431 protein-coding genes, 5 tRNA genes, 3 pseudogenes and 3 riboswitches (2 of these 442 cut by a window edge) are annotated in these 450,904 nt (G+C 63.6%); of the genes and pseudogenes, 177 read left to right on the forward strand and 262 right to left on the reverse strand.

The features are described 5' to 3' along the window. Together F3H41_RS02495 and uvrA are read right to left on the reverse strand one after the other, a co-directional pair. Positions 1-796, reverse strand: partial view of a DUF72 domain-containing protein gene (locus F3H41_RS02495; protein WP_149736984.1) — the 5' portion only. 20 nt of this gene lie to the left of the window's left edge; 796 of the gene's 816 nt are visible here — the first part of the coding sequence; it begins with the start codon at positions 794-796; its stop codon lies off the left edge, out of view. Positions 797-806: 10 nt separating this feature from the next. Then, positions 807-3,728, reverse strand: a complete 2,922-nt coding sequence (gene uvrA / locus F3H41_RS02500) for an excinuclease ABC subunit UvrA (RefSeq protein ID WP_149736985.1) — start codon at positions 3,726-3,728, stop codon at positions 807-809. Between the two features lie 307 nt (positions 3,729-4,035). Here uvrA and F3H41_RS02505 point away from each other — a divergent pair, with 307 nt between their 5' ends. The 3 genes from F3H41_RS02505 to F3H41_RS02515 all read left to right on the forward strand — a co-directional run bounded on the left by F3H41_RS02505 (position 4,036) and on the right by F3H41_RS02515 (position 7,664). After that, positions 4,036-4,578 (forward strand): single-stranded DNA-binding protein, encoded by a 543-nt coding sequence (locus F3H41_RS02505; protein WP_149736986.1) that lies wholly within the window; start codon positions 4,036-4,038, stop codon positions 4,576-4,578. A gap of 486 nt (positions 4,579-5,064) precedes the next feature. Continuing rightward, positions 5,065-6,357 carry a DegQ family serine endoprotease gene (locus F3H41_RS02510; protein WP_244616115.1) on the forward strand — a complete coding sequence of 431 codons (1,293 nt, stop codon included), beginning with the start codon at positions 5,065-5,067 and terminating at the stop codon, positions 6,355-6,357. Then, positions 6,354-7,664: a replication-associated recombination protein A gene (locus F3H41_RS02515; protein WP_149736988.1), complete on the forward strand. Its 1,311-nt coding sequence runs from the start codon at positions 6,354-6,356 to the stop codon at positions 7,662-7,664. Before F3H41_RS02510 ends, F3H41_RS02515 begins: the two co-directional genes overlap by 4 nt. Positions 7,665-7,697: 33 nt before the next feature. Here F3H41_RS02515 and F3H41_RS02520 read toward each other — a convergent pair whose 3' ends face one another. The 4 genes from F3H41_RS02520 to crcB all read right to left on the reverse strand — a co-directional run bounded on the left by F3H41_RS02520 (position 7,698) and on the right by crcB (position 10,581). Continuing rightward, positions 7,698-8,483: an ATP12 family chaperone protein gene (locus F3H41_RS02520; protein ID WP_149736989.1), complete on the reverse strand. Its 786-nt coding sequence runs from the start codon at positions 8,481-8,483 to the stop codon at positions 7,698-7,700. Continuing rightward, positions 8,476-9,141 carry an HAD-IA family hydrolase gene (locus F3H41_RS02525; protein ID WP_149736990.1) on the reverse strand — a complete coding sequence of 222 codons (666 nt, stop codon included), beginning with the start codon at positions 9,139-9,141 and terminating at the stop codon, positions 8,476-8,478. The genes F3H41_RS02520 and F3H41_RS02525 overlap by 8 nt, the downstream gene beginning before the upstream one ends. Continuing rightward, entirely contained in the window at positions 9,138-10,133 is a 996-nt protein-coding gene (locus tag F3H41_RS02530) for an RluA family pseudouridine synthase (protein ID WP_149736991.1), read from the reverse strand. The genes F3H41_RS02525 and F3H41_RS02530 overlap by 4 nt, the downstream gene beginning before the upstream one ends. A gap of 70 nt (positions 10,134-10,203) precedes the next feature. Next, positions 10,204-10,581, reverse strand: a complete 378-nt coding sequence (gene crcB / locus F3H41_RS02535) for a fluoride efflux transporter CrcB (RefSeq protein ID WP_149736992.1) — start codon at positions 10,579-10,581, stop codon at positions 10,204-10,206. A gap of 187 nt (positions 10,582-10,768) precedes the next feature. Between crcB and F3H41_RS02540 the strand changes: the two genes are divergently transcribed. Then, positions 10,769-11,080, forward strand: a complete 312-nt coding sequence (locus F3H41_RS02540) for a DUF1883 domain-containing protein (RefSeq protein ID WP_149736993.1) — start codon at positions 10,769-10,771, stop codon at positions 11,078-11,080. Positions 11,081-11,156: 76 nt separating this feature from the next. Here the strand turns inward: F3H41_RS02540 and fghA are convergent, their stop codons facing one another. The 9 genes from fghA to lipB form a co-directional block, all read right to left on the reverse strand. Continuing rightward, positions 11,157-11,990: an S-formylglutathione hydrolase gene (gene fghA / locus F3H41_RS02545; protein ID WP_149736994.1), complete on the reverse strand. Its 834-nt coding sequence runs from the start codon at positions 11,988-11,990 to the stop codon at positions 11,157-11,159. A 30-nt stretch (positions 11,991-12,020) separates the two neighbouring features. Then, positions 12,021-12,686: a DUF1345 domain-containing protein gene (locus F3H41_RS02550; protein ID WP_149736995.1), complete on the reverse strand. Its 666-nt coding sequence runs from the start codon at positions 12,684-12,686 to the stop codon at positions 12,021-12,023. After that, positions 12,683-13,129, reverse strand: a complete 447-nt coding sequence (locus F3H41_RS02555) for a YaiI/YqxD family protein (RefSeq protein ID WP_149736996.1) — start codon at positions 13,127-13,129, stop codon at positions 12,683-12,685. Before F3H41_RS02555 ends, F3H41_RS02550 begins: the two co-directional genes overlap by 4 nt. A 3-nt stretch (positions 13,130-13,132) precedes the next feature. Further along, on the reverse strand, positions 13,133-13,390 hold the full coding sequence (locus F3H41_RS02560; protein WP_149736997.1) for a BrnA antitoxin family protein: 258 nt from the start codon (positions 13,388-13,390) through the stop codon (positions 13,133-13,135). Continuing rightward, positions 13,353-13,655 (reverse strand): BrnT family toxin, encoded by a 303-nt coding sequence (locus F3H41_RS02565; protein ID WP_244616049.1) that lies wholly within the window; start codon positions 13,653-13,655, stop codon positions 13,353-13,355. Before F3H41_RS02565 ends, F3H41_RS02560 begins: the two co-directional genes overlap by 38 nt. Positions 13,656-13,663: 8 nt before the next feature. Further along, positions 13,664-14,107 carry a GNAT family N-acetyltransferase gene (locus tag F3H41_RS02570; protein ID WP_348532476.1) on the reverse strand — a complete coding sequence of 148 codons (444 nt, stop codon included), beginning with the start codon at positions 14,105-14,107 and terminating at the stop codon, positions 13,664-13,666. Positions 14,108-14,133: 26 nt separating this feature from the next. Next, on the reverse strand, positions 14,134-15,261 hold the full coding sequence (locus F3H41_RS02575) for an S-(hydroxymethyl)glutathione dehydrogenase/class III alcohol dehydrogenase (RefSeq protein ID WP_149736999.1): 1,128 nt from the start codon (positions 15,259-15,261) through the stop codon (positions 14,134-14,136). 187 nt (positions 15,262-15,448) lie between these two features. Next, the gene (locus F3H41_RS02580) at positions 15,449-15,886 is read right to left on the reverse strand and encodes a helix-turn-helix domain-containing protein (RefSeq protein WP_244616050.1); all 438 of its coding nucleotides are present in this window, start codon (positions 15,884-15,886) and stop codon (positions 15,449-15,451) included. A 164-nt stretch (positions 15,887-16,050) separates the two neighbouring features. Next, the gene (gene lipB / locus F3H41_RS02585) at positions 16,051-16,773 is read right to left on the reverse strand and encodes a lipoyl(octanoyl) transferase LipB (protein ID WP_149737001.1); all 723 of its coding nucleotides are present in this window, start codon (positions 16,771-16,773) and stop codon (positions 16,051-16,053) included. Positions 16,774-16,967: 194 nt separating this feature from the next. Here lipB and F3H41_RS02590 point away from each other — a divergent pair. Next, a tRNA-Leu gene (locus F3H41_RS02590) sits at positions 16,968-17,052 on the forward strand. A gap of 68 nt (positions 17,053-17,120) precedes the next feature. On the opposite strand, the gene F3H41_RS02595 is transcribed toward F3H41_RS02590, so the two are convergent. Next, a complete protein-coding gene (locus F3H41_RS02595) occupies positions 17,121-17,711 on the reverse strand; it encodes a hypothetical protein (protein ID WP_149737002.1) in 591 nt (196 codons plus the stop codon). Positions 17,712-17,829: 118 nt separating this feature from the next. Then, positions 17,830-18,327, reverse strand: a complete 498-nt coding sequence (gene gpt, locus F3H41_RS02600; RefSeq protein WP_149737003.1) for a xanthine phosphoribosyltransferase — start codon at positions 18,325-18,327, stop codon at positions 17,830-17,832. Positions 18,328-18,578: 251 nt separating this feature from the next. Here gpt and F3H41_RS02605 point away from each other — a divergent pair, with 251 nt between their 5' ends. After that, complete coding sequence (locus F3H41_RS02605; RefSeq protein WP_244616051.1) at positions 18,579-19,004, forward strand: GFA family protein; 426 nt, start codon at positions 18,579-18,581, stop codon at positions 19,002-19,004. A 647-nt stretch (positions 19,005-19,651) separates the two neighbouring features. After that, positions 19,652-20,215 (forward strand): nucleotidyltransferase domain-containing protein, encoded by a 564-nt coding sequence (locus F3H41_RS02610; protein ID WP_149737004.1) that lies wholly within the window; start codon positions 19,652-19,654, stop codon positions 20,213-20,215. 70 nt (positions 20,216-20,285) lie between these two features. On the opposite strand, the gene F3H41_RS02615 is transcribed toward F3H41_RS02610, so the two are convergent. The 6 genes from F3H41_RS02615 to F3H41_RS02635 all read right to left on the reverse strand — a co-directional run bounded on the left by F3H41_RS02615 (position 20,286) and on the right by F3H41_RS02635 (position 26,885). Further along, complete coding sequence (locus tag F3H41_RS02615) at positions 20,286-22,115, reverse strand: TniQ family protein (protein WP_149737005.1); 1,830 nt, start codon at positions 22,113-22,115, stop codon at positions 20,286-20,288. A gap of 10 nt (positions 22,116-22,125) precedes the next feature. After that, the gene (locus F3H41_RS02620; RefSeq protein ID WP_188129316.1) at positions 22,126-23,175 is read right to left on the reverse strand and encodes a TniB family NTP-binding protein; all 1,050 of its coding nucleotides are present in this window, start codon (positions 23,173-23,175) and stop codon (positions 22,126-22,128) included. A 5-nt stretch (positions 23,176-23,180) separates the two neighbouring features. Further along, positions 23,181-25,514 (reverse strand): Mu transposase C-terminal domain-containing protein, encoded by a 2,334-nt coding sequence (locus F3H41_RS02625; RefSeq protein WP_149737007.1) that lies wholly within the window; start codon positions 25,512-25,514, stop codon positions 23,181-23,183. Next, a complete protein-coding gene (locus F3H41_RS02630) occupies positions 25,504-26,256 on the reverse strand; it encodes a hypothetical protein (RefSeq protein WP_149737008.1) in 753 nt (250 codons plus the stop codon). The genes F3H41_RS02625 and F3H41_RS02630 overlap by 11 nt, the downstream gene beginning before the upstream one ends. Continuing rightward, entirely contained in the window at positions 26,240-26,398 is a 159-nt protein-coding gene (locus tag F3H41_RS21170) for a hypothetical protein (protein ID WP_188129317.1), read from the reverse strand. Before F3H41_RS21170 ends, F3H41_RS02630 begins: the two co-directional genes overlap by 17 nt. A gap of 91 nt (positions 26,399-26,489) precedes the next feature. After that, a complete protein-coding gene (locus F3H41_RS02635; protein WP_149737009.1) occupies positions 26,490-26,885 on the reverse strand; it encodes a hypothetical protein in 396 nt (131 codons plus the stop codon). Between the two features lie 791 nt (positions 26,886-27,676). Here F3H41_RS02635 and F3H41_RS02640 point away from each other — a divergent pair. After that, a complete protein-coding gene (locus F3H41_RS02640) occupies positions 27,677-28,357 on the forward strand; it encodes a hypothetical protein (RefSeq protein ID WP_149737010.1) in 681 nt (226 codons plus the stop codon). 7 nt (positions 28,358-28,364) lie between these two features. Here the strand turns inward: F3H41_RS02640 and F3H41_RS02645 are convergent, their stop codons facing one another. After that, complete coding sequence (locus F3H41_RS02645; protein ID WP_244616052.1) at positions 28,365-28,784, reverse strand: type II toxin-antitoxin system VapC family toxin; 420 nt, start codon at positions 28,782-28,784, stop codon at positions 28,365-28,367. A gap of 247 nt (positions 28,785-29,031) precedes the next feature. Here F3H41_RS02645 and F3H41_RS02650 point away from each other — a divergent pair, with 247 nt between their 5' ends. Then, positions 29,032-29,226, forward strand: a complete 195-nt coding sequence (locus F3H41_RS02650) for a hypothetical protein (protein ID WP_149737012.1) — start codon at positions 29,032-29,034, stop codon at positions 29,224-29,226. 139 nt (positions 29,227-29,365) lie between these two features. Here F3H41_RS02650 and F3H41_RS02655 read toward each other — a convergent pair whose 3' ends face one another. Both F3H41_RS02655 and F3H41_RS02660 read right to left on the reverse strand, forming a co-directional pair. Next, positions 29,366-30,541: a hypothetical protein gene (locus F3H41_RS02655; protein WP_149737013.1), complete on the reverse strand. Its 1,176-nt coding sequence runs from the start codon at positions 30,539-30,541 to the stop codon at positions 29,366-29,368. A gap of 17 nt (positions 30,542-30,558) precedes the next feature. Next, a complete protein-coding gene (locus F3H41_RS02660; RefSeq protein ID WP_244616053.1) occupies positions 30,559-31,098 on the reverse strand; it encodes a 2'-5' RNA ligase family protein in 540 nt (179 codons plus the stop codon). A gap of 206 nt (positions 31,099-31,304) precedes the next feature. On the opposite strand from F3H41_RS02660, the gene F3H41_RS02665 reads away from it, so the two are divergent. The 3 genes from F3H41_RS02665 to F3H41_RS02675 are packed head-to-tail and all read left to right on the forward strand — an operon-like array spanning position 31,305 to position 34,122. Continuing rightward, positions 31,305-31,934, forward strand: coding sequence for a hypothetical protein (locus F3H41_RS02665; RefSeq protein ID WP_149737014.1), 630 nt, complete (start codon positions 31,305-31,307; stop codon positions 31,932-31,934). A 9-nt stretch (positions 31,935-31,943) separates the two neighbouring features. Continuing rightward, positions 31,944-33,824, forward strand: coding sequence for an AAA family ATPase (locus F3H41_RS02670; RefSeq protein WP_149737015.1), 1,881 nt, complete (start codon positions 31,944-31,946; stop codon positions 33,822-33,824). A 43-nt stretch (positions 33,825-33,867) separates the two neighbouring features. Then, on the forward strand, positions 33,868-34,122 hold the full coding sequence (locus tag F3H41_RS02675) for a hypothetical protein (protein WP_149737016.1): 255 nt from the start codon (positions 33,868-33,870) through the stop codon (positions 34,120-34,122). Positions 34,123-34,211: 89 nt separating this feature from the next. On the opposite strand, the gene dcm is transcribed toward F3H41_RS02675, so the two are convergent. From dcm to F3H41_RS02695, 3 genes are all read right to left on the reverse strand, one after another. After that, positions 34,212-36,161: a DNA (cytosine-5-)-methyltransferase gene (gene dcm / locus F3H41_RS02680; RefSeq protein ID WP_149737017.1), complete on the reverse strand. Its 1,950-nt coding sequence runs from the start codon at positions 36,159-36,161 to the stop codon at positions 34,212-34,214. Between the two features lie 155 nt (positions 36,162-36,316). Continuing rightward, positions 36,317-36,730 (reverse strand): hypothetical protein, encoded by a 414-nt coding sequence (locus tag F3H41_RS02685; RefSeq protein WP_149737018.1) that lies wholly within the window; start codon positions 36,728-36,730, stop codon positions 36,317-36,319. Positions 36,731-37,120: 390 nt separating this feature from the next. Then, positions 37,121-37,537 (reverse strand): helix-turn-helix domain-containing protein, encoded by a 417-nt coding sequence (locus tag F3H41_RS02695; protein ID WP_149737019.1) that lies wholly within the window; start codon positions 37,535-37,537, stop codon positions 37,121-37,123. A 379-nt stretch (positions 37,538-37,916) separates the two neighbouring features. Between F3H41_RS02695 and F3H41_RS02700 the strand changes: the two genes are divergently transcribed. Next, a complete protein-coding gene (locus F3H41_RS02700; protein ID WP_149737020.1) occupies positions 37,917-38,270 on the forward strand; it encodes a hypothetical protein in 354 nt (117 codons plus the stop codon). Positions 38,271-38,547: 277 nt separating this feature from the next. Here the strand turns inward: F3H41_RS02700 and F3H41_RS02705 are convergent, their stop codons facing one another. Both F3H41_RS02705 and F3H41_RS02710 read right to left on the reverse strand, forming a co-directional pair. Beyond that, positions 38,548-39,579, reverse strand: coding sequence for a serine/threonine-protein kinase (locus F3H41_RS02705; RefSeq protein ID WP_149737021.1), 1,032 nt, complete (start codon positions 39,577-39,579; stop codon positions 38,548-38,550). Position 39,580: 1 nt separating this feature from the next. Continuing rightward, entirely contained in the window at positions 39,581-40,042 is a 462-nt protein-coding gene (locus F3H41_RS02710; RefSeq protein ID WP_149737022.1) for a hypothetical protein, read from the reverse strand. 412 nt (positions 40,043-40,454) lie between these two features. On the opposite strand from F3H41_RS02710, the gene F3H41_RS02715 reads away from it, so the two are divergent. Further along, positions 40,455-42,212, forward strand: coding sequence for a penicillin-binding protein 2 (locus F3H41_RS02715; RefSeq protein WP_149737023.1), 1,758 nt, complete (start codon positions 40,455-40,457; stop codon positions 42,210-42,212). Positions 42,213-42,263: 51 nt separating this feature from the next. Here the strand turns inward: F3H41_RS02715 and F3H41_RS02720 are convergent, their stop codons facing one another. From F3H41_RS02720 to F3H41_RS02735, 4 genes are all read right to left on the reverse strand, one after another. Further along, positions 42,264-42,449, reverse strand: a complete 186-nt coding sequence (locus F3H41_RS02720) for a DUF2933 domain-containing protein (RefSeq protein WP_149737024.1) — start codon at positions 42,447-42,449, stop codon at positions 42,264-42,266. Next, positions 42,446-44,662, reverse strand: coding sequence for a copper-translocating P-type ATPase (locus F3H41_RS02725; RefSeq protein ID WP_149737025.1), 2,217 nt, complete (start codon positions 44,660-44,662; stop codon positions 42,446-42,448). Before F3H41_RS02725 ends, F3H41_RS02720 begins: the two co-directional genes overlap by 4 nt. 13 nt (positions 44,663-44,675) lie before the next feature. Then, the gene (locus F3H41_RS02730; RefSeq protein ID WP_149737026.1) at positions 44,676-46,142 is read right to left on the reverse strand and encodes a multicopper oxidase domain-containing protein; all 1,467 of its coding nucleotides are present in this window, start codon (positions 46,140-46,142) and stop codon (positions 44,676-44,678) included. Between the two features lie 551 nt (positions 46,143-46,693). Beyond that, positions 46,694-47,473 (reverse strand): glutaredoxin family protein, encoded by a 780-nt coding sequence (locus F3H41_RS02735; RefSeq protein WP_149737027.1) that lies wholly within the window; start codon positions 47,471-47,473, stop codon positions 46,694-46,696. A 53-nt stretch (positions 47,474-47,526) separates the two neighbouring features. On the opposite strand from F3H41_RS02735, the gene F3H41_RS02740 reads away from it, so the two are divergent. Next, the gene (locus F3H41_RS02740) at positions 47,527-47,931 is read left to right on the forward strand and encodes a MerR family transcriptional regulator (RefSeq protein ID WP_188129318.1); all 405 of its coding nucleotides are present in this window, start codon (positions 47,527-47,529) and stop codon (positions 47,929-47,931) included. A 10-nt stretch (positions 47,932-47,941) separates the two neighbouring features. On the opposite strand, the gene F3H41_RS02745 is transcribed toward F3H41_RS02740, so the two are convergent. Beyond that, a complete protein-coding gene (locus F3H41_RS02745) occupies positions 47,942-48,391 on the reverse strand; it encodes a DUF411 domain-containing protein (protein WP_149737029.1) in 450 nt (149 codons plus the stop codon). On the opposite strand from F3H41_RS02745, the gene F3H41_RS02750 reads away from it, so the two are divergent. After that, positions 48,321-48,869, forward strand: a complete 549-nt coding sequence (locus F3H41_RS02750; RefSeq protein WP_188129395.1) for a hypothetical protein — start codon at positions 48,321-48,323, stop codon at positions 48,867-48,869. The two genes, F3H41_RS02745 and F3H41_RS02750, sit on opposite strands and share 71 nt — an antisense overlap. Positions 48,870-48,913: 44 nt before the next feature. Here F3H41_RS02750 and F3H41_RS02755 read toward each other — a convergent pair whose 3' ends face one another. The 7 genes from F3H41_RS02755 to F3H41_RS02785 all read right to left on the reverse strand — a co-directional run bounded on the left by F3H41_RS02755 (position 48,914) and on the right by F3H41_RS02785 (position 53,866). Next, on the reverse strand, positions 48,914-49,198 hold the full coding sequence (locus tag F3H41_RS02755; RefSeq protein ID WP_149737031.1) for a copper-binding protein: 285 nt from the start codon (positions 49,196-49,198) through the stop codon (positions 48,914-48,916). A gap of 18 nt (positions 49,199-49,216) precedes the next feature. Continuing rightward, positions 49,217-49,696 (reverse strand): plastocyanin/azurin family copper-binding protein, encoded by a 480-nt coding sequence (locus F3H41_RS02760; RefSeq protein ID WP_149737032.1) that lies wholly within the window; start codon positions 49,694-49,696, stop codon positions 49,217-49,219. A gap of 36 nt (positions 49,697-49,732) precedes the next feature. Further along, positions 49,733-51,091, reverse strand: coding sequence for a copper oxidase (locus F3H41_RS02765; RefSeq protein ID WP_149737033.1), 1,359 nt, complete (start codon positions 51,089-51,091; stop codon positions 49,733-49,735). A 14-nt stretch (positions 51,092-51,105) separates the two neighbouring features. Next, a complete protein-coding gene (locus F3H41_RS02770; RefSeq protein WP_149737034.1) occupies positions 51,106-52,566 on the reverse strand; it encodes a TolC family protein in 1,461 nt (486 codons plus the stop codon). A gap of 5 nt (positions 52,567-52,571) precedes the next feature. Further along, positions 52,572-52,793: a hypothetical protein gene (locus F3H41_RS02775; protein WP_149737035.1), complete on the reverse strand. Its 222-nt coding sequence runs from the start codon at positions 52,791-52,793 to the stop codon at positions 52,572-52,574. A gap of 86 nt (positions 52,794-52,879) precedes the next feature. Further along, the gene (locus tag F3H41_RS02780) at positions 52,880-53,299 is read right to left on the reverse strand and encodes a hypothetical protein (protein ID WP_244616054.1); all 420 of its coding nucleotides are present in this window, start codon (positions 53,297-53,299) and stop codon (positions 52,880-52,882) included. Between the two features lie 294 nt (positions 53,300-53,593). After that, on the reverse strand, positions 53,594-53,866 hold the full coding sequence (locus F3H41_RS02785; RefSeq protein ID WP_149737036.1) for a hypothetical protein: 273 nt from the start codon (positions 53,864-53,866) through the stop codon (positions 53,594-53,596). Positions 53,867-54,192: 326 nt separating this feature from the next. Between F3H41_RS02785 and F3H41_RS02790 the strand changes: the two genes are divergently transcribed. Beyond that, positions 54,193-54,870: a winged helix-turn-helix domain-containing protein gene (locus F3H41_RS02790; RefSeq protein WP_149737037.1), complete on the forward strand. Its 678-nt coding sequence runs from the start codon at positions 54,193-54,195 to the stop codon at positions 54,868-54,870. Next, positions 54,857-56,212, forward strand: coding sequence for an ATP-binding protein (locus F3H41_RS02795; protein WP_149737038.1), 1,356 nt, complete (start codon positions 54,857-54,859; stop codon positions 56,210-56,212). Before F3H41_RS02790 ends, F3H41_RS02795 begins: the two co-directional genes overlap by 14 nt. Before the next feature lie 11 nt (positions 56,213-56,223). Here F3H41_RS02795 and F3H41_RS02800 read toward each other — a convergent pair whose 3' ends face one another. Continuing rightward, positions 56,224-57,576: a DUF882 domain-containing protein gene (locus F3H41_RS02800; RefSeq protein WP_244616116.1), complete on the reverse strand. Its 1,353-nt coding sequence runs from the start codon at positions 57,574-57,576 to the stop codon at positions 56,224-56,226. A gap of 282 nt (positions 57,577-57,858) precedes the next feature. Between F3H41_RS02800 and F3H41_RS02805 the strand changes: the two genes are divergently transcribed. From F3H41_RS02805 to F3H41_RS02840, 8 genes are all read left to right on the forward strand, one after another. Beyond that, positions 57,859-58,185: a hypothetical protein gene (locus F3H41_RS02805; RefSeq protein WP_149737039.1), complete on the forward strand. Its 327-nt coding sequence runs from the start codon at positions 57,859-57,861 to the stop codon at positions 58,183-58,185. Positions 58,186-58,219: 34 nt separating this feature from the next. Further along, entirely contained in the window at positions 58,220-58,657 is a 438-nt protein-coding gene (locus F3H41_RS02810; protein WP_188129319.1) for a DUF305 domain-containing protein, read from the forward strand. After that, positions 58,657-58,989 (forward strand): four-helix bundle copper-binding protein, encoded by a 333-nt coding sequence (locus tag F3H41_RS02815; protein ID WP_149737040.1) that lies wholly within the window; start codon positions 58,657-58,659, stop codon positions 58,987-58,989. Before F3H41_RS02810 ends, F3H41_RS02815 begins: the two co-directional genes overlap by 1 nt. A gap of 126 nt (positions 58,990-59,115) precedes the next feature. Then, positions 59,116-59,499: a hypothetical protein gene (locus F3H41_RS02820; RefSeq protein WP_149737041.1), complete on the forward strand. Its 384-nt coding sequence runs from the start codon at positions 59,116-59,118 to the stop codon at positions 59,497-59,499. A 99-nt stretch (positions 59,500-59,598) separates the two neighbouring features. Then, positions 59,599-60,000 (forward strand): FixH family protein, encoded by a 402-nt coding sequence (locus tag F3H41_RS02825; RefSeq protein WP_149737042.1) that lies wholly within the window; start codon positions 59,599-59,601, stop codon positions 59,998-60,000. Next, the gene (locus F3H41_RS02830; protein ID WP_149737043.1) at positions 59,997-61,451 is read left to right on the forward strand and encodes an efflux RND transporter periplasmic adaptor subunit; all 1,455 of its coding nucleotides are present in this window, start codon (positions 59,997-59,999) and stop codon (positions 61,449-61,451) included. The genes F3H41_RS02825 and F3H41_RS02830 overlap by 4 nt, the downstream gene beginning before the upstream one ends. Then, positions 61,448-64,588 (forward strand): CusA/CzcA family heavy metal efflux RND transporter, encoded by a 3,141-nt coding sequence (locus F3H41_RS02835; protein ID WP_149737044.1) that lies wholly within the window; start codon positions 61,448-61,450, stop codon positions 64,586-64,588. Before F3H41_RS02830 ends, F3H41_RS02835 begins: the two co-directional genes overlap by 4 nt. Then, complete coding sequence (locus tag F3H41_RS02840; protein ID WP_280177028.1) at positions 64,585-65,112, forward strand: cytochrome c; 528 nt, start codon at positions 64,585-64,587, stop codon at positions 65,110-65,112. The genes F3H41_RS02835 and F3H41_RS02840 overlap by 4 nt, the downstream gene beginning before the upstream one ends. A 341-nt stretch (positions 65,113-65,453) precedes the next feature. Here the strand turns inward: F3H41_RS02840 and F3H41_RS02845 are convergent, their stop codons facing one another. Continuing rightward, positions 65,454-66,776, reverse strand: a complete 1,323-nt coding sequence (locus F3H41_RS02845; protein WP_188129320.1) for a Fic family protein — start codon at positions 66,774-66,776, stop codon at positions 65,454-65,456. A 732-nt stretch (positions 66,777-67,508) separates the two neighbouring features. Between F3H41_RS02845 and F3H41_RS02850 the strand changes: the two genes are divergently transcribed. Together F3H41_RS02850 and F3H41_RS02855 are read left to right on the forward strand one after the other, a co-directional pair. Further along, positions 67,509-68,285, forward strand: coding sequence for an IS1595 family transposase (locus F3H41_RS02850; protein WP_188129321.1), 777 nt, complete (start codon positions 67,509-67,511; stop codon positions 68,283-68,285). Between the two features lie 26 nt (positions 68,286-68,311). Further along, a complete protein-coding gene (locus tag F3H41_RS02855; RefSeq protein WP_149737048.1) occupies positions 68,312-68,527 on the forward strand; it encodes a hypothetical protein in 216 nt (71 codons plus the stop codon). Positions 68,528-68,541: 14 nt separating this feature from the next. Here F3H41_RS02855 and F3H41_RS02860 read toward each other — a convergent pair whose 3' ends face one another. From F3H41_RS02860 to F3H41_RS02875, 4 genes are all read right to left on the reverse strand, one after another. Next, positions 68,542-68,994 carry a hypothetical protein gene (locus tag F3H41_RS02860; RefSeq protein ID WP_149737049.1) on the reverse strand — a complete coding sequence of 151 codons (453 nt, stop codon included), beginning with the start codon at positions 68,992-68,994 and terminating at the stop codon, positions 68,542-68,544. 365 nt (positions 68,995-69,359) lie between these two features. Then, positions 69,360-69,563 (reverse strand): heavy-metal-associated domain-containing protein, encoded by a 204-nt coding sequence (locus F3H41_RS02865; protein WP_149737050.1) that lies wholly within the window; start codon positions 69,561-69,563, stop codon positions 69,360-69,362. Between the two features lie 306 nt (positions 69,564-69,869). Next, positions 69,870-70,109 carry a hypothetical protein gene (locus tag F3H41_RS02870; RefSeq protein WP_149737051.1) on the reverse strand — a complete coding sequence of 80 codons (240 nt, stop codon included), beginning with the start codon at positions 70,107-70,109 and terminating at the stop codon, positions 69,870-69,872. 117 nt (positions 70,110-70,226) lie between these two features. Next, the gene (locus F3H41_RS02875; protein ID WP_149737052.1) at positions 70,227-70,967 is read right to left on the reverse strand and encodes a sulfite exporter TauE/SafE family protein; all 741 of its coding nucleotides are present in this window, start codon (positions 70,965-70,967) and stop codon (positions 70,227-70,229) included. Between the two features lie 143 nt (positions 70,968-71,110). Here F3H41_RS02875 and F3H41_RS02880 point away from each other — a divergent pair, with 143 nt between their 5' ends. After that, positions 71,111-71,356, forward strand: coding sequence for a hypothetical protein (locus tag F3H41_RS02880; RefSeq protein ID WP_244616055.1), 246 nt, complete (start codon positions 71,111-71,113; stop codon positions 71,354-71,356). Positions 71,357-71,848: 492 nt separating this feature from the next. After that, complete coding sequence (locus F3H41_RS02885) at positions 71,849-72,184, forward strand: hypothetical protein (RefSeq protein ID WP_149737053.1); 336 nt, start codon at positions 71,849-71,851, stop codon at positions 72,182-72,184. On the opposite strand, the gene F3H41_RS02890 is transcribed toward F3H41_RS02885, so the two are convergent. The 3 genes from F3H41_RS02890 to F3H41_RS02900 are packed head-to-tail and all read right to left on the reverse strand — an operon-like array spanning position 72,173 to position 74,130. Further along, positions 72,173-72,715 (reverse strand): hypothetical protein, encoded by a 543-nt coding sequence (locus F3H41_RS02890; protein ID WP_149737054.1) that lies wholly within the window; start codon positions 72,713-72,715, stop codon positions 72,173-72,175. The two genes, F3H41_RS02885 and F3H41_RS02890, sit on opposite strands and share 12 nt — an antisense overlap. 35 nt (positions 72,716-72,750) lie before the next feature. Next, positions 72,751-73,317 (reverse strand): papain-like cysteine protease family protein, encoded by a 567-nt coding sequence (locus tag F3H41_RS02895; protein ID WP_149737055.1) that lies wholly within the window; start codon positions 73,315-73,317, stop codon positions 72,751-72,753. A gap of 3 nt (positions 73,318-73,320) precedes the next feature. After that, positions 73,321-74,130: a metallophosphoesterase gene (locus F3H41_RS02900; RefSeq protein ID WP_188129322.1), complete on the reverse strand. Its 810-nt coding sequence runs from the start codon at positions 74,128-74,130 to the stop codon at positions 73,321-73,323. A gap of 182 nt (positions 74,131-74,312) precedes the next feature. Between F3H41_RS02900 and F3H41_RS02905 the strand changes: the two genes are divergently transcribed. From F3H41_RS02905 to F3H41_RS21685, 5 genes are all read left to right on the forward strand, one after another. Continuing rightward, on the forward strand, positions 74,313-75,134 hold the full coding sequence (locus tag F3H41_RS02905) for a hypothetical protein (protein ID WP_149737057.1): 822 nt from the start codon (positions 74,313-74,315) through the stop codon (positions 75,132-75,134). 495 nt (positions 75,135-75,629) lie between these two features. Further along, positions 75,630-76,796, forward strand: a complete 1,167-nt coding sequence (locus tag F3H41_RS02910; protein WP_149737058.1) for a GSU2403 family nucleotidyltransferase fold protein — start codon at positions 75,630-75,632, stop codon at positions 76,794-76,796. A gap of 322 nt (positions 76,797-77,118) precedes the next feature. Then, positions 77,119-77,373 carry a hypothetical protein gene (locus F3H41_RS02915; protein WP_149737059.1) on the forward strand — a complete coding sequence of 85 codons (255 nt, stop codon included), beginning with the start codon at positions 77,119-77,121 and terminating at the stop codon, positions 77,371-77,373. A gap of 274 nt (positions 77,374-77,647) precedes the next feature. Then, complete coding sequence (locus F3H41_RS02920; protein WP_149737060.1) at positions 77,648-77,995, forward strand: hypothetical protein; 348 nt, start codon at positions 77,648-77,650, stop codon at positions 77,993-77,995. Next, the gene (locus F3H41_RS21685; RefSeq protein ID WP_280177029.1) at positions 77,995-78,126 is read left to right on the forward strand and encodes a hypothetical protein; all 132 of its coding nucleotides are present in this window, start codon (positions 77,995-77,997) and stop codon (positions 78,124-78,126) included. Before F3H41_RS02920 ends, F3H41_RS21685 begins: the two co-directional genes overlap by 1 nt. 77 nt (positions 78,127-78,203) lie before the next feature. Here the strand turns inward: F3H41_RS21685 and F3H41_RS02925 are convergent, their stop codons facing one another. Further along, a complete protein-coding gene (locus F3H41_RS02925) occupies positions 78,204-78,923 on the reverse strand; it encodes a hypothetical protein (RefSeq protein ID WP_149737061.1) in 720 nt (239 codons plus the stop codon). A gap of 32 nt (positions 78,924-78,955) precedes the next feature. Here F3H41_RS02925 and F3H41_RS02930 point away from each other — a divergent pair, with 32 nt between their 5' ends. Beyond that, complete coding sequence (locus F3H41_RS02930) at positions 78,956-80,179, forward strand: restriction endonuclease (RefSeq protein ID WP_210246638.1); 1,224 nt, start codon at positions 78,956-78,958, stop codon at positions 80,177-80,179. 107 nt (positions 80,180-80,286) lie between these two features. Here the strand turns inward: F3H41_RS02930 and F3H41_RS02935 are convergent, their stop codons facing one another. The 6 genes from F3H41_RS02935 to F3H41_RS02960 form a co-directional block, all read right to left on the reverse strand. After that, positions 80,287-80,799, reverse strand: a complete 513-nt coding sequence (locus F3H41_RS02935) for a Mov34/MPN/PAD-1 family protein (RefSeq protein WP_149737062.1) — start codon at positions 80,797-80,799, stop codon at positions 80,287-80,289. Further along, complete coding sequence (locus F3H41_RS02940) at positions 80,792-82,585, reverse strand: ThiF family adenylyltransferase (RefSeq protein ID WP_244616056.1); 1,794 nt, start codon at positions 82,583-82,585, stop codon at positions 80,792-80,794. The genes F3H41_RS02935 and F3H41_RS02940 overlap by 8 nt, the downstream gene beginning before the upstream one ends. Then, positions 82,582-83,721, reverse strand: a complete 1,140-nt coding sequence (locus F3H41_RS02945; protein WP_149737063.1) for a hypothetical protein — start codon at positions 83,719-83,721, stop codon at positions 82,582-82,584. Before F3H41_RS02945 ends, F3H41_RS02940 begins: the two co-directional genes overlap by 4 nt. A gap of 2 nt (positions 83,722-83,723) precedes the next feature. Then, positions 83,724-85,226 carry an SAVED domain-containing protein gene (locus F3H41_RS02950; protein ID WP_149737064.1) on the reverse strand — a complete coding sequence of 501 codons (1,503 nt, stop codon included), beginning with the start codon at positions 85,224-85,226 and terminating at the stop codon, positions 83,724-83,726. Positions 85,227-85,400: 174 nt separating this feature from the next. Beyond that, the gene (locus F3H41_RS02955) at positions 85,401-89,228 is read right to left on the reverse strand and encodes a vitamin B12-dependent ribonucleotide reductase (protein WP_149737065.1); all 3,828 of its coding nucleotides are present in this window, start codon (positions 89,226-89,228) and stop codon (positions 85,401-85,403) included. A gap of 688 nt (positions 89,229-89,916) precedes the next feature. Continuing rightward, complete coding sequence (locus tag F3H41_RS02960) at positions 89,917-91,131, reverse strand: NADP-dependent isocitrate dehydrogenase (RefSeq protein ID WP_149737066.1); 1,215 nt, start codon at positions 91,129-91,131, stop codon at positions 89,917-89,919. A 320-nt stretch (positions 91,132-91,451) separates the two neighbouring features. On the opposite strand from F3H41_RS02960, the gene F3H41_RS02965 reads away from it, so the two are divergent. The 4 genes from F3H41_RS02965 (at position 91,452) to F3H41_RS02980 (ending at position 95,460) form a co-directional block, all read left to right on the forward strand. Further along, entirely contained in the window at positions 91,452-92,018 is a 567-nt protein-coding gene (locus F3H41_RS02965; RefSeq protein WP_188129323.1) for a hypothetical protein, read from the forward strand. 158 nt (positions 92,019-92,176) lie between these two features. Continuing rightward, entirely contained in the window at positions 92,177-93,025 is an 849-nt protein-coding gene (locus F3H41_RS02970) for an RNA methyltransferase (protein ID WP_149737067.1), read from the forward strand. Continuing rightward, positions 93,018-93,833 carry a glutamate racemase gene (gene murI, locus F3H41_RS02975; protein ID WP_149737068.1) on the forward strand — a complete coding sequence of 272 codons (816 nt, stop codon included), beginning with the start codon at positions 93,018-93,020 and terminating at the stop codon, positions 93,831-93,833. Before F3H41_RS02970 ends, murI begins: the two co-directional genes overlap by 8 nt. A 124-nt stretch (positions 93,834-93,957) precedes the next feature. Further along, entirely contained in the window at positions 93,958-95,460 is a 1,503-nt protein-coding gene (locus tag F3H41_RS02980) for an ATP-binding protein (protein ID WP_149737069.1), read from the forward strand. A gap of 2 nt (positions 95,461-95,462) precedes the next feature. On the opposite strand, the gene F3H41_RS02985 is transcribed toward F3H41_RS02980, so the two are convergent. Further along, on the reverse strand, positions 95,463-96,029 hold the full coding sequence (locus F3H41_RS02985; protein WP_149737070.1) for a DUF6680 family protein: 567 nt from the start codon (positions 96,027-96,029) through the stop codon (positions 95,463-95,465). Positions 96,030-96,720: 691 nt separating this feature from the next. Between F3H41_RS02985 and rpsD the strand changes: the two genes are divergently transcribed. From rpsD to F3H41_RS03005, 4 genes are all read left to right on the forward strand, one after another. Next, complete coding sequence (gene rpsD, locus F3H41_RS02990) at positions 96,721-97,338, forward strand: 30S ribosomal protein S4 (protein WP_149737071.1); 618 nt, start codon at positions 96,721-96,723, stop codon at positions 97,336-97,338. Between the two features lie 120 nt (positions 97,339-97,458). Continuing rightward, a complete protein-coding gene (locus tag F3H41_RS02995) occupies positions 97,459-98,409 on the forward strand; it encodes a glutaminase (RefSeq protein ID WP_149737072.1) in 951 nt (316 codons plus the stop codon). Positions 98,410-98,571: 162 nt separating this feature from the next. Next, a complete protein-coding gene (gene ttcA / locus F3H41_RS03000; protein WP_348532485.1) occupies positions 98,572-99,414 on the forward strand; it encodes a tRNA 2-thiocytidine(32) synthetase TtcA in 843 nt (280 codons plus the stop codon). Further along, the gene (locus F3H41_RS03005) at positions 99,411-100,235 is read left to right on the forward strand and encodes an inositol monophosphatase family protein (protein ID WP_149737073.1); all 825 of its coding nucleotides are present in this window, start codon (positions 99,411-99,413) and stop codon (positions 100,233-100,235) included. The genes ttcA and F3H41_RS03005 overlap by 4 nt, the downstream gene beginning before the upstream one ends. Before the next feature lie 79 nt (positions 100,236-100,314). On the opposite strand, the gene F3H41_RS03010 is transcribed toward F3H41_RS03005, so the two are convergent. The 8 genes from F3H41_RS03010 to F3H41_RS03045 all read right to left on the reverse strand — a co-directional run bounded on the left by F3H41_RS03010 (position 100,315) and on the right by F3H41_RS03045 (position 108,376). Then, the gene (locus F3H41_RS03010) at positions 100,315-101,520 is read right to left on the reverse strand and encodes a multidrug effflux MFS transporter (protein ID WP_149738188.1); all 1,206 of its coding nucleotides are present in this window, start codon (positions 101,518-101,520) and stop codon (positions 100,315-100,317) included. A 191-nt stretch (positions 101,521-101,711) separates the two neighbouring features. Continuing rightward, on the reverse strand, positions 101,712-102,047 hold the full coding sequence (grxD, locus tag F3H41_RS03015) for a Grx4 family monothiol glutaredoxin (protein WP_149737074.1): 336 nt from the start codon (positions 102,045-102,047) through the stop codon (positions 101,712-101,714). A 179-nt stretch (positions 102,048-102,226) separates the two neighbouring features. After that, positions 102,227-102,802 carry a hypothetical protein gene (locus tag F3H41_RS03020; RefSeq protein WP_149737075.1) on the reverse strand — a complete coding sequence of 192 codons (576 nt, stop codon included), beginning with the start codon at positions 102,800-102,802 and terminating at the stop codon, positions 102,227-102,229. A 24-nt stretch (positions 102,803-102,826) separates the two neighbouring features. Next, a complete protein-coding gene (locus tag F3H41_RS03025; protein WP_149737076.1) occupies positions 102,827-103,084 on the reverse strand; it encodes a hypothetical protein in 258 nt (85 codons plus the stop codon). A gap of 4 nt (positions 103,085-103,088) precedes the next feature. Continuing rightward, on the reverse strand, positions 103,089-103,331 hold the full coding sequence (locus tag F3H41_RS03030; RefSeq protein WP_149737077.1) for a BolA family transcriptional regulator: 243 nt from the start codon (positions 103,329-103,331) through the stop codon (positions 103,089-103,091). A 170-nt stretch (positions 103,332-103,501) separates the two neighbouring features. After that, the gene (gene purL, locus F3H41_RS03035; protein WP_149737078.1) at positions 103,502-105,736 is read right to left on the reverse strand and encodes a phosphoribosylformylglycinamidine synthase subunit PurL; all 2,235 of its coding nucleotides are present in this window, start codon (positions 105,734-105,736) and stop codon (positions 103,502-103,504) included. Between the two features lie 131 nt (positions 105,737-105,867). Further along, positions 105,868-106,869 (reverse strand): tetratricopeptide repeat protein, encoded by a 1,002-nt coding sequence (locus tag F3H41_RS03040; protein WP_149737079.1) that lies wholly within the window; start codon positions 106,867-106,869, stop codon positions 105,868-105,870. 88 nt (positions 106,870-106,957) lie between these two features. Then, positions 106,958-108,376 (reverse strand): PLP-dependent aminotransferase family protein, encoded by a 1,419-nt coding sequence (locus tag F3H41_RS03045; protein WP_149737080.1) that lies wholly within the window; start codon positions 108,374-108,376, stop codon positions 106,958-106,960. 172 nt (positions 108,377-108,548) lie between these two features. Here F3H41_RS03045 and F3H41_RS03050 point away from each other — a divergent pair, with 172 nt between their 5' ends. Further along, positions 108,549-108,806, forward strand: a complete 258-nt coding sequence (locus F3H41_RS03050) for a DUF1127 domain-containing protein (protein WP_244616058.1) — start codon at positions 108,549-108,551, stop codon at positions 108,804-108,806. On the opposite strand, the gene F3H41_RS03055 is transcribed toward F3H41_RS03050, so the two are convergent. From F3H41_RS03055 to purC, 5 genes are all read right to left on the reverse strand, one after another. Further along, the gene (locus F3H41_RS03055) at positions 108,760-109,185 is read right to left on the reverse strand and encodes a hypothetical protein (RefSeq protein ID WP_149737082.1); all 426 of its coding nucleotides are present in this window, start codon (positions 109,183-109,185) and stop codon (positions 108,760-108,762) included. The two genes, F3H41_RS03050 and F3H41_RS03055, sit on opposite strands and share 47 nt — an antisense overlap. Before the next feature lie 119 nt (positions 109,186-109,304). Then, positions 109,305-109,976, reverse strand: coding sequence for a phosphoribosylformylglycinamidine synthase subunit PurQ (purQ, locus tag F3H41_RS03060; protein ID WP_149737083.1), 672 nt, complete (start codon positions 109,974-109,976; stop codon positions 109,305-109,307). Further along, positions 109,973-110,230, reverse strand: coding sequence for a hypothetical protein (locus F3H41_RS03065; RefSeq protein ID WP_149737084.1), 258 nt, complete (start codon positions 110,228-110,230; stop codon positions 109,973-109,975). The genes purQ and F3H41_RS03065 overlap by 4 nt, the downstream gene beginning before the upstream one ends. 70 nt (positions 110,231-110,300) lie before the next feature. Next, positions 110,301-110,543, reverse strand: a complete 243-nt coding sequence (gene purS, locus F3H41_RS03070; RefSeq protein WP_149737085.1) for a phosphoribosylformylglycinamidine synthase subunit PurS — start codon at positions 110,541-110,543, stop codon at positions 110,301-110,303. Between the two features lie 17 nt (positions 110,544-110,560). Beyond that, complete coding sequence (gene purC, locus F3H41_RS03075; protein WP_149737086.1) at positions 110,561-111,325, reverse strand: phosphoribosylaminoimidazolesuccinocarboxamide synthase; 765 nt, start codon at positions 111,323-111,325, stop codon at positions 110,561-110,563. Positions 111,326-111,596: 271 nt separating this feature from the next. Here purC and F3H41_RS03080 point away from each other — a divergent pair, with 271 nt between their 5' ends. Further along, positions 111,597-111,911, forward strand: a complete 315-nt coding sequence (locus tag F3H41_RS03080; RefSeq protein WP_149737087.1) for a DUF1476 domain-containing protein — start codon at positions 111,597-111,599, stop codon at positions 111,909-111,911. Between the two features lie 13 nt (positions 111,912-111,924). Here the strand turns inward: F3H41_RS03080 and F3H41_RS03085 are convergent, their stop codons facing one another. The 7 genes from F3H41_RS03085 to F3H41_RS03115 form a co-directional block, all read right to left on the reverse strand. Beyond that, complete coding sequence (locus tag F3H41_RS03085) at positions 111,925-112,479, reverse strand: alpha/beta hydrolase (RefSeq protein ID WP_149737088.1); 555 nt, start codon at positions 112,477-112,479, stop codon at positions 111,925-111,927. Between the two features lie 51 nt (positions 112,480-112,530). Further along, positions 112,531-112,845, reverse strand: a complete 315-nt coding sequence (locus F3H41_RS03090) for a PilZ domain-containing protein (RefSeq protein WP_149737089.1) — start codon at positions 112,843-112,845, stop codon at positions 112,531-112,533. Between the two features lie 128 nt (positions 112,846-112,973). Continuing rightward, positions 112,974-114,275, reverse strand: coding sequence for an adenylosuccinate lyase (gene purB, locus F3H41_RS03095; RefSeq protein WP_149737090.1), 1,302 nt, complete (start codon positions 114,273-114,275; stop codon positions 112,974-112,976). 134 nt (positions 114,276-114,409) lie between these two features. Further along, positions 114,410-114,823, reverse strand: a complete 414-nt coding sequence (locus F3H41_RS03100) for a hypothetical protein (protein ID WP_244616059.1) — start codon at positions 114,821-114,823, stop codon at positions 114,410-114,412. A 110-nt stretch (positions 114,824-114,933) separates the two neighbouring features. Continuing rightward, positions 114,934-115,608 (reverse strand): DUF2259 domain-containing protein, encoded by a 675-nt coding sequence (locus F3H41_RS03105; protein WP_244616060.1) that lies wholly within the window; start codon positions 115,606-115,608, stop codon positions 114,934-114,936. Positions 115,609-115,685: 77 nt separating this feature from the next. Beyond that, positions 115,686-116,357, reverse strand: a complete 672-nt coding sequence (gene rpe, locus F3H41_RS03110; protein WP_149737092.1) for a ribulose-phosphate 3-epimerase — start codon at positions 116,355-116,357, stop codon at positions 115,686-115,688. A 73-nt stretch (positions 116,358-116,430) separates the two neighbouring features. After that, entirely contained in the window at positions 116,431-117,444 is a 1,014-nt protein-coding gene (locus tag F3H41_RS03115) for an ABC transporter substrate-binding protein (protein ID WP_149737093.1), read from the reverse strand. Positions 117,445-117,720: 276 nt separating this feature from the next. Here F3H41_RS03115 and F3H41_RS03120 point away from each other — a divergent pair, with 276 nt between their 5' ends. Beyond that, positions 117,721-118,215 carry a flavin reductase gene (locus tag F3H41_RS03120; protein WP_244616117.1) on the forward strand — a complete coding sequence of 165 codons (495 nt, stop codon included), beginning with the start codon at positions 117,721-117,723 and terminating at the stop codon, positions 118,213-118,215. A 143-nt stretch (positions 118,216-118,358) separates the two neighbouring features. Next, positions 118,359-118,733: a TfoX/Sxy family protein gene (locus F3H41_RS03125; RefSeq protein WP_149737094.1), complete on the forward strand. Its 375-nt coding sequence runs from the start codon at positions 118,359-118,361 to the stop codon at positions 118,731-118,733. Here F3H41_RS03125 and F3H41_RS03130 read toward each other — a convergent pair. The 5 genes from F3H41_RS03130 to bcp all read right to left on the reverse strand — a co-directional run bounded on the left by F3H41_RS03130 (position 118,695) and on the right by bcp (position 123,763). Next, positions 118,695-119,102, reverse strand: coding sequence for an NUDIX domain-containing protein (locus F3H41_RS03130; protein ID WP_149738191.1), 408 nt, complete (start codon positions 119,100-119,102; stop codon positions 118,695-118,697). The two genes, F3H41_RS03125 and F3H41_RS03130, sit on opposite strands and share 39 nt — an antisense overlap. A 30-nt stretch (positions 119,103-119,132) precedes the next feature. Further along, positions 119,133-120,665, reverse strand: coding sequence for a DEAD/DEAH box helicase (locus F3H41_RS03135; protein WP_149737095.1), 1,533 nt, complete (start codon positions 120,663-120,665; stop codon positions 119,133-119,135). A 282-nt stretch (positions 120,666-120,947) separates the two neighbouring features. Continuing rightward, positions 120,948-122,336 carry a M23 family metallopeptidase gene (locus F3H41_RS03140; RefSeq protein WP_244616061.1) on the reverse strand — a complete coding sequence of 463 codons (1,389 nt, stop codon included), beginning with the start codon at positions 122,334-122,336 and terminating at the stop codon, positions 120,948-120,950. Positions 122,337-122,450: 114 nt separating this feature from the next. After that, positions 122,451-123,272: a ferritin-like domain-containing protein gene (locus tag F3H41_RS03145; RefSeq protein ID WP_149738193.1), complete on the reverse strand. Its 822-nt coding sequence runs from the start codon at positions 123,270-123,272 to the stop codon at positions 122,451-122,453. A 20-nt stretch (positions 123,273-123,292) separates the two neighbouring features. Continuing rightward, complete coding sequence (bcp, locus tag F3H41_RS03150) at positions 123,293-123,763, reverse strand: thioredoxin-dependent thiol peroxidase (RefSeq protein WP_149737096.1); 471 nt, start codon at positions 123,761-123,763, stop codon at positions 123,293-123,295. 248 nt (positions 123,764-124,011) lie between these two features. On the opposite strand from bcp, the gene F3H41_RS03155 reads away from it, so the two are divergent. Continuing rightward, positions 124,012-127,425 (forward strand): DUF3971 domain-containing protein, encoded by a 3,414-nt coding sequence (locus tag F3H41_RS03155; RefSeq protein ID WP_149737097.1) that lies wholly within the window; start codon positions 124,012-124,014, stop codon positions 127,423-127,425. A 69-nt stretch (positions 127,426-127,494) separates the two neighbouring features. On the opposite strand, the gene tyrS is transcribed toward F3H41_RS03155, so the two are convergent. Further along, on the reverse strand, positions 127,495-128,751 hold the full coding sequence (gene tyrS, locus F3H41_RS03160) for a tyrosine--tRNA ligase (protein ID WP_149737098.1): 1,257 nt from the start codon (positions 128,749-128,751) through the stop codon (positions 127,495-127,497). Positions 128,752-128,858: 107 nt separating this feature from the next. Between tyrS and F3H41_RS03165 the strand changes: the two genes are divergently transcribed. Then, positions 128,859-129,989 carry an anhydro-N-acetylmuramic acid kinase gene (locus tag F3H41_RS03165; RefSeq protein WP_149737099.1) on the forward strand — a complete coding sequence of 377 codons (1,131 nt, stop codon included), beginning with the start codon at positions 128,859-128,861 and terminating at the stop codon, positions 129,987-129,989. Here F3H41_RS03165 and F3H41_RS03170 read toward each other — a convergent pair whose 3' ends face one another. Together F3H41_RS03170 and F3H41_RS03175 are read right to left on the reverse strand one after the other, a co-directional pair. After that, on the reverse strand, positions 129,990-130,847 hold the full coding sequence (locus tag F3H41_RS03170; protein WP_149737100.1) for a DUF1989 domain-containing protein: 858 nt from the start codon (positions 130,845-130,847) through the stop codon (positions 129,990-129,992). It lies immediately after the preceding gene. A gap of 34 nt (positions 130,848-130,881) precedes the next feature. After that, positions 130,882-131,559, reverse strand: coding sequence for an alpha/beta hydrolase (locus F3H41_RS03175; RefSeq protein WP_149737101.1), 678 nt, complete (start codon positions 131,557-131,559; stop codon positions 130,882-130,884). A 234-nt stretch (positions 131,560-131,793) separates the two neighbouring features. Between F3H41_RS03175 and F3H41_RS03180 the strand changes: the two genes are divergently transcribed. From F3H41_RS03180 to F3H41_RS03215, 8 genes are all read left to right on the forward strand, one after another. Beyond that, positions 131,794-132,957, forward strand: a complete 1,164-nt coding sequence (locus tag F3H41_RS03180; RefSeq protein WP_149737102.1) for a cysteine desulfurase family protein — start codon at positions 131,794-131,796, stop codon at positions 132,955-132,957. Positions 132,958-133,102: 145 nt separating this feature from the next. After that, positions 133,103-134,572 (forward strand): Fe-S cluster assembly protein SufB, encoded by a 1,470-nt coding sequence (sufB, locus tag F3H41_RS03185; protein WP_149737103.1) that lies wholly within the window; start codon positions 133,103-133,105, stop codon positions 134,570-134,572. Positions 134,573-134,892: 320 nt separating this feature from the next. Then, positions 134,893-135,648 (forward strand): Fe-S cluster assembly ATPase SufC, encoded by a 756-nt coding sequence (gene sufC / locus F3H41_RS03190; RefSeq protein WP_149737104.1) that lies wholly within the window; start codon positions 134,893-134,895, stop codon positions 135,646-135,648. Between the two features lie 23 nt (positions 135,649-135,671). After that, positions 135,672-136,949 carry a Fe-S cluster assembly protein SufD gene (sufD, locus tag F3H41_RS03195; RefSeq protein ID WP_149737105.1) on the forward strand — a complete coding sequence of 426 codons (1,278 nt, stop codon included), beginning with the start codon at positions 135,672-135,674 and terminating at the stop codon, positions 136,947-136,949. Between the two features lie 115 nt (positions 136,950-137,064). After that, entirely contained in the window at positions 137,065-138,312 is a 1,248-nt protein-coding gene (locus F3H41_RS03200) for a cysteine desulfurase (RefSeq protein WP_149737106.1), read from the forward strand. Between the two features lie 10 nt (positions 138,313-138,322). After that, positions 138,323-138,703 (forward strand): SUF system Fe-S cluster assembly protein, encoded by a 381-nt coding sequence (locus tag F3H41_RS03205; protein ID WP_149737107.1) that lies wholly within the window; start codon positions 138,323-138,325, stop codon positions 138,701-138,703. Positions 138,704-138,847: 144 nt separating this feature from the next. After that, complete coding sequence (gene sufA / locus F3H41_RS03210; protein WP_149737108.1) at positions 138,848-139,249, forward strand: Fe-S cluster assembly scaffold SufA; 402 nt, start codon at positions 138,848-138,850, stop codon at positions 139,247-139,249. Positions 139,250-139,410: 161 nt separating this feature from the next. Continuing rightward, on the forward strand, positions 139,411-141,276 hold the full coding sequence (locus F3H41_RS03215; RefSeq protein ID WP_149737109.1) for a PAS domain S-box protein: 1,866 nt from the start codon (positions 139,411-139,413) through the stop codon (positions 141,274-141,276). A 108-nt stretch (positions 141,277-141,384) separates the two neighbouring features. Here F3H41_RS03215 and gcvP read toward each other — a convergent pair whose 3' ends face one another. The 6 genes from gcvP to F3H41_RS03245 form a co-directional block, all read right to left on the reverse strand. Continuing rightward, the gene (gene gcvP, locus F3H41_RS03220; protein WP_149737110.1) at positions 141,385-144,255 is read right to left on the reverse strand and encodes an aminomethyl-transferring glycine dehydrogenase; all 2,871 of its coding nucleotides are present in this window, start codon (positions 144,253-144,255) and stop codon (positions 141,385-141,387) included. Next, positions 144,255-144,617 (reverse strand): glycine cleavage system protein GcvH, encoded by a 363-nt coding sequence (gcvH, locus tag F3H41_RS03225; protein WP_149737111.1) that lies wholly within the window; start codon positions 144,615-144,617, stop codon positions 144,255-144,257. Before gcvH ends, gcvP begins: the two co-directional genes overlap by 1 nt. 76 nt (positions 144,618-144,693) lie before the next feature. Continuing rightward, complete coding sequence (gcvT, locus tag F3H41_RS03230) at positions 144,694-145,833, reverse strand: glycine cleavage system aminomethyltransferase GcvT (protein WP_149737112.1); 1,140 nt, start codon at positions 145,831-145,833, stop codon at positions 144,694-144,696. Between the two features lie 68 nt (positions 145,834-145,901). Then, positions 145,902-145,975, reverse strand: a riboswitch (glycine riboswitch). A 3-nt stretch (positions 145,976-145,978) separates the two neighbouring features. Then, positions 145,979-146,076: riboswitch (glycine riboswitch) on the reverse strand. 128 nt (positions 146,077-146,204) lie between these two features. After that, a complete protein-coding gene (locus tag F3H41_RS03235) occupies positions 146,205-147,005 on the reverse strand; it encodes a hypothetical protein (RefSeq protein ID WP_149737113.1) in 801 nt (266 codons plus the stop codon). A 14-nt stretch (positions 147,006-147,019) separates the two neighbouring features. Then, entirely contained in the window at positions 147,020-148,363 is a 1,344-nt protein-coding gene (locus F3H41_RS03240) for a hypothetical protein (protein ID WP_149737114.1), read from the reverse strand. Between the two features lie 101 nt (positions 148,364-148,464). Then, positions 148,465-148,749, reverse strand: coding sequence for a BON domain-containing protein (locus F3H41_RS03245; protein ID WP_149737115.1), 285 nt, complete (start codon positions 148,747-148,749; stop codon positions 148,465-148,467). Positions 148,750-148,968: 219 nt separating this feature from the next. Between F3H41_RS03245 and F3H41_RS03250 the strand changes: the two genes are divergently transcribed. Further along, positions 148,969-149,310: a hypothetical protein gene (locus tag F3H41_RS03250; RefSeq protein ID WP_149737116.1), complete on the forward strand. Its 342-nt coding sequence runs from the start codon at positions 148,969-148,971 to the stop codon at positions 149,308-149,310. A gap of 91 nt (positions 149,311-149,401) precedes the next feature. On the opposite strand, the gene F3H41_RS03255 is transcribed toward F3H41_RS03250, so the two are convergent. From F3H41_RS03255 to F3H41_RS03265, 3 genes are all read right to left on the reverse strand, one after another. Continuing rightward, positions 149,402-150,799 (reverse strand): AcvB/VirJ family lysyl-phosphatidylglycerol hydrolase, encoded by a 1,398-nt coding sequence (locus F3H41_RS03255; RefSeq protein WP_149737117.1) that lies wholly within the window; start codon positions 150,797-150,799, stop codon positions 149,402-149,404. Next, positions 150,796-153,393 (reverse strand): bifunctional lysylphosphatidylglycerol flippase/synthetase MprF, encoded by a 2,598-nt coding sequence (gene mprF, locus F3H41_RS03260; protein ID WP_149737118.1) that lies wholly within the window; start codon positions 153,391-153,393, stop codon positions 150,796-150,798. The genes F3H41_RS03255 and mprF overlap by 4 nt, the downstream gene beginning before the upstream one ends. 438 nt (positions 153,394-153,831) lie before the next feature. Further along, positions 153,832-154,194, reverse strand: coding sequence for a hypothetical protein (locus tag F3H41_RS03265; protein ID WP_149738194.1), 363 nt, complete (start codon positions 154,192-154,194; stop codon positions 153,832-153,834). Positions 154,195-154,510: 316 nt separating this feature from the next. On the opposite strand from F3H41_RS03265, the gene F3H41_RS03270 reads away from it, so the two are divergent. Continuing rightward, on the forward strand, positions 154,511-155,869 hold the full coding sequence (locus F3H41_RS03270) for a site-specific integrase (RefSeq protein WP_188129324.1): 1,359 nt from the start codon (positions 154,511-154,513) through the stop codon (positions 155,867-155,869). Between the two features lie 72 nt (positions 155,870-155,941). Here the strand turns inward: F3H41_RS03270 and F3H41_RS03275 are convergent, their stop codons facing one another. The 11 genes from F3H41_RS03275 to F3H41_RS03325 all read right to left on the reverse strand — a co-directional run bounded on the left by F3H41_RS03275 (position 155,942) and on the right by F3H41_RS03325 (position 162,977). Then, positions 155,942-156,568: a recombinase family protein gene (locus tag F3H41_RS03275; protein WP_149737120.1), complete on the reverse strand. Its 627-nt coding sequence runs from the start codon at positions 156,566-156,568 to the stop codon at positions 155,942-155,944. 194 nt (positions 156,569-156,762) lie between these two features. Next, the gene (locus tag F3H41_RS03280) at positions 156,763-157,083 is read right to left on the reverse strand and encodes a hypothetical protein (protein WP_149737121.1); all 321 of its coding nucleotides are present in this window, start codon (positions 157,081-157,083) and stop codon (positions 156,763-156,765) included. A 1-nt stretch (position 157,084) separates the two neighbouring features. Beyond that, complete coding sequence (locus F3H41_RS03285; protein WP_149737122.1) at positions 157,085-157,573, reverse strand: hypothetical protein; 489 nt, start codon at positions 157,571-157,573, stop codon at positions 157,085-157,087. After that, positions 157,570-157,947, reverse strand: coding sequence for a hypothetical protein (locus F3H41_RS03290; protein ID WP_149737123.1), 378 nt, complete (start codon positions 157,945-157,947; stop codon positions 157,570-157,572). Before F3H41_RS03290 ends, F3H41_RS03285 begins: the two co-directional genes overlap by 4 nt. Beyond that, entirely contained in the window at positions 157,944-158,192 is a 249-nt protein-coding gene (locus tag F3H41_RS03295) for a hypothetical protein (RefSeq protein ID WP_149737124.1), read from the reverse strand. Before F3H41_RS03295 ends, F3H41_RS03290 begins: the two co-directional genes overlap by 4 nt. 3 nt (positions 158,193-158,195) lie before the next feature. After that, positions 158,196-158,429 carry a hypothetical protein gene (locus F3H41_RS03300; protein WP_149737125.1) on the reverse strand — a complete coding sequence of 78 codons (234 nt, stop codon included), beginning with the start codon at positions 158,427-158,429 and terminating at the stop codon, positions 158,196-158,198. A 4-nt stretch (positions 158,430-158,433) separates the two neighbouring features. Further along, the gene (locus F3H41_RS03305; RefSeq protein ID WP_149737126.1) at positions 158,434-158,814 is read right to left on the reverse strand and encodes a capsid cement protein; all 381 of its coding nucleotides are present in this window, start codon (positions 158,812-158,814) and stop codon (positions 158,434-158,436) included. 6 nt (positions 158,815-158,820) lie between these two features. Further along, complete coding sequence (locus F3H41_RS03310) at positions 158,821-159,426, reverse strand: helix-turn-helix domain-containing protein (protein WP_149737127.1); 606 nt, start codon at positions 159,424-159,426, stop codon at positions 158,821-158,823. A gap of 27 nt (positions 159,427-159,453) precedes the next feature. Beyond that, positions 159,454-159,780 carry a hypothetical protein gene (locus tag F3H41_RS03315; RefSeq protein ID WP_149737128.1) on the reverse strand — a complete coding sequence of 109 codons (327 nt, stop codon included), beginning with the start codon at positions 159,778-159,780 and terminating at the stop codon, positions 159,454-159,456. 536 nt (positions 159,781-160,316) lie between these two features. Further along, positions 160,317-162,644 carry a hypothetical protein gene (locus F3H41_RS03320; protein WP_149737129.1) on the reverse strand — a complete coding sequence of 776 codons (2,328 nt, stop codon included), beginning with the start codon at positions 162,642-162,644 and terminating at the stop codon, positions 160,317-160,319. Positions 162,645-162,749: 105 nt separating this feature from the next. Then, positions 162,750-162,977 carry a helix-turn-helix domain-containing protein gene (locus tag F3H41_RS03325; protein WP_210246639.1) on the reverse strand — a complete coding sequence of 76 codons (228 nt, stop codon included), beginning with the start codon at positions 162,975-162,977 and terminating at the stop codon, positions 162,750-162,752. Between the two features lie 266 nt (positions 162,978-163,243). Here F3H41_RS03325 and F3H41_RS03330 point away from each other — a divergent pair, with 266 nt between their 5' ends. Beyond that, positions 163,244-163,870, forward strand: a complete 627-nt coding sequence (locus F3H41_RS03330) for a hypothetical protein (RefSeq protein WP_149737130.1) — start codon at positions 163,244-163,246, stop codon at positions 163,868-163,870. An 87-nt stretch (positions 163,871-163,957) separates the two neighbouring features. Here the strand turns inward: F3H41_RS03330 and F3H41_RS03335 are convergent. Next, positions 163,958-164,047, reverse strand: a tRNA-Ser gene (locus tag F3H41_RS03335). A 330-nt stretch (positions 164,048-164,377) separates the two neighbouring features. Between F3H41_RS03335 and F3H41_RS03340 the strand changes: the two genes are divergently transcribed. Further along, the gene (locus F3H41_RS03340) at positions 164,378-165,388 is read left to right on the forward strand and encodes a septal ring lytic transglycosylase RlpA family protein (RefSeq protein ID WP_244616118.1); all 1,011 of its coding nucleotides are present in this window, start codon (positions 164,378-164,380) and stop codon (positions 165,386-165,388) included. A gap of 156 nt (positions 165,389-165,544) precedes the next feature. Next, positions 165,545-166,756, forward strand: a complete 1,212-nt coding sequence (locus F3H41_RS03345) for a D-alanyl-D-alanine carboxypeptidase family protein (RefSeq protein WP_149737132.1) — start codon at positions 165,545-165,547, stop codon at positions 166,754-166,756. Positions 166,757-166,765: 9 nt separating this feature from the next. Here F3H41_RS03345 and F3H41_RS03350 read toward each other — a convergent pair whose 3' ends face one another. From F3H41_RS03350 to coaD, 13 genes are all read right to left on the reverse strand, one after another. Then, positions 166,766-167,266, reverse strand: a complete 501-nt coding sequence (locus F3H41_RS03350) for a DUF4864 domain-containing protein (RefSeq protein ID WP_149737133.1) — start codon at positions 167,264-167,266, stop codon at positions 166,766-166,768. A gap of 187 nt (positions 167,267-167,453) precedes the next feature. Beyond that, entirely contained in the window at positions 167,454-169,241 is a 1,788-nt protein-coding gene (locus tag F3H41_RS03355; RefSeq protein ID WP_149737134.1) for a chloride channel protein, read from the reverse strand. A 29-nt stretch (positions 169,242-169,270) separates the two neighbouring features. Next, positions 169,271-170,098 (reverse strand): MBL fold metallo-hydrolase, encoded by an 828-nt coding sequence (locus F3H41_RS03360; protein WP_149737135.1) that lies wholly within the window; start codon positions 170,096-170,098, stop codon positions 169,271-169,273. A 4-nt stretch (positions 170,099-170,102) separates the two neighbouring features. After that, positions 170,103-170,885 (reverse strand): TatD family hydrolase, encoded by a 783-nt coding sequence (locus F3H41_RS03365; RefSeq protein WP_149737136.1) that lies wholly within the window; start codon positions 170,883-170,885, stop codon positions 170,103-170,105. Between the two features lie 17 nt (positions 170,886-170,902). Next, complete coding sequence (gene metG, locus F3H41_RS03370) at positions 170,903-172,459, reverse strand: methionine--tRNA ligase (protein ID WP_149737137.1); 1,557 nt, start codon at positions 172,457-172,459, stop codon at positions 170,903-170,905. A 118-nt stretch (positions 172,460-172,577) separates the two neighbouring features. Further along, positions 172,578-173,612, reverse strand: a complete 1,035-nt coding sequence (locus F3H41_RS03375; RefSeq protein ID WP_149737138.1) for a DNA polymerase III subunit delta' — start codon at positions 173,610-173,612, stop codon at positions 172,578-172,580. Beyond that, positions 173,609-174,310, reverse strand: a complete 702-nt coding sequence (gene tmk / locus F3H41_RS03380) for a dTMP kinase (RefSeq protein ID WP_149737139.1) — start codon at positions 174,308-174,310, stop codon at positions 173,609-173,611. The genes F3H41_RS03375 and tmk overlap by 4 nt, the downstream gene beginning before the upstream one ends. 154 nt (positions 174,311-174,464) lie before the next feature. Beyond that, a complete protein-coding gene (gene tgt / locus F3H41_RS03385; protein ID WP_149737140.1) occupies positions 174,465-175,595 on the reverse strand; it encodes a tRNA guanosine(34) transglycosylase Tgt in 1,131 nt (376 codons plus the stop codon). Continuing rightward, positions 175,596-176,681 carry a tRNA preQ1(34) S-adenosylmethionine ribosyltransferase-isomerase QueA gene (queA, locus tag F3H41_RS03390; RefSeq protein WP_149737141.1) on the reverse strand — a complete coding sequence of 362 codons (1,086 nt, stop codon included), beginning with the start codon at positions 176,679-176,681 and terminating at the stop codon, positions 175,596-175,598. Further along, positions 176,681-177,130 carry a DMT family transporter gene (locus F3H41_RS03395; protein ID WP_149737142.1) on the reverse strand — a complete coding sequence of 150 codons (450 nt, stop codon included), beginning with the start codon at positions 177,128-177,130 and terminating at the stop codon, positions 176,681-176,683. The genes queA and F3H41_RS03395 overlap by 1 nt, the downstream gene beginning before the upstream one ends. A gap of 122 nt (positions 177,131-177,252) precedes the next feature. Then, positions 177,253-177,768, reverse strand: a complete 516-nt coding sequence (locus tag F3H41_RS03400) for a peptidylprolyl isomerase (protein WP_149737143.1) — start codon at positions 177,766-177,768, stop codon at positions 177,253-177,255. A gap of 131 nt (positions 177,769-177,899) precedes the next feature. Further along, positions 177,900-178,463, reverse strand: coding sequence for a peptidylprolyl isomerase (locus tag F3H41_RS03405; RefSeq protein ID WP_149737144.1), 564 nt, complete (start codon positions 178,461-178,463; stop codon positions 177,900-177,902). Between the two features lie 26 nt (positions 178,464-178,489). Beyond that, positions 178,490-178,978 (reverse strand): pantetheine-phosphate adenylyltransferase, encoded by a 489-nt coding sequence (gene coaD, locus F3H41_RS03410; RefSeq protein WP_149737145.1) that lies wholly within the window; start codon positions 178,976-178,978, stop codon positions 178,490-178,492. A gap of 265 nt (positions 178,979-179,243) precedes the next feature. On the opposite strand from coaD, the gene F3H41_RS21690 reads away from it, so the two are divergent. Together F3H41_RS21690 and F3H41_RS21180 are read left to right on the forward strand one after the other, a co-directional pair. Then, complete coding sequence (locus F3H41_RS21690; RefSeq protein ID WP_280177030.1) at positions 179,244-179,366, forward strand: hypothetical protein; 123 nt, start codon at positions 179,244-179,246, stop codon at positions 179,364-179,366. Between the two features lie 16 nt (positions 179,367-179,382). After that, positions 179,383-179,523 (forward strand): hypothetical protein, encoded by a 141-nt coding sequence (locus F3H41_RS21180; RefSeq protein WP_188129325.1) that lies wholly within the window; start codon positions 179,383-179,385, stop codon positions 179,521-179,523. A gap of 413 nt (positions 179,524-179,936) precedes the next feature. Here F3H41_RS21180 and gyrA read toward each other — a convergent pair whose 3' ends face one another. After that, entirely contained in the window at positions 179,937-182,768 is a 2,832-nt protein-coding gene (gene gyrA, locus F3H41_RS03415; RefSeq protein WP_188129326.1) for a DNA gyrase subunit A, read from the reverse strand. Positions 182,769-183,041: 273 nt separating this feature from the next. Here gyrA and F3H41_RS03420 point away from each other — a divergent pair, with 273 nt between their 5' ends. After that, the gene (locus F3H41_RS03420) at positions 183,042-183,683 is read left to right on the forward strand and encodes a MarC family protein (RefSeq protein WP_149737146.1); all 642 of its coding nucleotides are present in this window, start codon (positions 183,042-183,044) and stop codon (positions 183,681-183,683) included. 9 nt (positions 183,684-183,692) lie between these two features. Here F3H41_RS03420 and F3H41_RS03425 read toward each other — a convergent pair whose 3' ends face one another. From F3H41_RS03425 to cysG, 8 genes are all read right to left on the reverse strand, one after another. Then, positions 183,693-185,198 carry a succinate CoA transferase gene (locus F3H41_RS03425; RefSeq protein ID WP_149737147.1) on the reverse strand — a complete coding sequence of 502 codons (1,506 nt, stop codon included), beginning with the start codon at positions 185,196-185,198 and terminating at the stop codon, positions 183,693-183,695. A 66-nt stretch (positions 185,199-185,264) separates the two neighbouring features. Continuing rightward, positions 185,265-186,221 carry an arginase family protein gene (locus tag F3H41_RS03430; protein ID WP_149737148.1) on the reverse strand — a complete coding sequence of 319 codons (957 nt, stop codon included), beginning with the start codon at positions 186,219-186,221 and terminating at the stop codon, positions 185,265-185,267. Next, positions 186,218-186,991 (reverse strand): phosphatase PAP2 family protein, encoded by a 774-nt coding sequence (locus F3H41_RS03435; RefSeq protein ID WP_149737149.1) that lies wholly within the window; start codon positions 186,989-186,991, stop codon positions 186,218-186,220. The genes F3H41_RS03430 and F3H41_RS03435 overlap by 4 nt, the downstream gene beginning before the upstream one ends. A 668-nt stretch (positions 186,992-187,659) precedes the next feature. Continuing rightward, entirely contained in the window at positions 187,660-188,472 is an 813-nt protein-coding gene (locus F3H41_RS03440) for a ferredoxin--NADP reductase (protein WP_149737150.1), read from the reverse strand. Positions 188,473-188,639: 167 nt separating this feature from the next. Beyond that, positions 188,640-189,140, reverse strand: a complete 501-nt coding sequence (locus F3H41_RS03445; protein ID WP_149737151.1) for a DUF934 domain-containing protein — start codon at positions 189,138-189,140, stop codon at positions 188,640-188,642. Positions 189,141-189,151: 11 nt separating this feature from the next. Beyond that, the gene (locus F3H41_RS03450) at positions 189,152-190,822 is read right to left on the reverse strand and encodes a nitrite/sulfite reductase (RefSeq protein ID WP_149737152.1); all 1,671 of its coding nucleotides are present in this window, start codon (positions 190,820-190,822) and stop codon (positions 189,152-189,154) included. A gap of 14 nt (positions 190,823-190,836) precedes the next feature. Beyond that, complete coding sequence (locus F3H41_RS03455; protein WP_149737153.1) at positions 190,837-191,148, reverse strand: DUF2849 domain-containing protein; 312 nt, start codon at positions 191,146-191,148, stop codon at positions 190,837-190,839. Continuing rightward, entirely contained in the window at positions 191,148-192,656 is a 1,509-nt protein-coding gene (gene cysG, locus F3H41_RS03460) for a siroheme synthase CysG (RefSeq protein ID WP_149737154.1), read from the reverse strand. The genes F3H41_RS03455 and cysG overlap by 1 nt, the downstream gene beginning before the upstream one ends. Positions 192,657-192,934: 278 nt before the next feature. Here cysG and F3H41_RS03465 point away from each other — a divergent pair, with 278 nt between their 5' ends. The 3 genes from F3H41_RS03465 (at position 192,935) to F3H41_RS03475 (ending at position 195,357) form a co-directional block, all read left to right on the forward strand. Continuing rightward, on the forward strand, positions 192,935-193,534 hold the full coding sequence (locus F3H41_RS03465; protein ID WP_149737155.1) for a nucleoside deaminase: 600 nt from the start codon (positions 192,935-192,937) through the stop codon (positions 193,532-193,534). An 85-nt stretch (positions 193,535-193,619) separates the two neighbouring features. Beyond that, positions 193,620-194,489, forward strand: coding sequence for a nucleoside triphosphate pyrophosphohydrolase (gene mazG, locus F3H41_RS03470; RefSeq protein WP_149737156.1), 870 nt, complete (start codon positions 193,620-193,622; stop codon positions 194,487-194,489). Next, positions 194,461-195,357 carry a hypothetical protein gene (locus tag F3H41_RS03475; RefSeq protein ID WP_244616062.1) on the forward strand — a complete coding sequence of 299 codons (897 nt, stop codon included), beginning with the start codon at positions 194,461-194,463 and terminating at the stop codon, positions 195,355-195,357. Before mazG ends, F3H41_RS03475 begins: the two co-directional genes overlap by 29 nt. A gap of 876 nt (positions 195,358-196,233) precedes the next feature. On the opposite strand, the gene F3H41_RS03480 is transcribed toward F3H41_RS03475, so the two are convergent. The 4 genes from F3H41_RS03480 to F3H41_RS03495 form a co-directional block, all read right to left on the reverse strand. Continuing rightward, positions 196,234-197,112, reverse strand: coding sequence for a cytochrome c1 (locus F3H41_RS03480; RefSeq protein WP_149737157.1), 879 nt, complete (start codon positions 197,110-197,112; stop codon positions 196,234-196,236). A gap of 21 nt (positions 197,113-197,133) precedes the next feature. Continuing rightward, on the reverse strand, positions 197,134-198,405 hold the full coding sequence (locus F3H41_RS03485; RefSeq protein ID WP_149737158.1) for a cytochrome b N-terminal domain-containing protein: 1,272 nt from the start codon (positions 198,403-198,405) through the stop codon (positions 197,134-197,136). Between the two features lie 14 nt (positions 198,406-198,419). Next, positions 198,420-198,998, reverse strand: a complete 579-nt coding sequence (gene petA / locus F3H41_RS03490; protein ID WP_149737159.1) for a ubiquinol-cytochrome c reductase iron-sulfur subunit — start codon at positions 198,996-198,998, stop codon at positions 198,420-198,422. Positions 198,999-199,341: 343 nt separating this feature from the next. Beyond that, complete coding sequence (locus F3H41_RS03495) at positions 199,342-201,210, reverse strand: ABC transporter ATP-binding protein (protein WP_149737160.1); 1,869 nt, start codon at positions 201,208-201,210, stop codon at positions 199,342-199,344. A 315-nt stretch (positions 201,211-201,525) separates the two neighbouring features. On the opposite strand from F3H41_RS03495, the gene F3H41_RS03500 reads away from it, so the two are divergent. Next, entirely contained in the window at positions 201,526-202,803 is a 1,278-nt protein-coding gene (locus F3H41_RS03500) for a sugar MFS transporter (RefSeq protein ID WP_244616119.1), read from the forward strand. Between the two features lie 195 nt (positions 202,804-202,998). Here the strand turns inward: F3H41_RS03500 and F3H41_RS03505 are convergent, their stop codons facing one another. Further along, positions 202,999-204,864 (reverse strand): ABC transporter ATP-binding protein, encoded by a 1,866-nt coding sequence (locus tag F3H41_RS03505; RefSeq protein ID WP_149737161.1) that lies wholly within the window; start codon positions 204,862-204,864, stop codon positions 202,999-203,001. Between the two features lie 416 nt (positions 204,865-205,280). Here F3H41_RS03505 and F3H41_RS03510 point away from each other — a divergent pair, with 416 nt between their 5' ends. Continuing rightward, entirely contained in the window at positions 205,281-205,751 is a 471-nt protein-coding gene (locus tag F3H41_RS03510) for a tRNA (cytidine(34)-2'-O)-methyltransferase (RefSeq protein WP_149737162.1), read from the forward strand. A 44-nt stretch (positions 205,752-205,795) separates the two neighbouring features. Next, complete coding sequence (locus F3H41_RS03515) at positions 205,796-206,188, forward strand: VOC family protein (protein WP_149737163.1); 393 nt, start codon at positions 205,796-205,798, stop codon at positions 206,186-206,188. A 15-nt stretch (positions 206,189-206,203) separates the two neighbouring features. On the opposite strand, the gene F3H41_RS03520 is transcribed toward F3H41_RS03515, so the two are convergent. Together F3H41_RS03520 and F3H41_RS03525 are read right to left on the reverse strand one after the other, a co-directional pair. Next, entirely contained in the window at positions 206,204-207,163 is a 960-nt protein-coding gene (locus F3H41_RS03520) for a hypothetical protein (protein WP_188129328.1), read from the reverse strand. Between the two features lie 205 nt (positions 207,164-207,368). Further along, positions 207,369-207,644 (reverse strand): hypothetical protein, encoded by a 276-nt coding sequence (locus F3H41_RS03525; RefSeq protein ID WP_149737165.1) that lies wholly within the window; start codon positions 207,642-207,644, stop codon positions 207,369-207,371. Between the two features lie 159 nt (positions 207,645-207,803). Here F3H41_RS03525 and hemF point away from each other — a divergent pair, with 159 nt between their 5' ends. Continuing rightward, a complete protein-coding gene (hemF, locus tag F3H41_RS03530; protein WP_149737166.1) occupies positions 207,804-208,721 on the forward strand; it encodes an oxygen-dependent coproporphyrinogen oxidase in 918 nt (305 codons plus the stop codon). A 340-nt stretch (positions 208,722-209,061) separates the two neighbouring features. Here hemF and F3H41_RS03535 read toward each other — a convergent pair whose 3' ends face one another. From F3H41_RS03535 to F3H41_RS03560, 6 genes and pseudogenes are all read right to left on the reverse strand, one after another. Beyond that, on the reverse strand, positions 209,062-209,676 hold the full coding sequence (locus F3H41_RS03535) for an ABC-type transport auxiliary lipoprotein family protein (protein ID WP_149737167.1): 615 nt from the start codon (positions 209,674-209,676) through the stop codon (positions 209,062-209,064). Between the two features lie 157 nt (positions 209,677-209,833). Further along, positions 209,834-211,204 (reverse strand): MlaD family protein, encoded by a 1,371-nt coding sequence (locus tag F3H41_RS03540; protein ID WP_149737168.1) that lies wholly within the window; start codon positions 211,202-211,204, stop codon positions 209,834-209,836. Between the two features lie 93 nt (positions 211,205-211,297). Beyond that, positions 211,298-212,158, reverse strand: coding sequence for an ABC transporter ATP-binding protein (locus F3H41_RS03545; RefSeq protein WP_149737169.1), 861 nt, complete (start codon positions 212,156-212,158; stop codon positions 211,298-211,300). Between the two features lie 12 nt (positions 212,159-212,170). After that, entirely contained in the window at positions 212,171-213,316 is a 1,146-nt protein-coding gene (locus F3H41_RS03550; protein ID WP_149738198.1) for an MlaE family lipid ABC transporter permease subunit, read from the reverse strand. Between the two features lie 96 nt (positions 213,317-213,412). Continuing rightward, positions 213,413-214,621 carry an MFS transporter gene (locus F3H41_RS03555; RefSeq protein WP_149737170.1) on the reverse strand — a complete coding sequence of 403 codons (1,209 nt, stop codon included), beginning with the start codon at positions 214,619-214,621 and terminating at the stop codon, positions 213,413-213,415. Positions 214,622-214,890: 269 nt separating this feature from the next. Continuing rightward, a pseudogene (locus tag F3H41_RS03560) lies at positions 214,891-215,643 on the reverse strand (UDP-2,3-diacylglucosamine diphosphatase); the annotation flags it as partial. Positions 215,644-215,849: 206 nt separating this feature from the next. On the opposite strand from F3H41_RS03560, the gene F3H41_RS03565 reads away from it, so the two are divergent. The 4 genes from F3H41_RS03565 (at position 215,850) to F3H41_RS03580 (ending at position 220,720) form a co-directional block, all read left to right on the forward strand. After that, complete coding sequence (locus F3H41_RS03565) at positions 215,850-218,159, forward strand: NADP-dependent malic enzyme (RefSeq protein ID WP_149737172.1); 2,310 nt, start codon at positions 215,850-215,852, stop codon at positions 218,157-218,159. Between the two features lie 160 nt (positions 218,160-218,319). After that, positions 218,320-219,036, forward strand: coding sequence for a hypothetical protein (locus F3H41_RS03570; RefSeq protein WP_149737173.1), 717 nt, complete (start codon positions 218,320-218,322; stop codon positions 219,034-219,036). Between the two features lie 171 nt (positions 219,037-219,207). Next, complete coding sequence (locus F3H41_RS03575; protein WP_244616063.1) at positions 219,208-220,311, forward strand: DUF2865 domain-containing protein; 1,104 nt, start codon at positions 219,208-219,210, stop codon at positions 220,309-220,311. Positions 220,312-220,393: 82 nt separating this feature from the next. Further along, on the forward strand, positions 220,394-220,720 hold the full coding sequence (locus tag F3H41_RS03580) for a hypothetical protein (protein WP_149737175.1): 327 nt from the start codon (positions 220,394-220,396) through the stop codon (positions 220,718-220,720). A gap of 54 nt (positions 220,721-220,774) precedes the next feature. On the opposite strand, the gene bluB is transcribed toward F3H41_RS03580, so the two are convergent. Further along, positions 220,775-221,644, reverse strand: coding sequence for a 5,6-dimethylbenzimidazole synthase (gene bluB / locus F3H41_RS03585; protein WP_149737176.1), 870 nt, complete (start codon positions 221,642-221,644; stop codon positions 220,775-220,777). Positions 221,645-221,810: 166 nt separating this feature from the next. Beyond that, a riboswitch (cobalamin riboswitch) is annotated at positions 221,811-222,024 on the reverse strand. A 55-nt stretch (positions 222,025-222,079) separates the two neighbouring features. Continuing rightward, a complete protein-coding gene (locus F3H41_RS03590; RefSeq protein WP_149737177.1) occupies positions 222,080-223,801 on the reverse strand; it encodes an NAD+ synthase in 1,722 nt (573 codons plus the stop codon). A gap of 433 nt (positions 223,802-224,234) precedes the next feature. Between F3H41_RS03590 and F3H41_RS03595 the strand changes: the two genes are divergently transcribed. The 3 genes from F3H41_RS03595 to F3H41_RS03605 all read left to right on the forward strand — a co-directional run bounded on the left by F3H41_RS03595 (position 224,235) and on the right by F3H41_RS03605 (position 228,554). Then, positions 224,235-226,121, forward strand: a complete 1,887-nt coding sequence (locus F3H41_RS03595; protein ID WP_244616120.1) for an LTA synthase family protein — start codon at positions 224,235-224,237, stop codon at positions 226,119-226,121. Positions 226,122-226,368: 247 nt separating this feature from the next. Then, positions 226,369-227,424, forward strand: coding sequence for a hypothetical protein (locus F3H41_RS03600; RefSeq protein WP_149737179.1), 1,056 nt, complete (start codon positions 226,369-226,371; stop codon positions 227,422-227,424). 215 nt (positions 227,425-227,639) lie between these two features. Beyond that, a complete protein-coding gene (locus F3H41_RS03605) occupies positions 227,640-228,554 on the forward strand; it encodes a hypothetical protein (RefSeq protein ID WP_149737180.1) in 915 nt (304 codons plus the stop codon). A gap of 25 nt (positions 228,555-228,579) precedes the next feature. Here F3H41_RS03605 and F3H41_RS03610 read toward each other — a convergent pair whose 3' ends face one another. Then, complete coding sequence (locus tag F3H41_RS03610; protein WP_244616064.1) at positions 228,580-229,023, reverse strand: GFA family protein; 444 nt, start codon at positions 229,021-229,023, stop codon at positions 228,580-228,582. Positions 229,024-229,225: 202 nt separating this feature from the next. On the opposite strand from F3H41_RS03610, the gene F3H41_RS03615 reads away from it, so the two are divergent. Then, positions 229,226-229,759 carry a DUF1003 domain-containing protein gene (locus F3H41_RS03615; protein WP_149738200.1) on the forward strand — a complete coding sequence of 178 codons (534 nt, stop codon included), beginning with the start codon at positions 229,226-229,228 and terminating at the stop codon, positions 229,757-229,759. A gap of 329 nt (positions 229,760-230,088) precedes the next feature. Here F3H41_RS03615 and F3H41_RS03620 read toward each other — a convergent pair whose 3' ends face one another. Further along, entirely contained in the window at positions 230,089-231,462 is a 1,374-nt protein-coding gene (locus F3H41_RS03620) for a 3-deoxy-7-phosphoheptulonate synthase class II (protein ID WP_149737181.1), read from the reverse strand. A gap of 353 nt (positions 231,463-231,815) precedes the next feature. Here F3H41_RS03620 and F3H41_RS03625 point away from each other — a divergent pair, with 353 nt between their 5' ends. Continuing rightward, on the forward strand, positions 231,816-233,126 hold the full coding sequence (locus tag F3H41_RS03625; protein WP_149737182.1) for a TadE/TadG family type IV pilus assembly protein: 1,311 nt from the start codon (positions 231,816-231,818) through the stop codon (positions 233,124-233,126). A 242-nt stretch (positions 233,127-233,368) separates the two neighbouring features. Here F3H41_RS03625 and F3H41_RS03630 read toward each other — a convergent pair whose 3' ends face one another. From F3H41_RS03630 to rpiA, 4 genes are all read right to left on the reverse strand, one after another. Beyond that, entirely contained in the window at positions 233,369-233,611 is a 243-nt protein-coding gene (locus F3H41_RS03630; protein ID WP_149737183.1) for a hypothetical protein, read from the reverse strand. Between the two features lie 142 nt (positions 233,612-233,753). Beyond that, on the reverse strand, positions 233,754-235,142 hold the full coding sequence (gene gor / locus F3H41_RS03635; protein ID WP_149737184.1) for a glutathione-disulfide reductase: 1,389 nt from the start codon (positions 235,140-235,142) through the stop codon (positions 233,754-233,756). A gap of 221 nt (positions 235,143-235,363) precedes the next feature. Continuing rightward, the gene (locus F3H41_RS03640; protein ID WP_149737185.1) at positions 235,364-235,930 is read right to left on the reverse strand and encodes a DUF2059 domain-containing protein; all 567 of its coding nucleotides are present in this window, start codon (positions 235,928-235,930) and stop codon (positions 235,364-235,366) included. Positions 235,931-236,033: 103 nt separating this feature from the next. Further along, positions 236,034-236,726, reverse strand: a complete 693-nt coding sequence (gene rpiA, locus F3H41_RS03645) for a ribose-5-phosphate isomerase RpiA (RefSeq protein ID WP_149737186.1) — start codon at positions 236,724-236,726, stop codon at positions 236,034-236,036. A gap of 202 nt (positions 236,727-236,928) precedes the next feature. Between rpiA and F3H41_RS03650 the strand changes: the two genes are divergently transcribed. Further along, positions 236,929-237,627, forward strand: coding sequence for an HAD family hydrolase (locus F3H41_RS03650; RefSeq protein WP_149737187.1), 699 nt, complete (start codon positions 236,929-236,931; stop codon positions 237,625-237,627). Positions 237,628-237,888: 261 nt separating this feature from the next. Next, the gene (locus tag F3H41_RS03655; protein WP_149737188.1) at positions 237,889-238,266 is read left to right on the forward strand and encodes a DUF971 domain-containing protein; all 378 of its coding nucleotides are present in this window, start codon (positions 237,889-237,891) and stop codon (positions 238,264-238,266) included. Between the two features lie 73 nt (positions 238,267-238,339). On the opposite strand, the gene F3H41_RS03660 is transcribed toward F3H41_RS03655, so the two are convergent. After that, entirely contained in the window at positions 238,340-238,759 is a 420-nt protein-coding gene (locus tag F3H41_RS03660) for a MarR family transcriptional regulator (protein WP_244616121.1), read from the reverse strand. A 154-nt stretch (positions 238,760-238,913) separates the two neighbouring features. Here F3H41_RS03660 and F3H41_RS03665 point away from each other — a divergent pair, with 154 nt between their 5' ends. After that, positions 238,914-239,819 (forward strand): alpha/beta hydrolase, encoded by a 906-nt coding sequence (locus F3H41_RS03665; protein ID WP_149737189.1) that lies wholly within the window; start codon positions 238,914-238,916, stop codon positions 239,817-239,819. 9 nt (positions 239,820-239,828) lie between these two features. Next, positions 239,829-239,987: a hypothetical protein gene (locus tag F3H41_RS21185; protein ID WP_188129329.1), complete on the forward strand. Its 159-nt coding sequence runs from the start codon at positions 239,829-239,831 to the stop codon at positions 239,985-239,987. 193 nt (positions 239,988-240,180) lie between these two features. On the opposite strand, the gene hflX is transcribed toward F3H41_RS21185, so the two are convergent. The 8 genes from hflX to dusB form a co-directional block, all read right to left on the reverse strand. Beyond that, on the reverse strand, positions 240,181-241,506 hold the full coding sequence (hflX, locus tag F3H41_RS03670; protein WP_244616065.1) for a GTPase HflX: 1,326 nt from the start codon (positions 241,504-241,506) through the stop codon (positions 240,181-240,183). 75 nt (positions 241,507-241,581) lie between these two features. After that, positions 241,582-241,824, reverse strand: a complete 243-nt coding sequence (gene hfq, locus F3H41_RS03675; protein ID WP_149737191.1) for an RNA chaperone Hfq — start codon at positions 241,822-241,824, stop codon at positions 241,582-241,584. A gap of 194 nt (positions 241,825-242,018) precedes the next feature. Further along, positions 242,019-243,395: a Trk system potassium transporter TrkA gene (gene trkA / locus F3H41_RS03680; RefSeq protein ID WP_149737192.1), complete on the reverse strand. Its 1,377-nt coding sequence runs from the start codon at positions 243,393-243,395 to the stop codon at positions 242,019-242,021. Positions 243,396-243,443: 48 nt separating this feature from the next. Further along, positions 243,444-244,808, reverse strand: a complete 1,365-nt coding sequence (locus F3H41_RS03685; protein ID WP_149737193.1) for a sigma-54 dependent transcriptional regulator — start codon at positions 244,806-244,808, stop codon at positions 243,444-243,446. Further along, complete coding sequence (locus F3H41_RS03690) at positions 244,798-247,104, reverse strand: PAS domain-containing sensor histidine kinase (protein ID WP_149737194.1); 2,307 nt, start codon at positions 247,102-247,104, stop codon at positions 244,798-244,800. Before F3H41_RS03690 ends, F3H41_RS03685 begins: the two co-directional genes overlap by 11 nt. A 716-nt stretch (positions 247,105-247,820) precedes the next feature. After that, positions 247,821-249,275, reverse strand: coding sequence for a nitrogen regulation protein NR(I) (gene ntrC / locus F3H41_RS03695; protein WP_149737195.1), 1,455 nt, complete (start codon positions 249,273-249,275; stop codon positions 247,821-247,823). After that, on the reverse strand, positions 249,275-250,429 hold the full coding sequence (locus F3H41_RS03700) for a nitrogen regulation protein NR(II) (protein WP_149737196.1): 1,155 nt from the start codon (positions 250,427-250,429) through the stop codon (positions 249,275-249,277). Before F3H41_RS03700 ends, ntrC begins: the two co-directional genes overlap by 1 nt. Continuing rightward, entirely contained in the window at positions 250,426-251,463 is a 1,038-nt protein-coding gene (dusB, locus tag F3H41_RS03705) for a tRNA dihydrouridine synthase DusB (protein WP_244616066.1), read from the reverse strand. The genes F3H41_RS03700 and dusB overlap by 4 nt, the downstream gene beginning before the upstream one ends. A 149-nt stretch (positions 251,464-251,612) precedes the next feature. Here dusB and F3H41_RS03710 point away from each other — a divergent pair, with 149 nt between their 5' ends. After that, entirely contained in the window at positions 251,613-252,851 is a 1,239-nt protein-coding gene (locus tag F3H41_RS03710; protein ID WP_149737198.1) for a bifunctional 2-C-methyl-D-erythritol 4-phosphate cytidylyltransferase/2-C-methyl-D-erythritol 2,4-cyclodiphosphate synthase, read from the forward strand. Positions 252,852-252,859: 8 nt separating this feature from the next. After that, positions 252,860-253,366: a CinA family protein gene (locus tag F3H41_RS03715; protein WP_149738202.1), complete on the forward strand. Its 507-nt coding sequence runs from the start codon at positions 252,860-252,862 to the stop codon at positions 253,364-253,366. Between the two features lie 6 nt (positions 253,367-253,372). Here the strand turns inward: F3H41_RS03715 and F3H41_RS03720 are convergent, their stop codons facing one another. The 20 genes and pseudogenes from F3H41_RS03720 to F3H41_RS03820 all read right to left on the reverse strand — a co-directional run bounded on the left by F3H41_RS03720 (position 253,373) and on the right by F3H41_RS03820 (position 269,705). Continuing rightward, positions 253,373-253,825, reverse strand: a complete 453-nt coding sequence (locus F3H41_RS03720) for a type II toxin-antitoxin system RatA family toxin (RefSeq protein WP_149737199.1) — start codon at positions 253,823-253,825, stop codon at positions 253,373-253,375. A gap of 129 nt (positions 253,826-253,954) precedes the next feature. Next, positions 253,955-254,248, reverse strand: a complete 294-nt coding sequence (locus tag F3H41_RS03725) for a HigA family addiction module antitoxin (protein WP_149737200.1) — start codon at positions 254,246-254,248, stop codon at positions 253,955-253,957. 11 nt (positions 254,249-254,259) lie between these two features. Beyond that, positions 254,260-254,544, reverse strand: a pseudogene (locus F3H41_RS03730) (type II toxin-antitoxin system RelE/ParE family toxin). Positions 254,545-254,559: 15 nt separating this feature from the next. Further along, on the reverse strand, positions 254,560-255,531 hold the full coding sequence (gene lipA, locus F3H41_RS03735) for a lipoyl synthase (protein ID WP_149737201.1): 972 nt from the start codon (positions 255,529-255,531) through the stop codon (positions 254,560-254,562). A gap of 126 nt (positions 255,532-255,657) precedes the next feature. After that, a complete protein-coding gene (locus F3H41_RS03740; protein ID WP_149737202.1) occupies positions 255,658-255,912 on the reverse strand; it encodes a GlsB/YeaQ/YmgE family stress response membrane protein in 255 nt (84 codons plus the stop codon). A gap of 88 nt (positions 255,913-256,000) precedes the next feature. After that, the gene (gene lpdA / locus F3H41_RS03745; RefSeq protein WP_149737203.1) at positions 256,001-257,446 is read right to left on the reverse strand and encodes a dihydrolipoyl dehydrogenase; all 1,446 of its coding nucleotides are present in this window, start codon (positions 257,444-257,446) and stop codon (positions 256,001-256,003) included. 94 nt (positions 257,447-257,540) lie between these two features. Beyond that, positions 257,541-257,804 (reverse strand): YdcH family protein, encoded by a 264-nt coding sequence (locus F3H41_RS03750; protein ID WP_149737204.1) that lies wholly within the window; start codon positions 257,802-257,804, stop codon positions 257,541-257,543. Between the two features lie 67 nt (positions 257,805-257,871). Beyond that, positions 257,872-258,513 carry an SGNH/GDSL hydrolase family protein gene (locus F3H41_RS03755; RefSeq protein ID WP_149737205.1) on the reverse strand — a complete coding sequence of 214 codons (642 nt, stop codon included), beginning with the start codon at positions 258,511-258,513 and terminating at the stop codon, positions 257,872-257,874. 54 nt (positions 258,514-258,567) lie between these two features. Continuing rightward, positions 258,568-258,822, reverse strand: a complete 255-nt coding sequence (locus F3H41_RS03760) for a hypothetical protein (RefSeq protein ID WP_149737206.1) — start codon at positions 258,820-258,822, stop codon at positions 258,568-258,570. Positions 258,823-259,124: 302 nt separating this feature from the next. Further along, positions 259,125-260,492, reverse strand: a complete 1,368-nt coding sequence (locus tag F3H41_RS03770; protein WP_149737208.1) for a pyruvate dehydrogenase complex dihydrolipoamide acetyltransferase — start codon at positions 260,490-260,492, stop codon at positions 259,125-259,127. Positions 260,493-260,508: 16 nt separating this feature from the next. Further along, a complete protein-coding gene (locus tag F3H41_RS03775) occupies positions 260,509-261,906 on the reverse strand; it encodes a pyruvate dehydrogenase complex E1 component subunit beta (protein ID WP_149737209.1) in 1,398 nt (465 codons plus the stop codon). A gap of 18 nt (positions 261,907-261,924) precedes the next feature. Further along, positions 261,925-262,971: a pyruvate dehydrogenase (acetyl-transferring) E1 component subunit alpha gene (pdhA, locus tag F3H41_RS03780; protein WP_149737210.1), complete on the reverse strand. Its 1,047-nt coding sequence runs from the start codon at positions 262,969-262,971 to the stop codon at positions 261,925-261,927. Positions 262,972-263,116: 145 nt separating this feature from the next. Then, positions 263,117-263,425: a septum formation initiator family protein gene (locus tag F3H41_RS03785; RefSeq protein WP_149737211.1), complete on the reverse strand. Its 309-nt coding sequence runs from the start codon at positions 263,423-263,425 to the stop codon at positions 263,117-263,119. Between the two features lie 151 nt (positions 263,426-263,576). After that, positions 263,577-264,851, reverse strand: coding sequence for a phosphopyruvate hydratase (gene eno, locus F3H41_RS03790; RefSeq protein ID WP_149737212.1), 1,275 nt, complete (start codon positions 264,849-264,851; stop codon positions 263,577-263,579). A gap of 199 nt (positions 264,852-265,050) precedes the next feature. Further along, positions 265,051-265,899, reverse strand: coding sequence for a 3-deoxy-8-phosphooctulonate synthase (gene kdsA / locus F3H41_RS03795; protein ID WP_149737213.1), 849 nt, complete (start codon positions 265,897-265,899; stop codon positions 265,051-265,053). Positions 265,900-265,901: 2 nt separating this feature from the next. Next, positions 265,902-266,789, reverse strand: a complete 888-nt coding sequence (locus tag F3H41_RS03800) for a VOC family protein (RefSeq protein WP_149737214.1) — start codon at positions 266,787-266,789, stop codon at positions 265,902-265,904. Positions 266,790-267,016: 227 nt separating this feature from the next. Further along, the gene (locus F3H41_RS03805) at positions 267,017-267,496 is read right to left on the reverse strand and encodes a DoxX family protein (protein WP_149737215.1); all 480 of its coding nucleotides are present in this window, start codon (positions 267,494-267,496) and stop codon (positions 267,017-267,019) included. A gap of 79 nt (positions 267,497-267,575) precedes the next feature. Next, positions 267,576-268,376: a DNA-binding domain-containing protein gene (locus tag F3H41_RS03810; RefSeq protein WP_188129330.1), complete on the reverse strand. Its 801-nt coding sequence runs from the start codon at positions 268,374-268,376 to the stop codon at positions 267,576-267,578. Positions 268,377-268,380: 4 nt separating this feature from the next. Next, positions 268,381-269,238: a DUF692 domain-containing protein gene (locus F3H41_RS03815; RefSeq protein WP_149738203.1), complete on the reverse strand. Its 858-nt coding sequence runs from the start codon at positions 269,236-269,238 to the stop codon at positions 268,381-268,383. A gap of 179 nt (positions 269,239-269,417) precedes the next feature. Then, a complete protein-coding gene (locus F3H41_RS03820) occupies positions 269,418-269,705 on the reverse strand; it encodes a DUF2282 domain-containing protein (RefSeq protein WP_149737217.1) in 288 nt (95 codons plus the stop codon). 194 nt (positions 269,706-269,899) lie between these two features. Here F3H41_RS03820 and F3H41_RS03825 point away from each other — a divergent pair, with 194 nt between their 5' ends. The 3 genes from F3H41_RS03825 (at position 269,900) to F3H41_RS03835 (ending at position 271,822) form a co-directional block, all read left to right on the forward strand. Next, complete coding sequence (locus F3H41_RS03825; RefSeq protein WP_149737218.1) at positions 269,900-270,457, forward strand: sigma-70 family RNA polymerase sigma factor; 558 nt, start codon at positions 269,900-269,902, stop codon at positions 270,455-270,457. Then, on the forward strand, positions 270,454-271,089 hold the full coding sequence (locus F3H41_RS03830; RefSeq protein WP_149737219.1) for an NrsF family protein: 636 nt from the start codon (positions 270,454-270,456) through the stop codon (positions 271,087-271,089). The genes F3H41_RS03825 and F3H41_RS03830 overlap by 4 nt, the downstream gene beginning before the upstream one ends. Positions 271,090-271,153: 64 nt before the next feature. After that, complete coding sequence (locus tag F3H41_RS03835; protein WP_149737220.1) at positions 271,154-271,822, forward strand: DUF2161 family putative PD-(D/E)XK-type phosphodiesterase; 669 nt, start codon at positions 271,154-271,156, stop codon at positions 271,820-271,822. Between the two features lie 36 nt (positions 271,823-271,858). Here the strand turns inward: F3H41_RS03835 and F3H41_RS03840 are convergent, their stop codons facing one another. The 4 genes from F3H41_RS03840 to tpiA form a co-directional block, all read right to left on the reverse strand. Next, the gene (locus F3H41_RS03840) at positions 271,859-272,314 is read right to left on the reverse strand and encodes a GNAT family N-acetyltransferase (protein WP_149737221.1); all 456 of its coding nucleotides are present in this window, start codon (positions 272,312-272,314) and stop codon (positions 271,859-271,861) included. 182 nt (positions 272,315-272,496) lie between these two features. Continuing rightward, on the reverse strand, positions 272,497-274,134 hold the full coding sequence (locus tag F3H41_RS03845) for a CTP synthase (protein WP_280177039.1): 1,638 nt from the start codon (positions 274,132-274,134) through the stop codon (positions 272,497-272,499). 153 nt (positions 274,135-274,287) lie between these two features. Further along, complete coding sequence (secG, locus tag F3H41_RS03850; protein ID WP_149737222.1) at positions 274,288-274,878, reverse strand: preprotein translocase subunit SecG; 591 nt, start codon at positions 274,876-274,878, stop codon at positions 274,288-274,290. A gap of 137 nt (positions 274,879-275,015) precedes the next feature. Further along, on the reverse strand, positions 275,016-275,792 hold the full coding sequence (tpiA, locus tag F3H41_RS03855; RefSeq protein WP_149737223.1) for a triose-phosphate isomerase: 777 nt from the start codon (positions 275,790-275,792) through the stop codon (positions 275,016-275,018). Between the two features lie 214 nt (positions 275,793-276,006). Between tpiA and F3H41_RS03860 the strand changes: the two genes are divergently transcribed. The 3 genes from F3H41_RS03860 (at position 276,007) to F3H41_RS03870 (ending at position 279,361) form a co-directional block, all read left to right on the forward strand. Continuing rightward, positions 276,007-276,786, forward strand: coding sequence for an OmpA family protein (locus F3H41_RS03860; protein WP_149737224.1), 780 nt, complete (start codon positions 276,007-276,009; stop codon positions 276,784-276,786). Between the two features lie 191 nt (positions 276,787-276,977). Further along, complete coding sequence (locus F3H41_RS03865) at positions 276,978-278,582, forward strand: caspase family protein (RefSeq protein WP_280177031.1); 1,605 nt, start codon at positions 276,978-276,980, stop codon at positions 278,580-278,582. A gap of 71 nt (positions 278,583-278,653) precedes the next feature. Continuing rightward, positions 278,654-279,361: a hypothetical protein gene (locus tag F3H41_RS03870; protein WP_149737226.1), complete on the forward strand. Its 708-nt coding sequence runs from the start codon at positions 278,654-278,656 to the stop codon at positions 279,359-279,361. Positions 279,362-279,433: 72 nt separating this feature from the next. Here F3H41_RS03870 and F3H41_RS03875 read toward each other — a convergent pair whose 3' ends face one another. From F3H41_RS03875 to F3H41_RS03900, 6 genes are all read right to left on the reverse strand, one after another. Further along, positions 279,434-280,885 carry an aspartate aminotransferase family protein gene (locus tag F3H41_RS03875; protein WP_188129332.1) on the reverse strand — a complete coding sequence of 484 codons (1,452 nt, stop codon included), beginning with the start codon at positions 280,883-280,885 and terminating at the stop codon, positions 279,434-279,436. Positions 280,886-280,899: 14 nt separating this feature from the next. Next, on the reverse strand, positions 280,900-281,910 hold the full coding sequence (locus F3H41_RS03880) for an NAD(P)-dependent oxidoreductase (RefSeq protein WP_149737228.1): 1,011 nt from the start codon (positions 281,908-281,910) through the stop codon (positions 280,900-280,902). After that, a complete protein-coding gene (locus tag F3H41_RS03885) occupies positions 281,907-282,344 on the reverse strand; it encodes a transporter (protein WP_244616067.1) in 438 nt (145 codons plus the stop codon). Before F3H41_RS03885 ends, F3H41_RS03880 begins: the two co-directional genes overlap by 4 nt. A gap of 90 nt (positions 282,345-282,434) precedes the next feature. Continuing rightward, complete coding sequence (locus tag F3H41_RS03890) at positions 282,435-283,763, reverse strand: FAD-binding oxidoreductase (RefSeq protein ID WP_188129382.1); 1,329 nt, start codon at positions 283,761-283,763, stop codon at positions 282,435-282,437. Further along, the gene (locus F3H41_RS03895; RefSeq protein ID WP_149737230.1) at positions 283,760-285,199 is read right to left on the reverse strand and encodes a UbiA family prenyltransferase; all 1,440 of its coding nucleotides are present in this window, start codon (positions 285,197-285,199) and stop codon (positions 283,760-283,762) included. The genes F3H41_RS03890 and F3H41_RS03895 overlap by 4 nt, the downstream gene beginning before the upstream one ends. A 246-nt stretch (positions 285,200-285,445) precedes the next feature. After that, positions 285,446-286,360: a hypothetical protein gene (locus F3H41_RS03900; RefSeq protein WP_244616068.1), complete on the reverse strand. Its 915-nt coding sequence runs from the start codon at positions 286,358-286,360 to the stop codon at positions 285,446-285,448. A gap of 283 nt (positions 286,361-286,643) precedes the next feature. Here F3H41_RS03900 and parE point away from each other — a divergent pair, with 283 nt between their 5' ends. After that, entirely contained in the window at positions 286,644-288,725 is a 2,082-nt protein-coding gene (parE, locus tag F3H41_RS03905) for a DNA topoisomerase IV subunit B (RefSeq protein ID WP_149737231.1), read from the forward strand. 38 nt (positions 288,726-288,763) lie between these two features. Here parE and F3H41_RS03910 read toward each other — a convergent pair whose 3' ends face one another. Next, the gene (locus F3H41_RS03910) at positions 288,764-289,225 is read right to left on the reverse strand and encodes a GNAT family N-acetyltransferase (RefSeq protein ID WP_149737232.1); all 462 of its coding nucleotides are present in this window, start codon (positions 289,223-289,225) and stop codon (positions 288,764-288,766) included. Positions 289,226-289,443: 218 nt separating this feature from the next. Between F3H41_RS03910 and F3H41_RS03915 the strand changes: the two genes are divergently transcribed. Further along, complete coding sequence (locus F3H41_RS03915; RefSeq protein WP_149737233.1) at positions 289,444-289,968, forward strand: hypothetical protein; 525 nt, start codon at positions 289,444-289,446, stop codon at positions 289,966-289,968. Positions 289,969-290,008: 40 nt separating this feature from the next. Here the strand turns inward: F3H41_RS03915 and F3H41_RS03920 are convergent, their stop codons facing one another. From F3H41_RS03920 to F3H41_RS03935, 4 genes are all read right to left on the reverse strand, one after another. After that, positions 290,009-291,016 (reverse strand): aldehyde reductase, encoded by a 1,008-nt coding sequence (locus tag F3H41_RS03920; protein WP_149737234.1) that lies wholly within the window; start codon positions 291,014-291,016, stop codon positions 290,009-290,011. A gap of 145 nt (positions 291,017-291,161) precedes the next feature. Beyond that, positions 291,162-292,301 carry a DUF2336 domain-containing protein gene (locus tag F3H41_RS03925; RefSeq protein WP_149737235.1) on the reverse strand — a complete coding sequence of 380 codons (1,140 nt, stop codon included), beginning with the start codon at positions 292,299-292,301 and terminating at the stop codon, positions 291,162-291,164. Between the two features lie 127 nt (positions 292,302-292,428). After that, a complete protein-coding gene (locus tag F3H41_RS03930) occupies positions 292,429-293,034 on the reverse strand; it encodes a flavin reductase family protein (protein ID WP_149737236.1) in 606 nt (201 codons plus the stop codon). Further along, positions 293,034-293,618, reverse strand: a complete 585-nt coding sequence (locus F3H41_RS03935) for a nitroreductase (protein WP_149737237.1) — start codon at positions 293,616-293,618, stop codon at positions 293,034-293,036. Before F3H41_RS03935 ends, F3H41_RS03930 begins: the two co-directional genes overlap by 1 nt. A 274-nt stretch (positions 293,619-293,892) precedes the next feature. Here F3H41_RS03935 and F3H41_RS03940 point away from each other — a divergent pair, with 274 nt between their 5' ends. Continuing rightward, a complete protein-coding gene (locus F3H41_RS03940) occupies positions 293,893-294,858 on the forward strand; it encodes a hypothetical protein (RefSeq protein WP_149738206.1) in 966 nt (321 codons plus the stop codon). 59 nt (positions 294,859-294,917) lie between these two features. On the opposite strand, the gene F3H41_RS21190 is transcribed toward F3H41_RS03940, so the two are convergent. Continuing rightward, entirely contained in the window at positions 294,918-295,469 is a 552-nt protein-coding gene (locus tag F3H41_RS21190; protein ID WP_188129396.1) for a hypothetical protein, read from the reverse strand. Positions 295,470-295,642: 173 nt separating this feature from the next. Between F3H41_RS21190 and F3H41_RS03950 the strand changes: the two genes are divergently transcribed. After that, positions 295,643-296,395 (forward strand): class I SAM-dependent methyltransferase, encoded by a 753-nt coding sequence (locus F3H41_RS03950; protein WP_149737238.1) that lies wholly within the window; start codon positions 295,643-295,645, stop codon positions 296,393-296,395. A gap of 30 nt (positions 296,396-296,425) precedes the next feature. Here the strand turns inward: F3H41_RS03950 and F3H41_RS03955 are convergent, their stop codons facing one another. From F3H41_RS03955 to ilvA, 7 genes are all read right to left on the reverse strand, one after another. Further along, a complete protein-coding gene (locus F3H41_RS03955; protein ID WP_149737239.1) occupies positions 296,426-297,265 on the reverse strand; it encodes a lysophospholipid acyltransferase family protein in 840 nt (279 codons plus the stop codon). A 196-nt stretch (positions 297,266-297,461) separates the two neighbouring features. Beyond that, positions 297,462-299,480: a threonine--tRNA ligase gene (gene thrS / locus F3H41_RS03960; RefSeq protein ID WP_149737240.1), complete on the reverse strand. Its 2,019-nt coding sequence runs from the start codon at positions 299,478-299,480 to the stop codon at positions 297,462-297,464. 153 nt (positions 299,481-299,633) lie between these two features. Further along, a complete protein-coding gene (locus tag F3H41_RS03965; protein ID WP_149737241.1) occupies positions 299,634-299,921 on the reverse strand; it encodes an addiction module antidote protein in 288 nt (95 codons plus the stop codon). Further along, on the reverse strand, positions 299,918-300,223 hold the full coding sequence (locus tag F3H41_RS03970; RefSeq protein ID WP_149737242.1) for a type II toxin-antitoxin system RelE/ParE family toxin: 306 nt from the start codon (positions 300,221-300,223) through the stop codon (positions 299,918-299,920). The genes F3H41_RS03965 and F3H41_RS03970 overlap by 4 nt, the downstream gene beginning before the upstream one ends. Before the next feature lie 53 nt (positions 300,224-300,276). Beyond that, entirely contained in the window at positions 300,277-301,539 is a 1,263-nt protein-coding gene (locus F3H41_RS03975; protein ID WP_244616069.1) for a GGDEF domain-containing protein, read from the reverse strand. Between the two features lie 99 nt (positions 301,540-301,638). Beyond that, the gene (locus F3H41_RS03980; RefSeq protein ID WP_149737244.1) at positions 301,639-301,950 is read right to left on the reverse strand and encodes an HlyU family transcriptional regulator; all 312 of its coding nucleotides are present in this window, start codon (positions 301,948-301,950) and stop codon (positions 301,639-301,641) included. A gap of 96 nt (positions 301,951-302,046) precedes the next feature. Further along, positions 302,047-303,312 carry a threonine ammonia-lyase gene (ilvA, locus tag F3H41_RS03985; protein WP_149737245.1) on the reverse strand — a complete coding sequence of 422 codons (1,266 nt, stop codon included), beginning with the start codon at positions 303,310-303,312 and terminating at the stop codon, positions 302,047-302,049. A gap of 128 nt (positions 303,313-303,440) precedes the next feature. Between ilvA and F3H41_RS03990 the strand changes: the two genes are divergently transcribed. Next, positions 303,441-304,898 carry a TrkH family potassium uptake protein gene (locus F3H41_RS03990; RefSeq protein WP_149737246.1) on the forward strand — a complete coding sequence of 486 codons (1,458 nt, stop codon included), beginning with the start codon at positions 303,441-303,443 and terminating at the stop codon, positions 304,896-304,898. Between the two features lie 107 nt (positions 304,899-305,005). Further along, positions 305,006-305,584 (forward strand): hypothetical protein, encoded by a 579-nt coding sequence (locus F3H41_RS03995; RefSeq protein ID WP_244616122.1) that lies wholly within the window; start codon positions 305,006-305,008, stop codon positions 305,582-305,584. Between the two features lie 15 nt (positions 305,585-305,599). Here F3H41_RS03995 and F3H41_RS04000 read toward each other — a convergent pair whose 3' ends face one another. Further along, positions 305,600-306,358 (reverse strand): competence/damage-inducible protein A, encoded by a 759-nt coding sequence (locus F3H41_RS04000; RefSeq protein WP_149737247.1) that lies wholly within the window; start codon positions 306,356-306,358, stop codon positions 305,600-305,602. Between the two features lie 264 nt (positions 306,359-306,622). Between F3H41_RS04000 and wrbA the strand changes: the two genes are divergently transcribed. The 7 genes from wrbA (at position 306,623) to F3H41_RS04035 (ending at position 311,361) form a co-directional block, all read left to right on the forward strand. Continuing rightward, positions 306,623-307,222 (forward strand): NAD(P)H:quinone oxidoreductase type IV, encoded by a 600-nt coding sequence (gene wrbA, locus F3H41_RS04005; RefSeq protein ID WP_149737248.1) that lies wholly within the window; start codon positions 306,623-306,625, stop codon positions 307,220-307,222. Between the two features lie 310 nt (positions 307,223-307,532). Continuing rightward, entirely contained in the window at positions 307,533-307,775 is a 243-nt protein-coding gene (locus F3H41_RS04010; protein ID WP_149737249.1) for a DUF2188 domain-containing protein, read from the forward strand. A gap of 138 nt (positions 307,776-307,913) precedes the next feature. Next, positions 307,914-307,999 (forward strand) — tRNA-Leu (locus F3H41_RS04015). A gap of 108 nt (positions 308,000-308,107) precedes the next feature. After that, positions 308,108-308,836, forward strand: coding sequence for a transcriptional repressor LexA (gene lexA / locus F3H41_RS04020; protein ID WP_149737250.1), 729 nt, complete (start codon positions 308,108-308,110; stop codon positions 308,834-308,836). Positions 308,837-309,002: 166 nt separating this feature from the next. Then, positions 309,003-309,076, forward strand: a tRNA-Cys gene (locus F3H41_RS04025). An 872-nt stretch (positions 309,077-309,948) separates the two neighbouring features. After that, positions 309,949-311,124, forward strand: coding sequence for a hypothetical protein (locus F3H41_RS04030; protein WP_149737251.1), 1,176 nt, complete (start codon positions 309,949-309,951; stop codon positions 311,122-311,124). A 24-nt stretch (positions 311,125-311,148) separates the two neighbouring features. Then, entirely contained in the window at positions 311,149-311,361 is a 213-nt protein-coding gene (locus F3H41_RS04035) for a hypothetical protein (RefSeq protein WP_149737252.1), read from the forward strand. Positions 311,362-311,562: 201 nt separating this feature from the next. On the opposite strand, the gene F3H41_RS04040 is transcribed toward F3H41_RS04035, so the two are convergent. Continuing rightward, on the reverse strand, positions 311,563-311,904 hold the full coding sequence (locus tag F3H41_RS04040; RefSeq protein ID WP_149737253.1) for a hypothetical protein: 342 nt from the start codon (positions 311,902-311,904) through the stop codon (positions 311,563-311,565). Positions 311,905-312,085: 181 nt separating this feature from the next. Beyond that, entirely contained in the window at positions 312,086-312,391 is a 306-nt protein-coding gene (locus F3H41_RS04045; protein ID WP_149737254.1) for a hypothetical protein, read from the reverse strand. A gap of 161 nt (positions 312,392-312,552) precedes the next feature. Between F3H41_RS04045 and F3H41_RS04050 the strand changes: the two genes are divergently transcribed. The 6 genes from F3H41_RS04050 to F3H41_RS04075 all read left to right on the forward strand — a co-directional run bounded on the left by F3H41_RS04050 (position 312,553) and on the right by F3H41_RS04075 (position 319,191). After that, positions 312,553-312,627, forward strand: a tRNA-Asn gene (locus F3H41_RS04050). A 169-nt stretch (positions 312,628-312,796) separates the two neighbouring features. Next, positions 312,797-314,266, forward strand: a complete 1,470-nt coding sequence (locus tag F3H41_RS04055) for a deoxyribodipyrimidine photo-lyase (RefSeq protein WP_149737255.1) — start codon at positions 312,797-312,799, stop codon at positions 314,264-314,266. Beyond that, entirely contained in the window at positions 314,263-315,612 is a 1,350-nt protein-coding gene (locus tag F3H41_RS04060; RefSeq protein ID WP_149737256.1) for an FAD-dependent oxidoreductase, read from the forward strand. Before F3H41_RS04055 ends, F3H41_RS04060 begins: the two co-directional genes overlap by 4 nt. Then, positions 315,609-316,538 (forward strand): DUF1365 domain-containing protein, encoded by a 930-nt coding sequence (locus F3H41_RS04065; protein ID WP_149737257.1) that lies wholly within the window; start codon positions 315,609-315,611, stop codon positions 316,536-316,538. The genes F3H41_RS04060 and F3H41_RS04065 overlap by 4 nt, the downstream gene beginning before the upstream one ends. Before the next feature lie 51 nt (positions 316,539-316,589). Further along, the gene (locus tag F3H41_RS04070) at positions 316,590-317,843 is read left to right on the forward strand and encodes a cyclopropane-fatty-acyl-phospholipid synthase family protein (RefSeq protein WP_149737258.1); all 1,254 of its coding nucleotides are present in this window, start codon (positions 316,590-316,592) and stop codon (positions 317,841-317,843) included. Next, positions 317,836-319,191 carry an MFS transporter gene (locus tag F3H41_RS04075; protein ID WP_149737259.1) on the forward strand — a complete coding sequence of 452 codons (1,356 nt, stop codon included), beginning with the start codon at positions 317,836-317,838 and terminating at the stop codon, positions 319,189-319,191. Before F3H41_RS04070 ends, F3H41_RS04075 begins: the two co-directional genes overlap by 8 nt. A 9-nt stretch (positions 319,192-319,200) precedes the next feature. Here F3H41_RS04075 and F3H41_RS04080 read toward each other — a convergent pair whose 3' ends face one another. Both F3H41_RS04080 and F3H41_RS04085 read right to left on the reverse strand, forming a co-directional pair. Further along, complete coding sequence (locus F3H41_RS04080) at positions 319,201-320,028, reverse strand: SDR family NAD(P)-dependent oxidoreductase (protein WP_149737260.1); 828 nt, start codon at positions 320,026-320,028, stop codon at positions 319,201-319,203. A gap of 55 nt (positions 320,029-320,083) precedes the next feature. Further along, positions 320,084-320,890 carry a ChrR family anti-sigma-E factor gene (locus tag F3H41_RS04085; RefSeq protein ID WP_244616070.1) on the reverse strand — a complete coding sequence of 269 codons (807 nt, stop codon included), beginning with the start codon at positions 320,888-320,890 and terminating at the stop codon, positions 320,084-320,086. A gap of 199 nt (positions 320,891-321,089) precedes the next feature. Between F3H41_RS04085 and F3H41_RS04090 the strand changes: the two genes are divergently transcribed. The 4 genes from F3H41_RS04090 (at position 321,090) to F3H41_RS04105 (ending at position 324,491) form a co-directional block, all read left to right on the forward strand. Continuing rightward, a complete protein-coding gene (locus F3H41_RS04090; RefSeq protein WP_149737261.1) occupies positions 321,090-322,127 on the forward strand; it encodes a cysteine synthase A in 1,038 nt (345 codons plus the stop codon). A gap of 6 nt (positions 322,128-322,133) precedes the next feature. Next, positions 322,134-322,868: an alanyl-tRNA editing protein gene (locus tag F3H41_RS04095; RefSeq protein WP_149737262.1), complete on the forward strand. Its 735-nt coding sequence runs from the start codon at positions 322,134-322,136 to the stop codon at positions 322,866-322,868. 116 nt (positions 322,869-322,984) lie between these two features. Continuing rightward, complete coding sequence (sseA, locus tag F3H41_RS04100) at positions 322,985-323,854, forward strand: 3-mercaptopyruvate sulfurtransferase (RefSeq protein ID WP_149737263.1); 870 nt, start codon at positions 322,985-322,987, stop codon at positions 323,852-323,854. Positions 323,855-323,972: 118 nt separating this feature from the next. Further along, positions 323,973-324,491 (forward strand): GNAT family N-acetyltransferase, encoded by a 519-nt coding sequence (locus F3H41_RS04105; protein WP_149738210.1) that lies wholly within the window; start codon positions 323,973-323,975, stop codon positions 324,489-324,491. Positions 324,492-324,858: 367 nt separating this feature from the next. Here F3H41_RS04105 and F3H41_RS04110 read toward each other — a convergent pair whose 3' ends face one another. Together F3H41_RS04110 and ald are read right to left on the reverse strand one after the other, a co-directional pair. Then, positions 324,859-325,149: a GIY-YIG nuclease family protein gene (locus tag F3H41_RS04110; protein WP_149737264.1), complete on the reverse strand. Its 291-nt coding sequence runs from the start codon at positions 325,147-325,149 to the stop codon at positions 324,859-324,861. Positions 325,150-325,403: 254 nt separating this feature from the next. Then, positions 325,404-326,522, reverse strand: coding sequence for an alanine dehydrogenase (ald, locus tag F3H41_RS04115; protein ID WP_149737265.1), 1,119 nt, complete (start codon positions 326,520-326,522; stop codon positions 325,404-325,406). 143 nt (positions 326,523-326,665) lie between these two features. Here ald and F3H41_RS04120 point away from each other — a divergent pair, with 143 nt between their 5' ends. Next, a complete protein-coding gene (locus tag F3H41_RS04120) occupies positions 326,666-327,127 on the forward strand; it encodes an Lrp/AsnC family transcriptional regulator (RefSeq protein ID WP_149737266.1) in 462 nt (153 codons plus the stop codon). Between the two features lie 9 nt (positions 327,128-327,136). Here F3H41_RS04120 and yidD read toward each other — a convergent pair whose 3' ends face one another. Further along, positions 327,137-327,499 (reverse strand): membrane protein insertion efficiency factor YidD, encoded by a 363-nt coding sequence (gene yidD / locus F3H41_RS04125; protein WP_149737267.1) that lies wholly within the window; start codon positions 327,497-327,499, stop codon positions 327,137-327,139. A 5-nt stretch (positions 327,500-327,504) separates the two neighbouring features. Continuing rightward, positions 327,505-327,972 carry an iron-sulfur cluster assembly scaffold protein gene (locus tag F3H41_RS04130; RefSeq protein ID WP_149737268.1) on the reverse strand — a complete coding sequence of 156 codons (468 nt, stop codon included), beginning with the start codon at positions 327,970-327,972 and terminating at the stop codon, positions 327,505-327,507. Between the two features lie 392 nt (positions 327,973-328,364). Here F3H41_RS04130 and folE point away from each other — a divergent pair, with 392 nt between their 5' ends. The 3 genes from folE to F3H41_RS04145 all read left to right on the forward strand — a co-directional run bounded on the left by folE (position 328,365) and on the right by F3H41_RS04145 (position 330,645). Beyond that, positions 328,365-328,982, forward strand: a complete 618-nt coding sequence (folE, locus tag F3H41_RS04135; protein WP_149737269.1) for a GTP cyclohydrolase I FolE — start codon at positions 328,365-328,367, stop codon at positions 328,980-328,982. A gap of 39 nt (positions 328,983-329,021) precedes the next feature. Then, positions 329,022-329,474 carry a phosphoribosyl-AMP cyclohydrolase gene (gene hisI / locus F3H41_RS04140; protein WP_149737270.1) on the forward strand — a complete coding sequence of 151 codons (453 nt, stop codon included), beginning with the start codon at positions 329,022-329,024 and terminating at the stop codon, positions 329,472-329,474. A gap of 211 nt (positions 329,475-329,685) precedes the next feature. Continuing rightward, the gene (locus F3H41_RS04145; protein WP_149737271.1) at positions 329,686-330,645 is read left to right on the forward strand and encodes a patatin-like phospholipase family protein; all 960 of its coding nucleotides are present in this window, start codon (positions 329,686-329,688) and stop codon (positions 330,643-330,645) included. A 91-nt stretch (positions 330,646-330,736) separates the two neighbouring features. Here the strand turns inward: F3H41_RS04145 and F3H41_RS04150 are convergent, their stop codons facing one another. Together F3H41_RS04150 and F3H41_RS04155 are read right to left on the reverse strand one after the other, a co-directional pair. Further along, positions 330,737-331,171, reverse strand: a complete 435-nt coding sequence (locus F3H41_RS04150) for a CBS domain-containing protein (RefSeq protein ID WP_149737272.1) — start codon at positions 331,169-331,171, stop codon at positions 330,737-330,739. A 134-nt stretch (positions 331,172-331,305) separates the two neighbouring features. Continuing rightward, entirely contained in the window at positions 331,306-332,034 is a 729-nt protein-coding gene (locus tag F3H41_RS04155) for a rhomboid family intramembrane serine protease (RefSeq protein WP_149737273.1), read from the reverse strand. 287 nt (positions 332,035-332,321) lie between these two features. Here F3H41_RS04155 and F3H41_RS04160 point away from each other — a divergent pair, with 287 nt between their 5' ends. The 6 genes from F3H41_RS04160 to F3H41_RS04185 all read left to right on the forward strand — a co-directional run bounded on the left by F3H41_RS04160 (position 332,322) and on the right by F3H41_RS04185 (position 337,882). Beyond that, on the forward strand, positions 332,322-332,930 hold the full coding sequence (locus tag F3H41_RS04160) for a PAS domain-containing protein (protein WP_188129333.1): 609 nt from the start codon (positions 332,322-332,324) through the stop codon (positions 332,928-332,930). Between the two features lie 77 nt (positions 332,931-333,007). Continuing rightward, positions 333,008-333,616, forward strand: a complete 609-nt coding sequence (locus F3H41_RS04165; RefSeq protein WP_149737275.1) for a PilZ domain-containing protein — start codon at positions 333,008-333,010, stop codon at positions 333,614-333,616. A 551-nt stretch (positions 333,617-334,167) separates the two neighbouring features. Beyond that, positions 334,168-334,770, forward strand: a complete 603-nt coding sequence (locus F3H41_RS04170) for a transglutaminase-like cysteine peptidase (protein WP_149737276.1) — start codon at positions 334,168-334,170, stop codon at positions 334,768-334,770. A gap of 288 nt (positions 334,771-335,058) precedes the next feature. Then, positions 335,059-335,784 (forward strand): hypothetical protein, encoded by a 726-nt coding sequence (locus F3H41_RS04175; protein ID WP_149737277.1) that lies wholly within the window; start codon positions 335,059-335,061, stop codon positions 335,782-335,784. 149 nt (positions 335,785-335,933) lie between these two features. Beyond that, entirely contained in the window at positions 335,934-337,457 is a 1,524-nt protein-coding gene (locus F3H41_RS04180) for an SPOR domain-containing protein (protein WP_149737278.1), read from the forward strand. A gap of 152 nt (positions 337,458-337,609) precedes the next feature. Beyond that, a complete protein-coding gene (locus F3H41_RS04185; RefSeq protein ID WP_149737279.1) occupies positions 337,610-337,882 on the forward strand; it encodes a hypothetical protein in 273 nt (90 codons plus the stop codon). A 284-nt stretch (positions 337,883-338,166) separates the two neighbouring features. Here the strand turns inward: F3H41_RS04185 and F3H41_RS04190 are convergent, their stop codons facing one another. Continuing rightward, complete coding sequence (locus tag F3H41_RS04190; RefSeq protein WP_149737280.1) at positions 338,167-338,604, reverse strand: DUF1489 family protein; 438 nt, start codon at positions 338,602-338,604, stop codon at positions 338,167-338,169. Between the two features lie 67 nt (positions 338,605-338,671). Then, positions 338,672-340,075, reverse strand: coding sequence for an L-serine ammonia-lyase (locus tag F3H41_RS04195; RefSeq protein WP_149737281.1), 1,404 nt, complete (start codon positions 340,073-340,075; stop codon positions 338,672-338,674). A gap of 754 nt (positions 340,076-340,829) precedes the next feature. Here F3H41_RS04195 and F3H41_RS04200 point away from each other — a divergent pair. The 3 genes from F3H41_RS04200 to F3H41_RS04210 all read left to right on the forward strand — a co-directional run bounded on the left by F3H41_RS04200 (position 340,830) and on the right by F3H41_RS04210 (position 343,191). Further along, complete coding sequence (locus F3H41_RS04200) at positions 340,830-341,531, forward strand: DUF599 family protein (RefSeq protein WP_149737282.1); 702 nt, start codon at positions 340,830-340,832, stop codon at positions 341,529-341,531. Between the two features lie 120 nt (positions 341,532-341,651). Continuing rightward, positions 341,652-342,680, forward strand: coding sequence for a DUF1624 domain-containing protein (locus F3H41_RS04205; protein ID WP_149737283.1), 1,029 nt, complete (start codon positions 341,652-341,654; stop codon positions 342,678-342,680). 37 nt (positions 342,681-342,717) lie between these two features. Next, complete coding sequence (locus tag F3H41_RS04210; RefSeq protein WP_149737284.1) at positions 342,718-343,191, forward strand: isoprenylcysteine carboxylmethyltransferase family protein; 474 nt, start codon at positions 342,718-342,720, stop codon at positions 343,189-343,191. 82 nt (positions 343,192-343,273) lie between these two features. Here the strand turns inward: F3H41_RS04210 and F3H41_RS04215 are convergent, their stop codons facing one another. After that, entirely contained in the window at positions 343,274-343,660 is a 387-nt protein-coding gene (locus tag F3H41_RS04215) for a MerR family DNA-binding transcriptional regulator (RefSeq protein WP_149737285.1), read from the reverse strand. A gap of 50 nt (positions 343,661-343,710) precedes the next feature. After that, the gene (mgtE, locus tag F3H41_RS04220) at positions 343,711-345,132 is read right to left on the reverse strand and encodes a magnesium transporter (protein ID WP_149737286.1); all 1,422 of its coding nucleotides are present in this window, start codon (positions 345,130-345,132) and stop codon (positions 343,711-343,713) included. Positions 345,133-345,439: 307 nt separating this feature from the next. Between mgtE and F3H41_RS04225 the strand changes: the two genes are divergently transcribed. Next, positions 345,440-345,943, forward strand: a complete 504-nt coding sequence (locus tag F3H41_RS04225) for a peptide deformylase (protein ID WP_149737287.1) — start codon at positions 345,440-345,442, stop codon at positions 345,941-345,943. Positions 345,944-346,267: 324 nt separating this feature from the next. On the opposite strand, the gene alaS is transcribed toward F3H41_RS04225, so the two are convergent. Next, the gene (alaS, locus tag F3H41_RS04230) at positions 346,268-348,928 is read right to left on the reverse strand and encodes an alanine--tRNA ligase (protein WP_149737288.1); all 2,661 of its coding nucleotides are present in this window, start codon (positions 348,926-348,928) and stop codon (positions 346,268-346,270) included. A 280-nt stretch (positions 348,929-349,208) separates the two neighbouring features. After that, a complete protein-coding gene (gene recA, locus F3H41_RS04235; RefSeq protein WP_149737289.1) occupies positions 349,209-350,297 on the reverse strand; it encodes a recombinase RecA in 1,089 nt (362 codons plus the stop codon). Positions 350,298-350,556: 259 nt separating this feature from the next. Here recA and F3H41_RS04240 point away from each other — a divergent pair, with 259 nt between their 5' ends. From F3H41_RS04240 to F3H41_RS04255, 4 genes are all read left to right on the forward strand, one after another. Continuing rightward, the gene (locus F3H41_RS04240; protein WP_149737290.1) at positions 350,557-351,492 is read left to right on the forward strand and encodes a carbohydrate kinase family protein; all 936 of its coding nucleotides are present in this window, start codon (positions 350,557-350,559) and stop codon (positions 351,490-351,492) included. Between the two features lie 139 nt (positions 351,493-351,631). Next, positions 351,632-352,561, forward strand: coding sequence for a pseudouridine-5'-phosphate glycosidase (locus tag F3H41_RS04245; RefSeq protein ID WP_149737291.1), 930 nt, complete (start codon positions 351,632-351,634; stop codon positions 352,559-352,561). Between the two features lie 281 nt (positions 352,562-352,842). Continuing rightward, positions 352,843-354,105: an efflux RND transporter periplasmic adaptor subunit gene (locus F3H41_RS04250; RefSeq protein WP_244616071.1), complete on the forward strand. Its 1,263-nt coding sequence runs from the start codon at positions 352,843-352,845 to the stop codon at positions 354,103-354,105. Beyond that, positions 354,102-357,188: an efflux RND transporter permease subunit gene (locus F3H41_RS04255; protein WP_149737292.1), complete on the forward strand. Its 3,087-nt coding sequence runs from the start codon at positions 354,102-354,104 to the stop codon at positions 357,186-357,188. Before F3H41_RS04250 ends, F3H41_RS04255 begins: the two co-directional genes overlap by 4 nt. Before the next feature lie 298 nt (positions 357,189-357,486). Here the strand turns inward: F3H41_RS04255 and F3H41_RS04260 are convergent, their stop codons facing one another. Then, a complete protein-coding gene (locus F3H41_RS04260; RefSeq protein ID WP_149737293.1) occupies positions 357,487-360,129 on the reverse strand; it encodes a PAS domain-containing sensor histidine kinase in 2,643 nt (880 codons plus the stop codon). A gap of 443 nt (positions 360,130-360,572) precedes the next feature. Between F3H41_RS04260 and F3H41_RS04265 the strand changes: the two genes are divergently transcribed. Beyond that, on the forward strand, positions 360,573-361,553 hold the full coding sequence (locus tag F3H41_RS04265; RefSeq protein WP_149737294.1) for a flagellar biosynthetic protein FliO: 981 nt from the start codon (positions 360,573-360,575) through the stop codon (positions 361,551-361,553). A gap of 95 nt (positions 361,554-361,648) precedes the next feature. On the opposite strand, the gene dksA is transcribed toward F3H41_RS04265, so the two are convergent. After that, positions 361,649-362,068, reverse strand: coding sequence for an RNA polymerase-binding protein DksA (dksA, locus tag F3H41_RS04270; RefSeq protein WP_149737295.1), 420 nt, complete (start codon positions 362,066-362,068; stop codon positions 361,649-361,651). 446 nt (positions 362,069-362,514) lie between these two features. Here dksA and F3H41_RS04275 point away from each other — a divergent pair, with 446 nt between their 5' ends. From F3H41_RS04275 to F3H41_RS04290, 4 genes are all read left to right on the forward strand, one after another. Then, positions 362,515-363,039 (forward strand): histidine phosphatase family protein, encoded by a 525-nt coding sequence (locus tag F3H41_RS04275; protein ID WP_149737296.1) that lies wholly within the window; start codon positions 362,515-362,517, stop codon positions 363,037-363,039. 152 nt (positions 363,040-363,191) lie between these two features. After that, complete coding sequence (locus tag F3H41_RS04280; protein ID WP_149737297.1) at positions 363,192-364,667, forward strand: YcjX family protein; 1,476 nt, start codon at positions 363,192-363,194, stop codon at positions 364,665-364,667. Then, positions 364,664-365,716 (forward strand): TIGR01620 family protein, encoded by a 1,053-nt coding sequence (locus tag F3H41_RS04285; protein WP_149737298.1) that lies wholly within the window; start codon positions 364,664-364,666, stop codon positions 365,714-365,716. The genes F3H41_RS04280 and F3H41_RS04285 overlap by 4 nt, the downstream gene beginning before the upstream one ends. 172 nt (positions 365,717-365,888) lie before the next feature. Next, entirely contained in the window at positions 365,889-366,443 is a 555-nt protein-coding gene (locus tag F3H41_RS04290) for a hypothetical protein (protein WP_149737299.1), read from the forward strand. A gap of 339 nt (positions 366,444-366,782) precedes the next feature. On the opposite strand, the gene folK is transcribed toward F3H41_RS04290, so the two are convergent. The 3 genes from folK to folP all read right to left on the reverse strand — a co-directional run bounded on the left by folK (position 366,783) and on the right by folP (position 368,594). After that, a complete protein-coding gene (gene folK / locus F3H41_RS04295) occupies positions 366,783-367,301 on the reverse strand; it encodes a 2-amino-4-hydroxy-6-hydroxymethyldihydropteridine diphosphokinase (protein WP_149738212.1) in 519 nt (172 codons plus the stop codon). A gap of 2 nt (positions 367,302-367,303) precedes the next feature. Next, positions 367,304-367,675, reverse strand: coding sequence for a dihydroneopterin aldolase (gene folB / locus F3H41_RS04300; RefSeq protein ID WP_149737300.1), 372 nt, complete (start codon positions 367,673-367,675; stop codon positions 367,304-367,306). A gap of 64 nt (positions 367,676-367,739) precedes the next feature. Further along, positions 367,740-368,594: a dihydropteroate synthase gene (gene folP, locus F3H41_RS04305; protein WP_149737301.1), complete on the reverse strand. Its 855-nt coding sequence runs from the start codon at positions 368,592-368,594 to the stop codon at positions 367,740-367,742. A gap of 101 nt (positions 368,595-368,695) precedes the next feature. Here folP and F3H41_RS04310 point away from each other — a divergent pair, with 101 nt between their 5' ends. Further along, on the forward strand, positions 368,696-369,328 hold the full coding sequence (locus F3H41_RS04310) for a DUF922 domain-containing protein (protein ID WP_149737302.1): 633 nt from the start codon (positions 368,696-368,698) through the stop codon (positions 369,326-369,328). A 663-nt stretch (positions 369,329-369,991) separates the two neighbouring features. Here the strand turns inward: F3H41_RS04310 and F3H41_RS04315 are convergent. After that, positions 369,992-370,312 carry a 2Fe-2S iron-sulfur cluster-binding protein gene (locus tag F3H41_RS04315; RefSeq protein WP_149737303.1) on the reverse strand — a complete coding sequence of 107 codons (321 nt, stop codon included), beginning with the start codon at positions 370,310-370,312 and terminating at the stop codon, positions 369,992-369,994. A gap of 166 nt (positions 370,313-370,478) precedes the next feature. Next, the gene (locus F3H41_RS04320; RefSeq protein WP_149737304.1) at positions 370,479-370,847 is read right to left on the reverse strand and encodes an Hpt domain-containing protein; all 369 of its coding nucleotides are present in this window, start codon (positions 370,845-370,847) and stop codon (positions 370,479-370,481) included. A 608-nt stretch (positions 370,848-371,455) separates the two neighbouring features. Between F3H41_RS04320 and F3H41_RS04325 the strand changes: the two genes are divergently transcribed. The 3 genes from F3H41_RS04325 to F3H41_RS04335 all read left to right on the forward strand — a co-directional run bounded on the left by F3H41_RS04325 (position 371,456) and on the right by F3H41_RS04335 (position 380,461). After that, complete coding sequence (locus F3H41_RS04325; RefSeq protein WP_149737305.1) at positions 371,456-378,733, forward strand: kinesin; 7,278 nt, start codon at positions 371,456-371,458, stop codon at positions 378,731-378,733. Between the two features lie 242 nt (positions 378,734-378,975). Beyond that, positions 378,976-379,815, forward strand: a complete 840-nt coding sequence (locus tag F3H41_RS04330) for an AraC family transcriptional regulator (RefSeq protein WP_244616072.1) — start codon at positions 378,976-378,978, stop codon at positions 379,813-379,815. 97 nt (positions 379,816-379,912) lie between these two features. Beyond that, positions 379,913-380,461, forward strand: a complete 549-nt coding sequence (locus F3H41_RS04335) for a YbhB/YbcL family Raf kinase inhibitor-like protein (protein WP_149737306.1) — start codon at positions 379,913-379,915, stop codon at positions 380,459-380,461. An 80-nt stretch (positions 380,462-380,541) separates the two neighbouring features. On the opposite strand, the gene F3H41_RS04340 is transcribed toward F3H41_RS04335, so the two are convergent. Continuing rightward, positions 380,542-382,452 (reverse strand): PhoX family phosphatase, encoded by a 1,911-nt coding sequence (locus tag F3H41_RS04340; RefSeq protein WP_149737307.1) that lies wholly within the window; start codon positions 382,450-382,452, stop codon positions 380,542-380,544. Positions 382,453-382,686: 234 nt separating this feature from the next. On the opposite strand from F3H41_RS04340, the gene F3H41_RS04345 reads away from it, so the two are divergent. Continuing rightward, complete coding sequence (locus F3H41_RS04345) at positions 382,687-383,256, forward strand: nucleoside 2-deoxyribosyltransferase (protein ID WP_149737308.1); 570 nt, start codon at positions 382,687-382,689, stop codon at positions 383,254-383,256. Positions 383,257-383,330: 74 nt separating this feature from the next. Here F3H41_RS04345 and F3H41_RS04350 read toward each other — a convergent pair whose 3' ends face one another. Continuing rightward, entirely contained in the window at positions 383,331-384,401 is a 1,071-nt protein-coding gene (locus tag F3H41_RS04350) for a GGDEF domain-containing protein (RefSeq protein ID WP_149737309.1), read from the reverse strand. A gap of 200 nt (positions 384,402-384,601) precedes the next feature. Beyond that, positions 384,602-385,993 (reverse strand): class II fumarate hydratase, encoded by a 1,392-nt coding sequence (fumC, locus tag F3H41_RS04355; protein WP_149737310.1) that lies wholly within the window; start codon positions 385,991-385,993, stop codon positions 384,602-384,604. A gap of 416 nt (positions 385,994-386,409) precedes the next feature. On the opposite strand from fumC, the gene F3H41_RS04360 reads away from it, so the two are divergent. The 3 genes from F3H41_RS04360 to F3H41_RS04370 all read left to right on the forward strand — a co-directional run bounded on the left by F3H41_RS04360 (position 386,410) and on the right by F3H41_RS04370 (position 390,477). Then, entirely contained in the window at positions 386,410-388,335 is a 1,926-nt protein-coding gene (locus F3H41_RS04360) for a L,D-transpeptidase family protein (RefSeq protein ID WP_149737311.1), read from the forward strand. 458 nt (positions 388,336-388,793) lie between these two features. After that, on the forward strand, positions 388,794-389,780 hold the full coding sequence (gene moaA / locus F3H41_RS04365; RefSeq protein WP_149738214.1) for a GTP 3',8-cyclase MoaA: 987 nt from the start codon (positions 388,794-388,796) through the stop codon (positions 389,778-389,780). 34 nt (positions 389,781-389,814) lie between these two features. After that, entirely contained in the window at positions 389,815-390,477 is a 663-nt protein-coding gene (locus F3H41_RS04370) for a DUF1176 domain-containing protein (RefSeq protein WP_149737312.1), read from the forward strand. A gap of 12 nt (positions 390,478-390,489) precedes the next feature. Here F3H41_RS04370 and F3H41_RS04375 read toward each other — a convergent pair whose 3' ends face one another. Then, positions 390,490-390,933 (reverse strand): PACE efflux transporter, encoded by a 444-nt coding sequence (locus tag F3H41_RS04375; RefSeq protein ID WP_149737313.1) that lies wholly within the window; start codon positions 390,931-390,933, stop codon positions 390,490-390,492. Positions 390,934-391,123: 190 nt separating this feature from the next. On the opposite strand from F3H41_RS04375, the gene F3H41_RS04380 reads away from it, so the two are divergent. After that, positions 391,124-391,402 (forward strand): AbrB/MazE/SpoVT family DNA-binding domain-containing protein, encoded by a 279-nt coding sequence (locus F3H41_RS04380; RefSeq protein ID WP_149737314.1) that lies wholly within the window; start codon positions 391,124-391,126, stop codon positions 391,400-391,402. Between the two features lie 50 nt (positions 391,403-391,452). Here F3H41_RS04380 and F3H41_RS21465 read toward each other — a convergent pair whose 3' ends face one another. Together F3H41_RS21465 and F3H41_RS04390 are read right to left on the reverse strand one after the other, a co-directional pair. Beyond that, on the reverse strand, positions 391,453-391,956 hold the full coding sequence (locus tag F3H41_RS21465; RefSeq protein ID WP_244616073.1) for a pentapeptide repeat-containing protein: 504 nt from the start codon (positions 391,954-391,956) through the stop codon (positions 391,453-391,455). A gap of 261 nt (positions 391,957-392,217) precedes the next feature. Continuing rightward, a complete protein-coding gene (locus F3H41_RS04390; protein ID WP_149737315.1) occupies positions 392,218-394,752 on the reverse strand; it encodes a HAMP domain-containing methyl-accepting chemotaxis protein in 2,535 nt (844 codons plus the stop codon). A 358-nt stretch (positions 394,753-395,110) separates the two neighbouring features. On the opposite strand from F3H41_RS04390, the gene F3H41_RS04395 reads away from it, so the two are divergent. The 3 genes from F3H41_RS04395 to mobB are packed head-to-tail and all read left to right on the forward strand — an operon-like array spanning position 395,111 to position 397,253. Further along, positions 395,111-396,031: a DMT family transporter gene (locus F3H41_RS04395; RefSeq protein ID WP_149737316.1), complete on the forward strand. Its 921-nt coding sequence runs from the start codon at positions 395,111-395,113 to the stop codon at positions 396,029-396,031. Beyond that, positions 396,028-396,678 carry a molybdenum cofactor guanylyltransferase MobA gene (gene mobA / locus F3H41_RS04400; protein ID WP_280177032.1) on the forward strand — a complete coding sequence of 217 codons (651 nt, stop codon included), beginning with the start codon at positions 396,028-396,030 and terminating at the stop codon, positions 396,676-396,678. Before F3H41_RS04395 ends, mobA begins: the two co-directional genes overlap by 4 nt. Positions 396,679-396,686: 8 nt before the next feature. Further along, complete coding sequence (gene mobB, locus F3H41_RS04405; RefSeq protein WP_149737317.1) at positions 396,687-397,253, forward strand: molybdopterin-guanine dinucleotide biosynthesis protein B; 567 nt, start codon at positions 396,687-396,689, stop codon at positions 397,251-397,253. A gap of 60 nt (positions 397,254-397,313) precedes the next feature. Here mobB and F3H41_RS04410 read toward each other — a convergent pair whose 3' ends face one another. After that, the gene (locus F3H41_RS04410; RefSeq protein WP_149737318.1) at positions 397,314-398,087 is read right to left on the reverse strand and encodes a polysaccharide deacetylase family protein; all 774 of its coding nucleotides are present in this window, start codon (positions 398,085-398,087) and stop codon (positions 397,314-397,316) included. A gap of 101 nt (positions 398,088-398,188) precedes the next feature. Next, on the reverse strand, positions 398,189-400,441 hold the full coding sequence (locus F3H41_RS04415) for an OmpA family protein (protein ID WP_149737319.1): 2,253 nt from the start codon (positions 400,439-400,441) through the stop codon (positions 398,189-398,191). A 391-nt stretch (positions 400,442-400,832) separates the two neighbouring features. On the opposite strand from F3H41_RS04415, the gene F3H41_RS04420 reads away from it, so the two are divergent. From F3H41_RS04420 to F3H41_RS04450, 7 genes are all read left to right on the forward strand, one after another. Then, positions 400,833-401,615: an ABC transporter substrate-binding protein gene (locus tag F3H41_RS04420; protein ID WP_149737320.1), complete on the forward strand. Its 783-nt coding sequence runs from the start codon at positions 400,833-400,835 to the stop codon at positions 401,613-401,615. 178 nt (positions 401,616-401,793) lie between these two features. After that, entirely contained in the window at positions 401,794-402,597 is an 804-nt protein-coding gene (locus F3H41_RS04425; RefSeq protein WP_149737321.1) for an ABC transporter permease, read from the forward strand. Then, positions 402,594-403,424, forward strand: a complete 831-nt coding sequence (locus F3H41_RS04430) for an ABC transporter permease (protein WP_149737322.1) — start codon at positions 402,594-402,596, stop codon at positions 403,422-403,424. The genes F3H41_RS04425 and F3H41_RS04430 overlap by 4 nt, the downstream gene beginning before the upstream one ends. Before the next feature lie 253 nt (positions 403,425-403,677). After that, positions 403,678-403,944, forward strand: coding sequence for an usg protein (locus F3H41_RS04435; protein ID WP_149737323.1), 267 nt, complete (start codon positions 403,678-403,680; stop codon positions 403,942-403,944). A gap of 104 nt (positions 403,945-404,048) precedes the next feature. Beyond that, the gene (locus F3H41_RS04440; RefSeq protein ID WP_149737324.1) at positions 404,049-404,873 is read left to right on the forward strand and encodes a class I SAM-dependent methyltransferase; all 825 of its coding nucleotides are present in this window, start codon (positions 404,049-404,051) and stop codon (positions 404,871-404,873) included. A gap of 35 nt (positions 404,874-404,908) precedes the next feature. After that, positions 404,909-405,778, forward strand: a complete 870-nt coding sequence (locus F3H41_RS04445) for an NAD(P)-dependent oxidoreductase (RefSeq protein WP_149737325.1) — start codon at positions 404,909-404,911, stop codon at positions 405,776-405,778. A 294-nt stretch (positions 405,779-406,072) separates the two neighbouring features. After that, positions 406,073-406,354: a helix-turn-helix domain-containing protein gene (locus tag F3H41_RS04450; protein WP_149737326.1), complete on the forward strand. Its 282-nt coding sequence runs from the start codon at positions 406,073-406,075 to the stop codon at positions 406,352-406,354. Between the two features lie 19 nt (positions 406,355-406,373). Here F3H41_RS04450 and F3H41_RS04455 read toward each other — a convergent pair whose 3' ends face one another. From F3H41_RS04455 to F3H41_RS04465, 3 genes are all read right to left on the reverse strand, one after another. After that, positions 406,374-406,862, reverse strand: a complete 489-nt coding sequence (locus tag F3H41_RS04455; RefSeq protein WP_149737327.1) for an Lrp/AsnC family transcriptional regulator — start codon at positions 406,860-406,862, stop codon at positions 406,374-406,376. 66 nt (positions 406,863-406,928) lie between these two features. Further along, a complete protein-coding gene (locus F3H41_RS04460) occupies positions 406,929-407,582 on the reverse strand; it encodes a uracil-DNA glycosylase family protein (protein WP_149737328.1) in 654 nt (217 codons plus the stop codon). A gap of 18 nt (positions 407,583-407,600) precedes the next feature. Beyond that, on the reverse strand, positions 407,601-408,191 hold the full coding sequence (locus F3H41_RS04465; RefSeq protein WP_188129336.1) for a thermonuclease family protein: 591 nt from the start codon (positions 408,189-408,191) through the stop codon (positions 407,601-407,603). A gap of 112 nt (positions 408,192-408,303) precedes the next feature. On the opposite strand from F3H41_RS04465, the gene F3H41_RS04470 reads away from it, so the two are divergent. Further along, on the forward strand, positions 408,304-409,830 hold the full coding sequence (locus F3H41_RS04470) for a HAMP domain-containing sensor histidine kinase (RefSeq protein WP_149737330.1): 1,527 nt from the start codon (positions 408,304-408,306) through the stop codon (positions 409,828-409,830). Between the two features lie 40 nt (positions 409,831-409,870). Here the strand turns inward: F3H41_RS04470 and F3H41_RS04475 are convergent, their stop codons facing one another. Together F3H41_RS04475 and cobT are read right to left on the reverse strand one after the other, a co-directional pair. Then, the gene (locus F3H41_RS04475) at positions 409,871-410,260 is read right to left on the reverse strand and encodes a diacylglycerol kinase (protein WP_348532478.1); all 390 of its coding nucleotides are present in this window, start codon (positions 410,258-410,260) and stop codon (positions 409,871-409,873) included. 156 nt (positions 410,261-410,416) lie between these two features. Next, entirely contained in the window at positions 410,417-411,436 is a 1,020-nt protein-coding gene (gene cobT / locus F3H41_RS04480) for a nicotinate-nucleotide--dimethylbenzimidazole phosphoribosyltransferase (protein ID WP_149737332.1), read from the reverse strand. A gap of 223 nt (positions 411,437-411,659) precedes the next feature. Here cobT and F3H41_RS04485 point away from each other — a divergent pair, with 223 nt between their 5' ends. From F3H41_RS04485 to F3H41_RS04495, 3 genes are read left to right on the forward strand one after another with little or no spacing between them, the layout of a single operon-like run. After that, a complete protein-coding gene (locus F3H41_RS04485; RefSeq protein WP_149737333.1) occupies positions 411,660-412,445 on the forward strand; it encodes an adenosylcobinamide-GDP ribazoletransferase in 786 nt (261 codons plus the stop codon). A 52-nt stretch (positions 412,446-412,497) separates the two neighbouring features. Continuing rightward, positions 412,498-412,740, forward strand: coding sequence for a DUF1289 domain-containing protein (locus F3H41_RS04490; protein ID WP_149737334.1), 243 nt, complete (start codon positions 412,498-412,500; stop codon positions 412,738-412,740). Next, positions 412,737-413,438: a TIGR02281 family clan AA aspartic protease gene (locus tag F3H41_RS04495; protein WP_149737335.1), complete on the forward strand. Its 702-nt coding sequence runs from the start codon at positions 412,737-412,739 to the stop codon at positions 413,436-413,438. Before F3H41_RS04490 ends, F3H41_RS04495 begins: the two co-directional genes overlap by 4 nt. A gap of 404 nt (positions 413,439-413,842) precedes the next feature. Here the strand turns inward: F3H41_RS04495 and F3H41_RS04505 are convergent, their stop codons facing one another. The 3 genes from F3H41_RS04505 to F3H41_RS04515 form a co-directional block, all read right to left on the reverse strand. Next, the gene (locus F3H41_RS04505; RefSeq protein ID WP_149737336.1) at positions 413,843-414,604 is read right to left on the reverse strand and encodes an ABC transporter permease; all 762 of its coding nucleotides are present in this window, start codon (positions 414,602-414,604) and stop codon (positions 413,843-413,845) included. Next, the gene (locus F3H41_RS04510) at positions 414,601-415,527 is read right to left on the reverse strand and encodes an ABC transporter ATP-binding protein (RefSeq protein WP_149737337.1); all 927 of its coding nucleotides are present in this window, start codon (positions 415,525-415,527) and stop codon (positions 414,601-414,603) included. The genes F3H41_RS04505 and F3H41_RS04510 overlap by 4 nt, the downstream gene beginning before the upstream one ends. 253 nt (positions 415,528-415,780) lie before the next feature. Beyond that, complete coding sequence (locus F3H41_RS04515) at positions 415,781-417,043, reverse strand: extensin family protein (RefSeq protein ID WP_149737338.1); 1,263 nt, start codon at positions 417,041-417,043, stop codon at positions 415,781-415,783. Between the two features lie 355 nt (positions 417,044-417,398). Here F3H41_RS04515 and F3H41_RS04520 point away from each other — a divergent pair, with 355 nt between their 5' ends. Then, positions 417,399-417,806 (forward strand): acyl-CoA thioesterase, encoded by a 408-nt coding sequence (locus F3H41_RS04520; protein ID WP_149737339.1) that lies wholly within the window; start codon positions 417,399-417,401, stop codon positions 417,804-417,806. 37 nt (positions 417,807-417,843) lie between these two features. Here F3H41_RS04520 and F3H41_RS04525 read toward each other — a convergent pair whose 3' ends face one another. Further along, positions 417,844-418,197 carry a DMT family protein gene (locus tag F3H41_RS04525; protein WP_149737340.1) on the reverse strand — a complete coding sequence of 118 codons (354 nt, stop codon included), beginning with the start codon at positions 418,195-418,197 and terminating at the stop codon, positions 417,844-417,846. Between the two features lie 237 nt (positions 418,198-418,434). On the opposite strand from F3H41_RS04525, the gene F3H41_RS04530 reads away from it, so the two are divergent. The 3 genes from F3H41_RS04530 to uvrB all read left to right on the forward strand — a co-directional run bounded on the left by F3H41_RS04530 (position 418,435) and on the right by uvrB (position 425,011). Then, a complete protein-coding gene (locus tag F3H41_RS04530) occupies positions 418,435-420,408 on the forward strand; it encodes an EAL domain-containing protein (RefSeq protein ID WP_149737341.1) in 1,974 nt (657 codons plus the stop codon). Positions 420,409-420,609: 201 nt separating this feature from the next. Continuing rightward, complete coding sequence (locus F3H41_RS04535; protein ID WP_149737342.1) at positions 420,610-421,830, forward strand: MFS transporter; 1,221 nt, start codon at positions 420,610-420,612, stop codon at positions 421,828-421,830. A 91-nt stretch (positions 421,831-421,921) separates the two neighbouring features. Continuing rightward, positions 421,922-425,011 (forward strand): excinuclease ABC subunit UvrB, encoded by a 3,090-nt coding sequence (gene uvrB / locus F3H41_RS04540; protein ID WP_149737343.1) that lies wholly within the window; start codon positions 421,922-421,924, stop codon positions 425,009-425,011. A 118-nt stretch (positions 425,012-425,129) separates the two neighbouring features. Here uvrB and F3H41_RS04545 read toward each other — a convergent pair whose 3' ends face one another. The 3 genes from F3H41_RS04545 to F3H41_RS04555 form a co-directional block, all read right to left on the reverse strand. Further along, positions 425,130-426,206, reverse strand: a complete 1,077-nt coding sequence (locus F3H41_RS04545; RefSeq protein ID WP_149737344.1) for a DUF262 domain-containing protein — start codon at positions 426,204-426,206, stop codon at positions 425,130-425,132. Then, on the reverse strand, positions 426,203-426,775 hold the full coding sequence (locus tag F3H41_RS04550; RefSeq protein WP_149737345.1) for a hypothetical protein: 573 nt from the start codon (positions 426,773-426,775) through the stop codon (positions 426,203-426,205). The genes F3H41_RS04545 and F3H41_RS04550 overlap by 4 nt, the downstream gene beginning before the upstream one ends. Positions 426,776-427,277: 502 nt before the next feature. Next, complete coding sequence (locus tag F3H41_RS04555; RefSeq protein ID WP_149737346.1) at positions 427,278-427,943, reverse strand: J domain-containing protein; 666 nt, start codon at positions 427,941-427,943, stop codon at positions 427,278-427,280. 532 nt (positions 427,944-428,475) lie between these two features. On the opposite strand from F3H41_RS04555, the gene F3H41_RS04560 reads away from it, so the two are divergent. After that, entirely contained in the window at positions 428,476-428,688 is a 213-nt protein-coding gene (locus F3H41_RS04560) for a cold-shock protein (RefSeq protein ID WP_149737347.1), read from the forward strand. A 156-nt stretch (positions 428,689-428,844) separates the two neighbouring features. Here F3H41_RS04560 and dusA read toward each other — a convergent pair whose 3' ends face one another. Continuing rightward, complete coding sequence (gene dusA / locus F3H41_RS04565; protein ID WP_149738217.1) at positions 428,845-429,936, reverse strand: tRNA dihydrouridine(20/20a) synthase DusA; 1,092 nt, start codon at positions 429,934-429,936, stop codon at positions 428,845-428,847. Positions 429,937-430,148: 212 nt separating this feature from the next. Between dusA and F3H41_RS04570 the strand changes: the two genes are divergently transcribed. The 3 genes from F3H41_RS04570 to F3H41_RS04580 all read left to right on the forward strand — a co-directional run bounded on the left by F3H41_RS04570 (position 430,149) and on the right by F3H41_RS04580 (position 431,662). Further along, entirely contained in the window at positions 430,149-430,352 is a 204-nt protein-coding gene (locus F3H41_RS04570; RefSeq protein ID WP_149737348.1) for a hypothetical protein, read from the forward strand. Positions 430,353-430,424: 72 nt separating this feature from the next. Next, positions 430,425-431,111 (forward strand): fumarylacetoacetate hydrolase family protein, encoded by a 687-nt coding sequence (locus tag F3H41_RS04575; RefSeq protein ID WP_149737349.1) that lies wholly within the window; start codon positions 430,425-430,427, stop codon positions 431,109-431,111. 17 nt (positions 431,112-431,128) lie between these two features. Further along, positions 431,129-431,662, forward strand: a complete 534-nt coding sequence (locus F3H41_RS04580) for a gamma carbonic anhydrase family protein (RefSeq protein WP_149737350.1) — start codon at positions 431,129-431,131, stop codon at positions 431,660-431,662. A gap of 25 nt (positions 431,663-431,687) precedes the next feature. Here the strand turns inward: F3H41_RS04580 and F3H41_RS04585 are convergent, their stop codons facing one another. The 3 genes and pseudogenes from F3H41_RS04585 to F3H41_RS04595 all read right to left on the reverse strand — a co-directional run. Continuing rightward, positions 431,688-432,089 carry a Fur family transcriptional regulator gene (locus F3H41_RS04585; protein ID WP_149737351.1) on the reverse strand — a complete coding sequence of 134 codons (402 nt, stop codon included), beginning with the start codon at positions 432,087-432,089 and terminating at the stop codon, positions 431,688-431,690. 1 nt (position 432,090) lies between these two features. Then, a complete protein-coding gene (znuB, locus tag F3H41_RS04590; RefSeq protein ID WP_149737352.1) occupies positions 432,091-432,945 on the reverse strand; it encodes a zinc ABC transporter permease subunit ZnuB in 855 nt (284 codons plus the stop codon). Positions 432,946-433,045: 100 nt separating this feature from the next. Then, positions 433,046-433,876, reverse strand: a pseudogene (locus tag F3H41_RS04595) (ATP-binding cassette domain-containing protein); the annotation flags it as partial. Positions 433,877-434,041: 165 nt separating this feature from the next. On the opposite strand from F3H41_RS04595, the gene znuA reads away from it, so the two are divergent. The 4 genes from znuA (at position 434,042) to F3H41_RS04615 (ending at position 439,761) form a co-directional block, all read left to right on the forward strand. Further along, on the forward strand, positions 434,042-435,121 hold the full coding sequence (znuA, locus tag F3H41_RS04600) for a zinc ABC transporter substrate-binding protein ZnuA (RefSeq protein WP_149737354.1): 1,080 nt from the start codon (positions 434,042-434,044) through the stop codon (positions 435,119-435,121). A 134-nt stretch (positions 435,122-435,255) separates the two neighbouring features. Next, entirely contained in the window at positions 435,256-437,169 is a 1,914-nt protein-coding gene (locus F3H41_RS04605) for a glycosyl transferase (RefSeq protein ID WP_188129337.1), read from the forward strand. Positions 437,170-437,392: 223 nt separating this feature from the next. Then, positions 437,393-437,968 carry a TRAP transporter small permease subunit gene (locus tag F3H41_RS04610; protein ID WP_149737356.1) on the forward strand — a complete coding sequence of 192 codons (576 nt, stop codon included), beginning with the start codon at positions 437,393-437,395 and terminating at the stop codon, positions 437,966-437,968. Then, on the forward strand, positions 437,968-439,761 hold the full coding sequence (locus tag F3H41_RS04615) for a TRAP transporter large permease subunit (protein WP_149737357.1): 1,794 nt from the start codon (positions 437,968-437,970) through the stop codon (positions 439,759-439,761). The genes F3H41_RS04610 and F3H41_RS04615 overlap by 1 nt, the downstream gene beginning before the upstream one ends. Positions 439,762-439,935: 174 nt before the next feature. Here the strand turns inward: F3H41_RS04615 and F3H41_RS04620 are convergent, their stop codons facing one another. After that, positions 439,936-441,042 (reverse strand): TRAP transporter substrate-binding protein, encoded by a 1,107-nt coding sequence (locus F3H41_RS04620; protein WP_149737358.1) that lies wholly within the window; start codon positions 441,040-441,042, stop codon positions 439,936-439,938. A 292-nt stretch (positions 441,043-441,334) separates the two neighbouring features. Between F3H41_RS04620 and F3H41_RS04625 the strand changes: the two genes are divergently transcribed. Further along, positions 441,335-442,309, forward strand: a complete 975-nt coding sequence (locus F3H41_RS04625; RefSeq protein ID WP_149738218.1) for a LacI family transcriptional regulator — start codon at positions 441,335-441,337, stop codon at positions 442,307-442,309. 57 nt (positions 442,310-442,366) lie between these two features. Here F3H41_RS04625 and gndA read toward each other — a convergent pair whose 3' ends face one another. From gndA to ccoG, 5 genes are all read right to left on the reverse strand, one after another. Next, positions 442,367-443,797 carry an NADP-dependent phosphogluconate dehydrogenase gene (gndA, locus tag F3H41_RS04630; RefSeq protein ID WP_149737359.1) on the reverse strand — a complete coding sequence of 477 codons (1,431 nt, stop codon included), beginning with the start codon at positions 443,795-443,797 and terminating at the stop codon, positions 442,367-442,369. A gap of 79 nt (positions 443,798-443,876) precedes the next feature. Continuing rightward, complete coding sequence (ccoS, locus tag F3H41_RS04635; RefSeq protein WP_149737360.1) at positions 443,877-444,032, reverse strand: cbb3-type cytochrome oxidase assembly protein CcoS; 156 nt, start codon at positions 444,030-444,032, stop codon at positions 443,877-443,879. Continuing rightward, positions 444,029-446,335, reverse strand: coding sequence for a cation-translocating P-type ATPase (locus tag F3H41_RS04640; protein ID WP_149737361.1), 2,307 nt, complete (start codon positions 446,333-446,335; stop codon positions 444,029-444,031). Before F3H41_RS04640 ends, ccoS begins: the two co-directional genes overlap by 4 nt. Further along, positions 446,332-446,850, reverse strand: a complete 519-nt coding sequence (locus F3H41_RS04645; protein ID WP_149737362.1) for a FixH family protein — start codon at positions 446,848-446,850, stop codon at positions 446,332-446,334. Before F3H41_RS04645 ends, F3H41_RS04640 begins: the two co-directional genes overlap by 4 nt. Positions 446,851-446,852: 2 nt before the next feature. Beyond that, positions 446,853-448,424 (reverse strand): cytochrome c oxidase accessory protein CcoG, encoded by a 1,572-nt coding sequence (ccoG, locus tag F3H41_RS04650; RefSeq protein ID WP_149737363.1) that lies wholly within the window; start codon positions 448,422-448,424, stop codon positions 446,853-446,855. Positions 448,425-448,564: 140 nt separating this feature from the next. Here ccoG and F3H41_RS04655 point away from each other — a divergent pair, with 140 nt between their 5' ends. After that, positions 448,565-448,939, forward strand: coding sequence for a VOC family protein (locus F3H41_RS04655; protein ID WP_149737364.1), 375 nt, complete (start codon positions 448,565-448,567; stop codon positions 448,937-448,939). A gap of 66 nt (positions 448,940-449,005) precedes the next feature. Here the strand turns inward: F3H41_RS04655 and ccoP are convergent, their stop codons facing one another. The 4 genes in view from ccoP to ccoN are tightly spaced (at most 13 nt apart) and all read right to left on the reverse strand, a layout consistent with a single transcriptional unit that may run on beyond the window. Then, positions 449,006-449,869, reverse strand: coding sequence for a cytochrome-c oxidase, cbb3-type subunit III (gene ccoP / locus F3H41_RS04660; RefSeq protein ID WP_149737365.1), 864 nt, complete (start codon positions 449,867-449,869; stop codon positions 449,006-449,008). Positions 449,870-449,871: 2 nt separating this feature from the next. Continuing rightward, positions 449,872-450,024 (reverse strand): cbb3-type cytochrome c oxidase subunit 3, encoded by a 153-nt coding sequence (locus F3H41_RS04665; RefSeq protein ID WP_149737366.1) that lies wholly within the window; start codon positions 450,022-450,024, stop codon positions 449,872-449,874. A gap of 12 nt (positions 450,025-450,036) precedes the next feature. Next, the gene (gene ccoO, locus F3H41_RS04670; RefSeq protein WP_149737367.1) at positions 450,037-450,768 is read right to left on the reverse strand and encodes a cytochrome-c oxidase, cbb3-type subunit II; all 732 of its coding nucleotides are present in this window, start codon (positions 450,766-450,768) and stop codon (positions 450,037-450,039) included. A 13-nt stretch (positions 450,769-450,781) separates the two neighbouring features. Further along, positions 450,782-450,904 carry the end of a cytochrome-c oxidase, cbb3-type subunit I gene (gene ccoN, locus F3H41_RS04675; RefSeq protein ID WP_149737368.1) on the reverse strand. Its footprint extends 1,509 nt past the window's final position, so 123 of the gene's 1,632 nt are visible here — the last part of the coding sequence; its start codon lies beyond the right edge, outside the window — the gene reads right to left on this strand; its stop codon occupies positions 450,782-450,784.

Genomic DNA, 450,904 nt, shown 5'->3' on the forward strand with positions numbered 1-450,904 from the left:
GTAGTACCTGCGCGCCCTCCGGCGCATTCACCTTGCCGCCCGTGATGAAGAAGGCGAAGACCTCGCGCGGCTTGGTCTCCACCGTGCGATCCGGCGCGATGCGCGGCAGGTCATCGGGTACCCCGCCCGCCGCATAGGTCTTGAAGCGTCCGGCCCAACGGTCGATCTCGGCAGGGGGATAGCAGGTCGGCGTCTCGTCCGTCCCTTTCTGCAGGCGCGCATACACGAAGTCGGCCGTGGCATCGGCAAACATCGGATAGTCGTGGTGGTCGGCGCAGACGGCAGCGATCTCGTATTTTGCGAGGAGATCGATGAAGGCGGGCGTGCAAAAACTCTCGTGGCGCGGCTCAACGACATGGCGCAGCGGCCGTCCGTCCAGCGTTTTCGGCAGGCGTTGCAGGAAAGCCTCGAAATCCTCCGGCTCGAATTTTTTGGTCGCCATAAACTGCCACAGGATCGGACCGAGATGGGACCCGAGCTCCGCAATGCCCTGACCCAGAAACTTCTCGATCGAGGGCCCAGCCTCGGTCAGGACCTTGCGGTTGGTGCAGTACCGGCTCGCCTTCAGCGAAAAGACGAAATCCTCCGGCACTTCCGAAGCCCATTTGGCGAAGGTCTCGGGCTTCTGGCTGGAATAATAGGTGCCGTTGACCTCGATCGCCGTCAACTGGCGGCTGGCATGTTCCAGCTGCCGCTTCTTCGGCAGTTTCGGCGGATAGAAGCTCTCATCCCATGGCTCGAACGTCCAGCCGCCGATGCCGGTCCGGATCGTTCCGCCTGCCGCCTTGGTCCCCATCACCCAACTCCTATTCCGCCGCGGCGATCGCCTTCATCGGCCGCCGTTCCAGAAGCTCCTTCAGGAACTGGCCCGTATAGGAGCGATCCACGTTCACGACCTCTTCCGGCGTGCCCTCGGCAATCACCTGACCGCCGCCATCGCCGCCTTCCGGACCGAAATCGATGATCCAGTCCGCCGTCTTGATGACCTCGAGATTGTGCTCGATAACCACGACCGAATTGCCCTGATTGACCAGTTCGTGCAGCACTTCCAGGAGCTTGGCGACGTCGTGGAAGTGAAGACCGGTGGTCGGCTCGTCGAGAATGTAGAGCGTGCGGCCAGTGGAGCGCTTCGACAGCTCCTTGGCGAGCTTGACACGCTGCGCCTCGCCGCCCGAGAGCGTATTGGCCTGCTGGCCGATCTTGATATAGCCGAGGCCCACCTGGTTCAGCGTCACCAGCTTGTCGCGCACCGCCGGCACGGCGGCGAAGAAATCGACGCCTTCCTCCACGGTCATGTCGAGCACGTCGGCGATCGACTTGCCCTTGAAGGTCACGTCCAGCGTCTCGCGATTGTAGCGCTTGCCATGGCAGACGTCGCAGGTGACATAGACGTCCGGCAGGAAGTGCATTTCGATCTTGATGACGCCATCGCCCTGGCAGGCCTCGCAGCGCCCGCCCTTGACGTTGAAGGAGAAGCGGCCCGGCTGGTAGCCGCGCGCTTTTGCCTCCGGCAGACCGGCGAACCAGTCGCGGATCGGCGTGAAGGCGCCGGTATAGGTGGCCGGATTGGACCGCGGCGTGCGGCCGATGGGCGACTGGTCGATGTCGATGACCTTGTCGATATGCTCGAAACCGTCGATGCGTTCATGCTCGGCCGGCAGCTCGCGTGCGCCCATGACGCGCCGTGCCGCCGCCTTGTAGAGGGTCTCGATCAGGAAGGTGGACTTGCCGCCCCCGGAAACGCCGGTGACCGCCGTGAAGACACCGAGCGGAATGGCGGCGGTGACGGATTTCAGGTTGTTGGCGCGCGCGCCGACGACCTTCAGTTCCTTCTTCTTCTTCGGCTTGCGCCGTTCGGACGGAACCGCGACATTCAGCTCGCCGGAAAGATATTTGCCGGTCAGCGAAGCCGGATTGGCCATGATTTCGGCCGGCGTTCCCGCGGCCACCACGCGGCCGCCGTGAATGCCGGCGGCCGGGCCGATATCGACGACGTAATCGGCCGTCAGGATGGCATCCTCGTCATGCTCGACGACGATCACGGTGTTGCCGATGTCGCGCAGGTGGCGCAGCGTATCGAGAAGCCGCGCATTGTCGCGCTGGTGCAGGCCGATCGACGGCTCGTCCAGCACATAGAGCACGCCTGTCAGGCCCGAGCCGATCTGCGAGGCCAACCGAATGCGCTGGCTTTCGCCGCCCGACAGCGTGCCGGAATTGCGCGAGAGCGAGAGATAATCGAGGCCGACATCGTTGAGGAAGCGCAGGCGGTCACGGATTTCCTTGAGAATACGGACCGCAATCTCGTTCTGCTTCGTGTTCATGCGCTCCGGCAGCGTCTCGAACCAGTCACGCGCCACGCGGATCGACATGGCGCAGACCTCGCCGATATGCAGCCTGTCGATCTTCACCGCCAGAGCTTCTGGCTTCAGGCGATAGCCGTTGCAGGCCGGGCAGGGGGCGGCGGACATGAACCGCTCGATTTCCTCGCGCGCCCAGGCGCTATCGGTCTCTTTCCAGCGCCGCTCCAGATTGGGCACGATGCCTTCGAAGGTCTTCACCGTCTTGTAGGCGCGCGCGCCGTCCTTGTAGTCGAACTCGATCTTCTCGTCCGTTCCGTGCAGGATCGCGCGCTGCGCGGCGTCGGAGAGGTCGCTCCAGCGGCTGGAAAGCTTGAAGCCGTAAGCTTTCCCCAGCGCTTCCAGCGTCTGATTGTAATAGGGCGAGGACGACTTTGCCCAAGGGGCGATCGCCCCGTCCTTCAGCGTGCGATGCGCCTCGGGCACGATCAGGTTTTCGTCGATCTTCTGCTGGCTGCCGAGCCCGTCGCAGGTCGGGCAGGCACCGAAGGGATTGTTGAAGGAAAAGAGCCGCGGCTCGATTTCCGGAATGGTGAAGCCCGAAACCGGGCAGGCGAATTTTTCCGAAAACAGAACCCGCTCATGGGTCTCGTTCAGTGACTTGTTGGCGGAGCCGCCGGCAGACGTCTCCTCCGGCGGCAGCGGCTTGTCGGCGAATTCGGCCACCGCGAGCCCGTCGGCGAGCTTCAGGCAGGTCTCCAGGCTGTCTGCAAGGCGTGCGGCAAGATCCGGGCGCACCACGACACGGTCCACGACCACGTCGATATCGTGCTTGTACTTCTTGTCGAGGGTGGGCGCCTCGGCGATCTCGTAGAACTGCCCGTCGATTTTGACGCGCTGGAAGCCCTTCTTCATGAGCTCGGCGAGTTCCTTCTTGTACTCGCCCTTGCGCCCCCGAACCATTGGCGCAAGAATGTAAAGCCTTGTGCCCTCTTCGAAATCGAGAATGCGATCGACCATCTGGCTGACCGTCTGGCTCTCGATCGGAAGGCCCGTCGCCGGCGAATAGGGCACGCCGACGCGCGCAAAGAGCAGGCGCATGTAGTCGTAGATTTCGGTGACCGTGCCGACCGTGGACCGCGGGTTCTTCGATGTCGTCTTTTGCTCGATGGAAATCGCCGGCGACAGGCCGTCGATCTGGTCGACATCCGGCTTCTGCATCATTTCCAGGAACTGGCGTGCATAGGCCGACAAACTCTCGACATAGCGCCGCTGCCCTTCCGCGTAGATCGTGTCGAAGGCAAGCGACGACTTGCCGGAGCCGGAAAGCCCCGTCATCACGATCAGCTTGTTGCGCGGCAGGTCGAGGTCGACACCCTTGAGATTGTGCTCGCGGGCGCCACGAATGGAAATGGTCTTCAGTTCGCTCATGATATCCAGCGTCGGTTTCGGCAGACCCTCATGTAGGGTGTCTGCCGCGCCTGTCCATCGGTCTTCGTCCATCGGGGGGAGGATGTTCACCTATCCGTGCCCGTTTCCGATTCGGTTGACAAGAGAATAGGGGATGTTTAGAACAAAAAAAGAACAAAATCGGAGTGGCCGGGGATTATTGCTGTGGATTGACCCGTGAGGGGAAGCGACGCGGGTGACCGTGTGGCGAGCGGGTGTCTATGATGGCGCAAATTTCGGCGGGCGGCCGGCTTGCGGGCCGGCGCGCCCCTCAACAGGGACGACAACGATGGCTGGTAGCGTCAACAAGGTAATTTTGGTCGGTAACGTCGGGGCGGACCCGGAAATCCGTCGCACGCAGGACGGCCGTCCGATCGCCAACCTGCGCATCGCGACCTCGGAAAGCTGGCGCGATCGCAACTCCGGCGAACGCCGCGAAAAGACCGAGTGGCACAATGTCGTCGTCTTCAATGAGGGTCTGTGCAAGGTCGTCGAGCAGTACATCAAGAAGGGTGCCAAGCTCTATATCGAAGGCGCGCTGCAGACCCGCAAGTGGCAGGACCAGAACGGCAATGACCGCTACACCACGGAAGTCGTGCTGCAGGGCTTCAATTCCACGCTGACCATGCTCGACGGTCGCGGCGAGGGCGGTGGCGACCGCCGCATGTCCGGTGGCGGCAATGATTATGGCGGCTCCTCCTTCGGCTCCGCGCCGTCCTACGACGATTACGACCGTCCGCAGGCCTCCGGCTCGTCGAGCGGTGGCGGCCGTCAGTCTTCCGGAGGCGCCAGCAACTTCTCGCGCGACATGGATGACGATATCCCGTTCTGATCGGCGGGTTTCCCCGCCGCGAGGGCGGCAGTGAAGGCGAGACGCCCTTTTGGGCGTGCGCGTCTTCCCGTGGAAAGGGGCACACGCGATGAGACGCGGAAACGGGTCCATCGCGGACGCTCCGGCCGACGATAAGGGTGCGGGACCGGTGTAGAGTGGGGCCGGTTCGTAACGCGACGCCTTGCCTGGGGGATGCCGCGGCGGCGGGCTGGCAAAAAGGCGGCAATTCTTTCCGTCTTTTAACTTTGCCGCACGCCCGCGCCATCCTATCTCTGACGGCCGAACCGCATCATTTTCAGGATCGTATCCATGACGTTCTTCCGCCGCTTCGCGCCCCGCCGGGTCGTCCTTCTTCTTGCCTCCATCGGCCTCTTGTCGGCGGGCGTCGCCGGCACGGCGCTGGTCGCCGAGCGGCTCGACCTCCTGCCCGGCGCGGCCCTTGCGCAGGGCACGGATGCCAAGCGTCTTCCGGCCGACCGCACCGAAATGCAGATGTCCTTCGCGCCCCTCGTCAAGCAGACCGCCAATGCCGTGGTCAACGTCTATGCCGAGCGGGTGGTCCAGCGTCGGTCTCCCTTCGACGGCGATCCCTTCTTCGAGCAGTTCTTCGGCCAACGCATGCCGAACCGGTCGGAAAAGCAGTCCTCGCTCGGCTCCGGCGTCATCGTCGGCGCCAACGGCATCGTTGTCACCAACAACCATGTCATCGAGGGCGCCGACGACATCAAGGTGGCGCTCGCCGATGGGCGCGAGTTCGCCAGCACCGTCGTCCTGAAGGACGACCGGCTGGATCTCGCCGTGCTCAAGATCAAGTCCGATACAACGTTCGACACGATCCCGATCGGCGACAGCGATGCCGTTGAGGTCGGCGATCTCGTGCTCGCCATCGGCAATCCCTTCGGCGTCGGCCAGACCGTGACCAGCGGCATCGTCTCGGCGCTTGCCCGCAACCAGGTTGTCTCGGGCGATTTCGGGTTTTTCATCCAGACCGATGCGGCCATCAATCCCGGCAATTCGGGCGGCGCGCTGATCGACATGAAGGGTCAGCTGATCGGCATCAACACCGCGATCTTCTCGCGCGGCGGCGGTTCGAACGGTGTCGGGTTCGCCATTCCCGCCAATCTGGTGAAGAGCTTCGTGACCTCGGCCGAGGGCGGCAGCCCGAGCTTCGTGCGGCCCTATATCGGCGCCAGTTTCGAACCCGTCACCTCCGAGGTTGCCGAGGCGCTGGGGCTTGATCGCGCCCGCGGCGCCCTCGTGACCGCCGTCGTCGCCGGTGGGCCGGCCGAAAAGGCGGGCCTGAAGCCCGGCCAGGTTGTCACCGCCGTCAATGGCATTGCGGTCGAGCATCCCGACGCGCTCGGTTACCGCCTGACGACGGTCGGCATCGGTCACGACGCGAAGCTGACGGTCAGCGACAATGGCAGGAGCCGCGAGGTCACGCTGGCGCTTGCCGCCGCGCCCGAGACCACCCCGCGCGACGAGCGGCTGATTGAGGGACGCAATCCTTTCTCCGGCGCCGTCGTTGCCAATCTCTCGCCGCGCCTTGCCGATGAGCTGCGCCTCGGCAACACGACGGAAGGCGTTGTCATCGTCGAGGTGAAGCGCGGTTCTCCCGCCGCCCGCATCGGCCTGCAGGCAAAAGACATCGTCGTCGCCGTGAACGGCGAGCAGATCGACAAGTCGAAGACGCTTGAAACGGCGGTCGCGACCGATCCGGCCTTCTGGCGCGTCGAAATCCTGCGGGACGGCCAGCTCATCCGGCAGTTCTTCCGATGAGTGATCTCTTCGCGCAGGGCGCGCCCGACATCATCCGGGAGAAGCGGCCGCTGGCAGATCGCCTGCGGCCGAAAACGCTGGATGAGGTCAGCGGCCAGGCGCACCTGACCGGGCCGGACGGCGTTCTGCGACGCATGATCGAGGCGGGATCCCTGGGGTCGATGATCTTCTGGGGCCCGCCGGGCACCGGCAAGACGACGGTGGCGCGCCTCCTGTCGGGCGAAGCGGGACTGGCCTTCGAGCAGATCTCGGCCATCTTCTCCGGCGTCGCCGATCTCAAGAAAGTCTTCGAATCGGCGCGTGCCCGGCGCATGTCCGGTCGCCAGACGCTGCTCTTCGTCGACGAAATCCATCGCTTCAACCGCGCCCAGCAGGACAGTTTCCTGCCGGTCATGGAGGATGGCACCGTCATCCTCGTTGGCGCGACGACGGAAAATCCCTCCTTCGAGCTCAATGCCGCTCTTCTCTCCCGCGCCCGGGTGCTCACCTTCCGCTCCCATGACGAGGAGAGCCTAACGGAGCTCCTGGCGCGCGCCGAGACCGTTGAGGCCAAGGCGCTGCCGCTTGATCCGGAGGCCCGCGCCAGCCTGATCCGCATGGCCGATGGCGACGGCCGGGCCGTGCTGACGCTCGCAGAAGAAGTCTGGCGCGCCGCGCGTTCCGGCGAAGTCTTCGATGCGGCGGCCTTGCAGGAGGTCGTGCAACGCCGCGCCCCCGTCTATGACAAGGGGCAGGACGGCCACTACAACCTCATTTCCGCGCTTCACAAATCGATCCGCGGCTCGGATCCGGATGCGGCTCTCTATTACCTCTGCCGCATGTTCGATGCCGGTGAGGACCCGCTGTTTCTCGGCCGGCGTCTCGTGCGCATGGCGGTTGAGGATATCGGCCTTGCCGATCCGCAGGCCCTGGTCGTCGCCAATGCGGCCAAGGACGCCTATGATTTCCTCGGATCTCCCGAGGGGGAACTGGCGCTCGCCAATGCCTGTGTCTACCTCGCCACCGCGCCCAAGTCGAACGGGGTCTATGTCGCCTACAAGGCGGCGATGCGGTCCGCGAAGGAGCATGGCTCGCTTCTGCCGCCCAAGCATATTCTGAACGCCCCGACCAAGCTGATGAAGGGCGAAGGGTATGGCGATGGCTATCGCTACGACCACGATCAGCCCGACGCCTTCTCCGGCCAGGACTATTTCCCGGAGAAGATGGGACGCCAGCAATATTACGATCCGCCGGAGCGCGGCTTCGAACGCGAAATCCGCAAGCGCCTCGACTGGTGGTCCAAGCTGCGCCGCGAACGCGGTGGCTGAACGCCCCCCGCAAGGCTTGCCGCTCTGGAGCGCTTATCGCAGGGAATCGAGCGTGCGGACCGCCGCGTCGAAGTCGATGTAGCGCCGCGCGCGCCGCAACGCCGCCTCCTCGTCCTCGCCCCACTGCGAAATCTGCCAGTCCTCATCGACATGGGCCGCGGCCCAGATGTCGTCCGGCGTGCGGAAACCCTCGGCAAAGGCGATGGCGAGGATGGCCGAGCCCGTCAGGCTGGTGATGGTGTGCAGGCAGGTGAGGCCGAGCGGCGTTGCATAATTGCGCAGCAGTTCGGCGTAGCCGTTGATCGCCGCCGCCGGCTGCTCCCGGTGCATAATGCCGGATACGGTCAGGAAGGGCGCACCGCCCGCGCCCGCCATCCAGTCGAGAATGGGATCCCAGACGGCGTTCTGCCGGGCCACCAGGCCTTCCGGCTGGTCGGCGCGGTAGCAGAGCATGTCCGTTCCGGCAAAGCGCAGGATTTCGGCAAACACGGCACGGTGCTCGACGGAAACGCCGTCGATCGCCGTGTTGACGAGACGGGTGATCGGCATGGCATCCGGCTCGATCGTCTCGCCCTGCGCGTCCCATTCGTCCCGGAGGAGGCCAGCCAGCGCCGCGGTCGGCACGCTGAGCGTGTTCTTGGCCGGCGTCTTCAGCGAGCGCCCGTCCAGGAGCACGGCATGGCCGCCGCCCTCCGCCTTGCCGGTCGTCACGTCCTTGTAGAAGCGCCTGACGGCCGGCTTCTGCATCTGGATCTGGGCACGGCGAACCGGATCGGGATCGGTCAGCATGCCGTTGAGCTCGTCGCGGTGATCAGACATCGTTTTCTTCCAGCCAGTCGATAATTTCACCCGGGGTGCGCACGATATGGCGCGCGCCCGCATCGGCAAGGTCGGCGACTCCGCCATAGCCCCAGGACACGCCGAGCGGAATGGCGCCAGCGTTGACCGCCATCTGCATGTCGTAAACGCTGTCGCCGATGACGATGGTGCGGGCAGCATCGATTCCCGCGTCTGCGCAGCATTCGCTGACCATGGCCGGATGCGGCTTGGAGGGGCAGTCATCGGCCGTGCGCGAGACGAAGAACGTCTTCTCGAAGCCGTGCGCCTGTGAAATCAGGTTGAGGCCGCGGCGGGATTTGCCGGTCACGGCGCCGAGCACCAGCCCATCATTGCCGGCAAGCGCCGCCATCATGTCCCCAATCCCGGCATACAGCGGCTCCTGGAATCCGGGCGTGGCCCGCACGCCCCCGTAGATGTCCTTGTAGTGCTGCGTCATCGAGAGCACCTCGTCATCCACATGCGGGCGACCGGCGATCCGTGCGATGGCGATGTCCAGTGTCAGGCCGATGATCGATTTCGTCGCAGCATAATCGGGTTCGGGCAGGCGATAGGCGAGGAAGGTCCGGCGCATGACCTCGTGGATCAGCCGGCCGCTATCGACGAGCGTGCCGTCGCAATCAAAGAGCACCAGCCTCATTCGCCGTCGATCTCCCCATTGGTCTCGTCGAAGCCGATGAGGTTGAAGCTCTGCACCATGTGCTGCGGCATCGGCGCGCTGACGCGCAGGCGCCCGCCCGAGGGATGGGGGATGTCGATATGGCGGGCGTGAAGGTGCAGCCGGTTCTGCATGCCGCCGGGGAAACTCCAGTTGATATCGGCCTCGAAATATTTGGGGTCGCCAAGAATGGGGTGGCCGATATGGGCGGCGTGAACACGCAGCTGGTGCGTTCGGCCCGTATAGGGCTCCATTTCCAGCCAGCAGAGGTTCTGGCCGGCCTGCTCGAGGATGCGGTAATAGGAAACGGCGTGATCGGCGCCGTCCTCGCCATGCTTGGCAATGCGCATCCGGTCGCCATCCGGCGTTTGTTCCTTGACGAGCCAGGTGGAGATGCGGTCCTCGCGCTTGCGCGGCACGCCCTTCACGATGGCCCAGTAGGTCTTTTTCGTATCGCGTTCGCGAAACGCCGCCGTCAGCTTCTGGGCAGCGCCGCGCGTGCGGGCAATGACAAGGACGCCGGAGGTGTCGCGGTCGAGACGGTGCACGAGGCGCGGCTTTTCACCCCTCTGGTTGGTCCATGCTTCCAGCATCTTGTCGATGTGCCGGTTGACGCCCGATCCACCCTGCACGGCAAGGCCCGGCGGCTTGTTGAGCACGATGACCTTGTCGTCCTCGTGCAGCACCATGCGCGAGAGAAGCTCGCCGTCATCGGAATGGCGCAGGTCCCTGGCGCCGATCGGTCCGCTCTTCGGTTCCTTGCCATCGACGCCCATGGGCGGGATGCGAACGGTCTGGCCGGGCTCGACGCGGCTATCGGATTTCACGCGGCCGCCATCGACCCGGATCTGGCCCGAGCGCAGCAGTTTCTGCAGCGCGCCAAAGCCGAGGCCGGGATAGTGAACCTTGAACCAGCGATCGACGCGCATGCCGGCCTCATCCGGCTCCACGGTTCTGTGCTCGATGCCTGCCATGTCTGTTCCTTCCGTAGGCGCCTTCGATTGGCTGTCGCACCCGGTCTGTACGTCGTGTTTGGGCCTGTTCCTACAGAATGGCCCGCATCAGGGCCAGCCCTGCAAAGACCCCGCCAATGGAAAAACCGACACTCGCCACCACATAGCCGGCGGCTGTCAGCACCTGCCCGCGTTCGAACAGCGTGACCGCATCGAGGGAGAAGGCCGAAAACGTCGTGAACCCGCCGAGGCAGCCCGTGATCAGAAAGAGCCGTATCTCCTGCGGGGCTTCGCTGCGCAGCGCGAAAACGCCCGCCACCATGCCGATGAGCAATCCGCCGACAAGATTGACGGTGAACGTTCCCCAGGGAAAGGCGGGGCCGAACTGTCTCAGCGTCGCAAGACTGACGAGATAGCGCAGAACCGAACCGATGGCGCCGCCAATGGCAACGAGAACAATGTTCAGCATGACCTTTTCCTTGCTTCGAGATGGCACGGCGAACGGGAGGGCGCCGGAAAACTTTTCTTAAGTGTATACGCTCTAGTATGCCTGCGCCCAGAAGGGCAGCGCGCCGTGGGATGCCGGGCGAGGGAAGGAAGCCAAAGCCGCCCGGGTCGAGCAGTGCCTTGTTCGGCAATCAATGATGGCATGGACCATGCAAGCATTCAATTTTACCCATTACGACCTTCGCGAACAGCGCGCCGGCACCATTGTCGAGATAACTCTGTCGGCTGTCGCCAACGTCCGCCTGATGACGGACGCCAATCTGAAGCTCTACAAGCAGGTTCTCAAGCACCAGTTCGTCGGCGGCGTCGCCAAGAAGTCTCCCCTGCGTCTAACGGTGCCAACGTCCGGCCACTGGCACCTCATTGTGGATATGCAGGGGTTGAACGGTCTTGCCCAGTCCAGCATTCGCGTGATGGACGCGACGGGCGTAGCAGGCGCGCGGCTTCAATCCACGACCTGAGGCCGCGTCAACCTGAACAGCGGCCGGGGCAGGGGCAACCTTGCCCGACAGCCGTTCTCGTCGCGACCGAGCGTGGTCAGCCCAGCCGGTCCGCGTGCCAGCGCAGGTGGTCGTCCATGAAGGTGGAAATGAAATAGTAGGAATGATCGTAGCGCTCGTGCAGGCGCAGCGTCAGGCCAATATCGGTTCCCTTCACCGCCTCTTCGAACAGCCACGGGCGCAGCCCGTTTTCCAGGAAGCCGTCGGCCTTGCCCTGGTCGATCAGGAATTCCGGGAAGCGCGCGCCATCTTCCACCAGAGCGCAGGCATCGTAGGCGCGCCAGCGTGACGGGTCCTCGCCAAGATAGCTCGTCAACGCGCCGATCGACCAGTCCGCCGTCGATGGCTGAACGATGGGCGCAAAGGCCGAGCAGCTCTTGATACGGTCGGGGTTTTTAAGCGCGATCGTCATCGCGCCATGGCCGCCCATCGAATGGCCGAAAATGCCCTGCCGTTCCCGGTCGGCGCGGAATTGTTCGAACACAAGCGCCGGCAGTTCCTCGGTGACGTAGCTGTACATCTGATAGTGCGCAGCCCAGGGCTCTTCTGTCGCATCGACGTAGAAGCCGGCGCCTTTGCCCTTCTGCCAATTCGTCAATTCGTCCGCGACATCGTTGCCGCGCGGGCTGGTGTCGGGGCAAACGATGATCAGTCCGAGTTCGGCGGCCAGCCGGCGGTACTCGCCCTTTTCCATCACATTGGCATGGGTGCATGTCAGGCCCGACAGATACCACAGCACGGGGCGCGGCTCGGAAATGGCCTGCGGCGGCACGAAGACCGCGAAGGTCATTTCGCAGTTGCACGCTGCGGACTCATGGGCAAAGACGCCCTGCATGCCGCCAAAGGCGGTGTTTTGCGAGATGATCTTCATGGCGGATCCTTTCGGGGCCTTCCGGCCCGCCTACTGCGCGAGATTGATGACCGCATTGACGGACGCAGCGATCAAGACGGTGTTGAAGAAGAATGACACGACCGCATGCGCAAGGTTCAGGCGCCGCATGGCCGTCGTGGTGATCGCAACGTCGGATGTCTGCGCCGTCATGCCGATCACGAAGGAGAAGTAGAGAAACTCGGTGACACCCGGATCCGCGTCCCCGGGAAAATCAAGGCCGCCGGAAACTTTATGCCCGCCCGTCTTGCCCTTTTCCCCCAGTGTTGCGGGCATCCAGTAGAGATGCGCATAGTGCAGCGCGATCATCGTATGGATCGTCAGCCAGCCGAGAATGACGGCCACGAAGGCCATGAGCGTTTCCAGTCCGCGCCCGTCGCCCTTGTCGTTCAGCGCCATGAAGAGCGACACGATCGCAACGACGACCGCGACCAGCGTGACCAGCAGGATGACGCTGGCCGGTGGATCGTTCTGGGCGGCCCGGTGTTTCAGATACTCCGCCGTCAGTCGGGGCAGACGAGCCGCGGTGATCGCGAGATAGGCCGTGAAGAAGGCGAGGGCAGGCGTCTCTCCGGCAAAAGCCGGCGCCAGCAGCGCGGTCACCGCGAAGGCTGCCGCTGCTGCCGCAAGACCGATGAAGAAGGCAGCATATCGTCTGTCGCTCCACGAGCGGATCATGCCTTTGCCCTCCGGCACAGGCGCTCCAGCGTTTCGAGAAAAGACGAGCGGTCCCGCGCAGAAAAGGCCGCGTTGTAGCCCTTGCTTTCGCCGGTTTCCCGCAGATGCGCGCCGAGGTCACGCATGGCGGTGGCCATCCCGATATTGGTCGTGTCGAAGACGCGCCCCGTCGGCCCGGTGACGAGTGCTCCCGCTGCCACGCACCGCCCGGCAAGCGGCACATCCGCCGTGACCACGATGTCACCGGGGCCTGCACGCTCGGCAATCCAGTCGTCTGCCGCATCGAAGGCCCCGGAGACGATCACGTTCTTGACCATGGGATCGCGCGAGGGCCGCAGCCCCGAATTGGCAACGAAGGTCACCGGCAGGCCATGCCGCTCGGCCACCTTCAGAATCTCCGGCTTCACCGGGCAAGCATCGGCATCAACGTAGATTTCGGGCATGGACTATTTTTTCAGGCTGCGTGCGTAGGATTCCAGCACGGCATTCATCCGCGTCTGATAGCCTTTACCCGTTGACCGAAACGCCTGCAGCACCGATCTTTTCACCCGCAGCGTGATCTGCTCTGTACCCTCAGGTTCAACAAGGACGGCCTTCTGCCAGAAGTCGTCATTGAGTTCAGGAATATCACTGGTGTCGATCTCATCATCAGCGAGCGCTGCCAGATCATGGGGACTGAGTTCTTTCTCGAATCGTTTCGGCATAGCGATCCCGCTCTCTGCGTTTTGCAGGCCGCGCCGAAATCAGGCGGATGCGGCCATTCCTGTCCGTGTGTGTCACGACGATGACCACCAGGCCATCCAGCAGGCCAATGCTGTTCTGTCGAACTTCGCCATAGTCGTTCCGATCATCATCAGCAGTTAAGATGATGCCGTCGAAGATTTTGCATGCTTGGCGGAAACTGATGCCGTGCTTGGCGATGTTCGCCGCGTCCTTGTCATCGTCCCATTCGAAGCGAATTGTAGCCACGATTGCATCTACCGGCAAGCCATGTCGCTGGGGCGCACCATATCCACATGCGCGATGCCATCCTCCAGATACTCCTGCGACACCGGCTCGAAGCCGAGGGCGCGGTAGAAGCCGAGGAGATAGCTCTGGGCGGAGATTTCAATCACACGTCCCGGAAAGCGGCGCTCGCATTCGGCAATCGCCGTGCGCATCAGTGCCTCGCCCAGCTTCTTGCCGCGATGATCGGGCGAAACCGCGACGCGGCCAATCCTTGCGCCTCCGCTCGCTCCCGGCGCGAACAGCCGCGCGCAGGCGAGGAGTTCGCCGGCGGACAGGAGGCGCAGATGCAGCGCCTCGATATCCTTGCCGTCGAGATCGGCATAAGCGCAGGCCTGCTCCACGACGAAGACGTCGCCGCGCAGCTTCAGCATGGCGTAGAGATCGACGGCGGAGAAGTCCTGAAGGCTCCGCACGTCGATATCGTAGGCAGGCGCCATCCTCAATAGACGACGACGCTGCGGATCGATTCGCCCGCATGCATCAGGTCGAAACCCTTGTTGATGTCTTCGAGCGGCAGAAGGTGCGTGATCATCGGATCGATCTCGATCTTGCCCTCCATGTACCAGTCGACGATCTTCGGAACATCCGTGCGACCGCGCGCGCCGCCGAAGGCCGTGCCCATCCAGGTACGGCCGGTGACGAGCTGGAACGGACGGGTGGAGATTTCCTGCCCGGCACCGGCAACGCCGATGACGACCGACTTGCCCCAGCCGCGATGCGAGGATTCGAGCGCCTGGCGCATCACCTTGGTGTTGCCCGTGCAGTCGAACGTGTAGTCGGCGCCGCCGATCTGGTCCGCACCGCGCTTCGTCATGTTGACGAGATAGGGCACGATGTCGCCGTCGACTTCCTTCGGGTTGACGAAATGCGTCATGCCGAAGCGCTCGCCCCACGCCTTCTTCTCATTGTTGAGATCGACCCCGATGATCATGTCGGCACCGGCAAGGCGCAGGCCCTGGATGACGTTGAGGCCGATCCCGCCGAGGCCGAAGACAATGGCGGTGGCGCCGATCTCGACCTTGGCGGTGTTGATGACGGCGCCGACGCCCGTCGTCACGCCGCAGCCGATGTAGCAGATCTTGTCGAAGGGCGCGTCGGGATTGACCTTGGCGAGAGCGATTTCCGGCAGCACCGTGTAGTTCGCAAAGGTCGAGCAGCCCATATAGTGGAAGATCTTGTCCTTGCCGATCGAGAAGCGCGACGTGCCATCCGGCATCAGGCCTTGCCCCTGGGTCGAGCGGATGGCGGTGCACAGGTTCGTCTTGCGCGACAGGCACGACGGGCAGGAGCGGCATTCCGGCGTATAGAGCGGAATGACATGGTCGCCCTTCTTCAGCGAGGTGACGCCAGGGCCGACATCAACGACGATGCCGGCACCCTCATGGCCGAGGATGGCGGGGAAAAGACCTTCCGGATCCGCGCCGGAGAGGGTGAACTCGTCCGTATGACAAATACCGGTTGCCTTTACCTCGACCAGCACTTCGCCAGCCCGAGGACCTTCCAGCTGTACAGTCATGACTTCGAGTGGTTTACCAGCCTGAACGGCTACTGCTGCCCGGACATCCATATGCGGTCTCCTTGTCTATTCCGGCGCTGACCGGCCGTGCCGGCTGATGTCGCGCCCTCGTTCCAGTGATTCGGCACCGCATGCTGAAAAGCAGCGCTTCTGGCGGTGTTTTGCGGTGGACTCTGCATAGGCCGATCCGCTTCTCAAGTGAAAATTGTTTGTTCGGCGCCGTGCGGCTGGGTCCCGATTACCAAGGCCGTGTCTTGCCGGCGCCGATTTGCGCCAGTGTCGCCTCCAGCCGCTCGATCGCCGCCGCGGTCGTCGCGTGCTGGCGTCGCAGCCGCTCCAATTCGCGCTGCAAGGTCGAAAGCGAAGGGCCACCGGCGGTTCCGCCTTGCATGCGTTCGGGAACTTCGCAATCGCCCTCATCCGGGCCGGCGCCGATACCGGCAATCAACCAGGCGGGCGAGACACCGAGCACGCCTGCCAGTTGAAACAGGCTTTTCGATTGCGGCTCGTCGCGGTCGCCCTCCCATGAGGCAACGGTGGCGTCGGGAAGCCCAAGATGGCAGGCAAGATCTTCTTGGGTAAGCTGCAGGGCATCGCGCGCGCGCCAGATGCGCCCTCCGAGCGTGTCGTCTTGCCCTTGGCTCGCAAGCCGCCGAAACATGGTCTCAGCCGACATCCGCATGTGCGTGTCTCCTCTGATTGTCGCGGTTGCCGGCCGCGTGGCCTCGTGGATACGGGTGCCGGCGCTCTTGGAACGTTAGGGTGTTTTGCGCCGCGAGGCGGGGCCGTGAGCGCCATCAAGGGCGTCAAACGCGCCGCCCGCTGACCGGAACGCCGCGCTCAGTCGGCGCTATCGGTCCGGGTCGGCCCGAAAATCGCCTCGAAGGCCTCGCGAATGCGCATATCGACATCCGGCATCATCACCGGCAGGCCGAGATCGACGAGGCTCGTGACCCCAAAGTCCCGGATGCCGCAGGGCACGATGCCGGAAAAATGCGAGAGGTCCGGATCGACGTTGAGGGAAAAACCGTGGAAACTCACCCATCGCCGAAGCCGGATGCCGATCGCGGCGATCTTGTCCTCGGCCATCCGGCCGTCGCCGAGCGGCGGCTTTTCCGGGCGCCGGACCCAGACGCCGACGCGGTCCTCGCGCCGTTCCCCCGTGACGTTCATGGCTGCGAGAGTCTCGATGATGGTCGCTTCCAGCGCGGCCACGAAGGCACGCACATCCTGCTGGCGGCGCTTCAGGTCGAGCATCACATAGACGACGCGCTGGCCGGGGCCGTGATAGGTGTATTCCCCGCCACGCCCGGTCGTAAACACCGGAAAGCGGTCGGGCGCCACGAGATCCCGCGGCTCCGCGCTGGTTCCGGCCGTATAGAGCGGCGGGTGTTCGACGAGCCAGACGAGTTCGTCCGCCCGGCCGGCAGCGATGTCGGCCACCGTCTCCTCCATCGTCGCCACCGCCACATCATAGGGCACGAGGTCCGGCGCGATCCGCCAGCGAACGGGCGGGGAATCGTTTGCCGGCATCATGGAGCGGGTGATCTCGTCTCTTTGCATGTCGCTGAACTTTCTATCCTTTTACGCATAGATGGCGTCTTGCGCCGCTCCTGTAAAGGCGCCGCGGCGGGGCGGTGCAGCGCAATCGAACGGAGTTTTTCACAGCCTGGTGTTTTTCTCTTGTGACGCTCTTGTGTCGCCCGATTCCTTTTGCTACATGCTCGCTCGCCGGCGCAAGTCGGACCTACCACGATGCGGTCGTGGCGGAATTGGTAGACGCGCAGCGTTGAGGTCGCTGTGGGGCAACCCGTGGAAGTTCGAGTCTTCTCGACCGCACCAAGAACCCGGCTTCGGCCGGGTTTTTCTTTTCCAGAACCGGTTTCCGTCGGGCGTTGACTGCGCGTGTTTCAAAGCGCCTCGATATTGACGCCCACGACAAGAACGCCGAGCAGTGACCCGTTCACCGTATCCGTCACGGCGATGCTGACCTGGCTCTGGCTGTGCATGACGGACTCATCCCACGTGATCGCGGCCAGGTTCACAGGCTTTGCGCCTGTGCCGACGACCGATGTCCAGATATCCTCGTCCGCCTGCCAGAAATCCGATGTCGGCTGGCTGGCGGCGCACAGAAACCCACGTTTTCCGATGAAGAAGATTTCCGTCACGACGCCGACATTGTCGGCCTGAAACCCGCGTAGCGTGGCGGAAAACGGGCCCGACAAGACCTGGTCGATCAGTGGCCCGCCGCCTTGCCCAGCTTCCTGGATCCACTGTTGATCGAATTCGAGGATCTGAGGTTGCGAAATGGTCCGAAAGACGCCGTCGCACAGCGCGGCATCACGCATCAGCGTAGACTGCGTCAGCCACGGACGGATATGTGCATCCACAAAATGCCGGACCTCGCCGAGATAATAGGGCTCGCCGGCTGCGGGCAGGGCGGCCAGCACCCAGCAGGATGCGACAAAAGCCGCCATGCCGGGCAAGCGAAACTTGAGCATCGTCGGCACGCCTCCATCCATGGATGATTAAGGCTTAGCTTACGTCAAATCCGTTGCGAAGTTCTTTTCATTCCGGGGAGGAATTTGACGGGCGCCCTGTGTCGCGATCATCGGATTCTCAGCCGCGCGAGCCCTTGGCGATCGGCTCCTGATAGGTAAAGCCCATGTCCCAGGGGAAGTAGATCCAGGTATCCTGGCTGACCTCGGTCACAAACGTGTCGATCAGCGGCCGGCCCTTCGGCTTGGCATAAACGGCGGCGTAGTGCGCGTCAGGCAACATGTCGCGGACCATGGCGACGGTCTTGCCGGTATCGGTGAGGTCGTCGATGACCAGCACGCCCTTGCCGCCGTCCGTGCGCAGCTCCTCGGTGATGCCCTTCAGCACCACCATTTCGCCCTGCGAGGTGTAATCGTGATAGGAGGCGACGCAGACCGTCTCGATCAGGCGGATATTGAGCTCCCGGCAGACGATCGCCGCCGGCACGAGCCCGCCACGGGTGATGCAGACAATGGCCCGCCAGCTCTCCGCACTGTCCGCCAGCCGCCAGGCCAGCGCCCGCGCGTCACGGTGAAACTGATCCCAGGAAACGGGAAAGGCTTTTTCGGGGAGGGACATGGTGTGCTCCATCGGTTGGTGACGGTCGATCGGCGAGGCGGCCGGTCGGATATGTCTGCTGATTGCCGCCGTTGCCGGCGCACGATCAGATGCGGTTTGTGTCGACGAGATGGATAGCGCGCCGATCGAGAAACGCAAGAGATGGGCCTGTGCAGTGAGCCGTCGTGCCCAACGCCGGTTGCCGGAGGGAGGTGATCCCGTGCAATCTGGGCTGCAACGGGGTGACGCAACGGGGGCGCGGAGAAACGAGGGTGGATAAGACAGATCATACCGGCGGCTGTCTGTGCGGTCGCGTCCGCTTCCGTGTGATGGGACGGCCCGATCGTGTCGGCATCTGTCATTGCATGGACTGCCGCAAGCACCATGGGGCGCTGTTCCATGCCTCCGCCATCTTTCCGCTTTACGCCGTTCAGATTGATGGGGAGCCGCATGCCTTCAAGGGCCGACATTTCTGTCCCGACTGCGGTTCATCCGTTTTTTCCGTCAGCGACAACGAAATCGAAATTCACCTCGGCTCTCTCGATGAGCCGGATCAGTTCACGCCCACCTATGAGCTATGGATCATTCGCCGCGAGCGCTTTTTGCCGCCCTTCGCAGGTATGACGATTCATCTGCGCGACCGCCACGGGCCCGGCGGTGAGGCGGGTGACGAGGACAGCGGGCTCCATAAAAGATAACCCCGCCGTCAGACGCGCTGACGACGGGGTTTTTCATTCAAAGCCTCTGCTCTACGCAGCCACGAGGTTTGTCCCAACCGTTTCCAGGATTCCAAGCAGTTAGCACCCACCGCGGCCAACGAGGAATGTCCCAAATGACAGCTTGGTTTGTCCCAAAAGCGCAAGTCGATGAATCATCATCGTTTCAGGGGCAGCAATCGAATTTCAGAAAGAGGATGGAGCTCTCGTGTGAATCGAAGAGATCTGGAACGGGCCGCTCGAAACCGAGCTATCAAGCTATCGAGTTATCCCGCCGGTAGGTTCTTGTGTGATCGCATGGACGATGGCGAGTTGCTTGCCGCATTGGACCGGATGAATACGACCGAGATCGCGGAAACAGGTCGGTTATGCGACCACACTCAATGTCACTGAACTTTTGAGATCGATGCGATTCCAGAGGAACGGCTGATGGCGTTCGTGGATAGGTCCACGAGGCGATCTCTGTCATCGTTCAAGTGATCGCGACGGTGCGGTTCCAAGCCTGTAGATGCTGACGAGCTGACAGCGATCCAATACTGGCATCAATCGAATCCGGACGTGGACCGATGTATTGGCATCGGCAATTGAACCAATTATTGGTTCTATCGGTCCAAAAACAGGTTCACCTGATGTCCGCAATCGACTTTATGCTTTCAGGTAGGCAGCAACGCATGCTCGGAGCTCTTCTCCTGAACCCAGAGAAGGAGTTTGGCACAAACGAGCTTCTGTCGATCGGCGGCCCCGGCGTAGGTGCCGGGCGCAACATCATCCGCGCCTTCGAGAGGTCGGATATCGTCGTCAAGTCGTCACGAGGAAACCAGGTCGTCTATTCGATCAACTCGAAGAACCCGATATATAATGAACTGCGATTGATCTGCCTAAAGACGTTCGGACTGAGGGATGTCATCGCAGGCGTTCTCAGACCCCTTCGCGACCGCATCGAACTGGCATTCATCTTCGGATCCGTCGTTAAGGGAAGTGAGCGTGCCAGCAGTGACGTTGATCTCATGGTCGTTGGGAACATCGACTTTCTCGAAATCGGAGAGGCCGTGCAAAAGATGGAGGAGGTTGTCGGTCGCGAGATAGACCTTCAGCTCCACACATCGGAGGAATGGAAGCAGCTTGCCGGGGATCGCGTGATCGGAGCGATTATGGGAGGAGAAAAGATCATGGTGGTTGGTGGATGCCCTTGAAAGCCAATGCAGGGAACGATGCTCCGCATGGGGCAATCCGAAACAGGCCACAGTCTGGGGGTGAGAGAACTCAGGCAGCGGTAGCCAGCAAGCGAGGAATGGCGCTCCGAGCGATCAGGATGGCTCCGATTTCGTCTTGGGGGAATGCGGGAACAATCTCCCGTCGTCGGATCCGATGCATGAGCTCCATTCGGTTGAGACCGTATTCCGTGCACACGGCCCCGAACGAGAGATACGCCGATCGAAACGCCTCCACTTCGCGCTCGTCGTAGAGCTGCCGCTTGTGGAAGCCATATTTGATGGGGGTCAGCTCTCCGCGTTTGACGAGCGCGGAGAGCGGGCCGCGCTTGATCCCGAGCAGCCGCGCGGTCTCGGTGGCATTTAGCCCTATAGGGTGGCCAAGGGCGGAACTGACTTCTTTGCCGTCCACCAGCAGCCGTGAACTGAATGGACCCAGATTCTTCATGGCGACGGTTTTCAATCTCTGGTCCAAAACGAGTTGCAACAGCTCTTTCTGTTGCCTTCCCATAGACTTTGCAGCGGTCGCTAAGGAGATCATGCCAGTGGCAGGCTTGGCAGTGATGGCATTGTCCAGCTTTGCCTGGAAGGCCTCGATCTCCGACCTCGCGTAGCGATCCAGCATCACATAGCTGCGGTCTTCGGCTGCGCGGCGTTCAAACGGCATCGGCTTGATGAATCCTTCGGCCACCAAACGCGCGAAGAAGGGTTCCTCGCAGCCGATGATCTTCGCGGCCGCGTTGGACAAGACACTGCTGTTGAGCATGCCAATGGCCTCTTCAGCATCAGCGCGTAATATGAACTGCTCACCTTTGTCCGGGTAATGGGTCCTAAGGTGCCCCATGGCGCAGAGTATTCTACGAACCGTCTGATCACTGATGCCCGTGGCTTTCACGACCATGTTGACGGAAGTCCAGGCGCTGTCCTCGACCTTGCCGAAGAAGTCGGATCCGTTGAGGATCGGCATCGATGCCAGCGTATATTTGCGGATCGCCTTCCGGATTGAATCGAACTCCGGACCTTCGCGGTAGTCGTGAAGGCTGTTGTACATCCGACCGTAGATGGCCTGACCGCCACGCAGGTTCGACAGCGTGCTCTCTTTTCTGACGACATCGAGGAGCGCGTGCAGTCCCTCCTCGCCCTTCTCGAGTTTCAGAAAGGCATGGTTGGCCGCCTCGAGAAGGGCGGCATCACCAAGACTGTTCACCCGGCAGCGCTTTCCGTGGAGGGCGGCAACCCCGATGAGTTCGCAGAAGTGGGTGCAAGACGCGAGCGTGAGGCCGTCAAGCAGCGGCCCGTGATCGCGCCTACCGGCTACGCGGTCGCTGACGAAGATCTCAAACGGCGTGACCTTCTGGGGAACGCTCCGGCCGACGATCTCCGGCATGTTGTCCTTCTCCATTTCGAGCGCGGTCAGAAAATCGTAGGCATGGTTGATGTAGCGGACATCGAGAGACTGCACCAACGTCTGACCATGCTTCCGGCATGCCCGGATCGTCGGGAACATCCATTCCCTCCGGCAGTACGGGCGGGTGCCAGGAATTCGACGCTGATCCGCCTCGTCATCGGCAAGACAACCCGGACAGAACCGCAGCTTCCGCCGCGCAAGGGAGGGAGCCGGGAAATATTCGCCACCGATGACCGCACCGTGATTGTCGCGGACTTCCACCGCGTGAGGCATTAGCTTCGATACCGGCATCTCGACCAGTTCTGCGAAACGCAGGATCTGCGCCCTGTCGCCCTTCTCGAACCTGATCCGGTTGATTCCCACATCGCGGCAGAATTCACTTGAACGGGTGCGGCCGTTCGCGCGCGAGATCCTTGACATGAAGCTCGTGAGGAGCTCGTCGTCGAACAGCGGCACCTTGGTCAGGCCGAACATTGTAGGATCCTCATCTGCCGGAAACGGTTGTCGTCAGTGTCCCGTCCTCGTTCACCTCCCGGATGATCTCGAACCACCGCTCGCTGGTGAACACGTTCGTGTATTCGTCGCAGTTGGAAATGCGCTGGTAGGCTTCCACAAAATGGCGGTATACGAGCTTGCCGCCGGACTTCTCGTCCCACAGCGAACGCTCGATCGCCATCTTGATGATCTGGATCGTCATGCCGAGGCGCCAGATCCCGGCATGCAGGAGCCGCCGCAGGAACTCGCGGCTCAGGGGCACGGCAAGATCCAGCCTGCATGCACGGGTGAGATGTTCGAGGACATCCCCCATGAAGTCGATGTCATTGTCGTCGTTATCGTCGTTGCCGTCGTCCGGGCTGTCCGACAGTTCGTCGATCGACACGACGGGAGCCCGGCGCTTCATCTGCTTGAACGGATCCCGTTCGATGAAAGTGAGCATATCGGGCACGCCGCTGAGGATCATCCAAAGCGGCCATCTCAGATCCTGCATCGCACCCTTCACGATGTTCGCAAGATAATCGACTCCCTTCTGGTTGGGAGCGTGCAGGGCGTGCTGGAATTCGTCGAGATAGAGTATGTAGGTCTGCTTGCGCATCATAGTGGTGACCACCTGATCCCAGATGTAGGGGTCCGAGCGGGTATCTGCCACCGGATTGCCTGCATGCCTGAGGATCGCCAGGCCGAGGCTCTTGGCCGTGCAGCCTGGCGGAGTCCGAACACGCAGGCACGCACCGATCATGTTGTCGTACTCGTCCTTGAAAGGCTGCAGGGACGGGTTGGCATCGAGGCGGCGCTTGACGATGGTGCTCTTTCCGGCTCCCGATTTTCCGACCACGGCCACCGCATAGCCCTCGTCCGCGTTGCCGCTCATGATGTGGGCCAGCATGAGTTCGAGCTCTGCGTCGATAAGGTCATCGAATCTCGTGACGATGTGCGTGGCCTTTAGATCCGCAAGGATGGCGGATCGCTCGACCGTCTTGCTGCCGGCGGTGTTGCGGATGTGATCGAGCATGCTGCGCCGAGGAGCCGATTCCATCATAGTCAGTCGTCCTTCCTGGTGCTTTCGATCCTGAGCGGCCGTCGACCGCCGCGACGCGTCGTCGATGCTTCATCGACGGCAGGTCCGTCCACGGGCTTGCCGATTTCCCGGGCTTCTCCGTCCGGTGACAGCGCGGCCCCGAGGTCGGCCTGCGTTGGCTCGCGGTCACTCCTAGTCGTCGACTTTCTGCCTAGGGACGCAGGCGACTCCGGCCTCGTCGGATCAGGCAACCCTGGAATGGGTTCGAAAACCCCCTGCGGGTTGAACGGATCTTCATCGGATGACACTGACACGTCGGCCGGGGCGACCAGGGCGGGGTCCCCGAAGTCGATGTTCTCGCGCTTGGAGTAGCGGTTCGTGGCGATCTCCTTCTCCTCGAAGTCGCGAACCTCCCGCGCCGTAACACCCGGAGTGCTGATCTTGGCGGCGACCTTGCTCTGTCTGGAGGCCTCCCTCACGTCGACGAGACCGATGCGCATCTTGTCCTGATACCACATCGCCATGCGTCCGAACTTGCGTTTGACATGGCGGATGTTTTCCATCCATTCGAAAAGGCTGACACCTTCCAGCCCGTCGTCGGTGCAGCCGACATCCATCCACTTGTTGGTGTAGAGATTTTTGACCGAGATCTTCGACATGTCCTGGTCGTTGATGCGGATGGTGAGTTCCGCATTCTGCCAGCGCTTGCGGAGAGCCTGCAGCTCGTCGCTGCGATAGAACAGGTTCAAAACCTGGATGCCCTTGTTTCCAATCTTGCGAGTGTCGGTGATACCGAAGATCTCACGGTAGCGGTCGGGGCCCGGAGGGCCCTTTACAGCGCCGTCGGCGTACTGCGAACCCCAGTACCAAGCTTCCAGCGGGGTCAGTCCATAGAGACCGCGATGGGGCGTGTTGTGGTAGCATTCGACGATGAGGCGCACGAGCAGCGAGCATAACTCGTCATGCGTGATGTGGGCATGCTTCTCGGCATTGTACTCGTCCCTGAGGAGCACGTTGCTGAAGGTCTGGCCCGAAAACATATGGATGTAGCGTTGGTTGATCGTGCGGAAGAAGCGCTCAACCCTTGCCCGAAGGTGCGGATGCTTCGAGGGCGGGATTGCGGCCCGACCAGTGAACGCCATTGCGGCGACTTGGAACTTGTCGGCGATGTAGCCAGCGCCCGCGTCCGTGTGGATGTCCTCGGGTTGGCCTGCCTGGGGCCATTCGCAAGTGGTGCCAGCAAGGGCGGCGATGTTGTTTTTATCCTGGGCAACCATCGCCAGGGTCGCAACTGCGGCATCAGCGTCCGGTTCGGCATACAAGATCTTCAGGCCGCACACGGATCTCGACCACGCGTCAAGCGCCACGGACATCCAGGCCCTCCGCCTGTCCTCAATGCGCTTCTGCACATCCGGATGAAGGAACCGCCAGATCCCGTTTCTGTTGAGAAGGCGCACGAGATCCATCTCGTGCTCGTCCATCTCGATGATCTGGAGCGGCCTCTTCACCTGCAGGCCCTTCTGCGCGATGATGAACTTGCGCATCACCCGATGCTTGTTTTCCGAGCGCGCGAATTCCTTCCGGAAGTCTCCGTATTCGTTGATCATCCGTTGGAACGATCGAAGAGAAGGTAGGTTGAGGGAAGCCTCTCCTGCCTTCACCCGTTTCAGGTTCTGCCCGACCATTTCCTCCCAGCACGCCTTCATGGTGAGCTTGTCCTTTGTCAGGTACATCTCTGCATGCTTCTGGTGAAACGCCAGTTCGTCGGGGGTGTAGGTGATGGAAGGAGCGGTGCGTCCCTGATAGCGTGGCAGCAATGACCGGGGATCCAATCCTCCCAGCTCGAAGCGTTTCAGGAGCCTCCGGAACTGGCGAGGCGATGGCTTCTCTCTTTTCAGATTCAGACCGTTGCCGCCCTTTTCAGGTTCCTGCTCCTCGCATTGCGCGATGAAGACGGCGAGGAATTTGGCGATGCAGGCATCGGACCTGCTCACCTTGACCCCGGTGTCGTACACGTCGAATTCGGCTGCGAGGAATTCGCTGACCATGCGGGCGCGCAGGATCACCCGGGGCGGAAGCTCGAAAATCTTCGCCTCCTGCAGCCTAAGGATGGCGTTCCGCTCGGTATGGTAGTCGTACAGGATCTCAAGGACGCCGATCTCCAGCTTCCTCGTGACATCCCGCCATTCCAGAGGCTCGAATTCCACTGGCCGATCCGTCTCCACAGACCGGAGGACCACGCCGTTCTCGAACTCCGTGGAGTAGTCCCACAAGCGACCCAGGTAGCGGCATCGATCGTTCGGACCGATGCCGTACCGGGTGAACCTGTCATCCTTTGTAAGGAAGCTAGTTTGCATGACGGGCTCCCTCCGCGATCCGGAGCCAGGAAAGCTTCGAGAGCGGCGTGGAATCCGCTGCCGGATGATCGTGGATTACGAGGCCAGCATCGATCAGGACCCAGACTGCATTCCAGGTGATGGAGAAGGCGGTATCGGGCATGTTCAGCATGACATCGAACATCCGGGCACGGCCACCAAGTTTGCGGAGGACTTCAAGCGCAAGCGCATTGTTCTTCTCGTTCTTCAAGTTGCGTGCGCGGAGAATTTCCCGAGCCCGGTAAACGGCAGGTTTCGAAATCTCCTTTTCCGTCAGCAGGATGATGCGATGAGCATGCTTCCTCATCTCTTGGTTACGAATGAGTTCAAGATCGATCTCGAGATCGCCGAGACCCTCCTCATGCCGGACCGCGTAAAGAGACCGGCAGCCGTTGCTGAAGCATGCGAGCAAATCGAACATGTGCCGCTTCTCCACTCCGCTGCGACGGAACTTGATCCATCCATACTGCGCCTGGATGCGCACGCCGGGGTCGCTGGCCATGAGGATCTCCATGGCGTTCGCCTCAAGCAGGCTTTCGAGGCGATGATAAGTGTCGGTCGCCTCGTTGACGACATTGACCCGGTTAGTCGCAATGCTCTTGCGCTCTTCAGCAGGGATTTTGCCGGGAGTGTTGCGGAGAGCGAGGCTGCGGTCGGCGTGGCCCGCGGACGGCTGACTGCGCCAAAGAATCTCGCTGGCGGGATCCTTATCGTAATATTTCAAAACCTCCTTCGCGCACGCCGACCTCGCGCATCCACGCGTTGTCGGGAGATGCATAGAAAGTCTTGCGCTCATACGGCTGGGCCAGCAGGTCGATACCCTGACGGCGCTCGTGAATGGTCTGAACGATAAACCCCGGACCCATTGTGGTCTCCCTTGATTAGATGCTGCCAGCGAACCGACGGCCAGCGTCGGTGTCCGGAGCCGCGAACGGCTCCGGCATCATCAGAACAGTCTCAGTGACGTGCGCAGGACGGGTATGCGAACGTCCCGTAATCGCTGATCCACAGCTCCGCATCATCCGCTTCGTGGTTGAGAACGGAGCGTTCGTCGGCGAAGATTCCGACAGACGGCACGGTCAGGATCCACTTGAGGTCCGGCTCGTCACAGAAGTCTGCATCAAGAACACGGTGCAGGCTGTCGGATTCGTGCGCGCGGGCGCCGAACGTCGTCTCGGGATCCAGGGCCTCCTCAACGCAGAGATCGAGGAAATCCTCGAACGTCGGGTACGTCATCAGGGGTTCGCCCTGAAGATGGCGCGACTGGTTCTCGGTATCGATCGCGTCGAGATACGAGAGGTAGTGGCTCGAGAGGTCGAGAGGTCGGGTCGGGCGGAGGTTGGTGGTGGTCATGGCAGACGCCTTTCTCTGGGCAGTATGGGACCGGCGCGCGGAATGCGTGCCGTAAATTCGGTTTGAGAGAGGGAAAGGGATCAGGGGGTGATGCGCGCACGGGTGCCGGGGCTGTCCGGAACGGATTCCGAAAACAACGGGCGGGCGGCAACGTCGTCATGACGTCTGCTTGAGGTGGGTTTGGTATCTCTGGAAGTCATTGCATGTCCCCTGGTTTGTCTTCGAGCTTGCGAAGGGGGACGGCCGTGCCTCGATGGGCAGCGGCCAGATTCATGGCGATACCCTAGATCGAGGAAAGGCGGCCGTCCCGCCTGGCTATCGATGTGGCTATAACGCCCATGACTTCATTCCTTGCCGGGGATGGCACCACGCCATCCGAGCGCTGCGAACATAAGAGACGATTTCAACTTTTGCAACGGAATAAAATCAACAAAAACAGCCGCTTAGTGAAGTTGTCGCCCAATTAATAGAAACCCTAAAGTTTGAACTATCCACGGAACTCTTCCGGGGCATCTGCATGTTTTTGGGATGTCCCAGTAATTTTATCGCGCTGTGAAGTCGATTTCCACCGACAGATCTAGTCTTAACCTCTGGTGGCGGCAGTTATATTTTGCTGAACGGGCGTTTTATTAGATGCTGTCGGATGAAAGTTTACCCGTCCAAGTATGGACGAGCGCGAGATATCGTACTCGTGGATTCCGTTTTTGCTCTAAGCTTGAGTTTACATTCTCTCGAACGGAACGTTGTCGCTTGCACCTCCGATACCCACCATTCCGTCCAGGGAGACGGACATGGACATCACAACAATCAACCAATGGCTCGTTGATCGAGGATTTTCGGCGACCGGCGGCGGGAACTTCGAAAGCGCTTATGCTGGATACAGTGTGAGAGTTGCGCTGAACCGGACCGGCGGCCGTGTTACAGCCCATAGGCATTCGCGGCGGCTGGATATCGCAGTCTTCAGATTGGACCAGTTGTGGATCGACACACATGGCATGCTCCGGGCGGCGGGCCTTGACGATTACTTCGCCGACAGAATGAAAGCAGGCAACCCTGCGCCCAGGTGGTTCCCGGAAGGTTTCCGCCGCGCGGTGTACCGAGATGCCGAGCGGCCCGATGTCCTCGCAGAGGAACTCCCGAACGCGGAACGGGCCATCCGGTGGGCCTCTGAAAATGGGTTCACCAGGGTCGGACCCCGAACCTTCCAGGCGGACTATGCCGACAGCATCGTCGAATTCCACGTGGGAAGATCCGAGATCGTGACCCAGATGATCACCGGGAACCGGAGGGAGCTGATCATGACCAAGCCGATACGATCCCTCAGGTTCGATGCAACGGGCATGATCCGTGGAGCGGGACTTGACGGATACTTCGTGCGGGAGATGGAGATCGGTGGCGAAACTCCGATCTGGTTCAACGCCAGCTACGTCGAAGCGCTCGAGAGCGGGATCGCAAGGCCTTCGATGCGCTGATGCGGCCTCAAAGCATGGGTAGCATCTCTTCACGGCATTCCTCCATTTCGTCGAGGCGTGGGAGAACGAATTCTGTCTCAGGCGGCACGTACCAGTGCGACTCCAAGGGATGATACAAACCCGGCAGCGGGAACCTCTGATGGATCTTCAAGTAGTCCCGGGTGTTCCCCGTCAGAATTGGCAAGCCGTGCGTGATGGACACCGCGGCGATCATCAGGTCATGCCCCAGTCGCGTCGCCCGCTCACCACGCTGAACCGTCCACATTGGCCTGAGGCACGAGACCGATGTCATCTGTGCGTAGACGTAGGCGACCTCGGTATTCATCTCGGGCGAGGGGAAGTTGATATTCAGTATCTCGTTCACCCACTTCATGATCCGAGCGGCTCTTTGCGGATCGTCGCGCTGTTTCAGATGGGCGCCGCGCATCAATTCCGTTATAACGGGGTAACTAATATGCAGACGATGTATTCCTACTCGCAGCAGCCAAGCCCGCAGTCCTGGAGGAGGGCGTGTCCTACCCATCAGGCTTACAATGTCGGTATCAAGGAGAAGCGGAGGTTCGGGCATTGCGATGTCCTGCAGCGCGAGCTTACTTCACTGTCGAATGGTAAGGCAGCGCATTGTAAGAGGCTGCTTTGCCATTCGACCATTCCAGTTATCCCGGGAGGCATGAATGTCGAACATGTGGGAGCGAGATGAAGCCGAAGCGCGCATCCATGAATTGCTGGACGCGGCCAAGACCCATGGCCCCCAGACGGTGATCGACCGGCACGGGACTTATGCGATCGTTTTTTCTAGGCGCAGACCAGGACTGGAAGCACTATTCTCCAGACCCGGCCCCCTGAAGGAGGACGACCTTGAAACTTGATTTGATTTCTTGACTTGCCCGGACCGTAACCGGTGTTTCAGCGGTCAACAAGATAGCGTCGTAAAGAATCTACAGGTGCTGTAGCTATAGTATTGACGAATCAAATTTTAATTTTTCACCGGTCCCGGACGAGGGATGATCAAGGGTCCTCCGGGGGCCACTCTGCAGGCAGTCCCACCAGATCCGCGAGCGATCTGCCCTCGATGCGCCCGTAGTCACCGTCTCCATCCGGCAGGCCGAAGCCCGGAAGCGGCAGGACATCGTGAGACAGTGGATTCGCTGCAATAAAGGGGTTGTATGCGATGATCGGCTGCCAGCGGTCGTCGCGGAGTTTCCAGAGGTTCGGCTCGGGAAGCAAGGCCACGGCGCTGACGTTGGTATTCCTGGGGTCGCCATACCTTCCCCAGAAACCGTCCGCCGTCCGCTCGTCGTAGGTCTCCATGCTACCGTCGGCTAGGCGCCGGAATCTGACGCTTGGGCTTCCGAACAGTCCGTCGATGAGAGCGTCCTCCACATGATCCCCTACTGGAATCGACCCCTTGCAGTCCGCGACGACGATTAGGTAGGGCGTTTCCTGGATCCCATACTTCCTCGCCTTGTTCTCCAAGGCCACCCGCAGGTCCAGGTGGGGAGAAACAGACCGCAGCCCCATCATCGCCGCGCCGATCTTTCGCTCGTAGTTCTTATCCTTGTTGAAGCCTCCGAGAAGCGTGAGATCGAATTCCCAGTCCTGGGCCGCGAATGTGCGCCTGGGGGTCACCCTCGCGTCGTCCCCACACTCGTTCCGGGCCCACAGCTCGACCTCGGATTTCAGCTTGTTCACGCTCGGTGCCGTCTGGCCGTGTTTCCGAACCTCGTACCCCATGAGCCAGCCGGGCGGCAGATCCACGGTCTCAAGACCGTTATAGATGGCGGCTTCGCGGTTATCGCGAGCGACCGTCCTCACATCCGGGCCGAAGGATGTCACCTCCACGTAGGCCAATGCCACGCCCGAGGTGTCTTTCACCAGAAAGTCTGGCTTGTTCGTCGGATGGGGGCATGCCGGGTGAATCTCGACTTCATGACCCAGGCGCTTCAGCGCGATGTATGTCACGATCTCGGCAAGCGCCTGCTCGTACTGTGCATCGTTACGGTTCTTCATCCGACTTATCAGCTCGAGCTGCTCGGATGAGGGGAATTCTGCAATCCAGCCGTTCACAAGGTCCCGGTAGACGACATACGGGTTTCTGCCGGAGCTGTCGTAGAAATCGAAGCAAGGTTCCCCGGAGCGCCGGGGCGATCTGCGCGTACGCTCTTTTTCCTCAAACAGTGCCATGCATCCTCCCTTGCCAGTCACTCTCCAGAGATACCCGGGCCTGCCCCATCGTCCCAAGATTCGCCGTGACTCGCTTGCCTTCTCCCGGCTGAAAACAATCGCTCATGCCGCCATGGCCCACCAAGATAAGACCATAGATCGAGTCCTTCCACGGAAATGGTGCTTCGAGCGAACTCCAGCGACAGCTTGTCGTACAACGCCTCGGCTCTCTGCCAATGCACCTTGTTCTGTACCGTGATGTGGGGACGCCATGGCTGATGATCCTGGGGAGCGAGCCAGGGCGTGAACTCCGTCTTCAAGCGAGCTCTCGTTGCCATGAGATGCTCACTGTCGAGAACAAAGGCAACGCCGTTGCCCATGTTGCGAACGCCGATCACCCCGACTTCGATCACTTGCGTCATCCGCGCCGCTTCGGCCTCGAGGATATCCTCGATCTGCGGAAGATGCTCCGAGGGGAGCTTGTGGAACATGGTTACGTGCGCTCGCAGAAAGTTGCGATCCGCAGGGAAGAACTGCGCCCTGAGATCGTCGAAGAACAGCAAGTCCTGATCGTTCACATGCGCTGTCAGTATCAATGGAGGGTTCGACATCAAAAAGATCTAGGACTTGTCGGCGACGAATCAAACCGGCTTGACGTCGGGAAAATCGTTCCTTATTCGTTCCGTCATGAGCAACTTCAGCGCCCCCACGTTCCGAATAGGTTGACCGAGTCCGGGACGGTTCCCGGTCTCCGCCACATCACCTATTCTTCGGAGGCAAGGTCATGACGACCTTTGTTGCGCATGCCGCAGGCGATGAAGCTTGCGATCTCCCCATCTCTTACAGGTCACGCTTTCCCTCTCATACAACGAAGTGCCGCGGTCGCACGCTCTATCGTTCCCAGGAGGCGAGCGATTATGCCTGCCTGCTGGAAGTCGACCCTATGGTGGTCCACTGGCGGTGCGTGACGCAGCCTGTCGTCAACGACTCCCCTGCGCTCAAGCCACGTCACCGCTACGTGGATTTCGCGGTGCGGACCTCGGATGAGCGGAATCTCCTCGTCGACATCTGGCACGGTATCCCTGAAACCATCACCTGGCTGCCGGCGGTCGCGGAGCGCCTTGGTTATCGGTACCAGGCAGTCTCTATCTTCGACCTGAACCCGGTTCGAGTTCAGAACGCCAGAGACCTCGTCCGATACGCGGGCTGGCAAGCGACACTCGGAGACCGCGTCCGCATCCTGGCGGGACTTGAAGAGGAGGGGGCACTGACGCTCGCCGAATGCCTCGGGGCGGTGCGCGAGAGCAGACCGATGGCATCGATCGCCAGCATGATCCTGATGGGTCTGCTGGAAGTCGATCTCGATGAAGCGCTGCTCGGGCCGGATACCGCCATCCGCGCCGCCCGTTCGTAGGAGGCAATCATGAAAAGGGCAAAACATGACGAGCGAAAGCAATCGCTCGAAGTGGCAACCTATGCCAATTCTCTACGCCTGCCGCTACGTCGCTGCGGCATCTTCCTTCGAGGAGACAAGACTGCTGGGGTGCTTCTGCCACCCGAAGCTGACATCGAACTCTATGAACGTGCGGTGAAGGAGATGCTCGCCACCAGCGGACTGGACTACATCGTCGCCCTGGTGCGTGTCAGCAAGCATCAGGGGGAAACTGACTCAGCCGAGGCGCTTAGGGCGGTGGCTTCGAGCAAGTCCGTCATCGTGCTCATGGCGCACGGCGCAAACCCACCACCGGAACTGTCGGTGGCACTGGACCGTATCGAGCAGGTCGGCGCGGTCAAGCCGTATCACCTGATCCTCGCTGCGAAGAGCGTCTTCGGGTTGGAAATCGACCGTGAGCACGCGGTGCGACTCTTCTCCTACCCTCTGTCCGTGGTGTTCTCTGCAATCAAGGGAACGCGGCCCATCGAGATCACCCTGGAGAAGCTCGAAGGTTCGGCCAAGGTGAAGGAGGTCAAACGCTCGGTCTCCTGGGAACCGACGATCGAGCAGCTCGCTGGCTACGGAAAGGCGACCGAGTGGGCGCTGAACCTCGTTGAAGATATCACCGCCTGGCGACAAGGCGAGATCGATTGGCGTGACGTCGACGGTGGCCTGCTCATCAGCGGCCCGCCGGGATGTGGCAAGACGCTTTTTGCGGGTGCGGTCGCAAGATCTTGCGGCGCGACCCTGGTGACAGCATCAAGCGCCCAGTGGCAGGCGAGAGGGCACTTGGGAGATATGCTGCGTGCCATGCGTGCAAGCTTCAAGGAGGCGATCGAAGCAGCGCCCTCCATCCTGTTCATCGATGAGTTCGACTCGTTCGGTTCCAGGGCGCACCTCAAGGGTGAGAATGCCGCCTATGGTCTCCAGGTCATCAACGCCCTTCTCGAACTTCTCGACGGTGCATCCGGACGGGACGGCGTCGTGGTAATCGCCGCCACGAACAGGCCTGACGACATCGATGAGGCCCTTCGCAGGCCGGGTAGGCTTGATCGGCACATCCAGGTCGAGATGCCGGATCTGGAGGCTCGAGAACAGATCCTTTCGGCGCATCTCGGTCTCGCCATCCCGGCGGACGAGATGCGAACCATTGCTCTCGCGACTAGCGGGTACTCCGGCGCAGCCCTACGGCAGCTCGTCAGGGATGCGCGCCGTATCGCGCGTAAAAACCGCAGGACAGTGTGCGGCGGTGATTTCCTTTCCATCGTTCCGCCCGTCGAGACCCTTTCAGAGAACGAAAGGTGGGCAGTCTGCGTACATGAGGCTGGTCATGCGATCGTTGGAATGGCGCTCGGGACCGGCGAGATCGAGGCGATTGTTGTCGCAAGGCAAGCTGGACATCGCGACCACAGTTTGGGGCACGTTGAGTGGCGCAGGTCCAATTTGCGTAACAGGACGATCCAGATGTATCGGAATGAAATTGCGATGCTGCTAGGCGCTCGGGCAGCCGAACATGTGATCCTTGGAGAAATCCACGAAGGTTCCGGCGGGATGCAGGGGTCCGACCTCCACAGAGCGGCTGACATCGCTACGGTACTTATCGGTGGCCACGGCGTGAACGGATTAGGCTACACGAACGTGTCGGCTTCGCGAGATCTCGATAAGCTGAGGGCCAGCGATGCCATGCTGAGGATGCACGTGGAGAGCCTGCTCTCCGAGGAACTGGCGAGGGCGGAGGGCATCATCCGGCAGCAACGCGAGGACACGATGGCGGTCGCATCGGCATTGATGGGGACCGAAGTTCTTTCAGGGGCGGCCGCGGCTCAGATCCTGAGACCTGACGCTCCACTTCGTCGACGCGAAGGATGAAGAGGCCGCACTTCAACCCCATCAACATGTTCGGAGACACCAGATGTCGGGCGACAGGAAATCTGATGATGACAAGGGCGGCGATCGTGATCCCGAGAACGAAGTGGCGGAAACCGCAGAGACGGCTGTCGAAGGTCTCGCAAATGCTGGCTTTGCGCCTTCCAAGAGAGCGCGCCGGATTCTATCTCAAGGAAATCCCAGAGAGCGCCTGCGAAGGCGCATCTGCGGAAATGAGGAGGCGGAAGAACATGTCCTTCGAACGCGACCGTCCGATCAGGCGGACGATGGTGTTCGCTGAAGGGAAAGCGGCTTCGAGATAGGGCAGGAGGCACCACACGCGCTCGACCCGGAGATATCTGACGGAAACGAAGGGCCTTGGCCGCGGCATCATACTGGTTCATGAGCGAGCGCCGGATTCCTGATGCCCGCAGCCGCGGAGTTTACGTCGTGGTCAGCAAAGAGGGGAGGAGCGTCCACGAGTTCCCGTCTCGCCTCGTCCGGCCAAAGCATCGCCTCGAAATCGAGCGGGACATCTCGCATCGCTGACACCAGCGCCAGCCCGACGGCTTGGGCAAGCCGTGCCGGAACTGCATTCCCGATCTGCTTGGCGACTGCTTGCTTGCCGCCCACGAATTCCCAGGTGTCCGGGAAATCCTGGATCCGCGCTCTCATCCGCAGGGTGAGTGACGGAAGGTATCCCGGCCTCGAAGCCTCTTCCTGCGTCGGCGCGCGGTCCGGCATTCCCGTCGCGTCGAACCCGATCGCGAGCTGGACATCCTGTTCATTCCTGCGCCGTTTTCCCCGGCTGGTGACAATGGTGGATGCCTGCGCACCATGCGCGACGATCTCGCCGTGTCGGTTCAGGATCGGCTGTTCGCGCCGTTGCCGAGCCCATTCGAGTGCGCCCGTCCAGCCATTCGCGGCCATCAGATCCAGGAGAAGATCGCCCACGTTCATCCTGCGATCCTGGAATGTCGGCGGCATGCGGAATGCGTCGGCAATATCGTCACGCAGTCCGATGACGAGGACGCGGCGGCGAACCTGCGCAATCCCATAGTCTGATGCCTGAACTCGATGGATCTCCGTCTGGTATCCGGCACGGCGAAAGCCGCGGAGGATGTCAGCGATGTGGTCACTGTGCTTGCCGTGCAAGAGGCCTTCGACATTCTCGAAAACGAATCCTTTGGGCTTGACCTCGTTCACGATCCGGACGGCATCGGGGAAAAGATCGCGTGGGTCTGCCTTACCGAGACCTTTTCCTTCGATCGAGTAGGGCTGACACGCCAAACCTCCGGCGACGAGATCGATATCAAGGGCCTGATAGGGAGTGAAGTCGATTGTCTTCAGATCGTCCTCAATCACAGTCCATGCGGGCCTGTTTTTCCTCAGCGTCGCCGCTGCGTGTGGATCGCATTCGACCAGCGCCACATGATCGAAGCCCGCACGCTCGAAACCGATGGCCATACCACCCGCGCCAGCGCATAGTTCCACAACGGTCGGACGAGGATTGAATGCGGTCTTGAGAGGATCTGTCTTCTTCGGCGCCTCGCGAGGAGGAGAGACGCGTCCGGAAAGTGACTGCAGCGCGACGAGCCACGGATGATGGTCTCCCGGAAGCCATTCGCCGACCCCCGCCGCAACGGCGAGCGTTCCTTCTGAAAGATGGATGAGCGCGAGATAGGCCGCGGCAATCTGGTGAGCCTGGGAGTTGCGCTTGAGCTTCTCGAGTGGCTGGTGATCAGCTCCGAAGAAGTGTTCGAATTCGACCTTGAGGTCGTAAGCCGTCGTGCGGATCTCGTCGTTGAGGAGATCACCCGCATTCCTGATGAGATTGATGCGGCGCACGAAGGCATCAAGCCGCCACTGGAACTCGGAAGCCTGATATGCGCCATTCCGCCGTGCCGCGGCCGCTGCCAGCCTGCCGTTGCGCTGCGCCATGACTTCCGCAGGCGTCAGGCCCGCCACCTTGAGCCGCTTCCTGATGGCGCTGATGTCATTCGTCGAGATCCGCGCGCCGATATCCATGCGCTCGATGATCTCATCGAGGACAGCGCTGTCCACGGAAACCAAGGCCTTCACGACAGGGAACGACACCCGGCCTTTTTCGAGCACATCCTCATGGCCAGCGAGCGTGTCGGCGAACTTCACGTAGGTCGACAGCTCCGAAGTCGGCACGTTGCAGGTCACGCGAAGGAATTCCCTGGCCTCGCGCTCGGTCACGACCTTCGTAAGCTTCGCGACCTCCGCAGCCATCTTCAGAATTCGATCGGTCATCTGCGACTGCAGCTCCACAATCCTCTTCTTCGCCGCAGCCAGTGCCTCGGATTTCGGATTCATCTCGTTCCCCGTTGTCTCATTGCGGGGCATGTCATATCCGGACACTTGTTGCGACACCGGTAAGCGGATGGATCGAATTTTAATGGAGACCAAGATCGGTGAGATAAAGACTTGGGCTGCCGTGGGTGCGACACTAGAGATCCGATCTACCCATCTCAGGAACCGCCGCTGCTCGAGTTCCGCTTTCGCTCCCAGTACTCGAACTCCTCAGCGAGCTTCCGTCTCCGCTCTTCCTTTGCTGTCTCCGCCAGGTTCTTTTTTTCGGCAGCGGTCAAAGGCGCTCGCTTGACCTTTTTCGTCCTGCTCGGTGGAGCCTGGATCTTGTTCTTCCTGACCTTTGTCATCTTCCCTATCGGACGGGTCTTTCGAAAGTGCCACTCGACATTGTCAGGGGAAAACCCGAGCTCCCTGTCCTTCGGCGCCAGATACCGCCCCGCGCTCGAGGTCGGAGTCATGTCCCAGAGGTCGGCCTGAAAACGCTCGAAAGAATCGCGCCAGCCCGACCAGACATATTCGCCCGAACCGATCATTCGTTCGTATTCGTTGCAGAGGAAGCTTTGCTTATCCATCGTTTCGCCACCTGAATGACTGAGCTAGAGGCCGATCGCCTCAGCGATCTCGATGGCCTCCGAGCGAGTCCGGTTCGGTTTATGGGGGTAGTGTTCCCAGCACCACCATTGCGGTTCCGATCTGCCCTTGGAAAACCCAAAGCCGCCCCACTTTCCGCAGTCGCCGACACAGCACCAGTGATCGACATGGATCCCCGCACGAGGCTGACTGGAGCGGCTGTCCGGATCCATACTCATCTGTCTATCGCGGCTCCCCTGAACATGTTGAGCGGATCCTATCTCTGTCGATAGGAGTGTTCTTGTTATGTTCTTTTTTGATCAGGAGTCAAGCCTGCGGGGTCATCGCCGTTCCCCGCCCCATGGAACCGCACGATCCGGGCCGCACTCTGTTCAGCCGTGATCCGTCGTGCAGAGGTCATGGTTCGCAAGCGCACGGATCACGTAGCAGTCGCGGATCTGGCTGGCATTGCACTGGGTGGAGATGCGCTCGAGTTCCGCCTCCAGCTTCTTGAGACGTGCGATCTTCTCACGAACGGTCGCTAGCTGTTCAGCGGCAATCCTGTCTGCTTCAGCACAAGGAAGCTCTGGATCCTGGCTTAGATCGATGAGTTCGCGGATGGCCTCGATCGTCAGCCCTAGATCGCGTGCATGCCTGATGAACGACAGCCGTTCCTGTTCCGCGGTGGAATATCGGCGCTGGTTGCCTTCCGAGCGCTCCGTATAGGAAACGAGGCCCATCTGCTCGTAGTAGCGGATGGTGGTGACTTTGACACCGGTCGTCTTTGAAAGCTCGCCGATAGTAAGCATGCGAATCCTCCAGGACATGCAGCGGTGACCCTCCACTGCGTCATCTCGACAGCATCACCAAGAACTGAATCCATCAGGATGCAGGAGGCGCTTGCTGGAGGATGCGCGGATCACACCCAATAAATCAAGCACCGAGATCGCAAAACTGGTGAGGGTAGGTGCACGTCAAGCATGCTGTCGGATACGACAACAACCCTGGCGGCCATTATCGATCCAAAAATTGGATTGATCGATCCATTTTTTGGACTGATCCGGCGATCGCTGTTATAGCCGCTGCCGGGTGCGTCCTTTTACTGCCGTCCATGAATCCTTTAGAAAACCCCGCTAATGCGTCCCTGACATTTCCGCTTACTGGTTCAAAACTTTTCAGGATCCTCGCATGCCTAGCACTTCCGCACTCGAAGGAACCGTTGTCATCGTCCAAGACGAAGCTGACATCGCACGCAGGCTTGAACTTGCCCTTTCCCAAGCGGGCGCGACTGTGTTCGTTACTTCGGCCATCCGTGAGACCGTCGATCTCATGTGGTCATTGAAACCGTCCGCGGTGCTCTTGGATCCTGTTCCGGACACAGTCGGCGCCCTATTCCTGGCGGCGCAGGCGAAAGAGCAAGGGATTGTCCTGATCCATCATGCCGACGGCGACCAAGGCCCCTGCGACATCCGGGTGGCGCGGACGAGAGGCGCCTCCGCGGTCGTCGACGCATTGGTCGCCAGATTTCCGGCCGATGCTTGAAAGGGGAATGCGACCTTGATTGACTGTTTACCTGTTCGCATTATGTTCGGTGATGCAACCGGAAGATAACAATGGTGACCGCGATTCTATTCAAGGCCTGCAAGCACTGCGAGCGCCCCCACGTGCGCGACGGGGATGATTTCTCAGCAGACAGATTCTGCAGCGCGTGCAGCGGTGATCGCAGGGCGGTCGCGGCCGCGGTCCTGAAGGCACGCCCGGTATCTCGTTCCGAGATCATGGAGTCCGGCAGGTATCTTAAGCGCCCATCAAGGCACGCCTAGCCACCGAAATATTTCCTGAGCTGGCTGTCTGCCAGGCTCTTGGCCACGGGGCCGCCCGAACTTCCCAGGGTTTTCTTCGATCCCTTGCCTAGCGGATGACTCACTGCCGTCCAGTTCCACAGTTTGCCCTGTTTGACGAGATCGACTTCAATCCGTCGGCCCTTGAGTTCCCGTGTCCACTTCACACCGTCCGCGTCGAGTGTGCAGTCCCAAGCGGCTTCTCCTGCGATCTCGGCGAGCGCGTCCAAAGCTCGTCTGCTTGTCGCCAGACGGGTGGCGCTGTCGTCGGCGAGCATCGCCCTGATGAGACGGCGCCATCGTCCGGAAATGTGCGGGAGCCATGTCAGCCTGTCGGCATATCCTCCATCGGACACGCTGAAGCGCGGCAGGGGGCTCTTCCTGTACCACGCGTCTCCGTGAAGCAGGCGGTAGAGCGTCATCCCCAGTGCCCAGAAATCGGATTTCTTGCTCGACAGCCCCGTCTCGTGAGATTCCGGAGCCAAGTGATCGGTGTACGAGTAGCCGAGTTCGGCGTAGCCCAGCACCATATCGTCAGTCACGAGACCGAAGTCGCCGAGCTTCACGGTACCGTTCTTCGTGACGAGGATGTTGCCGGGCTTGAGATCGCGATGGAGCATCTCGCGGTCATGTAGGGAGCCGAGGCCGTGACAGATCTGGGTCGCTATCCGATGGACTTCGGTCGAGGGAATAGGGCCAGATTCATAGGGCTTCTGAAGAGAACCTCGTTCGCACAGCTCCATGACAAGGTAGATCGCGTCCTCGGTCATCGATCGGTTCACATAGAAGACCTGAACAATGTTGTCGTGGGTCGCCTTCTTGAGATTGACCCCCTCCTTCACGAGGTTCTCTTTACGCTCCTCCCACTTCTCGGGAGTATCCTGCTCCTTGGGTCGGATGACCTTGACGGCGAGCTGTTCGTGGATGTCGTCGCTTCCGAGGTGCACGTCGCCGAAATGCCCGTTGCCAAGCTTGGCGCCGATCTTGAGATTGGAAGAGAACTCGCTCATCTCAGCGGGTCGCCAATATGAGGAGGGCGGCCTCGCGGCTTCCGGTGCGCATCGCCAGACCGTCGAGGTTCTCCTTCCAGAAATCGTTGTCCTTCAGATATTCGTCCGCCTTGCGCTCGCCGAAACCTTTGCTGATGCGGGCCTTGGAGACCTGCTCGACCGGGCACCCACAAGCCAGCGCGCATATGGCAACCCCGCGCAGTTCAGCCGCCTGAAGATGTGCAAGACCCATGCCTCGAGCGTTGGCGGCGCTCTCCTTGATGACGGCCTTGGCGATGCCTTTGTCGCGGACATAGTCGGAGAGACGCTTATAGATCGTCTGGAAAGCCTTCGGGCGATCGCCCTTCTCCAGCTTCCAGGACTCGTCTGCTACGACGACTATCGGGCCGTCATCAGGAACCTCGGCGTCGACTATGATCAGTCCGTCGCCTGAAACGTGCACACCCAGCCACCTGTCCGTCACTATCTTCCGAGTCCTTTAGGGCACCCGGAGAGACAACGCAGTCGCGAAACGCAGGGGTGCTTTAGTCGTTTGAAACTAGCGGGATAGTTGATGACGGGGACGATTCGGTCAAGGTGCGGCACGAAGCTGCTGGCGGCAGCATACAGCTATTTGCTCGTGCTTGCGGGTGCCCCGTTTTGATGGGCAGCGTCTTTCACGGAATTGCTATCGCCACGTCATTCGCTGGTTGCACTTCGTTAATTTTCGGCCCGTAAGAAAGTGCAACCTTAACTGTATATTTATGCAGTTTTTAATGATCGGCAGTGCTTGTTTCAATTTGCCGTTGGCTGTCATCAATGCTGTGTAAAGGTTCGGATCATCTCGTGACACAGGCTCTCTGCGTCGGCGCATGCTTCTCACAGGTCGGTTTGCAATGCTCTCATTCGTTGTGCGGCTCCGAAGCCGATCCCATTTCAGCCTGAAGAGCAGGGCGGGTGCGTCAGGAGCGCCGCTTGTGGGGGCAGGTGCGCGAAGGCGAAGTCAGGCCAGGCAGCGCGTCGGCATCCTGATAGCCGGGTTCGCGGTCTGCTTCTCGGTCGTCGGAGGCCGCCTTGTCTGGTACGGGTTTGCCGAGCCGCTGACGACGGCATCGATCGGCAATCCTGCCATGGTTGCATCCCGTCCGGACATTCTGGACCGGAACGGAGAGCTACTGGCGACCGATCTCAACATGACCTCCCTATATGCGGATCCACGCAGGATCGTTGATCCCGACGAGGTCGTAGAGAAGCTCTCCTCGGTAATCCCCAACCTCGACTGGCGGGAGACGCATCAGAAGCTACGTTCGAAAACGGCGTTCCAGTGGCTGAAGCGGCAACTCACTCCCAGGCAGCAGGCAGAGATCCTGGCGCTGGGAATACCCGGCATTGGGTTTCGTCCTGAAAAGCGGCGCTTCTACCCCGGTGCCGAGACCGCATCCCACATCGTCGGCCACGTCAATATCGACAATCAGGGTCTCGCAGGTATGGAGCGCTACCTTGATCAGCAGGGTTTGGCCGATCTCCGCCAGCTCGGCATGACGAGCGGCGCGCCACTTGAACCCGTGCGCCTGTCGATCGACATCCGTGCACAGACCATCGTTCGCGATGTTGCCGCAAAGGCAATGGAATCCTATCAAGCGGAAGCCGCCGGCGCGGCAATCATCGACGTGGAGACGGGCGAGGTTCTCGCGATGGCGTCGGTGCCAGACTACAATCCGAACGAGCCTTCCCGGATGCTTGCCGACGGCCGCATCGACAAGGAATACGAGAAAGGCTGGTTCAACCGGATGAGCAACGCGACCTTCGAGATGGGGTCGACGTTCAAAAGCTTCACCCTTGCCATGGGACTCGATGCTGGCAAGATCGACCTCAACACAGTCGTAGATGCTTCAAGACCAATCCGGATGGGCGGTTTCACCATCAAGGACTTCAAGGGCAAGAACAGGCCGCTTAGCATCCCTGAGGTCTTCCAGTACTCTTCGAACATCGGTACCGCGGCCGTCGCGGACAGGGTGGGCATCGAGGGCCACCAGGAATTCCTCACACGGCTGGGTCTGCTTTCGAAGATGGAGACCGAAATGCCGGGGGTGGCTACACCAACTCAGCCGCGCACCTGGAAGAAGATCAACTCGGTGACGATCTCCTTCGGCCATGGAGTTGCGACCACACCACTTCAGACAGCGGTCGCGGCGGCCTCCCTCATCAACGGTGGAAAGCTGCTGCCACCGACATTTCTTCCCCGCGCTCCCGAGGCGGCCGCGGAGCTCGCGAAGACCGTGGTCAAGTCATCGACAAGCACCGACATGCGCTACCTGTTTTCGTGGAACGGTACCAAGGGATCCGGCCGAGCAGCGCAGGTCGAAGGATTCCGGGTAGGCGGGAAGACTGGAACTGCGGACAAGGTCATCAACGGGCGATACGCGAGCGATGTCAACTTCAATGCCTTCGTAGCGGCTTACCCGATGGACAAGCCGAAATACGTCGTGCTGAGCATCATCGATGCACCGAAGACCGGAGAGCATGGGGGGCGGACTGCGGCCTCCACCGCAGCTCCTATGGTCAAGCAGATCATCGCGCGCACCGCCCCATTGCTCGGGGTGCAGCCCAGCTTTGGATCAAGCGCGCAACCTTATCTGTTGGCGGACTACTGAATATCTCGTCCGGCACACGATGGCCGCCGCGCCGGACGATGCGCATCGGGCCTAGCGGGAGCGATCCTTGTGATCGTGGCCGCCATGACGATGAAACAGGTGCATCAGCGGGCAGGCGAGCAATAGGAGATATGGTGCCAGACCCAGGGCATGCCCCCAGTGCTCGCGCAGAATGAAGAAGGCAACGATGATGACGAGCGAGGCAGCCATCAGAAGCCATGTGCGAGACGAGTTCATAGATCGACGCTCCTCAGTCTGAGTGAGTTGGCGATCACGCTGACCGATGACAGGGCCATTGCCGCGGCGGCAATGATTGGCGACAGAAGAAGCCCGAACGTCGGGTAGAGGGCACCCGCCGCGACTGGAATTCCGGCGGCGTTGTATATGAACGCGAAGAACAGGTTCTGGCGGATGTTCCGCATCGTCATCCGGCTCAACTGCCGGGCGCGGGCGATGCCCTGCAGGTCGCCCTTCAGAAGGGTCACCCCGGCGCTTTCGATCGCAACGTCGGTGCCTGTCCCCATGGCAATGCCGACATCCGCTGCCGCCAGTGCGGGAGCGTCGTTCACGCCGTCCCCGGCCATGGCGACGATGCGCCCCTCTTTCCGGAGTCGGGCGACGATCTTGCTCTTGTCCTCCGGCAGGACTTCGGCCTCGACTTCGGTAATGCCGAGCTTCCGCGCCACAGCCTCGGCGGTCGTCCGGTTGTCACCAGTCAGCATGACCACCCGAACGTTTTCATTCACCAGCGTCCTGACTGCGTCAGACGTGGTCGCCTTGATCGGATCTGCTATGGCGAACAGGCCTATCAGAACGTTGTCGGCCGCCGTGAAGATGACAGTCGCGCCTTCGCCGCGCAGTTCCTCGGCCGTCGATGCCATCGCTGACACATCGACACTGGCCTCCCCCATGATCCGGTGGCTGCCCAGGATCAGCTTCCTGCCTTCGACCGTGCCCGTCACACCCTTGCCCACCGGGCTGTCGAAGTCCTGTGCGTCGCCGAGCGGGATTTTGCGCTCATTGGCCGCGTTTATGATCGCCAACGCCAGCGGGTGCTCGCTCGACCGCTCCAGGGTGGCAGCGAGCCTGAGAAGGTCCACTTCGGAAATGCCCTCGCGGGGCGCGATCGCGGTGACTTTAGGGTGGCCTTCGGTCAGGGTTCCGGTCTTGTCTACGACCAAGGTGTCAATCTTTTCGAAGCGTTCAAGAGCCTCGGCGTTCTTGATGAGCACGCCGAGCCTTGCGCCTCGGCCCACTCCCACCATGATGGACATCGGAGTTGCTAGACCCAGTGCACAGGGGCAGGCGATGATTAGGACCGCCACCGCCGCAATGAGGCCATGCGCAAACCGCGGCTCCGGCCCGACCAGCATCCAGATAATGAAGGACAAGACGGCGACCGCGATCACCACGGGGACGAACCAGCCGGACACTTCGTCCGCAAGCCGCTGAATGGGAGCGCGGGACCGTTGCGCTTCAGCCACCATCCTGACGATCTGGGACAGCATGGTGTCGCGCCCGACCTTGCCTGCCTCCATGATGAAGCCGCCAGTCTGGTTCATGGTGCCGCCGATCAGCTTGGCTCCGACCGCCTTGGTCACAGGCATCGACTCCCCCGTGATCATAGACTCATCGACGGAGCTTCGACCCTCAAGCAGTGTGCCGTCGACGGGCACTTTCTCCCCCGGACGTACCCGCAGCCTGTCTCCCACGGCGACCGCGTCAAGTCCGATGTCCTCGTCGGTTCCGTCTGTTTTCACGCGTCGCGCGACTTTCGGTGCCAGATCAAGCAGCGCCCGGATTGCGCCACCCGTCTGCTCGCGCGCCCGAAGCTCGAGCACCTGGCCGAGCAGCACCAGAACCGTGATGACGGCGGCCGCCTCGAAATAGACCGCGACCGTACCCTCGGCCGAGCGCAGGCTTTCCGGAAACGCTCCTGGCAGGACCGTCCCGACGACGCTGTAGATCCACGCGACACCCGTACCCATCGCGATGAGGGTGAACATATTCAGATGGCGCGTCACCAGGGACTGCCAGCCGCGCTCGAAGAAAGGCCAGCCCGCCCATAGAACGACGGGAGTGGCCAGAACCATCTGAATCCAGTTGGATGTCTGCGGCCCGAGCAGCATGTGCAGGTTCGTCAGGTGCCCGCCCATTTCCAACGCGAGGACGGGAAGCGCCAGCACGAGGCCGATCCAGAACCTGCGTCGCATGTCGATAAGTTCGGGGCTTGGGCCGGAAGCGATCGTCGGTGATTCCGGTTCGAGTGTCATTCCGCAGATCGGGCAATTGCCTGGCCCGGTCTGCCTGACCTGTGGGTGCATCGGGCACGTGAAGATTGTTCCTTGCCCGGTGGGCGGCTGATGCCCCTTGAGAGGAACCACATTGCCCTTGTGGTGCCCATTCTCGCGATCGTGGTGGTGAGGATGTCCATAATGGTCGTGTGCCATGTCGGTCTCCTGATCAGATCGCGCCGTTGTAGGAAACATAGGTCATCATCCCCGTCGCCATGTGATACAGATGGTGGCAGTGCAGTGGCCAGTTGCCGGGATTGCCCGTATCGAACTCCACCGCGACCTCTGCCATCGGGGGCAGGAGGACGGTGTCCCGGACAGCCCCGCTGATATCACGGCCGTTGACGCGCAAGACCTGGAAGTGGTGCCCGTGCAGGTGCATGGGGTGCGCCATCATCGACATGTTCCGCATCGTCAGGCGAACTCGCTTGTCCTTGGAAACTTTCAGCGGTGCACCGGGCGATATGCTCCAAGTGTATGCGGCCATGTCACCTCCCAGTGTCAGTGTGAACTGATGGTCGGGCACGCGCGGGAAAATAGGTCTCCTTGCACGGAGCTGCTGCTCGAGACCGAGATCGAGAACAGGCCCTGGGCCTGAAGAGGTGGTGCCGATCTTCGCGACAGTCGCGCCGCTGGTTGCGAGGACAATTCCGGTCTGCTCCGTCGCGCCTTCGCGGAGAGCGAGGATCGGATATGAACCGGAACCTGCTGGAAGCTCGAGCCGGATGTCCAGGCGCTGGCCCATTGAGATCGGGAAGCGGCTTCCCGCCACGGGCTCGACATCGATGCCGTCCACGGCGATCAGATTGCCGACGATCGCTCCCGTATCGACCGTGAATGCAGTGGCAGTCGCTCCGTTGATGATGCGAAGCCGAACGCGACCCCCTTTCTCGGTTCTGATGACCTCGGGATCGTCCAGCGTGCGGTCGTTGGCGAGATATGCGTCGTATTCGATGTCGTTCAGGTCTGGTGACGACATCCCTTTCATCGGCATACTCATCGTCGACATGCCTGTCATCGGCATCTGGTGCCCCTGCATGTTCGTCATAGTCTGCATCATGTTCTGTTGGCCCGACTGCATCCCTCCGTGGCCGGAACTGCCGCCCTTCAAGGTTTCCAACAGCTCCTCGGGTGACTTGAAGGAAAAGTCATGTAGCAGGACCACGACTTCCTGTTCGTCCCGGCTTCTGTCTTCGGCCGTCTGGACGATGAGCGGTGCCGCAAGCAGGCTCTGCTCCTGAAGCGTATGGGCATGCATCCAGTGTGTGCCGCCGGGTCCGACAGGGAAGGTGTATTCCCGACTCTGTCCGGCAGGGAGCGGCGCGGCCGGATTTTCCGGTACGCCGTCCATGTCCCACGGCGGTGTCAAGCCGTGCCAATGGATGAGCGTGTCCTCCTTGGACTCGTTGATAAGGCGGACATTGAAGTCCGAGCCTGCATCAAGGACCAGACCGGGCCTGCTGTTGCGGTCGGCCAGCCCGTAGACGGTGGCGGCCTTGCCGTTCACCTCCAGGGTTCTGGTTCCGATGATGAGATCCACGGCGGCGGGATTCGCAAACGCACTTCTGGAATTGAGGATGGGAGAGACGGCTGCCGCCCCTGCGGCTAGCGTCTTCAGAAATTGGCGGCGATACATGATATGCCTCTTTGTCCTTGTCGGCATGCCGACATTGCTGATGATGGTTTTCCGCTGGAAGGCGGACGGATTCATCAGGCGGCGGACTGCGGGGGCTTAAGGGCAGGCGAAGGGGTAACCCCGGTCAGATGATCCTGCAGATCCGAGGTTCGGGTGAGCAGCATCGACACGGACGACAACTCGGTAGGCGTGGGAAGGATAAGCAGACAAACGGCGCAGATTGTGCTGCAGCAAGCCTGATCGGCAAGCACGGTCTTCGTTTTCGAATGATGGTCGCCGCTATGCTGATGTCCGACGGAAACACTGGTCTCCGTAGAGCAGGTGTGATGAGCAGCGGCTTGGGAGGCGGGCGCGCTGAAGAGGACGGCGACGGCAACAATGACCACGCAAATCCTCAACATCAGCGGTGAAAGCTTCCGCAGGTTCATCTTGTTCTGCCCAGTTTCGCACGGGAACAATCTACCGCGCTAGGATACGCTTGCGTTGATCTTCATCAAGTGGGTCGGAGATGCATCACGGCATCTCCGATTGGCATCAGCGGGCAGCACGGGTCACATTGCGTGGCCGCCAATGAAGCCCAGGGTGGCCGCCGCCATCCAGATGGCCATAGCGATCATCATCAGGTTCTCGGTGAGCGAGATGAAACCCAGCGGGACATTGCTGGATCCGCCCACGCATGCGCATTTCAGCTCCCGCTTGTCGATGTAGACGGCCTTGAAGACCGACACAGCGCCAATGGTGCCGATGAAAAGGGCGACGGGGATGGAGATCCAGTTGAGGGCGCCCGCCACCATGAGGATGCCCGCGAGGCCTTCCGCGTAAGGGTAGACGTAGCCATACGGAACCCACCGTTTCGCGAGCAGATCATAGTTCAGGAACATGGTGGCGAAGGTCTCGACGTTCTGAAGCTTCAGAAGCGCGAGCACGACCATCGAGAAGGCGATGAACCATTCAGCCGCTCTCAGCGTGAAAGGATCGCCGCTGACCGCATAGCTTGTCGCCATCGCTGTCAGCGCGGTCATGGCAAAGAGCACGATGACTGGGCGGTAGGTCGTCGCCTTGGGATCGGCAACCTTCTTGCCGAGAAACCTGCGCAGGTCATCATGTCCGCCGACGCGCCTGCCGTCGATGAACACTTGCGGCGTGGTCGCGACATCGTGCTCCTTCTTGAACGCGTCGGTTTCCTCGCGCGTCTCCAGGTGATGGTCTTCGACCTCGTAGCCGTAACGCTCGAGCAGATATTTGGCCTTCAAGCCGTAAGGGCAAGTATGGCCCGGCATCACCATGCGGTAGATGGCCGCTTTCTTCGTGTTCTGGACCTTGTCCAACATTTCACTTCTCCTTTGTCTTGTGAAAACGTTGGCATGACCATACGTTCCGTACCGTGGTACGGAGTCAACAGCCAATGGACATGACGATTGGAAAACTTGCTGCGGCCGGAAACGTCGGGGTAGAGACTATTCGCTTCTATCAGCGGCGAGGGCTGCTGACGACACCGAAGAAGCACGTGGGTGTTCGGCACTACGGGGAGGATGATCTCCGCCGCCTCATGTTCATCAGACAGGCGCAGACCGCGGGGTTCACGCTTGAGGAAATCAAGGAACTCATGGATCTCGATGCCGGAGACGATCGGGAAACTGCACGAAGGCTCGCGAAAGTTCGGCTTGAGGCCCTCGAAGCCCGCATCGCGGAGCTGGATCAGGCGAGGATTGCGCTCAAGCGGCTCGTGGGGGAGTGCGCATCCGGGAAGACCGGGCCATGCCCGATCCTGTCGTCGTTCGGTATCTGACGGGACGCGGTCACTTTGGTCTGACGGCGATGTAGACATAAGGCGCACCACCGTCCTTCGGTATCGCCATGACATCGTAGGATGCACCGGGATCAGTGCCCATGCCGAGGGATCCCTTCGGCATGCCTGCGACGGCCAGACCTGCGAGCGCTGGCTTTTCCGCGAGCAGTCGTTGTGCGGCTTCCAGAGGTACGTGGCCTTCGAGGAAGTATCCGTTCACGGTTGCGGTATGGCATCCATGGATCGAGCCAGGGATCCTGAGCTTGGCCTTGACTGCGTCCATGTCGTCCTCGTTCCTGATAACGACGGAAAAGCCAGCGTCTCCGAACGCAGACGCCCAGGCCTCGCAGCAGCCGCAGTATGGGTCCTTGTGGACGATCAGTTCCGGCATGCTGGCCGTCGCCGCGCCGGGGAGAAACGCCGCCGACGCTGCCATGCAGATGAACTCCCTGCGTTTCATTGTCTCTTTCCTCTCCTTGCGCCTGAGCCGCACGACCCGCCAGCTACCAACGGAAAACTGTCGCGGACGCGTGCACTGTGGTATGCTCGACATATGGTACCGGGAGGTGCCCATGTGCCACATCGGTATTTTCGTCGCAGCATTCGCCACCGTCGTCTCGGGCGCGCAGGCCCAGGAACGTCAGCCATTCCACATTGCCAGGTTTTCCGACAGCCGGACCATCAGTCTTGCCATAACGTCATCGATGAAGCCGGATGACAGGCAGTATGACTATGAGGTCGGAATCGGGCTCACCGAGTTTTCGGCAAGCGGTGACAAGGTCTTCACAGACCATGGAGCGCATGCTGTGCGCGTCAGGTGCGAAACGCCGCGGGCCGTGAAGGTTGGTGGCTTCGTCCACCTCATGCCAGCGCCGCCGGGATCCGGTGACTGGATGCAGGATCTCTGGACGGTTCTCTGCCTGCAACCCACGTCATGAGGTGGGTGGCCGCGCCTGCATCTGCAAGCGCGGCCGCCATCACATCACTTGACCTGCGTGACCGTCAGCTTGCCGTTGACGCGCTCGGCAACGAACTGGACCTTCGCGCCTTCCTTGAGCTTTGTCAGGAGGGCATCGTCCTTGACCTCGAAGACCATGGTCATCGCAGGCATCTCGAGACCCTTGAGCTCTTCATGGATCAGGGTGACCTTCTTTGCCTTTGCGTCGAGCTTCTTCACGGTGCCGTTGGTGAACTCCTGGGCGAACGCGCCGGCTGCAGAGGAGAGGGCGATCGCCGCTGCGAGACCCAGCTTGATGATGTTTTTCATTTTCGAGTTCCTTTCAGGTTACTTGGCGACAGCAACGTCGCCGTGCATGCCAGCGTCGTAGTGGCCGGGAACAAGGCAGGCGATCTTGAACACTCCGTCGTTGGTGAACTTCCAGACGATCTCGCCGGACTTGCCGGACGCGAGCCGGATGGCATTGGGGTCGTCATGTTCCATGTCTGGGAACTTCTCCATGACAGCCTTGTGCTCCATGACCTTGTCTTCCTGGTCGAGAACGAACTCGTGATCGAGCTCGCCTTCGTTCTTGATCGTGAAGCGTACGGTCTGACCCTTGCGGACTTTGAAGTTGTTCGGGGTGAAAACCATCTTGCCGTCCGGTGTCTCCTTCATGGAAACTCGGATCGTCTGAGTGACCTTCGCCTTGTCACCAGGTTCGCCGACGGCCATGGCCTCGCCGTGCCCTCCGGCATGGTTCCCGGACGCCAATGCGGGCGTCGAAAGAGCGGTGGCCAGAATCAGGCCGATCATTGTTTTCTTCATGTGATTTTCCTTCGTGGTTGTTCAGGGAACTTGTCGTCAGCCGTGGTTCGAATGCTTCGACGGCGGCTGCGTCTTCGCGTCTTTCGCCTTGGTCGCGTCGGGCAGGCTGCCCGTCCACTCCCAGGCCTGCGTGCCGGGCGGGTTCTCGTACCAGCCCGGATCGGTGTAATCGCCCGCGGAGATTCCCTCGCGGACCTTCACCACGGAGAACATGCCGCCCATCTCGATGGGGCCATGCGGGCCCCAGCCAGTCATCATGGGAACGGTGTTCTCCGGGATCTCCATCGACATCTCGCCCATGTCGGCCATGCCTGCGGTACCCATCGGCATGTATTCCGGGCGGAACTGTCGGATCTTCTTGGCGACTTCCTTCTTGTCGACCCCGATGAAGGTCGGGATCTCGTGGCCCATCGCGTTCATCGTGTGATGCGACTTGTGGCAGTGGATCGCCCAGTCGCCGACATATTTTGCGTCGAACTCGTATGCGCGCATCGCCCCAACGGGGATGTCGATCGACACCTCGGGCCAGCGGGCCTCCGGCCGCACCCAACCGCCGTCGGTGCAGGTCACCTCGAAGTCGTAGCCGTGCATGTGGATCGGATGGTTGGTCATCGTCAGGTTTCCGACCCGCACGCGGACCTTGTCGTTCTTCGATACGACCAGAGGATCGATGCCGGGGAACACGCGGCTGTTCCAGGTCCACAGGTTGAAGTCGGTCATCTCCATGACCCGCGGTACATATGAGCCGGGATCGATGTCGTACGCGCTGAGGAGAAAGACGAAGTCACGATCGACGGGCATGAACGCCGGATCCTTGGGATGAACGACGAAGAAGCCCATCATGCCCATCGCCATCTGCACCATCTCGTCGGAGTGCGGGTGGTACATGAACGTCCCCGATTTCACGAGGTCGAACTCGTAGACGAACGTCTTGCCAACCGGGATGTGCGGCTGCGAAAGCCCGCCCACGCCGTCCATGCCCGACGGCAGGATCATGCCGTGCCAGTGGACGGTCGTATGCTCGGGAAGTTTGTTGGTCACGAATATCCGGACACGGTCGCCTTCGACGGCCTCGATGGTCGGACCCGGTGACTGGCCGTTGTAGCCCCAGAGGTAGGCTGTCATGCCTTCCGCCATCTCCCGCTCGACGGGTTCGGCAACGAGATGGAACTCCTTGACCCCGTTGTTCATACGGAATGGCAGGGTCCAGCCGTTGAGTGTGACGACCGGATTGTAGTCCGGGCCGACCGATGGCTTCACAGGCTTCTGCGTCGCCGCCGAATCCATGAGAGCCGCTTCCGGCAAGCCCATGTTCGTGGTCTGGCTCCAGGCCTGTGAGGAGACGAGGGCGGCGGAGGCAGCGCCCGCTCCGAGCAATTGTCTTCTGCTGAACATTCTCGTTTCCTTTTTCAATGACCGCCCGCGGGCGCTTCTTCCGCCGACGCGACTTCGGATTCAGCCGCGGCGGACCCGGTGCTGCCGCCGTAGATGACGGGCGCAAGGTTCGCCTCTGCGAGCCAGAAGTCGCGCTTCGCGTTGACGGCGAGGATGGTGGACGTGATCTTGTCCCGCGTGTCGGAGATGAGTTCGAACGTGCTGGTGATCATGCCGTTGTAGTTGAGCATCGACTGCTGCTCGATCGCGCTGCGAAGCGGCAGGACGTTGTTCCGGTAATGCCGGGCGATGTCGTAGTTGGATCTGTAGGCAACGTAGGCGGAGCGCGCCTCCGACCGCACGTTCACAGCAAGCTGTGCCAATTGGTTCGCCGCCCGCATGTAGGCGAGTTCGCCCTTGCGCAGGCGCGCCTGTCCGGAATCGAAGATCGGGATGGTGAACTCGAGGCCTGCGGTCTTCGAAATGTCGGAAACGATCTTCCCGTCTTCCCGCTCGCGTTCCTTCTCCCAGGTGCCGACGAGCTCGATGTCGGTGACGATGCGCGTCGCGTTCGTCAGGTCGTAGGACTTCGCCGCCGCCTGAAGCTCCAGACGCGAGACCTGCAGGTCCATCCGTTTGCGGATGGCTTCGGCCTCGATGTCGTCCCGCTTGATGAGGGTCTTCGGCAGGTTGGGCAGACGGTTCGGTATCTGGAAGTCGACCTCCGTCCCAGACAGCCCCATGAGCCGGACCAGTTCCTCCTTGGCAAGCTTGGCGGTCAACCGGGCCTTGGCCGTGTCGCCCGTCAGCTCGGCATAGAAGACGTGCTCGCGGGCCTGTTCGCCCTTCGGCATCGATCCGGCCTCGCCGATCTTCTTGGCAAGTTCGGAGGAGGCGTCGGCGGCGATCTTCGCCTGGTTCAGATAGGCGACGTTCTCCCATGCCGCGACGGCGTTGATCCACGCCCGCCGCGTGTCGGCGGCAAGCGAGATCGTGGCGATCGCCGCCCTGAGCTGGGCCTGCCGGAAGCGGTTGTCGGCGAGCTTGATGTTCCGGTCGTAGGTGGCAAGTGCAAGGATGTTGGTGGCTATCGCCCCTTCGAGAACCCGGTAAGCTTCCAGACCAGGCGTGCCGATGCCGCTCAGACCAACCGAAAACGTCGGAAACACGGATAGCTGTGTCTGCCATGCGTCGGCGGAACTGTCGCCAAGATCCGCATAGGATGCCTGAAGTCCCTTGTTGTTAAGAAGAGCGACCTGGACGGCTGTCTCAACGTCGATGGTCTTCTTCGCCATTAGCGATTTTACCCGATCACGGGTTGCTTCAGCCTGCTTCTGGTTCTGAATCCAGACGGTCTGTTTACCCGTCGCCTCGCCGCTCTTTAGCGACGCGTTTGCGAACCCTGAGTCAACAGCCGAGTAGTCGGTCGTCACACACCCGGCGGCTACCAATGGCAGAGCGACGGCGGAAATCATCTTGATGTTGCGTAGCATCATTTTCCTCAGCCCTTCTTCTTCGGGGCCTGGGAATCGTTGAGATCCCGCCACGGCTTCGGATCGACGGGAACGCGGTGGGTGTATCCACCAATGGGGCTCTGATAATGGACAGGGCGAGCGTCCGACACAGTGTCGGGACTGTCGGCTACGGTTACGACTTCAGGAAGGGTGGACGCGCATCCGCTCACAGCGAGCGGCATGGCAACCACCAGGAACAAACGTTTCATGGTGAGAATCCGAGAATAAGATCGCGTTTGTGCGGCCACGCGGTAGCGCGGACGCACAGCAAGACCCGCAGTGCGGGTGCTAGTTCTCAGATATTAGGTGGACGATGAAGGCTCGGAGCTTCGCCGACGGTGTCCGTGTCGTCAGCGAACTCGCGGATGGAGACCACGCGCGGGTGGCTCAGTGAAGAGCCAGTGCACGTGATGGCGGCGACACCGCAGTAGTCCTTACAGCAGGAGTTCTTTGTCTTCTCCGGGCTGCCGTGGTCATGCTGGTCGCCGTGATCATCCGACTGGGCCATGGCACTGTGATCGTTGCCGTGGTGGGACGAATGATCGTTCTCCATCTGGGAGACTTGAGGCGCGCTTTCGGGATGCATCGCAGCATTGACAGCGGAAAAGCTGTAGCCAGCCAGTGACAGTATCATCACCAGTCTGAACAACAGTGCCATCGCTTTAGATGTGATTCGATACATCCCGCTCATGCCTTCAAGGATCGCCAGAGCCATCGAGCTTGTCAATCGACGTAGTCTTCAATCATCCATTCGCGTTGATTGTGTGGCAACGCCAACACGACGCGGAGGGTGTCTCCCGATGCATCTGAGGACACCGGGACACTTTGATCATGGTTTCAGCCTGAAACGCGTCGCGCTGAACTCCGGCGCGACGGTTCTTCCCTTCCCACGCGGAACACCCGCTCGTGCTCGGCCCACGCCGTGGTGAAAAGGATGCTCCCCAGCGCTTGTGCCAGGAACCTGATGGATATCGTCTTCATAACAAGGCCGACTACGCAAACACCCTGATCAGTGACGGTTGCGAGCCCGGAGAGCTTCCGCCGCCGGATCGGAGAACGTAACTGTTCCGTACTTGGCGTTGGTCCGACGAACACGGCCATCGGCGAGTACTTCAAACGATACCGAGCGGTCCGAAGATGCGACTGCGCTCTCGCCAGCGCGACCATGGCCCTGGACGATCCGGTCAACGTTGCTTGCCCTCTCGCTCAGTGGTCCAGTCGCAAACGCGGACGTTGCGGTCGATGCCAGGACAATGAATGCCGTTACGAACTTTGTCTTCATGATGATCTCCTCGCATGAAAGCTGCGGTTTGCAGCATGGAGACGATAGATCGACGTTCTGACATGGCCCTCTCGCGAACTTTACAATTTTGTAAAGTACGGCGATCGGGCGCTTCTGAATCCGCGGAGGGGTCCATTAAAGGGGCGAATGATCGAAGAGAACTCTGGCCGGATCGAAAAATACATCGTCGTGAACGGCTGAACTCGCTATGCGTCAGGTGCGCTGGCTGTAAACGTAGCGCTCCGCCGTAACAATGCCTGATTTTTCCGGCTTCCCGGCTTGTGAACGCGACAGCGGCATACGAATCGCGCATGGATTCCACTACGATGAAGATCCTGCTTCTTGAAGATGACCAGAAAACCGGAGAATACCTTTCGAAAGGGCTGAACTCGTCCGGTCATGTCGTCGACTGGGTTCGCGACGGCCGCGACTGTCTCTCGGCTGCCCTGGAATCGAGCTACGACGTGATGGTCGTAGATCGCATGGTGCCGGGATTGGACGGGCTTCTGGTCGTCAAGACAATGCGTGCCGCCGCCGTACGCACTCCAGTGCTCTTCCTGACCTCCATGAGCGGTGTAGATGACCGCGTTGAAGGGCTCGAGGCGGGCGGTGACGACTACCTCGTGAAACCTTTCGCTTTTTCCGAACTCGCCGCCAGGATAAACGCACTTGTGAGACGTCCTCCGATTGCCGCAGAGAAGACGACGTTGCGAGTGGGCGATCTGGAGATCGATCTCGTGAAGCGGACTACGCAACGCGGAGGCGCCCCCGTTGAACTGCTGCCCCGGGAATTCCTGTTGCTGGAGCATTTCATGAGGAACGAGGGCAGGGTTCTTACCAAGACGATGCTTCTCGAGCGGATCTGGAACTTCAATTTCGACCCCGAAAGTTCCGTCGTCGAAACGCATATCAGCAGGCTGCGCGCGAAGATCGACAAGCCCTTCGACTTCCCGCTGCTCCACACCGTGCGCAACGTCGGCTATTCGCTCCATGCTCGGCGGTAGCTTCTTCAAGAGCACCGCTGTCCGGCTCGCCATCATCTACAGCTCGCTGTTCGTATTTGCCTACCTGGGGGCAAACGTCGTCGCATATCAGATGGTGCTCGGCTATCTCGACGATCGCCTCGACGCGGCAGTGATGGAGCGTTACCGGGAGATCGAGACCGCGTTCATGGCCCGAGGCGTCTCTGGGGCAATCGACATGGTCAACAGCCACGGCCCCGCCATCAGGGGGGAGGAGACAATCTATACGCTACGGGATCCGACGGGCAGGGTGCTGGCAGGCAACGCCGCGCTCGCAGCCGTTCCCGCCGGATTTTCGGACCTGCTGCCCGACAACCATCGTGAAGGAGCGACCGGGTACAAGCTCTTCAGGGGCAAGCTCGGCGACAACGATCTCGTGGTGGGAACAAGCGAAGGCGATACCGAGCAACTCGCGCGGATCGTACTCTTGAGCTTCGGCTGGACCACCGCCATCGTTTTCGCCGTGGGTCTGCTTGGTGCGGCAGTCCTCAGATACCGGGCGCGCAACCGGATATTCGCCCTGTCCCAAGCGGCCCATGCGATCGGTCACGGCGAGCTGTCGCGGAGGCTTGCGGTGTCGCCGCGCATGGACGAGATCGACGTGCTTTCGAGCGAGGTAAATGTCGCCTTGGGTAGGCTGGAGGCGAGCGTAACAGCCCTCAAGCAAGTGACGACGGATATCGCCCACGATCTCAAGACCCCGATCGGACGCGCCTTTCTCGCCCTCGACGACGCGTTGACCCGCGAGCATCCTGACGAAGTGAAGAGTGCCGTAGCCGTTGCGCTCCAGGAATTATCCTCCCTCGCAAAGACCTTCGACGCACTGCTGCGCATCGCCCAGATCGAATCCAGAAGCAGGAGGGCGCAGTTCGTCGAGATCGATCTGACCGACCTCGTTCGCGACATTCACGAGATCTATGAGGTCATCGCGTCCGAGGAAGGACATGTTCTCAGTATGATCATACCGGCTGGCGTGTTCCGAATGAGGGGCGATCCCGATTTGATCAGGCAGATGCTGGCGAATCTTCTGGCGAACTCGATGCGGCATACCCCGGCTCGTAGCACGATCGTCATCGAGCTGAAGAGCCATGAAAAGAGCATTGCACTCACCATCAGCGATAATGGTCCGGGAGTTCCAGAGGCCGAACGCTCCAAGGTGCTCGAGCGCTTTTATCGCCTCGATAAGAGCAGGACGACCGAAGGTTCAGGTCTCGGCCTGAGCATGGTGAAGGCGATCTGTGAACTGCATGATGCCCGGATCGAACTCTCCGACAACGCTCCTGGCCTCAAGGTCACGGTCATCTTCCCAGGCGGTCGAAAGTGAAACGGGAAAACTCACTGCCTGGCAGGGAGATCGCCGAAGCGTCCGAGATCGAACGTCGCTGTTGCGGTCACTGGCTTGAAGCCATCCTGGGACGGATATCCGGTCGTGTAGCTCGCACTGAAGGAACTCTTCGCAATACGTTGCGATTCCGTCGGAGTCACGAGAGCTGCCGCAAGCTCCTTGCGGGGCAGGGGGATAGATCCGGTCGAAGCCTGAACCGTGTCCGACATCTTCGCCGTCGATGCAGTGATGACCTTCTCAGCCTGCACGGGCCGCGACGCGAAGACAGGGACTGGGATCGCGTAGCCGGACAGGTCTTCGAAGGGCGCAGTCTGCTCGACCTTTCCAGAAGCCGCTGATGTCACTGCGACGAAAGCTTCATGCTCTGTCGGCGTGGTGGGACGCAGTGCCGTCAGGAGGGTGCCGTTGTCCGGCCGCGCGACCGGAACCGGGGCCGTGAACTTCGCCGCCGGCTCCGCTGAGGCCACCACAACGGGCTGCTGCTCGGACTTCGTCGGCTGCGCGGCGGGCTTGCTCCTGGTTGATGCCGTGCTTTCCGCTACGTCCTCCTCCTCCTCGGTATCGCCTCCTCCGAACAGGGCTGTGAAGAAATTGCCTTTCCGCTTTGCACCACCAAAGCTGGCAATTTCGACGGCAGAACCCGCGCCCCGGCGTTTGTATTCCGCGACAGCCGTCTCGTAGCCGGGCAGCGGCTTTCCGTCGCTTGGGACGTGGAGCGTCTTGCCATTCGGAAAGAGTTGAACGAGCTCCTGTCGGCTCATGCGGGGCCATGCCCGCACCCCACCCACGTCGACATGGACGAAGGGTGATCCCGACGCTGGGTAGTAGCCGACTCCGCCACCTTGAACCTGCATCGCGAGCGCGCGCAGGCTTGCGAGCTTCACTCCGGGAATGAAAAAGTCCATGGCCTTGCCATGTGTGTGCTGGCTTTCCTTGGCCACGCCCGACGAACGGGTGCGTAGCATCGCATTGGTGTTTGGAGACCTATAGCCGGAGACGACGTTGATGAAGTCGCTCGCACCGCTTCGTCTGTACACCTCCCAGACAATGTCGAAGAGCCGGGGATCCATCTTTGTGCTCTTTTCCGCACGCCAGTCGCGCAGGAACTGATTGAGCTGGTTCAACCCGGCCTGGTCGAATACGCCGTTCCTTTTGAAGGTGATGACGGCGCGTTCGCCAGTGTGCCCGAAGTAGAGCTTCAGGGTGCGGTCTTCGGCAGATGCGTGTGTGGCGGATCCAAGAAGCGCCAGGAGGCCGCCCGCCATGAGGGCGCGGCCTCTTCCCGACATGCGGTTGTGATCTTTCTTCGAGGCAGCAGTATGCCGCGCTTCCGTTGTCAACACTCGCTTCAAGGTGAGTCCTGTCTCCGCCGCCGCTTCAGCCTCATCAAGTATCATTGCGGCGGGAGGATGTCATAAATGTCACACTTGTCCATTATTATTCTTCATATTCGAGAAATGGTTAATTTAGCGAGCGATGGGTCAGGTGTTCCGGGCTGCTGCCGTCCGCCTCAACAAAGGAATCTATCGAATGTCGCCAAATCGGAAAATTCGCACTGTCTGCCATGTCCTGCTTGGAACTTTATCCTTTGCCCGATGTTCAAGCCGCAACCTCGGGAGTGGCAGATGATCCTCAAACTCGGCCTGCGGCATGTGCTGTGCGCCCTCGCGATCGTGATGGTGGCGCTGAACCTGCTCGCGATGACATCCGCTGCCGCTGCACCGCACGCATGCGATGCTGTCCATTCAGAGGCGGCGGCCAACCATGATCATCATGCCGGAACACAGCTAGGTTGCTGCAACAGCATGCACTGCTGTCCGATTCTTCCGCACCTTCCGTCGTCAGGGCTGCCGTCGGAAACCTTGCTCCGTCCCGAGGCCTATTTGAAATCCGAGCAGCCTCTACTGCTCGTGAAATCGATCGATCCCCCTCCACGATCTCTTGGCTCGTGAACCAGAACGTTATCTCACGAAACAGGAATTCAAGATGAACAACATGATCAAGACTGCTCTCGCCTCGTCGTTCCTCGCCGCGGCCTTCGTCGCCTCACCGCTTTCCACCTCCGCCCAGATGGCATCCTCGCAGATGGCCTATCCGGATAAGTGCAAATCCGAAATGTCGTCCGGCGGTGACATGTCCATGCAGGGGCACCAGATGTCGGGCATGGCCGAATTCCAGAAGGAATCCATGGACGGCATGAAGTCGATGAATATGAACATGATGCAGGGAATGATGAAGAAGGATCCCGATGTGGCCTTCGCGTGCGGGATGATCGCCCACCACATGGGCGCGATCAGCATGGCCCAGGTCGAGCTGAAGTACGGTAAGAATGCCGAAACGAAAGCGAAGGCCCAAAAGATCATCGACGACCAGACCAAGGAGATCAAGGAGCTGACGGCCTGGGTTGAGAAGGAGGCCAAGTGATGCATCACATGTCTTCCGAGATGAAGGAGTGCATCGACAACTGCCTCGCATGCTATAGCGAGTGCCTGTCGATGGCGATGGGTCACTGCCTGGAGACAGGCGGCAAACACACCGAGCCGTCGCATTTCAAGCTGATGATGGCGTGCTCCGAGATGTGTCGGACATCCGCGCATTTCATGCTGATCGGCACCGAGCACCACAGGCATACCTGCAAGGAGTGCGCGGAGATCTGCAGGCAGTGCGCTGACCACTGCGAACGTCTGGGCGACATGCAGAGCTGTGTCGATGCCTGCCGAAACTGCGCCGATAGTTGCCAGAAGATGGCAGCCTGACCCAGCGTCGGGAGGGTGTCGTCATCCTCCCGACCACATCCGATAATGTGCCGCGCGGGGGCGACCGGATGGCGCGCTCGCTCCAGCGGCTTCACAAAGGCTCCCTTGTCGTGCAAGAGTGAACCCATGAAGCCACTGATGGTCATTCAACGCATTCTCTGCGCGTTCGCCATGCTCGCGGTCCTGATCGGACCAGTGAGCGTGACGGCGGCTGCAGCGGCCATGGCTTCATCAGTACCGATGCCGGGCATGGCGATGGGGAGCCAGGTTGCGGAAGAAGAGGCAATGGCTGACATGCCATGCTGTCCGGAAGTGAAAAAGCCCACTAAACCCGACTGCATGAAATCCTGCCCTCTCGCGCTTGTTTGCTCGACTGTGATCGTCGGCAACCTCTCTTCGGCTGCCAGCTTGCCTCTTATCCACCCACTACCAGTATCGTTCCCGCGCATTGCCGGAGAGGAATTCGCATCGACTCTTGTCGAGCCACTCCCGCGACCACCGCGCGCCTGATTCACTCTCGTTCACTGCGTCAGCCTGTTCCGAGTTGCGGAACTTCCCGGCGCATCCGGATTCCACGCGCTTCCACGCGTCTTGAGATGTGAAATCATCATGAAGAGAAACCTTTCCGTGCGCGCCGTCGTCGCCGCATTCGCTGTGCTTACCGTACCCGCGGGCACTGCTCTGGCCGGAGCCGGAGACTACGAATTTCAACCCGTCGCTTCCGAGGTGAAGCATGGTTCCCAGGCAGAAGTAGCCGTCAGACTTGTCGACAAGAGGTCCGGAAATCCCGTGTCCGGCGCCGTCATCTTCACAACGCGGATGGACATGGCTCCGGACGGCATGGAGATGATGACGACCTCGGTGGAAAACCTCCCAGAAACGGAGTCGGGCATCTACCGCTTCCGCGCCAACCTGTCGATGGCTGGCGGCTGGCGCTTCAAAGTGGCCGCCAAGGTGCAGGGTGAGCCCGACACCGTTCAGGGCGAAGTGGTTCTGAAGGCACTCCCGTGAAGAGCGCTGCATTACTATTGATCGCGTGCTCCCTCGCCATCGGTGGCGGGGGAGGGTACCTGCTTGGCTCCGACAGGGTCGCCATGCCCGATTTCGCCGCCATCAGGCTTCTGATGGCCGAGGCTCCGGCCGTAGCCAAAGATGCCCCGTCTCCGGGCGTTGACCCTGTCATCTACTATCGGCATCCTGACGGTGCCCCCGCATGGTCTGCGAAACCTGCAAAAACGTCGGACGGCACGAACTTCGTCCCAGTACTCGCCAGTCAGGATGTCAGTTTCGCCGACAAGCCTCAGGCTAGGGAGGCCGATTCCGGCATAGAGGAAGCCGGATCCGGCCACGCTCCCGCCACCGAGCGGAAGATCCGCTACTACCGCAACCCCATGGGGCTTCCCGACACTTCCAAAGTACCGAAGAAGGATTCGATGGGGATGGACTACATTCCCGTCTACGAGGGCGAGGGCGAGGCCGAGGGAGGCTCCACTGTCCGGGTTCCGCTTGGGAAGCTTCAACGCACAGGTGTCAGAACGGCAGAAGTCAAGAGGGAGAGGCTGCCGACAAGGCTGCGCGTCCCCGGCATCGTCATGCTCGACGATCGGAGGATTCACGCCGTAAGCATGCGCTCCGACTCCTTCATCGAGGAGGTCGCCCCGGTGACTGCAGGCAGCCGCGTGAAGGCCGGAGACAGCCTCTTCAGGTTCTACTCGAAGGAAGTCGCGACAGCCGCATCCGAGTATGCCAACGTCGTGTCCGGAGGTGGTGACACCGCCGGGAGCGCCTTGAGGCTTCGCAATCTCGGAATGTCCGATCGTGCGATCGAGACCATTCGCAGGGACCGCAAGGTTCCACCAAGCATATCGTTCGATGCTCCCGCGGATGGGATCGTCATCGAGCGGACGACGACCCCCGGAAGCATGGCGGAACCCGGCGACATCCTGTTCAGGATTGCCGACACCCGGGAGATGTGGATCGTGGCCGACGTGCCGGAAAGCCAGCTCGGCGCTGTCGCAGTCGGCGCGGCCTCAACCGTGACCGTGACCGCCCGGCCCGGCATGGCAGTGAGCGGCACGGTCGAGCTCGTCGATCCCGAAATCCGTGATCAGACCCGGACTGCCAAGGTGCGGATCCGGGTGCCGAATGCAGATGGCATGCTTCTCCCGAACATGTTTGGAACCGTCGAGATATCGTCCGGTGAGCCGGATCCCGTCGTCTCGGTTCCCAACGACGCGATCGTCGACACCGGAAGCAGGCGAGTGGTGTTCATCGACAAGGGCGAGGGGAGGTTCGAACCACGCGACATCGAGGTCGGTGTCAGGGGTGCGCAGAGGACGGAGGTGACGGTCGGCCTCGCGGCAGGAGATCGAGTGGTCGTCTCGGCCAACTTCCTCATCGATGCCGAGAGCAACCTGAACTCTGCCTTGAGCGCCCTTGCCGCAGGAGACGCACAGCCATGATATCGAAACTGATTTCCTGGTCGGCGCGCAACCTGCTGCTCGTCTTCGTCTGCGCCTTCATGGTGGCGGCAGGAGGCGTTCATGCGCTGCGCACTCTCCCGCTCGACGCGATCCCTGATCTCTCCGACGTTCAGGTCATCGTCTACACGGACTTCCCCGGACAGGCTCCCCAGGTCGTGGAGGACCAGGTCACCTATCCGCTCACGAGTTCGATGCTGACGGTCCCAAAGTCCAAGGTCGTCAGAGGCTTTTCCTTCTTCGGAGTCTCCTTCGTCTACGTGATCTTCGAGGACGGGACGGATCCATACTGGGCGAGAAGCCGGGTGCTCGAGTTTCTGAACGCCGCCTCAAGCCGCCTGCCGGAGAGCGTCACGCCGACGCTCGGCCCAGATGCCACGGGCGTGGGCTGGGTCTATCAGTATGCGGTGATCGCCAAGGAGATGTCCCTTGCCGAACTCCGCTCGCTACAGGACTGGGTCATCAAGTTCGGCCTGTCGCGCTCCGGAGGCGTGGCGGAGGTGGCGAGCGTCGGCGGCTTCGTGAAACAGTATTCGATCGTCGTCGACCCGGTCAGGCTGAAGGCGCAGGGCATCACCCTGGACGATGTCGCGTCTGCGGTGAAGGCCAGCAATCGGGACGTCGGTGGTCGCACAGTCGAGCTGTCCGAGTTCGAATTCATGGTGCGCGGCCGCGGCTACCTTCAGGGTATCGCAGACATCGAGAACATCGTCCTCAAGTCCGAGAAGGGAGTGCCGTTGCGGCTGGCGGACGTGGCGAGGGTGGAACTGGTTCCCGACGAGCGCCGCGGGATCACGGAGATGAACGGTGACGGCGAAGTCGCCGGGGGCATCGTGCTGCAGCGCTACGGCTCCAACGCTCTGACCGTCATCGAAAACACCAAAGCGAACATCGAAGCTTTGAAGGCCAGCCTTCCTGCCGGAGTGGAGATCGTTCCCGTCTATGACCGATCGCGGCTCATCGAGGCGGCGATCGAGACACTCAAGGGGACGCTGCTCGAAGAGTCGCTCGTCGTCGCGGTCGTGACGATCGTCTTCCTGATGCATGTCAGGAGCGCGCTCGTCGCCATCATCATGCTCCCCATCGGGATCCTGATGGCATTCGGGGCGATGAGGATGCTTGGAGTCGGAGCCAACATCATGAGCCTCGGCGGCATCGCCATCGCCATCGGCGCGATGATCGACGCGGCCATCGTGATGATCGAGAATGCCCACAAGCATTTGGAGCGCGCCCCTGCGGACAAGCCACGCCTGGAGGTCCTGATCGAAGCTGCATCCGAAGTCGGTCCGGCACTTTTCTTCAGCCTGCTGATCATTACCGTCTCGTTCCTGCCGATATTCACGCTTGAGTCCCAGGAGGGACGGCTGTTCGGGCCGCTCGCGTTCACCAAGACCTTCGCAATGGCGGCCGCGGCGATCCTCTCGGTCACCCTCGTGCCGGCGCTCATGGTCGTCTTCGTCCGGGGCAGGATCATTCCCGAGCACAGGAACCCTGTGAACCGGGTGCTCATCTGGGTCTACCGCCCGATCATCGCAGGGGTCCTCAAAGCCAGGACGGTGACCATCGTCATCGCGCTCGCGGCGCTGGCGGTCACGGTCTGGCCAGCGCGGCAGCTCGGCAGCGAGTTCATGCCCGCGCTCGACGAAGGGACGCTCATGTACATGCCGACAACCCTGCCAGGTCTTTCGGTCACCAAGGCAGCCGAACTGATGCAGACGCAGGATCGGATCATCAAGTCCTTCCCGGAAGTCGAAACCGTGTTCGGCAAAGCGGGCAGGGCGCTCACGGCGACCGATCCCGCTCCGACCGAAATGTTCGAGACCATCATCACCCTGAAGCCCAAGGACCAGTGGCGGCCCGGCGTGACGGTCGATTCCCTCAGGCAGGAGATGGATGGCGCGCTTCAGTTTCCAGGGGTCTCCAACGCTTGGACGATGCCCATCCGTGCACGGATCGACATGCTGTCCACCGGGATCCGTACTCCCGTCGGCGTAAAGGTTTTCGGCACCGATCTCGGTGAGATGGAGAAGGTGGCACGCCGCGTCGAGACCGTCCTCCGGACGGTTCCCGGAACCTCATCTGCCTATGCCGAACGGGTGATCGGCGGCTATTACCTCGATATCCTTCCCGACCGTGCGGCGCTCGCCCGATACGGCCTGACGATCGACAGCGTTCAGGATGTGGTCGGCATCGCTCTGGGCTCCGAGACCCTGACTCAAACAGTAGAGGGAAGGGAGCGGTATTCGGTCGCCATCCGCTACCCGCGCGACTACCGCAGCGACCCGCAGGCGATCGGCAGGGACGTTCTCGTCAGTCTGCCGGGCGGCGGAACCGTGCCGCTCGGAGATGTCGCCAGAATCGAGCTGACCAGAGGTGCGACATCGATCCGAACAGAGAACGGTCAGCTTGCCGTCTACGTCTTCGTCGACATCGCGGGCCGCGACCTCGGCGGATATGTGGCCGAGGCGAAGGCTGCAGTCGAGGGCGAGGTCTCTTTGCCGCCGGGCTATTCACTCGGCTGGAGTGGGCAGTTCGAATATCTCGAGCGAGCGAAGGCGCGACTGGCATTTGTCGTGCCTCTGACGCTGGCCCTGATCTTCCTGCTGCTCTACCTCAATTTCAGGCGGCTGACCGAGACGCTCATCGTCATGCTCTCTCTGCCCTTCGCGCTAGTCGGCGGGATCTGGCTGATGTGGTGGCTGGACTTCAACATGTCCGTCGCGGTCGCGGTTGGCTTCATAGCGCTCGCGGGCGTGGCCGCCGAAACGGGGGTGATCATGCTCATCTATCTGGATCACGCGCTGGCCGAAGAGCGGGCACGGTGCGCGGCGGAAGGGCGCAAGCTGACCGCTGAGGACCTGCACAGGGCGATCGTCGTCGGAGCGGTCGAGCGCGTTCGCCCCAAGATGATGACCGTGGTCGCCATCATGGCCGGACTGATACCGATCCTGTGGAGCACCGGAACCGGGTCTGAGATCATGCAGAGGATCGCGGTTCCGATGATCGGCGGCATGATGTCGTCGACGGTGCTGACCCTCGTCGTCATCCCGGCCGTCTATGCTGTCGCCAAAGGCTGGCGGCTCGGTCGCGCAACCGAAACCCGGGAGGTGCATCAGTGAGATCATACGGCGGCATCGGCGCGACCACGGTCGTTCTTCTCACACTGGCTGGCGCAGTTGCTGCCGCGCCAGCTTGGGAGCGGCAAGTCGGCATGAAATCGATGGCGGACTCCGCAAGGATCATCGGGGACCTGTTCAGCGGCAGAAGGGCGTACTCCCAGACGGAGTTCAGGGCGGCTGCGGAAAGCATCCGGACGCGTGCGGGAAAGCGCCTTGTCGACGACTTCGGCGGCGGGCACCAACCCGATTCGAAGGCGGATGCGGAAATGATCTCTTCATCGTCCGAAGAATTTGGAAGGCTCGCCCGCGACCTCGAGACATACGCCGCCGCGCTCTCCTCGGCCGCCGACAGAAATCCGAAGGAACTGGGGCCCGACACCAGGATGGGCGGCAGGCTTCTCGGCAGTCCCTTCGGGCGTAAGGCGGATGCAGATCGGGATGCGGCTTCGATGCCCCCGGAACACGCGTACCACCTCATGCTTCAAACATGCACGAGCTGCCATGCGAGGTTCCGCATGCCGTGAGGGATTTGCATGGATCGCAGCGGGCTGTGGGCGGGCAACGGGTCGTCGTCGATCACGAGCAGCAGACCTTCTGCGGCTGTGAACCAAAGCATCCGTCGTCTGTCTTTGGCTTTCTGCGAGCCAGCGGTCGCGCGGCTCTCAGCTTGCGAAGAGGGTCAAACGAAATTGCGGAATTAGGTAGCAACTGCCACCACGCTTGCGCAGGGTAGAGAGCGAAAGCGCGGCCTGTTCGGACTATCCAATTGAGCATTGCGCTCACATGAATGAAATCTGATCATAATCCCTAGCTAATTCAGCTAGTTGCACAGGCGATGACGCACCGTGAATGAAAGGTGAATAAATTAAAAGCCATTCCTGCGACCTCGATTGAGGTAAGCTTCTACCTTCTCCGGATCCACTCGCCATGCGTATGCATTCTCGGGGCTGATAGCAGCGATGATCGATTCGACGATCTGCGCAAGATGTTCTCGATCCTCCTCCTCAAGATCAGCGAAAAACTCCAAGGCCGCCGACCTGGCATCAGTTTCATCGATTTGGTCGTCAACAATCCGGGCGACGAGATGATCAATGCGCGTCCGTTCTCGGAACTCGATGGATCGCGGAACGCGACGGGTGGCAACCGCGGCGGCGTAATTCTTCGAGTTTTCAACATACCCATCTACAACAGCTTCAGCTATAAGGGACGGATCTCCGAGTTCGTAGAAAAGAATAAGCCCTGAGAGATACGCGTTTCGATCAACGCCGATGAAGGAGATCGGCGGAAGGCCCTTCCACAAGAGTGGCACGTTGGACATCAATCGACCCATCCGCTTATTGCCGTCGATGAAAGCCTGGAGATAGGAAAGCCCGGTAAGCAACACAAAGCTTGCCTCAAAGGGATCCTCGACCTGTTCCGCCTTCCAAAGCAACTGCCCCAGGTCGGACGAAAGTTGATAAGCGTCACCTTCTGGACGGTAACTGGATCCCTGAATGCGGACAGAGTTGCCTCGAACACGACCAAGATCTTCTGGAGATATGAGATCGCGCAACAGCATAGCATGGATGCGTGAGGCAAATTTCTGATCCAAGACCGGGCGACCTACGTTTTCAATCAGTTCGTCGATCGCGTGCTTGTGGTTTAGGATCATGGTGGCCTCTTCCAAATCATGGCCAGTCGCCTTCTGGCCGTATTGAAGGAGGACTTCGGTGTCTAGGTACGAATACGTATTCCCCTCTAGGCTGGAAGAAGCCCAGGCGAGATCAATGAGGAAGCGCTGGGCGATCTCTCTGCTATAGGTTGAGGCATCTAGCGCCTGATTCACACCCTGAGCCGCGAGAGTCATCCTATTGCGCTGCTCCACAGGGAGCCATGCTGTGACGTTTGGAATATAGCCACCGATGCGATGCGGTTCATAGGGCTTTTCCGGTCGATGATGCGGCGGCTTGGCGAACCACGTTGCAGCCTCGGACAATTTATAGAGGGATGATCGTGTCTCCCCAGTCTTCTCCACAATGTCGTTTTCAATGAGCTTTGCCATCGCCCTCGAAATCGTCGGCTGGCTCACGCTGTTGGCGAGCTTCGCGATTACGTCTTTCTGAGCCAGCCCATTTGGCGATCGCAACAGAAGGGTAACGATCTGCTTTTGAAGGTCGTCGAGCTGTCTAAGGGCGATAATTGGATGCATGTCAGAACCTCTCTTGTCGTACCCCATTCGACCCAAGAGTGACGAATAAATCAAGGGTAAACTGGTCTTTTGAATAAGACCGTTTTTTAACCATATGAAAAAACAGCTTTTTCTACAATTGCGCATTTAATGAATATATACAGAATTTATTCAAACCGGCGCAAAACGTTTGTGCGAGCGCCCGTTTGTGGCAGTTGCACCCTCTCAATGGCCTTCGCCCAGCCGCTTCCGCCGAATCCGATCGACACTTCTACGCGACCCTAGTATGGTCCGCGGCATGTTCAGGCCCATAGACATACGACAACGCTGATTTTTCGCCCACCGACACCCGGTGGTGCCCTGTCGTATCGCGTAATCTTCAAGGGACCGAACATGCCTTCCAGCCTGCCGTCCGTCATTCCGCCGCAGTCCTCCATCTCCCATGAACTGGAGGCACTTCGGAGGGTAGAAATATTGGGGCAACCAGCACTTCCTGCTCTCGCCCTACTGCCGAACCTTCTCGCTTAAACAGCTCCGCGCCTTCGATGAGGAACGGCCCTACAAGGCCTTCTGCTTCATCCGCTGGCCGGATACGGAAGGACGCCCGACCTGCGTTCGTTGCTCGCATGCGAACGGCTGGGAGATCCGGCGTCGCCGCTTCAAGTGCCAGGCTTGCCGTCGCGAGTTTTCGGTCACGACAGGGACGGTCTTCGCCTTCCGCAAGATGAGTTTCCAGGACATCCTGGCGGGCCTGTGGTTCTCCGTGAACAGCGTGAAGGGAAGAGCGCCCTCCAGCTCTCCCGCGAGCTCGGCTGCCAGTACAAGACGGCCTGGGTTCTGCTCATGAAGATGCGCGAGGCGATCTCGACCCGGCGCTTCCGAATGATGCTCGAAGGAGAGATCCACATCGACGGCAAATACGCAGGCGGCCACATCAAGCCGGAGAACCGCAAGGAGGACCGCGTCGATCGACGACGTGCCGAGAACCGGAACAACAAGCGCTTGACGATCCTGACACTCCGGGAGAAGAAGCCCTTTGGCCGCGGGCAGACCCTGACCCGCGTCATCCGGAGCGAGGACTCCAGCGAGGCATGGGAGATGGTCAAGAAGCACGTCCGCAAGGGTTCACGCCTGCACGCTGACGAGCACTTCAGCTACGACGACCTCGAAGGCCTCCAGGAACTGCACCGGGTCAATCACAGTGAGGAATACCAGACGAAGTGCGGGGTCAATACCATCACGTCGAAAGCTTCTTCAGCCGCATCCAGCGGGCCTACGTGGGCATCCACCATCGCTTCTCGGTGCGGTACTTCGACTGGTATGCGGCAGAGATCGCCTGGCGCGAGGACAATCGCCGGGTCGACAACGGCCTGCAGCTCTGGGGCATGCTGTACAAGGCGCTATCGAGACCGACATCGCGGAACCTATGTGGGTACTGGCAGGGCAACCATCCACCAGATCTCGTTTGGGAAAACGGGCAAAATCCCGCTCGTGATCAGTAGCGCCGGCAACTCATGTCCGGTCTACTGAGGGACGATGTTCGTAAAGGGATGACTATGGCTACTAACGCACTCACCACGCACTTTTTACCCGATGTCGCAGCGGCGATCCTGCACAAGACTATCGTCGAGAACACGCCGGGCGGTGCTGCAGGTAATGTCGATGACCATTTGCGGCTGTATCAAAAGTGCCGCCTTACAGTTAAGCACTGGCAATTTCCCTTGAGCGCTCTCGATCAAAAGCTTGCGGAAATGATCCCTGAGGAAGAGTAAACTCATTCTGTCCCTCAAGCGCTGATCTCCCAAAGATGACGATGACCGTCGGCCATTTCAGCACGACGTACGCGGTTTGCCCTAGCGAGCTGGTCGAGCACCTGGGAAAAACGGTTCCCAATCTTCCCCATCCGGGGATCGTCCTGCTCCAGCCCAACCTCCCGTGCGAACGCCAATGCGCATTCGCCTGTGGTGATCGGCCGCCCGGCTTGGCGGAGCGTCCGTAAAGTGAAGCTACGACGATCAATGTCTTTGAATAGCGCGGAGATGTCGTCGGCACCATCACCATTCCGGCGTCGAGCAACTGTGCGCGATGCCGCAACGGCATAGTCTGGTTCATATGTCTGGATGACAATGTCGAAGGCGGCTCTCTGCTGTTGAAGCTTCGAGATCCGCGTTCTCAGTTCATCGATCTCAGCCCCAATCTCGGCACTCTTCCGCTTTAACTCATCTGCAACATGAACCATACACAACCACTCCTTTAGGATTGGGACGATCCTAAGAACTCAGCGGCTGCGAGTCTGGTGGCAGTTGCTACCTAATTCCGCGAAATTGTAAGCATCGCCCAGGGCGATCACGCCGAGCTCAGTATTGCGATCGTTGCGGCAAGCGCGCCCGCTGCCACGAGCACCGCGGCCAGAAAGTGCTTCCGGGCCTTCGTACGGATTGGACGGGGGAGACTCCGCCTCCGATGCGGCCCGGTAGGCGCACCAGCGGTTGGATTGATCCTGTAGGTCTTCTTGCGCCCTCCCATCATTCCTCCCCATCCGAATGAGATAGTGGTGGCTCGCCTGCCGTCACAAGCGAGAGCACCATCATGGGTTTGACGTAGTCAGACAGACTTGAAGGTCGTCGGATACCCAGCGTCGTTGATGGCTGCCGCCATCGCCTCCGGCGAGACCGAAGTCTCTATCTTCGCCTTCCTGGTGCCGACATCTATGATCGAGCTCGCTGCCGGGTCGGCCTGCTCGATCGCCTTCTTGACGGTCCCCGCGCAGTGGCCGCAGGTCATGTTGGGAATGTCGAATTCGTACATCTTGTTCTCCTGTCGATGTGAGCGAATCCAGAGATAGGGTTTCCCACTGTGGGAAGGTCAAGGAGGCTGTAACCGCGCTCGGTGGTTGCGATGGGCTTGAAATCTATCGCCCCGCATCACATCCGCCCCTCATCACCCGTAACGATGATTGCCTTCAGCGCCGATGGCGGCCGCGCGTTCGCGATTCTCCGGGTCAGAAGGGCGCTCCCCGGAACATGGGTCGAACCCCTTCGTCTTCCACCATGGCACGCCGGCGGTCGCGGCACAGGCAATCATTCTGATCGACGAGGTCGCACGACAGAGAGCTCACTCTCCGATGAACTCCAACAGTTCCAGCAGCGCATCGGCCTGCCTGATGACAACTGCGCGAAGACGGTATCTGCCTTCCTCGACATCGCGATCGGGATGGCCGTCGCAAAAGAGGGTTGACCCCATTTCCATCACTGTTGCTCCGAATGCGAGCCGCCCGCCCACTGCCGTGGCCTCAAGCGCAAGGCAGGCCGTGTCGACCTTCTCGAGATATGCTTCGCGTGCTTCTGGTGTCATGACTGTGATTGCCTCCTGGGAGACAAGAGCGGATCCAGGTGCAAGCGACAACGTCGGACGAGCGAAACGGTTCTGAATCCCGAACTTCAGCCGGGCCTGCCGGAGCGGTTGGGCGCGCTACCACACAAGCTTGATGCCGGAAACGAGCAGCAGCAGCGCCAGGATCCCCCTCAGTATTCGCTCCGATAGAAATCGGCTCCCGACGAAGGCACCAAGTCCACCACCTGCCACTACGGCGGCTATCCACCATGACGAGGGAAGGGCGACGCCTTCGTAGCTGGTGCTCGCCCCGGCAAGAGCGGCCGCCGAGGCCAGGAGATTGTAGACGGCCGTCGTGGCCGCCGTCTGCCTGGCCGTCGCCCAGCCAAAAGCAAGGATGACCGGAGCCAAGAATACGCCACCTCCGGTCCCCGTCGTTCCAGATATGAACCCGATCACTGCTCCCACCGCAATGGCTGCGGGCAGCGGTGGCTTCACGGTGCTCGAAGACACCATTCCCCGCCCGAGCGATGCTTTGGCCATCTGAAAAGCGGAGACAATGAGCACCACCCCCACAACGGGGTTGTAGACCTCTTCCGGGAGCTCGACCATTCCCCCGATCACCGACAGAGGCAAGCCAAGGATCATGAACGGATAGACGGCCTTCCACGAGACCAGACCCCTCCTGAAGAAAAGAGCTCTGCCGATCCCCGCTACGAGGAGATTGAGGGTCAGAGCCGTGATCCTGATCGTCGACGGAGGAAAACCCTGCAACGACATCAGCGCAATGTAACCGGATGCTCCGGCCTGACCCACTGCGGCATACAGGAGGGCCACGAGGCCGAACCCGATAGAGAGCGAAACCGTTTCCATGTCCATGCGCACGCCTGCTCCCGTGAGACGCGAAGCACGGTTAACGACATCCCGTGTGCCTGTCGAGCGCGAACCGCGTCGGAGGCGCGACACGTTCCGCCATTGACGGCAGCGAGTTCCTGCCTAGGTCTCGCAATGGAGGAACTCACATGGAAACCGAACGTCATGATATCAGCCCGGATGCGGCGATGCTCGCGGAAGCCGTCCAACGGTGGTTCGACTTCCACGAGGTCGAACGGACCGAGCACGTCGACAGATTCGTGTGCGAGGCCGCGATCCGAATATACTGGCAAGGCTACCGAAGCGTCGACGATGTCGCGACAGTGCTCATCGCCACCTATTTCGGTCCGTTGGCGACTGCGGTGAACGCGCCTTCGTCCTCATCCGTGCACTAGACGCAAGGTCTCGAACGGCTTGTGTGGCATGGAAGGCGATGCGGACTTCATCTGGTCACATTCCATCTGTAAAGATCTACGCAGCATTGCTAGTGAGCGCTGAAATGATTTCGTTGCTCGCGATGCGATTTCGCTGATCGGCTTCCGACCACGGATGTACTGGCTGAGGTGAATGGCGAAATGAGGAAGGTCGGTGCGATTTCGCCCCGGCCTTTTTTGTTGCGCTCGGATCCCATCGCAAAGCCTTCCGTTTTAACTTCCCAACGATGGCAAGATCTTCCGTGATCATTGACATGGACAATCATCGCGCCGCCGACGCTCCGCAGTTGCTCGGACAGTTGGAGAGGCCGCACGACCGTTCGAATGACGATTCGATGACATCCCGCGCAGGATCTGTGATCAAAACCTCGTCGGTCGACGCAAGTGGCTTGCAGGTGGCTACCGAATCCGTGGACACGGTATGAGCATGAAAACGATCGACGACTCCATCCGATGAGCGACACCATAACCGCCGACCTTCTACGAGCCGCGAACAGCCTGCATAAGATCGGCAGATCGGGAATAAGTGACCTGCTCTATCGCGCCATCCGGGAAATCAGCGATCTTCGGGTGTCGGTCGGTATTCCGGGCTCAGGCACGAATCAGGACGCGATCATCAGGCTGCTTGATGTCGCCGCCCGGGCGGAGGATCAGCCCGATGGCGATGTTTCCAGCGCGCTGCTTGAAGCCGCGGACATGATCAGGAGGCTGCGGGTGATAGCGGGGAGCGGGATAGAGTTGAAGCTGAAGATCCGTGATTTCTCCGAAGAGACTGCATCAGATCAGTGAAGGGCCGTCGTCGTCGCGGTGGAAATCTCCCGGACGCAGACTTTGCAGATCTTCCAACGTGCACGATGAAGGAACGATACGTTTTCCCCGAAAGAAGGCAGGATATAGCGTTAGTTCTTGCGCCCTCATCGTGATCAAGAGCGTGAACGCGGAAGGAATATCGACGATCTCAAGCTCGTGTACTCCTGGGGTGCTTGATGCATCGGCCTGGGCGGCTTCTAGTGCTTCAAAGTATCCGAGTGCGAAGTCGCCGCGTCGGAAGGAACTGTATGATCCATCCGGCTTGCCACTGATGTCCAGCACGCCATACCCGTCCGCGTCCTGAACCAGATACTGCCATCCCATTGAATATGGAGCGGCAAGGTCGGCTTCAGAGCGTGGAATGCCTTCAAGCACTCTCCTCGGAAAGGGGCCGATATGACGATATCCGGTGCTGCTATGGTTCCGCCCTGGCATCGCGGCCAAGATCGCAATTGCCCGATCGAATTTCTCGCCGACCGATGTCGGGGCCTCACGTACCGCAATCGTCATTCCGTCTCTCCTGTCGCAAGCCCATCAAGCCGTCTTCAAGGCTTGCGGACCTGGTAGGTCTGAACCCAGCGACCGCCTACCTCAAGGTAGTCATCTCGAAGTTCGCGCCCAGGCACTGGAAACGAACAGCCAAAGCCGGGATCACCCACGAGGAAATGATCATCTCCGGCTTCATCGAACCAACCTCCATGGATCACCACAGCATGCCCTTTATTTGACGGCCACTTTATCTGGACGCAAACAGGGTTTCCCAGATCCAGTTGCCGCAAAACTTGCCGAAGACTGGCAAAGCCAGGATATGTCGAGCTCTCGCAACGCACTATGCAAAGTCCTGTAAGCATCGTGGCACCTCTATTCCACGACTCGTCGGAGACCCAAGGCGGCGGAAGACCGAGCGCGCGTCCGACGATCTCGTCCTGAGAAAGAGGGTAGTCTGGACCATAGTAGTGCGAGATGCTCGAGGCCGTCGCGGCCCAGCACCAATTGTCCCACTGCTGCAACTGCATGTCGAAGACCAGCGAAAATTGATTTGGATATCGTACTCGGTCCGGAAGACGGTAGATGCCGATGATCCAATCAAACAAGGAGTTGACGATCTTCATGCGTCAGGCATTCCTGAGGCGGCCAACGAAACGCGAATGTGCGGTATTGGCGATGCCCAGATCCAGGATGCCGCCGTTGATCACTGTCACCACACCCGCGACAGGAGCGACCGCCTGAACAACGGTCTCGCGCCCGTCCGGCATTATGTGGAGAGCCGAAAGGAGACCTCTCTCATAGGCACCAGTGTCGATGGCGATGCGCCCGTGGAAACGCTCGGCCATCATTGAGGACGTTGCAGTGTGGCCGTGAACGACGGTTTTCCCGAAGGAGCCGCGATGGCTCAGAAACGGCTCCCGGATCCACATCAGTTTGTACGGATCCTGCCGATCCATAGCCACCCCAGGCTCGAGCCCGGCATGGACGAGGATGTGTCGATCAAGTTCGACATACTTTTCGGCGCCGCGGAGGATCTCCACGTGTCCGGCATCGATCACATCGAGGATCCGGGCGGGATCGACATCTGAAAAACCCAAGCCGTAGGAGGCGAGGGTGGCTCCGCCGCCCATCTTGGCGATCCAATGCAGGATAAGAGCCTGCCTTCGAACCTGATCGGTCTCGTCCAGCATGCGAAGGATGAAGGAGTCGTGATTTCCGAGGATCAGCCGCGAACCGGGGATCTGGTTCAGTGTCGTGGAGACCAAGCTCATCGCCTGTCGGCTCTCGGGCCCGTGGTCGATCACGTCACCCAGGAAGACGATCCGGTAGGTGTATCCCATGCGAGACGCACGTGACGAGATCCCGTCGAGCAGGCCGCGAGGCAGGTCCCCCCGTCCGTGTATGTCGCCAATTGCGAAGGTGTGGATGCTGTTCACGTTGATGATATCCTCGTTCGAGGCGCTGACCTCGCACGCCGAACCTTGGCGAAACCTTTACGGTCGATCCTCGCGTGGCCGGACGGTTGACGGAAAATGAATCCATCCGGACGAATGCGCCACCTGCGTTTTGGCCTCCTTTAGTTCTTGCGAGCTATCAGAGGGGAAACAATGGAGCAGACATGAACATCAAGATGGGCGAACTCGCGCGGCACACGGACGAGAAGTTCGGAGTAACGGTTCTTCGCAGCGTGCATGGATGGTATTGGGTCGTCGCCGCACGCGATGGCGACACGACAGAGGAACTCAGGGAAGTCGTCGCCGATATCAGCAGGCGTGACGATGCCTGGTGGTACGTCGACCGCAAGCCCTGGACGGCAGTGTGGACGCTGGAGTTGCCAGACGCAGGCGCTGGCCGCTGCGCTACGGTCTCCGGCATGGTCACTCACGCGCTTTCCACCCACTTCCCCCAGAACGAACACGATGTCTTCCGCGCTCCCGAGCACGACAACAAGCTGTTTGAAATACTCACTGCCTACGAGGAGCATATCCGACATGTCGCCGAGACCAGGGAATGGCCAGCGGATGTCGTCATGTTCGACGAACCACCGGGAGGGCGGATCGAGGGCGCGCAGGAGAATGTTCCAGCCAGAGAGGGGCCGAGGCGTTGGCAGATCGACTACAACGTCGACTACCGCTGGCGGTTCGTCTCCGACACTGAATGCGGATACGACCTTCCGGAAAGGGAGATTCAGCTTTTCCAGCTCGGCGATGAGGGCGAGTGGATCGTGCGGATTTCGGAAAAGACCGTGCAGCCATGGTCGAATTTCGCCCGGGTAAGCCGTTTCCGCGACACCGTTGATCTGGGACATGGCCAGGGACTATCGTACGATCAGGCCCGCGAGATCGGAAAACTCTGGATGGATGGAACGGAGCCGGAAGCCCTCGGTCTACCCTACGAGCCGAGGCCCGAGTACCCGATACGGTCCTTTTACGAACAGTAAGTCATGCCTCGAACCCGCCGCCCGGGGATCCGCGCTGGCTGATCACCTTGAGGCATGTTCGGCTCCGGCAGTCCCGTGGCTCGGGGTGCTGCGCGAATTGAAGAGACGCGAGCACCAGATAATCAAGGTTGCACTACCTGCGGCATGCGGTATTCGATCGGGCAATTGATCGGGTACCCGCTAGCCCTCATGATGGTCTGCGGGAAGAGGCACGATTTGATGTCTTCTTCGCTGAGATTGCGCTTCCCGTCCGCAAAGTTGCGCAATAGGTAGCAACTGCCACCAGCTTGATCGAATTCCTAGTCGGGATCTTTTTACTGACGATTCTATGGAGAGTGCCGACTTTCCCCGGTCGATTCTAAGCGCTTCCTCGGCTACTGCATGCGCTCCTCGTCTCGATTGGTGCACCTTGCTACAAGTTCGGCAGACTTGTAGCAAGGTGTTGATTGGTATAACCTTGCTACAAGTTTGGCAGACTTGTAGCAAGGTGGAGCCATGAGATCGCTTTCCATTATCGATCAAACAGCGTTTTCTGAACTTGTTGAGCGGGCTCATGATGTCCAGTTGAGCGACCAGTTTCCCGTGACAGGTTCCTTCATCAAACTACGCAGGCACAACCGTGAATATTGGTATCACCGCACGCTCGAGAGAGGTGACGGCTCGGCACCTCCAAAGCTTCAGTCAAAATATGTAGGACCTGTCGACGATGTCGATGTCACCAGGCGCGTTGAAAACGCAAGCGAACTGAAAGCTGACTACGTCGCACGTCGCAAGCTGGCGAGCCAGCTCAGGCGGTCTGGCCTTCCGTCTCCGTCTGCAACGGAAGGCGAGACGATCGAGAAACTGGCTGCCAACGGCCTGTTCCGCCTTCGTGCAACCCTCGTGGGTTCGCATGCCTTCCAGGCCTACGGCGGGCTGCTGGGCATCAAGCTCGATCAGGCCACCTACCGCACCGACGACATCGATATCGCTCAGTTCTATAGTATCTCAGTCCTCGTGGAGGACTCAATGACCGACATCGGCAACCTTCTCGTAGACGTTGACAGCACGTTCAAGCCGATCTTCAACGCATTTTCTCCAAACCTGGTGGCGGGGTATCGGAACAAGGACGGCTTAAAGATCGAGGTTCTGACCCCGAACAGGGGCGATGCGGACTATGGAAGGGGCCTGTCGAAGATGCCTGCGCTCGGTAATATCGGCGCACAGGCCCTGCCATTTCTCGACTTCCTGATCTACGAACCGGTCAGATCAGTCGTCCTTCATGGTGCCGGAGTAGGGGTAGTGGTGCCTGCACCACAGCGTTTCGCGGTGCACAAGCTCATCCTCTCGACCCGCCGACAAGGCGGGATGCAGGCGGCAAGCAAGGTGTCAAAGGATCTGGCGCAGTCTGCTTCTCTGATCCGCGGGCTGGCGGAGGCGAAACAAGACTTCGAACTGGGGGCGGCATGGATGGAAGCCTGGAGGCGAGGCCCCAAATGGAGGAAGCACCTCGCGATCGGCTCTCTCCGCCTTCGGGATAGCGACTTCGGCCTTCTCGAAGATGCCGTATGTTACGCTGAAAAGATGACGGGCACTGAGCTGCGGAGCCACGGCATGGGGGATGGAAAAGAAGGTCTGATCGACTTCCGGCGGAGGATGGGAGGTGTCAGGCCCCAGACCTGATCGAGTGGGTGGGACCGGGCAGTGTGAGTCCTGACGCTGCGGCCACATCATTTGGGGTTCCGCCAGCTCAGTAATCATCTTTTCCGCCGATTACTGTCATTCCATCGATTACGGATGCCTGAACGCTCGGCGAACTTCCGAAATCCGTCCTGATGGAACTTCTGAAAGGCGAAGGTGCGACCCTGTCGGCAGAGCGAAATCGATCAAAGGTAATCGCGCCCCTCTGCACCCTCGTGTTCCGTCGCGCCGCGCTTCCGAGAGAAGAGGGTCGGGAACCTGCGACGCCTTCCGGCGTTGCGCCCGGTCACTGCAGGAGATCACGATGACCTTGAAGTATCATGTAGCAGAGCACGATGGTGGTTACGCGTATCGGCTCGGAGACGTGTGGTCGGAGCCTTACCCGGATCACGAAACAGGGGTGAAAGCCGCGAACGACGCTGCGCGGCGGCAGGAGGTGGGCGGCGAACCCGCCGAAATCTCGTACCAGCTTGCGGACGGCCAGTGGCAGACCCAGCATGTCGATGGAGGCGACCGACCGGAGACGGAAGTCATCGACGATAATCCTACGGCCGCCTGACGTTCGCCGATAGACCTTTACTCGATCACGAAGGTCGGCGACGACGGCGCTCGGCTTGTGGAAACAATCCACGAGTGGGGCTGAACTGGTCATGGTCGTTTGACACTAGCCCGGTCCGATCTCGCTGACGGGTACCGATCATTTTACTATGGGGGCAGGATTTTCTGCCAGGTTATCGCATCGTAACAAGCGCTTAGGATTGTCTGCCTAGTTCGGTTCCGTGGTGTGCTCAAGAACTCCCAGTGCACACAATACGCAATCGAAAGGTGATATCGTGCCAGTCGTATTTGAAAGAGCTTCCGGGCCAGTCCAGCCAATTACCATCGAACCATCCGAGGAGGAGACGAAGGAGGTCATCGGGATCATAAAGCAGTTCGAACGTACGCTGCTGGATCCCGAGAACCAGGATCCTCTCTCCGAGTTTTATTTCGGCGTCACCGCGGATCGGGTTGCATGGGATGATTATCCGATCGACGTGACGGGAAGTCGGGATCCGGTCGTGGCCATATTCATGGACATTCACGAAATGTCGCGGGGACGTTTCGAGGAAATCACTCCTGAGGACCTCCATGCGCTTCTATTCAGGGGCCCGAAAGCAAGACGTTGGCAAACGCGTTGGTGATGGCGCTGTTCGTCGAGCGACATCGCTTTCTACATGGCGAGGTCGACGGCGGTCACAGCGCGCTGATCCAAGACTGGCTGATCGTAGCGCGCGACGCGATCTTCGCGAACTGTAATGTGGAAGCGGAGTAGGTCGCGGCTAGAGCAGGTGGCGCGGGCGAGGCACGATCAACATGGCACGGCGGCGGGATGTGGGTGCTGTGAAGCTTCTAGTGCCTCGTTCCCGCATTTCTGAATGTCATCTCGTGCTCCGCCGCACACAGGCGGCCGATCATCGTATCCATCTCGTCCACGACTCTGAGCATCGTCGGATCCGATATCAGGGTCGGGTCGCCTACCACTCCACGTTCGCGCAGCGTCTTCGAGATCGGCTCTTCGAATGCCACCCAGGCAGCCGCCATCCGGCCAGCCGCCGCCATCTCTTCTCCATACGTGCGATCGGGCCACTCTTCCCAGCCCGTCTCGTTCGTCACAAAGGCAAGGGAGAAACCATCCCGGCCTTCCCGAGGAACCGTCGTAAAGTACACGCCATCGAGGAAGATCGAGGGCTTGTGCTTGAGCTTGAAGTCGGACTCCTCCCCGAAATGCAGGTAGAAGTGCTGCTCCGGAATGTTGAAATCCATCAGGTGGGCATCGTCCCAGTTGAACGCATCGGCTCCGTTCAGGGAATTGATGTCGAACAGCACGCTTCCTTGCTCCCGCCAGGACAGATGCACGTTATCAATGGCATTCTTGAACCTCTGCGATCTCTTGAAGTTCATATCCTTGGGGATTTCCTGGTGGACGAGCGCCGTAGCCCCGGCTTTGAACCGCGGGCTGTCCGGGCCATGCAGCATCGCCAACTCGCGCATCTGCCAGTTCACCCTGCTGCTCGCCGACTCGATGCAGGTCTGCAAAAGCGGGTAGCGGACGGGGTGATATTTTTCCATGGTGTGTCTCCTTCAATGAAGGAATGGTCGGCGTGTCCGATGCAAGGAAGAAGGCTTTACCGATGGCAGGTGGTCGATGGCGTGACGAGGAACTTGAAGGCGAGATACAGCGCGTGCGAGGAGCCATTCAGGCGTGGGCAGAACAGCACGACCTTTGGTTCGACTGCGGTTTCACGGATTACTTGAAGCACGTGGACAGCGAACCTGGCGACCCCCCGGTGGTCACCCTCCTGATCGTAGGTGGCGACCTCCACAACATGTTCGAGGGGTACTACGGCGGAGAACTTGAAAACGGCTTCTCTCGCCTCCTTGAGGATATGGGATACTGGTACGAGAACCGAGACGGTGCAACCGTAGCCATCTATCCGGAGGAGGGCGGGGCACTCTCAGCGAGGTTTCAGTCCTACTTCCACTGGCAATGGGTCTGCAGCCTGATCGAGGAGGACACGTCCGACGTTTACGAGGAGCTCTACGCTCACTTCGCGAATCGTCCGGAGGACTTGCACCGCCTTCATTGGCGGGACTTCGAAGTGCTGTTGTTTCGGATCTTCCAGAATCAAGGATTCAAGGCGGAGCTCGGACCAGGAAGCGGCGATGACGGAGTCGACCTTAGGCTGTGGCAGCGGGATCCTATTGGCGATGTCCTGACGGTCGTTCAAGCCAAGCGGTATGCTCAGGGGAACAAGGTAAATCTCACCGAGGTGGCCGCCCTGCAAGGGGTGGCCGACGCAGAGCGGGCCGACAGGGCTCTGTTCGTCACGACCTCGAGCTATCTCCCAGTCGCCAGAAGGTTCACCGCTCGCATTGAAAGGCCTCTCTTTCTTGCCGAGCGCAACGATATCGTCGCCTGGTGCGCGCAGGCGGCGAACGGGGTGGTTTTGGACAAGTCGACGCTCGTCTCCAAGGGGGCCGTGGAGAAGCTGATCTACGAGGTCGCACAGAAGCGGGACCCTCGGATCGTGCGTGCCCGCTCCGGATACAACACCACGATGAACGAATTCGCCCTAGTCGTAAAAGAGACGAAACACGCTGCGCTCCTGATGGGGCTTTCAGGAGCAACGGTGAGCCACGATGGATTTGGACAGCGCGGAACCGAGGTCCCATTGCTTGATGGATCCACGATCGGGCGCCTGACTGGTGAACTGGTATGGCGCGCAAGGCGAAACGTAAGGGATCGAGAGGTGACTTACTGGGACGGAAGGCATCTGTTCTACCCCTGGAACGGCGAGCCGATGCTCTTCGACTATGTGGATTAGAGTCGCACGGGATGTTGCGCTCGATTTGAGAAGGTCGCCGGAAACTATTATTCTTTTTCGGGATAAAGAGAGCCGTGACTCTTACGTCCGATGATGTTAGCGGCTCCTTAGGTGGCCGCGGCAGTGCTTGTTGTCTTTGAACGTTGGAGCCGCACGAGCCTCCCGCTGTCGATCACGCTGACGGATAATTCGATCGACCCGGCTGATGTACCTGCGATGATCAGGAGCGGCCTGTTACAGCGGTAGCTGCTATCGATGGAGATGGATCTCATCTCTCGGAAATCATTTCCGCTAGGTTCGGGGGATCCGTCTGGATGAGAATGCCATTCCCCTAGATAGTACTCTCCCCGCCGCCACCGATCGCGAAGCAGTTCCTTCAGCCCCCTTACGCCTCGTTGAAACCACGTCCTGCCGGAGATGGAGTCGTTCGGCCGCGCCGTCGCGCTAGTCACGAGAGCTGTGTAGCCATCATCCTGATAGCGTCCGATCAGGATGCCGCCGGTCTCGTCTCGCTTTGAATCCAGCGCCTGCCGCGCGATGATTGCAAGGGCTGGCTCAGTGAGCTTGACGACCACGCCCGCCGCCAGATGTTCGAACGTCGCGGCAATCTCCTCAATCATCGACTTTCTCCACCGTTCCGAGCGGCGACTGGCGGAAATACTCGCGTCGTCTTCCTGGCGATTCGATTGCTCTCAGAACGGCCTTCGAGCCGATCGCGCTCCACAGCCTGACATCGGCAGCGGTCGCGGGAAATACCGGGTGCCAACAACCGATTCCCTCCATCCGTGCATCTTCAAGATCCGTTGGAGGGATGTCGAATTCCAGAAAGCTCTCCTTCGCGTCAATTGTCGGGAAAGCCGTTTCCGATGCGGTGTAAACAAGCAGGCCTTCCGCGCGCCATGTCATGGCGAGACTGACGAAGACTTTTTCGCCGCCCCAGTCGAATTCCGCCATCGAATCCAGGACCGCGTCGGCACCCGTGCAGTCCACAATGACATCGAAGGATCGGATCCTGTCCGCAACCGAAATCTCTGACGGCGGAAAGCTTGAAGGCAAGCCGATGACGGTGGCATCGGGCATGATCATGTTCAGCGCGCTCGCAAGAGCGTTGGCCTTGTTGTGGCCGACAGCGTCGATACCGAGAGCATGCCGCGTCAGGTTCCCAACATCCAGGCGATCCGGATCAAGGATTCCCATGTCCGCGACACCCATGCGAACCAAGTTCTCGGCGACGGCGCTCCCAAGCGATCCAGCTCCGATGAGCAGCACGCTCCGATGGGGGAGCCTGTCGCCCGTCCCCGAGCGCGTCCTCAATTCGTCAGGCTCCCAGTTTACCGAACGGAGCCAATTAAGCGTGGCACCCGACTTAGCGCGTGCGCGGTCTATGAGCTGCCGTGCGCTTTCGAGTGGCCGAAATCCATCCTTCCGGGTCTCCCGCCCGCATAATTCGAGACCGCTCAGGGCAATCCAGTGGAAGCGCTTCGGGGCTTCGCCGAGTATCCCGGAAACAGAAAAGCCGAGAAGCAAGGTCAGAACACTGCTGTTCCTGTCGGCGCGGCGCCGGTCAGCCCCAGCATGTTCGAGGATGCTTGGCAAATCGACGCCAGCGTCAGCGAGGCATTTGGACAGCGCCGCCCACGTTCGCGGAAGTTCCCATGGAGCACGGACTGGAAGGCGGTCGAGCGCGATCCACAGCGCCGTCGCGGTCGATTCGGCCGACGACACGAAGGATCCCCACGTGACCGGAAATATCTCATTCAGACTGCGATCGCGAAAGACTTTGACCGCATACGTCTCCACGGCCCTCGGGATCTTCGCGAGGTCCGCCCATCCCCATTTCCCCATGTGCAAGGGCCAGAAGGAGAGGTCGTCCTCGGTCCCGACGAACCCGATCACCGGGAAGCTGGCCTGTCCCGGCCCGGAGGGCAACTCGAACGGTTCTCCGGGAACCACTAGCTCATTCACGGCAGCAGCGTCTATCCACAACAGGAGGCGCTCGACATACCAAACGATTTTCTCTTCGATCGCTTCAGGCTGTCCGTTCCAGGAGACCCTGCCAAAAGCGGCTGCTTGACGGTGAAGGCAGGGATTGCCCGCGCGCCACGGGATATCTGCGGGGCCACTGTCGTTGAAGCTCTGATGTTGGAAGGTCGAGGTGATGCCGCCGGACTTTGCAGGGAAGATTGTGACCGAGGAATTCGCCGCCTCGAACACAAGATACCACTCGGTCTCTTCAGGGATGGAAGCCGTCGCAGGTTCCGATAGAGATGCTCGGAACGGCAACGACCATTGGCCATCGCGCATTGATTTCCAGCTCCCGACGGAAAGAATCCTAGGGCGGTTGGCAATCTCGGCAGCGGCAGACGCAAGAATTTCAGGTACGAACGACGACGACTGTTGCCTCACGCGAATCGATCAGTCCTTCTGGGCTCGGCAGGCTGGGTTGGTTGAATGAAGAAGCGCGGTTTGCGGTCTCCGCCATTCGGCCCCGGCAGCGGGAATTTCGCTCCGAAAAGCTTCTGCCACAGCTCGCCACTCTTCTGAGCGTCATCCGATTCCAGCGCCTCGCGTGCACGATCCGCGGTCGTTGATATTGCCGTGTAGAAGGACTGGAAGTCTTCCACCGAAAGCCGCTTGAGCACGTTGTGCTCGGGAACACCATGATCGGCGAGCACCGGAACGCTTCCCAGGGCCGCGTTGTAGCGCCATGTCTCGCGCATCGTCTCCATGATCTGGACGAAGCCGGAAGCCATCGAGGCCGTGCCGTCGTTCAAGACGTGCCCGATCATGTGCTCGAGAGGATACCCTTTCGGATAGTTGGGCAAGGAAGCAACGTTCTGTTGTCGCCACCACTTCGTTGCCCTTACAAGATTGACATAGTGGCCGGTGCAAGCCCGGTTCTTCGCGGCAGTCCATTGGATCTGGGCGAGGGGATGCGTTCGCCCCCAGTCGCCAGCGTCCCGGTCCGGTAGGAATAGTGGATTCGGCCGCCACTTTCCTGACGGCTCGTCATCAAGCTGCAGCGGCTGCCGGCCGAACGGGGTGGGTTGCCAGCGCTCGTTCAGTCGCCATGTCATATCGTCTTCGAGCGTGTTGGTCGTGAGCACCGAATTCGACCGATACAAGCGCTCCATCGCCTGGCGCGAAGCGGGATCTGTCGGAAGCGCGGTGATGACCAGATCGATATCCACGTAGGACATCTCGATGCCAAAGGAGCGGCCCTGCGGCCGCCATTTGCCCGGATAGTGGCGCTCGAGGAAGGGGATGAACTTGTCCATCGCCTGCTGCGGCGTTGTCTTGTGATAGTCGATGTCGGTCACGACAACGACATCCACGTCAGGCCGCTTGTCCCCGGTCGGGCGGATCGCGGTCGAACGGCGGACACTGCCCTGAAGGAAGGTGGCGACGACGATCGGAGACAACACCTTGTCCTCGGCAAGCCGAGACCGAAGCGTGTTTGATCCTGTCCTCCAATCTTCCTTCTGCCGGTCCGTCGGTCGAATCTCGCGCAGGAACGCGTCGAATTGAGATTTCAGTTCCATACTCAGCCAATCCTGAAAGAGGGGTGGTAGCTTCCGTCCACTGCACCCTTGAAGTCGAATTCGTACAAGGTGACAGGCCCCATCGAATCCCGGTGCTGGCCCATGAAGAAGGTGAAGGCGTTCGGAGCGGAGATGAAGAAGTGCCGTCTGACCCCGAAGGCTGGCCGAAGGGACTTCAATGCAGCCGCCACCTGATCGGCGAGGTCGGCAGCATGCTCACCACCCGCCAGCGATTTCGGACTCGGGCCATTCGCGGCGACGATGTGAAGGATCCGTCCTACGCTTGGAACACTTCGCTTCAGATAATCCTGAACATCGTCGAAGGCATCCCTGGTGAGGCTCACCACGATGGCTATGTCGTCACCGTCGCCGACCGTCGTTACATTGGTGGCTGCCGGCTGCCCGGTCTTGCCGTCGTCCGACCGCCAGATCGAGGTCGCTCCTCGACCCTTCTGGTTCAGCTCCACATGTGTGGTGGTCTTGAAGCCGAGCATCGCGCCCGCGAGGAACGCGATCGACGAATGGCTGTCCAGGAAAAGCCGGATGTCCTTGTCGGTCTGGCGCACCCGGGTCAGGAAGTCCTCGATCGCCGGGCGGACATCCGTGTCCCAGTCAGCGCCCGCCTGAAGATGCCGGACATCGAACAGATGAAGGAGTGACAGCGTGTTATCCGGAGCCGCATCAAGATAGTCGGTCGGCCCGTCTCCAAAGGAGCGGATGGATATGTTCTTCCGATCCTCTGTCTGGGTCGACTTGATCCATCCCTGTTCGAGGCAAAGCTCCTCGAATGCTTCCCGGGTCAGAACGTTGCGTTCGGTGGCCTTCAGGGCCCGAGCCGCGCCGTCGAACTTGAACTCGAGGCTGTTCCCTCCGCTGGCAAGGCCCACGACCTGGAAGCGCAGATCTACGTTCTCCCGCATGTCCTGCAAAGAGTGATAGCCCTCCATGATATGGAAGGTGTCGAGAATGGCGAATAGCTCTTCGTCGGTCTCGAGATTTAGATGCGTTCTCCAGAGCGCTCGAACCTCACCCATCTCGCTCCGCTCGGTCTTGCCAACGGCGAGTTTCTCAACGTCGAGAGATTTGTCGGCGGTCTTAAGAAGCTTCGAGAGAGGATCGTCATCACGAACGCGATCCGTCGTGACCAACGTGAACGTCGACCGGGGTGGGGCCTTCTGGACAGCATCTTTGAGTCGCTGAAGAATCGAAAAAGATGTGGCACCGATAAATTCCGGCTCAATCAGATCAGTGAACCCAAAACGACCCGCTTGGTTAACATGGAACTTCACCTGGTGATGAGCCGTCTCGACCTTAAACGAACGGCGGCCAGCCTGGCCGGGGCTGTAGCGCACCACAACATCGTCGAAGCCTTTGGGGCCGTCAGCTTCATAGGAGACCTCCACGATGTAGGGCTTCTCGGGATCTCGCAGGCCTGAAGCGTGGATCCAGAAGAAGCGGGCTTGGTAATCGTGCCCGTCCCAATTTGCAATTACCGCGTCTGCCATGCCCTTTCACCTGCCGTAGTTGATTCCTGTTTTGTTCCTTGAGGCATTTCCCGGATACCGAAGTATCCGGGAAGATCAGAGTAGAGTACGAGGCGTTTCCTGAGCAGAGCCCATTTTGGGACAAACTCAATGGCCGTGGGACAAACCTATTGGCCGCCTAGATCTGCGCAGCTCTTAGCTGCACCCGCTCGTCGCACCGCAGGTGTCGCACTTCTCGCAGGTGCCGTTGCGCACCATGGTGAAGTTCTGGCATTCCGAGCACATGTTGCCGGTGTAGCCCTGGGCGATCGAGCGCATGCGCCGTTCGTTCTCGATCCGCTTGGCTTCCGCCTTGGCCGCGGCGGCTTCCGCTTCGGCCTTGTCGGAGAAGAGGGCCGTCACGGCCTGGTCGGCTTCGGTGGCGACCTCCTCGGCCATTTCCTCGGCGAACTCGACGGCGCGCTCTTCATAGTCACGCTTGAAGGACACGACTTCCGAGGTGGAGATCGCAACCGTCGTCTCCAGCTTGCGCGCGGCGGAGCCGGCGAAGGCGGAGATGTTGCTGACCGAGGAGCCCTTGGACGGCATGGCGGTGGCCGATCCCTTGGCTTCACCGAGCGAACGGTCGATCGAGGAGCGCTCGGTCTGGCCGCCCTGGATCAGCGTCGGCTTGTGGCCACGCGTCCAGCCTGTGGAAAAGGGATTGGTCTTGCCTTCCTGGATGCCCTTGCCGAGCGCGGTGTTCGAGAAATCCGACTGGTCGACATGGGCAAGGTCGTGGCGGCCGAGATAGGAGACGGCGAGTTCGCGGAACACGTAGTCGAGGATCGACGTCGCATTCTTGATCGCGTCGTTGCCCTGCACCATGCCGGCCGGCTCGAACTTGGTGAAGGTGAAGGCCTCCACGAACTCCTCGAGCGGCACGCCGTACTGCAGGCCGAGCGAGATCGCGATGGCGAAGTTGTTCATCATCGCACGGAAGGCGGCGCCTTCCTTGTGCATGTCGATGAAGATCTCGCCAAGGCGGCCGTCGCCGAATTCGCCGGTGCGCAGATAGACCTTGTGACCGCCGACAACGGCCTTCTGGGTGTAGCCCTGGCGGCGGTTCGGCAGCTTTTCGCGCTCGCGCACGACACGCTCGATGATGCGCTCGACGATCTTTTCGGTCACCGTCACGGCCTGGGCCGCGGCAGGGGCCTGCATCAGTTCCTCGACGGCATCCTCGTCCTCTTCATCCTCGACCAGCGAGGCGTTGAGCGGCTGGGACAGCTTCGAGCCGTCGCGGTAGAGCGCGTTGGCCTTCAGCGCCAGCTGCCAGGAGAGCATATAGGCGTTCTTGCAATCCTCGACGGTCGCCTCGTTCGGCATGTTGATCGTCTTGGAGATGGCGCCCGAGATGAAGGGCTGGGCCGCCGCCATCATGCGGATGTGGCTTTCGACCGAGAGGTAGCGCTTGCCGATCTTGCCGCAGGGGTTGGCGCAATCGAAGACCGGCAGATGTTCTTTCTTCAGGAACGGCGCGCCTTCGAGCGTCATCGCACCGCAGACATGGATGTTGGCGGCCTCGATCTCCTTCTTCGAGAAGCCGACATGCTCCAGGAGGTTGAAGGACATGTCGGAGAGCTGCTCGTCGGAAACCTTCAGCGTCTCCTTCAGGAAGTCGGCGCCGAGCGTCCACTGGTTGAAGACGAACTTGATGTCGAAGGCGGCCTTCAGCGCGCCGTTGACGGCTTCGATCTTCTCGTTCGTGAAGCCCTTGGCCTTCAGCGTCGACGGGTTGATGGCCGGCGCCTGGTTGAGGTTGCCGTGGCCGACCGCATAGGCGTCGATCTCGGCGATCTGGCTTTCCGAATAGCCGAGCGTGCGCAGCGCTTCCGGAACGGCCGCGTTGATGATCTTGAAGTAGCCGCCACCGGCCAGCTTCTTGAACTTGACGAGCGCGAAATCGGGCTCGATGCCGGTCGTGTCGCAGTCCATCACAAGACCGATCGTGCCGGTCGGCGCGATCACTGTCGTCTGGGCATTGCGGTAGCCGTGCTTTTCGCCAAGTTCCAGCGCCTTGTCCCAGGCGGCCGTGGCATGGGCGACGAGATCCTGATCCGGGCAATCACCATGGACGAGCGCCACCGGATTGACGGAGAGGCCCTCATAGCCGCTCGTCTGGCCGTGCGCGGCGCGGCGATGGTTGCGGATGACACGCAGCATGTTGTCACGGTTCGGCGCAAACTGCGGGAAGGGACCGAGTTCGCCGGCGATTTCCGCCGAGGTCGCATAGGCGACACCCGTCATGATCGCGGTCAGGCTGCCGGCAATGGCGCGGCCTTCGGCGCTGTCATAGGGAATGCCGGACGACATCAGGAGGCCGCCGATATTGGCATAGCCGAGGCCGAGCGTGCGGTATTCATAGGAGAGTTCGGCGATTTCCTTCGACGGGAACTGCGCCATCATGACGGAGATTTCGAGCACGATCGTCCACAGGCGCACGGCATGCTCGTAGTCGCCGATATTGACCCGCTTCGTGGCGGCATCCTTGAACTGAAGCAGGTTCAGCGAGGCAAGGTTGCAGGCGGTGTCGTCGAGGAACATGTATTCCGAGCACGGATTGGAGGCGCGGATCGGGCCGGCCGCCGGGCAGGTGTGCCAGTCGTTCATCGTCGTGTTGAAGTGCAGGCCCGGATCGGCCGATGCCCAGGCGGCATGGGCAATCGATTCCCAGAGGTCGCGGGCCTTCAGCGTCTTCATCACCTTGCCGTCCTTGCGGGCGGTGAGGTTCCAGTCGGCATCGGCTTCTACGGCGCGCAGGAAGTCATCCTTGATCGAGACGGAGTTGTTCGAGTTCTGGCCGGAGACGGTGAGGTAGGCTTCCGAATCCCAGTCCGTGTCGTAGGTCTTGAACTCGATGTCGCGGTAACCCTGCTTGGCGAACTGGATGACGCGCTTGACGTAGTTTTCCGGAACCTGATCTTTCTTGGCGGCGCGGATTTCACGCTTCAGGGCCGGGTTCTCATTGGGATCGAAGCAGGCGTCGTTGTCGGCCGTGCAGTTGACGCAGGCCTTCATGATCGCCTTCAGATGCTTGGCGACGATCTTCGAACCGGTGACGAGGGCAGCAACCTTCTGCTCCTCCTTCACCTTCCAGTTGATGTAGTCCTCGATATCGGGATGGTCGATGTCGACCACGACCATCTTGGCCGCGCGGCGCGTCGTGCCGCCAGACTTGATGGCGCCGGCCGCGCGGTCGCCGATCTTCAGGAAGGACATGAGGCCGGAGGAACGGCCGCCGCCCGAAAGCTTCTCGCCTTCGCCGCGCAGGTAGGAGAAGTTCGAACCCGTGCCCGAGCCGTACTTGAAGAGGCGCGCTTCGCGCACCCACAGGTCCATGATGCCGCCCTCATTGACGAGGTCGTCCTGAACCGACTGGATGAAGCAGGCATGCGGCTGCGGATGTTCATAGGCAGAGGCAGACTGCGTCAGCTTGCCCGTGAAGGGATCGACGTAGAAATGGCCCTGGCCGGGACCGTCAATGCCATAGGCCCAGTGCAGGCCGGTGTTGAACCACTGCGGCGAATTCGGCGCGACGCGCTGGGTGGCGAGCATGTAGGCGAGCTCGTCGCGGAAGGCGGACGCGTCCTCTTCTGAGGCGAAATAGCCGCCCTTCCAGCCCCAGTAGGTCCAGGTGCCGGCAAGACGATCGAAGACCTGACGGGCATCGCTCTCGGAGCCGGTGCGTTCGCCCTCGGGAAGGTCAGCCAGCGCGGCCTCGTCGGCAACGGAGCGCCACAGGAAGGAGGGCACGTCGTTTTCCTCGACGCGCTTCAGCGCCTTGGGGACGCCGGCCTTGCGGAAATACTTCTGGGCGAGAACGTCGGTCGCGACCTGACTGAACTGCGCGGGCACGTCGATATCGGCGGCGCGGAAGACGATGGAGCCGTCCGGATTGCGGATTTCGCTGGTGGCCTTGCGGAATTCGATCTCCGCATAGGCCGACTGGCCCGGCTTGGTAAAGCGCCGCTCGATTTTCATATGCCCTGTCCTCTCTCGTCCTGCCTGCTCTTGGGTGCAGGCAAAGAATGCCCGTTCGGCCGGAGGTCCCTCCTGGCCGCTGAAACCTGCCATGGTCGAACACGCCAACTGGCGAATTCTGTATATAGTGGCTAGGATGGTCTTGGGCGCTAAATATAGCGTTAATACGCCCTTTCAACCAGCCAGAAGACGTTTGCGCCAGACAAAAAATCGCTCGCCCACAGTTTTCCCGAAATCGGCCTTGATAACGACCGATCGGGGGTCTGCAATCGACGATTTTTCAGAAGGAAGACCAGCCTCGTGACATTCTGGTCTCGCCGCCGCCGCAACGCATCGTCATTAACGACAGGTGAACACGGATCGTCAAGGGCTGGTTCTTGTCGGATTTGTGAACGCTAGATGTAGTGGGTCCAGCCTGTGGAAAACGGGGACAGGCTGCGAAGACAGCAAAATCAGACACTTCGCTTGGCACCTTCAGAAGCCGTCTTGCGCCGTTTCGGCACGCTGTGAAAAATCGTGGGTAAAAACGGGCAGAAGAAGCGGGCCTGCGAGACTTTGCTATGGCAGCGGCGCGCCGCTTCTGGCAGCCGGACGATTCGCGCGTCAAACGCGGGGGCGCGAAACGACAAAACCCGGCGCGGGGCCGGGCTTTGCAAAGGTTTGTAGCGGTTCTGATGGAACCTCAGGATCAGGCGGCCATGGCCTTCTGGAGGTTCTCGTCGATCTTGTCGAGGAAGCCGGTGGTGGAGAGCCACGGCTGGTCCGGACCGATGAGGAGCGCGAGGTCCTTGGTCATGAAGCCTGATTCGACGGTCTCGATGCAGACCCGTTCCAGCGTCTCGGAGAACTTGGCGAGGTCCGCATTGTTGTCGAGCTTGGCGCGGTGGGCGAGGCCACGCGTCCAGGCAAAGATCGAGGCGATCGAATTGGTCGAGGTTTCCTCGCCCTTCTGGTGCTGGCGGTAGTGGCGCGTCACCGTGCCGTGCGCGGCTTCCGCTTCCACGGTCTGGCCATCCGGCGTCATCAGAACCGAGGTCATCAGGCCGAGCGAGCCGAAGCCCTGGGCCACGATGTCGGACTGTACGTCGCCGTCATAGTTCTTGCAGGCCCAGACATAGCCGCCGGACCACTTGAGCGCGGAGGCGACCATGTCGTCGATCAGGCGGTGTTCATACCAGAGCTTGGCTTCCTTGAACTTCTCGGCGAACTCGGCGTCGTAGACTTCCTGGAAGATGTCCTTGAAGCGGCCGTCATAGGCCTTGAGGATGGTGTTCTTGGTCGAGAGGTAGACCGGAACCTTGCGCTGCAGGCCGTAGTTCAGCGAGGCGCGGGCAAATTCGCGGATCGATTCGTCGAGGTTGTACATGGCCATGGCAACGCCGGCGCCCGGCGCGTCATAGACGTCATGCTCGATCGTCTGGCCGTCGTCGCCGACGAACTTGATGGTGAGCTTGCCCTTGCCGGGGAACTTGAAGTCGGTGGCACGGTACTGGTCGCCGAAGGCGTGGCGGCCGACGATGATCGGCTTGGTCCAGCCGGGAACGAGGCGCGGTACGTTCTTGCAGATGATCGGCTCGCGGAAGATGACGCCGCCGAGAATGTTGCGGATCGTGCCGTTCGGGCTCTTCCACATCTTCTTCAGCTTGAATTCCTCGACGCGGGCTTCGTCCGGCGTGATCGTGGCGCACTTGACGCCGACGCCGTGCTTCTTGATCGCGTTGGCGGCATCGATCGTCACCTGGTCGTTGGTAGCGTCGCGATGCTCGACCGAGAGGTCGTAATATTCGAGATCAACGTCGAGATAGGGGTGGATCAGCTTGTCCTTGATGAACTGCCAGATGATGCGGGTCATCTCGTCGCCGTCGAGCTCGACGACTGGATTCGCGACCTTGATCTTTGCCATGGGTGCCTCTTCGGGGTTGGTTCGGGCGGGGAGGCCCGATCTGGAAGCCTAGAATGCTGCGCCTATAGCACCGTGCGCCGCGCGGGCAAAGCCGCTTTGCCACCCGTTTCGCCAGACTTTCGAAGAAGATGACCCCATAGGGCGGGCAGCGGTATCGTCCCCGCCCGAAATCGGTCGGTTGGCCGCATCGCTCCGGCATGCCGTAACCCTGCCGTTTTTTGTCGCTTCTGGCTATGGTCGCGAAGCCCTGTTTCGAGTCTGTCTCCCGTCCGGGTGTGCCAGATGGCAAACCGATGAACCCCAGTCTAAGGATCCGACCCATGCGGATGATCATTCCGGCCTTCCTCTTCCTCCTGCCCGTCGCCGCGAGCGCGGCCGATCCTATTGCGCCCGTCAAGGAGGTTATGGCCGCCGTCGAGGCGAACTGGAAGAGCGCCGATGACGGACAGAAGCCCGAGGACACCGACTATTTCAACGATGATTTCCTCGCACGCCTCTACAGCCGCGATTTCACCGCCAATTACCGGGCAGCCGAGAAATACCCGGCTTTCGACGAAGGCACGACGCCCTTCGAATACGATGTCATCATCATGGGACAGGATGGCTGCGACCTGAAGGATGTATCCATCCAGCCGGGCCCGACCACGGATGGCCGCACCGATGTCACCGTCACCTTCGACAACACGCACTGCTTCGGCGAGCGCGAGCCGGGCTGGAAGCCGAACGAGGTTCATTTTCAAGTGATCGAGGAGGGCGGCAAGCCCGTCATCGACGATATCGTTCGCATGCTGGACGGGCCGCAATCCCTGAAGGACGAAATGAAGGAGATCGTTCGGGTCGGCGCTGGCGGAACCCCGCAGGGCATCATTCCGCAGGACGCCGAATAAGCGGCGCGCGCTGACGCAGCGCTCGGAACCGGAGGGAAGAGCGGCATCGCCTTCCCATTTGGCCGTCTTTATGCCACTGGAGCGCGCTTAAGGATGGAAGAGCGGCCGATGGACAGCCAGATGGCGTCCCGGCCCCGGACGGGGACAGCACGACAGACATGGCAGGCACCAACAGCGAGCGTGAACTGATAGCGGACGGACCGGCGATCATTCTCGTCCATCCCCAGCTTGGCGAGAACATTGGCATGGTCGCCCGCGCCATGGCGAATTTCGGGCTTGCCGAATTGCGCCTCGTCAATCCCCGTGATGGCTGGCCGAACGAAAAGGCCGTGTCCGCAGCAAGCCGCGCCGACCACGTGATCGAGGCTGCCAAGGTCTACGAGACCACGGAAGCCGCGATCGCCGATCTGTCCTTCGTCTACGCCACGACGGCGCGCGACCGCGACGGCTACAAGCCGGTTCGCAGTCCCGTCTTCGCCAGCCAGACGTTGCGCGAGCGCCACCGTGCCGGCCAGAAGGTCGGTATCCTCTTCGGCCGTGAGCGCACCGGCCTCACCAACCAGGAAATCGCGCTGGCCGACGAGATCGTCACCTTCCCGGTCAACCCGGCCTTCGCCTCGCTGAACCTTGCCCAGGCCGTGCTGCTGATGTCCTATGAGTGGATGAAGACTGGACTGGAATCGCTGGAGGCGACGCCCTTCCAGGCGCTGCCCATGGCGCCGGCCACCAAGGACGATCTGCAGGGCCTTTTCGACCATGTGGAAGAGGCACTCGACGCGCGCGGCTATTTCCGCCCCGCCGACAAGAAGCCCAAACTCATCGAGGGCCTGCGCGGCGTGCTGACGCGGCCGGGCTTCACCGCCAGCGAAATCCGCGTGCTGCGCGGCGTCGTCGCCTGTCTCGACCGTTTCCGCCGCGATGCGCCTCGCGGTTCCGGCGCACCGGACGAGCCATCCCGCCGCCGCCGCGCAATCCCGGAGGAGCAGGAGAGCGGCGCCGATGGCTGAAGCGGCAGGCGAGGGCGCACGCCCCATTCTCGTCTTCGACAGCGGCATCGGCGGTCTCACCGTGCTGCGCGAGGCACGCGTGCTTATCCCGGAACGTCGTTTCATCTATGTGGCCGACGACGCGGCCTTTCCCTACGGCCCCTGGAGCGAGCCGGCCCTGTCGGCCCATGTGCTTGATCTCTTCGGCGCGCTGCTGACGCGCTTCGAGCCCGAAATTACCGTCATCGCCTGCAACACGGCCTTCACGCTGGTCGGAACGCAACTGCGCGCCGCCTTTCCCGCCATGCCCTTCGTCGGCACAGTCCCCGCCATCAAGCCCGCTGCCGAACGCAGCCGATCCGGTCTCGTGACGGTGCTGGCGACGCCCGGCACGGTGAAGCGGGCCTATACGCGTGATCTCATCCAGTCCTTCGCCACGCAATGCGAGGTGAACCTCGTCGGCTCGCCACAACTCGCGCGGCTCTCGGAGGCCTATATTCGCGGCGAAAGCGTTTCAGACGACGCGGTGATGGCGGAAATCGCGCCCTGCTTTGTCGAGAAGAATGGCCGCAAGACCGATATCGTCGTGCTCGCCTGCACCCATTATCCCTTGATGGCCAATGTCTTCCGCCGCCTCGCGCCCTGGCCGGTCGACTGGTTGGACCCCGCCGAAGCCATCGCCCGGCAGGCCCGGCGCCTCACGCCCGCGCTTCCCGATGCCGCTGAACCATCCGGCGAGGACATCGCCGTCTTCACCTCCGGCAGGCCGGATTTCGCCACCCGCCGCCTGATGCAGGGCTTTGGTCTGAAGACTATCTCGGGAGGCTGAGGGCGAGAAGCCTGTGGGTTGTGGCTGAAACGCGCTCGGATAGAGCGGCTCGATCGTGCTAGGGCTCTCCGTCGCCCGGAAGCGGACCGGGCGAATCATCTTTCGACAAATGACGAGGACAGCGATGAAGGTCGGCATCGACATGGGCCAGACGTCCGACGGGGCAGCGGCCAAGCTCGATATCGAGGAGCTGCTTGCCACGCGTCTTCTGGTGCAGGGCAATTCGGGCTCGGGAAAGTCGCATCTGCTGCGCCGCCTTCTCGAGCAATCCGCCCCTTGGGTCCAGCAGGTCGTCATCGACCCGGAGGGCGACTTCGTCACGCTCTCCGACAAGTTCGGCCATGTGGTGGTTGAAGGGGAACGCAGCGAGGCCGAACTGATCGGCATCGCCACCCGCATCCGCCAGCACCGCGCCTCCTGCGTGCTCTCGCTGGAAGGCCTCGATATCGACGACCAGATGCGCAATGCCGGCATCTTTCTCAACGCCCTCTTCGATGCAGACCGTGAATTCTGGTATCCGGTGCTCGTCGTCGTGGACGAAGCGCAGCTCTTTGCGCCCTCCGTCGGCGGCGACGTCTCGGAAGAGGCGCGCAAACTCTCGCTTGGCGCCATGACAAACCTCATGTGCCGCGGCCGTAAACGCGGCCTTGCCGGCGTCATCGCCACCCAGCGCCTCGCCAAGCTCGCCAAGAACGTTGCGGCCGAAGCGTCCAACTTCCTGATGGGGCGCACCTTTCTCGACATCGATATGATGCGTGCCGCCGACCTGCTCGGCATGGACCGCCGTACGGCCGAAATGTTTCGGGATCTGAAGCGCGGCTCCTTCGTGGCGCTCGGGCCCGCGCTCTCGCGCCGCCCGCTGCCGGTCACGATCGGAACCGTCGAGACCTCCGCGCGCTCCACCAGCCCGAAACTGATGCCGCTGCCGGAAGCGGGCCGCGATCTCGAAGACATCATCTTCACGCCGGACCCGGAAGAGTTGCTGCGCCCGCTGCCGCGCCGTGTCACGGCCGCGCCCCGTCCGGCCACCGACATTCTCGCCGAACTCTCCAAGGCGCCGCCGCCGATGCCCGCCGTCGAGTCAAGGCCGGCCGTCACCGAGATGGACGAGGGGGAGCGCGAAGCAATCCTCGACAGCCTGATCGCGGAAATCCTGGACAACCCGCAATCGGCCTACCGTCCCGATTCCGAACTCTTCCAGGACTTCCTCGTGCGCTGCCGCATCCGCCGCGTGCCGGGCGTCGCACCGACGCTTTCAGCCTTCCGCCGCAAGATGGCGATCGCCCGCTCCGGCGTCGATGCCGGGACGGCAGCCGGCGAAGGCTGGGCCAAGGCGCTCGATCTGTCGCGCGGCGTCTCGGAAGATCTGCAGGGCGTCTTCCTGCTCGTCGCGCAAGCCGCTCTGCGCGCCCTGCCATGCCCGTCCGACCTCATGCTTGCCCGCGCCTACGGCACCCATTCGGCCCGCCGCGCCCGCCGTCTCCTCGGCTATTTCGAGGAACGCGGCCTCATCGTCGTCCACGCCGATCTCGCCGGCCGCCGCATCGTCGCCTTCCCCGACCTCGGCACGGAAACGGCACCGGGTGACGCGAATGCGGGCGAAGACCTTCGGGCGGCGGCGGAGTAGGATCAATTCATGTTTGGCGGAGGTGGAAACGGATTCGCTTCCGGAGGCTGATGCATGTAAGTTACGGGCAAAGCGCGTTTGCCAGAAAGTAATTCATTGAAGTAGACCATGTTTTGCTTTTGTGTCCCTTGCTCAGTTTCCCAACCAATTGGCCCGTATGACAATTTCTTCAAGTCATGTTTATCGAATTTCAAACCTAAGTCGTCTCCCATTTCTGCCAGCAACTTGATAAGCAGGTCATCTCGTTGATCAAGAAAACGTTCGCTACCTTGTTCAGTAGTGGGCACGGGCGAAGACAAATGGTCCATGTAGGAACTAAACGCGGTCAGTACCTTCGGACGCCCGTAAAATTCAAGATCGATCAAATTAATAGCGCCCACGTGCTCCGGATCTAAGCGTAACCGCCTCGTACGCATTAAAGATCTAAATATCCCGATTCTCCGGTTGTAGTCGTCAGAACGTGACTGTCTAAACCTGTCGACGCCAACAGCAAGAATTGGGCCGACAACGATCGCAATCAAATTTATTAAGTCCATCCAACGCATTTCACTCAAAAAAGTTGCTTGCATTACATGCCTCGAATTTTTTCGAATTTGGCGTTAATCGGCCCTATCGGCGTTTCCAATCTATGGACCTGATTGGAATGTATAAAGCATGGCAGGCTTAGTTTGATGGGAATCATATCGTTGGTAGTATCCGAAGACGCTCCCGTAATAAGCGCGCCCCCCTTCTTCATTGTGAATTTGACATCCGCCAAAATTGTAGAGCCATCACCTGACAGACTAAATTCCCCATCGTAGCATCCACCTCCTGCGTCGGCGCCCACTATTCGTCCGTTGCTGAACACGAATATCCCCACCGACTGTCCTGCAATTCCAGTTAGATAGGCCGTATAAAAGCCCTCAAAGACTTTGTCAGATGTCATAATCAATGCTCCCCGATGCGTCGGATATTACCAATAATTACTGGATTTTTGATCGCGCGTTTTATCTTTTAAACAAGAATCTACTTGAAATTGGAAGAGGGTTCTCGTTTTGTTTGATTTGGCTTATAGTCGTTGACAATTCCATGACGCTCCCCTAAAGACCCCGCGAGCACCGGGTGGTAACGCCCGGTGTTTTCATTGACATGTCCCGTGGCTTCTCCGGTGCTTTCCGTGAGAAACCTGTCAGAGCCGCCTCAAGGCGGATTTCAGAGGAGGGCGTGTTTCCTCGATCCGGCCTGGCAACAGGCCGGTGGAACCTGTTGAAAGGAAATACGATGAGCAAGCGCGAATCGTCCAAGTACAAAATTGACCGCCGCATGGGCGAAAACATCTGGGGCCGTCCGAAGTCCCCGGTCAACCGCCGCGAATACGGCCCGGGCCAGCACGGCCAGCGCCGCAAGTCCAAGCTTTCCGACTTCGGCGTGCAGCTGCGCGCCAAGCAGAAGCTGAAGGGCTACTACGGCGACATCCGCGAGAAGCAGTTCCGCGCCATCTATGAAGAAGCCAACCGCCGCAAGGGTGACACGGGCGAAAACCTGATCGGCCTGCTGGAATCGCGCCTCGACGCCATCGTCTACCGCGCCAAGTTCGTGCCGACCGTCTGGGCTGCCCGTCAGTTCGTCAACCACGGCCACGTCACGGTGAACGGCGTTCGCGTCAACATCGGTTCCTACCGTTGCGCCGCTGGCGATGTCATCGAAGTCCGCCAGAAGTCCAAGCAGCTCGTCACGGTTCTCGAAGCCGTCCAGCTGACCGAGCGTGACGTTCCCGATTACATCGACGTCGATCACAACAAGATGGTCGCCACCTATGTGCGCGTTCCGACCCTGTCGGACGTTCCGTACCCGGTCATCATGGAACCGAACCTGGTCGTCGAATTCTATTCGCGTTGATCGGTTCGATCCTTGCAAAATTCGGAAAAGCCGCCCAGAAACGGGCGGCTTTTTCATTTTCGGCAGGGGAGGATGCCGGAACGCGCCAAAGGCTGGCGCGCGCTCTGACGGGGACCGGGAATGAACGATAAACAGGCGACGTCGATCGATCTCGCGGCCATCGTGGCCGGGATCTACGAGGACATGAAGCCGCGGATCGGTGAGGGCAAGGTGGCGGACTACATCCCGCAACTGGCGCGCGTCGATCCCAAACAATTCGGCCTTGCCGTGGTAACGGTCGATGGCACCGTCCACAGCGCCGGCGATGCAGCCGTTCCCTTTTCCATCCAGAGCATTTCCAAGGCCTTCACGTTGACGCTGGCGCTTGGCAAGCACGGCGAATCGATCTGGCGGCGCGTCGGCCGCGAGCCCTCCGGCTCGGCCTTCAACTCCATCGTCCAGCTCGAGGCGGAGCAGGGCAAGCCGCGCAACCCCTTCATCAATGCCGGCGCCATCGCCATTACCGATCTCATCCTTGCCGGCCACACGCCGAAGGAGCTGATCGGTGAAATCCTGCGCTTCCTGCGCTATCTCGCCAATGACGACGAGATCGTCATCGACCGCGATGTGGCGCAGTCGGAAGCCGCGACCGGTTTTCGAAACGTCGCGCTTGCCAATTTCATGCGGTCCTTCGGCAAGCTCGATCATCCGGCTGAGCATGTTCTCGGCGCCTATTTCCACCAGTGCGCCATCGCCATGAGCTGCATCCAGCTCGCCCGCGCCGGCCTGTTCCTCGCCAATGGCGGTACGAGCCCGCTCACGGGACATTCGGTGGTCTCGCGCCAGCGCGCCAAGCGCATCAACGCGTTGATGCTGACCTGCGGGCACTATGATGGCTCCGGCGATTTCGCCTATCACGTCGGCCTGCCCGGCAAGAGCGGCGTCGGTGGCGGCATTCTCGCGGTCGCGCCCGGCAAGGCCTCGATCGCCGTCTGGTCGCCGGGCCTCAATGAAAACGGCAATTCGCTGCTCGGATCGCTGGCGCTCGAAAAGCTCGCCAACCGCACCGGATGGTCGGTCTTTGCCGGTTGATCATCCGCCGTCGGCCGTCAAACGCCTGACATTCGACATTTGTACTTGATCTTTGCCAGAGGGGCGGGCAAGTCCTGAGCGCTCCTCTTTTGCAGGACCAGCGGCGCCGAGCCGAGGGATGCCATGATGGATATCACGACCCACACTGACGCCACCGAGCCGGTGGAAAGCCCTGGCGACGACATCGCCGGCGGCCCCGCCATCTTCACCGGCATGCCCTCCTCCGTCTCCTTCAACAAGCTGCGCAAGCGGCTGCTGCGCCAGACCCGTCAGGCGATCGAGGATTTCGGCATGCTCAACGGCACGAAGCGCTGGCTGGTCGGCGTCTCCGGTGGCAAGGACAGCTATTCGTTGCTCGCGATCCTCCTCGATCTGCAATGGCGCGGCCTGCTGCCGGTGGAACTCGTCGCCTGCAATCTCGATCAGGGGCAGCCAAATTTCCCCAAGCACGTGCTGCCGGAGTACCTCACGTCGATCGGCATCAAGCACCGTATCGAGTATCGCGACACCTACTCCATCGTGAAGGAAAAGGTGCCGGAGGGCGCGACCTATTGCGCGCTCTGTTCGCGCCTGCGTCGTGGCAACCTCTATCGCGTCGCCCGCGAGGAGGGCTGCGATGCGCTGGTGCTCGGCCATCACCGCGAGGACATCCTCGAAACCTTCTTCATGAACTTCTTCCACGGCGGGCGGCTGGCGGCCATGCCGGCCAAGCTCCTCAATGACGAGGGTGACCTGACGCTGCTGCGCCCGCTGGCCTATGCGGCGGAAGACGATCTGGCAAAATTCGCTGGTGCCATGCAGTTCCCCATCATCCCCTGCGATCTCTGCGGCTCGCAGGATGGGTTGGAACGCAATGCGATGAAGGCGATGCTGGCCGATATCGAGCGCCGCATGCCCGGCCGCAAGGATACGATGCTGCGGGCGCTCGGCCACGCCAATCCCTCGCATCTGCTGGACCCCAGGCTTTTCGACTTCAAGGCCCTCACACCGGAGACCCGTTCATGACCGCGTCCATCGACATTGCCGACCTCGCCAATATCCTCCAGGAGGCGGCGGTGAAGGAAATCCTGCCGCGCTTCCGCAATCTGGGCGACGGTGACGTGCGCGAAAAGAGCGAGGCCATCGACCTCGTCACGGAAGCCGACGAGGCGGCCGAGCGGCTCATCAAGGCCCGCGTCGCCGAGATTGCGCCGACCGCACTCTTCATCGGAGAGGAAAGCGTCGCCGCCGAACCGGCGCTGCTCGACACGCTTGAAGGCGCGGAACTGGCCGTCGTCGTCGATCCCATCGACGGCACCTTCAATTTCGCGGCCGGCATTCCGGCCTATGGCGTCATGGCAAGCGTCGTGGTGAAAGGTGAGGTGACCGCCGGCATCATCTACGACCCCATGGGCAATGACTGGGTGATCGCCGAGCGCGGCGCGGGCGCCTGGCTCTGCAAGGCGGATGGCTCGCAGACCAAGCTTGCGGTCGCAGCACCGGTTGACCTCGGCGACATGGTCGGCTGCGCGTCCACGAGCTTTGCCAAGCAGGAAGAACGCGTCGGCCTGATGACCAACCTCGCCAAGGTTCGCATTGCCGCCAGCTACCGCAATGCGGCCCATGAATACCGCACCATGGCCGGCGGCTATTTCCATTACCTCATGTACCAGAAGCTGATGCCCTGGGATCACCTCGTCGGTGCCATCATCTGCGAGGAAGCTGGCGCCCATGTCGCGCGCCTCGACGGCTCCGCCTATCGCCCGGGCCATGTCGACGGCGGCCTGCTGGTGGCGGTGGACAAGCCGAGCTGGGACCTGCTGCGCCGCGAAGTCTTCACCTTCTGAGTCACTCTCTCCTGAAACTGAAAAGGCCCGGTCTGCGCAAGCAAACCGGGCCTTGTGCATTTCGGAACAGCTTCGGCTGTCAGGCCGGCTTGTTCTGCGACTTGAACAGCTTTCCCTTCTCGGCGATCAGTACGAAGAAGAAGCCGATGACCGAGACCGTGAAGAAGCCGATGACCATCGGCAGCGCCGTGCCGTTGAAGGCCTGGCCGATCACCGCGCCGATCACCGTGCCGCCGGCGGTGCCCATGAAGCCGAGGACGGAGGAGGCCGTGCCGGCGACATGGCCGAGTGGCTCCATGGCGAGCGAGTTGAAGTTGGAGCCGATCCAACCGAACTGGAACATCGCGATGGCGAAAAGGCCGAGGAAGAGCGGGAAGGGCAGGTGACCCGCCCACAGGATCTCCAGCACCAGCCACAATGCGTTGACGGCAAGGAAACCGATCAGCGCGCCGTGCGAGAGAACCCGCATGCCGTAGCGACCGACGAGCCGCGCATTGATGAAGGAGGCTGACGACATGAAGGCCGCCACCGCCGCGAAGGCGACCGGGAACCAGGCGCCGAGCTCATAGATGCCGACATAGATCTGCTGCGCCGAATTGATGAAGCCGAACAGCGCACCGAAGATGAAGGTGCTCGACAGCGTGTAGAACAGCGCGATGCGGTTGGTCAGAACGATACGGAAACCATCGAGGATCGAGGCGACCGTGAAGGGACGGACATCCTCCGGCGCCAGCGTTTCCGGCAGGCGCAGGTAGAACCAGGTGACGATGACCATGGCGATCAGACCCATGAACACGAAGATCAGGTGCCAGTTGCCAAAGAGCATGATGATCTGCCCCGTGCCGGGCGCAAGGATGGGCACGATCATGAAGACCATCATGATCAGCGACATGACCTCGCCCATGGCGCGTCCGCCAAAGACGTCGCGCACGATGGAGATGGTGATGACGCGCATCGCGGCCGAGCCGATACCCTGCACGAAACGCAGGATGAGAAGCGCGGTGAAGCTCGGCACGAGGAGCGCCATGAAGGCCGAGACGATGTAGATCGCGAAGCCGACGAACATCGGCGCGCGCCGGCCAAAACGGTCCGACAGGGGACCGTAGAAGAGTTGCGAGACCGCAAAGCCGATGAGATAGGCGGAAATCACGTACTGGCTGTGATTCTCATCGACAACGCCAAGCGACCGGCCGATGTCCTGAAGACCCGGCAGCATGATGTCGATGGCCAGCGCATTCAGCGCCATCAGAAGCGCCATCAGGGCAATGAATTCGACCTTGCCCATGCCCTTCAGGCGGGCTTTGGCCTCGGGTGACAGATCCGTCATGAGAAAATCCGGTGTTCAGGCGACCCAAACGGCGCGCCTGCAAGAAAAACGAAAAGGCCCACCAGCCGCAGGCTGCGGCTCGGGCTTATGAGAATGTCCTAAGATGATCGGCCGCCGCGGGAGCGCACCGGCCCTATCGGATCAGGGGATCAGGCAGCGCCCTTGACGGCGATGCCCTGTTCCTCGAGATGTTGTTGAAGCTCGCCGGCCTGGAACATCTCGCGTACGATATCGCAGCCGCCCAGGAACTCGCCCTTGACGTAAAGCTGCGGAATAGTCGGCCAGTTGGCGTAATCCTTGATGCCCTGGCGCAGGTCCATGTCGGCGAGCACGTTGATGCCCTTGTAGTCAACGCCGAGGTAATCGAGGATCTGGACGACCTGGCCGGAGAAACCACACTGCGGGAACTGCGGCGTGCCCTTCATGAAAAGCACGATGTCGTTGGTTTTGACTTCGTTGTCGATGAAATCGTGAATGCCGCTCATACCCGTCGTCCTCTTGCAAGCGGCTTCAAGGGCCGCTGATTTGGCTGTTGTGTCTATACGCTTCGCCGGTTCGAATCCGCCGGGAAAAGCGCCTTCTGCCTCTTAGATAGCAAGGGGACGGAAGGATGAAAAGACCTCGCCGAAACGTTCGGTTCGGTCGGCATGCTTTTCAGAACCTGCTACTGCGTCGCCTCGCAGCCGGTACGGCCGGTCTCAGTAGTCGCGAAAGTCCTGAGGTCGAGCGTCTTTTCGACGGTCAGCGCCGAGCCGAAGCCATTGGCCTGATGCTCGGCAAATTCCGGGCAAGTGGCGGCGCTGCCCACGCCGGTCCGCTCGCGATAGGTCAGGCTTGTTTCTCCGACATCGAAGCTGTTGGCGGGTACATCCAGAACCGTCTTGCCGTCGCGATCGAGGTCCACGACGACAAGGTCACCGTCCGGTCCCGTCGAGCGTGTCATGATCAGGAGATTGTCCTTCAGGGCCGAATACCACAGCGGGTCGCCAGGTTTGCCGACGATGAAACTCGCGCGTGCCGCATCGAAACGGCAGGGCGTAAATTCACGCGACTTGCCGATGCGGAAGACAGCGAACCGCTCGCCCGGTGCCTCGGCATGTGCCTCGGCCACCACGACGTAGCGCGCATTGCGCGGGCAATCCTGCGCGGTTTCCTCCGCGCGTGCTGGATCGAACGCCGCTGCCGTCAGGCAAGCACCCGTCACGAAACCGGTGAACACGGCGGCAAGGCGATTGCGCATGGGGAGTCCTCGGTGTCCGGCGCTTCAGCGCGTGCGCTGCTTGCTGCGGCTCGCTGCCGTACGCCGCCGGCTAACCTGCTTGCGCGCGCGCTTTGCCGGTGCTTTCTTCTTGATAAAGCGACCTGTCCGGGCCGAGCGCGCCGGTTCGCCATCTGCTGATCCAGCGGCTCGTGTCTTGCGGCGCTTGCGCTTCGTGGCTGTGGTCACGCCTGCCTTGTTGAGCAGTTCCTTCACCACTTTTTCGACAACGCCCGTGACCAACTCCTTCATCAGGTCGGCCATGCGCTTACTCCGCGGCCGGCGGGGCGGAAGTCTGGAGCGCGAGTGCGTGCAGCACGCCGCCCATATTGCCCTTCAGCGCATTGTAGACCATCTGGTGCTGCTGCACGCGGCTCTTGCCGCGAAAGGCCTCGGCGACGACTTCAGCCGCATAGTGATCGCCGTCGCCGGCGAGGTCACGGATGACGACCTTCGCGCCGGGAATGCCGGCCTTGATCAGGTCCTCGATATCGCCTGCGTCCATCGCCATTGGGGTCTCTCCGATTCATGGTCTTTGCGGAAAGGATAGGTGCGAAGCACGGTTAACGTCAATCGTGCCACGGGGAATTGGGCTTCCGTGATCAACAGGCCCGCAACGGAAAACCCCGCCGCTGGGAAGCGCCGGGGCTCTCGGAAGTCACATGGTCACGCGTTGTGCGATCAGGCCGCCTTGTCGTCGCTTTTGCCGTCCATGAAGGCCGGGAACCAACCCTCATGGGCCGCCTTCAGCGCCTTGACGGCAACGGGGCGGGCAGCGCCGAGCTTCAGGCTCTCGCCGCCCGTGCGGCCGATCCAGGGGCAGAACACGCCGGCCACTTCCGCCTTGGCGAGCACGGCATCGACATCGGCCTCGCGCACCGTCAGCACGTAGCGGCCTTGATCCTCGCCGAAGAAGACCGGGATCGGATCATGGCCTTCAAGCGCGTTGACCGACGCCCCGATGCCCGATGCCATCGCCATTTCGGCAACGGCGAGCGCAAGGCCGCCGGACGAGCAGTCATGAACGGCCGTCGCAAGCCCTGCCTCGATCAGGCCGCGCACGAAATCGCCAACGCGCTTTTCGTGGGCGAGATCGACATGCGGGGCAGGGCCGTCGGTGCGGCCGTGAACGTCGCGCAGATAGACGGACTGGCCAAGATGCGTGCCCCAGCTTGCCGGTGCGCCGGCCAAGAGGATCGCCTCGCCCTGGGCCGCAAAGCGGATACGGGCCATCTTCGACCAGTCGGCAATGAGGCCGACGCCCCCGATGGTGGGGGTGGGCAGGATGCCCTGGCCGTTCGTCTCGTTGTAGAGCGAGACATTGCCCGACACGATCGGGAAGTCGAGCGCCGTGCAGGCCTCGCCAATGCCCTTGATGGCATGGACGAGCTGGCTCATGATTTCCGGACGCTCCGGATTGCCGAAGTTGAGGTTGTCGGTGGCCGCGAGCGGCAGCGCGCCGGTAGCCGTCAGGTTGCGCCAGCACTCTGCAACGGCCTGCTTGCCGCCTTCGAACGGATCGGCTTCCACGTAGCGCGGCGTGACGTCGGAGGAGAAGGCCAGCGCCTTGGACTGATGTCCTTCGACACGCACCACGCCGGCATCGCCGCCCGGCAGCTGCAGGGAATTGCCCTGGATCAGCGTGTCATACTGCTCGTAAACCCAGCGGCGCGAGGAATTGTTGGCGGAACCGACCAGCGAGAGCAGCGCATCGGCGACATCGGCCTGCGGCACGTCGTTTTCGGCAAGCGGCGCAGCCACCTTGATCGGCGTCCACGGGCGATCATATTCGGGCGCTTCGTCGCCGAGTTCCTTGATCGGCAGGTTGGCAACCTCGACGCCCTGATGCAGCACGCGGAAGCGCAGGTCGTCGGTCGTCTTGCCGACGATGGCGAAGTCGAGGCCCCACTTGACGAAGATCGCCTGCGCAACCTCTTCCTTGGACGGTTCGAGAACCATGAGCATGCGCTCCTGGCTTTCCGAGAGCATCATTTCATAGGCGCTCATGCGCTCTTCGCGCACCGGCACCTGATCGAGGTTGAGCTCGATGCCGAGGTCGCCCTTGGCGCCCATTTCGACGGCCGAGCAGGTCAGGCCGGCCGCACCCATGTCCTGGATGGCGATGACGGCGCCGGTCTTCATGAGTTCGAGGCAGGCTTCCAGCAGGCATTTTTCGGTAAAGGGGTCGCCGACCTGCACGGTCGGACGCTTCTCCTCGATCGATTCGTCGAATTCCGCCGAAGCCATGGTCGCGCCGCCGACGCCATCGCGGCCGGTTTTTGCGCCGAGATAGACGACGGGCAGGCCGACACCCTTGGCTTCCGACAGGAAGATCGCGTCGGATTTGGCAAGACCGGCGGCGAAGGCATTGACGAGGATGTTGCCGTTGTAACGCGGATCGAACTCGACCTCGCCGCCGACGGTCGGAACGCCGAAGGAATTTCCGTAGCCGCCGACACCGGCAACGACACCGGCCACGAGATGCTTCGTCTTGGGATGATCCGGCGCGCCGAAGCGCAGCGCGTTCATCGCCGCGATCGGGCGCGCGCCCATGGTGAAGACATCGCGCAGGATACCGCCGACACCCGTTGCCGCACCCTGATAGGGCTCGATATAGGACGGGTGGTTATGGCTTTCCATCTTGAAGACCACGCAGTCGCCGTCATCGATATCGACGACGCCGGCATTTTCGCCCGGCCCCTGGATGACGCGCGGACCCTTGGTCGGCAGCGTCTTCAGCCACTTCTTGGAGGATTTGTAGGAGCAATGCTCGTTCCACATGGCCGAGAAGATGCCGAGCTCGGTAAAGGTGGGCTCGCGGCCGATGAGCGTGAGGATGCGCTGGTATTCGTCGGGCTTCAGCCCGTGACTGGCGATCAGGTCGGGAGTGATCGGGCGGTCATTCGAAACGGTCATCGGGCTCTCGAAACGGTTGGAGGACTGCAATCGCCCTGCCTATATCCGATGAAAAGACGCGGCGCATCTGAAAAATCGCCACGTCAACCGCTGATCGGCGCACCGCCCGGACCGGCTGCCGACGCCTTGCGTCAGGCGCCGACCAGTCCTTCGACGGCCATTTTCGTGGCGGCATCAAGCCGACCCGTCTGCGGCAGGGAAAGGTGCGCCTGCATCGCCACCCAGAACTCCGACGGCCAGCTGTCTTCGAACAGGAAATCCCGGTTGAAGGCATCGTCATCCGCATTGCCCTTGTCGAAGCCGGACAGAACCAGTTCCACGGCCTTGGCCTGATCGGCGGGCATGCCGATGCCATTGGCAAACATATGGGCAATGTTAAAATCGGCGAGCGGATAGTCCTTTGCCTGCGCCTTCCGATACCAGGCGAGCGCCTGGCTTGCGTCCTGCTCCACACCGTTGCCCTCTTCATAGAGCACACCGATATTGTTCTCGGCTTCCGGAATGTCCTTCTCCGCAGCCTTTCGGTACCAGACGAGCGCCTCGGCATAGTCCTGCGGCACGCCGTTGCCGGTATCATAGGCAAAGCCGACATCGACGAGCGACTGGTCATAACCGAGCGAGACCGCCTTCTGGAACAGGGCGAAGGAGGCGGCATGATCAATTGGCGCGTCCTTTTCATCGCGGAGCACGACCGCGAGATTGTGCGCTGCAAATCCGACATTGCCATCGGCACCGGCACGGTAGAGTGTCATTGCCTTTTGAAGGTCGCGGTTCGTGCCGATCCCCTGATCATAGAGATAGCCGAGTTGTGCCTTGGCGATGACGAGGCCGCTTTCGGCCGCAGCCGAAATCTCGGCAAAGGCGCCCGCATGATCTTCACTGTCGAACAGTGCACGGCCGAGCTGGTAGCGAAGGCGTGGCGCCGGATCGGCGGCGACGGCCTCGCGGCAAGCAGTGATCGCGCTCTCGATGTCGATCGCACCGGTCGCGACGCCGGCGATACCGGCCGGCTTCTGCGGGTCGGCGGGGTGGGCGGCAAGTTGGTCACAGCGCTCGGCAGCGGTTTGCGCCTGCGCGAACGGGGCGAGCGCAAGAAGCAGCGGAGCGGCAAGGAGAAGCGTGCGGGCAGCCATCAGAAAGGTCTCCGTGAGGCGATGATCGTGATGGCATCTTAGTCGCCCGTGTCAGGACTGCCAGTTCCATCGGTAACAGGCAAGTCCTTCAGGCAAAGCTGTCGTAGCCGAGACGGCCGCTGTCCAGAAGTTGCCTGAGGCTCGATATGCCCCGCACAACGTCACCGCGATTGTCGGCGGATGAAAAGCCGATGCGAATGCGATGGAAAGTCCGCTCCGTACGCCCGGCCTTGAACTCGTCCTCGTCGTCAACGAGTACGCCAGCTTCCAACGCCGCCTGCTTGAACGTGCCGGAGAGCCAGGGATCAGGCAGTTTCAGCCACAGGAAGGGCAGGCGCGGCAGGGAGACAAAATCCTGCCCGGCCAGCAGCGTGCGCGCCAGCGCCTCGCGCTCCCCGATTTCCGCCGTCGCGCGCGCCCTCAATTCCTCGGCCGCACCCGTGAGGATGAGCCGCGCGCACAGTTCCGCAAGCAGGAAAGGCAGGCCGCCCGTGACCATCTTGTGGGCCACACGGATCCGGTTGGCGAAGTTTGGCGGGCAGGCCACCCAGCCGCCGCGCACGCCGGCTGCGACGGATTTGGAAAGGCCGCTGACGACAAAGGTTCGCTCCGGCGTAAATTCGGCGATCAGCGGCCTGCCGTCATTGACCATGCTTCCATAAAGGTCGTCCTCCACAATCCAGACGCCATGGGTGCGAGCGATATCCGCCAATGCCTGCCGGCGTTCCAGCGACATGACGCCCGCCGTCGGGTTCTGGGCGCTCGGCATCAGAAAGACGAGTTTGGGATGCTGCTGCGCGCAGACCCGCTCGAAATCGTCGGGTATCATGCCCTCGCCATCCATCTCCACCAGCACGGAGCGCCGACCGACAAGACCGGCGGCCCGGCTGACGGGCGAATAGGACAGGGTTTCGAAGGCGATTCGGTCGCCGGGCGAGGTGACGGCCGAAATCACCGAAATGATCGCGGCATGCGCCCCAAGCGTCGGCACGATATCGGCCGCCGCCGGGCGAAACCCGTTGCGCGACATCCAGCGGGTGCCAGCCTCGAACCAGTGGTCCGGAAAATTGCGGGTGTAACTGGCGATCTCGCCGGGATGGTCTCTGGTGATGCGCCCGACAATCTCCTCCAGAACCGGCCCTTGGCCGACATCCGGGGCTGCCGTCGAATCAAAGCGCAACTTGCCAGCCGGCGCATTGATCGGCCGCGTGCCGGCCAGCGACGTTGTCAGCGGATCGGCCTGCTCGGGCGGGCGGCTCTCCGGCTTGTCCAGAACATAGGTGCCGCGCCCCACCTCCCCACTGACGAGACCGCGCTGTCGAACGATCGTATAGGCGCGGCCCACCGTCCCGATTGTCACCCCGATATCGAAGGCGAGATTGCGCTGCGGCGGCAGCTTGTCTCCCACCGCAAGTGCGCCGGAAGCAATCGCCGTCTCGATCTGGTCGGCGAGGCGCTGATAGAGGGGGCCGTGCCCCTCGGAAAGGTCTGGAAGCCAATTTGTCATGGCGACAATCTATGCATTGTTTTACGGCCTGCGTCAATTGTATCGATTGTCGGCAGGATCAATACCGAGATAATGAGGTGCAATAATGTGGCGGCAAGATTATATCGATACAATAGATACAATGTATCCTGATGGGCATGTCCGCGAAAGCCTGTTCCGTTCAAGCGGAGACATGCTGACGCCGGCCCCTGTCGAGACACGTCTGTGGAAGCGGATTTTTGATGGTCTGCGCTACTGGCATATGCGGCGCGCCGGCCGCCTTTCGCTGCGCGAGCTGACGGACGACCAGCTCGCCGACATCGGCGTCACCTTTGAGGCGGCGCGGGCGGAATCGCTGCGGGAGACATCGATCGTCGAGGCGATGCGGGATGGGTCGCGCTGGTTCAGCAGCCCTGGCCGCCGGCCGCCCAGCGCGCGACGTCGCCGTTGACGCGCGCGCCGCTCGCTCCCGACATCAGCGGCCCGAAAGCCTGAACCTGCGCCGGCTGGCCCTCGGCCTGCACAACGAGCAGCGGACGCGATTCCGGCGAATGGCGTGGCACGATCAGGATGCGCGGGCGCCCCGAGAAGGAATTGAGCTCCGGCGCCAGACGATAATCGGCAAAGGCGGGATCCTTCGCCTTGAACCAGCAGCGATTGGCGGCCAGCGCGACGCGCTCCATGGTCGCCAGAGCCGTCGTACTCGGCTTCGGGGCCGCCGGAGGCTTCGACTGGCAGGCCGTGAGCGCCAGGGCTGCGAGGACCAGACCCGCCACGGCGGCGGACGACGGCGCGCGGTTGGCGCGGAGGCGAAGCGTCGGAACGGGCATGCTGCAGCCTTTTCATATCGATCGGAAGAGAAGAGGTCCGCTTCAGGCGGACCCGAATGCGCTGCCGTCTGGCGGCAGGGTTGGGAAAGGCGACGCCGCAGCGCCCGCCCCAGAAAGTCTCAGGCGGCGATGACGCCAAGCGCCGAGGCGAAGAGGCCGCGGCCATCGTCGCCGCCATGGGCGGCCTCGATGAGATTTTCCGGATGCGGCATCATGCCGAGCACATTGCCCTTGGCATTGATGACGCCGGCGATATCGTTGATCGATCCATTCGGATTGGTGCCTTCCGCATAGCGGAACACCACCTGCCCATTGCCCTCGACAGCCTTGATGGTCTCGCTATCGGCAAAGTAGTTGCCGTCGTGATGGGCGACCGGGCAGCGGATGATCTGACCCTTGGCATAGGCTTCCGTAAACGTCGTCTCCGCATTGACGACCTCGAGCTTGATCTCGCGGCAGACGAACTTCAGCGAGGCATTGCGCATCAGAGCGCCCGGCAGCAGGCCCGCTTCCAGAAGGATCTGGAACCCATTGCAAACGCCGATCACCTTCACGCCCTTTTCCGCCTTCTCGCGGATGGCCTGCATCACCGGCATCCGCGCCGCGATGGCACCGCAGCGCAGATAATCGCCATAGGAGAAGCCGCCGGGGATGACGATGAGATCGACATCGGGAATCTCGGTCTCGGTCTGCCAGATGGTGACGGGCGCCTTGCCGGAGATCTTGGTGAGTGCGGCGATCATGTCGCGGTCACGATTAAGGCCAGGGAGCTGGACGACGGCGGACTTCATGGCTGATGTTCAAACCTTGCCTTGGCCTCGGCGAGCTCGCGCAATTCGAGGCGGTTTTCGATACGGTCTAGGCGCTGCTCGATATGGGCAAGCGAGCCGCGCACGTTGTTCAGGTCGCCTTGCAGATTGTGAAGCTGTCCGCGAAGCACCAGATTGTCGCCGCGCAATTCTCCGTTCGCCTGATCCAGCTTGTCAAACCGGGCGTGCATGCGCCGGAGAAGTTCGTGCATCAGCTCCTGTGTGACATCACTCATCCCTTCCTCCATCGCAACCGTAGACTTTTCGCCCGACGGCATTGATGGAGGGAAGGCTCTCCCTCAACCGTCAGGCGAGGGAGATAGAGTAATTCTCGATCACCGTGTTGGCGAGCAGTTTTTCGCACATGGCCTTCAGGTCGGCCTCTGCGGCGGCCTTGTCGTCCGTGGCAAGTTCGAGGTCGAAGACCTTGCCCTGGCGGACCTGGCCGACGCCGTCAAAACCGAGGGCGCCGAGCGCGCCCTCGATCGCCTTGCCCTGCGGGTCCAGAACGCCGTTCTTCAGCGTCACCGTTACGCGTGCCTTGATCACTTGACGTTCATTCCTGCTTACTTGACCAGAACGGGGCCGGAGCCGCGCGGCGGTTCGTTTTCGTTCATGATGCCGAGGCGCCGTGCCACTTCCTGGTAGGCCTCAACGAGGCCGCCCATGTCGCGGCGGAACCGGTCCTTGTCCATCTTTTCCTTGGTCTCGACGTCCCACAGACGGCAGCTGTCCGGCGAAATCTCGTCGGCCAGAACGATGCGCATCATCTCGCCTTCGAACAGGCGGCCACATTCGATCTTGAAATCGACGAGCTGGATGCCGACGCCGAGGAAGAGGCCGGACAGGAAGTCGTTGATGCGAATGGCGAGTGCCATGATGTCATCGAGTTCCTGCGGGCTGGCCCAGCCAAAGGCGGTGATGTGCTCTTCGGAGACCATGGGGTCATCCAGCGCATCGGCCTTGTAGTAAAATTCGATGATGGAGCGCGGCAGCACCATGCCTTCTTCGATGCCAAGGCGCTTGGCGAGCGAGCCGGCCGCCACGTTGCGCACGACGATCTCGAGCGGAATGATTTCCACTTCCTTGATCAGCTGCTCGCGCATGTTGAGGCGGCGGATGAAGTGCGTCGGAATGCCGATCTTGTTCAGATGCGTGAAGATATATTCCGAGATACGGTTGTTCAGCACGCCCTTGCCGTCGATGACATCGTGCTTCTTCTTGTTGAAGGCCGTTGCATCATCCTTGAAGAACTGGATCAGCGTGCCAGGCTCGGGACCCTCATACAGGATCTTTGCCTTGCCTTCGTAAATACGGCGGCGACGATTCATGGAGTTTTCTCTGTAGTTGCCCGTGCTCTTGGGAAGCACGGCTTGAAGTCTCAATTCGGGTCCATAGCGGAAATGAACTGATTTAACAATCTCTGGGCCTTGACCGTCCACGATTTGCGCTGGACCGCGGCGGCCTCGGGACGATCTGGATCAATCCGCCTGTCACGATAACATCTTATCACAAAGACGCGGGCCATCGAAGCGGGTGCTTGAACAGCATTACGCCGCGCCCCCATATGCGCTGTAACCAATTGAAAAACGGGAGACATCCATGTCGACACTCAATGAACGCCAGGCCGCTTTCGAATCGAAGTTTGCCCATGACGAACAGCTGAAGTTCCGCGCCGAGATGCGCCGCAACAAGCTGGTCGGCCTGTGGGCCGCAGCCCTTCTTGGCAAGGAAGATGCCGAAGCCTATGCCAAGGAAGTCGTCGCCGCGGATTTCGAAGAGGCCGGCAGCGAAGACGTCGTGCGCAAGATCGAAGCCGACTTTGTGGCTGCCGGCGTGTCCCAATCGGCCGATAACATCCGCGACAAGATGATGGAACTGCTTGCCGAGGCCGTTCGGCAGGTCGAAGCAGGCTGACGTTTGCCCGTCTTCAGCCCTTGAGACGGCTGAGGAACTGCGCAAACACCATCGTGCCCTCCGGCCACGGCCCGTGGCCGGACTCGGCGTTGATGTGGCCCGATTCGCCCGCATCGACGAGGAACGACCCCCAGGCATTGGCGATATCCTCGGCATGCTCGTAGGCACCGAAGGGATCGTTGCGGCTCGCCACCATAATGGAGGGAAAGGGCAGGGGTTCGCGCGGATAGGGACCGAAGGTCATCAGGTGCCGCGGCCGGATCTCCGGATTGGCGACATCAGGCGGCGCGACGAAGAACGCGCCGGCCACCGGCTTGGTGAAAAGCGGTACGGCCTGGATCGCCGTGGCGACTCCAAGCGAATGGGCGACGATGACGACGGGTCGCTCGGCCGCGTTGACGGCGGCAACCATCCGCTCGACCCAGTCCTCGCGCACCGGCTTTGCCCAGGCTTCCTGCTCGACGCGCCGCGCGGTCGAGAGTTTCTGCTGCCAGCGCGTTTGCCAGTGGTCAGGTCCGGAATTCGTGTAGCCGGGAACGATGAGGATGTCAGCTTCGGAGACTTTCATGGTCTCGCCATGTGGCGGCGGGACGGCCGAATGTCAAGAATGTCTGCCCGGTCAATGGACCCGGCAATAGGTGCGGAAGTAGGATTCGATCTGCGCCGACGTATTGGTGGAGCGGTCGAGGCGAATGCCGACCGTGTCGCCGCGCCGCCAGTAGACGGTGCCGGAAAGGCGGCCGACCCTTTCCGATGCGACTTCGATCCGGTCACCGATTCGAGCGATCTGGGGTCCGTCGTTGCGAAGGCACAGACCATCGGGTGAAAGATTGAGCACCGTGGCCCGGGTCGCGCCCGCCGCCGATTGCGCCATGCATCCGAACATCGTCAGGACGCGCTTGCGGCCACGGGGATCGAAGGTGTTGCTCTGCATGGTCTGGCTCCCGGCTCAAATCATGAAGAAAGTCTTAATGCGCACCTCCTAACGTCACGTTAAACAAAAGCCCGGCATTTTATCGATGCCGGGCTTCAAGCGTTCCTCGCGGGGTCTTTTTGCGAAAATCAGCCGAAGACGCGCCGGAAAATCGTGTCGACATGCTTGGTGTGGTAGGCGAGATCGAATTTTTCTCGCAGCTGTTCTTCGCTGAGGAGCGCGCGCACTTCCGCGTCTGCGAGCAATTCCTCAAGGAAGTCCTTGCCCTGTTCCCAGACTTTCATCGCATTGCGCTGCACGAGGCGGTAGCTGTCCTCGCGGCTTGCGCCGGCCTGGGTCAAGGCCAGCAGGACGCGCTGCGAATGCACGAGACCGCGGAACTTGTTGAGGTTCGCCATCATGTTGTCGGGGTAGATGACGAGCTTTTCGACGACGCCGGCAAGGCGATGCAGGGCGAAATCGAGCGTCACGGTCGCATCGGGGCCGATGGCGCGTTCGACGCTGGAGTGGCTGATGTCGCGCTCATGCCAGAGCGCCACATTTTCCATGGCCGGCACGACGGCCATGCGCACGAGACGCGAAAGGCCCGTCAGGTTTTCGGTCAGCACCGGATTGCGCTTGTGCGGCATGGCCGACGAGCCCTTCTGGCCCGGAGAGAAGAATTCTTCCGCTTCCAGAACCTCGGTGCGCTGCATGTGGCGGATCTCGATCGCGACATTCTCGATCGAGGAGGCGACGACGCCGAGGGTCGCGAAGAACATGGCGTGGCGGTCACGCGGAATGACCTGCGTGGAGATCGGCTCGGGCTGAAGCCCGAGTTTCTCGCACACATGCTCCTCGATGCGCGGGTCGATATTCGCAAAGGTGCCGACAGCGCCGGAAATGGCACCGGTCGCGACTTCCGCGCGGGCGGCTTCGAGGCGGGCGCGGTTGCGCACCATTTCGGCGTAGAAGCGCGCGAAGGTCAGGCCCATCGTCGTCGGCTCGGCGTGAATACCATGGCTGCGACCAATGCGCACCGTATCCTTGTGCTCCAGCGCCCGCGCCTTGAGCGCGGCGAGGACACGGTCCATGCCGGCGAGCAGCAGGTCTGCGGCGCGCACGAGCTGGATGTTGAAGGTCGTGTCCAGGACGTCCGAGGAGGTCATGCCCTGATGCACGAAGCGGGCGTCCGGTCCGACGATTTCCGAAAGATGCGTCAGGAAGGCGATCACGTCATGCTTGGTGACAGCCTCGATCTCGTCGATGCGGGCGACGTCGAAGGTGGCGGCGCCGCCCTTTTCCCAGATCACACGGGCGGCATCGGCCGGGATCACGCCGAGTTCGGCCAGCGCGTCGCAGGCGTGAGCCTCGATCTCGAACCAGATGCGGAACTTGGTTTCGGGCGACCAGATGGCCACCATCTCCGGTCGGGAATAGCGCGGGATCATGGGCTCTTCAGCTTTCTTCGATGGGGAGGAACGGGGAATTTGCCGCAGCCTCTAGCAAAGATGGGCGTTCTTCACAACGCAGCGCGGTGCAAAACCCCGCCGGAAAGCCGAAACCATTTGGCCTCACGGCTCCGCTAGCTTATGTCGCGGGCCTGCCAGAGGCTCGTGACGATCAGGAGTGGCAGGCCGACGGGCAGGAAGAGCGGCAGGCCGATGACCGCGAACTGATAGGTCGCGCCGCCGATCGTATAGAACTGCTGCAAGAACCAGATGTAAGTGAACGTTGGCGCATGCCACTGCGCGTAGAAGCCCCGATAGTCGAGCGCAAAGATGAGTGCGGTAAAGCCGATCGTGAAGAGGGTGAGAGACACGAACTGCGCGGCGAACCGGGTTTCCTGCCGGGCCCGGCCTGCCGCGAGGCGCGCAACGATTTGCGCCGGTATCCACGCAATGGCGCCACCAACAAAATAGAGCGTGAGAATGGAAGGCAGGCGGCCCGTCTCCAGTCTGTTGCGCAGATAGACGGCGATCAGCACCGCCATCATCATGCAAAGACCCCAGATGACCGCGCCGATGAGCAGCCTGAGGGACCGCGGCCCTGAAGGCCTCGACGCAGGCGCTCCGGCTGTGCCGGCGCCGACAGGCGTGTCGCTGCCATTCATTTCTTCGGGCCGACGGGCAGGGGAACGACGATCCAGCGGCCGTCAGTCGACCCTTCGAAGCCGCGCGACAGGACCTGGATCAGCACCACATGCATCTCGTTCATGTCGAGCGGCATATAGGTGATAGCGCCCCCGATCCGGTAATCCGTCACACAGCGGCGGCTGGTCGGCACATTGCCGGCATCGTCGTGCAGGACGCGGTTGGAGGGCTCGCCGTCCGCCTCCGTCAGCATCAGGCGAAATGCCTTGAGGGTCGGGACGAAGTCCTTGCAGATTCCCGTCGCCGGCACGTCCGTCGTCTCGAGCTTCAGCCGGTAAGGCTTGACGAAATCGGGTGCGCCAGGAAGCGCGCGATAGGCAAGCGTATCGGCGGGCAAATCGACTTGGGTTTCCGGATTGAAGGCAACGAGAAAGCCGGGCCGATCCGGAAGGCGATAGGCGTCGATAAGTGGCGCGGCAAGACGCCGCGCATCGCGCCGCGCCCGTGCAAGCGGCGCACGCTCATCGTCAAGCACAGCGCGGACGGGGCTGCCGTCGAGAAAGGCGTCGCGCACGAGATCAATGACGAAAATGGAGGAGTAGGCAAAGCCCGACCCGTCCTGGACGCCGAATTCCTCGAAGGCAAAGATCCTTCCGTCTTCGGAGAAGCCGATCGGAGAAAACTGTGACACGTCGGATGCGGTCGCCGGCACGGGAAGCATGAGCGCCAGCGCGGCGAGCAAAGAGCGAGGTATCCCAAAGCGTATCGTCATGGCTGGCCGGCGCCGGCGCGCAGCGCGGCAATGCGCTCGGCATAGCCGGTCGGTGAACCGGCGGAGAAAATCGCCGAGCCGGCAACGAAGACATTGGCGCCGGCTTCCCGGGCCGGACCGATCGTTTCCGCAGTCACGCCGCCATCGATCTCGATCTCGATCGGCCGGTCGCCAATCATGTTGCGAACGCGTCGGATCTTTTCCAGCGTCGCGGGGATGAATTTCTGTCCGCCAAAACCGGGATTGACGGTCATGACCAGAACCAAGTCGACGGTATCGAGCACATACTCGATGGCGCTTTCCGGCGTTCCCGGATTGAGCGAAACGCCCGCCTTGCGACCAAGCGAACGGATCAGCTGAAGCGAGCGATGAAGGTGCGGACCTGCCTCCGCGTGGACGGTGATCACGTCGCAACCTGCCTTTGCGAAGCTTTCGAGGAAGGGATCGGCTGGCGCGATCATGAGATGGCAATCAAAGGTCGCGGTAGTATGGCGACGCAGCGACGCGATGACATCAGGGCCAAAGGTGATGTTGGGCACGAAATGCCCGTCCATGACGTCAAGGTGGATCCAGTCGGCGCCCGCGGTTGTGACGTCGCGAACTTCCTCTCCGAGGCGTGAAAAATCGGCGGCAAGGACGGACGGTGCAATGCGGACGGGATTGGTCATGGCGGGTTCTCCTTCTCCCTGCGCCATACCATCCGTCACCGCCGCGAACAACCGCAATGGCGGCGCGCCCGGATCACGGTGCCGGCACGAAACGTCCGTCCTGCCAGACCATGGGACGATAGGGCGAGGGTGCGAGGTCGCGCGCCGCAGTGAAACTCACCGTACCGATCGCGGTCGAAAAGCTTCCCTTCGCGATCGCGTCTGCAAGCGAAATGCCCGAATCCTCTGCCGTCGTCAGCGCATCCGCGGCGATGGTGACCGCCGCTGCGGCTGGAAGCACGTATCCTTCCGCCACCATGCCTTCCGCCTGCATGCCCTTGACGAGGTCGCTGGCCGCCGCAAGGCCGGCATAGTCCGGCACCGTGATCGCCTTGACGCCGTTGGCGAGTGGCACGGTCTGGTCGGCTCCGTTCAGCTGATCGCCACCGGCAATCGTGAGGGCGATCTTCTCCGAGGCGGCGTCACGCGCCAGAATGGCGGTGTCGTTGCGGTCGCCGCTGGTGAAGACATGTGTCGCACCGCTTTTCGCAAGCCGGCGAACGAGGCCCACCTGCTGCTCCTGGGCCGGGCGGAACGTGTCGGTGAAGACGGCGCTCATGCCCTTTTCGGCGAGGATCGTCCTCACAGCTTCGGTGAGTTCGCGGCTCTGGATCGTCCCGTCGTCGAGAAGCGCGAAAGGAACGTCCTTCCAGTTGCGGGCAACGTAGCCGGCAACAGCCATCGCCTCGTCGCCCTGACCCGGCACCAGACGGAAAAAGGGCCACCCTTTCTTCAGGGCATCGGCCATCAGCACATCCGAGCGGACGCTGACGCTGATGGCGGGGATTCCCGCTTCAGCCAGCACCGGCAGGCTCGCTTCCAGCCCCTCTGTACACAGAAAGCCCACGGCCGCCTGTGCACCGCTGGCCGCGAGGCTTTTAGCCAGCGTGTCGCCGTCGCCCGTCGCCTCGCCGGTGGTTTCGCAGCGTTCGTCGATCTCCACGATCTCGACGTCCTTCTGCTTGGCAGCGAAGGTCGCGCCAGCCCGGATCTGGTCGCCGAGAATCTGAAACGGACCCGATTGCGGCGCGACGACCGCCACGCGCATAACGGCAGCGGTGGCCGGGGCCGAAAGAGCGGCGAGAAAGCCGAGCGCAAGCGCGATGGGCAGGAACGATTTCAGCTCAGTGCTCCGTGAACGGCCGCGCCGGTGAATGTCCCCCCGGCAAGGCGAGAGGCGAGGCGCCTTTGCGCCCTGTTTTAATGATGTGACACCAAGCGTCAAAGGAAAAGATCCCGGCTGAGCGGGTGCGTCCTTTCCCTTTTGCGTACATCCGTTATGTAGGAAAGCCACGTAGAAGGCCGGAGCTGATCCGGAGAAGGCATTTTGGAAGAATCACACATCGATTCGCGGACATACCGCGACGCCATGGCGCGGCTTGCAGGCCATGTGCAACTCGTCACGACGGGTGAAGGCGAGGCCCGGCGCGGCGTCACCATCACGGCGGCCTGCTCGGTCTCCGACAATCCGCCCACCGTGCTGGTGTGCCTCAATGCGGCCAATCCCAACAATGAGATTTTTCAACGGACGGGCTGCTTCGCGCTGCATGTGCTTGGCGCTTCGCAGCAGCCGATCGCCGATGCCTTTTCCGGCCGGGAAGGCCTCTCAGCAGCACATCGCTTCGCTCTCGGGCGCTGGACGACGCTGGTCACCGGCGCGCCGGTTCTGGAAGATGCCCCGGCCGCCTTCGATTGCCGCATCATACAGGCCGATACTGTCGGAACGCACCGCATCCTGATCGGCGCGGTCGAGTCGGTGCGTCTGGGGCCGGCGGATGCCGCGCTCCTCTACCTGAACCGTGCTTATCACACGATCTGACGCGAAGGCTGCCGGCAGAGGGGAGCGACTGCCGCTGCTCGTTCCCGTCACTTTCGCGTTATGTCGGCGGAACGGGCGCGGCGCTGTCACGTTGCAGGCGGAATGCGAAGGCGTGTCCGACGGGCGTGGCCAGGGAGACCAAGATGGACGATGCCGCCATTGAAGAGATGTTCGAAAGCATCGGCGCCGTTACCATTCGTCGTCTGTTTGGCGGCAAGGGCATCTACTCCGGCGGGATGATCATTGCGCTGGAGTTTGAAGGTGGCCTTCTCTTGAAGGGCGACGACGAGACGGCGCCCGTCCTCGAGGCGGCCGGCGCACAGCGCTGGGGCTACCAGTCGCGCAGCGGCAAGCTCACCTACATGCCCTACTGGTCGATGCCCGAGAGCGCCTATGACGATCCGGATGACATGGCGAAGTGGGTGAGGCTTGCCCGCGACGCCGCCGAACGACACGAGGCGAAGATGACACGCAAACCTTCAGCGAAGAAGGGCAAGGGCGGCACGGGTAAAGGCTGAGAGCGGTTCAGGCAGCACGTCGGGCGCAAACCAGCCGAAATCGGAGAGCTTGTCCGGCTCCGTCAGTCGTGCATCGCCGGAAAATCGGGTGGCGACGTAGAGAAGAGACACCCAGTGCTGCCGGTCGGCAGTCATGATCTGCTCGGTCACGCCAAGAAAGTCCGCGTCCTCGATAACAAGGCCGGTTTCCTCCATGGCTTCCCGAATGGCGGCATCGCGCGCCGCTTCCATCAGGTCCACCTTGCCACCGACGATATTCCAGTAGCCGGCTTCCGGTGGGCGCATCCGACGATAGAGCAGGATCCGATCATCCCGCTGGATGACCATACCAACGCCAACGCCCGGAAAATCGCTTCCCGGGCGCTGCACGATCTTCTCACCAGTCATCAATCTACTGGCTCAGGCCTTGCCGGCAATCAGCATGAATGCGGGTATGTCGTCGCCGAAGCCAACCGGCGTCGGGCCGTCATCCTGGTCGCGACGGTAGCGGTTGCGGCGATCCCTGTTGTCATCGTTGGCGGCGGGCTGGGGCGCGCGGCGGCCGGAGCGAGGAGCATTGTTGTTGCGGGGATCGACCTTGCGTTCTGCTTCCACGGAGGGTGCCTTCTGTTCGACTTCAACGGTTTCCACTGCGACTTCCGCGACATCGGCGACGATCTCGTCGGCCGAGGCCCGGCGCGGCGCGCGATCGCTGCGATCCCGCTCGCTTTTCTCCCGACCACGGCCGCCGCCCCGCTTGTTGCGGTCGCGACCCTTGTCCGGACGACCGCGCTCCTCCTGCTCCGTCGATTCGGGCAGGGCGGAGAGATCGCCGTCCAGCCATTCGATCTTCTGATTGATCAGCTTTTCGATGGCGTCGGAGAATTTGGTGTCACGCTTGGTCACCAGCGTGAAGGCGGCACCGGACCGGCCGGCGCGACCTGTGCGACCGATCCGGTGCACATAGTCTTCGGCGTGGATCGGTACGTCGAAATTGAAGACATGGCTGACGTCGGGAATATCAAGCCCGCGTGCGGCAACGTCCGAGGCAACCAGCAGCTTGATGTGGTTGTCCTTGAAATTGGCAAGCATGGTCATGCGCGAGCGCTGGTCCATGTCGCCATGCAGGGCGCCGACGGAAAAACCGTGGCGGTCGAGCGACCGGAAAAGGTCTGCGACGTCCTTCTTCCGATTGCAGAAAATGATGGCGTTCTTCAGGTCTTCCTGGGCGCGGATCAGGTCGCGAAGCGCCGAACGCTTCTCGTAATCCTTGCCGTTGCAGGCGACGAAACGCTGCGTGACGGTGGTGGCCGTCGAGGAACGAGCCGAAACCTCGACGCGCTCGGGATTCTGAAGGAAGCGATCGGCCAGCTTCTGGATTTCCGGCGGCATGGTGGCCGAGAAGAACAGCGTCTGGCGCGTGAAGGGGATGAGCTTGGCGATGCGCTCGATATCGGGAATGAAGCCCATGTCGAGCATGCGGTCGGCCTCGTCGATGACGAGGATTTCAACACCTGTCATCAGAAGCTTGCCGCGCTCGCAGTGGTCGAGCAGGCGGCCGGGCGTGCAGATCAGAACGTCCGCGCCGCGCTCCAGCTTGCGATCCTGCTCGTCGAACGACACGCCGCCGATCAGGAGGGCGATGTTGAGCTTGTGGTTCTTGCCGTACTTCTCGAAGTTCTCGGCGACCTGTGCGGCGAGCTCGCGCGTCGGCTCGAGGATCAGCGTGCGCGGCATGCGCGCCCGGGCCCGACCCTTTTCCAGAAGCGTCAGCATTGGCAGCACGAAGGATGCCGTCTTGCCCGTGCCGGTCTGTGCAATGCCGAGAATGTCACGGCGCTGCAGCGCCGGCGGGATCGCGCCCGCCTGGATCGGCGTGGGGATGGAATAACCCGCGTCGGTGACGGCAGACAGGACTTTTTGGCTCAGGCCAAGATCAGAGAATGTGGTCAAAGGGAAATCTGTTTCCGTTCCGGTTCGAAAGCGAACACTGGTTAGCCGGCGGAACAGCAGCCCGTCGGGTGAGGGCTGCATAAGCCCAAGCGCTTGCGAAGTCAAGAAAACCGGCCGGTTGCGCCGTTCAAACAGTAAATTTTCGCCTGTTCTGCAACTTTCGGATCGAATTTCGCATCGAATGCGAAAGAAAGATGACGGGCCGGGTCGATTTTGGCGCAATATTGCGTGTCTCTGATCGGCACGTCCGTGACGCCCCGCGCCACAAGCCGTTTTGCCGTGTCAGTCGATATAGTGGCTGAGCTTGATTCCCGCGTTGAGAAACCGCATCGGATCGACAGCCTCTCCGTTGATCCGGACTTCGTAATGCAGGTGTGGGCCCGTCGACCGCCCCGTGCTGCCGGCACGGCCGATGGTCTGGCCAAGTCGGACCTTGTCGCCCACGACGACGTTGATGCCGGAAAGATGCGCATAGCGGGTCGTCACGCCGTTACCGTGATCAACCTCGACCATATTGCCATAGCCACCCGCACGCCCCGCTGAAATCACCGTGCCCGCGGCCGTCACCTTGACGGACTGCCCGACGCTGGCGCGAAAATCAATACCGGCGTGCAGCGCGAGGCGGCCGAGAAACGGATCGACGCGGTTGCCGAAGCGGCTGGTGATGGCGCTTGTTGGTGCTGGATTGCTGACCGGCACGCGCCGCGCCTCGTTACGTACAGTGTCGAGCCGGGTGAGGGCCGTGTCGAGTGCCACGAGCGAACGGCTGAAATTATCGGTAGGCTGAGGTTCCACAAAGGGGCCGCCGATCGCGTCCGCATCGCCCTGGCCGGCGGCCAGCGTCGTCGTTTTGTCGTCGCCTGGGGCATCAAGCGAGGCTGTGCGCAGAGCCGGCAGATCAACGCCGGTGCGGCGCAGGATGCTGGTGATCTCGCTTGCCGCCTTGTCTGCATTGGTGGTGAGCGATGCGATCTTGTCCAACTGTTGCCGCTCGATCGACTTCAGCGAGAGCGTGACGCGCGAGAACATCCGGTCGGCCCGGTCGGCGGCGCTTTCGCCGACAATGACGCCAGCGCGGAATGTGGTGGTCTCGAACGCGGGGGATGGCGCATCACCGGCGTCTGCCGTGGCGCGCCCCGCCAGAAGGTTTTCGATTGCGGCTGCTCCGCCCTGGACCGCCGCGCGTTTTTCAGACTGATAGGCTTGTGGTTCGAGTTGCGACCCGGTGGCGCCGTCGTCACTCGTCGCACGGGTATCGAGCCCGATCGTCTCGGCCTTGTCCATAAGTTCCCCAAGTTTGCCGTGACGGGAGGAGAGCGCCATCTGCTGGCGCAGAAGCTTTTCGACCTTTTCCTCCACGACCTGCTGGTCCAGCAGTTGCCGGCTGGTGACGCGATCGACCTGTGCCCGCAAGGCCGCGATGCGGTCTTCGTAATCGTGCTGCATGCGCGCCTGACGCGCCATGGTGCCGCCGATCAGGTCGTCTCGCAGCATCAGGTAGGCGGTTGCACCGAGATAGCCGACGGCAAGCGCCGCGACGAGGGACACCGAAAGTGCGGCCATCCACGGGCGGATCGTCATGTGCCGAACCGTATCGCCGCTGGCGAGGATCAGCACATGCTTCTTCGTGCGCTTGCCGAAGACCCGGGCTTCCGGTCGTGATGAGGACACCTGTCTCTCCCGCTTGGTGGCGCGTCCTGGCGATTCCAGCGACGGGAGAAATTAGATATCATTAAGGTTAACGAAGTCTTTCCGGGCGGCGCAAGCCCTTGGTTTTCAGGCCTTTCAGTGGTTGGTTGACGCTGTCATGGAGCGGTAGAAGGCCGGGGTCAGGCCCGCTTCGGCCCGTGCGACATCATTGAAGGGCGCTTTCAGCGGCCCACGGAAATTGGCCCGCACCAGCGCCTGGAACGTGGCGGCCGGATCCTTCCGCTCCCGTGCGCAGAGAAAGCGGAACCATTTCGCGCCGACGGCGACGTGGCCCTTCTCGTCCTCGTAGATGACCTTGAGAACATCGGCGCTTTCGGTATCGCCGACGGCTCGCAGCCCCACCTGCAGCGACGGCGTGACGTCAAGCCCGCGGGCTTCGAGAATGAGCGGCACCACTGCGAGCCGCGCCGTCAGGTCGTTGCGCGTATCGTGAGCGGCCTGCCACAACCCGTCATGGGCCGGCAGGGCGCCATAGTCTGAGCCCAGCGTCTGCAGCCGGTCGCGCACCATACGGAAATGCTTGGCCTCCTCGAAGGCGACCTGCATCCAACCGTCGAAAAAGGAGTGCGGCACCCGCTCGCTCGCAAATCGCGCCACGATGTCGAGGGCAAGGTCAACGGCGTTGAGCTCGATATGGGCGAGGGCATGGAGGAGGGCGATGCGGCCGTGCAGCGTGTGCAGCGAGCGCTTCTTCACCTGGGTCGGCGGCGTCAGCAACGGCTTGTCGGGCCGGCCGGGGCGATCCGGAACGGCAAGGTCGCGCGGTGAGCGCAGCGACAGGCGCCGGGCCTGCCAGAGCTTGGCCGTCGCCTGTGCGATCTCCGTCTTCTCGTCGAGATCGGCGGATCGGATGGCCCGCACGGCGCCGCCGCGCAGGCTTTCGATGTCATGTCGCAGTTCGCTCACCGTTTCTTGCCTCAGGCACCGGCCTTGACGGCGGCCAGCACCTCTTCGACGTGACCGGGGACCTTCACCTTCGGCCAGATCTTCTCGATGCGGCCATCGGGACCGATCAGGAAGGTCGTGCGCTCGACGCCCATGTACTTCTTGCCGTACATGCTCTTTTCCACCCACACGCCATAGGCGTTGCAGACCGCCTGATCCTCGTCGGCGGCGAGCGGGATGGTCAGTGCGTGCTTCTTCACAAACTTGTCGTGGCTTTTGACCGGGTCGGGCGACACGCCCAGAACGGCGGCGCCGGCCGCGTCGAAGGCCTGCGCATGCTCGGAGAAAGCTTTGGCCTCCACAGTGCAGCCGGAGGTGTCGTCCTTCGGGTAAAAATAGAGAACGAGCCGCTTTCCGGCAAAGTCGGCGAGCGACACGCTCGTCCCACCGTCACGGGGCAGCGAGAAGTCGGGGGCGGGTTGGCCGATCGACAGTTCGGTCATGACGTTACCTTTCTTTGGTCTGATTTCAATGGGAGGGACCGGCCATGGCATGGCGTCACACCGCGCGCGGCCGTGTTCGGTAGATCGTGTGTGCGGACAGCCGTTCGGGTCATCTTTGTCGTGTGCCGGAGGGCGAGCGTCAAGCCGGATTGCGGGCTGCATTTTTGGTCCGGCGTAGATATTACGGATTGCCCGCATTGCCGGATCAGGCCAAAACACGGGGCAAAGAAGTGAGGAAGCCCAGGCGCATGGGAGCTGGACGCGGCGAAAAGGTCGCTTTTCGCAAGCAGGATATTGTCGCTCTTGAAGCCTTGCCATCGGCACAGGCCGAGGATCCTATCCTTGTCCATTGCCCGCCACCGCCGCGCATCCTGCGCCGCCTCGTCAAGGCGAGCCTCTGGATGGTCGCCTTGTTCGTCGCTGGCATGGCTGGCCTTGTTGGCCTCATCGAGGCCGGTGCATTCGATGCGCCGCTGAATGCCCGTGCCGAATCAGCGCTGGAGAAGGCGATCGGCCGGAACGTGACGGCGGACGTCGGCAGCACCGTCCTGCGCATGACCGCCAGCGGCCAACTGGCGCTCGAGGCGCGCGACGTCTCGGTGACGGAACCGAATTCCGCCCGCAAGATGCTGGAGACGGCGTCGGTGTCCCTATCGCTCGATCCGGTCTCGCTGTTGCAGGGGCATGTATCCGTTTCTCGAATCGAGGTTGCCGGCCTGTCGCTGTCGCCCGAACTGCTTCCGCGCGGCGAGCCGATCGACCTCGCGAAGGCAAGGATCGCCGCGATCCCGGATGTGCTGGATGAGACCTTTCGGCAGGTAGACCTGCTGTCGGAGTTCGTGTCGCGTTCTGGCACGCATGTGGTTCGAGTGTCGGACGTGTCCTTCACCTTTGCAGGGCCGCGCCGCAAGCCGATCGCGCTGACGATCGGAACGCTCGACTTCGATCGTGGCGAAGATGGCTCGATGCGCATCGCGGGTGACTTTTCGGTCGATGGCGCGCCGGCGACGCTGGCAGTGAATGTGGAGCGCCACGATGGCGCCATGCAGGTCTTGAGCGGAAAGGTCTCAGGCATCACCTTGACGCCCTTCCTGCACCGCGCGGCTGATGAGGTCGAGACGGCCTTCGGGCTGGACGCGCCTGCGGATCTTAAGATCGAGGCCCGCAAGGCGACGGCAACGCAACCGGCCTCGCTTGCGGCCGATCTCGACATCCATGACGGCCGCTTCGAGGCCGGCGGGACATTTTCCGAAGCAAAACCGTCGCGGCTCTCCATGGCCTATGATTTCGACAAACGCTCGCTGGAGATCACGCCGTCGGAACTCCGCCTCGGCCAGTCGCGCTTTCCCCTGAGCGGCGCCATCATCGATCTCGATCAGCGCGATAGCGGGGCGCCGCCCGGCTTTGCCATCAGCCTCCTCGTCCAGGGTGGCGTCAGCCAGCCGCTGGATGTGGCCGAACCGCCGCTGGTCTTCGACGCTAAGGCGGAGGGAAGGTTCCTTTCCGATGCGCATCGCCTCGAATTCAACGATCTTGCCATTTCCTCGCCGCTCGGCGCCATGTTCGGGTCGCTGGCGCTGAGTTTTTCGAATGTTTCGCCGGAATTGTCCTTGGCGGCGCTGACGGAGCGGATGGATACCGCTGCCGTCAAACAGCTCTGGCCCTGGTGGATGGGCAAGACCAGCCGCCGCTGGGTGGCGGCCAACATCTTCGGCGGCACGGTTCGCAATGGCCGCATCTCCGTCTATGTGCCGGCCGGCGAGCCGATCGAAAAGGTCGGGCAGAAGCAGGCGCCGCACTCCAATCTCGATATCGCCTTTGCCATGGAGGGCGCGCGCGTCAGCGTCGCCGGCGACATTCCTCCCCTGCGCGACATGACCGGCGACTTCCACCTGTCGAACACGCGCATGGAGATCAAGGCAAAATCCGGGACGACCTTCTTCCCGTCCGGCCGGACAGTCGCCCTGACGGGCGGCGATTTCATCATTCCGGATACCTCCGAAAAGCCGCTGATGGGTGAGATGAAGATCTCCGTCGAGGGCGCCGCTGATGCCATGGCCGAACTCGGTACCTACAGGCCCATTCAGGCGCTTCAGAAGACGCCTTTCGTTCCCGCTGACTTTGCCGGCCGCGTGCAGGCCGTGGTGGGGGCACGCTTCGGTCTTATCTCCTCGCAAAATCCGCCGAGGCCCGTCTGGCAGACCGAGATGACACTCTCCGGCGTTGACCTCGCCAAGCCCTTGGCAGGACGCAATTTTACCGATCTCGACGGGCGCTTGCGGATCGACAATCAGATCCTCACGCTCGACGCCGACGCCAATGTCGACGGTGTGCCGCTGACCCTTGCTGTTGTCGAACCCATTGGCGACAAGAGTGATATCAAGCGCAGCCGCACCGCATCCGGCACCCTGTCCGGCGATGATCTTCACCGTCTTGTGCCGGCGCTCAAGGACGTGGTGGACGGCAAGATCGGGATCGAGGTCGTGCTGGACGACAAGGACGTCCAGACGGTTTCCGCCGATCTTGGCCGCGCCGGCCTGACGCTTCCCTTCATTGGCTGGCGCAAAGGTGTCGGCATCGGCGCAAGGCTGAGCTTCGTTGCGCAGAAGGGCGAGGGCAGTGCGACGAACCTTCGCGACCTCGTCTTCGAGGGCGACGGTTTTGGGTTCAATGGGGCCATGACGGTCGACAAGTCCGGCCTCCAGACCGCCCGCTTTTCCAATGTGCGTCTGACGGTCGGGGATGATTTTTCGGCCGATGTCGAACGCCGTCCCGGCGGTTATGGCGTCGAAATATCCGGTGCCTCGGCCGATATCCGCCCGCTTCTGGCGCGCTTGAAATCCTCCGATTCATCCAGTGACGACCCGAGCGGCAAGGTGGCCAACCCACCCTCGATCTCGCTCGCCGCGCGTCTCGACCGTCTCGGTGGTTTCAATGGCGAGAGCCTGACCGGCGTCAACCTGACCTATCGTGCCAAGGGCAGCGAGATCACGGCGCTCAAGCTGACGGCCGGAACGGGAAGCAGGCAGGGACTGGCTGCCAATCTCGTCGAGGACGGCGGTGACTCCATCATCGAGATGACCAGCGGCGATGCGGGGGCCGTCGCCCGCTTTGCCGACATCTACAGCAACATGCGCGGCGGTCTGCTGAACCTCAAGCTGCGCGATCGCGGCGCCAACTCCTGGCGCGGCGCCATCGACATCAGGAAATTTGCGCTGGTGGATGAGAACAAGCTGCGCTCCATGGTCTCGACGCCCTCCGGCGCCGACGGCCGCAGCCTAAACCAGGCCGTCAAGCGCGACATCGATCTCAGCACCGCCAGGTTCGAGCGTGGCTATGCGGAGCTTCTCTACGATCAGGGCGCGCTGCGGGTCGCATCAGGTGTCGTGCGGGGCGTCGATGTCGGCGCGACCTTCCAGGGCACGGTGCGCGACAAGCGCGCCAACATGGACATGACCGGCACCTTCATGCCGGCCTACGGGCTGAACCGTCTCTTCGGCGAATTGCCGCTGATCGGCGTGCTCCTCGGCAACGGCCGGGATCGCGGCCTGCTCGGCATCACCTTCAAGCTGGAAGGGCCCTTCGACAAGCCGCGCCTGACCATCAATCCGCTCTCGATCATCGCGCCCGGCGTATTCCGCTCGATCTTTGAATTCCAGTAGACGGAACGCAAAAGGGGCCGGGCTAGGCCCGACCCCTTCAAGCAGCGTATCGGCGTAGGGCATCTATGCTCAGGCGGGACGCACCAGAATGTGCTTCTTCTTGCCCAGCGACAGCTTGATGACGCCATCGGCCGTAACATGGCCGGAGCCGATCAGCGCACGCTCGTCGGAAACGCTTTCGTCATTGATACGCACGGCGCCGCCCTGCACATGACGGCGGGCCTCGCCGTTGGAGGCGGCAAGACCGGCGCGCACGATCAGCGACAAGAGGCCAACGCCGGCCTCCAGCTCCGCCGTCGGCACCTCGATCGACGGCAGATTGTCGGAAAGTGCCCCCTCCTCGAAGGTCTTGCGCGCCGTTTCCGCCGCCTGATCGGCGGCCTCCCGGCCGTGCAGCATGGCGGTGATTTCGGTGGCGAGGATCTTCTTTACGTCGTTGATCTCGGAGCCGCCCAGCGCCGAAAGGCGGGCGATCTCGTCCATCGGCAGCGTCGTGTAGAGCTTCAGGAAGCGGGAGACGTCGGCATCTTCCGTGTTGCGCCAGTACTGCCAGAAGTCATAGGCCGAGAGCATTTCCGGGTTCAGCCAGACGGCGCCGTTGACCGACTTGCCCATCTTGGCGCCGGACGACGTCGTCAGCAGCGGGGAGGTCAGCGCATAGAGCTGCGGCGTGCCCATGCGGTGGCCGAGGTCGATGCCGTTGATGATATTGCCCCACTGGTCAGAGCCGCCCATCTGCAGCCGGCAGCCGGTGCGCTGGTAGAGCTCCACGAAATCGTAGGCCTGCAGGATCATGTAGTTGAATTCGAGGAAGGAGAGCGACTGCTCGCGGTCAAGCCGCGTCTTCACGCTGTCGAAGGAGAGCATGCGGTTGACCGAGAAGTGACGGCCGACATCGCGCAGGAATTCGAGGTAGTTGAGACCGCGCAGCCAGTCGGCATTGTTGATCATCAGCGCGCCGCCCTTCGGGCCGGCCTCATAGTTGAGGTAGTTCGAAAAGACGCGCTTGATGGAGGCGATGTTGCCCTCGATCGTATCGACCGTCATCAACTGGCGCGCTTCGTCCTTGAAGGAGGGATCGCCCACCATACCGGTGCCGCCGCCCATCAGCGAGATCGGCTGGTGGCCGGTTTTCTGCATCCAGTGCAGCATCATGATCTGGATGAGGCCACCGGCATGCAGGCTCGGCGCCGTCGGGTCGAAACCGATATAGGCCGTCACGCTTTCCTTTGCGAACAGGTTATCGAGGCCGGCTTCATCTGAGATCTGATGAATGAAGCCGCGCTCGCTGAGCGTGTGCAGGAATTCGGACTTGAATGCGGACATGGATGAGACTTTCGGACGTTGCGGTTCGACGCCCGGCGCTTTAGCACTGTTTCGGAAGGCAGGCAAAGGGCAGGCGGGATGCCATGTCCGGATCGGGAAACTCACGCATGACGGACGGACGGTTCACAGCGCTCGGGCTGATGAGCGGCACTTCGATGGACGGTATCGATGCGGCGCTGATCGTGACGGACGGCGAGGGCCATGTGGAACGTCTCGGCTTCCATGAAACGCCTTACACGGACGGCTTTCGCCGCCGTCTTGAGGCTGGGCTCAAGGATGCGCTGTCCATCCGTGAACGCAGCCAACGCCCCGGAGACCTTCCCGCGCTCGAACGCGACCTGACGCTGCTCCATGCCGTCGCCGTGCGCGATTCGCTTTCCGCATTCGGCCTTTCGCCCGGCAACGTCGATGTCGTCGGCTTCCATGGCCAAACCGTGCTGCATCGCCCGCTGGAGCAATTGACCGTGCAGATCGGTGATGGCGCCCTTCTTGCCCATGAGACCGGCATCGCCACGGTCTACGACATGCGCGCCGCCGACATCGCCGCAGGCGGGCAGGGCGCGCCGCTCATTCCCGCCTATCATGCCGCGCTCGCCGCAACCCTTGCTCAGGATGTGCCGCGCCCGGTCGCTTTCCTCAATATTGGCGGTATCTCCAATCTCACCTTCATCGGCACGGATGGTGCGCTCGTCGCCTTCGACAGCGGACCTGGCAACATGCTGATCGACCAGTGGATGGCGCTGCACGAGCGCCCGCCCATCGATCGTGACGGCCAGATGGCGGCGGCGGGGAAGGTGGATGCGAAACTCGCAGCCCGCTATCTCGGCCACCCCTTCTTCACGTCGAACCGGCTTCTGTCGCTGGATCGCGGTGACTTCCGTCCTCCCGCCAGGGGAGAGATCGGTGTGGAAGACGGCGCCCGCACGCTCGCCTATGTTACGGCTGCCGCCGTGCTTGCCTCCGCCCGCCGCCTGCCGCAGACGCCGAAAAGCTGGATCGTTTCCGGCGGCGGCGCGCGCAATCCCGTGATCATGGCCGAACTTGCGGCTCTGGCGACGGAAGCGACCGTCATGACGGCAACCTCGGCCGGTTTTGACGGCGCGGCCATGGAGGCGGAAGCCTGGGCCTATCTCGCGGTTCGTTCGATGAAGGGGCTTGCACTCACCTATCCAGGCACGACGGGCGTGGCCGCCCCGATGACGGGTGGCGTGCTGGCGCGACCGGCAGAACGTTTCTGATCAGGCCTTGAAATCGTAGGCGTTGAGTGCCGGCGGCGTCCAGTCCGCAAGGCTTGCCGGATCGGGCCGGTAGATCTCGACGAGCAGCGGATGGCACCGCGCCTCGTCGCTGGAATGCACCGTGCCGCAATCGCCTCCGGGGCAGGCCGACAGCGCACCGATGAGATCGATCTCGGCGAAGAACTCCAGGAAATCGCCCGGCCGCACCGGGCTTGCTTTCATAAAGTACTGCTGCGTATCGCGGGTGAAGCCGGTGCACATGAAGACGTTCAGCACGTCATGCACATGCGGCTCGGCGTCGCGGATCGAAAGGCCCGTTTCGCCGGCCAGAGCCCGTGTCAGATTGTTGTGGCAGCAATGGTGGTAGTCGTCGCCACCGCTCAAGAGCTTGTGCGTATAGGGATCGCAGCGCGTGCCGATCACATCATGCACGCCGCCGCCATGCTCATCGAAGCCGTACCAGCCAAGCGTGTCATGGGTGATCGTCGCCATGGGCCTGAGGTGCGGCAGGTTGCTCCAGAGCCGATCGCCGGTCGTCACATGGGTGGCATGCAGCGCCCGCGTTTTGCCGGAAAAGAACCGCTCCTTGAGATCGTTGGCGTTCCATAGGTTGAGGTCGCCGACCTGCGGCCCTTCGATGCTGACGATGCGGAAGAAGTGTCCCCGCGGCACACGGAAGGTCCGCCCTTCGCGGGGCGGCACCACGACGGCGTCGATCTTCTCGATCGTCTCGCGCGCCGCCGACAGCATCGCCATCGGCGCCGGTGGAAGGGTGGAGACGGGATAGCAGACCACGGGCGCGACGGCCCGCCGCGCCGCCGCATCGGTCGGGACGGGAACGGCGGAACGATCGGTCATGGCAGCGTCTCACTTCGAGAGGGAAAAATGTCGCTCAGCGGATCCGCTTGGCGGCGGGCTCGGGAACGAGTTCCCCGGAAAGGCGACGGTCGAGATAGTCCTCGCACTCTGCCATCAGCGTCTCGACCTGACCGTTGAAGAAGTGGTTGGCAGCCGGCACCGATTTGTGAGTGATGAGGATACCCTTCTGCGCTTTCAGCTTTTCGACGAGACCGAGAATATCCTTTTCCGGCGCGACCTTGTCCGTTTCGCCCGAGACGATGAGGCCCGACGACGGACAGGGGGCGAGGAAGGAGAAGTCATAGGTGTTCGGCTGGGGTGCGATCGACATGAAGCCTTCGATCTCCGGACGGCGCATCAGAAGCTGCATGCCGATCCAGGCGCCGAAGGAATAGCCCGCTACCCAGCAGCTTTTCGAATCGGGGTGCAGGCTCTGCACCCAATCGAGCGCCGAAGCCGCATCCGAAAGTTCGCCCGCGCCGTGGTCGAATTCGCCCTGGCTGCGGCCGATGCCCCGGAAATTGAAGCGCAGCGTCGTAAAGCCTCGCTTCTGGAACATGTAGAAGAGCTGGTAGACGATCTGGTTGTTCATCGTCCCGCCGAACTGCGGGTGCGGATGCAGAATGATCGCGATCGGCGCGCTCTTCTGCTTCGACGGCTGATAGCGCCCCTCAAGGCGGCCTGCAGGTCCGTTGAAGATAATTTCGGGCATGGGGTCTCCGGGCGTTTTCGACCGGATTTAAGCGTTCCCGGCCGCAGGACAAGTCTTGACGAATTGAGTCAGGTTACCTAAAACTCAGTTTAGAATTATTCAAAACTGGATCGGGCGCTGACGCGTCGAAGGTCTCGGTTGTGAGTGTGGTGTCTTACGGCAAGCGCCATCAGAATTTCAAGGAAAATGACGAAGGGTCCTGGGCAAGGCTTGGGCATGGCGTCGATTGGGCCAATGACGGATACGCGACTTTACATGGACTGGAACGCCACCGCGCCGCTCGATCCGGCCGCGCGCGATGCCGTTCTGTCGGCGCTGGCGCTGCCGGGCAATGCGTCTTCCGTCCATCGCGAGGGCAGGGCCGCCCGTGCCGTGATCGAGGCAGCGCGGCGCGACGTGGCGGCTCTGGTGGCAACCAAGCCCGCCCATGTCATCTTCACCAGCGGCGCTACGGAGGCCGCCAGCCTGGTGCTGACCCCGAGCATGCGCATGGGGCGTGCGCCGCTTGCGATCGGCCATCTCTACGTCTCCGCCATCGAACACCCGGCCTTGCGCAGTGGCGGCAGGTTCCCTGCCGATCGCATAACGGAAATCAAGGTCACAGCGTCCGGAATGGTTGATCTTGAGGCGCTCGAGGCACTGCTTGCGGCCCATGATGCCGCCTCCGGCCTGCCGATGGTGGCCGTCATGCTCGCCAACAATGAGACGGGCATCGTCCAGCCGGTCGCCGAGGTCGGCGAGATCGTCCGCCGGGCGGGCGGCGTTTTCGTCGTTGACGCTGTGCAGGGCGCCGGACGCCTGCCGCTCTCGTTTGAAGCCATCGGTTGCGATTTCCTCATCCTCTCCTCCCACAAGATCGGCGGCCCGAAGGGCGCCGGTGCGCTGGTCTCGGCCGGCGAGGTGATGATGCCGACGCCGTTGATTGCGGGCGGTGGGCAGGAGAAGGGGCACCGCTCAGGCACGGAAAACGTCGCGGCGATCGCCGGCTTCGGCGCGGCAGCGCGGGTCGCCGCTGAGGAACTGGCGGAGCGCAACGTCGCCATTGCCAGGCGGCGCGATGAGATTGAAACGGGCATGCGTCGCATCGCCCCCGATGTCATCTTCTATGGGGTGGATGGTCCGCGCTTGCCCAACACAAGTTTCTTCACGCTGCCCGGCCTGCCGGCGGAAACAGGACAGATCGCCTTCGACCTCGAAGGCGTCGCGCTGTCGGCCGGTTCGGCCTGCTCCTCCGGCAAGGTGGGCGAAAGCCATGTGCTCGTCGCCATGGGCCAGAATGCCAAACGGGGCGCGCTGCGCCTGTCGATCGGCCCGACCACGTCGGACGCGGATGCTGAGCGATTTCTTGGCGTTTTCGAGCGGATCGCGGCGCGGCGCCGGAAGGCTCATGCCGCGTAAGCGGCAAAGAACCTGCGGAAATGCAATTTTCCGCTTGGCAAAAGGGGTGAATCCAGCCTTTTAGCCACTACATGAGCGGTACGCCTTCAAGACGTATCGAACGACAAGCTGCCGGACCTTTTCTCCGGCAAGATTGGAGACCGACATGCCTGCTGTGCAGGAAACGATCGACCAGGTTCGCCTCATTGACGTGGACCAGTATAAATACGGTTTCGAGACCACGATCGAAATGGACAAGGCGCCCAAGGGCCTGTCTGAAGAGATCATCCGCTTCATTTCTGCCAAGAAGCAGGAGCCGGACTGGATGCTCGAATGGCGCCTCGACGCCTATCGCCGCTGGCTGACGATGGAAGAGCCGGTCTGGGCGCGCGTCGATTACCCCAAGATCGACTTCAACGATCTCTACTATTACGCCGCGCCGAAGAACCAGAACGGCCCGATGTCGATCGACGACGTCGATCCCGAACTGTTGCGCACCTATGAGAAGCTCGGCATTCCGCTCCGCGAGCAGGAGATTCTCGCCGGCGTGAAGACCTCGAAGATCGCCGTCGATGCCGTCTTCGACAGCGTCTCGGTCGTCACCACCTTCAAGGAAGAGCTGAAGAAGGCCGGCGTGATCTTCATGTCGATCTCCGAGGCGATCCGCGAGCATCCCGAACTGGTGAAGAAGTATCTCGGCTCGGTCGTTCCGCCGACGGACAATTATTATGCGACGCTGAACTGCGCCGTCTTCACCGACGGCTCCTTCGTCTACGTTCCCAAGGGCGTTCGCTGCCCGATGGAACTGTCGACCTACTTCCGCATCAACGAGAAGAATACTGGCCAGTTCGAGCGCACGCTGATCATCGCGGAAGAGGGCGCCTACGTCTCCTACCTCGAAGGCTGCACCGCGCCGCAGCGTGATGAAAACCAGCTGCATGCCGCCGTGGTCGAGCTTGTTGCGCTCGACGATGCCGAGATCAAGTATTCCACCGTCCAGAACTGGTATCCGGGCGACAAGGAAGGCAAGGGCGGCATCTACAACTTCGTCACCAAGCGCGGCGATTGCCGTGGGGACCGCTCCAAGATCTCCTGGACGCAGGTCGAGACCGGTTCGGCCATCACGTGGAAATATCCGAGCTGCATCCTGCGCGGCGACGACAGCCGCGGCGAGTTCTACTCGATCGCCGTGTCGAACGGCTATCAGCAGATCGACTCGGGCACCAAGATGATCCATCTCGGCAAGAACACGTCGAGCCGCATCATTTCCAAGGGTATCTCGGCGGGCTTCTCGTCCAACACCTATCGCGGCCAGGTCTCGGCTCACCGCAAGGCGACGAATGCCCGCAACTTCACCCAGTGCGACTCGCTGCTGATCGGCGACAAGTGCGGCGCCCACACGGTGCCCTACATTGAGGCCAAGAACTCCACCTGCCAGTTCGAACATGAGGCCACCACCTCGAAGATCTCGGAAGACCAGCTCTTCTACTGCCTCCAGCGCGGCATTCCGGAAGAAGCGGCCATCGCCCTGATCGTCAACGGCTTCGTCAAGGAAGTCATCCAGGAACTGCCGATGGAATTTGCGGTCGAAGCGCAGAAGCTGATCGGGATTTCGCTGGAAGGGTCGGTCGGCTGATCGGTTGACAACAGGAAGCGGCGATCACGCCGCTTTCGGCCGGTATCGGCCTTCGATGAAAATGCCCGCGTCCTCCGTTATAAGGATGAGATGCGGCTTTAAGCGGAGGTGCAGACATGGACCCGGTCAATCTGACGTATTACGCCGTGGTTTGCGGTGGACTGGCAGCATACGCGCCCAATTGCCGGAACGTGATCGTTCGAACGGCCGTTGGTCTCGGACTAGGCGGAGCGTCCGCCGCTATGCTGCCCGTGGTCCACTTCTTCCTCGGCTTCTGAAAGAAGCGGCGCGGCGCGCCCGAAGAACGCAGGAACTCCACTATGCTCGAAATCAAGAACCTCCACGCCAAGATCGCCGACACCGAGACGGAGATCATCCGCGGCCTGAACCTCACCGTGAAGGCCGGCGAAGTCGCGGCCATCATGGGGCCGAACGGCTCTGGCAAGTCGACGCTGTCCTACATCCTGTCGGGCCGCGAGGACTATGAAGTCACCGATGGCGACATTCTCTACAATGGCGAGAGCATTCTGGAGCTTGACCCGGCCGAGCGCGCCGCCAAGGGCATCTTCCTCGCTTTCCAGTATCCGGTCGAAATTCCGGGCGTTGCCACCATGCAGTTCCTGAAGGTGGCGATGAACGAGCAGCGCAAGGCGCGCGGCGAGGACGAACTGACGACGCCGGACTTCATGCGCCGCGTCAAGGACGCCGCCGGCAAGCTGCAGATCGATCCGGCCATGCTGAAGCGTCCGCTGAACGTCGGTTTCTCCGGCGGCGAGAAGAAGCGGGCCGAAATCCTCCAGATGGCCCTGCTCGAGCCGAAGTTGTGCGTGCTCGACGAGACCGATTCCGGCCTCGATATCGACGCGCTGAAGATCGTCGCCGACGGCGTCAACGCACTGCGCTCGCCCGATCGCGCCACGATCGTCATCACCCACTATCAGCGCCTGCTGGACTACATCGTGCCGGACACGGTCCACGTTCTCTACAAGGGCCAGGTCATCAAGTCCGGCGACAAGACGCTCGCGCACGAGCTCGAAGCCAATGGCTATGCCGACGTCATCGGTGCGGCTGCCTGAGCGGCCGAGGAAGGATAGAGCCGATGAATGTTCACGCTCCCATCACGCTGACAGTCGCCGAACAGGCACTGCTCAACGCTTTTGATGCTGCTGCCGGCGAACTGCCTGGCGATGCCGCCGTCATTTCCGCTCGCGATCGTCTGCTGCATGCCGTGCGCGTCGAGGGTCTGCCGACCCGCCGCGTCGAGGCGTGGCATTACACGGACCTGCGGGCTCTGCTGCGTTCCGTTCCCGCGGCCGATCCAGCGGCTTCGGCGAAAGTGGTGGCTCCGCTGGTGGAGGGTGCCCATGTGCTCTCCATTCTCGACGGCAAGGCCAGCACGAAGGGCGCGCCCAAGGGCGTTTCCGTTGCCTCCTACGGCGCCGCCCTGACGGCGGGGACCAGCGCAGCCGACCTCGCCGAGCGCGGCGCGGATGATGCGATCGGGCGTCTGAACGGCGCTTTCGTGAAGGACGGTCTGGCGATCACGGTCGGCAGTGACGCCGACCTCTCGAGCCCAATCGAGATCCAGGTGGCGCAGTCGCGCGGCCAGAGCCATGTGCGCCTGCCGGTTACTGTCGAAGAAGGCGTCACTGCAACCCTGATCGAACGCCACATCTCGACCGATGATGCGCCGAGCCTCGTGACGGCCGTCACGGACCTGACGGTCGGCAAGGGCGCCGATGTCACGTATGTCATCGTACAGCAGCAGGGCGAGACCGACAGCCACCTCGGCCAGATCCGCTTCACGATCGGCCAAGAGGCCAAGCTGACGCTCTTCGTCATCAATGCCGGCGGCAAGCTGGTGCGCCAGGAGATCCACGGCGTGGTGACGGGCGAGGGCTCCAACCTGACGCTGCGCGCCGTCAATCTGATGGGCGGTGAGACGCACACGGACGTGACCTTCACCATGGGCCATGACGTGCCGAACACCACCTCGACGGAGATTATCCGCAACGTTCTGTTCGATCGCGCCCGCGGTGTCTTCCAGGGGCAGATCCGGGTCGCGCCGGATGCCCAGAAGACCGATGCGAAGATGGCGTGCAACACGTTGCTGCTTTCGGACGACGCCGATTTGTCGGCCAAGCCGGAGCTTGAGATCTTCGCCGACGATGTGCAGTGCGGCCATGGCGCCACGGTCGCCGATATCGACCCAACGCAGTTCTACTATCTGCAGGCCCGCGGCATCCCGGCCCCCAAGGCTCGCGCCCTGCTGATCAAGGCTTTTGTGGCAGAGATCGTTGAGGAACTCGACGACGAGCCGCTGGTCGAGGCTCTGGAGAGCGTCATCGAAGCCTGGCTCGACAAGCATTCGATCTGACAGGCGCAAGCACGCGAATAAGAAGACCGGCTCGCTGAATGGGCCGGTCTCGTGACTGAACGAGCCAGGCGCAGGCACCTGCCGTGCCGCCGGCTCCGGCCAAGGTGATCCCGCAATGACCGGTATCCATCCCGCACCGCCCCAAGCCTACGATGTCGAGGCGATCCGCAAGGATTTTCCGATCCTGTCGCGCAGCGTCTACGGCAAACCGCTCGTCTACCTCGACAATGGCGCCTCGGCGCAGAAGCCGCAGGTGGTGATCGATGCGGTGGCGAATGCCTATTCGAACGAATATGCCAATGTGCATCGCGGCCTGCACTTCCTGTCGAACGCTGCGACCGACGCCTATGAGGCCGCCCGCGAGAAAGTGCGACGCTTCCTGAATGCCGGCTCGGTGGACGAGATCATCTTCACCAAATCCTCGACCGAGGCGATCAATACGGTCGCCTACGGCTACGGCATGCCGAAGCTCGGCCCCGACGACGAGATCGTCATCTCGATCATGGAGCATCACTCCAACATCGTGCCCTGGCATTTCATCCGCGAGCGGCAGGGCGCCAGGATCGTCTGGGCGCCGGTGGACGATCAGGGTGCCTTTCACGTCGACGACTTCGTCAAATGCCTGAGCGACAAGACCAAGCTGATCGCCATCACCCATATGTCGAATGCACTCGGCACGATCGTTCCGGTCAAGGAGATCTGCCGCATCGCCCGCGAGCGCGGCATTCCGGTGCTGGTCGACGGTTCCCAGGGGGCGGTGCACCTGCCTGTGGACGTCAAGGACATCGACTGCGACTGGTATGTCATGACCGGCCACAAGCTCTACGGCCCCTCCGGCATCGGCGTCCTCTACGGAAAGATGGATCGCTTGAAGGAGATGCGGCCCTTCATGGGCGGCGGCGAGATGATCGTTGATGTTTCCGAAGACGGCGTGACCTATAACGACCCGCCGCACCGTTTCGAGGCCGGCACGCCGCCCATCGTGCAGGCGATCGGGCTCGGTTATGCGCTGGACTATATGGACGGCATCGGCCGCGCTGCAATTGCCGCCCACGAGGCGGATCTGGCCCGTTACGCCGCCGAACAACTGGCTGGCGTCAATGCGCTGCGCGTTTTCGGAACGGCTCCGGAGAAGGGCTCGATCTTCTCCTTCGAGGTCGAGGGCGTCCACGCCCATGACGTCTCAATGGTGATCGATCGGGCCGGCATTGCGGTCAGGGCCGGCACCCACTGCGCCCAGCCGCTCTTGAAACGCTTCGGCGTTACCTCCACATGCCGCGCGAGTTTTGGCCTCTATAATACCCGCGCCGAAGTCGATAGTCTGGTGGCCGCGCTGGAACATGCCCGCCGCTTCTTTGCCTGAGGACTGCTTGATGAGCCTTGATACACCCGAAGAGAAGATCGACGTGCGCGACGGGATCGTCCATTCTGCGATCCCGGCCGATGAGTTGGCCCGCCTGTCCGACGACATCATCGCCGCGCTGAAGACGGTCTACGACCCGGAAATTCCCGCCGATATTTTTGAACTCGGTTTGATCTACAAGATCGACATCGAGGACGATCGTCTCGTGAAGATCGACATGACGCTGACCGCGCCGGGCTGCCCGGTGGCCGGCGAGATGCCGGGCTGGGTCGAAAATGCCGTTGGCGCCGTCGAGGGCGTCTCCGGCGTCGAGGTTGCCATGACTTTCGATCCGCCGTGGACCCCGGACCGCATGTCCGAGGAAGCCCAGGTTGCCGTCGGCTGGTATTGAGCGCTCTTGCATGACAGCGCCATTGAAGCGTTAACCATCCGCGCTTACCTTGGTGATGACGAGTGCGTCGCAGCCGGTCCGGTTGCGGGACACACGAACGGAACCGCCGGGCCTTGAACCCGGCCGGCGAAGGAGACGAGGCAGATGGCCTTTGCAGTGATGAGCCTGACGGAAGCGGCAGCCAGCCGCGTGCGCGACATTGTGGAAAACGCCGGCGGCGACGCGCGCGGCATCCGCGTCAGCATCAAGAAGGGCGGATGTGCAGGCATGGAATATGCCGTCGATCTCGTGACAGAGGAGACCGTCAAGGGCGATCTCATCGAGCGGGACGGCGCCAAGGTCTGGGTTGCGCCCGAGGCCGTTCTCTATCTCCTCGGCACGGAAATGGATTTCGAGGTGACGACGCTGCGCTCCGGCTTCACCTTCCGCAATCCCAATCAGACATCGGCCTGCGGCTGTGGAGAATCCGTCGAACTGAAGCCTGCCGACCTCGCGGCGCTCGCCGCTGCGGGCAATCCGGTCGTGCCGAACGGGCAGGTCCGCTGAGACACCGGTCGATTTCAGCACGCCCGTATCCTCAGAATTGAGGATTGCCATGTCCATGAAATTGACAGGCTCGCCAAAACGCGCCTGTTGTTTAGAGAGTTGCGTTTCCAAACGCCGCGTATCCCGCTATACGAGATGCCCGTACCAACGTGGTGTCTGGGATGCCCTTTCAACAACAGCATGTCGTCGAAGCCCTTTTCACGGACTTCCCGAGCGCGGTTTTCTTTGCCAGCCCTGACAAGCGGATCGAGGCAGCGAACCCGGCTGCCTTGCGGATGTTTGGGTATGCTCTCGAGGATATCTTGCGGCAGCCCGTGCGGCTGCTTTTTTCATCCGACGACGAGTACCGAATCTGCCTGACCAAGCGCCAGGAGCGGGCGATCACGGATCGCTCGATCGATTCGCTGTTCCGCTTTCAACGCCGTGACGGAGAGATCTTCCAGGGCGAAATGCGCACCACGCTGATCGACGCCAACGATGGCGAGACGCGCGGCTTCATCGGCGTGATCACCGACGTGACCGCGATGAGGGTGCTCGAAGAGCGACAGCTGACGGCGGAGCGTTTTTTGAACACTGCCCTCGGCGTGATCGACCAGGGATTTGCGATCTTTGACAAGGACGAACGGCTGGTCGTGTTCAATGCGGCCTACGAGAGCCTCTTCGGGGGGGTGGTCCTGAAGGCGGGTATGGCCGCGCAGGAGATCATGGACCTCGCCTTGAAGATGGGCGCCTTCGGCAGTTTCGAGACCGACGCCGACCGCCGCTCCTGGACGGATGAGCGGCTTGCGGTTCTGCGTGCGATCGACACCCCGCATCGGATTCTCCGCTACGCCGACGGTCGCCTGTGGCGCTGCGAGGACAGACGCCTGCCAGACGGCAGTACCGTGGCGCTGCGTGTCGATGTGACCGAAGTGCAGCAGGCGCTGACGGCGGTCGAGCGGCGCGAGCGCGAATATCTGACGCTGCTGCAGAACCTTCCGGAGCTGGTGTGCCGCTTCTCAAGCGATCGGACAGTGCTGTTCGCCAATCAGGGTTATGCGCAATTCTTCGGCCTTCAACCGAATGACCTCATCGGCCGCGACGTGCTGCACCATGTGCCGACCGAGGCGCATGAGCCGATGATCGTGGCGCTTCAGGCGATCACCCCCGAGACGCCGCGCTCGACGCGCGAGACGGTGCATCATTTCGCTGACGGATCGACCTGCTCGATCGAATGGACGCTGGTTGGCGTCTTCGACCACAGCGTCGCCACCGAGTTCGTGGCGGTTGGACGCGATGTGACCGAACACAAGCGCCGCAACGAGGCCCTCAGCCTGTTTGCCGCCACCGTTGCCCACGACCTCAAGGCGCCACTGCGCCATGTCGCGAGCTTCTCGGAGATGATGAGCGAAGATCTGGAGGCGGGCCGGCTGGACACGCTGGGCTTCTATGCCGGCAATATCCGCCAGAGCACCGAGCGTATGCAGAGGCTTATCCAGAACCTCCTCGAATATGCCCAGATCGCGCACCGCATCACCAAGACCCATTGCGTGGATCTGAGTGCGGTCGTGCGCGATGCGATCGCGCTGATGGAGACAACCGTTTCCGAGACGGCGGCGCGCATCGAGATCGGACGGCTGCCGCATGTGAGCGGCGATCCGGAGCTCCTGAAGCGGCTGGCACAGAATCTCATCGCCAATGCGCTGAAGTACCACCAGCCGGACCGAGAGCCGGTGGTTCGCGTCTACGGCGCCAATCATCCGCTCTACGTCTCGATGATCGTGGAAGACGAGGGGATCGGCATCGACCCGGCCCAGGAAGCGCGCATTTTCGACCTCTTTCACCGCCTCCACCGCGACGAGAGCGTCTACAAGGGCACCGGGGTCGGGCTGGCGATCGCCAAGCGGATCGTCGAGAGCCATGGCGGCAAGATCCGCCTCGACCCAGCCTACCGGGACGGCGCCCGCTTCATCGTGACCCTGCCTCCGGAGGTCGCGCAAGTCGACCCGCCGGCAGCCGATCCGTTCGATGTGGGGTCCTGTAACTGAAGCGTATCCGGCGGGGACGAGATCGCCGGACACTGTCTCGGTAGTGACCAAGCCCATGCCTGATCATGGGCAGGAGACGGGTTCCGTCTCCTGCGCGTGTGCTGATGTCTATTCGGCGGCCTGCGCATAGTCCTCGACCGGTGGGCAGGTGCAGACGAGATTGCGGTCGCCATAGACATTGTCGACCCGGTTGACCGACGACCAGTATTTGTCGACGCGGAAGGCGCCCGGCGGGAAGCAGGCCTGTTCGCGGCTGTAGGGACGGTCCCATTCGCCGACGAGATCCTCGACGGTGTGCGGGGCGTTCTTCAGCGGGTTGTTCTCCCGGTCCATTCGCCCTTCCTCGATGGCGCGTGCCTCCTCGCGGATCGACAGCATGGCGTCGCAGAAGCGGTCAAGTTCGGCCTTCGTCTCGCTCTCGGTCGGCTCGATCATCAGCGTGCCCGCCACCGGCCAACTCATGGTCGGCGCGTGGAAGCCGCTGTCGATGAGACGCTTGGCGACATCATCGACCGTGACCCCTGCGCTCGCCACCAGTGGGCGCGTGTCGATGATGCACTCATGCGCCACACGACCTTTCTTGGAGGTGTAGAGCACGTCGAAGGCGCCCTTCAATCGTGCGGCGATATAGTTGGCGTTGAGGATCGCAACCTTGGTCGCCTGCGTCAGCCCTTCGCCACCCATCATCAGGCAGTAGCTCCAGGAGATCGGCAGGATCGAGGCCGAGCCGAAGGGCGCGGCCGAGACCGCACCCGTGCCGCCAAGCCCCGGCACCTGCGGGTGGCCGGGAAGGTAGGGGGCGAGATGCGCCTTGACGCCGATCGGCCCCATGCCGGGACCGCCGCCGCCATGCGGAATGCAGAACGTCTTGTGCAGGTTGAGATGCGAGACATCCGAGCCGATGTCCCCGGGACGCGCCAGCCCGACCATGGCGTTCATGTTGGCGCCGTCCATGTAGACCTGACCGCCATGGGCGTGCACGATCTCGCAGATCTCCCGGACATTCTCCTCGAACACGCCGTGCGTCGACGGATACGTGATCATGCAGCACGAGAGCTTGTCCGCGTAAGCCTCTGCCTTGGAACGGAAATCATCCATATCGATGTCGCCGTTCTCGCTCACCTTCACCACGACCACGCTCATGCCCGCCATCTGCGCCGAGGCGGGATTGGTGCCATGCGCGGAGGTCGGGATGAGGCAGACGGTGCGATGCGCCTCGCCTCGGGCTTCGTGATAGGCGCGGATGGTCAGGAGGCCCGCATATTCGCCCTGCGCGCCGGAATTCGGTTGCATGGAGACCGCGTCGTAACCGGTGACCTGGCAGAGCTTATCGGCGAGGTCCTCGATCATATGACGATAGCCCTGCGCCTGATCGGCCGGCACGAAGGGGTGGATCTCGGCAAATTCCGGCCAGGTGATCGGCAGCATCTCCGCCGTGGCGTTGAGCTTCATGGTGCAGGAGCCGAGCGGGATCATGGCCCGGTCGAGCGCCAGATCCCGGTCGGCGAGCCGGCGGATGTAGCGCGTCATCTCGCTTTCCGCGCGGTTCATGTGAAAGATTGGATGCGTCAGATAATCCGTTGTTCTCAGGAGATTTTCCGGAAGTCGATAGTCAGGATCGAACGCCGAGACCTCAAAGTCGCCGCCAAAGGCCCGCCAGACGGCCTCCAGCGTGACCGGCCGCGAGCGCTCGTCAAGGCTGATGCCGATCCTGTCATCGCCGATCTTGCGCAGGTTGACGCCTTCGGCGACGGCTGTCTTCAGGATGATGCCCTGAAGCTTTCCGACATCGACGGTCACGGTATCGAAAAACACTTCCGGTTCAACGCGGTATCCGAGTTTCTCAAGGCCCATGGCAAGACGTACGGTCTTTTTGTGAACACTTTGCGCTATCGCCTTGATTCCCTTCGGTCCATGGAAGACCGCATACATGGAGGCCATCACCGCCAGCAGAACCTGCGCGGTGCAGATGTTGGAGGTCGCCTTCTCCCGGCGGATATGCTGTTCGCGGGTCTGGAGCGAAAGGCGGTAGGCGCGGTTGCCGCGGGCATCGACGGAGACGCCGACGAGGCGGCCGGGCATGGACCGCTTGTGCGCATCCTTGACCGCCATATAGGCCGCATGCGGACCGCCATAGCCGACCGGCACGCCGAAGCGCTGGGTGGAGCCGATGGCGATGTCGGCGCCCATCTCGCCCGGCGACTTTAGAAGCGCAAGCGCCAGAGGATCGGCGGCAACGATGGCGATGGCGCCCGTCTGGTGCAGGCGGGCGATGAGGCCGGTGAAATCCTGCACATGGCCATAGGTGCCGGGATACTGGAAGATCGCGCCGAAGACATCGACGGGGTCGAGGTCGGCAAAGGGATTGCCGACCGTCACGCTCCAACCGAGCGGTTCGGCGCGGGTCATGATGAGGGCAATGGTCTGCGGGTGGCAGTTCTCGTCCACGAAGAAGGTCTTCGCCTTCGACTTCGAGACGCGCTCGGCCATGGCCATGGCTTCGGCCGCAGCCGTCGCCTCGTCCAGCAGCGAGGCATTGGCGACATCAAGACCGGTGAGATCGCAGACCATGGTCTGGTAGTTGAGAAGCGCCTCGAGGCGGCCCTGGCTGATCTCGGGCTGGTAGGGCGTATAGGCCGTGTACCAGGCGGGGTTCTCCAGAATGTTGCGCTGGATAACCGGCGGCGTGATTGTGCCGTAATAGCCCATGCCGATGAGGGAAACGAGCTTCTGGTTCCGGTTGGCCGTCTCGCGCAGCTTGTCGAGCGCCTCGCGCTCGGTCATGGCCGGGCCCCAGGCGAGCGGGGTGCCCTGCCGGATCGAGGCGGGCACGGTGTCATCGATCAGCGCATCGAGGCTGGGATAGCCGACGACCTTCAGCATCTCGTCCATCTCGGCCGGCGAGGGACCGATATGGCGGCGATTGGCAAAGTCGTAAGGCTTGTAGTCGGTAAAGGTGAAATCGACTGGCAGCGACATCAGGCGACGAGCTCCTGATAGGCGGCCTCATCGATCAGGCCGTCCAGTTCGGAGCTGTCCGAAAGCTTGATCTTGAAAAACCAGGCGGCGCCCTGCGGATCGGAGTTCACAAGGGAAGGATCCGAAACGATGGCCTCGTTGACCTCGACGATCTCGCCGGCCACCGGCGAATAGACGTCGGATGCGGCCTTGACGGATTCGACCGTGGCGGCGCTGTCGCCCTTGCCGAAGCTGGCGCCAACCTCGGGCAGTTCGACGAAGACGAGATCGCCAAGCTGCGCGGCGGCGTGGGTGGTAATGCCGACCGTGGCAACATCGCCGGCGATCTGGAGCCATTCATGGTCGGGGGTGAATTTCAGCATGGACGTCGTTCCTCTTGTCTGGAGAGTATAGCCGGGTCCGATCCGGGGTGGAAAAACGGACCTTTCGTTTGAAGGATCAGCGCTTGAAGCGCGCCGGGATGAAGGGCAGGGCGCAGACGGTGACCGGCAGGTACTTGCCGCGCACTTCGGCAAAAAGCGCCGTGCCGGTCGCAGCATGCGCGCTGTCGATAAGGCCCATGGCGACGGGCGCATCGACGCTCGGGCCAAAGCCGCCAGAGGTGACGGTGCCGACCGGCTGCCGGCCCTCGGCATCGGCAAACAGGGCGACGCCGCCGCGAACCGGGGCGCGTCCCTCCGTCTTCAGGCCGATACGGCGCCGCTGCGCGCCTGACTGGAGTTCGCCAAGGATGCGGTCCGCGCCCGGAAAGCCGCCGGCGCGAGCGCCGTCGGTGCGACGCACCTTCTGCATCGCCCATTCGAGCGCCGCCTCGACCGGGCTGATGCCCTCGTCAATGTCGTTGCCGTAGAGACAGAGACCGGACTCCAGCCGCAGGGAATCGCGCGCGCCGAGGCCGACCGGATGCACATCAGGATTGGCAAGAAGGGCGCGGCACAGCCGCTCGGCGGCATCGGCGGGCACGGAGATCTCATAGCCATCCTCGCCCGAATAGCCGGAGCGCGTCACGAAACAGGCGGCACCCTCGAGCGTCGCCGGCCGGGCATCCATGAAGCGCATGCCGGCCGCCTCGGGCCACAGCGCAGCAAGCGCGGCTTCCGCCTTGGGCCCCTGAAGCGCAATCAGGGCGTGATCCTCGATCAGCGTGATATCGCAGACGTCGGAGAGAGCTGCCCGCAGATGCGCCACGTCCTCGTGCTTGCGGGAAGCGTTGACGACCAGAAACAGATGGTCCCCGCGGTTGACGATCATGAGGTCATCCAGAATGCCGCCGGCCTCGTTGGTGAAGACGCCGTAGCGCTGGCGGCCCGGCGCGATGCCAAGCACATCGACCGGTACGAGACGTTCGAGCGCCAGCGCGGCATCCTCGACACGGCCCGATCTCGGCACCAGTGTCACCTGGCCCATATGCGAGACATCGAAGAGGCCGGCTGCGGCGCGGGTGTGCAGGTGTTCCTTCAGAATGCCTTCAGGATACTGCACCGGCATGGAATAGCCGGCAAACGGCACCATGCGGGCGCCGAGCGACAGATGAAGATCGTGAAGCGGGGTGTTCAACAGGGTGGATGCTGTGTCCACGGTCTGCCTCCAGGTTGTGGCGCCAGGCGCCGGCTCGTGACGGATATGGGACGACTGTCCGCACACCTTGAGCCCCCTCTGTCCCTTTGCCTGAGATTGTTATCCCTTCGGCGAGCGGATGCTTCTCTCCAGAGTCCTTTCGGCATCTTGCTGGTCCTTTCGCCTGAGAGTTTCCGGGGCGGTTGCTCCTTCGGCACCGGGCTCGGACCTTTCGGCCGTCCCGATTTCTCCCAACAAGATGGATCCAGATAACGGCGTCGGCAGCGCTTTGGCAAGGGGAATATGTCGCGCCTGAACAGATAAAAGTCGCAGTGGACATGGCGCCCGTAAGAGCCGCCGCAGGAGGACGGTTCGTTGCGTAGCGGACAGGATCAGGATTTGCGTTTTACGGGCGCGGTCACGAGCGCGGTATCGGCCATTTCCTTGGCCGTCAGGTAGTGCAGGCTGTCGGGCGGTGTTTCGAGGCCAAGCAGCCACAGATCCGGCTTGACCCCCATCTGCTGCAGGTGTCGTCCGATGCGCGCCGTCGTCACCTGCGTCATCGCCATGGCCTCGGCGCCCGTGGGTGCCCGGGCCTGCTGGCCCGAACCGTCGTAGATCTGGTGGACGCCGATGATGGCGCCGTCCTCGACGCTACGCGTCACGCCGCCGGCCAGAATGAGCGGGCAGGATGAGGCACAGAGAGCCCCGGCCTTCACATCGGTGGAAAGACCCTTTTCGCGGATCAGCGCAGAGATGGCCAGCGCATCGGCGACGGAGCCGCCGGGCGAGGAGAGCTGAACGGTCTTCACATATTCCCCGCGCGCCTCGATCTCGGCCCTGAAGCGGTCCGCTGACCCGGCATCGACCGTGCCCTCGGCCGTCAGGATGCCGCCAGGCTTCAGGTCGAAGCGGATCGGTGCGCGCAGCGTCTCCTGCGCCGTCTTGATGTCACCGGGCGCACCTTCCGGCTTTCCGTCGGTCAGTGAGGGCGGTAGAACCGGGAGGGCAGGGTCGGTGCCGGGAGTGGCAAGGCCGGGGTGCTGTCCGTCGAGAACCAGGTCGCGGTAGTCGACCACCACGAGGATGGCGGCCACCGACAGGACCGCGGTGAAGGCATGCCGCATCAGCGTGCCGTCGTCGGTCGACAGCAGCACGCGGCCCGTTCGTTTCAGTGCGTTGCCAAAACCCATGGCCCAGCCTCCCGTCAGACCGGCGGCCCCTTGCGCGGCGATTTGCCGGCAAGGTCGAGGCTGGTGACATTGGCGCTATCCGCGCTGTCCGGGCCTGCCGTCTCGGTCGGCTTGGCTGCGCTTTCGGTGGTGGTTTGGAGGGCGGCCTGCAACCGTTCGGGATCCTCGGGCTGGCTGGCACTGATCGCGCGACCGACACGCAGGGCCTCGATCAGTTCGGCCGCCGTGATCCGGTCGGCGAGTGGCAGAACCTCTTCCTGCCGGCGCAGGGCCGCATGGACGATGGCCAGCATGAAGACGAGCACGGCCGGCAGAAGGTCGATGGAAATGGCCCCGGCCCAGCTCGGGATGAAGTCGGCGGCATAGCGCAGCACCGCCTCGGCAGACGACAGCGGCACGAATCGGCGCTCCGCAACTGGCGTGCGGGCGAGAATCTCGTCTGCAGCGGCCGAGAGCACCTTCGACTGCGAGGAGACGGAACTGCGGATCGTTTCCATCACCTGATCCTGCCGCTGCGCCAGACCGGCTTCCGCTCCGCTCGCCACCGGCGCGATGAAGCCGAGCGACAGATCGTCGGCGGCACGCTTGACGGAGGCGGCTATCGACGTCTGCTCCAGCGAGGCGATGACGCCCGACAGCGCAACGGCCTCCGTGGCGAACGTATCGGCGCGCGGCTCGATGGCGCCCGGCGCGGAGACGATGCCGCGCATGGTGGCGAGATGCTTGCGCCCGTCATCAAAGAGCGTCGTCACTCGCTCGCGCGATGCACTGATGCCGTTTTCCAGCTCCTTGAGCTGGGCCGCCATCTGCGTCAGGAGCTGGACCACGGACCCCGCACCGGTCGTGCCGGTCAGCGCACCGGTCTCCTGCTCCTGCTGGGCGAGGCGCGAGAAGCGTTCGCTGGCCCGCTGAATGTCCGGCAGCAGGCTTTGGGCCGCAAGCGCATTCTGATGGGCCTGGTCGAGGTCCTGCGTATAATCCTCGATGGTTTCGGCAAGGTGCTGTTCCAGCGCCGCCGAACCAGCCAGCGCCGCCGCATTCAGCCAGCTCGACATGGCGATGATCATGGCACAGCCGAGTGCCATGACCCCCAGCATCGCCGTCCGGCCCGTGGCGCTCGTCACATGCGGGTAGAAGCGCGCCATGTAGCTCCAGAAGGCATAGATGGCGACCGAGACGGCGGTGGAATAGATGATGGCGGCGAAGAACACCGCCGTCGCGGACCCGTCGAGGATGCTGCGCACCCCGAGATAGGTATAGACACCCGAGGCCACCGAGAGGACGGCAAGGGCAAAACGAGTCATGGTCTCGACGGCGGCAATCCCGTCCTGAAGCCTGTGTGCCGCGCCAAGCGCCATGCAATCACTCTCCGCATCCGTTTTTCAGAACGGTTAACAGATCATGATGATACCGGCAAAATGAAGGCCCGCTGCGGTGCGACGGCGAACGGGGGCAAGGCTCAGCCCGCGAATGGCTCCGGCCCCTCGACGCGCAGTCGGTTGTCGATGGCCGTGCCGCGCGCCGCGCCGATCGCGGCCGCTTCCGCCCGGTCGGCTTCCGCGTGGGTGCCGACACTGCCGCTGAGAACGATCCTGCCATCGGCCTGCGTTACGCTCACCTGATCAGCCTGGAGGCCGCCCGTGACGGCGATCGCGTTGGCCACCGCGCGCTCGAGATCGGCGCTGTCTTCGGCAAAAATACGCTCGGGCCGCTCGCCCTTGAAGAGATCGGGTTTGAAGACCATCGCATATGCTCCCGGTTGACGGTTGATGGCGGAATAACCCGCGAGAGGCGTTTTTGTTCATCTCACGTTAAGGTGTTGAAACAAATGGCGAATGCGAAGCCTCAAACTGCAGCAGCCAAATTTGGGAGCGATCAAACATGTCCTCAGACGGCGGTTGCGTCTAAATTAGGCTCTGCTATGCCGTTGACGTCCACTATCGGACGTTTGGGGAAGAAACGTATGCGCAAGACCCTGCTGTCGGCCGCTGCACTCGCTGCGGCCTTCATCACCTCCATGACGGCCGCCAAGGCCGAAGACCTCGTATTCAAGATCGTCAACAACACGCCCGGCACGCTCGAGCGCTTCTATTCGTCGCCGGTCGGCGTCGATGACTGGGAAGAGGACATTTTCGGCGACAAGGTCGTTGCACCCGGCGAGACGATGGAAATCACCATCGCTGACGGCCGGTCCGTGTGCAAATACGACATGCGCTTCGAATTCACCGAGGACTCCAAGATCGAGGACCTCGAAGACTCGCAGGACCTGTGCGAACTCGGCACCTACACGATCAGCCTGCACTGATCTGTGAAGACAACGGGCGTTTGCCCGTGGCTTGAATGCCGGCATGCCGAGGAGGCATGCCGGCTTTGTCGTGCGGGGAGGGGCCTGTCCCCTATTTTGCGGCCGTAAGACGGGCCTTGAGGGCCGCAACGATCTTGTCGGCGAGCGCCTCGTAATCCTCGTCGAAATGGTGACCGCCCTCGATGCCAAGCGTCTCGATGCCCTTGTCCTTCAGCGACGGGCAGGGATCGTCATCCTCCTCCGTGCCGTAGATGCACTGGATGAGGGAGGGCTTGATCTTGGCGATATCATCGAGCGAATTGCCCGCTTTCCCATCGCCCGCAACGCCGAGCCAGCCCTCGACGGAAATGACGTAGTCGACCTCCTTCGAGAGCGCGAGGAGCGACAGAAGCACCACGTGGTCGCGGTCATCGGCCGGGAGGAGGTTGTAGGTCGCCGGCAGCACGTCGGCGCCGAAGGAATAGCCGATCAGGAGAACGTTCTTGACGTGCCAGTGCTTGCGATAGGTGTCGATGATGCGCGTCAGGTCGTCGGCGGTTTCCTGCGGCTTGCGCTCCGACCAGAAGTAGCGGAGCGAATCAACGCCTACCACCGGAATGCCGCGATCCTGGAGGGCGCCGCCGACCTCGCGATCGAGATCGCGCCAACCGCCGTCGCCGGAATAGATCACGGCCATGGTGTCCATGGTCGGTTTGGTCTCGAGGATGCTGAGCGGCAGGCCGAGCGGATCCTGCGTCTCGTTTTCAGCATTGATACTGTCATCGAGCGCCTGGCCAAGAGTCGTCATGGCATCGTCGTCGCTGTCGCGCGTCACGACATCCGGGTGATCCTTGACGATGGAGGCCACGTGCGCCTTGCCCTCGGCCGAGGCCTTGGCGGTGAAGAGCACGGTGACGGGGGCGGGCAGGGCCCCGTCCGTCAGGCCGTAGAGCATGCGGTCGCCGACTGACGTCTTTTCGGCCGGGGTGCACAGTTGCTTGGCAAGCGGAATGCCGGCCAGCGGATCGACGGCGATGGCCTCGCCGATCGTCGCTTCCGGGCTCTGGGCGATCATCGCCAGCGCCAGGGCGCCGCCCTCGCCGATGCCGGCCACGATCGGCGGCGTCAGCTTCTCGGCCTTGCCGACGCGCTGCACCTGGTGCACCAGCGATTCGACGTCCGAGATCATGTAGACGCAGTCGCCGTCATCGGCCCTCAGCGCCTTCAGATACTCCGGGAAATCAATGCCGATGACGGCGACGTCATTGGCGATCAGCGCCTCGGCTTCCGCCTGTTCGGCGGCGTTCCAGCCATCCCCGTCGGAAATCAGCACGACATTGGCGACGGGCGGATTTTCCGGCAGCAGGATATGGTCGCCGGGGATCATGCCGGTGTCATAGTGCGGCGTCGTCGCATCCTGCGCGCCCGCAGAAAAGGGAACGAGGCAAAGGCCTGATAGCAAAGCGGCGACAAGGGTCGCCCGGGTCGTCGATGTGAGGCATGTCGTCATTTCGAAATCACTCCCTTGACGCCGCCCCCGATAAGGAAGGTGACATCCATCAATGCAAGCGCGGCACCCGCTCCGTTGGCAACCGCAAGATAACGCGGTTCCCAGCGGGGGTGGAATTTTGATTTGAAAGCGCGCAGGCCCTTGAAGTTGTAGAAGCGCTCGCCGTGCTCGAAGAGCAGCCCGCCGATGCGGTCCCACACCGGCGCCGCCTCGCGCCGGGCCATGCCCGACAGTGGCGCCATGCCCAGATTGAAGCGCAGGTAACCCTCGCGTTTGAGGTGGTCGAGGATGCTGACGAACAGGAAGTCCATCGTGCCCCTCGGCGCTTCCGGCGCAAAGCGCATGAGATCGACGGTCGCCTCCGCCTTTGTGTTCGTCACCATCAGCGTGGCGAAGGCGACGATCTTTCCCTCCAGCCAGACGACGGCGACCGGCTGGGCGCGCATATATGCCTCGTCGAAGGCGCCGAGCGAGAAGGTCTTTTCGCGCGCCTGATGATGATCGAGCCAGCTGTCCGAGACGGCCTTGAGGTCTTCCATGATGGGGTCCAGCCCGTCCGTGCCGACGACGGTGAAGCTGAGGCCGTCGCGCTGGCCGCGGGTGTGGGACTGGCGCAGCGTCGCAAAGCGGCCGCCCTTCAGCTCGAAAGTCGGCAGATCGATCATGGCGAGTTCGCCGAGCTTGAAGGCGCGAAGGCCCGTATCCGCGCAGCAGGACAGCATGGCCGGGGAGATCTGGTAGAAGGCGGCGCGCCCGCCATAGCTGCGGGCGGTTTCCACGAACTGCCAGACGAGCTCGGGAAACTCCGCCTCGATGCCGACGGGATCCATCAGCGCGATCCAGGAGCGGCCATGGATGCCGTACATGATGAAGCTCTTGCCGGAGGGCGAGAACATCAGGTGCTTGTCGCCCATGCGAACCAGATTGGCATCGGCGACATCCTGCGCTTCGGCAATAGCGACGGCGCGCGCAAGGTCGTCCTCTTCGGCCGGTGCGGTGCGGATATGGGCGGGGCGCAGGAGGCCGTAGGCCGTCAGCGCCGCAGCACCGATCGCTACGCCGAGCAGGGCGCGCAGGCCGCGCGGCGCATCATCCTCGAAAGTGAACTGCCACCACAGGCGATGGGTATATTCGGTATCGCGGTAGATGAAGAGCAGGACCACCAGGGCGGAAATGAAGATCACCCCGATGGAGGCGACCCACAGCGGACCGAGCGTCTGCGGCCGGAGCGCCGCCCGGCGGGTATATTCCTTGCCGTTGGCAAGAAGCGCGGCGACAAGCAGGGCGAGCGCCAAGGCCTCGACCACCGCGACGGCTTTCAGGAGCGCCATGACGAGGGCGGCGGCACTCGCGACCAGCGCCACCCACCAGGCGACATCGACGCGCTGGCTGAGGCCGCGCGCCGTGACGAGCAGCACGAGCCCGACGATGCTCGACAGGAAATGTGCGCTTTCGACGATCGGCAGCGGCAGATAGGTCGAGAGCAGATCGAGCGTCAGATCCTCGGACGGCACGACGCTCGAAAAGATCAGCATGGCGCCGAGAATGAAGGCGAGGGTGGAGATGAGGATCGGCGCGAGCCGCCCCGCCACCGCCGCCGTTTCCGCAACGCCGGGCCGACCGGCAAGCGCCCGCATTTCCGTCACCAGCAGCAGCACGACGGAGACGAGCAGCGGCAGCACGTAGTAGACGAGGCGGTAGAGAACGAGCCCGCCGAGCAACTGGTCGAGGCTGATCGCCTGCGACAGGCCCGCCATCATCACCGCCTCGAAGACGCCGAGGCCGGCCGGCACGTGGCTGAGGACCCCGAAGCCGATGGCGGTCGCGTAGATGGCGAGGAAGGTCGGCCAGCCCACATGGGTCTCGGGCAGCAGCACATAGAGCACGGAGGCGGAAGCGGCGATATCGGCGGCCGAGACGAGGAACTGGCGGGATGCCGTGCGGCTGTCGGGAAGCCTGAGGCGCATCCTGCCGAGCTTGACGCTGCGCCCGTCCCGGCCGAGCCAGAAGACCACGGTCACGAGGGCAAGGATGCCGCCGGCGATGATGCGCAAAATAACCGGATCGACGGCAATGATGCCGGCGACACGCGGCGCGACGGCGAGCGTTGCGAGCGCGCTGACGACGAGCAGGCCGAGCCCGAAGGAGAGGGTGACGAAGCCGATGACCCGGGCGATCTCGCCGGGCGTGAGGCCGAGCCGGCTATAGGCGCGCAGCCGGATCGCCCCGCCGCTGAGCGGCCCGAAACCGACGGTATTGCCGACCGCATAGGCGGTGAAGGCCGTGACCGCGACGGAGGCGAAGGGCTTCTTGCGGCCGACGAAATCGAGCGCGTTGGTGTCGTAGAGGATGAGGCAGAGGAAGCTGAGGCCCGTGAAGAACACGGCCGCGCCGATGTCGAGCCAGGTCGTGTCGGAGAGCGCGTCGATCACGTCCGCGTAGCGCACCTCGTCGGTGAGGCGGTATAGCGCAAAGGCCATGAGTCCGCTGACCGCGACGATGGCGGCCGCGGTGAGATAAATCCGGTAGGTCAGGAAGAGCTGTCGCCAGCCGCTGATGGCGGGAATGTCGTCGGACCGTTGCTCGGTGAGCATCGAAGATCTCCGGAGGTGTCGGGTGTCGCGCGGAAAGGGGGAGGATCAGTTCAGGCGAGGGGCTTGGCAGCGCTCATCCGCCGGCCCATCATCGGTCCATCAAGAAAAGCCTGTCACGGCGCATACCCCATCAAGGAATCGAGGCTCCGCCGGCCGGGGAGGCCGAGACGGACCGATATACAAGAGATCACGGATACGTGAAGCTAACGTGATAGACGCCTACGCCAAGGGCCGCATCGACGCAAATTAAATAATGGACAGGATTGCGCGGGGATGGGACGTTCCGCTTGAACGTGGTCGATCATTGCGCCACGGACTCTCGCACCGGCGTCTGTGCCGCGGCAGGCCTGACCGATGAAGGCGCCTGCGAAGAGGACTGAATGGGTGGGGCACGGCCGCCGGACCAACGGGCGGGCGACCGTGATCTAAGGTCGGCGCTTAGGCCTCGACCGTTTCGCGGACATCGTCGAGCAGGAAATGCACGATCACATAACGCGTCGTATAGGCGTGACCGCTGCCCGACACGCTCTCGACACTTCCGCCATCCGAGGGATGCCATGACTGGTAATGCGGATTGTTGGTGATGAGCGTGATGGCCTTGCCGGCCAAGGCGCCGCCAAGCCGGTACCGCGCTTCCGCGAGCGGCCAGATCTTTTCGAAATCCTGCTGCGTCACCCGTGCCTTCAGCGCCTTCCGGCTCACCGCCTTGCCAGCCGGGGCACCTTCGCTCGCCGCTGGCGCGATCTGAAGCGCGACCTCCTCGGAACCCTCCAAAAGATAAGCAAACTCCTCCGGCCACATCCGTCTCATAAAGCGCTCCTCCCAAAGCTATCGATCTTGCGAGGAGAACTGTAGCGCGTTTGCGGTGATAGGCAATGCACGGATGAAGAGGGCGGGATAACTGCGGCTGTGGCGGATGGGGTGTCCGTATAACCTTAAATAATTTCAGCGCTGGCAAGGTCTTGTTTTTCAACGAAAATCGGAATTTATGTCAATAAATACAGATGCTTAAATCTGCCTGCCGTATTCCGGTTATGTCTCGTTGTGTCCTTTGCCATTCCACATAATTGCGCTATATCCAATGCGATTATGTGGAATGGATGTGGAAAGGCTGGATATGGCGGAACGAGAAGAAAGTAAGGAGCCTGTAGAGCGTTTGAAAACAATCAATCGTCTCGATCCGAAAAAGATTGAGGCGTTAGCTCCCAAGACAAGCGAGACGGGCAAACTTATACCAAACAAAGTGCATGATGGCGGAGGGCTTTACGTCGTGGTCAGTCCGCAGGGCAACAAAAGTTTCGTCATGCGTTACACGTTCGATGGCAAGGCGCGTGAGGATGGTCTGGGGGCCGTTCAAACAACCGTCAAGGGCAAGAAGACGCTCGGCATCAGCCTCAGCGAAGCACGCAATAAAGCGCAAGAGTATCGCGTGCTCGTGGGCAAAGGGCTCGACCCTCGTCAAGAGTTAAGGGGTGAGACGCCCAAGGCCGAAGATGACGGGGCAGGGGATGACGGGAGCGCTACAATCTCGGAAGCCGCAACCCCAGAAGACTTGCCCACCTTCCGAGATTGTATGATCAAGGTTCTGGATAACAAGGACAAGCGCTGGAAAAACGAAAAGCACCGGCAGCAATGGCATATGACATTGAACAAGTACGCCGAGCCGCTTCATGATTTGGCTGTCGCTGCCATTGCGGTGGATGACGTAGAGCGGACTCTTAAGCCTCACTGGCACGAACGACCGGAGACCGCTGACCGACTTCGTTCTCGCATAGCAGCGGTCATTGAGTACGCGATTGCAAAGAAATGGCGCACTGACGCAAACCCTGCGACTGCGAAGCTTATCAAGAGTGTGATGCCGGAACGGTCTCAGGAAGAGGAAGCCGTCGCCTCAATGAAGGCAATGCCGCATGTGGATGCGCCAGCGTTCTATGCGCGGTTAGCGGAAGCAAAGGGCAAGGATGCTCTTGCGCTACGTTTCACGATCTTGAACGCAAGTCGTTCGGGCGAAGTGCGTTTGGCGGTTTGGGATGAAATCGATTTTGACAACGCTTGCTGGACCATCCCGCCAAATAGATTGAAGCGCCCTGTAAACATCGAAGGCAAACCGCAGCCGCACAAAGTTCCGTTGTCCGATGAGGCGATTGCAGTTCTTAGGATTCAAGAGAAGAATCAAAAGCCCGAAGACAATGGTTTCGTTTTCCCCGGTAGCAAGCCCGGTAAGCCGCTGTCCGATATGACACTCACTGCCGTCTTGCGCCGCTGGAAGTTGCCATTCCATGTGCATGGCTTCCGCTCGACCTTCCGCGATTGGGCAGCGGAGAATAACGCATCGTTCGAACTGGCAGAGAAGTGCTTAGGCCATGCTGTCGGGGACCGCACATCGCGAGCATATTTCCGCAGTGACTTGTTTGATCAGCGGCGCGAGCTAATGGCCGCTTGGGCTGCTTATCTAACGTCTAGGGCATCTGAATAATCAGATCGAAGTAGAGAGACAAAAGGCCGCGATAATGCGGCCTTTTTCTTTGATGACACTTTTTGATGACGGCTAGTTGGTGATGGATGATAGCCGCTTTTTAACATTGGCAATAGTCCCGCGACTGCATCCAACGGTCTCTTGGATTTCGCTCCACGACATTCCTGAGGCCAACAGCTTGGCAATGCGTTGGTGCATCTTTTCATCGGTTTGACGGCCCTTGTAGCGCCCGTCAGCCTTCGCCTTGACGATACCTTGCGCCTGACGCCTGCGACGGTCCTCATAGTCTTTGCGGGCAATGGCAGCCAACATGTCGAGCATCATCGCATTCAGCGCCTCGTACATGCGGGCGGTGAAGTCATCACCGTTGACTGCCTTCGTAAGCTCCCAAGATGTCGGGAGGTCCAGCGCCACCACCTTCACCTGCTTGGACTTCATTTCCACCTTAAGGCGTTCCCAATCGGCTGCATTGAGGCGGCTAAGTCGGTCCACCTGCTCAATCAAGAGAATATCGCCGTCCTCACAGTCAGTCAGGAGGCGAAAAAGCTCAGGCCGCTGGAGCGATGCGCCGCTTTCGTTTTCGACGTAGTAGCTGGCAATCTTTAGCTTGCGCTCATTCGCAAAGGTCTGAAGGTCTGCCTTTGCACGATTGGCGTCTTGCTCTTTCGTGGATGCGCGAAGGTAGGCACGAACAAACATGACCGGACTCCAAAGTCTATTTAGGATAGGTCATTTGTATCAGTCTATTTTGCATCGGTCAACAACTGATATGAGGCAGTCAAATGACCATTGTTATCGGTCTATTTGAGCCATAGCCAAAATGACCAGACCAAAAACCCCAGCCAAAAGACTGGGGTTCTATGATTGTTCCAACTTCAGAACTCGCTAAAGTTTCATTCGCTTTTTGTTCGCGTAAGCTCCGCCTGCAATTCGGCAAGCTGCATTTGCTTGAGCCGGATTGAAACGGAATGGGCAGAATCCTCGTAATCCGCAATGAAAAGCCGATTATCCGCAGGACATCCGCACTTATCGAGGTGCTTGTGCATCTCTTCCGAAATCTCAATATCGGACATGTAGTAATCGCACTGCCCAACAAAATTCCTGACCTGCTTTTCGCTATTCAACAGCAATGTCGGGAAACACATTTGCATTCTGGGATATGTTTCTTCCGAAGTGCTTAGCGCTACTACGTAGTGCTGCTGGAGTTTTTCCATACTATTCATTTTCTGCCTCATGTTCGATTGTTAATGCTTGACTTTTGTTTTGGGATTGGAGTATGTTGGCTAAGGATTCTAAGTCCTCAGTCGCCAGCTTGGCGGGATCGATGACGGTAAATTGGATCGAGCCGATCTGGGGCGCGGGAAGGCCGGTGAAGTTAACCGCGCCATTTGTCTCGATTTCCCGGCGTTCGGTGTAATCGTCCCTAAAGCGGGCTTGGGCGGATTTGATCCACAAGTTTGCGTTGAAGTTTCGATTGTCGAAATTCTCGCGGGCCGTACGTTCGAAGTAGGCTTGTTCCTCAGTCTTCGCGCGCATAAGCGCTGCCGAAAAATCGTCGTATGTTTGTGACCATTCCCAAAGTGTCGAGCGGGCAACGCCGATTGCTGAAGCCCATTCGGAAACGGACTTGCCCTGCTTTCCTAACTCGACAACGAGATCACAATACTCTTCGCGATAAAGCGTGGGCCTTCCGCGCTCCGTCATCGCATCACCTGAATCGACAATCGCGCATAGTCCTCAGAACCCTTGCGGGGAATCCGAAACGGGCGGGCTGTGGGTTCGGATTCGTGGCGCATATCGGCTGCAAAGCGAGATGTGAAGCCAAGCATTCCGCTGTGGTAGACATCCATTACCCGGCGACCAGCGACGAGGAAATAAGGACGCTGACCAACCTTCCGCAGTTGATGATAAACGACTTCGAGCAGAGAACGGTGGCCCATGTGATCCACCTGCAATTCAGTTGTGCTGATGCACGTGACAACTGCGCTTGAACCGTCTTCAAACCGCACAAGGCCGCTTGCGCCGGGGATCAAAAGGCCGTTGCGCTGGAGATCGGAAATGCGAATACGCTTGATCATTTGCCTGCCCCCTTCGTCTTGGCTGCCTGTTGATCGGCTAGATCAGCAAACAGGTTTGAAAGCTCAAACGTGACATCAACGTAATCGACGATTTTGCTTTTAAGTTTTGCGCGCTGTTTTGGTGTAATCCCGTCAATCGGCGCTTTGGAAAAAACAAACGACGCGGAGTGCTTGTCGAGATCGCAGGACATTTTGTAGAAAAAGAAAGATGCGTCTTTGAAATTTACGAGATCAGGAAATTCCATTTTTCAAAACTCCACGCCGTCCCAGCCGAATACAACGGCTTCAGCACTCTTCGAATAAAAGTCGAGCGTCTTCGAATAATCATGAAGAATCTGAAGCCATTCCGACTCGGCCTTTGTGATCTCTCGGCCTGTTGACCATTCGCAATACAGATCGCGGGCCGTACTTTCGTAGGTGCGCGAGAGCAAGGCGAATTGCCTTGCCGTCGCTAGCACTTTCAATTCATCGAATGCAGCCATTGGATCACGCCTTCTTGCCGTTATTGTCCAGAAGGACGGAGACAATCTCACCGGCAGCGCCAGCGCCGAGGATTGACGTTCCCAGAACGTAAGCACCGGAAGTCGCGGCGATGGCGCGCCCCTGAGCATCAGTCGAAATCTGCACGCCGGGATTAAACGCTGCGCCCGCTTCGACCTTGGAGACGCCACCCACAGCAATGCAGGATGCGTGACCTTCGCCGGGGTGATCCTGACACACGCCGTCCGACCGTTCGCCTGCTGTATCGCAACGAACAAAAGACTTCGGAGCGGTTGAAGACTTGATGAATCTGTAGTGTGCCGTCTGGTCGCTGTAATCGGCGGCGGCGATCATCGTGATAGTTTTAAGCTTTTCATAAGTAGCCATGTGAAATTACCTCATTTTCGCAATTAGATCGGGGTTTTCAGTGTACGTTTTTGCAAGTGCTTGTTCGCGGGTCATCCGGGGATTGCGATTGCGAAGCTCTTGGGCTTTCCGTTCAAGCTCTTCCTCGGCTTCGGCGGCTTCATCGCGGCCAGACTTTGCGACTGTCATCTTGGCGACCAAAGCGGCGGTTGCCTTAGCCAGCTCGGCGCGGGCGTCGTCGTAGACGTTCCCGGTCGATTGCTTTTTGACAGATGGCTGAAGGTAGGCCTTTTGAATCTTGTCGGCGTTGTAGATGGTGGCGGACGATACGGCAGACTTTGAGAGGTGCAGACGCTTGGCGATTTCGTTCTGATCATATCCCCGCTCATGCATATGCTCGACGGTGGCGTCTTCTTCGAAGGTCAGACCGGAAGGCACGTCTTCGGCCTTGAGGATTTTGTAAACGTCCCCGTGGTCTTCAGCGAGGCTCTCAAAGAGAGCGGTCACGTCCGTCGTTAAAAGCTCGTCTCCTTCCCTAAGGGCATGGATGGCGTCCAACTCATTTTTGAAGACCTTTGCGCACCCCTTGCGGAGAAGCGCCTGTTCGTCGCCGTAAGTAAAACCAAACCTCATCGTAAAAATCCTATCTGTTTGAAAGAGTTAAGCCAGCGACCAAGCGATTTTCTGATTGGTCGTGAGAACAAGGTCCATGGTCTGACCGGCGAGAACCAAAGCCTTCGGCGCGTTTTCGGCTTCGGGGTCCTGGCCGATTGCTACAAAGGAATCCTGCGCGGCGGTGATGCGGACGATTGCCGAACCCCATCGGGAATGAGTGGCAGGACCGACCAGCTTCGAAACACCGGGCTTCGTCATCGTTTCAGACTCGGTCGGATGGAAGAAAATGAGCGGAGGGAGATTGTCCGTGAGGAGGTTTGAAGCTTTGCCGCTCCAGCCCATAAAAAAATGGATTCCAGTCTTAAAGGACATTGGGAAAATTCCTGAAAATGTTGAGAGATTGGGGAAATTGAGGGACTCCCGCCCCACGCGCCCTGAACGATAAACGTGGGGCGGGAGTGTTGCCGGTCGCGTGCGCTGGATGAAGGCGCACCACCGACTCTGCTAAAGCAGCAGCTTGCGGTTCGGGTCCGACGCCGAGACACAAGCCATTGCAAACGGGGATGCTTAGGCCCGCCGCAATTCGAATATGGGGAATTGGTTGAAGATGCTTTGATCAATTCAACAATGGCACTATACCATAAATCTTAGTAGAAGTCAACAAGAATTTTCGATTGAATGCAGTATTGTCAGTCGATAGAAGCGCATTGTGATATTTTGGCAACAATGGAATGCGCTGACTTACTAGGAGTCGAGGGGTGTCGAGGGATTTTAATACTCTACCTCAGAGAAAAAATTTCCTTCCTACCCCCCCCCCTCTTTTATTTTGTATCTGGCAGGGGCTGCAAAATCCCTCGACACCCCTCGACTCCTCGTAAAAATAGAAAAGGGGCCGAAGCCCCTAATCATCAAGCCGCAATTTTTAGTCCGTCATCTTCAGTCGCTTGCTCAATGTTTTTGATGTACCAAACCCAAACGTTTCTTTGGCTATCAAACTCAGACATCAACTTCATCTTATTCACAACAGCCCCGTTGTGTTTCTTCAGGGCCTTGCCGAGTCCGATTGCGGTCAGTTGATCGCGGGCATTACTGCCGAAGGCGTGAAGAGCTTCTTGCGCCCGCTCCTTGAGATCAAACAGCTTTCGCGCCTCCTCCGGCAATTTCGCCCGATCAACGTTCCAATCGTTTTTAAACTCCTTGAGCAAATCAACAGACCTGTGTTTCGCAGTTTCTTTGGTCGCGGAAGCGCAAGCCCACCAAGCACTCATAAACTCGGCAAACAGGTTCAAGGAATCGTCGCCCTTTCGCGCCTCCTCCATCGTCTTGATCGGATCAGCCTTGCCCAGCCAAACCAGCGCCGACCTCACATTGTCAGACCACGCGCCGAAGCTGCCCAGCGGATCAGATTTGGCAGGACGGCCCGCAAGGATGTATGCCCGCACAATCGTAAGCACCGCGCTGACGTAAGACGCACGATCCTTCATGACTTCTGCCAGTGGATCGAAGTCAAATTTCCGCAATTCGGGCCGCTCCTCGTTCACATCCAGCGAGATCAGCAAGGTGCGCCGAAGCATGTCCCCATTGATGGTTACACCGATCCCGGTAGCGCACATGAACGAACGATTCAGAATCTCCCGGTTGCCTGTAGTTCCCAAGGCTCGCAGTGACAGCCGGGGCCGCTCGACCGCTTGGCAGAAGAAGTCACCGGCAATCGGAAACTTATCCAGATTGTCGAGCGTGATGAACGGGGAGCCATCAAGAAGTGGACCTGTCAGCCGCTTCTCCATCTCTTCAACAGACCAGCCGCTCGAAGTCACCGGCGCTCGTTCACCCGTTGCAATGGTCGCAGCAATATCGGCAAGATAACTTTTGCCCACACCCGCTCCGTTGGCGCTGATAGCGTGAAGCGGTGCCGCTTCCATGCATGGCCGCAGAACCGGCGTCATCAAGAGAGACAGCGCCGATGATCGATCCGCGTCGCTTTTAAACGGAAAGCCGTCGAGTAGTTTATCCAGCTTCGCAATTGCCGCTTCGGCATCCTGCTTGGTCGGCTTCATTGCCATATCGGAAGGCAAGCTGAGCGGTTCCAGAACGAGCAGCCCCGTGGCGAGGTCGTATCCCTCTCGGTCGAGCACAGAGCCGTCAGGGCGCAGTGTCGGGCAAGAAATGACACCGGCAACCTCAGGCAGCTTTGATGCACGCCCAGACGACAAGAGGGTTTGCGCAACATCACGTGGCGGGTTTGTCGAGACGTAAGTTTTCACTGTGGTCGATCCGTCTGCCGCCTTCTCAGGCAGCTTCACGTGCTTGACCTTCTGGAAAACCATGCAGCGGCCCATTGTCTCGCGCAGGGAGTCAGCAGACATCGGCAATAGTTTGTAGCTCTTTGTCTTGCCGCCCTTGAACGTAGGCGTCTCGCTCTTCACCGCCTTCACCAGTTGGTTCCCGCGCTGGTAAACCCCAGCCAGCCGCTCCACAAGCTCGTGCTCGGCTCGGTCAATCATCGACACAAGCTGACCGTCAGCGACCACAACGGGACTCCACCTCTTCGTTTTTTTTATAATGCTGATGATCTCTGCGCGAATTTCTTCATCTTTCCAGCCAAGCGCTTTGTGATCGTTGTACCAGTCTCGCAGGTCGCCCTTATGCCGCAGCCCTGGCAGTCGAATGATCTTCACCCAGCCAACCTTGCCAAACATCTCTTCCGCAATCTTAACGGCGGCCTCTACCCCTTTTTCATCCTCGTCCTGAAAAATGGCGAGGCCGTTAGCGCCCTTCAGCGCCTCAGTGTAGCGAGCAGCCCACTGACCACCGCCATCGAAGTTCGTCGTTCCGGGTAGACCTATCAGCCCTCCGATCCGCGCATCTTCCTCCCCCTCGTAAACGGGAATAAAGTCAGCATCGGCTTTAGCGGCTTCAATCTCAGCCTGACGGAAAAGCGGGACTTTGGGCAATTCGCCGAGGATGTCATCATTCTGAAGCCACACGTCGCGAATAAAGCGTTCCTGCGTCAATTTAGAAGATTGGCGTTCATCGAATTTAAGCGGGTTCAGAAAGTATGTCCGAAACGTTTTGTCGCCGTTCGGGAGACGATACTTTACTTTTTCGATGATGTTGCCGTATTCTTCCGAATAAACAGCCTCAATTGTAGCGCCATCCAAACTAGAGGAGTGGTCTTCATCGTTAAAATTGTTAGACATTGTTTTGATATTCCCAATCAAAAGCCCAAAAACCATTGACTTTTCGCAATAAATGTGGTTTTATAGGGCATGGTTACACTATTGCGCATTCGCCAATCCCAAAGGCGAGTGCGCATTTTTTTGTTTTGAATTTCAAAGGTACTAAGCGGCGAGGGCGCTTTGCTCTCGTTTTTCAATGAATGTGCGCAACGTCGCCACGCGCATGAAATTGATTTTGCCGATCTTGAAAAAGCGAGGAAGTTCGCCTTCCGCTACCAGCCGGTAGACCGTTGAACGGGCGCAACCGACATATTCGGCAACTTCCTCAAGTGTGAGCAGTGCATTCGGATTATCAAATTTGTGCATGTTTTCAGTACCTTGTGTTTTCAATCGCGATCTCCGCGAATTTTGTTTGATATTCCCCTTGACCAAGTGTCGTTTTCGTGTAGATTGACAACATAAATCAAAGGTCGAAATGCGTCTTGCAAAAACAGCAGAATACGCAAGACGACATCTACCACAAAATAGGGTCTAAAGTCAAGTAATTTATTGTTAACGAATGTTACAATCCGTGATCAGATGCAGCCGCCGCTAGGGCGGTTTTTTTATGCCTTGAAGTTGTGGTAGGTCTCCCAATCCTCATGGGGGCGGGCGCTATGATCTGGTTTTTGTTCTTATTGGCTGCGATCTGGATTCTGCTGACCTTGGGGCTGTCTAGCGTGGTAGCGCCTTGCGGTGGTGTCGATGCCGTAGGTAGCGGCATTTCATTTTGGTTTCAGACAAGGATATCTTGTCTTCAGGCGAACGAATTGGGTGACTACCTTGCGGGGATGTTTGCGCCTGCGGCATTCCTGCTTTTGCTGGCGCAGATTGCCTTCCAGATGAGGGAGGCCCGCAGGGCGCAGGAGGCAGTCCTAAAGTCCAGATATGATGATCAGTTGCTTAGCCTCTTGGACGAGTTGGCTGATCAGCTTGCATCGTCGTTTAGTGTGGTCAATCACCAAAAGGAGCAAGGCTGGGTTTTGAAAGACCTGAAGGGGGATGCTTCTTCGCTCGACATTTTTGAAGCCATTTGTGCGGCCATAAAGAAGGATGCCGCGACGCCTTCGCTTGAGCGAGTGATGGCAAACCACAAACAGGCCGCCGCCACCTTGGCTGATCAACTCTTTCGTATAGCTGCATTTGAGGAGAGAGTGTCAGAGCGTTTCAGATCGCTACTCTCTCGGGCGAATCCTAGAAATTGCGTGACCCTACTCAGGGAAAGGCTGCCGGTCCGGCCCTAGATGTGGATTTTTTGTGGAATAAAATCGAGCCGCTTGGCTTCGAAATCAAGATTTAACAGCAATATCAATCGCTTAAATCTAGGCCTTTGGCGGATGGGGTGGGATTCGAACCCACGGTAGGCTCTCACCTACGCCGGTTTTCAAGACCGGTGCCTTAAACCGCTCGGCCACCCATCCGGTGAGAAGCCTTATTGCGTGAAGCGGGGCGCTTGGCAAGGTGGGGCGGGCAGGGCGGGTGAAAAAGGCATCGAAACCAACCATTAACCATGTCGCAAAACTGTTCCGTTCCGGCACAGGCTTGTTTCGCATTTTGGCCACGTTCCTGTCATGAACGTAGAGGCCATGACTTGCGGCGGCGGGTTCATCGCTCGGACGGGGGTCCGGGGCGACGGGCGGTTTGCCTTGGCGGACGACGGGACTTTTATGGGACAGATGATGATGACGACGGATGCGCAGGTGGCAGCGCTTCGCCTCACGGCTCGGCTCGGCCTTTCCGCCGCGACGGGAATGAAGCTTGGAACGCTTGCCATCCTGTGCATCGGCCTTGCGGCCTGCAAGACCACCGAAACGACGCAGACCGAAAAGAAGCAGCGTCCGAAGGAATATTTCGCCGAATCCGTCTACGGCGTGAAGGCGAGCCCGCGTGTGGCGGAAGGCAAGAACATCCCCAAGGGCGGTGGCCGCTTCCAGACCGGCAAGCCCTACCAGGTCAAGGGAAAGTGGTACACGCCGAAGGAAGAGCCCGGCTACAGCAAGGTCGGCATGTCCTCCTGGTACGGCGCCGCCTTCCACGGCCGCCTGACCGCGAACGGCGAAGTCTACGACAAGTATCATCTTTCCGCCGCCCATCCGACCTTCCCTCTGCCGAGCTATGCCCGCGTCACCAATACCGAGAATGGTACATCGGTCATCGTTCGGGTGAATGATCGGGGACCGTATGAATATGGTCGCATCATCGACGTCTCCTCCAAGACCGCCGATCTTCTGGACATGAAGCGCAAGGGTACCGCCAAGGTGAAGGTCGACTATATCGGTCGTGCGCCGCTCGAGGGCAACGACATGCCCTATCTCATGGCCTCCTACGTGCCCAAGGGCAGCCGCGTTCCCGGCATCAACCCCGAGGGCCAGATCGCCAGCGGCGTGATGGTCGCCTCCAACGAGCCGGCCAGCTTCCAGGCGCGGGTCGCCCGCGACGCATCCTCCGGCAATCTCGGCACGCTGGTCATCCCGAAGAAATCCAACCTCGACAGCGGCGTGCCGGTGACGGCGCTCGCCGAAGCGGAAGGCGCATCCTTCCCGAACGCGGTCTTCTCCGGCGCCGACGGCTTTGCCGCACTGCCCGCCATCGGCCCGATCCCGCGCGAACGGCCCGGCAATGGCGCCGGCATCTCCTATGCTTCGGCCTACCTGGAGGTCCAGGTGGGCGAGGGGCCGTCGCCCTTCGACCTCGTGCTCGGCCGGCAGGCGCCGCTGACCGAAGACGCGATCCGCGCCCACGCCCAGCGGGCCTCGCGCTAGGGGCCGGCGCGGGTAGACAGGATGCGGTGAGGGCGGTTCGCGTGGGCACCCTTGCTCCCGCTCTCGCCCCAGCTCTCGCCATGGGCCGATGAATCGGTCACGATGATCAGGTGCCGCGACGCCTCACATGCTGCGGCCGCCGGAAAGCCTTGCCCGATGACCGATCCTTTTTCCGTTTCCCGCCGCCGCCTGCTGGGATTTTCGCGCCTGGCGGTGCTCGGCCTCCTGCCGCCGGCCGCCCTCATGGCCGGATCGGCGCCGGCACGCGCCGCCGGCATCGAGACCAAGGCCAAGGCGGTCCACATGGTGGATGCCGAAACGGGAACGGTGCTCTTTTCCCTCAATGCCGATGCGCCGCTTCCGCCGGCGTCCCTCACCAAGCTGATGACGGCCGAGGTCGTCTTCGATGCGCTGAAGCGCGGCGAGATCAGCGAGACGACCGCCTACAGCGTGTCCGAACATGCCTGGCGCACCGGCGGCGCGCCGGCCGGCACGGCGACGATGTTCGCTGCGCTGAAATCCGAAGTCGCCGTTCTCGATCTGCTGAAGGGCATGATCGTCGATCTCGCCAATGATGCCTGCCTCATTCTCGCGGAGGGCATGACGGCAACCGGCGGGCCGGCGGGCGAGGCGGCCTTTGCCGCGAAGATGAATGCGCGGGCGCAAACGCTCGGCCTCAAGAGTGCCACCTTTGCCAATCCGACAGGCCTGCCGAACCCCGGAAATCGCATCAGCCCGCGCGACCTCGTCATGCTCGCCGCCCATCTGCAGACGGCCTATCCGGAGCGCTATCCGCTCTACGCGCTTGCCGATTTCGAGTGGAACAAGATCCGCCAGCGCAACAAGAACGCGCTGATCGCAGCCATCCCCGGCGTCGACGGCCTCGCCATGGGTTTTGCCGAAGGCTACGGCTTTTCGGCGGTCGCATCCGTGGCGCGGGCGGGGCGACGGGTGCATCTGGCGATCGGCGGCCTTGCCAGCGAGAAGGAGCGGGTGGAGGAGGCCAAGCGTCTGCTCGAATGGTCGCTGACCGCCTTCACCAAGCGCCAGCTCTTCGACGCGGGCGAGACCGTGGCGGAGGCCTCCGTCTATGGCGGCGCTGCGGGCACCGTACCGCTTGTCACTGCCGCGCCCGTCGAGGTGCTGGTGCCGCAGGAGACCAATGAGCGGCTGTCCGGCCGCGTCGTCTATCGCTGGCCCTTGCCGGCGCCCGTCAAGGCCGGCCAACCCGTCGGCGACCTCAAGGTCTTTCTCGGCGAGCGGGAACTGCGCTCCGTACCGCTGATGACCAATGCCGACATTGGCGTGGGAACGCTGACCGACCGCTCGCTCGACGCGCTGAAGGAACTGGTGTTGTTCTGGCTGTAGGACATGCGGTCAGATCGGCGCGCCGGCGACACCCGTCAGCATCTGCACGCCGTTGATCTTCAGGCTGCCATCCGGCTGGCGCAGCAGCTGATAGAGCGCTGTCCAGTCCTTGCCGTCGGGACCCTTGATCAGCACTTCCTGGATGATGCTGTCGCCATCGACCTTGGAGCGGCCGAAGCTGAAATTGTCGGGCCGATAGACCGGACCATAACCGCGCTTGACCATGGCGAAGAAGCGGTCCTTGTCCGGATAGAGCGTCCGGATCGCCGGCGAGGCAAAGCCATAGGCGGTGTCGGCATCGTCATCGAGGAAAGCCTGCACCTGCGCGGCAATGATCTTCTGCCCATCCTCGACCGGCCCGGCGAAGGCGCGCGGGGCGCAGAGGAGCGCGAAGAGCGTCAGGAGGATGCCGGTACCGACGAGCAGCACCAGGCGGCGATGGGCCGCTGGCCGGGCCACGGCGATGGCACGAGCGCGGTGCAGTGGGCGGGAATGCCGGGACGGATGCATGGGAACCTCGCGACAGGGAGCGTCGACCAAAGACGCGGATGCAAACGGTACGCTGCCTGGGCCGTGCTGGATCAGAAGCGTTGCATTTGAAAATAGAATGTACCCGGCTACAAACATAAGTCAGATAACATAGATTATGGAACAAACTTATGCAGCTTTGGGCCCCTGAGGTGTCGTTGCTGCGCCCTCAGATCTCTCCGGACACTTCCCGGCGGTGCTGGTCGAGTTCTTCGCTGTAGCGTCGCAGCGTGTGGCTTTCGGTCAATAGACCGATCGGCCGCCGGGTGGTTCTCGTGTCGACGACGGCGAGCGCTTCGCTCTGGGTGCGTTCGAAGATGGCGGTGGCTTCCTTGATGTTCATGCTGGCGAGCAGCATGTCGTCGGTGTGGATCAGGAACCGGTCGAGCGACGGATCGGCGTCCGGACGGTCGATGGGATCGGCGTAGACGTCGGGTACGAGGATCAGGCCGCAGTATCGGCCATCGCCATCCACCATGACGACGCGCTGCGTGGAGCCGAGCGGAAACTGGCTGCGGAAGGCATCGAGGCTGAGATCGCGGCTGGCCGTGCGCACATCCGCACGCATCAGCCGGTCGACGGTGAGATCGCGCACCCAGCCGACATCGTGGGCGCTGCGGATCGTTTCGCCGCGCAGATGGAAACGCCAGGTGGCGAAGGAATAGCCGAATACGACGCGCACCGTCAGCGAGGTCGCGATGACGGCGGCAAGGACGAGAAGCGTGATCTGGAAGTCGCCGGTCATTTCCAGCGCAAGGAACGTCATCGCCAAGGGGCCGCCGATGACGGCGGCGGCAAAGGCGCTCATGCCGATCACGGCGTAGATCTGCTGCGGCAGAAGCGCGGCGGGATCGATGGCGCCGAGAAGGATCGCGAAGATCTTGCCGACCAGGGCACCCATCAGGAGCGAGGCGAAGAACAGGCCGCCGCGAAACCCGGAGCCAAGGGAAATGGCGCTCGCCGCCGCCTTCATCGCCAGCAGCCCGGCAAGCGCCGCAAGGCTGGCCGAGGCCTCCATGTTGATGTGCAGCGCGCCATGCCCGCCTGAGAGAACCTGCGGCGAAAGGAGCGCCAGCAGCCCGACGAGAAGACCGCCGATGATGGGCCGGACCGCTGCCGGAATCCGGCTTTTCCGCGCCAGCATCTCCACCGAGGACACGCCCTGCATGAGAAGAATGCCGAGGCCGGCCGAGACGAGCCCGAGAAGGATCGCCGGCCCGTAATCCGACTGCGTCAGCGCTCCGATCTCGCCGAGTGTGATCGTCAGACCCTTGGCGCCGATGGCATCGATCACGAGCTTTGCGGCGAGCGCCGAGACGACGACGGGCGCCAGCGTCATGACCGTATAGGTGCCGATGATCAGCTCGATGGCGTAGAAGGCGGCAGTCAGCGGTGCATCGAAGGCCGCCGAAATGGCACCGGCGGCGCCGCAGCCGACAAGGATGCGCATGTCCCCTCGCCTCAGCTTGATGATCGATCCGATCTTCGAGGCAATGGCCGAAGCCACCTGCGTGTAACCGGCCTCCAGCCCGACCGAAGCGCCAAAACCGTTCGAAATGACGTTCTGCACGCAGACGATCAGACTGTCCGTGAGCGACAGGCGCCCGCCATAAAGTGCATTGGCCTCGATGGGATCGCGCATCGGCTTCTTGCGCCAGCGAGCGAGCGCGAGCGCAATGGCGCCCATCAGCATGCCGCCGATGACCGGGCCGATGACGACGAGCGGACCTTCGATCGCGCTGCCGCTCAGCGATCCCTCGACGCCGAACACGACGGCATGCAGGAGGCGGCTTGAAAAACTGATCAGCGCGACGGCAAGACCGGCGATCGTGCCGCAGGCGAAGGACAGGAGAATGAGCGCGAGCTCGCCGCGCCTGAGCTGGGCGACGAGCCGGCCCTTGCCGATATTGTCGAGAAAGCTCCGGAAGGTCGGCGACTGGAAAGGCTTTTGCAGCATGGTGCTTTCCGCTCGGCCGTCAGGCCCGATTATGCCGTGGCGCTGATGCCGCTGACTTCGATGCGCATCCTGTCATAGGCGGGCTCCACGTGGACGGGCGTGGATGCCATGACGGTGTCGTAGTCGAGCGGCGTGTGCATGTGGGTGAGAATGGCGCGGCGCGGGCCGATCCGTTCGATCCAGGCAAGCGCCTGTTCGAGCGACAGATGGCTCGGATGCGGATGATATTGCAGCGTATCGATGACAAGCGTGTCGAGGCCCTGAAGCTTCGCCAGAGTCTCTGCCGGAAAGTCGCTGACATCTGTGCAATAGGCGAAATCGCCGATGCGGAAGCCGAGCGAGTGGATGGCCCCGTGCTGCTGCAGGTGTGGCACGACGGTGATGTCGCCGCCGGCGCCGGAGACGACGATGGATGGTAGAGTGGCCGGAATGATGTTGGCGGCAACGATCGGCGGGTAGCCGCTGCCCGGCAGCGCATGCAGGCAATAGCGGAAGCCTTCGGCGATGCGCTCCATGGTGAAGGCATCCGCGAAGATCGGCACGGGTTTTCGGGACGAGATGAAATAGCCGCGCAGGTCGTCGATGCCGTGCAGGTGGTCGGCATGGCTGTGGGTGTAGAGCACGGCGTCGATGTGATCGACGCTGGAGGCGATCATCTGTTCGCGAAAATCCGGCCCGGTATCGACGACGATGACGGTCTTGCCGCCATCCTCGCCGATCTGCTCGATCAGGAGCGCGGCGCGCAGACGGCGGTTCTTCGGATTGTCCGGATTGCAGGCGCCCCAGTCCCCATTGATGCGGGGCACGCCGGGAGACGAGCCGCAGCCGAGGATGGTGAAGACTTGGCCGACCGCCATGGCGTCAGATCCTCGGCATCCGGGAGAAGCAGCGGAAAGCGTTTTCGGTCGTGATCCGGGCCATCTCCTCGTAGGAGACGCCCTTCACCTCGGCCAGAACCTCGGCCGTGTTGACGACATAGGAGGGCTCGTTGCGCTTGCCGCGCCAGCGCTTCGGCGCAAGATAGGGCGCGTCGGTCTCGACCAGCAGTCGGTCGAGCGGAACCGTGGCGGCAATGGCGCGCAGATCCTCCGATTTCGGGAAGGTGAGGATGCCGGAGAAGGAGACGTAGCCGCCGAGCGCCACGCCGGTATCGGCAAGCGCCTGACCCGAGGAGAAGCAGTGCAGGATGAAGGGGAAGGCCCCCTTCCCGCTTTCTTGCCTCAGGATCGCGGCCATGTCGTCGTCCGCCGACCGGCTGTGGATGACGAGCGGCAGGCCGGTGATGCGGGCGGCCTCGATGTGGCGCAAAAGCCCGGTCTTCTGGTCGGCGGGCGTTTGCGTGTCGTAGAAATAGTCGAGGCCCGCCTCGCCGATCGCGACGATCTTCGGATGGGAACCGGCCAGCCGCACGAGGTCGTCGGCGGTGACGTCGAGTTCCTCGTTGGCATTGTTGGGATGCGTACCGACCGAGCAGAAGACGTTCGGATATCGGTCCGCGAGCGCCAGCAGGGTGTCGAGCCGCCGCACGCGGGTGGAGATCGTCACCATCTGGGCGACGCCGGCAGCCTGCGCACGCGCGACGAGATCGTCACGCTCGGCGTCGAAGTCGGCGAAATCCAGATGGCAGTGGGTATCGATCAGCATTGCGACGGCCGCTCCGATCAGGCCGGATCGACCGGCGGGACATAACGCGGGAAGACCGGCTTCGGTGCTTCCAGCGGCGTCCCCGCGACGAGACGGCCGGCGTCACCGAGCGCTGCGAAGCTGCGCTGGTCGGCCGGTGCGGCGACGAGGTCGAGCAGCTTTTCGGCCGACGCCGGCGTGATCGGCTGGAGCAAAATGGCGATCTGGCGCACGACTTCCGCCGTGACGTAAAGCACGGTGCCCATGCGGGCCGGATCGGTCTTCTTCAGCGCCCAGGGCTCCTGGCCCGCAAAATAGCGATCGGCTTCCGAGACGACGGCGATGATGGCGGCGACGGCCTTCTGGATCGCCTGCTTCGAGAATTCCTCGCGGCAGATGGCGAGCAGACCATCGGCGGAGGCGAGCATGGCCGTGTCCTCTTCCGTGAAGGCGCCCGGCGTCGGGATCGCGCCCTCGCAGTTCTTGACGATCATCGACAGCGAGCGGCTGGCGAGATTGCCGATGCCGTTGGCAAGGTCCGCATTGATGCGGGTGGCGATCGCCTCTTCCGAATAGCTGCCATCCTGCCCGAAGGAGACTTCGCGCAGGAAGAAGTAGCGCACCGGATCGAGCCCGAAATGGGTGACGAGATTGACCGGGTCGACCACGTTGCCGAGCGACTTCGACATCTTCTCGCCCTTGTTGAGCAGGAAGCCGTGGGCGTAGACGCGCCTGGGCAGCGGCAGGCCCGCCGACATCAGGAAGGCCGGCCAGTAGACGGCGTGAAAGCGGATGATGTCCTTGCCGATGATGTGCATGTCGGCCGGCCAGTACTTCGCGCGCGGACCGTTTTCGTCTTCGACATAGCCGGTGGCGGTGATGTAGTTGGTGAGCGCATCGACCCAGACATACATGACGTGCTTGGGATCATCCGGCACCGGAATGCCCCAGTCGAAGGTGGTGCGCGAGATTGAGAGATCCTTGAGGCCGGACTTCACGAAGGACATGACCTCGTTGCGGCGCTCGGACGGACCGATGAAGTCAGGGTGGGCCTCATAATGGGCCAGCAGCTTTTCGGCATAGTTGGAGAGGCGGAAGAAATAGCTTTCCTCCTCGACCCACTCGACCGGCGTGCCCTGCGGCCCGTAGCGCACGCCGTCGGCGCGCATCTCGGTTTCCTCTTCCTGGTAATAGGCCTCGTCGCGCACCGAATACCAGCCGGCATAGCTGTCCTTGTAGATGTCGCCGGCCTTCGCCATGCGGCGCCACAGTTCCTGCACCGTCGCGTGGTGGCGCGGCTCGGTGGTGCGGATGAAATCGTCGTTGGAAGAATTCAGGACACGGCCCATCTCGCGGAATTCATTGGAGTTGCGCGTGGCAAGCTCCAGCGGCGTGATGCCTTCGGCCTTGGCCGTCTGCTGCATCTTCTGGCCATGCTCGTCCGTGCCCGTCAGGAAGAACACGTCCCGGCCGTCGAGGCGCTGGAAGCGGGCGATCGCGTCGGTCGCGATCAGCTCGTAGGCATGGCCGATATGCGGCTTGCCGTTGGGGTAGGAGATGGCGGTGGTGATGTAGAAGGGCGTGGTATCGGCCATGGCGGCAACTCGTTCGCAACGTTACGATATTCTGGATGGCTGCTCTTACCCCATCCGACCGGCGGAAGGAACCTTCGCGATCGCAATAAATGCGGGCGCAAGGCCCCTGCCCCTCACCCTACGCCGTCATGGCACCGCGCATGTCGTCGAGGATCTGCAGCACCGTCTGCTTGCGGTCGAGATTGTAGCCGATAGAGATGGCGATCTTTTCCGTCAGCGACTGGGAGAGGCTTGCGAGGCGGTCGGCGCGGCCGATATCGCCGGCAAGGGCGGATGCCCTCGCCTCCTCCACGATCCGCCGGCCGGCGAGCTCGGTGAAGAACAGGAAGACGGTCTCGGCATCCTTGGCAGAGAGGAGATCGGCGAGCTTGTGCATCTCGCGCCGCGTCGAGGGGCCGGGCTTCAGGATGCTCTCTAGCGCCGCCATGATATCCAGCCCGCCATAATGAATGAGCTTCAAGGCTTCCGCCACGCTGCCGCCGGCGGCGGCGAGGACGCGATCGGCGCTGGCGGCGGGAAGCGTGACGTCGAGCGCCGCGAGCGCGGCGGCGAGATCGGGTTCGGCAAGCGGGCGCAGCGGCAGCGGCATGCAGCGCGAGCGGATGGTGGGGAGAAGCTTGCCCGGCGCATGCGAGACGAGCATGAACAGCACGCGGCGCGGCGGCTCCTCGAGGATCTTGAGCACGGCATTGGCCGCATTGCGGTTCATGTCGTCGGCGGCGTCGATGATGACGACGCGCCAGTTGCCGGTGCCCGAGGTCTGGCCGAGAAACTTGCCGGCGCGGCGGATCTCGTCGACTGTGATAGCGCTTTTCAGCCGCCCGGCCTTTTCGTCCAGCGGACGGGTGAGGTGGAGAAGATCATGCGAGGCGCCGGACGCGATCTGGCGGGTGACGGGATGGTCCGGTTCGGGCGCCGTGAGTGCCAGAGGCGCGCGGGCCGGATCGGGGTGGCGCAGCAGATGGTTGGCGAAGCGGAAGGCGAGCGTAGACTTGCCGATGCCGCGCGGGCCTTCCATCAGGATGGCGTGGTGCATCTTGCCGCCGGCATAGGCTTCCGCGAGGAAAGCCTCCGCCTCGCCGTGGCCGAACAGGTTCGGATTGAGGGCCGGGGAAACCGCACCCTCCAGAAGATCGGGACTGTCCTCGCTCATCGGGCCTTTTCCGGTTCGCGCTGCTGCCCACGCAGCGTCGGCAGAAGCGGCTCGACAATATCGAGCACGCGGGCGGCGAGCGTCTCCACCGGCAGGGCGGCGTCCACCACGCGGCAGCGCAAGGGTTCGGCGGCGGCAATGTCGAGAAAGGCCTCGCGGCGCTTCTCATGCGTGTCGATCTCCTCCATCTCGAAGCGATCGAGTTGGCCGCTGACGGGGGAAGACGACTGATCGGCTGCCGCGCGGCTGCGGGCGCGCTCCAGCCCTTGGGCGGCCGGCAGATCGAAGATGATGGTGCAATCGGGCACGACGCCGTTGATCGCCACCCGCTCCAGCGCTTCGACAAAGGCCGGGTCGAGATTGCCCGTGATGCCCTGATAGACGCGCGAGGAATCCATGAAGCGGTCGCACAGAACGACCGAGCCGCGCGAAAGCGCCGGTCGGATCAGTTGTTCGACATGGTCGCTGCGGGCCGCGGCAAACAGCATGGCCTCGACGCGCACGCCGAACTCCTGCGCCGCGCCCGACAAAACAACGTGGCGCACGGCCTCGGCGCCGGGCGAGCCGCCGGGCTCGCGCGTCATCACGACGTCATGGCCGCGGGCGCGCAGCGTCGCGGCGAGGCGCTTGAGCTGGGTGGACTTGCCCGCACCTTCCCCGCCCTCGAACGTGACGAACAAACCCGATCCGTGACCCAACTCGCCTCTCCGACGCGCGCTCTTCAAAAAGATCTCCTTCCCAAAAGGAAACCGGCCAAGGAAAGGCAAACTCTTTCACATGACTCGTTTCCTGCTGCCGAGCATAACCCGGCAGCGGTGCAGGGTGCATCTTTTCCTTGCGGATTTTCTGCGCTCAGACGGGATCGATATCGCCCTTGGCCCAGGCTTCCTGGGTTTCGGCCATGAAATCGGCAAAACGACCCTTTTCGATCGCGGTGCGGATGCCCTGCATGAGGTCCTGGTAATAGGCAAGATTGTTCCAGGTCAGCAGCATGCCGCCCAGCGCCTCGTTGGCCCGAACGAGATGGTGCAGATAGGCGCGGGAATAATCGCGCGCCGCCGGGCAGCTGCTTTCCTCGTCCAGCGGACGCATATCCTCGGCATGGCGGGCATTGCGGATGTTGACGCGGCCGCGGCGGGTGAAGGCGAGGCCATGCCGGCCCGAACGGGTCGGCATCACGCAGTCGAACATGTCGATGCCGCGCGCCACGGATTTCAGGAGGTCGTCCGGCGTGCCGACGCCCATCAGATAGCGCGGCTTGTGGGTGGGCAGGTGCGGCAGCGTGGTCGAGATCATATCGAGCATGACATGCTGCGGCTCGCCGACGGCAAGGCCGCCGATGGCATAGCCCTTGAGGTCGAGCGCCGAGAGCGCCTCGGCCGACTTGACGCGCAACGCCGGGATATCGCCGCCCTGCACGATGCCGAACATGGCCTTGCCCGGCTGGTTGCCGAAGGCGACCTTGCAGCGCTCGGCCCAGCGCACCGACATTTCCATGGCGCGCTCGATTTCCTTCGGCTCGGCCGGCAGCGCCACGCACTCGTCGAGCTGCATCTGGATATCGCTGTCGAGCAGGCCCTGGATCTCGATGGAGCGCTCCGGCGACATGTGGTGCAGCGCCCCGTCCACATGGCTCTTGAAGGTGACGCCCTGCTCGTCGAGCTTCCTGAGACCGGACAGCGACATGACCTGGAAGCCGCCGCTGTCGGTGAGGATCGGATAGGGCCAGCGGATCAGCTCGTGCAGGCCGCCAAGCCGCGCCACGCGCTCCGGGCCGGGCCTGAGCATGAGGTGGTAGGTATTGCCGAGAATGACGTCGGCGCCGAGATCGCGCACCTGATCCAGATACATGGCTTTCACCGTGCCGACCGTGCCGACGGGCATGAAGGCCGGCGTGCGGATCGTGCCGCGCGGCATGGTGATCTCGCCGCGGCGCGCTGCCCCATCGGTGGCGAGAAGATTGAACTGGAAGGTCTCGGTCATTCAGGTCTTCCGGAAAAGCAGGCTGGAATCGCCGTAGGAATAGAAGCGGTAGCCGATCTCGACCGCGTGGGCATAGGCCCCGCGCATCGTCTCGAGGCCCGAGAAGGCGGAGACGAGCATGAAGAGCGTCGATTTCGGCAGGTGGAAATTGGTCATCAGGATATCGGCCGTGCGGAAGCGATAGCCCGGCGTGATGAAGATGCCGGTCGCGCCCGACCAGGGCCTGATCGTGCCGTCCTCGGCCGCCGCGCTTTCAAGAAGGCGCAGCGACGTCGTGCCGACCGAAACGATGCGCCCGCCCCTGGCCTTGACGGCATTCAGCGCCGCGGCCGTCTCGGCGGAGACATAGCCGATCTCCTCATGCATGCGGTGATCGTTGGTATCCTCGGCCTTGACCGGCAGGAAGGTGCCGGCGCCGACATGCAGCGTCACGAAATGGCGCTCGACGCCGCGGGCCGCGAGCTTGTCGAAGAGATCCGGCGTGAAATGAAGACCGGCAGTGGGCGCCGCGACGGCGCCCTCCTCGCGGGCATAGATCGTCTGGTAGTCGCGCCGGTCCTCGGCATCCTCGGGGCGCTTGGAGGCGATGTAGGGCGGCAGCGGAATATGGCCGACGGTGGCGATCGCCTCGTCGAGCGCGGGACCGGAGAGGTCGAAGGTCAGCGTCACCTCGCCGCCCTCGCCTTTTGTCGTCACGGCCGCATCGAGCTGGCCTGCAAGGCAGGCGGCGTCCTGCGTACCGCCGAAGCGGATGCGGTCGCCGGTCTTGATGCGCTTGCCGGGCCTGGCAAAGGCCTTCCAGGCATTGGCGGCGATGCGCATGTGCAGCGTCGCCGAGACCGGCTGTTCGCCGGCCCCGTCCCGCAGCCGGAACCCTTCGAGCTGGGCGGGAATGACGCGGGTGTCATTGAAGACGAGTGCGTCGCCGGGTTCGAGAAGGTTCGGCAGGTCGCCGACGGTGAAGTCGGCAAGTTCGGTGTCGGCATCCGGGCGCACCAAGAGCAGACGGGCGCTTTCGCGCGGATTGGCGGGGCGCAGCGCGATGCGTTCTTCCGGCAGATCGAAATCGAAGAGGTCGACGCGCATCAAGTCACCCGGATCAGGACGGCGCCGGCAATCAGAAGCAGCGCGCCGGTTATGCGGCCGAGGCTGATCTCGCGCACGGCAATGCCAAGCAGGCCGATGCGATCGACGATAATGCCGGCGATCAACTGGCCCGTGACGGCAAACGCCATGACGGCGGCGGCGCCGATGCGGGGCGTCAAAAGAATAGCGGTCGTGACATAGACGGTGCCGAGCAGGCCGCCGGCCACGAACAGCCAGGGCTGCGGCACGGAGAAGGCCGGCCAACGTCCCTCAAGCTGCGCGGAGACGGCGGTCGCGATGCCGAGCGCGATGGCGCCGGCCAGGAACGAGACGCAGGCCGCCGCAAACGGCATGCCGAGCCCGCGGGCGAGCGCCGCGTTGACGGGAGCCTGGATGGTGATGCAGGCGCCGGCGATGATGGCGAGAAGCGCCGAAAAGAAGACGGCCATCGTCCAATCCTTCGGGAAACGGCGAACGCCGCGCCCCCAAGGGGTCGACACCCGATCCTGTCAGGACTGGATGTCGAACCCGCGAAGGACGCGGCGCCGCGCTGAAACGTCGGTGTCGTCTATCAGGCCGCGATGTCGGCGGCAACCTTCATGGAGACGATGGTGTCGGGGTCCTTGACGGGCTCGCCGCGCTTGACCTTGTCGATCACTTCCATGCCTTCGATGACCTGGCCCCAGACCGAATACTGCTTGTTGAGCCACGGGGCATCCGTGAAGCAGATGAAGAACTGCGAGTTGGCCGAGTTCGGGTTCTGCGAACGGGCCATGGAGCAGGTGCCGCGGATGTGGGGGGTTGCGGAGAATTCCGCCTTGAGGTCCGGCTTTTCCGAGCCGCCCATGCCGGCGCGCGACGGATTGAAGGCAGCGCCGCCGGTCTTGCCATATTGCACGTCGCCGGTCTGGGCCATGAAGTCCTCGATGACGCGGTGGAACACCACGCCGTCATAGGCGCCTTCGCGCGACAGTTCCTTGATGCGTGCCACATGGCCCGGAGCGAGCTCGGGGAACAGCTGAATGACCACCTGGCCCTTCGTCGTTTCCATGATGATGGTGTTTTCCGGATCCTTGATCTCGGCCATGGCCTGTCTCCTTGTTAGGTCTCTGAGATGTGCTCGGAGGTTGGCGGGCGAAGCGGACCTCGCCCGGGTGAGCCGCGATCATCCGTTCTGTGTCCCCGGAACGGCGCGGCCTTGTGAAAATGTTTCGGCGCTTAACGGCCGACGGTGACCTTGACCATGCGGTCGGGATCGCTGACTTCGCCGTTGCCGCCGTCGCCGCGCTTGATCTTGTCGACGTTTTCCATGCCTTCGACGACCTTGCCGACCACCGTGTACTGACCGTTGAGGAAATCACCCGGCGCGAACATGATGAAGAACTGCGAATTGGCGGAGTTCGGGTCCTGCGACCGCGCCATGCCGACCGTGCCGCGCTCGAAGGGCACGTTGGAGAATTCGGCCGGAAGGTCGGGGCGCGAGGAGCCGCCCGTGCCCGCCGAGCCCGCGTCGTAGTTGGTGCCGATCTTGCCGTGCTGCACGTCGCCGGTCTGGGCCATGAAGCCGTCGATGACGCGGTGGAAGGCGACATTGTCATACTCGCCCGCGGCGGCCAGCGCCTTGATCTGCTCGACATGCTTCGGCGCGACATCCGGCAGAAGCTCGATGACCACCGGGCCGTCCTTCAACTGGATCGTCAGATATTCCTTCGCCTGCGCATAGGCAGAGCCGGCAAGGCAGGCGACGGCGACGAAGGCAACGGCGGCGCGTTTGAAGAACATGGGGGAAGTCTCCGGATGGCGGCGCCTTAGCGCCGGTAGTGGTTGTGAAGCGCGGTGAGAACGGCTGGTGGCACGAAGGTGCTGACATCGCCGCCCATGGCCGCGATCTGGCGGACCAATGTGGCGGTAATGGGCCTGACTGCCGTTCCCGCCGGCAGGAAAACCGTCTGGATGTCCGGCGCCATGGCCCGGTTCATGCCCGCCATCTGCATTTCATAGTCGAGATCGGTCCCGTCGCGAAGCCCGCGGATGAGCAGGCTGGCGCCATGGGCCCGGGCCGCATCGACGGCGAGCCCGTCAAAGGCCACCACGCTGACCCCGGAGGCATCCGTCACGGCGGACAGGGCTTCCTTGATCAGCGCTGCACGGGCCTCGAAGGTGAAGAGCGGTGTCTTGCCGGGATGAACGCCGATGCCGACGACAAGCCGCGCCGAGATCGCGAGCGCCTGCTGCAGAACGTCCAGATGACCATTGGTCATAGGATCGAAGGAGCCGGGATAGAAGGCTGTCGTCATTCCCGCACGCTCTCCCTGTCTTGCGTTCCGGTTCGCGCCCGTCTGTTGGGCGCCCTTGTGTCATGGACAGCGCTTCGCCGCAAGACGAGGCGCCCGCTTGTCGCGCTCTTTCCCGGCCTGTTCCCCACGAAACAGCCTGTCACGAACATGAATGGCATATGAAGATCCAGTTCACGCAAGCGTCACCGCAAGTTTGGTAGCGTTTTCGAAGAACAGCTGGAACTATTTCTAGGGCAAGGCCGTTAATGGCGTGAAAGAAAGGATGATGACCATGCTGATAGCACTTCTTTCGATGGGAATGTTCTTCGTCATGCTGTTCGCCACCTTGCGGGCGCTGAAGGCGGAGTCACGTAACGAGATGTCTCACCGGTTGGTCGCCGACCGCTGATTTCAGGAGAACACCGATGGCTGCAGCGATGATGCTTGCGTCGGCAGTGATTAGTATCGTGTTCCTGTTCGACTTCACCCGTACGCTTGCCGAACTCCACCGCGAACGCCGCGCGCTCATCCGCGAACGTCGAGACGCCAAGGGTTTCAGCGTGTAATGCCTTTCCAGGTTCGGTGACGTAAAGATGCCCCATTTGGGGTCAACCTTTGCGCCCGACAGTATAGAGTTCAAGAAAGTCGAAGCTTCTCACACCTCCTCCAGTCGGAAGCTTCACCCGGAGACGCCACCGCCAAGGCTTCCCGGGCAAAATGAAAAGCCGGACGGTTCCCTGCCCGTCCGGCTTTTTCTTTGCGCGGTGTCCAAGTTTTCGCGTGGTGTTCAGAGGCTCGCGGTCTTCGCAGCGTCCCATTCCAACGTCATCCTCGGGCTTGACCCGAGGATCCATAGCCGCGTGCGTCGCGTTTGCCGCGTGGATCCTCGGGTCAAGCCCGAGGATGACACTGAGAACGCCGCGCGACTTGTGGGACGACATCAGAAGCCTTGTTCGGCCACCAGACGACTCTCCCTCAATCACGCCTCTGCAGGCCCCTCACCAGGGTCACCCTCCGCCGCATCCGTCACAACCACGGCCTCGCCCTCGATCGCCTCGACGCCCTCGACCTCTTCCTCGTCACCCGGCTCGCTGATGCGCTCGACGGAGACGACCTTTTCGTCCTTGGCGGTGGAGAAGATCGTCACGCCCTTGGTGGCGCGGCTGGCGATGCGGATGCCGGCGACAGGGACGCGGATCAGCTGGCCGCCATCGGAGACGAGCATGATCTGGTCCTTGTCCTCGATCGGGAAGGCGGCGACGAGAACGCCGATTTCGCCGGTCTTGGCCGTATCGGTGGCGCGGATGCCCTTGCCGCCGCGGCCCGAGGTGCGGAAGTCGTAAGAAGAGGACCGCTTGCCGAAGCCCTTTTCGGAGACGGTCAGCACGAACTGTTCGCGCGCCTTCAATTCCTCATAGCGTTCGTCGGAGAGCTGGCCTTCCTCGGTCACCTCTTCGCCAACGAGGGCAATCTCGTCCTCGTCCACACCGGCAGCGCGACGCTCCAGCGCCGAGCGCTTCAGATAGGCGGCGCGCTCCCAGGGTTCCGCATCGACATGGCCGACGATGGTCATGGAGATGATCCGGTCGCCCTCGGCCAGGGAGATGCCGCGAACGCCGATCGAGTTGCGGCCGGCAAAAACGCGGACCTCGTCGACCGGGAAGCGGATCGCCTGGCCAAGCGCGGTGGTGAGCAGCACGTCGTCGCCCGGCTCGTTGAGGTCGAGGTTCGGACCGTTGCAGGTCTCGACGGAGAGGATTTCGTCACCCTCCTCCTCGAGCTTCATGGCGATCTTGCCGTTGCGGTTCACCTGCACGAAGTCCGACAGCTTGTTGCGGCGCACCGTGCCGCGGGTCGTCGCAAACATCACGTCGAGGTTCGCCCAGGTCGTCTCGTCCTCGGGCAGCGGCATGATGGTGGTGATGCGCTCGCCGGCTTCCAGCGGCAGCATGTTGATCAGCGCCTTGCCGCGCGATTGCGGCGTGCCGATCGGCAGGCGCCAGACCTTTTCCTTGTAGACGATGCCGCGCGAGGAGAAGAACAGCACCGGCGTGTGCGTGCTGGCGACGAAGAGGCGCGTGACGAAATCCTCGTCGCGCGTCGCCATGCCGGAGCGGCCCTTGCCGCCGCGCCGCTGGGCGCGATAGGTCGTCAGCGGCACGCGCTTGATGTAGCCGAGATGCGAGACGGTGACGACCATGTCCTCGCGGGCGATCAGATCCTCGTCTTCCATGTCGGGACCGCCCTCGACGATCTCCGAGCGGCGCGGTGTGCCGAATTCGTCGCGGATCGAGGTCAGCTCGTCCTTGACGATCGTCATGATGCGCAGGCGCGAGGAGAGAATGTCGAGATAGTCCTCGATCTCGGTGCCGATCTTGTTGAGCTCGTCGCCGATTTCGTCGCGGCCGAGGGCCGTGAGGCGGGCAAGACGCAGTTCGAGGATGGCGCGCGCCTGTTCCTCGGAGAGATTGTAGGTGAGGTCCTCGTTGATCGTGTGGCGCGGATCATCGATGAGACGGATCAGCGCTTCCACGTCATGGGCCGGCCAGCGGCGTTCCATCAACTGCTCGCGCGCCGTCTGCGGATCGGGCGCGCGGCGGATGAGGTTGATGATCTCGTCGATATTGGCGACGGCGATGGCGAGGCCGACCAAGACGTGGGCGCGGTCGCGGGCCTTGCGCAGCAGGAACTTGGTCCGGCGGCTGACGACATCCTCGCGGAAGGCGACGAAGGCCTTCAGCATGTCGATCAGCGTCATCTGCTCCGGCTTGCCCCCGTTCAGCGCCACCATGTTGCAGCCGAACGACGTCTGCAGCGGCGTGTAGCGGTAGAGCTGGTTGAGGATGACGTCGGCATTGGCGTCGCGCTTCAGCTCGATGACGACGCGGTAGCCCTGACGGTCGCTTTCGTCGCGCAGGTCCGAGATGCCCTCGATGCGCTTTTCGCGCACGAGTTCGGCCATCTTCTCGATCATCGTCGCCTTGTTCACCTGATAGGGAACTTCGGTGATGATGATCTGCTCGCGATCGTTGCGCATCGGCTCGACATGGGCGCGGCCGCGCATGATGACCGAGCCGCGGCCGGTCTCGTAGGCCTGGCGGATGCCGGAGCGGCCCATGATCAGCGCGCCGGTCGGGAAGTCGGGGCCCGGAATGATCTGCATCAGTTCCGGCAGTTCGATGCCGGGATTGTCGATCAGCGCGATGCAGCCGTTGATGACCTCGACGAGGTTGTGCGGCGGAATGTTCGTCGCCATGCCGACGGCGATGCCGCCCGCGCCGTTGACGAGCAGGTTCGGGAACTTCGCGGGCACCACGACGGGCTCGGAGAGCGTGCCGTCATAGTTGTCGCGGAAATCGACGGTTTCCTTGTCAAGGTCGTCGAGAAGCGCGTGGGCGGCCTTTTCGAGGCGGCATTCGGTGTAGCGTTCGGCCGCCGGCGGATCGCCGTCGATGGAGCCGAAATTGCCCTGCCCGTCGATCAGCGGCAGGCGCAGCGACCAGTCCTGCGCCATGCGGGCCAGCGCGTCGTAAATGGCGAGGTTGCCGTGTGGGTGATACTTACCCATCACGTCCCCGGTGACGCGGGCGCACTTGACGTATTTCTTGTTCCAGTCGATGCCGAGTTCGGACATGCCGTAGAGAATGCGCCGATGCACGGGCTTCAGGCCGTCGCGCACATCCGGCAGCGCACGCGACACGATCACGCTCATGGCGTAATCGAGATAGGAACGCTGCATTTCCTCGATGATTGAAATCGGTTCGATGCCGGAGGGCGTCTTACCGCCGCCGGGGGGAGTGAGGTCCGTCAATGTCGTTCACGATCTCTGTTGGAATCAGATGGATTTTTATAGCGGATCGCGCCATGCAGCGCCAATTTCCACGGCAGTTTTGAACAGTCTTTTGGCCCGTTTGGCGGCAAATCTCCGCAAATCTGGCGATGTTCACCCCCTCTCCCGCCAAAGCCGGCGGAAAACGGCCCTCAAAAGGGAAAGCGCCGGCAAACACCGATCAGCCCGTTTCATTCGACGGCAAAATCAGTCTAGCATGGCCGAAACGGACGGGGACAGTCCGAGGGGAAAATGATGCTGAATACCGACCTTCTGATCAATGCGCTGACGACGCTTCTCGTAACCATCGACCCGCCGGGGCTGGCACCGATCTTCCTCAGCCTCACTGTCGGCATGACGCGTTCGCAGCGCATGCAGGTGGCGTTGCGCGGCACGCTGATCGCGCTCTTCATCCTCGCCGCCTTCGCGCTGTTCGGTGAAAGCATCCTCTCGCTGCTCGGCATCTCCATCGGCGCCTTCCGCATCGCCGGCGGCGTGCTGCTCTTCGTCATCGCTTTCGAGATGATCTTCGAGAAGCGGCAGGAGCGGAAGGAAAAGACCGGAGAGGTCGCGATCACCCGCGACCACATGCACAATATCGCCGTCTTCCCGCTCGCCCTGCCGCTGATCGCCGGGCCCGGCGCCATCTCTGCGACGATCCTGCTCTCCGGCTCCTTCGACGGCGCGGCCGGACGGGCACAGCTTCTGATCGTCATCGTCGCGAGCCTTGCCATCCTGCTCGCCGCCATGGCGGTTGCCGACCGGCTCGACCGCTTCCTCGGCGTCACAGGTCGGGCGATCCTGACGCGGCTGCTCGGCGTCATCCTTGCCGCGCTCGCCGTGCAGTTCGTGGTGGATGGCGTCAGGGCCTCCTTCACGCCCTATATCGGCCCCTGACCGGCCGCCTCACATCCGGCCGGTCGCCCTTGCCCGCGCATGCCAGGAGAGGGCTTCCTCCAGAATGTGCGGGGTATGGCCGCCGCGGTCGCGAATGGCGCGCTCGAGATAGTCGGCGAGCGCAGGGCGAAAGGCGGGATCGGCGCAGGCCGCAATGATGCGTCCTGCCCTTTCCCGCGGCGCGAGCCCGCGCAGATCCGCAAGCCCGTGTTCGGTGACGAGGATATCGACGTCATGCTCGGTGTGGTCGACATGGCTGACCATCGGCACGACGGAGGAGAGCGCACCGCCCTTGGCGGTGGAGCGGGCGATGAAGATCGAGAGATAGGCGTTGCGGGCAAAATCCCCGGAGCCGCCAATGCCGTTCATCATGTCAGTTCCGAAGACATGGGTGGAATTCACATTGCCGTAAATGTCGAATTCCAGCGCCGTGTTGATGGCGACGACGCCCAGGCGGCGGATGATCTCCGGATGGTTGCTGATCTCCTGCGGGCGCAGCACCAGCCTGTCGCGGTAGCGGTCGACATCGGCAAAGACACGCCGGGCGAGCTCCGGCCCGAGCGTCATCGAGGCGCCGGACGCAAAGCGCAGCTTGCCCGCGTCGATGAGTTCGAAGGTGCTGTCCTGCAGCACCTCGCTGTACATGACGAGATTGTCGAAGGGACCGGTCTTCAGCCCGGATAGCACCGCATTGGCGATGACGCCGATGCCGGCCTGCAGCGGGTTCCGGGTCAGGTCCAGCCGGCCGGCGGCGGTTTCCCTTTCGAAGAAGGCGAGAAGATGCCCGGCAATCGCGCTCGTCTGCGCATCCGGCGACTCCACCCGGGCGAAGCTGTCGGCCTTGTCTGTCACGACGATGGCCGCGATCTTGTCGGCGGGGATGCGGATGGCGGTGGTGCCGACCCGGCTGTCGGCGGTGACGACGGGGATGGGCGTGCGGCTCGGCCGGCGCTCGGGCAGATAGATGTCGTGCAGACCCTCCAGCGCCGGGCTGTCGCCCATGTTGAGCTCGACGATCACGCGTTCGGCGAGCGTGGCGAAGCTGGCGGAATTGCCGACGGAGGTGGTGGGAACGATGGCGCCGTCGGCCTTGACCGCGACCGCCTCGACGATGGAGATGTCGATGGGCGCAAGCTGGCCGGAGCGCAGCTGCTCGACGGTTTCGGACAGGTGCTGGTCGATGAACATGACCGCGCCGCGATTGATGGCGGCGCGCAGCACGGCATCGGACTGGAAGGGCAGGCGGCGGGACAGAACGCCGGCCTCGGTCAGCCGCCGGTCAATGTCGTGGCCGAGTGAGGCGCCCGTCATCAGCGTGATTTTCAGGGGATCGGCGAGCGCGCGTTGCGCAAGCGCCAGCGGCACGGCTTTGGCGTCGCCAGCCCGGGTAAAGCCGCTCATGCCGACGACCATGCCGTCCGTGATGAGGCGCGCCGCATCCGCAGCCGTCATCAGCCGCTGCATGAGGGCATCGCTGCCGATGCGAGCGCGGATATCATCGTAAGACCAAGTCATGTGCCCGCTCCTTTTTGGTGGCGTGCCTCTCATCCGACGGATCGGCGGCGCGGGCCTTGATCTGGTTCAAACAGGCGCGATCGGTTTCGCGTCAACTCCCTTGCCGGACGATCCTTGCCGAACCACCGCGCCGATCACGTTAGCGAGGATCCGCGACGCGACGATGGCGGACTGGTTGCCGATATCGGCCGGCGGATAGAATTCGACCAGATTGAACCCGGCAATGCGCGCGTGCCGGCCGAGCGCGGCAATGAGATCGATGATCTCGGCATAGGTCAGGCCACCCGGCGCCTGCGCGACCACGCCGGGCATGACGGAGGGATCGAGGCTGTCGCAGTCAAGCGTGATCACGACGCGGGCGTCCTTCGGCACCTGCGCCACCACCGCATCGATGCCCTCGGCGCGAACCGAACGGGCCGGCACGAAGCGGCTGCCATAGGCCAGCGCATCGTCGACATCGGCGGGACGGGCGCTGCCGACCCCGCGCATGCCAACCTGCACCATGCCGGCAACATGGGGCATTTCGCTGGCCCGCCGCATGGGGCTGGAGAAGCCGAAGCGCTCGCCGAACCGGTCCTCCCGCCAGTCGATATGGGCATCGATCTGCACCACGACGATGGGCGCGCCGCCGCCGAAGGCCGACAGGAACGGAATGGTGACCGAGCAGTCGCCGCCCATCAGGATCGGGACCGCCGACGTGGAGAGAATGGATTTTACCGTCTCTTCGATGCGGCGCCGGTTGGTCGCATTGTCATGCGCGGCCGTGTCGATATCGCCGCTGTCGATGCAGCAGACCGGGCCATCGCCAAAAAGCGGTCCGCCGAGGTCGAAATCGAAATGCCCTATGAAGCCGGCATCCTCCTGGCTGGCGGCGCGGATCGCGCCGGCGGCGGCCGCGTGCCCCGTACAATCCTGCTCGGGATAGGCGGTGGCATGCCGGACGCCGGCGATGACGGCTTTTGGCGCAACATCGCCTTCAAGGGCGGCCGGCAGGCCGAGAAAGGTCGTTTCGCTCACCTTCATTGTCGGCTGCCTCTTTCATATGCTGTCTCGTCAAGGGTTCCCTCGTCGGGATCGCCCTCCGCCGGCTGATCCGACGCGGTGCGCCAGCCGAGAAGGCGCTGGGCGGCGAACCAGCTGAGGCTCGCCCAGGCGAGACCCGCGCACCAGCCGCCGAGAACGTCGGTCGGATAATGCACGCCGAGGAAGATGCGGCTGAGGCCGATGATGAGGGTGAGGAACAGTGCCGTCACCATGAAGAAGACGCGCAGCCGCCGGCGCGTTTCGAGCCGCGACAGCAGCGCGCCGAGCGTCAGATAGACGACGGCCGAGAGCATGGCATGGCCGCTCGGGAAGCTCAGGTCATGGACCTCGACGAGATGCGGCACGAGTTCTGGCCGCGGGCGGCCAACGCCGATCTTCAGGAGACTGCTGAGGCCCCAGCCGCCGAGGATGGAGACGACGAGGAAGGCCGCCGTGCGCTCGGCGCGGCTGAGGACGAGGTAGAGCGTCACGAGAAGGGTGATCAGCGTCAGCACCGTGACCCCGCCAAGCGCGGTGATGTCGGTCATCACCTTGGTGAGCCAGCCGGGACCGATCGCGACGGAAAGATCGCCGGGCGTGCGCAGCATCGTGAGAATCGCCTCATCCAGCCGATGTGTCTCGCCCTCCATGATCTCGCGGGCGATCATCACGAAGACCAACGCCAGAAGCGAGGCGCCGAGCACGGTCGACCAGGTGAGAAACTCGCGCCGCCAGCTTTGTCGAGACAGGATGGTGCCGAGGCGTGTCATGTCGTGCGCTGCCCTTTTGTTGTTTTCATTCGGGCGAGTATGTGGGGTGGGTGGCGGCGGAGTCGATGGGATGACAGGAAATTGTGGGGGTTGCCGCCGTCAGGCTCGGGTTTTGGCCGGGCATCCATGCGGCAATCGCTGCGCCAGCGGGTGGATCCTCGGGTCGAGCCCGACGATGACGGCGGGTGGGGTTGGCGCGCCACTCCTTGAGCGGAGCCAACCTGCGGAGCGATCTAAGATGACCCGGAGCTTTGCCGTCGCGGAACAGATGCCCGCGCTCAAACCCAGCGGCAGCCACCGTTGGCATCCTCAACGACCGTCATGCTCGAGCTTGACCCGAGCATCCACGCAGCAAGCGCCGGCCGGTGGATGGATCCTTGGGTCAAGCCCGAGGATGACGTTGGAGGTGGCCGGAGATGACACCGGCGGGTGGGTTGGACATATGATGCAGCGGTCCGTCGAAGCTCTCGGTATTCACCGGAGGGAGGGTCGGCCCCCTCACCCTCCGTCATGCTCGGGCTTGACCCGAGCATCCACGCGGCAAGCGCCGGGCTGGTGGATGGATCCTCGGGTCAAGCCCGAGGATGACGGGGTTTTTTGGTGGAGCGCCGGCCATATGGCCCCGGTCGCCGAACGTGGCGACATGCTCAGCCGGCATCCGCCGCGCGTTACCCCACGAAGGCGCGTTCGATGACGAATTCGGCGGGCTTGTTGTTGGCGCCTTCGGTGAGGCCGGCTTCCTCGAGGATCGCCTTGGTGTCCTTCAGCATCTCGGTCGAGCCGCAGATCATGCCGCGGTCGATCAAGGGATCGAGCGGGGGAACGCCGAGGTCGGTGAAGAACTTGCCGGAGCGCATCAGGTCCGTCACGCGACCCTGGAAGGCGAAGGGCTCGCGGGTGACGGTGGCATAGTGCTTCAGCTTGTCGCCGACGATTTCGGCGAGGAACTCGTGGTTCTTGATCTCGTCGACGAGGTCGAAGCCGTATTTCAGCTCCGCGACTTCGCGGCAGGTGTGCGCCAGAACCACTTCCTCGAATTTCTCATAGGTCTCGGGATCGCGGATGAGGCTGGCGAAGGGGGCGATGCCGGTGCCGGTCGAGAACATGTAGAGGCGCTTGCCCGGGGTCAGCGCATCGAGCACCAGCGTGCCGGTCGGCTTCTTGCGCATCAGCACCTTGTCGCCGGGCTTGATGAGCTGGAGATGCGAGGTCAGCGGACCATCCGGCACCTTGATCGAGAAGAACTCGAGTTCCTCGTCCCAGGCGGGGCTGGCGATCGAATAGGCGCGGTAGATCGGTTTGCCCTCGACCATCAGGCCGATCATCGCGAATTCGCCGGAGCGGAAGCGGAAGCCGGCCGGGCGCGTCATGCGGAAGCGGAACAGCCGGTCCGTGTAATGGGCGACCTCGGTCACCGTCTCCACGAAGACGCCGGCCGGCGCGGTTTCAACGAAATCCTCGGTCTTTGCGGGGGCATTCATCGGATAAGGCGTCCTCAAATGGTGACGATGGCGGTCAACTATCGCCGCTTAAATCAGGCAGGCGGTCTTTGGAAGGAATATCCTTCCAAATAACACGCTTTTGGCGCGATGCGGACTGCTTCACGCCGTCGCACGGCCTCGCAAGATCTCGCGAGGCCGGCATCGGATCAGGAAACGCGCCGCCAGCTGTAGCCGCCGGCCTTCGCCGCCGGACGCGCGGTCGGCTGGTAATGATGGTCGATGCCCGGCAGGCGACCTTCGGCAAGGCGCTGGAGGGCGGTCGCATTGGTGACCGAGAAGCTGTCGATGCCACAGCGCAGCATGTGCGGCACCTGGTCGATCAGCACGTCGCCAACGGCGCGGACTTCGCCCGAAAAGCCAAGGCGCGAGCGCAGCAGCGAGGCGTGACTGAAGGCGCGGCCGTCGCTGAAGGCCGGGAAGGCCAGCGCGACGAGCGCGATGCGGTCGAGATGGGGGGCAAGCGCGGTGACATCGTCGGCCGGCGCGATCAGCACGCCAAGCCCCTCGCCGCCGGCTTCCGCCGCGGCGAGGAAATCGGCAAGCTTCAGGATCGGCTTTTCATTGCCGCCGGCCTTGGTCTCCTCGGTTTCGATAATCCAGGGATCGTCTGCGACGAAGCCGGTTTCGGTCCAGATGCGGGTCGTCATGTCAGATCTCCTCAGGCCGCGGCCTGCGCATTGCCGTAGAGCGCATCCTTGAAGGGCTGCGGGCCGACGCGGCGGTAGGCGTCGAGGAAGGTTTCATCCTGTGACAGGCGAAGGCCGAGATAGGTATCGACGATCGTCTCGACCGCATCCGTGACCTTTTCCGGCTCGAAGCCGCGACCGATGATCTCGCCGATCGAGGTGTTCTCGTCGGCCGAGCCGCCGAGCGTGATCTGGTAGAGCTCGGCGCCCTTCTTCTCCACGCCCAGAAGGCCGATATGGCCGACATGGTGGTGGCCGCAGGCATTGATGCAGCCGGAGATCTTGATCTTCAGCTCGCCGATCTCCGCCTGCCGCTCGGCGCTGCCGAAGCGATTAGAAATGTCCTGCGCGACCGTGATCGAGCGGGCATTGGCGAGCGCGCAATAGTCGAGCCCCGGACAGGCGATGATGTCGGTGATGAGGCCGGCATTGGCGGTGGCGAGCCCCTGGGCGACCAGAGCGCGGTAGACCGCTTCGAGATCGGCGAGCGCCACATGCGGCAGGACGAGGTTCTGCTCGTGGCTGACCCGGATTTCGTCGAAGGCATATTCCTCGGCGATATCGGCGACGGCCTCCATCTGCACGTCGGTCGCATCCCCCGGAATGCCGCCGATCGGCTTCAGGGAGATCGTCACGCTGCCGTAATCCGGGTGCTTGTGCGGATTGACATTCTGCTGCACCCAGCGGGCAAACTCGGGGTCCGCCTTCTTCCAGGCGGCAAGGCTCGCCCAGCCCTCGGGGCGCTCGGTCAGATCAGGCGGCGCGAAATAGGCGGCAATGGCCTGCACGTCGGCGTCGGGCAGCTTGAGCTCCGTGTCCTTCAGATGCACGAATTCGGCCTCGACCTGACGCGTCAGTTCCTCGATTCCCGTTTCATGGACGAGGATCTTGATGCGGGCCTTGTACTTGTTGTCGCGCCGGCCATGCAGGTTGTACACGCGCATGATGGCAGTGGTGTAAGAGAGGAGATCCTCTTCCGGCAGGAAGTCGCGGATCTTCTTGGCCACCAGTGGCGTGCGCCCCTGCCCGCCCCCGACATAGACCGCAAAGCCGAGGTCACCGGCCGCGTTCTTCTTCAGGTGCAGGCCGATATCGTGGACCTGGATGGCGGCGCGATCCCGCTCGGCGCCGGTGACCGCGATCTTGAACTTGCGCGGCAGGAAGGAAAATTCCGGGTGGACCGACGACCACTGGCGCAGGATCTCGGCGTAAGGACGGGGATCGGCGACCTCGTCGGCGGCGGCGCCGGCGAAATGGTCGGCCGTGACGTTGCGGATGCAGTTACCAGACGTCTGCAGCGCATGCATCTCGACGGAGGCGAGTTCATCCAGAATGGCGGGCGTATCCGAGAGGCGCGGCCAGTTGTACTGGATGTTCTGGCGGGTGGTGAAATGGCCGTAGCCGCGGTCATACTTGCGCGCGATATGGGCGAGCATGCGCATCTGGCGGCTGGACAGCGTGCCATAGGGGATGGCGACGCGCAGCATGTAGGCGTGCAGCTGGAGATAGACGCCGTTCATCAGGCGCAGCGGCTTGAAGGCATCCTCGGCCAGCGCGCCCGACAGGCGGCGCTCGACCTGGTCGCGGAACTGGGCCACGCGGGCGGATACGAAGGCGTGGTCGAATTCGTCGTAGCGATACATGCTCGGCTCTTTCCTCAGGCGGTCTGTTCGGCGTGCAGGCCCTTGTAGCCGGCCGCATAGTCAATGCTCGGGCCTTCGGCGCGGATGCGCTCGCGAAGGCGAAGCGGGCGAAGAACGCCATCGACCTCTTCGATCTCGATGACGTTGACGTCCACCACCTTGTTGTCAGCAAAGGCCTGCTTGCCGGCCGCTTCCAGCGCCGTCACGGCTTCGGCATGGCGCGCCACGAAGGCGTCCTGCAATGATTCCGTCCACGCGCCGGCGGCATTCAGCCAGACGGAAATGCCGTCGGCCAACCGGTTGGCGGTGAGTACCTTGTCGACCATCAGCGGTGTTCCTCAGTCCTTTGCATCGAAGTCTCGAATGCGCGTTGTTCGTAGTCGCCGTCCGCCTGCGCCGCAAGGGGCGATACGGGCACGAGGGAGCGCCCGGCAGTCAGAGGCTCTGCCAAGGGCTTTGAATGCGTGAAATTGGCGCCGGCCACGGCATCGCCGATGATGACCATGACAGGCCCGGTCAGCTCGTCGCGATGCTGAAGCGCCGGCAGATCGGCGAGCGTGCCATGCAGCATGCGCCGGTCGGCGCGGCCGGCATTTTCGACAACGGCGACGGTGGTCTCGGCGGAGACGCCGATCTCCATGAGGCGGCCGGCGACGGAGGCAGCCACCGTGCGGCCCATGTAGACCGCGACCGTGGCGCCGGAGACGGCAAGGCGGGCCCAGTCCGGCAGGATATCGCCCTTGAGGTCATGGCCGGTGGTGAAGACGAGCGAGGAGGAGACGCCGCGCAGCGTCGCCGGCAGCTCGAAATCGGCAGCGGCAGCCAAGGCAGACGTGACGCCGGGCACGATCTCGTAGGCGATGCCGGCCTCGCGCAGCGCCGCCATTTCCTCGCCGGCGCGGCCGAAGACGAGCGGATCGCCGGCTTTCAGGCGCACGACGCGCTTGCCCTCGCGGCCGAGCGTGACGAGCAGCTGATTGATCTCGCTCTGCGGCTTGGAATGGCAGCCCTTGCGCTTGCCGACGGAAATGCGCTCGGCATCGCGCCGGCCGAGATCGACCACCGCCTGCGGCACCAGCGCATCGAAGAGAATGACATCGGCTTCCATGAGAAGGCGCTGGGCACGCAGCGTCAACAGGTCTTCCGCCCCCGGGCCTGCGCCGACGAGAAAAACGCGGCCCTCGGCCGGCCCCGAGGCCTTCAGCATGCGGGTTGCGGTGCGGCGCGCGGTGGAGAGATCGCCGGCCGCGACGGCTTCTGCCACATCGCCGGTGAAGAACCGCTTCCAGTAGGTGCGGCGCGTATTGCCCTTCGGCAGCAGCACCTCGACGGCGCGGCGATAGGTCTGTGCGAGCTGCGCCAGACGGCCGAGGGAGGGCGGCAGGATCTGGTCGATGCGGGCGCGGATCATCTGGGCGAGAACCGGCCCCGCCCCTTCCGTGCCGATGGCGACGGCGACCGGGGCGCGGTTGACGAGGGCGGGAGTGAGGAAATCGCACCAGTCCGGCTGGTCCACCGCATTCGCGGGAATGCCGGCGGCACGCGCCGCACGCACGATGTCGCGGTCGAAGGCGGCATCGCCCGTGGCGGCGAAAACGAGCGTTGCTCCGGTCACCTGGGAGGATTCGAAAGGCGCGCGGATCGTCTCGATGCCGCGTTCGGCGAGCAGCGCGGCGTAATCGGCCTCCGGCGCATCAGTAAAGGCGACGATGTGCGCCTCGGTGTTCAGAAGCAGCCGCACCTTCGCAAAGGCCTCGTCGCCATTGCCGAACACCGCGACACGCTTGTGCGCGACACGGAAAAAGGCTGGAAAAACGGTGAGACGGTCGGTCATCGGCAGAGTACGGCAATCCTGATCAGGGGTGCGGGGAATATCCTTCATCCGCGGGGCGAAATGAAGGTACGGAAATGCGATTGAACAGTCTCTGACGTATTCTTTTACCAGAAGACGAAGCCAGGGGGAAAAACGCTCCCCCGTGAACCTGCGTGCCGCCCGCTTTTGCCCGTTTCGCGCAGGTTGCGGTGCATGGCGCGGCCGGGGCCGTTGCCACCCGGCCGGCGACACCGCTAAATGGCGACCAGCGCCAATCGTCCGCAGGGAGCCCCGATACGATGACGACCAGCCCCGCCTTCGCCCCTTCAGGTCTCGCCGCCCGCCTGCTGGATGTGATCGAAAACGACATCCTGCCCCTGACGGAGAAGGGCGTGGCCGCCGGCAACAAGGTGTTCGGCGCCGCGATCCTTAGAAAATCCGATCTCTCGCTGGTGCTGGCCGAGACCAACAACGAGACGGAGAACCCGCTCTGGCACGGCGAGGTGCACACGCTGAAGCGCTTTTACGAGATGGGCGAGCGGCCCGACACCAAGGACCTCGTCTTCCTCTCCACCCACGAGCCCTGCTCCATGTGCCTGTCGGCCATCACCTGGGCAGGCTTTGACAATTTCTACTATTTCTTCAGCCACGAGGACAGCCGCGACGCCTTTTCGATCCCGCACGACCTGAAGATCCTGAAAGAGGTGTTCAAGCTGGAGCCGGGGCAGTATGCGCGCAAGAATGCCTATTGGGTGTCCGACGCCATCGCCGCGCTGATCGCCGACGCGCCGGATCGTGAGCGCCTTCAGGCCCGCGCCGAAGCGATCCGGGCGCGCTATGCGGCGCTTTCCGACAGTTACCAGTCGTCCAAGGGCGACAACGACATTCCGCTGAACTGAACTGAGCGGGCTCCTTTTCGCGCAGTGTCCGGACGCAAAACCGATTTGCACTTTGGACATGCTGACCACAGACGGACCTTTCCCCATGCAGCCTTCCACCGACATCGCCCGCCTCATCGAGATCATGGCGGCGCTGCGCGACCGCGAGACGGGCTGCCCCTGGGACATCGAACAGACATTCGAGACCATCGTGCCCTATACGATCGAGGAAGCCTATGAGGTGGCCGAGGCGGTCGAGACCGGCGACATGGACGACCTGCGCGACGAACTGGGCGATCTGCTGCTGCAGGTGGTGTTCCATGCCCGCATGGCGGAGGAGGCCGGACAGTTCTCCTTCGGCGATGTCGTCACGGCCATCACCACCAAGATGATCCGCCGCCACCCGCATGTCTTCGCCCGCTCCGAGGCCGATACGCCGGAGGCGGTGAAGGCGCAGTGGGCGGCGATCAAGGCCGAGGAGAAGGCCGAACGCGCCGCCCGCCGGGCCGCACGGGGCATCACCGAGGCCCCCGGCCTGCTGGATAGCGTGCGGCGCGGACCGGTGCTCACCGAGGCGCTGAAGCTGCAGGAGAAGGCTGCGACGGTCGGCTTCGACTGGTCGGAGGCAGCCCCCATCCTCGACAAGATCGAGGAGGAGATCGGCGAATTGCGCCAGGCGCTTTCGAGCGGCGAGACCGACAAGGTCAAGGGCGAACTTGGCGACCTCCTCTTCGCCGTCGTCAATATCGGCCGGCATGTTAAGGCCGACCCCGAAGAGGCGCTTCGCGCGACGAATGCGAAGTTCCGCCGCCGTTTCGGCCATATCGAGCGGGTGCTCTCCGCCAAGGGCGAGGACCTTCCCGCCGCCACGCTGGAGCGGATGGAGGAGCTGTGGCAGGACGCCAAGCGGCTGGAGCGGGTGGCAGACGGCGAGGTGACGCAGCCGGATGGCGCAGCCCCCTCCGGGCGTGGATGAGCCGGTGATGCCGCTCGCCCGCCGTCATCCGCTGCTGGCGGCTGCCGTGATCCAGATCGTGGCGCTGCTGGGCGCCCCTGCGCTTCTGGCCGGGTTGCGCGCGGTCTTTCCACTGGACGTCAGCGTGGGTGGCGCGGCGGACCCCGCCCCATCCCTCTCCCTCCCGCTGTTGATCGCCACGGCCCTTGCGCAGGCCGCGATCGCTGCCGGGCTGACGCGGCTTGCCGGGCTGCCCGTCTGGTGGATCTGGATCGGCGGCGGTTTTCCGGTCGCTATCTGGCTAACGCTGCTGACCGCCGGCACCCTGCCCGCCTGGCCCTTTGGGCTCGCCTTCCTGCTGCTTTACCTCGTCTTTTCCAACACGGCGCGGGAGCGCGTGCCGCTCTACCTCACCAACCGCGCGACGGCCGAGGCGTTGACGACGCTGATGCGCGAGCGCGGGCTCGTCAGCGCCCTCGACCTCGGCTCCGGCCTCGGCGATGTCGTGCGGGCGCTCCATGGCGAGGGCCGCACCGCCCGCGGCGTCGAGACGGCGCCCTTCGCCTTTGCGCTGTCGTGGCTGCTGTCGCGTCTGACGGGGCGCGGTTCGATCGCCAGGGTGAGCCTCTGGGAGACCGATCTCGGGACCACCGATCTCGTCTATGCCTTTCTGTCGCCCGAGCCCATGCCGGCGCTCTTTGCCAAGGCGCGGGCCGAAATGAAGCCGGGCAGTCTCTTCGTGTCCAACAGTTTTGCCGTGCCGGAGGTTGAGCCCGACGAGGTCTGGGAACTGCAGGACCGGCGCGGGACGCGGCTTTATCTCTACGGGATGGGTGGGGGACAAGGGTCGGACGATGCATCGCTGAATGCGGCGAATTTGCCGGCGTGATCTCGTGTCGCAAGTTTCCTGATCCAGCCTGTTGGCCGCATTCGCCTCAATGGCTACGCCCCCTCATCCGCCTGCCGGCACCTTCTCCCCGCCGGGGAGAAGAGACGTGTGGCACCGCCTCGCATCTCTTCTGGTGTTGAGCAGAATAGCGGTTGTCATCTGAGCGTTCGCTGGAGGCTCGGCGCCATCGGCCTGGTCTCTTCTGCCCTCGGGGAGAAGGTGCCGGCAGGCGGATGAGGGGGCGAAGCCAGCCGCCGCATGCGCCGCGAAAGCGGGGTCCAACCCCCGCAGGTACCCTCCGCACGAACACCCCCGCGCGCAAAACGCCGGGGTTTCGGTCAGGTCGGACGGGGCGCGCCACCGGCGCGAAAGGATGGTGAAAGGGAAAAGCGCCCGTGGCGCGCCCCGTTCGGCGGTTTTTGTTCGCAAGCCTGATCGGTAGAACGGAAACCGGCTCGTCCCGGCATATCGTCCGGCGCAAGGGACGCGGCTTTGAAAAACGCCCCAGACGCCGGGTTTTACAGGACGGCGGTCTTCCACCCGCCGCCATCGCGTTCCTGTGGCCTTGCGGCCTCCCCGGCAGGATTCATGCAGCCCACCGGTCGATCCTTTCGCGAACCCGAGACCGGAAGAGCCTGCGTCCCTCCCCTCCGCCTCGCGCCGGCCCCGCCTCGCCGGCACGCCTGCCGGTGCATCCGATGGCGGAGCGAGGACGATGATAGGCTGCCCGCACCGGACGGGGAAAAAGGGGGAAAACTGCGAAGAAACCGATCAAGACGTCATCTTCGGGCTCGCCCCGGCGACCACACCCCACAACGCAAAAGGCGGCCCGCAGGCCGCCTTTCGAACACGTCGGATCATGACCCGAAAACCGGATCAGTGTTCCTTGTTGGCGTAGACCGACTTCTTGGTGAGGTAGATCAGGCCCGTGAAGATCACGAGGAAGATCAGGACCATGAAGCCGGTGCGCTTGCGGTCCTCGAGGTGCGGCTCGGCAGTCCACATCAGGAAGGCGGAGACGTCACGGGCGTACTGGTCGACCGTCTGCGGCGCGCCATCGTCATAGGTGACCTGGTCGTCGGAGAGCGGCGGGGCCATGGCGAGCGCGGCGGCATTGGCGAAGTACGGGTTGAAATGCGTGCCTTCCGCGACCGTCACGCCTTCCGGCGGCTCCTGGTAACCGGTCAGCAGCGAGTGGATATAGTCCGGACCGCCTTCCTGGTACTGGGTGAAGATGTCGAAGACGAACTGCGGGAAGCCGCGGGTGACGCCGCGTGCCTTGGCGATCAGCGAGAAGTCCGGCGGGGCCGCGCCGTTATTGGCGGCCGCTGCCGCTTCCACATTCGGGAAGGGCGACGGGAAATGGTCGGACGGAACGGCCTTGCGGGTGAACATCTCACCGTCGGCGTTCGGGCCGTCCTGCACTTCGTACTCGGCCGCAAACGTCTTCACCTGCGCTTCCGAGTAGCCGAGATGTTCCAGCGTGCGGAAGGTGACGAGGTTCATGGAGTGACAGGCCGAACAGACCTCCTTGTAGACCTTCAGGCCGCGCTGCAGCTGGCCCTTGTCATACTTGCCGAACGGGCCGGCAAAGGTCCAGCTCTCCTGCTTCGGCTTCAGAATGGGATAGTGGCCAACCTTGGCGGCATGTTCGGTGAGGGCGGCGAGGTCGCCATGCTCCTCGGCGGCCAGAGCCTGGCCGGAGAACCCGGCCAGGGCGGCGATCAGCACGATGCTCGTGACAAGCTTCTTCATCGATGTATTCCTCTCACGCGCTCAGGCTTTGGCCGCAGCGGTCTTGCCGCTCTTTTCAAGGACCGATTCGGTGATCGAGTTCGGGATGCGTTTCGGCGTTTCGAACAGGCCGAGCAGCGGCATGATCACCAGGAAGAAGCCGAAGTAGTAGGCCGTGCCGGTCTGCGACAGCGTCACGTAGATGCCTTCCGCCGGCATGGCGCCGAGCCAGCCGAGCATGATGGCATTGGCGACGAAGATCCAGAAGAACAGCTTGTACCAGGGACGGTAGACGGCCGAGCGGACCTTGGAGGTGTCGAGCCAAGGCAGGAAGAACAGCACGATGATCGCACCGAACATCACGAGAACGCCGCCGAGCTTGCTATCGATCGGGCCGACATTGAAGGTGATGGCGCGCAGCATGGCGTAGAAGGGCAGGAAGTACCATTCCGGAACGATATGCGCCGGGGTCTTCAGGGGATCGGCCATGATGTAGTTGTCGGGGTGGCCGAGGTAGTTCGGCATGAAGAAGACGAACCAGGCGTAGACGATCAGGAAGATCGAGATGCCGAGCGCATCCTTCAGCGTCGCATAGGGCGTGAAGGGCACGGTGTCGGTCTTGGACTTCACCTCGACGCCGGTCGGGTTTGTCTGGCCGGTAACGTGCAGGGCCCAGATGTGCAGGATCACCACGCCGGCGATCATGAAGGGCAGCAGATAGTGCAGCGAGAAGAAGCGGTTGAGCGTCGGCTGGTCAACGGCAAAGCCGCCGAGCAGGAACTGCTGGATGCCCTCGCCGACCCAGGGGAAGGCCGAGAAGAAGCCGGTGATGACCGTCGCGCCCCAGAAGGACATCTGGCCCCAGGGCAGAACGTAGCCCATGAAGGCGGTCGCCATCATCAGCAGGAAGATCACCACGCCGAGGATCCAGAGGATCTCGCGCGGCGCCTTGTAGGAGCCGTAGTAGAGGCCGCGGGCAATGTGCAGGTAGACGGCAATGAAGAAGAAGGATGCGCCGTTGGCATGCATGTAGCGCAGCAGCCAGCCGTGGTTGACGTCGCGCATGATCTTTTCGACGGAGTTGAAGGCGACCGTCGTATCGGCGGCATAATGCATGGCGAGCACGACGCCCGTCAGGATCTGCACGATGAGCATCACCGCCAGCATGGCACCGAAGGTGTAGGCATAATTGAGGTTACGTGGAACCGGATAGGAAACGAAGCTGTCGTGGACGAGACGCGGCAAGGGCATGCGCGAGTCGATCCACTTTTCGATCCCCGTCGACGGCTGGTAGGTCGAATGATCTGCACTCATGAACTGGTTCCCCCTCAACCGATCTTGATGACGGTGTCGTTGACGAACGAAAAGGTCGGTACGGCAAGGTTCTGCGGCGCCGGACCCTTCCGGATACGGCCGGCCGTATCGTAGTGGGAACCATGACAGGGACAGAACCAGCCACCGAAATCACCGGCCTGGCCGAGCGGCACGCAACCGAGATGGGTGCAGGAGCCGATCATGACGATCCAGTTTTCCTTGCCTTCGCCAGCCGAACGATCGACGTCGGTCGCCGCCGCATCCGGTGCGAGGTTGGCATTGCGGGCGACCGGGTCCTTGAGGTCGGCCAGCTGCACGGCTTTGGCCTCTTCCACTTCCGCATCGGTGCGGTTGCGGATGAAGATCGGCTTGCCACGCCACTTGGCGGTCAGCGACATGCCGGGCTGCAGGCTCGACACATCCACCTCGATGGAGGCGAGCGCCAGCGTCGATGCATCCGGACGCATCTGGTCAATGAAGGGCCAGGCAGCGGCCGCGGCGCCGACGACGCCCGCCATACCGGTCGTCAGGTACAGGAAATCTCGGCGAGTCGGCTCGCCGGACGTTTCGCTCGTTGTCTCGTGTTCGCTCACGGTCAAACCATCCTCTCACGCATTTCTCTTGCGGAACCCGCAGCCTCTGCCGGTCGGCGCTAAGCCCTTGCCCCCGCACGCAGTTGAGCGAAGAAATTGCGCCAGATCAATAAGCGAGCTTGAAACACGGAAAGGATTTTTTGGCCGTCCCACCCGTGTGCCCCGCCTCGCCTGCCATCAGCCGGACACAGATTCCCCCTTCAATCCGCCGCGTTCTATGCGTGAACAGCGCCCGTGTCCAGTGTCGCAATGACAGCTGGCCACTATGTCGCGGGATTTGACGGGTGGAATTGACGGGCGCCAAGGCGCTGGTTTCACGGCTGAAACGGGCCGGTCCGGCCAGCTACTCCGCCGCGGCCTCATCGCGGCCGATGAAGCCGCCGGATTGCCGGCTCCATAGATCCGCGTAAAGGCCGCCGCGCCGGATGAGTTCCTGATGGGTGCCGTCTTCGACGATCCGGCCACGATCCATGACGACCAGCCGGTCGAGCGCGGCGATGGTGGAAAGGCGGTGGGCAATGGCGAGCACCGTCTTTCCCTGCATCAGACGCTCTAGATTGGACTGGATGGCCGCCTCGACCTCCGAATCAAGCGCCGAGGTCGCCTCGTCGAGCACGAGGATCGGCGCATTCTTCAGCATGACGCGGGCAATGGCGATGCGCTGGCGCTGGCCGCCGGAGAGTTTTACGCCGCGCTCGCCGACATGGGCGTCGAAACCGGTGCGGCCGCGCTGATCGGAGAGCTGCTCGATGAAGGCGAGCGCCTCGGCTTTCTCGGCGGCGTCCCGAAGCGCCGCCTCGTCCGCATCGGGGCGGCCGAAGAGGATGTTGTCGCGGATCGAGCGGTGCAGCAGCGAGGTATCCTGGCTGACCATGCCGATCTGGCCGCGCAGGCTCTCCTGCGTCACCGCGGCGATATCCTGCCCGTCGATGAGGATGCGCCCGCCCTCGACATCGTAAAAGCGCAGGAGAAGGTTGACGAGGGTGGACTTGCCCGCGCCCGAGCGACCGACGATGCCGACCTTCTCGCCGGGCCGGACGGTGAGCGAGAGATCGTCAATGACGCCGCTTTCGCGGCCGTAGTGGAAGCGAACGTTTTCGAAGCGGATATCAGGCTGCCGGATGACGAGCGGCTTGGCCTCCGGCCTGTCCACCAGCCCGATCGGCTGCGAGAGGAGATCGGCTGAATTCTGGATCGTGCCGATGTTGCGCATGATGCCGTTGAGCTGCGTCATCAGGCGTCCGAGCAGGAAATTGAGGCGAAGCACCAGCGCCATGGTGAAGGCGACGGCACCCGAGGTGACGAGGCCGGAGAGCCAGAGATGGATCGAGAGCGCCGCCATGGAGACGATCATGATGCCCGACAACAGCGACATGGAGGCGCGCACGCCCGTCAGCAGCCGCGTGAAACGCAGGATCGTCTCCTGGTAGATGTCGAAGCCGGCCCGCATGTAGCGGTCGTTTTCCTCGGCACGGCCGAAGAGGCGCAGCGTCTGGATATTGGAATAGGCATCCACCATGCGGCCCGACAACATGGAGGAGGCCTCTGCCGAGGCGCGCGAATGCTCGCGGATGCGCGGCACGAAATAGCGCGCGAGGAAGGCGAAGGCGACGATCCAGAGCATGACGATGGCGGCCAGCTTCAGATCGAGGCTGCCGATCAGCACGAGCGTCGAGACCGCATAGATCGCCACGAACCAGATGCTCTCCATGAAAGAGGTCATGACATCGCCGGTCGCCTGCCCCGCCGACCAGACCTTTGTGACGATGCGACCGGAAAAATCGTTCTGGAAGAAGGAGATCGATTGGCGGGCGACATGCACATAGGACTGCCAGCGCACGAGATTGTAAAAACCGGGCGTGATGACCTGTTGATCGATCAGCGCCGTCAGGAAGGTGACGAGAAAGCGCACAACGCCGACGAGCAGCAGCATGGTGAGGAGTTCGAGGCCGTGGGCGGCGATCAGCCTGCTCCAGCCGTCCCCCGGCTTCAGCGTGTCGAGAATGTCGACGATGCGGCCGACATACCAGAAGGTCGCCGCCTCGATGCCGGCCGTCGCGCCGCCGAGAACGAGCATCAGGAAGAAGGGCAGCTTCGCCTGCCGGAGATAGAACCAGACGAAGGAAAGGAGCGGCTGCGGTGGCCTCAGATCGGCCCGCTCCGCGAAGGGATCAATCCATGTTTCGAAGGTCTTGAAGATCCGGTTCATCATGGGCGCTGATATAGCCCCTTCCCGCGTTGCGGCAAATTAATCTTTGTCAAGGGATGCCGGCAATGAGCCGCGGACGGGGATGACAGCGCCAAAGCGGCATCCAAAGCGTTTTGAATGCTTGCCAAGCGGGTCCTGGCGCCATAGATCGCGCCCATGGCTTTCCGCCTCCGGCAGGAAAGCCCTGAAAGACCAGTTCGTTTTTCCGGCTCCGCCCGGCGCCTCCCAAGGCCGGTCGGCGTCATCAGGCGCCCTGCCCCTCGTCCTCCCCGGCGGGGCACGGGCGTCGTCTCAAAAAGGGTTCCCATCGTGGCCAGTATCCCACAGACCAAGGCCTCCGGCGTTTCGTCCGGGGCCGCGACGGCTTCCGCTCCGTCCAGCTTTCGCTTCGCGCTGATCGCGCTCACCACGCTCTTCTTCATGTGGGGCTTCATCACCTGCCTGAACGACATTCTCGTGCCGCATCTGCGCAACGTCTTCTCGCTGAACTATACGCAGTCGATGCTGATCCAGTTCTGCTTCTTCGGCGCCTACTTTCTCGTGTCGCTGCCGGCCGGCGCCATCGTCAAGCGCATTACCTACAAATGGGGCATCGTCGCCGGCCTCGTGGTCGCAGCCATCGGCTGCGGCCTCTTCGTGCCGGCCGCCAGCGAGCGCTCCTATCCGCTCTTCCTCGGCGCGCTCTTCGTGCTTGCCAGCGGCATCACGCTGCTGCAGGTGGCGGCCAACCCCTACGTCACCGTGCTCGGCCCGCCGGACACGGCCGCCAGCCGCCTGACGCTGACGCAGGCCTTCAACGCGCTCGGCACCACGGTCGCACCGGCCTTCGGCGCCTTCCTCATCCTCGGCAGCGCGGCGGCCGCCACCGCCACCATGACGCCGGAGCAGATTGACGCCGTAAAGGCCGCCGAAGCGGCTGCGGTGAAGCTGCCCTATATGGGCCTTGCCGCCGCGCTTCTGGCGCTCGCCGCCCTGTTTGCGGCGCTGCGCCTTCCGGCCGTCGATGATCTCGAGGATCTCTCGCCGATCGCCGAGACCGGTTCGGCCTGGAGCCATCGCCATCTGGTGCTCGGCGCCGTCGCGATCTTCCTCTACGTCGGCGCGGAAGTCTCGATCGGCAGCTTCCTCGTCAACTTCCTCGGCGAAGCCTCGATCGCCGGCATGCCGGAGGCGGAAGCCGCCCACTACGTCACCTATTTCTGGGGCGGCGCCATGATCGGCCGCTTCATCGGCTCGGCCGCCATGCGCTATGTGCCGGGCGGCAAGGCGCTCGCCTTCAATGCGGCCGTGGCAACGGTGCTTTTGCTCGCAACGGTCTTCACCTCGGGCTCGCTCGCCATGTGGGCGGTACTGGCGATCGGCCTCTTCAACTCCATCATGTTCCCGACCATCTTCTCGCTGGCGCTGCACGGCCTTGGCCGCCACACCAGCCAGGGCTCCGGCATCCTCTGCCTCGCCATCGTCGGCGGCGCCATCCTTCCGCTCGCCCAAGGCGCGCTCGCCGACCACATCGGCATCCAGCACGCCTTCCTGATGCCGGTGCTCTGCTACCTCTTCATCGTCTATTACGGCCTGAAGGGCAGCCGCCCGGCGTAAGGGGGTGCTGGTCGATATTAAGGCACTGCCTCTCCGTCATGGTCGGGCCTGACCCGACCATCCGTGCCGCAGCGGGTGCGCTCGCGGCATGGATCCTCGGGTCAAGCCCGAGGATGACGGTGGGAAGAGACGCTGACGAGAACGACAAAGGGCGCCGCGATCTCTTGCGGCGCCCTTTGTCATTTCGGTCTCACGTCACTCCGCAAGCACAGCCGCCGTCGGCTCCTCCGCATCGTCGGCGAGGAAGCCGCCGGACTGGCGGGCCCAGAGGGCGGCGTAGATGCCGCCGTGATCGACGAGTTCTGAATGCGAACCGGTCTCGACCACGCGGCCGCGTTCGAGCACGATCAGCCGGTCCATCTCCGTCAGCGTCGACAGGCGGTGGGCGATCGCGATCACCGTCTTGCCTTCCATGAGGGCGAAGAGGTTTTCCTGGATCGCGGCTTCCACTTCCGAATCGAGCGCCGAGGTTGCCTCGTCGAGGATCAGGATCGGCGCGTTCTTGAGGAACACGCGCGCGATCGCGATGCGCTGGCGCTGGCCGCCGGAGAGCTTGACGCCGCGCTCGCCGACCTGGGCATCGAGACCGCGACGACCATGCATGTCCTCGAGATCGACGATGAAGTCCCAGGCATTCGCCCGTTTCGCCGCCTCGACGATCTCGGCGTCGCTCGCTTCGGGCCGGCCATAGGCGATGTTGTCGCGAATGGAGCGGTGCAGAAGCGAGGTATCCTGCGTCACGACGCCAATCAGGCCGCGCAGACTGTCCTGCGTCACCGTCGCGATGTCCATGCCGTCGATGGTGATGCGCCCGCCTTCGAGATCGTAGAAGCGAAGCAGCAGGTTCATCAGCGTTGTCTTGCCGGCGCCGGAGCGACCGACAAGGCCGACCTTTTCGCCCGGACGGATGTCGAGCGTCAGGCCCTCGATGACACCGCCGCCCGCCTTGCCATAGTGGAAGGTGACGTTGTCGTAGCGGATCGCGCCGCGCGGGGCGCTGAGCGCCGGAGCGGCCGGCGGGTCGACGATGTCGTGCGCCTTCGTCATCATGCTCATGCCGTCATAGACGGTGCCGATGGCTTCGAAGAGCGCGGCGACTTCCCACATGATCCACTGCGACATGCCGTTGATGCGCATGGCAAGGCCGATGGCCACCGCGATCGCGCCGACCGAGATGGTGCCCGTCAGCCAGGAATAGATGCTGAGGGCCGCCACGGCGAAGATCGCCACCGCATTGTTGATGTCGATGAGGATGTTGAGCGCCGAGATCTGCCGCATCTGCCGGTGCACGGTGCCGAGAAACTCGCCCATGCCCTCGCGGGCATAGCGTTCCTCGCGGCCTGCATGGGAGAAGAGCTTCACCGTCGCGATGTTGGTGTAGCTGTCCACCACGCGCCCGGTCATCATCGAGCGGGCATCGGCCTGATCGCTCGAGGACTTGCGCAGCTTCGGGATGAAGTAGCGCAGGATGCCGGCATAGGCGACGAACCAGGCAAGCAGCGGCAGCACGAGGCGCCAGTCGGCGGCAATCACCAGCGCCAGCATCGAGACGAAGAAGCTGATCGCATAGACGAAGACATCGATGATCTTCATGACCGCTTCGCGCACGGCCAGCGAGGTCTGCATCACCTTGGTGGAGACGCGGCCGGCGAACTCGTTGGCGAAGAAGGTCATGGAATGGCGCAGCAGGTAGCGGTGCATCTGCCAGCGCGCGATCATCGGGTAATTGCCGGCCAGCGCCTGATGCATGGTCAGCGTGTGCAGCGTGCCGACGAGCGGCAGGCCGATGAGAAGCAGCGCCGCCATCCAGATCAGGTGCGTGCCTTCATCCTGCAGGAACGTCTCGCGGTTGGCCGTCGAGAGCCAGTCCACGATATTGCCGAGGAACTGGTAGAGGAAGACTTCGCCGAACGCGATCAGCATGGAGCACAGGCCAAGCAGCGCCAGCCACGGCGCGGTGGGGCGCGTATAGTGCCAGCAGAAGGCGACGAGGCCCTTCGGCGGAACGGTCGGCTCCTCCGTCGGGAAGGGATTGAGCCGGGATTCGAACCAGGCGAACATGAAAGACACTCCTGAGAGAGGCCGCAATCAGCCGGAAACGGGCCGGGCGGCATATGTCACATAAAACAGGGAGCCGGTTGAGGCGGTGACGAACCGATTTCCCTAGAACGGGGCAAACCGGGCGGCACGCAAATCGATGTCAGTGCAATCGATGAAAACGGCGAAACCGGTCAGCAGAGCGGCGGCTGGAGAGCCATGCGGAAAGGCGCAAGAAACAGAAATGTCATTCGGCAGCCCTCCGTCGGTTCGCGTTGAGATGGTGACGTTCTACCGGCTTTTGCCGAGGCTCGCCAGCCCGGCTGCCCAACGAAACGGCAGATGCGGCCCGCCTGTTGCCAATTCGGCACAGATCGACTACCCGCCGGAGCAGAGCCGTGCTGCCGAAGCGGCACGGGACATGCGAGGAAAGACGGACGATGGCCATGATCGACATCGCGCTCTACCAGCCCGACATTGCCGGCAATACCGGCACGATCCTGCGCTTTGCCGCCTGCCTCGGGCTCGGCGTCCACGTCATCGAGCCGGCCGGCTTCGACCTCTCCGACCGCAACCTGAAGCGGGCCGGCATGGACTATATCGCCGCAGCCGCCCTGACGCGGCATGTGACCTGGGCCGCGTTCCAGGACTGGCGGTCCATGCAAGCTCGCCGGCTGGTGCTCTCCAGCACCATGGCCGCCTTGCCCTATACGGACTTCGCCTATGCAGACGGCGACATCCTGCTCTTCGGCCGCGAAAGTGCCGGCGTGCCGGAGAGCGTGCATGCGGCGGCGGAGGCGCGGGTGCTGGTGCCGATGCGGCCGGCCATGCGCTCGCTGAACGTCGCCGTGACCGCAGCAATGGTGGCGGGCGAGGCCTTGCGGCAGACGGGCGGGTTTGGCACCGTGTGAGCGGGGCGCCACGTTCTGCCCGCCAACGCAAGGGGTTGCGCCGCATGCTGCATCACGTCGAACTCTATGTTTCCGACATCGACCGCTCTCACGCCTTCTGGACCGGAATTCTTGGCCGCATCGGCTATGAGGAAAACGGGCGTTGGGCGGACGGCTTTACGGTGGGCAAGGGCGAGGACGCTTATCTGACCTTCGTGCAGGTGGCGGAAAAGCACCGCTCCCGGCCCTATCACCGCGGCGCCGTCGGCCTCAATCATCTGGCCTTCCGGGTGGCGACGCGCGCGGAGGTGGACGCGCTGAGGCAATTCTGCATCGAGACAGGCGCGAGCCTGCTCTACGACGACCGCTACCCCTTTGCCAATGGCGGAGAGGACTATTACGCGCTCTATGTTGAAGACCCCGACCGCATCAAGGTCGAGTTCGTGGCGGACGAGTAATCGAAACGGACGTCCTCAATCCATCACGTTCGCGAGCGCCCGCGGGGCGGCGTTGGCGATGCCGAGGCCGAGGTTCTTGAGGGCGGCGCGGGCGCGTTCGGCGCCGAGGCGGGCCGAATTCTCTTCCATGTCGCTGTTGACGAGCCGGCCGATGCCGCTGTCGTCCATGCCGTCGAGGATCTGGGTGAAGCTGGTGGTGGTCTGGACACGGGCCGCCGCCGAGCCGACGACCGTGCGGGCCGTGGTGAGCCCCCCGAGCATGGCGTCGATGGCGCGGATCATGCCTTCGAGTTCGTCGATGCGGGTGTTGCGGTCAAGGCCGATCTCTTCGCCCGAGGCCGCGACTTCCGAGATGCCGCCGATAAGGTGGTAATCGAAGCCACGTCCGGTGCGGGTCTTGCCGGTGTAGCTGCGCGTCAGGAGACCATCTTCGGCATCGCCTTCGGCAATCAGGTTGGTGCGGGCGGTATCGACATCGATGGTGCGCACCACCGGCCGCTCCCCGACGGGATCGACGGCGGCGATGATGGAGCGCAGGCCCGGCTTTTCGTGAGTTTCGGTTTTCAGCCAGTTCTGGCCGTTGAAACCGGCCTTGGCGACGACGGCGGACAACTGCGCCTTCAGCCGCTCGATCTCGCTGTCGAGGCGACCCTTGTTGTCGCCCGATTCGGCCTGGGCCTGGATGAGGCGCTTGCGGATTTCGCCGACGACGGCGCGGGCCGTATCGATGCCGATGGCGGCCGAATCGGCAAGGGCGGCGGACAGCGAAGTGGCGTCTTCGGCGCTGGCGAGCGACAGGCGCTCGGCCCCGAGCGCCCCTGTGGCCGACCAGTAGCCCGCGGGATCGGCGGAAACGCCGGTGCTGATTTTCCGCGCGCCTGTTGCGCGCACCGGCTGTCGCTGCTGGACGCGGCTGGCACCGTTCAGAAGCGAGAGCGCCGAGGCGGTCGCTGCGCTGATCCCCATGGTCGTCATGTACGAAGTCCCCTGATCCGATGGCCGGCTCATCTTTACCGGTCACGCCCGAGGAGCCACCAATCCGGTTCTTCGAGCCATGGCGGGAGTATGGCGAGAAGATTTTGCGGAACGCTTCGCGCATTCAATAAAATTCGAATGAAATGTCATTTTTTCCAGGCAAGGCCGCGGGCGGGCGATGACGTGGCGTCACATGAGAGCGTCTTCAGTCGGCGGTCGGCAGCCGGCGCATGGTGAATTCGATTTCGTCGCCATCGAGCTGGCGCCAGCTTTCCACCTCGGTCCAGTAGGCTGCCTTGGGGAAGGCCTTGAACCATTCGCGCGCCTTCTCGCGGGCGGCTTCGCGATCGAGTCGGAAGGTTTCCCGGACAAAAAGGTCGCGCCGGATACGGTTCGCCGTGCCCTTGGTCTCCTCCCTGCGGCGGCGTTCGATCTGCCGGCGCAAGCCTTCCAGTGGTGGTAACGGTCTCATGCCTGCCATCGGATGCCCCTCGCTACAGCCTGAAGATAGGACGCAGGCGCCGATTTTGCGAGTCTTTCCAGCCGATTGCGGTGCCCTCGCCGCAAGGGGGCGTTGCAATTGCTGGCCGAATGGTCGAACTGTCAGGAAACAGGGATAGCGCGTGTGAGGAGGCACCCGATGGAACGACCGCAACTGCCAAAGGGCCTGCCCGATGACATCGAGGCCCGCAAGGCCGAGGCCCGCCAGTGGTTCGAAGGCCTGCGCGACACCATCGTCGCCACCTTCGAAGCGATCGAGGACGAACTGACCGGCCCGAATGCCGACAGGCCTGCCGGCCGCTTCGTCGCCAAGGACTGGCTCAGGGAAAACGGCGCAGGCGGCGGCGGGCGCATGTCGATGATGGAAGGCCGCGTCTTCGAGAAGGTCGGCGTGCACACCTCGACGGTCTATGGCGAATTCTCGCCGGAGTTCCGCAGCCAGATGCCCGGTGCGGACGAAGATCCGCGCTTCTGGGCCTCCGGAATCTCGCTGATCGCCCATCCCGTCAACCCGAACGTTCCGGCCGTCCACATGAACACGCGCATGGTGGTGACGACCAGCCGCTGGTTCGGGGGCGGCGCTGATCTGACACCGGTGCTCGACCGGCGCCGGCGCCAGGACGACCCCGACACCGAACTCTTCCACCGCGCCATGCAGCTGGCCTGCGACCGCCATTCGGACATTGTCGCGTATCCGAAACTGAAGGCCTGGTGCGACGAGTATTTCCACCTCAAGCATCGCAACGAACCGCGCGGCGTCGGCGGCATCTTCTACGACTGGCTGCACTCGCCGGCCGAAAAGGGCGGCTTCGACGCCGATTTCGCCTTTACCCGCGATGTCGGCCAGGCCTTTTCACTGGTCTATCCGCGCCTGGTGCGCACCAATTTCGAAACGCCGTGGACCGAGGCGGACCGCGAGGAACAGTTGGTCCGGCGCGGCCGCTACGTGGAATTCAACCTGCTTTACGACCGTGGCACGATCTTCGGCCTGAAGACGGGCGGCAATGTGGATTCGATCCTCTCGTCCATGCCGCCGATGGTGCGCTGGCCGGCGTGAAGGCCGCGCGGGCGGGTGGGATACCCCCCTCTGTCCTGCCGGACATCTCCCCCACAAGGGGGGAGATCGGGTGGACGTGACGGATTGCCCGCATTGTTGGCGCGCAAGCCGTCCTCCTCGTCATTTGACCTGTGCCCAAGGTCACCCCACCCCGGCGCACGCGCCGACCCGCCCCCTCAAGGGGCGGGTGGGAGAGCGCCGCAACCGGCGCACATGTCCCTCACCGTGGAAAATGCAGCATTCGCCGCGGCGACCCTACCTCCCCTTGAGGGGGAGGTCGCCGCAAAGCGGCGGGTGGGGTGATCGCGCGGCCGGGCTGAGAAGCCGCAATCACCCGCCCTCAGATCACGCCCAGCGACCAGGAGACGATCTGGGCAGCAACAGTGGCGAACGCCTTGTCGAGGCCGGCGACGAAGGCCTTGTTGCCGGAGCCGGCGACCGGGATTTCGGCGCGGAAGGCCTTCTGGGCGACGATGGTGCCGTTGCGGTCGTTGAGGAGCTTGGCGGAAATCTCGACGATGGCGCGCTGCGGACCGGCGGTGGAGACCTCGAAGGCGCGGATATCGGTCAGAAGCTGATAATCGATCGCCAGCCCCTCGCCCGGCTTGCCGACGCCGCCGAGGCGGCCCGAAGCCTCGAAGGCCTGCACGAGCTTCGACTGGACCATGCGCGGCAGGCGGTCACTCCACTGCGACTGCGCGAGATACTGTAGCTCGGCGCCCGAGAGGCGGACGACGATCTGTTCGCTATCGAGGGCTTTGAGCGCCGACGGCTCGGGAACGAGAAGCTGCCGGCCCTTGGCGGCGCGGCCCTCGACAGCCGGCATGGCGCTCAAGGTAAAGGTGTCGTTGGTCGCCTGCCCGGCACAGCCGGCCAGCGCCAGCGTGGCCAGAGCCAGAGCCGTTGCGGCCCGAACGAGGGAAAAACGGACCGAACTGCCTGAAGGACGCGCCATCGATACTCCAACCTCTCATCACCCAGCCCGGAATTTAGAGACCGCCGACCGGAAAGCAAATGCCCATTCTCTTCAACCCGGCGCCGGGAACAGGTTCCACAGGCGCCGGGGCACTGTTCGACGGTGGGGGCGCGCGGCCGCCTCGTCTCCGCGGCCGTTACCGGCGCGTGCGCCCGTCATACTGCTTCACCGTCTCACCGCCGAAGATCAGCCGCTGCGGATCCTTGTCGAAGGTCGAGATCGTATCCTGCAGCGTGCGCATCGTGCGGCGCGTCTCATCGACGAGCGCCTGCACGTCGCGCAGGCCCGAACCCGAGAAACGCTTGATATTGTCGGCGATCGGGCCGATCTGCGCATTGAGGTTGTCGGCGACCGCCCGGAACGACTTCAGCGTATCCTGCGCCTGCGCCGACAGCGAGGGCGCATCCGCGTCGCCGAGGAAGCCGTCGATCTTGACGAGAATGCCGTCGACGCGCGTCGAGGCGGCGTTCAGCTTCTCGATCATGTCGCGGGCCTGATCGATCGTCTTGTCGATATCCGGGCGGCGCTGGTCGATGGTCTCGCCAAGCCGCTGGAAGGAGGCGACTGCCTCGCGCGCATCGGCAGACGCCGCGCTGACATTGTCGACCGCCGAACCGACCTTGGCCGGGTCGACGGAGGCGACGAGCGTATCGACGCGTTTCAGGGTTTCCTGCGCGTTCTTGCCGAAGGCCTCGTAGGTCTCGACCGTGCGCCGGATGCCGGCGACGGCATCGGTGACCTGGCCGGATGCGGTGCGCAGGTCGTTGCTCATCGCCTCGACGTTGGTCACGATCGTCTCGACCTTCTTCGTATCGACCGCCCGCACCAGATTGTCGGCGGCTTCCAGCGTCGAATTCAGCTTGGCCGAGGCCGAGTTGATGGAATCAGACATGTTGGCGACGCTTTCGAGGAATTTGTCGATCCCGTCGGAATTGTCGGCCAGCGACTTGGTGAAGCGCTCGGCATTGCCGATGGTTTGGGTCAGTGGCCCGCGCACATCCTTCACGAAGCCCTGCAGGTCGCCGATGGCGGTGTTGGCGCGGTCGAGGATCTGGTCGGCGGTGGTGAGCAGCGTCGTGACGCTCGATTCGTCCGCCGTCAGCGTCGCAGGCTGACCGGTCTCCAGCGCCTTGGCGAGAATGTTCTCCTCGCCCTGACTGCCGCCGGACAGTTCGATATAGGCCGCGCCCGTCAGGCCCTGAATCTCAAGCTTTGCCGTTGTGCTGGCAACGACCGGCGCGTCAACGGACACTTCGGTGCGGGCGACGGAATAGCGCGAATCCTTGGAGTTGATCGCAAGCCCCTTCACGGAGCCGACCGAAATGCCGTTGAAGCGCACCGGCGAGCCGACGCTGAGCCCGTTGGCGGAGCCGGGAATGGAGATGACGAGCGGAGCCATCTGGCCGCCCTGGCCGTATTGCGACATCCAGTAGACGAAGCCGAAGGCAGCGGCGACGACGAAGACGGTGAAAAAACCGACGATCGTGTAGTTGGCTTTTGTTTCCATGCGTTCCGGCCATCTTCCTTGCGGGAGGCGCCGGTTAGGGGCGCCGACGCTGTCATTCTCATTCGCACGTCCGGCGGACCGGACAAAATCGTCTCACTGGGGCTCGCCGACCACGACCGAGCGGGCGCGCTTGCCCTTGAAATAGGATTGCACCCAGGGGTCGTCGAAGGCCAGCATGTCATCGAGCGTGCCTTCGACCAGCACCTTCTTCTTGCCGAGCACGGCAATGCGGTCGCAGACCGAAAACAGACTGTCGAGATCGTGAGTCACCATGTACACGGTCAATCCCAGCGTGTCGCGCAATTTGGCGATGAGATCGTCGAACTCGGCGGCGCCGATGGGATCGAGGCCCGAGGTCGGCTCGTCGAGGAAGACGAGGTCGGGATCGAGCGCCAGGGCCCGGGCGAGCGCCGCGCGCTTGATCATGCCGCCGGAGAGTTCGGAGGGAAACTTGCTCGCCGCTTCCGGCGCAAGGCCGACGAGGTCGATCTTCAGCCGCGCCAGTTCGTCCATCATGTCCTGCGGCAGATCGAGATATTCGCGCATCGGCACCTGGATATTCTCCAGCACCGTGAGGGAGGAAAACAGCGCCCCGTGCTGGAAGAGAACGCCAAGGCGCATATCGAGCTGCAACCGTTCGGCATCGGTCGCGGCATCGTAATCCTTGCCGAGAATCTCGATCGTGCCTTCCTTGTGCGGCAGAAGGCGCAGCACCGTGCGCATCAGCACCGACTTGCCCGTTCCGGACGCGCCGACGAAACCGAGGATTTCGCCGCGATAGACATCAAGATCGAGCTTGTCGAGCACGACGTTGTCGCCGAAAGCGACGGTGAGACCCTTGACGGAGAGGATTGCCTCGCGCTCGTCCTCGTCGCGCGTCGCCGTGTGTTCCACGCCTTCCGGCGTCTCTATCAGCGCGCCATTCCGGGGGCGCGGGCTGGGTTCGGCGTCCATCCGGTCCTCCCTTTAAAAATCGATGGCGGCGTAGAAGATGGCGAAGAGACCATCGACGAGAATGACCACGAAGATGGATTTTACCACCGAGGCCGTGACGTGCTTGCCGAGAGATTCGGCGCTGCCGCCGACTTTCAAGCCCTCAACGGCCGAAACGACGCCGATGATCAGCGCCATGAACGGCGCCTTGATCATGCCGGCGAGCACCGAGGACATGTCGACCGCCTCCTGCAGGCGTGACAGGAAGGTCGCGAAGGTGATGCCGGAATAGGCCCAGGAGACCAGCGCGGCGCCGGCAAGCGCGGCAAAATTCGCAAGGATCGTCAAAAGCGGCAGCGCGATGGTCAGCGCCACGAGACGGGGAAAGACCAGCACGCCGATCGGGGAAAGGCCCATGACCTTCAGCGCATCAACCTCCTCGCGCATCTTCATCGAGCCGATTTCCGCCGTGATGGCGCTGCCCGAGCGGCCGGCGATCATGATGGCTGTCAGGAGAACGCCGATTTCGCGCAATTGCAGGATGCCGACGAGATCGACGACGAAGACTTCCGCGCCGAAATAGCGCAGCTGGAAGGCGCCCTGCTGGGCAATGATGGCGCCGATGAGGAAGGACATGAGCAGGATGATCGGCACGGCCTGCACGCCCATGCGGTCGATCTGGTTGACGATCGCCGCCGGCGAAAGCCCGCTGCCCCGCCCGAGCTTGAGCTGCGCGCCGCGCACCGCCGAGCCCAGAATATACATGCTGGCAATAAGATCCTGCCAGGAGGACACAACGGCGCGACCGACGGGATCAAGGAGCCGCTGATAGAGCGGAGCCGGCCCGTTGCCGTCCGTCTTCGGTTCGGGCAGGCGCTCGGGCAGCGCCTCGATGAAATCGGCATAGCGGCGGCTCTCCCCCGCCTCCAGCGTGACGCCGGCCTCGCTGCCGCCGAGTGCAGCCATCAGGCGCCGGACCAGCCAGGCGCCCGACGTATCGATGCCGGTGATGCCGGAGAGATCGATGACCGCGGCGCCGTCGCGCTGCGGCACGGATTTCAGCTTCTGCGCCAGGGCGGGCGCCTGCGTGTGTCGCCAGTCGCCGGTCAGCACGAAGCGCGAGACCCCGTCATCGCCGGTCTCGACCTCGATTCCGGCTAGGACCGGTTCCTGTCTGATCTGTGCCTTCACGCGCCCCGGACTCGATCTTTCGAAAATAACGACGCCTTAATTAGGTCACCCCTTGCGAACTGTCATTAGTGCAGGGCGCGCTTTTCAGGTCGGAAGTGGAACAGTGTTGCGTCCGGGACGCAATCGCCAGCCGCAAAGCGCCAGCCCGCAGCCGACGGCGGCGACGACGGACATCATGTAGAAGGCCTGAACGTGGTAGAGCGCAAAGAGGCTGCCGGACACCAGCGTGAGCAGCGCGGTGAAGGAGCCGTTGTAGAAGAAATAGAGGCCCTGCGCGGACGCTTCCTGCTGTTCCGCCACGCGCCTGACCAGCATGTTCTGCATGCCGACATGCATGGTGGCGAAGGTGAAGGCGTGGAAGCATTGCAGCACGAAATAGCCGGGAAAGCCAAGATCGTGCGGAAAGAGGATCCAGCGCAGCACGGCAAGGAAACAGCCGGTGAAGATCATCGTCCATAGGCTGAAGCGCAGCAGCAGCGCGCGGGCGAAGATGAAGACCAGAACCTCAGCAAAGACGCCGGCGCTCCACAGCACCGCAATCGCCGTGCCGGAAAAGCCGATCTCCTGCCAGTAGATGGCCGAGAAGGCAAAGAGCATGGCGTGGCTGCCATTGACGAGGGCAACGCCCAGCATCAGCAATTGCAGGTCGAACTGGCGCAGCGCCCGCGCTGGCGGGCTGGCAAGGCCGGCAAGCGGTGTGGGCTGGCGCGGCCGACCGACGCGCGGCGCGAGCAAAGCCGTGACGATCATCAGGAAACAGCCGACCGCCATCATCGGCAGCACCACGTCACCGCCATGCCGGCCGATCAGAACGCCGCCGACCATGGTCGCGCCGATGAAGGCGAGCGAGCCCCAGAAGCGCATCCGCCCGTAATCATAGCGCCAGCGCCGGACGCCGGTCAGCGTGATCGCTTCGGTGATCGGCAGATAGGGCGAAAACACCGCCTGGTGCAGGCCGTAAACGATGAGGATCGCGAGAAAACTGTGGGTGTGGAACAGCGACAGCGCCATGGCGAGCGCGAGGACCGCGGAGACGATCAGCACATGGGCGCGCTCGCGGATGCGGTCGGCAATGATGCCGGCGACCGGCGCCGTCAGAACACGGATGAACATGGGCAGCCCGAGCAGGATGCCGATCTCGTTATCGCTGAGGGACAGGCCGTGCAGCCAGACCGGCAGGAAGGGCATGGCAACGCCGTTGACGATGAGCGGTGCGCAAAAGAGCAGAGCGATGCGGGCCTCGAAAAACCGGGGTGCATCCTCCCTCGAGACGGCCGGGGAAGCGGGTGTCATGGCAGATCCGTTGGAAAGTCGACGAATCGATACCATGCGTCGGGCCGGGGCGGGAAGAACGCACCCGATCACGATCGCGCATCAGGCCTCAGGGTTGCAAAAATGTCTCAGACCTGCGGCCCGCGCGGAGCCGGCTTTGTCCGCGCTCGGCCATGCGGTGGCCGCGGCGCTCAGGCCGCCGGACGGGCGAGAATACCGGACAGAAGACGTTCGGTGGTGCGGGCCTCTTCGGCATCGTTCTCGCTGACGGGCTGGGCGGCGCCGGCCTGCTGCCAGGTCAAAAGCTCCATCGTGCCGTCCTTATGCTCGACGACGGCCGTGCAGCTTTCGACCCAGTCACCGGTGTTGATGTAGCGGATGCCCTCGATATCGGCGATCACGGCATGGTGGATATGGCCGCAGATGACGCCGTCGGCGCCGGCTTCGCGCGCCTCCTCGGCCACCACTTTCTGGAACTCGCCGATGAAGTTGACGGCGTGCTTGACCTGCAGCTTGGCCCAGGCCGAGAACGACCAGTAGCCGAGGCCGAGACGGCGGCGAATGGCGGCGAGCACGACGTTGATGGCGATGGCCGCATCATAGGCCCAGTCGCCGAGATAGGCGAGCAGGCGTGCATTGCGCACCACGACGTCGAACTGGTCGCCATGCAGCACGAGATAGCGGCGCCCGTCGGCGGCAATGTGCATGTGCCGGTCGGCCACTTCGATGCCGCCGAAATGGGTTCCGGGGAAATCGCGCAGGAACTCGTCGTGATTGCCGGGGATGTAGATGATGCGAGCGCCCTTGCGCGCCTTGCGCAGCAGTTTCTGCACCACGTCGTTGCAGCCCTGCGGCCAATACCAGGAGCGCTTCAGCCGCCAGCCATCGACGATGTCGCCGACGAGAATGATCGTCTCAGCCTCGTAATGGCGCAGGAAATCGAGAAGATAATCGGTGCGGGCCGCCTTCGATCCGAGATGCACGTCGGAAATAAAGAGGGTGCGGACCTTGCGGGGCTCCGTCTGTGTGCTCTTGCCGGTCATGGTGCCTCCCGCGTGGTTCTGGCTCTTCGACTGCCCGCAGTGAAAAACAGAATCGTGTTTCAGCGTTATGACATCCGGCGGGGAAAGCGCATGCATGGCTCGGCGCCGAGCCATGCAAGGCGTCAATCTGTACCTTCGTCGCAATTCATGCCAGAAGGGCCGCGCCTGAAACATCATTTGAAACATCAGCAGGGAGAGCGAGCACGATGAGCATGGGCGAGAAGGACGGCAAAGCGGTTCCGGCAACCGGAGATATCGACCAGCAGGCCCTGTTCTTCCACCGTTATCCCCGCCCCGGCAAGCTGGAAGTGACGCCGACCAAGCCGCTCGGCAACCAGCGCGACCTGGCGCTCGCCTATTCGCCCGGCGTCGCCGCCCCCTGCCTCGCCATCAAGGACGACCCGTCCGCCGCCGCCGCCTACACCGCCCGCGCCAATCTGGTGGCGGTGGTGTCGAACGGCTCTGCCGTTCTCGGCCTCGGCAATATCGGCCCCCTCGCCTCCAAGCCCGTCATGGAAGGCAAGGCCGTCCTCTTCAAGAAATTCGCCGGCATCGACGTCTTCGACATCGAGATCGATGCGCCCGAGATCGACCGCATGGTCGACGTCGTTTCGGCGCTGGAGCCGACCTTCGGCGGCATCAATCTGGAAGACATCAAGGCGCCCGAATGTTTCGAGGTGGAACGCCGCCTGCGGGAAAAGATGAACATCCCGGTCTTCCACGACGACCAGCACGGCACCGCCATCATCGTCGCCGCCGCCATCCTCAACGGGCTCGAACTCGCCGGCAAGGACATCGCCAAGGCCAAGATCGTCACCTCCGGCGCCGGTGCGGCGGCGCTTGCCTGCCTCAACCTTCTCGTCACCCTCGGCGCAGCGCGCGAAAACATCTGGGTCCACGACCTCGAAGGCCTCGTCTATGAGGGGCGCGAGGTGCTGATGGACGAGTGGAAGTCCGTCTACGCACAGAAGAGCGACAAGCGCACGCTTGCCGATTCGATCGGCGGTGCCGACGTCTTCCTCGGCCTTTCCGCTGCCGGCGTGCTGAAGCCGGAGCTTCTGGTGCAGATGGCGGAGCGCCCGCTGATCATGGCGCTCGCCAACCCCAACCCGGAAATCATGCCGGAACTGGCGCGCGCCGCCCGTCCGGACGCGATGATCTGCACCGGCCGCTCCGACTTCCCCAACCAGGTCAACAACGTCCTGTGTTTCCCCTATATTTTCAGGGGTGCGCTGGACTGCGGCGCCAGCACGATCAACGAAGAGATGAAGATGGCCGCCGTGCGCGCCATCGCAGCGCTCGCCCGCGAGGAGCCCTCCGACGTCGCCGCACGCGCCTATTCCGGCGACACGCCGATCTTCGGCCCCGATTATCTCATCCCCTCGCCCTTCGACCAGCGGCTCATCCTGCGCATCGCGCCGGCCGTGGCCCGCGCCGCCGCCGAATCGGGCGTGGCCGAGCGGCCGATCACCGACTGGGACGCCTATCTCGACCAGTTGAACCGCTTCGTCTTCCGCTCCGGCCTGATCATGAAGCCGGTCTTCAACGCCGCCAAGGGCGCGTCGAAGAAGCGGGTGATCTTCTCCGAAGGCGAAGACGAGCGCGTGCTGCGCGCCGCCCAGGTGCTGCTCGAAGACGGCATTGCCGAGCCGATCCTCATCGGCCGTCCGCAGATCATCGAAACGCGCCTGAAGCGCTACGGCCTGCGCATCCGCCCCGAGAGCGATTTCGAGGTGGTGAACCCCGAAGGCGATCCGCGCTACCGCGACTATGTGGACGAGTATTTCGCCCTCGTCGGCCGCCTCGGCGTCATTCCGGAAGCTGCGCGCACCATCGTGCGCACCAACCAGACCGTGATCGGTGCGCTCGCGGTGCGTCGTGGGGACGCCGATGCGCTGATCTGCGGCGTCGAAGGACGCTACAGCCGCCACCTTCGCGATGTCTCGCAGATCATCGGCAAGAAGGCTGGCGTTCTCGACTTCTCCGCCATGAGCCTTCTGATCTCGCAGCGCGGCGCCACCTTCTTCACCGACACCTATGTGACCTTCAACCCGACCGCGGAAGAAATCGCCCAGGCGACCGTGATGGCGGCCGAGGAAATCCGCCGCTTCGGCATCGTGCCGCGCGCGGCCCTCGTCTCGCATTCCAACTTCGGCTCACGCGACAGCGAAAGTGCCTTCAAGATGCGAAAGGCGATCACGCTGGTGCGCGAACTCGCCCCGGATCTCGAAGCGGACGGCGAGATGCATGGCGATTCGGCCATCTCCGAGGCGCTGCGCCACCGCGTCATGCCGCACTCGACGCTGTCGGGCGAAGCCAACCTTCTGGTCTTCCCGAACCTCGATGCCGCCAACATCACGCTCGGCGTCGTCAAGAGCATGACCGACAGCCTGCATGTCGGCCCCATCCTGCTCGGCGCCGCCCTGCCCGCCCACATTCTCTCGCCGTCGGTGACCTCGCGCGGCGTGGTCAACATGGCGGCGCTGGCGGTAACGGAAGCGAGCTACCCGCTCTGACCGACCCGGCCGGGCGCACCGCGCGTCCGGCCGCCCCCTTTTGTCGAAAACGGCAGATCCCCCGCCGCCGACATGGTCAGGCCGGCGCAAGCCTCGCATGGTGTCTCAGCCCTTCAATGGGCGCCTTACAGGCGCGCGCACGGCATGGGGATGGGACAGCATGGCCGCTACCGACGCTTTCGAAACGCTGCTTGCCTATCTCGAAACCAGCGATGTCATCGACATCAACAGGTTCTTTGCGCTGATGCGCCGCCATTACGGCTTCAGCGATCTCCTGTTCGTGGATGCTGACAGGCGTGGCGGCGCCTTTTTCGCCCGGGTGACGGAGGGTACCCACACGCGCGCCCGCACCGGCCCCTGCTTCGGCGCGGAGGGCCGCATCGAGGACCGCGCGCTGGACATGGCGCTCCGCAGCTTTCGCCCGCTCGACTATGATTTCGTGCGGCGCAGCGCAGGCGCCAATGCCTATCTCACCGTCGATGTCGCCGCCGACAACCGTCCGCTGCAGGGCATTGCCCTGCCGTTGAAGACCGGGACGGGACGCGCCGCCGTGCTGATCCTCGAAACCGGGATGGCGGTGGCTGAGTGGCGCCTTTTCCTGCACACCCATCTGCGCGACCTGCAATTCATCGCCAGCCTCTTCCACGCCGCCATTGCCGACCGCAAGGCGGGCACGCGAGAGCAGAGCGAACGCCACGCGTTGACGCCACGGGAAACGGCAGCGCTCGAAGGGGCACGCTCCGGCAAGAGCGGAGCCGTGATGGCGCGGGAGCTCGGCGTTACCGAGACCATGGCCCGCTTCTTCCTCGACAACGGTCGGCGCAAGGCGCCGAACCTTGCCGGATCATCAACGGGACCGGACGCCCGCGCCGCCTGATTGGGCGCGGGTCGCGCCCCGCCTGATCGGGCGGGGACAGGGCGCGTTAACGCAAATCGGCACCCGGCGTTGCCAGCGCCGGTGTGGACGCTATGATAAGGGCTCATGGGATGGTCACGCCCGACTGCGGTCGTCCCCGATCTTTCGTTGTCCCTTGCAAGGTGTTTCGCCGTGATCGCCGCGCCGCGTATCGCCCTCGTCCTCGTTTCGCTTCTGTCGACCGCCGCGGCGGCGAACGCGACATCGGCCGTTTGCGACCGGCTGCAGGCCAAGCTTGCCGGCCTGCCGCAGGTCGTCAGCAATGAAATCCTCGGCAATCAGGGGGGATCGGCGCTGAGCGAAACGGCCGGCGGCCTGTCGCGGGTCAACCTCGATCTCAGGAATGCCCGCATCGAACTGCGCCGCCTCGGCTGCTCCTCGGGCAGCATCATCGTCGTCGGCGGTCCGAACGAGGCGGCCTGCACGGCGCTCGAAGGCCGCATAGCCGACCTTGAAAACGATCTCGGGGCTTTGCGCGAACGGCGCCGCGCCTCGACCGGCATGAATGTCGAGACGACGCGCAGCCTCATTCTGGCAGCGCTGTCGACAAATGGCTGCACGCGCGAGACGGAAACGGTGATCGAAGCCTCGTCCACGGCGTCGACGGAGCCGCGCAACATCCTGAAAGACCTGCCGGAGATCGACGAGAACCTGCCCTTCATCGGCGGCAGCCAATCGAGCGTCCTGACCCTGCCTGGCCAGTCCAACGGTCCCTATCGCACCATGTGCGTGCGCACCTGCGACGGCGCCTTCTTCCCGATCACCTCGAATGCGACGCCGGCCGATTTCGGCCGCGATGCGGCGGCCTGTGCCGCCCGCTGCCCGGGGGCCCAGACCGAACTCTACTATCACAATCTGACGACCGAGGAGAGCGACCAGATGGTGTCGGCAGCGACCGGCCGGCCCTATCTGGACCTGCCGAGCGCCTTCGCCTACCGCACCCGCGACCGGGCCGGCGCCGCCCAGTGCGGCTGCCGCCTGCCGGAGGCGGCAACGCTCGATACCGGCGCCAGGACGAGCGGCGACGGCGCGACAAACGCGTCCACGCCCGCGCAATCAACGCCCCTGCCCGGCCTCAGCGAGACGCCGCTGCGCGCCACCACCCAGTACGAACGCCCCTACCGGCCCAACGACAAGCGCGTGCGCCACGTCGGCCCGACCTTCCTGCCCCCCGAAGAATCCCGCATCGACCTGCGCCACCCCGCCGGGCCGGGATATCAGCCCGTGCAGAATTGAGGGATAAGGGTCCGTGCGCGTGACGCGTATTTGTGGAAGTGGTTGTTGCGCGCTATCATGGCCGTGCAGCGGAGTGACGCAGATGACGTCAGAGACGATCAGCCTCGATTTTTTAGCACGGCAGGCAAAAGCGCAACTCGATGACATGCGGTTGCTGCGACAGGAAATGGCTGGCCTTCGTCAGGAGATGGCCGGCATGATGCGATTGATGACGGCGAATTACGACCTTGTCCGGCGGGTCGAGCGGCGCGAGAGCGAACTTCGCGACGACATCGAGCTCATGGTAAAAATGGAACTGGGCGGCTCGCTCGCCAACATCCAGACCGCAATCGAAACCTCGCTTGCCCGCATCGAGAAGCAGGTCGGCGATGTCGGGGACCGTGTCAGCGCACTCGAAGACAGGCCGTGACGGCAAGCCGCGCAGACGAAACAGCGCTTGGAAGTTGGCGTTGCATGTCTCGCTTCATTCCCGCGTCTGTTCCACAAACAACGCCGTCTCGCCCCCCCAGCCATTATCGCTGACGAGTTCCTCCAGCGGCAGGCGCTGGCGCCAGCCCTTGATGGCGAGTTCGGGGGCGTCGTAGAGGGTCTTGACGTGGCCGAGGCAGAGCCAGGCGACGATGCGGACGTGATCGGGGATACCCAGGATGGCCTTGACGTCGGCCTCGCGGAAGATCGAGACCCAGCCGACCCCGATGCCTTCGGCCCGTGCCGCAAGCCAGAGATTCTGCACGGCGCAGACGGTGGAATAAAGGTCCATCTCGCTCTGGTGGGTGCGCCCCAGCACGACAGGGCCGGAGCGCGTCGGATCGCAGGTGACGCACAGGCTGACGGGCGCCTCGCGGATGCCTTCGAGCTTCAAGGAACGGTATCGATCCTGATGCGCACCGGAAAACATCGCCTCGGCCTCGGCATTGGCGGCGCTGAAGGCGGCATGAACCCGGTCCTTCACGCCGGGATCGGTGATGCGGATGAAGGACCATGGCTGCATGAAGCCGACGGATGGGGCGGCATGGGCGGCGGCGAGCAGGCGCCGCAGCACCGCATCGTCGATCGGCGCCGGCTCGAACTGGCCGCGCACGTCGCGGCGCGTTTCGATCGCGCGGTAGACGGCGGCACGCTCCGCCGCATCGAACGGACCGGCCGCGACGCGATGCGCGCGCCAGGGATCGGGCTCGGCGCAAGCCTCGGGGCCAAGCCCCGCAGCGACCGTCTCCTCTTCGGCCAGGTGGCCACGGTCTCCGTCCGTCTGTGCAGACGCCGCCGGCGCGGCATCGGTAGCCGGCGGCACGCGCTCGGCATCGTCAATCCGGTCAACGCAGGTGTCCGTCATCGTCATCCTCCCCTTCAGCGGATGCCGGCGGTCGACCGAACCTTGATGACCCGGACCCTGGTAACAGAGGCCCAACTGGGTGGAGGCGGACGACCGCGGGCAAGGACGCCGCCCGTCACGAGGCCAGCATCCCGCCGCAAACCAAGCGTCCCGCCGTCCATACGGGGCCGCTCCATGGTTATCAGGCCGGTCTTCTGACTCCGCGGATCATCCAGCACCCTCGCCTTCCCGAAGCTTCCGTTTCAGTGGCTTGCGACGAAACGCCGACGTTTCGCCTGAGGGTCTGGCCCCGCTGACAGCGTTGGGCACGTTCCGGATTTTCACCGGATTCCCGATTCTCCCCGGCACGACACCGGGGCACCTGACGGACGGGACTTGACCATGACCGCCGGCGCTTTGCAAGAGGGGCGCGCGGCGGCCCTTGCTGCCTGGCGCTCAGCGATCGCGGAAGCGGTTGGTGATAGGATAGCGGCGGTCGCGGCCGAAATTCTTGCGGGTGATCTTCACCCCCGGCGCCGACTGGCGGCGCTTGTATTCGGCGATGTAGAGCAGATGCTCGATGCGGTGCACCGTTGCCCCATCGTGGCCGCGCGCCACGATCTCCTCCGTGCCCATCTCGCGCTCGACGAGGCATTCGAGGATATCGTCGAGCACCGGATAGGGCGGGAGCGAATCCTGGTCGGTCTGGTTGGGGCGAAGCTCGGCCGACGGCGCCTTGTCGATGATGTTGACCGGAATGACCTCGCCGGATGGACCGAGCCCTCCGGCCGGCACCGCGCCGTTGCGCCAGCGCGAGAGCCCGTAGACCTGCATCTTGTAAAGGTCCTTGATCGGGTTGAAGCCGCCGTTCATGTCGCCGTAGAGCGTGGCATAGCCGACCGACATTTCCGACTTGTTGCCCGTCGTCACCACCATGGATCCGAACTTGTTGGAGACGGCCATGAGGATGACGCCGCGGGTGCGGCTCTGCAGGTTTTCTTCCGTGATGCCCTCTTCGGTTCCTTCGAAGAGGTCGGAGAGCGCCGACGAGAAGGCATCGACCGGCTCGCCGATCGGCACCGTGTCGTAGCGCACGCCAAGCGCTTTCGCGCAGGCTTCCGCATCCTTGAAGGAGTCCGACGAGGTGTAGCGGTAGGGCAGCATGATGGTGCGCACCCGCTCCGCCCCCAGCGCATCGACGGCGAGCGCCGTGCAGATGGCCGAATCGATGCCGCCGGAAAGGCCGAGCACGACGGACTTGAAGCCGTTCTTGTTGACGTAATCGCGAAGGCCCAGCATGCAGGCCGTGTAATCGGCCTCCTCCGCCTGCGGGATATTTGCGATCTCACCCTTCGCGCAGGCCCAGCCCTCGCCGGTGCGGGCCCAATCGGTAAAGGCGACGCAGGGTTCGAACTGCGGCAGCTGGAAAGCCAGGCTCTTGTCAGCGTTGAACGCGAAGCTGGCGCCGTCGAAGACGAGTTCGTCCTGCCCGCCGAGCTGGTTGGCGTAGACGATCGGCAGGCCGCTCTCGATCACCTGACGCAGCACGACTTGATAGCGCACATCCATCTTGCCGCGATAATAGGGCGATCCGTTCGGGACCAGCAGGATTTCGGCGCCCGCCTCCGAGAGGGTCTCGCAGATGCCGGCGTCGTTCCAGATTTCCTCGCAGATCGGTACGCCGATGCGCACGCCACGAAAATCGACGGGACCGGTGATGGTGCCCTCGACGAAGACGCGCTTTTCGTCGAATTCGCCGTAGTTCGGCAGATCGACCTTGTCGCGCAGCGCAAGGATGCGGCCGCCGTCGATGATGGCCGCGCTGTTGTGCCGGACGGCCTCCCCCCCTCTTGGTTCACCTTGCCGCGGCAGGCCGATGATGACGCCCGGGCCGCCATCGGCCGTATCGGCCGTGAGCGCCTCCAGCGCGGCCCAGCAGGCCTTCAGGAAGGCCGGCTTCAGGACGAGGTCTTCCGGCGGATAGCCGGAGAGGAAGAGTTCGGTGAAAAGCACGAGCTCGGCGCCGCCTGCAGCGGCCTGCGCACGCGCCTTGCGCGCCAGCGCCAGATTGCCGGCGATATCCCCGACCGTCGGATTGAGCTGGGCGATCGCGATGCGGAGCGTATCGCGCGCGCCGGTCCGGGGCGCGGAAGCGGCGGGAGAAGCGGAAGCGGTCATGGGCGTGCCCTCTTGGTCGGGATAGCGGTCCGTTCGAGCTGCCATTTAGAGCATTTGCCTGAAAAACGAAATGCTTCTCGGCACTTCGGCTTTGCAAAAGAGGACGAAGATGACGTCCTACCGTCCCCGCCTCGCGGTGGTGACAGGCCAGCGCACGCGGATGGCAGTGCGCAAGAGATCGGTGCAGCCGGCAAGACCATCGGGGATTGGCCGGGGTAAGCCTTGACTTATTCATCCAGCATTCAACATGACATTTGTATGACAGTGCCATGACACTGGCGCGACACCCGGATGACAGCTTCGCTGTCGCATGCCGGCCACGCGAAACGGCAGGATTGGTGAAGGCCGCCATGCCGCAGACAGACTGGAGACAAGCTTGGCGACCATCGACACGGCAGCGGCGCCCATCGCCGCCCCCGGCAGCGGCCGAACGATCCCCCTGATCGGAAGCATCCGCTCGCCGCGTCGCGATGCGCTGCTGGGCGCGATCGGCTCCCTCGTCGTTTCGCTGGCGCTCGCCCTCGTACTGACGGCCGGCATCGAAGCCGTTCAGCGCGGTTCGTTCAGCGAGACCATTGCCTATTTTGCCGATCCGATGCGCCCTGCGCTCGCCACCGTCGGCATCTTTGCCCTGATGTTCCTCGCCCTCGACGCAGCGTTCGGCCGCGCCCATTACGCTGTGCTGATCCTTGCGCCGCTCGCCCTTCTGCCGGCGCTGATTTCCAAGCAGAAACAGATCTATCTCTCCGATCCGCTCTACCCGACCGACTTCCTGTTCGGCCGGCAGATCATGGAATTGATGCCGGTTCTGGTGCGCGACCGTCCGTGGACGGCTCTCGGCATTGCCGTCGGCATCGTGGTCGCGGTCGTTGCGCTCGCCTGCCTGCTGGTCTTTGCCTGGCGCCGCTTTCCGCGCCTGGCACGCCGGCAGCGCATCGGCCGGGCGCTGGTTGCCGTGCCGCTTCTCGCCGGCTTCGTCCACATCATGGATTTCAACCAGTTTTCCTGGCTGCGCGACCGGCTGAACATCATCCCGATCATGTGGGACCAGACTGAAAACTACCGGCACAACGGCTTCACGATGGCCTTTGCGCTGAACCTGCCCATGGCCAATGTGAGCGCTCCTGCCGGCTATATGGGCGATGCCATCAACGCCATCGAGGCGCCGATCGTGCCGGCCGGGACCACACATCGCGGCAAGCCCGACGTGATCGTGGTCATGAGCGAGTCGCTCTTCGATCCCACACGCCTGCCGAACGTTACCTTCTCCGCCGACCCGATGCCGACCATGCGCGCCATGCAGTCCGGCAACGTCATGTCGCCGGAATTCGGCGGCATGACCGCCAATGTCGAATTCGAGGCGCTGACGGGCTTTTCCAATGCCTTCCTGCCCTATGGCAGCATTCCATACCAGCAGTACATCCGCGATCCGATCCCCTCGATGGCCACTTTCTTCAAGGGCGAGGGCTATGTTTCGCGCGCCATCCACCCGTTCCAGAGTTGGTTCTGGAACCGCTCCGCCGTCTACAAGGCCTTCGGTTTCGACACGTTCCGCTCGGAGGAAAAGCTGCCGGCCATGACCAAGCGCGGCATCTTCACTTCGGACGAGGCGCTGACCAAGGAGATCATCCGCCAGGCGGACCAGATGGAAGATCCGTTCTTCTTCTTCACGGTCACGCTGCAGGGCCATGGCCCCTATGAGCCGAACCGCTATGCCGAGAACACCATCAAGGTCGAGGGCGACCTGCCCGCAGCCGACCGGCAGGTACTGGAAACCTACACCCAGGGCGTCAAGGAGGCCGATGACAGCCTGAAGCTTTTGATGGACTGGGCGAAAGACCGCGACCGCGAAACGATCATCGTGCTCTTTGGCGATCACCTGCCGCCGCTGAACACCGTCTATACCAGCACCGGATTCATGCCCGGCGTGACGGCTGCCCGCAAGGGGCCGCTGGACGAGATGAAGCGCACCCATGAAACGCCGCTGATCGTCTGGTCCAGCAAGACCGGCCCGGTGCGCGATCTCGGCACGGTGAGCCCCGCTTTCATCTCCTACCAGACGCTGAAGGCCGGCGGCTTCGAGCACCCCTACTACACCGGCTTCCTCGGCCGCGTCTTCGACGAGCACAGGATCGTCGACCGCTTCATGCTGGTGAACGAGACGGACGAGGTCGTGGCCGACTGGGCTCGCCAGAAGGTCATTCCCGATACGGTGCGCGACTACCGGTTCCTCCAGCACGACATGATGTTCGGCAAGCGCTACGGCACGGAACGCTTCTTCCCAACCCATGCCGACCTGTTTCCGCGGCCGGTCAGCTGACCGGCAGGCATTAAACGTGTCGAGAAGAAGACTGCGCGGCGGCCTCAAGGGCCGCCGTTTTGCATGGGCCCGTCAAAAAGTTTCAGGCGCAAGCCAGGGCTGTCACGGAGGAAACAGCCAAAAATCCCGTTTGCAATGACAGTGTCACAGTCGGACCGAATAACAAAGGTCCGGCAGCCGTTCACAACCTGTCGAAGCCATGCCCCCGCCAATGGCGGGCCGGCATCACATTCGGGATCAAGACGCGATGCACGCCCCCGCCCCATCCTCCCTCGTTGCAGCCACGGCCCTGGCGCCCGCCGCCGGCGCTGCCTTCCGCCAGGCCCTTGCCGCACCGGACCTGCCGGACCGCGCCACGGTCCTTGCCCATCTCGGGCAGGTCGCCCGCAACACGATCGACATCCTGCCGCAGTTTCCGCGGCTGCGGCGCCTGATGGGTTCGCAGCAGCGTGCGCTGCTCTGCCAGGCGGCTTTTGCCCTGCACCATGAGGGCGGCGCGAGCGGGCTCACCGCCGGCCACCTGCTCGACCTCATCCTCGAACACCGGGCCGCCAGCCGCAACACGGTCTCGGCCTTCGTGCAGGAAATGCGCGCCGTGCGTGTCTTTGCCGACCTGCCCTCGACGGGCGACCGGCGCGTGCGGCCGCTGGCGCCGGGCGAGCAGGCAAGCGCGGCCATGCAGCGATGGTTCCTCGGCCAGTTGCAGGTGCTCGACGCCATGGATGGCGGGGAGCGCAGCTGCCAGTTGATCGCCGAGCCGGGCCTGGTGCGCATTGCCCAGCCCCTGGCGGCACGCCACCTGATGGCGGACGCCGGCTGGCGCGAGCCCGCCGCCCCGCTCGGCCCGATCCTGTGGACCGATGCCGGAAGCCTTCTCATCGACGATCTCATGGCGCGTGCCGCCGACAGCGTGAAGAGCGCAACAGGCGCGGCCTGCGGCGTGCTGCCCGGCGCCACGCTGGAAGTCGAGGATTTCGGTGTGACGGCGCTCGCCGACCGCTATGTCGTATCCTGCACCCATGTGCGCCGGCTCTGCGCCCAGGCGGAGGAAACCGGCGTCGTTCTGCGCACCGGCAAGCGCTCCGCACGCCGCCTGATCATCGCACCCGCGCTCACTGAGGCCTATGCCGACTGGCAGGCCAACCGCCTGCGCGCCATCGATGCCGCCTTCAGGGCGGCTCTGGCCGTGTCTGGCGCCCCGTCCGGGGATCGCCTGTCAGTCGAACGGGCGATCGCGGCGCAGGGCACTGCCGGCGTGCGGCTCGCCGCGCTCCGACAGGAGGCTGCCGCTGCGCTTCTTTAAGGGCGCGAGGGCCGGTCGGGCGCGACGCGCGGCGGGAGATGCACAGGATTGCAGCAACAGTGAGCGCCGGCCGATTGCAAAGAGGAGGCCGGCGCCCTAGTTTCGGAATATCGTACGGATATCTGATTTCGTTCGGGTTTCCGCATTTTCGACGGCGGCAGCACTGGCGCGCAGCAGGCGCGGCCTTCCCGGCATCGCCAGAATGATCGAATGACATGAACAGTTTGGGTCCATCTTTTTTCACCGGCAGCGCGGCCATCCGCCTCGATGATCCCGCCGTGATCGCCGCCCATCCCGGTTTTCCCCGCGAGTTGCAGGCGATCGGACAGGCGTTGACGGCGATCCACGACAGGGCCCCGCAGATGGTGCGCTACATGGCGAGCATGCAGCGCTGGCTTTTGACCCAGTCCCTTTTCGCGCTGCATCTGGCCCGCGACCCCGGCGAGCCCCTGACGGGGATCACGGCCGCGCGCCTGCAGGAAATCGCAATCCGCACCGGCGCGGCGAGCCGCAACACTGCCGCGGCGCATCTTGCCGAGCTGATCGCCCACAAAATGGTGAGCGACGTGCCCGACCCCGGCACCAAACGCAGCCGGCCCCTGGTCTTGACGGCCGAGAGCGAGGCGGCGATGCGCCTGTGGTTTCGCGCCCACATCGCCAGCCTCGACCGGCTGGATGGCAAGGAGCGCGTGCGGGCGTTCGATGCACGGCCCGACGCGCTGTTTACCGCAGCCCATCAGCGCGCCGCGGCCAAGCTGATTGCCGATCCGGCCTGGCACACCCCGCCCCCGGCCGTTGGCGCCTTCGTCTGGACCGATTGCGGTAGCAACGTGCTGCACGATCTGTTTTCATCCCTGCCAGCGACGGTCGCCCCGACGGCCGGACGCGTGCCGCTTGGCCCTTATGCGCTGTCAGCGCTTGCCGAACGTTACCGCCTGTCGCTGACGAGTGTCCGGCGCCTTTTTCACAAGGCCGAAAAGTTGGGTGTCCTGAGCTGGGAAGGCGCCACGCGCAACCGCCGCCTGTGGATCAGCAAGGACTTCATCGATGAACATGCCGGCTGGCAGGCGGTCAAATTCGCCGCCATCGCCGAGGCTTTCGACGGGGCGACCGGTTCGGCCGGGACCTGACGGCAGGGGAAAGCTGCCCGCCGCATCAGCCATCCGTCGTCAGGCCCGCACGCCCGCGTGCGAACTGCTCGAGCCCATCATCGATCGTATAGAAATCGGCCTTGTCGGCGGTGAAGATGTGGTAGCCCGGCTGAAGGCCGCTCGGCTGATCGAAGGCGCCCGCCTGGATCGATATGCCCTGCGCACCCTCATAGGACCAGAACAGCGCCGACCCGCAGTGGCGGCAGAATCCGCGTTTGCCATGCGCGCTGGAGCCGTACCACGTGATCTCCGCCTCGCCGGTGATGGCGAGGTCCTCGCGCGCCGCATTGGTGGAGGCGTAGTAGAGACCGGTCTGCCGGCGGCACTGGCTGCAGTGGCAAAACACCACCTCCCGCAGCCGGCCGCGCACGACAAAGCGCACCGCCCCGCAAAGACATCCGCCCGTCCTTTCCGTCACTGCCCGTTCCGTCATTGCCGGTTCCGTCATTGCCCGTCCTCCCTTTTGATATGGGTGGCAAGGGTGGCCGAGGAAGGCGACCTCTGTCCAGCGCATAGATGTGATGCGACGCTTCAAAAGCCTGCAACAGCCTTCCTGTCTTCAAAAAGACTGATAGAAATCCAAGGGAGATCCGGCGGAACGGGATCGTTTCGACGCCTTTGCCGCTCCCACAGCCAGGAAACATCGGATGATCACCAAGCGCCACAGCTTTGCCCACCGCCATTTCGGCAAACCTCTCGAAAAGCTGGGCGATATCGAGCTCCGCGTGCTGGACCGCGCCGAGGACCATCTGGTCATCTCGACCGACGTGAACGCCGCCATTTCCGCCCACGCCACCTTCGGCCAGCGCCTCGCCGACCGCATCGCGCGCATCGGCGGCTCCTGGGGCTTCATCATCTCCTTCATCGTCTTCCTGATCGCCTGGTCTGCCATCAACACGGTGATCCTGACAAAGGACGCCTTCGACCCCTATCCCTTCATCTTCCTCAACCTCATCCTCTCCATGATCGCCGCGATCCAGGCGCCGATCATCATGATGTCGCAGAACCGGCAGGCCGAGCGGGATCGCTTCGAAGCGGCCAAGGACTATGAGGTGAACCTGAAGGCGGAGCTCGAAATCCTGTCCCTGCACCGCAAGATCGACATGGAAGTGCTGTCCGAACTCGCGGCCCTGCGGGAAGACCTGGCGCGGCTGCATGCGAAGCTGCCGGAGGCGAAGGGGTGACACCGAACATGGGCGACCTTGCGAAGCGAGCGGCCCGGAAAAGTGCCGCCAAACGCGCTGCCCTCTCCGCCGTCTTGGTCGGGCTTGACCCGACCATCCATGCGGCAAGCGCAGTGGCTGAGGCGTGGATCCTCGGGTCAAGCCCGAGGATGACGCAGGCCTTCAAATGACGCAGGTGTGAGGATTGATGACGGAGGCTGATGCCCCGCCGCTTTTCGCACCATCACGCCATGGCTGCGGACAGAGTGGGGGCATGCGCCTCCGTCATAAACAAAAAAAGCGGCCCGCCGAAGCGGACCGCCCTTTCGGTTCAGCCCTGTCGCGGCCGATCAGCCGTTGACGACCATCCGCTTTTCGTCGCGGCCGGTCTTCATGCGCTCGGCGAGCAGGAAGGCGAGCTCCAGAGCCTGATCAGCATTGAGGCGCGGGTCGCAATGGGTGTGGTAGCGGTCGCCGAGATCGGCGCCGGAGAGCGCGCGGGCGCCGCCGGTGCATTCCGTCACGTCATTGCCGGTCATTTCGATATGCACGCCGCCCGGATGGGTGCCTTCGGCGCGGTGGATCTGGAAGAAGCTTTCGACTTCCGACAGGATCCGCTCGAAGGGACGGGTCTTGTAATTGTTGAGCGTGATCGTGTTGCCGTGCATCGGATCGCAGGACCAGACGACCTTCTTGCCCTCGCGTTCGACGGCACGGATGAGGCGCGGCAGGTGCTCGGCGACCTTGTCATGGCCGAAGCGGCAGATGAGCGTCAGGCGGCCGGCCTCGTTGGCGGGGTTGAGGAGATCGATGAGCTCCAGAAGCCCCTCGCCCGTCAGCGACGGGCCGCACTTCAGGCCGATCGGGTTCTTGATGCCGCGGCAGTATTCGATGTGGGCATGGTCGGGCTGGCGCGTGCGGTCACCGATCCAGATCATGTGGCCGGAGGTGGCGTACCAGTCGCCGGAGGTGGAATCGACGCGCGTCAGAGCCTGCTCGTAGCCGAGCAGCAGCGCCTCATGGCTGGTGAAGAAGTCGGTTTCGCGCAGGCCCGGGTGGTTTTCTGCGGAAATGCCGATGGCCTTCATGAAGTCCATGGTTTCGGAAATGCGGTCGGCGAGCTTGCGGTAGCGCTCGGCCTGGGGGCTGTCCTTGACGAAGCCCAGCATCCACTGATGCACGTTTTCGAGGTTGGCATAGCCACCCATGGCGAAGGCGCGCAGAAGGTTGAGCGTCGCGGCCGACTGGCGGTAGGCCATGATCTGGCGTTCCGGATTGGGCACGCGGGCCTCTTCCGTGAACTCGATGCCGTTGATGATGTCACCGCGATAGGACGGCAGCGATACGCCGTTCTGCGTCTCGATGTTGGACGAACGCGGCTTGGCGAACTGGCCGGCAATGCGGCCGACCTTGACCACCGGCTGCTGGGCGCCGAAGGTCAGCACCACCGCCATCTGCAGGAAGGCGCGGAAGAAGTCGCGGATCGTATCGGCGCCGTGTTCGGCAAAGCTTTCGGCGCAGTCGCCGCCCTGCAGCAGGAAACCCTGGCCTTCGGCGACCTTGGCGAGCGAGGCCTTCAGGCGACGGGCTTCGCCGGCAAAGACCAGCGGCGGAAATTTCGCGAGGCGGGCTTCGGTCGCCTCCAGCGCTGCCGCGTCCGGATAGTCCGGCACCTGCTGGATGGGCATGTTCCGCCAGCTGTTCGGGGTCCAATTCTGTGCCATGTCGTTTACCTCAACTCCGTAGCGCATGGGCGCCAGCGCCCTTACGGGCCACTCGCCCCGCGCACCCGCCTCGCCCGCGCACCGTGCGGGGGCCGAAAGGGATGCGGGCTTATAAACGTTAACGGTGGCGAAAGCTAGCGGCTTGGCGACACGCGCACGCCGCCCGCAGGACCGGGCCAAGGCGGGCTTTCAAGCGTGAAGAACGGATTAACGCGTGCTTGAGCGACACATCCATAAATCTCTACGGATTGACGGAACACTTCCGAAAGGAACGTGCCGTAGCCTGCCAGCAACATGACGGGAGCAGAGACTGCGGCGCCGTGCCTGCGTTCCGCATCAAGTCAGGATGACACATGAGCCTCACCTTTTCGAATTTCTGGAAAGACCGCGGCGGCAATTTCGCGATGCTTTTCGCTCTGACCGCGGTTCCCGTAGTGGGCGCGGCGGGCTTGTCGGTGGATTTTGCCCGCGTCCTCAAAGCCCAGTATGATCTGCGCGCCCAGGCTGATACGGCGGCGCTCGGCGTTCTCGCGGCCAATTCAGAAACCGTGAAGGCGGCCATGGCCATGAAGGGCGACGGCATCGTGGCGGTGGGCAGCGATGCCATGGCACGCCTTGCCAAGGGCCAGCGCGATGACAAGCCGGACGAACTCGGCCAGCAGATCATGCCCTTTACCGGAACCGTGACCAAGAACGGCCGAACCCTCACGGCCGAAATCTCCTATTCGCTGGAGATTCCGACGACGCTGCTGCGCATCCTCGGCAAGGATGCGATCACCGTCTCCGGCACGGCCTCGGCGCAGTTGCAGACGCAGTCCTTCATGGACTTCTACATGCTGCTCGACAACACCCCATCCATGGGGGTCGGCGCGACACCCGCTGATATCGACAAGCTGGTCAACGCGACGCCCGATCAGTGTGCCTTTGCCTGCCACATCGTCGACAACGGCAAGGACGACAAGAACAGCTACTACAACCTCGCCCGCAAGATCGGCGCCACCATCCGCATCGACGTCGTCGCGCAAGCGACCGCCTCGCTGATGGACGAGGCCAAGGCGCAGATGCAATTTGCCCAGCAGTTCCGCATGGCGGCCTATACGTTCGGCGAAAAGGCCGAGGATCTGAAGCTGCAGAAGGTGGCGTCCCTGACGAGCAACCTGACATCGGTCAAGAAGAAGACCGATTCCATCAAGCTGATGAGCATCCCCTACCAGGGCTACGACAACGACCAGCAGACCAGCTTCGACAACGCCCTGACGAAGATCAGCGCCGAGATCGGCAAGCCGGGCACGGGCGCCTCGACCAGCGACCGCGAGAAGATCGTCTTCTTCGTCAGCGACGGTGTCGGCGACAGCTACAAGCCCTCGACCTGCACCAAGAAGACGACCGGCGGCCGCTGCCAGGAGCCGATCGACATTACCTATTGCAAGGCGCTCAAGGATCGCGGCATCCGCATCGCGGTGCTCTACACCACCTACCTGCCGCTGCCGACCAATGGCTGGTACAATGACTGGATCAAGCCCTTCCAGGGTGAAATTGCCGGCCGCATGGAAGCCTGCGCCTCTCCCGGCCTGTTCTTCGAAGTCAGCCCGACCGAGGGCATCGACGCGGCGATGAAGGCCCTGTTCCACCGTGTCATCCAGAGCCCGCACCTCACCACGTGAGGCGGGCGACCGGCACTCTCCACCGAAAATGCAGCGAAGCCTGTGCCGGCAACCGCCGGCATTGTCGTTTGTGCACAAGGCGGCCGGAAGCGATCGGCGCCGCATGACGACGCACGAAAAGGCGGGTGCACCGCGTGCACCCGCCTGCCTGGTGTCAGGCTCCTGGCTTATTCATTCATTGCAATGGGTAAAGCGCCGCAATGCCGGAAACAGCCGGCACGCCTCAATGGGATGCAGGCCGATCAGACGAGACCGGCAGCCCAGACGCCGGCGCGGACGAGGCCATAAAGGCTGCCGGCGGCGACCGCGACCATGCCGAAGCAGACCACGGAGAAGGTGAGAAGCATCGCCCAGTTGCGACCGCCGCGACGCATGGTGCGCGTCACCAGCACCGGCTCGACGACAACGCGGCCGCGCGGGCGCGCCACGGTGGCCGGGGCGGGCTGGTGGATTATGGGTTCAGACACAGCACTTGCGAACGCCATCGGGCATCTCCGACACAGGAATGATGCCACTATAGGTGAGTTTTCAGCCCCTGTCAGAAGAAGTCCGAACCAGCCTTACCCTCCCCTTAACAGCCATCGGTAAAATCCGATCCATTCTCTGCATCCTGTTGTTTTGACTATTCTACTGCCTGACACCATCGCGAAGACGATAGCTCGGCTGATACATGGTGACGAGCTCTTCGGAGGCGGTCGGATGCACCGCCATGGTGCGGTCGAAATCGTCCTTGGTCACACCGGCCTTCAGTGCAATGCCGAGCAGCTGCGCCATCTCGCCGGCATCGTGGCCGAGAATATGGACGCCCAGCACCTTGCGCGTCTCGGCATCGACGACGATCTTCTGGATCGTCTTTTCCGTGCGGCCGGACAGCGTCGCCTTCATCGGCCGGAACTCGGCGCGGAACACATCGACCGCCGGATATGTCTTGACGGCGTCCTCTTCGGAGAGGCCGACCGTGCCGATCTCGGGCTGCGAAAAGACGGCGGTGGCGATGAGGTCGTGGTCCGGCGAGGTGGGATTGTGCTTGTATTCGGTCTCGATGAAGCACATGGCCTCGTGGATCGCGACCGGCGTCAGTTGCACGCGGTCGGTGACGTCGCCGAGCGCATAGACGCCGGCCGCACTGGTGCGCGAGAAGGCATCGACGCGGATCGCGCCGCGATCGTCGGTGTTGACGCCGGCCGCTTCGAGCCCGAGGCCGGCGGTGTTGGGCACGCGGCCCGTCGCCAGCATCACCTGATCGACCACCATCTGGCCGTTCTGGCCGGTCTCGACCAGGCGCCGTCCCTCGCCGTCCACCGTCACAGCGGTGATGACGTCGCCGAGAATCATCTTGATGCCCTTGGCCTGCATCGCCGCCATCAACCCGCGCCGCATATCGCCGTCGAACCGCGACAGCAGCTCCGCGCCGCGATAGATCAGCGTCGTCTCGACGCCGAGGCCATGGAAGATATTGGCGAACTCGACCGCGATATAGCCGCCGCCGGAAATCAGGATGGACTTGGGCAGGCTTTTGAGATCGAAGGCCTCGTTGGAGCTGATGCAGTGCTCGGCCCCGACAAGCCCGGCCGGCGCCTGCGGCCGCGCGCCGACGGCGATCACGATCCGCTCGGCCGTGACGGTGCGCCCGTCCGCCAGAAGCCGGACCGTATTGGCATCCAAAAGTTCCGCCCGGCTCTCGACGATCTCGGCGCCGGCATTGTCGAGACCCTTGCGATAGAGGCCTTCGAGCCGCGTGATCTCCTTCTCCTTGGCGGCAACCAGCGTCTCCCAGGAGAAGCTGCGCGCGCCGACCGTCCAGCCAAAGCCTTCCGCATCCTCGAAATGCTCGGGAAACTGCGAGGCATAGACATAGAGCTTCTTCGGCACGCAGCCCCGGATCACGCAGGTCCCGCCAAACCGGAACTCCTCGGCAATGGCCACCTTCTTGCCCATCGACGCCGCCAGCCGGGCACTGCGCACCCCGCCCGACCCGCCGCCGATCACGAAGAGATCATAATCCCTGCCCGCCATGCTCAATCCCTCACGAAAACCCCGGACTGAAAGCGAGAACCGCCGCCGGACAAAGATGGGACCGCCGGAGATGACGGCCGATGCGGCAGATATAGGGTATCGGGGGCGGGTGTGGGAAGGGTGGTGCGTGTGGCAGATGGTGGCCAGCGCCGCTGAGCCCATCAAAAAACCCGGCCGACACGCATCGACCGGGTTTAGGAATGTCTATTGCGCGGCAGGGCTTACTGCTGCGGCTGCGCGTCCGGGGTGGCGACGGGCATGTCGGCGGCGCCCTGGGCGGGGGTTTCCGAGCCGATCTTTTCGTCCAGCGACTTGGTGGCTTCCTGGCTGAGGTCGCGGGAGATGCCGGCGGCCCAGATGTCGGCGGCCTTCAGGAGTTCGCGGGACGCGATCGGGCCGTTGTTGAGGAGCTTCTTGCCGGCTTCGGAATTGTAGAAGGCGGAGATGGCGTTCAGCTCGTCGACCGTGAAGGTCTTGGCGTAGATGGTCGCAGCCTCGTTTTCGAGGTCGGCGCGGCGGGCGGCGAGCGCAAGCGCCTTTTCATCGACGGTGGCGGTGATCAGGTCCTGATGGTTCGGCGAGGCCTGGATCAGCGTGTTCTTCAGCCGCTCGGCAAGGTTCGGCAGGATATTGTCGAAGCTGTTGGTGACGCCAAGCGCAGTGATGGTGGCGCGGGCCGCCTTCAGCTGCTCTTCCGTCACTTCCTGGGCGCGCACGGCGGGCGCCGCGAGCGCGGCGAGAAGGGCGGCGGTGGCGAGAACCTTCCCGAAGCCGGAAATCTTGTTCATCGTGTCATTGCTCCTGTCTGTTGGCGACCGCGCCGGAAGACCGGGGGCCGGACGTCTATCGGCGGCGGGCCGGGTTCGGCCCCCCGCTTGTCTTGGGTGGCCTTCAGGCCGAAAGCGTGCGGGCGCCATCCGGGCCGGCAATGATCGCAAGCGAGGCAATGCCGATGAATAGGCCGTGCTCGACCACGCCGGGAATGAAATTGAGCGCACTTGCGAGCGCTTCTGGATCAGGAATACGGCCAAAAGATGCATCGAGAATGAGATGGCCGCCATCCGTCATGAAGGGGCCATCGCCGCCCTCGCGCACCACGATCTCGCCGGAAAGTCCCAGACGCGCCGCGGTCTTCTCCACCGCCTTGCGGGTCGCCACGAGGCCGAACGCATTCACCTCGATCGGCAGCTTGAAGGCGCCGAGCGTATCGACGACCTTGGTCTCGTCGGCAATCACGATCATGCGCGCCGAGGCGGCTGCGACGATCTTCTCGCGCAGCAGCGCGCCGCCACCGCCCTTGATGAGGCGAAGCTTGCCATCAACCTCGTCGGCGCCGTCGATGGTGAGGTCGAGTTCGGGCAGCTCGTCGAGCGACTTCAGGCTGATGCCGAGTTCGAGGCAGAGCCGCGCCGTGCGCTCGGAGGTCGGCACGCCTTCGATGCGCATGCCCCCCGCCACCTTCTCGGCCAGAAGACGGACAAATTCTTCCGCCGTCGATCCGGTGCCGATACCAAGCCGCATGCCGTCCTCGACATGGGAAAGCGCCGCCTCGGCGGCCTTGATCTTCATCTGACGGGCGTCCATCGCGCCGTTCGCTCCCGTTGTTTCCTGTTTCCGGATCGTCGGCGCCCGTGAGGCGCGGCCCGGATTGCGTCTGGACGTTTACACGCTGGCCGGAGCAAACGAAAGTGCAAATGAAAGCGCGGCCCCGCGCGAAAACGGCTTGCACACAGGCGCGGGGGCTATATCCATCGTGCCAGACCTTCTCGCCCGGAGCCCCTGCCCGATGTCCTCAGCCTCTTCTGCCGCCGCCCCTCGCCCGCTCGTCGTCTTCGATCTCGACGGCACGCTGATCGATACGGCGCCCGATCTCGTCGCCAGCACCAATCATTCGATAGCCGGCGAAGGACTGGAGCCAGTGACCCGGGACGAGCTGAACATCGCCTTCAGCCACGGCTCGCGGGCGATGATCACGCGGGCCTTTGCGCTGCGCGACCGGGCGCTTTCGACCGACACGCTCGACCGGCTTCAGGCGATCTTCCTTGAGCACTATACCAGCCAGATGCCGGGCGCATCGCGTCCCTTTCCCGGCCTGATCGAGGCGCTCGACCGTCTCGACGCGGCGGGGATCGCGGCCGCCGTCTGCACCAACAAGCTGGAGGGACCGGCGCGGCGGCTGCTTGAAGCGCTGGATCTCACGAAGCATTTCGCGGCGATCACCGGCGCCGATACCTTCCCCGTCCGCAAGCCGCATGCCGACCATCTCCTCGGCACCATCCGGCTGGCCGGCGGCACGCCGGAGACGACGGTGATGGTGGGCGACAGCGTGAACGACATGCTGGTCGCGCGCAATGCCGGCGTCGCCGCGCTTGGCGTGCCCTTCGGCTACACGGACGTCCACATCAGCGAACTGTCGCCCGATCATGTCATTGACCACTATGATGAACTCGATGCCGCGCTGTTTGAGCGGTTGACGGGGCGGTGAGGCGACACGTTGCGGTGGGGGGTGTTTGGTTGTAGGTCAGGCCCAACACGGGCTGCACCGCACCGGCGGACCCGCCCTCTCGACCGCCGTCATTCTCGGGCTTGACCCGAGAATCCACCGGCACCCGATACGCTCGCGGCGTGGATCCTCGGGTCAAGCCCGAGGATGACGGATGCGGTGAGCCGTGAGCCGATCGAGGAACTGCAACGAGGCCACACGCATGCTGCAGATCCCGGCAGCCGAACGCAGCAAGGACATCCTATGACCGACCAGACCAGACCGACCGAACTGCGCGTTTCCAAGGACCGCCACACCCTGACGGTGACCTTTGCCGATGGCGCGCACTTTGCGCTGCCGGCCGAGATGATGCGGGTGCTGTCGCCGTCGGCCGAGGTGCAGGGCCATGGTCCAGGCCAGAAGGTGACGGTGCCCGGCAAGCGCGACGTGGCGATCCTGACGGTGACGCCGACCGGAAACTATGCCGTGCGCATCGGCTTTGACGACATGCACGACAGCGGCATCTTCACCTGGTCCTATCTGCGCACGCTGGGAGAAACCGGTGCGGACCTCTTCGCCGCCTATGAGCAGGAGCTCGCCGACAAGGGCATGAGCCGGGACAGGGCCGAGCGGCCGCGGTAAAGCGGCGAGCCGGGCGCCCGACCCCTCAGGCCACCTTCTCACCGAGGGGGAGAAGGGTCAGCAGCAGGCCCGCTCAGCCCTCCTCGCCCGCCTGTTCGGCAAGCAGCAGGGCGATGACGCGCTGCATGGAGCGGGCCACCGCCTCGCAATCCTCGACCGGCGCCGTGCCCAGCATCTTCTCGATCAGCGCCGTCTGGATCACCATCGCCTCCTGCGTCAGCCCGCGGCCGGTCTCCGTCAGAAAGAGCCGCAGCACACGCCGATCCTTCTCGTCGCCGCGCCGCTCGATGAGGCCGCGCTTTTCGAGCTGCGGCAGGAGCATGCTCATATTGGACCGGCCGACCAGCAGCTTGCGGGCCAGCGCCTGCTGCGAAATGCCCTCGAAGCGGTAGAGATTGACGAGAATGTCGAGATGCGGCGGCTTGATGTCGAGCGGCGCCAGCGACCTTGCGAGCGACTGCTGCATCAGCTGGCAGGCCTGGCCGATCGAGATCCAGCTGGAAAAGCGTGGATGATCCCATGGAACGGTTGGAGCGGCGGCAGCGGTCTGCGGCGCGCTCCCGGCGACGGCATCGTCAGAAGAGACTTGCACTTTGTTCAAGGTTGGCCTTTATTGTTCAAGATTGAACAGAAATCGGACCCCCACTATGGCATCCTTTAGCCTAGCCGTCATCCGTCACCTCATCGGCGCGGTGCAGACCGTTTCGCCGGCCGCCGCCGCCCGCCTTGGCCTCGCGGTCTTTTCGCTCGCCCCGCCCAAGGCGCCGCGCCGGGCGAAGGAGAAACAGGTCTTTGCCGCCGCGCAGGGCGTGATGGCGCGGGCAAAGCGCGAGATCCTTCCCTTTGAAGGCGGCGCGGCGCTCGCGCACCTTTTCCCGGCCGTGACGCCGCAGCCGCAGCGCCGCATTCTCGTCACCCATGGCTGGGGCTCGCGCATCGACTACATGACGGCACTGATCGACGCGTTGACGGCTGGTGGCGCCGAGGTCGTGGCGCTCGACTGGCCGGGCCATGGCGGCGCCTCCGGGCGGTTCCTGACGATGATCGAGGCGGTGAAGGCGATCGATGCCGCCTGGCGCCGCTACGGGCCCTTTGACGCCGGCGTCGGCCATTCCTTCGGCGGGGCCGCCCAGGCGGTTGCCGCCGGTGGCGTGCTCCGCGGTCTGCCGGTCCACCGGCCCAGCGCCCTCGTCACCATCGGCTCGCCGAGCGAGATGCGCTGGCTCTTCACCGATTTCGGCAAGCTGATGCGGCTGAAGCCGCAGACGCAGCGCGCCATGGAGGCGATTGTCGAACGCCGCGCCGGCCGCTCGCTCGACGGTTTCTCTGCCGCCGAGATGCTGGCCGGCGCCGACCTTTCCATGCTGATCGTCCATGCCGAGGACGACAAGGAAGTCGCCGCCCACCACGCCCGCGCCTATGGGGAAGCGGTGCCGGGCGCCGACCTCTTCTGGGCCAACGGCTACGGCCACCGCCGCATCGTCTCCGCAGCCCCCGTGCTGGCGCGGATCGTCGGCTTCGTGGCTGAGGTGGAGAAGCGGCAGGCGGCGTGAGGATCAGTCATGACGACAGCTGAGTGGTCGTGCGAGGGATGGCGCAAGCCTATCACGTCCGTCATTCCGGCCTTGAGCCGGAATCCAGCCGACGTGCGTATCCACGTCGAAAATGTCATTCATCCCAAGGACTTGGGCTGGCTGGTTTCCGGCTCACAGCCGGAATGACGGGAAAAGAGGGTGCCCCACCCTCCACGTCGTCCTCGGGCTAGCCCCGAGGACCCATGCGGCCCTCTGCGCCCTTGGCGACGAATCCTTGGCTCGGGGGCCGAAGATAACGGAGGGTGAGGCCACCGCCGCTTTTCCACCTTCACGTCGGGATTTGCGAACAAAACCGGGGATGGCGGAAGGCCGCCCACCCTCAGTCTTCCCAGTCCTCCCGCACCGGCTTCGGACCGTTGCCGAGCTTGCGGTCGAGATCGGCGGCCTGGGTTTCGGAAAGCGTGAGGTCGAGCGTTACCGAGCCGTCCTCATTGTCCTCGCGCGCCGTCACGTCCGCATTGGCGTAGACCCAGGAAAGCAGGCCGAGTTGATCGACCGGCAGGGTGATGGTCGTTTCCGTGGCAAGGCCGGAGAGGCGGCGGGTGATTTCGGAAAGCAGCGGCTCGACGCCCTCGCCCGTGATCGCCGAGATCGCCATGACGTCCGATCGGCCGCTGGCGCGTTCGGCAAGCGCGTCGTGGGCTTCCGGGCCGAGCGCGTCGATCTTGTTCCAGACCTCGATGATCCGCTCGGAGGCTTCCTTCTCGTCGATGCCGAGATCGGCAAGGATGCGCGTCACATCCGCAGCCTGGGCGGCATTGTCGGGGTCGGAGAGATCGCGCACGTGGAGGATCAGGTCCGCTTCAAGCACCTCTTCGAGCGTGGCACGGAAGGCGGCGACGAGGTGGGTGGGCAGGTTGGAGATGAAACCCACCGTATCGGAGAGGATCACCATGCGGCCCTGCGGCAACTTGATGCGGCGCAGCGTCGGGTCGAGCGTGGCGAACAGCATGTCCTCGGCCAGCACCCCTGCCCCGGTGATCCGGTTGAAGAGCGTCGATTTGCCGGCATTGGTGTAGCCGACCAGCGCCACGATCGGATGCGGCACCTTGCGGCGCTTGGCGCGGTGCAGCTGGCGGGTGCGGCGCACCTGTTCGAGCTCGCGCTCCAGCCGGACGATGCGGTCCTGCAAGAGGCGCCGGTCGGCCTCGATCTGCGTTTCGCCGGGACCGCCCATGAAGCCCGCGCCGCCGCGCTGGCGCTCAAGGTGGGTCCAGCTGCGCACGAGGCGGCCGCGCTGGTAGTTGAGATGGGCAAGCTCGACCTGCAGCGTGCCTTCCTTGGTGGAGGCGCGGCGGCCGAAGATTTCGAGGATGAGGCCGGTGCGGTCGATGACCTTGGCGTTCCACTCGCGCTCCAGATTGCGCTGCTGGACGGGCGTCAGCGGATGATCGACGATGACGAGGCCGGCATCCATCTCGACCAGCGCCCGGCCGATCTCCTCGATCTTGCCGGTGCCGAGCAGCGTGCCGGGCTTGGGCTGGGCGACCGGCACCACGGCGCGCCAGACGACCTCGAGATCGATGGCGAGTGCGAGACCGACGGCTTCTTCGAGCCGGCTTTCGTCCGTCCGCTCGGGCGCGGCGACCGTCTCGGTGTTGCGCCGGTCGGCTTTCAGGACCGGCACGATGACGGCGGCGCGCATGTCGTCGCGCCGCGTCTCGAGTTCCGGAATGATGGATGTGTGTTTCTTCGGATGCTTGGTAATGGGATCAGACCGTCAGGATGCGCTGTCTTCGCTCTCGAACATCTGCATGGGCTGGCCCGGCATGATGGTCGAGATGGCGTGCTTGTAGACGAGCTGGGAATGCCCGTCGCGGCGCAGGAGCACGCAGAAATTGTCGAATGACGTGACGACCCCCGTCAGTTTCACGCCGTTGATGAGAAAAATGGTCAGGGAAATCTTCTGCTTGCGAACCGTATTGAGAAAAAGATCCTGCAGGTTCTGAGAACGTTCCGCCATGGCGCCGCTTCTTTCTTATTGTCCGACTGGCAGCCGGTATGGTCAACAAATAATCATTGCGTGGAGACCAGACAAGATTCCCCCCGCCTCTCCAGCGGTTTTGGTATCAAATCGGTTTGGCTTCCGCAATGTCGAAAACCGTCGCGCAAAGCCGCGCGCCCGTCGTCGCAAGGCGTTCTCGGCCCCGATGCGGCTCAGAAATACTGGATGCTGACGCGGAAAAGCTGCTCGACATGGCGCACCGCGTCCTGGCTGGCGAAGAGCACGACCCGGTCGCGCGTGCGGATGCGCGTTTCCCCGTCCGGCCGGATCACCTTGCCGTCGCGGTAGAGGGCGCCGATGCGGATGCCGTCGGGCAATTCCAGATCGCGCAGGCACTGGCCGACGAGCGGCGAGGTATCGAGCGCTTCGGCCTCGATCACTTCCGCATTGCCCTGCTGCACGGAATAGACCGCGCGGATGCGGCCCTTGCGCATCTGTTGCAGGATGCGGGAGATGGTGACGGCGCGCGGATTGATGGTGGCGTCGATGCCCGCATCGTCGGAAAAGTCGTGATAGGCGGGGTCGTTGATGAGCACGAGGCTCGCCTTTGCCCCGAGACGCTTGGCCATCATGGAACCCAGAATATTGATCTGGTCGTTGTTGGTCAGCGCCACCACCAGGTCCGCGTCGGCGATGTCGGCGCGCTGCAGGAGTTTCTGATCGAGGCCGGAGCCGTTGAGAACGACGGTGGAGCGCAATTCATCGGCGATCTGCAATGCCCGCTCGCGGCTCGCCTCGACGATCTTCAGCCGGGTTTTCGGCTGGTGCTTCTCGATCATCTGCGCCACGTAGAAACCGATATTGCCGCCGCCGAGAATGACGATGCTGCCCGCCTCCTGCTCCTCATGGCCGAAGAGCGACAGTGTGCGGCGGATGTGATCGCGCTGGCACACGACATAGGCGACGTCGCCGGTCAGCAGATGATCGCCGGACTGCGGAATGATCAGCGTTCCGCCGCGCGAAATGCCGACCACGGTCGCCATGAGATCCGGGAAAAGCTCGGACAGCTGGCGTAGCGGCGTATCCACCACCGGGCAGTCTTCCATGCACTCGATCGCGACCATGGCGATGTGATCGTCGGCAAAGCGCACGACATCGGTGGCGCCCGGAAAGGCGATGCGCCGCAACACCATCTTGCCGACCTCGATCTCCGGCGAGATGGTGACGTCGATGGGCATGTTGTCGCGCGAGAAGAGATCGGAATATTCCGGCTTCAGATAGTTCTGCGCGCGGATGCGGGCGATCTTGGTCGGCACGTTGAAGAGCGAATGGGCCACCTGGCAGGCGACCATGTTGATCTCGTCATAGAGCGTGACGGCGATGATCATGTCGGCCTGATCGGCGCCGGCTTTCGCCAGCACATCCGGATGGGCGCCGTGGCCGACGATGCCGCGCACATCCAGCGTATCCGTCATCTTGGTGATGAGGCTGGCGGCCGTGTCGATGACGCCGACATCGTTGTCTTCCTGCGAGAGGCGCTCGGCGATCCCGTAACCGACCTGGCCGGCGCCGCAGATGATGACTTTCATGGAACCGTTCCGCTATCGGGAAGGAGGGAGGGAAAAAGCGCCCGGAGATCAGACCCCGAGCGACTTCAGCTTGCGGTGCAGCGCCGAGCGCTCCATGCCGACGAATTCCGCCGTGCGCGAGATATTGCCGCCGAAGCGGTTGATCTGCGCGATGAGATAGTCGCGCTCGAACATTTCGCGCGCCTCGCGCAGCGGCAGCGTCATGATGTGCTGGTCGCCCTGCACGGAAATCTTCGGCAGCGTATCGCCGACCTCGCTCGGCAGCATGTCGGCACTGATCGGCGTATCCGGGCCGTCGCTGCGGGCGAGAATCATCAGCCGCTCGATATTGTTGCGCAACTGGCGGATATTGCCCGGCCAGCCATGGGCCTGAAGAACCGCGAGCGCATCCTCGCCGATCTTGCGGGCGCGGATACCGGCCTGCTCGCTGATCTGGCGCATGAACATGTCGACGAGGAAGGGAATGTCCTCGCGCCGCTCGGCAAGCGCCGGAACGCGGACCGGGATCACGGCGAGACGATGGAACAGATCCTCGCGAAAGGCGCCCTCGGCGATCAGGCTTTCGAGATTGTAGGCGGTGGAGGAGATGATGCGCACATCGACCTTGACCCGCTTGGAGCCGCCGACGCGCTCGAACTGCTGGTCGACCAGCACGCGCAGGATCTTGTTCTGCGTGTCGCGCGGCATGTCGCCGACTTCGTCGAGATAGAGAATGCCGCCATGGGCCTCTTCCAGTGCCCCGATCTTGCGCGGCTGGCCGGAGGTGCCCTCCGTGCCGAACAGCGCCATCTCCATGCGCTCCGGCGTGATGGCCGCCGCATTCAGCACCACGAAGGGGCCAGTGGCGCGGGTGGACTTGCGGTGGATCATCCGCGCCACCAGCTCCTTGCCGGAGCCGGAGGGGCCGTTGATCATCACGCGGCTGTTGGTGGGCGCGACGCGATCAATGGTCTGGCGCAGCTGCGAGACAGCGACGGAGGTGCCGATCAGTTCGACCGGATCGCCGGAGCGCTTTTTCAGCTCGGACACCTCCCGCTTCAGCTTCGAGGTCTCCAGTGCCCGCTCGGCGATCAGGATCAGGCGGTCGGCCTTGAAGGGCTTCTCGATGAAATCATAGGCGCCGCGCCGGATGGCGGAGACGGCCGTCTCGATATTGCCGTGGCCGGAGATCATCACCACGGGCAGGTCCGGATGGCGCGTCTTGATCTCGTCGAGCAGCGCCAGACCGTCGAGCTTGCTGCCCTGCATCCAGATGTCGAGGAAGACGAGCCGCGGCAGGCGGTCGTTGATGGCCGCCAGCGCGCTGTCGCTGTCATGCGCGGTGCGGGTCTCGTGGCCCTCGTCAGACAGGATGCCCGAGACGATGTCGCGGATATCCGCCTCGTCATCCACCACCAGAATGTCAGCCGCCATAGGTCTTTTCCTTATTGTTCACGGTCTTGTCCGCCGCCGCCCCGGCATCTTTGGCATCGGCATCGTTGCCGTCGACCTGGGCGCGGGGAAGGATGATGCGGATCATGGCCCCGACCCCGCCGTCGAAATCGGCGGGGGCATCATGCAGCTCGAGATGGCCGCCATGGTCCTCGATGATCTTCTTGACGATGGCGAGGCCAAGCCCGGTGCCCTTGTCGCGCATCGTCATGTAGGGCTCGAGAATGCGATGACGATTTTCGGTCGGCAGGCCCTTGCCGTTGTCGATGACGTCGACGACGAAGCCCGTATCCTGCTCGTTCGCCCGCGCCCGCACGAAAACCTTGCGCTCGGCGCGCACCGCATCCGGCGGCAGCGCCTCGATGGCCTCGACCGCGTTCTTGACGATGTTGCCGAAGGCCTGGCCGAGCATGCGCGCGTCGAAGGCGCCGACCAGCGGCTCGTCGCCGAAATCCCGCAGGAAGGTGACGTCGCTGCTGCCCATTTCGCGCAGGAACACGGCATCCTTGAGAATGTCGCGCAGATCCGCCCGCTCCTTGGAGGGTTTGGGCATGCGCGCGAATGAGGAGAACTCGTCCACCATGCGGCCGATATCTTCCACCTGCCGCACGATCGTGTCCGTACACTGGTCGAAGACGGCCCGATCGCCCTCCTCGATCTGCCGGCCATAGCGCCGCTTCAGACGTTCGGCCGAGAGCTGGATCGGCGTCAGCGGGTTCTTGATCTCGTGGGCGATGCGCCGCGCCACATCCGCCCAGGCGGTGGAACGCTGGGCGATGACGAGATCCGTGATATCGTCGATGGTGATGACGTAGCTGTCCTTGGCGTCGTGCGATTCCTCGCGCGTCACCTGCACGTTCAGCGTCCGCTCCTTGCCGCCGCGCATGATGTTGATCTGCTGGCGATGCTCGGGCCGGTGGCGCGCCGCCGCCTCCGTCAGCACCGCATCGATCTCGGGAGCCACATCGATCAGCCGCTCGCCGACGATATCGAGGGCATTCTTGGCGAGGAAGGCTTCGGTGGACGGGTTGGCGATCGAGATGCGCCGGTCTTCCTCGACGCCGATGACGGCGGCCGTGACGCCCGACAGCACCGCCTCGATGAAGCGGCGGCGATCATCCATCTCGTCCTTCGCCTCCATCAGCTGGTCGCGCTGGGTGCGGATCTCGGCGATCATCTTGTTGAATGTGCTCGAAAGGCTCGCCACGTCCCCATCGACGGCCCGCACGGGAACGACCACGCCGAGATCGCCGGAGGCGACCGAATCGGCAGCGCTGATCAGAAGCCGGATCGGCCGGACGATGCGGTCGGCAACCGCAATCGCGGTCCAGATCGCGGCAAGCAGCACGATCAGCGCAAAACCGAGATAAAGAACGCCAAAGGCGAGCTGCAGCGAGGTGCGTCCCGCCTGCAGGGACTGGTATTCGGCGGTGTTCTCCTCCATCAGCCGCATCGCATCCATCACCTCGGGATCGACCGTGCGCACGGTGTAGAGATAGGTCCCGGGGATGTTGGAGAGCGGAATGACAGCGCCGACGAGGTTGGTGATGCCGGGCGGAATGAGGGTCGGCTGTCCCGCCACCGTGCTTTTCAGCGCGTCGGTCGGGATGGCCGGCAGCGGCCGATCGGTCGGAATGTTGGCCTGCACGATGGCGCTGCCGTCCGCCCGGACCAGAAAGGCGCCGAGCATGCCGCGCCCGCGCGCCTGGCGCGTCATCAGTTCGATGAAGCCGGTGCGATCCAGGCTGTAGAGCTGGCGGTTGCGATCGAGATCGCTGGCCATCGAGGCGGTCTGGCCCTGCAGATAGCTTGCATTTTCGAGCACATAGGCCTTGGCGACATTCAGCGACGACTGCACGATCGACTGGGTGCGCAGCGAGAACCAGCGGTCGAGGCCGACATCGAGTGTGATCGAGGCGAAGATCGCCACCAGAATGGCGGGCGTGATCGCGACGATGGAAAACAGCGCGACGATGCGCACATGCAGGCGGGCGGCGGCGCGACCGCGCTTGCGGGCTTTCAGGAGCCGGGTGATTTCCCGGCCAATCAGGAAGATGAGGCCGACGACGAAGAGCGCATTGATCGCTGCGCAGGCGATGACGACATTGCGCTCCGGCCGGATCGGCGTCAGGCCGAGCAGGATCGGCAGCGAAACGATGGCGCAGGCCAGCGCCCCCGTGGCAAGCACGAGGCCGGGAAGCGCAAAGGATGCGCGGCGGTCCGCTACGATGACCGTCTCGCCATCGGCTCCAGACGGTATCGCCAGCCCGTCAGCCATTCACCCTGCACCTTCCCCTGCCATGCCGGGCGCCTTATGCGTCCGACGTCGTCCCTATGACGCTGTGCGCCCGTTTTCCTGAGCGCGCCACCCCAGCCGATCCCGCTTCCGCCATCGCATCGAAACCGACACGACACCGGAACCGGTCATCTGCAGGAAGCACGCGGGAAGCGGCCGCGGCTGCGAACCCCGTTGATCGCATCAACCAAGCCAATGTGGCGAAAATGCAACGCTTTGCGGGAGCAAGTCAAGCGGAGGGGGAAAGGTTGCCGGGTGATGGAGCTGGGCGACGCAATTGAAGCTGCACTGTTGGCCGGAACGGATTGCATCATGTTCACCGTCATTCCGGCCTTGGGCACCCGACACGATGGCATGATGCATCAGTCTTGCCTTGTGTCATTGAGGCGCGGACCTGTCCGTCCGCCTGACGGCCCATGAGGCTGAACCGCCCCTCCAGGTCATCCTCGGCCAACGCACCGAGGATCCACCGCCACAGCCGTAAATGATTGAAAAGATGGATCCTCGGGTCAAGCCCAAGGATGACGGTGGAGATGTTTTCGCCTTATGACAAGACATTCGCCCCCTCACCCGACGACGTTTGCCTCGCATCGCAAGGGAGGAAATCAGACGGGGCGCGTCTTGCTACGGCTCAAGGCCGCAAGGACGGATGGACGAGAAGCCCCTACCGAATACCGAGCCGCCCCTGCCGGCCCCGGTCACGCGCCGCGCGAGGAACGGTAGACGGAGACGCCGAGTTCGCGGATCTTCTTGCGCAGCGTGTTGCGATTGAGCCCGAGCAGGTCGGCCGCCTTGATCTGGTTGCCGCGCGTGGCGGTCAGGGCCGCGAGAATCAGCGGATATTCCATCTCGGCCAGCACCCGGTCGTAAAGGCCTGAGGGCGGCAGGCCGTCGCCGAAGCTTGCGAAATACTGGCGCATATTCTCTTCCACGGCCTGCGAGATCGTCAGCGCGCCGGCGCGGGCCGATGCCTTTTCGATCGGGCTGTCGGGAATGTCGGCGCGCAGCTCCGCCTCGATGATCTCGCGGGTGATCACATCCTGCGGATAGAGCGCGGTCAGCCGCCGCACGAGGTTTTCCAGCTCGCGCACATTGCCCGGCCAGGGATGCGTCTTCATGAGATCGAGCGCTTCCTGGTCGAAGCGCTTGACGTCGAGACCTTCCTTCTCCGCCTGCTGCACGAAGTGGCGCACGAGGTCGGGAATATCCTCCGCCCGGTCGCGCAGCGGCGGCAGGCGCAGCGGCACCACGTTGAGGCGATAGTAGAGGTCTTCGCGGAAGAGGCCTTGATTGATCGACTGCTTGAGGTCCTTGTTGGTGGCCGCGACGATGCGCACGTCCGAGCGGATCGGCGTGCGCCCGCCGACGGTCGTGTACTCGCCCTGCTGCAGGACGCGCAGGAGCCGCGTCTGCGCGTCCATCGGCATGTCGCCGATTTCATCGAGGAAGAGCGTGCCGCCCTCGGCCTGTTCGAAACGGCCGGTGGAGCGCTGCTGCGCGCCGGTGAAGGCGCCCTTCTCGTGACCGAAGAGCTCCGATTCGATCAGATCGCGCGGGATGGCGGCCATGTTGATGGCGACGAAGGGCCCGTTGCGGCGCTTGCCGTAATCGTGAAGCGCCCGGGCAACGAGCTCCTTGCCGGTGCCGGACTCGCCGGTGATCATCAGCGTCAGGTCCGTCTGCATGAGACGGGCGAGCACGCGGTAGATTTCCTGCATGGCGGCGGAGCGGCCGACCAGCGGCATGCCGTCCTGGCTGTCGTCGTCGAGCTTGGCCGGCCGGCGCTTCGGTTCGGCAAGCGCCCGGCCGATGATGGCGATGAGCTCGGTGAGGTCGAAGGGTTTGGGCAGGTAGTCGTAGGCGCCCTTCTCCGAGGCCTTGATGGCGGTCATGAAGGTGTTCTGGGCGCTCATGACGAGGACGGGCAGATCCGGCCGCGCCTTCTTGATGCGCGGCAGGAGATCGAAGGCGTTTTCGTCGGGCATGACGACGTCGGTGACGACGAGATCGCCGTCGCCGGCGGCGATCCAGCGCCAGAGCGTGGCGGCATTCGAGGTGATGCGCACCTCGTAGCCGGCGCGCGACAGCGCCTGGTTCAGAACGGTGCGGATGGCTGCGTCGTCGTCAGCAACGAGGATCGTGGCGCCAGTCATCAGGATGTGCCCTTTGTCGGAATGGGTCCGTCTTCGGGGGCCGTCAGCCCCTTGGAAGCCGGCATGAGAACGCGGAAAGTGGTGCGGTGGCCCTGGCTGTCGCATTCGACAATGCCGCCATGGCCGCCGATGATCTTGGCGACCAGCGCAAGGCCGAGGCCCGAGCCATTGGTCTTGGTGGTGATGAAGGGATCGAAAAGATGCGGCAGGAGGTCGGAGGGAACGCCGGGCCCATTGTCATGCACGCAGAATTCCAGCGGCAGCGAGACCTTTTCGCGCGTACCGGCGACCGACAGGCGAATGCCGGAGCGATAGGCCGTCGTCAGCATGATCTCGCCATCCGGCTTGTCGCCGATCGCTTCCGCCGCGTTCTTCACCAGATTGAGGAAGACCTGCACGAGTTGGTCCCGGTTGGCAAAGACCGGCGGCAGCGAGGGATCGTAATTTTCGGTGATCTTGATATGGCGCGCGAAGCCGGCCTTGGCGATCGCCTTCACATGGTCGAGCACGGAATGGATGTTGAGCGGCACACGGTCCACGGGCCGCTCGTCGGAAAAGACCTCCATGCGATCGACCAGCGAGACGATGCGGTCCGTCTCGTCGCAGATCAGCCGCGTCAGCGCCCGGTCCTCGTCATTGACGGAGGTTTCGAGCAACTGCGCCGCGCCACGAATGCCCGAGAGCGGGTTCTTGATCTCGTGCGCCAGCATGGAGGCAAGGCCGGTGACCGAACGCGCCGCGCCGCGATGGGTGAGCTGCCGGTCGATCTTGTCGGCCATGGACCGTTCCTGGAAGACGACGACCACGCAGCCCGCCGCGCCCGGGACCGGTGCCACGTAAAGATCCACCAGCTTGTCGGCGCCGAGCCGCGGCGAGGACAGATCGACGCGGTACTCGCTGACCGGCGCCAGCCGCTCGCGCACCTGGTCGATCAGCGTCAGGATCGGACTGCCGAAGGGAATGAAAGCCCGGATTTCATGGCGCGCCAGATAGTTGGCGCTGGCCCCGAAGAAGGATTCGGCCTCCCAGTTGGCGAAGACGACATGGCCGGTTTCGTTGACCATGATGACCGGGTTCTGGATGGCGTTGAGGACCGCGAGCGGCAGGGCGCTGGCGTCCTTGATGCCGTCGGGCAGCGGGCGTTTGCTGGTCATGCGGCCATCTCCCCCGTTGAGCCGGCAGGACGCGCCGAAAGAATCGCCGCCTCCACCCGCGCCAGAACCTCGGCCGGCACATCCGAGGTCATGATCGCCCCTTTTTCCTGGGGTGCAAGGTGGCCCGCATGGCGGTCGAGATACCAGCCGACATGCTTGCGGGCGTGACGCACCCCGCTTTTCTCGCCGTAGAAGTCCATCATGCCACGATAATGCGCCGAGAAGATCGCGGCGATGCCCGCCGCGTCTGGCTCCCGCGCCATGCCGGCGACGACGCCCGGATGCCAGGGGCGGCCCTGCGCGGCGCGCCCGATCATCACGGCATCGGCGCCGGAGCGGCGCAGGATCTCCTCGGCATCCGCGCGCGTATCGACATCGCCATTGGCGACGAGCGGAATGGTGAGCACGTCCCGGACGGCGCGGATCGCATCCCAGTCGGCCCGGCCGGTGTAGAACTGCATGCGCGTGCGGCCATGAACGGTAACCATGGCGACGCCGGCCTCTTCGGCGCGGCGGGCGATCAGCGGCGCATTGATGGACGTCTCGTCCCAGCCGAGCCGCATCTTGACGGTGACGGGGATCTTCACGGCCTTCACCGTCGCCTCGATCAGCGAGAGCGCGTGATCGGGATCGCGCATCAGCGCCGAGCCGGAATAGCCGCCAATGACCTTCTTGGCCGGACAGCCCATGTTGATATCGACGATATCGGCGCCGTTCGCCTCGCAGACCTTCGCCGCCTCCGCCATCCATCCGGCCTCGCGGCCGGCCAGCTGGACCATATGCGGCCTGCCACCGGCATGCTCCATGCGCAGGAAGGATTCGCGCGCCTTGCCGACGAGTTCGCGGCTCGCGACCATCTCGGTCACGACGAGCCCTGCGCCGTGCTCGAAGGCCAGCCGGCGGAACGGGACGTCGGTGACGCCCGACATGGGCGCCAGCACGACGCGATTGCGCACGGCGAGGTCGCCGATCACGAAGGAAGATGATAGAGTGGGACTCAGCAAATGCATATCTTTCAGGCAAGCCGCGCTCATGCATTATTTTTAGACAGATACGCGGGGGATTGCCAAGCTCTTTTATAAGGCAACGCACAAATTTCGGACGCCAGGGCCGGTGCCGCTGGCCATGTGCGGTGCGGCACGATAAACCACGGCCGACGGCAAACGGGAAGCCTCAAAGCAGCATGACAGACGACGTTATTTCAACAGGCGCGGCGCCGAAGATCGGTTTCGTGGTCGTGGCGGCCGGCCGCGGCGAGCGCGCTGGCCAGTCCGCCGAAGGCCCCAAACAGTATCGCCGCATCGGCGACGTGCCCGTGATCCGCCGGACGCTTGATGTGATTCTGGCCTGGCCCGGGACGGGCGCCATCGTTGCCGTCATCCACCCCGACGACGGGGCGCTGATGGCGGCAGCGCTCGCCAGCCTGTCCGAGGCCGCACGCGCGCGCATCATCCTCATCCATGGCGGCCCGACACGGCAGCTCTCGGTGCTCGCAGGCCTCGACGCGCTTGCAGGCACCGACATCACCCACGCCTTCATCCAGGACGCCGTGCGCCCCTTCATCGATGAAGACCTGCTCGACCGCTGCCGCGCGGCGCTGATCGAGGGGAAGGCGGCCGTCCTGCCGGCCCTGCCGATTGCCGAGACGATCAAGCGCGCCGATCCTGCCGGACAGGTCTCGGAAACCGTCGCCCGCGCCGGTCTCTACGGCGCCCAGACGCCGCAATGTTTCGCGCTCACCGATATTCTCGCCGCCCACCGCGCCGCCGCGGCCAGCGGCCGGCACGATTTTACCGACGACGCCTCGATTGCCGAATGGCATGGTCTTGCCGTGCACCTCGTGACGGGCAGTCCGGACAATGTGAAACTGACCGTACAGAGGGATATTGCCTTGGCCGACGAAAAGCTCACCGCCCGCGCCGCCGCCTTTCCCGATGTGCGCACCGGCAATGGCTATGACGTGCATCAACTGGTCGAGGGCGACGGCGTGACGCTCTGCGGCGTCTTCATCCCGCACGACCGCAAGCTTTCGGGCCATTCCGACGCCGATGTCGCGCTGCATGCGCTGACCGATGCGCTGCTCGCCACCTGCGGCGCTGGCGATATCGGCGATCATTTCCCGCCGTCGGACCCGCAATGGAAGGGCGCGGCCTCGCGCATCTTCCTCGAGCGCGCCGCAGAGATCGTGCGCGAACGCGGCGGTGTCATCACCAATGCGGACATATCGATCGTGGCGGAGGCGCCGAAAGTCGGCCCGCACCGCCTTGCCATGCGCGAGAACCTCTCGGCCTTCCTCGGCATCAGCCTCGACCGTTGCTCGATCAAGGCCACCACCAACGAGACGATCGGATTCGTCGGCCGGCGCGAAGGCATCTGCGCCATCGCCACCGCCACCGTCATCTATCCCGGGAGCGCCGCATGAGTGCCAGGATGAGCCTCTGGCCCGACGACATCGAAACAGAGGCCGAACGCCTCATCGCCGACCTCAAGGCGGCCGGCCTCATGGCCGCGACGGCGGAAAGCTGCACGGGCGGGCTGATCGCCGGCGCCCTGACGGAGATTGCCGGCTCTTCCGCCGTCGTCGATCGCGGCTTCGTCACCTATTCCAATGAGGCGAAGATCGACCTGCTCGGCGTTTGCGAAGAGACCCTGGCGCGTGTCGGTGCCGTGTCGAAGGAAACGGCGCTGGAGATGGTGGAGGGTGCCCTCACCCGCTCCCGCGCGGACGTCGCCGTCGCCGTCACCGGGATTGCGGGGCCGGGCGGCGGCTCGGCGGAAAAGCCGGTGGGTCTCGTCCACCTCGCAGCGGGATCGAAGTCCGGCACGCGGCTGCACCGGGAAATGCGCTACGGCGATCTCGGCCGGTCGGGCGTGCGCCTTGCGACGCTCAGCACCGCGCTGGAGATGCTGCGGGACGCTGCCTTTGCAAAGGCCTGACCGCCCTCACGCCGCGCTGTAGATCGCGTCGGCCCGCTTCTCGAAAGCTTCCGAAAACAGCCGGAAGGCGCGCTCGAACATGGCGCCCATCATCGCTCCGAGGATCATGTTCTTGAACTCGTAGTCGATGAAGAAATGCACATTGCATTTCCCCTCGCCCGCGCTTTCGAACCGCCAGCGATTGTCGAGATAGCGGAAAGGGCCGTCGATATATTTCACGTCGATGGCTAGCTCCGGCCTGTTCAGCAACACCTGCGTGGTGAAGGTCTCGCGGATCGCCTTGTAGCCGATGGTCATGTCGGCAACGAGCAGCTCCTTGCCGTCCCGCGCCTTGCGCGTGCGCACCGAAAGTCCCTCGCACAGCGGCAGGAATTCCGGATAGCGCTCGACATCGGCAACGAGATCGAACATCTGCTCGGGCGAATGGGGAACGGGGCGGCGTGTCTCGAACTTGGGCATGACTGGCAGTTAGTCCCGCCGATGGCGCTTGGCAAGATGGCGTGGGGTCGCGGGCAGGGATTTCGAATTCTGCACCGATAAGCTTCGCGTCTTCAAACACGGCGTCAAGTAAGGGATCACACGTGCACGTCAAGCTGCCGCAACGGGTCTTATCGTATCAAGGCCTGTCGCCGTCCGTAGCGCAACGGCAAGATCGAAGCTTCGCTGAAGGTTGAGCCAGAACTCCGGGCTCGTGGCGAAATAGCGGGAGAGACGCAAGGCGAGTTCTGCGGTGATGGCGGCATTTTCATCGATGAGGTCCTGGACCACATCCGGCTTGACGCCGAGATCGCGGGCGACACGCGCGACCGTCACATCGAACTCCGCCATGAAATCCTCGCGAAGAACCTCGCCGGGATGGATGGGATCGTCGGGGACAAACATCGCGCACATCCTCAATGATAGTCACAGAATTCGACATCGAATGCTTCACCATCACGCCAACGGAAGCAAATACGCCACTGATCGTTGACGCGAATAGAATACTGGCCGCTTCGGTCACCTTTCAAGCTTTCCAGTCGGTTACTGGGCGGAACCTATAGATCGGCCAGCGTCGCCGCGGCATCAATCGCCAATAGCTTGCGGCGCGCGCGTGCAACGATATCGCCTGGCACGCCGCGGTGCCCCGACTTTCGCAAAAACAACCCTTCGGTTCTCTTGTCACGAAAGCCGGTAATCACGACAAACCAGCGCCCCTACGCCGCCGCTTCTGCCACCTTCTTCTCGCGCGCGGCCTTCAGCCGGGCGAAATCGTCGCCGGCGTGGTGGGAGGAGCGGGTGAGCGGGCTGGAGGAGACCATGAGGAAGCCCTTGGAATAGGCGACCGTCTCGTAGGACTTGAACTCCTCCGGCGTCACGAAGGCTTCCACCTTGTGGTGCTTGCGGGTCGGCTGGAGGTACTGGCCGATCGTGAGGAAATCGACGTCCGCGGTGCGCAGGTCGTCCATCAGCTGGAGCACTTCGTTGCGCTCTTCGCCAAGGCCAACCATGATGCCCGACTTGGTGAACATGGTCGGGTCGAGTTCCTTGACGCGCTGCAGAAGGCGCACCGAGTGGAAATAGCGCGCACCGGGGCGGACCGTCAGGTAATTGCCGGGCACGGTTTCCATATTGTGGTTGAAGACGTCGGGCTTGGCGGCAACGACCCGCTCCAGCGCGCCGGGCTTCTTGAGGAAGTCAGGGGTCAGGATCTCGATCGTCGTCATCGGCGATGCAGCGCGGATCGCGAAGATCACCTTTTCGAAATGTTCGGCGCCGCCATCGGCGAGGTCGTCACGGTCGACGGAGGTGATGACGACGTGCGAAAGACCCATCTGCTTGACGGCCTTGGCGACGTTTTCGGGCTCGTTCATGTCGAGCGCATTCGGCTTGCCGGTCGTCACGTTGCAGAAGGCGCAGGCCCGCGTACAGATCTCGCCCATGATCATGAAGGTCGCGTGCTTCTTTTCCCAGCACTCGCCGATATTCGGGCAGCCCGCCTCTTCGCAGACCGTCACGAGCTTGTGGGAGCGCACGAGCTGGCGCGTCTCCATGTAACCGGGGGAGTTCGGCGCCTTGACACGGATCCAGTCGGGCTTGCGGGCCACTTCCGTATCGGGGCGATGCGCCTTTTCCGGGTGGCGGGGACGGGCCTCGCGGCCGGCGACTGCATCGAAGAGTGTAACCATCTGTTTCAGGATCCCGTCTCGCCGGTCGCGCCGGCAACCTGCCTTATATAGACGGCCTGAATCAAAAAGTCAGGCCGAGTCTTTCGACCCGGCCTGACTTCATGTGATTTAAATCTGATGGACGGTCTAACGCCTGACGGCACGCGCAATGGCGATGAGGATGCAGGCGCCGATGAAACCGACGATCAGGTAAACCAGAAGCCCGGTGCCGGTGTAGATGCCGGCAAGGCTCAGCACGAAGTTCAGCGCGGCCGCGCCGATGATGCCGAGAATAATATTCATGAAGAGACCCATGTTGCTCTTCATGAACTGCTCAGCCAGCCAGCCGGCGATGCCGCCGACCACGATTGCACCAAGAATTCCGACGCCGTTCAGGTCCATGTCATTTCTCCTGTGGGTTCATGCATTTCCGCTTATGAACCCGCAGGATGACATTTTGTTCCGCCCGGCGGCTGAATTTTGGCAGGAATCAGGCGTTCAGCACCTTGCCATAGGCGTCGAGCACGCTTTCCTTCATCATTTCCGAGAGCGTCGGATGCGGGAAGATCGTGTGCATCAGCTCTTCCTCTGTTGTCTCGAGGTTCATGGCGACGACGAAACCCTGGATGAGCTCGGTCACCTCGGCGCCGACCATGTGGGCGCCGATCAGTTCGCCGGTCTTCTTGTCGAAGATCGTCTTGATCATGCCCTGGTCCTCGCCGAGCGCGATGGCCTTGCCGTTGGCGGCGAAGGAGTAGCGGCCGACACGGATGTCACGGCCCTCAGCCTTCGCCTTGGCTTCCGTGAGACCGACGGAGGCGACCTGCGGGTTGCAATAGGTGCAGCCCGGGATCTTCGCCTTGTCCATGGGGTGAACGTTCGGCAGCCCGGCGATCTTCTCGATGCAGATGACGCCCTCATGCTCGGCCTTGTGAGCCAGCATCGGCGGGCCCGCGACGTCGCCGATGGCGTAGAGGCCGGGAACATTGGTCTTGCCGTAACCGTCGATGACGATGCAGCCGCGATCGGTCTTCACGCCGAGGGCTTCCAGGCCGAGGTTTTCGATATTGCCCTGCACGCCGACGGCGGAGATCAGGCGGTCGGCGGTGATCTGCTGAACCTTGCCGTCCTTGGTCTCGACATGGGCGGTGATGGAGTTGGCGCCCTTGTCGACCTTGGAGACCTTGGCCTCGGTAATGATCTTCAGGCCGCGCTTTTCGAGCTGCTTGCGGGCAAAGGCCGAGATTTCGGCATCCTCGACCGGCATGACATTGGCCATGAGCTCGACGACGGTGACGTCGACACCCATGGAGCGGTAGAAGGAGGCAAACTCGATGCCGATGGCGCCCGAGCCCATGACGACCAGCGACTTCGGCATGAAGTCCGGCTTCATCGCCTCGAAATAGGTCCAGATCAGCTTACCATCCGGCTCGATGCCGGGCAGCGCGCGGGGACGCGCGCCGGTGGCGACGATGATGTGCTTGGCCGTGTAGGTGCCTTCGCCCTTCACGCCCTTCGGAACCGGGTTCTGCGGCTCGACGACGGGCTTGGTCATCTTGCCGACGACGATCTCGTTCGGCTTGGTGAGTTTCGCCTCGCCCCAGATGACATCGATCTTGTTCTTCTTCATCAAGAAGGCGACGCCGCCGTTCAGCCGCGCCGAAACACCGCGCGAGCGCGCAACAACGTCCTTCACCTCGGCGGTCATGGTGCCGTTCAGCGTCAGGCCGTAGCTCTTGGCATGGTTGGCATGGTCGAGGATCTCGGCCGAGCGCAAGAGCGCCTTGGTCGGAATGCAGCCCCAGTTGAGGCAGATGCCGCCCAGATGCTCGCGCTCCACGATCGCGGTCTTGAGGCCGAGCTGGGCCGCACGGATGGCGGTCACGTAGCCGCCCGGGCCCGAACCGATGATGATGACGTCGTAAGCAGTCGACATGAGCGCTTCCACTCCTTCCTTCTTGTTCGGTCTGACCGACGGCCGCATACGGCGGCGCCGGCGCTGGTCGAAGGAGCGGAAGCGGGTCCGCCCCTTAAGGCACCTCGTCCGCAACCGTTTCCGGCCGGGACAGGAGCCCGTAGATTTCATCCTTCAGAGCCATCCGGCGCTTGCGCATGTCCTGCATGCGAAGGTCGTCGGCGGGCTCGATATCCGTCTCGGCGCGGTGAATGGCGCGGTTGACCTCGTGATAGGCCTCGGTGATCCGATGGAAGTGCCCGTCCGTCGCCCTCAGGTGGCGGATGGCGGCAACATGCTGCGGAAATTCCTCGGCCAGTTCATGTGGTGTGTTCGACATGGAAACATCTCCCCTTCTGGTGACATCTCCACGCTACGCCTGCCCCTCAAACCCTCCTTGATCCCGATCAAAGCCCGAGCATCATACTGGCGACAGGGGCCAGCGCCCGGCCGATCGCGCGGGTGTTGTCAGCGTCGAGATGCACCCCGTCGAGCGGCGTGGTGACCGCGACGGAACCGGCATCGAAGAAGCCGCAGCCCGTTTCGTCGGCAAGATCGGCGTAAAGCGTCGACAGCATCGAGGACTGCTCGACCCCGCCGGCAAACATCGCCGCGAAGGCCGTATTGGCGGTTTCGCACAGCGCCGGCGGCGCAACGATGAGGATTTCCGGCGTCTGGTCCTGCCCGAGCGGCCAGGCGTGGTGACGAATGATCTCGATCAGCCGCTCCATGCCCTGCACGGCCGAAAAGGCGGGACCGGCGACGACCGGCTTCATGTCGTTTGTGCCGAGCAGGATGATGACGAGATCGAGGGGCCCATGCGTCTGCAGGATGGTCGGCAGGATGCGCGCCCCGTTGCGGTCGCAATCGGCCGTGTGGTCGTCATAGGCCGTGGTGCGGCCGTTCAGCCCCTCGGCGATGACCTGCACGCCCTGCCCCAGCGCCACCTGCAACACGCTCGGCCAGCGGTCCGCCAGCGCATGACGCCCCGGCCCTTCCGCATTGTATCCCCAGGTCAGGCTGTCGCCGTAGCAAAGGACGGTCTTCATCTCTCTCCTCCGACCGGCATGAACCGGTCCTGTCCTCCACGGCGAACCGCGCCGTCATCGATCCTTGGTCAGCGCCTCGACCTTGCGCTCCAGCTCGAAGATGCGCTCCTCGAAATCGCCGGTGACGAATTTCGTCATCATCGTATCGGCCGTCAGCGCCTGCCGGATGGTCTTCTGGCCGCTTTCCAGCTTGTCGAGCCGCTGCTTCACATCCTCGAAGTCCGAGCGGACTTCCTGAAATCGTCGGTCGATGTCAGCGCGCATCTCCCGCAGCAGCAGTAAAATCAGGTTTTCCGGTTCGCTTGCCATGTCGTTCGCTCCTTGAAGCGCAGGTGACAGTCAATTCCCATCAAACATAAGTCATGCCGAATGCGATTTCATCCTTCGACGTGCTGTCAAACCAAAAGATCAAACCAGTGGCTCCGCCGGTCGACCACTTTGACAGACCGGACACTTCCGGATGTGGCAATCGCATCCGTTGGCGCCGTACTCCGCCTTGCAGAGCAAGCACTTCATTTTCCAAATTCGCTGATTGTAATGGGTGGTGGATGGGCGGCCGGTGTCGCCCATCACCTGTTGCGCGCGGGGATTGATATCACCCGCCTTCGGCATCAGACCAGCATGCCCATCGGGTTCTCGATGTAGCGCTTGAAGGCGCCGAGCAGTTCCGCGCCGAGCGCACCGTCCACGCAGCGGTGGTCGGTGGAGAGCGTGACGGTCATGGCGTTGACGATGACCATCTGGCCCTTCTTGACGACGACGCGCTCCTCGCCTGCACCGACCGCAAGGATCGTGGCGTGCGGCGGGTTGACGACGGCGGCGAAGTTCTTGACGCCCATCATGCCCATGTTGGAAACGGCCGTGGTGCCGCCCTGATACTCCTCGGGCTTCAGCTTGCGTTCCTTGGCGCGCTTGCCGTAGTCCTTCATCTCGTTGGAGATGGCCGAAAGGCTCTTCGTCTCGGCCTTGCGGATGATCGGCGTGATCAGGCCGCCCGGGATCGACACGGCAACGCCGACATCGGCGTGCTTGTGCTTGACCATGGCATTGTCGGTCCAGGAGACGTTGGCATCCGGAACGTCGCGCAGCGCGAGCGCCAGCGCCTTGATGACCATGTCGTTGACCGAGACCTTGTAAGCCGGCTTGCCGTCCTTCTCGGGCGCAGCGGCATTGATCTGGGCACGCAGGGCGAGCAGCTGATCCAGTTCGACGTCGAGCGAGACGTAGAAGTGCGGGATCGTCTGCTTGCTCTCCTGAAGGCGCTTGGCGATCGTCTTGCGCATGCCGTCATGCGGCACGAGCTCGTAGGAGCCCTGTTCGAAGAGCTTGAGCACGGCCTCTTCCGACATACCCTTGGCGAACGCCGGCGCCGGAGCGGCGGCAGACTGCGGAGCGGCGGATGCAGCAGCCGGAGCCGCCTTGGCGCCACCGCCGGCAACGGCCTTCTCGACGTCGCTCTTCACGACGCGGCCATGCGGGCCGGAACCCGAAATGGCGGAGATGTCGAGACCGGCTTCCTTGGCGAGACGGCGGGCGAGCGGCGAGGAGAACTTGCCGTTCGAAGGACCGGCAGACGCCGTCTTCGCCGGAGCTGCCGCGGCGGCCGGCTGTGCAGCCGGAGCCGGTGCCTCGGCCTTGGCGGGCTCATCCGCCTTGGCCTCTGTCTTCGGGGCCTCCGCCTTCGGGGCCTCCGCCTTCGGGGCCGCGCCACCGCCGGCGGCGGCAGAGACATCCTCTCCATCGGCGGCGAGGATGGCGATCAGCGTGTTGACCTTGACGCCTTCGGTGCCGGCGGCAACGACGATCTTGGCGACGACGCCTTCATCGACGGCTTCCACTTCCATGGTCGCCTTGTCGGTCTCGATCTCGGCGATCACGTCGCCCGACTTGACCGTATCGCCTTCCTTGACCAGCCACTTGGAAAGGTTGCCCTCTTCCATGGTCGGAGAGAGCGCCGGCATGGTGATATTGATCGGCATCTTGCCTCTCCTCCCCTTACTTGTAGCAGACGGCCTTCACCGCCTGGACGACTTCGCCGACATTCGGAAGCGCGAGCTTTTCGAGATTGGCGGCGTAGGGCATCGGAACGTCCTTGCCGGCAACCGAGAGGATCGGCGCATCGAGATAGTCGAAGGCGGCGCGCTGCACCTGGTTGGCGATGTAGTCGCCGACCGATGCCTGCGGGAAGCCTTCCTCGACCGTGACGAGGCGGCCGGTCTTTTTGACCGATTCGATGATCGCCGGCAGGTCCATCGGACGGATGGTCCTGAGGTCGATGATCTCGACGTCGATGCCGTCCTTTTCGAGCTCGGCCGCAGCCTTGACCGCATAGGTCATGCCGATGCCGAAGGAGACGATGGTCGCATCCTTGCCGGCGCGGTGAATGCGGGCCTTGCCGATCGGCAGCGTGAAGTCATCGAGCTTGGGAACCTCGAAGGACTGGCCGTAGAGGATTTCGTTCTCGAGGAAGATGACCGGGTTCGGATCCTGGATCGCCGCCTTCAGGAGACCCTTCGCGTCGGCTGCCGTGTAGGGCATGACGACCTTGAGGCCCGGAATGTGGCTGTACCAGGCGGCGTAGCACTGCGAATGCTGCGCGCCGACGCGGGCAGCCGCGCCCGAGGGGCCGCGGAACACGATCGGCGCACCCATCTGGCCGCCGGACATGTAAAGCGTCTTGGCAGCGGAGTTGATGATGTGGTCGATCGCCTGCATGGCGAAGTTGAAGGTCATGAACTCGACGATCGGGCGCAGACCCGTCATCGCAGCACCGACGCCGACGCCGGCAAAGCCATGCTCGGTGATCGGCGTATCGATGACGCGGCGGGCGCCGAATTCCTGCAGCAGGCCCTGCGTGATCTTGTAGGCGCCCTGGTATTCGGCAACCTCTTCGCCCATGACGAAGACGTCGTCGCTCTTGCGCATTTCCTCGGCCATGGCGTCGCGCAGCGCTTCACGCACCGTCGTCATCACCATTTCCGTGCCGGCCGGAATATCCGGATCGGCAGCGACATCCGTCTTCGGCTGGGCCGGAACGGTCGCGTCGGTCTTGGCAGTCGGCTCCTCCGTCGCCGGGCGGGCCTTGCCGCCTTCGGCATCCGCGGGCGCTTCGGCCTTGGCGGGGGCAGCAGCGGCCGCATCGGCGCTTTCGCCATCCTGCAGGAGCACGGCGATCGGCGTATTGACCTTCACGCCTTCCGTGCCGGCGGCAACCAGCAGCTTGCCGATCACGCCCTCGTCGACGGCTTCGACTTCCATCGTCGCCTTGTCGGTTTCGATTTCGGCGATCACGTCGCCGGACTTGACGGTGTCACCCTCGTTCTTGACCCACTTGGAGAGGGTGCCCTCCTCCATGGTCGGAGACAGGGCGGGCATGAGAATATTGATAGGCATCAGGTGTCCCTCCCCGAATTACAGCAGGATGTCGGTGTAGAGCTCGGATACATCCGGCTCCGGATCGGCCTGGGCGAAATCGGCACTGTCGGCGACGATATCGCGCACATCCTTGTCGATCTGCTTCAGCTCGTCCTCGCTCGCCCAACCCTGTTCCAGGATACGGGCCTTCACCTGCTCGATCGGGTCATGCTCGGAGCGCATCTTCTGCACTTCGTCCTTGGAGCGATACTTGGCCGGGTCCGACATGGAGTGGCCACGGTAACGGTAGGTCAGCATTTCCAAGATCATCGGACCCTTGCCGGACCGGCAGTGCTCGACCGCCTCGTCGGCGGCGGCCTTGACGGCGCGCACATCCATACCATCGACCTGGTAGCCCGGAATGCCGAAGGAGGCGCCGCGCTGGGAGAAGTCGGTCTGGGCCGAGGCGCGCGAGACCGAGGTGCCCATGGCGTAGCGGTTGTTCTCGACGATGTAGATCACCGGCAGCTTCCACAGCGCCGCCATGTTGAAACTTTCGTAGACCTGGCCCTGGTTGGCCGCGCCGTCGCCGAAATAGGCGAGCGATACATTGTCGTTGCCGCGATAACGGTTGGCGAAGGCCAGACCCGTGCCGAGCGAAACCTGCGCACCGACGATGCCGTGACCGCCGTAGAAATGCTTCTCCTTGGAGAACATGTGCATGGAGCCGCCCTTGCCCTTCGACAGGCCGCCGCGGCGTCCGGTCAGCTCCGCCATCACGCCCCGGGCGCTCATGCCGCAGGCCAGCATGTGGCCGTGGTCACGGTAACCGGTGATGACCTGGTCGCCTTCCTTCAGCGCCAGCTGCATGCCGACGACGACGGCTTCCTGGCCGATGTAAAGGTGACAGAAACCGCCGATGAAGCCCATGCCGTAGAGCTGACCGGCCTTTTCTTCGAAACGCCGGATCAGCAGCATTTCGCGGTAGGCCTTGAGATCTTCATCCTTGGAAAATTCGACGATGGTGCCGCCGTTGAAGTCTTTCTTCGCCGGCTTGGCGGACGGCTTGCGGCTGGAAACGGTCGCGGATTTACGCGGAGCCATTCGTTCCTCCCTATGGTTTGCCTCGGCGCACACCATAGGGAAAGATCACTGATCCGGCAATGCTTTAAATGCATGCCTTCCATTACAGTTATGTAACTGTAATATATAGAGAAATTTGAATTAACCAGTTTCCGGTTAATCACACTTAATGGAAGATCGTGATCTCGTCGACACGCGACACGTTGAGCGCCGAACGCGCCTTCTCATCGAGCATGTCCCGCTCCAGCGAACCATCGCTGAGCAGCGCCACTTCCCGTTCCAGAACCTGCCTCTTGTGCGTCAGGATCGCCAGACGCGCCTCCCGGTCGGCCTTCTGGGCTGCAAACACCTCCGTCGCCTTCAGCCCCAGCGCACCGTGCACGCTATGATAGCCGAAGTAGGAAACGAAAGCGACAGTGATGGCGGGAACGATAAGGCGGCCGAAATGGCGCTTACGGTGATGCTTGGTCCACATGAAAACACCCTGCTACGCAATACGTTTTTCACTGTAGAGCCAAGGTATTAACCGAGCGTTGACCATGCCGAGAAAATCACGGGGGCCCCGCATCCGGTCAAGGATGCGGGGCCCCCAAAGGCGTTCAGAAGATCGTGACAATCGCGGGCGGTCAGCCCTTGATGATGCCGCGGCCCATGTAGCGGGCCTGGCTGCCGAGCTGCTCTTCGATACGGATCAGCTGGTTGTACTTGGCGGTGCGGTCCGAACGGGCCAGCGAACCGGTCTTGATCTGGCCGCAGTTGGTGGCAACCGCGAGGTCGGCGATCGTGGAGTCTTCCGTCTCGCCCGAGCGGTGCGACATGACGGCGGTGTAGCGGGCCTTGTGGGCGGTCTCGACGGCGTCGAGCGTTTCCGACAGCGAGCCGATCTGGTTGACCTTGACGAGGATCGAGTTGCCGACGCCCATCTTGATGCCGCTGCGCAGACGCTCGGAGTTGGTGACGAACAGGTCGTCGCCGACGAGTTGCACCTTGTCGCCGATCTTGTCGGTCAGATACTTCCAGCCGTTCCAGTCGTCTTCGGCCATGCCGTCCTCGATCGAGAAGATCGGGTACTTGGCGGCAAGCTCGGCAAGGTAGTCTGCCATGGCTTCCGGCTCCAGCACGCGGCCTTCGCCTTCGAGGTGGTACTTGCCGTCCTTGAAGAACTCCGTCGAGGCGCAGTCAAGCGCGATCACCATGTCGTCGCCCGGCTTGTAGCCGGCCTTTTCGATCGAGGTCATGATGAAGTCGAGGGCAGCCGGGGCAGAGGCGAGGCCCGGCGCAAAACCGCCTTCATCGCCGACATTCGTGTTGTGGCCGTCGGCGGCAAGCTGCTTCTTCAGCGTGTGGAAGACTTCCGAGCCCATGCGCACGGCATCGCGGATCGATTCGGCGCCGACCGGAACGATCATGAACTCCTGGAAGTCGATCGGATTGTCGGCATGCGCGCCGCCATTGATGATGTTCATCATCGGAACCGGCAGGTAGCGGGCATTCGGGCCGCCGACGTAGCGGTAGAGCGGCAGGCCGGCAGCGGCAGCAGCCGCCTTGGCGACGGCGAGCGACACGCCGAGGATGGCGTTCGCGCCGAGGCGGCTCTTGTTGTCGGTGCCGTCGAGCTCGATCATGGCATTGTCGACTTCGATTTGGTCTTCGGCGTCGAGACCTCCGACGGCCTCATAGATCTCGCCGTTGACGAATTCGACGGCGCGCTCGACGCCCTTGCCGAGGTAACGCTTGCCACCGTCGCGCAGTTCGACAGCTTCATGGGCACCGGTCGAGGCGCCGGAGGGAACGGCGGCGCGGCCAAAACTGCCGTCTTCCAGATGCACGTCGACTTCCACGGTGGGGTTGCCACGGCTGTCGAGGATCTCGCGGCCGATGATGTCGATGATGGCTGTCATGGTCTCTTCCCTATTGCGGATGGGTGGAACAAGCAGGCCCGACGGGCGCGGGCCGGAGAAATTCAGTCAGACGGCCCCTGTCATAATCGAAGACCGCGAAATTACAATGGCGCCACACGCATGGCTGCGCTGTGCACGGCCCTGTCACGAAAAATTCGCAGAACCGGCCGTTAAATCGATTAGCTCAGGCCAAATCGATTTACGCGGCGCGCTGCTTGGCAATCGCGTCGAAGGCGAGCAGCGTTTCGAGAAGGCGCGGCATATCCGTCAGATGCACCATGTTCGGGCCATCGGACGGGGCATGGTCCGGATCCTCGTGGGTCTCGATGAAGACGCCGGCGACACCGACGGCAACGGCCGCGCGCGCCAGCGTTTCCACAAATTCCCGCTGGCCGCCGGAAGAACCGCCCTGCCCGCCCGGCTGCTGCACCGAATGGGTCGCGTCGAAGACGACCGGCGCGCCAAGGCCGGCCATGATCGGCAGCGAGCGCATGTCGGAAACGAGCGTGTTGTAGCCGAAGGAGGCGCCGCGCTCGCACAGAAGCACGTTCGGATTGCCGCTTTCCGTAAACTTGGCGAGCACGTTCTTCATGTCCCAGGGGGCGAGGAACTGGCCCTTCTTGACATTGATCGTGCGGCCCGTCTTGGCGGCCGCGACCAGAAGGTCGGTCTGGCGGCAGAGGAAGGCGGGAATCTGGAGGATATCGACGGTCGGGGCGACCTTGGCGCACTGTTCTTCGGTGTGGATGTCCGTCAGCACCGGAAAGCCGTATTCCGCCTTGAGGTCGGCGAAGACCTCCATGGCCTTCTCCAGCCCGATGCCGCGCTTGCCCGAGAGAGAGGTGCGGTTGGCCTTGTCGAAGGAGGACTTGTAGATGAGGCCGATACCGAGTTCCTTCGTGATCTCCACGAGCCTGCCGGCGATCATGAAGGCATGGTCGCGGCTCTCCATCTGGCAGGGGCCGGCAATCAGCGACAGGCGCTCGGACTGCGAGAAGACCACCTCGGTGGAGGCTCCCTTGACGACGACGCGGGCATTGGCTTGCATGTTCAGTCTCCGAAGATGAAGGCGACGCCCTGTCCGGCGGCCTTGGGCACGATCAGGCGATCGGCCTTTCTGATGAAGGGAATGGCGCGCGCGGCCAGCAGCCGCTCCGTGACGCCGAGATCGGCGACGGAAAAGCGAAGCGCCGCACCGCGAAGGCCGCGTTCCGATGCCTCGGCGGACAGCCCGTAAAAGGCCGTCAGCCCGGCCGGCGTCAGCACGGAAACCGGCACGTTCGGCGTATCGATGCGCATGCCGAAGGAGCCCGCATCGACGCGGCGCTCGCCGCTGGCGACCTGCAGGAGATACTGGAAATCCGTCGGGTTCGGCTCGGTGAGGATGACCTCCGCCAGCCCCGTGACGCCGTTTTCGTGCACTTCCAGCATCGAGCGGTCGGCGGGCAGCGGATTGACGCGCTGACAGGTGAAAAAGAAAAAATCGGGCGCACGAAGGTCCGCCGCAAAGGCAAGACGGAAACTGCCGATGCCGCTGCGGCCATCCGGCAGCTTCATCTCGCGCGAGAAAGCCAGCGGCTGCCCCCCGGAAATGCCGGCGGCCCGGAAGGCCTCGTCATCGGAAGCCGCCTCTGTGGTGCCGAAGACAACGGCGGACAGGCCCTCGCCGCGCCTAAAGCGGATGGCAAGATCGCGGGCGACGAAGGCATTGCCACCGCGCGCCGCCTCTTCCGCCACCTCGCGCTCGCCGATCGCCAGCGGCTCCAGATAGGTGCCATCGATGAAGAAGACGCAGGCATTTTCCGTGCCGAAGGGATGACGCGCATCGGCCGCCACGGTGAAGCCGAGCTTGCGGTAGCGCTCGCGCGCAGCAACCAGCGTATCGACGGGAAGGACGAGATGATCGACGGGACGGGATACGGACGGCTGATCGGGCATGCGGGCTCCTCACCTTCGGACCGTCCGATCGGCCGCCGCACGCCGGCACCCCGTGTGCCGGACGGTCGGGCAGCCTCTCCGGCCGACGGCACGATGGCAATCTCAGGCAATGCCCGACGGCCGCGCCAACCCGGAAGGTCTCGGCCGCCCGGGGATTCCGGCCGGCGCATCCGCTCTAGCCGGTTTCCCGGAGGCTTGGCAAGGGAGACGGGGCAAAGGGAGGAGTGTCAGGCGGCGCGGCGGAACCGGCCGGCAATCAGCCGGTCGAGCGAGAGCGGACCCGGGCCGGCGATAATGATGAGGAGAAGGCAGGCCGCCCAGGTGCCATGCGTCGGCCAGGCATCGGGATAAACGAAGATCTGGATGACCAGCGTCATGCCAAGGAGCGCCAGCGCCGAAAAGCGCGAGGCAAGGCCGATGACGAGAAGCACCGGAAAGAGATGCTCGGCGATCGCCGCCAGATGCGCCGCAAGCCAGGGATCGAGGAGCGGCAGGCGATATTCGTTTTCGAAAAGATAGATGGCCGTGTCGTTCAGCGCAAAGCCGCTGACCTTGGTCTGGCCGGACTGCCAGAAGACACCGGCAATGGCAAGGCGTGCAAGGGTGCTGGCAAGGCTGAGCGGGATGCGCTCGAAGAGCCCGACAAGCCGGGAAACAAGCGCGGAAGGGCCGGTGGCGCGCGCCGGGCGATCGGTGATGAGGGTCATGGAACACTCCTTCGGGTCGGTCGCCGGCGGCCGGGTTCAGGGCACGGCGTGTGGATCGGGATCGAAAACTGCGTGCCGGTCAGGGCGCCGGGGTAGTGGAACCGCCCTCACCGGCAAGACCGGCAAAGAAGCCGCCGGCCAGCATCAGGCCGAAGGCGGCCTGGAGATCGAAACGGGCATCGCTTGCCGCTGCCGCGCCCGCTGCCAGCGCCAGCGGCTCGCCGCTCGCCAGCGCGCCGAGGAAGACGCCGACGCCGGGCGCCAGGCAATGGGTCTCGACCACAAGCCCCGGGCGGGCAATGGCGACCGCCTCGCCCTGCCAGTCCGCAATCGGCTGCGGGGTCTCGCCCTCGCGGTTCATGGCCCAGACCGTGTGGACGGGATGGGTTGAGGCGACCAGCCGCAGCGCCGGATGCGGCACGAGGCGCACACCGGCCAGCGCATCCGGCGGGAGCGCCGCAAGGACAGCCGGATCCAGCACGGGCAGATCGGCGGCATGATAGGCATGGCCCCGCGCCGCCTCGAGCCTCAGCACATCGGCGAGATAGGGAACGCCCGCGGCCGGCGGAAAATCCGCCACGAAATCGGCCAGCGTATCGCCATAGACCATTAAGAGCGGCGAGCGCGGCGGCGAGACGCGGATGAAGGCCTGCGCCAGCCCCGCAAAGAAGGCCTCGCCGACGATGCGCCGCGCCACGGGAAAGCGGCTTTCCAGCGCCGAGACGAGGGAATGCGCGACATTGTTGCGATAGACGCCGAAACGGCGCTGCGGCTCTTTTCCCGTCCAGCTGGAAAGCCCGGCGGGCAGATCCGCTTCCGGCGACAGGAGCGCGCCGGCGAAGGCGTCGTAGATCTCGGGATCGGCGTGCGGCTCCATCATCGCCTTACGCCGCCTGCCGGCCACGACGCGCCGCGGCGAGCACGGCCTCTGCCGCCTCGGCTTCGGCCGCAAGCACCGGCCAGCTTGGGACGTCATTGTCCCATTCGATCAGGGTCGGTACGGCGCCGGCCCTCTCGATGACGGCGGCATAGAGCGCCCAGACGGGATCGGCCACAGCCCTGTCATGGGCGTCGATGAGGAGCGGCGCGCCCGCCTCGTCCACATCCACCGCATGACCGCCGAGGTGAATTTCGCCGACATGGGCAAGCGGAAAGGCCGCGAGATAGGCGGCGGGGTCTGCGTTCCGGTTGGTGCAGGCGACATGCACATTGTTGACGTCGAGCAGCAGGCCGCAGCCGGTGCGCGCCACGATCTCGCTGAGGAAATCCGTCTCCGCATGGGTGCTTTCGGCAAAGTCGAGATAGGTGGCGGGATTTTCCAGCAGCATGCGCCGCTTCAGCACCGACTGGACCAGGTCGATATGCTCGACGACCCGCGTAAGCGTCTCATCCGTGTAGGGAAGCGGCAGCAGGTCGTTGTAAAAGGTCGTCTCGTGGCTCGACCAGGCGAGATGCTCGGAAAAGCTCTCCGGTTCGTAGCGCGCGCAGACCACGCGCACCCGCTCCAGATGATCACGGTCGAGCGGCTGGCGCCCGCCGATGGACAGGCCGACGCCGTGGATCGACAGGGCGTAATCGGCCCTGAGCCGGGCGAGCTGCGCATGCGGGACGCCCCCCGCCCCCATATAGTTTTCCGCATGCACCTCGAAGAAGCCGACCGGCTGCGGCGCGGCGGCAATCGCCTCGAAATGCTCCGGCTTGAAACTGACGCCGGCCCGGGCCGGAAGCGCCGCGATGTTCAGGGTTTGATGACGCATGCTGCACCTCGCATGGATCTGGCCGCAAAAGACGTGGCGGAGACGGAAGGAGCTGGTCCGGACGCTGTCGCCCCCGGACCATGGCGCCCCCGGATATGGGAGCGGTGTGGGGATCGGGCCCGAACAGATCGGACCCGGAGGGGGGCAACCCACCCTTGCCTTGATCAGACGGGGGCCGGGCCCTGCGTCAGCGAGCCCATGCCGTTCGGCGTCTTCATGGTGACGCAGGTACCGGCAGGAACGAGCTTCCAGGCGTTCTGCTGGTAGTCGACCTTGGAGGTCCCGGCGCAGGTCGTGCCCGCACCGGCGGCGCAATCGTTCTGGCCCTTCAGCGCAACGCCGTAGCACTTTTCCTTCGATGCATCCTCGGCGTGGGCGGCGGAGGTTGCGAGGCCGGCAAGGGCGGCAGCGAGCGAACCGGCAAGGGCGAGCGAGGCAATCTGGGTCTTCATGTGAGGGTTCTCCGGTTGGATGACGCGGCCTGCTTTTTGTGCCGCACAAGGTCATTCGCAGCCAAGCAGCCGCCCGTTACAGGCCGACAAACTTTTTTTCGAAAAAGGTTCGAAAGACATCTCGAAAGAAGGACGGGAATTTTTATCCTGCCTCGTGTAACGAAAGCGGGTGGAACTGCGTATGGGGGAATGTGTTGACACGGCATGCGCGTGACGAGGAATGGGAAAGCTGGCTGCGGGCGGCGCTGAATGGCGACGCGGCTGCCTATGATCGTTTCCTGCGGGCGGTGACGCCGCATCTGCGGGCCCTTGCCCGCCGCCGCGTGGCCGCCTTTGGCGCAGCGCCCGCGGAAGCGGAAGATCTGGTGCAGGAAGTGCTGCTCGCCATCCACCTGAAGCGCACGAGCTGGGATCCGGCCCGGCCGCTTCGACCCTGGCTTGGTGCCATCGTGCGCAACAAGCTGATCGACAGCCTGCGCCGGCGCGGCCGCCATGCCGCAGTCCCCATCGAGGACGTGATGGAGATGCTCGCGGCCGAGACGGACGCGCGCGAGGACGACCGGCGCGATGCCGCGCAGTTGCTGCAACAGCTCAAAGAGCCGCAGCGCAGCATCGTCAGGGCCATTTCGCTGGACGGCGTGCCCGTGCGCGAAACGGCCGAACGCCTGAAGATGAGCGAAGGCGCGGTGCGCGTGGCCCTCCACCGGGCGCTGAAGACGCTCGCCGCACTTTACGGGAGTACCGAGAGATGAAGACCGACGACCTGATCCGCCTGATGGCCGAAGACGCCCGCCCCGGCCTGCCGCTGCGCCGGGCGCTGGCCGTGGCGCTGGTCGCGGGCATGGGCCTTGCCGTGACGCTGTTCAGCCTGGAACTTGGCTTTCGCGAGGGGCTGCTTCAGGCCATGCAGACGCCGCGCGTGCTCGTCAAGATCGCCGTCGTGCTCCTGCTCTCCATCATCGCGCTCGTTCTCGTTTCCCGCGCCGGGCGGCCCGATGCCGATCTCGCAAGGCCGGCCCGCGCCCTGCTCGTCCCCGTCGCGATCATCGTCGTTGCCGTTGCCGCAGAATTCCTCGTGCTGCCGGAGGCGGACTGGCGCGCCAACCTGATCGGCCACAATGCCGTCGCCTGCCTTGTCATGGTCGTGCTGATGGGCGCCGGCCCGCTGGCAGCGCTGCTGATGGCGCTGAAGCGCGGTGCGCCGGAAAGTCCGGCCCGCGCCGGCGCCATCGCCGGCCTTGCCGCCGGCGCGCTGGCCGCAACCCTCTATGCCCTGCACTGCCCCGATGACAGCCCCTTCTTCGTGGCCGCCTGGTATTCGATCGCCATCGGTGCCCTCACCCTTGTCGGCGCGCTCGCCGGATCACGGGTGCTGCGCTGGTAGGCATGTCCTCTTCGGGCAAATTGCTCTAAACACGACGCGAATCTGCGAACGCGCCCGGGGGCCTATGGAAACCGCGCTCTATCTGCCCGTCAAAACCTTCCTCGAAACGGCCGGCTATGCCGTAAAGGGCGAGATCGGCGGCTGCGACCTTCTCGGCGTCAGCGAGGGCGAGCCGCAAGTGCTGGTCGTCTGCGAGCTGAAGCTGACCTTCAACCTCGAACTCATCCTCCAGGCGGTCGACCGCGCGCCCGTCGCCGACGAGGTGTGGATCGCCGCCCGCGTCTCGGCCAAAGGCAAGGGCCGCGATGCCGATCGCCGCTACCGCGACCTCTGCCGCCGCCTCGGCTTCGGCATGCTCGGCGTTTCAGATGCGGGCACGGTGGACATCATCGTCGGCGCCGTCTCGCCCATGCCGCGCACCAACCCCAAACGCCGCTCCCGCCTGATGCAGGAACATAAAAAACGCCGCGGCGACCCGGTGCTGGGCGGCAGCACCCGCGCCCCCCTCATGACCGCCTACCGCCAGCAGGCCCTCGCCTGCGCCGCGGTGCTGGCGGGCGGACCGCTGAAGGTGAAAGAGGTCCGCGTCGGCGTGCCGGAGGCGGCGAAGATCCTGCAGGGCAATGTCTATGGCTGGTTCGAGCGGGTGGAGCGGGGGGTGTATGGGCTGTCGGAGGCCGGAAGGGCGGCGCTGGTCAGGTGGCCGCAGGGGCAGGCCGGCGAGCACGCTTAAGGTTCCGCCTTGCAGGGCGACTGGACTGCGAGTCCTCTACAGGCTCTTCTGCATGATCCAGTAGGTGTCGGAATCCTTGGAGAAAGACTCGACGCCCGACCAGCCCGCCTTGCGATAGAGCTCAATGGCGCTCGCCGTATAGAGGGACAGACGTTTGATGCCCGCACGGGCTGCAAGGCTTTCCAGTGCGGTGATGAGCCGTCGCGCATAGCCCTTGCCGCGATGCGCATCCGCGACATAGAGGCCGGCAAGCCAGGGATTGACATCGGGCCGCCCGTCGAGATCATCAAGGCACAGGGCGACCATGCCGACCGGTTCCTCGTCCTCCAGCAGAACGAGCACGGTCGGCAACAGCTCGTCGTTGGCCGCCTCAGCCTCCATCGCAATCATCTCTTCCAGCGACATCACGTCCTGAAAAAAGGCCGCCCACCGCCAGCGTGCGGTGGTGGCCACAAGATCGGGACGTTCGGCGGTGGAGACGATCTGAAGCATATTGCCCTTCGCAGCCTCACGGGTGTGCGGCGAAAGCCACCCTTCCCCGTCATCCTCGGGCTTGACCCGAGGATCCACGCCACGAACGCGGCGGATGCCGTGTGGATGGTCGGGTCAAGCCCGACCATGACAGCGGAGGGTTGGCACACTGGCCAGCAATCCAAGAACGAGAGGGCGAGCCCTCACACCAGCCGGCTCTGCTCCAGCGCAGCTTCCACGAAGCTGGCAAACAGCGGATGCGGGTCGAGCGGGCGGCTCTTCAGTTCGGGGTGGTACTGGACGCCGATGAACCAGGGATGATCCGGGTATTCGACCGTCTCGGGAAGGAGACCGTCCGGGGACATGCCGGAGAAGACGAGGCCGCAGGTTTCGAGGCGGTCCTTGTAGTCGACGTTCACCTCGTAGCGGTGGCGGTGGCGTTCGGAAATGTCGGTGGAGCCGTAGATCTCGGCGATCTTCGTATCCTTCTTCAGCGCCGCCTTGTAGGCGCCAAGGCGCATCGTGCCGCCGAGGTCGCCGGCCGCCGCGCGCTTTTCCAGCGCATTGCCCTTCACCCATTCCGTCATCAGGCCGACCACGGGTTCGGCCGTGGGGCCGAATTCGGTGGAGGAGGCCTTTTCGACGCCGGCGAGGTTGCGGGCCGCTTCCACCACGGCCATCTGCATGCCGAAGCAGATACCGAAATAGGGCACCTTGCGCTCGCGGGCGAAACGCGCCGCGTTGATCTTGCCTTCCGACCCGCGCTCGCCGAAACCGCCGGGAACGAGGATGCCGTGGACCTTTTCAAGCCAGGGCGCCGGATCTTCCTTTTCGAAGATCTCGGATTCGATCCATTCGAGCTTCACCTTCACATGATTGGCGATGCCGCCATGGTAGAGCGCCTCGATCAGCGACTTGTAGGCGTCTTTCAGGCCAGTGTATTTGCCGACGATGGCGATGGTCACCTCGCCTTCCGGCGTCTTGATGCGGTCGGAAACCTCTTTCCACGGTTCGAGGCGCGGCTTCGGCGCCGGCTCGATGCCGAAGGCGGCCAGCACTTCGTCGTCGAGGCCTTCCTTGTGGTAAGCGAGCGGCACGTCGTAGATCGAGGAAACGTCGAGCGCCTGGATGACGGCGGAGGGGCGCACGTTGCAGAACAGCGAGAGCTTGCGCCGCTCGGCTTCCGGGATCTCGCGGTCGGCGCGCACCAGGAGGATGTCCGGGTGGATGCCGAGCGCCTGAAGTTCCTTCACCGAATGCTGCGTCGGCTTGGTCTTGAGTTCGCCGGCGGCCGGGATCCACGGCATCAGCGTCAGGTGGACATAGACGGCCGTGCCGCGCGGCAGATCGTTGCCGAGCTGGCGGATCGCTTCCATGAAGGGCATGGCCTCGATGTCGCCCACCGTGCCGCCGATCTCGCAGATCACGAAATCATACTCGTCATTGCCCTCGGTGATGAAGGCCTTGATCTCGTTCGTCACGTGCGGAATGACCTGGACCGTGGCGCCGAGATAGTCGCCGCGCCGTTCCTTGTCGATGATGTTCTTGTAGATGCGGCCGGTGGTGATGTTGTCGGTCTTGGTCGCAGAGCGCCCTGTGAAACGCTCGTAATGGCCAAGATCGAGGTCCGTTTCGGCCCCGTCATCGGTCACGAAGACTTCCCCGTGCTGGGTCGGGCTCATCGTGCCGGGATCGACGTTGAGGTAGGGGTCGAGCTTGCGGAGCCGGACCCGGTAGCCGCGGGCCTGCAAGAGAGCCCCGAGAGCGGCGGCGGCAATGCCCTTGCCAAGGGAAGAGACCACGCCGCCGGTGATGAAAACATATCGCGCCATGGGAGTCACCGGATATCGTTTCAGGACCTTTTCCGCCACCCCCAAATTCACCCGTTCCCCGCTTATCCACGGGAATGCGACGGAAGGAGACGACGAAACGGTATGCACAAAAGAAAACCGGCGGAAGACAACTTCCGCCGGCGGTTCAGTTCGTCCCAGGCCTTACTGGCCGGTGGGAACGCCCGAGCCAGTGGTGGCCGGGGCGGTGTTGGTGCCCGTTGCAGGCGTCGTCGTGGTCGCCGGAGCGGTCGTCGACGGCGTGGTGGCCGCGCCGTCCGTGGCGCCGGCGGCCGGTGCTTCGGTGCCCGTTGCCGGAGTGGTGGTCGACGGCGTCGTCGTGGACGGCGTCGTCGTGGTGGCCGGAGCGGTCGAGGACGGGGTCGTGGTTGCCGGTGTCTCGGTTGCCGGTGTCTGGGTTGCCGGTGTCTGGCCGTTGGTGGCCGGAGCCGGCGTTGCGCCGCCGAGCGAATCGAGAACGCCGTTCCCGTTCGTCGTCGTGCCCGGGATGCGGTCGAGAATGTCGGAGGCACCCGGCTGGAAGCGGGCGAGGATGCCCATGCCGAGCGCGAGGCCGAAGAACAGCACCGCCAGGATCGCCGTCGTGCGCGTCAGCGCATTGGCCGTGCCGCGCGCCGACATGAAGCCGGAGCCACCGCCAATGCCAAGACCACCGCCCTCGGAGCGCTGGATGAGCACGACGCCGATCAGCGCGACCACGACCATGAGATAGATGACGAGCAAGACGGTCTGCATGTTCTAAGGTTCCCGGCCCCTTGGGCCATAATTCACGTTCGGCGGGTCCATATACCAATGCGCCGCCCATTCCAAGCCCTGATGCGTCAGGGCCCGGCCGTTGTGTCTCGTGAGAGACCGATCTGTCGCACGCCAGCTCAGGCTCCGGCAGTCAGGCCTTCATACGCGCCATAGATGGCGAGGAAGTCGGCCGCCTTCAAGCTCGCGCCGCCGATCAGCGCGCCATCGACATTGGCAACGCCCATCAGCTCGGCCGCGTTGGAGGGCTTGACGGAGCCGCCGTAGAGGATGCGCATGCGCTTGCCGGCATCGCCGAAGCGCGAGACGAGTTCGGCGCGCAAGGCCGTATGGGCCTCTTCCACATCCGCCGCCGTCGGCGTGAGGCCGGTGCCGATGGCCCAGACGGGCTCGTAGGCGATGACGGTGTTTTCGGCCGTCGCGCCATCCGGCACGGAGCCGATCAGCTGGCGGGTGAGCACCGCAATCGTGGTGCCGGCCTTGCGTTCGTCGCCGGTCTCGCCGATGCAGACGACGGCGGTCAGGCCCGCCTTGTGCGCGGCTTCCGCCTTGGCACGCACCAGAGCATCGTCTTCTTTGTGGTCGGTGCGGCGCTCGGAATGGCCGACCAGCACATAGGTGCCGTAGCAATCGGCGATCATGGCGGCGGAGATATCACCGGTATGGGCGCCCGATTCGGCGGTGTGGCAATCCTGCGCGCCGATGGCGAGCGGGCTGTCGGTGGCGAGCGCCGTGGCGACATAAAGGAGCGTGGCGGGCGGGCAGATCAGCGTATCGACCTTCGCCGACAGGGGGCCGACGACGCCGGCGGCGATCGCCTTCAGCTGGTCCAGGCTGTCACGGGTGCCGTTCATCTTCCAGTTACCGGCCACCAGGGGGCGAATGTCAGGCGTCATCAGCAGATCCTTCCTCGATCGTCACAGGTGTCAGCGGCTCTACCAGAGCCGGAGAACGAAGGAAAGCCGGTGATGGCGGTTCCGTCCGCGGCCGTGAAATGCGACCAAGGAAAGCCGTTTGCAGGCGGGATTGTTAGTGCTACTTTTCCTTTCGTTCAGGAAGCGGGACGGTGCCAAGGCGCGACCCCGCCGGTGCGGTTGGGGGACTGCGTTGATGTTCAGGACGATGGGGATTGCACTGACGCTGGCGCTTGCCGCGAGCACGGGCGCGGGGGCGCAGGACGTGCTGTCGGAAACGACGCCGGACGAGCTGATCCGCCAGCTGACGCCGCACGGGGCGCGCGACCTCGGCCAGATGGGCGGCGCCCGAAAGCCGCAGAGCGGCGTGCAGTTCCAGGGCAGCGACAACAGCCAGACCTACCAGCAGCCGCAGCAGCACCAGACCTATCAGGCGCCTTCCTATGGCGGCAACGACCAGACCTACAATCAGAATGGCGCGCAGAATGGCGCGGCGCAGACCTACCAGCAGCCGGAGACGCCGTCCTACGGCACCGACCAGCCGAGCGGCACCTACCAGCAGCAGCCGGCGGCCGAGACCTATGACAAGCCGGCGACCGGCTATGCGGCCGTCAATTCCTACGGCGACAAGATCCAGGCGACGGTCAACCTTGCCGTCACCTTCCGCCTCGGCTCCGCCGCCTTGACGCCGGAGGCGCAGAAACTGCTCGACACGGTTGGGGAGGCCCTGCAGGCCCCCGAGCTTGGCGCCTACAGCTTTCTGATCGGCGGGCACACGGATGCCGTCGGCGGGCGCGAGGCCAATCTTGGCCTGTCGCAGCGGCGCGCCGAAACGACCAAGGCTTATCTGACCGAATTTTACCGGATCGATCCGAAGCGCCTCGTGGTCAGGGCCTTCGGAGAGGATTACCTGCTCTTCCCGGACTACCCGACCGACGGCCGCAACCGCCGGGTGGAAATTTCGACGCTGCAATAGAAACGAAGAGGATCCCTAGACGGACTGCCTGTGGGGTGGGCGCACGGGCAAGAGGGTCAGCAAGCGGGGCATGCATGCAGGAGAGGGCTGAGGGGTCCGGGGCCAGGGCGGCTCCGGCCACCGCGACAGGGCAAGGCAGAACCGGCAGAGGCAGGAGCCGCCCCTCGTTCGGGCTCCGCTCCTTTTTCCCCATGACGCTCGCCGTTGCGCTTGTTCTCGTTGCCCCCTGTTTCAGCGCCATCTCGGGGACGTTTTCGGCGATGGCCGAGGCTGCCGACCGCGTGGCGCTCGTCATCAGCATGTCCCGCTACACGACGATCAATCCGCTGCGCAACACACCCGCCGATGCGGCGCTGATCGCCCGCACGCTGGAGGGGCTCGGCTTCGAGACCGAGACGCTGAACGACGCCACCCTGCCGCAGGTGAAGGCGGCCATGAAAGACTTCGCCTTCCGGGCGGAAACGGCGTCCATCGCGCTCGTCTATTATGCCGGCCATGGTGTCGAAGTGGGCGGCCAGAACTACATCGTGCCGGTGGATGTTGCGGTAGAGAACACCGGCCAGTTGCCGCAGCAGGCCGTCTCGCTGAAGGACGTGCTGGCCACCGTCGAAAATGCCCGGCAGTTGCGCATCGTCATCCTCGACAGCTGCCGCAACAATCCCTTTCCCGAACCCGCCTCTTCCGCTGTCGAGGTCGCAGCCGTCGCCGGCACGCCGGAGGTGAACACGGCGGCCCGGTCGGTCGTCCCCGCTCGGCCCGAAGGCGCGGCCCCTGCCCTCGCATCGGCGGACACGGCCGCCTTGCCGGAGGCAACGCGGGGCCTGAAGCGCGGCGGCCTCGCCCCCGCCTCCCCCGAGCGCGGCATGATGGTCGTCTATGCCGCCAAGGATGGCGAGGTGGCGCTGGACGGGTCGGGCGACAACAGCCCTTTCGCGACCGCACTCGCCGACAACCTGCGCAAGCCCGATGTCGAGATCGGGCTGATGTTCCGGCAAGTGCGCGACGAGGTCATGGCGCTGACCGGCAACCGCCAGCAGCCGCACTTCTATGGCTCGCTGACGGGCGTTCCCTTCTTCCTTGCCGGCCATCAGGCGGGAACGAACCCGGCGCCGGCGGACAAGCCGACGGCCTGGCAGACGCTCGCGCCCGACCAGGAGGTGCAGCTTGCGGCCCTTGCCGGCGACGGCGACACCCGCGCCATGATCGGCCTCGGCTACATCGCGCTGACGCCGGATCCCGGCAAGTTCGACCCGAAGAAGGCCCTCGATTTCTTCACCACCGCTGCCGGCAAGGGCGATGCGGAGGCCATGTACGAACTCGGCAAGCTCTATGAGAAAGGCATCGGCACGAAGCAGGATGTCGCAAAAGCGCTCGATCTCTACCGCCAGTCAGCCGAGCATGGCTTTGCCGATGCGATCAACGATCTCGGCTTCCTGACCTATCAGGGCACGCAGGGGCTGGAGCGTGATCCGGACAAGGCCATCGCGCTCTTCACCCGCGCCGCGGAACTGCGCCACCCGCAGGCCATGTTCAACGTCGCGGCCCTCATCGATGACGGCATCGTGCCCGGCAAGACGCCGGAGGATGCCGCACGCTTCCTCTATCTCGCGCTGCGCTCGGGCGTCGAGGATGTGCTGAACCAGCTGACGACCAAACCGACCATGTTCAAGCCGCAAACCCGCAAGGCGCTGCAACGGCTGCTGGCAGAGAACAGGTTCTACGAGGGCGCCTTCGACGGTGCCTTTGGCAAGGGCACGCAGCGCAGCCTGCGCCTCGCCTTCGGCAAGGACGGCTGATTGCCGCGCACGCCGCCCGGCGCGCCGCCGCGCCACGCATGAACAGATAGGACAAAACCTGGGGGGCAAGCATGCAGACGACACCGGATCAGCAGGAGGCCGAAACGGACGGCGGCCGGCACCACGACGACACGGCGCCTGCCAGGAGCAAACGCCCGGTGCGCAGCCGGGCCGCCATCGTCTTGTTGATGGCACTGGCGCTCGTTGCCGCGGACAATGCCCTCGTTGTCGCGCAGACGACCTCCGGTCCGACCGGCGGCCCGACCGGAAACCAGACAACGCCCCAGATCGGCGAAGACGGTTCCAATTTCAGCCCGGACGACAGCCTGAGCGTTCCCTTCACCACCAGCATCGTGCGCAACATCGATGCGGTGAAGGCCGAGTGCCAGCGCTACGACCCCGTCTACCGCATCGACTGTCTGCAGCGCGGCCTTCGCCTGACGGCGCAGCGCATTCCCCGCAACGCCGCCTATGGCGACATGAAACGTGCGATCATCCGCGCCGCCGACAAGCTGGATGCCATCGTGCGCGCCAATGTCGACACGCGCGCCCCGAGGCTCGATGCCAAGCCCGGCGCCAATCCGCGTTTTGCCCGCAACCGCAGTTACCGCGCCATCAAGCGTCAGAACCTCGCCAAGGCCATGGCCGCCGCCAATCAGGTTGTCACGGAATTGCAGACCGAACTGCTGCGCGCCGCCGACAATTCCGACAAGCGCCAGCAGCACTACCAGCGCGTCGCCGTCGCCGTGCAATCGACAAAGGTGCTGCTGCGCTCCTGAGCGACGCCCTGAAACGTGAAAGGGCCGCCGATGCAGTCAGCACCGGCGGCCGTGTCGTACCGATTGCGGCGATCAGCCGACCTGGCTGCCGACGAAGTCCTTGACGATGCGGATGATGCCGCGGCCGAGCAGGTCGTCGAGGGCGTCGCAGAGATGATCGATATGCTGGCGCTCGCAGATCAGCGGCGGCAGCAGACGGATGACGTTACGATTGTATTCGGTGAAGGCCACCAGCGTGTCGTAGTCACGCAGGAGCAGCGCCCCGACGAAACCAGAAAGCGAGCCCTTCAGCTTGTCGTCGAGCATGGCGACGACCGGGCGCAGCACCATCGGCAGCGTCTGGCTGAAGTCATGGAACTCCAGACCGACCATCAGGCCCTGGCCCCGGATATCCTTGATGATCTTCGGATATTTCGCCTTCAGCGCATTGAGGCGCTCGACGAGGTAGTCGCCCTGCACGGCGGCGTTCTCGATGAGGTCCTCGTCATAGAGCACGTTCAGCGTCTCGATGGCCGTGATGCAGGCTTCGCCGATGCCGCCGAAGGTCGCCTGGGCGTGGATCATCGCGGTCTTGGGCGTGCCGTAGGCCTTCATGTAGATGTCGCGCTTGGCGATCATCGCGGCGACGGCCGTCTTGCCGCCGCCGAGCGATTTGGCGACTGCCGTCACGTCCGGCACGATGCCGGCATGTTCGAAGGCGAAGAAGCGGCCGGAGCGACCGACACCGCACTGCACCTCGTCGGCGACGAAGACGACGCCGTGCTTGTCGCAGAGCGCGCGCACCTGGCGCCAGAAATCCGGCGGCGCGATGTTGATGCCGCCGCCGCCCTGGATGGTTTCGAGCACGATCACGCCGATGGTCGGGTCGCTCTCAAAGGCGCGGCGGATGGCGTCGATATCACCGAACGGCACCTTGATGTTGTTGTCGAGCAGGCTGAACTCGCCGCGATAAAGCGGCCCGTCCGTGATCGACAGCACGCCCTTGGTCTTGCCGTGGAAGGAATTCTCGGCATAGACGATGCGCGGGCGCTTCGGGCCGGCGGCCCGTTCGGCGACCTTGATGGCCGCTTCCATGGCCTCCGAGCCGGACGAGCCGAGGAAGACCATGTCGAGATCGCCGGGGGCGATTTCCGCAAGGTTCTTGGCGAGCGCCGCCGCATATTGCGACATGAAGGCGATGCCGATCTCGTGGCGGTTCTCGTCCTGGAACTGCTTGCGGGCCGCGATGATCCGCGGATGGTTGTGGCCGAGCGCCAGCGAGCCGAAACCGCCGAAGAAGTCGAGAATCTTCCGGCCGTTCTGGTCGATGTAATACATGCCCTCGGCTGTCTCGACCTTGATCTTGTTGAAGCCGAGCAGCTTCATGAAATGCAGCTGGCCGGGGTTGAGGTGGTCCTTAAAGAGCGTCGTCATGTCGGCGACGCTCATCGCCTTGGCCTCTTCCACCGTCATCAGGTTCGGCTTGGCGATCGAGCCGTCAAGCTTGGGGGCGTCGAGCGCCACGCGGTCCGGTCTGTCGAGCATGGTCGTGTTTTCCCTCATTCGGCTGGAACGGCGTGCGGCTGGGCGTAGCCCCGGCCGGCCTTCTTGGCGCGGTATTCGTCATAGGCGGCGATCAACATGGCGGCGTCGTTGTACTCGGCCTTCCAGCCGAGATCGCGCTTCAGCCGGCCGGTTTCGCGCACGCACATCTCGTCGGCGATCAGATACTGTTCCGGGTCCATGATCGGCAGGTTGATGCGGTCGAAGGCGGCCAGCGTCGCCTTGACGGCAAAGGCCGGCGTCGGCAGCAGGAAGGACTTCGAGCCGGCATGGCGGATGAGGCCGCCAAGCAGCGCACGCACCGAAGGCGGATTGTCCGAGCCGAGATTGTATTCGGCATTCGGCACGCCGCCCTTCCAGGCGAGACGGGCCGCTTCCGCACAATCGAAGACAGAGATGAACTGGTAGGGGTTCTTGCCCGAGCCGATCATCGGCACCGGCAGGTTGGCGTCGATGAGCTTGAAGAGCTTTTCGAGAATGCCGAGGCGACCCGGGCCGATGATGAGGCGCGGACGGAAGATGGTGATGTTGAGACCGCGATTGCGCCATTCATAGGCGAGCTCCTCGGTGGCAAGCTTCGACTTGCCGTATTCGCCGAGCGGCGCGGTCGGATGGTCCTCGGCCTGCGGCGACTGGACCGTATGGCCATAGATCATGTCGGTGGTGAACTGCACGAGCTTCGTCGCGCCGGCCGCAGCCGTGGCCTTCATGATGTTCTCTGCGCCATAATAGTTCACCGGCCAGAAGAACTGCCAGCGATCCTTGCGCTTCTGCAGCGGCGAGAGCATCTTGGCGGCCATGTTGTAGACCATGTCGTCAGGGCCGATATCAACCTTGGCAACGCTTGCGGGGTCCGTGACGTCGCAGCGCACATATTGCGCGCGGGCGTAGATCGCAAGGTCGGACTTGGCGATGTCGGCGATGAGGACCTGTTCGCCCTCATTGAGCAGGCGTTCGGCAAGATGGCGGCCGACGAAACCGTCGCCCCCGAAGATCACATGTTTCATGACTGGCTCCCGATATTCATGTCGGCGTTGTCGCTGGCGAGGGCAGGCGCTTGTCCCGCGTCCGGGGTCGAGACACCGGACTGGGCGATCAGCACCGTGCCGACGCAGATGAAGGCGATCCCGGCAATGCGCCAGGCGTTGATGTCCTCCCGAAAGAGGAAGTAGGCAAAGACGGCCACGGCCACATAGGCGAGGCTGAGGAAGGGGTAGGCGAAGGACAACTCGACCTTGGACAGCACGAAGAGGTGCGAGGCCATCGAGATGACGAAGGTGACGAGACCGGCAAAGACCCAAGGGTTGAAGACGATCTGCAGCAGCTTCAGGACGATATTGTCCGACAGCGGCGAGACCAGCGTCGTCATGCCCTGCTTCAGCATCAGCTGGGCGGCCGCGTTCGTCAGTACAGTAAACAAGATAAATGGAAGATACTTCATGTCCTTGTCCCTTTTTCCAGTCTCGGAAGTACCGGAGAAGACGTACTATTCGATGAAGAACAGTGGTTTATTTTAATCGAACACCTTGGGTTACCGATTGGTGAGCGCCATCGCCGTGCGCCGCCAGAAATCGGACATCAGCGCGGGATCGCGCACCGCCTCCAGCCGCTCCCAGTCCGGAAACGAGGCGGCGAAGGTGGCGGGCGCCATGCGCTGGTCCTTGTAGGGATTGATCGCCCCGCCCGCGGCCATCACGATCGCATCGAGACGGTCGAGCAGCGCGAGCGTCGACGCGCCCTGATTTGAGAAATCGAGCGTCAGCGTGAAGCCTTCGCGCGCAAAGGAAAGAAGGCCGCGCTGCCGGCGATCGCCGAACTTCTTCAGAACCGTCAGGAAGGAAGCGTGGCCGGCCGCCTGCGCCGCCGTCATCAGGGCCCTCACCGTCGCTTCGCCGGCCTCCAGCGGAAAGACGCTCTGGTGCTGGAAAAGGCCGCGCGGGCCGTAAAGCCGGTTCCAGTCGCCGATGGCGTCGAGCGGATAGAAATAGCTCGTCCAGGGCACCGTCGAGACCTGTTCGCCGGGCCGCGCCTTGCGGTAATAGAGTTCGTTGAAGGCCTTCAGCGTCAGACCGTTCAGGAGATTGACGGGCGGCATGAAGGGAACCGACGGCCGCACCCATTTCTTCGGAATGTCCGGAATTTCACCATCCGCATTGGCATGGTCGCCGGCCAGAAGAATGCCGCGTCCGAAGCCCCTGCCCTTTGCCAGCTGGTCGATCCAGGCGACGGAATATTCATGCGCGGCATCGACCGCCTCGACGCGGGCGAAATAGTCCGAGAGGCTGTCGAAGCGGATCGCATGCTGCTGCACATGCACGGCCGGCACCTTCATCAGCTGCAGCTGGGCGCTCAGGATGACACCGGTCAGTCCCATGCCGCCGATCGTCGCGGCAAAAAGCGCGGGATTCTGGTCGGGAGAACAGGTCAGCAACGTACCGTCCGAGCGCAGCAGGTCGAAGGACAGCACATGGTGGCCGAAGCTGCCGCGCGCATGGTGGTTCTTGCCGTGCACATCGTTGGCGATGGCGCCGCCGATCGTGGCGAAGGCCGTGCCGGGCGTGACCGCCAGGAAAAAGCGATGTGCCGCGACATGCTCGATGACCTCGCGCAGCGTCACCCCGGCCTCGCAGGTCAGGATCCCCGTACCCGGATCGAAAGCGGTTATGCGGGCGCGGCGGCGCATCTCGATGAGGCTGCCCGTATCATTGTGGCAACTGTCGCCGTAGGAGCGTCCCTGGCCGAAGGGCAGGAAGGCCTCCGCGCCAAGCGCGCCGATGCGGTTGTCGTAGTCGTCCGGGGCGATGGCCTGGCGCGTGCGCGAAACGACCCGGCCCCAGCTGTCGAACGTGCCCACGCTCAGCTCCCGATCGTGCCGGCGACGACGAGCACGGCGCCAATGCCCACCGTGAAGATCGAACGCCAGTCATGCATGATGAACACCACGGGATCTTCGTGCAGCATGCGCCGGCGCGCCAGCATCCAGATGCGCAGCAGCATGTAGAGAACGAGCGGGCAGAGCGGCCAGAGCGCCAGCGGATTGGAATACATCGCTTCCATCTCGCGGCTGTGCACATAGAGCGCCAGAACAAGGGCTGCGGTGAAGGCAGAGGCGATGCCGGCCTGGCCGACCATGTCGAAATCGATGGCCTGATAGCCGCGCCCCGGCACAAAGGCCTCCGGTTCGCCCTCGAATTCATTGAGCTCCACATAGCGCTTCACGAGCGCGAGGCTGAGGAAGAAGAAGATCGAGAAGGCGAGCAGCCAGAAGGACAGCTGCGTATCGGTGGCCGCCGCGCCCGCAACGATCCGCACCGTATAAAGACCCGCCAGCGTGAAGACATCGACCAGCAGCTTGCGCTTCAGCAGGAATGTATAGGCGGTCGTCGCCACGGCGTAGAAGGCGAGCACATAGGCAAATTCGAGCGGTAGCGCCAGCGTCAGGGAAAAGGAGGCGATGATGAGGCAGCCAGCCAGAGCGATGGCGACCGGCACCGACATCTGCCCGCTGGCGAGCGGCCGGAACCGCTTTTTCGGGTGGCGTCGATCATTGCTGAGGTCGGAGAGATCGTTGATGACGTAGACGGCCGACGCCAGGAAGGAGAAGGCAAAGAAGGCGATGATCACCGAGGTCAGCGCGTCGAGGTGCAGCACCTCATGATTGAGCACCATCGGCACGGCGATCAGCACGTTCTTGGCCCATTGGTGGACGCGGATCGACCGCAATGCTGCCATCGGGCTCGTGCGGCCGGTGTCGAGGCGTTCGGCATCATGGTTGCGGCGCCAGGCCTCGGCGGCCGCGTCCGGCGCAACGACAATGGCGCGGCGGGCCGCATCGAAGACCGGCACATCGTCGCGGCTGTTGCCCATGTAGTCGAAACCGGCCTCGCCGTAGCGCGCAATCAGCGCCTCGCGTTTGCGGCTATGGGTGAGGTTCAGCGTTTCGGACGAATGCATGATGTCGGTGAAAAGGCCGGTATGGGCGGCAATGTCGCGCGCCACGCTTTCCGCGGCCCCGGTCACGAGAATGACCGGACGCCCGCTGGCCCGCTCGCGCCGCAGCCGCTCGAGCACGGCATCGCGGTAGGGCCAGTCGGCAGCCACCCGGCCGGAGCGACGGGCGACTTCGCTTTTGAGCCGCGCCTTGCCTTTGAGCGCCCAGCCGACCATGGCAAAAATCATCAGTGGATTGCGAAGCAGGATGATCGCCATCCCCTCCCACAGCGTGTCCGCTGCCACAAGCGTTCCGTCGAGATCCACGCAAAGCGGAATGTGCCGCGTTTCGGTGCGCGCGTCCATTGAATGCAACTCCCTGTTTCGACCCTTTGAGGCGTGCGGGCCAGATGGTCCGCCCTGCGCTCGTCAATCAAAACCGTCGGAAGGGCGCGGATTGAACTTCCGCTCTGGTCTCACTCCCGCAGGCAGGGACACAGTTGCACGGCCGGGTTGCCGAACTGGTAAAACGCCCCGTTTTCCAGCCGCCGATCTCAAGCTGTGGTTAAGAAAGTCTCGGTTGGCCGAGGACAATTTGAAGGATCATGCCCCTCAACGGGACGCTGCGAGGAAATTGAGGGCCGCCCGCCAGTCCGTCATGCGCACCGGCGTTCCGTGCGAACCGGAGGAAAACAGCACGAACCGCACGGGATATCCGGCGGCCCGCAGCCGCTGGTAGGCCGACTGCTGCGCGGCGGCCGGGTAGACGCTGTCGCGGCTTCCATGAGTCAGATAAAGCGGCAGGCGCGCCTTGTAGGCCGGTGTCTTCGCATAGTCTGGATCGGCGGGCCCGCCCATGATGATCATGCCCCCCATCTCCTTGACCGCGCCCACATCGCGCGCAAGGCCCCAGCACAGGAACGAACCCATGGAAGCGCAGGCGACATAGACCGGCCGGCCGCCGCTGCGCTGCGAAAGAGCGCCGACGAGGGCGGCAAGATCGGCGACGCCCTCCCCGTCAAAGCCCCTCATGCTGGCACTGTAATAGGCACCGCCATTGCGGACGGAGAGGTTCTTGATGCGGTTGAAATTGCCGCCGAAGGAAAAGTCATTGTTGCCGAGCCGCCGGTCACCGCCGCGCCCGTGGATGAAGACGACGCTGAAGGCGGCGCCCTCGGCAGGTCCGGTGCGGGCGACCTCGAGCGGCCCGCGCGCCGTCGGCACGCTCTCCAGCGCCTGCCGGCCTTTGACGGAAAGATCCACATAGGCACGCTTGACGCGGCGCTCGGGGATCTCGTCGCGCCCGTTGATATCGCGCATTTCATCGTAGCCGACCGTCAGCCGCGCCCCGTCATCGGCCGTTTCAAGGATCGGATCATAGCTGAAGAGATCATCCTTGAAGGGTTTGAGCAGCTCCGCGGCGGCCGGCGCGGCCGAAACGAGGGCGATCGCAACGGCGCTCACGGCGACGCGCAGGCGCAAACGAAGGGGGCGAGGAACGCCTGAGGTGAAATGAACTGTGGACATGCGGGCCGGAATCTCCTTCGCCTTGCCAAGAGCCTTGCCACCGGCCCTTCCGCAACGCAACCGTTCTGGAGTAAACGGAACGGGAACAGCCATCGAGGATGCGCGGTGATTCGCGGCAGACTTGAGGCGGGCTGGAGCCCGGCGCATCGTGGCCGGCGCGACGCCGCAGGCGCGAGAAGCCTATGGCGACCAGCGCCTGCCGTCGACGTGATGCGGCAGATGGCAACCGGCCAATAATAGCCGGCCAGACAACAGATTTGACGAGAACGACCCGAAGGACGGCATGACCGACGATCTCTTCTCCGCCATTCCCGCCGCCCCGAAGGCTCCGGCCGCCCCGGCCCCGCGCCCGGCCGCGACGACGCCGGCCGCCGTGCAGCGCGCCGCCGCACCCGTTGTCGCCGAAAGCCGTGCGGCGCCGGCCGGCTCGGATACGGGCGGCTACGACGCCTCCGCCATCGAGGTGCTGGAAGGCCTGGAGCCGGTGCGCCGCCGTCCCGGCATGTATATCGGCGGCACCGATGAGAAGGCACTGCACCACCTCTTTGCCGAAGTCATCGACAACTCCATGGACGAGGCGGTGGCCGGCCACGCCAATTTCATCGAGGTCAGCCTCGATGCCGAGGGTTTCCTGACGGTCACCGACAACGGCCGCGGCATTCCGGTCGAGAACCATCCGAAATTCCCGGGCAAGTCGACGCTGGAAGTGGTGCTGACGGTGCTGCATGCCGGCGGCAAGTTCGACGGCAAGGCGTACGAGACCTCCGGCGGTCTGCACGGCGTCGGCGTCTCCGTCGTCAACGCGCTTTCCGACGTTCTCGAAGTGGAAGTGGCGCGCAACCGCAAGCTCTACCGCCAGCGCTTCTCGCGCGGCCTGCCGCAGGGCGGGCTTGAGGAAGTCGGCGACGTGCAGAACCGGCGCGGCACGCGGGTGCGCTTCCACCCCGATCCGCAGATCTTCGGCGAGAACGTGCGCTTCGATCCGGGCCGCCTGTTTCGCATGTCGCGCTCCAAGGCCTATCTCTTCGGCGGCGTGGAAATCCGCTGGGTCTGCGACCCCTCGCTGCTGCCTGAGGGCTCGGATGTACCGGAAAAGGCCGTCTTCCACTTCCCCGGAGGCCTGAAGGACTATCTCGCCGCCACGCTCGGCAAGGACTTCACCGTCACCCGCGAGATTTTTGCCGGCCGCACCGAAAAGACCGGCGGCCACGGCGCGCTCGAATGGGCCGTGACCTGGTATGGCGGCGACAGTCAGGTGCACTCCTACTGCAACACCATCCCCACCCCGGAAGGCGGCACCCATGAGGCGGGCCTGCGCATCGCCCTCACCAAGGGCCTGAAGACCTACGCCGAACTGACCCAGAACAAGCGCGCGGCGATCATCACCACCGACGATGTGATGATTTCGGCCGCCGCCATGCTCTCGGTCTTCATCCGCGAACCGGAATTCGTCGGCCAGACCAAGGACAAGCTGGCGACCGTCGAGGCGCAGCGCATCGTCGAAAACGCGCTGCGCGATCCCTTCGACCACTATCTCGCCGGCAATCCGGGCGAAGCGGCCAAGCTGCTCGACTGGGTGATCGAACGCGCCGAGGAGCGCGTGCGCCGCCGTAAGGAAAAGGAAGTCAACCGCAAGAGCGCGGTGAGGAAGCTCCGCCTGCCCGGCAAGCTCGCCGACTGCTCCCAGAACACCGCAGAAGGCGCCGAACTCTTCATCGTCGAGGGCGACTCGGCAGGCGGTTCGGCCAAGCAAGCACGCAACCGCGCCAACCAGGCGATCCTGCCGCTGCGCGGCAAGATCCTCAACGTCGCCAGCGCCGGCCGCGACAAGCTTTCGGCCAACCAGCAGATCGGCGACCTCGTGCAGGCGCTCGGTTGCGGCACGCGTTCGAAATATCGCGAGGAGGACCTGCGCTACGAGCGCATCATCATCATGACCGATGCCGACGTTGACGGCGCCCACATCGCTTCGCTGCTCATCACCTTCTTCTATCAGGAAATGCCGGAACTGGTGCGCGGCGGCCACCTCTTCCTTGCCGTTCCCCCGCTCTACCGCCTCAGCCAGGGCGGACGCACCCTCTACGCCCGCGACGACGCGCACCGCGAGGAGATCATGCGCACCGCCTTCAACGGCCGCGGCAAGGTCGAAATCGGCCGCTTCAAGGGTCTTGGCGAAATGCTGCCGGCCCAGCTGAAGGAAACCACCATGGATCCCTCCAAGCGCACTCTCTTGAAGGTGGCGATCGACGAGGTGGATTTCGAAGGCACGCGCGAGGCGGTTGACAACCTGATGGGCACCAAGGCCGACGCGCGCTTCCGCTTCATTCAGGAACGCGCCGCCTTTGCCGACAATCTCGATATCTGAGCTGTCGGCAAGAAGCCCCGTGCGGAATTGCCGGAAGCCTAGCGGACCAGCGTCTTTTCCATGAAGAGACTGAGCGGGTCCGGCTTGTAGTCGCCGAACGGCGCGATCTCGACATAGCCGCCGCTGCGGTAAAGGCCGATGGCTTCGGGCTGGTGGATGCCGGTCTCGAGGCGGATGGCGCTGAGGCCCTCGCCTGTCGCGGTCGCGGCGAGCGCCTCCATCAGCAGCCGGCCGATCTTCAGGCCCCGGGCGGCGGGGTCGACGAACATGCGCTTGATCTCGGCCGTCCCGTCGCCCGCCAGCACCAGCGCGGCGCAGCCGACGATGCGCCCTTCATGCCGCGCCACATGGAACCGCACCTGTGGCTTCTCCAGCGCCGCGATATCGACGAGGTGATTGCTCTCCGGCGGATAGAGCGCTTCCATGTAGCGATCGGACTGCTCCAGGAGACCGATCACGGCGCTCTGGCGCGCCGGTTCGATGGCAATGGTGACGCTCATGCGGGTCTGTCCTTTATCTGCCTGCGCAAGTCCGGAAGGACTGGACCGGTTGGCGGCATGGCGTCAAGCGCGCGATCGACGATGTTGCGGCGGCTCATGACAAAAATCTGGCCAGCATCGCCAGCTTGCCATAGTTTCATACGGGATCATGACTATGGTCCGGCCACTTGCGCGACTGCCCGCACGCCGCCGCACGGCGTCTCATTTCCGGGGGACCCATGAAGACCGCTCTGATTGTGATGACCATTCTCGGCTGCGACGACAGCGTCACCCAGTGCCATTATGTGGCAACCGTGGAGCGGAGCTTCACGTCGATCAGCGAGTGCGACAGCCGCTCGGAGAGCGAAATCGCGACCCACCAGGACAAGAACTACCCGGTGATCGTCGCCGTCTGCGAGACGCCGGACGCCGATACCGCCTCGATCGCCGGCGATGCGGGAGCCGGCAAGACGGCGACGGCGCCCGCGACGACAGGCGAGGCGCCGCTGGCAGAGGGCGAGACCATCCCCGTGCCGCCCGAAGGCAGTCAGGCCGCAACGGCCAACGTCCTGCAGGACGGAGCGCCCCTCACCCCCGAAGGCCAACAGACCCCGGAAGGGCAAAAGCCGCTGCCGCGCCGGGCGCTGGACATGATCACCGGCGTGCTGCCGAGCCGCGACCAGCTCAAATCCGTCGTGACGACCCCGGTGCATACGCTGGAAGACGGCTATTCCTGGGTCGCGCGCCGCTTTAGCGGCCAGTGAAGCCTCGTCCCGCGCCGGTCCGCAGTTTTAACCTTGGCCCTCAGACGAGCCCGGCCGCAATCAGGCTGCGTCCGGTCGCAACAACAGCCTCCTCGCTCGTACGCGGCGCCCAGCCCAGCACGCGGCGGGCCTTTTCGTTCGACACCCGCGTGTCCCGCCCGAGTTCGCGCACGATGGGCGTCAGGGAACGATCGAACCGCTCGACGATTCGTGCGAGGGCGTTGGGGACGGTAAAGCGCGGCAGTTTCCGGGCATGGCTCGGGAAATGCAGGCGCAGGATCTGCATGATCTCCAGAAACGTCAGCGTTTCCGTCGCCGCGATGAAGCGCTCGCCAATGGCGGCCGGTGTCTGGAGGGCCAGAACATGGGCGCGGGCCACATCGCGCACATCCACCACCGGCAGGGCGAGCTTTGGCACGGCCGGGTAGACGCCACGCATCGCCTTGGCGACGATGCCGACCGAGGTACCGTAGTCGCGGCCAATCAAAGGCCCAAGCACGAGGCCGGGATTGATGACGGAAAGCGCGAGGCCTTCGGCCTTGGCATAATCCCAGGCAGCACGCTCGGCCAGAGTCTTGGAGCGATAATAAGGTGTCGTCAGGGGTCCGTCGGGATCCGTCCAGTCCGCCTCGGTGAAAGGCGAGCGTCCGCTACCGTAACAGACGGCCGCGATGGAAGAGGTCAGCACCACGCGCTCCACCCCCGCCTGCCGCGCAGCAGACAGGACCCTCAGCGTGCCCTCCCGCGCCGGTCGGACGAGGTCCGAATCATTCTCCGGTACCTGCGCCGGGAACGGCGAGGCGCTGTGGACAACGGCGGCGATGCCCTGCATGGCTTCGGCCCAGCCCCCTTCAGCCAGCAGATCGGCGGTCGCAAAGGTGATCGTCCCGGATGAGGGACCGGCGTCGGCACGGATCGAGGCTTCGATGTCGCCGATGCGACCGGCATCACGCAGCGTGCCCCGGACGGAAAAGCCGGCGCGCAGCAACTCGGCCGCAATATGCCGGCCGATAAAACCGCCGATACCGGTGACGAGAATGACGTCCATGTCGCAAACCTCCGTCGGCTGCAATCCTTGTCTCGCTCGCATCATGCAAGTGGTGCGCTGGCGCGAGCCGGCAAATTGGACCGGGACACGCCGAGAGGCAAGCCGTGCGACGGAAGAACGACGCGCAGTTGAGGAGAAAGCGGCCTCACGCCGCCTTGCGGGTGATCTGCGAGGCGTAGGCCCGCGCGCCGCGACGGCGTTCGGCGATGGAGAGCTGTTCCAGGATGGCGCGCACGGCCGGGCTGCCTGCCAGCACCGCCTTCGTCTGCGCAAGCCGCTGCAGGAGGTCCTGCGCGACATCCGCAACATCGCCGCCGGCAAGGCGGGTGCGCTCGCTGCGCCACAGCAGCACCCCTTCGGCAAAAAGCGCGCCGAGCTCCTGCGTCAGGCCGGCGCTCTGGAACAGGGCCCGGATGGCATGCAGACGTCCGTCCGAGAGGATGGAGCGCACCCGGCGCTCGTCGACCGTGGAGAGGATGACGATGGCCGTGGCGAAAAAATCGATGCGGCCGGAGACCAGCGCATGCAGCAGGAAGGCCGGCGTCAGGCGGCCGGTGTCCCTCAGATGCGCGACAAGCCGCGGAAGTTCGGCCTGCGGCGAGGTTCCCGCCATCTCGACGGCCGCCGTGTCGCAGGCTTCGCGTGCGATGCGGTCGACCCGCTCGCCGCCGACAACCGCGCGCACCAGACCTGAAAGGGCCAGCGCCTGCCCGACCTTTTCGATGAGGATATGGCGCACATCGCTCGGCAGCGCCGAATGGGCCAGCAGCCGCTCGCGTGCTTCCGGAACATGGCCGAAACGCTCGGCGATGCGCCGCAGCGTGCGGGGCGTCAGGACGGCATTGTCATTGTCGAGAAGGATCAGCATTTCCGCCAGTCCGCCGATCTCCACGATGGCGGCCGAGATGCCGGGCGAAATCTGCCGTCGCGCGGCAATCACGCCACGAAGCTCCGCCGTGCCGCGGGCTGCAAGGTCCACCAGATCGTCGTCCGTCAGGACCGGCGAGCGGAAGATCACCGTATAGGCGACCTCGGGCTGATCGGCCGCCAGCGGCAGGATGAGTGAGCGCGGCGCATCGGCGCTGTCGGCGATAGCCTCGGCAAGCGCCAGGCGCACCTTCGGCGAGGGATCATCAAGAAGGAAGGTCATCGCCATCTCGGCCGCATGACCATCCGGCCCCGTCAACGAACGCTGACGGAAAGCGCGCGCCAGCGCACTCGCCGCCCGCGACCGATCAGCCACTCTCGCCGTTTCAATCCAACGCAGAAAAGTATGTACGATCACGAACGCCCCACCCGACCAAGACCCGACTTGTCCCGAGCAACATTAGGTGGGAAAGGTTTATGATTGGTTCACCATGTCCTTTAACAGACTGGAAAGGCTGGAGACACGCATCTTGCGGCCGACAGCGCTATCGGCCGCCCGGCCGCCTGAGCTCGAAGACATCGCCGGCATCGGCATAATCCATGTAGCCGAGCCGGCCGACAGGACGCGCAAAGCCCATGTCGAATCGCCCGTCGCGGATCGCCTCGTCGCGGATATGAATAGCGACCACTTCGGCAATGACCATGAAATTGTCGGACGGCGCGCCGTCGAGGCCCTTCGGCTGGAGGATGTCGGTGGCCCGGCATTCCAAGACCGCCAGCGCTTCCGCCACGAAGGGCGCGTTGACGAGGCGACCAGGCTCGGGCGTCAGGCCGGCCAACGCGAATTCATCCACCTCCGGCCCGACGGGCGCCGATGTCGCATTCATCGCATCGACGATCGCCCGGCCAACGAAACTCGCCGTAAAGACGCCGGTCTCTTTCACATTCTCGACGCTGTCCTTCCAGCCGGAGGAGGAGAACATGACGAGCTTTGGCCGGTCGCTGATGGCGTTGAAGAAGGAATAGGGCGCAAGATTGCGCACGCCATCCTTGGAGAGCGTGCCGATCCAGCCGATCGGGCGCGGCGAAACGATGGCCTTGAAGGGATCGTGCGCCAGCCCGTGGTGATTGTCCTTCGTCTCGTAGAACATCACTCGTCGCCGCCGACCCAGGTGACGATGTCGGCGAGCGCCGGGCGCGGCCGCTCCGTCGGCGGCACGGTGGCAGTGCCGATATGGATGAAGCCGGCCACCTTCTCGCCCGGCTCGACGCCGAGGATCGGGAAGGCGCGCTCATCGAACGCGTACCATTCCGTCAGCCAGTTGGAAGAAAATCCAAGGGCATTGGCGGCCATCAGCAGGTTGAGGCAGACGGCGCCGGCCGACATGACCTGCTCCCACTCCGGCACTTTCGCATGGGGTGCGGCGCGGCTGATGACGGCGACGACGACCGGCGCGCGGGTCAGCCGCGTCTTTTCCACCTTCACCATCTCGTCGGAAAGGGTCGGCTTGTCGCCCATGGCGATCTTGGCCAGCGCTTCACTGATGCGGGTGCGCTCCGCGCCGCGATAGACGATGAAGCGCCAGGGCGCCAGCTTGCCATGGTCGGGCACGCGCGAGGCAAGCGTCAGCATCTCCTCCACCTCCGCCCGCGCGGGGCCGGGCTCGGCCATCTGGAAGGCCGGAATCGAGCGGCGGGTGGCGAGATAGTCGGGAAGCGTGATTTGCGTTTTCATCGGGCGGGAATTCCAATAAGCATGTCGCGATCGGGTCTGCCGCATTATGCAAACGGCAGGCATCGACACAAGTTCATGACGCGGCCGGTGCGCTTGTGACGCACCGCGTGAGGGTGACGCGGCCCGCCGCGCGAGCCACGAAAATGCCACAGGCCGGCTTCAAGTGGAGCCGGACGCTCAGGAAGTCAACAGCACCATGCACACCCCGCCCGAGAGCCCGAAAACTGAAGGATCACGCCGAAGCAGGCTGCTGGTCGTGGCGGCTCTGTCGGTGATGATGGGCGGGAGCGCGGCCGCGCAGGATGCCACCGACGCCTTCAGCAGTTTCCCGCTCGGCACGGAAACGCCCTCCGGCCGGGCCGGTCGCCTGCCGGCCGGGTCGGACACGACCAGCTTCAACCCGCTGACCATCGAGCAGGCGGCGCCCGCCACCCGGGATGTCCGGCTCGAAGCGCTGCTGACGGCCAAGGGCAAGCCGGTGGAGCAGGGACTGACCTGGCGCATCTTCTCGCCCATTCCCAGCGCCGACGGCAAGCTGCCGCTTCTGGCGACGGCCGAGGGCGGATCGGCCGCGTTCAACCTCGTGCCCGGCGAATATTTCGTCAACGTCGCCTTCGGCCGCGCCGCCGCCACCCGCAAGATCAGGATCCCGAAAACCGGTGCCGTGGAACGCCAGCAGCTTGTGCTCGATGCCGGTGCCGTCAAGCTCAATGCCGTCTCCGGCGCCGACGTGCGCATTCCGCCAGGCGAACTCTCCTTCTCGATCTATTCGGCGGAGGAAAAGGAGGACGGCGAGCGCACGCTGATCATGGCGGATGTGAAACCGAATACGGTCGTGCGGCTGAATGCCGGCACCTACCACGTCGTGTCCAACTATGGCGACGTCAACGCCACCATCCGCGCCGACATCCAGATCGAGGCCGGCAAGTTGACGGAAGCCACCATCCAGCACCGCGCCGCCAAGCTGACGCTGAAGCTCGTGGCCGGACCCGGCGGCGAGGCCATCGCCGACACGGCCTGGTCGATCCTGACGGCATCCGGCGACACCGTCAGCGAAAGTGTCGGCGCCTTCCCGACCATCGTGCTGGCGGAAGGCGGCTATATCGCGGTTGCCCGCAACAAGGACAAGATCTACCAGCGCGACTTTACCGTGCGGGCCGGCGTCAACACCGATGTCGAGGTGCTGCTGTCCGAGCACCAGACCGAACAGGGGCCCCGGGCCGCCGCCATCGCGGAGTAGGCGGGCGCCCTGCCCGACCGGCGATCCGATCGGCAATGGCGCCCCATCGGCGCCTCCCGTCAGCCGAACGTGATCTGCACGATCTCGGAACTGTCCGGCTTCAATTCGATATTGACGCGCTGCGGCTGGTAGTCCTGCGTCAGCATGTCGCCGGTGTGATAGACCCGCAGCGGCCGGCCGACGAGGCTGGAGATCGGGCTGTTGACAGAACCGGCCGCCTGCCCCGGCTTGAACACGTCCCAGGGAAACCGCCGGTTGAGCATCAGCGGCTGCGCATCATGCAGACCAAACTCCTGGATGGCGCGCTGGCTGTGGATGCGCACGCCGCGCAGCGGCTGGTCCGGTCCCCAGTAATTGTTGATATCAACAGGCACATGCAAGGCGGCCGTGATGGTCGAGAGCATCATGTTGGCCATGGCCGCCGGCGGCTCGGCGGTGAAATCGAAGTCCTGAAAGCCGTCCTGCGGCGTATCGATATAGAACCACGGATCAAGGCTCGGCGAGGTCCAGCCCGTACTGGTCACCTGCCCCACCGCATGGATGACGACATGAGCAGGCATATGATTGTCGATCTGAACGACGACCTCGAGAATATCGCGCACGCGTTGCATGTCCCGGCTCCGAAACAGTCCGGACACCTGCTGTCCGGTTCGCCCGAGATGCTAGCGGGACAGCGCCCGGAATCAACCGGAATTTGTCGCGAGCCGTCACGTCAGGCTGTACCCCACCGGTTGGCGCGCCATCACCACATGACTATTCTCCAGATCCTTGACAGAGGCAGGTGATGACAGAGATGACCGGCGACCCCTTTTACGATGACCACCTGCTATCGGAGATCTACGATGCCTGGCACCCGCGCGCCGTCAGGGACGACTTCGATTTTTATCTCCCCCTCATCATGCAGGCAAACGCCGTGCTCGACATTGGATGCGGGACGGGAACGCTCCTGAACGAAGCACGACAGTACGGTCATCGCGGCGAACTGTGCGGCCTTGATCCGGGGCAAGGGGTGCTCGCCCGTGCCCGCGCGTTTGAAGGGATCACCTTTGTGCTCGGCACCCTGCCCCAGCCCGGCTTAGACGCGCGATTCGACCTTGCCGTCATGACGGGACATGCGTTCCAGGCCATTCTCGCGGACGACGATGTGGATCAGTTCCTGTCGACCGTGAGGCAGTGCCTGGTACCGGGCGGCGCTTTCGCCTTCGAGACCCGCAATCCGCTGGCGCGCCCGTGGGAGACCTGGACGCCGGACCTGCCTGCCGTGGTTCGGCTCGACGACAACAGCCGAGTCACGATCACCACGACCGTCACCTCCGGCTTCGACGGGCGCACCGTGTCTTTCCGGCACGACTTTGCCGGCGATCATCCGGGCCTGCCCTTGACCAGCGAAAGCACATTGCGCTTCCACGATGCCGAGACGCTGGCGAAGCGGCTCGAGGAGAGCGGCTTTTCGCTCGAGGCCCGGTATGGCGACTTCCAGTCGCGGCCCTTCACGGCGAAAAGTCCGGAGATCATCACGATCGCACGGCGGCGGTGACGTCGCTGCGCTGCGGTCAGCTGCCGGCGCTTATCCGGCCCGGCGCAGCCGCCTGCGCGGCGGCGGCGCGAGCGAGAAAACGGCGCTGTAAAGGCGACTCATCAGCTCCTTGCGGTCGGTGATGGCGGCAATCTCGCTATAGGGCAGCATCCGCCCCACCCGCGCTGAGATCGTGCTGCCCGAAAGCCGTCGGAATTCGCGGATCAGCAGCGAAAGACGCAGCGTCAGCGACAATTTGCTGGCGAGATGGAAGAGCCGGCCGTTCTGGCCCTCGAAATAGACGGGAATGACGCTGGCGCGGGCCGACTGGATGAGCTTGGCGGCGAACATCTTCCACGGCAGGTCTTCCGCCCGCCCGAAGCCCTTGCGGGCCGTGGCGACACCTCCGGCCGGAAAGACGACGACGGTCACGCCTTCCTTGAGGAGCCGCACCGCCTCATGGCGCGTCGACATGTTCAGCGCCAGCGCTTCCTTGGTCTCCTCGAAGGAGATCGGCAGCGAATAGGGCGCCATCTCCGGCACCTTCAGAAGCTCGTTGTTTATGAGGACACGGAAGGGCCGGCCAAGCTCTTCGGCCAGCGCCAGCACGGCGATGCCGTCGCCGATGCCGAAGGGATGGTTGGCGACGATCACGATCGGCCCGTCCGGCAGATCGCGCGGCGGCCATTCGCCGCTGACGCTCATCGTCACATCGATGAGGCCGAGCATCTCGCCGAAGACGCGCGGGCTGCGGCCAACGATCTCGGTCTTCCAGCGTTCGTAGAGTTTCGCATAGCGATTGCGGCCCGACAGGCCTTCGACGGACCGGATGAACCAGCGCTTCAGGCGCGGATCATTGGCATTCGCGTAGGACAATTCCTTGAACTTCAAGCGTCGCACCTCGTCATCGCGCCGTCATACGCCGGAAATATTACACTGTTCTGACAGAGCATGTGAGGAGCCTTTGCAACGTCTGCTGTTATTGTCGGCATAGCGTTGGACCGGCGCGGCAAAACCATCGTGCGGTCCGAGCGTCAGCGCCCCCCACGAAAAAGGGCCGGCCGATCCGGCCAGCCCTCGTCTCGTGTCACTGCCCGCGGGCGGCGCGCTTGCGCTTCACATCGGGCGGCGTCGCCTCGTCGATCAGCGCGGCAAGGGCATCGTCGAGCGCCATCGGCGTCTGGTTCTGCGAACCGAGGCGGCGGATGTTGACGGAACGCTCCTCCGCCTCCCGCTTGCCGCAGACGATGATGACCGGCACCTTGCTGACCGAATGTTCGCGGACCTTGTAGTTGATCTTCTCGTTGCGGAAATCGGTCTCGACGTGGAGACCTGCATCGCGCAGAAGTTCCGCGACTTCGCGGCCGTAATCGTCGGCCTCCGACGTGATCGTCGCCACCACCACCTGCACCGGCGCGAACCACAGCGGCATATGGCCGGCGAAGTTCTCGATGAGGATGCCGAGGAAACGCTCCATGGAGCCGCAGATGGCGCGGTGGATCATCACCGGCTGCTGCTTTTCCGAGGCCTGGTCGATGTAGAAGGCGCCGAAGCGTTCCGGCAGGTTGAAGTCCACCTGCGTGGTGCCGCACTGCCATTCACGGCCGATGGCGTCCTTCAGCGTATACTCGAACTTCGGCCCGTAGAAGGCACCCTCGCCCGGCAGGATGCCGGTCTTGATGCGGCCTTCCGACTGTTCCTCGATGGTCTTCAGCACCTCCATCATCACGCTTTCGGCGCGATCCCACAGGGCATCGGTACCGACGCGCTTTTCCGGGCGCGTGGAAAGCTTCACGACGACCTCGTTGAAGCCGAAATCCTCGTAGACCGAGAGGATCAGCGCGTTGATGCGCAGGCATTCGGCCGCCATCTGCTCATCGGTGCAGAAGACGTGGGCATCGTCCTGCGTGAAGCCGCGCACGCGCATGAGGCCGTGCAGCGCGCCAGAGGCCTCGTAGCGATGCACGATGCCAAATTCCGCGAGGCGGATCGGCAGCTCGCGGTAGGACTTCAGGCCGTGCTTGAAGATCTGGACGTGCCCAGGGCAGTTCATCGGCTTCAGCGCGAAGACGCGGTTGTCCGCTTCCTTGTCGTCCGGATGCGTAAAGGCATAGGCCGACTTCACCGCGAACATGTTCTCCTGGTACCAGCCCCAGTGACCGGATGTCTCCCAGAGCGAGGCATCCAGCACCTGCGGCGCATTGACCTCTTCGTAGGCGCCCGCCAGCCGCCGACGCATATAGGCCGTCAGCGTCTGGAACATGCGCCAGCCCTTGCCATGCCAGAAGACGACGCCCGGGCCCTCCTCCTGGAAATGGTAGAGATCCATTTCGCGGCCGAGCTTGCGGTGGTCGCGCTTTTCGGCTTCGGCGAGGATGTGCAGGTAGCGGTCGAGGTCCTCCTGCGTCGCCCAGGCCGTGCCGTAGATTCGGGTCAGCATGGGATTGTTGCTGTCGCCGCGCCAATAGGCGCCGGCCACCTTCATCAGCTTGAAAGCCGTCCCGATCTGGCCGGTGGAGGCCATGTGCGGCCCGCGGCAGAGGTCGAACCAGTCACCCTGATAGTAGATCTTGAGATCCTGCCCTTCCGGAATGGCATCGACCAGTTCGACCTTGTAGCGCTCACCCTTCTCGGCAAAGACCTGACGCGCCTTTTCGCGCGGCCAGACTTCCTTGGTGAACGGTTTGCCGCGGCCGATGATCTCCTTCATCTTCTTTTCGATGACCGGCAGATCATCGGGCGTGAAGGGCCAGTCGTCACCGCTGTCCGGGTGGACGCGCTTGAAGTCGTAGTAAAAGCCGTTCTCGATGACAGGGCCGATCGTGACCTGCGTGCCGGGCCAGAGCTCCTGCACGGCCTCGGCCATGACGTGAGCCGTGTCGTGGCGGATGAGTTCGAGCGCACGCGGGTCTTCGCGCGTGACGATCTCGATCCGGCCGTCGGTGACGGGATCGGAGAGATCGGTGACGACGCCGTCGAGCGCAATCGCGACCGCCTTCTTGGCGAGCGACTTGGAAATCGATTCGGCAACCGCACGGCCGGTCGTGCCCGGCTCATAGGAGCGGACGGAGCCATCGGGAAAGGTAAGGGAAACAGACATCAAAATCTCCTGATCCAGTCCCGCCTACGAATGCGGGTGGTGCATGGGAACGAGGCGCCGGCCGGAAGCGGTCGCGCAGGGCGCGGTATAGGGGGAATTGCGGGGGATGGGAAGCACTTGAGAACCACAAAGGCGGTCGTCACGCTCCTCCAACTCACTCTATGCCACTTTGTCCACCACCGTCAGCCTGACGCCGAGGGCGGAGAGCACCCGCATGACCGTATCATATCGTGGCCGCGCCCCCTCTTTCAGCGCCTTATAGAGACTTTCGCGGCCAAGCCCGGCATCGCGCGCAACGTCGCCCATGCCCTTGGCCTTTGCAACATGTCCAAGCGCGGACAGAAAGACATCCGGGTCGTCGTCTTCAAGCGCCGCAGAGAGAAAGGCAGCGATCATCTCGTCATTGTCGAGGTAATCGCTGATTTCGAATGCAGAACTGGTCGTCATGTGCCCTCCTTGCCGAGCGCTCCCGCCATGGTGATCGCGCGTCGGATGTCGCGCTGCTGGCTGCCTTTGTCCCCGCCGATCAACAGCAGATAGACGGTCTCGCCGCGGCGGGTGAAATAGACGCGATAACCAGGCCCGTAGTGAATCCGCATCTCGGAAACTCCGCCTCCGACGGACGCGCAATCGCCGAAATGGCCTTGCTCAGCCGCCACGATGCGCGTCAGGATCCGAGCGCGGCCTTGGCGATCGCGAAGGTCTTTCAGCCATTGATCGAAGACAGTGGTCTTTTCAAACCGGATCATGCAAATTTGTATCCCTCAGGATACAAATCGTCAAGCCGCCGCGCTGCCTGCCCTCACCCCGCGGCCACCACGCGGTTGCGTCCGTCCTGCTTGGCCCGGTAGAGGCGCCGGTCGGCGGTGGTGACGAGGGTGGCGAGGTCGGCGCCGTCGGCGGGCGCCTTGGCGAGGCCGAGGCTTATGGTGACGGGTTGGCCGTCGCGGGTCTGCAATTCGCTCTCCACCGCCCCGCGCAGGCCTTCGGCGATCGTCACGAGGTCCGTGTCGACGCCGTCGGCAAGCACCACGAATTCCTCGCCGCCATAGCGGTAAAGCTCGGTTGCGGGCGGCAATCGGCCCTGAAGCACGCGCACGAGGTCGCGCAGCACCCGGTCGCCCTCCGGGTGGCCGAACCGGTCATTGACGCTCTTGAAGTGATCGGCATCGACGATGATGAGACCGGAGAGGGCCGCGCGCGCCGCAAGCGCCGAGCCGTCAGCCTCGAGCCGCCCCCGGTCCAGTGCCCCGGTCAGGCCGTCACGGCCGGAATGGGCGAGCAAGGTTTCGTAACGCTCGCGGAAGGTCAGGTCGTTGAAGACATCGCCAAGCGGGCGCCAGCCGTTGCCCGTCGCCCCCCCGCGCGCGGCACTGCTGGTCGCCTTGACGTAAAGTCCGATCGCGACCGCATAGAAAAGCGCCGCCCCCATCTTGGCATACCAGCCGCCCCAAAAGACATCGCCCGGCGCATCATTGACCGTCCGAAGCGCGGCGTAAAAGCCGATCTGGTCGAAGGTGAGAACCGCCGCGCCGCAGATGAAGAGCCGCAGGGTGATGTGCCGCGACAGCCAGCTTCCGAGCCGTTCGTAGAGCAAGATGATGACGATGGCGTCGATGTAGAGCAGCAGCGTGCCCCAGACCATCAGCCAGCCCATCTCGTTGAGAAAGGCGAGATCGGCGAAACGACCCGGAACGACCGGCAACGTCTCGTGAAAGCGCAGCATCAGGCCGATGAAGAGAACGAGAAAATTGCCGATGAACAGGCCGTAGATCGGCTGGCGGACCGTTGCCGCATCCTCCTTCACGTAAAGAAGGAGGATCATCATCAGCTTTCCCGCGAAGAACACCACCGACCCCGGCGAGATCACGCCGAAGGCCAGGGGGATGTAGAAGACCGCGGCCAGATAGGTCTCGATGAAATGCATGACACCAAGGGCCGCCAGAAAGACGCCGAGCCCGATGCGATGGCGAAGATGCAGCAATCCCACCATGACGAAGACGTAAAAGGCAGCCTCGACGATCAGCAGTGCCATGTTCAGGGGGTAGAGATGCATGTCTGCCATCACCGAGGCTCGATTTTCCCTTGCAGGACGGCACCGGGTGGGACGCCGTGCCGGCAAGCATCACGCCGGGCGGCTGGATCGCCGCCGGATTCGGCTATTTCACACCTGCCGGCTCGGCGCGCCGTCGGAGAAAAGATGCGGTCCATTCTGGTCGATGATCTGGCGCGCCTTGCGGAACGTCGCTTCGAGCACATCCTGCTCGCTGGCAAACACGTCGGCACGGATGAAGGTCCGCGTCAGCACCACGCCATCGATCGTCTTTTCAATCGCCCCCGCGATCCGGTACTGGGCGCCCTCGCGCATCGGCCGGGCGCGGATGGTGCAATCGGCATGGGTCTGAACCTGCTCGGTCGTCGCGGCAGGCGCGCTGTCCTTGCCGCCTCCGAAGAGCTTTGAAAAAAACGAAGCCATGGAACCCTCATTCAGCCTTTACGGCCCTTGGGCCGCCATATTCCGCCGTTCACCTCTACCTAGAGCGGATTGGAACGTTTAAACAGAGCATTTCCGCTAGATAACGAGATTGTAGAGGATCTCGTTGTCGGTGATATCCTCATATTGCAGGTCGGAGGCATCGAAAGCTGCCAGCAGGCGCGGGAAATTCTCCGGCCACTTCGTCTCGATGCCGATCAGCACGGAGCCGAAATTGCGCGCGGACTTCTTCAAGTACTCGAAGCGGGCAATGTCGTCCTCCTCACCGAGCAGCGTGAGAAAGTCTTTCAGCGCCCCGGGGCGCTGCGGCATGCGCAGGATGAAGTATTTCTTCAGCCCCGCATAGCGCATGGCGCGCTCCTTGACATCCGGCAGCCGCTCGAAATCGAAATTGCCGCCGGAGACGATGGCGACAACCGTCTGGCCTTCCAGCGCCTCGCGCCCCAGCGCCTCCAGCGCGGTCATCGCAAGGGCTCCGGCCGGCTCCAGCACCACGCCCTCGACATTCAGCATCTCGATCATCATGGCGCAGATGGCGTTTTCCGGCAGCAACATCACCTGTTCGGCGGAAAAGCGGCTGAGGCGCTCGAAATTGATCGCACCGATCCGCGCCACGGCCGCGCCATCCACGAAATTGTCGACGCGCGGCAAGGTGACGATCGCGCCGCTCTCGAGGCTCCGCTTCAGGCTCGGCGCGCCGGCCGGTTCCGCAAAGAGAAAGGCGTCGGGCGCGACCTGCTCCGACAGATAGCCGGTCAGCCCGGCCGAAAGCCCGCCGCCGCCGACCGGCATCACGATCCGGTCGATCCGCTCGCCCTCCGGCAATTGCTCGACGATCTCTGCCGCGACACTCGCCTGCCCTTCGATGATATCGGCGTGGTCGAAGGGCGGCACCATGACACCGCCCGTGGCCGCCACATGCTCCTGCGCGGCCCGGTAGCACTGGTCGAAGATGTCACCGACGAGGCGGATGGTGATGAAGGGCCCGCCGAACATGCGGGTCTTGTCGATCTTCTGCTGCGGCGTCGTCACCGGCATGTAGACCACCCCTTCCACGCCGAAATGGCGGCAGACGAAGGCGAAGCCCTGGGCATGGTTGCCGGCCGAGGCGCAGACGAAGGTGCGCGGCGCGTCATTGGCGGCCAGCGCCTTGCGGAAGAAATTGAAGGCGCCGCGAATCTTGTAGGAGCGGACCGGCGAAAGATCCTCGCGCTTGAGATAGACGCGGGCGCCCCACCGCTTGCTGAGGTGTTCGTTGAGTTGCAGCGGCGTTGCCGGAAACAGACTGCGGATCGCCTCCGCTGCCTCGTGAACGCCCGTCCTGAACCGTTCTGCCTCTTGCATCGACGCCCTCCCATTGAGTTTGAGGATGCGGATCGCTATGGCATATTGCAACGCAGCGCACCATGGCCTTGACACCATGAGCTTGAGGCGCGCGCCGCCAGCATTGACGCCGAAGAGGACCAATTCCGTTGAACGCCATGCTCTTCCGGCACGCCGTGCACGTCTCCGCGATCTTCGGCCTTTACCTGTCCGCCGCCATGCTTCTGCCGGCCTTCGTGGACCTTTATGCCGGCCACGATGACTGGAAGCTCTTCGTCTTTTCCTCCTTCATGGTCGGCAGCTTCTGCGCCGCCACGGCGATCGCGACGCGGTCCGGCCCGCCGCCCTTTTCCAAGCGCTTCGGCTTTCTCGTCGTTAACGTGCTGTGGCTGAGCTTTTCGGTCATCGGCGCCCTGCCGCTGTGGCTCTCCTCGCTGAACCTCACCTTCGCGCAGGCGATTTTCGAATCGGTCTCCGGCATCACCACGACGGGCAGCACCGTCATCGTCGGCCTCGACAATGCGCCGCCCGGCCTTCTCCTGTGGCGCTCGCTGATCTGCTGGATGGGCGGCATCGGCGTCGTGGCGCTCGGTCTCTTCATCATGCCGTTCCTGAGGGTCGGCGGCATGTCCTTCTTCAAGATGGAAAGCTCCGACACCAACGAGAAGACCTTCGCCCGCATCGCCAATTTCACCCGCGCCTTCGTCGCCGTCTATGTCGGCATCACCGTGGTCTGCGCCATCACCTATGCCAGCCTCGGCATGACCGGCTTCGATGCGCTCAACCACGCCATGTCGACGATCGCCACCGGCGGCTTTTCCACCAAGGACGCATCCTTCGGTCACTACGCGGATGATCGCGGCCTCCTGATCGCGTCGACCTTCTTCATGGCGCTGTGCAGCCTGCCCTTTTCGATCCTGATCGTCTTCTTCGTGCGCGGACGGCTGCATGCGCTGCGCGACCCGCAGATCATCGTCTTCCTGCTCTATCTCACCCTGTTTTCGATGGCGGCCGGCATCTATCACCGCCTCGTCAACGGCGCGCCCTTCGATGACGCGCTGATCCACGCCTTCTTCAACGTGACCTCGATCCTCTCGACAACCGGCTATGCCAGCACGGACTATTCGCTGTGGGGGCCCTTCATCGTGATGCTGGCCTTCATCGCGACCTTCATGGGCGGCTGTTCCGGCTCGACGGCAGGCGGCCTCAAGGCCTATCGCTTCATCATTCTCTTCAATGCCATCCGCGCCGGCGTGAACCGCCTCGTCTATCCCGATGCGATCTACCACGTGCGCTACGGCGGCAAGACGGTGGATGCCGACACGCAGCGCGCCATCTTCATCTTCGTCATCATCTACCTCTTGCTGTGGGTCTTCGGCTCGCTCGTCATGGCGCTGCTTGGCTATGATTTCATCACGGCGACCTCGGCCGTCATCACCGCACTCTCCAATGTCGGCCCCGGTCTTGGTCCGCTCATCGGTCCGGTCGGCAATTTTTCGACGCTCGCGGCCCCCGAACTCTATCTTCTCTCGGTCATGATGCTGCTCGGGCGCCTCGAAATCCTGACCGTCCTCGTCATCCTGACACCGGTCTTCTGGCGGCGCTGAAATTGGTCGCCATCGCCTGGGCCTGACGGCTTGACAGAAAAGGTCAAATGCCGAAGTCTCGCGCCGACACAAGCGATACGGGGACGGACATGATCGCGCGTAACCTAATGAAGAGACTGATGATCTGCACGGCTGCGGCAGCGTTTCTCGCGGGCCCGGTCCTTGCCGGCCCCCTCGCCGACGCGGCCAAGAAGGCCGAGGAACAGGCGGCGGCCGGCGATGTGCTCGGCGCCCACGAGACGCTGCGCGAGGCCGTCAGCGTCTTTTCCGCCAACCTGCCCTTCACCATCGGCAAGGCCGTGTTCGTGACCAGCGATCCCAAGGGCTATGCCATGTATACGCCGAAGGACGCGCCGGTCTTCAAGGCGGGCGAATCGCTCGTCTCCTACGTCGAACCGATCGGCCTGACCTGGAAGCCGGCGGCAACGGCCGGGCAGATCGAAACGCACTTCACGGTCGATTTCGACATCCTCAATCCGGAGGGCCAGGTGCTCGCAAGCCAGAAGGCCTTTGGCGACTTCACCTTCACCGGCTATGTGCGCAACCAGGAAATCTATTCGACGCTGACCATCGATGTCAGCGGCGCGCCGGCCGGCGACTATGTCGTGCGCTACCATTTCAACGACATCAACGGCAACCGCACGGCCAGCGTCGACCAGAAGTTCACGATCGCCGCCGCGAACTAACAGCCGCAAGCCCGCTCAGTCGGGCTTCGGCACCACCTTGCGCGCCGCAATCTCCGCCAGCATCGCCTCGACCTCAGCGATCGCCGCATCGATCAACGCAAGTTCGCGGGCGCGCACGACGATCTCGGTCGAGAAATTTTTGCCGTCGAATTTCGGATAGGAGCCGATGCTGGTTTCAGGGTGGCGTTTCTGGATCTCGCCGAGAGGCGTTCCGATATCGCCCTCGCCGAAGCTCGACTGCACGGACCGCGACTGAACGGGCACGCCGCCGGCAAGCGTCGGCAGGACGGCTGCGACCATCGCCTGGAACACCTGCGGCACGCCGGCCATCACGTGCACATTGCCGATGACGAAGCCCGGCGCGGTGGAGACGGGATTGGGGATGTGGCGCGCGCCGACCGGCATGCGCGCCATGCGCTGGCGGGCCTCGGTAAACTCCATGCCACGCCGGGCATACATCTCCGCAAGCAATCGCATCGCCTCCGGATCATGCCGGCATTCGGCGCCGAAAGCCGCCGAAACGGCATCGGCCGTGATGTCGTCATGGGTCGGACCGATGCCGCCGGAGGTGAAGACATAGGTGTAGCGGGCCCTGAGCGCATTCAGCGCCTCGACGATCGCGGCCTCGTCATCGGCAACGATGCGCACCTCCTTGAGGTCGATGCCGGCGATCGTCAGCGTTTCCGCGAGATGCCCGATATTCTTGTCCTTGGTGCGCCCCGAGAGGAGCTCGTCGCCGATGGCGAGGATGGCGGCAGTGACGGGGGTATTCAAGGTAAAGCTCCGCGATCGGATGGTACATTGGACGAGCCGGCAGCCGTCCCCGCCACGGCGTGGCGCATGACGGCTGACGATTATCTATCAGACTGGCGACCCTCTACGCGACGACAATATGACCGGATCGGTCACCGATTGTGAACACTGCGTTCGCACCGCAAGACTGGCCGCAAGGACGCAATCTGTTACATCGTTGCCAATGAACCGGGACGGCACTTCTGCCCGGCCAGACATTCCACGCTGAAACATCAGGAGACGACGATGGCAAAGGTACTGGTTCTCTATTATTCCGCTTACGGTCACATCGAGACCATGGCCTATGCAGTTGCTGAAGGCGCCAAGTCGGCCGGCGCCGACGTCACCGTCAAGCGCGTTCCGGAACTGGTGCCGGAAGAGGTCGCCAAGGCCTCCCATTACAAGCTCGACCAGGCCGCCGAAATCGCGACGGCGGACGAACTTGCCGACTATGACGCCATCATCGTCGGCGCCGGCACGCGCTTCGGTTCGGTCGCCTCGCAGATGCGCAATTTCTGGGACCAGACCGGTGGCCTTTGGTTTGCCGGCAAGCTCGTCGGCAAGGTCGGCTCCATGTTCACCTCCTCGGCGACCCAGCACGGCGGCCAGGAAACGACGATCACGAGCTTCGTCCCGACCTTCCTGCACCACGGCATGGTCTATGCCGGCCTGCCCTACGCCTTCCAGGGTCAGATGGGCGTTGATGTCGTCAAGGGCGGTTCGCCCTACGGCGCCACCACCATCACTGACGGCGACGGGTCGCGCCAGCCCTCCGAGGTCGAGCTGGAAGGCGCCCGCTTCCAGGGTGCCCATGTTGCCAAGCTGGCAGCCAAGCTCTCGGCCTGATAAACGCCCGACAGATCCTATCGAACGCTCCGTCTGCCGCAGGCAGGCGGGGCTTTTGCGTGGGCGGGACAGCGGCGTCTTTCCCGGCCGGCACCGGACGATGGCGGGGGCCAACGGCCCGTGATAGACTGGACGAACGGATGCGGCGGAACCGGGCGACGCTTCGGATCGTTCTCACTCTGCATCCGCAACGGTGCGCCTCGAACCTGTCCGGCAAAGGGGGAAAAGCGCTCCCCGCCGGGCACACTCGCAACTGAGAGGGAGCACGCCCGGTCACGCGATGTGGCCCTGCGCGCTCCGGGAGAACCCGATGACTGTGATCCGCTATTCCATTGTCGAACATGACGGCGGCTGGGCCTACCAGCTCGACGGCGCCTACTCCGAGAGTTTCCCGACCCACAAGGCCGCGCTGCGCGCCGCCAAGATCGCCGCCATCGAGCAGCAGGTGGGCGGCGAGGATGCCGAAATCGTCTATCAGGATGCGGACGGCAACTGGCACACCGAACATGCCGATGGTGGCGACCGGCCGCAAGCCGAGGTCGTCGACGGCTGATTCGCGCAGAAAGGCCGCTGTCCCGGCCAGCCCTCGGACGCGAACAACCGAGCGGCTGACCCGGACGTTCGAGCTTCGCGGCGACACCCCGCACGCCTTGCGGGAATCGCCGCAGTGAGGCATGACGGCCGGCAAGACGGCCGCTTGCCGAAATTGGTAGACGGAAGGCACTTAAAATGCCTCGGGCTTTGCCCGTGCGGGTTCGATTCCCGCAGCGGCCACCAGAATTTCCTCGTCCAGCCCTTGCATTCATCCTTTCTTAGCCCCTTGCGGAACACAAATGGAACAGATAGTGTCCGTTCTGGATTTGTTTCCGATTTTGGAGGCCACGCATGCTGACCCGCAAGCAACAGGAACTGCTGCTCTTCATTCATGAGCGGATGAAGGAGTCTGGCGTTCCCCCGTCCTTCGACGAGATGAAGGACGCGCTGGACCTTGCGTCGAAGTCGGGCATTCACCGGCTGATCACCGCGCTCGAGGAGCGCGGCTTCATCCGCCGCCTGCCGAACCGGGCGCGGGCGCTGGAGGTGATCAAACTGCCAGAAGCCTACCAGCCGACCCTGGCGCCGCGCCGCGGGTTTTCCCCGAGCGTCATCGAGGGCTCCCTCGGCAAGCCCACCCCCGTCCCGGCCGCCGCGCCGCCGGCAAAGCTCGCGGGCGGCAAGGAGGATGGCGGATCGGTCTCCGTGCCGGTCATGGGCCGAATCGCCGCCGGCGTGCCGATCTCGGCCATCCAGAACACCACGCACGAAATCGCCGTTCCCATGGAAATGCTGGGCAATGGCGATCACTACGCGCTGGAGGTGAAGGGCGATTCGATGATCGAGGCCGGCATTCTCGACGGCGATACCGTCATCATCCGCAATGCCAGCACCGCCAATCCCGGCGAGATTGTCGTTGCGCTCGTCGATGAAGAAGAAGCCACCCTCAAGCGCTTCCGCCGCAAAGGCGCGTCGATCGCGCTCGAAGCCGCCAACCCGGCCTATGAGACGCGGATTTTCGGGCCCGACCGGGTGAAGATCCAGGGCAAGCTTGTCGGCCTCATCCGCCGCTATCACTGAGCCGGCTTGGCTGCCAACAGGAAGGGCGGCGCGCGGAACAAGGCTTGCCCCCATCCGATGGGGGCGGAGCGGAAAAATCGGCCGGTTTGTTTTGGGACCGCTTGCGCTCACTTTAAAATCGGTCTAAACGCCCCCTCACATCCGGCGCCAAGCCGGACCGCAGCGAGGCCTCGTGGCGGAGTGGTGACGCAGAGGACTGCAAATCCTTGTACCCCGGTTCAATTCCGGGCGAGGCCTCCAACAAATTCAAGGACCTAGGTTTTGCGTCTTAGACAGTTTCCTGGAAACTGTCTAAGACCGTCTGGTTTTGGCCTAGAAACGAGGCCAACATGAGACACCGACGCGGCATTGATCTGGACCCGGCGCGCCGCCCTCTCCCCATCCGAATCGTTGGCGAAGCGGCAGAACTGGCTTGGCTGACCTTTGCAAAGATGCCGTCCGGGTCTGCCTTTGGTGCGCGGCTTGCCACAGATCGCCTCCGCTCCACGCAGACCGACGATGCGTTCTCGGTGGCGACGGTACTGAAGTGGCTCATCAGGCCGGCAAAATCGGCGGTGAATCGGTAAAGGGCAAGCTGTCGTTCCCCTACGTCGGCGCGGCGCCACCTGCGGTTCGGGATGGCATCATCACGGCGTAGATTTCCCTCTATGCTCGGGCAGAGCCTGACGGTCCAAGGTTTTCCGCCGCACAGGCAACAAGGCGCCCTCGACGGTGAATTGTCGTCCTCCCGCAAATCAGGGGCTCGACTTCAGCGCGTATTTCCGCAATGCTTCATTCAACCGTGAAAGGGAGGAGTGCGCTTGGGAGATGAGGATCGGCTGTCATGCCCGTGATCGTGGGCTGCGCACCTTTCGTGTTCGCGCCGCGTTCCGGCCCGGTAGCGGCCGTGTCGGTTTCCTCCGTGTCTTGCGAACCGGCGTCCATCGATGCCGAAGGCGTCAGGCGTGCTTGCAGGGCGCACGCACGCCGTGTCAGAGTGGCTTTTCCACCTTTCGTCCCGCCAGCCAACCTGTGAACCGCGACATGACACACCCTCATCGGTCGGCCATCTGTCTTTTCGGCTGCATCCTGCGCGTGGTCTTGACCGCTCGCCCTTGGCGCGGAGTGTCGGCGTGAACGATGCCTCCACCCAGATGCTGCCCCGTGTCGCGCTGCTGCCGCCCGCGCGCACCAAGGGGTGCGATTCGACACTGCATCGGATCGCCTGCGCATTGGTGGAGGATGTCACGGTGGAGCTGTGCCAGGAGCGGGCCTTCGTCATCGTCTCGCCCTATACGGCCTACCGCCTGCGCGGGGATGCGGGCAAGGTGGAATTCCTGCGCCGCCACCGGGTGAGCTACGCGCTGGATGCGCGCCTGTCGGACGGCACGCTGGTCGTCAATCTCATCTTCTTCCCGCTGGACGAACTGATCTGGGCCGCGCGCCTGCCGCTGGCCGCCGACAGGCTGCTCGAAGGGCGCCAAAAGCTGATCGCGGATATCTGCCTCAATGTGACGAAACACATCATGCGCTCGCAGACCATCAGCGGTTTTTATGCGCTCTGCGGCGACGCCTATCAGAATTATCTGCTCGGCAACCAGCAACTGCTGAAGATCAGCCTGCCGGCGACGCGCAAGGCGCGACACTTTTTCGAGAAGGCGCTTTCCGAGCACGCGACCTTCGCGCCCGCCCTCTCCGGCATCGCCCGGACCCTTTATCTCGAATGGCTGTTGACGGCGCGCGGCGATGCGCGCCTGATCGAGGCAAGCGATGCCTATGCGCGCCGCGCCATTGCCGCCGATCCGCTGCAATCCTCCGGCTACCGCGAATTCGGCATGACGCAGATCTATCTCGGCGACATCGACCAGAGCGTCGAGGCGCTGGCCCACGCCGAGAGCCTCAGCCCGCATCACGCCGACGGCCTTTACAGCTACGGTGATACGCTGGTGCATGCCTCACGGCCCGCCGATGCGCTGGTGAAGCTCGACAGCGCCCTCGAACACAGCCCCATCGCGCCCGACTGCTATCTCTGGTCCGCAGCCGGCGCCAACTATTTCCTCGGACGTTACGAGGAAACCCTTGCCCTTGTCAGTCGCATGAAGGACCAGGCACCGGGCGACCGGATTGCTGCCGCCGCCCATGCGATGCTGGGCCAACAGGACGAGGCGCACGCGCGCGTGCGCCGCGTCATGGAAGCCACTCCCGATTTTGATGTCATGAACTGGCTGAGCCTCATCGTCTTCAAGGACAGGGCACAGGTGGAGCATTACAGGGAGGGGCTGCTGAAGGCCGGATTTCGAACCCCCTAACATTGGATCAGGAAGGAATTTCCCATGGCAACCGTTGTTTTCGCACTTGACGATTCCAAGGACCTCTATGTCGCCGACACCGATGCCGGCACGGTGGTGAAGCTCGATGCCGCATCGGGCCAGCTTGCCGACGTGGCAGCGCTCGCCGCTTCCGGCGCAAGCGTCGTCAAGGGCGTTTCGCTCGCCCTCGCCGTCACCTCGGCCGAAGCCGCATCCTCGGGCCACGTCGACTCCTGAGGCGCCCGCCCACATGGCTCTGCAGCGAGCCCCCGAAAAAACATGCGCTGGCGGCCGAGGGACCGCCAGTTTGCATTTGCGGATCAGTCGACATGTCTGAATGACGTGTGTCAATATTGAGGAAGGCAAGGACAGTCCGGCGCCGCGCATGGAAAAGGGCGGCTTGCAGGCCGCCCCGATAAATCGCACTGTCTTGTAGGGTCAGATTTCCGGGCAACCACGCACATTCGCGAAAACGATCTCGTCCGGGCCCCGGCGCGTCATGCCTTCGACGACGACGCGGCGCGACGTCATGCGTGTGACCTCCGGATCGCGCAGGCCTGCCTGGCGTGCCGCGGCGCGCGCCTCGCGCTCGGAGCAGCCCCGGCGGTTGTCGCGGTCACGAACGCGCTCGCGCTCCGGGGTGCGATCGCGAATGACGGGGCGAACGCCATCCGGGCCAATGCGCAGTTCGAGGTCCTGGGCAGTGGCCGGAGCGGTGCCTGCAAAGCTGCCGATGGTGACCGCAGCGGCAACGGCAATAGTGGAAAGAAACGTCTTCATCATGCCTCCTTGGCCGCCGCCGACGGGCGCGCCCTTGTTGATGCGCGGGCCCAAGATGTGGATGAGCGAAGAGGCCGATGGGCACGTCTCCGTTTGTCCGCGATCCCGTCGCCGGTTCGGGAGGATGAACGCGCGGCGGGCAGGCTGGTTCCCGCACCCCCACCGTTTTCATGCCGCGACCTTAGGACGCGTCGTGGCGACGGGCCTGCCGCCGCCGGTTCCACCAGACCGAAAGACGCCGCCGCCTGCGGCGCACCATCGCCAGATCGTTGGACAGGACAAGAAGACCAAGCGGCACCATCCAGAAACCGAGGATGGGAAGGAAGCCGAGACATCCAAGGATCACCAGCACGATGCCGATTGCGATGCGCAAGCCACGCGACTGCGGCAGGCGCATCCCGTAGGATCCCATCATGAGCTTTCCGGTGCGCGGATCGATGCCGAAGCGCGGGGCCGGCTTCGCGTCTGGTTTGTTTGGCTGTTCCATGGTGGCGGGAGATGGTCGCTTGTCCACAGTTTGACAAGGCCGGCACCGATTGATTGCGCAAACAATGCATTTTTTTGAAATTTGCGCTTGGCAAATCGGAAAACGACCAGTATGAGCAGCACCACATCAGCGGCGCACACAAACGTCTTCGCCGCCGACGTTCCCTGGTAGCTCAGCGGTAGAGCATTCGACTGTTAATCGACAGGTCGCCGGTTCGAATCCGGCCCGGGGAGCCAAATTTTTCCAAATCTTCCAAGCTATTCTTTTGATCTGCTCACTGTGAATTGAGCTGATGCTTATTGATTGTTGCCTGAATTCGGGAAATGATCTGCGAAGGTGAAACCTTTGATCCGGCAACACCGTACCTGCGTAAACGGTCGGTAATGTTGAAGATCAGGGTTTTGAATGACGAGCGACAAGCAGGGATCGGCGAAGGACAGCGGGCAGGCTCCCGTCATAGTCTGGTTTCGCCGCGATCTCCGACTGGCGGATAACCACGCCCTCGCGGCGGCGGTTCATACGGGCAAGCCGGTCATCCCCCTTTACATCCGCGAGCCTGACGAGACCGGCAACGGTCCGCTCGGCGCCGCGCAGCGCTGGTGGCTCCACCATTCCCTGAGCGCGCTTTCGCAAAGCCTTGACAAGGCGGGCGCAAGCCTGATCCTGCGCAGTGGTTCGGCAGACAAGGTCCTTGCTGATCTCATGGGTCAGACGGGTGCGGATGCCATATACTGGAACCGCCGCTATGAGCCGAGCGGCACCGCCGTCGACGGCCCCCTGAAGGACGGGCTGAAAGCCGACGGCATTGCGGTGAAAAGCTTCGCTGGCCAGTTGATGCACGAGCCGCTGACCCTTAAGACCAAGAGCGGCGGCCCGTTTCGCGTCTACACCCCCTTCTGGCGGGCGCTGGAGGCAGAGGGTGAGCCGGACGAACCGCTGGCCGCCCCGCGGCACATCAAGGGTTTTTCAGGTAAGCTGAAGAGCGAGGATCTCGCCGACTGGGCGCTGCTGCCGACCAAGCCGGACTGGGCCAAGACGTTTCACGAGGTCTGGGAGCCCGGCGAGGCCGGCGCCGCCAAGCGCCTCAAGGCTTTCGTGAAAAAGGCCCTTGCCGGCTACAAGGTGAAACGCGATTTTCCCGATGGCGAGACGACCTCGATGCTCTCGCCGCATCTGGCGCTCGGCGAAATCAGCCCGGCGAGCGTCTGGCATGCGACCCGCGGTGTCGATGCGCCTGGTGACGATATCGTGCATTTCCGCAAGGAACTGGCCTGGCGGGATTTTTCCTACCATCTGCTGTTCCACAATCCCGATCTCGACCGGCGCAATCTCCAGCCAAAATTCGACAGTTTCCCGTGGAAGTGCGATGACAAGGCGCTGAAGCGCTGGCAGCGCGGCGAGACCGGCTATCCGATCGTCGATGCCGGCATGCGCCAGCTCTGGCGTCACGGCTACATGCACAATCGCGTCCGCATGATCGCCGCGTCCTTTCTCATCAAGGACCTGATGATCGACTGGCGGGTCGGTGAAGCCTGGTTCCGCGATACGCTTGTCGATGCTGACCCGGCCTCGAATGCAGCCAGCTGGCAGTGGGTGGCCGGCTCCGGGGCCGATGCGGCGCCCTTCTTCCGCATCTTCAACCCGATTTTGCAGGGCGAGAAGTTCGATCCGGACGGCGCCTATATCCGCACCTTCGTGCCGGAGCTCGCCAAGCTCGACGCCCGCCTTATCCATCGCCCCTTCGAGGCGAAGCCGGCCGAGCTGAAGGCCGCCGGCGTGCGCCTTGGCGAAACCTATCCGACGCCCGTCGTCGACCACCACACGGCGCGCGACCGCGCGCTCGAAGCTTTCAAGTCGCTCGAGGAGCCCGCATGACCGCGACCATCCATACCCTGCCTTCGTCCACAGAGCTCGGGCGCCGGCTGAAGATCGCGGTCGTCGGCAGCGGGATCTCGGGCGCGTCCGCCGCCTGGGCGCTGCACGGCGTGCATGACGTGACGCTGTTCGAAAAGGATGCCCGCGCCGGCGGCCACACGGCCACCGTCGATATCGACTATCAGGGCACGCCCGTCGCCGTCGACACCGGCTTCATCGTCTATAACGAGGCGAATTATCCGAACCTGACGGCGCTCTTTGCTGAACTCGGCGTCGAGACACACGCGAGCGACATGAGTTTCTCGCTCTCCCTCGACCGGGGCAAGCTGGAGTGGAGCGGCGACAATCTCTCGACCCTTTTTGCCCAGAAGCGCAACCTTCTGCGCCCATCCTTCCTCTGGATGATCCGCGAGATCCTGCGCTTCAACAAGCTGTGCATCGCCGATCGCGCCGCCGGCCACCTCACGGCCATGTCGATCGGAGATTATCTCAACTGGCGCGGCTTTTCTCCGGGCTTCACCAACAATTACCTGATCCCCATGGCCGCCGCGATCTGGTCGACGGAAGCCGGGCGGATGATGGAATTTCCGGCCGAGCATTTCGTCAACTTCTTCGACAACCACCGTCTCGTGCACATGACGCCGCATCGCTGGCGCACGGTCAGCGGCGGCAGCCGCAACTATCTGACAAAGCTGTTGAAGCCGCTTGGCGCGCGCGTGAAGATCGGCGTCGGCGTTACCGCCGTCACCCGCACGGCACAGGGCGTGACCATCGAGACGACCGACGGCGAGACGCACCGGTTCGACAAAATCATCCTCGCCTCCCACAGCGACCAGACGCTTTCCATGCTGAAGGATGCAAGCGAGGCCGAACGCGCCATCCTGACCGCCGTGCCCTATCAGGCCAACCGCGTCGTGCTGCACCGGGATCCGGCGCTGATGCCGAAGCGCCAGCGCGTCTGGTCGTCCTGGAATTATCTGCGCTCCAGCCAGCCGACCGGCGCGCAGGGCGTTGCCGTCACCTACTGGATGAACCGCCTGCAGGGCATCGATGCGAAGAAGCCGCTCTTCGTGACGCTCAATCCGGACCGAGAGCCCGACCGCGATCTCGTCTTCCGCGAATTCAGCTACGATCATCCACAGTTCGGCGCCCGCTCCATGAAGGCACAGGCGAGGCTGAAGGCGATGCAGGGTGACAACAACACCTATTTCGCCGGCGCCTGGACGGGATACGGCTTCCACGAGGATGGCCTTTCCTCCGGCCTTGCGGCCGCAGAAGCGCTGGGCGGCATCATCCCCTGGCGCCAGACCGGCACCACCCTGCCCCGCCTCGAGGCTGCCGAATGAGCGAAGAGCCGACCAGAGGCCGCAGCGGTGCCGACATAGCGTCGAACGGTCCGCCGCCGGAGGCGGCCGCCGCCTTTTTCGACGGCACCGTCATGCACCAGCGCATGAAGCCGGTCGGGCATCGCTTCACCTATGACGTCTTTTCCCTGATGGTCGATCTCGACCGTCTGGAGGAGGCGAACGGCCTGTCCCGGCTGTTTTCGGTCAACCGCTTCAATCTCCTGTCCTTTTATGAAAAGGACCATGGCGGGCGCACCCCGCGGGGCCTGCGCCAGTCGATCGACGCGCTGCTCGCCGAGGCAGGGATCCAAATGCCGCCGGCGCGCATCCTGCTGGTCTGCTATCCCCGCGTGCTCGGCAAGGTCTTCAATCCGCTTGCCGTCTACTATGCCTATGCGGCCGATGGCAGCCTGACCGCCGTCATCTACGAGGTGCGCAACACGTTCGGAGAGCGCCACACCTATGTCTGCCCCGTCGGCGCTGGCGAGATCGGGCCTGCGGGTCTTCGCCAGAGCGCCGAGAAGATCTTCCACGTCTCGCCCTTCATCGCGCTGTCCGCCCGTTACCACTTCCGCATGCTGCCGCCGGGGAAGTCCATCCGCTGGCGTATCCTCGAGACCGATGCCGAGGGGCCGCTCTTGTCGGCGACCTTCGCGGGTGACCGCAAGCCGCTGACGACGGGAACGCTGCTGTCGCTGGTTGCCCGCATGCCGATGCTGACGGCCAAGATCGTCGGCGCCATCCACTGGGAGGCGCTGAAACTTTTCCTGAAGGGTGTGCGTTACATCCCTCGACCCGATCCGCCAAAGGCAGACGCGAGCCTTTGGAAGAACGGCGCGCGAAAGCCGCTCGGCGGCGCGCAGCCAGCAAATGCGCCTTCACCGTCTTTCCCACACCCCCACATTCTTGGCGAGGCAGCGGAATGACGTTAGGCTACCCCGAAAGGGGTGATGAGACAGGTGGGAGGCCATGACGGCATGAGTGCAACCAATCGTTTTTGTTCGCAGACCGGATCGGTCGAAATGCTCTCCAAGGAGAGCCTGGCCAGCCAGTTGCGCGGCCTTCCGGCACGCGCCCGGCTGGTGCTGAAGGGGCTCGTCAACCTGCAGGCTGGTTCGCTCCAGCTCACCATGCCCGACGGGCGCACCGTGATGATCCGCGGCCGCAGCGCCGGCCCCAACGCCGCCGTGACCCTCCACAACTGGAACCTGCCGCAGCGCGCCGTTACCGGCGGCACGATCGCGGTCGCCGAAAGCTACATGGACGGCGACTGGGACAGCCCGGACGTGGGCGCCTTTCTCGAACTTTTCCTCGTCAACAGCGAAGTCGGCGCCAAATTCCCGAATGGCGCGCGCGGCGTGCTGCGCCTCATCGAAAAATTCCGCCACTGGATGAACGCCAACACCAGGAAGGGGTCGCGGCGCAATATTTCCGCCCATTACGATCTCGGCAACGCCTTCTACCGCGAATGGCTCGACCCGACGATGACCTATTCCTCGGCGCTCTACCAGACGGGCGCGAACGACCTGCAAAGTGCGCAGACAGCAAAATACCGGGCGCTCGCCGAAGCGATCGATCTCAGGCCCGAACACCACGTGCTGGAAATCGGTTGCGGCTGGGGCGGTTTTGCCGAATTTGCCGCGTCCGAAATCGGCTGCCGGGTCACGGGCCTGACGATCAGCAGCGAGCAGCTCGCCTTTGCCCGCGAACGCATGGAGCGCAAGGGCCTTGCCGACAAGGTCGACATCAAATTCCAGGATTACCGCGACGAAGCCGGCCTTTACGACCGGGTCGTCTCCATCGAGATGTTCGAGGCCGTCGGCGAAAAATACTGGCCGACCTATTTCGGCAAGGTGCGCGGCTGCCTGAAGTCGGGCGGCAAGGCGGGCCTGCAGATCATCACGATCGAAAAGGAAAGCTACGAGGAATACCGGGCAAACCCGGATTTCATCCAGAAATACGTCTTCCCCGGCGGCATGCTGCCGACGCGCGAACACCTCGTCTCGATCGGCCGCGACCATGGCCTCAGCATGACGCGCGACATGGGCTTTGGCCTTGACTACGCCCGCACCCTCGCCGAGTGGCGCGAGCGCTTCTGGCAGGTCTGGGACAAGGTCGAGGCGCTCGGCTTCGACCGGCGTTTCAAGCGCCTGTGGGAGTTCTATTTCTTCTACTGCGAGGCCGGCTTCCGGGCCGGAAACATCGACGTGCGCCAGGTCGTTTATGAGTGAGAGCAGGCCTGCCGGGCAGGATCGGAAACTGCCCGGCGCAACCAGGCTCTTCTATGCCCTGCCCGCCGCGCCGCTGGCCGCCCTCGGCCTGCCGCTCTATGCGCTGGTGCCCACCTACTACACCGAAACCATCGGTCTTTCGATCGCCGCCGTCGGCTGGGTTCTGCTAGCCGTCCGGCTCTTCGACGCCGTCACCGATCCCCTGGCCGGCTATGTCGCCGATCGCTGGCGGCCGGCATTCGGACGGCGGCGCGCCCTCTTCGCTCTCTCGCTGCCGCTGTCGGCGCTCTCGGCGCTGATGCTCTATTGGCCACCGGCCGATGCCGGGCTCGTTTACCTCACACTCTGGTCGCTGGCCCTGTCACTGTCCTTCACCCTCAGCATGGTGCCCTATTCCGCCTGGGGGGCAGAACTTTCCGAAGACTATCACGGCCGCACGCGCCTTGCCGCCACACGCGAGATCTTCACGCTGGTCGGCACGCTCGTCGCCATCGTCATGCCCTTTGCGATCGGCTTCGAAACGACCGGCTTTTCCGGCCTTGCGGCGCTCGGCCTTACCGTTGCCGTCAGCCTGCCGGTGCTCGGCGCGCTCGCCATCCGCCGCGTGCCGGAGCCCGAGGACACCACCGTCTCGCCGCTGCCGCTTGCCGCGGCGATGAAGGAAATCGCGGCCAACCGGCCGTTCCTGCGTCTGCTCGTCGCCTTCTTTCTCAACGGGCTCGCAAACGGTATTCCGGCAACGCTGTTCCTCTATTTCGTTTCCGCCCGGCTCGGGCTGCCGGATCTGCGCGGTCCCTTCCTCTTTCTCTATTTCCTCTGCGGCATTGCCGGCGTTCCGCTCGCCTCCTTCGTCGCCGGCAGGATCGGCAAGCACCGGGCCTGGTCGCTGGCGATGATCGCGGCCTGCGCGGTCTTCGCGCTCGCACCGCTGCTGCCGGCCGGAGCGGTGGTCGGCTTCGGCGCGGTCTGCGTCCTCACGGGCATCCTGCTCGGCTTCGATCTCGTGCTGCCCGCGGCGATCCAGGCGGATGTCATCGATGCGGACACGGCAGCCTCCGGCGACCAGCGCAGCGGCTTTTACTTCGCCGCCTGGGGTCTTGCGACCAAGCTCTCGCTGGCCGCGGGCGTCGGCATCGTCTTTCCGCTGCTGGCGCTGGCCGGCTTTTCCACGGAGCCGGGCGCCGAAAACAGCGGGGACGCCCTTTTCGCCCTCGCCATGCTCTACGCCTGGCTGCCGGTTGCGCTCAAACTCGTGGCCATCGCGCTGATGTGGAATTTTCCATTGGGCGAATTGGAGCAGACCGATCTCCGTTCCAAGATCGGCACCCGCGCCATCAAAGACCGGTAAGGGGAGCGGTCAGCTCTTCGCCGCCGCCCGTTGCCGCTCCCGCTCCGCCTTCGGCTTGTTCCATCCGGTCAAACGCGCCACCAGCGGGAAATAGAGCGCATAGGGCAGGATGCGCAGCAGCTTCAGCACATAGGTGAAGCGTCGCGGGAAGGTGATCTCGAAGGCGGAGGTCCCGAGCCCCTTGACGATGCGCCGCGCCGCCTCCTCGGCCGTCACCAGAGCCGGCATGGTAAAAGCATTCGAGGCCGTCGCCGCTGTCTCCACAAAGCCGGGATCGATGATCTGCAGGTGGATGTTCTCATGGTCGAGGTCGAATTTCAGCGATTCGGCGAGATTGATCAGCGCCGCCTTGGTGGCGCCATAGGCTGCACTCGTCGGCAGGCCGCGATAGCCGGTGACGGAAGAAACGATGGCGATCTGCCCGCCCTGACGCTGGCGCATATGGGCAATCAGCGGCACCAGCCCGTTGACGACCCCCGACAGGTTGACGTCGAAGGTCTTGCGAAAATCCTCAAGCTTGAGATCGTCGCCGGAGACAGGGATGTAGATGCCGGCATTGAGGACGGCGAGCGCGACGCGCCCGTGCTCATATTCGATTGCCGCCAGCACCCGCGTCATGTCGTCGGGATTGGTGACGTCCCCATCCAGCACGATGACGCGATCGGGATCGGCCGCGGCATTCTGCAGTTCGACCAGCTTTTCATGGCTGCGCGCCGTGACCACGACACGAAAGCCGGCGGCGAGGAGGTCGAGGGCGATGGCACGGCCGATGCCGCTGCTGGCCCCCGTGACCCAGGCCACGCCCTGATCCGGTTTTGCGATGAAAGCGTCGGCCATGATAATCTCCTGTCGCGGTCTTTGACGACCTATACGACGGGAGATAGGGCAAGGATCAGCCGATCAAGTCTCCGATCAACTGACGCAAAGAGCCGGTCAACTTCAGCGGCGCATCAACGACGGCGAAGCCGAAACAGGGCCGGTCCTTCTCGGCCACCGGGCGATGATCGACACTGTCGTCGGCGAGCGAAATGTCGCCGCGCCCGAACCGGCCGCGCGCATCGTTGAACGCGCCGTCGAGAACGATCGAGAGTTCACAACCCTGATGGGTATGGGCCGGCACGGCGCGACCCGGACGGATCCAGAAGAAACTCACTTCGAAACCGTCGAAATCGCCGACAATATGCTCCTTGAAGCCCGGGAGCTTGCTGCGCCACGGAATCCGGTCCGCATCCAAACCGACGAAATCACGGATCGCCTTCGGCATGAGAATGGGTTCGCCGCCCGTCTCGAAGACAACCTTCGGGTTCGGAGCCGGGGTTGCCAACGGTGCGGCGGCAAAGATCGCGTCGAGTCGCTCGTTCCGCCGGCTGATCGGCTCGGCCTCGCCGCGCATCAGAATGTCGCCGCCGACTTCGTCGAACACCGAGACCAGCGGCCGGTTGGCCGCCTTGATCTCCAGATGCGCCTCCACGATCACGCGGGCCGGCTCTGGCAGGAGGCCGGAAGCGTAATGCGCCAGCAGGGCGTCTATGGTCTCAAGTTCTGTCCGCACTCTTTTCCCGTGTCCTGTTTTCTGGCGCTTGTCCTTTTGGCGGACTGCACCATGTTTCAGCGAAGACCAGAGGCACAATTGCAACGCCATCCGATCATGCATGCCTGTTTTCCTGTGCGCTACGTACGGCGTCAAGCACTGGATCAATGGGCGGCGCCGTGATGTCGAATAAATTTCCCCCTGAACTTTTTTTGTGCGGGACGGCGAGGCGGCGCAACGCTGTTGCTTGAATTTCCCTGCGGCTGGACGGAAAACACGCCACGTCTTGCCAATTGCCCCGCCCTGCGTTGACCGTCCGCCACCGACGTCCCGCAGCCCCCGCGAACCGCCCGCCCGAGGAGCCCCCATGTCCGCCCTGCCCTCCGTTCTCGAAGCCATCGGAAACACGCCGCTGATCCGCCTCAAGGGCGCCTCGGAACTGACCGGCTGCACGATCCTCGGCAAGGCGGAGTTCCTCAACCCCGGCCAGTCGGTCAAGGACCGCGCCGCCCTGTCGATCATTCGCGCCGCGGAAAAGAGCGGCGCGCTGAAGCCCGGCGGCGTTATTGTCGAGGGCACGGCGGGCAATACCGGCATCGGCCTGGCGCTCGTCGCCCGCGCGCTCGGCTACCGCACCGTCATCGTCATTCCCGAGACCCAGAGCGAGGAGAAGAAGGATGCACTGCGTCTTCTCGGCGCCGAACTCGTGGAGGTGCCGGCCGTGCCCTACCGCAACCCCAACAATTACGTGCGCCTGTCGGGCCGCCTTGCCGAACAGATCGCCAGGACCGACCCGCGCGGCGCAGTCTGGGCCAACCAGTTCGACAACACCGCAAACCGCGACGCCCATGTCGAAACGACGGCACCGGAAATCTGGCGCGATACCGATGGCAAGGTGGATGGCTTCATCTGCGCCGTCGGCTCCGGCGGCACGCTGGCGGGCGTCGGCATGGGTCTCAAGGGCTTCAATCCCGACATCAAGATCGGCCTTGCCGATCCGCTCGGCGCCGCCCTTTACAGCTATTACACGACGGGCGAACTGAAATCGGAAGGCGGCTCGATCACCGAGGGCATCGGCCAGGGCCGCATCACAGCCAATCTGGAAGGCTTCACGCCCGATTTCGCCTACCAGATCCCCGACAGCGAGGCGATTCCGCTGGTCTTCGACCTCGTTGAAAAGGAAGGCCTCTGCCTCGGCGGCTCCTCCGGCATCAACATTGCCGGCGCCATTCGCCTTGCCCGCGACCTCGGCCCCGGACATACGATCGTGACGATCCTGTGCGACTATGGTAATCGTTACCAGACGAAACTCTTCAATCCCGACTTCCTGCGGTCGAAGGCGCTGCCTGTCCCGGCCTGGCTCACGAAGACGCCACAGATCGAAGTCCCCTACGAAACGGCCTGAGGTATCATGCAGACACGCCCCCTCTTCCGCGACGATTTCTATCTCTCGACGGCGGAAGGGGTGGTGACGGGTCTTGCCGAGGATGGCGCCATCCTGCTCGACCAGACCTGCTTTTATGCCACGTCCGGCGGACAGCCGGGCGACAGCGGCTTCTTCGAGCGCGCCGATGGCAGCCGCATCGACATCGCCGTCGCCCGCCACGGCGCCTCCAAGGACATCATCCTCCACCAGCCGGCCGAGGGTGCGCCAAGACCCGAGATCGGCGAGACGCTGGTGCTGCATATCGACTGGCCGCGTCGCTACCGGCTGATGCGCATGCACACGGCCTGCCATCTGCTCTCCGTCGTCTGCCCCTACCCGATCACCGGCGCTGCCGTCGGCGAGGAAGAAAGCCGCGTCGATTTCGACATGACCGAGACCATCGACCGCGACACCGTGACCGCCGACCTCATGCGGCTCGTCGGGGAAAACCACCCGATCTACCTTCAGTGGATCACCGACGAGGAGCTTGTCGCCAATCCCGGCATCGTCAAATCCAAGAATGTGCGCCCGCCGGTCGGGCTCGGGCGGGTCAGCCTCGTGTGCATCGGCAAGGACGCCGCCATCGACAGCCAGCCCTGTGGCGGCACGCATGTGTCGGAAACGGCCGAGGTGGGCGCCATCCACATTGCCCGCATCGAGAAGAAGGGCAAGGAAAACCGCCGCTTCCGCATCCGCTTCGGCGCGCCGGACGCCACGTGACCCCTCCCGCCCTCATTTCTACACTCATCCCCACCTGACCTCTACGCCACACGATCGGAGCCCTTTCCCAAGGCCCGGCCATCCCGTACAGTCCCCCGCATGAAAGTGAGTGCCCCATGAGCGAAGAGAAAAGCCCGTTCGTCGTGTCCGCCGACTGGCTGGAGAGCCGTCTGTCCGAGCACCACATCCGCGTCGTCGATGCCTCCTGGTATCTGCCGGCGCAGAACCGCAACGGACGTGCCGAGTATGAAGCGGGCCACATTCCAGGCGCGGTGTTCTTCGATCAGGACGAGATCGCCGACAAGACGACAGGGCTGCCGCACTCGGTGCCCACGCCGGAGGCCTTTGCCGAAGCCGTCGGCGCGCTCGGCCTTGCCGATGACGACACGATGGTCGTCTATGACGGCCCGGGCCTCTTCTCCGCGCCCCGCGTCTGGTGGCTGTTGCGCATCATGGGCGCACGGCACGTGTTGCTCCTCGACGGCGGCCTCGATGGCTGGAAGCGCGAGGGCCGGCCGCTCGAAACCGGCACGACCACGCTTGCACCGGCGACCTTCACCCCGGACTATCGGGCAGAAGCCGTCACGAGCTTCGAGGCGATGCGCACGATCGTGTCTGAGGGCGCGGTGCAGATCGCCGATGCGCGCGGCCCCGGCCGCTTTTTCGGCACCGAAGCCGAGCCACGCCCCGGCATGCGCTCCGGCCATATGCCGGGCGCGCTCAACCTGCCGGCCGGGAGCTTTGCCAGTGAGGGCAGGCTGAAACCGCTTGGTGACCTGAAAGCGCTGATCACGGAAGCCGGCATCGACCTCGACCGTCCCGTCGTCACCTCCTGCGGCTCGGGCGTCACCGCCGCCATCATCACGCTGGCGCTGCACTCCCTGGGGCACACCGACAACACGCTTTATGACGGCTCCTGGTCGGAATGGGGCAGCCGCAGCGATACGCCCGTGACCACCGAGCCCACACAGACAAAGAATGGCTGAGCGCATGACGAGCGACGACATCCCGCGCATCGGACGCGACCCCGGCCCCGCAGCGGTCACCACGTCCGAAGCCATATCCGGCACCGGCGCGATCCCCGTTCACGTGACGGCGCTGGAAATGACCGCGCCGCCACGCCAGAGCCTGCCGGTGCCCGTCAACATCCAGACCGCGATCCTGCGCGTGCCGGACATTCCGCTGCCCTACTATCGCTTCCTCTATCTTCAGGTCGGCCGGCGCTGGCACTGGACGATGCGCCTCAGGATGGACGATGACACCCTCGCCGCCACGCTGCATGACCCGAAGAACAGCGTCACGGTTCTCTACGTCAACGGCGCCCCGGCCGGCTTCTTCGAGCTGCTGAAGGTCGATGAGGAGACGGTCGAACTCACCCATTTCGGCGTGATGGAACACGCCCTCGGCCTTGGCCTCGGCAAATGGTTTCTGCTCCAGGCCCTCCACGCCGCCTGGGCCGAAACCCCGCAGCGCGTGACCGTCACCACCAACACTCTCGACCACCCCCGCGCCCTGCAACTCTACCAGCGTTTCGGCTTCTCCCCGGTCGCAACATCGACCGCGCAGGTCACGCCGCTCTCGGATGAGGAACTGCTGGCGCTGGCGCAGCGGGCGGGGCTGTAGACAGGCTATCTCCTCGCCAAACAGGGATGTCGGGTCGCCACACCGCCCGTCATCCCGGCCGGCGAGCCAGGAACCGGCCAGATCGCGTCGGCAAGCTGAAAATACGCGGCACAACAGCGACGAGTCTCCTGCGCGATGGACATCGCGCGCTGGATGCCGGATCAAGTCCGGCATAACGGAGAGTGTAAACGCAGAGCCGCCACTATTTCACGGAGCACCTGCCCCTCATTCTGTCATCCCGGCCTCCGAGCCGGGATCTAGCCAGCTCGCGTCTGCGAGCTGAAAAGATTCACCGAAGCCGGGAACGACCTTCTGGGCGATCAATGCCGGACCGAGTCCGGCATGACGGCGCATGGATTGGCAAGCCTTACAACCCATGCAGATGGTACGCGATGTCTTCCCAGTCCGGATTCGTTGCTTCGATAAGCTCCAACTTCCATGCCCGGGGCCAGTTCTTGATCGCCTTCTCGCGTGCAATCGCATCGGTGACGAGATCGAACTCCTCGAACCAGACCAGCGTCTTCACACCATATTTCGACGTAAAGCCGGGCGTTGCATGAGTCTGGTGTTCATACAGCCGCGTTGGCAGGTCACTGGTGACACCCGTGTAGATGGTGCCATTACGCTTAGAAGCGAGGATGTAAACGTAACCCTTCATCCTGTGACTGTGATTCAAGCAACGGCACGATGCAAGAAACTATATCGGCTTGGAGATTGGGCATTCCCTCGCCGTCATCCCGGCCCCCGAGCCGGGATCCAGCCAGCTCGCGTCTGCGAGCTGTGAAGACGCACCACAACAGCGACGGGTCCTCTGCGCGATGGACATCGCGCGCTGGATGCCGGATCGAGTCCGGCATGACGGAGAAAGTGCAGGGCTCACCGGTGACGATATCCACCGGCGCTCACACTCCCTCACGCCACCTGCAACGCCCTTTCCACCGGCAGCACCTCATAGCCGAGCGCTTCGGCGACCGGCGCGTTCGTCACACGGCCGCGATGCACGTTGAGGCCGGCGCGCAGGTGCCGGTCTTCGGCAATCGCCTTGAGGCCACGGTCGGCGAGTTGCAGGCCGTGGGAGAGTGTTGCGTTGTTGAGCGCATGGGCCGACGTCACCGGCACCGCGCCCGGCATGTTGGCGACGCAGTAGTGGATGACGCCGTCGACCTCGTAGGTCGGGTCGGAGTGGGTCGTGGCATGCGAGGTCTCGAAGCAGCCGCCCTGATCGATCGCGACATCGACGATGACGGCGCCCGTCTTCATGCCGGACAGCATCTCGCGCGTCACCAGCTTCGGCGCGGCGGCGCCGGGGATCAGCACGGCGCCGATCACGAGGTCGGCCGAAAACACGTCTTCCTCCAGCGCGTCGATCGTGGAATAGCGCGTGTGGATGCGGCCGGCGAAGAGATCGTCGAGCTGGCGCAGGCGCGGCAGCGAACGGTCGAGGATCGTGACGTCAGCCCCGAGGCCGACGGCCATGCGCGCCGCATGCAGGCCCACCACGCCGCCGCCGATGACGGTGACCTTGGCCGGCAGCACGCCGGGAACGCCGCCGAGCAGGATGCCGCGCCCGCCATTCGCCTTCTGCAGCGCCGTCGCGCCGGCCTGGATGGAGAGCCGCCCGGCGACTTCCGACATGGGAGCGAGGAGCGGCAGGCCGCCGCGCTCATCCGTCACGGTCTCGTAGGCAATGGCCGTCACGCCGCTGTCGAGGAGGCCCTTCGTCTGGGCCGGGTCGGGCGCAAGATGCAGGTAGGTGTAGAGGATCTGGCCCTCGCGAAGCTGCACCCATTCGGCCGGCTGCGGCTCCTTGACCTTCACGACCATGTCGGCCTTTTCGAAAATCTCCTTTGCCGTACCGACGATCTTCGCCCCGGCGGCGCGATAGGCATCGTCATCGGCGCCGATCCCGGCACCGGCCTTGGTCTCGATGATCACATCGTGCCCATGCGCCACATATTCGCGCACGGCGCCGGGCGTCAGGCCCACACGATATTCGTGATTTTTGATTTCCTTCGGACATCCGACCCGCATTGTTCTCCCTTTCTGCGGCCTTTCCTTGAGTGGAGGAAAAGCGTGCAGCCAGAATGCCGAAATGTCCTTGCAAAGTTTCGGCCCCAGGTGCAAAAATCCGAATATCCTGCGAAACTGAAACGATATGATCGAAGGAAATTCGAATGGCCGGGCTTGATGCCATCGATACTGCGATGCTGCGGGTGCTCCAGCACCACGGCCGGATCTCCAATGCGGAGCTTGCCGAAAAGGTCGGGCTGTCCGCATCCGCCTGCTCGCGCCGGCTCGACATTCTCGAAAAGAGCGGCGTCATCAGCGGCTATCAGGCGAGATTGTCGCACCGGGCGCTGGATTACAAGATCATCGCCATCGTCCATATCTCGCTGTCCGGCCAGTTCGCCAAGACGCTGTCGGAGTTCGAGGCAGCGGTGAAACTCTGTCCGAACGTGCTGGTCTGTTATCTCATGTCGGGCGAATACGATTATATCCTGCGCATCGCCGCCCGCGACCTCGAGGATTACGAGCGCATCCACCGCGACTGGCTCTCGGCATTGCCGCATGTGGTGAAGATCAATTCGAGCTTTGCGCTGCGCGAGATCATCGACCGACCCAATGTCGGGCTCTGACCACCCGCATCAATGCGGCCGCGACACGGACCACAGCCGCCAGGGCGCCCACCAGACGTAGCGCGTCTCAAGCGTCTCCGGTACCGGGTCGAAGCCGTGCGTGCCGCCGGGACCGCAGCGGACCACGCGGAACAGCGCCATGAAGCCGCCGTGCCAGAGGCCGTGGCGCGCCACCGCCTCATAGCCATACTCCGAGCAGGTCGGCGCATGCCGGCAGGACTGGCCGATCAGCGAGGACAGCGTCAGTTGATAGGCGCGGATCAGGAAAAGGCCGAGGAGGCGACCGGGCGTCCTCGCAAACGCGCCCTGCCAGTTGCGCGACCGCGACGGGCGCCGGTGGGCATGCTCATGCTCGGGATGGCCTGAGGACATCGCGATCAGACGGCCGCCGGCGTCTTGCTGGCAACGGCGGGCGCGGTACCGGCCTCGATCTGGTCGAGACAGGCGCAGACGGCGTCGAAGGTCAGCAGCGTCGAGGCGTGCCGCGCCTTGTAGTCCTTCACGGGTCTGAGGAAGCGCATGTCGGCGAAACGTCCCTCCGGTCCCTCGCCGTCCGCCTTCAGCATGGCCATCATCGCCGCGTGCGCCTCGCGCAGTTCGGCCGCTGTGGCGCCCACGACATGGGCGGCCATGATGGCCGAGGAGGCCTGACCGAGCGCGCAGGCCTTCACCTCATGGGCGAAATCGGCGACCACGCCGTCCCTCACGGCGAGATCGACCGTCACCCGCGAACCGCACAGCTTGGAATGGGCCGAAGCGGTGGCATCCGGCGCGGCCAACCGGCCGATGCGGCCGATATTGCCGGCGAAGTCGAGAATGCGGCTGCTGTAGATGTCGTCGATCATGCCATCATCCCGGTCGGCTTACGGGGATCGGGCCAATGTGTCCAACCCCGTCAAAGTTTCAGCATTTCGTCATCGGCACTGATCCGTAACGAATTTTGCGCCGTATGTCGGAAAAAAGCACAGCGCGTCGCAAAGGCGCTCTTTCATCGATATAGCGCCATACTATATGCTATGTCGTGTTGGGGCGACAGGTCTGCAAGGGATTGCTGGCCGGATGTCGCCTGTTGTTTGGGAAACCGTGCCGGACGGTGCCTGCGCAAAACGTGCAGGTGACCGGAAAGCCCCGGAGCCCGCCAACGGAACCCACACCTGTGGTGAGCAGGTGCTCGGCCAGCGGCGTTGCGTCCGAATGATTATCGTCGTACCGCGACCGTCGCGCAAGAGGCCGTTCCATGGATGCCATCGTCAAGAATTTCCCCATGTTCAATGAAGGCGAGGACCGCCCGACCCAGAAGGAAGCGGAGGACGCGATCCGCGTGCTGCTGCGCTGGGCCGGCGACGACCCGAATCGCGAAGGCCTGCTGGATACGCCCAAGCGTGTCGCCAAGGCCTACAAGGAGCTCTTCGCCGGCTACGACCAGGCGCCGGAAGACGTGCTCGGCCGCACCTTCGAAGAGGTCGCTGGCTACGACGACCTCGTGCTGGTGAAGGACATTCCCTTCTTCTCGCATTGCGAACACCACATGGTGCCGATCATCGGCAAGGCGCATGTCGCCTACCTTCCGAACGGGCGCGTTCTGGGCCTTTCGAAGATCGCCCGCGTCGTCGAGATTTTCGGCCGCCGCCTGCAGACGCAGGAGACCATGACCTCGCAGATCGCCAAGGCCATCGACGAGACGCTGCGTCCGCGCGGCGTTGCCGTGATGATCGAGGCCGAGCATATGTGCATGGCCATGCGCGGCATCCAGAAGCAGGGCTCGACAACGCTGACCACGACCTTTACCGGTTCGTTCAAGACGGAGCCGGCCGAACAGGTCCGCTTCATGACCATGATCCGGGGCTTCCGCTGATCTGAGATCGAGGGCTCCGGTTGATCCCGGGAGCCCTTGATGACCATCACCTTCGAACCCGCGCCTTCCGACAAGTCGACGCTTGAGGAAGGCGCCGTGCTTTCTCCCCGCTTCGATGCCCATGGCCTCGTCACCGCCGTCGTGACCGATGCGCGCGACGGCGAGCTTCTGATGGTCGCCCACATGAATGCCGAGGCACTGGCGCTGACCATCGAGACCGGCATCGCCCATTACTTCAGCCGCTCGCGCGGCAAGCTCTGGAAAAAGGGCGAAACCTCTGGAAATCTCCAGACGGTGCGCCAGATCCTGACCGACTGCGATCAGGACGCCATCTGGCTGAAGGTCGAGGTCGCGGGGCATGACGCGACCTGCCATACGGGTCGTCGTTCCTGCTTCTACCGCAGCGTCACGCTTGAAAACGGTCAGCCCACCCTGACCGTGACGGGCGGCAAACCGAGCTTCGATCCCGCTGATGTCTACGGCAAAAATTAAGCATCTGCCCGATTTCAGCACACAAGCGCTCGCATTTCACCGAATTGAAACGAAATCCCGTGCTTACTGGTCAGACGCGGCACACGCTCTCGCCACCCGGGATCAACCGGACGACAAGGGGCCGGCCGCGACACAGTCCGATCTGTGGCAACGCGGGCGGGCGGGCAAGGACCGGCACGCATTTCTGGCGGCGGCCTGACTGGAGGGCATCGTGTTGAACTGGAGTTTCCTGCGCACGCAAGCGGCCGACAACCAGCCACCGCAGCTTGGCGCCGGTGCCCCGCTCGTTCCGGACCCCATCCCGCCCCGCAAGGCGAAGATTGCGCTGGCGCTCGGTGGCGGCGCCGCCCGCGGCTGGGCCCATATCGGCGTGCTCCGCGCCCTCGACGAGGCCGGCATCGAAGTGGGAATGATCGCGGGAACCTCGATCGGCGCGCTCGTCGGCGGCTGTTATCTCGCTGGCAAGCTCGATGAGCTCGAAACCTTCGCGCGATCCCTCACCGTCCGGCGCATTGCAGGTCTGCTCGATTTCGCCATCGGCGGCGGCGGCCTTCTGGGTGGCCTCAGGCTGACCAAACGCATGCAGGAACACCTGCAGAACCTGTCGATCGAAGAACTCGACCGTCCTTTCGTCGCGGTCGCGACCGAGATCCAGACGGGTCATGAAGTGTGGATCGAGCGGGGATCGCTGATCACCGCCATCCGCGCCTCCTATGCGCTTCCGGGCATTTTCGAGCCGATCAAGTGCAACCACCGCACGCTGGTCGACGGCGCCCTCGTCAATCCCGTGCCCGTCTCCGTGTGCCGCTCCTACGAGCAGCCGCTCGTCGTGGCCGTCAACCTGCACTATGACCTCTATGGCCGCTCGGCGGTCGTCAAGCACACCGCCGCAGTGGCAACGCCCGAGGATGAGAAGGCGGCCTTGTCCGCACATCCTTCCTCGCGCCTTGGCGTCACGGGCGTCATGGTTCAGGCCTTCAACATCATCCAGGACCGCATCTCGCGCGCCCGCCTTGCCGGCGATCCGCCGGATCTTGCGCTGCTGCCAAAACTCTCCGATATCGGCCTGTCGGAGTTCCACCGCGCCTCCGAAGCCATCGACCGCGGCTATAACGAAGCCAGCGCCAAGCTCGCGGAAATCCGGCGCATGCAGACCGAAGCCTTCCGGTAACCGGATCACCAAAAGCACGCGTGTGCATTGTCTCGCGCACCTCCAGACACACTCCGCCTGATACGGCAATCCGGAGGTGCGACGATCCGGCTCAGCCGGCGATATAGGCCTTGATGTGCTCTGCCTCGCGCTCGATGGCCTCGATGTGGTGGCGCACCACGTCGCCGATCGAGACGATGCCGGACAGGCGTCCGTCGCGCTCGACGGGCAGATGGCGGGCACGCAGGCGCGTCATCTTTTCCATGAGCGACCCCACCGTCATCTCTTCCGTGCAGCAATAGACATTGCCCCACATGAAGGCCGAAACCGGCTTTTCGAGGCAGTCGGCGCCATGTTTGGCAATGGCTGAAACGAGATCGCGCTCTGCAAGAATGCCCACGATGCGATCATTGCCTTCGACGACGATCACCGCACCCACATGGTGCTCGTTGAGGTAACGCGCCGCCTGGCGCAACGTCACCTGCGGCCCGACCGTGACGACGTTGCGACCCTTCTGATCCAAAATGATTTTGACATTTACGGACATGCACATCCTCCCATTGATGTGGCGAAAACTTCCGCTTCCGGGACTCTCCCTGTCCCGGATCATGCGGAAGTCGACATGGTGCGCTCGCAATGGGGCGAAATCAAGCGCGGATCGTGGGCGGATGTCGTGAGCGGTTAACGCCGCGCGCGCGGCGGATCGAAGAGGCCGAAGAGCAGGAAGCCGAACAGGAAGCCGCCGACATGGGCCTCCCAGGCGATCGGCGCGCCCCCCACGGCAAAGACCGAGGCGATGCCGACGATGAAGTTGGTGATGAACCAAATTCCGGTAAAGACGAGCACAGAGCGGTTCGACAGTGCTTCAAGAATGCCAAGGCGGCGGTTGAGATGGGCAAATTGCCGGCTGACGCGGCCGCTCGGGGAGAACACGAAGCGCGCCGCCGCCCCCATCAGGCCGGAGACCACCCCCGAGGCGCCGATGACGACGCTGAGATCGCCCCAGTGCGCGGCAAGGTGCAGACCGATGGCCGCGACCGCAGACATCACCCAGAACACGGCAAAGCGCACCGTGCCGATCCGCCGCACGACGGGCGAGCCGAAGGCCAGCATCCAGAACAGGTTGAAGATGAGATGCTCCCAGCCGCCATGCAGCAGCGAATAGGTGACCGGCGACCAGAGCCACGCCAGCCCCTGATCGGCGAGCGGATGGGTGTAACGCGCCGGCAGGAAGGCGAAGTTGAAGATCAGGTCCGCATCCTGCTCCGGCGTCAGGAGATAGGTCCTGACGAGATGGACGGCGATCATGACCGCACTCATCACGACCAGCGCGGTCGGCACGTTGAAGGCGGGTTCCCGGCGCTCAGGCCCGGTGCCCCGTTCCTCTGATGACTCCTGCGTCCCGTCCATCGTCTCTTCGCTCCACGGCAAACAGCCTTGCCCCGCGGGCGCCGGTTTTCCGGGCCAGCCGGCAGCCGGTCTGCGGATCGATGCAGAAGCACGGCACGCCGAAGCGTCATATCGAAGCGCGATGCGCCCTGCAAACCGTTTCCGCACCACGACGGCGGGCAAGGCTGGCGCCATGGTGAACGGATCGCAACCGCGGAACTGGCACGATTTTCGCTTGATAAGAGTAGAAGCGGGAAAGTCTCCCGCCTGGCGTGCTGGGACGGCACGGCTGTTCAAGGATGATACACATGGGCGACAGGCTATCGACGCAGCTGTTCCACTACTGGACGTCTCTTCGCGCCGCTCAGCGCATGCCGTTGCGCACGCAAATCGATCCCGCCGCCCTGTCGCAGCAGCTTCCCGATCTCTTCATTCTCGAAGCCCTGACAGGCGGCGAGCACCGCTTCCGCCTCGCCGGAACACGCATGTGTCATCTCTTCGGCCGGGAGCTGCGCCACGCGCTGTTTTCCAGTCTCTGGCGCGACGATCAGGCCCGGCAGACCGACCGAACCGCGCAGCGGATCCTGCAAACCGCCGTGCCGATACGCTTTTCCGCTGACAGCCGCAATCGGCTCGGCGATCGGGTCCGGCTCGAAATCGCGCTCTTCCCGCTGGCGGACCCCGACGGCGTGCCCGCCCGGCTGATTGGTGCGCTCGACATTCTCGAAACGCCTTTCCAGCAAGCCTTTCTGCCGCTTTCGACCCTTGAGCAGACGGGTCTTTCGACAATGGAATGGCCCGAGCCACAGGGCGGCGTCACGGGTGAGGAATCCACGGACGACAGCGCTGCCTGGAAGAACCTCGTACGCCGCATCGCCCGTTCACGCGCGATCGATGACGATCATGCGAAAATCTGACATATCAGGCACACCTTGCATTAACCCGAATGTTCTAGGGTCAGGTTAGCACCTAACCCCGCGTCGGCAGCAGCACCATGTATCAGTTCCAGCAGTCCTCTTCCGCCCAGACCAAGCAGTACGCTGAAGGCAGCTTCCAGCGCGTCGGCGTGAAACTGCAAGGACGGCTGATGCTGAGCAACCGGGAAGAATTCGATTGCCTGGTGGACGAAATGTCGCCCGGCGACGCCGTCGTGCAGTGTGACGTCGCCCCGCGCAACGGCGAACGCATCATCGCCTATCTCGACCATGTCGGCCGTATCGAAGGCACGGTGGCCCGCATCACCGAAGGCAGTTTCGTGCTGCAGCTCACGGCACCGGAGCGCAAGCGCGAAAAGCTTGCGGCCCAGCTGACCTGGATTGCCAACAAGCACGAACTCGGGCTTCCCGAGGATCGCCGCCACGACCGCCTGCAGCCGCGCCGCACCCGCACGACGCTCGCCCTCGAGGATGGCAGCATCCAGCCTTGCCGCCTGCTCGATCTCTCGCTTTCGGGCGCAGCCGTCGATGTCGAGAGCCGCCCGCCGCTCGGCACGGCCATTCTGCTCGGCTCGATCCGCGGCCGGGTGGTGCGTCACTTCCAGGAAGGCGTCGCCATCGAGTTCAACCGCATCCAGACGCGCGAAAGCCTCGCCGAATTCCTCTAGAATCTCTTTGCGCCAGGCACGCGGCGCAAGCCAAGCGACCTGGGCTGCGGATCCCATCACGCCCTTGACGACCGCCCTTCCCCGCCGAGGCCAAGGCCCCGCGCGGGGTTTTCCGTACTTGCCGTCCGCAAAGCAAAAGCGCACCCCTGATCAAGGGACGACGGTCGTCGGCACGCCGCTCCAAAGAGGAGCGACGGGAAAAATCGTGCCGGCCTGAGACATTTTTTTGTCTGTTCCAATTTGCAACACACGGGGCCCGCGCAGCTCCGCCATGGCAGATGGCCGTTTCGTTGACGCCCGCAACTGCGCCGGCAAATCCGTCTCATCCTGCGGCAAGTTTAGGCCACGCGTCTTTTCAATGCCTTGCGGACCAAAGCGCCGCATTTTGCATGCATTTTATACAAATGCACCTCAAGTTTTAATAAAGATAAAATCAAATAAGCCTCAAGTCTATATAAAGTAAATCCCAAATGTAGATTGCATTTGACTACGCAGTTTCGCGATGGATCAAAATATATCTGGCAATGTCTTTTCATAACGGGGAGACAGACATGCCAAGACCTCTCGCGAACACCGTCCTGATGGGGCTGCTCACATCCATGCTGGCCACCGGCAGCGCATCCGCCACGCCGGCCAACATGCAGATCATCGGCGCGACAAACCCGCCCGTCGGACATTATGAATTCTGCCGTGCGAACCCCTCGGAGTGCCGCTCCAACGGTCGCGATCCTGGCCCGGCGATCCTGACCAAGGAAAGCTGGCGCCGCATTCTCGAGGTCAACTATGACGTCAACGAGAAGATCCAGCCGATGACGGACATGGAGATCTACGGTGTCGAGGAGCACTGGGATTATCCGACAGCGGTCGGCGACTGCGAGGACTACGCGCTGCTGAAGCGCCGCGAACTGATAGCGGCGGGCTTCTCGCCGGCCAATCTGCTGATCACCGTCGTGTTGCAGCCCAATGGCGATGGCCATGCCGTGCTGACGGTGCGCACCGACCGCGGCGACTTCGTGCTCGACAACATGCGCACCAAGGTCCTGCTCTGGTCCGACACCGAATATACATTCCTGAAGCGCCAATCCTCGGACAATGCCGGGCGCTGGATGAAGATCGAAGACGGCCGCACGCCGGTTGTCGGTAGCGTTCGGTAACGTCTTCCCCTCAGGGAAGCCAGAAGACATCACGGCCGGCGCCCCCGGCGGTGAACGACACATCGGGGAAGAGCGGTGTCACGGTCCGCCTGCCCCGGGAACGCCCGGGCTCTGTCACCCTGTCCCGCCCGGGCACATGAGGCCGGCCCCGTTGTCCCCGGGGCCGGCCTTTTCCGTTTCGGGTCGCGCGGGCAACAGCGGCGTTAACCGGCCATTAACCATGACGGAAGAACCTCGTGCCATCGCGAACCGCACCGGTTCGATTCCCGACAGTCTGCGAGCCCGCCCATGTCAGACACTGCCCTTGGTGCCCACCAGCCGCTGATCTCGCCGCGCTTCATTTACCGCCTGACCGCCTGCGCGGTCGCAATGGCGCTTGGCACGGCCGCCCTCAATCTTGTGGGCCGCACCTTTGGTGATCGCCTGGCGCTCGCCGGCCACTCGAGCGCAACAACGGTCCGCCATCTCCTGATCGGGCCCGATCGCATCGCCATTGCCGACAACCACATTCGCCCAGAAGACCAGCGTCGCGACGGTGTCACCGAGCGGCTCGACCTCTATGCGACCTGGCCCTCCATGCAAGGCTACTCCACTGAAAATCGCCGCCTCTTCGACGATGTTACGCATCCCGAGAGCCTGATTTTCCTGCAGATTTCGCAAAGCACCATGTCGCGCGACATGTCAGGCCGGCTGGAGCCGATCTATCGCCAGCTTTTCGACGGCGCACCTCAGCCGGCGCCGGCCGGCCTCATCGCCCACCACCTGAAACCGGGCACTGGCTACGGCGACGATGTCTTCTACACCGGCAGGCTGGAGTCGGGCGCCGACTACGTCGTGCGTTGCCTGCCCGCATCGGATGAAATTGCCTCGACCGGGGCAGACTGCATGCGGGATATCCACATCGGAAACGACCTTGTTCTCCTTTATCGCTTTTCCGCCCGGCTTCTGCCGCAATGGCAGGCGATCGAGAAAAAGGTTTCGTCCTTCGTGACCGAACGGCTGAACCGGCCCTGAGGAGGAGCCGGCGGCATCTCGAAATCCAAAAGAAATGCGGCGATGCCGGAAACCACCCATTCACCTTAAACTGATTGGTAACCCTGCCGAGGCTAAATTCCGGAGAACGGTTGCTTGGAGGCGGCTTCCGGACAGTCCTCAGTATCGAAATGAAGAGTAAGCTAGTGTCCCAGAACAATTTTCTCGGTTCCGCCGGGCGTCGTCTCGCCGCCCTGACGAAATCTGCAGGCCGCATCGTGCTTGCGGGCGTAACGGCAACCTTCATGATGACGGCAGCTGCTTCGGCCAATCCGAAATATGCAGGCATCGTCGTGGATGCGCGCACCGGCAAGGTTCTCTACGGAGAGGACGCCGACCAGCTGCGCTTTCCGGCGTCGCTGACGAAGATGATGACGCTCTACCTGACCTTCGAGGCGCTGGAAAACGGCCGCATCACCAAGAGCACGCCCGTTCGTTTCTCTGCCAATGCCGCCAAGGAGCCGCCGTCCAAGCTCGGCGTTGGAACCGGTCGCGCCATCACCGTGGAGCAGGCGATCCTCGCCCTCGTCACGCGCTCCGCCAACGATGCGGCAACAGCCCTCGGCGAATTGCTCGGCGGCTCGGAAGACCGCTTTGCCAAGCTGATGACGCAGAAGGCCCGCGCCCTCGGCATGACGCGCACCGTCTACCGCAATGCAAACGGCCTCCCGAACACGGCGCAGGTCACTACCGCCCGCGATCAAGCCCGGCTCGGCATGGCGCTTCGCCAGCACTTCCCGCAGTATTACGACTACTTTTCCACCCGCAGCTTCAAATTCGGCAAGCAGGTCATCGGCAACCACAACCGCCTGCTCGGCAATGTGCGCGGCGTTGACGGCATCAAGACCGGCTATACCCGCGCCTCCGGCTTCAATCTCGTGACCTCTGCCCAGCTCGATGGCCGCAGCATCGTCGCCGTCGTCATGGGCGGTACCAGCGGCGGTTCCCGTGATGCGCAGATGCGCCGTCTCGTCGCAGCCTACATGCCCAAGGCTTCCCGCCGTGGCGGTGGCGCCGAAATCGAACAGCCGGCCATGGCCGCTGTCGAGGTCAACCAGGCTCCGACCCGTGTTGCATCGCGCGCCGTTGCCGAGACCGTCGAAACGGCCGCCGCCGTGCAGGCTGCCAACCCGGCGCTGGCCGGCATGGACCTGCCCGAAAGCGGTCCGGTCCCGACCGTGCGCTACAATGGCGAAACGTCGACTGCCACCCGGGAAGTCGCCTTTGCCGCAGCACCGCGCACCACCTCCCGCAACCCCGTCGTGATCTCCGCCAATACTCTGGACGCCCAGAACGCGGCGCTCGTCGCTGGCGAGGCCAACCCGGCCGGCGTCGATGCCCAGGTGACCAACTCGGTTCCCGCCACGGCCAAGCAAACGGCCCGCGTCGAAGAGCCCCGCGATCTGCCGAGCGGCTGGGTCATCCAGATCGGTGCGACGGCGGAAAAGGCACAGGCCGAGGCCCTGCTCTCCAAGGCGCAGGACAAGGGTGGCAAAGCCCTCAGCGTCGCCAAGCCCTTCACCGTTGCCTTCGCCGACGGCGGTTCCACCGTCTATCGTGCCCGCTTCGGTGGTTTCGGCTCGCAGGACAAGGCCCAGATCGCCTGCAAGAGCCTGAAGCGTGCTGGCTTCGCCTGCTGGGCCGCCCAGCAGTAAGGTTCGCGCCGGCACACATGCCGGCCCGCCAGCGCCTTTGAACGGCCCTGGCTGAAGACTGTGGCAGCCGGCGATCCGGCTGCGATGTTTCCACGGACGACGTGTTGTTGTGGTCCGTGTTCCTCGATCAGGTATTGCGTACGAGGTCAATTATGGCTGTGAACGAGAACAGGCCCGGGGGCGGCAGGCGCCCCATCGCTCGACGGGAATCGCGTCTGCCCGGCAATCTCCACCCGCTGCATGAGGCGGCTCTGCGGATTGCCGATATCGGCCTCAGCCGCCCGTCGGCAAAGACCAAGGATCTGGTGGGTGTATTGCTCGTCCACGGCGCGCGCGCCTGGCGCTCCACCCACGATCCCGTCTCGATCCACCTTTATGTCACGGGCCTCAGCCGCCGCCCCATCCTGCGACTGCGGCTTCGCTAGTGGAATGAGTTTGACATTTGATACCCATCTGCGGCGAACTCGAGGATCAAATGTCAAACTCAAAAATTCCAATAGTATCATATATTTGCTAGTGGTCTTTTAAGATTTTGACATTTGCTCTCAAGGGTGCCGCGAACGGTAGCAAATGTCAAAATCAGACCACTAGAGCATTTCCAGCCGACGCGATCGCCTTGGCGTAGGACAATACGGCGAAACAAAGAGATCGAGCATTGGAGGTGATCCCGGGATCGCCGGAAATGCTCTAGAAGCCGTCGCAGCGATTTTCAGAGAAGCCCGAGCTCGGCGAGTTCGCGGCGCAGATCCGCGGGCATTTCGGCAGCGCCGGCGCCGAGCGCGGAAAGGTCCCGCGGCGCATCCTTCTCTTCGAGATAGCGCCAGCCCTGAAAGGGGCGGCGCGGCTGGAATTCGGTCTCGATGACCTCGGGTCCCAGCACCAGATGGCAGCGGCCAATCCCCTCCCCGTCGGTGAAGGTTTCGATGCCGATCAGGCTCTGGCGGGCCTGCACCTGTCCCTTGATCACCCAATAGAGCGAACCGCCCGGCAGGAGATCGTCGATGCGCTTCGGCACCATGCGGGTCGTGTGGCGGCTGTGGGGCTCGAGCCCGGCGGCAATTGCCATGAGGGCCCGGTCGGCAACCCAGTCGCGGAGGTCGTCGATGCTGTCGGCACCGACGCAGAGCTTGATCAGATGCAGTGTCATGGCGCCATGAATAGCGCGGCAGCACCGGCGGTCAAGGCGCAAGCTGCCGCAGCCTGAGCCCTCCGGCTCAGCATTCCACCACATTGACCGCAAGGCCGCCGGTCGAGGTTTCCTTGTACTTCTCGCTCATGTCCATGCCCGTCTGGCGCATGGTCTCGATGCAGGCGTCGAGCGGCACGAAATGCTGCCCGTCGCCCTTCACCGCCAGCGAGGCGGCCGTCACCGCCTTGACGGCGCCCAGCGCGTTGCGCTCGATGCACGGCACCTGCACGAGGCCGGCGACCGGATCGCAGGTCATGCCGAGATGGTGTTCGAGGGCAATTTCGGCGGCATTCTCGATCTGCTCGGGCGTCCCGCCCATCACGGCGGCAAGACCGGCGGCGGCCATGGCGGCGGCCGAGCCGACTTCGCCCTGGCACCCGACCTCGGCGCCGGAAATCGACGCGTTCGTCTTGATGATGCCGCCGACGGCCGCAGCGGTCAGCAGGTAATCGCGAATGCCGTCGGCATCGGCATCCTCATGGAAGTGCAGGTAGTAGCGCATCGTGGCCGGCACCACGCCGGCGGCACCATTGGTCGGCGCTGTCACCACGCGGCCGCCAGCGGCGTTTTCCTCGTTGACGGCCATGGCGTAAACGCTCAGCCAGTCATTGGCGAGCAGGGGGTTCGCCTTGTTGGAGCGCCACTCCTCCTGCAGCTTGTCGTGGATCATCTTGGCGCGGCGGCGCACCTTCAGCCCGCCGGGCATGATGCCCTCCTGCGTCAGGCCGCGGTCGATGCAGGCGCGCATCACCTCCCAAATGTGGTCGAGCCCGGCATCGAGGTCCTCGCGGCTCATCACCACTTCCTCGTTGGCCCGCTTCATCTGCGCGATGGTGAGGCCGGACCGGGCCGCCATCTCCAGCATCTCCTTGGCCGTGGCAAAGGGGAACGGCACCTTCGGACCGGACTGCGGCTTGCCCTTGGCGGCCCGCATGGCCTCCAGTTCCGTATCCGTCACCACGAAACCGCCGCCGATGGAATAATAGATGCGGCGCAAGAGCAGCCTGCCGTCGCGGTCAAGGGCTTCCAGCGCCATCCCGTTCGCATGGCCGGGCAGCGGCACCTTCTTGTCGAAGACGAGATCGGTCTTCGGCTGGAAGTGATAGGCGGGATGGCCGGGCGGCGTGACCTGCCCTGTGCGCTCGACTTCCTCGATCAGCCCGTCCATGCGGTCGGGGTCGATCCTGTCGGGGCGCTCGCCCATCAGGCCGAGAATGACGGCGCGACCCGTGCCATGGCCGATGCCCGTATGGGCCAGCGACCCGTGCAGCGAACAGCGGATGCCGGTGACGACGGCATTGGTCGGTCGGGGCCAGTCCGAGGAGGCGACAAGGTCGAGAAACCGCGCCGCCGCCGTCATCGGTCCCATCGTGTGGGAACTGGAGGGGCCGACACCGACCTTGAAGACATCAAACACCGACAGAAACATCGCTTGGTCCCTTTTCCCCGGTACTTTGCCGGCCCAGCGCCATGACACATGCCCTGATGACGTGCGCATGGCCGGGAAATGTCAAATCGCCGAAAGCCTAGCCTCAACTCATCCTGGCACCGGGTGGCCAACCGACATCGGCTTCAAAAGCTGCGACATCGCCGCGACGCGGAAGGAATGGCAGGCCAGCATGTCGGAAAGGAGGAGATGGGACCGATGCCCAGCAAAAAGCCCGGCGCGTCATCACGCACCGGGCCGATAGGAGGCAGGCTTCGCACCGTCAGGCCTTACAAGGCCTTGAACAGATAGAGCGCCGCCAACACAAGGACGAAACCGAGGACCACGCGGACGGTGACACCCCAGCAGGATTTTTCAGCAGTTGATTCCATTGAAGCTCCAAAGCGACCCATGTTCCGAAACGGGACAAGACGCGAACATGGGCACTGATTACAGGATCACTTTGCGGCGCACAATAGGGAAATGGGCGGGATTGTGGCATGGCAGCCTTGCAGCCAGCGCAGGAACGCCAATGTTTTCAACGAAGGGCGCCCACTGTCATCACGATCCCGGCGCCTCCAGATTGTCAAAAGGGTTAACGGCGACGGACGGGATGCCTTTTTCGGGTCGCCGCGCAGCCTCCACCTGCCGGCCGGACGCTGCAGCACCTTTACCGGCGCTAGCATCCCGCTTCGATCAGCCCAGCCATCCATTTCGCCCGTCTTGAATTTTCGGACGGCCATGCGACAAGAGCGCCATGACCCAATACGATCTTCTGGCGCTCGCGCTGTTTGCCCTTCTGTGGTTCGGCTTTAACTGGCTGACGGATACGTCGCGCACCTTCGCGCGCATCAGCCTGACGCGCCTGATGATCGAGGAGCGGCGGCGCTGGCTGCGCAACACGCTCCGGCGCGAACTGCGCATGATCGACACGCAGATCCTCGCCGGATTGCAGCAGGGCACCGCCTTCTTCGCCTCCTCCACCATCTTCGCGCTTGGTGGCTGCTTCGCCCTGCTCGGCGCGACGGAGAAGGTGCAGACGATCTTCGCCGACCTGCCTTTCATCTTCCATTCGAGCCGCGAAGGTTTCGAGATCAAGGTCGGCGGTCTCGCCTGCCTCTTCGGCTATGCCTTCTTCAAGTTCGGCTGGTCCTATCGCCTGTTCAACTACTGCTCCATCCTGATCGGCGCGATCCCAATGATGTCCGACGTCGCCGGCCGCGAGGAAGAGGCAGAGCGTGCGGTGGAGAAGGCGGCGGACATGAACATCATCGCCGCCATGAACTTCAATGCCGGCCTTCGCACCGTTTTCCTCTCCATCGGCTATCTCGGCTGGTTCGTGAATGCCTTCGTCTTCATGGCGACGACGACGCTGATCATCCTCGTGCTGCTCAGGCGGCAGTTCTTCTCCGAAGCGCGTGCCGCCCTTCTTTCGCCCGCAACGGGCGGCAAGTCGTAGCGCCGGCCGCGGAGCGCCCCCTCACCACCTGACAGCGAACCGCCGCGCGGACGGCCGCCTATCCGTGCCATCCGGCCTCACGCAAGCTCTATGCCGCATGGTTTTCCCAAGGAGTGCACCATGACCACGCAGCATGCCGCGGCCGGCACGACAGACGACAGGACCGCCATCGCCGTGCCCCCGGCCCGCCGCCGGATCGAGGCGATCGACATGCTGCGCGGCCTCGCCCTCGTCGCCATGGCGATCTACCATTTCGGCTGGGATCTCGACCATTTCGGCTATCTCGAACGCGGCGTCACCGCCGTCGGCGGCTGGAAAATGCTGGCCCGCGCGACAGCCGGCAGCTTCCTGTTCCTCGCCGGCGTCGGCCTGGTGCTGGCCCATGGCACCGGCACAGTGCGCTGGCGGCCGTTCCTCTTCCGCCTCGGCAAGGTCTACGCCGCCGCCGCGCTGATCACGGTCGCCACCTATATCGCCTTTCCGCAGAGCTTCATCTTCTTCGGCATCCTGCACGCCATCGGCACCTTCAGCCTGATCGGCCTTGCCTTCCTGCGCGTGCCCGGCCTCGTCTCGATCCTGCTGGGCGCCGCCGCCATCGCCGCGCCCTTCTATCTGCGCGCCCCGCTGTTCGATACCCCGGCGCTCTGGTGGGTTGGCCTCTCGACCGTACCACCCGTGTCGAATGACTATGTCCCGCTCTTTCCCTGGATCGGCCCCTTCTTTGCCGGCATGGGCCTGACGCGCCTGCTCGCCGGCCGCGTGGGCGCCCTTGGCCGGGCAGCCGAACACGCGGCCACGCAAACGCCGCTGAAATACGCCGCTAGCGCCGGCCGCCACAGCCTCGCCGTCTACCTCATTCACCAGCCGGTGCTTTTCGGCCTTGTCTATGCCGTCTCGCTCGTCGCCCCGCCACCGCCGCCGGACCTGCGCGCCGACTATGTGCAGAGCTGCGTGCGGGCCTGCAGCGCCGAACCCTCGCCGGTGTCCTGCGCGGCCTTCTGCACCTGCACGCTTCAGGAACTCGACAGCCGCAATCTCTTCACCCCCATGCAGGAAGGCACGATCGATCTGACGACGGATGCCCGCATCACCGAAATCAGAGAGCAGTGCACCCTGTCCTCACCCCCTGTGCAACCCCCGGCGCCCTGAAACCCGCGCGCCGTCATCCAAGCGAAGGAGTGCCCCCGTGAATGCCTTTCGCACCAGACCGATGACATATCCCTGGCCGCCGATGCTGTTCGGACTGTCGGCCGCCACCGCTCTTCTTCTCGACATGCGCATGCCCCTCCCGCTTGCTGACGATGGCGGATTGCCGGCGCGCCTTGCCGGGTTCTGCCTGATCGGGGTCGCAATCCTCATCGATCTCTGGGCGATCAAGACGCTGATGGAACGCAAAACCGCCGTGCTGCCGCACCATTGCACGCGCCACCTCGTGACCTGCGGACCCTTCGGCCTGACGCGCAATCCGATCTATCTCGGCTATACCGGCCTCTTGGCCGGTATCGGCCTCATCGAAGCCAATGTCTGGTGTTTCGTGGTGGCGATAATTTTCGTGGCGGTGACAAGCCACTACGCGATCCGTCAGGAGGAGCAGCATCTCCTGTCGCGCTTCGGCATCGACTACGAGCGCTACGCGCGCGCAACGACCCGCTGGATCTGATCGTCAAAAACGCCGTTTCTCAAGGGTGCTGCAGCCAAAGCCACAAGCTGCGGCATCGCTGCTGAGCGGCGATTTGGGATGATCAGGTGCTGACGCCGATCTCGGCCATGCGCGTCAGACAGGCCTCTTCGACATTGTCGAGCTCGGCCAGCGTGTCCTCGATGTCCTTGCGCTTCTGGCGCAATTCGTCGCGCTTTTCATTCACCTTGCGCATCAAAAGCTCGAGTTGCCCGATTTCGCCCGGCGGATCCTTATACACATGAATGATCTCGCGGATTTCGGCCACGGTGAAACCGATGCGCCGTCCGCGAAGGATTTCCTGGATCAACCGACGATCGGCCGGGCGAAACAGGCGTGTACGCCCGCGCCGTTCCGGGTTGATCAGACCCTCATCCTCGTAGAAACGCAGGGTCCGGGTAGAAATCCCGAACTCACGCGTCAGCTGCGTTATGGTATAATACTTGTCCACGCCGAATTCCTGCTCTTCGGCGCTCCATTTTATTGACTTTTACGTATAAGTCAATTTCCCATGAACCACCATGTTGCAAGGCCAAGGAAGGCCAGGAAACCGATGATATCGGTACAGGTCGTCACGAAGACGGCGGACGAGACCGCCGGATCGGCTCCGAAGCGGTCGAGCATCAGCGGAATGAGGATCCCGGCGAGCGCCGCCGCGATCAGATTGATCAGCATGGCGCTGGCGATGATGATGCCGAGCGGGACATCCTGAAACCAGACGCCAGCGATGACACCGACGAGAAGCCCGAGCAGCACGCCGTTCAAAAGACCGACGCCCGCCTCGCGGCGAATGATGCGCCAGGCATTGTTGGTGTCGAGATCGCGCGTGGCAAGCGCGCGCACTGAAACCGTCATGGTCTGCGAGCCCGCATTGCCGCCCATGCCTGCCACGATCGGCATCAGCACGGCGAGCGCCACGACCTTTTCGATCGTTCCTTCGAACAGGCCGATCACCGCCGCCGCCATGAAGGCGGTGACGAGATTGACGAGAAGCCACGGCACGCGCGAGCGGCTGGTGGACAGGATCGTGTCCGACAATTCTTCATCGCCGACGCCGCCAAGGCGCATCAGGTCTTCCTCGGCCTCTTCCTGGATCACGTCCACCACGTCATCGATGGTGAGCACGCCGACCAGCCGGCTGTTTTCATCCACGACGGCGGCGGAGAGAAGGTCGTACTGTTCGAAAAGCTGCGCTGCCTCTTCCTGGTCCATCTCGGCCGGGATCGGATGGTTGGTCTCGCGCATGATCGTCTCGATCTTCACGGCGCGCTTGGCCCTCAGGATGCGGTCGAGATCGACGGCGCCGAGCAGCTTGAAGGTGGGATCGATGACGAAGATCTGCGAGAACGTCTCCGGCAGGTCGCCGTCCTCGCGCATGTAGTCGATCGTCTGGCCCACCGTCCAGAAGGGCGGCACGGCGACGAACTCCGTCTGCATACGCCGGCCGGCGGTCGATTCGGGGTAGTCCAGCGACCGGCGAAGCCGCACCCGCTCGGTAAAGGGCAGCTGCGCGAGAATCGCGTCCTGGTCTTCCTGGTCGAGATCTTCGAGAATGTAGACGGCATCGTCCGAATCCATCTCGCCGATGGCGGCGGCCAGCTGGTCGTTCGGCAGCTGCTCGACGATCTCCAGACGGATCGTCTCGTCCACCTCCGTCAGGACCGAAAGATCGAAATCCCCGCCGAGCTGGGTGACGAGCGAAATGCGCTGGTCCGGGTGCAGCGCTTCGAGGATGTCGGCCAGCTCCGACGGGTGCAGCCGCTCGACCATCTGACGCAGGTACAGAACGTCGCGCTCGCCGATGGCGGCGACGACATGCATCAGCACGTCCGAGCGCACCGAATCGTCCTCGTCATAGATGCCGGCCTCCGGCAGGCGGTCATCCGTGTCCATGACCTCGGGCTCTTCGGTGTTCACGGACATCGCGCAGCTCCCCGGGCGGGTGACAAGGACGAAATCCCGCCCCGCATGGGACCGGATCAAGAGGCGGACGATCGACCGGACAGAATGCAGCGCAAGGGCGAGCTCCTGCCCGATGCCTTGAGCTAGCGCAGTCGGCGGACAAGGTCCAGCACTGCGAGACGGCACGGGATGCGCAGCGCGACATTTTCCGGCAAGCTGTTGCAGCCCCATGCAAAACGCGGCAAGGAGGGGCCTTCAGTCCGAGGAGCGATCAGCAAACGACCGAGGGCCAACCGGGGCACGAACAGGAAGCGATCAAGACACGACCATGGCCATCCGCGCGATCATTCCCTGGCCCCACGAGGCCCTCAAGACGCCCTGTCCCGAGGTGACTGCCTTCGATGCGGCGCTTGCCGACCTCATCCGCGACCTCATCGACACGCTTGCCGACGCCCAAGGCCTCGGCATCACCGCCCCGCATATCGGCGAGACCAGCCGCGTCACCGTCATTCGCCTTGAGGACATGGCCGCCCCGCTCGTCCTCGTCAATCCGGTCGTCATCGCCGCCTCCGCGGCGCTCGCCACCCACCCGGAAGGCAGCCTCTCGCTGCAGGGCGCCATCGAGGACGTCACCCGCCCTGCCGAGGTCACCGTCGCCTACCGCACGCCCTCAGGCGAACCCGCCGACATTCACGCCACCGGCTTCCTCGCCGCCTGCCTGCAGCACGAAATCGACCAGCTCGACGGCATCTTCTGGCTCGATCGCCTCTCGCGCCTCAAGCGTGAGCGCCTGCTGAAACGACATATGAAGGTGGCCAGGGGGAAGGGCTGAGGGCGTGAATGGATCGCCGCGTGGGATGGTGACATACGCGTTGACCGGCCCGCGCGCCTGCCAGTTTCCGGCATCGTGCACAGGCTCGATCCGCGGGCACGGGTCTGGTCGGTCGGGACTTCTCCTTCTCCGTCATGCCGGGCGCAATCCGGCATCCAGACAGCCCAAGTCATTGGGCTGAAAGACCTTTTCGACATGCGGACGCATGTCGGCGGGATGCCGGATCGAGTCCGGCATGACGAAAAGTCGAAACGGGATCTGCCTGTTACGGGACACGGCAGGCCCCGCCGCCGTGTGTACGACGACGCGAGGCCATCCGCCCCCTCACCCGGCCAGCGTAGCCGCGACGGCTTCGATGGCGGCGTCGGCCTTGTCGCCGTCGGGGCCGCCGGCCTGGGCCATGTCGGGACGCCCGCCGCCGCCCTTGCCGCCGAGCGCGGCGGAGGCGACACGGACGAGATCGACGGCGCTGACCTTTCCGATCAGGTCTTCGGTAACCGCCACAACGGCGCTCGCCTTGCCGTCGGCGGAAACGCCGATCAGCGTGACGACGCCGGAACCGAGGCTCGCCTTGCCCTCATCGGCAAGGCCCTTCAAGTCCTTCGGGTCGACGCCGGTGACGACGCGGCCGAGGAATTTCACGCCGTTGATCTCGCGGCCGGCATCCGTGCCGGCGGCCGAACCGCCGCCCATGGCGAGCTTCTTGCGGGCCTCCGCCAGCTCCTTCTCGAGCTTCTTGCGCTCGTCCATCAGCGTCTCGATGCGGCCCAGCACCTCGCCCGGCTGCACCTTCAGCGTGGCCGCGATCTGGCGCACGCGCTCGTCCTGCTCGGCAAGATAGGCGCGCGCCGCCTCGCCCGTCAGGGCCTCGATGCGCCTGACGCCGGCACCCACGGCGCTTTCGCCGAGAATGCGCACAAGGCCGATCTCGCCGGTGGCGCCAACATGGGTGCCGCCGCACAGCTCGACCGAATAGGGCTTGCCGGACTTGGCGCCGCGCACGCCGCGCCCCATGGAGACGACGCGGACCTCGTCGCCATATTTTTCGCCGAAGAGGGCCATGGCGCCTTCCGCGATCGCATCGTCCACGCTCATCAGGCGCGTCGTCACCGGGCTGTTCTGCACGACGATTTCATTCGCCATGTCCTCGACGATCTTCAATTCCTCCGCCGACATGGGCTTGGGGTGAGAGACGTCGAAGCGCAGGCGCTCGGGCGCGACGAGCGAACCCTTCTGGGCCACATGCGTGCCGAGGATTTCGCGCAGCGCCTCATGGATGAGGTGGGTCGCGGAGTGGTTGGAGCGAAGCCGCGCGCGGCGGGCGTGATCCACCGTCAGCTGGGCGGCATCGCCGACCGCAATGCGGCCTTCCGATACCGTGCCGGCATGCACGAACAGCCCCTCGCCGCGCTTTTGCGTATCCGAGACGGCAATCGCGCCGCCCTCGACGGTGACCGAACCGGCATCGCCCATCTGGCCGCCCGATTCGCCATAGAACGGCGTCTGGTTGAAGACGAGCTGCACGGCATCGCCGACTGCAGCTTCGGTCACGCAGACGCCGTCCTTGACGATGGCGAGCACCACGCCCTCGGCGGTTTCGGTGTCATAGCCGAGGAATTCGGTGGCGCCGAGCTTTTCGCGCAGCTCGAACCAGATCGTCTCGGTTGCCTTGTCGCCGGAACCGGCCCAGCTCTTGCGGGCCTCGGCCTTCTGCCGCTCCATGGCTGTCGCGAAGGCATCGGTATCGACGCCGATGCCACGCAGGCGCAGCGCATCCTGCGTGAGGTCCAGCGGGAAGCCGTAAGTGTCATAGAGCTTGAAAGCGGTCTCGCCGTCGAGATTGTCGCCGGAGGCAAGATCCGCCGTCGCGTCGTTGAGGAGGCCGAGGCCGCGCTCCAGTGTCTTGCGGAAGCGGGTTTCCTCAAGCTTCAGCGTCTCCGAGATCAGCGCCTCGGCCCGCACGAGTTCGGGATAGGCGCGGCCCATCTGTCCGACGAGCGCCGGCAGCAGGCGGTACATGAGGGGATCGCGCGCGCCCAGCAGCTGCGCATGGCGCATGGCGCGGCGCATGATGCGGCGCAGCACGTAGCCGCGCCCTTCGTTCGACGGCAACACGCCGTCGGCAATCAGGAAGGCGGAGGAGCGCAGGTGGTCGGCAATCACGCGGTGGCTGGCGCGCCGGTCACCTTCGGCCTTGACACCGGTCGCCTCTTCCGAGGCCGAGATCAGCGCCTTGAAGAGGTCGATGTCGTAATTGTCATGCACGCCCTGAAGGACGGCGGCGACGCGCTCGAGACCCATGCCCGTGTCGATGGAAGGACGCGGCAGATCGATGCGCTCCTCCTTCGTCACCTGCTCGTACTGCATGAAGACGAGGTTCCAGATCTCGATGAAGCGATCGCCGTCCTCGTCCTTCGAACCGGGCGGGCCGCCCCAGATATGGTCGCCATGGTCGTAGAAGATTTCCGAACAGGGACCGCAGGGGCCGGTATCGCCCATGGCCCAGAAATTGTCGCTGGTCGGGATGCGGATGATGCGGTCGTCGGAAAAGCCGGCAATCTTCTTCCACAGGCCGAAAGCCTCGTCGTCGGTGTGATAGACGGTAACCAGAAGGCGCTTTGCGTCGAGCCCAAATTCCTTGGTGATCAGGTTCCAGGCAAATTCGATCGCATTCTCCTTGAAATAATCGCCGAAGGAGAAGTTGCCGAGCATTTCGAAGAAGGTGTGGTGGCGGGCGGTGTAACCGACATTGTCGAGGTCGTTGTGCTTGCCGCCGGCGCGCACGCATTTCTGCGCCGTCGCGGCGCGGGAGTAAGGGCGCTGCTCGAGGCCGGTGAAGACGTTCTTGAACTGCACCATGCCGGCATTGGTGAACATCAGCGTCGGGTCGTTGCGCGGAACGAGCGGGCTGGAGGCCACGGGCTCATGGCCGTTCTTCTTGAAGTAGTCGAGGAAGGTCGACCGGATTTCGTTCACGCCACTCATCGTATAGCCCTTTTGTCGTTGAGGCCGCCGCGCACGACGACCCGTTTCGCCGGCCTGCCCTGCACCTGCCGCATGCCTGCCGGCCACGGCGCCCGGAAAGATCGTCCGGCAGACATTCTGCGCCGGATGCGCCCGGCCGTAACGCCCATGGATCAGCGCTTTTATCGCCCGTCACAAACCCTGTCCAGACAGCAAACCGCCGCGCGGAAAGCAAAGAAAAACCGGCCGCTGCGGGCGGCCGGCTGAAAGGATCACGCGGGAGCGGGCTCGGCGGCGCCGATCACATGTCGGCCGCCTCAGCGTCGTCGCCGGCATCCGGCCCGCCATTTTGCAGGAACTTGTCGGCGATGAGGCCGGCATTCTGGCGCAGCGCCATCTCGATCTCGCGCGCCACATCCGGATTGTCACGCAGGAACTGCTTGGCGTTCTCGCGCCCCTGGCCGAGGCGCTGACTGTTATAGGAGAACCAGGCGCCCGACTTTTCCACGATGCCGGCCTTGACGCCGAGATCGACGAGTTCGCCGGTCTTCGACACGCCCTCGCCATACATGATGTCGAATTCGACCTGCTTGAAGGGCGGGGCCATCTTGTTCTTGACGACCTTGACGCGCGTCTGGTTGCCGACCACCTCTTCGCGGTCCTTGACGGCGCCGATGCGGCGGATGTCGAGGCGCACGGAGGCGTAGAACTTCAGGGCGTTGCCGCCCGTCGTCGTTTCCGGCGAGCCGAACATGACGCCGATCTTCATGCGGATCTGGTTGATGAAGATCACCATGCAGTTCGACTTCGAGATCGAGGCCGTCAGCTTGCGCAGCGCCTGGCTCATCAGGCGGGCCTGCATGCCGGGCAGGCTGTCGCCCATTTCGCCTTCGATTTCGGCGCGCGGCACCAGCGCTGCGACCGAATCGATGACGAGAACGTCGAGCGCGCCGGAGCGCACCAGCGTATCGGTGATTTCAAGTGCCTGCTCGCCCGTGTCGGGCTGAGAGATCAGGAGGTTCTCGAGATCGACGCCGAGCTTGCGGGCATAGACCGGATCGAGCGCGTGTTCGGCGTCCACGAAGCCGCAAATGCCGCCCTTCTTCTGCGCTTCGGCAATGGTCTGCAGCGCCAGCGTCGTCTTGCCCGAGCTTTCCGGGCCATAGATTTCGATGATGCGCCCCTTCGGCAGGCCGCCGACGCCGAGCGCGATGTCGAGGCCGAGCGAACCGGTGGGGATCGTCTCGATCTCGACCACGCTGTCCTTCGAACCGAGCTTCATGATCGATCCCTTGCCGAACGACCGTTCGATCTGGGAGAGAGCCGCTTCGAGCGCCTTGCTTTTATCCACCGATTTGTCCTCTACGAGCCGCAAACTGTTCTGTGCCATCGGTTCACCTTTAGGGTATTGGGGTTGATCAGGCAACGAAGCCGCCGTGGGTTCGTATGTACTCTTTTTGTTCTCATCTTGCAAGGCCCCCTCAAATGATTGTATCGCTTTCATTATCGCGGCCGTGTTCGATTTTTGTTTCAGCGCCCGTCTTTCATCCGGAAATGCGGATGAAGACGCCCCGTGCGGGCGGCAAGGTGCCTGCGGGAAAGCGCTTCGATTCGCCCCGGATGGCAGGGCATGGGGAAGGACGTGCGTCATGGTGAAGACCGGTATCGCCATCTTCGGCGGCGCCCATCTCGACCGGCGCGGCCGGATCAGCGGCGAGACCGCGCCGGCCGCCAGCAATCCCGGCAAATGGATGGAGGAACCGGGCGGCGGCGGCTTCAATGCGGCGCGCAATCTCGCCCGGCTCGGCCATGCCGTGACGATGGTGAGCCCGCGTGGCGGCGATGCCCATGGCGAGCGCGTGGCCGCGGCCGCCACTGAGGCCGGCGTCATCGACCGGCCCGCTACCTATCTCGACCGCGCGACACCGACCTATACCGCCATTCTCGACCGCCACGGCGACCTCGTCATCGCCATTGCCGACATGGCGCTCTATGATCTCTTTTCGCCCCGCCGGCTGCGCCAGAAGGCCCTGCGCGAACTCGTCGGCGCGTCCGATCTTGTTCTTTGTGATGCCAATCTTCCGGCCGCCACGCTCACGGCGCTGCTTGCCATGGCAAAGGACGCCGGCTGCCGGACAGCAGGGATTGGCGTCTCCCCGGCCAAGGTCGTGCGCTTTACCGACGGCCTTCCGTCGCTCGATTTCCTGTTCCTCAACGCCGCGGAAGCGGCCGCGCTCGCCGGCGCCAAGGCCGAAACGCCCGCGGACTGGCCGGCGCTCCTTGCGGCAAAGGGCCTGGCAGGCGGCGTCGTCACCTCTGGCGCGGGTGCCGCCGTTGCCTTCGATGGCGGGCAGGCCATCCTGCGCGCGCCGCGCCCGCTGGGTGAAATCGGGGATGTTACCGGCGCCGGCGATGCGCTGGCCTCCGGCTTCCTCGCCGCGCACCTTGCCGGAGAATCGCTGGAGGAATGCCTCGCATCCGGCTTTGCCGCCGCCGCCATCACCCTGCGCTCGCCGTATGCCGTCAATCCCGACCTCAGCCCCTTCAGCCTTGCCGCGGAGCGGAAGGCGGCGGCCGGCCCGTGACGGGAGCCAGGGATTGGGCCTTGTCCGCAGGGTCCGGTTGCTGGCATGAACCGGAACGAGCGCCCTTGGCACCACACAATACCATGAGACCGACCCGCAGCCTGGCCTCCCGCCGCTGCGACCAGACAGGAAGACACTGATGAGCAGACCCTTCTCGCCCCTCCTGCCGATGAGCTATTCCGACGAGGTGGCCGCCGCAAAGGCAAACGGCCAACCGATCGTGGCGCTCGAATCGACCATCATCACCCACGGCATGCCCTTCCCCGGCAATCTGGAGATGGCCCGCAGCGTCGAGGCGATCATCCGCGATGGCGGCGCCGTGCCCGCCACCATCGCGGTCATTGACGGCGTGCTGCATATCGGCCTGTCGCCTGAAATGCTGGAAGCACTCGCAAAAACCGAAGGCGCGATGAAGCTCTCGCGCGCCGATCTCGCCTTCGCCATTGCCGAGGGCCGCACCGGCGCGACCACCGTGGCCGCCACCATGATTGCCGCGGCGCGCGCCGATATCCGCGTCTTCGCCACCGGCGGCATTGGCGGCGTGCATCGCGGCGCGGAGGAGAGCTTCGACATTTCCGCCGACCTCGACGAACTCTCCCGCACCGGCGTCATCGTCGTGTGCGCCGGCGCCAAGGCGATCCTCGACGTGCCGAAGACGCTCGAAGTGCTGGAAACGCGCGGCGTGCCCGTCGTCACCTATGGCGCCAGTGAATTCCCGGCCTTCTGGTCGCGCCAGTCGGGCCTCAAATCGCCGCTCACCCTCGATAGCGCCGCGGCGATCGCCAACTTCCAGGCGATGCGCGACCTGCTCGGCGTCGATGGCGGCATGCTGATTGCCAATCCCGTGCCGGAAGCAAGCGAGATCGACCGCGAGGAGATGGAAATCTACATCCGCACCGCGCTCGCCGATGCCGAGGACGAGGGCGTCGCCGGCAAGGCCGTGACACCCTATCTCCTCGCCCGCATCTTCGAACTGACGGAGGGGCGCAGCCTGAAGACCAATATTGCGCTGGTGGAAAACAATGCCCGGCTCGCCGCCGGCATTGCCGTCGCCCTGAACGCGAGCTGATCGCGCCCGCCTCTCTTTCGTGACCCTCGCCTCTCTTTCGAACCGATGAACGGCCGCGTCCGCAAGGGCGCGGCCGTTCTCGTCTGGCGTGGTCCAATGCGCCCATGCCCGACGGTCGATCATATTAAGAAAATTTAATATGCGGAGAGGCTTACCGCACCTGCGAGCGGGCCTATAACTCGCAGCATCGCCAGTCTGCACCCGCCGTCGCTCGCTTCCCTTGCCGCCGCCCGCAACGACCCGTGCCGCTGTTCGCGATCCCCGCCCTGAAAGGACCGCATGTGAAAACGTCCCGGATCCGCACCGCAAGCTTCGCGCTTCTCGTCATCGTCGCTGGCACCGGCACCGCCGCCTATGTCTGGCGCGGAAGCCCGCCTCTCACCCTGTCCGCCGCCTTCGAGGGCGCGCCCGCCCCTCAGACCACGCCGGACGGGTCCGCTGACACCCAGTCCCGCCACGGCCACGACAGGACGGGCGGCCATCAGGGCGCCGGCGGCTCGCAGGGCGGCCCGGTCGCCGTCACCACTGCGATTGCCAGAGCCGGTGTGTTGCCGCTCGATATTCCCGCCACCGGCTTTGCCGTGGCCGACCAGACCACCATGCTGACGGCAGCCGTGCAGGGCATCGTCACCGCCATACATGCAACGGATGGCCAGACCGTGAAGGCCGGCGATCTCATCGCGACGCTCGATGACCGCACCGCCCGCGCCGCCGTCGCCAAGGACGATGCCATGATCCTGCGCGACGGGGCGACCCTTGCGGAAGCCGAGACGGCGCTGCGCCGGGCGCAGGATCTGCTGGCCACCAATGCCGGCTCGCAGCAGACGGTCGATCAGGCCAAGGCTGCGCGCGACACCGCCGCTGCCACGGTTGAAGCCGACAAGGCGACCCGCGCCGCCGACGCGGTTCTGCTTGAACACACCGAGATCCGCGCCCCCTTCGATGGCCGTCTGGGCGAAATCGAGGTCAGTCTCGGCGCCAATCTCGCCTTCGGCGCGCCGGTCGCGCGCCTCGTCAAGTTCGATCCCGTCTACGTCGATGTGCATCTGGAACAGGCCCTGCTGCCGCGCCTGCGCGCCGCGCTGGCAAAGGGCCCGGTGGCGGTGACGACGGTGCCGGACGAAAAAAGCGAAACGCCGGTCGAGGGTACCCTGTCCTTCTTCGACAACAGCGTCGATCCGGCCTCTGCCACGATCCTCGTCAAGGCCCGTTTCGACAATCCCGATGGCCGGCTCTGGCCCGGCCAGGCCGTCAATCTGATCGTGCATGTGAAGACGGATGAGGAGCGCATCATCGTGCCCACCGTCGCGGTCTCTCCGGGCCAGCAGGGCTCCGTCGCCTATGTCGTCAGGGACGGCAAGGCGAGCCTTGCCAATGTCACCGTCGATCGCGTCGCCGGAGACCTCACCGCCGTTTCCGTAGGCCTTGCTGCTGGCGACCACGTGGTCGTCGAGGGTCAGGCGCAGCTCTTCGACGGACGGGCCGTGAAGGAAACGCCGGCAGCGCCGGCCAGCGGGTCCACCGCTGCGGAGCAGACGCCATGATCCCCCGTTTCTGCATCGAGCGGCCCGTCGCCACCACGCTTCTCGCCATCGGCGTCATGCTGGCCGGCCTTGCCGCCTACCGCCTCCTGCCCGTCGCCGCCCTGCCCCAGGTGGATTTCCCCACCATCAGCGTCTCCGCCTCGCTGACCGGCGCCTCGCCACAGACCATGGCGACCTCGGTCGCCACGCCGCTCATCAAGCAGTTCCAGACCATTCCCGGCGTCAGCGAGATCAGCGCCACCAATTCGCTCGGCAATTCCAGCATCGTGCTGCAGTTCGATCTCAACCGCAGCATCGATGCCGCCGCGGCGGACGTGCAGGCCGCCATTTCCTATGCGAACCGCCAGTTGCCGGCCAACATGACGACGCCGCCGAGCTACCGCAAGACGAACCCTGCCGATGCGCCGGTCATGCTGCTTGCCGTGCGCTCCGACGTGCTTCCGGGCAGCAAGCTCGACGACATCGCCGAGAACGTCATCTCCCCGGCCCTGTCCACCCTGCCGGGCGTTGCCGAAGTGCAGGTTTACGGCGCCCAGACCTATGCGGTGCGCGTCGAGGTCGATCCGGACAAGCTTCTGAGCCGCGGCATCAGCATCACCGCCATCGACAAGGCGATCGCCGCCGCCAACAACCAGTTGCCGGTCGGCACCATCGACACGCCGCAGCAGAGCATGACCATCACCACCAATTCGCAGCTCACCAATGCAGATGCCTTTCGTTCCCTGGTGATTGCAGCGCCGAACGGCGCCCCGGTGCATCTCGGCGATGTCGCGACAGTCTCCGACAGCGTCGCCAACGACAAGACCGGCAGCTGGTATGACGGCAAGCGCGCCATCCTGCTCGCCATCCAGCGCCAGCCGGGCGCCAACACGGTCGCGGTCGTCGATGCGATCAGGGCCAAGCTCCCCGCCCTGCACGCCGTCATGCCGGCCTCGGTGGAAACCTTCGTGATGAATGACAGCTCGCAGCCGATCCGCGACTCCATTGCGGATGTGAAGGTGACGCTGCTGCTCACCATCGGCCTCGTCATTCTCGTCATCTACCTCTTCACCGGCCACCTCGGCGCCACCATCATTCCCGGCCTAGCCGTGCCGCTCTCCCTCGTCGCGACTTTCGCCGTGATGTACGGGCTGGGCTACAGCATCGACAACATCTCCCTGCTCGGCCTCACACTCGCCGTCGGCCTTGTTGTGGACGATGCCATCGTCATGCTGGAGAATATCCTTCGCCATGTGGAAGCCGGCATGCCGGTGCGCGAGGCGGCCATCCTCGGCGCCTCCGAGGTCAGCACCACCATCGTCTCCATGTCGGTATCGCTGGTCGCGGTCTTCCTGCCGATCCTGTTGATGGGCGGCGTCATCGGCCGCGTCTTCAACGAGTTCGGCATGGTCGTCACCATCGCCATCCTTGCCTCGGCCGTGGTGTCGCTGACGGTGACGCCGATGCTCGGCGCGCGGCTTTCCGGCGGCCACTCACGCCCGCCCCTCCTCATCCGCCTTTTCGATGCCGGCTTCGCCGCAACGACACGCGCCTATGGGCGCGCTGTCGGCTGGTGCCTCCGCCACCGCCTCGTCATTCTCGGCCTGTTCTTCGCCTCGCTCGCTGCCACCGTCACGCTCTTTCTGACGCTGCCGACGAGCTTCTTCCCGACCGAGGATATCGGCCGCCTCACCATCTCCACCCGCGCCCGGCAGGACATTTCCTACGCCGCCATGTTGGCCTTGCAGAACCAGGCGGCCGATCTCGTGCGTCAGAACCCGGCCGTCGCCCATGTCGTTTCGATTGCCGGCGGCAGCGCCCGCAGCCCCGTCAACAACGGCACCCTCTTCGTGGAGTTGAAGCCGAAGGCGCAGCGCCCGCCGCTCGATCAGACGCTTGGCGAGTTGCGCCGCACCGTCGCCTCCGTCCCGGGCCTCCAGGGCTTCGTCACCCCGCAGCAGAACCTGCGCTTCGGCGGCCGCCAGAGCGCCAGCCAGTACCAGCTCGTCATCCAGGGGCTGGATGCGACGACAACGAATCTCTGGGCCGGCAATATCCTCGCCGCCATGCGCCGCGACGGGCATTTCACCGACCTCGTCTCCGACGCCCAGAACAATGCCCTTCAGGCCGACATCGCCATCGACCACGAGAAGATGGCCGCCTATGGCATCGGTGCGGATGTGCTGCGCACCACACTGATGCAGGCTTTTGGCTCGAATGCGCCGACCCAGATCCAGTCGACCGGGGACAGCTACAATGTCATCGTCGAATATGACCGCTCCAAACCCTGGGACGATACGGCGCTGGCCTCGATCCGCGTGCCCTCCACGTCAGGCGCGCTGGTGCCGCTGTCGAGCTTTGCGAGCGTGAACCGCACCACGGGGCCCGTCACCATCAACCAGACCGGCCAGCTCGTCTCGACCACGGTCTCCTTCAACCTGCCGCAGGGCGTTTCGCTCGGGGATGCCACCAAGGCGGTCGACCAGATCAAGCGCGACATTGGCGTGCCCGCCGATGTGTTCACCTCCTATGGCGGTTCGGCGCAGATCTTCCAGCAGTCGCAGGGCTCGATGCCCGTGCTGATCCTCGCCGCGGTCCTGACCATCTATGTGGTGCTCGGCGTGCTCTACGAGAGCTACATCCACCCGATCACCATTCTCTCCGGCCTGCCCTCCGCCGCGCTGGGAGCCCTGCTGGCGCTGAAAATTATGGGCTTCGACCTCTCCATCATCGCCATGATCGGCCTCCTGATGCTGATCGGCATCGTCAAGAAGAACGCCATCATGATGATCGACGTCGCGCTGGAGACGCTGAGAGCCGGCACCGGTGCGACGCCCGGCGAAGCGATCCACGAGGCCTGCCTCCGGCGCTTCCGGCCGATCATGATGACGACCTTCTGCGCCCTTCTCGGCGCCGTCCCGATCGCGCTCGGCACCGGCACCAGCTCCGAACTGCGCCAACCCCTCGGCATCGCCATCGTCGGCGGCCTCCTGGTCTCGCAAGCCCTCACCCTCTTCATCACCCCGGTCATCTTCGTGGAAATGGACCGTCTGTCGAAGCTGCCGGGCCGGCTCCTGAGACGGCGAGCGAAGGTGGCGGCGTGAGGGCGGAGGAAAGATGCCGGGTGGTCGCCGATCAGGGGGCAGTCCGTGGTCTGCGCAAAAGTTCGGTAATGGCCCCGGTGGGGCACAGCGACCATCCCGCCTTCCGTCATCCTCGGGTCAAGCCCGAGGATGACGGAGACTGGGTTTACCGGACATCCCCGCCAAAGACGCAGCCTCCGCCCTCTCACCATCCTCATGGTGGTGCAAGCCTGCGCACGATCTCCGCCCTGTGCACAACGCCGCCATCCCGGCCCATGCCCCTCGAACCGGCGGCACCGCATCACCCCGGCCGGCCCCGTCAGCTGTCCAGCATCTCCCGGACCGCCACGGCGAGTTGCTTCAGCGAGAAGGGCTTCGGCAGGAAGCCGAATTTGGCGTCGGAGGGCAGGTTGCGGGCAAAGGCGTCTTCGGCATAGCCGGACACGAAGATGAATTTCAGCTCCGGATAGGACTTGCGCAATTCCCGCAGCAGCGTCGGCCCGTCCATCTCCGGCATGACGACGTCGGAGACGACGATATCGACGGCCCCGTCGAGCTCTTCCATGATCTGCAGCGCCTCGACGCCCGACCCCGCCTCGTGCACGGTGTAGCCGCGCTTTTCGAGAATGCGTTTGCCGCCGCGGCGCACCGCTTCCTCGTCCTCGACGAGAAGCACGACGGCCGAGCCGCCGGTCAGGTCCGTCGGCTCGACATCGGACGCCGCGTCGCCCTGGGCGAGCGTCTTGCCGCCAGCGGCCGTTTCGCCAGCGTCCGGATCCAGGGGCGCCGCCGCGCTCCCCTCGATGACAACAGGCGCCGGCACGGCGATCTCGATATGGCGCGGCAACAGGATGTGGAAGGTCGTGCCCTTGCCGACTTCGCTCTCGGCATAGATATAACCGCCGGACTGCTTGACGATGCCGTAGACCATGGACAGGCCAAGGCCCGTGCCCTTGCCGACCTCCTTGGTGGTAAAGAAGGGCTCGAAGATCTTGTCGAGAATGTCGGGGGGAATGCCGGTGCCCTCGTCCGCGACCTCGACGACCACGAAGTCCTCGGCCGGCAGTTCCGTGCGGTTCATCGCCGCCGCCTCGGCCGCCGCCAGATTGCGGGTGCGGATCGTCAGTGTGCCGCCGTTCGGCATGGCATCGCGCGCATTGACGGCAAGGTTCAGCAGCACCTGCTCGAACTGGCCGAGATCGGTGCGCACGGGCCAGAGATCGCGGCCGTAATCGACGTCGATCTTCACATGCGTGCCCGTCATGCGGTCGACCAGCATGCGCATGTCGCCGATGACATCGGTGAGGTTCAGCACGGTCGGCCGCATGGTCTGCTTGCGCGAGAAGGCAAGCAGTTGGCGCACCAGCGCCGCCGCGCGATTGGCGTTGCGCTTGATTTCCATCAGATCCGCAAAGCTCGGATCGGAGGAGCGCGCCGACAGCAGCAGATGGTCTGCCGACAGCAGGATCGCGGTGAGAACGTTGTTGAAGTCATGGGCGATGCCGCCGGCGAGCGTGCCGACCGCGTTCATCTTCTGGGTCTGCGCCATCTGCGTCTCGAGCGCCTTCTGCTCGGTCGTCTCGACGGCGTAGACGATGGCCGCCTCTTCCGGTGCCTCGTCGGTATGGTCGATCACCGCATGCACGTAGAAGCGGAAATGCCGCGCCTCGTCCTTCGGATGACGGCTGTCGATCGGCGGAATATCGCCCTGCAGGTCCTTGGCGGCGGCCAGCGCCTCCCCGAGCTTTGCCCGCTCGTTTTCGTGCACCACAAGGGCCAGCTTCGCCCCGTTATCCATGTCGTCGCGCGAAACAGCGCTGGAGAACATCTTCAGGAACGGCGCATTGGTGCGCAGGATGCGCCCATCGCCGTCGATCGAAGCGATCGCCATCGGCGTGTTGTTGAAGAAGCGCGTGAAGCGCATCGCCGCCGCCGAACCCGGCTGGTCGCTCTCGTCGTCGGAGCGACGGTTGAGAACGATGGTGCGGCTTTCGCCCGGCGCGCCGTCGCGGGTCGAGGACACGCTGTGCAGGAGCCGTGCCGGCAGGCTCTGGCCGTTTACCCGGCGAAGATCGAGGTCGAGAACCTTGGTCTTCTTCAGCCCCGGCTCGGCCTGCACCGATTGCACCAGCGTCAGCCCCTCGCCGGCAAGCAGATCGGCCATGGACAGGCTGCCCGGCTGGAACTTGGTGAGGTCGATGCCGAGCCAGTCGGCGAGCGTCGCATTGATGTAGAAGATCTCGCCCTTGCGCCCGGCCGAAAAGAAACCGGCGGGGGCATGGTCGAGATAGTCGATGGCGTTCTGCAATTCCTTGAAGAACCGCTCCTGTTCGTCGCGCGAGGAGGTGATGTCGGCGATCTGCCACAGGTGCAGCGGCTGCTTGTCGCCGTCCTGCAGCGGCAGGACGCTCGCCTTCAGCTGGAACCAGTGGGCGCCGGAACTGGCGCTGGCACCGGGCGCCAGCGGCCGCAGCAGCCGGAACTCCTCACTGCCCTTGCGACCCTCGCGCAAGCCGTTGGTGAGCCGGTAGACCGCTTCCGTCGCCTCGCGGTTGCGCGACAGGATCGTCGCAAGCGGTTGCACCTCGCTCGGCTTCAGCGCGCCCGTCAGCCGCGCATAGGCGGCATTGGCATAAATGATGCGCCCCTTGCGGTCAGTGACGACAGCACCGTCCTCGAGCCCGTCGAGATAGGCGCGCGCCAAATCGTCCGAATGCGACTGCGGCATGACCTCGATGAAGCCGATGACCGACGACACGAGGAAGAAGATGCCGACCATGGCGAGAACGCCGAGAATACCAAGGCCGATCTCGTTTTCCAGCTGGTTGCGAAAGGCGATGAAGCCGATGGCCGACCCCGTCAGCACGATGGCCAGAAGGATGATGCGCAGCACCGTACCGGGCCGCGCGCCGCGATCCACGATCGGCATGTGATAGCCGCTAGCCTGCCGCAGTTTCGTCATCCGGTTCCCTTAAGCCCCGGGAGCGCCCCGTCCCCTCGCCGGGGATTTACGGGTTCGCTCCAACCTTGAATATTGGCGCACCCTGCCGTGCGACGGCGACGTGTACCAATCGAGAGACTGCCCGCCGACCGGACAACGGGCTTGCCCGGCCGAATCTGCGATGTACGCCGCAAATCTCAGACTCAACCCTTATCAGTCGCAGCGCAAAGCAGAAAGCGCCGTCGAAGAACCGCCGCTCGGCAATTCACAGGCAATTCCTTCAAAAAAAGCAGGCCTTTGCGGCGTTTGACGTGACCTTTGCCGTCCCAGGCAACACCACCGTCGCGCTGCGGCTTGTAACCTTTCGTCAATGCGCTCTAATGGGTAGTCTTGAAATTGCCCATCCGCCGCTACCTACGGGCTGAGACAGCGCGGGCAACCGGCGCAAGGCACAGGAGACCATGATGGACACGACGATGCTGGGTGACAACGGAGGCCGTCTGCTCATCGCCATCCTCGGGGTCGGCGCCGGCCTGCTGATCCTCGTGGCCATCCTGTGGTGGATGAAGAACCGGCCGGCCTCGACCTTCATCCGCGGCGGACGCAACCGCCAGCCGCGCCTTGCCGTTCTCGATGCCGCCGCGGTCGATACGCGTCGCCGCCTCGTGCTGGTGCGCCGTGACGATGTCGAGCACCTGATCCTGATCGGCGGCCCGACCGATGTCGTCATCGAAAGCCGGATCCTCGCCGCCGCCGGCAAGCCGGACGCCCAGCCGGACCTTCAGCCGCGCCCCGCCGCGCAGCCGCTGGACGCCCGTCTCGACGACCGCGCCGCAGACCGCCGCGTCGCCACCCCGGCAGAACGGGCAGCGACCGCCGCCCCCCTCGCGGCAGCCCGCCCGGCGCCCGTCGCCCGCACGCCGGACCCGACCATCTCGAATGCCGGCGCCTCCCTTTATGGCGAACAGGCCGTGGCAGCGACGCAGCGCCGCGAGGCCGAGCCATCTGCCGCGCCTGTTGAACGGCGGCCCGCTGCCGCACCTGCCACCGAAGCGCAAGCACGCGCGGCGGCGCGGCCGGAAGATATTCTCGAAGCCGCTCGCCTGCGTGTCATGCCGCAAAGCGCCCAGCCCGTTGCCGAGCCGCGCCCGGCCGCGCAGGCCGCCCGCACCCCGGCCCAGGCACAGCCTCAAACCCAGACCCAAGCCGGCTCCGACTTCGAGCGCCTGCTTGACGCCGAAATTTCCGGCAATCTCCAGACCATCGGCACCGAGCCCCGTCCCCCGGCCCTGCGCGCACAGACGGTCAGCGTCCAGCCGGATTCCGGCACGAACGCGCGTACGCCGCACAACACCGCCCAGCCGGGCGGCGGGCGGCGCGAGCCGTCCCTGGAGGAGGAAATGTTCCGCCTTCTGGAAGAGCGTGACAACCGGCGGGACCGGTGAGCACACGGCCACAGGGCCGCGCCGACACATCCGATCTCGGTCGTTGAAGGCTCACCAGACGAAAACAGCGCCCGAGGGCGCTGTTGTCGAAAGGATTATTCGTCGCGATAGACCTTTTCGCGGCGTTCGTGGCGCTCCTGCGCCTCGATCGACAGCGTGGCGATCGGGCGGGCGTCGAGACGCTTGAGGCCGATCGGCTCGCCGGTTTCCTCGCAATAGCCGTAGGTCCCGTCATCCAGACGCTGCAGCGCGGCGTCGATCTTCGAGATCAGCTTGCGCTGGCGGTCGCGGGCGCGAAGCTCGATAGCGCGGTCCGTTTCGGACGAGGCGCGGTCGGCGAGATCCGGGTGGTTGGCGCTTTCTTCCGCAAGGTGATCGAGCGTTTCGCGTGCTTCCCGCAGAATGTCGTTCTTCCACGCATTCAGCTTGGCCCGGAAATAGGCACGATGATTGGGATTCATGAATTCTTCGTCCTCGGAAAGGACGTAGTTCCTAAGATCGATCTTCTCACTCAACGCGATTCTCCTGAAGAACATCTCGTGTGCGCGGTGTATAGACCCATGAGGGTCCCCGTTCAAGTCTTCGGCAGCGACAGAGCAGATTGTCGTTACCGTCGATTCGAGAGGCTAACAGGCTAATATTTCAGCAAAATTATAAGAGCCGCGAAAAAGTGTCGACGCAGTCGCCGGATTCGCCGCGGGAAATGCCGGCTGGAACCGCCGATCGCCTGAAAATAGCCCGAAATTTAAGCAGCGGGATTTTTTTTGCCTCGGTCACCGGGCCCACCAGCCTATCCGTGCCGGCGTGAGACGCAGAAGCCTTCGCCGTCCCCCGCATTTTTCGCGCGTCTGGCCTTGAAATTTATCGGTGCCGGATCGACAAAGCCTGACGAAGCCGCTCCATCCGGTCACTGCCTGTCAGCGACCGCCGGAGGACTGTTTGACCGCCGGACGGAGAGCCCATGCCCGCACCCCCCGCCTCGCCTTTCCGCCTTTTCCTGCTGCGCCACGCCCAGGCCGGCTGGGCAGCGCCGGGCCAGAAGGATTTCGACCGCGCGCTTGACGACACAGGCTACGGCCAGGCCGAACTCGTTGCCGACCGCGCCGCCGATCGCGGCCTGAAGCCGCAACGCATCATTTCCTCGACGGCGGTGCGCTGCCGCCAGACGACGGAGGCGTTTCGCCGCGCGCTCGGCGAAGACACCGACATCCGCTACAGCGACGATCTCTACACCGGCGGGCCGGAGACCTATCGCAGCCTTGCGACCGCGCAGGACGACGTCACGTCGCTGATGCTGGTCGGCCACAATCCGATGATCGAGGAGTTCCTGCGCACCCTTGTGGGCGAGGAGGCTGCCACCCTGCGCATCCCGCTCGGCTATCCCCCTGCCGGCCTCGCGCTTGTCGAATTCGACACGCAGCGCACCCTGACCGCACCCGGCACGGCCACCCTCGCCGCCTGGCTGAGCCCGAACGACCACGGCTAAAAGGGCTAAATTGCCCGCTCGCGCCGGAGCCTAGAAACCAGGCCTCGGCGCGGCAGCGCTTTGATGTGGCGATGCGCCTTCCTATATGCACGGGAACGACCAACCGCAGCCCGGTCCCGGCGCTGCCTCACGCTCTCCGGATCAAGAATACCGTGGCCAGCTTCCTCCATTCCCTGCGCAACGATGCCCGTCTGGTGATCGACAACATCGCCGACCGCGCCACCAGCCTCACCGATCCCGCCATCCGGCTCGGCGTCACAGGCCTGTCGCGGGCCGGCAAGACGGTGTTCATCTCCTCGCTGGTCCACAATCTCCTCAATGACGGCCGCATCCCCGTCTTCGAGCCGATCCGCTCGGGCCGCGTCTCCAAGGTCAGGCTGGAGCCGCAGCCGGACGATGCCGTGCCGCGCTTCCAGTACGAGGATCACGTGAAAGCGCTGGTGCGCGATCGCATCTGGCCGGATTCGACCCGCGCCGTCTCGCAGCTGCGCCTCACCTTCGACTACCAGAGCGCCAGCGGCTGGAACCGCCTTTTCTCGCCCGGCCGCCTCTCCGTCGATATCGTCGATTACCCCGGCGAATGGCTGCTCGACCTGCCGCTCCTCTCACAGGATTATTCGACCTTCAGCCGCAACACGGTGGACCTCGCCCGCCGCGGCATCCGCGCCGATCATTCCGGCGACTTTCTGGCGCTCGCCGAAAGCCTCGATGCGACCGCCCCGGCCGAAGAAGAGAACGCCCGGCGCCTCGCCGTCGCCTTCACCGATTATCTCGCCCGCTGCCGCGCCGACCGGCGCACGCTGGCCGTGTTGCCCCCCGGCCGTTTCCTGATGCCGGGCGATCTCGAAGGCTCGCCCGCGCTGACCTTTGCGCCGCTGCCGAACCTGACCGACGAGAAGCCGGCCAAGGGCAGCCTGCATGCCATGATGGAGCGCCGCTACGAGGCCTACAAGACGCATGTGGTCGAGCCCTTCTTCCGCGAGCATTTCGCAAGGCTCGATCGCCAGATCGTACTGGTGGATGCGCTGCAGGCCATCAATGGCGGACCGGAATCACTGGCCGACCTCGAAACGGCGCTCGGCGACGTGCTGGCCACCTTCCGTCCGGGGCAGAATTCCTTTCTCTCCTCCTTCCTCACGCGCCGCATCGACAAGGTGCTGATTGCCGCCACCAAGGCCGATCACCTGCACCATGAAAGCCACGACCGGCTGGAGAAGATCACCCGCCGCATCGTCGGCCGCGCCATCGACCGCATTGGTCTGTCCGGTGCCGGCATCGAAGTCATGGCGATCGCCTCGGTGCGCGCCACCCGTGAAGCCACCGTGCGCCATGACGGACAGGCCCTACCCGTCATCGTCGGCAATCCCCTGGCCGGCGAGACGATCAATGGCGAGACCTTCGATGGCGACACGAAAACAGCCATATTTCCCGGTGACTTGCCGGAAAATCCGGACTCACTTTTTGAACGGACGGATTCGACCTCTGAGGATATCGCCCGCATGGGCTTGAATTTCGTGCGTTTTCGCCCGCCACACATCGAGGAGACGGCCGGCGGCCTGAAGCTCTCCGTGCCGCATATCCGCCTCGACCGCGCCATGCAGTTCCTGATGGGAGACCGTCTGGCATGACCAGCGACACCGACATCCCGCGCCGCCGCCCGGCCGCCATCCGCCTCGACGAGCCGGCCGCGCAGACAAGCCGCGCCGAGCCCGCCGCGCCGCGCAAGCCGGCAGCCTTTGACGAACAACTGGCCGAGATGGCCGCCGACCAGGATATCTTCGACGACGCCCTGCCACCGGCCGTGCCGGCGCGCCGACGCCGCGCGCCCTTTGCCTCGATCGCACTCGGCGGCGCCGGCATCCTCGTCTCCCTCGGCGTAGGCCTGTGGATCGACGGTCTCATCGCAGATCTGTTCGCCCGGGCCGACTGGCTCGGCTATGTGGCGCTGGCCGCCGCCGCCTTCGCCATCCTTGGCGTGACCGCCATTGGCATCCGCGAATTCCTCGGCCTGCGCCGGCTTGCCGTCGTGCAGGACATCAAGGCCGACCTCGCCACCCAGCGACTGAAGGGCACACCGAAGACCGCACGGGCGGAGATCGACCGCCTCGCGACCTTCCTCTCGCACCGCCCCGAAACGGCAGCGGGTCGGGCCCGGCTGAAAGAGGGCGACGACGACATTATCGACGCATCCGACCTCGTCGATCTCGCCGAACGCGAGCTGCTCGCACCCCTTGACCGGATCGCAAAACGCATGACGCTCGATGCCGCCAAGCGCGTCTCCGTCGTCACTGCCGTCAGCCCGCGCGCCATCGTTGATCTCGCCTATGTCGGCTTCGAGGCCGTGCGCCTCGTGCGCGGCATGGCCGACCTCTATGGCGGCCGCCCCGGCACCTTCGGCATGCTGCGGCTGATGCGCGACGTGCTCGCCCACCTCGCCGTCACCGGCTCGATCGCCGTCGGCGACAGCCTCGTGCAGGAGGTGGTTGGCCACGGCATCGCCTCGCGCCTTTCCGCCAAGCTCGGCGAAGGCGTCGTCAACGGCCTGATGACGGCGCGCATCGGCATTGCCGCCATGGATCTGTGCCGCCCCGTCGCCTTCAGCGCGCTTGCCCGCCCGCGTGTCGCCGATGTCATGGCCGAGATCTCGCCGCTTGGACGCGACCGCAAGGCGGGCTGACGGCCTCTCGCGGCCCCGGTGTTGCACGAAAGCCGCAGGGGCCCAATCAGGCTGTTGAAACCCCTGCAAACCGTCCTTTTGCCGGACCGGCGGAGGGCGCGCGAAACCGTCCATTAACCATTCTCGATCAAATGTCGAAGCTACGAAAGCCGTCGAACATCAAGGATCGTTCATGTATTCGCGCACTTCTTTGGTTGCCCGCATCCTGGCGGCAGCAGTTCTGTCCGGCGTCACGCTGGCATCCGCAACCGGCCACGCCGCCGGCAGCGACAAGGCCTTCTTCGACCGTGTGTCGGGCCAGTGGAAGGGTCCGGGCGAAATCGTCGCCGGGAAGTACAAGGGCACCAAATTCACCTGCGAACTCACTGGCGCCTCCATCGACCAGGGCCCGGCAGGCCTCAAGATGGACGGCTTCTGCCGCGTCGGCGTCTTCAAGCAGCCGATGACCGCCACCATCAAGCGCGGCGGCAAGAGCTACACCGGCACCTTCCTCGATGGCTCCGAAGGCAAGGGCCTCGATGTCATCTCCGGCAATGTCGCCAAGGACAAGGTCGTCGTCGGCATCAACCGCAAGAAGCTCAACGGCGCCATGATCGCCCGCCTCAATGACGACCGCACCATGAACATCACCATCTCCGTGAAGGTCGATCAAACCATGGTCCCGGTCATCGGTGTCAGCCTGACCCGGCAGGTCGATGACATCGCCGTCGGCTCGATCAAGCCGTAGGATCGTATGGAAGACCCTGCCCCGAAGCCCGGCGCTTGCGCCGGGTTTTTCGTTTGCGGGTCGTGACGCGACGCATCTCGTACACGGCCTGAGGACGCCGCGAGAGAATTTCGCGAAAGCTCTGCGTGGATCCTCTCATAACCGGCAAAACCCTCTCCGCCGTCATCCTCGGGCTTGACACGAGGATCCACAACCGCACCCGTAAGTGCCTGAAAACATGGATCCTCGGGTCAAGCCCGAGGATGACCCTGCGGAGAGGCTGACCTCATCGAAACGCCATGCGGGAACGATCCTCCCCACCAATGTGACAGACCCCACGACGAACTGACGGCGGCCCAGCTAAGCCCGCCGCCACCAGCCGCTATCGGGATCGGCAATCTCGATACCCGCCCTGTCCACCGCCGCAAGCCACGTCGCGACCGTGCGCCCGCCGGTCACGCCGTCCGGCAGGATGTCGGCGAGCGGCTTCAGCACGAAGGCGCGGTCCGTCATGCGCGGATGCGGCACGGTCAGCCGTTCGCTGGCGATCGAGGCATCGCCCCACAGCAGCACGTCGATGTCGATCGTGCGCGGCCCCCAGCGCTCGATGCGCTCGCGTTTCATGCTGCGCTCGATGTCGAGCCCCACATCCAGAAGAGCTTCCGGCTGAAGCGCGGTTTCGACCAGCGCGCAGGCATTGAAGAACCACGCCTGATCGGTCTTGCCCCAGGGCGGGGTGCGATAGAGACGGGAAACGGCGGTAACGGTGGTATCCGCACGCGCATCCAGCGCCTGCAACGCCCGCGCCATCGCCGCGACGGGTTCGCCGATATTGCCGCCAAGCCCGAGCGCGGCCCTGACGACGGGTCCGGAGGCCATCGTCACGGGGCGACGTGCTCGACGGTCACCTCGACATAGTCAAGCACGCCGGGCACCGGCGCATTCGGCTTGCGGATCGACACCTTGGCGCGGCGCACCTGCGGGAAGGTGGCACAGAGCATGCGCGCCACCTCATGCGCCAGCGCCTCGATCAGATAGTAGCGCCGCCCGGTGATGATCTTCTCGATCTCGGTAAAGGCGATGCCGTAATGAACGGTGTCGTCGATCGCGTCGTTCTCGAGCGCGCTGCCCGGCGTCACATCCATCTCCGCATCGACGAAGAAGCGCTGGCCGAGAAACTCCTCCTCGTCATGCACGCCATGGCGGGCGAAGAAGGCGCAGTTCTTGAGCGTGATCTTGTATGTCGTGGTCATCGCACGCCCTTCCTCATCTCATCTGTCCGACCGCGCCCAAATCGCGCGTTCCGATGCGTGAGCGCTATGACACAAGTCTGTGCGCAAGCATAGCATCTGCCACGCGAAGCGCGTCCCTGTTGATTGCGACATCATGGACGCGGAAAACCGCCGCGCCCGCGGCCCTCAGCAGCGCCGTCGTCGCCGCCGTCGCCGCATCCCGTTCGTGGGCCTGCCGCCCCGTCACCGCACCAAGAAACCGCTTGCGGGACGTGCCGACCAGAAAGGGCCTGCCGAACCGGTGCAGATCCCCGAACCGCGCCATCAGCAAAAGGTTCTCGTCGGCATCCTTGGCAAAGCCGAAACCGGGATCGAGCAGGATCTGGCTGTCGGCGATGCCGGCCGCAGCCGCGATCTCCAGCGAACGATCAAGGAAGGCGAACTGGTCTGCAACGACATCGGTGAGCTTTTCCCGCCCGCGCCCGGTGTGCATGATGCAGAGCCCCGCCCCGTGCCGCGCCGCAACGCGCGCAATATCCGGCTCGCGCTGCAGCCCGTGCACGTCGTTGACGATATGGGCGCCGGCCAGTACCGCCCGCTCGGCTGTCTCCGCCCGGTAAGTGTCGATGGAGAGGATGGCGTCGGGAAGCGCATCCCGTAGCGCCGCGATCACCGGCAAAACCCGCGCCTGTTCTTCGGCCGCCGTCACGGGTTCGGCATCGGGCCTCGTCGATTCGCCGCCGATATCGAGAATGGCCGCGCCGTTCTGATGGGCGGCAAGCGCCGCTTCGACGGCCGAATCAATGGAAAAATGCGCCCCGCCATCGGAAAAACTGTCGGGCGTCACATTGATGATCGCCATCAGATGCCCGGCCGGCCCGAGGGTCAGCGACCGCCCATGGGCCAGCGTCCAGGTAAAGGATTGGAAGGGATCGACCATGAAAGACCCGGGGCGAGCGGCGCAGGTGGCGCGAATTCGGTTGCTTTGCGCGAGCCTATGCCCCAAGCTTTGCACAAGTTCAATTGCCCAGAGCCTTGCCGATGCGTCGCTTTCGTTTCTTGTCCGCCGCACTCGCCGCGTTGATTGCCGTTTCGACGGCATCCCCTGCCGGCGCCGAACTGCGCTTTTCCAAGAGCTTTTCCTATTTCTCGGTGGGCGGAAAGACAGCGTCGGAGCTGGATGAGGCGCTGTCGCGCGAGGGGCCGCTGATGAAATCGACGGGCGCGCGCCATCCCGGCGCCACCCGCATCAAGTTCGGCGGCTCGGTCACCTATGTCAGCCGCGGCGGCAAATGCGCCGTCGGCGACGCCGTCGTCAGCCTCAACACCCGCATCATCCTGCCGCGCTGGGTGAACCGCAAGCGCGCCAATCCCGATCTCGCCCTCGTCTGGGACACGCTCTCGGCCGATATCAAGCGCCACGAGGAACGGCATGCGGAAATTGCCCGCAACCACGCACGCGCGCTCGAAAACACGCTGCGCCGCCTGCGGCCGCAGGCCGATTGCGAGGCCCTGCAGGCGCTTGTCGCCCGCGAGAGCGAAAAGGCCATCGCCGAACACGACAAGGATCAGGCCCGCTTCGACCGCTCCGAAGCCATCAACTTCGACCGCCGCATGATCCGCCTGCTGCAATACCGCCTCGACACGATCAAGCAGCAGCAGGCCCGGCAGTAGCAGGTCGCCCCTTTGCCGAAACCGTCTGGCCAGCCATGGCTGCCGCAACGCGAGACGGACCAGCCACTGATCGTGACGCACCCGCCAGACCCGCACGGCGCCGAAGACCGAGAATCGTAAGCACAATCTAACCATTCGCCCCGAATCGGCCAATCGGTTCTAAGGGCTGCGCCAGGCCCGGAAAACAAGTCAATTCAGATTCTTGGCCGGCTAACGGCGCGCCTCGCGACGTGCTGACCCATCGTCCGGCCGCTATCGCCCTCACCAGCAAATGACCGGTCAATTCTAGCGATAGTAAAACGCTCCGTTCGCATGTATATTCCAAAGCATCGTCAGCGCTGAGAAGAAGCGATGCAACCGGCCTACTGGTTCGGGAGACGCCTTCTGTCGGAGATGATCTCCGCAACGTGGCAAAGATATCGAACGACTTGGCAGAATGCTTGCGCGTGGCCGCGCCACCGCGTTCAGCCGCATATGTTTCCGTTGTGTCCCGTGTTCTCCTGGCGTGTCCACAGGCGTGAGATGCTCCCTCCCTCATCATCACGCGACGCGCCCGCCTGGCCTCGCTGGTCCCGGACCTGCGAGGCTTTTTTTTGCGCAAGCGCCGGAGACCGGACCCATCACGGATGATGGCCGGTCGTTTCGCTCAGCAAGCGGGATGAATCAGGCCTGCCGCTCCGGCACGTGCACGACGAGACCGTCGAGCGCCGGGCTCATCTTGATCTGACAGGACAGACGCGATGTCGGGCGCACGTCGAAGGCAAAGTCCAGCATATCCTCTTCCATCGCTTCGGGCGCACCGACAGCGGCAGTCCAGGCGTCGTCGACATAGACATGACAGGTCGCGCAGGCGCAGGCCCCGCCACACTCTGCCTCAATGCCGGGAATGGCCTTGCGGACGGCATTTTCCATGACGGTGGTGCCGTCCTGGACGTCGAGGTCATGGCGCGTGCCGTCGAAGGCGACGATGGTAAGCTTGCTCATTTCAAACCCGGTGATCTCGTGGAATTGAGGGACCGCGAGGCCAGACGGCCGGCACTCGCCGCAATGTCCGGTTCTTCCCTCAAATCGCGGGGGCAGTCAACCTTACCCCCGCGCCGGCAGCCGGGCCGCAAATCATGTCGCAGGCCAGAGCAAAGCGCGCTTGCGATCAGCGGCAGAGCTTCAGGACGAAATGTTCGGCCTCCAGGACCGCAACGGACAGTTCGGCGAGGTGGCTGTCGGTGGCCGGGTCGTTTTCGATCGCCTCGGCGGCGCGGGCAACGGCATGGGCCCCGACGGCAAGCGATGCACCCTTCAGCCGATGGGAAGCGCTCTTGCGGCCCTCGGTGTCGGCGCCGGCAATGTCCTTCATCAGCTGGCGCGACTGGCGCGAGAACATCTGCAGCACTTCGATCTCGAGCGCCTTGTCGCCCATCGTCTGGTTGGCGAGGTGGACGAGATCGATCGGTCGGGCCTGCGAGGGGCGGAACATGCCGGAATTGTCAGGCGCTTCGAAGGCAATCTTGAGAGCTGCCATGTGATGTGTATCCCTTGTTTTGTTGTTTTGTCCGTCAGCATTCATCGGTATCGCCGCCGCAGCTTTGCAAGGACGGCTCGTCCTCAAGCCTTAGGCGGTTCCATCACCGGCATCTGTTCCTCAGGGAACGCATCCAGGAGGGCATGGATCAAGTGTTAGCCGACGCCGGCTGCTATCGGCTTAAATCGGGGCGCAATCGGGGCCGCGCTGACGGGAAATCTACAAGTTTGGTTAACGCCTGTTAAACCGCGCGAAAAGCTGGATTTTCAGCACTCTCGCGAAAACTGCGGATTAAGAATTCATTAGGATTTTAACGATTGGACCGGGCGGTTAATTGTGTGGCGCGGGCTTCTGTGTCACTACGGTACGCTTAGGACCGCTTCCTCTCGCCACGGTGAACGGCGTCAGGGCGCGCTGACGGAACATGGTGGAAAAACCGAGGTTTCGAAGGCGCAGGTTGTGTAAATGTGTAAGGTGCGTGACGGTCCCGCCCGCGATGATCGCGGGAAACCGGCAGGCCTTGCCGGTCACGGCGATTGAAGGGTGTGGTGCTGGCGGCATCTCTCCCCTGTCACCCGGCCCGGCGGATAGTAACGAGGCGTTTCTGTATGGCGACGAAAAAGGGCAACGAATCGATCGACGATCAGGCATTTCGCGCGCTCGAAAATGCCTTGAGAATCGACTTCGACGAACTGAAGTCCTCGTTGAACGACAAGGCCGATGCTGATCAGGCCCCGTCCGGCATGCCCGAACCCGTACCGCAGCCCGGCCGCACCGAACGCCGCGAGGCCCGCGAACGCGAGGCCAAGGCCCGTACCGCCGCGCCCTCTGCTGCACCGGAAAAGCGCAGCGAGGCGCGCGCGCAGGCCGCCGACCCTGCGCCGAAGTCCCCGAGCTTCGCCGCCGCCAACGATGATTCCCGCCGTTCGACCTCCGCGCTGCTGCGCGCCTTCGATGTGCGCCAGGGTCGCCGCCCGATGCGCATCGCCGCCATCGTGTCGTTGATCTGGCTGGTGGGGACGCTCGGCATAGCCAATACGCTCTTTGGCCCGGCGCTGTGGAACATCCGCTCCCTGGCGGATCTGTCGAGCGCGCCCGGCGCCATTGGCGTTCTCCTGGCGGCCTTCCTGCCGATGGCGGTGTTCTTCCTCGTGGCGCTTCTGGTGGCCCGGGTGCAGGAACTGCGCATCGCCGCCCGCTCCATGGCGGAAGTCGCCCTTCGCCTCTCCGAGCCGGAAACCGTCGCCGCCGAACGCGTCATGTCGGTCGGTCAGGCCGTGCGCCGCGAAGTCTCGGCCATGAACGACGGCATCGAGCGCACCATCGCCCGCGCGACCGAGCTCGAAGCGCTCGTGCATTCGGAAGTCAACGCGCTGGAACGCAGCTACAGTGACAACGAGCTGCGGGTGCGCGCCCTCGTTCAGGAACTCGGCCTGGAGCGCGAGGCGATCATTGGCCATGCCGACCGCATCCGCTCCTCGATCATCGGCGCCCAGTCGCAGCTGAAGGACGAGATCGCCAGCGTCACCGACGAAGTGTCCCGCCGCATCGCAACCTCCGGCGAAGCCTTCGCCTCGCTGATCGAGACGCGCGCCGCCACGCTCAACGAGAAATCGACCAACGCGATCCAGACGGTCAGCGCCATGCTGACGACGCGCACCGATGCGCTTCTGTCGAACCTCACGACCGCCGGTGTTGCCCTCGGCAACGAATTCGACGCCCGCCTCGACCAGCTCAGCCAGACGCTCAACAAGCGCGGCCAGCAGTTGCTGGGCCAGTTCGAGACGCGCGCCTCGACGCTCGACGCCAACACCGAGAAGCTGAACGCCGCCCTCAACGAGCGCGCCCGCCAGCTCAACGAAACGCTGATCGCCCGCACCCGCGACCTCAACGAGACCCTTAATTTCGGCCAGCAGACCATCGCCGGCGGCATCGAGGAAATGCTGCTGTCGATCAATACGACGCTCGACGACAAGGGCCAGGCCTTCCGCCAGACGCTTCAGTCCGTGGCCGACGAAACCATCATGGACCTCGACATCCGCTCGGGCTTCTTCGAAGACAAGATGCAGGCGACGGTCGGCCAGCTCTCCGGCGCCTTCGATACGCGCTTCAGCGAATTTGCCGATGCCTTCGACCGCCGCGCCAGCGAACTCGACAGCCGCATCACCACCAGCCTCGGCCGCATCGAAAAGACCGTGGACACCGGCTCCGACGCGATCGGCAGCGTGCTCGACGCGCGGATCGAGCAGCTTGGCTCCACCATCAGCGATCGCTCCCTGACCCTGGCCGCCACCCTCGGCGCCACGCAGGACTTCATCGAAGAGAGCATCACCAACCAGACGAGCGCCCTCACGGAAGCCATGCAGGCCGCCCACCAGCGCGTCGACCAGGTCATGGCCGAGCGCTCGACCTCGCTGATCGGTGCGCTGGCCGCCACCCGCAGCGCCATCGAGGAAACGCTGACGAGCAGCACCACCGCCATGAGCAACGCCATGGCGACGGCGCAGGAAGGGATCGATTCGATTCTTCTCGAGCGCTCGACGGCCCTCATCGGCTCTCTCGGCGCCACCCAGGCGGCCATTGACGACTCCATCGAAACGCGCACGTCCGCCCTCACCACCGCCATGCAGGACGTGCACCAGCGCATCGACACGGTTCTGGCCGATCGTTCCAGCGCCCTCATCGGCGCGCTCGGCGCCACGCAGGTGGCGATCGAGGACGGTATCACGAGCCGCACCCGCGCCCTGGAAACCACCGTCAGCCAGCGCACCGCCGCCCTGACCGACGCGCTCGAAACCGTACAGCAGCGCGTCGATGGCGTGCTGGCCGAGCGCTCCGGCGCCCTGATCGGCGCCCTCGATGCCACCCAGACGGCCATCGAGCAGAGCATCGGCACCCGCACCGGTGCCCTCACCGAAGCCTTGAAGTCCGTGCACGACCGCGTCGATGGCGTGCTGGCCGACCGCTCCAGCGCCCTCCTCGGCGCGCTCGATGCCGCCCAGACCCGTCTCGACAACGGCTTTGGCGGGCGCGCGGAAATGCTCCAGCGCACCCTCGTCGAGAGCGAACGCCGCATCAATGACGGCCTTGCTTCCGGTGCGCTGGCCATCGAAACGGCGATGGCCGCCAACACCGATCGCCTGGACGACGTCCTCACCACCCACGGGCAGAAGATCGGTTCCAGCATTGCAGAGAAGATCGAGAGCGTCGAAAGCGCCATAGCCGGCGGCCAGCAGCGTCTCGATGCCGTCCTCTCCGATGGGGCCGGCGGCATTGCCGAGGCGATCGGCAGCGGCCTTGGCGCCATGGACATCACCCTGTCGGCAGCCCGCGACCAGCTGGAGACGACGCTGACAGCGCACGGCCGCGACATGGGCCGCACGCTCGACGAGAACCACGATCGCCTGACGACGACGCTGATGGCCCAGAGCCTTCAGATCCAGACCGGGCTGGAGAGCAGCATCGAGACGATCGAAGCGACGCTCGCCTCCGGTCACGAACGCATCGACGGCGCGATCGGCAATCACAGCCGCGCCATCTCGACCACGATCGAGGGCGGAATCTCCCAGATCGAAACCAACCTCTCCGCCGGCCATGTGCGCCTTGCCGCGACGCTCTCGGGGAGCGGCCAGGAGATTGCCCAGACGCTCGATGGCCGCATCAGCGCCGTCGAGGCTACCCTCGCCTCCGGCCACGACCGGGTCGCCACCACCCTCGCCAGGAGCACGAGCGCCATCGAAACGGCGCTTGGCGTCGGCGAGGAGCGCCTGTCCTCGACCCTTCTGTCCAGCGGCCGCACCTTTGCCGAAACGCTCGGCTCCGGCCTTGGCACGATCGAGCACGCCCTGACGGAAAGCCACGAGCGCCTGAGCGCCAAGCTCACCGATGGCATTGCCGACATGGGCGAACGGGCCCGCATGATGGTCGATAGCGTCGGCGAACGCTTCGACGATCTGGCCAGCGGCTTTGCCCTGCGCACCGCCGTCACCGCGGAAACGCTGAGCGACCGAACCAACGAACTTGGCGATCAGCTCGCGAGCCGCGTCGGCACCCTGACCGAGACCATGCTGCGCAGCTCCGACGAGGCCGCACGCGCCCTGTCGGGCACGGCCGAGACGCTGGCATCGAGCCTGTCGGCGACGCAGACGCAGATTCGCGACGACCTCGATGGACGCCTCGGGGCCATCCGCTCCACCCTGACGGAGGGACGCGAGCAGATCGACGCCGTGCTCGGCGACCAGTCGAACGCAATCGCCAACACGCTTGCTTCGGGCGCGACCCAACTGGAGATCGCCCTCGAAGCGCGCAAGGCAGCAATCGGCCAGACGATCGAATCGAGTGCGATCGCGCTCGAAGACCGCCTGCGCTCCTCCACCAGCGCGATTGCCGACCGTCTTGGTGAGACGGCGCAGCATATCGGCCGCGCCGCCGATACGCTCAACAGCCAGATGGACAGCTCCTTCTCCGGCCTCAATGAACGTCTCGGCGAAACCGCGCTGCAGATCGAGACCACGATCGGCGTCCTTGGCGATCGCATCAGCGAAAGCGTCACCGGCGTCCAGGCCATGGTCGATGTCGCCGGCCGGGAGATCGGCGACAGCCTCACCACCCGCATCATCGATCTCGAGCGTGCCGGGTCTTCGGCCGCCAGCCAGATCGACAGCCTGCTCGGCGCCCGCGTCGGCGAACTGGAGCGCGTCACCACCAACGCTGCCGCGCGCATCGACGAAACCCTTTCGGCCCGCGCCGGCGACATCGAGCGCATCGGCGAGAGCACCGCCGCACAGCTCGAGCAGACGCTCGCCGCCCGTGCCGGGGACATCGAGCGCATCGGCAACCGCACCGCATCGCAGCTTGACCAGACCCTTGCGGCCCGTGCCAGCGAGTTCGAGCGGATCGGCGGCAACACTGCCGCTGAGCTCGACCGGACCCTGTCGGCCCGTGTCGGCGAGTTCGAGCGCGTCACGGAAACCGGCGCGAGCCGGATCTCCGAGACCGTCGAGCGCGGTGCGGCGCATCTGGAAGAGCGCTTCGGCACCATGGACCGCGCCCTCGGCGTCGGTCTCGACAATGTCAGCCGCACACTCGAAACCCGTGCCGGCTCGCTCGCAGTCACCCTGCGCAGCGCGGTGCAGCAGACCACCGAGGAGATCGACGCCGAAGCCCGCCGGGCCGCCGAACGTCTTGCCCAGACCGGTGAAAACTTCACCGGCACGCTGGAGCAGCAGAGCCGCAGCTTTGCCGACATCGTCGAGCAGAAGGCCGAGGAGACGGCCAGCCGCAGCGCCTCGCTCGCCCGCAGTGTCACGGACGCTTCCGATGCGGCGATTGCCCGCCTCTCCGAAGCCAATGACCGCATCGGCGACCGCGCCCGCCTCGTCAATGCCAGCATTGACGAAGCCGCCGGCAGTGCCGTGGAGCGGCTCGCCACGGCCGGCGAGGAGATCGGCGCGCGCGCCCGCTCCGTGCAGGAAACCATTGATGCCGCCTCGGCAACAGCCGCCTCGCGCTTTGCCGAAGCCGGCCGCACCATCGACGCCCAAGCCCGCAATGTCGCGACCAGCCTCGACGCGATCGAAAAGGCGCTTGGTGCCCGCGGCGAATCGATCCGCGCCACGCTGGACGAGAGCACCCGCGAACTCAATTCGCTGCTCTCGACCCGCTCGGCCGAACTGGGCCGCCTGATCGACGAACAGGCCCGCCCGATCGTCGATCGCTACGCGGCAACGGGTGCGGATGCTGCCGAGCAGATCAGCGCCGCCGCCCGCGACAGCGCCGACCGCTTGCGGGCCGAAAGCGCCGCGCTGGTGCAGACCATCACGCAGCGCACCGGCGAGAGCATCGAAGCCCTCTCCGGCCGCGCCAGCGAGACGGCCGGCGCCATGCAGCAGATGGAATCGCGCCTTGCAGCCACCGCCACCTCGCTGATCGACCGCCTTGCCCGCAGCAATGCGGCCATGGGCGAAGTGCTCGGCACGGCCGAGACCACGCTCGGCACGATGGAAGGCAAGCTCGACGCCACCACGCAGCGCATTTCCGATACGGCCGAGCGCGTCTTCGATGTCCTCGCCAGCTCGACCCGCCTCATCGAGGGCCGCGTCGACAAGCTCGCGGACGTCTCGTCCCACACGCTCTCCCAGATCGGCGGCATCGTCGGTCGCTTCGAGGAGCACTCCAAGGTTCTCAACCAGGCGTCCGACCTTCTCGGCGCCGCCCAGTCGAACCTTGCGACGACGCTCGACGAGCGCCAGGAAGCGCTGCGCACCCTCTCCGTCGGCCTCGTACGCCGCTCGGAGGAGGTCGAGAACACCATGCGCCAGGTGGAAAGCCTGGTGGACGCCGCCTTCGCCCGCGCCGAACAGCGTGCCGTGGAAACGACGGGAACGCTGCGCAACGGCATCCAGTCGTCCTTTGCCGAGATCGGCCGCGTGCTGACCGACGCCGAGACCCGTGCCGCCGCCACCGCCGAGACGCTGCGCACCACCGTCGTCAAGGCCGGTGAAGAGGCCGGCGAGGCGGTCACGCGCACCGCACGGCAGGCCGAGGAGCGTTCCGCCCAGGTCGCCAACGCCATCCGCGAGGGCCTGCGCGCAAGCTACGAGGACGTCAATCAGGTTCTTTCCGCTGCCGAACAGCGCGCCATCAAGGCGGCCGAAAACCTGCGCGGCACCGCCGCCCAGGCCGGTGCCGAGGCGACCGAGAGCGTCGAACAGGCCCTCCGCACGGCCGAGGAGCGCTCCAAGGAAGTCGCCCAGCGGCTGCGCGGCAGCGTCGGCACGTCGCTCGCCGATGTGGACCGCGTTCTGGCCGAAGCCGGCAAGCGCTCCGAGGGCGCCAGCGAGCAACTGCGTGCGGTCCTGCGCCAGTCGGCCGACGACGCCATCGCCCGCTTCTCCGGCGCCACGGAAGAAATCCGCCGCGCCGCCGACGAGATCTGCCGCGAACTCGGTGCAACGCGCGAGGACCTCAAGCGCGGCGCCTTCGATCTGCCCGAAGAAGCCAAGGAAAGCGCCGGCGCCATGCGCCGCGCCGTGGCCGAGCAGATCAAGGCCCTGCAGGACCTGTCCTCGATCATCGGCCGCTCGTCCAACGCGCTGGAATTTGCAGCCCCCGCGCCGCAGGCTGGCGCCATGGCCGCCCCGTCAGCGCAGCCCGGCCTGCCCACGGGCCTTCCCTTCACCCTGCCCGGCACCATGGCGGCGGCAGCCAGTCCCGCCGTCGGCACCATGGGCACCGGCCTTGCCGCGACCCAGCCCGCCAGCGCGCCGGCCGCAGCCCCCGTGCGGGCGGCCCGGCCGGAGGCCGACGGCCTGCGCGGCAGCCTCGGTCTTGAGCGTGCCACGCAGCCCGCCCAGACGCGCCTGCCCGCCGCCGATCCGGCTGCGGAATACCGCCCCCGTCAGGAAGAAGGCGGCGGCTGGGTGCGCGATCTCCTGCGTGCGGCCTCCCGCGAGGAAGCACCGGCCGCCCCGGCTCAGCGCCAGCCCGAGCTTCAGCCGCAGCCCCAGGCTCGCCCCGCCACGGAAGCGCGCAACCCGCGCCATGTGGTGGAATCGCTGAACTCGCTGTCGGTCGATATTGCCCGCGCCATCGACCACGACGCCTCCGTCGATCTGTGGCGCCGCTACCAGCGCGGCGAGCGCGACGTCTTTACCCGTCGCCTCTACACGCTGAAGGGCCAGCAGACCTTCGACGAGATCAAGCGCAAATATGACCGCGAGCCGGAGTTCCGCACCGCTGTCGATCGCTACATCGGCGATTTCGAAAAGCTGCTTTCGGACGTCGCCCGCAACGACCGCGACCGGACCATGACGCAGAGCTACCTGACCTCCGACACGGGCAAGGTCTACACGATGCTCGCTCACGCCGCCGGCCGCTTCAGCTGATGCGGGCGTGAATACAACGATCGGAAAGGCCCGCCGTAAGACTGGCGGGCCTTTTTGATTCACAATGGGAAAACAACCCCGCAAGCACTTGAATCGACACGCACGCGCATCAGAACGCCCCTCCGAGGGGTCACGCCGCCACCAGTATCCCCTCCGAAAGCACAGCCACCACCCCCGCATCGCCATCCCGGCAGCCGGCAGCAGAGCGGTTTTCCATCGATTGGTAGCAAGGATACTCCGATATGGACATGCACCCGACCGGGACGGCGTCGATAGAGGATCACGAGCCGGCAGCAACGGAAGCGCCAACCGGCGTCTCGCTCTTTTCGATCACGCAGGCGACAGCCGCAACCTTCACCGATCTCTTCATCGGTCTCACTTTCCTGTGCTTCATCACGTCCGGCACCAAGCGGGTTCTCTGCCCCGTCCATGGCGAAATCATCGGCGAGGAAGGGGACCTGCTGGTCTTCCCTACCGGTTCGATCGTCACGCTCGAAAACGGCCCGATCCCCAAGGTCGGCTACCGCGCCGAGGGTGTCTATTTCCCGCGTGATCTGGTGCAGGAAGTCTTTTCCGAACACACGCCGCGGCATAGTTCGGCCGGCATCCAGATCCTGCGCGCCGCCTGCCGCCCGCACGAGATGCTGAATCTGCTGCGCGAGACGGTGGAGCGGCCCGACCTGCCGCCGCTCGTCCGGCGCCACCGCCTCCTCGAGCCGCTCTTGTGTCTGCGCCATCATGGAATCCAGTTACCGGCGCAGGATCAAGACCAGCCCTCAAGCGCGGTGCGACGCCTGATCGAATCCGACGTGGCACGGCGCTGGCGCGTCGGCGAGGTCGCCCGGCATTTCGCGATGAGCGAAGCCACCTTTCGCCGCTGGCTGACCAAATCCGGCCCCGGATTTCATCGCGTCCTGATGAACACGCGGCTCGAAAAGGGGCTCGCACGTCTGCAGAGCACAACGCGGCCGATCTCCGAGATCGCGCTCGACTGCGGCTTCAAGACACCCTCGCATTTCTCCGACGCCTTTCGTGAAAGGTTCGGAATTAAGCCGAGATCGATCCGCAGCGCGGAAGATTGAGCGTTCTTCGACAGACATTGCGTGTTGGCCGGAAGCAGGACAGCGTGGGGAGCGCTACGCCTTGCTGCACGATCAACCGTTCAGAAAGGACACGTTCATGTCGAAAGCCCTCTTCCTCTCCGCGCTCCTCGTTGCCCCCACACTCGGTTCGGGCGCCAGCGCCTCCGACTTCAAGCTGACCAGCAAGACCATCGCAGAAGGCATGCAACTTGTGCCGGACTCCGTTTTCGCCGGCTTCGGCTGCGAGGGCAAGAACCGCTCCCCCGACCTCGCCTGGACCGGCGCGCCAGAGGGCACGAAGAGCTTTGCGATCACCGCCTACGATCCGGATGCCCCGACAGGCTTGGGCTGGTGGCACTGGAACGCCGTCAACATCCCCGCAACCGTCACCGCCCTCGAGGGTGGCGCGAGCAGCGACGGCACGATGCCGGCGGGCGCAGTCGAGCTCAAGAATGATTACGGGGCCACGGGCTTCGGCGGCGCCTGCCCGCCGCCCGGCGAGGTCCACCGCTACATCTTCACCGTCCATGCGCTCTCGACCGAGACACTCGACCTGCCGGACAACGCCAGCAATGCGCTGGCCGGCTTCATGATCGGTGCGAACACGATCGCCACCGCACGGATGACCGCCGTCTATAACCGCTGAGCTGCGGACCGGCGCGCCCCAAACGACAAGCGGCGGGAGTGGCCTCCCGCCGCCGTGGTTGCATCGATCTTAGATGCTGCTTAGCCGATCATGGCATTGTCGGCGCGCTTGATGGCGACGATGGTCGAGCGGGGCAGCTTGCCTTCGCCGTCCGGGAACGGGGCGTCGGGGTGCTGGATGCCGACGAAGTGGGTGCGCTTGTCGGCCGACCAGGTCTGGCCGGTGACTTCGGCACCCTTCGGGGCGGTCAGGAAGCGCTCGATGCGGCCCGTGACGGGGTCGCCGGCGAGCATCTGGTTGTTGCCCTGGCCTGCGAAGTCGCCTTCGTTGGTGTCTTCGCCGTCCGTCTGGATCCACAGAAGGCCGGTCGTATCGAACATCATCCCGTCGGGCGAGTTGAACATGTTGCCTTCGTTGATGTTGGACGAGCCGGCATAGGCGTCCTTATGGACCGACGGGTTGCCGGCCATGCAGAACAGGTCCCACTTGAACTTGCCATCGGCATGGTCGTCGTTTTCCGGGTACCAGCGCACGATCTGGCCATAGCCGTTCTTCTCACGCGGGTTGACGGCATTGAGGGCCAGCTCGTCGCCGCCGGCATTGGTGCGCAGCTTGCCGTCCTTCATTTCGCCGCGGCGGCTGTTGTTGGTCAGCGCGCAATAGGCTTCGACGGCGACCGGATTGATGGCGACCCATTCCGGACGGTCCATGGTGGTGGCGCCAACCTTGGAAGCAGCCTTGCGGGTGAAGACGCAGATTTCATCCGCTTTCATGCCGGTGGCCTCGGGCGTCAGCGCCAGCCACTCGCCCGTGCCGTCGTCCGAGAACTTGGCAACGTAGAGCTGGCCGTCGTCGAGCAGCGTCGAGGTGTCGCCGCCGGGCACATAGATGCCGGTGGAGACGAACTTGTAGAGGAACTCGCCGCGCTCGTCGTCGCCCATATAGACGATGACACGGCCGTCGCGGGCAACCGTGACGGCGGCGTTCTCATGCTTGATGCGTCCGAGCGCGGTGCGCTTGACCGGCTTGGAGGAAGCATCCGCCGGATTGATCTCGACGACATAACCGAAGCGGTGCGGCTCGTTCGGGTTCTTGGAGACATCGAAGCGGGCGTCAAACTTTTCGTAGGAATAGACCGACTCGGCGGCAATGCCGTAGCGCTTGTAGTCTTCCGGCAGCGCGAAATTCGCATCCGTCGAACCGAAATAGCCGTTGAAGTTCTCTTCGCAGGTCAGATACGTGCCCCACGGCGTCTTGCCCGCGCCGCAGTTGTTCAGCGTCCCGAGACATTCGGTGCCGGTGGTGTCGGCTTCGGTCTTCAGAAGGTCGGAGCCGGCAGCCGGGCCCGAGAGCATCATCGGCGTGTTGTGGTGGATGCGGCGGTTGAACGGGCTGTCGAGCACGATCTGCCAGCCGTTTTCGCCCTCGGCGACTTCCATGACGGTCACGCCCTGCATGTTCTGCAGGATCTTCACGTCGTCCGCCGACTGCGGCACGCCTTCGGGCGCATGTGGAAGGTTGATTTCCGGGTTCACATATTCATGGTTGACGGCGATCAGTTGGTGGCCGCCGACGACGAAGAGTTCCATGCCGTCGGTGTTCTCGCCGAAGACCTTGTCGGAGTTCTCCAGCGAAACGCCCTTGGCCGGATCGACATCGGCAACGTTCGAGAAGAGCGGCTGACCCCACTTGGCAAGCGGGTTCCAGTTATAGCCATCCGGAACATGAACGGTGGCGTCAGTGCCGGCCGGAACGGGCGTGAAGGGGAAACGCGAGGTGGCGTCGGCGGCTTCGACGGCCGTGGAGCTCATCAGCTGGCCGATCGTTCCCATGGCGGCAGCCGCCGAACCGAAGGCCAGGATGCCGCCGAGGAAGCCACGGCGCGAAACGGCCCGTTCGACCACTCGGTCGAAATCGGTCACCGCCGGCGGCGGATTCTGCCGTTCGTCCCATTCGTCCCAGCTCATCTTGAACTTGTCGATCGTGGTCATGGTACCCTCTTCGGTTTGATGGGTGAGAAGTGACGCACGTGGGTTAGCCCCGCTGATTTACAGCGACGTGACACCAGGTTCAAAAAACACGCAAAGATGATCACTTTTTTCGGGAACCAGTATCCGTCCCGCCTAACGCATTGCCGCAGAAGCGAAATTCTGCGCGACTGGTTTCCCTTCACGCAGCAATCCTCTAGGCTCCGAGCGCTATCAGGTCCAAGAAGGAGAATTGCCATGGTCCGATCGATCTACATGGCCGGCCCCGAAGTCTTCATGCCCAATGCCCGCGCCATCATGGACGAGAAGACTGAGCTTGCGCGCGAGGCCGGCTTTCGCGCCATCTGCCCGGGCGACCTCGATATTCCGCCGGCGCCGACCAAGAAGGCCTTCGGACTGGCCATCAGCCAGGTGGATGAAGAGATGATGCTGGAGGCCGATGCCATCATCGCCAACCTCACCCCGTTCCGCGGCCTTGCCGCCGATGTCGGCACGGCCTTCGAACTTGGCTTCATGTGCGCGCTCGGCAAGCCCGTCACGGCCTATACGAACGTGCCGGAAAGCCATTATGCGCGCTGCGTCGCCTATTATGAGGGGCGCGTCACGAAGGGCGAGGATGGTTATCAGCGCGGGTCGGACGGCCTGTCACTGGAGGATTTCGAGATGATCGACAATCTGATGCTGCATGGCGGCGTCGAGCGCCGCGGCGGCCTCATCGCCATCGGAAGCGCTCCGCCGGATGCGCTCTACACCGATCTTGCCGCTTTTCGGCAGTGCCTTGCCCATCTCAAGGACCGCTTCGCCTGAACACGAAGGCCAGAACAACAAGGCCCGGCCGATCTCCTGACCGGCCGGGCCTTGTTTCAGCAGTGACGTGCGGCTCAGCGGCGATAGATCAGCCAGTTCTTGCCGCTTTCCTTGCGCATACCCTCTTCGAAGTGGACGACACGGTTGCGGCCGCCATTCTTGGCGCAATAGAGCGCCAGATCGCTCTTCTGGTAGAGGTCGGTCGGATCGTCGGCCTCCGCGGCCATGCAGACGCCGATCGACAGGGTGATCGGACCGTAATTGATCCCGGTCTTGGAATTCTTGAAGGGTGTCGCGGCCACCGCCGCACGGACTCGTTCCGCCACGCCCTGGCATTCCTCGGCGCTCAGGTCCGACAGGATGACCGCAAATTCCTCGCCGCCGGTACGGGCCACGAAGGATTCGCGCGGCACCGTCAGCCGGATCAGATTGCCGACCGTCGCCAGAATCTTGTCGCCGACCGGATGGCCATAGGCGTCGTTCACCTTCTTGAAATGGTCGATATCGGCGACCAGGAGCCCCGTCATGTACCGCAGCTTTTCCGAATTGTAGATAGTGGTCAGTCGTTCGTCGAAGGCACGGCGATTGGCCAGCCGCGTCAGCGAGTCGGTATTGGCGATCCGCTTGTACTCATCGAGTTCCTGACGGATCGATTCGATCTCGAAGGACTTCTGCACGACATTCTCGACCCGCTCCTTGCCTTCGCTCATGGTGGCGCTGGTGGCGTCGGAGAGAATGTTGATCGCGTGGCGCAGCAGTTCGACGCCGTTGGAGCTCTTGCCGTTGATGTTGCGATAGGCTTCGCCGAGGATCTGGTTGTAGCTTTCCAGTGCATGCTGCTCGTCGCGCAGGAGGTTCAGGACCTCGCTGAGCTGCAGGGAAAGATTGCGATGGGCCGTCTCCAGCGTCGCGGGCCGGTGCACATGCGCGAAGTAACGCAGCCCGATCTCGTCGAGCTCCTCCTGCGTCGCCTTGCTTCCGAGCGCCGCGAGTTCCTTCGTCAGCTTCGGATTGGAGCCGATATAGGCTTCGTAGTACAGTTCGTAATTCCGCGGAATCGGCGCAATCCCCATGACGCGCATCGCGTGCGTCACTTGCGCGGCAATATCTGGGACAGGCGTTTTCTGCGCGGGAGCAGCAGCCATCTGACGACCCCTCGTCACGATTACATCGAGTTCCCGTATCATTAGGGATCAATCATTTGGAAAGTGTTAAACGTAATCACCGTTTAGAAACTTTGGGTAAAGCGCACCTGTGACGGCATCAACCGAAAAATGAGCGCCGTAGAAAAAACGGGAGTTCGCCAAGGCGAACTCCCGCGAGGTTGCGGATGGAGATCGATCGCTCAGGCTGGGCTGATCATTGTCTCCGGACGCACCACCGCGTCGAACTCTTCATTGGTCACATAGCCACCGCCGACGGCTTCTTCGCGCAGCGTCGTGCCGTTCTTGTGAGCGGTCTTGGCGATCTTGGCGGCGTTGTCGTAGCCGATCTTCGGCGCCAGCGCGGTGACGAGCATCAGCGAGCGGTCGAGCGCAGCCTTGATGTTGTCCTCGCGCGCTTCGATGCCCTCGACGCAATTGTCGGTGAACGAGATGGCCGCGTCGGCGAGAAGCTGCACCGACTGCAGGAAATTGTAGGCCATCAGCGGATTGTAGACATTGAGCTCGAAATGGCCTTGGCTGCCTGCAAAGGTCAGCGCCGCATGATTGCCGAACACCTGCACGCAGACCTGCGTCAGCGCCTCGCACTGGGTCGGGTTCACCTTGCCCGGCATGATCGACGAGCCCGGCTCGTTTTCCGGCAGCGAGAGTTCGCCAAGGCCCGACCGGGGGCCGGAACCGAGGAAGCGGATGTCGTTGGCGATCTTGAAGAGCGCCGCGGCCGTCGCATTGATGGCGCCGTGCGAGAAGACCATGGAATCATGCGCAGCCAGCGCTTCGAACTTGTTCGGCGCAGAGGTGAAAGCGATCCCGGTGATCTTGGCGATCTCCTCGGCGACCTGTTCGGCAAAGCCGACTGGGGCGTTGAGACCGGTGCCGACGGCGGTGCCGCCCTGTGCCAGCTCCTGCAGGCCAGGCAGTGTCATCTCGATGCGCTTGATCGAGGATGCCACCTGCGCCGCATAGCCGGAAAATTCCTGGCCGAGCGTCAGCGGGGTCGCATCCTGCGTATGGGTGCGGCCGATCTTGATGATGTGATCGAAGGCCTTCACCTTGGCTTCCAGCGCCGCATGCAGATGCTTCAAGGCGGGCAACAGATCGTGGACGACGCGCTCGGCGCAGGCGATGTGCATGGCCGTCGGATAAGTGTCGTTTGACGACTGGCTCATATTGACGTGGTCGTTGGGGTGAACCGGCTTCTTCGAGCCCATCACGCCGCCCAGCATCTCGATGGCGCGGTTGGAGATCACCTCATTGGCATTCATGTTGGACTGGGTGCCCGACCCGGTCTGCCAGACGACGAGCGGGAAATGATCGTTCAGCTTGCCGTCGATGACCTCCTGGGCGGCCTTGACGATGGCTTCTCCGACAGTCGCATCGAGACGGCCCAGCGCCATGTTGGTGCGCGCCGCGGCCTGCTTGACGATGCCGAGCGCACGCACGATGGCCAGCGGCTGCTTTTCCCAGCCGATCTTGAAGTTGCCGAGCGAACGCTGCGCCTGGGCACCCCAGTAGCGGTCGCTGGCCACTTCGATCGGGCCGAATGTATCTGTCTCGGTGCGCGTGGAGCTCATGCCGTTTCCTGCCTTCGTCCGTGTTGACGCGCCGGCCGGCCTCAGCCGCCCTCTCTCCGGCGCTCTTGGGGCCCTTCTGTGGACCATTGCAGCCAGCCTTGTAAAGGGACGGGCGAAGGAGCGCGAGTCCTACAATCGTTTAGAATGAAGGGGCCGGAAAAATCCCCTCATGGATGCCGCAGGGACCCGCCGCAGGCCGTCGGCCAGGAGCCCCGCGCCCCTGTTGCAAAATTGCCGCCTTCACCCTCTGCAATTTTTGCCTCACGGAATTCTCTCGCTTTTTTGTCGCCGGCAGTGCCGCCGGAAACAGCGCGTTTTCTTTTCATTCACCATCCTTTCTTATAGGTTGACGAACGTGGGGCGACGCAGATGGCAGACCGTTTCCCGCGGTGAGCAAGACAGGGAATTCACGGATCATGAGATTGAAAAACACCGCGGCGTTCTTCGCCCTCCTGGCGGGCTGTGCCCTTGTGACAGTCGATGTGCGGCCGGCGGAAGCCATCACGCTCATGGACATCATTCGTGGCGGCCGCCCGCGCGTCAGCGAGCAGGCACCGAAGGCCACCGACACCAGCCTGCCGGGCGTCGCGCCGGGCACCGCGATCGAGGAGCAGCGCCCGCGGGCAGCCGCACCGATCCAGAAGATCACCGGTCCGCGCTACTACACCTACAAGGCCGAGCCGCTGCGCCGCATCGCGACGCCCGGCCTTGCCGCCGCCGCCATGGCGATGCAGAGCGGGGCCGATCCCGTCGTGACCGCCTCGCTCGACAACACCAGCCTGCCGGCCGCCGCAAAGCCAGCCGCGACGGAGGCGCGCCCCGTCGCTACTCCCGTCGATGTGAAGGCGCCTGCCGAGATCGCCCGCGCCGTCGAGGCCTTCTATGCCGGCCATTCCGCCCTCGTCTGGGTGGATGGCGATGGCGTGACGGCAAAGGCCGACGCGGTTCTTGCCATGCTGGCCCGCGCCGAGCGCGTTGGCCTCGACCCGGCAGACTATGCCGTGGCGCGTCCCGTGAGCGGGGCCGCCGATGAGGCCGCGCGCCAACAGGACCTCGTGCGCTTCGACGTCGCGCTGACGGCCGCCATTGCCACATACGCCGCCGACACCATCCGCGGCCGCATCGATCCCAACAAGATTTCCGGCTACCACGACTTCAAGCGCAAGGACGTCGATCTCGTCGCCACGCTGAAGACAATTGCCTCCTCCGACGCACCGGCCTTCGCGCTGACGCAGCTTAATCCGGTGAGCCCGCAGTTCATGGCCCTGATGCGCGAGTTGCGGACGCTGGAGGGTGCCGGCGATGGCGCGCCGCGCATCACCATCGCGCCCGGCACGCTGCTGAAGCCCGGCCAGAGCAATCCGGAACTTTCCAACATCGTGGCTGCCATCAAGAGTCGCGGCTCGGAGGCTCTCAGGACCGCGCATCAGGCGACGATCGCGGCCTATCAGGGTACGCCGGACTACGCGCCGGAACTGGTTGCCCTCGTCGAGGCCTTCCAGAAGGAGCACGGGCTAAAGCCGGACGGTGTCGTCGGCAATGCCACGATCCGCGTCCTGACCGGCGGCGACACCACCGCCTCGAAGATCGAGAAGGTGAAGGTCGCCATGGAGCAGGCGCGCTGGCTGCCGGACGATCTCGGCCGCCGCTACGTCTTCATCAACCAGCCGGCCTATCAGGCCTATTACCACGACGGCGGCCGCGAACAGTTCGCCATGCGTGTCGTGGTCGGTTCGAAGAGCAACCAGACCTATTTCTTCCAGGACGAGATCCAGACCGTCGAGTTCAACCCCTATTGGGGCGTACCGCAGTCGATCATCGTCAACGAGATGCTGCCGAAGCTGCGCAACGACCCGTCCTATCTCGACCGTCTCGGCTATCAGGTCGAAGTCGGGGGACGTGCCGTCGCCTCGTCCTCGGTCAACTGGTATGGTTCGACCGCCGGGGTGGCCGTGCGCCAGCCGCCGTCCAGCGACAATGCGCTCGGCGAGCTGAAGATCCTCTTCCCGAACACCCATGCCATCTACATGCATGACACGCCCTCGAAGAGCTTCTTCAAGAAGGACATGCGGGCGCTCAGCCACGGCTGCGTGCGCCTTGCCGAACCGCGCAAGATGGCCGCTGCCGTGCTCGGCACCAGCGTCGAGGACATCGGCCGCCAGATCGCGGGCGGCGCCAACAAGGCCGTCTCGACGCCGAAGATTCCGGTCTACGTCTCCTACTTCACCGCCTGGCCGGACAAGGACGGCAAGGTCGAGTATTTCGACGACGTCTACGACCGCGACATGTACATGCAGCGCGCCTTTGCCGCGACTGCCAAGGCCCGCCGGGCCGAGGGCTGAGGCGTCAGGTATAACGGCGGCGGCTCCCGGAGGGGAACCACACAAGGAAAGGCTGGCGCCGCACGCCTCTCCATCCCGTCAAGAATGTGCTTCACGCATCTTCGACCTCTTCGCATGTGCGACGGCAACGTGAGGTAAAGACCGTCCCTCCACCCTCCTTCATCCTCGGCCCCCGAGCCGAGGATCCACGGCCAAGGGCACAGCGGGCCGAATGGGTCCTCGGGTCCGGCCCGAGGACGACGGGTGGGGAAGACGCGACCTTGCCGGAACGACACCTCCCGGCAAGCGCAACCCGGACGACGGAAGTCGCAATCCGCCATCAATCCGCCCTGCCCGCTTTGCATTATGCCCTTGACCACGCCATATAATGTCCATCGCCAAGCGGCAGGGACCATGACCTCGTGAACAGCATCGCAAGACCGACGACAGGAACCGCCATCGGCACAGGCGAGCCGCCGATGATCGACCCGTTCGGCCGGGCGATCACCTATCTGCGGGTGTCGGTCACCGACCGCTGCGATTTTCGCTGTACCTACTGCATGGCTGAGGACATGACGTTCCTGCCGAAGCGGGACCTCCTGACACTGGAGGAGCTGGACCGCCTCTGCCGCGCCTTTATCGCCCGGGGCGTGCGCAAGCTGCGCCTGACCGGCGGCGAGCCGCTGGTGCGCAAGAACATCATGTTTCTGATCCGGGCGCTGTCGAAGGAGATCGAAGCCGGGCGCCTTGATGAGCTGACGCTGACCACCAACGGCTCACAGCTCTCCCGCTTCGCCGCCGAGCTCGCCGACAGCGGCGTGAAGCGCATCAACGTCTCCCTCGATACGCTGGACCCTGAAAAATTCCGCCGCCTGACCCGCTGGGGCGACCTTGCCCGCGTGCTGGAAGGCATCGACGCGGCCCAGGCCGCCGGCATCGCCGTGAAGATCAACGCCGTGGCGCTGAAGGGCGACAACGAGGACGAAATCCCCGACCTCATGGCCTGGGCGCATGGGCGCGGCATGGATCTGACGCTGATCGAGACCATGCCCATGGGCGAGATCGACGCCGACCGCACCGATCATTATCTGCCGCTGAGCATGGTGCGCAGCCGCCTCGCCGAGCGCTTCACCCTCATCGACAGCCCCTACCGCACGGGCGGTCCGGCCCGCTACGTCACCGTCGCCGAGACCGGCGGGCGGCTCGGCTTCATCACGCCGATGACGCATAATTTCTGCGAGAGCTGCAACCGCGTGCGCCTCACCTGCACCGGCACGCTCTACATGTGCCTCGGGCAGGACGATGCCGCGGACCTGCGCGCCGCCCTGCGCGAAAGCCCCGACGACCAGCACCTCTTTGCCGCCATCGACGCCGCCATCGCCATGAAGCCAAAGGGCCATGACTTCGTGATCGACCGCCGCAACCGCCCCGCCGTGCGCCGCCACATGAGCGTCACCGGCGGCTGATCTCCTGAACCCTCCAAAGGCCCGGACCCTGCCCATGCGCCGCCTGCCGCTATTGATTGTCGCCGCTTTCGCCACCGCAGGCACCACCTTCGCGGCCGAGCGCCCGCCGGGCCTCAAGGAGGCGGAAACCGCCGCCAAGGCGGCACTCGGCGTCGACTGCCTGATGCGCGATCCCGAGGAAACGCCCGTCGTCGCCGACGGCACGGAAGACGAGGCCGGCCACACCGTCTATACCGTCAAATACCGGCCCAGCTGGTATTCGGCCGACCAGCCGGACGCAGAAGCGACGCTCTACAAGCTGCTCTGCTCGATCGGCGCCTACAATCTGCAATCCGCCTTCGTCATCAAGACGCCGGACGACGAGGTTCCGCGTCTTCTCTCCTTCGCCAACCCCGAGCTCGGCCTCGATTATGCCGACGAGGACCAGACGACGCTGAAGAACCCGCCGCGCATCACCGGCTACAAAGCAACGAGCATTCTCGTGAATGCCCGCTTCGATCCCCAAACGGCAACCATCACCAGCCGCGGCCTCTGGCGCGGCATTGGCGATGCCTGGGATCACGGTCGCTGGGTATTCCGGGACGATGCCTTCGTGCTGACCCGGTACGAGGTCAACCCCACCTTCGACGGCTTTGACAATGAGAAAACCGACGAGGGCATCACCATCCTCGATCTCGATGGCAGGCCGAAGCCTTGATCGCCGCGCGCCTCAGCCCGCCTTCTTCTTTGCCTCCGTTGCCCATTCCGGCAGCGGAAACAGAAGATCGTAGGCGAGATTGAAGACATAGGCGTAGACGACGTAGAAGACCGCGAAGGACACGTCCATCATCAGCGCCTGCCAGAGCGAGGCCTGAAGATACCAGGCAATGAAGGGCACCAGCGCGATCAGGAGACCCGCCTCGAACAGCACCGCATGCCAGATGCGCGCGCGCCACTGCTTCTGCGTCGTGCCCGTCAGGCGCTTCAGCACCGTGTCGAAACCGATATTGTAGAAGAAATTCCAGGCCGTCGCGATCGTCGCGCTGACGACGGCAACAACGCCGATATCGGCGATCGGCGTATGGAACGCCAAAGCCCCGAGCGGCGTGATCAGCAAGATTCCGATCACCTCGAAACTGATGGCATGGCGAATACGGTCGGGAAAGCTGCGCATGGAAAACCTCCGATAAGCCCGGGTCGTCCCGTGCGAAAAGACCCCATGAAAGGGTAGAGGTCGTCCTCTTTCAACGCAGGGGCATATAGCACGGAAGGCGAAAAAGGCAAATGCCCCGGCTGCGCAGAGCGCCGCATTCGCCAGGACATTGACGGTAAGGCGAACGCCCTGCAGCATGCTCAGAGCTCTGATGGAGACCGCAATGCCCACATTGATCGTCGCGGCAGACGGCAAGGTCACGCTGACGCCCGAACTGATGCTGCATCTCGGCATCGAGGCCGGCAGCTCGCTGTCCGCTGAAACGCTACCAGACGGGTCGGTGAAACTCCGTGGAAACGGACCCGATGCCACGCTCGAAGCATTTTTCACAGCACGCGACAACACGCCCCGGCACGCTCCGCCGCTCGGCATCGATGATATCAACCACCTGACCTCTGCCGGATGGGCGGGGCGCCTGAAGGAGGATTGAGGGCAGCTTGAGGGGACATCTCTGTCACCGCCGAGACCATCAAGCCTCGCCTACGTCTGCGGACGCGTCCTGTAGGCGTCCACTAGATCCTCGATCGGCACACCCTCCAGCGTCGCGCCGTGCAAACGGCAATCGCTGAAGATGGCGCCCGAGAGGTTGACGTGCTGGAAGGTCGATCCGGCAAGGTTCACGTCATTCACATGCCAGCCGGTCATATTGCTGTCGTTGAAGCGGGCACCGGAGAAGTTGATCTGGTTGAAGGACGTGCCGGAGAGATTGGCGTCGTTGAAACGCGACCCGGACAGATCCGTATCGTTCACGTCGAGCCGTTCCGTCGTGCGATGCAGGCGCATCGCTTCGCCGACGACAGAGAATGCCAGAGGCTGGTCGGTCGCCGACGACGTGAGTTCGACGGAAAAACTATTCCAGTCCTTGCAGCCGAATTGCCGGGCGATCAATTCAAGGCAATCGCTGTGGGAGACATCGATCTTGCGCTCGGCAAGCGCCTGGCGCAGCGTCTTCGCCATTGCCTTGATGCCATGTGTTCTGAACATGCCAGTTCCTATCGGGCGATCTCTGCGTCAGGGCTCACATTGCTGACCGATCGCCAAGGGCTGGCGTTACGGATACCTGTCTCGTCACATGCATTCACCAGACCGGAAACCGGCGTGAGCGGCGGGCTGCACGAAGCCACCGCCAGTTCTGCATTTTGGTGCCGGCCTGTCAATTCACCGCACGAAACACAACCGGCGGCCCTCTCGAGCCGCCGCCTAGAATTTCATTGCCCGGACCCCTGCCCGGTCCCCCCGAGAGCCTTACGCCGCGCTGCGCCGATAGCTGCCGCCGACCGCGCGGGTACCGGTCTTGAAGCGTTCGATCTTCTCGTTCAGCGCTTCCACCTGGTTGCGCAGCGTGTGGATCTCCGCGGTGTTTTCCTCCACCATGGCGGCGTTCTGTTGGGTCAGTTGCTCCACCTGGTGAACGGCGGTATTGACCTCGTTGAGGCCGCGATACTGTTCGGCGGCAGCCGCCTCGATGGTGCTGACGAGGCCGTGGATCTGGCTGATGTGCTCGTTGATGATGCCGAGCGCCTTGCCGGTGTCTTCGACGAGTTCCACACCCTCCCGCACCTGGCCGGCGCTTTCCGAAATCAGCCCCTTGATCTCTCGGGCCGCCCCGGCGCAGCGCTGGGCGAGCTCGCGCACCTCCTGCGCCACGACCGCAAAGCCGCGTCCGGCCTCGCCAGCGCGCGCCGCCTCGACCCCGGCATTCAGCGCAAGCAGGTTGGTCTGGAAGGCGATCTCGTCGATGACGCCGATGATGGTGCTGATCTTTTCCGAGGACCGGTTGATCGCCGCCATCGCGGCCACGGCGCGCGTCACCACCTCGCCGGAGTGGCGGGCATGGGTGGACGTTTCGTCGACGGAGAGGGTGGTGCGCCGCGCACTGTCGGCCGTGCCGCGCACGATCTCCGTCAGTTCGCTGAGCGCCCGGGTGCTCTGTTCCAGAGCCGCGGCCTGTTGCTCGGTGCGGCGCGCAAGATCATCGGAGGAAGCAGCGAGGTTACCCGTGGCGCCGGTGATTTCCGAGGTCACGGTGCGCACCTCCGACAGCGTCGCACGCAGCGCCTCGACGGCGGCATTGTAGGTGCGCGCCATCACCACATAGTCCGCCGGCAGGCTTTCGGCCATGCCGGCCTCGAGATTGCCTTCGGCAAGCTTGGAGAGCACATCCGACAGGGCTTCCAGCGCCTGCATCTGCTCGGCTTCGACGCGGGCCCGCTCACGGGCGCGGCGCGCCTCCTCCTCTGCCGAACGGGCACGCTGTACCTCCGCCTCCTGCTCCAGCCGGATCGTCTGGCGGGCATTGTCGCGGAACACGGCAACGGAGCGCACCATGTCGCCGATCTCGTCGCCGCGCTCGCGCCCGTCGATCTCGATGTCGAGCTCGCCCTTCGCCAGACGCGTCATCACGTCGGTGACCCGCTTCAACGGTCCGCGCAGCGTTTCGACTAGCATCAGGCCACCGATGATGGCGAGCACCGTGCCGGCCACCATCGCAAAGATCGAGACGTTGGCCGAGGCCTGGCTGTCGCGCTTGCCGGCCTCCTGCGCCGTCGAGACGAAGGCTTCCAGCGTGGCGGAGGCATCCGCAACAAGCCCCTGCGCGGCGCCGCGCGCCGCATTCCAGGCCGTGCCGACCTCGATCGCCCGGGCGCTATCCTTCTCGATCTGGGCCAGTTGCGGCTCCAGCTTGCCGCCGAGGTCGCGCAGGGCATTGTTGCGCGCACCCTTTTCAGCGAGCTGAGCGGTCGTGCTGCGCAGGGCCGCAAGATCGGCCATGAGGACCTGCCGGCTTTCCTGATCCAGCTTGCGCTGCAGCTCGCTCACATGCAGTGCCGCTGCGTCGATGGCGCTGAAAGTGGCGTTCATCAGCGTCACCAGCTCGCGCAGCGTCACGACGTCGGCGTCCATCGACACGAAACGCGATGCGGCCGTATTGGAAAACTCGGTGCCCTGCTTGATGAAATCGGCCTCGGCCTTGGCGAAGTCGCCGAGCACCGGCACCAGCGCCGTCTTCTTGGCGGCGTCATCCTCGGGACCGGCAAGGATCGCGGCCACCGTGTCGGCATTGGCCTTGACCGCGGCGATCTGCGCCTTGATCTTCTTGGAAGCGATCGCGTCGGCTTCGGCGATCTGCTTTTGCAGATGCGGCAGATAGGTCTTCGCCGCCTCGACGCGGGCGGCCGGCGTCGCGGCGAGGGTCACCGGCAGGCGGAACTTCTTGATACGCTCGGCAAGCCCCTGCGAGGCAGCGGCATCGAACAGCAGCGCCTTGGCAAAACCTTCCTTGTTGCCCGCCTCCTTGCGCACGAGGTCGAGCTGCTTGCGCGCCGCCTCCCCGTTCTTGCGCAGCGCGTCGATCGCGCCCGCCAGGCCGTCCGAAACGGTGCGGCGTTCCGCCTCGATCGACCAGAGACCGTCGAGCGCGCTCGTCATCTGTCCCGGCAGCGCGATCACCGGCGCAATCTTGGCTCGGTCGGCCTCCGCGGTCAGAAGACCGTCGAGGGACCTGACCCCGGTTTCGAGATCGCCGATGGCGCTCGTCAGGCGGTCACGGCCGGTGCTTTCCGGCTGGTCGGTAAAGCCTTGCAGCGCAGCGCGCAGGGACTGGAAATCCGACAGCGTGTTGATCGTTTCGCGGGTGACCGTCATATGGCCGTTCAGCGTACTCGCGGTGAAATAGCCGACGAGACCGATGCCGGCGATGAGCGCAACAAGCGGTACGACGAAGATCAGCACCTTGGTGATGATCTTCAGTCGTTGAAGAAGACGGTCGATGAAACGCATGGTGATCCCCTGTTTTCCTTGCCCGTCATGTCCGGCACCGGCGTGCCGATCTCGGCGCGCCCTGCCATTCCCGGCACCCCCAGTGCGACGGGAAACGACCGCATCATGCGGACATGTCGGCTCACCCGCAGATTGCGCTGTCTTATTTAAATATTCACTTACTGACGCACTGCAACAAGTCGTGACAGCGGCGCGCAGGACAAGGGAACGCGAAGGCCGATGGAACGGGCGGCAACCCGCGAATTCTGGCGAGGCAGGCTTTTCAATCGAACGCCGTGCTATATGACGGAGCCATGACCGCAGCGGCAGCTGTCCGGCAGGAGGCCGGGCGCCGCGCCAGATGAACGCCGGAACCCGAATGCCCGCCGCCGCCCCCCTTTCCGCCAATGTCAAAGGCGTCATCTTCATGGCACTCGCCATGGCCGGCTTCAGCATGAACGATGCGCTGGTGAAATCGGTGACCGGCGAGATGGGCACCGCCCAGATCATGTTCCTGCGCGGGTTGATGACCTCCGTGCTTGTCATTGCGCTGGCCTGGCAGTTTGGTGCGCTGCGGCCGGGCCGCATTGCCCTGACACCGGTACTGGCGCTGCGCATCTTCGCGGAAGTCGGCGCCTCCCTCACCTATATCAGCGCGCTCGGGCAGATCCCGCTCGCCAATGCCGCCGCCATCCTGCAGGCTTTGCCATTGGCGGTCACGCTCGGGGCCGCGCTGTTCCTCGGCGAACCCGTCGGCTGGCGGCGCTGGATGGCCATCGTCGTCGGCTTCATCGGCGTGCTGATCGTGCTGAGGCCCGGCCCGGAAGGCTTCACGCCGGCCGCCCTCAGCGTCGTCGCCTGCGTCGTCTTCGCCGCCATCCGTGATCTGTGCACGCGCCGCATCGCCCGCGAAGTGCCCTCGCTCTTCATCACCGTGCTGACCTCGGTCGTCATCACGCTGGTCGGCGCTGCCCTGATCGGTCCCACCGGCGGCTGGCGGCCCGTCGGGCCCGAAAGCCTCGCGCATCTCGCCGGCGCGAGCTTCCTGCTGCTGATCGGCTACCAGTGCATTGTGCTCGCCATGCGCAACGGCGAAATCTCCTTTGTCGCGCCGTTCCGCTATACCAGCCTCATCTGGTCGATCGGGCTTGGCCTTATCTTCTTTGCGGAAGTGCCGGATGTCTGGATGGTCACCGGCATCCTCGTCATCGTCGGCTCGGGCCTCTACACCTTCTACCGGGAAAACCGCCGCCGCGTCGCCGCCATCGCGCAAACCTCCGAGCCGGGGACGCCGAAGTGAGCGGCAAGCACACCATCCCCGCGGTGGTCCTCGCCGGTGGCCTCTCGCGCCGCATGGGCACGGACAAGGCGACCGTCCTGCTCGCCGGCCGGCCCCTGCTTGCCCACATTCTCGCCCGTCTCGCGCCGCAAGCCTCGCCGCTCGCCATCAACCGGCCGGACATGACGGGAATCGCCCCGCCCGCAGATCCGCACGAGCTCGCGCCCCATCACCTCCCCGACCGCATAGTCGGCCGCCCCGGCCCGTTGGCCGGTGTCCACGCGGCCATGCTCTTCGCCCGCGAGATCGGCGCGCCGAGCATCCTGACCACGCCGATCGACGCCCCCTTCATCCCGATAGACCTCGCCGCCCGCCTCGCCGCCGCCCGCGACACCGCCGCCGACCCGGACCGCACCGTCATCGTTTCTGAAAGCGCGGGGCGCCTCCACCCGGTCGCAGCCCTCTGGCCCGCCGCCCTTGTCGAAAGCCTCGCCGATTTCGTCGCAACGGATGAAAAACGCCGCGTCACCGGATTCCTTGCCGGCCTCGACACCGTCACCGTGGCCTTTCCCGTGACGGAAACGCCGGCAGGTCCGCTCGATCCTTTCTTCAACATCAACACGCCGGAGGATCTGGCAACCGCCGCCCGCCTCCTGCCCTACACCTGACAAGAGCGATGAACGAGACAGACAGAAAGCCGCCGATCGTCGGCATTGCCGGCTGGAAGAACTCCGGCAAGACGGGCCTCACCGTCCGTCTCGTGGCCGAACTCACCGCCCGCGGCCACCGCGTGTCGACCGTCAAGCATGCCCACCACGATTTCGACATCGACAAGGTCGGCGCCGACAGCTTCCGCCACCGCGAGGCCGGCGCCCACGAGGTCACCATCGTTTCCGGCACCCGCTTTGCGATCATGCACGAGCTGCGCGGCGCCCCTGAACCGGGCTTCGAGGAAATCCTGTCCCGCCTCGCCCCCTGCGACATCGTCATCGTCGAAGGCTACAAGCGCGAGCCCATTCCGAAGATCGAGGCCCGCCGGCTGGAGGCCGCCAACCGCACCCCGCTCGCCCCCTCCGACCCCCACATCGTCGCCATCGCCGCCGACCATGAGGTCACCGACACCACGCTCCCGGTCTTCGACCTCGACGATACCCGCGCGCTCGCCGATTTCGTGCAGCGCATTGCGGGGATCGGCGATGATTCGCGACGTGAGCAAACGGGTGGAAGGGATTCTGCGGGTTAGGGTTTTGATGTACTGAGGGCAGAGGGGGGTGTCCCACACGGCGCCCTATCCAAGCCCCCGCTAATCCGTCGTCCCGTCCGTCCCCCGCGCGCCGGCATCCTGAAGCCGCACGAACCTGTAGCCGCGCGCTTTCAGATCAAGAATGCCGCGCACCACGCCGGCGCCGGCCTCCCGGCCGGGCTGGTTGAGATGCGCGATGATCACGTCGCCATCCTTCGCCTTCGAGAAGGCCCGCTCGGCGGCAACGGCCCCGAGCATCGCGCCGCCATCGCCATTGATCGAAAAGCCCGCGACCGTCAGCCCAAGCCGGCGGATGTCCGCAATGGCGGAAGGCGAATATTTGGCCGTGGCGCCGCGAAACCAGCGGGGGGCGGCAAGGCCGCTCGCGGCAATCGCGCTTGCCCCGCCCGTCACCTCGCTCTCGACGGCCACCGCACTGCCGGCCGCCGCAATGCCGTAGACCTTGAGGGGACGATCGACCGCCGGAACATGTTCGGCACCGTGATCCTCGACTTCGAAGAGATCGGGGTGGGCAGCAAAGAGCGCCGCGGTTGGCGCATTGTTCCGCAGCCAGCGGGCCGTGACGAAGATGGTCGCCGGGATGCGGTTGTCGATCAGTGTCGCAAGAATGCGCGCGTCCGTCTTGCCCATGCAGGCATCGAAGGTCAGCGCCACTCGCGGCGCATCCTTCGACGCTTCCGCCATGCGCAGATGCAGCCGAGGCTCGACCAGGCCATCCTGCCCGGCCTTGGCGAAGGGCACCGCCAGCGGCGCACAGGAGACAATCAGCGCAAGCGCGATGCCGGCACGACGGGAAACGGCGGAAAGCAGCATGGAAAAGGACCGTAAAAGAGAACCGGCCCGCGGGACAGCGGGCCGGTTTATCAGATCGCCTAGCACTGTGGCGGCAGCATGTCAGGCCGCCACGCCAAGCATCAGTTCGCCTGGGCGACCGGGCGCACCAGCGGCGTGACACGGCGGATGGTCACGCGGCGGTTCTGCTGCTCCGCCGACTGCGTGCGCACCTTCAGGAAGCGCTCGCCGTAGCCTTGCGTCACGAGGTTTTCCGGCGGGATGCCGTAGACTTCGGTGAGGAGCACGGCGACGCTTTCGGCGCGCTTGTCGGACAGGATCAGGTTCGACTGGTCCGAACCCACCGCATCCGTGTGACCTTCGATGAAGAAGGTCTCGCCCGGATCCTTCTCAAGGATCTGGTTCATGGCATCGGCCACCTTGCGCATGGTCTTGGCCTGCGTCATCGAGACCTCGGCACTGCCCGTCGCGAAGGTGATCGTATCGAGGTCGATACGGCGTACCTTGTCGCGAAGACGCGCGGAGGTACGGACTTCATCGATCGTGTAGACGCGCTCGACGCGCTCCACCGGCGGCTCGGAGAGGAACTCGTAGTAATCCCGATCCGGCTCTTCCGAATAATCGACGATGTAATCCCGCACGGGAATGCGAAGACGCATCGGCGGCAGCTCGTAGCCGACGTCCACCAGTTGCGGGCGGCGCGGACCCTCATCGGCCTCCGGCGCATAGACCAGCAGATATTCCTCGCCGTCCCGGCCGATGCGCGAGCGCTGGATCACGTCGCCGTACCGATTGTAGACGGTGACGATCTGCACGCCGTTCTCGCGCACGATCGTCTCGCGGGTGCGGCCACGCGACAACTCGTCGTAATAGACCTCCTCGGCATCACGGCGCAGTCGCGGACGCTCGTCACCGCGAACAATGATTCGGTCGCCGACGGCCAGAACCGTGCGGTTGTCGATCTGCTGCTCGACCCGGACCTGCGTCACCTCGTTGTTGATGACCGTGTTGTTGTTGTTGTTGTTCACAACCGTGTTGTTCGTGGTGTTGTTCACCTCGGTATTGTTGGTCGTGTTGTTGATCACCGTATTGTTGATGATGGTGTTGTTGACGATGTTGGTCGTCTGCGGCACCGCAAACTGCGGGGCCTCCTGCACACGCGTGCCCTCTTCCGTCAGGCGCGCCTTGACGGTTGCAGGATCGACGGTCTGGCCTTCCTGCACAAGGGCGGCCTGCGCATCCGCATCGGTCGTCGGCGGCGGAGCCTGCTCCTGCGCCTGGATTTCCTGCCGCAGGGCCCGGCGCTGCTCGCGCGCCGCCTGGCCGCCCTGAAGATCGGCATCCTTGTCACTGTCGAGCACCGCCGCACCATTTTCGACCGGCAGCACGATCGTCTCGTTGGTCGAAGCCGGATCGGCGGCGATCTGCTGTTTCTGCTCTTCGCTCTGGTTGTCGACGACAGGCTCGACCGGCTGCGCTGCGGGCTGCTCGGCCTGCTGCTCCGCCGGCGGCTGCTGGGCGGGATCGGCCGGCTGCTGCGCCTGATCCGTCACCGGAGGCTGCTCGGCGGGTTGCTGGGCTTGGTCTGCTGGAGGCTGCTGCGCGGGGTCGGCAGGCTGCTCAGCCTGATCCGTGACCGGCGGCTGCCCCTGATCCGGCGTGGACGGCTGCTGCGCCTGATCGGGCGCCGGGGCCGGAACCGGGCAATCGGCCGGGCGCTCTGCCCCCTCCGGCACGGCGCAGGGATCGGCCGTCTGCTGCTGTTGCTGCTGCTGGGCCTCTTCGGCAGCCTGACGCTGCTGCTCTTCAGCGGCCTGCTGCTCGGCCTGGCGCTTGGCCTCTTCCTCGGCAGCCTGGCGCTGCTGTTCTTCAGCCGCCTGCTGCTCGGCCTGGCGCTGGGCCTCCTGCTCGGCCGCCTGACGCTGCTGCTCTTCGGCGGCCTGTTGCTCCGCCTGGCGCTTGGCTTCTTCCTCGGCCGCCTGACGCTGCTGTTCTTCCGCCGCCTGCTGCTCGGCCTGGCGCTTGGCTTCTTCCTCGGCCGCCTGACGCTGCTGCTCTTCCGCCGCCTGCTGCTCGGCCTGGCGCTTCGCCTCTTCCTCGGCAGCCTGACGCTGCTGCTCCTCCGCGGCCTGCTGCTCGGCCTGGCGCTTGGCCTCTTCCTCGGCAGCCTGCTGTTCGGCTTGCCGCTTGGCTTCCTCCTGCTGCTGGAGAAGCAGAAGCTCCTCCTGCGAGGGACCGCCCTCGGCCGGCTGCTCTTCGGCCTGAGCCACCTCGAAGGAGCGCATGAGATTCTCGGCCATCGCCGGCGGAACGGCGACGGACAAGGCCAGCCACGGCATCGCCACGGTCGCAAACAGCTTGCTACGATAGGTCATTCTGTTTCCTCTCGATTCGTGTCTGGCCGTTCTTCCCGCAGGAAGCCGGCCTTTTTTCGTCCGCGCTCGCCAAAGGCGCGCAGCGGGGCAGATCAGGGTGTCGCACGCGGCATCGTCGTGCGGCGCGAACCCAGCTTCAGGGCTGCAAGGGGTAGCGATCCCGCGCTTAACCTCGGCTGAACGTAGCGTTCATCTTTCATTCGCAAAGGGGCCGGCCGCTCTTTCTCAAGGCGGCGCCCGCCATTGTCATCCTCAAAGGGACTACGCTCATTTTTGAGTTGATTTCGGCCCGGCAGGCGTAGAAGTATCGGCACGGGCAGCGAAAAAAATGCGCGCCTGCGGGCTCGGGGAGGAATGATTGTCTCCGATGCCGACAACATAGGGGAATTTTATGCGTATCTTCGCACGATTGGCCGGCGCCGCCACGGTCGCCATCCTCGCTCTTTCGGCAGGCTCCGCCCTTGCCGATGGCGAGAAGATCATCATGGGCACGGAAGGCGCCTACCCGCCCTTCAACAATCTGGAAGCCGACGGCTCGCTCACCGGTTTCGACATCGACATCGCCAAAGCGCTCTGCGCCGAGATGAAGGCCGAATGCACCTTCGTCACCCAGGAGTGGGATGGCGCGATCCCGGCGCTAAACGCCAAGAAGTTCGACGCCTTCATCGCCTCCATGTCGATCACCGCCGAGCGCAAGGAGAAGGTCGACTTCACCAAGAAGTACTACAACACGCCGCCGGCCATCGCCGTGCCGAAGGATTCGCCGATCACGGAAGCGACCGAGGCGGCGCTTGCCGGCAAGGCCCTTGGCGCCCAGTCCTCCACCACCCATTCCAACTATGCCGAAGCGCATATGAAGGGCGCCGAGCTCAAGCTTTACCCGACCGCCGACGAATACAAGCTCGACATCGCCAACGGCCGCATCGATGCCGTCATCGACGACGTCGTGGTGCTCTCCGAATGGCTGAAGACCGACGACGGCACCTGCTGCAAGCTGCTCGGCACGCTGCCCGTCGATCCCGTCATCAATGGCGAAGGTGCCGGCATTGCGCTGCGCAAGGGTGACGACGCCCTGCGCGAAAAGCTCAATGCCGCCATCGACGCCATCCGCGCCAATGGCAAGTACAAGGAAATCAACGCCAAATACTTCGATTTCGACGTTTACGGCGGCTGATGCCCTTCAACTGAGATGGGGATGCGCGGCGCAAGGCTCACGCGGCGCATCCCGGCACCTTGCAAACACTGCAAAAACAACGACAAGAACAGCCGGCCGAAGGCGCCGCACACCGAAAGACCCCGCTGGGGCCGAATGGTGCGACGCCAAAGCGACAGGCTGAGGGGAAAAATCCGGCATGAGCGGTCTTTTTGCCGCCATCTCATCCGCGATCGGATGGGTCCTGTCCATCATCGATCCGTTCTGCGGACCGCTCGGCGTCTTCACCTGGCTGGCGGGCGGCTCGCTGCTGGCCTGCGGCGATACGGGCTGGGGCGACGAGATCGCGCAAGGTTTTCTCGTGACGGCAAGCCTTGCCATCGCCACCCTGCCGCTCGGCCTTGCCATGGGCTTCTTCGTCGCGCTTGCCAAGCGCTCCGCCGAGCCGCAACTGCGCCTCGCCGCCAATATCTACACCACCATCTTTCGCGGCCTGCCAGAGCTTTTGACGCTCTTCATCGTCTATTACGGCCTGCAGATCCTCGTGCAGCAGGCGCTGGCAGCGATCGGCTATGAGGGTCCGATCGAGATCAACACCTTTGCCGCCGGCATGATCGCGCTCGGCGTTGTGTTCTCCGCCTACTGCTCGGAGGTGCTGCAATCGGCCTTTCAGGCCATTCCGCGCGGCCAGTACGAAGCGGGCGCTGCGCTCGGTCTTCGCCCCGGCCAGACCATGCGCAAGATCATCCTGCCGCAGTTGGTCCGCATCGCGCTGCCCGGCCTCGGCAATCTCTGGATGGCGCTCTTGAAGGATACCGCGCTCGTCTCGGTCATTGGCCTTTCCGACATCCTGCGCCAGACCGGCATCGCGGCCCGCGTCACCAAGCAGGCCTTCGAATTCTTCGGGATCGCCTGCCTGCTCTTCCTCGTGCTGGCGCTGATCTCCTCCATCGTCTTCGCCGCCATCGAGCGCCGCTTCAATCGCTCGGAGGTGCGCCGATGAGCCACGTCACCACCCTCATCCCGCCCTCCCCGCCGCCACCGGCCGAAGCGCGGCCCTATACGCTGCAGCGCTTCCTTGGCTCCGTCACCCTCGGCATTTGGCTTGCCCTCTCGGTCGGTCTCTTCCTCACCATCGTCAACGGCTGGGATCCGGAGAAATTCGCCAGATACGGCCCGAACTTTCTCTCCGGCCTCGGCGTCACGCTGACGCTGGTCGGCTCCTCGATCGTACTCGGCGCGCTGCTCTCGCTGCCGATCGCCGCCGCCCGCATGTCGAACAACAAGTTCGCCTCCTGGGCGGCCTACATCTACATCTATCTCTTCCGCGGCACGCCGCTGATCACCCAGCTCTTCCTGATCTACTACGGCTTCGGCAGCTTCCGCCCGGAGTTGGAGGCGCTCGGGCTCTGGTGGTTCTTCCGTGATGCCTGGAACTGCGCCCTCTTCGCCTTCGTGCTCAACACCGCCGCCTACCAGGCCGAAATCCTGCGCGGCGCCATCAACTCCGTCCCGCGCGGCCAGCACGAAGGCGCCGCAGCCCTCGGCCTTTCGAAGCGCATCGCCTTTTACCGGATCATCCTGCCGCAGGCCATGATCGTGGCGCTGCGCCCCTACGGCAACGAGATCATCCTGATGATCAAGGGCTCCGCCATCGTCGCAATCGTCACCGTCTTCGACCTCATGGGCGAAACACGCCGCGCCTTCTCGCGCACCTTCGACTACCAGATGTACCTCTGGGCCGCCGTACTGTACCTGATGATGGTCGAGATCCTGCGCAACCTCTGGAACTGGCTGGAACAGCGCCTGACGCGGCATTTGAAGCGGTGAGGCAGTAGACAGTAGACAGTAGGCAGTAGGCAGTAGGCAGTAGGAACTGCTCAACGCGCGCTCTCCTTTGTCTAGCCCCTACTGCCTATTGGCGACTGCCTACCGCCTCACTCTCTGGCAGCACTCATCCCAGACCGCTGCCAACTCCTTGCTTTGCCACACAATTTTCCTTAGCCGGCTGCGATGTCAAGACTTGATTAACCAGAAAGGTTTTTCATCATAGGGACCATCATTCACCAAGATGAGGTCCAGCATGACGAACGAAATGGCGCTTCAGCTCAAGGGTTACGGCCTGACGACGGCCCAGATCCTCTACCGGATGCCCGACCACCCCTCCCTCCTGCAATCCTATGTCTGGCAGCATTACGACATCGCGCCCGACTTCCCGGAAATGAAGAGTTTCCTGAAGTTCTGGCAGGAAAAGCTCGACGGTCCGCTGCACTCGGTGCGCTACACCCATCGCAAGCTGATTTCCGCCACGGAATGGCGGGCCCTCAAGGGAGAGATGATTCTCCACTGAGACGGCCCAACGAAACGGCCCGGCCGTTGCGGGACCACGCCGGCAGGCGCTCGCCCTCCCCGAAGCGCATTGCAATTGACCGGCGCGCGCCGTAAGACGCGGGCATGACCAAGAAGATCGACGAAGAGGCCCTCGCAGAGGCCTATAACCGGGCGCTGGCGCTCGAAAAGGCCGGCCGCGTGGATGAGGCGGTGGCCGCCTATCACGAGGTGCTCGCCATCGACCCCGACGACCACGGAGGCGCCGCCGTGCGCATTGCCTCCATGGGCCGGGGCGAGACGCCGATGAAGGCGCCCGACGCCTATGTCGAAACCCTCTTCGACCAGCATGCCGAAGTCTTCGACGACGTGCTTGTCGAGCAGCTCGGTTACTGTGTCCCGCTGATGGTGCGCCAGAAGCTCACCGATCTCGGCCTCGGACCCTTTGCCCGCGTGCTCGATCTCGGCTGCGGCACGGGCCTCACCGGCAGCGCCCTGCGCGACATGGCCGAGGACATCACCGGCATCGACCTTTCCGAAAACATGGTCGAACTCGCCCATGAAAAGGACGTCTACGAGACGCTCTATGTCGCCGAGGTCGTCGATTTCCTCGATGACAATGACGACGCGCCCTTCGATCTCGTCACCGCGACGGATGTGCTGCCCTATATGGGCGCGCTGGAGCCGCTCTTCTTCGGCGTCACCGACAATCTCAATCCCGGCGGCCTCTTCGTCTTCTCCAGCGAGACGCTGCCAGACGACACCATGGCCGGCCGCGGCTTCATGGTCGGCCCGCACCAGCGCTTCGCCCATGCTGGCACTTATGTGCGCGAGCGGCTGGCCGAAACCGGCTTCAGCCTCGTCGATATCGCCGACATCACCGTGCGCATGGAAGAGGGCGAACCGATCGCCGGTCACCTCGTCGTCGCGCGGCGCAACCCGGACGAATAGGGCCGGGTTTTTCTGAAAGGCAGAAGGGGGAACCCATGGCAAAGGTAGCGTTCATCGGTCTCGGCGTCATGGGCTTTCCCATGGCCGGCCATCTCAAGGTCAAGGGCGGCCACGACGTGACCGTCTACAACCGCACCGCCACTAAAGCGGAGGCCTGGGTCGCAAAATTCGGCGGCGCATCGGCCCCGACCCCGGCAGATGCCGCCCGCGATGCCGATTTTGTCTTCACCTGCGTCGGCAATGACGATGACCTCCGGCAGGTCACGACAGGCGAAAACGGCGCCCTGTCTGCCATGAAGGCGGGCGCCATCCTCATCGACAACACCACCGCCTCGGCCGAAGTCGCCCGCGACCTCTTCGAGGCGGCGCACGCCAGAGGCATCGGCTTCATCGATGCCCCCGTCTCCGGCGGCCAGGCCGGCGCCGAGAACGGCGTGCTCACCGTCATGTGCGGCGGCGAGCCCGACGTCTTCGAGCGGGCAAAGCCGGTCATCGATGCCTTCGCCCGCATGGTCGGCCTGATGGGTCCGGCCGGCAGCGGCCAGCTCACCAAGATGGTCAACCAGATCTGCATCGCCGGCCTCGTGCAGGGCCTTGCCGAAGGCATCCATTTCGGCAAGCGCGCCGGCCTCGATATCGAAAAGGTCATCGAGGTCATCTCCAAGGGCGCCGCCGGCTCCTGGCAGATGGAAAATCGCCACAAGACCATGAACGAAGGCCGCTACGACTTCGGCTTTGCCGTCGACTGGATGCGCAAGGACCTCGGCATCGTGCTCGCCGAAGCCCGCGAAAACGGCGCCCGCCTCCCCGTCACCGCCCTCGTCGACCAGTTCTACGCCGACGTCCAGACGCTTGGCGGCAACCGCTGGGACACGTCCTCGCTGCTGGCCCGGCTGGAAAAGTAGGAGGCGGTCGAGCCTGCCTTGAGATCCGGCTTGCGTCCTATTCGGGGATCCGGCTTCAACACTCCGGTGACCGCGAATGCAATGCGCGCCGTTGATCGAGCGCCTTTACCAAGCCCCGTCATGCTCGGGCTCGACCTGAGCATCCACGCGGCCGCCATCACCGTGGCATGGATCCTCGGCTCGGTGGCCGAGGATGACGGCGGGTGTTGAACCTGCATGCCCACATCCCGCATTCCGGCAAGATCGTGATAAAGTGACCCCTACCGCGCTTCATATCGGTCAGAAGGGGTAATCATGGCGAAGAACGAGCCTATCGAGCTGCCCGCTGATAGCGGCGACGAATACGATTTCCCCGTCTCCCCGGAAGCGCTGGACCGCGGCCAGCGCGCCCGCCTCATCCGCCGGACGCGCAAGGCACTCGACCTGTCGCAGTCGGAATTCGCAACCCGCTTCCATGTGCCCGTCGGAACGCTGCGCGACTGGGAGCAGGCCCGAGCCACCGCGCCGGATTTTGCCGTCGCCTATGTCCGCCTCATTGCGCGCCATACCCAGATGGTGGCGGAGGCGGTTGCGTAACGCGCGGCGGCATCGGATCTCAATCCTCCGCCGACTTCGCCTGGTCCACCACCATGTAGTCCAGCGGCAGCTGCGTCGTGTACTTGATCTGCTCCATCGCGAAGGCCGAGGAGACGTCGCGGATCTCGATCTTGGCGATCAACCGCTTGTAGAAGGCGTCGTAGGCGGCAATGTCGGGCACGACGACACGCAGGAGATAATCGACATCGCCGCTCATGCGGTAGAACTCGACCACTTCCGGGAACTCGCCCACCACTTCCGAAAACCGCTTCAGCCATTCGATCGAATGGGCATTGGTGCGAATGGAAACGAAGACGGTGACCTTGGTATTGACCTTGCCGGGATCGAGCAGCGCCACGCGGCCGCGGATCACGCCATCCTCTTCCATCTTCTGGATGCGCCGCCAGCAGGGCGTGGTGGAAAGCCCCACCTTCTTGGCGAGATCGGCAACAGCGAGGGTGGAATCTTCCTGCAGAAGGCGCAGGATCTTGCGGTCGAGACGGTCCATTTCGTTCCCCAGCGATATAATTATTCTTCTATAAGCAGATTAATCGCCGGATGGAAGAATAATTTTTCACACCATCAGCAAGGCCACGCGCTGCCTCAGCTCCGGCAGCACCTCATCGGCAAACCACGGATTGCGATTGAGCCAGCCGCTGTTGCGCCAGCTCGGATGCGGCAGCGGGATGACGGAGGGGCCGCTGTTGCGGTCGAGATATTGGCGAAAGCGCCGCACGGTCTCCGTCATCGAGTCCGGACAGTCCGCCCCGATATGCCAGCGCTGCGCGTGATGGCCGATGGCGAGCACCAGCGAAATCTGCGGCATTGCGGCCATCACCTCGGATCGCCATAGCGGCGCACATTCCCGTCGCGGCGGCAGGTCGCCGCCATGCCTGTCATAGCCCGGAAAGCAGAAGCCCATGGGCACGATGGCGAAGCGGTCCGGATCGTAGAAGGTGTCGCGGTCGACCGAAAGCCAGGTGCGCAGCCGGTCGCCGGATGGGTCGTTGAAGGGCTGGCCGCTGTCATGGACGCGAATGCCCGGCGCCTGTCCTGCAATCAGGATACGCGCCTGCGACGAGAGCACAGCCACGGGCCGGGGCTCGTGCGGCAGTCGGTCTTCCGGCCCGCGCAGAGGCGCTTGGACACAGAGCCGGCAGGCCGCGATGCGCCGGCCGAGCGCCGTGAGCCGCGCATCCGCAGGGCCGGTGCCGCGTGCCTCATCCATGCTGCCTCACCCTTCCAGTCATCCTGCCTCCCCCGACAGCCATTGCCAGAGCGGCGCAAGCCACCCGCCCGGCAGATGCGGGCCCTCGTCGAGGCCGCCCTGGCGCAGGCGAAAATCGCGCGGCCGGTCGAAATCGCCGGACCAGATGCCGGCCCGTTCCGCCGCTGCAGCCCGCTCTTCCGCCACATAGGCACCAAAGGCGACCGCCATGCCCGAACGCACGAGCACCGCATTCAGATCCCGCCCCGCCGCATCGAAACACCGCCCGAGAGCCCGCCGGTAACGGTCCTCGCCTTCGAGATCGCAGGTTACAGTCTTGCCGTCGATGAGCGCGGTCAGGGCTGCGGTGGCCGCCCGGCCGCAATCGCGCGGCACCGTGTCGCGCCAGCACATTTGCCCGCGCTCCGGCGCATCGATGCCGAGAAGGCGCACCCGCCGTTCCCCAAAGGCGAGCGTATCGCCATCCACCACCCGCGCTGCGCCGACAAGCCGGCCACCCGTTCCGGGCGCCTGCTCCTTGACGGCCACGGCGACAAAGGCCAGCACGAGGCCGATCACGAGAGCGACATCACGCGCCCGGATACCCCGCAACCTGCCGGCACGTGCCATGTTCCATCTCTTTCGTGCTCTCATGCCGCAGTGCCGCGATCGATCCGTCAAGGCAGCAACTTCTTAAGCATTCGTCACTAGGCTGCAAGCTCAAGATCCAGCAAGACAGACCATGCCGCTCGCAACCTCGACCGACAAGAACATCGTCGACAAGTCGCGCCAGCCCCGTAACAAGGCTGTGAGCAAGACCGTGCGCGACACGCGCACGCGTCTTCAGTCCGGCTTTGGCGGCACCAGCGCCTTTCACCGCGAAATGCTGGAACTCTATCTGCATTCCGTGACGCAGAATGCACTCGCGGTTCCGGTGCTGCTGCTGACCGTCGCGGCCATGCTCGGCTACGTCACGAAGAACATTTACGTCGTGAGCTGGCTGGCACTCTCGCTCGCCGTCCATATGGTCACAGTGCTGATGGCGCGGCGGGCCGCCCGCACCGAGCTCAGTCCGCAACGCGCCATTCGCTGGCAATTCCTGTTCCTGGCGGCCTCCATGGCCATGGGCGTCTGCTGGGCGCTGTTCCTGAAGCTGGAGTGCACCACCTGCAACACCACCAGCTTTCAGCTCGCGCAGGCCACCGCCTTGCTGATCGCGCTCGCGACCATGGCCATGGGCGCCATGCTGTTGCGTGGCGGTCTGGTTGCGGGCTTCCTGCCGGTCGTGCTCATGCTGCTGATCACGGCTCTCGTCGATCCCACGCCCGCCAATGCTATCCTCAGCGGCCTCGTCACACTCGCGCTCGCCTTCCTCGCCTTCATGACCAACCGCATGCACAGCGCCAATCTGCGCATCCTCGCCATGCAGACGGAAAAGGATGATCTGATCGCCGAGCTGGAAGTCGCCAAATCCATGTCCGACGAGGCGCGCCGCCGCGCCGAGGAAGCAAACCTTGCCAAGTCGCGGTTTCTCGCCTCCATGTCCCACGAGCTGCGCACGCCGCTCAACGCCATCCTCGGCTTTTCCGAGGTCATGGCCACCGAGGTTCTGGGCCCCCTCAACAACCCGACCTACAAGGAATATGCGGACGACATCCATCGCTCCGGCCAGCACCTGCTCAACCTCATCAACGAGATTCTCGATCTTTCGCGCATCGAGGCGGGCCGCTATGAGCTGAACGAGGATGCGCTGCACCTCGTCGAGGTCGCGGAAGACTGCATCGGGATGGTCCAGTTGAAGGCCCGCTCCAAGAACATCTCGATCCGTCAGCAGTTCGAGGAAAACATGCCGTCCGTCTGGGCGGATGAAAAGGCCATTCGCCAGGTCACGCTGAACCTCTTGTCGAACGCGGTGAAATTCACCCCCTCCGGCGGCCAGATCACCGTCAAGGCGGGCTGGACGGCTACGGGCGGTCAGTATGTCTCGATCCGCGACAATGGCCCCGGCATCCCCGAGGAAGAGATTCCCGTCGTGCTCTCCGCCTTCGGCCAGGGATCGATCGCCATCAAGAGCGCCGAACAGGGCACGGGCCTCGGCCTGCCGATCGTTCAGGCCATTCTCGCCAAGCACGAGGGACAGTTCATCCTGCGCTCCAAGCTGCGCGAAGGCACCGAAGCCATCGCCATTCTCCCGGCAAAACGCGTTCTGGACGCGCCACGCACTGCGCAGTCGGCACCGGTGGAACGCAGGCAGCGCGCCCGCGCCTGAGGCAGGCACACCGGCCGCCGGGAAGGATGGGCGGAAGCTCTCACCCAGCCATCAGAGGCGTATAGATCACCACATAGGCGGCATAGACGCCGTTGGCGACGATCAGGCACAGGCACGCCAGCGAGCCAAGGTCCTTGGCATTGCGGCCCATATCGGAAATTTCAGGAGAGACGCGATCGACGATCTCCTCGATCGCCGTGTTGAGCGCCTCGAAGGCGATCATCAGCAGGAAGAGGATGGCCATCGCCACATACTGGAAGAAGGTTGCCCCCACGAGCACGAAGAGCACGGTGATGACGCCGATCGCCGTCAACTCGTGCCGGAAGGCCGATTCGCCGATAAGCCGCTTGGCGCCGCCGAAGGAATAGGTGGCGGCAGCGAAGAAGTGGCTGATGCCGGTCTTCTTCTTGATCGGCCCCGGCTTTGTCATGCTCGCTTCGCCTCCTGCCGCCATGCGGGGTCTTCCTCTCCGTATTCTGTCGGTGGGCACGCGTTCTGTCGCACGCGCCTCAATCCGCCGTCGCTACCTATGCGACGAACGCGCGAGCTTCAAGACCCGCCATTGCTGACAGGCACCTGAAGCCGATCACGCTTCCTTGTTGGAAACCCCGGCCTGCTCGAAGGTTGCCATACCGGAATGGCAGGCGGCGGCGGCCTTGACGATGCCGGCGGCAAGCGCTGCTCCCGTGCCCTCGCCAAGCCGCATGCCGAGCGCCAGAAGCGGCGTCTTGCCGAGCATTTCGATGGCCCGCATATGGCCCGGCTCGGCCGAGACATGGCCGATCAGGCAGTGGTCAAGCGCAGCCGGATTGGCGGCCTTCAGGATCGCGGCAGCCGACGTCGCGACATAGCCGTCGATGATGACGGGCACCTTCTGCATGCGCGCGGCGAGGATCGCGCCGGCCATCGCCGCGATCTCGCGCCCACCCAGGCGGCGCAGCACTTCCAGCGGATCGGAAAGATGCGGGCGGTGGAGCGCCACGGCCTTTTCGACGGCCACGGTCTTGCGCGCCAGCACCTCGCCTTCCGACCCCGTGCCGGGTCCGACCCAGTCGGCCGCCGTTCCGCCGTAGAGCGCCAGGTTGATGGCAGCGGCGATCGTGGTGTTGCCGATACCCATTTCGCCGATGCAGAGCAGGTCCGTGCCGCCGGCAACGGCTTCCATGCCAAAGGCCATGGTGGCGGCGCAATCGCGCTCTGAAAGCGCGGCTTCCTCGGTGATGTCGCCGGTCGGGTAGTCGAGCGCGAGGTCGAAGACCTTGAGGCCGAGATCATGCGTCACGCAGATCTGGTTGATCGCCGCACCACCGGCAGCGAAATTTTCCACCATCTGCTGCGTCACCGACGACGGATAGGGCGTGATGCCGTTCTTCGTGACGCCGTGATTGCCGGCAAAGATCGCTACCAGCGGCCGCGTCACGGCCGGCGCGCGGCCGGACCAGGCGGCCAGCCACATGGCGATTTCCTCGAGGCGCCCAAGCGCGCCCGGCGGCTTGGTCAATTGCTGGTCGCGGTTGCGCGCCGCAACGAGCGCGGCCGAATCCGGGCCCGGCAGGTGGCGAAGCAGTTCGCGAAAATCGTCGAAGGGAAGGCCGCTGGCGCTCATGTCGGGTCCTTGAAGGGCTCTGTTTCGTGCTGTCTGGCAGCGCAGCGGCAGGCAGGAGGCTTCCTCCGGCGCGCCGCGGCCGCATGGGTGCCCTCTCATAATCTGCACTCCGGCGGGCGGCAACCGCATTTGCGACGCCCCGTTTGCCGCTGGGCTGGCTGCCAGCGCATGATGCAGGAGAGAGACCGGCGATTCGCCGGCGGAGCAAGATGCGGAGCAGCCCATGCGGCTCAGGGATTTGACGGATGATCTGGCGCGCTCCATCGCGTTCCTGAGCCGGTTTCCGGTGCCCGAGCGGCATTTCGTCGGTTTCGACGGGCGCCTGGTGCGCGCGGCCCGCGCTTTTCCCGCTGCCGGCCTGATGATCGCACTGCCGGCTGCGGCGCTCCTGTCGCTGATGGATGCCTTCAACGCCGACGCCACGCTCAGCGCCCTGCTGGCGATCGGCCTTTTGGCGATCGTGACCGGCGCCCTGCACGAGGATGGCCTTGCCGACGTCGCCGATGGGCTCGGCGCCACCCATGACAGGGAAAAGGCCCTGACGATCATGAAGGACAGCCGCATCGGTACCTTCGGCGGGCTCGCCCTGATCCTCAACATCGGCATCCGCACCGCCGCCCTCGCCGCCCTCATACCGTCGCTCTCCCCGTCCGGCATGGGGCTCACCGTTCTCGCCGTTGCGGCCCTGTCGCGCACCGCCATGGTCTGGCACTGGCAATCCCTGCCCCCCGCACGGCGCGATGGCGTTGCGGCCTCCGCCGGCGTGCCGGATGCGGATGCGACGCGCCTTGCCCTTGTGAGCGGCCTCGGGGCGGGCCTCGTGCTCCTTGCCATTGCCGGTGCCGGCCTCCTGCCGACGCTCGTGTCGCTGGCGCTATCCGCCGCCTTTCTCGTCCTTTTCGGCCGCTCTATCGAAAGCCGCCTCGGGGGGCATACGGGCGACACAATCGGAGCGGCACAGCAGATCACGGAAATGGCATTGCTGGCGGCCCTTGCGCTGTCGGTTTGAACACCAGATATTTCTCCTGTAAACTCAACCGTCTTCAGCCGAAACAAGCCCCATGCAATCGCCCTGCATCCTCGTCTGCTCCATCGATCTCGTGACCGGCTACTGCTTCGGTTGCGGGCGCACGCGTGACGAGATCGGCGGCTGGATCGGCTATACCAATGCCGAGCGCAGCGCCATCATGGCCGCCCTTCCCGCCCGCCTCGAAACGGTGGAGCGCAAGCCGCGCCGCGAAACCCGCCGCAGCCGCCTGGCCCGCGAGCGCGGCGAGGCGACGGGGGAAACGGAAGGCCAATGAAGAGGCTGGTGGTCGCACTCTCGATTCTCGGCGGCGGTCTCGTCCTCCTCGTCCTCAATCATGAGAGCGGCAGCACCTTCGGCCTTGCCAACGAGAACTTCGAATCCGTCGTCAGCCTCACTGCAATCGCCGTCATGATCGGCTCCGGCATCGTCGCCAGCCGCCGCCAGTTCGGCGAAAGCGTGCGCCAGATGGCCGTCTGGCTTCTGATCCTCCTCGCCCTCGTCAGCGCCTACCTCTACCGACAGGACCTCCAGAATTACGGCGAGCGCCTCGCTGCCGGCCTGCTGCCGGGCCGCGCTTCCGTGATCACCGACAGCGAGGGCGGCCAGGAGGTCGTGCTGCACAAGATGCTGAACGGCCATTTCGAGGCCGATGTTGAGGTCAATGGCGCAAGCCTCGACATGCTCGTCGATACCGGCGCCAGCTCCGTCGTCCTCACCTTCGACGACGCCCGCCGCGCCGGCATCGACACCAGCGCGCTCTCTTTCACCCTGCCCGTCATGACCGCCAACGGCCAGGCCATGGCCGCCCCGGTGGACCTTGCCGACATCGCCATCGGCCCCATCGCCCGCAAAGGCATCCGCGCCGTGGTGACGCGCGAGGGCCAGCTCGACCAGAGCCTGCTCGGCATGAGCTTCCTGTCGACGCTCGACTTCCTGCAGATGCAGACGGATGAGCTGAGACTGAGGGATTGAGATGACGGCTAAAATACTCGAAGGCGGCTGCCTGTGCGGAAACATCCGGTATCGCATCAGTGGTCCCGTCGGATTTCCGCACACCTGCTCCTGCCGCATGTGCCAGAAACACACCGGCGCGCTGACGGCGTCCTGGGTCGAGGTAGACCGCGATGCGATCGAATGGACCGGCCCGGGCGAGGCCCCCGCACCTGGCGCTCTTCGGAAAAATCCTCCCGCGCCTTCTGCCCCGCCTGCGGCAGCTCCATCGGCGCCGTTGACGATGCCCCGGTCATGGCGCTGCTCACGGGCACCTTCGACAAGCCGCACCTTCTGCCGCTGAAACCCCTCTCCCATTCCTACAAGGGCGGGCGCCCCCGCTGGTGGCACGTGACCATCGACGGCGCCTGAAGAGCCGCCCTGCCTCAGTTCCGCAGCCGATACCCCGTCTTGAAGATCCATGTCAGCAGGCCCATGCAGATCGCCAGGAAGACGAGGATGATCGCCGCGCTGATTGCCGGATTGACGTCGGAAATGCCGAAGAAGCTCCAGCGGAAACCGCTGATCAGGTAGAAGACCGGGTTGAAATGGCTGACCGCCTGCCAGAAGGGCGGCAGCATGTCGATCGAGTAGAAGCTGCCGCCGAGGAAGACGAGCGGCGGTATGACCAGCATGGGAATGAGGTTCAACTGCTCGAAATCCTTGGCCCAGATGCCGATGATGAAGCCGAAAAGGCTGAACGTCACGGCCGTCAGGGCGAAGAAGCCGATCATCGCGAGCGGATGCTGGATGCTGAGATCGACGAAGAGCGAGGCCGTGGCGAGGATGATCAGCCCGATCATCATGCCCTTGGTCGCGGCCGCTCCGACATAGCCGAGCACGATCTCCGCCATGGAGACCGGCGAGGAGAGGATCTCGTAGATCGTCCCGGTGAATTTCGGGAAATAGATGCCGAAGGAGCCGTTGCCGACGCATTGCGTCAGCAGCGTCAGCATGATGAGGCCGGGCGTGATGAAGGCCCCGTAGGAGACGCCGTCGATCGCCTGGATGCGCGAGCCGACAGCCGCGCCGAAGACGATGAAATAGAGCGACGTGGAAATGACCGGCGACACGACGCTCTGCAGCAGCGTGCGCCGGGTGCGCGCCATTTCAAAGAGGTAGATGGCCTTGACCGCTTCGAAGTTCATCGTCCGCCCTCCACCAGTTCCACGAAAATGTCTTCGAGCGAGCTCTGCCGCGTTGCGATGTCCTTGAAGCCGACGCCCTCGGCCGAGAGCGCTGCCAGCAGCGCCGGAATGGCCGCGCCCGCCTTGTCCGGATGGCAGTCATAGACAAGGCGCGTGCCCTCGCCCTCCAGCGTCACGCCGAAGCCGGCCAGCGCCGGCGGCACCGTGGTCATCGGCTCTGTCAGTTCGACGGAAAGCTGCTTGCGACCGAGCTTGCGCATCAGCGCCGCCTTTTCCTCCACCAAGAGCAGCGTGCCGCCATTAATGACGCCGATCCGGTCGGCGATCTCCTCGGCCTCCTCGATGTAGTGGGTCGTCAGGATGATGGTCACGCCCGATTCGCGCAGCTTCTCCACCACCTGCCACATTCCCTTGCGCAGGCCGACATCGACCCCCGCCGTGGGTTCGTCGAGGAAGAGTACGCGTGGCTCGTGCGACAGCGCCTTGGCGATCAGCACGCGCCGCTTCATGCCGCCGGAGAGTTCGCGCAGCATGTTGTCCTTCTTGTCCCAGAGCGAGAGGTCCTTCAGCACCTTCTCGATATGGGCGGGATCGGCCTTCTTGCCGTGCAGGCCGCGGGAGAAGGACACCGTGTTCCACACCGTCTCGAACTGGTCGGTGGTCAGTTCCTGCGGCACCAGCCCGATCAGCGAGCGCGTGGCGCGGAAATCCCTGACCACGTCATGGCCGCCGACCATCACCTGTCCGCCGCTGGGATTCACAATGCCGCAGATGATCGAGATCAGCGTCGTCTTGCCGGCGCCGTTCGGACCGAGCAGCGCAAGGATTTCGCCTTCCTCAATGTCGAGGCTGACGCCTTTCAGCGCGTGAAAGCCGGACGCATAGGTCTTGCTGAGATCTTTGATGGAAACGATGGGGGCCATGGAAATTCCCGGGGGAGATGCGGACCGGCCCTATATGGGGCGATTCCATGACCGTTACACCCCCTTACGCCACATTCGCACCACCCGATCCGCGCGCGCCGCGCTCCGGTCAAGAAAGCCCACCGAAGTCGTCACACGCCCGTAACCTTCGGCGGCAATGGTCCGCCCGCAAGACCGGCGTGGCACCCCTTCCGCACCGCCGATGCAATTCTGCCGGTCCGAACCCGGCCTTTTTTGCACCACGATACACCGTTCAGTCGCAATGCTTGTAGCGGGAATTGCGTGAGCGCAGATCGAAGTGAAAGTGATCCTTGTGGAACGGGTCGCTGCCCGGCCCGAGCACGGTCGAGAAATATTTGCAGCTGTCCTCGCGCACTGCTTTCAGCAGGCCCTTTTCGCGAAACGCGAAGAAGCCCGGCTTGCGCACGTCGATTTCCTTGCCGCTCTTCAGCACGAATTTCCCGACATCGATGGCATTGCCACGCGCATGTTCGGACATGGGTCCACGCGAGCGCGAATTCATGCGCCGGCAGGAATAGCCACCGAGCGGCTTGATGACGGAAACGCCGGAGAAATACCGGTAGCGCGCGGACGGCACCAGTTCGTTCTTTACCCACTGCGCGAACGCCGCGGTGACCTGGCAATTCAGCTTTACAGAAGGCTTGACGTCAATGCCGCCCGAAAGCCCCGTCAGCTCGATCGGATAGTCGATGCCGCAGGACGGGCCGTTGGAGATGCGGGCAACGTCGCGAAATTTGACGCCAAGCTTGGTCAGCTGGCGGCGGCAGGCAACCTCCGATGCGGGCATCACGTCGGGCAGCACCGGCCGGCTCATGTTCGGCTCGTCCGGCACCTCGATCGGGTTTTCCACGCGGGGCAGCATGGCGAACTGTTCGGCCGCCTGCTTTGCCCTCAGCGCGCGGATCTCGGCCTCGCGGGTCTGTTGCCGGCCGGCAAGCGCCGCCTTGCGGGCCTCTTCGGCCGCAATCTGCTCGGGCGTCAAAGGCGGAAGGTCGGGATCGTAGCCCGGATTGGCGCTCGCCGCCGCCGTCGCGGGCGCGGACAGCAGCGTCACGTCTTCCTCGCCGATCCCGCCGACGACCGGCTGCGTGGCACTGCCCTCGGCAATCTCTTGGCTCTGTTCCTGCGCGAGCCCCACCACCGGGGAAAGGCCGAGCATCTGGTCCATGTCGACGCCGCCGGGCGGCACCTCGGTCATGCCGGAGGCGGCGCGGGCGGTCTCGCTCACGGGCATAGCCTGGGGCTCGGAAGGCTCCAGCAACGGTTGGTCCAGCGCCGCCTGCCGGGCCGGCGCATCGGCCGGATAGGCGCGGGTCTCATCCACGCGCCCCTCGAGCACAGGGCGAACGGCGCCGACGCGCGTCTGCGTGTCGATGCGGGCGGAGGGTGCAAGATCGTCGGTGGAACAGGCGACCAGCGCCGTGGACAGAAGCAGCAGCATGGCGGCGCGCAAGGGGCGCAACGCCCTGCGGGCCCCGGCCGCCGGCGGCTGCATGGATGGAACAAAGGCTCCGCCGCGGCGGGAAAGAAACGCAATACCCATTCTCACCCCGCCTGCCTGCGGACGCAGTACTCTGACGCGAAAGCCCGGCTGAAACAGAAGCCGATGAGGCACTGGCTGGCGCTGGCGCCCGCCCCCACACAACAGGAGGAAGAGGGCTGAAAGCGGGAGGCAGGCCCCTCATGTCTTTCGATGGGAAAAGAGTATCGAAACAGGGTAAACGAAGCGTTGCGGCCCGACCTTCAGAAAGCAGGGGGCAAGGCCTGCGGAAAGCGGAGGGACGGCATGCGGACACGCTTCCAACGTGTATAAGGGGCCACGGCGAGACGACGGCCGACGGGAGACGACCATGAACCAGACAAGCCCCCGCCCGAAAGGCGAACTGACGCTGCGCACGCTGGCCATGCCCGGCGACGCCAATGCGGCCGGCGATATTTTCGGCGGCTGGGTCATGGCGCAGATGGACCTGTCCTGCGGCATCCGCGCCGCCGAGCGCGCCCGCGGCCGTGTCGTCACCGCCGCGGTCAAGGAAATGGCCTTCGAAATGCCGGTGAAGATCGGCGACACGCTGTGCATCTACACCGACATAGAGCGTGTCGGCCGTACCTCCATCACCCTGAAGGTCGAGGCATGGGCGCAGCGCTATCTCTCCGACCGCATGGACAAGGTCACCGACGCGACCTTCGTCATGGTGGCGCTGGACACCGACGGCAAGCCGACGCCGGTGCCGCCGGAACGCGACGTCACGCAGGGCTGAGACGCCCGCAGCGCCTATCGCCCCCTGAAGATGTCGATTATCCCTTGAAGATGAAGGAAGCGCCGATGGCGATCAGGGCAAAGCCGATCGCGTGATTCCAGGTCAGTTGCTCCTTCAGCCAGAAGACCGAGAAGGCGGAGAACACCAGCAGCGTGATGACTTCCTGCATGGTCTTCAGCTGCGCGGTCGAATAGACCGTGTGGCCGATGCGGTTGGCGGGAATGGCGAGGCAATACTCGAAAAAGGCAATGCCCCAGCTGACGATGATCACCAGCCACAGCGGCGCATTGCCGTATTTCAGGTGGCCATACCAGGCAAAGGTCATGAACACATTGGAGCACAGCAACAGCGCAATCGGCCAGATGGCGGCCGGAGAGAACGCGAAGTTCATGGAAGTCCTCATTTTTGGGGTGGACGGCGGATGCCGGAGGAGTCCCGGCCACGCCCGTCCTGACATCGCCACGTCGGCAGGCGGCAAATAGCAGAGTTTGCCCCGGCGTCCAGTGCCCGGCACGCCGCCACGGAATCGCAAGCATCCTTAGGATTGGTGGTGTTGCGTTAAGTTCGCATTATTAGCGCACATGCATAGATACCAAGGGGACGGGAATGCCTTTGCGTGGAGGGCGGATTGCAGAGTGTCAAGACGATATCGGATCAGGCGCTGACCGAGCAGGAACGTCACCTGGTCGAGCAGGCGCAGGCCGTTGCCGTCCTCAAACCGATGCGCGTCACGCTCGTCGCCAACAGTTTCATCGCCACGACCTCCGCAGCCTTTCTCTGGCACGACACGCCGGACCCCAACATCGTCGTGTGGCTCGGCCTTGTCACGCTGTCCAATCTTCTGCGCCTCGCCAGCATACCTTGGCTGGCGCGGATGGCACAGCAACCGGGCATGGGCCGACGCGTGCTCACCATCCTCACCGGATCCGCCTTTGCCGGTGGCATCCTCTGGAGCACAATCGCCCTTCTCGGCAGCGGAATCGGCACGGAAGGCAACCACGGGCTGATCGTCTTCGTGCTTGCCGGCATTTCCGCCGGCGCCGTCATCCAGAGCAACGCCTGCGCCCGTCCGCCGATGGGCATGTCGTTTCCGGCGCTCACGGCTGCCGTCCTCGGCCTTTTGAGCCAGGGCACGTTCACCGGTCTGGTGATCGTGCTGAACCTCGTGCTCTTTCTCATCATGCTGACCCGCGCCTCTCTTCACAATGAAGCAGCCTTCGTCCGCACCGAGATCGCCCGCATCCGCTCCGCAGATCTCGCCGCGTCGCTGCAGGTCGCAAACCACAAGCTGGAGAGACTGGCCAACACCGACCCCATGACCGGCCTCCGAAACCGCGCCACCTTCAATGTCGACGTTGCCGATGCCATCGACACGCACGTGCCAGCCGCCCTCCTCCTTCTCGATCTCGATCGCTTCAAGCAGATCAACGATACGTTCGGCCACAATGCAGGCGATATCGTTCTGAAAACCTTTGCCGCCCGGCTGCAGGCTGTCACCCACCAAGAGGACCGTGTCTCCCGGCTCGGCGGCGACGAATTTGCCGTGGTCCTGCTGGGCGAAAATGCGCTGGAGCGCGCCTGCGCTCTGGCGTCCCTCATGCTTGACGCCGCCTGCGAGCCCATCGACATCGAAGGGCGCCAGATCGTCGTCGCCACCAGCATCGGCATCGCCCATGCGCCACAGCATGCGCGCTCGCCCAAAGCCCTCTATGAAAGCGCCGATACCGCGCTCTACGCGGCCAAGCAGCAGGGCCGCCAGAGGGTCTGCGTCTACGAATCCGCGATGAGCGAACAAATGGAACGGCGGCGCATCATCGAGTTCTACTTCCAGCGCGCCCTGGAACGTGACCTGATCGACGTCCTGTTCCAGCCGCAACGCCTGCTGCACAACGAGAAGATCGTCGGCTTCGAGGCCCTTCCCCACTGGAAGGTACCGAAGATCGGCCTGATCGGTCAGGCGGAAATGGTCGAGGCAGCCGCGGCGCTCGGCCTGTCTGAGGAATTGACGCGCCATGTGGCGCGCCGTGCGGCCCTGTTGGCGCACCGTCTGGAGCAGTTCGGCCACACCGACATCGCCGTCTCCTTCAACGTCACCGCGGCGGAACTGAAGAGCTACGCCGTCGATGCCATGCTGCTCGACGTGGTAACCCTTGCCGGGGTCGCCCCGTCCCGCCTGACCGTCGAGGTGCCGGAGCAGGCCATGCTGGTCGCCGAGGATGCGCGTGACCGCCTGATGGCGCTGTCGAAGGTCGGCTTCCGCCTCGCCATCGACCGTTTCGGCGGCGCCCACGTCACCATCGGGCAGCTTGCCGGCCTGCCGATCGATCACCTCAAGATCGACCGGGAATTCCTCGCGGGACTGGCAACCTCGCCGGAAAAGCAGATGGTCATCGGCGCCTTCGTCGGCATCGCCCGCGCCCTGTCCGCCACCATCATGGCCGATGGCATCGCGGCGCAGGACCATACCGAGGCCCTGCGCCTGCTCGGCTGTCGCATCGGTCAGGGCAGCTTCTACGATGCGCCGCTCAGCGCGAAAAAGGCCCTTGACCGCCTGACTGAGGCAACGAGCGCCGGGGCGGCTCCCATCCGCGGCAACGCCTGATCTATCCAAGCGCTCCTCCTCCGGTCCGTCGCTGACGCGAACAACGGGAGCGCGAACGAACCACCGGCGCCGCCCGTGGATGATGCCCTGCCCGTTCGCCAGTGGTCCGCTGGAACAATCGCACACGCCGCGCATTCCAGTGCGCGCCAGACCCTGCCGATCCCCCGGCAGTCGGCCTCGGCCAGCTGCTGGAGAACCCCCTTGCAACGCGCCACCGTCGCCGGCCAGTCCCTGATCGCCCTCGCCACCCTCAACTTCTTCCTCGCCGATGCCCGCGATGGCCTGGGGCCGTTCCTCGACGCCTTCCTTGCCACCCATGGCTGGTCGCCCATGTCGCTCGGCCTCATCGCCACCTTCGGTGGCATTCTCGGCATGGTTGCGACGCCGATCTTCGGCGCGCTGGTCGACAACACACCCTACAAGCGCACCCTGATTGTCGTGCCGGTCCTGCTCGTCACCACCGCCGCCCTCGCCACGCTGATGCGGCCGGACGTCGCCATCGTCATCGGCGGCCAGACCATCACCGCCATCGTCGGCGCCGTCGTCGGCCCGGCCCTGATGGGCCTGACGCTGGGCCTCGTCGGCGAGACCGCCTTCCCCCATCAGGTCTCCCGCAACGAGTTCTGGAACCATGCGGGCAATGTCGTGTCGCTGATCGGCGTCTACGTGGCCACGACCTTCTACGGCGTGGCGGGCATTGTCGGCCTGATGATCTTCACCGCCCTCGGCACGCTGGTCGCCGTCGCCTGCATCGACGCGAAGAAGATCGACCACAACGTCGCCCGCGGCCTCGGCCATGACGAGGGCGAGCCCGGCCCTTCCGGCTATTCCGTCCTCGTGAAGACACCCGGCCTCGTGCTGCTTGCCGTCATCCTGATGGTCTTCCACTTCGGCAATGCGCCGATGGGCCGCCTGATCGCGCAGGAATTCTCCATCCAGCTCGGCACGCCCTTCCGCACCACGGCGCTGATTACCGGCGTGGCGCAGCTCGCCATGATCGGCGTCGCCGTCGCCGCGCCCTTCATGATCCGCCGCTTCGGCCTGTCCACCGTCATTCTCATCGGCCTGATCGCCCTGCCGATCCGCGGCCTCATCGCCGGCACCTGGCACGACTTCGCCTCGATCTATCCGGTGCAGATCCTCGACGGTGTCGGCGCCGGCCTGCTCGGGATTGCCACACCGGTGGCCGTAGAGCGGCTGCTCTCCGGCTCCGGCCGCTTCAACGTCGGCCTCGCCGCGCTCATGACCATCCAGGGCATCGGCGCCTCCTTCAGCAATGCCGTCGCCGGCACGCTGGTCACCGAAGGCGGCTACAGCCTCGCCTATCTCGTGCATGGCGGCATCGCCATCGGCGCCATCGCCCTCTTCCTTATCTGGCGCCACCGCATCGTGCCGCCCGCGCCGGAGCGTAGCGCAGCCTGACCGGCCGGGGGAAACGCGGGCGCCCTCCCGCGTTTCCCTTTTGTACCCGCTGCCCCTTCCCTTCCGCCGGGACTCTCTCCATATTCCGCCCATGGCCAGAAAACCGAAATCCTCCGCCCCTGAAACCGATGGCTTCGGGGAAGCTCCGCAGGCGTCCTTCGAGGGCGCGCCGCTCTCAGGCTCGGTCTCCGACTGGGTAAAACAGCTCGAAGCCGAGGCCGAGGCCTCGACCGTGCAGACCCGCCGCGAGGTCGCCTCCAGGGCCGGCAAGCACCGCAAGGCGGTGGAGATCGCGGCTTCGAAAGCCAAGGAGGCTCCCGCGGGCCCCGACCGCAAGGCGAGCACCTCGAAAACCTCGCGCGGCGTCTCCATCGGCGGCTCCTCCGATCCGAAGACACGCGCCGCCGCCGGCCTCAATCCCGTCGCGGGCATGGATGTGTCGCTGGAGGAAGCCGGCACGCTGGCGCCCGGCGCCGTCACCGCCACGGTCGATGCGCTGGCCAAGCTGATCGAGAGCGGCAATCCGCTCTTCAAGGACGGCAAGCTGTGGACGCCGCATCGCCCGGCCCGGCCGGAAAAATCCGAGGGCGGCATCGCGCTCAGGATGATGACGGACTACAAGCCCTCCGGCGACCAGCCGACGGCCATCGCCGATCTCGTCGGCGGCCTGGAATCCGGCGAGCGCAGCCAGGTGCTGCTCGGCGTCACCGGCTCGGGCAAGACCTTCACCATGGCCAAGGTGATCGAGGAGACGCAGCGCCCCGCCGTCATCCTCGCGCCCAACAAGACGCTGGCTGCCCAGCTCTACAGCGAGTTCAAGAACTTCTTCCCGGACAATGCGGTCGAGTACTTCGTCTCCTACTACGACTACTACCAGCCGGAAGCCTATGTGCCGCGCTCCGACACCTATATCGAGAAGGAAAGCTCCATCAACGAGCAGATCGACCGCATGCGCCACTCGGCGACGCGCTCGCTTCTGGAGCGCGACGACGTCATCATCGTCGCCTCGGTCTCCTGCATCTACGGTATCGGCTCGGTCGAGACCTACACGGCCATGACCTTCCAGATGCAGGTCGGCGACCGGCTCGACCAGCGCCAGCTCCTCGCCGACCTCGTGGCGCAGCAGTACAAGCGCCGCGAGATGGATTTCCAGCGCGGCTCCTTCCGGGTGCGCGGCGATACGATCGAGATCTTCCCCGCCCACCTGGAGGATGCCGCCTGGCGCATCTCCATGTTCGGCGACGAGATCGACGCCATCACCGAATTCGACCCGCTGACCGGCCACAAGACCGGCGACCTCAAATCGGTGAAGATCTACGCCAACAGCCACTACGTGACGCCGCGCCCGACGCTGAACGGCGCCATCAAAGCCATCAAGGAAGAGCTGCGCCTGCGCCTCGCCGAGCTTGAAAAGGCCGGCCGCCTGCTGGAAGCGCAGCGCCTCGAGCAGCGCACCAAATACGATATCGAGATGCTGGAGGCGACCGGCTCCTGCCAGGGCATCGAGAACTATTCGCGCTACCTCACGGGACGCCGCCCCGGCGAGCCGCCGCCGACGCTCTTTGAATATATCCCCGACAATGCCCTGATCTTCATCGACGAAAGCCACGTCACCATCCCGCAGATCGGCGCCATGTATCGCGGCGACTTCCGGCGCAAGGCGACGCTGGCCGAATACGGTTTCCGCCTGCCCTCCTGCATGGACAACCGCCCCTTGCGCTTCGAGGAATGGGACGCGATGCGGCCCGATACGGTCGCCGTTTCCGCCACGCCGGGCGGCTGGGAGTTGGAACAGTCCGGCGGCGTCTTTGCCGAACAGGTCATCCGCCCCACCGGCCTCATCGATCCCCCCGTCGAGGTGCGCGCCGCCAAGACGCAGGTCGACGACGTGCTCGGCGAGATCCGCGAGACCGCCGCCAAGGGCTACCGCACCCTCTGCACCGTGCTCACCAAGCGCATGGCGGAAGACCTCACCGAATATCTTCACGAGCAGGGCGTGCGCGTGCGCTACATGCACTCCGACATCGACACGCTGGAGCGCATCGAGATCATCCGCGACCTCCGGCTCGGCGCCTTCGACGTGCTCGTCGGCATCAACCTCTTGCGCGAGGGCCTCGACATTCCCGAATGCGGCTTCGTCGCCATCCTCGACGCCGACAAGGAAGGCTTTTTGCGCTCGGAGACGTCCCTCATCCAGACCATCGGCCGCGCGGCGCGAAACGTCGACGGCAAGGTCATCCTCTATGCCGACCACATCACCGGCTCCATGCAGCGCGCCATGGAGGAAACCGCCCGCCGCCGCGAAAAGCAGGTGGCCTACAACCTCGAACACGGCATCACGCCTGAGTCGGTGAAGGCCCGCATCTCCGACATCCTCGACAGCGTCTATGAACGCGACCACGTCCGCGCCGACATCTCCGGCGCCGGCGGCAAGGGCTTTGCGGACGGCGGCCACCTCGTCGGCAACAACCTGCAGGCCCACCTCAACGCGCTGGAAAAGTCCATGCGCGACGCCGCCGCCGACCTCGACTTCGAAAAGGCCGCCCGCCTGCGCGACGAAATCAAACGCCTCAAGGCCGCCGAACTCGCCACGATGGACGATCCGATGGCGAAGCAAGAGGCGAGAAGTGCCGAAGGCGCGACAGGGAGACAAGAAAAGCTGGCCAACAGCCAGGACGCGGGAAAAGGCAGCGGAAAGCGAAGCCGCGAGTCGATCTCCTCCCCTGTGGGGGAGATGTCCAGCAGGACAGAGGGGGGTGCCGCCGCCTTGGAAGCCCCCGGTCAGGCCCCGTCATCCTCGGGCTCGACCCGAGGATCCACGACCACGCCCGCCGACGCCCCGTCCTACTTCGCCAAACCCTCGCTGGACGACATGGGCCCCGGCACCGACACGGAACGCCCTCTCTTCCGCAAGAACACGCTCGACGAAATGACCGTCGGCCGCACCGAAAAACCCGTCCCCGGCAAACTCCCGGAAAAACCGAAGCCGACCACAGGCACCACTCCCTCTTCTCCCCAGCGGGGAGAAGGTGCCCAAAGGACGGATGAGGGGGCCCCCCGCCCCACCGACGATCCGCGCCCGATCATCCGCGCCCGCGCCGGCGCCGGCTCCTACGAGGACCCGGCCGACCAGAAGCGCAAAGGCAGGACGAAGGGGAAGACGGGACGCCCGGGGCGGTGACAGAGGCATCAAACCGCGCTTAAGCACTGCAATCCCAAAAGATTTAGAGCGCCCATCCGTTTCAATCTGATCGAATAGCGCTCCAATATTGCCGCCGTAGCCAATTTATATAATAAATTCACTTACGAAGATAATCTCTTATTGTATTGTAGCGAATCGCTCTTTCTTTTTTGTTATTCACTCCTTCCTTCGCAGCAATTGCATAATCAGATGTAGCCTGCTCAGCAAACTTAGACAGTTTTTCATCAAGGTTTCCTGAGCGAACCATCTCTCGAAGATCCTCATCATCAAGCAGCACGCAGAATAATGAAAACGCATTCGATTTTGTACTCCAAAATGGAGCACCACTAGCTACAGAGCGGTTAATTGCCGTTGCAACTCGATTGAACTGGGAAACGACTTCATCTTTTCTATCAAACTCACTGTTAAATGCGTCGAGGCAGTCCTTCACTTTATCATTTCGATTAGAGTGACCTTTTAATTTATAGGCCATCAAATTAAGCGTATACATCAGATGATTCATCCGCTGTATTTCGTATTCACTAAACAAATTCCCCTCGATAACCAATCGCCGAAATTCGAAAGTGTCTTGATTTGCGGCCCACGCCTTAAATTCACGCGGAATATTAGGATCGAACGCGAAAGAGTGCTCCTCAAAATCTGCACCCTCAGGATCATCAAAGTCGAGTTGCCCATTAAGTAGTTTTGCAACAAGCATAAACTCACCTGACGAATATTCAGAAGAAAGCTTCTCAATTGCAGTCATGGAGTAATAAGTTCGGTTTAGGCGCTTAAATATTTCAAAAAGAGCAGGATCGTTTTCAGTTAAATCAAGATCAATAATGCTAACTTCATATTTCAGAAATAACTCTTGCTCGTTTTGAGTAAGGTTATTATAGTAACTACCATCATATGTGAATTCTTGATTTATAAAATCAATAATCGTTGTCAGCCTTTGCTGCCCATCAACAACACATGATGTGCTTTGTTTTGTATCTACATTTATTGTACCCTTTGCGATAAATATTTGAGGAAATGGATATCCCTTTAATATTGTATCTATGAAATCTTTCTTGTGTATATCTCTCCAAACATAGTTTCTCTGGAAATATGGAGACAAAATCAATCTTCCAGTTTCAACTTCATTATATAAATCAACAATTTGCTTTGTACGTGCGTGATATCTAATCATCATATGAACTTTCTTATAGATGGAATTTGCTTCTGCACAAAGCACTCTTCGCTTACATATATTGCAGCGGTAATTTTCTTACACAACAAGGAGTTATCTGCGCTCAAGTCGCGGAAGAACGACATCCACTCTGTTTTAAACTTGCCAGCAGGCAGCAAATCCGGCCTTATCATACCCTTCTGACTTACGTAAAGCTTAAATTCCTCTAGCCCACTTCTACCATCGGATAATCGCGGAAATGCACTGAGCCTCGTAAAAGATTTTGTTTCCAAAATAACCCAAGTCAGGTAACGTGAAAACAATGCTGGAGATATAATTGCGATATCAAGGTCGGATTTCTTTTCATCAAATATCGTAGATTTAAAAGCACTCGCGCCAAGATGACCAGAACCTGTTAATCGAACATTTGATACTTCAATAGAGAAGTTTGTTGCAATACGTAATCGAATTGCGTGCCAGTGTTCCTCCTTTCCTACAAAACAAGACGGGTAGTTTGAAAGAAAGATCGCACCAGCTCGAGTGAAATCGTTTTTTTCTTTGTCAATTATATTCTTATGAGAAGCTGCTAACATCGAGTACCTCTCGCTCGCGGGTAGACCACTGATAGTTACAATTTGACGGTTTCGCAACTCCAGGCCTAAACATAGCAGTCTGATCGCCGGCGTCTAAAGGCAACATGACTGAAATATCTAATACACACCGCCTGCTTCATAATGTTCTGATGGTTACAAATACCATTATTTCCCCTCCATCCCCCTCCGCGCGCACACCGCTTACACTCTCCCCGTCCCGCCATCGGATACACCGGAAGACGCTCCGGCGAGGCGGGACCAGCGCTTGGAGTGTGGGAAAGATGTAAGTCCTCATCCCGGGGGTGCGGAAAATGGTCTGCCTCCGGCGACGGCAGGCGTGGTGCAGCGGCAACGGACCGGCTCTCGCTTCATCGCTTCCAACAGCGCGCCGGCTGTGCTTGTCCGGCCCGCAAGGCGTGAATGCCCGGATGCTCTCGCCGAACCACCATCCGCCGAGCCCGCCCCACATGGCAGACCCCAACGTCAGCGCAGACCCCCCCCCCTACTCCGCCGCCTTGACGACATCCCCGCGCGGCTCCGACACCACGGCCGGCGCCTCCTGCCGGATATCGTAGGCGTCCTGCGGCGGCGCCGGCGGGGGCGGGTCGCGTGCGTCCAGTTCGTAGGCGTAGCCGTCCAGCATGCCGTAGGCCTGTTCGATGGCGGCGATCTGCTGTTCGGTGGAGCGGATGGCGTCGGTGATGGATTGCGAGCGGGCGCGCAGCATGGAGCCCAGCACATCCGTTCCCGGCCGGCGGGCCAGGCGGTCGATATGGTGGCGCACCCGGTCGCGGTGGCGTTCCAGTTCGAGGATGTGGAAGCGGTTCTTGAGGATATCGTCGGAGAGCTTGCGCCGCATCGCCGCCACGGGATCGAAGCTGCCGGGCATGCGCTCGTCGAGAATCATCTCGTTGACCAGCGCCTCCAGCATCATCAGCCCCTTCAGCGCCTTGGGATCGGCCATGTCGGGATCGTAGCCGGTGTCGTCGAACACCTTGCGGCGCACCGGGTCCTTCAACAGCTCGTGCGCCGCCGACAGCTGCGCGAAGGCCTCGGCATCGCCGCCCTGATCGGGATGGGCGCTCTTGGCGGCCTGCCGGAAGGCGGCACGGATCTCCGCCTCGCCCGCATCGCGCGCCACGCCCAGCGTTTCATAGGGATCGATCACGCCTTAGCTCCCCTGTCCTTCACGCTTTCGAGTTTCACGCCCGTTCGCCGCCGGCCCGCGCGAACCCTTGGCCGGCCCATGGCCCGGCCTGTCCTGCCCCTGGGGGCACAATTGCCCCTGGGGTACCGGCTTCGGCCGCGCCCCGCAAGCGCGCACCGGCCCGATCCCCAGAAGGCTTGGCCGCAAAATGGGACGAAAGGGCGGCACGCCGGCGGCTTTCCCCAATCCCGGCCTGCTGCGGAAAAACCATGCCATCGCGGCCGCAAAAGCCGACGGGCCAAAAGTTGGGCGTTGCTTTTCCTCAACAAAACTGTCAAGGCTATCAGCGTTCGGGCGTTTTCTATCCCGGAGACTGGACTGACTGTATGCCCGGCTTGCCGGGTAGCTGACCGCAAGACCCTCTGGCCTCAGGGCCGCAGGCATGGGCCGGCGTCGTAGACGTTCTTTCCCCGTTATCGTGACTACTCGACACACCGCCGTCCGCAGCTTTATCGCGGCGGCAAACTGCAAAAAGGGAAAGAGGATCTCCCCCATGTCTACCAAGGGCACCGTAAAGTTTTTCAACCAGGACAAGGGCTTCGGCTTCATCACGCCGGAAGGCGGCGCGAAGGACGTGTTCGTTCACATCTCCGCTCTCCAGGCTGCCGGCCTGCAGACGCTGAAGGACGGCCAGCAGGTCACCTTCGACACCGAGCCGGATCGCATGGGCAAGGGCCCGAAGGCCGTCAACATCCGCGCTGCCTAATCGGCACGCGCCCGTCTCCGCGACCGGAAACGGTCGCATGGGGATGGCAGCGATTTTGAAACATGGCGGCTCCGGCCGCCATGTTGCGTTTCAGGGGTCGGAAACAGGCGCCGCGCCGCGCGGGTGGTGAAAAAGTCGCCCTGTGATTTTCGCCGTTTAAGCTGACAGCGCCGCGTTGCTGCCGTCCCCGTCGGCTTGCGTCTCTTCCATCCGCACCAGCACCGCCTCGAATGCCCTTGCGATCACCTCCGGCCCGGCATCCGTGCGCGCCGCTTCGGAAGAGAGGATCTGCCGGTAGCGCTTCGCCCCGGCGAGCCCCTGGAAGAGGCCGACCATATGCCGCGTGACGTGGATGAGCCGCCCGCCTCTTTCGATATGCCGCACCGCATGGTCCTGCATGGCCTGCGAGACGCCGCGCCAGAAATCGGCATCGCGCGGGGGAAGGTCGAGCGCCGGCGCCCCGGTCAGCGGATGCGGCACCTGCGCATCCACCTGCGCCAGCAGGCCGCTGTCCTGATAGGCCGCGCGCCCCAGCATCATGCCGTCGAGCCCGGCGCTGGCCGCCGCGCCCTCGGCCAGCGTCTTCAGCCCGCCATTGAGGCCGATGAAGAGATCGGGATGCGCGGCCTTGAGACGATGCACGATCGCATAGTCGAGCGGCGGAATATCGCGGTTCTCCTTCGGCGACAGGCCCTGCAGCCAGGCCTTGCGGGCATGCACCCACACCGCGTCGGCGCCTGCCGCCTTGACCTGCGCCACGAGGTCGAACAGCGCCTCCTCCGGCTCCTGGTCATCGACGCCGATCCGGCATTTCACGGTAACGGGGATCGACACCGCCGCCTTCATCGCCGCCACGCAGTCCGCCACCACCGCCGGCTCGCGCATCAGGCAGGCGCCGAACGTGCCGGACTGCACGCGGTCGGAGGGGCAGCCGACATTCATGTTGATCTCGTCGTAGCCGAAACCGGCGCCGATCCGCGCCGCCTCCGCGAGCTTTTGCGGATCATTGCCGCCCAACTGCAGCGCCAGCGGGTTTTCGCAAGGGTCGAAGCCCAGCAGCCGCTGCCGGTCGCCGCGCAGCACCGCATCGGCGACAATCATCTCGGTATAGAGCAGCGCATGGCGCGACATCTGCCGGGCAAAAACCCGGAAATGCGTATCCGTCCAATCGATCATCGGCGCAACGGCGAAGACGGGCGCACGGAAATAGCGGCCGGCCAAAGCGCCATTGGCCGGTCTCGTCCCCATCGTCTGCTGCGCCTCGTGATCCGTCATGTCGGTATCCTTTCGTCGCGTGGCTCCTACCACGCTGCGGTGCAACGAAGCAATTCCGGGCCTTTGCTGCGCTGCATGTTGACCTTGCGCGGCGAATATGCGGAGGTGCCTCATAAAAAACAATTTCGTGATGCGATGTGATCGCACCGAAATAAATGAATCAAGAAACGGAACGGGAGAGGATCATGCAGGAGGAGAATCTGTACAGGATCGTCGAGGTCAGTCTGCGCCAGGGGTCCGCCCGGCGCGATATCGGCATCATGACGGTGCGCCAGGCGCTGGAACTGCCGCAGGGCGCGACGATCGAAGTGTCCGACCCGACACTCAACTCGCGCAGCGATGGCCGTTACCTGACGCGCGAGCAGTTGAAACAATATGCCTGCGGCTGATGCCGCAGGATTTCCCCGTCGTGAAAAGCAGTGATAGGCTTTGCCATCAACGCAATGCCTGAGTGAGAGTCCATGCAACCGCTTTTCACGCCGCCCGCACCCATTCTTCTTCCGATCGCCGACGAGAACACCGGCTTTCCCGTGCGGCGGGTCTACTGCGTCGGCCGCAATTATGCCGACCACGCCCGCGAAATGGGCCATGAGCCGAACCGCGATCCGCCCTTCTTCTTCCAGAAGAACCCCGACAACCTGCTGACCGGCGGCCGCCCCTTCCCCTATCCGGCCCATTCGGCCGAGGTGCATCACGAGGTCGAGTTCGTCGCCGTCCTGTCGAAGGGCGGGAGCGACATCGCGCCGGACGAGGCGCTATCCCATGTCTACGGCTATGCGGTCGGCATCGATTTCACCCGCCGCGACCTGCAGGCCGCTGCCAAGGCCGCCGGCAAGCCGTGGACGGCGGCCAAAGCCTTTGAGCATTCCGCGCCGATCTCGGCCATCATGCCCGCCGCCCGCATCGGCCATCCCGAAAAGGCCCGCATCTGGCTCGACGTCAACGGCACGCGCCGGCAAGCCGCCGACATTGCCGACATGACCTGGGGCATGGCCGATATCATCGCCCACGCCTCACGGCTCTTCACGCTCGCGCCGGGCGACGTGATCTTCACGGGCACGCCGGCCGGCGTCGGCCCGGTCACGCGGGGTGACACGATCACCTGCGGCATTGACGGTATCGGCATCCTGTTCGTCACCGTCGCCTGATCCGGAAAGGACGCGCCATGCCGCTTTACGCCCTCGACGGCCAACGCCCGGCAACGCCAGCCGTCGACCGCTACTGGATCGCGCCGGATGCCCACGTCATCGGGCGCGTGGAGCTCGGCGAGGATGTCGGCATCTGGTTCGGCGCGGTGCTGCGCGGCGACAACGAGCCGATCCGCATCGGCGCCGGCACGAATATCCAGGAAGGCGCGGTGCTGCACGTCGATCCCGGCTTTCCCGTCACGATCGGTGAAGGCTGCACCATCGGCCACCGCGCCATCGTGCATGGCTGCACCATCGGCGACAACAGCCTGATCGGCATGGGCGCAACGATCCTGAACGGCGCCCGCATCGGCCGGAACTGCCTCGTCGGCGCCAATGCGCTGGTCACCGAAGGCAAGGTCTTCGAGGATGGCAGCCTCATCGTCGGCGCACCGGCCAGGGCCGTCCGCCAGCTGGACGAAGCGGCCATCAGCGGCCTCAAGCTCTCCGCGGCCCATTATGTGAAGAACTGGCAGCGCTTCGCCCGCGGCCTGACGCGCATCGAGGCATAGTACGCGCGCCGCGCGCCCCACGCCGTCAGGCGGCGGCGCAGGTCGCGCAGATGCCCTTGACCTCGATCAGCGTCTTAGTCGGCTGAAACCCCCTGCCCTTGGCCCAGTCGGCCAGACGGTGCTCGATCGCATGGTCATGAAACTCGATGACCTGGCTGCAGCGCTCGCAGATGGCAAAGGCGGTCAGCCCGTGGGCGGCGCAATTGTCGTGCGGATGGGCGCAGGCCACGAAGGCGTTGATGCTCTCGAGACGATGCACCAGCCCCTTCTCGATCAGCTTCTCGAGGGCACGATAGACCTGCAGCGGCGCCCGGAAACCGGCATCGCGCAGCTTGTCGAGGATCGTATAGGCGCTCATCGGCTGGTCCGCATCGCGCAGCGCATCAAAGACCAGCCCCTGGTTTCGCGTCAGATCAAGCTCACTCATCTCAGCCTCCATTTGCCCGCGAATGCCCGCCCGGTCCGGCAAGCCGGTGATCGTGGTCGTCGCCCGAACGCCGGCGACCAATCGGCACAAGGCTGACCACGAAGATCAGCAGCGCCGCAACCACGATCGAAGGGCCGGACGGCGTGTCGTAATGCAGCGATCCGTAAAGGCCAAGCGTTACCGCACAAGCACCGATCACCGACGCCATCACGGCCATGATCTCCGGCGTGCGGGCAAAGCGCCGCGCCGTCGCGGCGGGAATGATCAGCAGCGAGGTGATCAGCAGGATGCCGACGATCTTCATAGCAATCGCGATCACGGCGGCCAGCAGCAGCATGAAGAAGATTTTCGCCCGCTGCGGCTCCAGCCCCTCCGCCTCCGCCAGTTCCGGATTGACGGTTGAGGCCAGCAGCGGCCGCCAGAGATAGATCAGCGACAGGATGACGAGAACGCCTCCGCCCCAGACGATATCGATATCGCTTTCCGTCACGGCAAGAATGTCGCCAAACAGGAAATTGATGAGGTCGACGCGCACCCAGGTCATGAAGGCGAGCAGCACCAGCCCGAGCGACAGCGCCGAGTGGGAGAGAATGCCGAGCAGCGCATCCGTCGACAGCGCGCCGCGCTTTTCAAGCAGGATGAGCAGCAGCGAGACACCCGCCGCCACCGCGAACACGCTGAGGATGATGTTCATATCGAAGAACAGCGCAAGCCCGACGCCGAGCAGCGCCGAATGGGCCATCGTGTCGCCGAAATAGGCCATGCGGCGCCAGATGATGAAACAGCCGAGCGGTCCGACCGTAATGGCAAGGCCGATGCCGGCCACCAGCGCGCGGGTGAAGAAGTCGTCAAACACGCGGGCGCCCCTCCGGCGTATAGCCGTTGAGACGCAGGATGGGCTGATCCGGGTGCGGATGCCCGCAGGAGCAGGTGCCGTCGCCCACATCATGATGGGCGTCGTCGTGGTGCCCGTCGCCGGGATGGCAATCCGCCGTCACCGTGCCATCGGCATGCAGCACGCGGCCATCGGGCAGATGGGTGTGATCATGGTGGTGGCTGTAGACGGCCAACGTCTGCGCGGCCCTTGCGCCAAAGAGCTTGAGATATTCCGGGCTGCGGCTCACCACTTCCGGCGTGCCGCGGCAGCAGACATGGCCGTTGAGACAGATCACCGTGTCGGTCTCGGCCATGACGATATGGAGGTCGTGGGAAATCAGCAGGATGCCGCAGCCGGTCCGGTTGCGGATCGTCTTGATCAGGTCGTAAAGCGCGATCTCGCCGTTGAAATCGACGCCCTGGACGGGCTCATCGAGGACAAGAAGATCCGGGCGCCGGGCAATGGCGCGGGCCAGCAGCGCGCGCTGGAACTCGCCGCCGGACAGGCGCTGTACCTCGGCTTTGAGAAGATGCTGAACGCCGGTGGCCTCCACCGCGTCCAGAAGCTCGCGCCGCGACAGCGGGCCGGTCAGCGTCATCAGCCGCTCCACGGTCAGCGGCAGCGTCCAGTCGATGGCAAGCTTCTGCGGGACGTAGCCGACCTTCAGCCCGGCCTTGCGCGCGACCTTGCCCTCGTCGGCCCTGTAGACGCCGATTGCCATCTTCGCAGTGGTGGATTTGCCCGACCCATTCGGGCCGATCAGCGTGACGATCTCGCCCCGGCGGATCGAAAAATCGACCCCGCGGACCAGAAAGCGGCCCTGCCGGCGAATGCCGGCCTGGCTCAGCGATACCAGCACGTCGCGCGCCTCGAAGGCGCCGCGCGTCGATGCCGCGCCCTGCGGCACCATCTCTTTGTCGGACATTGGTCGATCAAGCATTGCAAGAGGATCCCTGTTGCGTCCTGCTATCGCACACGTTATAGCGTGACGCAATTCATGTAATAACATTACATGTCGACTTCAACACGAACCGGACGCCCTCTTGGCGCCGGATACGGCAAAGACGGAGACCCCATGTCGCGCCTCACTCCCCGCCTCACCACCGCCCTCCTCGCCTCCACCATCCTCTTCGCCGCTTCGGCCGCCGCTGCTGCCGAACCGTCTGTGGTGGTGACGATCAAGCCGATTCACTCACTGGTCTCGGCGATCACCGAAGGCGTCGTGACGCCGACTCTGATCGTCGATGGCGCCGCATCCCCCCACACCTATTCCCTCAAGCCCTCCCAGGCCGCAGCCCTTGAGTCCGCCAACGTGATCTTCTGGGTCGGCCCCAACCTCGAAGCCTTCATGGAAAAGCCGCTGGAGGCGCTCGGCGGCAAGGCCAAGGTGGTCGAACTGCAGGATGCACCCGGCCTCATCACCCTTCCCTACCGCGAAGGCGGCCCCTTCGAAGCCCATATGCATGACGAGAACGAGGGCCACGCCGAAGGCGAAGCCGGACACGACCATGCGAAGGAAGAGGCGCATGCCCATGCCGGCGAAGCCGCCCATGCCCATGAGGGCGAGGACGAGCATGCAGAAGTAAAGGGCCACGACCACGCGCATGAGCATGGCCACGACCATGATCACCACGGCATCGACGCGCATCTGTGGCTCGACCCGCAGAATGCATCGGCCATGGCCGACGAGATCGCCAAGACCATGAAGGCCGCCGATCCGGAACACGCCGCCGCCTATGACGCCAATCTCGCCAAGCTGAAGACGCGCCTGAAGGACCTCGAAACCTCGATCGCCGCGACCATCGCACCGGTCAAGGACAAGCCCTTCATCGTCTTCCACGATGCCTACCAGTATTTCGAAGGCCGCTTCGGCGCCAAGGTCGCCGGCTCCATCACCGTCAGCCCGGAGGTCATGCCGGGCGCCCAGCGCCTCAAGGAAATCCACGAAAAGATCGGCACGCTCGGCGCCACCTGCATCTTCGCCGAGCCGCAGTTCGAGCCGAAGCTCGTCAACACCGTCATCGAGGGCACCAAGGCCAAGGCCGGCGTGCTGGACCCGGAAGCCGGCAACCTCACCGCCGGTCCCGACCTCTATTTCCAGATGATGGAAGGCATCGCCACCTCGCTGAAGACCTGCCTCTCTTCGGAAGGCTGATGCCCCATACCCGCCTCGCGCAAGCCGGTCTGATTACCCTCGGGTCCGATAGCGAGCACAGTGCCATGGCAATGAAGACGGCGGGCTTGCCCCGCCGTCCGTGTTTTTGGCGCTCCGGCACGGAGGAAACGGGTTTGACGACGGCACTGGCAGCAGCACGATCAGCCTATGCGGCGGGCGATTACATTGCGGCACTCACGGTGCTCAGCGACCTCCTCGACGGCAGCGAGGATGCGGCAGTGCTTCTCCTGCTGGCGGACACGTTCGAAAAGCTGGGGCTGCTTCAGGAAGCGGCCGACAGCGCGGCACGCGCCGCCGATTGCGCCGATCCCAGCATTGAGGCACTGAACCGCGCCGTGACGCTGCATGCCGGCTTTGGCGATGATCAACGCGTTCAACTCTACGGCATGAAGCTCTTCGACCGTGCGCCCGACGATGCCGCCAATGCCGCCCATCTCGCCGCCTCGCTGCTACGCACCGGCGAAACCGACCTCGCCCGCCATTTCCGCACCCCGCTCGCCGGCAGCGATGATCCGCGCCATATTATGCTCGCCGCCCAGCTCTATGCGGATGAAGACCGCGATCCCGCGGTTCTTTCCGTCTTCCGCAAGGTCGCGGCGCTCCATCCTGACGACCCCTTCGCTCGGTTCAAGCTGCTCTCCGTCGCCCGCAATTTCTGTGACTATGAGACGATTGCGGCCATCGAAGCAAAGCTCGCCCCGGCGCTGAAGCAGAAGGACGCCTCTGTATTCGAGGGCGACACCGCCTATTCAAACCTTCTGTGGTGCGGCGACGAGGCGGTGAACCGGCTCGCCAGCAATGGCGCCGCGCACGTCCGATTTCCAGCACCCGCTGACATCGCCGCACGTCGCAGCAGTCGGCACGACTGGGGCGAGCGCCTGCGGATCGGCTACCTCTCCAGCGACATCTGCGACCAGCACGCCACGATGCGCCTTTTCCAGGCCGTGCTGGAAGCACATGATCCCGAGCGCTTCGAGGTGACGCTCTACTGCTACACGCCCGATGGCCTCATCGGCCGCGACACGGGGCGCCGCGCCCGCTGGGGCCGGATCGTCCCGATCGGCCATCTCGATGATACTGACGCCGCGGCCACGATCCGCAAGGACCGGATCGATATCCTCGTCGACCTCAAGGGACGGACGGCCGGCGCCCGCTGCGGCATCCTCAATAGCGGCGCGGCGCCGGTGCAGGTCGCCTGGCTCGGCTTTCCCGGCAGCACGGTCGGTGTCGATCTCGACTATGTCATCGCCGATCCGATTGTCCTGCCAGACGGATCGGCGGCGCATTACCATGAACACGTCTGCCGCCTGCCGGAAACCTACCAGCCCAACGATCCCCGCCACCGCGCCCTGCCGGAGGCGGCAAGCCGCGCCGAACTCGGCCTGCCGGAGGATCGCTTCGTCTTCGCGGCCTTCAACGCACAGCGGAAGATCTCGCTGCAGACCCTCGATATCTGGGCACACATCCTGCGGCGCGCCCCGCGCGCGGTGCTCTGGGTGATGATCGACGGCGCGCTGGCCCGCAGCAATTTTGCGGGTGCGCTGCAGGCCCGCGGCGTGCAGTCCTCCCGGATCGTCTTCGCGCCGACGCTCGACTATTCCAGCCACATCGCCCGCCTGCAGGCCGCCGATCTCGGCCTCGACACCTTCCCCTATAACGGCCATACGACCACTTCCGACAAGCTCTGGGCTGGACTGCCGGTCATCACCTTGAAGGGGACGAATTTCGCCTCGCGCGTGACCGAGAGCCTGCTTGGCGCCATTGGCCTGCCGGAGCTCGTCCTGCCGGATCGCGACGCCTTCGTCGCGCGCGCCGTTGCGCTTACTGGCGATGCACCCACCCTTCAGCGTTACAAGCACACCATCGTGGCCAACCGATTCCAGGCGCCGCTCTTCGATGCAGAGCGATTCTGCCGCCATCTGGAGCGCGCCTTCACAACGATGGCGGATCGCGCCAGAGCGACGCTCCCGCCCGCGGCCTTTGACGTTCCGGCGCTGCCGCCACGCAAGGGAGCGTTCGGCCCATGACATCCACATTGACCCAGACACAGGATCGGGTTTCCCGTGGAGACAGCGGTTTTCCGCCCTGGAAAAGACGTTTGGAGCGACACGGCGCGAAGCCTGCAACTTTGGTCTAACGCTATCACTCATCGCTTGAAAAGCCGGGCCAACGCTTGCAACCCGGGCTGAAATCAGCACTCATGAAAGTGTCTGGCAAAACAGATCCAAGAGACCAGATGGGGAGGCTCCTATGCAATCATTACTCGGCCTGAGCCGGGTCATCGACACGATCACGGCGTGGATCGGCAAGTCGGTCGCCTGGCTCATTCTCGTCGCAGTGCTCGTCAGCGCCGGCAATGCCATCGTCAGAAAGGTGCTCAACACCTCGTCAAACGCCTGGCTTGAAGCGCAATGGTATCTCTTCGGCGGTGCCTTCATGCTGGCGGCAGCCTATACGCTGCAGCAGAACGAACATATCCGCATCGACGTGGTCTACGGCAAGTTCTCGCGCCGCACCCAGCACTGGATCGATCTTTTCGGCCACTGCGTTTTCCTCATGCCCTTCGTGCTCCTGATGATCTGGTATCTCGTCCCCTACGTGATGGCGTCCTACACGTCGCAGGAGGTCTCCTCCAGCGCCGGCGGCCTGATCATCTGGCCCGCACGCGGCATCCTTCTCGCCGGCTTCTTGCTGCTCGCCGCCCAGGGCGTGTCGGAAATCATCAAGAAGATCGCCATCATGCGCGGCGTCATCGATGATCCCACGCCCTACGTCCCCACCCATGCGCCGCTCGACATGGATACGCCCGCCGGGGAGAAACACTGATGATCGAGTTCATTGCTGAAAATCTCGCGCCGATCATGTTCGTGTCGCTGATCGTGTTCCTGCTTCTGGGATATCCGGTCGCCTTCGCGCTTGCGGCGAACGGCCTGCTCTTCTTCATCATCGGCGTCGAGCTGGCGCCCTTCTCCGACAGCATCAACCTCTCATGGCCACTGCTGAACGCCATGCCGGAACGGCTCTGGGGGGTGATGTCGAACGACACATTGCTCGCCATTCCCTTCTTTACCTTCATGGGGATCGTGCTGGAAAAATCCGGCATGGCCGAAGACCTGCTCGATACGATCGGCCAGCTCTTCGGACCCATCCGCGGCGGCCTTGCCTATGCCGTGATCTTCGTCGGCGCGCTTCTGGCCGCAACGACCGGCGTCGTGGCCGCTTCGGTCATCGCCATGGGCCTCATCTCGCTGCCGATCATGCTGCGCTATGGCTATGATCGCCGGGTTGCTTCGGGCGTCATCGCGGCCTCCGGCACGCTGGCGCAGATCATCCCGCCCTCGCTCGTCCTCATCGTTCTCGCCGACCAGCTCGGCCGTTCCGTCGGCGACATGTATGCCGGCGCCCTCATCCCCGGCATGGTGCTGACAGGCCTTTACATGGGCTATATCCTGCTCATGTCCTTCCTGAAGCGGGACTCCATGCCGGCGCTGCCGCTCGAAGCACGAACGCTCGGCTCCGGCGTCACCTCGCTGGCAGTCGCCCTCGTCGTCGCCGCCGTCTTCGCCTATGGCGCCCACGTCTATCTCTACCCGACGCATGGCGCCAATGCCGACATTCTCGGCGCCACGGTCGGCGTCGCCTTCATCTACGTCGTCACCGTGCTCGACAAGATGCTCAACATCAACATGATGTCGCGCCTTGCCCAGCAGGTGATCATCGTGCTGATCCCGCCGCTCGCACTGATCTTCCTCGTGCTCGGCACCATCTTTCTCGGCATCGCCACGCCGACCGAAGGCGGCGCCATGGGTGCCGTTGGCGCGCTCGTCATGGCAGCGGCCAAGCGTCGCCTGTCCCTGGATGTCATTTCCCAGGCACTGACGGCAACGACGCGCCTGTCGGCCTTCGTGCTGTTCATCCTGATCGGTGCCCGCGTCTTCTCGCTCACCTTCTATGGCGTCAACGGTCACCTCTGGGTCGAGCACCTCCTGGTCTCCCTGCCCGGCGGCGAAACCGGCTTCCTGATCGCCGTCAACCTGCTCGTCTTCTTCTTGGCCTTCTTCCTGGATTTCTTCGAGCTCGCCTTCATCATCGTGCCGCTGCTCGCGCCGGCCGCCGACAAGCTCGGCATCGACCTGATCTGGTTCGGCGTGCTGCTCGGCATCAACATGCAGACCAGCTTCATGCATCCGCCCTTCGGCTTCGCGCTCTTCTACCTGCGCTCGGTGGCCGCCAAGGTGCCCTATCTCGACAAGGTGACGGGCAAGCGGATGGAGCCGGTCACAACCGGCCAGATCTACTGGGGCGCGGTGCCCTTCGTCGGCATCCAGATCATCATGGTGGCGCTGACGATCATGTTCCCGCAGATGGTGATGCACTACAAGGGAACGGGCGCGGTGGTGGATCCCAACACGATCAAGATCGAGGTTCCCGGCTTCGGCACCAGTGGCGGCCTGCCGGGCCTCGGCACCGACAATGGCGGTGGTCTCGGTCTGCCCGGTGGGCTGAACGGCCTGCCCGGCGGCCTTGGCGGCACCCCGCCGGCCGGCACGGATCCCGCATCAGGCGAGCCGCAGCAGAAACCGGCCACGGACCTCTCGGCACCGCCTGCCTTCAACTGACGACCAAGGCATATCGACGCACAAAAAAGCAGCCGCCCCGATCCACCCGGGGCGGCTGTCGTTTATGGTGAAGGCATCCGGGCTCTCCGGAGCCCGCACACCCAGGACCGGACAATGAAAAACCCGGCGCCGTTTCCGACGCCGGGTTTCGCGATACCGATGATGGATACCAGATTACAGCTTGCCGCCGCGCTGCTGGATCATCATGAACGTGTCGTAGTTGTATTCGGCGATCTGCGCATTGAGGTAATACTCGCCGCGGAAGGCCTTGATCGACTCCCAGATCTTCTTGAAGGTCGGGTTCGTGGCTTCCATGTCGGCATAGACCTGGTTGGCCGCATCGAAGCAGGCCGACAGGATTTCCGGCGAGAAGGGGCTGAGCTTGGCGCCGGCTGCGACCAGACGCTTGATGGCCGGCGGGTTCAGCCAGTCATACTTCTGCAGCATGTTGGCGTCAGCTGCCTGGCAGGCGGTGCGCAGCAGCGACTGGTACGCCTTCGGAAGACCGTCATAGGCCGCCTTGTTGAACATGGCGTGCACGGTCGGACCACCTTCCCACCAGCCGGGATAGTAGTAGTAGGGCGCGACCTTGTAGAAGCCGAGCTTCTCGTCGTCGTAGGGACCGACCCACTCCGCAGCATCGATCGTGCCCTTTTCGAGCGAGGGGTAGATGTCGCCGCCGGCGATCTGCTGCGGCACGACGCCGAGCTTTTCGACGACCTTGCCGGCGAAGCCGCCGATGCGCATCTTCAGGCCCTGCATGTCGGCAACGGTCTTGATTTCCTTGCGGAACCAGCCGCCCATCTGCACGCCCGTATTGCCGCCCGGGAAGCCGACGAGGCCCTGGGTGGCCAGAAACTCGTTGAACATCTCGATGCCGCCGCCATGGTACTGCCAGGCATTGTGGCCGCGCGCGTTCAGCGCAAAGGGCACGGCCGCGCCGAGCGCCCAGACGGGATCCTTGCCCCAGTAGTAGTAGGACACGGTGTGGCAGGCTTCCACGGTGCCCGCGGCAGCAGCGTCCGCCGCCTGAAGGCCCGGAACGATTTCACCGGCCGCGAAGACCTGGATCTGGAAATTGCCGTCCGTGGCTTCGGAGACGTATTTCGAAATGACCTCGGCACCGCCGTAGATCGTATCGAGCGATTTGGGGAACGACGAGGTCAGGCGCCAGTTCACCTTCGGGGTGCTCTGGGCCAGTGCCGGCGCAGCCAGCGTCGAAGCGGCCGCAGCCCCCAGTCCCCCGAGGCTGGCACGCTTGATGAATAGACGGCGATCCATGTTTCCTCCCTTGATCCGCCAGAGCCTCTCCCCCACCGGGAAAGGCCGGATCGACGCCTCCACGCGCCCGGTTTCCGGTCGGAAAAACACGGACGCAAACGCCAACCCGTGATGAGCCTTGCATAGGGATCGGCACAAGTCCAGCATGTGCCGGATGACGAAAATTCCAACTTTCGTCTAATGCGGGAGCCATCGCTTTGCTATAAGGTCATCGGCGGGGAAGCGTTCGGCGAGAGGCGGCTTGAACAGTCATCACGAGACCAGGAAGGATGGGATTGCCGCGGCAATCCGTATGCGGCCGACGCTGAAGTCGATCGCGGAGATCACCGGTCTCGGCATCACAACCGTGTCGCGTGCCCTGAAAGACGCGCCGGACATTGGTGCGGACACCAAGGCGCGTGTGCGCGACGTCGCGCGCGAACTCGGCTACCAGCCCGATCGGGCGGGCCTGCGCCTGCGCACCGGCAAGACCTACGTCATCAGCCTCATCATGTCGCTTGAAGAGGAGGTCATGGGCGTGACGAGCCCGGTCGTCATGGGCATTTCGGAGGTTCTGGCCGGCACGCCCTATCAGTTGCTGGTCTTGCCCTACAAGAAGACCGACGATCCGCTCGCCCCCGTCCGCTACGTGCTGGAAACCGGCGCTGCCGACGGCATTATCCTCTCGCGCACCCAGCCGGGAGATGCACGGGTGCGCCTGCTTCTCGAACATGGCCTTCCCTTTGCCACCCACGGCCGCACGACCCTCGATTCGGTCCACCCCTTCCACGATTTCGACAATGAAGCCTTCGCCTTCGAGGCCGTGCGCCGCCTCGCCGAACGCGGCCGACGGCGCATCGCGCTCGTTCCGCCCCCTCCGGACTTGACCTACCACGCGCATCTGCGGTCCGGTTTCGAGGCGGGGCTCCTGGCGTTCGGCCTGAAGGAATGCTCTCTCGGGGCCCTGACGTCGGATGATTGCCTGCTGACGATCCGCGATGCCTGCCAGACCCTCTTCGCGCGCGCCGACGCACCCGATGGCATCGTCTCCTCCGCGTCCTCCAGCACCACCGCGCTGGTGGCCGGGCTCGACCTTGCGGGCCGCAGGCTTGGCGCGGATGTCGACATCGTCACGAAGACGCCCAACGACGTGCTGCTCTGGCTGAGGCCTGAACTCATCACGATCCGGGAGGATTTCCGCCTCGCCGGGCGCGAGCTTGCCCGCGCCGTCCTCGCCCGCATCGACGGCGAAAGCCCGGAAACGCTGACGTCCCTCAGCAGCTTCTGAACCAGAAAGGGCCGCCGAACGGCGACCCTTCTGAAGTGAACGGCGATGGGCTTGGTCTCAGCCGCCCAGACCGCTGCCCCAGGGGCCATGGTGGCTGTCGGCACCATCGACACGGTCGAAACCATGGGCGCCGAAGAAGTCGCGCTGCGCCTGGATGATATTTGCCGTACCGCGACCCCGACGATAGCTGTCGAAATAGCCGAGCGCCGAGGCCAGCGCGGGAACCGGAAGGCCCGCCAAGGCAGCCGCCGAAACGACCCGCCGCAACGCGCCATCGGTTTCCTTCACGAGATCGGCAAAGGCCGGCGTGACGATGAGGTTCGCAACATCGGGCGCCTTGGTGAAGGCCGAGGTGATCTCGTCGAGGAACTGCGACCGGATGATGCAGCCGGCTCGCCAGATGCGCGCAATCGTCGGCATCGGGAGATCCCAGCCGAACTCCTTCGAGGCCGTCGCCATCACGGCAAAGCCCTGCGCATAGGCGCCGATCTTCCCGGCGAGCAATGCGCCTTCGAGGTCCCGGATGAAAGCGGCACGATCGGCGACGGTGAGCGGGGCGACATCCGGCAAGCCCAGCGCCCTCTCGGCCGCCTCACGCTCGTCCTTCATCGACGAGATGGAACGTGCCGCCACGGCCGCCTCGATGCCGGTTGCCGGCACACCCATGTTCTGGGCTTCGATGGCGGACCACTTGCCAGTGCCCTTCTGGCCGGCCTTGTCGAGGATCATGTCAACGATCGGCTTGCCGCTGATCGGATCGGCGACATGCAGCACCTTCTCAGTGATCTCGATCAGGTAGGACTCCAGACGCCCCTTGTTCCAGGTGCCGAAGACCTCGCCGATTTCGTCGGCGCTCATCTTCAGTCCGTCCCGCAGGATGCCGTAGATTTCAGCGATCATCTGCATGTCGGCATATTCGATGCCGTTGTGGATGGTCTTGACGAAGTGGCCGGCGCCATTCTCGCCGAGCCAGGCAACGCACGGGTCGTTGTCATACTTGGCGGCGATCGAGGTCAGAACCGGCTCGACGCGCTTCCAGGACTCCTCCGTGCCGCCGACCATGATGGAGGGGCCGTGCCGGGCGCCCTCTTCCCCACCGGAAACGCCCATGCCGATGAAGGTCAGGCCGGTATCCTTCAGCGCCTCGAAGCGGCGCATCGTGTCGCGGAAATTGGCATTGCCGGCATCGATCATGATGTCGCCCGCAGACAGATGCGGCTTGAGAAGCGCCATCTGCTGATCGACCGGTTCGCCCGCCTTGATCATGATGATGATCGGACGCGGCGGACGGATGGCCGCCACGAACTCTTCGATCGTTTCACAGCCGATCAATTGGCCACGAAGATCGCCGGCCTCTTCGAGGAATTCACGGGTGCGCTCCACCGTCCGGTTGAATACGGCGATCTTGTTGCCCTTCTCGGCAATGTTGAGCGCAAGGTTTGCACCCATCACGCCAAGTCCGATAAGCCCGATTTCCGCCTGTGCCACGTCAATGCCTCCATTCGACTTTTGTCGTGCCCTATGTGGCATTTGAATCGATTAGCGGCAAGGTCATCTGGTCCGAAAATCAGGGCTTCGGCCGGTCGTCCTGATCGTCGAGAACACGCCAGCCGGCCCCTTCGAGATCGTCGTACTGGCCGCTTTTCAGCGACCAGAGGAAGGCAAAGAGACCGAGACCACCAAGGAAAAGGGCGATAGGGATGAGGTAGACCAACGTGTTCATGCCGCCCTCTCCCGCCCGACGGCGAAGCCCTGCTGGGCGCCCGCCTCTTGCCCCTTCACGCGTCGGCGGCCAAGCCCCTTGAGGCGCAGCGCATTGACGATCACGACGATCGAGGAGGTGGACATGGCCACCGCCGCCACCAGCGGCGTTGCGTGGCCGAGGATGGCGACCGGGACCGCAATCACATTGTAGCCGATGGCCAGCGCGAAGTTCTGCCGGATCAGCCGCCCGGCCCGGCGCGAGACCGCGATCGCATGGGAAACAGCGCCGAGATCTGCGTGCATGAAGACGAAATCGGCGGCCTGTCGTCCGACATCCGCGGCAGTGGCCGGGGCCATGGAGACATGCGCGGCCCTCAGCGCCGGCGCATCGTTGATGCCATCGCCCACCATCAGCACGCGGTGGCCGTGCCCGCGCGCATCTTCGATGGTTTCTGTCTTGCCACGCGGGCTCAGCCCCGCAAACCAGCGGGCAATGCCGAGCCGCTGCGCCAGGCCCTCGACGACGGGCGCGCGGTCACCGGAAACGATCGCGAGATCAAAGCCCTCGGCCGACAGCGCCTCCACGGTTTTGGCGGCACCGGGACGCAACTGGTCCTCGAACAGGAAGATCGCCTCGATCGTCCCGTTGCGCGACAGGACGACCTCCGAAAAGGCCTGCCCGCCCGGACGATCGTCCACGCCACCGGCGCCGCCAGCAAAGGCGCGGCTGCCGAGCCGCCAGAGATCGGACCCGATGGCCGCCTCCATGCCCCCGCCGGGAATTTCCCTCAAGGTCCCGCTGTAACCGGCGGGATGACCAGCCGCCGCATGCAGCGCGATCGACAGCGGATGGCGCGAGCCTGCCGCAAGGCTGGCCGCCCGGGACAGGAGATCCGGCGAAACATCGCCGCCATTCACCAGTCTCGGCTTGCCGATTGTCAGCGTGCCCGTCTTGTCGAAGAGGACCGTGTCGATTTCGGCAAGACGCTCCATCGCCGAGCCGTCCTTGACCATGACGCCGCCTTCGAAGAGCCGACCAGCCGCCACCACCTGCACGACGGGCACGGCCAGACCGAGCGCGCAGGGGCAGGTGATGATCAGCACGGAAACCGCGATCAGCATGGCGTGCTGAATGTCCCCCTCCACCAGCATCCAGCCGATGAAGGAGAGAAGCGCCAGCAGGTGCACGGCCGGCGAATAATAGCGAGCCGCGCGGTCGGCAATGCGCCGATAGCGGGCCCGCCCGCCCTCGGCCGCCTCCATCAGCGCGATCACATCGGCCAGGAAGGATTCGCGCGCCGACGCCATCGCGGTGATGGTCAAGGCACCCGTGAGATTGAGCGTGCCACCCTGGACGGCCGTACCGGCCGCAACGGCCAGCGGCGCGCTTTCGCCGTTGACCAGCGAGCAATCGAGATCGCTCGAGCCGGTTTCCACCACGCCATCCACGGGAATACGCTCGCCGGCCGCGATGAGGATGCGGTCACCGGGCTTCAGATCGCCCGTCGGCCGATACTCGCGCTGTCCATCATGGAGTTCCACCATGGCGCCGCGTGGCATCAGCCGGGCAAGACCGCTGATCGCGGAGCGCGCCCGGCCGCGCATGAGATGGTCGAGCGTGCGGCCGATGAGCAGGAAAAACAGCAACGTGACGGAGGCATCGAACCAGGCATGCGCCCCGTGATGGATCGTCTCGTAGACAGACATGCCGTAGGACAGCGTCACGGCAAGCGCGATCGGCACGTCCATGTTGGTGCGGCCGTGCTTGAGCGCGTTCCACGCCGAGAGATAGAAGAAGCGGCCGGCATAGACCAGCGCCGGCGCCGCGATCATCGCCGAGATCCAGTGGAAGAGATCGCGCGTGGCGTGATCGGCGCCCGACCAGACGGAGACCGACAGCAGCATGATATTGGCGGCAGCAAAGCCGGACACGGCGACCGCACGGATCAGCCCCTGCAACTCGAGGTCCACCTCCTCTTCGCCCGGCGTGAAGAGGTGGATGGCATAGCCAGTGCCGGAGAGCGGGGCGAGCATGGCGCGCGGGTCAACCGGCCCGCCCTCACCCGCCTCCCGGAAGACGATGCTGAGCCGGCGGGTGGAAAGATTGACGCGGGCCCGCACGATATCCGGCTGTCCGGCAAGCGCGCCTTCGAGCGTCGTGATGCAGGCGCCGCAATGGACACCCGGTACGCTCAAATCGATCTGGCGGCAGCCGTCGCCGAGCGACCGGCTGGCCAGCATCAACTCCTCCGATGGCGGCAGATCGCCGGGGCCACCGGCCAACTCGATCGCCGCCTCTGTTCCGGGCGCGCAACAACTCATGGCTGGGCTCCCGTCACGATCAGCCGCACCGCCTCGCGGTAGAGGCGGCGGGTCGTGCCCGTTTCGTCCACGCCGGTCGTGTCGATGTCGGCGATCCACTGTCCGGACTTGATCGCGAGCGTCGCGGTATAAAGGCCATCGCCGCGCGGCGTCAGGTCGAAGGACAGATCCTCGTGGCTTTCGACGGGGCGGCGCAAGTCGACATGCACGCGCGTCACGCCGGCCAGTGGCGTCCCGTCCGCGGCCAGCAGCCGATAGCGCACGGACTGGCCGTCGGCCGTCACTGTCGTGCGAATGCCGCTTCCCGTCAGCGCACGCGCCTCGGCAGCCTTTTCGTTGAACTCCTGGCTCGCCACGTAGGAATTCTGGACCACCAGCCCGCTCCAGGTGGAGGTCGCATACCAGGCCATGAGGATGTTGACCGAAATGACGACACCGAAGAAGGCGATCATGATCGCCAGCATATGCCAGCCCGTGAAAACCTTCTCGCGCGGTTCCATCATGCTTCTTGCCATTTTTACTCTCCCGGCGCGTTGAAGTGCGCGTTGTAGACATCCCGTTCGTGGCTGGCCGTGTCCTCGGCAAGGAAGCGGAAGCCTTCGGCCGCCTCGGCGAGCCTGTCCTTGCCGAGCGTTACGAAGACCTTCAGCGTCGTCACCTTGTCCGGCGTGACGGGCACCGCGAAACTGCGCCCATCGCCCGGCGCCTGTCCGGCGATGCGCATCGTCCCGCCCGGCAGTCCTTCCATCGACAGCGTGATGACGCGTTCCTCGGGGATCATGTTGAGCAGCTTGACGACATAGCCGTTGCGAACGGAACCGTCGGATTCCAGCACGAATTGCGGATTGCGATCATGCAGCACGTTGAGGTCCAGCCGGTCGCGCGACAGAAGCGCCACGATGAGGCCGATGCCGACCAGGGCCCAGACACCCATGTAAAGAAGCGTGCGGGGCCGGAAGATGACATGCCAGTTGAAGTGGCGCAGCTTCTCGGTGAACCTGCCGTTCTCGTCGCGAACCCGCTTGGGGTCGATGACGCCGGCGCCGTCCTGCGCCAGCGCCATGTTTGCCTCGTAGTCGCTGAGGGTGGCGTAGGAGATCAGACCGCGCTCCCGGCCGAGCTTGTCCATCACACCGTCGCAGGCATCGATGCACAGCGCGCAGGTAATGCATTCCAGTTGCTGTCCGTCGCGGATGTCGATGCCCATGGGACAGACGACCACGCAGGCATTGCAATCCACGCAGTCACCGACAGCGGCACCGGCCGCAACCGCCTTCTTTGCATGCTTGGTGCGCGGCTCGCCCCGCCAGTCGTTATAGGTAACCGTCAGCGAGTTTTCGTCCAGCATCGCGGCCTGGATGCGCGGCCACGGGCACATGTAGGTGCACACCTGCTCGCGCATCAGCCCGCCGAACACGTAGGTGGTCGCCGTCAGGATGGCGATGGTGATGTAGGCGACCGGCGCCGCATTGCCCGTCAGGACATTTACGAGCAGCGTCGGTGCATCCGCGAAATAGAAGATCCAGGCGCCGCCCGTGGCGATGCCGATGAAGAGCCAGACCGCGTGCTTGCTGACCCGCTTCCAGAGCTTGTCGAAGCTCCATGGCGCGGCATCCAGCTTGATGCGGGCATTGCGATCGCCCTCGATGAAGCGCTCGACGACAAGGAAGAGATCGACCCACACGGTCTGCGGACAGGTATAGCCGCACCAGGCGCGCCCGACCGCCGAGGTCACGAGAAAGAGACCGAAACCAGCCATCACCAGCAGGCCGGCGACGAAGAAGAACTCCTGCGGCCAGATTTCGATGAAGAAGAAATAGAAGCGGCGGCCCGCAAGATCGATCAGCACCGCCTGATCCGGCGCGTGCGGTCCCCGGTCCCAGCGAATCCAGGGCGTCAGATAGTAGATGCCGAGCGTGATCAGCATCACCAGCCACTTGAACTGCCGGAAGCGGCCATTGGCGCGCTTGGGGAAGATCTTCTTGCGCTTCTCGTAGAGCGGCTTGCGCACCTTGGCCGAATTGACCGGCTGCGCATCGTGGCGCTCGACATCGGCGGGTTCGAGATCGGGAGCGGTGTAGAGATTCATCGGGCATGTCCTCGTGATGACTGCCTTCTCCCATGCGCCCACCGACGACACCTTGACTTAAGTCAAGCTGCGGCATTGTGGCGCTCTCTGCGCCGTGATAGAGATGAGAACAAAACAAGATCATGCACGCGGAGAGCCCGATGTCCAACGCACAGACCACCTCGTCCTCACGCGACAACCGTATTGATTATGTCGAGTTCAACGTGGCCGATATCGCCCGCGCCAAAGCCTTCTACGGTGCCGTTTTCGGCTGGAGCTTCGTCGATTACGGCCCGGCCTATTGCGAATTCCGCGACGGGCGGCTTGCCGGCGGCTTCACCACGACGGCACCGGTCAAGGCGACGGGTGGACCGCTGGTGATCCTCTATACCGACGACCTCGAAGCGGCCGAGGCGCGGGTCCGCTCTGCCGGCGGCACGGTGAGCGTGCCGATCTTCGCCTTTCCGGGCGGGCGTCGCTTCCACTTCACCGATCCCGATGGCTACGAGCTCGCCGTCTGGACAGAAAACGTCTGACCGCAAACATGCAAAGAGGCCACGCAGGTTTCCCCGCGTGGCCTCGCCGCTCCCCCGTTACGTCGACTATTCGCCGCCGCCCAGCGAATGCACGAAGACGGCAAGTTGCTTGACGGTCGTATCGCCGAGGCGGGCCTGCCAGGCCGGCATCATACCGTGCTTGGGCGCACGCATCTGCGCGATGATCGCGGCCTCGCCCTTGCCCTTCAGCCAGATGGCATCGCTGAGGTTCGGCGCACCGAGATCCCGGTTGCCCTTGGCGTCCTCGCCATGGCAGGCCGCGCAGTTCTCGGCAAAGAGCTGTTTGCCGGGTTCGACAAGCGCCGCATCCGACGGCGTTTCCGACAGGCTCATCACGTAGGCCGCCGTCTGCTTCATCTGCTCGGGTGTCAGCATATCGATGAAGGAGGGCATTTCCGAGACGCGGGTATCGGGATCCTGCGTGTCGCGGATGCCGTGCACGAGGGTCGTGTAGATCTGATCGGCCGAACCGCCCCAGAGCCAATCGTCATCATTGAGGTTCGGATAGCCCGGCCCGCCGGCCGCACCCGTGCCATGGCACTGGGCACAGTTGACCTTGAAGGCCGAGGCGCCGGCGGCGATCGCAAACGTGCTCAGTTCGGGATCGGCGATGATCTGGTCGACCGACGACGCGGCGATCCGGTCAAGGAGACCGGCCTGCGCCGCCTTCGCATCGGCCATTTCACTCGCCACCTCGGCACGGCTCGAATAACCGAGCAGCCCCTTGGTCGATTCCGTCAGCAGCGGGATCGAGGGATAGGCGATCGCATAGCCGATCGCCCAGATGATGGTGAGGTAGAAGGTCCACACCCACCAGCGTGGCATCGGGTTGTTCAGTTCGCGAATGCCGTCCCACTCATGGCCGGTGGTCTCGACGCCACTGAGTTCATCCACGTGTTTCTCGGCCATGATCAATCCTCCTTCAGAGGGATTTCGGCGGCGTCGGCGGCTTGCTTTCCGCCGCCGGGACGCAGGGTGAAGAGGACCACGCCGGCAAAGAACAGCGTCATGGCGAGCAGGCCCCAGCTATCGGCGAAGTGCCGCATTGCAGTGTAGGTTTCCATCGGGCGCGCTCCTTACCGGTATCCGGTCGCGGGATCGTAGGTGGAGAAGTCGACCAGCGTGCCGAGCATCTGGAGATAGGCGACCAGCGCATCCATCTCGGTCAGGCGCTTCGGATCGCCGTCGAAGTCGGCGATCTTCACCTTAGGATAGCGGGATTCGAGGCCGGTCGTGTCCGCATTGGGATCGACCTGTGCCTTGAGATCGGCCTCGGCATTGTCGACCATCGCCTGGTCATAAGGCACGCCGACGGTCGCGTTCGCCTTGAGGTTCGCGGCGAGGTTTTCGACCTTGAGATCGGTCGTCGCCAGGAAGCTGTAGCTTGGCATGATCGATTCCGGCACGACGGAGCGCGGCTCCGTCAGGTGCTGCACGTGCCACTCGTCCGAATAGCGCCCGCCGACACGGGCCAGATCCGGCCCCGTGCGCTTCGAGCCCCACTGGAAGGGGTGGTCGTACATGGACTCGGCGGCAAGGCTGTAATGACCGTAGCGCTCCACCTCGTCACGGAAGGGCCGGATCATCTGGCTGTGACAGACGTAGCAGCCTTCCCGGATGTAGATGTTGCGGCCTTCCAGTTCCAGCGGCGTGTAGGGACGCATGCCTTCCACCTTCTCGATCGTGTTCTCGAGGTAGAAGAGCGGGGCGATCTCTACGATGCCGCCGATGGAGACGACCAGCAGCGAGCCGACCAGGAGGAGCGTCGCATTGCGCTCCAGGATGGCGTGTTTGTCGAGAATGGACATGGGTCATGCCCTCCTATTCTGCCGGCTGGAGAACCGGCTGGGCGCCCGGAATGGGGGCTTCCTGCCGTTCGTGGCCGAGGATGGTCATCAGGATGTTCCAGGCCATGATCAGCCCGCCGGCGAGATACATGGCGCC

Source organism: Rhizobium sp. RU20A (assembly GCF_900155885.1).
In the GTDB taxonomy this organism is placed as follows: Bacteria; Pseudomonadota; Alphaproteobacteria; order Rhizobiales; family Rhizobiaceae; genus RU20A.

What these genes read in the sequence shown, in the direction of transcription:
- F3H41_RS02915 (WP_149737059.1), top strand. Translation starts at nt 77,119, where the DNA reads ATGACCTTGAAGTATCATGTAGCAGAGCACGATGGTGGTTACGCGTAT.
- grxD (WP_149737074.1), bottom strand. Translation starts at nt 102,047, where the DNA reads ATGAGCGGCATTCACGATTTCATCGACAACGAAGTCAAAACCAACGAC.
- F3H41_RS03420 (WP_149737146.1), top strand. Translation starts at nt 183,042, where the DNA reads ATGCTGAATACCGACCTTCTGATCAATGCGCTGACGACGCTTCTCGTA.
- F3H41_RS02770 (WP_149737034.1), bottom strand. Translation starts at nt 52,566, where the DNA reads ATGATGCTACGCAACATCAAGATGATTTCCGCCGTCGCTCTGCCATTG.
- F3H41_RS04380 (WP_149737314.1), top strand. Translation starts at nt 391,124, where the DNA reads ATGGAGACCGCAATGCCCACATTGATCGTCGCGGCAGACGGCAAGGTC.
- F3H41_RS03240 (WP_149737114.1), bottom strand. Translation starts at nt 148,363, where the DNA reads ATGGCGCTTGGCGCGGCACACAGGCTTCAGGACGGGATTGCCGCCGTC.
- F3H41_RS02560 (WP_149736997.1), bottom strand. Translation starts at nt 13,390, where the DNA reads ATGCCGAAACGATTCGAGAAAGAACTCAGTCCCCATGATCTGGCAGCG.
- F3H41_RS03510 (WP_149737162.1), top strand. Translation starts at nt 205,281, where the DNA reads ATGGCCATGATCGACATCGCGCTCTACCAGCCCGACATTGCCGGCAAT.
- F3H41_RS03020 (WP_149737075.1), bottom strand. Translation starts at nt 102,802, where the DNA reads ATGCGCAATCGCCTTGCCGCCGTGTTCACCGGTTTCGTGACGGGTGCT.
- F3H41_RS02945 (WP_149737063.1), bottom strand. Translation starts at nt 83,721, where the DNA reads ATGGAACTGAAATCTCAATTCGACGCGTTCCTGCGCGAGATTCGACCG.
- F3H41_RS03305 (WP_149737126.1), bottom strand. Translation starts at nt 158,814, where the DNA reads ATGGCTACTTATGAAAAGCTTAAAACTATCACGATGATCGCCGCCGCC.
- F3H41_RS04425 (WP_149737321.1), top strand. Translation starts at nt 401,794, where the DNA reads ATGAGCGGTCTTTTTGCCGCCATCTCATCCGCGATCGGATGGGTCCTG.
- F3H41_RS03640 (WP_149737185.1), bottom strand. Translation starts at nt 235,930, where the DNA reads ATGAACAAGATTTCCGGCTTCGGGAAGGTTCTCGCCACCGCCGCCCTT.
- F3H41_RS03620 (WP_149737181.1), bottom strand. Translation starts at nt 231,462, where the DNA reads ATGGCACAGAATTGGACCCCGAACAGCTGGCGGAACATGCCCATCCAG.
- F3H41_RS03700 (WP_149737196.1), bottom strand. Translation starts at nt 250,429, where the DNA reads ATGACCAGCAAACGCCCGCTGCCCGACGGCATCAAGGACGCCAGCGCC.
- F3H41_RS02640 (WP_149737010.1), top strand. Translation starts at nt 27,677, where the DNA reads ATGGACATCACAACAATCAACCAATGGCTCGTTGATCGAGGATTTTCG.
- F3H41_RS02685 (WP_149737018.1), bottom strand. Translation starts at nt 36,730, where the DNA reads ATGGATAAGCAAAGCTTCCTCTGCAACGAATACGAACGAATGATCGGT.
- F3H41_RS03690 (WP_149737194.1), bottom strand. Translation starts at nt 247,104, where the DNA reads ATGGCTGACGGGCTGGCGATACCGTCTGGAGCCGATGGCGAGACGGTC.
- kdsA (WP_149737213.1), bottom strand. Translation starts at nt 265,899, where the DNA reads ATGCAAGCCAATGCCCGCGTCGTCGTCAAGGGAGCCTCCACCGAGGTG.
- F3H41_RS03630 (WP_149737183.1), bottom strand. Translation starts at nt 233,611, where the DNA reads ATGGCGTTCGCAAGTGCTGTGTCTGAACCCATAATCCACCAGCCCGCC.
- purC (WP_149737086.1), bottom strand. Translation starts at nt 111,325, where the DNA reads ATGAATCGTCGCCGCCGTATTTACGAAGGCAAGGCAAAGATCCTGTAT.
- F3H41_RS03285 (WP_149737122.1), bottom strand. Translation starts at nt 157,573, where the DNA reads ATGACGGAGCGCGGAAGGCCCACGCTTTATCGCGAAGAGTATTGTGAT.
- F3H41_RS04290 (WP_149737299.1), top strand. Translation starts at nt 365,889, where the DNA reads ATGTATTCGCGCACTTCTTTGGTTGCCCGCATCCTGGCGGCAGCAGTT.
- F3H41_RS04370 (WP_149737312.1), top strand. Translation starts at nt 389,815, where the DNA reads ATGCGCCGCCTGCCGCTATTGATTGTCGCCGCTTTCGCCACCGCAGGC.
- F3H41_RS02820 (WP_149737041.1), top strand. Translation starts at nt 59,116, where the DNA reads ATGAAGCCACTGATGGTCATTCAACGCATTCTCTGCGCGTTCGCCATG.
- F3H41_RS04585 (WP_149737351.1), bottom strand. Translation starts at nt 432,089, where the DNA reads ATGAGTGAGCTTGATCTGACGCGAAACCAGGGGCTGGTCTTTGATGCG.
- F3H41_RS03255 (WP_149737117.1), bottom strand. Translation starts at nt 150,799, where the DNA reads ATGACGACATGCCTCACATCGACGACCCGGGCGACCCTTGTCGCCGCT.
- F3H41_RS03435 (WP_149737149.1), bottom strand. Translation starts at nt 186,991, where the DNA reads ATGACACGCCTCGGCACCATCCTGTCTCGACAAAGCTGGCGGCGCGAG.
- F3H41_RS03805 (WP_149737215.1), bottom strand. Translation starts at nt 267,496, where the DNA reads ATGACCCTCATCACCGATCGCCCGGCGCGCGCCACCGGCCCTTCCGCG.
- F3H41_RS03535 (WP_149737167.1), bottom strand. Translation starts at nt 209,676, where the DNA reads ATGGCGCGTCCTTCAGGCAGTTCGGTCCGTTTTTCCCTCGTTCGGGCC.
- F3H41_RS02555 (WP_149736996.1), bottom strand. Translation starts at nt 13,129, where the DNA reads ATGCCCGAAATCTACGTTGATGCCGATGCTTGCCCGGTGAAGCCGGAG.
- purB (WP_149737090.1), bottom strand. Translation starts at nt 114,275, where the DNA reads ATGATCCCGCGCTATTCCCGACCGGAGATGGTGGCCATCTGGTCGCCC.
- F3H41_RS03375 (WP_149737138.1), bottom strand. Translation starts at nt 173,612, where the DNA reads ATGAGCGAGGACAGTCCCGATCTTCTGGAGGGTGCGGTTTCCCCGGCC.
- eno (WP_149737212.1), bottom strand. Translation starts at nt 264,851, where the DNA reads ATGACAGCCATCATCGACATCATCGGCCGCGAGATCCTCGACAGCCGT.
- F3H41_RS02865 (WP_149737050.1), bottom strand. Translation starts at nt 69,563, where the DNA reads ATGTACGAATTCGACATTCCCAACATGACCTGCGGCCACTGCGCGGGG.
- F3H41_RS03980 (WP_149737244.1), bottom strand. Translation starts at nt 301,950, where the DNA reads ATGGCTTCGTTTTTTTCAAAGCTCTTCGGAGGCGGCAAGGACAGCGCG.
- F3H41_RS03245 (WP_149737115.1), bottom strand. Translation starts at nt 148,749, where the DNA reads ATGGTCTTCAAACCCGATCTCTTCAAGGGCGAGCGGCCCGAGCGTATT.
- moaA (WP_149738214.1), top strand. Translation starts at nt 388,794, where the DNA reads ATGATCGACCCGTTCGGCCGGGCGATCACCTATCTGCGGGTGTCGGTC.
- F3H41_RS03440 (WP_149737150.1), bottom strand. Translation starts at nt 188,472, where the DNA reads ATGAATGCCCCCGCAAAGACCGAGGATTTCGTTGAAACCGCGCCGGCC.
- sufB (WP_149737103.1), top strand. Translation starts at nt 133,103, where the DNA reads ATGCCTGCTGTGCAGGAAACGATCGACCAGGTTCGCCTCATTGACGTG.
- ccoG (WP_149737363.1), bottom strand. Translation starts at nt 448,424, where the DNA reads ATGAATCTCTACACCGCTCCCGATCTCGAACCCGCCGATGTCGAGCGC.
- F3H41_RS04335 (WP_149737306.1), top strand. Translation starts at nt 379,913, where the DNA reads ATGTCGAAAGCCCTCTTCCTCTCCGCGCTCCTCGTTGCCCCCACACTC.
- F3H41_RS02615 (WP_149737005.1), bottom strand. Translation starts at nt 22,115, where the DNA reads ATGTTCGGCCTGACCAAGGTGCCGCTGTTCGACGACGAGCTCCTCACG.
- F3H41_RS03445 (WP_149737151.1), bottom strand. Translation starts at nt 189,140, where the DNA reads ATGACGACCCGCATCTGGACCGAAACCGGCTTCGTCGCAGACGATCCC.
- F3H41_RS04200 (WP_149737282.1), top strand. Translation starts at nt 340,830, where the DNA reads ATGACCCAATACGATCTTCTGGCGCTCGCGCTGTTTGCCCTTCTGTGG.
- F3H41_RS03340 (WP_244616118.1), top strand. Translation starts at nt 164,378, where the DNA reads ATGAAGCTTGGAACGCTTGCCATCCTGTGCATCGGCCTTGCGGCCTGC.
- F3H41_RS03570 (WP_149737173.1), top strand. Translation starts at nt 218,320, where the DNA reads ATGGCCGCTACCGACGCTTTCGAAACGCTGCTTGCCTATCTCGAAACC.
- F3H41_RS04325 (WP_149737305.1), top strand. Translation starts at nt 371,456, where the DNA reads ATGGCGACGAAAAAGGGCAACGAATCGATCGACGATCAGGCATTTCGC.
- F3H41_RS02520 (WP_149736989.1), bottom strand. Translation starts at nt 8,483, where the DNA reads ATGTCTGATCACCGCGACGAGCTCAACGGCATGCTGACCGATCCCGAT.
- F3H41_RS03650 (WP_149737187.1), top strand. Translation starts at nt 236,929, where the DNA reads ATGTCCTCAGCCTCTTCTGCCGCCGCCCCTCGCCCGCTCGTCGTCTTC.
- F3H41_RS04130 (WP_149737268.1), bottom strand. Translation starts at nt 327,972, where the DNA reads ATGATCGACGACATCTACAGCAGCCGCATTCTCGACTTCGCCGGCAAT.
- ccoO (WP_149737367.1), bottom strand. Translation starts at nt 450,768, where the DNA reads ATGTCCATTCTCGACAAACACGCCATCCTGGAGCGCAATGCGACGCTC.
- F3H41_RS02665 (WP_149737014.1), top strand. Translation starts at nt 31,305, where the DNA reads ATGACGACCTTTGTTGCGCATGCCGCAGGCGATGAAGCTTGCGATCTC.
- F3H41_RS04150 (WP_149737272.1), bottom strand. Translation starts at nt 331,171, where the DNA reads ATGTCCGTAAATGTCAAAATCATTTTGGATCAGAAGGGTCGCAACGTC.
- F3H41_RS02825 (WP_149737042.1), top strand. Translation starts at nt 59,599, where the DNA reads ATGAAGAGAAACCTTTCCGTGCGCGCCGTCGTCGCCGCATTCGCTGTG.
- F3H41_RS02885 (WP_149737053.1), top strand. Translation starts at nt 71,849, where the DNA reads ATGAGCGACACCATAACCGCCGACCTTCTACGAGCCGCGAACAGCCTG.
- F3H41_RS02965 (WP_188129323.1), top strand. Translation starts at nt 91,452, where the DNA reads ATGCGGATGATCATTCCGGCCTTCCTCTTCCTCCTGCCCGTCGCCGCG.
- F3H41_RS03085 (WP_149737088.1), bottom strand. Translation starts at nt 112,479, where the DNA reads ATGAAAGTCTCCGAAGCTGACATCCTCATCGTTCCCGGCTACACGAAT.
- F3H41_RS03290 (WP_149737123.1), bottom strand. Translation starts at nt 157,947, where the DNA reads ATGATCAAGCGTATTCGCATTTCCGATCTCCAGCGCAACGGCCTTTTG.
- F3H41_RS02515 (WP_149736988.1), top strand. Translation starts at nt 6,354, where the DNA reads ATGAGTGATCTCTTCGCGCAGGGCGCGCCCGACATCATCCGGGAGAAG.
- F3H41_RS04345 (WP_149737308.1), top strand. Translation starts at nt 382,687, where the DNA reads ATGGTCCGATCGATCTACATGGCCGGCCCCGAAGTCTTCATGCCCAAT.
- F3H41_RS04190 (WP_149737280.1), bottom strand. Translation starts at nt 338,604, where the DNA reads ATGACACTGCATCTGATCAAGCTCTGCGTCGGTGCCGACAGCATCGAC.
- F3H41_RS03840 (WP_149737221.1), bottom strand. Translation starts at nt 272,314, where the DNA reads ATGCTTCAGATCGTCTCCACCGCCGAACGTCCCGATCTTGTGGCCACC.
- F3H41_RS04165 (WP_149737275.1), top strand. Translation starts at nt 333,008, where the DNA reads ATGTATCAGTTCCAGCAGTCCTCTTCCGCCCAGACCAAGCAGTACGCT.
- F3H41_RS03725 (WP_149737200.1), bottom strand. Translation starts at nt 254,248, where the DNA reads ATGTTTGTCCCCGACGATCCCATCCATCCCGGCGAGGTTCTTCGCGAG.
- F3H41_RS04055 (WP_149737255.1), top strand. Translation starts at nt 312,797, where the DNA reads ATGACGAGCGACAAGCAGGGATCGGCGAAGGACAGCGGGCAGGCTCCC.
- F3H41_RS03275 (WP_149737120.1), bottom strand. Translation starts at nt 156,568, where the DNA reads ATGTTTGTTCGTGCCTACCTTCGCGCATCCACGAAAGAGCAAGACGCC.
- F3H41_RS21180 (WP_188129325.1), top strand. Translation starts at nt 179,383, where the DNA reads ATGGCTGCAGCGATGATGCTTGCGTCGGCAGTGATTAGTATCGTGTTC.
- F3H41_RS03125 (WP_149737094.1), top strand. Translation starts at nt 118,359, where the DNA reads ATGGACGATGCCGCCATTGAAGAGATGTTCGAAAGCATCGGCGCCGTT.
- mazG (WP_149737156.1), top strand. Translation starts at nt 193,620, where the DNA reads ATGCAGCCTTCCACCGACATCGCCCGCCTCATCGAGATCATGGCGGCG.
- F3H41_RS03395 (WP_149737142.1), bottom strand. Translation starts at nt 177,130, where the DNA reads ATGGCCGTCTTCTTTTCGGCGCTTCTCGCCATCATCGCCGGCGCCTGC.
- F3H41_RS03280 (WP_149737121.1), bottom strand. Translation starts at nt 157,083, where the DNA reads ATGGAAAAACTCCAGCAGCACTACGTAGTAGCGCTAAGCACTTCGGAA.
- trkA (WP_149737192.1), bottom strand. Translation starts at nt 243,395, where the DNA reads ATGAAAGTCATCATCTGCGGCGCCGGCCAGGTCGGTTACGGGATCGCC.
- F3H41_RS03045 (WP_149737080.1), bottom strand. Translation starts at nt 108,376, where the DNA reads ATGACAAATTGGCTTCCAGACCTTTCCGAGGGGCACGGCCCCCTCTAT.
- F3H41_RS03880 (WP_149737228.1), bottom strand. Translation starts at nt 281,910, where the DNA reads ATGAAACATGTGATCTTCGGGGGCGACGGTTTCGTCGGCCGCCATCTT.
- F3H41_RS04440 (WP_149737324.1), top strand. Translation starts at nt 404,049, where the DNA reads ATGACCAAGAAGATCGACGAAGAGGCCCTCGCAGAGGCCTATAACCGG.
- parE (WP_149737231.1), top strand. Translation starts at nt 286,644, where the DNA reads ATGACCGACGATCTCTTCTCCGCCATTCCCGCCGCCCCGAAGGCTCCG.
- F3H41_RS04160 (WP_188129333.1), top strand. Translation starts at nt 332,322, where the DNA reads ATGGGCGACAGGCTATCGACGCAGCTGTTCCACTACTGGACGTCTCTT.
- F3H41_RS04410 (WP_149737318.1), bottom strand. Translation starts at nt 398,087, where the DNA reads ATGCTGCTTTCCGCCGTTTCCCGTCGTGCCGGCATCGCGCTTGCGCTG.
- F3H41_RS03970 (WP_149737242.1), bottom strand. Translation starts at nt 300,223, where the DNA reads ATGATCCGGTTTGAAAAGACCACTGTCTTCGATCAATGGCTGAAAGAC.
- F3H41_RS02970 (WP_149737067.1), top strand. Translation starts at nt 92,177, where the DNA reads ATGGCAGGCACCAACAGCGAGCGTGAACTGATAGCGGACGGACCGGCG.
- F3H41_RS02875 (WP_149737052.1), bottom strand. Translation starts at nt 70,967, where the DNA reads ATGGACATGGAAACGGTTTCGCTCTCTATCGGGTTCGGCCTCGTGGCC.
- F3H41_RS02755 (WP_149737031.1), bottom strand. Translation starts at nt 49,198, where the DNA reads ATGAAAAACATCATCAAGCTGGGTCTCGCAGCGGCGATCGCCCTCTCC.
- rpsD (WP_149737071.1), top strand. Translation starts at nt 96,721, where the DNA reads ATGAGCAAGCGCGAATCGTCCAAGTACAAAATTGACCGCCGCATGGGC.
- F3H41_RS03155 (WP_149737097.1), top strand. Translation starts at nt 124,012, where the DNA reads ATGGGAGCTGGACGCGGCGAAAAGGTCGCTTTTCGCAAGCAGGATATT.
- F3H41_RS02995 (WP_149737072.1), top strand. Translation starts at nt 97,459, where the DNA reads ATGAACGATAAACAGGCGACGTCGATCGATCTCGCGGCCATCGTGGCC.
- F3H41_RS04205 (WP_149737283.1), top strand. Translation starts at nt 341,652, where the DNA reads ATGACCACGCAGCATGCCGCGGCCGGCACGACAGACGACAGGACCGCC.
- rpiA (WP_149737186.1), bottom strand. Translation starts at nt 236,726, where the DNA reads ATGGACGCCCGTCAGATGAAGATCAAGGCCGCCGAGGCGGCGCTTTCC.
- F3H41_RS03090 (WP_149737089.1), bottom strand. Translation starts at nt 112,845, where the DNA reads ATGCAGAGCAACACCTTCGATCCCCGTGGCCGCAAGCGCGTCCTGACG.
- F3H41_RS02655 (WP_149737013.1), bottom strand. Translation starts at nt 30,541, where the DNA reads ATGGCACTGTTTGAGGAAAAAGAGCGTACGCGCAGATCGCCCCGGCGC.
- F3H41_RS04640 (WP_149737361.1), bottom strand. Translation starts at nt 446,335, where the DNA reads ATGAGTTGTTGCGCGCCCGGAACAGAGGCGGCGATCGAGTTGGCCGGT.
- F3H41_RS03030 (WP_149737077.1), bottom strand. Translation starts at nt 103,331, where the DNA reads ATGGCGATGGACGCAGGCGATATCGAGGACCTGATCAAGGCCGGCATT.
- hisI (WP_149737270.1), top strand. Translation starts at nt 329,022, where the DNA reads ATGACCATCACCTTCGAACCCGCGCCTTCCGACAAGTCGACGCTTGAG.
- folB (WP_149737300.1), bottom strand. Translation starts at nt 367,675, where the DNA reads ATGACCACGACATACAAGATCACGCTCAAGAACTGCGCCTTCTTCGCC.
- F3H41_RS02575 (WP_149736999.1), bottom strand. Translation starts at nt 15,261, where the DNA reads ATGGATGTCCGGGCAGCAGTAGCCGTTCAGGCTGGTAAACCACTCGAA.
- F3H41_RS04615 (WP_149737357.1), top strand. Translation starts at nt 437,968, where the DNA reads ATGATCGAGTTCATTGCTGAAAATCTCGCGCCGATCATGTTCGTGTCG.
- F3H41_RS02610 (WP_149737004.1), top strand. Translation starts at nt 19,652, where the DNA reads ATGTCCGCAATCGACTTTATGCTTTCAGGTAGGCAGCAACGCATGCTC.
- F3H41_RS02795 (WP_149737038.1), top strand. Translation starts at nt 54,857, where the DNA reads ATGCTCGGCGGTAGCTTCTTCAAGAGCACCGCTGTCCGGCTCGCCATC.
- F3H41_RS04655 (WP_149737364.1), top strand. Translation starts at nt 448,565, where the DNA reads ATGTCCAACGCACAGACCACCTCGTCCTCACGCGACAACCGTATTGAT.
- dusB (WP_244616066.1), bottom strand. Translation starts at nt 251,463, where the DNA reads ATGAGCGCGGCTTGCCTGAAAGATATGCATTTGCTGAGTCCCACTCTA.
- F3H41_RS03520 (WP_188129328.1), bottom strand. Translation starts at nt 207,163, where the DNA reads ATGACGACCATGGGGATCAGCGCAGCGACCGCCTCGGCGCTCTCGCTT.
- sufA (WP_149737108.1), top strand. Translation starts at nt 138,848, where the DNA reads ATGGCCTTTGCAGTGATGAGCCTGACGGAAGCGGCAGCCAGCCGCGTG.
- F3H41_RS02805 (WP_149737039.1), top strand. Translation starts at nt 57,859, where the DNA reads ATGATCCTCAAACTCGGCCTGCGGCATGTGCTGTGCGCCCTCGCGATC.
- F3H41_RS03300 (WP_149737125.1), bottom strand. Translation starts at nt 158,429, where the DNA reads ATGGCTGCATTCGATGAATTGAAAGTGCTAGCGACGGCAAGGCAATTC.
- F3H41_RS03315 (WP_149737128.1), bottom strand. Translation starts at nt 159,780, where the DNA reads ATGTCCTTTAAGACTGGAATCCATTTTTTTATGGGCTGGAGCGGCAAA.
- F3H41_RS04060 (WP_149737256.1), top strand. Translation starts at nt 314,263, where the DNA reads ATGACCGCGACCATCCATACCCTGCCTTCGTCCACAGAGCTCGGGCGC.
- F3H41_RS03365 (WP_149737136.1), bottom strand. Translation starts at nt 170,885, where the DNA reads ATGCTGATCGATACCCACTGCCATCTGGATTTCGCCGACTTCGACGCC.
- F3H41_RS03590 (WP_149737177.1), bottom strand. Translation starts at nt 223,801, where the DNA reads ATGACCGCTTCCGCTTCTCCCGCCGCTTCCGCGCCCCGGACCGGCGCG.
- uvrA (WP_149736985.1), bottom strand. Translation starts at nt 3,728, where the DNA reads ATGAGCGAACTGAAGACCATTTCCATTCGTGGCGCCCGCGAGCACAAT.
- F3H41_RS04645 (WP_149737362.1), bottom strand. Translation starts at nt 446,850, where the DNA reads ATGGCAAGAAGCATGATGGAACCGCGCGAGAAGGTTTTCACGGGCTGG.
- F3H41_RS04070 (WP_149737258.1), top strand. Translation starts at nt 316,590, where the DNA reads ATGAGTGCAACCAATCGTTTTTGTTCGCAGACCGGATCGGTCGAAATG.
- F3H41_RS03080 (WP_149737087.1), top strand. Translation starts at nt 111,597, where the DNA reads ATGTCGACACTCAATGAACGCCAGGCCGCTTTCGAATCGAAGTTTGCC.
- F3H41_RS03720 (WP_149737199.1), bottom strand. Translation starts at nt 253,825, where the DNA reads ATGCCCAAGTTCGAGACACGCCGCCCCGTTCCCCATTCGCCCGAGCAG.
- F3H41_RS03940 (WP_149738206.1), top strand. Translation starts at nt 293,893, where the DNA reads ATGATGGGCGGGAGCGCGGCCGCGCAGGATGCCACCGACGCCTTCAGC.
- F3H41_RS04065 (WP_149737257.1), top strand. Translation starts at nt 315,609, where the DNA reads ATGAGCGAAGAGCCGACCAGAGGCCGCAGCGGTGCCGACATAGCGTCG.
- F3H41_RS03935 (WP_149737237.1), bottom strand. Translation starts at nt 293,618, where the DNA reads ATGAAAACGCAAATCACGCTTCCCGACTATCTCGCCACCCGCCGCTCG.
- hflX (WP_244616065.1), bottom strand. Translation starts at nt 241,506, where the DNA reads ATGCGCGCCGCCGTCATCGTGCCGGTCCTGAAAGCCGACCGGCGCAAC.
- F3H41_RS04045 (WP_149737254.1), bottom strand. Translation starts at nt 312,391, where the DNA reads ATGGAACAGCCAAACAAACCAGACGCGAAGCCGGCCCCGCGCTTCGGC.
- queA (WP_149737141.1), bottom strand. Translation starts at nt 176,681, where the DNA reads ATGCGCGTCGACCTCTTCGATTTCGATCTGCCGGAAGAACGCATCGCG.
- F3H41_RS04260 (WP_149737293.1), bottom strand. Translation starts at nt 360,129, where the DNA reads ATGACGAAACTGCGGCAGGCTAGCGGCTATCACATGCCGATCGTGGAT.
- F3H41_RS03065 (WP_149737084.1), bottom strand. Translation starts at nt 110,230, where the DNA reads ATGAGTGATGTCACACAGGAGCTGATGCACGAACTTCTCCGGCGCATG.
- F3H41_RS03565 (WP_149737172.1), top strand. Translation starts at nt 215,850, where the DNA reads ATGAGCATGGGCGAGAAGGACGGCAAAGCGGTTCCGGCAACCGGAGAT.
- F3H41_RS02730 (WP_149737026.1), bottom strand. Translation starts at nt 46,142, where the DNA reads ATGTATCGCCGCCAATTTCTGAAGACGCTAGCCGCAGGGGCGGCAGCC.
- recA (WP_149737289.1), bottom strand. Translation starts at nt 350,297, where the DNA reads ATGGCACAGAACAGTTTGCGGCTCGTAGAGGACAAATCGGTGGATAAA.
- F3H41_RS04525 (WP_149737340.1), bottom strand. Translation starts at nt 418,197, where the DNA reads ATGAACTTCGCGTTCTCTCCGGCCGCCATCTGGCCGATTGCGCTGTTG.
- F3H41_RS03975 (WP_244616069.1), bottom strand. Translation starts at nt 301,539, where the DNA reads ATGGCAGACATGCATCTCTACCCCCTGAACATGGCACTGCTGATCGTC.
- F3H41_RS03480 (WP_149737157.1), bottom strand. Translation starts at nt 197,112, where the DNA reads ATGAAGAAGCTTGTCACGAGCATCGTGCTGATCGCCGCCCTGGCCGGG.
- gor (WP_149737184.1), bottom strand. Translation starts at nt 235,142, where the DNA reads ATGGCGGGCAGGGATTATGATCTCTTCGTGATCGGCGGCGGGTCGGGC.
- lipB (WP_149737001.1), bottom strand. Translation starts at nt 16,773, where the DNA reads ATGCAAAGAGACGAGATCACCCGCTCCATGATGCCGGCAAACGATTCC.
- F3H41_RS04450 (WP_149737326.1), top strand. Translation starts at nt 406,073, where the DNA reads ATGGCGAAGAACGAGCCTATCGAGCTGCCCGCTGATAGCGGCGACGAA.
- F3H41_RS03860 (WP_149737224.1), top strand. Translation starts at nt 276,007, where the DNA reads ATGTTCAGGACGATGGGGATTGCACTGACGCTGGCGCTTGCCGCGAGC.
- F3H41_RS04545 (WP_149737344.1), bottom strand. Translation starts at nt 426,206, where the DNA reads ATGATGATTAGATATCACGCACGTACAAAGCAAATTGTTGATTTATAT.
- F3H41_RS03830 (WP_149737219.1), top strand. Translation starts at nt 270,454, where the DNA reads ATGAAGACCGACGACCTGATCCGCCTGATGGCCGAAGACGCCCGCCCC.
- fghA (WP_149736994.1), bottom strand. Translation starts at nt 11,990, where the DNA reads ATGAAGATCATCTCGCAAAACACCGCCTTTGGCGGCATGCAGGGCGTC.
- F3H41_RS03475 (WP_244616062.1), top strand. Translation starts at nt 194,461, where the DNA reads ATGGCGCAGCCCCCTCCGGGCGTGGATGAGCCGGTGATGCCGCTCGCC.
- F3H41_RS02960 (WP_149737066.1), bottom strand. Translation starts at nt 91,131, where the DNA reads ATGGCAAAGATCAAGGTCGCGAATCCAGTCGTCGAGCTCGACGGCGAC.
- F3H41_RS03515 (WP_149737163.1), top strand. Translation starts at nt 205,796, where the DNA reads ATGCTGCATCACGTCGAACTCTATGTTTCCGACATCGACCGCTCTCAC.
- F3H41_RS04170 (WP_149737276.1), top strand. Translation starts at nt 334,168, where the DNA reads ATGCCAAGACCTCTCGCGAACACCGTCCTGATGGGGCTGCTCACATCC.
- mobB (WP_149737317.1), top strand. Translation starts at nt 396,687, where the DNA reads ATGAACGAGACAGACAGAAAGCCGCCGATCGTCGGCATTGCCGGCTGG.
- F3H41_RS21170 (WP_188129317.1), bottom strand. Translation starts at nt 26,398, where the DNA reads ATGGGTCCGGGGTTTATCGTTCAGACCATTCACGAGCGCCGTCAGGGT.
- F3H41_RS03425 (WP_149737147.1), bottom strand. Translation starts at nt 185,198, where the DNA reads ATGACTTGGTCTTACGATGATATCCGCGCTCGCATCGGCAGCGATGCC.
- F3H41_RS04445 (WP_149737325.1), top strand. Translation starts at nt 404,909, where the DNA reads ATGGCAAAGGTAGCGTTCATCGGTCTCGGCGTCATGGGCTTTCCCATG.
- znuA (WP_149737354.1), top strand. Translation starts at nt 434,042, where the DNA reads ATGTCGCGCCTCACTCCCCGCCTCACCACCGCCCTCCTCGCCTCCACC.
- F3H41_RS03360 (WP_149737135.1), bottom strand. Translation starts at nt 170,098, where the DNA reads ATGGCGGTCGGCCAAGTCTTCACCATCCTCGGCTGCGGCTCGTCTCCC.
- fumC (WP_149737310.1), bottom strand. Translation starts at nt 385,993, where the DNA reads ATGAGCTCCACGCGCACCGAGACAGATACATTCGGCCCGATCGAAGTG.
- F3H41_RS04180 (WP_149737278.1), top strand. Translation starts at nt 335,934, where the DNA reads ATGAAGAGTAAGCTAGTGTCCCAGAACAATTTTCTCGGTTCCGCCGGG.
- F3H41_RS02880 (WP_244616055.1), top strand. Translation starts at nt 71,111, where the DNA reads ATGGAAACCGAACGTCATGATATCAGCCCGGATGCGGCGATGCTCGCG.
- ccoS (WP_149737360.1), bottom strand. Translation starts at nt 444,032, where the DNA reads ATGAACACGTTGGTCTACCTCATCCCTATCGCCCTTTTCCTTGGTGGT.
- F3H41_RS21185 (WP_188129329.1), top strand. Translation starts at nt 239,829, where the DNA reads ATGACGACAGCTGAGTGGTCGTGCGAGGGATGGCGCAAGCCTATCACG.
- hfq (WP_149737191.1), bottom strand. Translation starts at nt 241,824, where the DNA reads ATGGCGGAACGTTCTCAGAACCTGCAGGATCTTTTTCTCAATACGGTT.
- F3H41_RS02650 (WP_149737012.1), top strand. Translation starts at nt 29,032, where the DNA reads ATGTCGAACATGTGGGAGCGAGATGAAGCCGAAGCGCGCATCCATGAA.
- F3H41_RS04105 (WP_149738210.1), top strand. Translation starts at nt 323,973, where the DNA reads ATGACCGCGCCGCCACGCCAGAGCCTGCCGGTGCCCGTCAACATCCAG.
- F3H41_RS03455 (WP_149737153.1), bottom strand. Translation starts at nt 191,148, where the DNA reads ATGGTCGACAAGGTACTCACCGCCAACCGGTTGGCCGACGGCATTTCC.
- yidD (WP_149737267.1), bottom strand. Translation starts at nt 327,499, where the DNA reads ATGTCCTCAGGCCATCCCGAGCATGAGCATGCCCACCGGCGCCCGTCG.
- F3H41_RS02860 (WP_149737049.1), bottom strand. Translation starts at nt 68,994, where the DNA reads ATGGTTCATGTTGCAGATGAGTTAAAGCGGAAGAGTGCCGAGATTGGG.
- F3H41_RS02700 (WP_149737020.1), top strand. Translation starts at nt 37,917, where the DNA reads ATGCCTAGCACTTCCGCACTCGAAGGAACCGTTGTCATCGTCCAAGAC.
- pdhA (WP_149737210.1), bottom strand. Translation starts at nt 262,971, where the DNA reads ATGGCTCCGCGTAAATCCGCGACCGTTTCCAGCCGCAAGCCGTCCGCC.
- F3H41_RS03750 (WP_149737204.1), bottom strand. Translation starts at nt 257,804, where the DNA reads ATGTCGAACACACCACATGAACTGGCCGAGGAATTTCCGCAGCATGTT.
- F3H41_RS03495 (WP_149737160.1), bottom strand. Translation starts at nt 201,210, where the DNA reads ATGATGAACCGGATCTTCAAGACCTTCGAAACATGGATTGATCCCTTC.
- F3H41_RS02540 (WP_149736993.1), top strand. Translation starts at nt 10,769, where the DNA reads ATGCAAGCATTCAATTTTACCCATTACGACCTTCGCGAACAGCGCGCC.
- F3H41_RS02775 (WP_149737035.1), bottom strand. Translation starts at nt 52,793, where the DNA reads ATGAAACGTTTGTTCCTGGTGGTTGCCATGCCGCTCGCTGTGAGCGGA.
- F3H41_RS02835 (WP_149737044.1), top strand. Translation starts at nt 61,448, where the DNA reads ATGATATCGAAACTGATTTCCTGGTCGGCGCGCAACCTGCTGCTCGTC.
- F3H41_RS02580 (WP_244616050.1), bottom strand. Translation starts at nt 15,886, where the DNA reads ATGTCGGCTGAGACCATGTTTCGGCGGCTTGCGAGCCAAGGGCAAGAC.
- F3H41_RS04485 (WP_149737333.1), top strand. Translation starts at nt 411,660, where the DNA reads ATGCGGCTCAGGGATTTGACGGATGATCTGGCGCGCTCCATCGCGTTC.
- F3H41_RS02635 (WP_149737009.1), bottom strand. Translation starts at nt 26,885, where the DNA reads ATGACCACCACCAACCTCCGCCCGACCCGACCTCTCGACCTCTCGAGC.
- F3H41_RS03965 (WP_149737241.1), bottom strand. Translation starts at nt 299,921, where the DNA reads ATGACGACCAGTTCTGCATTCGAAATCAGCGATTACCTCGACAATGAC.
- hemF (WP_149737166.1), top strand. Translation starts at nt 207,804, where the DNA reads ATGGAACGACCGCAACTGCCAAAGGGCCTGCCCGATGACATCGAGGCC.
- F3H41_RS03200 (WP_149737106.1), top strand. Translation starts at nt 137,065, where the DNA reads ATGACCGGTATCCATCCCGCACCGCCCCAAGCCTACGATGTCGAGGCG.
- F3H41_RS03555 (WP_149737170.1), bottom strand. Translation starts at nt 214,621, where the DNA reads ATGACACCCGCTTCCCCGGCCGTCTCGAGGGAGGATGCACCCCGGTTT.
- tgt (WP_149737140.1), bottom strand. Translation starts at nt 175,595, where the DNA reads ATGACCGAGACCTTCCAGTTCAATCTTCTCGCCACCGATGGGGCAGCG.
- F3H41_RS03755 (WP_149737205.1), bottom strand. Translation starts at nt 258,513, where the DNA reads ATGAAGACCGTCCTTTGCTACGGCGACAGCCTGACCTGGGGATACAAT.
- F3H41_RS02955 (WP_149737065.1), bottom strand. Translation starts at nt 89,228, where the DNA reads ATGAAAATCGAGCGGCGCTTTACCAAGCCGGGCCAGTCGGCCTATGCG.
- F3H41_RS02675 (WP_149737016.1), top strand. Translation starts at nt 33,868, where the DNA reads ATGTCGGGCGACAGGAAATCTGATGATGACAAGGGCGGCGATCGTGAT.
- F3H41_RS04035 (WP_149737252.1), top strand. Translation starts at nt 311,149, where the DNA reads ATGGCAACCGTTGTTTTCGCACTTGACGATTCCAAGGACCTCTATGTC.
- F3H41_RS02910 (WP_149737058.1), top strand. Translation starts at nt 75,630, where the DNA reads ATGAGATCGCTTTCCATTATCGATCAAACAGCGTTTTCTGAACTTGTT.
- F3H41_RS03350 (WP_149737133.1), bottom strand. Translation starts at nt 167,266, where the DNA reads ATGCATCCGTCCCGGCATTCCCGCCCACTGCACCGCGCTCGTGCCATC.
- ilvA (WP_149737245.1), bottom strand. Translation starts at nt 303,312, where the DNA reads ATGCAAGAGGCAGAACGGTTCAGGACGGGCGTTCACGAGGCAGCGGAG.
- F3H41_RS03930 (WP_149737236.1), bottom strand. Translation starts at nt 293,034, where the DNA reads ATGTTCTACGAGACGAAGGACAATCACCACGGGCTGGCGCACGATCCC.
- sufD (WP_149737105.1), top strand. Translation starts at nt 135,672, where the DNA reads ATGAATGTTCACGCTCCCATCACGCTGACAGTCGCCGAACAGGCACTG.
- F3H41_RS04240 (WP_149737290.1), top strand. Translation starts at nt 350,557, where the DNA reads ATGGTGAAGACCGGTATCGCCATCTTCGGCGGCGCCCATCTCGACCGG.
- F3H41_RS03605 (WP_149737180.1), top strand. Translation starts at nt 227,640, where the DNA reads ATGAACAGTTTGGGTCCATCTTTTTTCACCGGCAGCGCGGCCATCCGC.
- F3H41_RS02980 (WP_149737069.1), top strand. Translation starts at nt 93,958, where the DNA reads ATGAAGGTCGGCATCGACATGGGCCAGACGTCCGACGGGGCAGCGGCC.
- F3H41_RS03235 (WP_149737113.1), bottom strand. Translation starts at nt 147,005, where the DNA reads ATGGGTTTTGGCAACGCACTGAAACGAACGGGCCGCGTGCTGCTGTCG.
- F3H41_RS04495 (WP_149737335.1), top strand. Translation starts at nt 412,737, where the DNA reads ATGAAGAGGCTGGTGGTCGCACTCTCGATTCTCGGCGGCGGTCTCGTC.
- F3H41_RS03900 (WP_244616068.1), bottom strand. Translation starts at nt 286,360, where the DNA reads ATGTCCACAGTTCATTTCACCTCAGGCGTTCCTCGCCCCCTTCGTTTG.
- F3H41_RS03545 (WP_149737169.1), bottom strand. Translation starts at nt 212,158, where the DNA reads ATGGACGCCGAACCCAGCCCGCGCCCCCGGAATGGCGCGCTGATAGAG.
- mprF (WP_149737118.1), bottom strand. Translation starts at nt 153,393, where the DNA reads ATGCTCACCGAGCAACGGTCCGACGACATTCCCGCCATCAGCGGCTGG.
- F3H41_RS03820 (WP_149737217.1), bottom strand. Translation starts at nt 269,705, where the DNA reads ATGAAGACCCAGATTGCCTCGCTCGCCCTTGCCGGTTCGCTCGCTGCC.
- F3H41_RS03785 (WP_149737211.1), bottom strand. Translation starts at nt 263,425, where the DNA reads ATGTGGACCAAGCATCACCGTAAGCGCCATTTCGGCCGCCTTATCGTT.
- folE (WP_149737269.1), top strand. Translation starts at nt 328,365, where the DNA reads ATGGATGCCATCGTCAAGAATTTCCCCATGTTCAATGAAGGCGAGGAC.
- sufC (WP_149737104.1), top strand. Translation starts at nt 134,893, where the DNA reads ATGCTCGAAATCAAGAACCTCCACGCCAAGATCGCCGACACCGAGACG.
- F3H41_RS04330 (WP_244616072.1), top strand. Translation starts at nt 378,976, where the DNA reads ATGGACATGCACCCGACCGGGACGGCGTCGATAGAGGATCACGAGCCG.
- F3H41_RS04490 (WP_149737334.1), top strand. Translation starts at nt 412,498, where the DNA reads ATGCAATCGCCCTGCATCCTCGTCTGCTCCATCGATCTCGTGACCGGC.
- F3H41_RS02785 (WP_149737036.1), bottom strand. Translation starts at nt 53,866, where the DNA reads ATGAAGACAAAGTTCGTAACGGCATTCATTGTCCTGGCATCGACCGCA.
- F3H41_RS03760 (WP_149737206.1), bottom strand. Translation starts at nt 258,822, where the DNA reads ATGGCAAGCGAACCGGAAAACCTGATTTTACTGCTGCTGCGGGAGATG.
- F3H41_RS03310 (WP_149737127.1), bottom strand. Translation starts at nt 159,426, where the DNA reads ATGAGGTTTGGTTTTACTTACGGCGACGAACAGGCGCTTCTCCGCAAG.
- F3H41_RS04470 (WP_149737330.1), top strand. Translation starts at nt 408,304, where the DNA reads ATGCCGCTCGCAACCTCGACCGACAAGAACATCGTCGACAAGTCGCGC.
- F3H41_RS04285 (WP_149737298.1), top strand. Translation starts at nt 364,664, where the DNA reads ATGACCAGCGACACCGACATCCCGCGCCGCCGCCCGGCCGCCATCCGC.
- cobT (WP_149737332.1), bottom strand. Translation starts at nt 411,436, where the DNA reads ATGAGCGCCAGCGGCCTTCCCTTCGACGATTTTCGCGAACTGCTTCGC.
- F3H41_RS03450 (WP_149737152.1), bottom strand. Translation starts at nt 190,822, where the DNA reads ATGTATCGCTACGACGAATTCGACCACGCCTTCGTATCCGCCCGCGTG.
- uvrB (WP_149737343.1), top strand. Translation starts at nt 421,922, where the DNA reads ATGGCCAGAAAACCGAAATCCTCCGCCCCTGAAACCGATGGCTTCGGG.
- gpt (WP_149737003.1), bottom strand. Translation starts at nt 18,327, where the DNA reads ATGTCCCTCCCCGAAAAAGCCTTTCCCGTTTCCTGGGATCAGTTTCAC.
- F3H41_RS04075 (WP_149737259.1), top strand. Translation starts at nt 317,836, where the DNA reads ATGAGTGAGAGCAGGCCTGCCGGGCAGGATCGGAAACTGCCCGGCGCA.
- F3H41_RS04265 (WP_149737294.1), top strand. Translation starts at nt 360,573, where the DNA reads ATGGACACGACGATGCTGGGTGACAACGGAGGCCGTCTGCTCATCGCC.
- F3H41_RS04435 (WP_149737323.1), top strand. Translation starts at nt 403,678, where the DNA reads ATGACGAACGAAATGGCGCTTCAGCTCAAGGGTTACGGCCTGACGACG.
- F3H41_RS04340 (WP_149737307.1), bottom strand. Translation starts at nt 382,452, where the DNA reads ATGACCACGATCGACAAGTTCAAGATGAGCTGGGACGAATGGGACGAA.
- F3H41_RS02935 (WP_149737062.1), bottom strand. Translation starts at nt 80,799, where the DNA reads ATGATTGAGGAGATTGCCGCGACGTTCGAACATCTGGCGGCGGGCGTG.
- F3H41_RS04310 (WP_149737302.1), top strand. Translation starts at nt 368,696, where the DNA reads ATGCGTCGCTTTCGTTTCTTGTCCGCCGCACTCGCCGCGTTGATTGCC.
- ntrC (WP_149737195.1), bottom strand. Translation starts at nt 249,275, where the DNA reads ATGACTGGCGCCACGATCCTCGTTGCTGACGACGACGCAGCCATCCGC.
- F3H41_RS03715 (WP_149738202.1), top strand. Translation starts at nt 252,860, where the DNA reads ATGAGCCTCTGGCCCGACGACATCGAAACAGAGGCCGAACGCCTCATC.
- F3H41_RS04195 (WP_149737281.1), bottom strand. Translation starts at nt 340,075, where the DNA reads ATGTTTCTGTCGGTGTTTGATGTCTTCAAGGTCGGTGTCGGCCCCTCC.
- F3H41_RS03740 (WP_149737202.1), bottom strand. Translation starts at nt 255,912, where the DNA reads ATGGACCTGAACGGCGTCGGAATTCTTGGTGCAATCGTGGTCGGCGGC.
- F3H41_RS02870 (WP_149737051.1), bottom strand. Translation starts at nt 70,109, where the DNA reads ATGACACCAGAAGCACGCGAAGCATATCTCGAGAAGGTCGACACGGCC.
- F3H41_RS02790 (WP_149737037.1), top strand. Translation starts at nt 54,193, where the DNA reads ATGAAGATCCTGCTTCTTGAAGATGACCAGAAAACCGGAGAATACCTT.
- F3H41_RS04430 (WP_149737322.1), top strand. Translation starts at nt 402,594, where the DNA reads ATGAGCCACGTCACCACCCTCATCCCGCCCTCCCCGCCGCCACCGGCC.
- F3H41_RS03345 (WP_149737132.1), top strand. Translation starts at nt 165,545, where the DNA reads ATGACCGATCCTTTTTCCGTTTCCCGCCGCCGCCTGCTGGGATTTTCG.
- F3H41_RS03025 (WP_149737076.1), bottom strand. Translation starts at nt 103,084, where the DNA reads ATGGCCGACCTGATGAAGGAGTTGGTCACGGGCGTTGTCGAAAAAGTG.
- F3H41_RS03625 (WP_149737182.1), top strand. Translation starts at nt 231,816, where the DNA reads ATGAGCCTCACCTTTTCGAATTTCTGGAAAGACCGCGGCGGCAATTTC.
- F3H41_RS04095 (WP_149737262.1), top strand. Translation starts at nt 322,134, where the DNA reads ATGCAGACACGCCCCCTCTTCCGCGACGATTTCTATCTCTCGACGGCG.
- F3H41_RS03400 (WP_149737143.1), bottom strand. Translation starts at nt 177,768, where the DNA reads ATGGCCGAGATCAAGGATCCGGAAAACACCATCATCATGGAAACGACG.
- F3H41_RS02695 (WP_149737019.1), bottom strand. Translation starts at nt 37,537, where the DNA reads ATGCTTACTATCGGCGAGCTTTCAAAGACGACCGGTGTCAAAGTCACC.
- F3H41_RS02550 (WP_149736995.1), bottom strand. Translation starts at nt 12,686, where the DNA reads ATGATCCGCTCGTGGAGCGACAGACGATATGCTGCCTTCTTCATCGGT.
- F3H41_RS02625 (WP_149737007.1), bottom strand. Translation starts at nt 25,514, where the DNA reads ATGCAAACTAGCTTCCTTACAAAGGATGACAGGTTCACCCGGTACGGC.
- F3H41_RS03870 (WP_149737226.1), top strand. Translation starts at nt 278,654, where the DNA reads ATGCAGACGACACCGGATCAGCAGGAGGCCGAAACGGACGGCGGCCGG.
- F3H41_RS04415 (WP_149737319.1), bottom strand. Translation starts at nt 400,441, where the DNA reads ATGACCTATCGTAGCAAGCTGTTTGCGACCGTGGCGATGCCGTGGCTG.
- F3H41_RS04315 (WP_149737303.1), bottom strand. Translation starts at nt 370,312, where the DNA reads ATGAGCAAGCTTACCATCGTCGCCTTCGACGGCACGCGCCATGACCTC.
- F3H41_RS03895 (WP_149737230.1), bottom strand. Translation starts at nt 285,199, where the DNA reads ATGGACGCGCGCACCGAAACGCGGCACATTCCGCTTTGCGTGGATCTC.
- F3H41_RS02765 (WP_149737033.1), bottom strand. Translation starts at nt 51,091, where the DNA reads ATGTTCAGCAGAAGACAATTGCTCGGAGCGGGCGCTGCCTCCGCCGCC.
- gcvP (WP_149737110.1), bottom strand. Translation starts at nt 144,255, where the DNA reads ATGTCGCTGCCAGTCGATTTCACCTTTACCGACTACAAGCCTTACGAC.
- F3H41_RS03995 (WP_244616122.1), top strand. Translation starts at nt 305,006, where the DNA reads ATGAAGAGACTGATGATCTGCACGGCTGCGGCAGCGTTTCTCGCGGGC.
- F3H41_RS03800 (WP_149737214.1), bottom strand. Translation starts at nt 266,789, where the DNA reads ATGCCCGATCAGCCGTCCGTATCCCGTCCCGTCGATCATCTCGTCCTT.
- F3H41_RS04610 (WP_149737356.1), top strand. Translation starts at nt 437,393, where the DNA reads ATGCAATCATTACTCGGCCTGAGCCGGGTCATCGACACGATCACGGCG.
- F3H41_RS03525 (WP_149737165.1), bottom strand. Translation starts at nt 207,644, where the DNA reads ATGGCAGGCATGAGACCGTTACCACCACTGGAAGGCTTGCGCCGGCAG.
- F3H41_RS04560 (WP_149737347.1), top strand. Translation starts at nt 428,476, where the DNA reads ATGTCTACCAAGGGCACCGTAAAGTTTTTCAACCAGGACAAGGGCTTC.
- F3H41_RS02620 (WP_188129316.1), bottom strand. Translation starts at nt 23,175, where the DNA reads ATGGAATCGGCTCCTCGGCGCAGCATGCTCGATCACATCCGCAACACC.
- F3H41_RS03915 (WP_149737233.1), top strand. Translation starts at nt 289,444, where the DNA reads ATGAAGACCGCTCTGATTGTGATGACCATTCTCGGCTGCGACGACAGC.
- F3H41_RS04275 (WP_149737296.1), top strand. Translation starts at nt 362,515, where the DNA reads ATGCCCGCACCCCCCGCCTCGCCTTTCCGCCTTTTCCTGCTGCGCCAC.
- F3H41_RS02780 (WP_244616054.1), bottom strand. Translation starts at nt 53,299, where the DNA reads ATGGCTCTGGCGATCCTTGAAGGCATGAGCGGGATGTATCGAATCACA.
- F3H41_RS02750 (WP_188129395.1), top strand. Translation starts at nt 48,321, where the DNA reads ATGCTGGCCGTCGCCGCGCCGGGGAGAAACGCCGCCGACGCTGCCATG.
- F3H41_RS02845 (WP_188129320.1), bottom strand. Translation starts at nt 66,776, where the DNA reads ATGCATCCAATTATCGCCCTTAGACAGCTCGACGACCTTCAAAAGCAG.
- F3H41_RS02745 (WP_149737029.1), bottom strand. Translation starts at nt 48,391, where the DNA reads ATGAAACGCAGGGAGTTCATCTGCATGGCAGCGTCGGCGGCGTTTCTC.
- wrbA (WP_149737248.1), top strand. Translation starts at nt 306,623, where the DNA reads ATGGCAAAGGTACTGGTTCTCTATTATTCCGCTTACGGTCACATCGAG.
- F3H41_RS02895 (WP_149737055.1), bottom strand. Translation starts at nt 73,317, where the DNA reads ATGAAGATCGTCAACTCCTTGTTTGATTGGATCATCGGCATCTACCGT.
- F3H41_RS03055 (WP_149737082.1), bottom strand. Translation starts at nt 109,185, where the DNA reads ATGCCCGTTCCGACGCTTCGCCTCCGCGCCAACCGCGCGCCGTCGTCC.
- F3H41_RS02510 (WP_244616115.1), top strand. Translation starts at nt 5,065, where the DNA reads ATGCAGATGTCCTTCGCGCCCCTCGTCAAGCAGACCGCCAATGCCGTG.
- F3H41_RS03100 (WP_244616059.1), bottom strand. Translation starts at nt 114,823, where the DNA reads ATGATGATGGCGGTGCTGATCGCCGTCTATCTGCGCAACAGACTGGAG.
- F3H41_RS03050 (WP_244616058.1), top strand. Translation starts at nt 108,549, where the DNA reads ATGCTGACGCCGGCCCCTGTCGAGACACGTCTGTGGAAGCGGATTTTT.
- F3H41_RS21465 (WP_244616073.1), bottom strand. Translation starts at nt 391,956, where the DNA reads ATGTTCAGAACACATGGCATCAAGGCAATGGCGAAGACGCTGCGCCAG.
- lpdA (WP_149737203.1), bottom strand. Translation starts at nt 257,446, where the DNA reads ATGTCGACTGCTTACGACGTCATCATCATCGGTTCGGGCCCGGGCGGC.
- F3H41_RS02905 (WP_149737057.1), top strand. Translation starts at nt 74,313, where the DNA reads ATGAACATCAAGATGGGCGAACTCGCGCGGCACACGGACGAGAAGTTC.
- F3H41_RS03950 (WP_149737238.1), top strand. Translation starts at nt 295,643, where the DNA reads ATGACAGAGATGACCGGCGACCCCTTTTACGATGACCACCTGCTATCG.
- F3H41_RS03610 (WP_244616064.1), bottom strand. Translation starts at nt 229,023, where the DNA reads ATGACGGAACCGGCAATGACGGAACGGGCAGTGACGGAAAGGACGGGC.
- F3H41_RS02670 (WP_149737015.1), top strand. Translation starts at nt 31,944, where the DNA reads ATGAAAAGGGCAAAACATGACGAGCGAAAGCAATCGCTCGAAGTGGCA.
- F3H41_RS02530 (WP_149736991.1), bottom strand. Translation starts at nt 10,133, where the DNA reads ATGGCAGGCATCGAGCACAGAACCGTGGAGCCGGATGAGGCCGGCATG.
- F3H41_RS04420 (WP_149737320.1), top strand. Translation starts at nt 400,833, where the DNA reads ATGCGTATCTTCGCACGATTGGCCGGCGCCGCCACGGTCGCCATCCTC.
- F3H41_RS03485 (WP_149737158.1), bottom strand. Translation starts at nt 198,405, where the DNA reads ATGAGTGCAGATCATTCGACCTACCAGCCGTCGACGGGGATCGAAAAG.
- F3H41_RS03540 (WP_149737168.1), bottom strand. Translation starts at nt 211,204, where the DNA reads ATGGAAACAAAAGCCAACTACACGATCGTCGGTTTTTTCACCGTCTTC.
- F3H41_RS03115 (WP_149737093.1), bottom strand. Translation starts at nt 117,444, where the DNA reads ATGCGCGTGGCGGTCGTCGCGCCGCAATCGGGTCCGTTTCAGATTCTC.
- F3H41_RS04010 (WP_149737249.1), top strand. Translation starts at nt 307,533, where the DNA reads ATGACTGTGATCCGCTATTCCATTGTCGAACATGACGGCGGCTGGGCC.
- F3H41_RS03295 (WP_149737124.1), bottom strand. Translation starts at nt 158,192, where the DNA reads ATGGAATTTCCTGATCTCGTAAATTTCAAAGACGCATCTTTCTTTTTC.
- F3H41_RS04455 (WP_149737327.1), bottom strand. Translation starts at nt 406,862, where the DNA reads ATGGACCGTCTCGACCGCAAGATCCTGCGCCTTCTGCAGGAAGATTCC.
- F3H41_RS04225 (WP_149737287.1), top strand. Translation starts at nt 345,440, where the DNA reads ATGGCCATCCGCGCGATCATTCCCTGGCCCCACGAGGCCCTCAAGACG.
- lexA (WP_149737250.1), top strand. Translation starts at nt 308,108, where the DNA reads ATGCTGACCCGCAAGCAACAGGAACTGCTGCTCTTCATTCATGAGCGG.
- F3H41_RS03810 (WP_188129330.1), bottom strand. Translation starts at nt 268,376, where the DNA reads ATGATGGAGCCGCACGCCGATCCCGAGATCTACGACGCCTTCGCCGGC.
- F3H41_RS04620 (WP_149737358.1), bottom strand. Translation starts at nt 441,042, where the DNA reads ATGGATCGCCGTCTATTCATCAAGCGTGCCAGCCTCGGGGGACTGGGG.
- F3H41_RS03865 (WP_280177031.1), top strand. Translation starts at nt 276,978, where the DNA reads ATGACGCTCGCCGTTGCGCTTGTTCTCGTTGCCCCCTGTTTCAGCGCC.
- F3H41_RS04460 (WP_149737328.1), bottom strand. Translation starts at nt 407,582, where the DNA reads ATGGATGAGGCACGCGGCACCGGCCCTGCGGATGCGCGGCTCACGGCG.
- F3H41_RS03665 (WP_149737189.1), top strand. Translation starts at nt 238,914, where the DNA reads ATGGCATCCTTTAGCCTAGCCGTCATCCGTCACCTCATCGGCGCGGTG.
- F3H41_RS02595 (WP_149737002.1), bottom strand. Translation starts at nt 17,711, where the DNA reads ATGCTCAAGTTTCGCTTGCCCGGCATGGCGGCTTTTGTCGCATCCTGC.
- F3H41_RS21690 (WP_280177030.1), top strand. Translation starts at nt 179,244, where the DNA reads ATGACCATGCTGATAGCACTTCTTTCGATGGGAATGTTCTTCGTCATG.
- F3H41_RS03505 (WP_149737161.1), bottom strand. Translation starts at nt 204,864, where the DNA reads ATGTTCGCCTGGTTCGAATCCCGGCTCAATCCCTTCCCGACGGAGGAG.
- folK (WP_149738212.1), bottom strand. Translation starts at nt 367,301, where the DNA reads ATGGCCTCCGGACCCGTCGTCAGGGCCGCGCTCGGGCTTGGCGGCAAT.
- F3H41_RS02760 (WP_149737032.1), bottom strand. Translation starts at nt 49,696, where the DNA reads ATGAAGAAAACAATGATCGGCCTGATTCTGGCCACCGCTCTTTCGACG.
- F3H41_RS04040 (WP_149737253.1), bottom strand. Translation starts at nt 311,904, where the DNA reads ATGAAGACGTTTCTTTCCACTATTGCCGTTGCCGCTGCGGTCACCATC.
- F3H41_RS03005 (WP_149737073.1), top strand. Translation starts at nt 99,411, where the DNA reads ATGACCGCGTCCATCGACATTGCCGACCTCGCCAATATCCTCCAGGAG.
- F3H41_RS02505 (WP_149736986.1), top strand. Translation starts at nt 4,036, where the DNA reads ATGGCTGGTAGCGTCAACAAGGTAATTTTGGTCGGTAACGTCGGGGCG.
- dusA (WP_149738217.1), bottom strand. Translation starts at nt 429,936, where the DNA reads ATGGGGACGAGACCGGCCAATGGCGCTTTGGCCGGCCGCTATTTCCGT.
- F3H41_RS04625 (WP_149738218.1), top strand. Translation starts at nt 441,335, where the DNA reads ATGCGGCCGACGCTGAAGTCGATCGCGGAGATCACCGGTCTCGGCATC.
- F3H41_RS04520 (WP_149737339.1), top strand. Translation starts at nt 417,399, where the DNA reads ATGAACCAGACAAGCCCCCGCCCGAAAGGCGAACTGACGCTGCGCACG.
- F3H41_RS02735 (WP_149737027.1), bottom strand. Translation starts at nt 47,473, where the DNA reads ATGTTGGACAAGGTCCAGAACACGAAGAAAGCGGCCATCTACCGCATG.
- F3H41_RS04550 (WP_149737345.1), bottom strand. Translation starts at nt 426,775, where the DNA reads ATGTTAGCAGCTTCTCATAAGAATATAATTGACAAAGAAAAAAACGAT.
- F3H41_RS21685 (WP_280177029.1), top strand. Translation starts at nt 77,995, where the DNA reads ATGGCGCTGTTCGTCGAGCGACATCGCTTTCTACATGGCGAGGTCGAC.
- F3H41_RS03040 (WP_149737079.1), bottom strand. Translation starts at nt 106,869, where the DNA reads ATGGCTGCCCGCACGCTTCTCCTTGCCGCTCCGCTGCTTCTTGCGCTC.
- F3H41_RS04505 (WP_149737336.1), bottom strand. Translation starts at nt 414,604, where the DNA reads ATGAACTTCGAAGCGGTCAAGGCCATCTACCTCTTTGAAATGGCGCGC.
- F3H41_RS04395 (WP_149737316.1), top strand. Translation starts at nt 395,111, where the DNA reads ATGCCCGCCGCCGCCCCCCTTTCCGCCAATGTCAAAGGCGTCATCTTC.
- F3H41_RS03920 (WP_149737234.1), bottom strand. Translation starts at nt 291,016, where the DNA reads ATGGACGTCATTCTCGTCACCGGTATCGGCGGTTTTATCGGCCGGCAT.
- F3H41_RS03010 (WP_149738188.1), bottom strand. Translation starts at nt 101,520, where the DNA reads ATGGGCAAGGTCGAATTCATTGCCCTGATGGCGCTTCTGATGGCGCTG.
- F3H41_RS02720 (WP_149737024.1), bottom strand. Translation starts at nt 42,449, where the DNA reads ATGAACTCGTCTCGCACATGGCTTCTGATGGCTGCCTCGCTCGTCATC.
- bluB (WP_149737176.1), bottom strand. Translation starts at nt 221,644, where the DNA reads ATGACGGACACCTGCGTTGACCGGATTGACGATGCCGAGCGCGTGCCG.
- F3H41_RS21190 (WP_188129396.1), bottom strand. Translation starts at nt 295,469, where the DNA reads ATGCAACGCGTGCGCGATATTCTCGAGGTCGTCGTTCAGATCGACAAT.
- secG (WP_149737222.1), bottom strand. Translation starts at nt 274,878, where the DNA reads ATGCAGACCGTCTTGCTCGTCATCTATCTCATGGTCGTGGTCGCGCTG.
- alaS (WP_149737288.1), bottom strand. Translation starts at nt 348,928, where the DNA reads ATGAGTGGCGTGAACGAAATCCGGTCGACCTTCCTCGACTACTTCAAG.
- F3H41_RS03215 (WP_149737109.1), top strand. Translation starts at nt 139,411, where the DNA reads ATGCCCTTTCAACAACAGCATGTCGTCGAAGCCCTTTTCACGGACTTC.
- F3H41_RS03600 (WP_149737179.1), top strand. Translation starts at nt 226,369, where the DNA reads ATGCACGCCCCCGCCCCATCCTCCCTCGTTGCAGCCACGGCCCTGGCG.
- F3H41_RS03170 (WP_149737100.1), bottom strand. Translation starts at nt 130,847, where the DNA reads ATGACCGATCGTTCCGCCGTTCCCGTCCCGACCGATGCGGCGGCGCGG.
- F3H41_RS04580 (WP_149737350.1), top strand. Translation starts at nt 431,129, where the DNA reads ATGCCGCTTTACGCCCTCGACGGCCAACGCCCGGCAACGCCAGCCGTC.
- murI (WP_149737068.1), top strand. Translation starts at nt 93,018, where the DNA reads ATGGCTGAAGCGGCAGGCGAGGGCGCACGCCCCATTCTCGTCTTCGAC.
- F3H41_RS03250 (WP_149737116.1), top strand. Translation starts at nt 148,969, where the DNA reads ATGCGCAAGACCCTGCTGTCGGCCGCTGCACTCGCTGCGGCCTTCATC.
- F3H41_RS04245 (WP_149737291.1), top strand. Translation starts at nt 351,632, where the DNA reads ATGAGCAGACCCTTCTCGCCCCTCCTGCCGATGAGCTATTCCGACGAG.
- coaD (WP_149737145.1), bottom strand. Translation starts at nt 178,978, where the DNA reads ATGACGACAGCCTTCTATCCCGGCTCCTTCGATCCTATGACCAATGGT.
- F3H41_RS04510 (WP_149737337.1), bottom strand. Translation starts at nt 415,527, where the DNA reads ATGGCCCCCATCGTTTCCATCAAAGATCTCAGCAAGACCTATGCGTCC.
- F3H41_RS04155 (WP_149737273.1), bottom strand. Translation starts at nt 332,034, where the DNA reads ATGGACGGGACGCAGGAGTCATCAGAGGAACGGGGCACCGGGCCTGAG.
- F3H41_RS02890 (WP_149737054.1), bottom strand. Translation starts at nt 72,715, where the DNA reads ATGACGATTGCGGTACGTGAGGCCCCGACATCGGTCGGCGAGAAATTC.
- F3H41_RS03180 (WP_149737102.1), top strand. Translation starts at nt 131,794, where the DNA reads ATGACGGATACGCGACTTTACATGGACTGGAACGCCACCGCGCCGCTC.
- sseA (WP_149737263.1), top strand. Translation starts at nt 322,985, where the DNA reads ATGAGCGAAGAGAAAAGCCCGTTCGTCGTGTCCGCCGACTGGCTGGAG.
- rpe (WP_149737092.1), bottom strand. Translation starts at nt 116,357, where the DNA reads ATGACCAATCCCGTCCGCATTGCACCGTCCGTCCTTGCCGCCGATTTT.
- F3H41_RS03430 (WP_149737148.1), bottom strand. Translation starts at nt 186,221, where the DNA reads ATGAAGGTGAGCGAAACGACCTTTCTCGGCCTGCCGGCCGCCCTTGAA.
- dcm (WP_149737017.1), bottom strand. Translation starts at nt 36,161, where the DNA reads ATGAATCCGAAATCCGAGGCACTGGCTGCGGCGAAGAAGAGGATTGTG.
- F3H41_RS03175 (WP_149737101.1), bottom strand. Translation starts at nt 131,559, where the DNA reads ATGCCCGAAATTATCTTCAACGGACCTGCAGGCCGCCTTGAGGGGCGC.
- F3H41_RS03710 (WP_149737198.1), top strand. Translation starts at nt 251,613, where the DNA reads ATGACAGACGACGTTATTTCAACAGGCGCGGCGCCGAAGATCGGTTTC.
- lipA (WP_149737201.1), bottom strand. Translation starts at nt 255,531, where the DNA reads ATGGTTACACTCTTCGATGCAGTCGCCGGCCGCGAGGCCCGTCCCCGC.
- F3H41_RS04080 (WP_149737260.1), bottom strand. Translation starts at nt 320,028, where the DNA reads ATGGCCGACGCTTTCATCGCAAAACCGGATCAGGGCGTGGCCTGGGTC.
- F3H41_RS03580 (WP_149737175.1), top strand. Translation starts at nt 220,394, where the DNA reads ATGACGTCAGAGACGATCAGCCTCGATTTTTTAGCACGGCAGGCAAAA.
- F3H41_RS02715 (WP_149737023.1), top strand. Translation starts at nt 40,455, where the DNA reads ATGCTCTCATTCGTTGTGCGGCTCCGAAGCCGATCCCATTTCAGCCTG.
- F3H41_RS04465 (WP_188129336.1), bottom strand. Translation starts at nt 408,191, where the DNA reads ATGGCACGTGCCGGCAGGTTGCGGGGTATCCGGGCGCGTGATGTCGCT.
- F3H41_RS03655 (WP_149737188.1), top strand. Translation starts at nt 237,889, where the DNA reads ATGACCGACCAGACCAGACCGACCGAACTGCGCGTTTCCAAGGACCGC.
- F3H41_RS02525 (WP_149736990.1), bottom strand. Translation starts at nt 9,141, where the DNA reads ATGAGGCTGGTGCTCTTTGATTGCGACGGCACGCTCGTCGATAGCGGC.
- F3H41_RS03320 (WP_149737129.1), bottom strand. Translation starts at nt 162,644, where the DNA reads ATGGTTTTTGGGCTTTTGATTGGGAATATCAAAACAATGTCTAACAAT.
- F3H41_RS04475 (WP_348532478.1), bottom strand. Translation starts at nt 410,260, where the DNA reads ATGACAAAGCCGGGGCCGATCAAGAAGAAGACCGGCATCAGCCACTTC.
- F3H41_RS02645 (WP_244616052.1), bottom strand. Translation starts at nt 28,784, where the DNA reads ATGCGCGGCGCCCATCTGAAACAGCGCGACGATCCGCAAAGAGCCGCT.
- tpiA (WP_149737223.1), bottom strand. Translation starts at nt 275,792, where the DNA reads ATGACGCCTGACATTCGCCCCCTGGTGGCCGGTAACTGGAAGATGAAC.
- F3H41_RS02725 (WP_149737025.1), bottom strand. Translation starts at nt 44,662, where the DNA reads ATGGCACACGACCATTATGGACATCCTCACCACCACGATCGCGAGAAT.
- F3H41_RS03330 (WP_149737130.1), top strand. Translation starts at nt 163,244, where the DNA reads ATGATCTGGTTTTTGTTCTTATTGGCTGCGATCTGGATTCTGCTGACC.
- F3H41_RS02810 (WP_188129319.1), top strand. Translation starts at nt 58,220, where the DNA reads ATGAACAACATGATCAAGACTGCTCTCGCCTCGTCGTTCCTCGCCGCG.
- F3H41_RS04185 (WP_149737279.1), top strand. Translation starts at nt 337,610, where the DNA reads ATGGCTGTGAACGAGAACAGGCCCGGGGGCGGCAGGCGCCCCATCGCT.
- ald (WP_149737265.1), bottom strand. Translation starts at nt 326,522, where the DNA reads ATGCGGGTCGGATGTCCGAAGGAAATCAAAAATCACGAATATCGTGTG.
- ccoP (WP_149737365.1), bottom strand. Translation starts at nt 449,869, where the DNA reads ATGGCCGAGAAACACGTGGATGAACTCAGTGGCGTCGAGACCACCGGC.
- mgtE (WP_149737286.1), bottom strand. Translation starts at nt 345,132, where the DNA reads ATGTCCGTGAACACCGAAGAGCCCGAGGTCATGGACACGGATGACCGC.
- purL (WP_149737078.1), bottom strand. Translation starts at nt 105,736, where the DNA reads ATGACCGTTTCGAATGACCGCCCGATCACTCCCGACCTGATCGCCAGT.
- crcB (WP_149736992.1), bottom strand. Translation starts at nt 10,581, where the DNA reads ATGCTGAACATTGTTCTCGTTGCCATTGGCGGCGCCATCGGTTCGGTT.
- F3H41_RS03685 (WP_149737193.1), bottom strand. Translation starts at nt 244,808, where the DNA reads ATGGCGGCTGACATTCTGGTGGTGGATGACGAGGCGGATATCCGCGAC.
- F3H41_RS03885 (WP_244616067.1), bottom strand. Translation starts at nt 282,344, where the DNA reads ATGAAGTATCTTCCATTTATCTTGTTTACTGTACTGACGAACGCGGCC.
- F3H41_RS04570 (WP_149737348.1), top strand. Translation starts at nt 430,149, where the DNA reads ATGCAGGAGGAGAATCTGTACAGGATCGTCGAGGTCAGTCTGCGCCAG.
- folP (WP_149737301.1), bottom strand. Translation starts at nt 368,594, where the DNA reads ATGGTCGATCCCTTCCAATCCTTTACCTGGACGCTGGCCCATGGGCGG.
- F3H41_RS03770 (WP_149737208.1), bottom strand. Translation starts at nt 260,492, where the DNA reads ATGCCGATCAATATCACCATGCCGGCGCTCTCTCCGACCATGGAAGAG.
- F3H41_RS03775 (WP_149737209.1), bottom strand. Translation starts at nt 261,906, where the DNA reads ATGCCTATCAATATTCTCATGCCCGCCCTGTCTCCGACCATGGAGGAG.
- F3H41_RS03205 (WP_149737107.1), top strand. Translation starts at nt 138,323, where the DNA reads ATGAGCCTTGATACACCCGAAGAGAAGATCGACGTGCGCGACGGGATC.
- metG (WP_149737137.1), bottom strand. Translation starts at nt 172,459, where the DNA reads ATGGCCGATACCACGCCCTTCTACATCACCACCGCCATCTCCTACCCC.
- cysG (WP_149737154.1), bottom strand. Translation starts at nt 192,656, where the DNA reads ATGACCGACCGTCTCACCGTTTTTCCAGCCTTTTTCCGTGTCGCGCAC.
- F3H41_RS03165 (WP_149737099.1), top strand. Translation starts at nt 128,859, where the DNA reads ATGACGGACGGACGGTTCACAGCGCTCGGGCTGATGAGCGGCACTTCG.
- F3H41_RS03355 (WP_149737134.1), bottom strand. Translation starts at nt 169,241, where the DNA reads ATGCTGCAAAAGCCTTTCCAGTCGCCGACCTTCCGGAGCTTTCTCGAC.
- F3H41_RS04375 (WP_149737313.1), bottom strand. Translation starts at nt 390,933, where the DNA reads ATGCGCAGCTTTCCCGACCGTATTCGCCATGCCATCAGTTTCGAGGTG.
- F3H41_RS04255 (WP_149737292.1), top strand. Translation starts at nt 354,102, where the DNA reads ATGATCCCCCGTTTCTGCATCGAGCGGCCCGTCGCCACCACGCTTCTC.
- F3H41_RS04110 (WP_149737264.1), bottom strand. Translation starts at nt 325,149, where the DNA reads ATGAAGGGTTACGTTTACATCCTCGCTTCTAAGCGTAATGGCACCATC.
- F3H41_RS04175 (WP_149737277.1), top strand. Translation starts at nt 335,059, where the DNA reads ATGTCAGACACTGCCCTTGGTGCCCACCAGCCGCTGATCTCGCCGCGC.
- F3H41_RS02985 (WP_149737070.1), bottom strand. Translation starts at nt 96,029, where the DNA reads ATGCAAGCAACTTTTTTGAGTGAAATGCGTTGGATGGACTTAATAAAT.
- F3H41_RS03265 (WP_149738194.1), bottom strand. Translation starts at nt 154,194, where the DNA reads ATGTGGCCGGAGGAGTTTGCTTATCTTTTGGAGGGTTCCGAGGAGGTC.
- F3H41_RS03405 (WP_149737144.1), bottom strand. Translation starts at nt 178,463, where the DNA reads ATGTTCTTCAAACGCGCCGCCGTTGCCTTCGTCGCCGTCGCCTGCCTT.
- F3H41_RS02925 (WP_149737061.1), bottom strand. Translation starts at nt 78,923, where the DNA reads ATGGAAAAATATCACCCCGTCCGCTACCCGCTTTTGCAGACCTGCATC.
- F3H41_RS03465 (WP_149737155.1), top strand. Translation starts at nt 192,935, where the DNA reads ATGACGACCAGCCCCGCCTTCGCCCCTTCAGGTCTCGCCGCCCGCCTG.
- F3H41_RS02950 (WP_149737064.1), bottom strand. Translation starts at nt 85,226, where the DNA reads ATGGCAGACGCGGTAATTGCAAATTGGGACGGGCACGATTACCAAGCC.
- F3H41_RS04350 (WP_149737309.1), bottom strand. Translation starts at nt 384,401, where the DNA reads ATGGCTGCTGCTCCCGCGCAGAAAACGCCTGTCCCAGATATTGCCGCG.
- F3H41_RS04090 (WP_149737261.1), top strand. Translation starts at nt 321,090, where the DNA reads ATGTCCGCCCTGCCCTCCGTTCTCGAAGCCATCGGAAACACGCCGCTG.
- F3H41_RS04320 (WP_149737304.1), bottom strand. Translation starts at nt 370,847, where the DNA reads ATGGCAGCTCTCAAGATTGCCTTCGAAGCGCCTGACAATTCCGGCATG.
- tyrS (WP_149737098.1), bottom strand. Translation starts at nt 128,751, where the DNA reads ATGTCCGCATTCAAGTCCGAATTCCTGCACACGCTCAGCGAGCGCGGC.
- F3H41_RS04665 (WP_149737366.1), bottom strand. Translation starts at nt 450,024, where the DNA reads ATGGAAACCTACACTGCAATGCGGCACTTCGCCGATAGCTGGGGCCTG.
- F3H41_RS04360 (WP_149737311.1), top strand. Translation starts at nt 386,410, where the DNA reads ATGAGATTGAAAAACACCGCGGCGTTCTTCGCCCTCCTGGCGGGCTGT.
- F3H41_RS02855 (WP_149737048.1), top strand. Translation starts at nt 68,312, where the DNA reads ATGGCTACTAACGCACTCACCACGCACTTTTTACCCGATGTCGCAGCG.
- F3H41_RS04575 (WP_149737349.1), top strand. Translation starts at nt 430,425, where the DNA reads ATGCAACCGCTTTTCACGCCGCCCGCACCCATTCTTCTTCCGATCGCC.
- F3H41_RS04390 (WP_149737315.1), bottom strand. Translation starts at nt 394,752, where the DNA reads ATGCGTTTCATCGACCGTCTTCTTCAACGACTGAAGATCATCACCAAG.
- F3H41_RS02705 (WP_149737021.1), bottom strand. Translation starts at nt 39,579, where the DNA reads ATGAGCGAGTTCTCTTCCAATCTCAAGATCGGCGCCAAGCTTGGCAAC.
- F3H41_RS04515 (WP_149737338.1), bottom strand. Translation starts at nt 417,043, where the DNA reads ATGCAGCCGCCGGCGGCCGGGGCCCGCAGGGCGTTGCGCCCCTTGCGC.
- F3H41_RS03875 (WP_188129332.1), bottom strand. Translation starts at nt 280,885, where the DNA reads ATGCTCGACAGACCGGACCGCGTGGCGCTCGACGCCCCCAAGCTTGAC.
- F3H41_RS03910 (WP_149737232.1), bottom strand. Translation starts at nt 289,225, where the DNA reads ATGAGCGTCACCATTGCCATCGAACCGGCGCGCCAGAGCGCCGTGATC.
- F3H41_RS04120 (WP_149737266.1), top strand. Translation starts at nt 326,666, where the DNA reads ATGGCCGGGCTTGATGCCATCGATACTGCGATGCTGCGGGTGCTCCAG.
- bcp (WP_149737096.1), bottom strand. Translation starts at nt 123,763, where the DNA reads ATGACCGAACTGTCGATCGGCCAACCCGCCCCCGACTTCTCGCTGCCC.
- F3H41_RS02815 (WP_149737040.1), top strand. Translation starts at nt 58,657, where the DNA reads ATGCATCACATGTCTTCCGAGATGAAGGAGTGCATCGACAACTGCCTC.
- gcvH (WP_149737111.1), bottom strand. Translation starts at nt 144,617, where the DNA reads ATGCTGAAATTCACCCCCGACCATGAATGGCTCCAGATCGCCGGCGAT.
- F3H41_RS03835 (WP_149737220.1), top strand. Translation starts at nt 271,154, where the DNA reads ATGGAAACCGCGCTCTATCTGCCCGTCAAAACCTTCCTCGAAACGGCC.
- F3H41_RS03270 (WP_188129324.1), top strand. Translation starts at nt 154,511, where the DNA reads ATGGCGGAACGAGAAGAAAGTAAGGAGCCTGTAGAGCGTTTGAAAACA.
- purQ (WP_149737083.1), bottom strand. Translation starts at nt 109,976, where the DNA reads ATGAAGTCCGCCGTCGTCCAGCTCCCTGGCCTTAATCGTGACCGCGAC.